We start from the raw sequence: 453,010 nt of genomic DNA, 5'->3' as shown, positions 1-453,010 counted from the left end.
CCGGAGGACGTCAAAACGATTCTGCCGCACAACTATCTGGGGCTGGTCGGCGCCTTCATGGTGGCGATGGGCGTCATCGCCCAGTTTGTTCGTCAGAAAAACCTGCTGAACGAGAAGCAGAAGGCCGGAGGAACGCAGCCATGACGCTGATTACAACATTACTGGGCGGCGGCTGGCACTGGCTTGCCGCGCTGGCCGCCGTTATTGCGGCCCTGGGAGCCACTTATTTTGGTGGCAGGAAAGTGGGCAAAGTGCAGCAAAAAGCGCGGAACGACGTCGATAACGCGCAACAGGAGGCGGCCCGCGTGACTGCGGTGGCGCAACAGCAACAACATAACCGCGAGGAGGCTAACCGTGTGGCGACTGATAACCACAGCCTTGATGACGCTGCTGCTCGCGACAAGCTGCAGCAGTCGAAATACCACAAACCCTGAGCCGGTGGCGATCACCGACTCTGCCTGCGTTCTTTTTTCCCCTCTTTATACCTACGGCGATGACGCGCAAAAAATGGACGTTCGTACGGTGCGCGCCATCAACACCCACAACGACATGTGGGACACCCTTTGCGGCCATCCGGCTGCGGCGAAGTAGTGCGCTGATGGTCAGCGCGCTATCCCAATAATCCTGAGGAGGATTCTATGATCGAAGTTAACTCTTTTGCTGAACTGCGTACCACAGTCCCACCAAAATCAGGTGAAGTGGCGAGCCTGAAACGCTATTACGACAAAGATTCCAGCTTCCGTGGCGGCGCTGATTTTGTCGGCTTCCTCAGCACCACCCCGCTGAAGGATGATGGGGGTACGGTGGCGGTGGGGAACGGTTTCTACTGGAAGCGCACCATCAACGATCCCACTGAAGTGAATATCCTGCACTTCGGCGCGAAAGGGGATGGTGTTACCGATGATACCGACGCCTTTATGCGGATGCTGGCATGGACTCAGAGCTATAACACCTACGTGAAATCGCTGCCGGTGCGTTTTCCGGGTGGCCGCTTCCTGATTTCACCCATCGATCTCAGCGCGACGGAGACGGCGTTTTTTGGTATTCAGGGTGATGACAGCGATCTCGGATCGTCACCGCGTACCACCATCATTTCCGACAAAAGCGCCAATACGGTGTTTAAGGTTAATGCGCGCCGGATCGTCATCAAAGGCATCTGCTGGCATGGACAGGCTAATGCCGGAACCGTCGACACCACTGCCAAAGTCACCGTCACGCCAGAGCAGTGCAGCAACGTTCAGCCGTTCTTTGAAAACACGATTGTGGGCGGCCAGATCGTCAATATCTTCTGCTTCAAGGCGCAAAGCACCGGCGGGACCGTCTTTAAGCTGCAGGATACGCTCGACAGTAAGTTTGATCAGGTCTACAGCTCAAGCACCTTCTCACGCGTGTTTGATGTTGGCTGGTCAAACACCCCGAAGGGGAACTGGGACCACTCAACTGCGATTGAGTTGTGCAACGCCAACTTCCAGTCGGGCTATGGTGACGCCACGCTCTATATGCCGCGAGTGACCCAGGGGATCATGCGCAACGTCTGGATTGAGCACACCACTAACCCGGGGGATCTGTCGGACGGCGGCTGGACCATCGATACGCTCAACATTGAAGATTGCGGCACGCCGCTCAATCTCAACAATGCCCGCGTCCTGATGCGTCATATCAACCTGCAGGCCGGGGCGAAAATCACCAATGACGTGGCCGGCAATAAGTGGCTGTCGACCTTTGAATATGGCTATCGTCGGGATGAAAACTACGGCTCCTTCCTGACCGGTTCGCTGCGTGCTGGCTATTACAGCGGCTATAAAGTGGTGAACAACACCGACACCGATAACTGGTATCGGCTGGGTCAGCTCTATTTCCCGGCGCCTAACCAGCAGTGGGTGATGGAGTTAATCGGGAAAGCGGACGCCACCACGCCCTCTGGCACCGCGGGTTCGCCGGTTAACGTCGTCGGTACGGGTAAGACGCTGATCAACCTGCAGCGTCTGGAGACGGTCTGGGCCGATGCGTACCACATGGGGCAGCCGTCGGTGCTGGACATCCGCTATGGCCGGGTAGGGACCACCTATGCCGTTATCTGGGTCAAGCTGAAAGCCAACAGCGGCGAGACGATGTTCAACCTGAAGACCACCGGGCCGACCCGTTTCGACACCGGCTCCTGCTCGCTGTTCCAGTCCGACATGTCCGTGGTGACAGACGTCACCAAAGTCGGCTCTCTGAAACCCGCGGCACGCTTCGGCATGCACAACGGACTGGCGGGCATCGGGGCCAACGAAAAAGGCGTGGTTACACTCGCTACCGCAGCGGGAACACCCGCCAACAAGACCGCGCCAACGGGGTTTGTGCTGATCAATATCAACGGCGTTGACCGCAAGGTCCCTTACTACGATTGATGATCGGCATGTTTTGGGCGAGGCTCCGGCCTCGCCCTTTTTTTGATCGGCCGTCAGAAACCGTAACGGCACCCCGGCGATACTGACAGCGCGCGGTAAAACCGATAAGGTCATGGTCAGCGCAGATAAAACCCAGATATGAGGAGAAAAAGAGGATGAAAAGAGGCGTTATCGCGGCGGTGCTGGCTGCCGTTCCGCTGTTCGCGAGTGCCGCGGCCCCAGTGTATCTGTTTGATTTTATCCAGAACAAACAGACCGGCCAGGCGTATCACAAGCTCATCGCGGGACACGCTTTTCCGGCATGGGTTAAGCAGGGCGGCACCAGTACCCCGGCCACGGAGGTCACCATTAAGGGGGTGAAGTATCAGGCGCTGTCGGGATGTAAGCCACACAACTGCCCGGCGCAGACGATTGCCATCCTCTACTCGCCGGAGAAGGGCGATATTCATGGCGTCTACTCCGATTATGATGAGAAAAGCCGTCGTCAGACGCTGACCTGGCTTAACCTCGATCCCATTGATGAGGGTGGGATGCGCAATAGCCTGCTGAGCGAGCTGAATGGCGATCTGGCACCCTGAATCACGCTGGCAGACAGAGCAGAAGAGTGGCATGCGGGACGCATCGCTGAGACGTTTCCCCGCATGCCGGCCCGCTGAAACGGGCGGCCGCACAATTTGAGATTAATTTCAATTGCGGCTTGCGCCACCTGGTTAAGTGTGGCTTAATGAATCGTCGGTTTGATTAACAGACACTATCAAAGTAAGTAACCAAAGCAGTTCTCATCTCTAAGTTTGTCGCGAGACATCCCTTCTTTTTGAGTCTTCTCTTACGTTCTGATTAAAATCTGTTCTCAGGCCATTATGCCGGAAGGCTCGATATATTAAGGATTTAAGCATGTCTAACAAAATTCGCGGTACCGTTAAATGGTTTAACGCAGAGAAAGGCTTCGGTTTCATCTCTCCTCAGGACGGCAGCAAAGATGTATTCGTACACTTCTCTGCAATCCAGGGCACCGATTTCCGTTCATTAGACGAAGGTCAGCAAGTTGAATTCACAGTAGAAAATGGCGCTAAAGGCCCAGCTGCTGCGAACGTTGTTGGTCTCTAAGGACTGAAAATTACTTTTAAATGTCCACACTGTCATGGCTCACAGTTTCGTACATCACATTTTGATGTCACAAGAGCCAACCCGCATGGAGCGAAATGCATTTTCTGCAAATCTGTTGTTGTTCAGGTGAACACGGCAAGGATTGCGATTCAGAGCCAGCCTCGCGCACTCTGACAGGCTAGTGAGCCATATAGCGTTGTTGCATTTACAGTAATAAAAGGCTGCCTCTGGCAGCCTTTTTTGTATATGCTGTTGCCCGACCCGGAAACAGGCCCGCCGCAGCAGGCCGCTTCGGGCGTTAACGCAGTACCGGCTGCATGGAGAGTTTACCGGTGTTAAACACGCTCATGGCCTGTGCCATCCGCTCTGCCTGATCCTGCAGCGCCTGTGACGCGGCTGAGGCTTCCTGTACCAGCGCGGCGTTCTGCTGGGTCACAGCTTCCATCTGGGTTATCGCCTGGTTGATTTCACTGATGCCGCTGCTCTGTTCGCTGCTGGCGATAGTGATTTCGCTCATGATGTTCGCCACGCTCTGCACGCTGTTCACCACCTCCCCGATAGTAGAACCCGCATGTGTGACCAGCTTGCTGCCCTCATCGACTTTTGCGACAGAGTCCTCAATCAGCACTTTGATCTCTTTTGCCGCTGACGCTGAACGCTGCGCCAGATTGCGCACTTCCGTCGCAACCACCGCAAAACCGCGACCCTGCTCGCCCGCACGTGCCGCTTCAACCGCCGCGTTCAGAGAGAGAATATTAGTCTGAAAAGCGATGGAGTCGATAACGCTGATGATATCGACAATTTTCCGTGAGGAGAGGGCGATCGCTTCCATTTTTTCAATCACCTGCTCCATCACCACGCCGCCTTCACGCGCCACGCTGGAGGTTGCCGACACCAGATGATTGGCTTCACGCGCATTATCGGCGTTGTGCTTCACCGTCGAAGTCATCTGCTCCATGGCCGATGCGGTCTCCTCCAGCGAGCTGGCCTGCTGTTCGGTACGGGTAGAGAGATCGAGGTTGCCGCTGGAGATCTGATTCGAGGCCACCGCGATCGTGTCGGAGCCGGTGCGCACTTCGGTCACAATAGAGAGCAGGTTGTCGTTCATCCGCTGCAGCGCCTGCATCAGAATGCCGGTCTCATCACGCGAGGTGACCTGCATCTGCGAACTCAGATCGCCTGCGGCAACACGTTCAGCCACGTCAACCGCCGCCACCAGCGGACGCACGATAGAGCGGGTCAGGAAGTAGCCCAGCACAATGGAAGCCAGAATCGCCAGGGCGGAGAAAATCAGCGTGACCGTAATAGCCGACTGGCCATTATCCATAATGCCCTGACCCTCACTGCGCAGCTGCGCGTCCTGGGAGTTGGCAAAATTGATGGCGTCCTGCAGGAATTTATTCTGTGTGGCGGTCATGGATTGCAGCACATAGGTGCTGGCAGCGTCAAAATTACCCGCCTGTACCAGTGCCATCAGCTCGGCTTTCACCTTTTCGAAGGCCAGCGATGAAGCGAGAAGACCGGCGATCTTTTTCTTACCCACCGGCGTGACCTGAATGGCCTCGATCTTCTTCATGGCGTTGTTAGTGCGTTGTGTCGCCTCTTCCAGCTGACCAAAGCGTTTCGCATTCTTTTCCGGGTGCAGCGTGTCGATCACCATGCCGCGCAGATATTTAATCTGATCGTTAACACCGTCGCGCACATCAAAGGCCAGCCGGACCTTTACATAACGATCGTCAACGATCGAGGCGATCGCCGTATTAATACTGTTAATCCTCGTTATCGAGGTTACGCCGATGACAATCAGCAGCGTGACAATAATACCAAAGGCTGCAGCGAGCCGTATTCCCACCTTCATATTACTGATAATGAACATAATCTCTTCCCGTATTAATATTAATCAATGAGTTATCAACAATCAGGTGCCTTGCCGTTGTGCGCAGTGCCTTGCTGATGCCTGAGGCCAGGACCGCAGACAAAAAGGGGGTCTCGCGCATACAGTTATCGGAGTGCGCAGATGTACCTTTAATATTTTTTAAGTAATAACGTTGCGTGAATAAATAATCGGGTCTAAGCATCAGAAAAAATGAACAATGATTGAGCAGCGAAATTAAGACAAAAAAAAGGGCTGTCAGCAGAAACGCTGACAGCCCGGTTTAAGCAATGGCTTAAACGTCAGAAAATCAAAAAGTAGAGGCCAGCCCAGAATGCGAGGCTCAGGGTAACGGCGGTAATCCATGCCAGCTGGCGTAAACGGCCACGCAGCAGCTTCTGGCGAGCAGGGGTAACGGGTAAGGTTTCAATGTGCATAGTCGGTTCCTTGTCAGGTGAGCCGTAAATGCGGGCGAATGTGCCCGCATTCGCTTAGCGGGCCGCGTCGAGAACGTTGAAAATCACGTCTGACAGTTCGTTCAGCTCAAACTTCGCCACGTAGCCATCGGCACCGACTTTGCGCACGTGATCTTCGTTGGCGCTGCCGGAGAGGGAGGAGTGAATCACCACCGGCAGATACTTCAGAATCGGGTCACGCTTGATGTTGCGGGTCAGCGTAAAGCCATCCATTTCCGGCATCTCCAGATCGGTCAGCACCAGAGCAATTTTGTCATGGATCGACTCGCCTGCTGCCTGCGCGTCCTGGCTCATCTGCTTAATTTTTTCCCAGGCTTCCAGGCCAGTGTTATACATCAGCGCCGGGATGCCCATACTCTTCAGGCCCTGTTCCAGCAGCTGACGCGCCACTTTGGAATCCTCTGCCACAATCGCAACGGCGCCGGGGCGATAGTTGAACGTGCGTGGTCGCGCCGCTTCTGGCTCAACGCCGCGCACCGACGGAATGATGTCATACAGGATTTGCTCAACGTCCAGCACCATCGCCAGCTCATTGCTCTGCTTGTCACTGTCCAGACAGGCGATACTGGTGATGTTGCGACCGCCGATACCCGCTTCCGCGGTGTGAACCTGGCTCCAGTCGAGACGCACGATGTTTTCAACGGACTCAACGGCAAACGCCTGAGTGTTGCGGGCATACTCGGTCACCAGCAGCAGGTTAAGGCCGGTTTCCGGCACACAACCGGCCACAGCAGGCAGGTCGATGACCGGAATGAACTGACCCCGAATACTCGCCATCCCCAGCAGCGGCGACCGCATGCCAGCGGCTTTGGTGATGGCCGGCATCGGCACAATTTCACGCAGCTTGAAGACGTTAATGCCAAACAGCTCGGACTTGCCTTTCAGCTGATCGGAACCTAAGCGAAAAAGCAGCAGCTCAAACTTGTTCGATAACGCGAGGTTCGCTCTTTCATCAATCTCTTTTTGAAAATTATCCATGGTTGCCTCTGCGTTAACGCAGCTGGTGAAATAGGGTGTGTAAAGGTTATCGGCAGCAAACGGAAAAAGGTGAGAAGAGAAGGGTGAAATAAAACGATCGCCAATTAATGTGCCAGGCTTAACCCTGAAGGTTCAACATGGACACCTTTCCAATAAAGGAGTGTGAAATGAAAAAAGTGATTTTAGCGTCATTGCTGGTGATGGTGAGCGCGGGCGTTGCAGCGGAAGAGGGTGGATACAAAGCGGGCGAAACGCCACCGCCACAGCACAAGCAGGATGCGGGCTATAAAGGCTCTGAGGATACCGGTCAGACGCATATCGATCAGATCCGCGACTTCCGTCAGGGCGGTTACGTGACGCTGGAAGGCTACATCGTGAAGAAAGAGCAGGGTGAACGTTATCAGTTCCGCGACAACACCGGGACGTTACCGATTATCGCGCCGAAGAAAACCTTTGATGGTAAGACCTACACTGCGGAAGACAAAGTGCGGGTCAGCGGCAAGGTGCAGGGGAAAGGGGATAAGACCACGCTGCACGTGACCCAAATCGAAGAGCCGTAATAAAAACGGGCGAGGTTATCCTCGCCCGTTTTTTCAATCCTTCAGCAGAATCGCCCGGCAGGTTTTGCCTTTGATTTTGCCCTGCTTGAGTTTCACCAGCGCGCCTTTTGCCTGACTGGCTTCAATTGCCACGTAGGCATGGGTCGGCGTCAGCACAATCTTCCCAATCTGCTCCGCGCGATACCCCGCCTCACCGGTCAGTGCCCCCAGAATGTCGCCTGGACGAATCTTGGCTTTACGACCGCCATCAATGCAGAGCGTCATCATGGCCGCAGGCAGCGGTTTGCTGCTGCCTTTTTTCAGCGTGCTGGCCGCGATCCACGGCAGTTTCTGCTGCAGGAAATCTTCCAGCGCATGGGCGCGAGCCATCTCATCGGGTGCTACCAGGCTGACCGCAACGCCATGCTCACCGGCGCGTGCCGTGCGCCCGATGCGATGCAGGTGGACTTCAGGGTCCCAGGCGAGCTGATAGTTGACGACCATCGCCAGTGATTTGATGTCGAGTCCGCGTGCGGCGACGTCGGTAGCAACCAGGACACGACCGCTGCCGTTAGCGAAGCGGATCAGGACGCGTTCGCGGTCGCGCTGTTCGAGATCGCCATGCAGCGGCAGGGCGCTGATGTCGCGTGCGTTGAGCGCCGCGGCAACATCGTCGCATTCACGTTTGGTGTTACAGAAGACCACACAGGAAGCGGGCTGATGATCGCTGAGCAGGGCAATCAGTAAGCCCAGTTTTTCATTGTGGCTCGCTTCAAAGAACTGCTGGTCAATAGCGGGCAGTTCGCTGACATCTTCTGTCACCACGCTGAGCGCGTCGCGCTGGAAGCGGGTGCTGATAGCCGTGATGCCGTCAGGCCAGGTCGCGGAGAAGAGCAGGGTCTGGCGTGACGCGGGGGTGGCTTCAATGATCGTTTCCATATCATTCAGGAAGCCCATCTCCAGCATCCGATCTGCTTCATCAAGCACCAGCGTATTGAGCTGGTCGAGCTTGAGGTTTTCACGATGGATGTGGTCGAGGATACGGCCTGGCGTGCCAACCACGATATGCGGCGGATGCACCAGGGAGTCGCGCTGTGCGCTCATCGGCTGTCCGCCACACAGGGTGAGGACTTTGATGTTGCGGGTGAAGCGCGCCAGCTGGCGCAGCACGTTGCCTACCTGATCCGCCAGTTCACGGGTCGGACAGAGGATCAGTGCCTGAGTCTGAAAGCGGGTGCTGTCGATATGGTGCAGTAAGCCGATACCAAACGCAGCCGTTTTACCGCTGCCGGTTTTTGCCTGCGCGCGCACGTCGCGTCCCTGCAGAATGGCGGGCAGCGTGGCGGCCTGGACCGGCGTCATGCTGGTGTAGCCCATCTCGCGCAGGTTATCGAGCTGGCTGTCGGGAAGCGAATTGAGGGTAGAAAAAGCGGTCACGGGCGCGGCCTCTGAGGCTGAAAGTGTAGGGCATGATTGCGGGGCAAGTCTGGCAGAAAGCACGCCAGACGGCAACGGGAACCTCGATGGTTAGCAGGGTGAATCTATCCCTGCCGTATCGCTTAGGAATAGACTGAAGTTTGCCTGAAAATGGTGGTTTTTTTTAATTAATTGGCCGGCGCCGAAGGGGACTAATCAAAAAAGGGTATTTCATGAGGCCAGCCATAGGTTTATAAGCTGCCGTTTTTAAAAATTTATTTCATTGTTAATCAGATAAATCCTTTGTCATGACTCCAGTAATAGAATTAATCATTAAAAAATATCACTCCTGGTGCCGATAAAAATCCTGAGCTAATTGCTTTATATTTAGCGCGCCATATTCCTGGTACAACGACCGGTAGAGGGTATTTGCATTGAGTAATAGCATCCAGGGACCACATGAAAATGTGCTTAAAATAGTAGGCCGCGCCGTACTGACACTTCACGTTCATGGAGAGAGCTTATCTGCGGATAAGATCGCTTCGATGATCGGGTGTTATGCGGAAGATGAGCCCTGTGATCAGGAAGATCGTCGCTTATACGCGCTGGCAATGGAATTAATGTCGAATCAACAATGGGCCAAAAGCGCGTAACACGCACTCCGCTCAGGTAAATGCAGAGCCTCCCCTGTGGAGGCTCTGTCGTTTCTGGGATGCGTATGTCCGGCAGTCGCTTCCCGTTTCAGGACTGTTGCTGCTGATAAACCGTGGGCACCGGAAATCTATCAGCGATAAATAAGCTTAAAGCGCAGGGAAGCCAGTCAGAAGAGGAAAGCGTCCCGCGCCAGGGACAAAAACGCCGGGAGCGTTTTTGAACAACGCAATGCGTTGGCCCGTTTACGGGCGCACCTCATGGATGAGGTGCGTAATCGCGCGGGCCGAGCGGCCAGGGATTGGCTTAAGCGCCTTTCCGATCTGACTGGCTTCCCTGAGCAGGCTCGATCCATTTCACGATACCACTCAGCTTCCACTCAGAGCAGGCTTCAGGGAGCATACGCCCTCCGCAAAGACGCAAAACCGCCATCCCAGGCAGGCTCAGCGCGGGCCATCCCTGGCCCGCTATGCTTTGCTACAGGCATATGCTCCCTTCGCTTTACGTCCGGCAGTCGCATCAGTTACTGACATTGACGGCAAGATCACAGGCAGGATGATTGTGGCTGCAATGATGAAGTATAAGGCGCAGGGAACAGGGTCAGAAGAGGAAAGCGTCCCGCGCCAGGGACAAAAACTCCGGGAGCGTTTTTGAACAACGCAATGCGTTGGCCCGTAAACGGGCGGGCCGAGCGGCCAGGGATTGGCTTAAGCGCCTTTCCGATCTGACTGGCTTCCCTGAGCAGACTGGATCCATTTCACGATACCACTCACCTTCCTCTCAGAGCAGGCTTCAGGGAGCATATGCCCTCCGCAAAGACGCAAAACCGCCATCCCTGGCAGGCTCAGCGCGGGCCATTCCTGGCCCGCTATGCTTTGCTACAGGCGTATGCTCCCTTCGCTTTAAGTCCGGCAGTCGCGTCCCTGAGCAGGCTCGCTCTCTCCGCTATGACTAAGCAGGCTCAGCGCGAGGCATCCGCCCTGCGATTTCAGGCAGATGACAGCGCAAACACGGGTTTACCGCGCGAGAAGGTCGCGACTACCGGTGAAATCCGTGCCACAGCTTCGGCGGAGCAGCTGGCGGCTACCAGCATCATGCTCGCATCATCGCCTGGTTGCGGCCACTGTCTCTCGCCCTGAGCCGAAAGCGGGAGCCGATCGTCGGTGGCAATCCCCAGCGCCCGCGACAGCGAAAACTCATCTGAGCCGCGATAGAGCTGGGCATAGAGATTCGCTTTTTCCAGCATGCTGCCGGTGCCAAAGGGTGACCAGTGATCGATAACGCTGTCGGTGCCGGTCATGACTTTTACGCCCGCCGCCTGCAGCTGCGGAATCGGCATGGTCAGTTTGCCGAGGGGAAGCGTTGAGGCTACGCTGAACTGCTGCTCTGCCAGCCCTTCAATCATTTTGTTCAGAGCGCTCCCCTCCAGCGTCGCCAGCGCAAAACCGTGGCTCAGCGTCACATTGCCTTTCAGCGCCGGGTTCCTGGCGACGGTGTCGATCATGTACTGGATCGCGGCCACGCCAGCCGGGGAGGTTTCATGCAGATGGATGTCAACGCCGCGCTGATAATCGAGTGCAATCCGGAACATCGCATCCAGTGACTTCTCCATCGCGCCATCCACGCTGGTAGGGTCCAGCCCGCCCACCTTTGCGACGCCGTGCTGCATCGCCTCGCGCATCAGGCCATCGACCTGCGAGTGCAGCAGGCCGTGCTGTGGAAACGCCACGATCTCGCAGTGAAAGTCGGGGTGCCGCGCCAGCGCCGCCTGCAGATGTTCCAGACTCTGCAGGCCGCTGACCGGATCGATATTGCAGTGGCTGCGGGCGCGGGTGGTGCCTTTGGCGTTCAGCAGGGCGATTAACGCTTCGGCGCGCGCCTGTGAGTGCGGCAGCAGTTGCGGAATCAGCACCTGCTCGCGGGCAATCATATCCATGATGGTTTTGCCCTGACGGGGACGGGGCGCCTGCCACGGGCCGCCATAAAAGGTCTTATCAAGGTGGATGTGCATATCCCGGGTGGCGGGCAGCAGCAGTGCATCCTGCGCATCCCATGACGGCAGAGTCGTATCACCCTGACCAGCGGGCGTCAGTCGATCAATGCTGCCGTCGCGCACGCTGATATCGTAACGGCCGGTGCGCGTGGCGACGATCTCATCCTCCTCACGGATAAACCCCTCCTCCAATCGCACATTGCGCAGCAGATAGCGATCCTGCTGAGGCAGCAGGGCGGGGGTGTCAGGGTGGGAGACGGAGGGGGCGGAAGTCGTCGCGGCACTGGCCGGGCCGAGACCCGCAGCGAGCAGGCCGCCTGCGGCGGTCCAGCGGACACCGTGTCCAAGAAAGTCACGGCGGCTCGATGAAGAGGAAACAGGCATAAAAACTCCAGTCAGGGGAACAGACCGTTAATCTGACAAAGGCGGGCTTACCCTGCTGCGCTATTTCTCACTGGTGACTATTCGATATTTCACTGCCAGCGCAGCTGACCGAACGCTGCCAGTGATTCCGCCAGCGCGCGCTGCAACGGATCCTGTGGATGACGGCAGAACAGCGCCAGTTCAAAAGTATCAATCACCGGCAGCCCCTGCTCACAGCCCAGCACCCGATGTCCGGGCAGGCGACAGCTGGCGGGCAACAGCGTCAGCCCCAGCCCCTGCGCACTGGCGGCGGCCAGCGCCACCAGACTGGCGCTGCTGTAACTGATGCGCCAGCTTCGGCCCAGCGCATCGAGCGTCTGACACACCTCATCGCGATAAAGCCCCTGCTGGGGAAACAGCACCAGCGGCACCGGCGTCTGTTCGAAGCAGGGCCACTCCGCGCTGTCGAGCCACAGCAGCGGTTCCGGCCGCGATGCCAGCGGACGATCGCCATAGGGCTGCTTAATCAGCATGATATCCAGCTCTTCACGCTGCCAGGCGCGCCTCAGCTCCACCTGCATGCCGCTCATCACATCCAGCCGCAGCTGAGGATGGGCGCGACTGAAGTGCGCCAGCAGACCGGCAGTGGGGGCGGCAAAATCTTCCGGTACCCCCAGCCGCAGCACGCCGTCGCGCCACTGATCGCTCAGGACATCGTGGGCTTCTCCGTTCAGCGCAATTATCCGTCGCGCATAGCCCAAAAGTTTCTCGCCCTCTTCGGTGATCTGCACCTGATGCGAGGAGCGAACCAGCAGCGCCTTTCCCACCATCTCCTCAAGGCGCCGCACCTGCTGGCTGACGGTGGACTGCGACAGGTGCACCCGGTCGGCCGCTCGGGTGAAGCTGGTGGTTTCGCACACGGCCACAAAACTGAGCAACTGCTGCGGGGTAAACATCGGCTGACGATTCATTTTTTCACTACCTGGCAGAGTAATATTTCATTTCCCAATAGTATCGGCTGCTGTCAGGCTGACAACTTTTAAACGTATGGATTGCCGATGAAGAGAGATAACGTTCTGCTGCTGGCGGCACTGGTGCTGGCCGGGCTGAATATGCGGCCGCTGATGACCTCCGTCAGCCCGCTGCTCGGCCAGTTACGCCAGAGCATTGGCCTGTCACCGCTGGCGGCGTCGCTGCTGCCAGCGCTGCCGATGATGATGATGGGCGCGATTGCCCTCGTCAGTGCGCCACTGATGCAGCGCTTTTCCGTGCGCAAACTGCTGCTGGGCGGGCTGCTGCTGTTGCTGCTGGCCCTGGCGAGCCGGCTGTTTGTGACGGAGGGGCGAGGACTGGTGCTGACGACCCTGCCGGGCGGTGCGGGCATCGGCATCGTGCAGATGGCGATGCCGGGAGTGATCCGCCAGCGCTTTGGCCAGCGCAGTGCCGGGGTCACCGGCCTGTGGGCCGCGGCGCTGATGGGCGGCGGCGGCATCGGTGCGGCAATCTCGCCGTGGCTGACCGGGCAGCTTGGCTGGCAGGGCGCGCTAAGCAGCTGGGCGCTGCCGGTGGTGCTGGCTATGCTGCTCTGGCTGTTTATCGCCAGCAGACCGTTCGCCCGCCAGGAGAGGGCAGCGCTGCCATCCCTCTGGCGTAAACCGCGCGCCTGGACCCTGGCGCTGAGTTTCGGCCTGGTGAACGGCGGTTATGCCATCTGTGTCGCCTGGCTGCCCGATTTCTATCACCAACTGGGCTGGCCTGCGCAGGCGGGCGGCTCACTGCTCGGCATGATGATCGGCTGTCAGGTGACCGGGGCGCTGCTGCTGCCTCTGCTGGCGCGGGGGCGCGATCGCCGTCCGCTGCTGCTGCTGACGCTGGCGATGCAGCTCAGCGGCATGCTTGGCTTCCTGTTTGCCCCGCAGCTGGCTCCCTGGCTCTGGGCGGGGATCGCGGGCGCAGGACTGGGCGGGGCGTTTCCGCTGGCGCTGGTACTGGCCCTGGATCATCTGGCGCAGCCGCAGGCGGGTGCACGGCTGGTCGCCTTTATGCAGGGCGTCGGCTTTATTATCGCGGGCAGTATGCCGTTTATTGCCGGGCAGTTGCACACGCTTACCGGCCACTTCACCAGCGTGTGGGTTCTGCAGGCGGCGGTTACGCTGCTGCTGATTGCGCTGAATCTGCGTTTCCATCCGCGCAGTTATCCGCACGCCTTTCCCGAAGAAAATCCCTGATTTTGGTCAGACCAATCGGCGCAATATTTTTCCCTGGTTCACACAACCAGAAAAATCGCGCAACTTTTGTTGCCTCAGGTTAACAATGCATTAACTATCTCCAGCCATAAGGCCCGCGAAAGCCGGATGTGGTCTGACCAATCCGGCGGGCTGAGGGAATGCAGCACAGCGACTGTGTTCCACCTCATCTTTCCTCTGGAGATAACGGCATGCAGATCTGGCAACAAAACTACGATCCGCTGGGCAACATCTGGCTTTCGAGCCTGGTCGCACTGATACCGATTCTGTTTTTCTTCTTTGCACTGATTAAACTTAAGATGAAGGGCTATCTGGCGGCCACCCTGACTGTGGTGCTGGCGCTGCTGGTGGCGCTGTTCCTCTATCGGATGCCGGTGGCACAGGCGCTGGCCGCCGTAGTGTATGGTTTTCTCTACGGCCTGTGGCCGATAGCCTGGATCATTGTCGCCGCCGTTTTCGTCTACAAAATTTCGGTTAAAACCGGCCAGTTCGATATTATCCGCGCCTCTATCCTGTCGATTACGCCCGATCAGCGCCTGCAGATGCTGATTGTCGGCTTCTCGTTCGGCGCTTTTCTGGAAGGGGCGGCGGGCTTTGGTGCACCCGTCGCGATTACCGCCGCGCTGCTGGTGGGGCTGGGCTTCAACCCGCTCTATGCCGCCGGGCTCTGCCTGATCGTGAATACCGCGCCGGTCGCCTTTGGCGCGATGGGAATTCCGATTATCGTGGCGGGGCAGGTCACCGGGCTGGATAGCTTCGCCATTGGCCAGATGGCCGGACGTCAGCTGCCGCTGCTGACCCTGATTGTGCTGTTCTGGATTATGGCAATTATGGATGGCTGGCGTGGGGTAAAAGAGACCTGGCCGGCAGTCATGGTGGCGGGCGGTTCCTTTGCTGTCGCCCAGTTTCTCAGCTCCAACTTTCTGGGGCCGGAGCTGCCTGACATTATCTCGTCGCTCGCCTCGCTGATCTCTCTGACGCTGTTTCTGCGGGTCTGGAAGCCGGTGCGCATCTTCCGCTTTGCTGATGCCGGGGCGAAGCAGGGTGACGCCCTGACGCCGCCGCAGACGTACCGGCTGGGCCAGATCGTTCGCGCCTGGATGCCGTTCCTGTTTCTCACCGCCACCGTAACGCTCTGGAGTATTCCGCCGTTTAAGGCGCTGTTCACCCAGGGCGGCGCGCTCTATGAGTGGGTGCTGAACATACCGGTTCCGCTGCTGAATGGGCTGGTGGCGCGGGTGCCGCCGGTGGTCAGCAGCGCCACGCCTTATCCGGCCCTCTATAAGCTCGATCTGATCTCCGCCACCGGCACCGCAATTCTGATCGCGGCGATTGCGGCGATGATCTTCCTGCGCATGAAGCCCAGGGCCGGATTGCAGACCTTCGCGGCCACGCTGAAGGAGCTGGCGCTGCCCATCTACTCTATCGGAATGGTGCTTGCCTTTGCCTTTATCTCCAACTACTCCGGCCTCTCCGCCACGCTGGCGCTGGCCCTCGCGCACACCGGTCACGCGTTTACCTTCTTCTCGCCGTTTCTGGGCTGGCTGGGCGTCTTCCTGACCGGATCGGACACCTCATCTAATGCGCTCTTCGCCGCCCTGCAGGCCACCACCGCGCAGCAGATTGGCGTCTCCGATGTCCTGCTGGTGGCGGCCAACACCACCGGCGGCGTGACCGGCAAGATGATCTCACCGCAGTCGATCGCCATCGCCTGTGCGGCGGTCGGGCTGGTGGGCAGAGAGTCCGACCTGTTCCGCTTTACCGTGAAACACAGCCTGATTTTCACCTGTATGGTCGGTCTCATTACCACGCTTCAGGCCTACGTTTTCCCCTGGATGATCCCATGACAAACCCGGCAGACCCGCTGGTGACGCGCCTGCGGGCGTACATCACCGACCATCAACTTGAGCCAGGCATGCGCCTGCCCGCCGAGCGACAGCTGTCGGCTGAACTCGGCGTTTCACGCTCCTCGCTGCGTGAGGCGATTCAGCAGCTGATCAGCAGCGGGATGCTGATCAGCCGGCGTGGCGGCGGAACCTGGCTCCGGCAGCAGCTGGCCCCCTGGTCGGAACAGCGCATCGTGGAGCCGATTCGCCAGCTGCTGCATGACGATCCCGACTACCGCTATGACATTCTGGAGGCGCGTCACGCCATTGAGGCCAGCACCGCCTGGCATGCGGCACTACGCGCCACCGACGCCGACAGAGAGCGGTTGCAATACGCCTTTGATGCCACGCTGAAGCTGAAGGAGAGTGACGATCCCGATCTCGCCGCCCAGGCCGATGTGCGTTTCCATCTGGCGATTGCCGAGGCGTCGCACAACCTGGTGCTGCTGCAGACCATGCGGGGCTTTTTTGAACTGCTGCAATCCTCGGTCATGCAGAGTCGTCAGCGGATGTATACCCAGCCTGCGATTTTTGCCCGCCTCACGGAACAGCATCAGGCGCTGCTCGACGCCATTCTCGCGGGCGACGCCGACGCCGCCCGCCAGGCGGCGATGCAGCACCTGGGGTTTGTTCACACCACCATGAAAAGCCTGCATGAAGATGAAGCGCGTCAGGCGCGCATCACCCGCTTACCGGATAACGACACACGCAACCCTAAGGAATCCGACTGATGATTATCTCAGCTGCCAGTGACTATCGCGCCGCCGCGCAACGTATCCTGCCGCCGTTCCTGTTCCACTATCTTGACGGCGGGGCCTATGCCGAACATACCCTGCGTCGCAATGTGGAGGATTTGTCGGACGTGGCGCTGCGCCAGCGTATTCTGAAGAACATGTCAGAACTGAGCCTGGAAACGACCCTGTTTAAGGAAACCCTGTCGATGCCGGTTGCGCTGGCGCCGGTAGGACTGTGTGGTATGTATGCCCGTCGGGGAGAGGTGCAGGCGGCGCGCGCGGCTGCCCTGAAAGGGATTCCGTTTACCCTCTCCACGGTTTCGGTCTGCCCGATTGAAGAGGTGGCACCGGCGATTAACCGCCCGATGTGGTTCCAGCTCTATGTGCTGCGCGACCGCGGCTTTATGCGCAACGCCCTGGAGCGCGCCAAAGCCGCGGGCTGCTCGACCCTAATCTTTACCGTCGATATGCCGACGCCGGGTGCCCGCTACCGCGATGCGCACTCCGGCATGAGCGGCCAGCACGCCGCGCTGCGGCGCTACTGGCAGGCGGTCACGCATCCGCAGTGGGCGCTGGATGTCGGCCTGCAGGGGCGTCCACACGATCTGGGCAATATCTCTGCCTATCTCGGCAAGCCGACCGGACTGGAAGATTATATCGGCTGGCTGGCGAACAACTTCGATCCCTCTATCTCCTGGCGCGATCTGGAGTGGATCCGTGAGTTCTGGGACGGGCCCATGGTGATCAAAGGGATTCTGGACCCGGAAGATGCGCGCGATGCGGTGCGCTTCGGGGCCGACGGGATTGTGGTGTCTAACCACGGCGGCCGTCAGCTGGATGGTGTGCTGTCGTCTGCGCGGGCGTTACCGGCGATTGCCGATGCCGTCAAAGGGGACCTTGCCATTCTGGCAGACAGCGGTATCCGCAACGGGCTGGATGTGGTGCGCATGATTGCGCTGGGCGCAGACAGCGTGCTGCTGGGACGCGCCTTTATCTATGCGCTGGCGACCCACGGTCAGCGCGGCGTGGAAAACCTGCTGAACCTGATTGAGAAGGAGATGCGCGTTGCCATGACCCTGACCGGCGCGAAGTCCATCGCGGATATCACGCGCGATTCGCTGGTGCAGGCCGGGGCGCTGCTGGAACCGCAGAGCGCCTCACCCCGTCCGCGCGCGGTGAGTTAAGCCTGCGAAAATGAATGCATTGTCTATACTTAGCTTCTTTACCCACAGGAGGAATGAGATGACCATTCATAAGAAAGGTTCGGCGCATTGGGAAGGCGATATCAAAGGCAAAGGCACCGTCAGCACTGAGAGCGGCGTGCTGAGCCAGCAGCCCTATGGCTTTAACACCCGTTTTGAAGGCGGCAAAGGCACCAACCCGGAAGAGCTGATTGGTGCAGCGCACGCGGCCTGTTTCTCCATGGCCCTGTCGCTGATGCTGGGCAATGCGGGCCACAAGCCGGAAAGCATTGATACCACGGCCGATGTGTCGCTGGACAAGAAAGGCGACGGCTTTGCCATCACCAAAGTGGCGCTGACCAGCACCGTCTCTCTGCCAGGCATTGATAAGTCAGCGTTTGATGAAATCATCAACAATGCCAAGGCGGGCTGCCCGGTTTCTCAGTTACTGAATGCGGAAATCACACTGGATTACACGCTGAATAACTGATGCCGGTAACGGGTCGCCCTCTGGCGACCCTGGCGCGACGCTATACACAACCGGTCCTGCTGTTGACCGAAAAAGATGCGCCTTCAGGCGCATCTTTGCTTTCTGACAGAGAGGAAACCGCGATGATGAGAGTCCGGGCGGCCAGAAAACAGTGGAAGAGGGGTCTGGTGCTGTTATGCATCTGCGGTGCCCTGCTGCTGATACGCCGGGCTGCGATGATCTGGGCCTGAACCGATGAAGGGAACAGGTCGCCATACGCTGGGCATCTTACTGATGGTGATTATCGTGCTGGAGGCGATTTACTTCCTGCTGACAGCCTCATGGCTGCCGTGGCGGTAGATTTCGCTCAGACAAAGGCATCTTCGCGCCGTCTGACCCGCACGTCGCTGCGCGCAATGCGATGAGCCTTACGCGGATCGCCCACCACAAACTCAAAGGTAGGCGTGTAGTAAAACGGCAGCCAGCCGCCATAACTGCTCTCCCACTCCCAGCGGACAGGGCAGGGCCACAGAATGCCATCATACAAAAGATAGTAAACCCAGCGTCCGGCAGGACGACGGGGACGTGATGTTTTCATGGGATTCACAACGATAATGGTGAACAACAGCTTATATTTTGTACGCTAAATCGCCAGCTTGCAATGTTGCCGCGCGGCTTTATTGCGACTGGCCCTGAATCAGCGATGAACCTCACCGCAAAGCAGGACCACGTTCGGTCTGACTTTGTGAATACGGTGCGCCATCGTTTCACAGTCGGCTTTGGTCGGATAGATACGCTCCGAGACGGGTAACGCCTCACAGGCATCATATCCACACGCGCTCACTAACAACACAAATCCTATCAACATCGCTCTTCTCCTTTACACGGTCTGCTGGTCCGGACTGTGACGTTTTTTTTCCCTTTTTATCCACCAGTATAGACAAACGTGCCGGGGCAGCATTGTCAGTGTGAGCGGTGGCCCGCAACACGGCCGGAAAACGGTGCGTCAGCAGAGAGGCGATGAGGCGTCAGCCCGCGAAATACCAGGCGGGCAGCAACGCAATCAGGTTGTTCAGGGTGTGCAGAAAGATAGGCAGGGCAAGACTGTTACTCCGCAGCCGGGCGTAGCAGAGCAGCAGCGAAAAGAGCGTCAGGGCGATCAGGGTCTGCCAGTGAACATACTGCGTGTGCATCACCGCAAACAGCAGCGAGGTCAGCAGCATACAGGCGAAGCGGCTGCGCGGCGCCCACAGCAGAAAGCCCTGCAACAGGAATCCGCGGAACAGCACCTCTTCAAACACCGGGGCCAGCAGCACGGCGGTGAGCAGCAGAATCAGCAGCGAATTGCGTCCCTGCTGGGCCTGCATCACCAGCCAGCCTTCCGGCTGCATAAACTGCATCTGGGCCGCCATCAGGACAAACAGCGCGCCGGTAAAGAGCAGGGTTTGCAGCATGCCGAGTTCACCCAGCGGCAGATCGGCGCGGCGCTGGCAGTAGAAGCGATACAGCGGGTAGATGACCGCAAATTCAAACAGGCAGAGCACCGGCACCAGCAGTCCGTCATTGCGCAGCACGCTGTAGTTGGGAAACAGCGTGATCAGCATGGTAACCAGGTAATAAACCACAAAGCTGCCGACGTAGAACAGCGTCAGGGTCACTCTGTCGGAATTGGTGTTCATAGGCGACTCTGCCAGCGAAGGTTAGCGCATAGTAGCAATGCGCCTGATCGCTGTCGAGTCAGCCCTTGAGACAATATTGCATGCTTATTTTTGCCGCAGACTAAACACCGGAGCAGGCGGGCCGATAACTGAGGAAACTATCTGGTCAGCCCCCCGTATTACAGGGCTGGCCCGTGACTAAAACCTGGTTGTGTAGTGAGCACTTTCAATGAATTTTAACCCCCCGGCACCGCCCTCACCGCCATTCAGACAGGCTGCTGAAGACCGCACTGTGCGCTTTACGCGCCGCAGTCTGCGTACGCTTTCGCTGCTGCTGTTTGGCGTGCTGCTGCTCTCAATGGTGATGGTGCTGACCATCGCCCAGCGGCAGAACAGCACATCGGCTGAGCACGATCTGCTGCTGGTGCAGCAGGCATGGAAGAGTCGTCAGGAGGCGATGGCCACTGATATCCGGGATTATGCCTTCTGGGGCGAAGCGTGGCGTAATCTTCACGTCAGCGTGAACAAAGCCTGGGCGTATGACGAAGAGAACTTTGGTCCGGGTCTTTATGAAGAGTATCACTATGAAGGCGTGTTCGTGGTGGATGGCAAAGGTCACACCACCTACACGGTGATTGATGGTCAGCTGACGGACACGCCGCTGGAGGCGTGGCTGGGTCAGCAGACGCCCGGCCTGATTGCGGCCGCGCGTCAGCTGAACAACAGGGCCATGACGCAGGATGCAGAGATCAATCATCTGCCCGCCATCGTGGTGGCCGCCCCTATCAGCAGCGGAAGAGTGGATAACACGCCGTCAAAGGCGGGGCCGCCATCCGTGATGGTGTTTGTGAATCTGTTTACCCCCGCCAAACTTCAGGCGCTGGGTGCCTCGCTGGATGTGCGCGAGCTGCGTCTGCCCGACAGTGAAGAGGATGCGCTGCGCGAGCCGCGCATGGTGCAGCCGTTGCCGCACGGCGAACCGATTGTTCTGCGCTGGACACCGAAGATGCCGGGAATGGGCCTGATCCTGTTTCTGCTGCCCCTGCTGACGCTGATGGCGATCATCATTGGTCTGATCACCCGCCGCGTCAGCCGCCATGCGCTTTCGAATGCGATTCTCTCAGACCGGCGCTTCGCCATGCTGGCGATCAGCCAGCAGGAGCTGGCCAGCAGCGAAGCGCGGTTTCGCGATCTCGCTGAGGCGGCGTCAGACTGGATCTGGGAGACGGATGAGAAGGGCCGCCTGATCTACCTGTCCGCGCGCTTTGAAAATGTCACCGGCCACGACATGTCACACTGGCTGGGGCGACACATCGATCAGCTGCTGACCCATCCCAGCCATTCGCTGGTCGCCTGGCTGCTGCGCCAGGAGGAGGAGGGGCAGCAGATGCCGTTGCGCTGCCAGTTTATGTCGGCACAGGGCAACCGCCGTATCGGCCAACTGGTGGCGAAAACGATCTGGCATGACACGCGGCGTATCGGATTCCGCGGCACGGTTTCAGACATCACGCAGAGTATGGAAGCGGAGGCGCGTATTCAGTTCCTGTCGCGTCATGACGTCTTAACCGGCCTGTCGAACCGCGTACAGCTGCAGGAGTTTCTGACACAGCATCTTGAGCAGCCGGAAGGGATCGTGCCGCTGACGCTGATTACGCTCGACCTCGATCAGTTCAGGCCGATCAACGAAACCTGGGGCCATGCGACGGGCGATGAGGTGCTGAGCCAGATCGCGCAGCGTCTGAAGCGCGCCACGGGGCCTCAGGAGCTGGTGGCACGACTCGGCGGGGATGAGTTTGTGCTGGTCCTGCGTGAAACGAACCGCGAGCGGGTCGATCAGCGCTGTGCTCAGCTGGTGCATGAGGTTCAGCAGCCGATCAGCACCGGCCAGCATGTCCACTATCTGACGGTCAGCATGGGCATTGCCTGCGTCCCGCAGGATGCCAGTCACCCGGAAACGCTGCTGCGTATGGCCGATATCGCGCTCACCGAAGCGCGTGAAGCGGGGCGCAATCAGTGGGTCTGGTATGCCAGCGAGATGGCCAGCCAGCGCGAGGATAAGCGTGAAATGGCACGCCGCATTGAGAAAGCGCTGAGGAACAATGAATTTCGCCTGCACTATCAGCCCCGCTATCAGCTGCTGAGCGGCCAGCTGGCGGGAGCCGAGGCGTTGCTTCGCTGGCAGGTTGCGCCGGATCAGTGGATGACACCCGATCACTTTATTCCGCTGGCGGAAGAGAGCGGACTGATTGCCACCATCAGTGACTGGGTGCTGATGCGCGCCTGTGAAGATGCGCTGGGGTGGGGAGGCGACCGCTACGTCTCGGTGAATATCTCGCCGATGGAGTTTCGCACCAGCGACCTGGTGCAGCGGGTGGCGGATGCGCTGGCCCGAAGCGGCCTGCCGGCAACGCGCCTGGAGCTGGAGATCACAGAGAATGTTACCTTTGAACATCCGCAGCGTGCGCTGGAGATGATGCAGGGCTTACGGGCGCTGGGGGTCAGGTTAACCGTGGATGATTTCGGCACCGGTTATGCCGCGCTGGGTTACCTGAAAACCTACCCCTTTAACGGCCTCAAGATCGATCGCTCCTGGATGAAAGATTTTCCGGAGTCGGAGCAGGCGCAGTCAGTGGTAGCGGGCATCATTGCGCTGGCACGCGCGTTTGCGCTGACCATCACGGCAGAGGGGATTGAGACAGAAGCGCAGCTGAACCAGTTAAAACAGCTCTCGTGCGAAGAGGGGCAAGGCTACTTCCTCGGTCGTCCGATGCCGCTGGCTGCGTTCAGTACGCTTCTGGAAAGAACGGCGCAGAATCAGGCTGGGTCCGCTTAACGGACTTTGACCGCCACGGCGGTCATCAGCATGGCGCAGACAACAAAAATAATCAGTTCCATTATGGACTCCCGGAGCTAAGAATAATCTTAGTTAATTGTAGCCACCGGGCGTTTCTTTTTTAAGCAGTGCGTGCGATTAATCCTAAATTGTGATCGCCACCGCTTACGGTTTTCGGCGGCTGTAACAACTTTACTTTTTTAGAGTTCAGCCTGGCCGGCACGCTTTGCTACTCTTGGGGACAGGGTTTTACACGTCCAACAGGAGATCAAACGTGAAATTTTATGGAAAAGGGCTGCTGGTAGCGGGTCTGTTTGCCTTAACTGCCTGTCAATCCGCCTCCCACTCTGACACGGCCAGCGTGAAGCCGGATCCTGAGAATGATCGCTGTGGTGCCTCACAGTTTCAGCACTATGTCGGCAAACCGTTAACCGCGCTGCAGGGACAGCATTTCGATCAGCTGGTGCGTCCTATCCCTTATAACTCTGCCGTCACCATGGACTTTAACCTCAACCGGCTTAACTTCCTGGCGGATAAAAACGGCAACATCAGCTCTGTTTATTGCGGCTGACGGCCTGGGTGTCACAGCCTTGTCATAACGGCGGGCGAGAATGGCGCTGCATTTCGATGCGCTTCTCGTCACGCGATTGACAATGCTCGTCTTGTTTATTCCCGCCCCGGCGGGAATTTTTTTAGCGCCTGCGGGCGGTAACAGGAGCGAACATGAAACGGATGAAAGGCGCGCTACTCTCTTTAGCCTTACTCAGCAGCGCAGCGGCGCAGGCCTCCAGTGCCGAAGCCTGGCAACAGAGCCGTCAGGTGATGACCCAGGCCTGCATTAACGCCAGTCACCTGAGCAAAGTCAGGGTGCTGGGCGAGCCGATTGAGTATGACGACAGCACAGGATACAGCGCTCTGTTGCTGGAGGGGCGCTATCCTCAGCGTCAGATGAACAATAAGCGTGGACGGGAGCTCTGCCTGTTTCAGCGCAGCAGCGGGCGGGCCAGCATCAGCGAAGCGGATAAGCTGCGCTGGGTGAAATAAGCCACCGCTTCAGGCCCGGGGCGGCGCGTCGATTAACTGAGCCAGCAGGGTACGATAACGTTGCAGCTGCGTTTCGTCCCCTTCGACTTCCAGTTTCTCAATCACCCGGGCAATAATCGCTTTATTGGTGGCGGGCTGACCCGCTTCCATCATCTCGCGCATAATCACCGCCAGCAGATCGGACTCGGGCGGCGTCCGCCAGTTCGGGCCATTGAAATAGTCGGTGATAGCGCGGCTGGCGCTGTTCGGTTGCACTCTCATTTCCCACCTCCGCTAAACCCCAGACCTCTCCCTTACACCCGGGTGCAGGGGCGTTTATCTACTCAATACGCGGGTTCGCCTCAGCATAGCCGGACGGTCTGCACCGTTGTTTGCGGAGGGCGTCACACCGATCGGAACGATCGCTATACCGCCGTGGCTGGCGGTTTTTTAAACATAGAAGCGAAGCAAACGGTTGTCAGTAACACAATGACATATTTTTCCATCCTGCTGAGGGGGGAATGGAGATCGACAGGCGACAGATCCGCGACCTGTACGGCGGCGTAAATTGCGCAGAATCAAGATGCTTGCCGTTTTTGCCATGTTCTGGCGGTCACGCACAGCGGGCCTGGGTTAAACTCAGCCCTCTTTCTCTTCACGCCCTCTGCCCATGCCACGCATCATTGAACCCTGGAAGATAAACCTGATCTCGGTCTGGTTTGGCTGTTTTTTTACCGGACTGGCGATCAGCCAGATTATTCCGTTCCTGCCACTCTACCTTGAGCAGCTGGGCGTCACCGGCGGCACCTCACTGAGCCTCTGGTCGGGACTGACGTTCAGCATCACCTTTGTGATCTCAGCGGCGGTTGCGCCGCTGTGGGGCAGCCTGGCCGATCGCAGAGGGCGGAAACTGATGCTGCTGCGCGCCGCTGCTGGCATGGGGATCGTGATCCTGCTGCAGGCTTTCGTCACCGAAGCCTGGCAGTTGCTGCTGCTGCGCGCCCTGATGGGGCTGACCTCCGGCTATATTCCCAACGCCATGGCGCTGGTGGCCGCTCAGGTGCCGCGTGAACGCAGCGGCTGGGCGCTGAGCTGTGTCTCCACCGGCCAGATTGGCGGGGTGATTCTGGGACCGATGCTGGGCGGGCTGCTGGCTGACGGGGTGGGGCTGCGCATGGTCTTCATGGTCACCGCGGCTCTGCTGCTGGTCAGTTTTCTGGTCACACTCTTCCTGATTAAAGAGACCGGCTACACCCCGGTGAGTAAAAAGGAGAAGCTCAGCGGACGCGAGGTGTTCCGCTCGCTGGATAACCCCAGACTGGTGCTCTGCCTGTTCTTTACCACCCTGGTGATTCAGATGTGTAACGGGTCGGTTAACCCCATCCTGACGCTGTTTGTGCGGGAGCTGGCTCCCCATGCGGAGAACATCGCGTTTCTCAGCGGGGTGATCGCCGCGCTGCCCGGCGTGTCCGCTCTGCTGGCCGCACCCCGGCTGGGGCGACTCGGCGATCGCATCGGTACACAGCGTATTCTGCTGGCGACGATGGCGATCTCGCTGCTGCTGTTTATCGCCATGTCCTTTGTGACCAGCGCAACGCAGCTGGGCGTGCTGCGCTTTCTGCTGGGCTTCGCCGATGGTGCGATGATGCCTGCGGTGCAGACCCTGCTGGTGCGCCATTCACGCGACAACATTACGGGGCGGATCTTCGGCTACAACCAGTCGTTTATGTATCTCGGCAACGTTGCCGGTCCGCTGCTGGGCGGGGCGGTGTCGGCGATGGCAGGCTTCCGCTGGGTCTTTTTTGCCACCGCCGTGGTGGTGCTGATTAATGTGCTGTTTCTGAAGCGCGTTTACCGTCGTCCGAAGACCGTTCTGCCCGCGTCGGCTGGCAAATCGTCAGTTCCGTCTGCCAGCGCTGCTGAGTCAGCAGAAACTCAGGACTGACGCTGGGACTCCAGGAGTCATCGCCGCCCACGCCCATGTGGTACGCATCCAGATGCAGCCAGCAGCCCGCTTCCGGGCGCAGGAGGTGGCGGTGTGACGTCTCCCGCAGCTGCTCCAGGCTAAAGCGACTCAGCGAGAAAGCGAAATCCCCGCTGACCTGCCAGCTGCCGGTATCAAGCTCACGGGTGCCGCCGCGCAGGCCGTTCTCACCCGGGAAAACATAGGGCGTAAAGAGCCGATCCAGCGGTAACTGCCAGCGGGAAAATTGTGCGGCCAGCTGGCGGTCAGGGTAATTTTCGTGCGGGCCGAGGCCGAGCCACTTTACCTGCTGCGGGATCGTCGCCAGCGCGCAGCGTAGCCCGATGCGTGCGGGCGGCGGCAAACCGCGGGACTGCTCAACGGAAAGCTGCAGCGTCAACTCCCCCTGTGCATTGATCAGAAAACGTATCCGGCTGATAAAGGCGAGCTGCCCCCCGGCGTGCCAGCTGTGCAGCGTCTCAATCTGCACCGCCTGGGTCAGCGTATCGGCCGCAATCGCTATCCGCTGGCTTTGCATCTGGTCATAGCCCGCCGCTTTCCAGCGCTCCGACCAGGCGTTGGGATCGATCCGTTCCGCTTCGCTGGTGCCGATGTCATTATCCAGCGGCGCGCGGATAAAGCACGCCTGAAGCGGCGTCAGTAGCGTCGGCTCGTCATCCACCCACCACTGTTCCAGTTCGCCGCTGTGACGGGAAAATTGCCAGCGCTGCTGCCGGTGGGTGACGACAATCTCACGGCCGTTATCGTGCAGCTGCGGTGCCTCACCGGTTTCCGGCAGGGAAGGCAGTGCCAGCGCGGAGGGGAGCGCCCACTGATCCCAGGCGACACGCCAGCCAGCTTCGCTCCAGCGGGTCGGCTGCACCTGATGCACGGCAACATTCAGCCAGCATTCGCCCTGCAACGGAGGCGGGGAGGGCAGGGTAATCCGCTGCTGGCCCTGCGCGGGGATATCAAGCGGGATATCACCCTGCGCCACGACCTGGCCGGCCTGCTCTATGCGCCAGCGCAACACTTCGTTATCACTGTGGCGGAACAGGTAGTCGCTGCTGACCGTAAAGCTCAGCGGATCGTCGGGATCGACCGTGAAGTGCCAGAACTGCTGGGCGCGCTGCGCCTCATAGAGCGCCGGATGAGGTGTACGGTCGGCAAACACCAGCCCGTTCATACAGAACTGACGATCGTTGGGTGTATCGCCAAAGTCGCCGCCATAGGCCTGCCAGGGCTCTCCCTGATCGTCATAGCGGGTCAGGCTCTGATCCACCCAGTCCCAGACGAAGCCGCCCTGCAGGCGCGGAAACTGACGGAAAGCCTGCCAGTATTTCGCAAAGCCGCCAAAGCTGTTGCCCATCGCATGAGCATATTCACAGAGGATCAGCGGGCGCGTTTCGCCCGGCAGTCCAATCCACTTTTTCAGTGACCATTTCGGCACCGCCGGGAAGGGCTGATCCTGATCCACCCTGGCGTACATCGGGCAGATGATATCGGTCGCGGCGGTATCCGCACCGCCGCCTTCATACTGAACCGGACGGGTCGGATCGCTGCTTTTCACCCAGCGGTAAAGCGCGTCGTGCGTTGCGCCATGGCCGGACTCGTTGCCCAGCGACCAGATAATGATGCAGCAGTGGTTACGGTCACGCTGCACCATGCGCGTGACCCGCTCGCTGTAGGCGGCAAACCAGCGCGGATCGTCAGAGAGCCGGTTCATGGGCTGCATGCCGTGGGTCTCAATGTTGGCCTCATCCACCACATAAAGCCCGTACCGATCGCACAGCCGGTACCAGAGCGGATGATTGGGGTAGTGCGAGCAGCGGACCGCATTAAAATTGTGCTGCTTCATCAGCATGATGTCGCGGCGCATCATCGCCTCATCCACTACCTGACCCCGTTCAGGGTGGTGCTCGTGACGGTTAGTGCCGCGGATCAGCAGCGGTTTGCCGTTCAGGCACAGCAGGCCATTGTCGATGGTGACCTGGCGGAAACCGACATCCCAGGCTTCCACCTCGATTAACTGCTGCTGCTCATCCAGCAGGGCCAGCGTGGCGCGGTAGAGGTGAGGCGTCTCCGCGCTCCACAGGTCAGGCCGCTCCACCGGCAGGCTGAGCAGGGCGCGTTCGGGATAGTGGCCGCGTTCATCGATGATGGCGCTGCCCAGCGGCTGCTGACACTGTGCAATCTGCTGCTCGCCCTGCCACAGCGTCAGACGCAGCTGATAGCGTGAGGTAACGGCGGAAGGCAGCGCGACACGCACCTGCGCGCGCAGATCCGCACGGCAAAATTCCGGGCTGAGTCGGGTTTCCAGCTGAACGTCAGCCAGATGAACCCGGGGTTTATGCAACAGGGTGACGTCGCGGAAAATACCGCTCATGCGCCACATGTCCTGATCTTCCAGATAGCTGCCATCGCTCCAGCGCAGCACCATCACGGCCAGCCGGTTTTTACCGGGACGCAGCACCTCGCTCAGGTCAAATTCGGCGGGCAGCCGACTGTCCTGGGAGTAGCCAATCCAGTGACCGTTGCACCAGAGGTGAAAAGCGGAGTTAACGCCGTCAAAAATAATGCGCGTCTGTCCCGTCTCCAGCCAGTCAGCTTCAATGCTGAATGTGAGCGAGTAACATCCGGTCGGGTTTGCTGCCGGTACCCGCGGCGGATCGACCGGGATCGGATACTGCACGTTGGTATAAATGGGCGCGTCATAGCCGTGCATCTGCCAGTTGGCCGGCACCGGAAGCGTACCGGCATCCGGCAGATCCTGCAGTAACCAGCTGGCGGGAATCGCTTCAGGCTGCGCAAAGTAACTGAATCCCCACTCACCGTTGAGACTGCGCAGTGAGGCGGACGGGGCGTCATCACGCGCAGCGGCTTCATCGCGCCAGCTGGCAAAGGGCGGGTGGGCATCCAGCCGATGCAGCGAGGTCACTACCGGGTTTTCCCAGTCGCGCCGGGAGAGGATGTCACTGAGAGCAGCCTGAGAGAGAGTCATGTCGGTATCCTGTAAATGTGATGCGCTCACAATGCGCAAAAATTGCCAGGCTGTAAAGCGTTCCCCCTCCCGTTTTGCACAAATAGTTTCGTCTGCAAATCGGTCGGGATGTTGAGAACAGAGCAGATTACTGACTGTAAAATGTTAAGTCTGGTCAGCAAAGATGAATAGCGGCAGGATGCAGAGAAATCTCACTTGTCAGTCCCGCTGATGGCTTCATAAACTCAGCCCGATTTTTACACCCTGAGGTTGATATGAAACGAATCGTTAAGCTGGCGGCTGTTGTGGCATTAGGTTTTGTCCTGAGCGGATGTCTTTTCCCGCCTCCTGGCGGCGGCGGTGGAGGGGGCTGGGGCGGGCCGGGTGGCGGGCCAGGCCACGGATTTGTTGATCCGCGCTAAACGTGCAGTACAGTCCCACTCTGGAATGGGATCTTTCCATCACGCTGACCGGAAACATTTTCCGCTTTGCTTATTCGCTGCCAGAATAAGAAAGAACACATCCACATGGGAGATAACACGATGAAAGTCGGTTTTTTGGCAATGATGATGGCGGGTCTGCTGGTCAGCGGGCTGGCAAATGCGGCGGAGAAGACCCCGCAGCAGGAGAAAATGACGATCTGTAACCAGCATGCCAAATCACAGGATCTCAAGGGAGATGCGCGCAAATCCTTTATGAGTGAATGCCTGAAAAAAGAGAGCAAGCTGTCACAGATGTCTCCGCAGCAGATGAAAATGAAAAGCTGCAATGGCGAAGCTGGCGATAAAAAGCTGGCGGGTGATGCACGTAAAACCTTTATGAGCCAGTGCCTGAAAAAAAGCTGATGTTTCTTCCGGCCACGCAGGTGGCCGTTTCCCTTCCAACATGCGTTTAAATTCCCTGCTGTAACAGCCCGTTACGCTTCTGACAAACATTCCGCGTCAGGCTTTTAATTTCCTTTGCCACACTTACTGTTTGTGGGGATTTGCGCTGCGCAGGGTCTGACGGCGCGGCGCCCAACCGGAACAGTCAAAGGAGCCACGTTGTGAACTATCAATTTACCGTTGATCTGAAAGACCTGCCGCAGCGTCAGCCGGTTAAAAAAACGCTGGGTGAGGTGGAAGTGTTACTGATCCGCGAGGGGGAGAGCGTTCGTGCTTACCAGGCGAAATGCCCGCATGCTGGCGCGCCGCTGGAGCAGGGCGCGATCTGTGGCGACCGGCTGGTCTGCCCGTGGCACAAAGCCGCATTTAATCTGGCCGACGGCAAAATGTGTGAACCGCTGGCGCTGGCCGATCTCAAACAGTATCCGCTGCGGATTGAAGAGGGGCGTGTGCTGGTCAATCCTGAGGCGATGTCGCCCGCCGCGCCCATTGGCAGCGGTGCAGACGCACCGGTTTTCGTGGTGCTGGGTGGCGGCGCGGCGGGAAGTGCTGCGCTGTGGCGGTTACGGCATGAGGGCTATAAAGGGCGTCTGGTGCTGGTGGAGCGGGAAGCGGACGCACCCTACGACCGCACTGCACTGACCAAATTTGTGCCATCAGGCAAGATGGATATCAGCGAGGTACCGCAGCTGCTGAAAGCGGATGTGATGGATCACGTCGAGCGCATTCAGGCCAGTGTGAGCCGCCTTGACGCTCAGCAGCAACGGCTGATCTTTGAGGATGGTGAAAGCCTCGCCTTCGACAAACTCCTGATCGCCAGTGGCGCGGCACCTGTACGTCCCGATATACCCGGCAGCGATCTGGAGGGGGTGCATCTGCTGCGCAGCAAAGCCCAGACCGACCAGCTGCTTCAGGCGGTAGATGCCAGCCATAAAATTGTGATTATCGGCAACAGCTTTATCGGCACCGAACTGGCGTCGGCGCTGCGTAACCGTGACATTGACGTGACGGTGATTACCCGCCAGACGCTGCCCTTTGCGAAACAGTTTGGCGACCAGATTGGCCGCTATTTCTATCAGCTGCATCAGAAAAATGGCGTGAAATGGGAGCAGGGCGAAATTGAATCCCTGCAGGGCGATCAGCAGGTGAGCAGTGTGCAGCTTAAAGGGGGGCGGCAGTTGCCCGCTACCGTCGTCCTGTTTGCCACCGGCGTGAAACCGGCCACCGACTTTATCCACGATCTGCCGCTGGCAGAAGATGGCAGCCTGCAGGCCGATGCAGAGCTGAAGGTCGCTGAGAACATCTGGGTTGCGGGTGACATCGCGACGTATCCGTCGGCGCAGGGGCCGCTGCGCATCGAGCACTATCGTGTTGCGCATCAGCAGGGACAGACCGTCGCCAGAAATATGCTGGACCAGCACGTCGCCTTTGAACGTGTGCCCTTTTTCTGGACGACCCAGTATGGCACCCGTTATGAGTATCTGGGCCACGCCAGAGAGTGGGATAATTTCCAGCTGCTCGGCTCGCTGGAGGAGAAAAAGTTTATCGCGTGTTATGGACAGCAGGGTGAACTGGCGGCGATCTGCTCGTGCGGGATGTATACGCTGACCGCTGAGCTGGTGGAGCGGATGCAGCAACCCATGACCTTTGCCGACGCCGTGGCGTACTGCAAGGCAGCGATGGAGTAAGCCGAACGCAGGGCGGACCGACGGGCCGCCCTGCTCATCATGGCTTGCTAGCTGCGGCTCAGTTTCTCTGACTTCGCCATGCACTGCTGCATCGCTTCAATCACCGCCGAACGCATCCCTTTCTCTTCCAGCACCTTCACCGCTTCAATGGTGGTGCCGCCGGGAGAGCAGACCATATCTTTGAGCTCCGCCGGATGTTTGCCGGTGGTCAGCACCATCTGCGCCGCCCCTTTCACCGTCTGCGCGGCAAACTGATAGGCCTGCGCGCGCGGCATGCCGCCAGAGACGGCCGCATCCGCCATCGCCTCGATAAACATGAAGACGTAAGCCGGGGCGGACCCGCTGACGCCCACGACCGAGTGAATCAGATACTCATCCACTACCGCTGCCTTGCCGAAGCTCTCAAAAATCGCGACCACTTCGTCGGTTTCTGCGGACTCCACCAGCGCATTAGGCGTGACCGAGGTCATGCCTTCACTCACCAGCGAGGGGGTATTAGGCATCGCCCTGACAATTTTGCGGTCATAACCCAGCACCGAAGAGAGTGAATCAAGCGTCACACCCGCCGCGATCGACACCACCAGCGCCTCTTTCTTCAGGCTGCCTGCCAGCTCTTTTAACACTTTCAGGATGACATTGGGTTTGACCGCGCCAAACAGAATGTCCACCTCGCGCGCCAGCGCGTCAGCACTCTCTGCGGCGTTAATGCCATACTGCTCTGCCAGCGCCTGGTTGGTGTCTGCTTTGCGGTCATAAACGAAAATATCAGACGGGGCGATTTTGCCACTGTTGACCAGTCCGCCGATAATGGCTTTCGCCATATTTCCCCCGCCGATAAACCCGATTTTCTTAGCCAGCATCGCCATCTCCTTAGGACATTATGCGTTTTCTTCCGGCTAGCTTACTTCAGTCAGCCCGAATAACAAGTCAGCCGCGTGCAGCCTGGAAAGCGTGCCGCAAATTAAATTTGCCATTTAAAGGGAACCCGGCAAGATCGCAGACTTCTCTGACTGTAAGGAGTGATGATGTCTATCTGGGTCGATGCCGATGCCTGTCCGAATGTGATCAAAGAGGTGCTGTACCGCGCGGCCGATCGCACCGCCACCACGGTCACCTTTGTGGCAAACCAGTTTCTGCGTGTGCCGCCTTCGCCCTATCTGCGCACCCTGCAGGTGCCTGCCGGGTTTGATGTCGCGGACAATGAAATTGTTAAACGTGTTGAGCCAGGGGATCTGGTGATTACCGCCGATATTCCGCTGGCGGCCGAGGTGATTGAGAAGGGGGCGGCGGCGCTGAATCCGCGTGGCGAGCGCTACTCACCGGCGACGATACGGGAACGGCTGACGATGCGCGACTTTATGGATACCCTGCGGTCAAACGGTGTGCAGACCGGCGGCCCCGCGGCAATGAGTCCGCGTGACCGCCAGCAGTTTGCAAATGAACTGGATAGCTGGCTCAGACAGCAGAAACGCTGACGTTAAACGAAGCTGTCGTCGTCGTAGTCGTCGCCGCCAAAATCGTTGAGGTCGCCGTTGTCGGCAAAATTGTTATCCCAGCCGCTGTTCTGATCCAGGAAGGCGTTGTCATTACCCTCGTTGAAGGTGTTGAGGTTGTCATCGCCGCCGTTAAAGGTGTTGAGATTATCGTTCACCTCCGGCAGCGGTGGCTCATTGATGATGTTCACAATCTCTTCCGGCTGTGAGTGGTGGAACATGCTGGTCAGCATATCGGCCATCACCACACCACCGGCGACACCCACCGCCGTCTGCAGTGCGCCGCCGAGGAAGCCGGTGCCGCGTGACGCCGGGGCTGGCGCATATTGCGGCTGAGCCGGTTGCTGAGGCGCACTGTTCCAGGGTGACGGTTGCTGCTGTTGCTGAGCAGGCTGCTGCTGACGTGAACCGCCACCAAACAGCCCTGACAGAAACCCGCCACTGCTCTGGGCGGGCTGCTGTTGCTGCTGCTGTGCCAGCTGACTTTCCAGCGCCGATACCCGCTCATTGAGTTTTTTCAGCGCCGCTTCCTGAATCAGGATCGCCTGCGCCATGTAGTAAGGTGCGCCAGGCTGCGCCTGCAGGTGCTGGTTAATCAGTTGTTCGGCAGCGGCATCACGTGCCGCGGTCTGGCTTTCGGCCTGTTTCAGGCGGGTGAACAGCCCTTCGATCAGTTGTTGTTCTTCGCGTTGCATGATGACTCTCCTGTGGCGATGGCGATCAGTATATGTGGGCGGCTGAGAGAAAAGTAAATCTGTGGCGGTAAGCAAATATTGCCAGACCCGTTTTGCCCCGCTTTTTCACCATTTCTGCCGGGCAGCGTAGACCCTGATGCACAAATCGTGCATGCATTTCCCCTTGAAAAGATGAGACTTATCGCCATTCAGGGCAGTAAAGTGCGTAAAACCTGCCTGACAGGTGGAGGCCATAATAATTTCCAGTTATGATGCGTCGCATTAATCAGCTAACCATGCAGCCGCATCGCGCGGTCAGGCGGAGGAACGGCCCTGATGTCACTACCCATCTTTTTGATTGGCGCTCGCGGTTGCGGCAAAACCACAGTCGGCGTGGCGTTGTCGCAGGCGCTGGGCTACGCCTTCACCGACACCGATCACCATCTGCAACTCAGCACGCAGCGCAGCGTGGCCGAGATTGTGGCAGCAGAAGGGTGGGAGGGGTTCCGCGCCCGTGAAACCGAATCACTGCGGGCCGTGACGGCGCCGCGCACCGTGATAGCCACCGGCGGTGGCATGATTCTGGCCGAGGAGAACTGCCGCTTTATGCGGGAGCAGGGACAGGTGATCTGGCTTAGCGCCTCTCCGGAGGTGCTGGCAGAGCGGCTGCAAAGCGAACCAGAGGCGGCCCAGCGTCCGACCTTAACCGGCCGTCCGATTGCCGATGAGATGAGCGATGTCCTGCGCGAACGCGCGCATCTCTATCAGGCCGCCGCCCATCATCAGGTGAATGCCATGCAGTCCCCCGAGCGTGTGGTCGAGGAGATCCTGCTCTCCCTCTCCCTGGCGCGCGCCAGCTAACCCTCAGATTTTTCCCGCTTTGATCCCGCTTCAGTGGGTGTTGTCTATACTTACCTCATGACAGGCAGCGGCCTGTCCTGTGGAATGTTATTGAGAGAAGAGGGACACAGTATGCCGACCAGACCACCGTATCCACGTGAAGCGAAAGTTGTGCCTGTAGAAAAGGGTCCTGAGGGTAAAAAAGTCACGTCCTATGAGTTACGTGCCGACCACCCTAAACCAAATTCCTTAATCAGCGAGCACGAAACGGAAGAAGAAGCGCATGATGCTAAAGCGCGCTACGAAGACGTCGAAAAAGAGTAATTCGTTGCTGCTGGCAGGGACGCCAGCCTGTTTCATCCTGTGATAGCCGGCAACATCCTCTTCTGTCGCCCCTGCGCGATAGAGTTTCCTCTTTCCCCGACCGCATCCGGTCAATTAACACGCAAAATTTACGCAGATTTACTGCGACTGGCTTTTTGTCCGGGCGTCTGTTCTGCGCACTCCCGGCGTCGCCCTATAAAGCCCCGCTAATCAATTTTATCGCCGTATTTTCTCTGCTGCCGATCCTGCCGGTGTCAAAATTGTCGCTTGACCGATTCAGCGTCACGTTTTATTTTCGTCGCAACTGCAGAGGAACTTTGTTCCATATAGTGGAACCCGTGACATGACCACACTCGAAAATGCCGCCGCCGTACTCCGGTTATTTCAGCACAAGGGCGTGACGCAGGGGCATGTCGGTCTCTCCTTCAGTGAGGTGGTTGAGGCGCTGGGCCTGCCCAAAAGCACGGTATCGCGTCTGCTCGCCACGATGGAAAGTCAGGGGATGCTGGAGCGCGATGCCGACACGCGCGGTTATCATATTGGCCGCGTATTGTTAGCCGCCGCCGGACACTATCTGTCTGCACCGCTGGTGGACAGCGTCTCAGCCGCGATGGTCAGGCTGGCCGCAAAAACGGGCTGCATGGGCTACGTGTCAAAGCTGGATGGCCGGGAAATATTAGTGATGCGCATGTTTCATGGCCGTCACTTTACCCAGATGGTCACCCCACCCGGCAGCCGGATGCCGGCTGACGCCACCTCAACCGGCAGAGTACTGCTGGCGCAGTTAAGCGATGACGAGGTGCTGGCGCGCTTTCGTGACCACTGGCAGGCTGGCCCGGCAAACTCGCCGCAAAGCCCGGAGTCGCTTCTTGCCAGTCTGGCGGAAATTCGGCAGCAGGGCTGGTCACTGGCCCGGAATGAGTCTCTGCCTGGCATCAGTTCACTGTCAGTCATCGTGCACAACAAACATCATGGCGAAACGGTCGCGCTCTGCCTGTCGTTTCTGTCGCAGGAGTCGGAACCGGGATACCCGCCCGCGCTCCTTGACGCATTACGCGCAACGGCCACAGAGATGGCCGAAAAGTTTGGCGCGTAACGTCACCACGATTTTATCGGCGTAATACTTTCGCCACACTAGGGAAAACCAGGGCCTTCGGGCCTTTTTCTTTCAATCTGATCGCCATGCTTTACGCAGCAGCCTGGCTGCCTGTGTGCGTCCCCTCGCGTGTTTGTGCACGGGTGACGTTCCTGGCAGGAGGGCAGCGCCTGCGCGCATCAGAACCGTAAAAAAGACAAGCGGCGTCAACCCGTCAGCAGGCGGGCAGACATTCTTCTATTTCTTCTGGACAAGGACTGGCGGGGACATATGGAACGGGTAAATCCGATCAGGCATGCTGGCGTGGCACTGGTTTTAATTTTGCTTTCTATCGCGGGTGCCATTATTGGTATCCAGCTGATCACCACCCTTGGCGTAACGCCTAACACGTCGATTATTGGTGCGCTGTTTGCCATGCTGCTGGCGCGTATTCCGCTGCAGGCTTTCCGCCGCTATCGTTCGATTGAAATCCAGAATCTGGCGCAGACCGCTATCTCGTCAGCCACCTTTGGAGCAGCCAACAGCCTGCTGATGCCGATTGCGGTGCCCTGGGCGCTGGGAGAGCCGCAGCTGGTCCTGCCACTCTTCTGTGGCGTCAGTGCCGCAATGCTGCTTGATGCCTGGCTGCTCTATCGTCTGTTTGATACCCGCGTCTTTCCGGCCAGCAATGCCTGGCCTCCGGGCGTGGCGGCGGCTGAAGCGATCAAAGCAGGGGATAAAGGGGGACGCCAGGCCTGGCTGCTGGTGGCGGGTATTGTCGGTGGCGTTGTCGGCGCGATGCTGAAGATCCCGATGTCCGCCTTTGGCACCGCGTTTATCGGCAATATCTGGGCGCTGTCGATGCTCGGCATCGGTTTTCTGCTGCGAGCCTACGCGCAGCCGGTGGCCGGTATTGATATCAATGCACTCTACATTCCGCATGGCGTGATGGTCGGCGCCGGCCTGGTGGCGCTGATTCAGGTCATGATGGTGATCCGCAGTCGCAAAAATGATGCGCAGATGGTGAGCCGCAACGGCAATGAGGTGCAGCGGGCGCTGGGCTTCGGCAGCGTGGGCTACATCGTGATTTCAGCGCTGCTGGCACTGGCGGGCAGCCTGTGGAGTGAGATGGGCATCGCGATGCTGCTGCTGTTTGTCCTCTACGCCGCCTTTGCTGCCTTTGCCCATGAACTGATTGTCGGGATTGCCGCGATGCACTCCGGCTGGTTCCCGGCCTTTGCCGTGGCGCTGATTACGCTGATTATCGGCATTCTGCTCGGCTTTCCGCCGCTGGCACTCTGTCTGCTGTGCGGCTTTACCGCCGCCACCGGGCCGGCGTTCGCCGATATGGGCTATGACCTGAAGGCGGGCTTTATCCTGCGCGGCAACGGTGCCGACCTGCAACAGGAGCTGTGGGGACGGCGCATTCAGTTGATCGCCGCCATGATCGCCTTTGTGGTGTCGATTCCGCTGGTCTGGTACGCCCATACCCTGTTCTTTACCGATAACCTGCTGCCGCCGGTGGCGCGGGTCTATGCCAAAACCATTCAGGCGGGCGCGGAGCCGGGTATCGCCGGAAACCTGCTGTTGTGGGCGATTCCTGGCGCGATGATTCAGCTGATCGGCGGACCGAAACGGCAGCTGGGCGTGCTGCTGGCCACCGGTCTGTTAATCAATAACGCGATGGCGGGCTGGGCTGTGATGGTCGGGATTGCCCTGCGCATCGTCATTATTCGCGTCTGGGGCGAGCGGGGCCGGTCGCCGATGGAAGTCATGGCGGCAGGGTTTATTGCCGGTGATGCCCTTTACAGCTTCTTCCATTCGCTGTTTGCCAGCAGCAGCAAGAAATAAAAGGATTAACGATGAGTTTGCAGCAGACCCTGACGGTTTTTGAATTACTGGACAGCGCCCACATCGACGGGCAGCAGGTGGTGGATCTGTTTGCGCCCTGGCCGGAGATCACGGCCCGTTTCAACCGAGTGACGGGTCCCAAAGGCCGGACCGACTTTGTGCGCATCAATATCCCGGGCGTGCAGGGCAAAGCCGCGGGAGGCCGTGCGCCAACGCTGGGCATTATTGGCCGGCTTGGCGGCATCGGTGCCCGCCCTGGCCGGATCGGGATGGTCTCCGATGCCGATGGCGCCGTCGCGGCGATCGCCTGCGCGCTGAAGCTGGCGCAGATGCAGGGTAAAGGCGACAGGCTGACGGGGGATGTGATCATCACCACCCATATCTGTCCCGATGCGCCCACGCGGCCGCATCTGCCGGTCGATTTTATGGATTCACCGATTGATGATGTCACGATGAATGACAACGAAGTGGTGGCGGGGGTGGATGCGATTCTGTCGATCGACACCACCAAAGGCAATCGCATCATCAACCACAAAGGTTTTGCTCTGTCGCCAACGGTAAAAGAGGGCTACATCCTGCGGGTGTCGGAGGATCTGCTGCGCATCATGGAGATGACCAGCGGCCGTCCGGCGGTGACCTTCCCGATCACGACTCAGGATATTACGCCGTACGGTAACGGCATTTATCATCTCAACAGTATTCTGCAGCCTTCCACCGCCACCGATGTCCCGGTTGTGGGCGTGGCGATCACGGCAGAGTCGGTGGTGCCGGGTTGCGGAACCGGGGCCAGCCATGAAGTGGACATTGCGGCCGCCGCGAAGTTTGCCATTGAGGTCGCCAAGGAGTTTGGTCGTGAAACCTGTCACTTCTACGACGCCGACGAATATGCACGGCTGATCGCGCTCTATGGCAGCCTGGCGCATCTGCGTCACCGGAACCACTAAGATGACGGCCTCCCTGGTGACGCTGACCATCGGTCAGTCGCCGCGCAGCGACATTCTGCCGCTGCTGCGTCAGCATCTGCCGGATGCGCAGACCGATCACGCCGGACTGCTGGATGGGCTGAGCCGCACCGAGATCCAGGCGCAGTTTGCGCCGGATGCAGGCGATGCGGTGCTGGTGTCACGGCTGCAAAGCGGCGAACAGGTGCGGCTGGCGGCGTCAAAGGTGGAGCAGGGATTGCAGCGCAAAATCAGCGCGCTGGAACTTGCAGGCTATCAGACCATCCTGCTGCTCTGCACCGGTGAATTCAGCCAGCTTCGCACCCGACAGGCGCTTCTGCTGGAGCCGGACCGTATTATCCCGCCGCTGATCGGCGCCATGGTGCAGCAGCAGCAGATCGGGATCGTGGTGCCGGTTACGGAGCAGATTGTCGAGCAGGCGGGTAAGTGGCAGCATCTGCCCGTTCCCCCCTGTTATGCGGTTGCCAGCCCCTATGAGGGCGATCAGGCGACCTTCACCAGTGTAGCGCGCACGCTGCAAGCGCAGGGGGCGGCGCTGGTGGTGATGGACTGTATAGGGTATCACCAGCAGCATCGGGCTGCGTTACAGCAGCAGCTGGGCGTGCCGGTTCTCCTCTCTAATGAGCTGGTGGCCCGGCTGGCGGCCGCGCTGCTTCCCTGACGAAGGCGATCACAAACGCCTGTGATTTCGCGTGACAGATCAGCGGGTTCCCTTCTACACTGCCAGACACACAACATGTGCTCTGGAGACTATTATGCTCAACGTAAGTGAGTATTTTGACGGAAAAGTTAAATCTATCGGTTTTGACAGTGCGAGCACCGGCCGTGCCAGCGTGGGCGTGATGGCTGAAGGTGAATACACATTCGGTACCGGTCAGCCGGAAGAGATGACCGTGGTCAGCGGCTCGCTGAAGGTGTTACTGCCGGGTGAGACGGAGTGGAAATGGTTTGAAGCGGGTTCGGTGTTCAACGTGCCGGGTCACAGCGAATTTCATCTGCAGGTGGGCGAGCCGAGCTCCTATCTCTGCCGTTACCTGAAAGATTAAAAAAGGGCCGCTAAGCGGCCCTTTTTTCATGGTCAGACACCCCCTGTCAGCATGGGGCTGCCTGCCGATGATTAACGCTGGGCTTCGCCGCCGAGCGCTTCCACCAGATTGCTGGTCAGCGCGGCCAGTTCGCTGGTCATCAGAATAAAGTCAGCATCAAAACGCTGGGCAAAATCTTCGCGGTCGATATCGTCGTTCTGGTCGCGCAGCGTGTCGCTGAACTTCAGACGTTTCACTGAACCATCATCGGCCAGCACAAACTGAATACGCTCCTGCCAGTCGAGCGCCAGTTTGGTCACCAGCTTGCCCGCTTCAATGTGGTTCGCGATCTCATCGCACACCAGATCCTGCTTTTTACAACGGATGACGCCGCCATCTTCCAGCAGCGCTTTCAGCTCCGCTTCATCCATCAGTGCAAAACCGGCCGGCAGATCGCCTGAGCGCACCCATTCGGTCAGCGTCAGCTCAATCGGGCTTTCCAGCGTCAGGGGCACCACCGGCAGAGAACCCAGACTTTTACGCAGCAGCGCCAGCGTATCTTCCGCTTTCTTAGCGCTGGCACAGTCCACCATAATCAGATTGTTAACCGTGTCGATCCAGAGGTAAGTCTGGCTGAAACGGCTGAAGGCGCGCGGCAGCAGGCTGTGCAGCACTTCATCCTTCAGCGAATCTTTTTCAGTCTTCTTCAGCTTGCGGCTCTGCTCAGATTCCAGCTTGTCGATTTTGGCTTCCAGCGCCTGTTTCACCACCGGTGCGGGCAGAATTTTCTCTTCTTTACGGGCGCAAATCACGATCTGGCCGTTGTTCTCGTGGGTCAGCGCATCACTGCGGTTGCCCATCGGCGAGACCCAGCCGGTTTTGCTTAAATCCTGACTGCCACACGGCGAAAACGTGAAGGCGTCGAGCTGTTTTTCCATCTCATCTGCGGACAGCGGAATGTCACGATTCAGACGATAAACCATCATATTTTTAAACCACAACATCGGGATTCCTTACCGTGGCGCGATCGGGCGCACAAGTCTGCTAGAGTCAGCGCGCATGATAGCGAAACATCGGAGTGGTTTCATTGCCTTTCCGGCTGGCGGCTTCTACTGTATCTCTCATCTGAACGAATAATGAGGAATAAACCGTGCGCATAGGTATCGATCTGGGTGGCACCAAGACAGAAGTGATTGCATTGTCAGATGAAGGGCAGGCGCTGTTCCGCCACCGGGTAAATACCCCTCGTGATGACTATCCGGCGACGGTACAGGCGATTGTCGATCTGGTGACGCTGGCTGAAGAGAAAACCGGCCAGAGCGGCACGGTCGGGATTGGTATTCCTGGCTCACTGTCGCCTTACAGCAGGCGGGTGAAGAATGCTAACTCCACCTGGCTCAACGGCCAGCCGCTGGATAAAGATCTGGCACAGGCGCTGAACCGCGAAGTGCGTATCGCCAACGACGCCAACTGTCTGGCGGTGTCGGAAGCGATCAACGGCGCCGGCGCCGGACAGGCGCTGGTGTTTGCGGTGATCATCGGCACCGGCTCGGGAGCGGGCGTGGCGATCAACGGTGAATCACGCATTGGCGGCAACGGCAATGCCGGTGAGTGGGGGCACAATCCACTGCCCTGGATGGATGAGGATGAGCTGCGCTACCGCCAGGAAGTGCCCTGCTACTGCGGCCAGCAGGGCTGCATTGAGACGTTTGTCTCTGGCACCGGCTTTGGTATCGACTATCAGCGGCTGAGCGGCGTGCATCGCAAAGGGGCGGAGATCGTCTCGCTGCTGGCGCAGCAGGATCCGATCGCCGAACTGGCGATGAGCCGTTATGAGCTGCGGCTGGCAAAATCGCTGGCGCAGGTGGTGAATCTGATCGATCCCGATGTGATCGTGCTGGGCGGCGGGATGAGCAACGTGGATCGCCTCTATCAGACCGTGCCGCTGCTGATGAAGAAGTGGGTGTTTGGCGGCGAGTGTGAAACGCCGGTGCTGAAAGCGCAGCATGGCGACTCCAGCGGCGTGCGCGGTGCGGCGTGGCTCTGGCCGCTGCAAAGCTGATGCGGCATGCCGGTGAGAGCTGGCTCTGTCATGCGCTTGCCGGACCGTGGCGGCTCAGCCCCTGAAGTACCAGGCGCTGAGCCGTTGATCCGTCAGCGTTGTTATGCCGGTTTACTCGCCCACCAGCATACTGTCCTGCGGAGCGCGGCCGCGCTGCGCTTTGGTCGCAAGGAAATAGAGATAGCCCACCACCATAATGGCGACAAACAGCGCGCCAATCACCGGGTTGAACCACAGCATGGCCAGCAGGCAGATGACCGACAGCAGCAGGGCGATGCCCGGCACAATCGGATAGCCCGGCGCACGGAAACTGCGTGCCATCTCCGGCGCGCTGCGGCGCAGCCGGAAGAGGCTGAGCATGCTCATGATGTACATCACGATGGCACCAAACACCGCCATGGTGATCATCGCCGCCGTCAGTGTCATCCCCTGCAGATTAATCACGCCATCGCTGTAGATGGCCGCAATGCCCAGCACGCCGCCGGTAATGATGGCGCGATGCGGGGTCTGAAAACGCGACAGTTTTGCCAGGGCAGGAGGCAGATAACCCGCGCGGGCCAGCGCAAAGAACTGCCGTGAGTAGCCGAGAATAATGCCGTGGAAGCTGGCAATCAGGCCAAACAGGCCGATCCAGACCAGCATGTGCATCCAGTTTGAGTGCTCCCCGACGATCATTTTCATCGCCTGCGGCAGCGGATCGTTAATGTCAGCCAGTTTGCGCCAGTCGCCCGCACCGCCCGCCATCAGCATCACGCCAATCGCCAGCACCACCAGCGTCAGAATGCCGCTGATGTAGGCGCGGGGAATGGTCCGCGTGGGATCTTTTGCCTCTTCCGCCGCCATTGCCGCGCCTTCAATCGCGAGGAAAAACCAGATGGCAAAAGGGATCGCGGCGAAAATGCCGGAGAAGGCGGGCAGTCCGAAGCTGTCGCTGCCCGCCCAGCCGTGTGCGGCGAAGTTCGCCAGGCTGAAACCGGGAGAGACCACGCCCATAAACACCAGCAGTTCGATCACCGCCAGCACCGTCACCACCAGTTCGAACATCGCGGCCAGTTTTACGCCGAGGATATTCAGCGTCATAAACAGCAGGTAGGCGCCGACGGCGGCGGTTTTCGGGTTAAGGTCGGGATACTGCACGTTGAGATAGGCCCCAATCGCCATGGCAATCGCCGGTGGCGCAAAGACAAACTCAATCAGCGTCGCCAGACCGGCAATCAGCCCGCCGGTTTCGCCAAAGGCGCGGCGACTGTAGGCAAACGGCCCGCCCGCATGGGGGATCGCGGTGGTCAGTTCGGTGAAGCTGAAGATAAAACAGGTGTAAAGCGTGGCGATCAGCGCGGTGGTGACCAGGAATCCCAGCGTGCCCGCCACCGCCCAGCCATAACTCCAGCCAAAATATTCGCCTGAGATCACCAGGCCAACCGCAATCCCCCACAGATGCAGGGTGCCCAGCGTGGGCTTGAGTCTGTTTGTCATAACTGCCATCCCCGTCGTTGTTGGTCTTATGCGGCGTTACACCGCCATTACGCTACAGTAGAAGGATGATGCCGCTGCCTTGCGCGCCACGACTTGACGCCAGCGCAGTGACTTCTGTTCTCCAGAGTCAACTCACACGCAACAACCGGGCCAGTTGCACGCTGCGGTCAACTTTGTCTCCTCTAAAGTCAAGCAGCACACACGCTGGCCACGCATGCTGAAATGACGCAAGTGACCAGGAGCCGGACTGATGAGCGCGAAACAATATGACAACCTGACTGATTCCCAACTCACCCTGATGGCGCAGCAGGCGCTGGCCTGTTATCCCGATCCGCTGCAGGGGCAGCTCAGCCTGCTGTGCCGATCGGAGAACGCCACGTTTCTGCTCAGGGCGGCCGGGCAGCGTTATGCGCTGCGGCTGCATCGTGGCGATTACCATCAGAAAGCGGATATCGTCAGTGAACTGCAGTGGCTCGATGCGCTGCGTGAAACCGGCATCATGGTGCCGGAAGCGGTGCCGGATAAAGAGGGTGAACAGGTGCTGACGCTGCGGCTGCCGGATGGCAGCGAGCGTTATGTGGTGCTGTTTCACTGGATCGAGGGCGAGATGCCGACCACCGACGTCGATCCCCGCGCCTTTCAGCAGCTGGGGCAGATCACCGCCCGGCTGCACCAGCAGAGTAAGCAGTGGCAAAAGCCAGCGGGCTTTCAGCGCATTATCTGGGACCACCACACTATGACCAGCGCGGAGAGTCACTGGGGACGCTGGCAGGATGCGCCAAACCTCAACCCTGCCGATCACGGCGTGGTCGAACAGGCGATTGCGCAGGTGGGCGCGGCGATGACGCAGTTCGGGAAGGGATCGGATCGTTACGGCCTGATCCACGCCGATCTTCGCCTGACCAACCTGCTGCTGCACAAAGGGGAAACGCGGGTGATCGACTTTGATGACTGCGGGCTGGGCTGGTATCTGCACGATCTGGCGGCGGCGATCAGTTTTGTTGAGCACCATCCGCGCGCCCCGGAGTGGATCGATCACTGGATCCGCGGTTATGAGCAGGTGGCGCACATCAGCGATGCGGAGATGGCTATGCTGCCTGCGCTGCTGGTTCAGCGTCGTATTCAGCTCACCGCGTGGGTCGGTTCGCATGCCGAAACGGAAATGGCGCGCAGTCTGGGACCCGAGTGGGCGAGCCATTCAGTGCGTCTCTGCCGCCGTTATCTGGAGGGGGAGCGACTGCCGGTGGGGGTCTGATGCACCAGCGACGGGCGTCGCTGCGCCGCCACAGTGCCCGACAGCCGGGTGGCGCAGCGGAAGAGGCGGCCGGGAGGCGGGATGCGGTTGCGCCCGTGCCGCCTGCGCCTGGCTCCAGGAAACTGGTATGGAAATTGCTGTCAGTAACAGGGGTGATCCACCTTTCTACTCACAGAGGCGACCATGAATCCGACACTGATCAAGCCCGATGCGTTTGCTGCCTGCTCGGCAGCCGCAGAAGCTGGCAATCACGGCGTACTGGCTGCGGCAGCGACTGGCCTGAGCGACTTTATTCATACTCAGGGCGGCGACGCAGACCGCATCTTCGGTATCAGCGGCATCGATCCGGAGCGGCTTGCCAGCCCGACACTGAGCCTCGGGCTGGTTAACTACTGTCGGGTACTGGAAGAGGCGGCCCGACACTCCGGTTCTGATAACTTCGGTTTGCACTACGGCAGGCAGTTTAAACCGCAGTCATTAGGCCTGATTGGCTACATCGGTCTCTGTTCCACCACGCTGGAACAGGCGCTGCACAATGTGGTCAACGCGTTTCCCTGGCATCAGCACGACACGCTGACGCGTCTGGTGGATAAGGGAGAGTGCTGGCGGCTCGACTATCAGGTGCGCCACGGGGCGATTCTGTCGCGCCGTCAGGATGCGGAGCTGACGCTGGGCATGTTTATGAATCTGATCCGCCACGTGGCGGGCAAACACTGGGCGCCGCGCGAAGTGCACTTTGAACATCCGCGCCCCGGCCAGTGGCACGATCACTGCAAAGTCTTTGATGCGCCGGTCTGGTTCGATCAGCCCTTCAATTCACTGGTGATCCCGAAGCGCGATCTGCTGCGCGCCATGCCGGAGAGCGATCCGATCCTGCTGACGGTGATGCAGGATGCGATCCGGCGGCTTAATCGCGGCACGTCGCAGCAGAGCATGATTGAGCAGGCGCGTTCGCAGGTCAATCTGTCGCTGATGCAGGGGGAGCCGGTGCTGGAAGAGGTGGCGGATAAGCTGGGGCTGTCGAGCTGGTCACTGCAGCGGCGGCTGCGCGAAGAGGGCAGCAGCTTCACCGCGCTGGTGGATCAGGTGCGCTGCGAAATGGCGACACACTACCTGCAACAGAAGCAGCTGCCGATTTCAGAAATGGCGCTGCTGCTGGGCTACTCGGAGGTCAGTGCTTTTTCGCGCGCGTTCCGCCGCTGGTTCGGTATCAGTCCGCGTCAGTGGCGTCAGGAGGGGCTGGCCAGCTAACCGCGCGGCGCAAAGCCGAACCACGCCGGTTGTCCAGGCTCCGGCGGTGGCGGAAGGCCGCGGGTCTGCGCCACCAGCTGCCATGCGCGCAGGCAGAGCGCTTCATCACCCTGGGTCTGGGTCACCGCATAACGTCCACTCCGTTGCCACTCCATCCGTACCAGACATTGCTGGCCCGCATAACGGGCTGCATCCCGGAAGTCCCGGTTCAGTACTGGCTGCATTTGATGCGTCCAGTGACAGGATTTGCTGTCAGGATCTTTCTCCGGCTGACAGAGGTTTGCCACGCTATCCCGTTGCTTTATTACAGGTTGCTGGCAGGCGCTGAGCGAGATGGCAACAATCACACCCGGCAATATCCGCCTTATTACATTAATCAAATTCATTTAACTGGCCCATCTCCCCTTAAAGATCTTCCTGTCTGCTGCCGACAGTCTACAGACCGGCCTGCTGAATGCTATGGCATTCCTCCGACTGTCAGCAGAACCAGAATTTACCGCCCCGGTGCGGACGATCTCTCTTTCACGTTTTGGATGAGAAAGGCAGAACACAGGCCTTTGCGGCACTCTCCTGGTTGACGGCGGGCAGTGCCTTCCATGCCAGCAAACCCGCCTTGATTCTGGTGCTGCCTGCGGATAACGGCTCGCCGGATGTCAGCGCCGCGCATCGCTTAACCTCCCGGCTGACGCGCCCGTTATCCCTGGGGCAGCTCCAGCTGGCTGTAACCCAATCCGTTCATCTTGCGCACTTTAATCTGCACCGGGATGCGCTCCTTCATCGCCTCAACGTGGCTGATCACCCCGATGGTTTTGCCGCTGGCGTTGAGCGCATCCAGGGCATCCAGCGCGGTGTCGAGCGTCTGGGCATCCAGCGTGCCGAATCCTTCATCCAGAAACAGCGATTCGATGCGCGTTTTGTGGCTCACCAGATCGGATAACGCCAGGGCCAGCGCCAGACTGACCAGGAAGCTCTCCCCGCCCGACAGGGTGCGGGTATCGCGCGCGGCGTCAGCCTGCCAGGTGTCAACCACATCCAGCTCCAGCTGATCCTGCGCCCGCCGCTGCAGCAGATAGCGGCCGTGTAGCCGGTCGAGCTGACGGTTAGCGAGCGCAACCAGATGATCCAGCGTCAGCCCCTGGGCGAAACGCCGGAATTTATCGCCGCTGGCGGAGCCGATCAGGTCGTTGAGCAGGCTCCACTGCGCCAGCGCCACCCCATCCTGTTCTATCTGTGTCATCAGACTCTGCTGCCGGGCACGCAGGCTGGCGTCGCTGTGCAGCTGCTGCTGAATCTGACCCTGCTGGCTGGCGTTGTCGCGCAGCGCCAGCCGTAACTGCTCCAGCTGCTGCGCCAGCGCCTCGGCAGATTCCGGCATCGCATCGGGCTTTGCCTGCTGATGGGCGCTGAGCCGCTGACGCAGATCCGCCCGTCGCGCCTGCTGCTGCTGGCACTGCTGATCGAGCTGCTGCAGCTGCTGGCGCAGTTGCAGCGCACTCTGCTCATCCAGCAGCGCCGCGCGCAGGCTGGCTTCATCGGCAAATCCGGCGCGCGCCAGTGCCTGCTGCAGTGTGCTTTCCGCCTCTGCCAGTTTGCTGCTGAGGGTCTGACGCTGATTTTCCAGCCCCGCCAGCTCACCCTGCAGGCGACTGACCTCGGCCTGCGCCTGTTGCAGGGCGGTGAGTTGCTGTGCCAGCTGTTCATCGGCGTGCTGAACGCGGGCCTGCAGCTGCTGACGGGCGAGGGTAACCTCGCGATCGCCAAACAGCGCCAGACGCTGCTGACGCATTTCGCTGAGCTGCGCCTGGCTCTGCTGCTGCTGCTGCTGACGAGTCGTGAGCTGCTGCTGTTCCTGTTCAGCCTGCTGCAGCAGGGCAGTGAGCTGGATTTCCCCTTTCAACAGCTGTGGCTGCAGGTTAGCGAGCAACTGCTCACTCTCCTGCCAGCGCTGCCAGCGCCGCTGTTGCTCCGCCAGCCACGCAGCGCGATCGGCGGCAGCGGGCAGGGCAAGATGGTGTGCGCTGAACTGCTGCTCCAGACGGCTCTGCAACTGCTCCCAGGCCTGCTGTTCCTGCTGCTGACGCTGTTGCAGCACATCCAGCGCCTGTAGCAGGCTGGTCAGGGACTGCTGCGCCAGCTGTTCGGCCTGCTGCTGCTGCTGCCAGGCCTGTAGCTGCTGAAGATGGTGATCTTTCGCAGCCTGAAGGGCCTGGCTTGCGGCTTCCTGAGCCTGTCGCTGCTGCTCAAGCTGACTTTCACGGTCGCTTTGCTGCTGCTGCCACGTGGCTAAGGCCTCGCGATCGGCAAGCGGGAAAGTAAGTGCCAGCTCACCGCTCAGAACCTGCCATTGCTGCTCAAGCTGCTCAAGCTGTTGCTGCATCCCGGCGATTTCCTCGCGCAGCGTCTGCTGCTGTACCGCAGACTGCTTCAGCTGTTCGTTTTTTGCCGTGCCCGCTTCGCGCAGTGCCTCGGTTTGTTGTTGCAGCGCAGCCCGGCGTTGCTGGTTAGCACTGACTTCCAGTGTGCTGTAGACCCCGACGGCGGGATGGGTGCAGGAGCCGCACAGCGGGCAGGGCTGATCGGCGGTGAGCCGGGCGCGGTAGTCGCTGAGATCGACAATCTGCTGCTCCAGCGCGCAGATTTTTTCCACATCGTCCAGCTGCTGTTTTTCGCGTTTCCACGTCTCACGCAGCGTCTGCAATTCCGCTTGGCTCTGCTGATGCGCTTTTTCCAGCACGTGTAGCCTTTGCTGGCGCTGGTCCAGCTGCTGGTGCAGCGGCTGCCACTGCGTTGAGAGCAGCAGCAGTTGCTGACGCGCCGGACGGCTGCTCTGCAACTGGCTTAACGCCTGACGCAGTGCGGCAGGCGGATGCTGCTCCTGAAGCGAAGTTAGTGCTTGCTCCGCCTGCGACAGCGACTCGCGGGCCTGTTGCTCCGCCTGCTGGCGCGGCAGTGCCTGTCGGGCCTGCTGCTGCTGTTCCGCCTGCTGCGTGGCGATCTGCTGCTGCTGCTGATTGCGCTGTTGTGTCAGTCCCGCCAGCGTCGCTTCACGCTGTGCCAGCAGGGCAAAATTCTCCTGCCACAGCGGCAGGGAAGCCCCCCAGTGCGCCAGATCGGTCAACTGCTCACGTAACTGATGCTGTTCAGCCATCGCCTGCTTCAGGCGGGTCACCTGACGCGTCTGCTCCGCCAGGGTTGCCTGAGTCTGATCAAGATGCTGTTGCTGACGGGCGTTTTCCTGCTGCTGCTCCTCATTGTGCTGCTGCAGGGCGCTGATGCGCTGATCCAGCGGCAACACCTGTTCCGTCAGCAGGGTCTCCTGCTGCTGCTGTTCCTGCTGTGCCTGCTGGCGGGCAAGCTGGGTGGCCGCATAGCGCTGCTGATGCTGCTGATGCTGGCTCTGCGCCTGCTGCTGCTGATCCGTCAGCTGCTGACAGCGATGCGAGACCTGCTGCTGTTCGGTACGCAGGGCGTCGCGCTGCTGCAGCGCGCCTCGCAGTTTTTCAGCCGGTTCGCTGCGTGCCAGCCGCTGGCGATCGGGCTCAGCGGCCTGTAAGGCCGCGCTGGCCTGCTGCACCGCCGCCTCCGCCTGCTCACTCTCCCGCTGCAGCTGCTGCGCCTGTTGCTGCCACTGCTGTTGCTGCTGCGCCTGCTGATAGTGGCTGCTGAGCTGCTGTTCCGCCTGGTCCAGCCCGGTCAGCTGCTGTTGCAGCGCCTCGCGCGCCTCACTCTCCAGCAGGGTCATCGCGCCCGCCTGGCTGCGCAGCAGGTCCAGCTGGGTTTTCGCCTCTTTGTGGCGCTCATAAATGGCGGCTGAGATCAGGCCGTAGATTTCGGTGCCGGTCAGCTCTTCGAGAAGTTCGGCGCGTTCACTGGCTCTGGCATTGAGAAACGCGGCGAACTGGCCCTGAGAGAGCATCATCGAGCGGGTAAAGCGTTCAAAATCGAGCCCGGAGAGGGTTTCCGTCAGCTTCAGCTTGTCACCCACCTTATCGGCCACGATGGTGTTGTCGGCGCAGCGTGCCAGCTCAACGCGCGGGGCCTGCAGCTTGCCGTCGGCGGCACCGCGCGCGCGGTTCTGACTCCAGAAGGCGCGCCAGGCTTCACCCTTAATCTCAAACTCCACCTCAGCCAGACATTCCGCGCAGTCGCGGGTCATCAGCGGGTTCTGGCTCTGGGAGATCGCGCCCAGGCGTGGCGTCTGGTGGTAGAGCGCCAGGCAGATGGCATCCAGCAGGGTGGTTTTCCCGGCACCGGTGGCACCGGTAATGGCGAACAGGCCGTTGCTGGCAAAAGGTTCGGCGCGGAAATCGATAAACCATTCACCGCGCAGGGCATTCAGATTTTTAAAACGTAGCGTAAGGATCTTCATTGGGTCTCTTCCATGGCGGCCAGCGTCTGACGAAACAGGGTGGTCATCTGATCGATCTGCTCCGCCTCTAAGCCCTCATCCAGCGCCAGCCGGCGGGCGAAGACCTCTTCCACCTTCAGCTCGCTCAGGGTTTCATTGTCAAGCCGCGCCAGGCTCTGCTGCCGCTGTTCACGGCTGCGGCGCAACAGCAGCACCTCGACGGGGAGCGTGGCGGTCAGCGTTTCCACCTGCCGTTGCAGATCGCTGAGGTACTCCTGGGTCGTGACTTCGATATCGAGCCAGATCGGTTTCTCCGGCTGCTGCCCGCTGAAGGCGTTTAACTGTTCAGCGATCTGCGCCAGCGATCCTTTCAGCGCCTGCATCGGCTGAGTCTGCGGCACCACCAGCGGGGTGACCGCCTGCAGGCCGCTGGCCGTCAGCTCCAGCAGGAAGACGCTTTTTTCACTGCTCAGCTCATCAAAGCTCAGCGGGATCGGTGAGCCGCTGTAGCGGATATGCTCGCTGCCGGCGACGCGCTGCGCGCGATGAATATGGCCCAGCGCAATGTAGTCGGCGGCGGGAAAGGCGCTGGCCGGGAAGGCGTCCAGCGTGCCGATATAGATGTCACGCACCGAATCGCTCTGGCTGACGCCGACGGTGGTGAGATGGCCGGTGGCGATCACCGGCAGCGCATGGCCCAGTGCCTGCGCTGCGGCGAAACGCTGCTGATAGTGGTGAGCGATCGCCTCCAGCAGCGAGGTCTGTTTGTCGCGTCCTGACTGACCCGCCCGGCTGCGCAGGATGTCGCGCGGGCGCAGGTAGGGAATCGCACAGAGCAGCGCCCCCGGTTCACCCTGACGGGTGTTGAGCAGCAGCACATCATCGTCCTGCGGGGTGGCGATCACCCGGGTATTGAGACAGGCGAGCAGCTCGCGCGACTCATTCAGCGTCGCCACGGAGTCGTGGTTGCCCGCCAGCACAATCAGCTGACAGCCGCTGGGCTGCAGCGCTACCACAAAACGGTTGAACATTTCGCGCGCGTAGCTGGGCGGCGTGCCGGTATCAAACAGATCGCCCGCGATAATCAGCGCATCCACCTGATGCTGTTCGATCTGGATCAACAGCCAGTCGAGAAACGCCTGATGTTCGGCCGCCCGGCTTTTGTTGTAGAAGAACTGCCCCAGATGCCAGTCCGCAGTGTGAATAATGCGCATGATGAGTCCCTGCCGTTGTGATTCGCCCGGCGATTATACTGGCTCTGCGGCCAAAGCAAAAAAGAGTCGCTGCACTGTCATAATTGATTACCTATGTGGTTACAGGCAGGTTATGTTTTTCATAAAAGTGTCACAAATCTGACGCATAATGGCGCCGCGAATCTCAGTGACAGCCGTCATAATCAGCAGGAGAAATAATGGCTAAGCGCATTTTGGTTGTGGAGGATGAAGCCCCCATCCGTGAAATGTTGTGTTTTGTTCTGGAGCAGAACGACTATCAGCCAATCGAGGCGGAAGATTATGACAGCGCCGTGGCCAGGCTGATCGAACCCTGGCCCGATCTGATTCTGCTGGACTGGATGTTACCGGGCGGCAGCGGCATTCAGTTTATCAAACACCTGAAGCGTGAGGCGATGACGCGCGACATTCCGGTCATGATGCTGACCGCCCGTGGCGAAGAGGAAGATCGGGTGCGCGGGCTGGAAGTGGGCGCGGATGACTACATTACCAAGCCTTTTTCCCCCAAAGAGCTGATGGCGCGCATTAAAGCGGTGATGCGCCGTATTTCACCAATGGCGGTGGAAGAGGTGATCGAGATGCAGGGGCTGAGTCTGGACCCCTCGTCGCATCGCGTGATGTCCGAAACCACGCCGCTGGAGATGGGCCCGACCGAATATAAACTGCTGCACTTCTTTATGACGCACCCGGAGCGCGTTTACAGCCGCGAACAGCTGCTGAACCACGTCTGGGGCACCAATGTGTATGTGGAAGATCGCACCGTTGATGTTCACATCCGTCGTTTACGTAAAGCGCTGGAGATCTCCGGCCACGATCGCATGGTACAAACCGTTCGCGGAACAGGGTATCGTTTCTCTGCCCGCTACTGAACGGAGCCTTTACCGTGCTGGAACGCCTCTCCTGGAAGAGATTACTGACAGAACTGCTGCTGGCCTGTCTGCCCGCGCTGCTGCCTGGCCTGCTGTTTGGCGGGCTGGCCTGGTGGCTGCTGCTGAGCGTGCTGCTGGTGCTGCTGTGGCATTTTCATAATCTGATGCGGCTGTCACACTGGCTGTGGCTCGACCGCACCATGACGCCCCCTGCCGGGCGTGCCAGCTGGGAGCCGCTCTTCTATGGGCTTTACCAGATGCAGCTGCGCAACCGGCGGCGGCGGCGCGAACTGGGCAATCTGATCAAGCGTTTCCGCAGCGGTGCCGAATCGCTGCCGGATGCGGTGATCCTCACCACCGAAGAGGGCACCATTTTCTGGTGCAACGGACTGGCGCAGCAGCACCTTGGCCTGCGCTGGCCGGAAGACAATGGCCAGAACATCCTCAACCTGCTGCGTTACCCCGAATTCTCCCGCTATCTTCGCCAGCGCGATTTTGATAAACCCCTGACGCTGGTGCTGAACAATAAACTGCACATGGAATTTCGCGTCATGTCCTACAGTGAAGGGCAGTGGCTGCTGGTGGCGCGCGATGTGACGCAGATGCATCAGCTGGAAGGGGCGCGCCGCAACTTCTTTGCCAATGTCAGTCATGAGCTGCGCACCCCGCTCACGGTGCTGCAGGGCTATCTGGAGATGATGAACGACTCAGTGATGAGCGAACCTTCGCGCAGCAAAGCGCTGCACACCATGTCGGAGCAGACGCGCCGCATGGACAGCCTGGTTAAGCAACTGCTGACGCTGTCGCGCATCGAAGCGGCCCCGGCGATCGACCTGAAAGAGAAGGTCGATGTGCCGGTGATGCTGAAACTGCTGCAGCATGAAGCCGCGACGCTGAGCGGCGGCCGCCACGACATCCATTTCCACACCGATCCCCATCTGAAAGTGTTCGGCAACGATGAACAGCTGCGCAGCGCCATCTCCAATCTGGTTTACAACGCGGTGAACCACACGCCAGAGGGCACGCGGATCGATATCAGCTGGCTGCGCGGCAAACAGGGCGCGATTTTCCGGGTCTGTGACAACGGGCCGGGGATCGCGCCGGAACACATCCCGCGGCTGACCGAGCGCTTCTACCGGGTTGACAAGGCGCGCTCACGCGCCACCGGTGGCAGCGGGCTGGGGCTGGCGATTGTGAAACATGCCCTGAGCCACCACAACGCGCGGCTCGATATCACCAGCGTGCCGCATAAGGAGACCTGCTTTACCTTTACGCTGCCAGCAAGGTTGATTGTCAGCAGCGTGATGCAGGAGAATGCCGTTCATTAACCGCTGCCGGAACTCTGCCATGCGCCTGCTTCTTCTCTTCCTCATTACGCTGCTGCCGGGTCTGGCGCTGGCTCAGCCCGGCACGCTCGCCGGCAATCTCAGCAGTGTCGGGTCTGATACGCTGGGCTATCTGATGACCCTCTGGAGCGAGGATTTCAGCCGTCAGGCTCCGGGCGTTAACGTGCAGGTGCAGGCCTCAGGCTCTTCTACGGCCCCGACCGCGCTGGCGGCGGGGGCGGCGCAACTCGGCCCGATGAGCCGCCCGATGCAGGCAGATGAACGCCAGGCGTTTGAAGCGCGCTACGGCTACCCGCCGCTGGCGGTGCCGGTGGCCATGGATGCGCTGGTCGTCGTGGTCAACCAGCGTAATCCGCTGCAACAGATTGCGCCCTCGCAGCTTGATGCCCTTTTTTCAGTCACCCGCCTGTGCGGTGCACACAGCGTGCCGCGGTTCTGGGGCGATCTTGGCTTAACGGGCGCTGAGTGGCGTAAACGGCCGATTCAGCGCTATGGCCGCAATTCCGCCTCCGGCACCTGGGGTTTCTTCAAGCAGCAGGCGCTCTGCAAGGGCGATTTTCGCAGCGACGTGGCGGAGTTTCCCGGCTCGGCTGCGGTGGTGCAGGCGGTAGCCGGGAACCCACGCAGCATTGGCTACGCCAGTTTTGGCTTTCATCTCAGCGGCGTCAAAATGCTGGCGGTGATGAACGATCAGGGGCAGGCGATTGCCCCGGATGCGGAGGCTATCCGCAGTGGCCGCTATCCCTGGGCGCGTCCGCTCTATCTCTATGTCAATAAAGCGCCAGGTAAGCCGCTGCCGCCGCTGGTGGCCGCGTTTCTGCAGCAGGTGCTTTCCGCGCAGGGACAGCGTCGGGTCAGTGAGGCGGGCTACCTGCCGCTCTCTGACGCGCAGATGGCGCAGGCGCGTGCAGCCCTGCAGTAATCCTCTAAGTTGAATTTTTTTCATCATCGCTGAATTTTCTTCAGTTGCAGACTGAGGCCACTCATGTCACTCTGCATTCAGACATATAGCCATCCAGATGGCTATTTATATCAGAATGCAATTATTTCCTGCCGCAATCATTGGCAGGAGAGACAGGAGTGATCATGCAAAGAGAAACCACCCCGTTCCGTGCCGATACTGTCGGCAGCTTCCTCCGTCCCGCCGCGATTAAACAGGCGCGCGAACAGTTTGCGGCCGGCGAGATTGATGCGGCAGCGCTGCGTCAGGTGGAAGATGCGGCCATCCGCGATGTGGTGGCTAAGCAGCGTGAGAACGGCCTGAAAGTGGTGACTGACGGCGAGTTTCGTCGCGGCTGGTGGCACTTCGATTTTTTCTACGGCCTGGACGGCGTCGAGAGCTATGAAGCGGAGCAGGGCATTCAGTTCAATGGCGTGCAGACCAAAGCGCACGGTGTGAAAGTGGTGAGCAAGCTCGGCTTTCCGGCTGATCACCCGATGCTGGACCATTTCCGCTTCCTGCAGAGCATTGCCGGTGATGCGGTGCCGAAGATGACCATTCCCAGCCCCAGCGTGCTGCACTTCCGTGGCGGTCGCAAAGTGATCGACGCGGAGGTCTATCCCGATCTGGCGGACTATTTCGACGATCTGGCGCAGACTTACAAACAGGCGATTCAGGCGTTTTATGCGGCGGGCTGTCGCTATCTGCAGCTGGATGACACCGTCTGGGCTTACCTCTGCTCGGAAGATCAGAAGCGGGATATCCGGGCACGTGGTGACGATCCGGCGCAGCTGGCGCAGACCTATGCCCGGGTGCTGAACAAAGCGCTGGAGGATAAACCGGCCGATCTGACCGTGGGTCTGCATGTCTGTCGCGGTAATTTCCGCTCAACCTGGATCTCAGAGGGCGGTTACGGACCGGTCGCTGAAATCCTGTTCGGCAGCGTCAACGTAGATGCTTTCTTCCTGGAGTATGACAATGCCCGTTCCGGCGGCTTCGAGCCTCTGCGCTTTATCAAGCCCGGTCATCAGCAGGTGGTGCTGGGGCTGATCACCACGAAAGTGGGAGAGCTGGAAGATCCGGTGCAGGTGAAATCCCGGCTGGAGGAGGCGGCGCAGTTTGTGAGTCTGGAGCAGATCTGCCTCAGCCCGCAGTGCGGCTTTGCGTCGACCGAAGAGGGCAACAGCCTCAGCGAAGCCGAGCAGTGGCAGAAGATTCGACTGGTTGTCGATATCGCGAAACAGGTCTGGTAAGGCTGTAACGTTGTGCAGACAGGCGCGTAAAACGCGCCTTTTGTGTATCTGCCGGTGCGTTTATGCGGATATTTCCCACCGTCTGTCTGTTTTTCAGGCACATCATCTTGTGTGCCTGTGCCAAAAATCAACGCTATCCTCTGTCATTTGAAAAAATGGCGGGATAAGCTTCTGGTTTTCCGATCCTGTATTGCCTTTCTCCGCTATAAACGTTTTACTTAGCGCCGTTGTCGATCCATCCCTCTGTGAACAGAATAAAAGCAGCTCAAATCACCTGCACTTTTCCCTGCGACGAGCATAATGCGCTGAGACACTCAGTCAGGTCGCGGCTTATATGCAGCGAGGGGGACAACACAAACCCAACTTCCACCGCAACATCAGTGACAGGCCGTATGACACATCGTTTAACTTCGAAGGACATTCTCGCGCTGGGCTTTATGACATTCGCCCTGTTTGTTGGCGCGGGCAACATCATTTTCCCTCCTATGGTGGGTATTCAGTCTGGCGAACACGTCTGGACTGCCGCTATCGGATTTCTGCTTACCGCTGTCGGTCTGCCCGTGATGACCGTGATCGCGCTGGCCCGTGTCGGCGGTGGCGTGGATGCGCTCAGCAGCCCGATCGGCAAGGTGGCGGGCATCGTGCTGGCCACCGTCTGCTATCTGGCGGTCGGGCCGCTGTTTGCCACCCCGCGAACTGCGACGGTCTCGTTTGAGATGGGCATCGCCCCCCTGACCGGTGAAGGCGCGCTGCCGCTGTTTATTTACAGCCTGATCTACTTTGTGCTGGTGATTGGCGTGTCGCTCTATCCCGGCAAGCTGCTCGACACGGTAGGGCACTTCCTGGCACCCCTGAAAATCGTTGCGCTGACCATACTGGGCGTCGCCGCGCTGTTGTGGCCGGCAGGCGGGACGATCACCGCCACGGCTGATTATCAGCGTGCGGCCTTCTCCAGCGGTTTCGTCAACGGTTACCTGACCATGGATACCCTGGGCGCGCTGGTGTTTGGCATCGTGATTGTTAACGCCGCCCGTTCGCGTGGCGTGGACAATGCTGCACTGCTGACCCGCTATACCGTACTGGCAGGACTGATTGCCGGTCTGGGCCTGACGCTGGTCTACCTCTGCCTGTTTAAACTGGGGGCGGGCAGCGGCGCGCTGGTGGATCAAAACGCTAACGGCGCAGCGATTCTGCACGCCTATGTTCAGCACACCTTTGGCAACATGGGCAGCTTCTTCCTGGCCGCCCTGATCTTCGTCGCCTGCATGGTGACCGCGGTGGGCCTGACCTGTGCCTGTGCGGAATTTTTTGCGCAATACCTGCCGTTATCGTATAAAACGCTGGTGTTTATTCTGGGTCTGTTCTCTATGGTGGTGTCGAATCTCGGCCTGAGCCACCTGATTCAGATCTCCATCCCGGTACTGACGGCGATCTATCCGCCCTGTATCGTGCTGGTGGTGCTGAGTTTCACCCTCAACTGGTGGAACAAGAGCAGCCGGATTATCGCGCCTGCAATGCTGGTAAGCCTGCTGTTTGGCATTGTCGATGCGATTAAAACGACCGGGTTTAAAGATTTGCTGCCGGCTTTCAGCCAGCATCTGCCGCTGGCTGACCAGGGTCTCGCCTGGCTGCCGCCGTCGCTGGTGATGCTGTTGATTGCCGCTGTGGTTGATCGGGTGAAAGGGCCTGAACAGGTAACGGCTCACTCGTAACAGTCAGCACGGTTTTTTCTTTAACCACGGGCTTGCCCGTGGTTTTTTCATTTCACAGGTACAGGTTGTTATGCAAGAAACCAATAAGCTCAAACGCGGACTGAGCACGCGCCACATCCGCTTTATGGCGCTGGGATCGGCGATTGGCACCGGGCTCTTTTACGGTTCCGCTGACGCGATTAAAATGGCCGGGCCGAGCGTGCTGCTCGCCTATATCATCGGCGGGGCAGTGGCTTACATCATCATGCGCGCGCTGGGTGAGATGTCGGTCAATAATCCTCAGGCCAGCTCCTTCTCCCGTTACGCCCAGGACTATCTGGGGCCGATGGCCGGATACATCACCGGCTGGACCTACTGTTTTGAAATCCTGATTGTGGCGATTGCCGATGTGACGGCGTTTGGCATCTATATGGGCGTCTGGTTCCCGGAGGTGCCGCACTGGATCTGGGTGCTGAGCGTGGTGCTGATCATCGGGGCGGTTAACCTGATGAGCGTCAGGGTGTTTGGCGAGGTGGAGTTCTGGTTCTCCTTCTTCAAGGTCGCCACCATTATCGTGATGATTCTGGCCGGTTTCGGCATGATTATCTGGGGGATTGGCAACGGCGGGCAGCCAACCGGTATCCATAACCTCTGGACCAACGGCGGCTTCTTCGCTCACGGCGTGGTCGGCATGCTGCTGTCGCTGCAGATGGTGATGTTCGCCTACGGCGGCATCGAAATCATCGGCATCACCGCCGGGGAAGCGAAAGAGCCGGAGAAGTCGATTCCGCGCGCGATCAACTCTGTGCCATGGCGCATTCTGGTCTTTTATGTCGGCACGCTGTTTGTGATTATGTCGATCTACCCGTGGAACCAGGTGGGGACGTCGGGCAGCCCGTTTGTGCTGACCTTCCAGCATCTGGGGATCGCTGCGGCCGCCTCGATTCTCAACTTCGTGGTGCTGACCGCGTCACTTTCGGCGATTAACAGCGATGTCTTTGGCGTGGGCCGTATGCTGCACGGCATGGCGCAGCAGGGCCATGCGCCGAAGGTCTTCATGAAGGTTTCCGCACGCGGCATTCCGTGGGTGACGGTCGTGGTGATGATGTTCGCCATGCTGATCGCGGTCTATCTCAACTACCTGATGCCAGAGAAAGTCTTCCTGGTGATCGCCTCGCTGGCGACCTTTGCTACGGTGTGGGTCTGGATTATGATTCTGCTGTCGCAGATCGCGTTCCGCCGCAAAATTGGCAAAGAGGCGGCCGGTAAGCTGCTGTTCGCCTTGCCGGGCGGCAGCTGGACCGCTGGCGTCGGCGTCGCCTTCCTCTGCTTTATTATCGGCCTGATTGGTTATTTCCCCGATACCCGCATTTCACTCTACGTGGGTATGGTGTGGATTGTGCTGCTGCTGCTGGGCTATAAGCTGGTGCGCAAGCCGCGCTAATCTTCTGTTCTGCTCTCCCGATTCACGGGGGAGCAGAACCGGCAATCTCCCGCCTTCATTCTCTTTTCCTCCCGCCTGTTAATTTCTGAAAGAGCGCGCTGTCAGCGCAGATTAAAAGTTATTTCCCGGCAGACGGCGTCAGACAGGCCTGAATGGCCAGAGAAGGGGAGGGTAAAAGGAAATAAAAAACGGCGAAACCAGTCGCCGAAAGAATCTAAATATTACAGGAAAAAATGTATAAAGGGATGATTGACGGGGCTATCGTAAAACAAAACGCGGGGCGCTGAAAGCCAGCCGGATTTAATTAAGAAAAGGGCGGAATAGCGCTAATTAACAGGGATTAACATTATTCAGACCGCGTTTTTGTTGCGGCCTGAATATGATTAGCCACAGACTCAGGGCAATATAACGGAAACCGGCAGCGTGGCGCTGTTGTCGATGTTTTTCTGCAGTTGTGTCAGCGTGGATTGATAAGGGCAGAGCAGGCCCACCCTGGTATCCCTGCAGCCAGGCTGATGCCACGCCTGATGTAATAACGGGTGTTTTTCATCAACCGGCTGCAGCTGGCGGAGATCATCCAGGCTTTGCGCCTGAAAGTAGATCTGCAAAAAACGTTCCCCGCTTCGCGTGTCGCGCCAGCGCTCCAGCACCAGACTGCCGCCTGGCGGAATATTCCCGCGTGAATAGCCTGGCAACGCCCAGTCAAAGCCCATCAGCGTGCGCACCATGGCAATATTGGTGTCGTGCGCCACCAGAATTAACCAGCGGGTCGGCGACGTGTCGGAGCCAATCGCCTGCAGCATTGTGCTGAGCAGGATCGAGCCACGCCGCTGGGCCAGATAAAGGATATCGTTACTGAGGTCGTAGTTTGCGGTCAGCAGTGGCAGCAGCGAGGTGATCTGCGCCGCCGAGGTGATGTGTCCCCAGGCGAGTTGATTAGACGGCAGATTTTCGCTGTAGCCCAGGCGCAGCGTCTCCACCATGCTGGCCATCACGCTCAGCCCCTCAACGTAACTGCCGCCGTTGCGGGTCTGTCTGAACTGCCAGGGGCGATCGAAGAACGTGCAGCGGGACGCAGGCGGGCAGACCGCCGCTCTGAGCTGCTGAATTGCCGGTTGCAGCTGCTTTTGCCGCTGTGCCAGATCGCCTGCCTTCTGCTGCTTAGCCGCCAGCGCCCGGGCGGGATCGATGCGGGTGAGCGGCAGTTTGTCGCTCTGAAACAGGGGATCGACCTCGCCCGCGACGTGATGCACCGGCACGCCGCAGCCGGGAAAGGCGCCGTCAGTCAGTGCCGCCGCGGTGGCGCGGGTGCGCTGCAACGGACTGGCCCGCACATAGACCTGCGCCGCATCGGGGCAGCCCGCCGCCAGCAGGCCGAGCTGGCGATAGTGATCGCCCTGCCAGCGCCCCTTATTCACGACCGCGCTGTAGCCATGTCCGGTCAGCTCCCCATCGGCGGTGGTCCACACCGTCCAGGATTGCTCACTGGCCGCCTCAATCTCTTTGCGGTTTCCCGGCGTCGGTGGCCGCACGCCGTGGCGGCTCAGCTCGACCACCTTCTCCAGCTGATACTCAGCCGCCTGTGACGTCGTGCTCAGCAGACAGAGAGCGGCGAGAATAAGCGCGTACCGACGCAGCTGTAACCGGATCATCTACTCATCCAGAGCGGGATTACCCGTCAGCGCTTTAATCTGTGGATAGAGGGCCGCATTGGCCAGCAGAACCGGATTACCGTTTTTCAGCCCGTCGTTACGCAGGTAGTCGTTGGTGACGCCGCCCGCTTCGCGCATCAGGACAATGCCCGGCAGACTATCCCAGGGATGCATGTGCGCTTCGTAATAGCCTATCAGGCGTCCAGCAGCAGCCCAGGCGCTGGTCAGCGCGCCGGACCCCACCCGAATAAACATGCCACCCTGCTCAATCAGGCCGGTGATGAGGCGCGAGACGCTTTCGCCGCCGGTGCGGCTGGAGTTGCTGATACCCAGCAGTCCCTCGTTAAGCCGCTCTGCCGCATGGACCTGCAGGCGGCTTTCGTTAAGCCACGCCCCGTGGTTTTTGCGGGCATGAAACAGCTCCTGATGATTGGGGTCGCAGATCACGCCGATCACCGGTTCGTCCTCGCAGACCACCGCCAGCGACACGCACCAGTTAGGCAGGCCGTTGACAAAGCAGGCGGTGCCGTCGATGGGATCGATGACCCAGACAAAAGGGGCGCCCTGAACCTCGCCACCGCTCTCTTCACCATAGACGGCATCGTCAGGAAAACGTTCAGCGATTAATGTTTTAAGCAGCGCTTCCACGTTGCGGTCAGCCTCGCTCACCACATCCTGTAAATCCCTTTTGTGTTCCACCACCAGTGTCTGACGCTGCTGATACCATGACAGGGCCCGGCTGCCCGCCGCACGGGCGATGTCGCAGGCGTAACGGTAACGCGCGTCAATTTCAGATTGCGAAGCGGATGACATCTTTTCCTCTTATGATTTTGTGCCATAACGAACGGAAGGCGCGCCTGAACAGGCGGTCTGGCTGTGCTGTTAACGTAACTATTGTTAAGAAAGGCTTCATTAAGCCGCAGTTAGCGGGCAATGGCAAGATGGCGCAGGGGCGGACGACGGGCTTTTTCAGCGGGCAGGCGCCTGCGCCCGCCCGGTGAGGCAGCAGAGGATCGGGTTTTACAGGGTGCGGCTGGTCGCCAGCGCCATTAAACGCGGATAAAAAACAAAAAACAGCGCTTCCAGCTGTTCGTAGTGTTCAGTGAAATCCTGGTAGGAGTCGCGCAGTGCCGCCAGACGCGGACGGCGGCTGGCCATGCCATGGAGGACCCGCTCCAGCCGCGCGGGCTGGGCATAATGCTCAAACCAGCGCTCGCGCCACATCACCGCGTTAAGTTCCTGAAAATCGACCGGCGTCTCCGCGAGGTGCGGCACGATTTCGCGCTCGGCGGCGGCAGAAAACTGCGCCAGCGTCTGGCCGGGCATGAACTGCTGCCAGTGACGGGCCAGAAAATGGTCCCAGATGACGTCCAGCGTAATCGGGGCCACGCGATAGGTTTCAGCACGGAACAGCTGACGGGCGCTGCGCACTTCCGGCAGCGTGTCGGTCATGACGTCAAGACGCCGGTGCATGAGGATGCCGTCTGCGACAGGCGCAGACCAGTGCTGGTGCGGGTTACCCCGCACAAAGTCAGCCATTAGATTGCCGAGCAGGGAGCTGTCGGCCAGCTGAGCCAGATGGAGATGAGCAAGAAAGTTCATGCCGCATTATAGGCTGAACTGCCTTTGCGCAGCCAGCTGTTCAGAATTGGTCGATTTTCCGCTAAACTGTGCCGCCTGTTTTTGCCTGAGAAAGAACACTTCAATGCGTGTCGCCGATTTTGCTTTTGAATTGCCCGAATCCCTGATTGCTCACTATCCCCAGGCGCAGCGCAGCGGCTGCCGTCTGCTGTCGCTTGACGGTCCCAGCGGCGCACTGACGCACGGGGTCTTTACCGACGTGCTGGATAAGCTGAATCCAGGCGATCTGCTGGTGTTCAACAATACCCGTGTGATCCCGGCGCGCGTCTTTGGCCGCAAAGCCAGCGGCGGCAAAATCGAGATGCTGGTCGAGCGGATGCTCGACGACAAGCGTGTGCTGGCACATGTGCGCGCCTCAAAAGCGCCGAAGCCGGGTGTAGCGCTGCTGCTGGGCGAAGATGAGAGCGTGAAAGCGACCATGGTGGCCCGCCACGATGCGCTGTTTGAGATTGAATTTGATGATGAGCGCGCGGTACTCGATATCCTGAACAGCGTGGGCCATATGCCTCTGCCGCCCTATATCGATCGGCCGGACGAAGAGGCCGACCGCGAGCTTTATCAGACCGTCTACAGCGCCCGTCCGGGCGCCGTCGCGGCACCCACAGCCGGTCTGCATTTTGATGAGCCGCTGTTGCAGGCGCTGAAAGAGAAAGGCATTGAGATGGCGTTTGTGACGCTGCATGTCGGGGCGGGAACCTTCCAGCCGGTGCGTGTCGAAACCATCGAAGAGCATCACATGCACGCGGAATATGCCGAAGTACCGCAGGAGGTGGTTGATGCGGTGCTGGCCTGCAAGGCGCGCGGCAATAAGGTGGTTGCGGTGGGCACCACCTCCGTCCGGTCGCTGGAGAGCGCAGCTAAAGCGAGCCAGGATGCCCTAATCGCGCCATTCTTCGACGATACCCAGATTTTTATCTATCCGGGCTATGAGTATCAGGTGATCGACGCGCTCATCACCAACTTCCATCTGCCTGAATCGACCCTGATTATGCTGGTCTCGGCCTTCGCCGGGTATCAGCACACCATGGCCGCGTACCGCGCAGCCGTGGCTGAGCAATATCGTTTCTTCAGTTATGGCGACGCGATGTTTATCAGCAAAAATCCGCAGGCGCCGCTGGAAAAAGTGGGCGACTGATTTATCAACCGATAGCCGGAATCGCGCTCTGCGTGACAGAAGGCTATCTGCATCGGACTGTTTCTCCGATGGAGGCTTTGTGAAATTTGAACTTGATACCACAGACGGGCGCGCACGCCGTGGCCGTCTGATTTTTGATCGCGGCGTGGTGGAAACCCCGGCGTTTATGCCCGTTGGCACCTATGGCACCGTCAAAGGCATGACGCCGGAAGAGGTACAGGATACCGGCGCGCAGATCATTCTGGGGAATACCTTCCATCTCTGGCTGCGTCCGGGTCAGGAGATTATGAAACTGCACGGCGATCTGCATGACTTTATGCAGTGGAAAGGGCCGATTCTGACCGACTCCGGTGGCTTCCAGGTCTTCAGCCTGGGCGACATCCGTAAAATCACCGAAGCGGGCGTGCATTTCCGTAACCCGATCAACGGCGATCCGATCTTCCTCGATCCGGAAAAATCGATGGAGATTCAGTATGACCTCGGTTCCGACATCGTGATGATTTTCGATGAGTGTACGCCTTATCCGGCGGACTGGGACTACGCCAAACGTTCAATGGAGATGTCGCTGCGCTGGGCACGACGCAGCCGTGACCGTTTTGACAGCCTCGGCAACAAAAATGCGCTGTTTGGCATTATCCAGGGCTCGGTTTACGAAGATTTACGAGATGTCTCGGTTAAAGGTCTGGTAGAGATTGGCTTTGATGGGTACGCTGTGGGCGGCCTGGCGGTGGGTGAACCTAAGCAGGACATGCACCGTATTCTCGAGCACGTCTGTCCGCAGCTTCCGCAGGATAAACCCCGTTATCTGATGGGCGTTGGCAAACCTGAAGATCTGGTTGAGGGCGTCCGTCGCGGCGTCGATATGTTCGACTGCGTGATGCCAACCCGTAATGCGCGCAATGGTCATCTGTTTGTGACCGAGGGCGTGGTGAAGATCCGCAACGCCCGCTACAAAGATGACACTGCGCCACTGGATGCGGAGTGTGACTGTTACACCTGTCGCAATTATAGCCGGGCCTACTTGTATCATCTCGACCGTTGTAACGAAATACTGGGCGCGCGTCTGAATACTATCCACAATTTGCGCTACTACCAGCGTCTGATGGCTGGTTTACGTCAGGCTATCGAAGAGGGTAGATTAGAGCGCTTTGTAACTGAGTTTTACCAACGGACGGGTAAAGAAGTTCCGCCTTTAACGTCTGACAATTCATCAATGAGGGAAATTTAATGAGCTTATTCATTTCTGACGCCGTGGCCGCAGCAGGCGCACCGTCTCAGGGAAGTCCGTATTCTCTGGTGATCATGCTGGTGGTGTTTGGTCTGATTTTCTATTTCATGATCCTGCGTCCGCAGCAGAAACGTGCGAAAGAGCACAAGAAGCTGATGGATTCCATCTCAAAGGGCGATGAAGTGTTAACCAGCGGTGGCCTGGTCGGTCGCGTCACAAAAGTCTCTGACACGGGCTACGTCGCTATCGCGCTGAATGACACCAACGAAGTGGTCATTAAACGTGATTTCGTTGCCGCCGTGCTGCCTAAAGGCACCATTAAGGCGCTGTAATTCTTTCTTCCCTAAGGGAACTGCCGTGTTAAACCGTTATCCTTTGTGGAAGTATGTGATGCTGGTCGTCGTGATTATCGTCGGCCTGCTCTATGCGCTTCCCAACCTCTATGGTGAGGATCCGGCCGTTCAAATCACTGGTGCGCGCGGAAGCGCCGCCAGTGAGCAGACGCTGGATCAGATTCAGTCCGCATTAAAACAGGACAATATCCAGAGCAAATCTGTTGCGCTGGAAAATGGTGCGATTACCGCGCGCTTCGCCAATACGGATGTGCAGTTACGCGCCCGTGAAGCGATCATGAAAGCGCTGGGTGAAGACTACGTCGTGGCGCTGAACCTCGCGCCTGCCACGCCCCGCTGGCTGACCATGCTGTCAGCAGAACCGATGAAACTCGGTCTCGACCTGCGTGGCGGCGTGCACTTCCTGATGGAAGTGGACATGGACACCGCACTCAGCAAACTGCAGGAGCAGAATGCTGATACGCTGCGTAGCGACCTGCGCGCCAAAAATATCCCCTATACCAACGTCAATAAAATCGCGAACTACGGCGTGGAAATTCGTTTCCGTGACGCCGCCAGCCGCGATGCGGCGATTTCCTGGCTCTCTTCCCGTCATCAGGATCTGGTGATCAACAGCAGCGGCAGCGATGCGCTGCGTGCCACCATGAGCGATGCCCGTCTCAGCGAAGCGCGTGAATATGCGGTTCAGCAGAACATCACGATTCTGCGTAACCGTGTGAACCAGCTGGGCGTGGCGGAACCGCTGGTTCAGCGTCAGGGTTCCGATCGCATCGTGGTGGAACTGCCAGGGATTCAGGACACGGCGCGCGCCAAAGAGATTCTGGGTGCGACCGCAACCCTGGAATTCCGTCTGGTGAACACCACCGTGGATCCGAGCGCAGCCGCCAGTGGCCGGGTGCCGGGTGACTCCGAAGTCAAAAAGATGCGTGACGGCCAGCCGGTCGTACTCTACAAGCGGGTGATTCTGACCGGTGACCACATCACCGACTCGACCTCCAGCATGGATGAGTACAACCAGCCACAGGTGAACATTTCACTGGATGGCGCAGGCGGAAACATCATGTCGAACTTCACCAAGGACAACATCGGCAAACCGATGGCGACCCTGTTTGTGGAGTACAAAGACAGCGGTAAGAAAGATGCCAATGGCCGTTCCATTCTGGTGAAACAGGAAGAGGTGATTAACGTCGCCAATATCCAGTCTCGCCTGGGGAACAGCTTCCGCATTACCGGTATCAACAATCCGAACGAAGCGCGTCAGCTGTCGCTGCTGCTGCGTGCCGGTGCGTTGATTGCGCCAATCCAGATCGTGGAAGAGCGCACTATCGGACCGACCATGGGTCAGCAAAACATTACTCAGGGTCTGGAAGCCTGCCTCTGGGGTCTGCTTGCGTCGATCCTGTTCATGGTGGTGTTTTACAAGAAGTTTGGTCTGATTGCGACCAGTGCGCTGCTGGTAAACCTGGTGCTGATTGTCGGCATCATGTCCCTGCTGCCGGGCGCGACCCTGACCATGCCGGGGATTGCCGGTATCGTGTTAACCCTGGCGGTGGCAGTGGATGCCAACGTACTGATTAACGAACGTATTAAAGAAGAGCTGCGCAACGGGCGCTCGGTTCAGCAGGCAATCCATGAGGGCTACAAAGGCGCCTTCTCCAGTATTGTTGATGCGAACGTGACCACCCTGATCAAAGTTATCATTCTTTACGCGGTCGGCACCGGTTCGATCAAAGGCTTTGCGATTACCACCGCTATCGGTATCGCGACCTCAATGTTCACCGCGATTATCGGTACCCGTGCCATTGTTAACCTGGTTTACGGTGGCAAACGCATCAACAAGCTGTCTATCTGAGGAGTGCGTTGTGGCACAGGAATATAACATTGAGCAGTTGAACCACGGGCGTAAAGTCGTCGACTTTATGCGCTGGGATACGCTGGCCTTCATCATTTCGGGACTGCTGATCGTCGCTGCGATTGCGATCGTGGGCGTGCGCGGTTTTAACTGGGGCCTCGATTTCACCGGCGGTACCGTGATTGAGATTGCGCTGGAAAAACCTGCCGACCTCGACACGCTGCGCAGCGATCTGGTGAAAGCGGGCTTTGACGAGCCGCTGGTGCAGAACTTTGGCAGCAGCCGTGACGTCATGGTGCGTATGGCACCGGTTACCGGTCCGGCAGGCACCGAAATAGGCAATAAAGTGGTGTCGGTGATTAACCAGACCACCCAGCAGAACGCGACCGTTAAGCGCATTGAGTTCGTAGGCCCGAGCGTGGGCAGCGACCTGGCGCAGGCGGGGGCGATGGCGCTGTTGTCTGCACTGATTGCGATTCTGATCTATATCGGTTTCCGCTTTGAGTGGCGTCTGGCACTGGGCACCGTGCTGGCGCTGGCGCATGACGTCATCATCACCTGCGGTCTGCTGGCGCTGTTCCGTATTGAAATCGACCTGACGATTGTTGCCTCACTGATGTCAGTGATTGGCTACTCGCTTAACGACAAAATCGTGGTCTCTGACCGTATTCGTGAAAACTTCCGCAAGATCCGTCGCGGCAGCGCTTACGATATTACCAACGTGTCCCTGACCCAGACCTTAAGCCGTACGCTGATTACCTCGCTGACCACACTGGCGATGATCCTCATCCTCTTCATCTTTGGTGGTGCGCTGCTGAAAGGCTTCTCACTGACCATGCTGATTGGTGTGACGATCGGTACGATTTCATCCATTTATGTCTCTTCGGCGCTGGCGCTGAAGCTGGGCATGAAGCGTGAACATATGCTGGTGCAGAAGGTTGAGAAAGAGGGCGCAGATCAGCCTTCTATCCTGCCGTAATCACATGACAGAAATGAAAACGGGCAGCCCTGGGGCTGCCCGTTTTTTTTGCGCCGGCCGTCAGGGCAATGCCGGTGCAGCAGGTGGGGTCTGGGTCGGCACGTTGCCGGTCACGTTATGCACGCGGACGTAGCCGAGCTGCTCCGGTGTCAGACCGCTGAGTCGCAGCGGAACGGTGACCGAATGCTGCGGCAGCAGGGAGGCAGGCACGGTGATGGTCTGGCTCAGCGTGTCATTGCCGAGCGGCTTGCCGCTGGCGGGATCGAGTTCACCCCAGATCACCGTGGCGTTCAGCGCAGGCAACGGCTGTTCATCCATCGAACGCACCGTGAGGGTTGCCCGCGAGCCGCTCGCTTCAGCCGTGACGGGCGACAGCGTCAGCCGCAGCGTACCGAGCCGGGTCTGCAACGCCACGGGCGTATTGGCCTGTGGCAGCAGCCATGCTCCCTGCTGCGACTGGCTGTTCAGCTGTCCCTGAATCTCCAGCGCACTGGCTTGCGAGGTCAGGTGCTGCATCTGCTGATTAAGCTGATTCACTTCCTGATGCAGCTCTCTGACCTGCGGTGTGCTGGCGGTGCTGCTGCACCCGCTCAGCGTCACCAGAGAGAGCGCCACCGGAACCCAAACCATCCTGTTCATAAGTTATCCTTGTCCGTTATTTCGGAATGCGTAACACCTGACCAGGGTAGATCTTATCAGGGTGTGACAGCATCGGTTTGTTCGCTTCGAAAATCTTATTGTACTCATTAGCGTTGCCGTAGACCTGTTTCGAGATGGCGCTCAGCGTATCGCCTTTTTTCACCGTGTAGAGTTCGGACTCCGCTGCGCTGTCGGTGACGGTAACCTTGTCTTCCACTTTGGTGATGCCCGCGACGTTGCCCGCTGCGATCAGAATCTTCTCTTTCAGCTCCTGAGAGAGGCCATCGCCGGTCACCGTGACGGTATCGCCATTCACTTTGACATCAACCTTGTCGCTGTCGGGTAATCCGAGTTTGTTGATGTGCTCCTGCAGCTTTTTATTCTGGTCATCACCGCCATGCACGGCATCCCACAATTTTTCACCCGCTTCTTTCACAAAGTTAAACAGACCCATACAACCTCCAGTGTGTTAGTGGAAAATTTCAATTGCAGCCCTTAAAGCGTAGTCCCTTTTGCTGCAGACGAAATTTAGCATCGTTTATCCTGAGAGGTGAATCCTCTGAAAGGCACGAAGAGATTTTGTTGATTCGCAGTTCGCGCTACACTGTCTGACCCATCACTCTCGCGTCAGGAAACGTCATGCATTGCCCATTCTGCTCCGCTGTGGACACCAAAGTGATTGATTCTCGTCTGGTTAGTGAAGGCTCTTCGGTGCGCCGCCGCCGCCAGTGTCTGATGTGCCATGAGCGCTTTACCACCTTTGAGGTGGCAGAACTGGTGATGCCTCGCGTGGTGAAAAGCAATGACGTGCGCGAACCCTTCAATGAAGACAAAATGGCCAGCGGGATGATGAAGGCGCTGGAAAAGCGTCCGGTCAGCGCCGACGCGGTGGAAAGCGCCGTTAACCATATCAAAACCCAGTTGCGTGCCACGGGTGAACGGGAGATCCCCAGTAAGCTGATTGGCAACCTGGTGATGGATGAGCTGAAAAAACTCGATAAGGTGGCCTACATCCGTTTCGCCTCGGTTTACCGCAGCTTTGAAGATATCCGGGATTTTGGCGAAGAGATCGCCCGTTTACAGGATTAAAGTATGGATGAACGCTATATGGCGCGCGCGCTGGAGCTGGCGCGACGCGGCCGTTTTACCACCATGCCCAACCCCAACGTCGGCTGCGTTATCGTACGCGATGGTGAGGTCGTGGGGGAGGGGTGGCACCAGCGCGCCGGAGAACCCCATGCGGAAGTCCACGCGCTGCGTATAGCAGGCGAAAAAGCGCGCGGTGCTACCGCCTATGTGACGCTGGAGCCGTGCAGTCATCATGGCCGTACGCCTCCCTGCTGTGATGCCCTGATCGCCGCCGGTGTGAAGCGGGTCGTGGCCGCGATGCAGGACCCGAATCCGCAGGTCGCCGGTCGCGGGCTGCACCGCCTGCAGCAGGCGGGCATTGAGGTCAGCCACGGTCTGATGATGCCGGAAGCGGAGGCGCTGAATCGCGGCTTTCTCAAGCGGATGCGCACCGGGTTTCCCTGGATTCAGCTTAAACTGGGCGCGTCGCTGGATGGCCGGACCGCCATGGCCAGCGGCGAAAGTCAGTGGATTACCTCTGCGGCTGCGCGTCGTGATGTGCAGCGTCTGCGGGCGCAAAGTGCGGCTATCCTGAGCAGCAGCGCAACCGTGCTGGCGGACGATCCCTCCCTGACGGTGCGCTGGTCCGAACTCAGTGCGGACACCCAGGCGCTGCTGGATGAGCAGCAGCTGCGTCAGCCGGTGCGGGTGATTATCGACAGTCAGAATCGCGTTACGTCCGGGCATCGCCTGATTACGCAGCCGGGAGAAACCTGGCTGATGCGCCATCAGCCGGATCAGCAGAGCTGGCCCGCAGGCGTGACGCAAATTGCCGTTCCGCAGCGCGAGCATCAGCTGGATCTGGTGGCGATGATGATGCTGCTGGGTCAGCGCCAGATCAACAGCGTCTGGGTTGAAGCGGGCGCAACGCTGGCGGGTGCGCTGCTGCAGGCGGGACTGGCCGATGAGCTGATCGTCTACGTGGCACCTAAGCTGTTAGGTGATGAAGGCCGCGGCCTGTGTCACTTGCCCGGACTCAGTCAGCTGGCTGACGCGCCTGCCTTTCGTTTCAGCGATGTCCGTCAGGTCGGAGACGATTTACGCCTGACCCTGACACCGCAATAACACGGGCGGAAAAGCGAGAGCACGCCGCCGAAGAGTATGATAGAATCCGCCCCCCTGCGCGGGGCTAAATAAACCCCTGAAAGGATAAGTATGAAAGTTATCGAAGCTGCTGTTGCAACGCCTGAGGCCAGTGTTGCCATCGTTATCGCGCGTTTTAACAACTTCATTAATGACAGCCTGCTGGAGGGTGCAATTGATGCCCTGAAACGTATCGGCCAGGTCAAAGATGACAATATCACCGTAGTCTGGGTTCCCGGCGCCTACGAACTGCCTCTGGCAGCTCGCGCGCTGGCTAACGCCGGCAAATATGATGCGATTATCGCCCTCGGCACCGTGATTCGTGGTGGCACTGCCCACTTCGAATATGTGGCGGGTGAAGCCAGCTCCGGTATCGCCAGCGTCGCCATTAACAGCGACATTCCTGTCGCGTTTGGCGTGCTGACAACCGAAAGCATCGAGCAGGCCATTGAACGTGCCGGTACCAAAGCCGGTAACAAAGGTGCGGAAGCCGCACTGACCGCGCTCGAAATGATCAACGTATTGAAAGCCATTAAAGCCTGATTTTTGTAAGGGGAATTTTGTGAAACCTGCTGCTCGTCGTCGCGCCCGTGAGTGCGCTGTTCAGGCGCTTTACTCCTGGCAGTTGTCGAATAACGACATTGCCGATGTGGAATACCAGTTTCTGGCGGAACAGGACGTCAAAGACGTCGACATTACCTATTTCCGCGAACTGCTGTCCGGTGTGGCGACCAACAGTGCGTATCTGGATGGACTGATGAAGCCCTACCTGTCGCGTCAGCTTGAAGAGCTGGGCCAGGTAGAAAAAGCGATCCTGCGCATCTCACTGTATGAGCTGAGCAAACGTGATGATGTGCCCTATAAAGTGGCCATCAACGAAGGGATTGAGCTGGCGAAAGTCTTCGGCGCTGAAGACAGTCATAAATTTGTTAACGGCGTGCTGGATAAAGCCGGTCCACAGATTCGACCCCATCGCAAATAAACAAAAAGGCCGGCTTGCCGGCCTTTTTTCATAGAGGGTTAAGCGGAACGTAATTATGTCTTGTGGTGAATTTGAACTCATCGCACGCTACTTCAACCGCAGAACACGCAGCCGCCGTGATGTCGAACTCGGCATCGGTGACGATTGTGCGTTACTGAGCGTGCCGGAAAAACAGACGCTGGCGATCAGCACCGATACCCTGGTTGCCGGTGTGCACTTCTTACGGGATATCCATCCCGCCGATCTTGGCTACAAAGCCCTGGCTGTTAATCTCAGCGACCTCGCCGCTATGGGCGCCGATCCCGCGTGGCTGACGCTGGCCCTGACGCTGCCGCAGGTCGATGAGAGCTGGCTGTCGGCGTTCAGTGAGAGCCTGTTTGAGCTGCTGGAGTATTACGATATGCAGCTGGTGGGTGGTGACACCACGCGCGGCCCGCTGAGTCTGACGCTGGCGATTCACGGTCTGGTGCCGCAGGGCCGGGCACTGAAACGCTCCGGCGCGAAGCCGGGTGACTGGATCTACGTGACCGGCACGCTGGGTGACAGCGCGGCGGGCCTGGCGCTGCTGCAGCATCACTGCCGCATCAGCGATCCGGCGGTGCATGAGGCGCTGATCAAACGCCATCTGCGCCCCATGCCGCGCATTCTGCAGGGACAGGCCCTGCGTGCGCTGGCCTCCTCTGCGGTAGACCTCTCTGACGGCCTGATTTCCGATCTCGGTCACGTGCTGAAAGCCAGCGGCTGTGGCGCACGGCTTAATCTTGATGCTCTGCCGCTTTCTGGCGCGCTGCGTGACCATTTCGACCCTGAGCAGGTTCTGCGCTGGGCGCTGAGTGGGGGAGAGGATTATGAGCTCTGCTTCACCGTGCCGGAGGTGAATCGCGGCGCGCTGGATGTGGCGCTGGGTCATCTGGGCGTGCCCTACACCTGCATCGGTCAGATAGCACCGGAGTCGGAAGGCTTAACGCTGCTGGATAATGGCAAGCCCGCCACCTTCCGCCATAAAGGATTTGATCACTTTGATACGAAATAACGATGTGGCCAAAGGCCGCCTGCGGATGAGCAATCCCTGGCATCTGCTGGCGACCGGTTTTGGCAGCGGGTTAAGCCCGGTGGTGCCTGGCACCATGGGATCGCTGGCGGCGATCCCATTCTGGTGGCTGATGACGTTTCTGCCGCAGGACCTCTATTCGCTGGTCGTGCTGGTCGGCATCTGCGTCGGCGTTTACCTCTGTCATCGCACCGCCAAAGATATGGGCGTTCACGATCATGGCAGTATTGTCTGGGATGAGTTTATCGGCATGTGGATTACGCTGATGGCGATTCCGGTCAACAGCTGGCAGTGGGTGCTCGGGGGATTTGTACTGTTTCGTATTCTGGATATGTGGAAACCCTGGCCGATTCGCTGGTTTGACCGCAACGTGCACGGTGGCATGGGCATTATGGTTGATGACATCATTGCCGGGGTCATTTCGGCTGCCATGCTGTATGGCATCGGGGTCTGGCTGGCGGGCTGATCCGCTCACCCGCGATAAGATGACGCCCGGCAAGGGCGTCATATGACGGCGTTACTCGAATCCCACCGCCTGATGCGGCTGATAGACCTCTTCCAGCAGGGTAATCTCGTCGTCACTCAGTGTGACATCCACCGCCTTCACCAGATCCGCAAACTGCTCAGCACGCGACGCGCCAATGATTGGCGCCGTGACGGCAGGTTTGCTCAGCAGCCAGGCCAGGGCGACCTGTGCCCGCGTCACGCCTTTACTCTCCGCCACCTGCGCCAGACGCTGCGCAATGGCGGCATCATTCTCTTCGGTGGTGGCATAGAGCTTCGCCATGACCTGATCAGAGGTGGAGCGAGCGGTGTTTTCACCCCATGGGCGGGTCAGCTTACCGCGCGCCAGGGGACTCCAGGGCAGCACGGCGATCTGCTCTTTCTGACAGAGCGGATGCATTTCACGCTCCTCTTCACGCTGAATCAGGTTGTACTGATCCTGCATGCTGACGAAGCGATGCCAGCCCTGTTGCGCCTGCATCTGCAACGCCTGTGCAAACTGGCTGGCGTGCATGGATGAAGCACCGATGTAGCGCGCTTTGCCCGACTGTACGACATCATGCAGCGCTTGCAGCGTCTCTTCCAGCGGCGTCTCGTAATCCCAGCGGTGAATCTGCAGCAGATCGACATACTCCATGCCGAGGCGCTGCAGGCTGTCATCAATGGATTGCAGGATATTTTTGCGCGACAGACCCTGTGAGAGGTTGCTCAGGGGGAAATAGACTTTGGTGGCGACCACAATCTCTTCACGGCGCGCAAAATCTTTCAGCGCCCGTCCCAGAATCTCTTCACTGCTGCCGTCTGAATAGCTGTTGGCCGTGTCGAAGAAGTTGATCCCTGCGTTCAGCGCCTGCTGGATTAGCGGACGGCTGCTCGCTTCAGGCAGCGTCCAGGCGTGGTTGCCGCGCGTCGGCTCGCCATAGGTCATGCAGCCCAGACAGAGGCGCGAAACCTGAAGGTCGGTAGTTCCCAGTTGAATCAGTTTCATGGTGGAGGCTCCTGCGAAAGTGCAAAGGTTTCAGCATAGCAGGGCGTTGCGCTCCCCGGAGGGAGCGCAGAGAGGAGAGGTTACTGCGCCAGCCAGCGGGTGATCTGCTGCTGGATACCTTCGGCGTCCAGCAGGTAGTCATGACGCACTTCTTCCTGTGTGCCCTGCGGGATAAATTCATCGGGCAGACCGATATTGAGAACCGGCACAGCCAGGCGTTTCGCCATGACGAACTCATTGACGCCGCTGCCTGCACCGCCCTTGATTGCGCCTTCTTCCAGCGTAATCAGTGACGTGTGGGTGGCGGCCAGTTCGGCAATCAGCGCCTCATCCAGCGGCTTCACAAAGCGCATATCGACCAGGGTCGCATTCATCGCTTCCGCCGCAGCGGTCGCTTCCGGCAGCAGCGTACCGAAGTTCAGAATCGCCAGTTCTTCACCCTGACGTTTCACCACGCCTTTGCCCAGCGGCAGGCTCTGTAGCGGTGCCAGTGGGGTGCCAACGCCGGTGCCGCGCGGATAACGCACGGCGCTCGGCCCGTCCTGATAGTGATAGCCGGTGTAGAGCATCTGACGGCACTCATTTTCGTCGCTGGGGGTCATGATCACCATCTCCGGCACACAGCGCAGATAGGCAAGATCAAATGCGCCCTGGTGAGTCTGACCGTCTGCGCCAACAATACCACCGCGATCGATAGCAAACAGGACCGGCAGTTTCTGGATAGCGACGTCATGGATCAGCTGATCGTAGGCGCGCTGCAGGAAGGTGGAATAGATGGCCACAACAGGCTTATAACCGCCAATCGCCATACCGGCAGCGAAGGTCACCGCGTGCTGCTCGGCGATCGCCACATCAAAATATTGCTGCGGGAACTCACGCGAGAAGGCCACCATGCCGGAGCCTTCACGCATCGCCGGGGTAATCGCCATCAGCTTCGGATCGTCGGCGGCCATTTCGCACAGCCAGTTGCCGAAGATTTTAGAGTAGCTCGGCAGACCTTCGGCACTTTTCGGCAGTTCGCCAATGGCCGGATCGAATTTAGGCACGGCGTGCCAGGCAATCGGATCTTCCTCTGCCGGGGCGTAGCCTTTCCCTTTCTTCGTCATGATATGCAGGAACTGCGGCCCTTTCAGGTTGCGCATGTTACTCAGCGTATTGACCAGCGTCAGGACATCGTGGCCATCAACCGGACCGATGTAGTTGAAGCCTAACTCTTCAAACAGCGTTCCCGGCACCACCATGCCTTTGAGGTGCTCTTCCGTGCGCTTAACCAGCTCTTTAATCGGGGGCAGGTTAGTCAGCACGCGCTTACTGCCTTCACGCAGTCGCGCGTAGGTTTTACCTGACAGGATCTGCGCCAGACGGTTATTCAGCGCGCCGACGTTTTCGGAGATCGACATCTCATTGTCATTGAGGATCACCAGCATGTCCGGTTTGATATCACCGGCATGGTTCATCGCTTCAAACGCCATGCCTGCGGTGATAGCCCCATCGCCGATAATACAGGCGGTGCGACGCCCCTGACCTTCGCGTTCTGCCGCCGCGGCCATGCCCAGACCGGCACTGATGGAGGTCGACGAGTGACCGACGCTCAGCACGTCATATTCACTTTCGCCGCGCCACGGGAACGGATGCACGCCGTTTTTCTGACGGATGGTGCCGATGCGATCGCGGCGACCGGTCAGAATTTTATGCGGATAAGCCTGATGACCCACATCCCACACCAGATGATCAAAAGGAGTGTTGTAGACATAATGCAGCGCGACAGTCAGTTCGACAACGCCCAGACCCGATGCAAAATGGCCGCTGGAGCGGCTCACGCTGTCTAACAGATACTGACGCAGTTCATCACACAGTGCAGGCAGCTTCTCTTTCGGCAGGGCACGCAGCTCCTGAACCGTGTTTGCCAGCGCCAGTGTCGGGTATTTAGCAATATCAAAACTCATCAGAGACTCATTATGGAAGTTATTTGTCGCGTTCAATTATGAAGCTCGCCAGCGCCTGCAGTGCTGTGGTGTTATAGGAGTGCGCAGCGAGCAATTCCAGAGCATCAAGGGCTTCCTGATACAAATCCCGCGCTTTGGCACGGGCATTTTCTAAGCCTAACAGTGAAGGATAGGTGCTTTTGCCCAGTTGCTGATCGGCACCCTGACGTTTTCCGATAACGGCGGTGTCACCCACCACGTCCAGGATATCGTCCTGCACCTGAAACGCGAGACCGATAGCCTCAGCATAGCGGTCAAGCAGCGGCAGGGCTTCACGGCCCGCATCGCCTGCGGTAAAAGCACCTAAGCGGACGGCTGAGCGGATCAGCGCGCCCGTTTTGTGGCGATGGATCTGCTCCAGCTGATCGAGATCCACCGATTTACCCTCTGCCGCCAGATCAAGCGCCTGACCGCCGCACATGCCGGCCACGCCGCTGGCGTTTGCCAGTTCAGAGATCATCCGCAGCCGGTACTCCGCGCTGACACCCGGCATGGCTGCGTCAGTCAGAATTGAGAAGGCCAGCGTCTGCAGGGCATCGCCTGCCAGTATCGCCGTATCTTCGCCATATTTAATGTGACAGGTCGGCTGCCCGCGACGCAGTGCATCGTCATCCATCGCAGGGAGATCGTCATGAATCAGAGAGTACGCATGAATGCATTCAACCGCGGCGGCGGGCGCATCCAGACTCGCCGGGTCGGCGCGGAGCATCTCACCGGTCGCGTAGACCAGAAAAGGGCGCAGGCGTTTACCGCCCAATAATGCCCCATAATGCATGGCATTAACCAGAGGAGAACTCTGAAAAGGAAGTGGCGCTATAAAACGCGTCAGCGCGGCGTTGACCTGCTGCTGATACGCGTCGAGTAATCGGACAAAATCCATTAGTCATTTTCCGGCGTGAAAGCAGTGAGGTCGGCGTTTTTATCGTCGTTCAGCAGAATACGGACACGCTGTTCAGCCTGCTGCAGCGTCTGCTGGCCTGTCCGCGCCAGCTGCACGCCGCGCTCAAACTCGTTGAGGGCTTCTTCCAGCGGCAGTTCACCACTTTCCAGACGGCTGACAATCTGCTCCAGCTGCTGCAATGACGTTTCGAAGCTGGCTGGCTGTTCGGCTTTTTTCGGCATATTTCGTGTCGACTCACGGTTGGGACATTATCTCGCAATCGGTCATGGTAGCTGAGACCCTATGATTAGCAAAATAATCAATGCGGCAGCTGATGAAGAAGCAGTCACCTGACAAAGGTGATATACTCCCGCGCCTCGGATGCGGTTGCGCCTTGCAGCCCGCAATTTTGTGATTTTACCAGCTAAGTGCTGCCTCTTTTAGCACTTATTTGCCCAACGAAGCTGTGTCGCCATGAAGTTTATCATCAAGTTATTTCCTGAAATCACCATCAAGAGTCAGTCGGTGCGTTTGCGCTTTATCAAGATTCTTGCCAGCAATATCCGTAACGTCCTGAAAACCGTCAGCGACGACATCGCCGTTGTGCGTTACTGGGATCACATTGAAGTGCGCTCAAAAAACGACGCGCTGCGGGACATTATTCCCGATGAACTGACGCGCATTCCGGGGATTCATCACGTTTTAGCGGTTGAAGATCGCGAGTACACCGATATTCATCACATCTTCGAACAGACCTTAGCGCAGTATCGCGACAGCCTCGAAGGAAAGAGCTTCTGCGTTCGGGTTAAACGTCGTGGTAAGCATAGCTTCAGTTCGCAGGATGTGGAGCGCTATGTGGGCGGCGGGCTGAACCAGCACATCGAAAGCGCCCGTGTGCAGCTTAAAAACCCGGAGGTAACGGTTAATCTCGAAGTGGACGAGAATCAGCTGACGCTGGTGACCGCACGCTATGAGGGGCTGGGCGGTTTCCCAATCGGCACACAGGAAGATGTGCTGTCGCTGATTTCCGGTGGCTTTGACTCCGGCGTCTCCAGCTACATGCTGCTGCGTCGCGGCAGCCGCGTACACTACTGCTTCTTTAATCTTGGCGGCGCCGCCCATGAGATTGGCGTCCGTCAGGTCGCGCACTATCTCTGGAACCGCTTTGGCCGTTCGCACCGGGTGCGCTTTGTGGCGATCAATTTTGAGCCGGTCGTCGGTGAAATCCTGGAAAAAGTGGATGACGGTCAGATGGGCGTGGTGCTGAAGCGCATGATGGTGCGTGCCGCTTCCCGCGTGGCTGAGCGTTATGGCGTACAGGCGCTGGTCACCGGTGAAGCAGTCGGGCAGGTATCGAGCCAGACGCTGACCAACCTGCGTCTGATTGATAACGCCTCCGATACGCTGATTCTGCGTCCGCTGATCTCTCACGACAAAGAGCACATCATCAAAGTCGCCCGGGAGATCGGCACCGAAGATTTTGCCAGCACCATGCCGGAATATTGTGGGGTGATTTCCAAAAGCCCGACAGTGAAGGCGGTGAAAGCGAAGATCGAGGCAGAAGAGCAGAATTTCAACTTTACGATTCTGGATCGCGTGGTGGAAGAGGCGACCAATGTCGATATCCGCACCATCGCTGAGCAGACAGAAGAGGAGGTGGTGGAAGTTGAAACCGTCGCCCTGCTGAGTGAAAACGACGTGGTGCTGGATATCCGCGCCATCGACGAGCAGGAAGAGAATCCGCTTGAGCTGAAGGCCACGGAGGTGAAATCACTGCCGTTCTACAAACTCAGCACGCAGTTTGGCGATCTCGATCAGAACCGCACCTGGCTGCTTTACTGCGATCGCGGCGTGATGAGCCGTCTGCAGGCCCTCTATCTGCATGAGCAGGGCTTTAAGAACGTGAAAGTCTACCGCCCGTAGTGCTGGCTTACGGTCAGTCAGACCCTGTCGGGATCTGACTGATGAACCTGATCACGCCTGATAGTCATAAATGCCGGGTGCCAGCACCAGCTGGGCGGCAACGTCGCGCGCCATTTCTTTTCCCACCAGCAGATCGATCAGCTTCAGCGCAAAATCCATGGCCGTGCCGGGTGCCTGGCTGGTGAGCAGTTTTACCCGCGGGTCCCAGACGACGCGGCGCTCCATCCATTTCTCCGCCGGAATGGTCTCTTTTAAGCCGGGAAAGCCGGTCATGTTTCCGACAGGGAACAGATCGTGGGGAACCAGCACCGTACCTGCCGCCGCGCAAATCGCCGCAACGATTTTATCACTGAGATGAAACTGACGCACCGTTTCGACCAGCAGCGGGCTGTCACGGAAGGTCTCCGCGCCTTTCAGGCCACCGGGCAGGACGATGGCGGAGAAATCGTTGTCGGCGACCTCGACCAGCGGAGCGTCAGCCAGCAGGCGGACACCGCGTGAGCAGACGATCTCCCGGCTGCCATCGCTTTCGACGCTGGCGGTGACGACGTTCAGCCCGGCACGAACCAGCAGGTCGATGGTGGTGACGGCTTCGGTCTCTTCACTGCCATGTGCCAGGCAAACCAGCACCGATGCGTTCGCGGTCATAATGGGACTCCTTGCGTTTAACAATGTCATACAGACGGGTGTTCTCCGACAGCACCAGGCCGTGCGTCCGGGCGCGGCGCAGTAAAAAGCCGCTGATGTAGTCGATTTCGGTGAGCCGCTGCGCGCGGATATCCTGCAGCATGGAAGAGGTGTTCGCCGCCGTGCTTTCAATCACGTCAAAGATAATATCCTGCAGGCTTTCGCTGGCTACGTTCTGACCTTCGCGCTCCATGACCCAGCTGATCTCTTCACATAACTGCGCAATCTGTTCCGGATACGCACGCAGCGCGCCGTTCTGGCACTCATATTCCACGCTGAGCGGGTTGATCACACAGTTCACCGCCAGCTTGCGCCAGCAGGCCGCACGGATGTTGTCATGCCAGGCGACATCGGGCAGGGCATGGTGCAGGATGTCGGCCAGATCGCTGTAAGCAGCGCTTTTGCGGTTACCGGGGCCGATGTGGGTGATGCCGCTGGCGATGTGTTTGATGACGGTGCCATCACGCATCGCGGCGTGCGTCGTGACGCCGCGCAGTAGTGGCTGAGTTAACCCTTTAAGCTCCTCCAGCGTGCCCATGCCGTTATGCAGCAGCAGCACCGGGCAGTTTTCCGGCAGAACGCTTTCCAGATTTTTCACGGCGGGCGACACCTGTGGCGCTTTTAGCGTAACCAGCAGCAGCTGGCTTTCCGCCAGAAACAGCGGATCGTTAGCGATGAAGGTGCGGTTGGCTATGTTGCCTTCCGGGTCGACGACATTGGCCGAGCAATAGGGCTGCGGCACCCGCAACCATCCCTGCACCTCGTGTCCCTGACGGGCGAGCGCTGTCAGCCAGACCTGACCCAGAGCACCGCACCCTAACACGGTAATTTTCATACTGCCTCCCGCTGGCGGGCTATCCATTTATTATTTACTGTCACACCATGAGTATAGCGTCGTGCACAGCCTGATTTTATTTAGCACCGTAAGACGCGTATTATGCATGTCACTTTAGCGTCAGGAGAAGAAGAGATGCCATCTTTCGATATCGTTTCAGAAGTCGATCTGCAGGAAATTCGCAATGCGGTGGAGAATGCCAACCGTGAGGTGTCTACCCGCTTCGATTTCCGCAACGTGAGCGCCGAGTTTGAGCTCAACGAAAAGAATGAAACCATTAAAATCACCAGCGAGTCTGATTTCCAGGTTAAACAGCTGGTCGATATTTTGCGTGAGAAGTTACTGAAGCGCGGGATTGAAGGCGGTGCCTTAGAGGTGCCGGAAGAGATTGAGCACAGCGGTAAAAGCTGGGCGGTCGATGCCAAACTGAAGAAGGGCATTGAGAGCGACGTAGCGAAGAAGCTGGTGAAGCTGATTAAAGACAGTAAGCTGAAAGTGCAGACCCAGATTCAGGGTGAAGCGTTACGAGTGACCGGCAAAGCGCGCGATGATCTGCAGAGCGCAATGGCGATTGTGCGCGGCAGCAATCTGGGGCAGCCGTTCCAGTTTAAAAACTTCCGCGATTAAGCGGGGCAGGCTGTTTTTTTGGCCTGAAGGCAGTTATGAAAAACCCGGCTCAGGCCGGGTTTTTTGTTATCTGGCAGGAGCAGCGCTGCATCGATCCAAATTTGTGAGCCGTCTGAATGAAGGCGTTGTTTGTGACGTTAGTGGCATTGTGCGCTGGCTTGCATCTCTTTGAACAAGTAAAGCGTCTGGAGCGGGGTGTGAGCTGTAGGGCGTCTGTGCGATCGCGCGCTTGCTCAGGGAGCCTGTGCCTTACGCAAAGACGCAACAGCGCCATCCATGGCGGGGTCAGCGCGGGCGATTACGCACCTCATCCCTGAGCCAGCTCGATCCTGAAGCGAAACGAGCGGAAGTCGTCGCGAAAATTTTCTTAAACTAGCAACTCCCCAGCAGCGCTTCCAGCTCTGGCCGACTGGTGACCTTGCTGTCAATTTTGATATAGGCACTTTTCTCTTCCGGCACGATAAACACGGAGTTCACCCCTTTCTGCGCTTTCAGGCGCTGCTCCAGATTCGGCAAAGCCAGTGCCGCGTCACTCAGCACAATGCGCAGGCTGCTCACATAAGGGGGTTCCTGCATCGTCATACTGACAAACAGCCAGGCCGCAGCCACCATTGCGCCGACCATGAACACGGTTTGTGCATCGAAATGACCAAACACCCAGCCGCCCATGCTGCCGCCAACGGCTACGCCAAGGAACTGGCTGGTGGAGTAAATACCCATCGCCGTTCCTTTGTAACCGGCAGGCGACTCTTTACTGATCAGCGAAGGGAGAATGGCTTCCATCAGATTGAAAGCGAAGAAGAAGAGCTGAACCCCAACGACCAGCGTCCAGAAATGGCCTTCCGCACCCCACAGTACGATCTCAGCAATAACGATCATTCCGACGCAGCCCACAAAGACGCGCTTCATGCGACGCTTCACTTCGGCATAAATGATGAACGGCACCACGCCCGCAAAGGCGATCAGCATGGTCGAGAGATAGACTTTCCAGTGTTCCGGGGCCGGGAAACCCGCCTGCTCAAACTGCCCCGGCAAGGCGACAAAGCTCGACATCAGCAGGATATGCAGACAGAAAATACCGATATTCAGCTTCACCAGACGTGGATTCGCCAGCACCTTGCGAAAGCTGCCTTTGACCATGCCCGATTCACGGTTCAGCACATGATGCGGGGTGGATGGCACCACCAGCAGCGTGATGACGATACCCAGCGAGGCCAGGATCGCAATCATCCAGAACAGCGCCTGCAGCCCTAACGCGTGCGTAACGACCGGACCGACGACCATCGCAATCGCGAAGGTGACACCAAAACTGATGCCGATAAAGGCCATCGCTTTGGTGCGGTTCTGCTCTCGCGTCAAATCGGAGAGCAGCGCCATCACGGCAGCGGCAATTGCGCCGGAGCCCTGCAGCGCACGGCCCAGAATAATGCCCCAGATAGAGTCCGTGCAGGCAGCAATAACGCTACCCAGAACAAACAGCAGCAGTCCGCCCACGATCAACGGCTTTCGCCCGATGCGATCGGAAAGCAGACCAAAAGGAATCTGAAAAATCGCCTGGGCCAGGCCATAGATACCAATCGCCAGGCCGATCAGCGTTTCACTCGCGCCCTGTAATGCCATGCCATAAGTGGTCAGTACCGGCAGGACCATAAACATTCCCAGCATGCGCAGGGAAAAGACCGTACCGAGGCCCCATGTGGCGCGCAGCTCCACCGGAGTCATTTTATTATCGTTCATTCCAACCTCTGTTAATGTGCTGCATTTATTCTAGGGGGCGGGGCAGGGCGGGTAAAACAATAGTTTTTAAGCAGTCGTAACAAAAAGAAAGGGCGCGAAAATCGCGCCCTTTTCATGCTATTACGGTGTCCGTTACCAGACGTAAGTCAGCAGGTCCTTCGAGGCCGGAGCCATCGAATCTACTGACATCATCACGCTTAGCGCGGTAATCGTCACGATAGAGAAGACAAACAGTTTACGCGCCCAGACACGATCGTCAGCGGTTTTATAACCGGATAACGCCATGCCCAGCCACCAGACGCTGACCGCAGCGGCCACCACCAGATATTTGTAGCCGGCATAGCCACCCAGCGTCAGCATCAGCGTGGCAATCATAAACGCCAGGATATAGAGCGTAATATGATTTTTTGCTACGGAGATCCCTTTCACCACCGGCAATACCGGGATGTTCGCCGCCTGGTAATCTTTAAAGCGGAAGATGGCAATCGCGTACGAATGCGGCATCTGCCACAGGCTGAAGATCGCCAGCAGGATTAAGGCACCGGCATCAAACTCATTGGATACCGCACAGTAGCCGATAACCGGCGGTGCAGCACCCGACAGACTGCCAATCAGCGTACCGTAAACGGAATGACGCTTCATGTAGAGACTGTAGATGCCCACGTAAACCACGAAGCCCATCACCGCCAGCCACATGGCCAGCGGATTTGCACCGAAGTAGAGCAACGCAAAGCCAGCAATACCCAGCACAGTGGCATAAACCAGGCTTACTTTCGCGGAGATAAGGCCTTTTACCAGCACCCGATTCCTGGTTCTCTCCATCTTGATGTCGATGTCGCGGTCGATCACGTTGTTGAAAACACAACCCGATGCAACCACCAGTGACACGCCCACCAGGGTGATGAGAAACAGGGCGTAATCCGTGTTGCCTTTAGAGGCCAGCAGGAATCCGCCGATCACAGAAATTAAATTCCCGAAAATAATTCCTGGTTTTGTAACTTGCAGGTATTGCTTAAACATTACGCGTGACTCTTTAGTGAGGCATCATGTTGTAGTTGAGGTTCCACATGATCCACAGTGAGCCTACTACGACAATCAGGATGATGATGGCCGAGAAAACAATGGCTACCATGTTCCAGCCACCCTCAGATTTGCTGTCTAAGTGCAGGAAGTAAACCAGGTGAACCAGCACCTGGATAACCGCACAGACCAGAACAACACCGAGGATAGTACCGTGAGATGCACTGCCATCCATGACCATCCAGAACGGGATCGCCGTCAGGATGATAGAGAGGATGAAGCCGATCATGTAGGACTTCACGCTACCGTGTGAAGCGCCATGTTCGTTAACAGAATGACTCATTACATGGCTCCCATCAGGTAAACAACGGTGAAGACGCAAATCCAGACCACGTCCAGGAAGTGCCAGAACAGGCTCAGACACATGATACGGGTGCGGTTAGTCGCGTTCAGGCCACGTTTAGAAATCTGGAACATCAGCACCAGCATCCAGATCAGACCCGAGGTCACGTGCAGACCGTGGGTACCGACCAGCGTAAAGAAGCCAGACAGGAAGCCACTGCGATCCGGACCAAAGCCTTCCGCAATCAGGTGATGGAATTCATAGATTTCCATGCCGATGAAGCCCAGACCAAACAGGAAGGTCAGCGCCAGCCAGCCGATAACGGCACCTTTTTGCTCCTTGTTCATGGAGATAACAGCCATGCCGTACGTGATGGAGCTCAGCAGCAGCAGGGCGGTTTCTACCAGAACAAACGGCAGCTCAAAGATATCTTTACCTGCCGGGCCACCGGCAGTGTTGTTGACCATGACGGCATAGGTCGCAAACAGGGTTGCGAAGATAATGCAGTCACTCATCAGGTAGATCCAGAAGCCAAAGACTTTATTGGCTCCTGCATCGTGATGCCCATGCTCCGCATGGGCGTCGTGGTGATGTTTAATCAGAGTTTCAGTTGACATTATTTCAGACCTGCTTTGCTGATTTCGTCAAAGTGCTGGTTTTCAATCTTCTGAACTTCAGCAACCGGAACGTAGTAATCCACGTCTTCGTCGAAGCTCTTCACGATCCAGGTAACGATCATGCCGAGGAATGAAAGACCTGCCAGCCACCAGATATGCCAGATCAGCGCGAAGCCCATTACCGTCGCGAACGCACAGATAACCAGTGCAGCACCGCTGTTTTTCGGCATATGAATCTCTTCATACGACTCCGGCTGCTTGTACGCTTCGCCTTTCTCTTTCATTTCCCAGAAAGCGTCACGCTCATGCACATGCGGGATCACAGCAAAGTTATAGAACGGTGGTGGTGAAGAGGTTGCCCACTCCAGCGTACGACCGCCCCACGGGTCACCGGTCAGATCACGGTTCTGGTCGCGGTCACGGACCGAAACGTAGAACATGGTCAGCTGACACAGGATACCCATTGCAATCAGACCTGCACCGACCGCAGCGACCACCAGCAGAGGGTGGAACTGTGGATCGATATCCTGGCTCAGACGACGGGTCATACCCATGAAGCCCAGTGCGTACAGCGGCATAAAGGCAACGAAGAAGCCGATGATCCAGAACCAGAAGGCGCGTTTGCCCCAGGTTTCGTTCAGGGTAAAGCCAAAGGCTTTCGGGAACCAGTAGGTCACGCCCGCCATACAACCGAAGACAACACCACCGATGATAACGTTATGGAAGTGTGCAATCAGGAACAGGCTGTTGTGCAGAATGAAGTCAGCACCCGGAACGGCCAGCAGTACGCCGGTCATACCCCCTACAGAGAAGGTTACCAGGAAGCCAACGGTCCACAGCATCGCAGAGTGCATCTGGATGCGACCCTGGTACATGGTGAACAGCCAGTTAAAGATTTTAACCCCGGTCGGAATCGCGATGATCATCGTCATGATACCGAAGAAGGCGTTGACGTTCGCACCCGCACCCATGGTGAAGAAGTGGTGGAGCCAGACGATGAACGACAGTACGGTGATCGCGATGGTCGCCCACACCAGTGAGGTGTAGCCAAACAGACGTTTTTTGGAGAAGGTCGCGGTAATTTCTGCGAACACACCAAAGACCGGCAGAACCAGAATATACACTTCCGGATGACCCCAGACCCAGATCAGGTTGACGTACATCATCATGTTCCCGCCCATTTCATTGGTAAAGAAATGGAAGCCGAGATAACGATCAAGGGTCAACAGCGCCAGGGTCACGGTCAGAACCGGGAACGCAGCGATGATCAGGACGTTGGTGCAGAGCGCAGTCCAGGTAAAGACAGGCATTTTGAACAGGCTCATGCCCGGTGCACGCATCTTCAGGATGGTCACGAAGAAGTTAATACCGGTTAAGGTCGTACCGATACCGGAGAGCTGAAGACTCCAGATCCAGTAGTCGACCCCGACGCCGGGACTGTACTCCGCGCCGGAAAGCGGCGGATAAGCCAGCCAGCCGGTCTGCGCGAACTCGCCCACACCCAGCGACAGGTTAACCAGGATCACACCGACCGCAGTAAACCAGAAGCTCAGGTTGTTCAGGAACGGGAACGCAACGTCACGTGCACCAATCTGCAGCGGAACGGCGATGTTCATCAGGCCAACCACGAAAGGCATCGCCACGAAGAAGATCATAATGACGCCGTGCGCCGTAAAGATCTGGTCGTAGTGATGCGGTGGCAGAATGCCCGCTTCACCGGCCGACGCCATCACCTGTTGGGTACGCATCATGATGGCATCAGCAAAACCACGCAGCAGCATGACAAATGCCATGATGACGTACATGATACCCAGTTTTTTATGGTCGACAGACGTTAGCCATTCAGACCACAGATATTGCCATTTACCAAAATAGGTGATGGCGGCAATCAGTGCCAGACCACCTAAAATGATACCGGCGACCGTGACCATGATAATCGGCTCATGGTACGGCACTGCATCCAGTGTTAATTTTCCGAACATCGTATTATTCCTCGGCTCCCGCGGAAGCGGCGTGACTCATGTCCATACCTTCATGTTCAGGCATGTCCATCTTCCCGTGGCTGGTCATGAACTTAGCGATAACTTGCTTGAACAGTTCAGGATTCGCTGAAGAGAAATATTCCACCGGGTGGTTTTCGCTTGGTACAGCAACTTTCTCGAAATCTTCCATGGTGGTCAGCGTGTTAGGTGCTGCTTTAACTTTTGCTACCCACTGCTGGAATTCCGCATCGTCTTTGGTTGCAATGGCTTTGAACTTCATGCCAGAGAAACCGCGACCACTGAAGTTCGCAGAGATACCGTCGAAAGTCCCTGGCTCATTCGCAATCAGATGCAGCTTGGTCTGCATACCGGCCATCGCATAAATCTGGCTGCCGAGCGTTGGAATGAAGAAAGAGTTCATGACGGAGTTAGACGTGATTTTGAAGTTCACTGGTGTGTTTGCCGGGAAGGCAATCTGGTTCACGGTTGCAATACCCTGTTCCGGGTAAATGAACAGCCATTTCCAGTCCAGTGCAACCACATCGATCTCAACCGGTTTTACATCAGATTGCAGCGGTTTGCTGGGCTCCAGTGCATGGGTCGATTTCCAGGTCAGCACGCTGAGGAAGAGAATGATCAGGATCGGAATGGTCCAGACCACGGCTTCCACTTTGTTAGAGTGTGACCAGTTAGGGCTGTACTTCGCATTCGTGTTGGATGCCCGATATTTCCAGGCAAACACCACGGCCATCAGGACTGCGGGGATAACGACGATCAACATCAGGCCAAAGGCAGTCAGTATCAGCGAACGTTGCTCCAGTGCAATCTGTCCTTTGGGATTTAACAATGCACTATCGCAGCCACTCATTAATAAAGTGCCTGCAATTAATGACAAAATCCCCAAACTTTTATTGTATTTACTGAGTCTCATTTAACGACCTCAATGACAAAGGGCTCTATTGTCGTTTAAGTGTGCGCGCATTTTACGGGAAGGTTTATGCAGTGTAAACCAGCTTAAGGATGTGTCAGATGCGTGTTGACACCTTTTGCTAAGGGTGTCACAGATGTTGCGTCAGGTGACAAATAGTTAACGCAGACAAGCAGTTGGCACCAATATAACAAAAACCAATGGAAGTAACCGCAAAAAAATCAGGGAAAGGAATAACCCTTACTTTTAACGCCCAAATATTTAACAAGTCTGCATCATTTATGTGATGAAATTTAACTAAAGTAATTGCTCACCGGTTTTTAGTATTTCCGCTCCCCCTCCTCAGGCCATATTCTTATTTTCAAAAAATAACAGGCGATGATAAATGACGGCGGCCTGGTCCGTTGACAAAAAAATAAGCCGCAGCCGTTAACCCATCGATTTCACTTAAGCATCTGACGCGGGCAGGGCAGGCGCTCGTTTCAGTGCCCGGTAGTCGAGCAGCAGACCCGACAATACGGCCAGCAACGCGAGTACCATGCCAGTACCAAACAGGGGTGACAGCAGGGCAGCCAGCACAGTGAGCCCCAGCGCATCCAGCGCCAGCGCCACCAGCCAGAGTCCCAGCACGCCACAGCCTGCTGCAAACAGACGATTCGTCCAGCGATAGCCAAGAGGATAGTAGCTTCGTGTCAGGAATTTGCCACTCTGCTCGACCTGATTTAGCGTCTGACGGCAAAATGCCAGCAGCAACAGACCCGGCACGCCCGCCACGACGGTGAAGGCATAAAAGGCTGGCCAGCCCCAGAGTTCAACCAGCCAGCCCGCAGCCGGACCGACGTAAACCCGGCCCACCGCAGAAAGCGCTGACAGCAGGGCAAACTGGGTCGCGGAGAACGATTTGTTGCAGAGGGTCATCAACAGCGCCACAAAGGCGGCGGTGCCCATGCCGCCACAGAGGTTTTCCACAAAAACCGCGCTGGCCATGCTCCACAGCTGTTTATCCGTCACCGCCAGCAGCCAGTAACCGAAGTTTGAGACAGCCTGCAGCAGGCCGAAAATCATCAGTGCCCGGAACAGACTCAGGCGCTGCATGACGACACCCCCATAGAGCGCACCAATGATGGTCGCCAGCAGGCCCAGCGTCTTGTTAACCAGACCGACATCGCCAGCATTAAAGCCGACGCCGCGAATCAGAAAGGTGGTGGTCAGTGAGGCGGCAAAAGCATCGCCCAGCTTGTAGAGAATAATCAGGGTAATCAGCAGCCAGGCGTTATTGCGCTGAAAGAAATCTTTCAGCGGGTCGACAACAGCCTGACGCAGAGAGTGGGGCGTGGAAGTATGGGTGTCCGGCTCGCTCGCCATCAGCGTGGCGATAATGCCAGGCACCATCATCAGCGCCATCAGCCAGTAGGTCGCCTGCCAGCCGAGATAGCGGTCAGCCAGCCACAGCGCCAGCCCGCCTGAAATCAGCATCGCCAGCCGGTAACCCAGCACGGTAATCGCCGCGCCGCTGCCGCGCTCTTCAGGCGGCAGAATATCGGTTTTCCAGGCGTCAAATACAATGTCCTGTGAGGCGGAGCAGAAGGCAATCAGCACCGCCAGAGCCGCCATCAGGCTCAGATCCCGGCTGGGTTGCAGAAACCCCATCGCCGTAATGCCCCCGACCAGCGCCAGCTGGCTGAGCAGCAACCAGCCGCGACGCCGGCCCAGAAATGGCGGCGTGTAGCGGTCCATCATCGGCGACCAGAGAAACTTAAAGACATAGGCCTGGCCGACCAGCGAAAAGAAACCGATGGTTTTCAGATCGACATTGTCCACCGTCATCCACGCCTGCAACGTGCCGGATGTCAGGGCCAGCGGCAGGCCGGAGGCGAAACCGAGCAGCAGCAGTACGGCGGCATTTTTCTGGCTGAAGAGGCGAAGATAGTGGTTCATGCGGATCCTGCCGGTAACAAACACGATGCCCGGCATCATGCCGGGCAGAGGAGAGGCGAAATTAACGCGCGTTCTGTTTGATGAAGTCGTTGACGCTGGTGTCCTGTGCCATGTCTGCGATGACATCGCTCATGGTGGCGTTGACCGCGTTAGTAATCTTCTGGTTCGTTGCGCTGAACGCGCCTTCTACGCTGTAAGTCTGGCGGTAGTTTTTAACCTGTTTGCTGCCGTTTTTGGCGGTAGCAATGATAGAGATGTCCGCTTTGGTGGTAATGCTGTAGCGCACGTTGCCCTGGGTAACGTCAGCATAAAGGTTGTTCACCACGATCTGCAGATCGACCGCGCCATTCGGTCCCACCATATAGCCACGTGCCGTCATCTGTTTCTCCAGCACTTCCTGCAGCAGAAAACGCAGATCGCGCGATGGGGTCAGGGTCACCAGCTGACCGTCACGGTTCACTTTTGCCAGCGCCTGATCCTGACGCTGATCGGCTCCGTTGATGCTGACGGTGACCGCCATCAGGCCCGGATCGCGCTGTGGCAGCTCAATCTTAGGCTGAATGGTAAGGGTATTATTGCTGGTTGCACAGCCGGCTAAAATGAACGCAGCCAACAGGGGGAATAACAGTTTTTTCAACATACTTTTTCTCGTTGGTGTCAGGGGGTTGGTTTGCAAAAATGGCGTTCATCATAGCATTGCCCGGCAGTGAAAAAAGCCCTGCGCCAGGGGAAATTGTCTCTGAAGATGTTTTGCGCGGGGTCACTGGCGGGTCTGTTTGCTGTTCGTTTCAGCTGCGTTATGATGCGCGCCGGAAGCTGGCCGACGCCTGAGCGAATATTTCGTGTCGGCTGACGGGTAAGCGCAGTAAAAGCGACTAAGATTGAATGAGATGGGGCACCGCGCTCGCCATTGAGGAGTAATAGCCATGATCCGCGAACAAATAGAAGAAAAGCTGCGTGTGGCATTTCAGCCAGCTCATCTGGAAGTGCATGACGAAAGTTACCGGCATAATGTGCCTGCCGGTTCCGAAAGTCACTTCAAAGTGGTTATTGTCAGCGACTGCTTTGCAGGCCAGCGCTTTCTGGCGCGTCACCGTCTGATTTATGGCGAACTGGCGGCAGAACTCGCCGGCAGCGTCCATGCCTTAGCCCTGCACACCTACACACTGAAAGAGTGGGAAGGATTGCAGGATACCGTGCTGGCTTCGCCGAACTGTCGTGGGGCCGGAACCCTCGCCTGATCTCCCTTCTCTGAAACGGCCTGCGGGCCGTTTTTTCGTTTATTTAGCGAAAAACGCGATCCCTGGCTCAAAAAAGCAGCAAAGCTGCTGAAAAGTGGTGAGTTACCATCCTCGACTCATTCCAGCGATGCCGCTATAATGCTGCGTCTATTTTTCCGGAATGTCTTCGGGACGCTTCTGGTAACAGGGATCAGGTTCTCTTCACGGAAGCCGTCCCGGTTGTTGGATACGGCGCATTTCACGATGTGTGGTGTCTGAAGTTGACCGAGCACGTGATTTTTTGAGGTAACAAGATGCAAGTTTCTGTAGAAACCACTCAGGGCCTGGGCCGTCGCATTACGATTACTGTCGCTGCTGACAGCATCGAAAGCGCAGTAAAAAAAGAACTGGTTGACGTTGCCAGGAAAGTTCGCATCGATGGTTTCCGTAAAGGCAAAGTGCCGATGAACATCGTCGCACAGCGTTACGGCGCTTCTGTCCGCCAGGACGTGCTGGGCGAGCTGATGACGCGCAACTTCGTTGACGCCATCATCAAAGAAAAAATCAACCCGGCTGGCGCACCTAACTACGTGCCAGGCGAGTACAAAGAAGGTCAGGATTTCACCTACGCGGTTGAGTTCGAAGTCTATCCGGAAGTTGAGCTGAAAGGCCTGGAAAACATCGAAGTCGAAAAACCTCTGGTTGAAGTTACCGATGCTGACGTTGACACCATGCTGGATACTCTGCGCAAGCAGCAGGCTAACTGGATTGAAAGCGACGCAGCGGCCGGTGCAGAAGATCGCGCGACCCTCGACTTCAACGGTTCCGTTGACGGCGAAGAGTTCGAAGGCGGCAAAGCCTCTGATTTCGTTCTGGCCATGGGCCAGGGCCGCATGATCCCAGGCTTTGAAGAAGGCATCGTGGGTCATAAAGCGGGCGAGACGTTCACCATTGACGTGAAATTCCCGGACGACTACCACGCAGAAACCCTGAAAGGGAAAGACGCGAAGTTCGAGATCGTGCTGAAGAAAGTTGAAACGCGCGAGCTGCCAGAACTGACTGAAGAGTTCATCAAACGTTTCGGCGTTGAAGATGGTTCTGTTGCCGGTCTGCGCACTGAAGTCCGTAAGAACATGGATCGTGAGCTGAAAGGCGCTATCCGTAACCGCATCAAATCTCAGGCGATCGACGGTCTGGTTGCGGCTAACGAAATCGACGTTCCTGCTGCGCTGGTTGATAGCGAAATCGACGTTCTGCGTCGTCAGGCTGCACAGCGTTTTGGTGGCAACGAGCAGCAGGCGCTGGAACTGCCTCGCGAACTGTTCGAAGAGCAGGCGAAACGCCGTGTTGTTGTCGGCCTGCTGCTGGGCGAAGTGATTCGTACCCATGAGCTGAAAGCGGATGAAGCACGCGTTAACACCATGATCGAAGAGATGGCTTCTGCGTATGAAGATCCGCAGGAAGTGATTGAGTTCTACAGCAAGAATAACGAGCTGATGAACAACATGCGCAACGTTGCGCTGGAAGAGCAGGCGGTTGAAGCGGTCCTGGCGAAAGCGAAAGTGACCGAGAAAGAGACCAACTTCCAGGATCTGATGAACCAGACCGCTCAGGCCTGATCAGACCTTTAACGGTATGTGCTAAGCCCGTGACTGAAAAGTCGCGGGCTTTTTTGTTTTGACGCGCAGCACGCGATTCTTCCCCTCTATTTGCTTAATTAACCAGCAAATTATTCACGCATCGCTTTTTCCGGGTTAGCGAACAGGGAAAAGATTGTTATGCTTGAAACAGGCGTGCACTATCCCCAGATATAGGGAGTATGCAGGAAGAAGAGTGAGGCTGGCTGATTAACCGTCCTGAAGGTGTCGGAAAGAGACGCGGCGTGGAGTTTCCCGCGCGTCTTTCGTAGAATCGGTACAGAATGTTGCCAATGAAATTTATCCAGGAGACGGTAATGTCATACAGTGGCGATCGTGAATATACTGCACCGCACAATGCGCTGGTGCCAATGGTTGTTGAACAGACTTCGCGTGGTGAGCGTTCTTACGACATTTACTCCCGTCTGCTGAAAGAGCGTGTGATCTTCCTGACCGGCCAGGTCGAAGACCATATGGCGAATCTGATCGTCGCGCAGATGCTGTTTCTGGAAGCGGAAAACCCGGAAAAAGATATCTATCTCTACATTAACTCACCGGGCGGCGTGATCACGGCTGGCATGTCGATTTACGACACCATGAAGTTCATCAAGCCGGACGTCAGCACCATCTGTATGGGCCAGGCCTGTTCCATGGGCGCTTTCCTGCTGACCGCGGGGACCAAAGGTAAACGTTTCTGCCTGCCAAACTCACGCGTCATGATCCACCAGCCGCTGGGCGGCTATCAGGGCCAGGCGTCAGACATTGAAATCCATGCGCGCGAGATCCTGAAGGTGAAACAGCGTATGAATGAGCTGATGGCTGAGCACACCGGTAAATCGCTGGAAGAAATTGAGCGCGACACCGAGCGTGACCGTTTCCTCTCTGCCAGTGAAGCGGTAGAGTATGGCTTAGTCGATTCAATTCTGACGCATCGCCAATAAGACCCGACTTACCCTTGTCCCTGGTCTATAGTTAACAGGACAACGGTACTATTACGGGTTGAATGAATTTCGGCCGTCACTGCACGGCCTGCGCCGTACGCAGGTACGGCCTGAGAACAGGAAGAGGTTAACTGATGACAGATAAGCGCAAAGACGGTTCAGGAAAGTTGCTGTACTGCTCTTTTTGCGGCAAAAGCCAGCATGAAGTGCGAAAGCTGATTGCCGGGCCGTCAGTGTATATCTGCGATGAGTGTGTTGACCTGTGCAACGACATCATTCGCGAAGAGATCAAAGAAGTTGCCCCGCATCGTGAACGCAGTGCGTTGCCAACCCCACATGAAATTCGCCATCACCTTGATGATTATGTCATCGGTCAGGAGAGAGCGAAGAAAGTGCTGGCGGTTGCGGTTTACAACCACTACAAACGTCTGCGCAATGGCGATACCAGCAACGGTATTGAGCTGGGCAAAAGTAACATTCTGCTGATTGGTCCGACCGGTAGTGGTAAAACGCTGCTGGCTGAGACGCTGGCGCGCCTGCTGGATGTGCCGTTTACCATGGCTGACGCCACCACGCTGACTGAAGCGGGTTATGTGGGGGAAGATGTCGAAAACATCATCCAGAAGCTGCTGCAGAAGTGTGACTATGACGTGCAGAAAGCGCAGCGCGGCATCGTCTACATCGATGAAATCGATAAAATTTCACGTAAGTCTGATAACCCGTCGATTACCCGTGACGTGTCAGGCGAAGGTGTTCAGCAGGCGCTGCTGAAGCTGATTGAAGGTACTGTGGCTGCGGTTCCACCGCAGGGCGGACGTAAGCATCCTCAGCAGGAATTTTTGCAGGTTGATACCTCTAAAATTCTCTTTATCTGTGGCGGCGCATTCGCCGGTCTGGACAAAGTGATCTCGCAGCGTGTTGAAACCGGATCCGGTATCGGCTTCGGCGCAACCGTGAAAGGGAAATCGCAGAAAGCCAGCGAAGGCGAACTGCTTTCACAGTGTGAACCTGAAGATTTAATCAAATTTGGTCTGATCCCTGAGTTCATCGGTCGTCTGCCTGTTGTGGCGACCCTGAGCGAGCTGAGTGAAGAAGCCCTGATTCAGATTCTGCGTGAGCCGAAGAATGCCCTGACCAAACAGTACCAGGCGCTGTTCAACCTGGAAGGCGTTGAGCTGGAGTTCCGTGACGAGGCGTTAACCGCTATTGCGAAAAAAGCGATGTCACGTAAAACCGGTGCACGTGGTCTGCGTTCGATCGTTGAAGGTGCGTTACTGGAAACGATGTATGACCTGCCTTCTATGGATGACGTCGAAAAAGTAGTGATTGATGAGTCAGTTATTGACGGTCAGTCTGAACCGATGCTGATTTACGGTAAGCACGAAGCGCAGGCATCTGGCGAATAATTAAACAGATCGTCCACATTGTTATCTTAAAAAAGGGGAAAATGTTTCCCCTTTTGCTTTTCTCGCCTCTGTGACGTTGAATGTCAGACAATCATCCCCATATACTCAGATACCTGTGGGTTTAACTGCATACCTGCCTGATGCGGTTCCCATCACCTGGCGGACATTAAACAAAGAGAGAGCTCTATGAATCCTGAGCGTTCTGAACGCATTGAAATCCCCGTGTTGCCGCTGCGCGACGTGGTGGTTTATCCGCACATGGTAATTCCGTTGTTTGTTGGCCGGGAAAAATCAATTCGGTGCCTTGAAGCCGCAATGGATCATGATAAAAAAATCATGCTGGTCGCACAGAAAGAGGCTTCAACGGATGAACCTGGCATTAACGATCTCTTTTCAGTAGGGACCGTGGCATCAGTGTTGCAAATGCTGAAACTGCCGGATGGCACCGTCAAAGTTCTGGTCGAAGGTTTACAGCGCGCCCATATCACGACGCTGGCCGATAACGGTGACCATTTTGTGGCACAAGCTGAATACCTGGTTTCGCCGGAAATTGAAGAGCGCGAGCAGGAAGTACTGGTGCGCACGGCGATCAACCAGTTTGAAGGCTACATCAAACTGAATAAAAAGATCCCACCTGAGGTCCTGACCTCACTGAACAATATTGACGATGCGGCGCGCCTTGCCGACACCGTTGCTGCACATATGCCACTGAAACTGGCAGACAAACAGTCTGTGCTGGAGATGTCCGACGTTAACGAACGTCTGGAATATCTGATGGCGATGATGGAATCTGAAATCGATCTGCTGCAGGTTGAGAAGCGTATTCGCAACCGTGTTAAGAAGCAGATGGAGAAGAGCCAGCGCGAGTACTATCTGAATGAGCAGATGAAGGCGATTCAGAAAGAACTGGGCGAGATGGATGACGCGCCGGACGAATATGAAGCGTTAAAACGCAAAATCGACGCGGCAAAAATGCCGGAAGAGGCGCGTGAGAAAGCCGAAGCTGAGCTGCAGAAGCTGAAAATGATGTCTCCGATGTCGGCGGAAGCGACCGTGGTGCGTGGCTACATCGACTGGATGGTGCAGGTTCCGTGGAACGCGCGCAGCAAAGTGAAGAAAGATCTGCGTAAAGCGCAGGAGACACTGGATACCGATCACTACGGCCTGGAGCGCGTGAAGGATCGTATTCTCGAGTATCTTGCGGTTCAGAGTCGCGTTAGCAAAATCAAAGGGCCGATTCTCTGCCTGGTCGGACCGCCAGGGGTAGGTAAAACGTCCCTCGGTCAGTCGATCGCCAAAGCGACCGGACGTAAATATGTGCGTATGGCACTGGGTGGCGTGCGTGACGAAGCGGAAATCCGTGGTCACCGTCGTACTTACATCGGCTCAATGCCAGGTAAACTCATTCAGAAAATGGCAAAAGTCGGGGTGAAAAACCCGCTGTTCCTGCTGGATGAAATCGACAAGATGTCCTCGGACATGCGTGGCGATCCGGCGTCGGCGCTGCTGGAAGTCCTCGATCCGGAACAGAACATTGCGTTCAACGATCACTACCTGGAAGTCGACTATGACCTCTCCGATGTAATGTTCGTGGCCACGTCAAACTCCATGAATATTCCGGCTCCGTTGCTTGACCGTATGGAAGTCATTCGTCTGTCGGGTTACACCGAAGATGAAAAACTGAACATCGCTAAGCAGCATCTGCTGCCGAAGCAGATTGAGCGTAACGCCCTGAAAGCCAGTGAGATTACGGTTGAAGACAGCGCCATCATTGGCATCATTCGCTACTACACCCGCGAAGCCGGGGTGCGTAGCCTTGAGCGTGAGCTGTCGAAATTGTGCCGTAAAGCGGTGAAGTCACTGCTGATGGACAAGACGAAAAAGCACATCACCATCGATGGCGAGAACCTCAAGGATTTCCTGGGCGTTCAGCGCTTCGACTATGGCCGTGCTGACAGCGAAAACCGTGTCGGTCAGGTGACCGGACTGGCTTGGACCGAAGTGGGCGGCGATCTGCTGACCATCGAAACCGCCTGTGTGCCAGGTAAAGGCAAGCTGACTTATACGGGGTCGCTGGGTGAAGTGATGCAGGAGTCGATTCAGGCTGCGCTGACCGTGGTGCGTGCCCGTGCCGAGAAGCTGGGCATCAATGGTGACTTCTACGAAAAACGTGATATTCACGTTCACGTTCCGGAAGGCGCGACGCCAAAAGATGGCCCAAGTGCCGGTATCGCGATGTGCACCGCGCTGGTCTCCTGTCTGACCGGTAACCCGGTGCGCGCCGATGTGGCGATGACCGGTGAGATCACCCTGCGTGGTCAGGTGCTGCCGATTGGCGGCCTGAAAGAGAAACTGCTGGCTGCACACCGTGGTGGCATCAAAACCGTACTGATCCCGGACGACAACAAGCGTGATCTGGAAGATATTCCTCAGAACGTGATTGCCGATCTGGCGATTCATCCGGTGAAACGCATTGAAGAAGTGCTGAATCTGGCACTGGAAAATGCGCCATACGGTATGCAGGTCGCAACAGCAAAATAGTGATTAGCGGCATAAACCGTTAAAAAGCGAAGCTGGCAAGGCAATTGACGCTTGCCAGCTTTTTTTTGTGCCGCTAATTTAGGGGGCTGCCGGCATGACGTTCTCAGAGAAATTCCGTTGTTTCGGCTCCACAGGCTTGATATAACTTGCTGCGCGTTCGTACCCGGCGGGAAGCCGGGGTACGATGTGAAATAATAAAAGAGGGGATGAAGAGAGTGAATAAGTCACAATTGATCGACAAAATTGCTGCTGATGCTGACATTTCTAAAGCGGCAGCGGGACGTGTTTTAGATGCATTTATGGGCTCTGTTTCTGATGCGCTGAAAGACGGTGATGAAGTGGCTCTGGTCGGTTTCGGTACTTTCTCTGTACGTGACCGTGCTGCGCGTACTGGCCGTAACCCGCAAACCGGTAAAGAGATCACGATCCCGGCCGGTAAAGTGCCAGGTTTCCGTGCCGGTAAAGCCTTGAAAGACGCAGTCAATTAAGAATAACGAACAGATTCATTGACGCATTTTCTTCAGTGGATGAGAGGACGATGAACGCGTTCTCATGTAACATACGGGCACATCAATGAGATGTGCCTTTTTTGTTTTAATCGGTGAAAATCGGGCCTTTAGATGGACCTGGACCGGATTGAGACTGCCAGCTAAGCCAGCAGTTGCGTGAGTCGCCAGCCAGAGGCGAAGGGCGACCGGGCTTTACATTCACACTACAGCGGAGTGTTGCCATACCATGATGGACAATTTACGCGCGGCGTCGAACCATGTCGTGCTCAAGATTATTTTGGGGCTGATTATCCTCTCCTTTGTGCTGACGGGCGTTGGCAACTATCTGATTGGCGGCAATAACGACTATGCGGCCAAAGTAAACGGTCAGGAGATTAGCCGCGCGCAGCTGGAGCAGGCGTTCAACAGCGAACGCAGCCGTCAGCAGCAGATGCTGGGTGACCAGTTCTCGCAGCTGGCCAGCAACGACGGTTACATGCAGCAGATGCGTCAGCAGGCGCTGTCTCAGTTAATCGACCGGGCGCTGCTTGACAGCTATATCAAAGATCTCCACCTCAGCATCAGTGACGATCAGGTCAAACAGGCTATCTTCAACCAGCAGGCTTTTCAGACCAACGGTAAATTCGATAATGCGAAATACCTCAATCTGATCGGCAGCATGGGTTTCAGTGCTGACCAGTATGCTGAAGCGCTGCGTAAACAGCTCTCCAATCAACAGCTGATCAATGCCGTTGCCAATACCGACTTCACGCTGAAAGGCGAAGCGAGCCGGCTGGTGGACCTGGTGTCCCAGCAGCGTGATATCCGTCAGGCGACGCTGGATGTGAACGCGCTGGCGGCGAAACAGACCGTCACCGATGACGAAATCAGCCAGTATTATCAGCAGCATAAAAGCAGCTTTATGGCACCAGAGCAGTTCCGCGTCAGCTATATCCTGATGGATGCCGCCAGCATGCAGCAGGATGCCAGCGAGGCGGATATTCAGGCCTGGTACGATCAGCATAAAGCGGACTACACGCAGCCACAGCGTACCCGCTACAGCGTAATCCAGACCAAAACGGAAGCGGATGCTAATGCCGTTCTGGCTCAGCTGAAAGCGGGCGCCTCTTTCGCGGACGTGGCAAAAGCCAAATCCATTGACCCTATCTCCGCGCGTAAGGGCGGCGACATGGGCTGGCTGGAACCGTCAACCACACCGGATGAGCTGAAAAATGCGGGCCTGACAGAGAAAGGCCAGATGTCGGGTGTGATCAAGTCGTCAGTGGGCTTCCTGGTCGTGCGTCTTGACGATATCCAGGCAGAGCAGGTTAAGCCGCTGGCTGACGTTCACAGCGCGATTGCCGCGAAAGTGAAGCAGGAGAAGGGCGTTGATGCCTTCTACAAACTGCAGCAGAAAGTCAGCGAAGCGGCGAGCAACGATAATGAGTCACTGGCGGGTGCCGAGCAGGCTTCCGGTCTGAAGGCGCAGGAAACCGGCTGGTTCAGTCAGGATTCACTGCCAGACGCGCTTAATTTTGATCCGGTGAAGCAGGCTATCTTCAACGGTGGCCTGGTGGGACAGAACGGTGCGCCGGGTAATAACTCCGATATCATCAGCGTGGATGGCGACCGCGCCTTTGTGCTGCGTATCAGCGATCACAAACCGGAAGCGGTAAAACCGCTGGATCAGGTTAAGGCGCAGATCACCGACACGCTGAAGCATGATAAAGCGACGCAGCAGGCGAAAGCCCAGGCGGACAAACTGCTGGATGCGCTTAAAGCCGGTAAGCAGGATGCGCTGACCGCAGCAGGCCTGACGCTGAGCGCCAGTAAAACGGTCGATCGCAACGTGCAGGATCCGGTGGCACAGGCTGCCTTTAATCTGCCTCAGCCTGCAGATAACAAACCATCATGGGGCGTGAGCGAAGATATGCAGGGCAACGTGGTGCTGGTGGCCGTGGATAAGGTGAAAACCGGCACCATGCCACAGGCGCAGATTGATGAAATGGTCAAAGGTGTCACGCAGAACAATGCCCAGCTGACCTTTGAAGCGTTACTGCAAAATCTGCGCAAAGAGGCAAAAATCAAGTACGGCGCAGCCGCACAAATGTAGTAAGTCTCGCAGAAACCGCGAAACCACTGTAATAACCCAAGGCCGCATTCGCGGCCTTTTCCATTTCTGAAATCCCGCTTTTGTGCCTTGTGCACCGTCGTGACACGCTGTCGCTGCTGTTTACACACAAGGAGAAACACAGCATGGCTAAACATGAAGTCGTTGCCCTCTATCTCTCACTCGCGCTGGGCGGCGCGTTCTGCCACAGCAGCGTTGCTGCGGCCCCCGATCCTGCCAGCACGTCCATCAGCCAGAACGCATTGCCTGCGCCGGAAAAAGCGATCAGCGACGTTGCTCAGCCGGGTCAGGTCAGCATCAACGATGCGACGGCGGAACAGCTCTCTGCCGTGATGAACGGCGTGGGTCTGAAAAAGGCCCAGGCCATTGTCAGCTATCGCGAACAGTACGGACCGTTCAGCGCGATCCAGCAACTCAGCGAAGTGCCGGGGATCGGGAATGCGCTGATAGAACGTAATGCAGGCCGGCTGAAATTGTGAGGCAACACGCATCTGTGATGCATAACCCGCGCTGAACCGGCGGCTCTGCTAAAGTGAACAGGTCCAACCAGTTCACTCAAAGCAGGAGAGCATGACCATGCAGACCACCATAAAAGTGCGCGGCTACCATCTGGATGTCTATCAGCACGTCAACAATGCGCGTTATCTTGAATTTCTTGAGGAGGCGCGCTGGCAATGGCTGGAAGAGGCTGAAGCATTCCACTGGCTGCAGGAGCAGAAACTGGCGTTTGTGGTGGTCAATATTAACATCAACTACCGTCGCCCGGCCGTACTGGGCGACGTACTCACCATCGACAGTGAGATTACGCAGTTAAATGGCAGGAGTGGCGTCATCGCACAGCGGGTGCTGCTGGCAGGCCAGGAGACAGTGGTTGCGGATGCTGCGCTGACCTTCGTCTGCATCGATTTGCGCACCCAGAAGGCGGTCACCCTGGAAGGGGCGTTGCGGGAGCGACTGATGCGTCTGATGGCATGAGAGAAAAAAGGCGGCAAACCCGATCGCTGCCGCCATCGCTGTCGGCCTCAGTTAAGGCCGCTCTTTGCTTTCATTGCGGCCATCACGCCCGCACGATCGCTGAGATAACCCTGTAAGCCGTTGGCCCGTAAATGACAGGCTGCACACTCACCGCAGCCGTCACCTTTCACGCCGTTATAGCAGGTCAGCGTCTCTTCGCGAATCAGCGGCAGTTGCTGCCAGTAGTCCGCCAGCGCCCAGGTTTCCGCCTTATTGAGCCACATCAGCGGCGTCTCGAAGCGGAGAGTGCGCGCCATGCCCAGCGTGACCGCCTGGTTCATGGCTTTAACAAACTCATCGCGGCAATCGGGATAGCCGGAAAAATCGGTTTCGCAGACGCCCGTGATCACCGCTTCGGCCTCTACCTGATAGGCATAAACCGAGGCCAGCGTCAGAAAGAGAATATTGCGACCCGGGACAAAAGTACTCGGTAATCCGGTGGCGTCAGGATTGTAGGCGGGTACCGGAATGCTATCGCGCGTCAGGCTGCTGACGGCGAGTTCGTTCAGCATGGTGACATCCAGCACTTTATGTGCGCGCGCACCCAGCCTGATAGCCAGTTCCCGGGCCACCTCAATCTCTTCCCGATGGCGTTGTCCGTAATCGAAGGTGACGCAGTGCACCTCATCATAAAGTGCTAAAGCCTGAACCAGGCAGGTTGTGGAATCTTGTCCACCGCTGAAAACAACAACAGCGCGTTTCATGGCATTTCCCTGATAAGTAATTTTGCGCTTATGGTAATGCCTCATTCCGCCGCTGAACAGCTGCACGGCGGATCAATCGGCGGCGGAATCCATGCGCGGCTGAAATCGAACCAGCCCAGCGTATTGAGTTCAATCCCTTCGACGCCGGGCGGCGCGTAGATTTGGTAGCGATAGTTGAACAGCGGCAGCAGAATGCCGTCCGCCATCAGCTGATGATAAAGCTGATGCAGCGCGCGGGAGCGGGCCTGACCGTCAGTAATCTGCTGGATAGCCAGCAGCTGTCTCTGTACCGCTTTGCCCTGCGGGGTCGCTGACAGAGGCCGCCACAGCGGATCCAGTGCCAGCCAGGTCGCCAGTGTAAACACCGGGGCATCGCCAATCAGTCGATCGCCCATCACCAGGTCGGCCTCATCAAGCTGATGAATGGTTTGCCAGCTTTTGACCGGATGAAAAATCACCCGGAGGTGACAGCCGTGCTGCCTGAGTAATTCACATAACGCCTGCGCCATCTGATGCAGCTCAACCGGCAGCTGATAGTGGAGTGTCAGCGTGGCGGGCAAGGGGCCAGGCACCGCCTCGATCGGCGGCACCGGCCAGCCAGGCAACAGCTCGTTGCTGGGCGTAATTAAGCCTTCATCAAGAGGCAGCCGGCTGACGATGCCGCTTTGCTGGATCAGATGGAAAACGCTGCGCGCCTGTTCGGCAGTAAATCCGTCACGCGGGCGGCAGAGAAGATAGCAGAAACCGAGACTGATGCTGTTGCTGACCGGTTGCAGCGTCTTAAGCTCGGCGGCATCGCCGATGGCGATCTGCACCGGATGACGACAGCTGCTGCCCAGGCGGGGGTCGAACAGTTGTGGCGTAATCCAGTACTCCACCGCCTGCAATAGCGGACGCTGCAGGTGCCACTGCGCATGACTCTCCATCCTGACCAGTTCAGGGCTGAAGTGACGCAGTTTCCACGGACCGCTGCCGATGGCGGGATGATCGGGATGGGGCAGCAGGCACAGCAGATGCGCCAGCCGGTGCGGTAGCCAGAAATCAGGTTGCCGCAGCACAAAACGCAGGGCCAGCGGATGCGGCGCCTCCACGCTCTCCACATCGGCCAGCAGCAGTGCGACGCGCGGTTCCTGCAACAGCTGACGAAACTGTGACACCAGTTGCTCCGCCTGAACCGGCTCGTCGTTGTGCCACCTCAGCTGAGGCCGTAACCAGAATAGCCAGTGACATCCCGTTTCATCGTGCTGCCAGTGATGAGCCAGATCGCCGACCGGTGCATCCTGCTCAAAGCGGGTCAGGCCGGAGTAGATCTGGCGCACCAGATGCTGTTCAGCCCGACCGGTAATCTGATGCGGCGCGGTGCTCTCCATCGGGCGATAGTAGGGGATGCGCAGCACCGGCGTATCGTTCTGCCACTGTCCCCCCATCATCGGCCGCAGCAGAGTCATCAGCCGCTCCGGCGGCAGATCCAGCAGCTGCAAGGCGTCTGCGGCCGCGCCGGTATCGAGCTGCCGTTGCAGCAGCTGCTGACGCAACGCTTCAGGCGTGCGCAGAAAAGTGACCTGACCCTGTTTACCCCGGCCCGCTTCACCCCGCCAGCTGAGCCAGCCCGCCTGCTGCCAGTGTGACAGCAGCGTGCGCAGATGACGCTCGCTGCAGATGCAGTGACGGGCCATCTCCGCCACGCAGGTCTGCTGAGGCGCCCCCTGACTCTGCTGCCACAGCCGCTGAAACTGATGAATACGGTGAAGTTCGCGCATCATAAACCCGGAACAATTTTTTAAAAGTATTCACTATTAGTTCCGTAATTAACAGGCAATAGTGGGACTCATCTTTTCAGCAGGAGGAGAGTCATGATGCGTTTAGCCGCGTTCGATATGGATGGCACATTGCTGTTGCCGGATCACCAGCTGGGACAGCAGACACTGGAGAGTCTTCAGGCGTTACATTCACGGGGTCTTCATCTCGCGCTGGCGACGGGCCGCCACCTGCTGGAGATGCAGATTCTGCGGGAAAAAATGATTCTGCCCGCCTGGCTTATCACGGGGAATGGCACCCGCATACATGACCGGCAGGGTACGCGGCTATTTGGATGCGATCTGCCTTCTGCCGTCGCCGAAGAGGTGATCCATCGTCACTGGGAGACGACTGCCACGATGCACATCTTTAACGATCAGGGCTGGTTTACCGACCGGCCGCAGCCTGAACTGCTTGTGGCGCATCAGATGAGCGGATTTGGCTATCAGCTGTGCGACCTTAAAACGCTGCCCGCGCATCAGGTAACAAAAATCTGCTTCATCGATCGGCATCAGCACCTGTGTCAGCTTAAAACGCAGCTGGATGCCGTGCTGGGCGATCAGGTCAACATCTGTTTCTCTGCGGAGGATTGTCTGGAAGTGTTGCCCGCAAACTGCAACAAGGGCAGCGCGCTGGCGCTGCTGTGTGACCACCTCTCCCTGACCATGGCGGAGTGTATGGCGTTCGGGGATGCGATGAACGATCGCGAGATGCTGGCTCAGGCCGGGCAGGGTTTCATCATGGGCAATGCGATGGCGCAGTTAAAGAGGGCGCTTCCGCATCTGCCGGTGTTAGGGCATTGCGGGACACAGGCGGTGTCCCATTATTTAAATCACTGGCTGGCGACACCCCACCTCGCGTATTCCCCCGAATGCTGAGGATTGCCGTGAACCGGACTGGAAGTCCGGTTTTTTACGCCAGCTCGCGCTGCCACGGCGTGATATCACCGATATGTTTTGCCACCCATTCCGGCTGATAGTAGCTGTCGGGATAGCGTTCGCCACTGTCACATAACAGCGTGACCAGCGCGCCCGACTGATTTGCCGCCCGTAAGCGTTTCGCCACCTGCATCATGCCCCAGAAGTTGGTGCCGGTAGAGGCACCCGGCTTGCGTCCCAGAATCTTTTCCAGTTTCAGCATCGCGGCCAGCGTTGCGCCGTCCGGCACTTTGATCATTTCGTCGATCACATCGGGCATAAATGACGGCTCGACCCGCGGACGGCCAATCCCCTCGATCAGGCTGCCACGGGTGCTGGTCAGGGTGGCATCACGCTGCTGCCAGTAATCGAAAAACACCGAGTGCTGGGGATCGACCACCAGCAGTTTCGTTTCGAGTCCCTGATAGCGGATGTAGCGCCCCAGCGTGGCGGAGGTGCCGCCGGTGCCTGCACTCATAATCACCGTATGAGGGATCGGGTAGGGTTCATGCTGCATCTGACGGAAAATGCTCTCCGCGATGTTGTTATTGCCGCGCCAGTCGGTTGCACGCTCAGCATAGGTAAACTGATCCATAAAGTGGCCGTTCAGTTCACGCGCCAGCCGCTCAGATTCCGCGTAGAGCTGGCAGGAATCCTCGACAAAATGACACCGCCCGCCATAAAAGGCGATCTGCTCAATTTTCCGTTTTGCCGTACTGGCTGGCATCACCGCAATGAAGGGCAGTCCCAGCAGCCGTGCGAAGTAGGCCTCAGAAACAGCCGTGCTGCCTGACGAGGCTTCAATAATCGGCGTATCCTGTTTAATCCAGCCGTTAGAGAGGCCATAAAGAAACAGGGAGCGCGCCAGGCGATGCTTCAGGCTGCCGCTGGGATGGGTACTCTCATCTTTCAGGTAGAACCAGATGCCGGGAAAATCCGCCAGATCGAAACGGATCAGATGCGTCTCGGCCGATCGCTGAAAATCGGCGTTAATTTCGTTGATAGCGTGGCGAATCCAGCAGGTCTGCATCTCAGTCATCCGGTTATAAACAGTCCGGCTATTTTATGGCACGTGCAGGAAAAAGAGATTGCAAAATTACCGCTAAAATCGCGTTAATGGAGAAAATGATTCTCCCGGAGACGCGAATGTTAGACAAAACTGACCTTAAGCTGCTTGCGCTGCTGCAGCAGGACTGCACGCTGTCGCTGCAGGCGCTGGCAGATGCCGTCAATCTCACGACCACGCCCTGCTGGAAGCGACTGAAAAAACTGGAAGATGATGGCATTATTCGCGCGCGGGTGGCGTTACTGGACGGTGACAAAATCGGCCTGTCACTGACGGCGTTTATGTTTGTTAAAACCCAGCAGCACAGCCGTGACTGGTATCAGACCTTTGTCTCGGTGGTCAATAGCATGCCGGAGGTGATGGCCTTTTACCGTATGGCAGGCGAGTATGACTACCTGCTGCGCATTCAGGTGGCCGACATGAAAAGCTATGATGCTTTCTATAAGCGATTAGTCAACGGCGTGCCCGGCCTGATCGATGTGACCTCCAGCTTCGCCATGGAAGAGATTAAATACACCACGGCTTTACCCGTTGCCCCTCTGGGGGCCTGAGATTGAGAACAGCGCTGTGCGATTATTCAGTCAGTTAAGTTGGTATTTTTTGCGGGAGTGGCGACGCTATCTGGGCGCGGTCATCCTGCTGATTGTTATTGCTGTTCTGCAGTTGCTGCCGCCGCATGTGGTGGGGATCATTGTTGACGGCGTGACAGGCGACACCATGAGTACCGGTCGCATCATGATGTGGATTGGGGTCATGCTGGCAACGGCGGTCGTGGTCTATCTGCTGCGCTATGTCTGGCGCGTGCTGCTGTTTGGCGCCTCCTACCAGCTGGCGGTCGAGCTGCGTGAAGATTTTTATCGTCAGCTGAGTCGTCAGCAACCGGCATTTTATCTGCGCCATCGCACGGGTGACCTGATTGCGCGCGCCACCAACGATGTGGATCGGGTGGTGTTTGCTGCCGGGGAAGGGGTGCTGACGCTGGTGGATTCGCTGGTTATGGGCTGTGGCGTGCTGCTGGTGATGAGTACCCAGATCAGCTGGCAGCTGACGCTGCTCTCGCTGGTGCCGATGCCGGTGATGGCGATCGTCATCCATCGTTACGGTAATCAACTGCACGATCGCTTTAAGCTGGCTCAGGCAGCCTTTTCCAGCCTTAACGACCAGACGCAGGAGAGCCTGACCAGCATCCGCATGATCAAAGCCTTTGGGCTTGAGCAGCATCAGTCACAGCAGTTTTCCGCTATCGCCCGCGACACCGGTGAGAAAAACCTGCGCGTAGCGCGGGTTGATGCCCGTTTCGATCCTACTATCTATATCGCCATCGGCTTTTCAAACCTGCTGGCGATTGGCGGCGGCAGCTGGCTGGTGTGGCATGATCAGATGACGCTGGGTCAGCTCACCAGCTTCGTGATGTATCTCGGCCTGATGATCTGGCCCATGCTGGCGCTGGCCTGGATGTTTAATATTGTCGAACGCGGCAGCGCCGCGTGGAGCCGCATCGGCGCGCTGCTGGCGGAAGCACCGGCGGTGGAAGATGGTGACAAAACGCTGCCGCCTGACCCCGGAACGCTTCAGGTGGCGATTCGAGCCTTTCACTATCCGGCCAGCACGGCGCCGGTGTTAAGCGATGTCTGCTTTCAGCTGAAACCTGGTGAGATGCTGGGACTGTGCGGCCCGACCGGCAGCGGCAAAAGCACGCTGCTCAGCCTGATTCAGCGCCACTTTGACATTCAGCAGGGGGATATCCGCTACCACCAGATTCCGCTGCCGCAGCTGCGGCTCGACAGCTGGCGCAGCCGCCTGGCGGTGGTCAGCCAGACGCCGTTCCTCTTCTCTGACAGCGTGGCTAATAACATTGCGCTGGGGAAACCGGGCGCGACCCGGCAGGAGATCGAACAGGCCGCCAGGCTCGCCTGCGTGCATGACGATATCCTGCGCCTGCCACAGGGTTATGAAACGGAGGTCGGGGAGCGGGGTGTGATGCTCTCCGGTGGACAGAAGCAGCGCCTTTCCATTGCCCGGGCACTGCTGCTGAATGCCGAAATCCTGATTCTGGATGACGCGCTTTCTGCGGTGGATGGCCGTACCGAACATGAAATTCTGCATAACCTGCGCATCTGGGGAGAGGGACGCACGCTGATTATCAGCGCGCACCGCTTATCGGCGCTGACGGAAGCCAGTGAAATTCTGGTGATGCAGCAGGGCAGCGTCGCCCAGCGCGGCGACCACGATACGCTGAGCGGAACGCCCGGCTGGTATCGGGATATGTTCCGTTATCAGCAGCTGGAAGCCGCACTGGATGATGATGAAAATGAGAAAGGAGTGCCGCATGGCTAAGTCTGCCCGCTTGTGGCCTACCCTGAAGCGCCTGCTGAGCTACGGTAAGCCCTGGCGTAAATCCCTGTCGCTGGCCGTCGGCCTGCTCTGGATCGCGGCCGCTGCTGAGGTGACCGGACCGGTGCTGGTCAGCTACTTTATCGACAATCTGGTGGCGAAACATCAGATGCCCTGGGGGCTGGTCGCCGGCCTGCTGGTCAGTTTCATTCTGCTTCAGCTACTGGCCGCCGCGCTCCACTACTGGCAGGCGCTGTTATTCAACCGGGCGGCGATCGGCGTGGTGCAGCGGTTACGCAGCGATGTGATGAATGCCGCGCTCTGTCAGCCGCTGAGCGCCTTCGATACCCAGCCGGTCGGTCAGATTATTTCACGCGTGACCAACGACACCGAAGTCATCCGCGATCTCTACGTCACGGTGGTCTCAACCGTGCTGCGCAGTGCCGCGTTGGTCGGGGCCATGATGGTGGCGATGTTCAGCCTTGACTGGCGCATGGCGCTGGTGGCGATGATGATCTTCCCGCTGGTGCTGATGGTGATGGTGATCTATCAGCGCTTCAGCACGCCGATCGCCCGCCGGGTTCGCGGTTATCTGGCCGATATCAACAACGGCTTTAACGAAGTGATCAGCGGCATGAGCGTGATCCAGCAGTTTCGTCAGCAGGCCCGCTTCGGCGAGCGGATGGGCGAGGCCAGTCGCTCTCACTACCTGGCGCGGATGGAAACGCTGCGTCTCGACGGCTTTCTGCTGCGCCCGTTGCTGAGCCTCTTTTCCGCGATGGTGCTGTGCGGCCTGCTGGTTCTGTTCAGCTTCTCCGTGCCCGGCGTTTTTGAAGTCGGTGTGCTCTATGCCTTCATCACCTATCTGGGACGCCTGAATGAGCCGCTGATTGAGCTGACCACACAGCAGTCGATGTTGCAGCAGGCGGTGGTCTCCGGTGAGCGCATCTTTGAACTCATGGATGCCGCGCAGCAGCAGTATGGCGACAGCCAGCAGCCGCTGGCTTCCGGCCGCATTTCGCTGAACAATCTGAGTTTCGCCTACCGTGAAAACCGCGATGTGCTCAGTGACATCAATCTTGAGGTGGCGCCGCGCGAATTTGTGGCGCTGGTCGGACATACCGGCAGCGGCAAAAGCACGCTGGCAAACCTGCTAATGGGCTACTACCCGGTGACGCGCGGTGAGATCCGCATTGATGACCGGCCGATTGGGGATCTGAGCCATAGCGTGCTGCGACAAGGGATCGCCATGGTGCAGCAGGACCCGGTGGTGCTGGCGGATACGCTGCTGGCCAATGTCCGGCTGGGCCGTGATATCAGCGAAGAGGCGGTCTGGACGGTGCTGGAACAGGTCCGGCTGGCGCCCCTGGCACAGGCTCTGCCGGAGGGAATTCACACCCGGCTGGGTGAGCAGGGGAATAACCTGTCGGTCGGGCAGAAGCAGCTGCTGGCGCTGGCGCGGGTGCTGGTCGATCTGCCGCAGATACTGATTCTGGATGAAGCCACGGCTAATATTGACTCCGGCACGGAACAGGCGATTCAGCAGACGCTGGCCAGACTGCGTCAGCACAGCACGCTGGTGGTGATTGCTCACCGTCTCTCCACCATTATCGACGCCGATAAAATCCTGGTCCTCCATCGCGGCCGGGTGGTCGAGCAGGGCACGCACCAGCAACTGCTGGCGATGCAGGGCCGCTACTGGCAGATGTATCAGCTTCAGCAGGCCGGAGATGATCTCGCGTCGGGCGTGCCTGCCACCGCGGAAGCCTGACCTGCACCTTTTTTGCGCAGCTTTATCGGACTAATCTGTATAAATGCACTCCTTTGACGCCTGAAGCACCAAAGGAGTGCATCCCGATGCGCTGACCGGCTTTCTCCTTTTCCCCCTTTTCAGAGCCACTGCAAAGCCTCTCCTTGCTCCATCCCGCCTGACCCACTGATTATCACCGCTTTTACTAACTGGCACAGCCTTTGCTTATCTCCCTGTGTGTCCGTAAACGTTACCTATTTACTTGCTGGAGGGGATCCAATGAAGCTGGTTACCGTCGTAATTAAGCCATTCAAGCTGGAGGATGTGCGTGAAGCTTTGTCCTCTATCGGCATTCAGGGACTGACCGTCTCCGAAGTGAAAGGGTTTGGCCGCCAGAAGGGGCATGCCGAGCTCTATCGGGGCGCAGAGTACAGCGTGAACTTCCTGCCGAAAGTCAAAATTGATATCGCTATTGCCGACGATCAGCTGGACGAAGTTGTGGATGTCATCAGTAAAGCGGCTTACACCGGAAAAATTGGCGACGGTAAAATTTTCGTGGCTGAACTGCAGCGCGTCATTCGTATTCGTACCGGCGAGACCGACGAAGCCGCTCTGTAATTACGACTCAGTATTGTGATGGGATGGAATAAAAATGAATAAAGTTCTGACTAAGCTGGGCCTGACCAGCCTGGCACTGTTACCATCGCTCGCGATGGCTGCGCCTGCCGTTGCGGACAAGGCTGACAACGCATTTATGATGATTTGCACCGCGCTGGTGCTGTTTATGTCAATTCCAGGGATTGCGCTGTTTTACGGCGGTCTGATTCGCGGTAAGAACGTGCTGTCGATGCTGACGCAGGTGGCCGTCACTTTCTCGCTGGTGTGCGTCCTGTGGATGGTCTACGGCTATTCACTGGCGTTCAGCGAAGGTAACGCCTTCTTTGGCGGATTTGGCTGGGCCATGCTGAAGAATATCCAGCTGACCGCGGTAATGGGCAGCTTCTATCAGTATATCCACGTTGCGTTCCAGGCCTCATTTGCCTGCATCACCGTGGGCCTGATTGTGGGTGCCATTGCAGAGCGTATCCGTTTCTCAGCCGTACTGATCTTCGTCGGTGTCTGGCTGACGCTGGCTTACCTGCCTATCGCGCATATGGTATGGGCGGGCGGTTTCCTGGCGCAGGATGGCGCGCTGGACTTCGCCGGCGGTACCGTCGTGCATATCAACGCCGCGGTAGCGGGTCTGGTGGGCGCGTATCTGGTTGGCAAACGTGCCGGCTTTGGTAAAGAAGCTTTCAAACCTCATAATCTGCCGATGGTCTTCACCGGCACCGCGATCCTCTATGTAGGCTGGTTCGGCTTCAACGCCGGTTCTGCCTCAGCAGCAAACGAAATTGCCGCACTGGCGTTCCTGAACACCGTTGTGGCAACGGCGGGTGCCGTACTCTCATGGACCTTTGGCGAATGGGCGGTGCGCGGTAAGCCTTCTCTGCTGGGAGCCTGTTCAGGCTTTATCGCCGGACTGGTCGCGATTACCCCAGCCTGTGGTTATGTTGGCGTCGGCGGTGCACTGATTATCGGACTGGTTGGCGGACTGGCGGGTCTGTGGGGTGTGACCTCTCTGAAGAAATGGCTGCGTGTGGACGACCCCTGCGATGTGTTTGGTGTGCACGGCGTCTGCGGCATTGTTGGCTGTATCCTGACGGGCGTGTTTGCCTCCTCTTCACTGGGCGGCGTCGGTTATGCGCAGGGTGTGACCATGGGCCATCAGGTCTGGGTTCAGCTCTTCAGCGTCGGCGTCACAATCGTCTGGTCTGGCGTGGTGGCCTTCATCGGCTTCAAGCTGGCCGATCTGATTGTCGGTCTGCGCGTACCGGAAGAGCACGAACGCGAAGGTCTGGATGTTAACAGCCACGGCGAGAACGCTTACAACCAGTAATGCGTGAGAGTATAAACAGTGAAAAAGGGGCGAGCTATCGCCCCTTTTTTTATTCGCTTCGCTGGCGCATCACCCCTTCCTGCACCGTAGAGGCGACCAGCACCCCCTGCTGATTGTAGAACTCACCCCGTACGAACCCCCTGGCACCTGATGCTGAAGTGCTTACCACGCTGTAGAGCAGCCACTCGCTAAAGTCGAACGGACGATGGAACCACATCGAGTGATCGATCGTGGCGACCTGCATATCCGCCTCTAAAAAGCCTTTGCCGTGTGGCTGCAGCGCAACCGGCAGGAAATTGAGATCCGACGCATAGCCGAGCAGATACTGATGGATGCGCAGATCATCAGGCAGCGGACCGTTGGCCCGGATCCAGACCTGGCGCTCAGGCTTGTCCACATGCCCGCGCAGCGGATTGTGAATCTGCACCGGGCGGATCTCCAGCGGACGTTCCGCGATAAATATCTCCCGCAGTTTTTCCGGCAGCATGTGCGCCATCTTCTGCGCCATCGCCTGTTCCGTGACCAGATTTTCCGGTCCTGCCACCTGGGGCATCGCATTCTGATGCTCAAAGCCACTTTCCGGTGACTGGAATGAGGCGGTCATATAAAAAATAGGCTGACCATTCTGTATGGCACTGACCCGGCGGGCGCTGAAACTTTTGCCGTCACGCAGAGTTTCGACGTCGTAGATAATCGCTTTCTGGCTGTCGCCGGGCCGCAGAAAGTAGCTGTGGAAGGAGTGAATCGTCCGATCGGTCGCGACGGTTTGCTTTGCGGCATAGAGCGCCTGACCCACCACCTGACCGCCAAACACCTGGCGCAGGCCAAGATCTTCACTCTGGCCGCGATATAAACCTTCTTCCAGTTTTTCCAGATTTAATAAATTCAGCAGATTTTGCAGTGCCTGACTCATGGCGCGTTCCTCAATATAGTGACCTGCTCAGTGTGAAAGATCGGACCAGTTGACGTCAATCAGACTTTCCGCTTTGCCTGTGCCAGGCAAAATTTCATTTTTGTGCCAACATTAAGGACATACGGCGAGTGAAACGCTGTAAGCAGGATTCGCTGCCGACAATCATTTTGATCAAATGGAGACGACATCAATGAAACTGTGGCATGTGTTCAGTGGGGTAGTTATGGCGGTTGCTGTTGCGGGCTGTGCCGACAAGAGTAAACCTGTGCCAACACCAACGTTGGGTTCTGCGGTAGCCGGACAGACGGCGGCGATTGCGCAGCCTAACGTCAGCGGTTCAGTCTTTATTCGCCAGCGCATCGCGCTGCCGCCGGATGCGGTATTAACCGTGACGCTGTCAGATGCGTCTGTTGCCGACGCCCCGTCAAAAGTGCTGTCACAACGCGTGGTGCGGACGGAAGGCAAACAGGCGCCGTTCCAGTTTGTGCTGCCGTTTAACCCGGCTGACATCCAGCCAAATGCACGCATTCTGTTAAGCGCCGCCATCGCTATCGACGGCAAGCTGGCCTTTGTCACTGACAGCGTAAAACCGGTCATCAATCAGGGCGGCACCAAAGCCGAACTGCTGCTGGTACCGGTGCCTTCAATGGCGATGCCAACCCAGCCAGGCGCAGCGACCACCGTGCCTTCGACATCACCGACTCAGGTCACGCCTTCTGCGGCGGTGCCTGCACCCACCCGTCTGTAATGTGCAAACGGGGCGGCAGAGCCGCCCCGTTTTTCAGCCATCAAATCGCCAGCGATACGTTTCAAGATCCAGCTCACCGGCATCACTCACCACAATCCCTTCTGCTTCCAGTGCATCCCGCTGTCGTATCAGCTGGTCGCCCTGAAGCGAAATCATGCCGTGACGATTGACGACACGATGCCAGGGGAGGGTGGTTCCCTCGGGTAACCGGCTCAGCACTCCGCCGACCTGACGTGCCGCACGCGGCGAACCGGCCAGTCGTGCCACATCGCCATAGGTCGTGACGCACCCGGATGGAATCGCGGCAACAATTTGCCAGATGCGTTGCTGGAAAGTGTCAGGCTGATTCATGTGCTTATTTCATCAGGAAAAAGAGAGTTAACTTTATCATGCAGAGGCGATGGTGAAAGCATCAACGCGGCGGTTGTTCAAGAAAACAACGGTTGTCCCGACGACGCTTGCAATTGCCAGCCCCTTCCCAGATAATGCCCCCGCTCTCGTAAAGAGGGCTTGTCAATGGGGGCCCTGTTGGTTCTCCCGCAATGCTAGCTTGTGAACTCGGTCAGATCCGGAAGGAAGCAGCCGTAGCAGGTGATGCGTGTGCCGGGATGTAGCTGGCAGGGCCCCCACCACTTTCCCCCCCTAAACTTCTTCCCCAGTATGACAGACAGGCAAAACCCGCCTGGGCCGATCCTTTGCCGGCAGGCAGGAATATCCGGTACTTAATGTGGGGACAATGCCGTCAGATGCAGGTGAGCAGATTAGCGGACAAACTTCCAGACCGAACCCGGTACTTTATCGTAGAGCTTATTCATCGTCAGCTCGGCCAGACGATGGTCAGCTGCCGAATAGAATACCGCTAATTCATCTTCCGGTAATTCGTACTTATTCTTTTCGATCACCCGCTCCAGGGTATCCAGGGAGCGACAGCGACGCAGTCGCATCAAATAATCAGTTTTTGTCAGTGTTTTGTTCATAAATAAAGCGTTCTCACGTCTGTACTATAATGAATGGCTCGGTTGCTGGAGAAAAGCGCACTCTTCAGTGAACAGATTAAATAAGCGTTTTGCTGAACGTTGCCACCGCTGAAGATCAGGATTATTGATACCGTAGTTACTGAATAACATAAAAGTATCATCAAGATATTCATCGATTTGCGAAATCAGCGCTTCATCTTCAACGTGTTTAATTTTGTAATTCATGGTGAACGAAGCGATATGTTCAATCAGATCGTTCAGGTGCAGATTGCTTTCAGAAGTGGGATCATTTACCCAGCCATGATGGCTGTCAGTCAATGTTGCCATGCTGTCGTCAAACAGGCTCTCACACAGGTATTTCAGCTGGGCAATATCATGCCGTTTTGGTGAGTATTCGTCCATCTTTTTCCCCTCCATAGCTTGCACAGTTGCCGCAGGGCGGCGAGTTCGGATAAAGCGGCCAGGAAGCGATCTTTCAGGTGGTTATTAAACGGGATACGTTAAAGATAGTGTAAAACCATTAGTTCTGCTCATCTCAATTACTAAATATTACAATTCATCACCCGGAGAGGGTTGCTGGTTGTCTATCACATCAAACTCAAGCGCGCCGGGCTTAATGTAAAAGTTTACCCGCTCCGTTTGGGTCACCGTTTCATTCAGATCCTGACAGGGACTAAATAAATTCCACTGAAAATCGTAAAGTAATTTAAAACTATTCAGATCCAGGTATTCAACGGAAATTATTTTTAAACTGTCTGGTACTAACTGCGCATTCTGAGCGTACCAGCGTAAATCCCCTGTCAGCAAATCTGATATTTTGAGAATATTCCGCTGAACAACTTCAGCTATTTTTGCGCAGTCTGTTTCACCCATCGCAATATCACATTCAATCCGTGACAGCATATCTTGTCTACTCCTAACCGTTAATAAACCTATCATTGGTTTTACGCAACAGGTTTGCAAGCCAGTAAAGCACAAAACTGCCATTTTCTGAGTTTTGCCAGCAAAGCGGTGCGGCGGGTGTGGCTTAAACGTTTCTGGGGCGGCCGGATTCCCGATACCTTTTGAAACACATTCCGCTCTTGAACCGCAGGCTGCATCCGGTATCCTTATTGTTATGTTATAACATATTGGTGAACTGATGCGTCAGAGTGGATTACTTATGTCGCTGGGCGGACGGCTGAGCGTCGCCCTGCTGATCATCGCGCTGCTGGCTGTCGCGATATATTGGGGGATCAGCGCATGATCCGATTTTACGCACTGCGTGCAGGCTATCAGGGAGAGGGGGTCACCCCGGCGATCACGGGTCAGCTCGCAGCAGGCTCCATGACTGCGCTGGTCGGCGCAAACGGCAGCGGGAAATCGACCCTGCTGAAAACCATTGCGGGCTTACTGCCGCCGGTAAGCGGACGCTGCGAACTGCAGGTGGCACGCCGGGATATCGGCTGGCTGCCACAGCGCACCGAACTTGAGACCCGCTTTCCGCTGACGGTCTTCGAACTGGTTTCCATGGGTTGCTGGCCACGCTGCGGCTGGTTTGGCGGCATTAACCGGTCACTGCGGCGGGAAATCGGGCAGGCGCTGGAGGCGGTTCAGATGAGCGATTATGCGGACGCGCAACCGGCCACCCTCTCGGGCGGGCAGCTTCAGCGCGTCCTGTTTGCCCGGCTGATGCTACAGCGCAGCGCGCTCTGGCTGCTGGATGAACCCTTTAACGGCATAGACAGCCAGACGGTTACCCTGCTGATGTCGATTCTGGAGCAGCAGCAGCAGGCAGGTACCACTCTGCTGGTGGTGCTGCATGACCGCCCGTTGGTGGCGCGTTACTTCAGTAACGTCCTGTCGATGGATGAACATCATCTCAGCGATACCTTCCGGTCCGATGTCCTGGCACGGAGTCGAGCCTCGTGACCCTGATTCAGCCTTTTATCGAATTTGGCTTTATGCGGCGAGCGCTGGTGGCCTGCCTGGCGCTCGCCGTCAGTGCCACGCCACTCGGTGTGTTCCTCTCGCTGCGTCGTATGAGCCTGATTGGTGACGCCTTATCCCATGCGGTGCTGCCGGGTGCGGCCATTGGCTATCTGATCTCCGGCCTCTCCCTGGTGGCCATGGGTATCGGCGGCCTGATTGCCGGGCTGGCGGTCGCGCTGCTCTCTGGCGCAGTCAGTCGCTACACGCCATTGAAAGAGGATGCCAGTTTTGCCGGATTCTACCTTGGATCACTGGCGCTGGGCGTCACGCTGGTTTCACTGCGCGGCTCAAGCGTGGATCTGCTGCACGTTCTGTTTGGCTCGCTGCTGGCGGTCGACAACGCGGCGCTGTTGCTGGTCGGTGGCATCGCGGCCTTTACGCTGATCATGCTGGCGGTGATCTATCGCCCCCTGGTCATCGATGCCTTTGACGGTGACTTTCTGCGGGCGCAGGGGAAATGGAGCGCGCCGCTGGTGCATGGCCTGTTTTTAATGCTGGTGGTGCTGAACCTGGTCGCGGGCTTTCAGGTGCTGGGCACGCTGATGTCGGTGGGTTTAATGATGTTACCCGCTGCCAGCGCCCGTTTCTGGAGCCGTCATCTTGCGGCGATGCTGGCCATCGCCATCTTCATGGCAACCCTCTCTGCGCTGGCGGGCCTGATGCTCTCCTGGCACTTCTCGCTGCCGGCCGGCCCCGCCGTGGTGCTGAGCGCCGCCATGCTCTTCTTTCTCTCGATTCTGACAGGACCGTGCGGCGGAATTTTACGCCGCCATTAATCTTAAGGGGTATCTATGAAAAAATTACCGGTTAGTCTGGCGCTCGCTGCGCTGTTCGCCACGCCGCTGGCGATGGCAAAAACCGTAGACGTTGTCGCCAGCTTTACCGTGCTGGCAGACATCGTCAGCCAGGTGGGAGGTGATCATGTGAAGGTGAAAAGTCTGGTAGGGCCGAATGGCGATCCCCATACGTTTGAACCGACGCCGCAGGACAGCCAGGCGCTGGCAAAAGCGGATCTGGTCTTTGTCAGCGGGCTGGGACTGGAAGGGTGGATGGACCGCCTGGTCAGCGCTTCCGGTTATCACGGTCAGCCGGTAGTCGCCTCTGCGGGTGTCACCACACGCAGCATGGAAGAGGAGGGCAAAACCATCACCGATCCGCACGCCTGGAACAGCATGCAGAACGGCGTGATCTATGCGACCAACGTGATGAATGCGCTGGTCAAAGCCGACCCCGAGGATGCTGCGGCGATCCGTCAGCGCGGACAGAATTACATTCAGCAGTTACAGGCGCTGGATAGCTGGGCAAAGACGGCGTTTGATAAAATTCCTGTGGAGAAGCGGAAGGTGCTGACCAGCCATGATGCCTTTGGCTACTTTGGCCAGCGCTATGGCGTGACGTTCCTGGCGCCCGTCGGGTTCTCTACCGAAGCGGAAGCGAGTGCCAGTAACGTCGGTGATCTGATCACTCAGCTGAAACAGCAGCACATCACCCGCTATTTCATTGAGAACCAGACCGATCCGCGTCTGGTTAAACAGATCGCCAGCGCTACGGGAGCGGAGCCGGGCGGTGAGCTCTATCCGGAAGCGTTGTCCCCGGCTTCTGGTCCGGCACCGACCTATCAGGCTGCCTTTAAGCACAACGTGAACGCCATGCTGAAGAGCATGCAGTAAGCATAAAAAAGGCCGGGCAAGCCCGGCCAGTCATCACGACACACACTAGCGTTTCTTCTTTCTTCCCTGTACGGCTTTAAAGCGCGGATTCGTTTTGCAGATGACGTAAATACGCCCCTTGCGACGGACCACCCTGCAATCCCGATGGCGATTTTTTGCGGAACGCAGCGAGCTTAATACCTGCATGACCCTCTCCTCTATTTACGACCCAGGAAGCGTCCGAAGCGCTGGTTAAAGCGCGCGGTGCTGCCCTCTTTAGCGAAATCTTTCTGTTTACCGGTGTAGAAAACGTGTGAAGCCGACGACACATCCAGCGTGACGTAGGGCAGCGTTTCACCTTCAAACTCTACGGTGCGGTCGGTTTTAATGGTCGAGCCGATCTTGTAGTAAACGTCAGCTGAGGTGTCATGGAAGACCACCGGGCGATAGTGAGGATGGATATTTGCTTTCATAATGCACACCTATGTAATGTTATAATATAACAATATTATGCGCCGCCGCGGAACGGAATGCAACGTCAGCTGATGGCAGAAAGGCGAGGGGGAGAGGAGGGCGAAACTGAAGGGTAAAAAAAAGGCCGCTTGCGCGGCCTCAGAGGTGTTACTGCTTAGTGAGTCTGGTTGTGCTCAACCGGCTCAGCGCTGCGCGGTTCCTCTTTGTGCTTACTGAAGCGGCGGCGAACCACCACGAAGAACACCGGAACAAAGAAGATAGCCAGCGCGGTCGCGGTAACCATGCCGCCGATAACGCCGGTACCTACAGCGTTCTGCGAACCGGAACCGGCACCGGTACTGATCGCCAGCGGCAGTACCCCGAGAATAAACGCCAGTGACGTCATCAGGATCGGACGCAGACGCATACGACAGGCTTCCAGCGACGATTCCACCAGGCCTTTGCCCTCTTTATCCATCAAATCTTTAGCAAATTCGACGATAAGGATGGCGTTCTTCGCCGAGAGGCCAATGGTTGTCAGTAACCCCACCACAAAGTAGACGTCGTTACTCAGGCCACGCAGGGTGGTGAAGATCAGCGCACCGATAACCCCCAGCGGAACCACCAGCATAACCGCGAACGGAATCGACCAGCTCTCATACAGGGCGGCGAGACACAGGAAGACCACAATCAGCGAGATGGCATAGAGCGCAGGCGCCTGGTTGCCCGACAGACGTTCCTGGTAAGACATGCCCGTCCAGTCATAGCCGATACCCGCAGGCAGTTTCTCCGCCAGCTGCTCCATCAGATCCATGGCGGCACCGGAGCTCTTACCTGGCGCAGCCTGACCCAGGATTTCCATCGCAGGCAGACCGTTGTAACGCTCAAGACGCGGTGAACCATACTGCCACTTCGCCGTCGAGAAGGCGGAGAAAGGCACCATCGTTCCGTTGCTGTTGCGCACGTACCATTTGCCGATATCGTCCGGCAGCATACGGGAGTCCGCTTTACCCATGACGTAAACTTTCTTCACGCGACCACGGTCGATGAAGTCATTGACGTAGGAGCCACCCCAGGAGGCCGCGAGCGTGGTGTTGATATCGCTTAACGATACGCCCAGCGCCTGTGCTTTCTCCTGATCGATGATCAGCTTGTACTGCGGCGTATCTTCGAGACCGTTAGGACGCACACCCACCAGGGTGTCAGGATGCTGGGCAATCATGCCGAACAGCTGATTACGCGCTTCGGTCAGTTTTTCGTGGCCCAGGTTGGCCTGGTCAATCAGCTCAAAGTCGAAGCCGGTGGCGTTACCCAGTTCGATAATGGCTGGCAGGTTGAAGGGGATGACCATCGCATCTTTGATGGCACCCAGCGCCTTCATCGCACGCCCGGCAATCGCCGGTACCTTCATGTCGCTGCTGGTTCGCTCATCCCACGGCTTGAGGCTGACGAAAGCAATACCGGTGTTCTGTCCGCGACCGGCAAAGCCGAAGCCGTTAACGGTAAACACCGATTTAACCGTGTCTTTCTCCTGCGTCAGGAAGTAGTCGGTGACCTGATCCAGCACTTTCTGGGTGCGTTCCTGCGTAGCGCCCGCAGGCAGCTGCGCCTGAGCTAGCAGTAACCCCTGGTCCTCTTCCGGTAAGAATGAAGAGGGCAGACGCATGAACAGATACGCCATGCCGACCACGATGACCAGGTAGATCACCATATAACGGCCGGTGCTGCGAATGATGTGGCCAACGCTGTCGACGTAGTGATTGGTACTTTTGTCGAACATCCGGTTAAACCAGCCGAAGAAGCCGGTCGTTTTACCGTGACCGTCTTTTTTCACCGGCTTCAGTATGGTGGCGCAGAGTGCCGGGGTCAGAATCAGGGCAACCAGCACCGACAGCGCCATGGCTGACACAATGGTGATCGAGAACTGACGGTAAATCACACCGGTCGAACCACCAAAGAACGCCATCGGGATAAATACCGCGGCCAGCACCAGCGCGATACCGACCAGCGCCCCCTGAATCTGCTCCATAGAACGCCTGGTCGCCTCTTTTGGCGGCAAGCCCTCTTCCTGCATCACGCGCTCAACGTTCTCCACCACCACGATGGCGTCATCCACCAGCAGGCCGATAGCCAGCACCATCCCGAACAGCGTCAGGGTGTTTATCGAGTAGCCAAAAATGCTGATGATGGCGAAGGTGCCGAGCAACACCACCGGCACGGCGATAGTCGGAATCAGCGTCGCGCGGAAGTTCTGCAGGAACAGGTACATGACCAGGAACACCAGCACGATGGCTTCAGCCAGCGTTTTCACCACTTCGAAAATAGAGATCTTAACGAATGGGGTGGTGTCATACGGATAAACCACTTTCATTCCGGCCGGGAAGGTGGACTGCATCTTCGCCAGTTCCGCTTTCACCGCATTCGCGGTATCCAGGGCGTTGGCGCCGGTTGCCAGTTTGATACCGATACCGGACGCGGGCCGGCCGTTATAACGGGCAATGATCTCGTAGTTTTCTGCACCGAGCTCGATTTTTGCCACGTCACGCAGGCGAACCTGTGAACCATCCTCATTCACTTTCAGCAGGATTTTGCCGAACTCATCGGTCGAGGTCAGGCGGGTCTGCGCAATGATAGAGGCGTTAAGCTGCTGTCCCGGCACCGGGGGTGTCCCGCCTAACTGACCGGCGGCAACCTGGGCGTTCTGCGTGTTCAGCGCGCTGATCACGTCAACCGGCGTCAGGTTGTAGTTATTGAGCTTGTGCGGGTCCATCCAGATACGCATCGCATACTGCGCACCAAACACCTGGGTATCACCGACACCTTTGGTACGGCTCAGCGGATCTTTAATGGTCGAGGAAATATAATCAGAAATATCATTCTGAGTCATATTGTCATCGTCGCTGATGAAGCCGGCGACCATCAGGAAGCTGCTGGAGGATTTTTTAACCTGAATCCCCTGTTGCTGAACTTCCTGCGGCAGCAGTGGCATCGCCAGCTGCAGTTTGTTCTGCACCTGAACCTGCGCGATGTCTGCATCCGTGCCTGACTCAAAGGAGATGGTCAGGGTCAGGGTACCGGATGAGTCACTGCTCGAGGACATATACATCAGTCCATCGATACCGTTCATATTCTGCTCAATGACCTGGGTCACCGTGTCCTGCAGCGTTTTCGCATCCGCACCAGGGTAAGAGGCCTGAATCTCAATCGCCGGCGGCGCAACATTGGGATATTGCTCGATCGGGAGTTTGAGAATCGACAGCGCACCGGCCAGCATGATGATGATGGCGAGCACCCACGCAAAGATGGGGCGATCGATAAAGAACTTAGCCATGAATCAACGGCTCCTGTTATGACGATGACTTGTCAGACTGCGGCTTAGAATCGGGTGCCGCTTTCGCATCGTCTGAGACTTCTTGTGGGGTAACCTGTGCGCCCGGCTTGGCTCGCTGCAGACCTGTGCTGATCACACGTTCACCCGCTTTAACGCCGTCGGTGACTAACCATTTGTCGCCAATCGCCTGTGAGGTTGTGACCTGACGCGATTCAACTTTGTTGTCTGCGCCGACCACCATGACCGTCGCCTGGCCTGTTGGCGTGCGGGTGACCGCCTGCTGTGGAACCAGCAACGCATTCGGATTGGTCCCTTCCTCCAGACGCGCGCGCACAAACATGCCCGGTAACAGGGTATGGTCCGGGTTCGGGACAATGGCACGCAGGGTGATGGAGCCGGTGGTCTCATCGACGGTGACGTCAGAGAACTCCAGTGTTCCCTTCTGCGCAAAAGTGTTGCCGTTCTGCATCAGCAGGGTCACGCTGGCTTTGCCATCGGTCTGCTTCAGCTGACCTGACTCCAGCTCTGAACGTAAGCGCATGAAATCTTCGCTCGACTGGGTCACATCGACATACATCGGGTCAAGCTGTTGCACGGTCGCCAGCGCGGTGGTCTGGGCGCTTTGAACCAGCGCACCCTCGGTGACTGACGATTTGCCGATGCGGCCGCTGATAGGGGAGGTGACTTTGGTGTAGGCCAGATTAATGCGAGCCGTTTCCACGTTAGCTTTTGCCACCTGGACCGCTGCGTCATTCTGCGCAGCCGTGGCAACCGCCGTGTCGTAATCCTGCTGACTGATATATTTCGTGCCGAGCAGTGGCTTGTAACGCTTAACGGTCAGCTGAGCGATGCGGGCGTTGGCCTGCGCCTGGGTTAAATCGCCTTTCGCGCTGTCATAAGCAGCCTGATAGGTGGCCGGGTCGATCTGATAGAGAGACTGACCGGCTTTGATATCACTGCCTTCAATAAAGTTACGCTTGAGAATGATACCGGAAACCTGCGGACGTACTTCAGCCACGCGATAGGCTGAGGTACGGCCTGGAAGTTCAGTCGAAATTTTCAGGGGTTCAGTTTTCAGGGTCACGACACCCACTTCTGGCGGTTGCTGGGCGGCTTGTTCGGATTTATTGTTGTCACATCCTGTTAACAAAAAGCTGCCTGATAGCATCAGGACGGCCGCCAGAGGCGATAATCCTCTGATTTTATTCATAAATAAACCTCTAGTGTCCGATATCAATTGGTCAATGGATCACAAACTGAAAAACCCATTGCTGTGTCAAGTCGCAGGTCGTGCTATGGTACATACATTCACAAATGTATGTAAACTTACCCGTTTGTAAAAAAAGCCCCCTATGGCACGAAAAACCAAAGCGCAAGCACTTGAAACGCGGCATCAAATTCTTGATGCCGCCCTTGTTCTGTTTTCGCAGCAGGGCGTCTCAGCCACGTCTCTGGCCGATATTGCAACCGCTGCCAGTGTGACGCGCGGGGCAATCTACTGGCACTTCAAAAATAAAGCCGATCTCTTACATGAAATATGGCTTCGTTGTGATGCCGGTCTGGATGATGTGGAACTTGAGTATCAGACAAAATACCCTGGTGATCCACTCTCTGTGTTGCGTGCAATGCTGGTCTATATCTTTGAAGCGACAGCAAAGGATCCTCAGCGCCGCGCCTTAATGGAGATCATTTTCCACAAATGCGAATTTGTTGGCGAAATGTCGGCGATGAAGAGTATGCAGCAGAGCCTGTTGCTGGAGTGCTATGACAAAATCGAAGATGTCCTGCGTCAGTGTATTGAAGCGGAACAGCTTCCGGGCACGCTCAGCACGCGGCAGGCCGCCATTATTCTGCGTGGGTATGTCAACGGCATGATGGAAAGCTGGTTGTTCGCGCCAGAAAGCTTTGACTTAGCCGCCGACGCGCCGACGCTGGTAAATGCCTTCATCGATATGCTGTGCCTCAGCCCGACGCTGACCGCCCGCCATTAATCGGGCTGACGGTCGCGTTTGTTCTCGAAGTCGCGCTGCACCATGGCCAGCGCTGAGAGCACCGTCTCCACCGGCAGTTGATGCTCTTCCAGCAGCTGAATCAGATCGACGGCCAGTTTGACGTCGTCAGGAGCATTTTCCAGTGACATCGCTTCTCCTATATACGTAATCGGGCCACGACCAGCAACATCAGCAGCGCACCTGCAATGGCCATCCCCAGCGCGCCGATGTGCACCGTGGCCAGTGAACCCAGTTCAAAGTACGTCGCAATATAGCCGCCAATCAGGGCGCCGATCATCGACAGTGTCAGGGTGGCCACCAGCCCGCCAGGGCGTCCCGGCAGCAGCAGACGTTTCAGCAACCCCAGCAGCAGCCCGCATAACAGCCAGGTGAATAAGCCCATTGTTCTTCTCCGCGCAGAATCACACCCAGTATAGAAGCGCTTTTGTCGCGCTGCGTTTTATTCGCTGCCGCGCAGTGAGGCCGCCCACTCCACCGAGTGAATCGCCTGACGGCAGCGAGCCAGCCGACCCTCTAACGTTTCCAGCTCCTGCTTCAGCTGCTGCTGAATCATCAGGGTTTCCGCCAGGGCCAGACGCTGCTCACGCTGATCGATCATCGCCAGCAGACGCCGTTCAAATTCACGGTACTCCTGATATTTTGTCGGGGCGGGTCCCTGCACCGGCTGTTCACGTCGCAGACGCAACTGCTGGGTACTCACCTCACGTTGCAGAGCCGCAATCTGATCGACCAGACGTTCCGCCAGCCAGCGACTGCGAACCAGATCCTGGCGGCTGTCGCACAGCCGGGCGAAATTCAGCTCCACTTCCTGCAGATAATCCGCCAGCCGGGTGCCTTTGGTGTGGAACAGCTGGCTGTCAAAACGTGGCAGACGGCAGACGCCGTCAGGGTGATGTGCCAGGGTCTCACGCAGGGTGAGAATAAGCTGCTGCAGCCGCTGCTGAATGGCGATCGCGCTCATCGCGGCACGCTCAACTGTGCTAACGTAAGCAGATGAAGAAAGAGCTGGGCGGCATTTATGCAACGCATTCTGTTATTAACCCTCGGCTGGCTGGCCATTGTGCTGGGAACGCTGGGCATTGTATTACCTTTATTACCTACCACGCCATTCATGCTGCTGGCAGCCTGGTGTTTCGCCCGCTCATCGCCGCGCTTTCATCACTGGCTGCTGTGGAAATCGCCTTTTGGCCGCTATCTGCGCCACTGGCAGCAGCATCGCGCCATGCCGCCGGGTGCCAAAGTGCGTGCCATCTGTCTGATCGTGGCGACCTTTAGCCTCTCCCTGTTTCTGGTGCACCAGGTCTGGGTTCGCGTCATGCTGCTGATCATGCTGGCCGCACTGCTGCTGTTTATGTGGCGGATTCCGGTGGTGGCAGAAACAGCGGACGCACCGCCGCCACCCGGATAAAGTTGCAATTAGCCGGTCATTTGCTTAGATTTGGGCGTCTTCGTGCGTGGCTTCCCTTTGTGAATTAACTTCCGCTGAGCCTTTTACCAGGTATTAGCGCTTTTGAAGCTGCGCGAAACAGAATTTTTTACCAGGCGTATCATCATGACCGACACTGCGCAGCAGCTTGAATTCATTAAAAACAGCATCAAAAGCATCCCCGATTATCCTAAGCCAGGCATCCTGTTCCGCGATGTCACCAGCCTGCTGGAAGAACCCAAAGCCTATGCCGCGTCGATTGCGCTGCTGGTTGAGCGTTACCGTAATAAAGGCATCACCAAAGTGGTCGGCACGGAAGCGCGCGGTTTCCTGTTTGGCGCACCGGTGGCGCTGGGCCTGGGCGTCGGTTTTGTGCCGGTGCGAAAGCCGGGCAAACTGCCTCGTGAAACCTACAGCGAAGCCTATGAGCTGGAGTACGGCACCGATCAGCTGGAACTGCATAAAGATGCCATTCAGCCTGGCGACGTGGTGCTGGTGGTCGATGACCTGCTGGCGACCGGCGGCACGATCGAAGCGACAGTGAAACTGATTCGTCGTGCAGGCGGTGAAGTGAAAGACGCGGCGTTCATCATCAATCTGTTCGACCTGACCGGTGAATCGCGTCTGACTGCCCTGGGCGTTGAGAGCTACAGCCTGGTTAAATTCCCCGGCCACTAAGCCACTCTTCCGGCCTTGCTCCCGCGCGAGGCCGTCACGCCCCTGGCGTCAAGATAACGAGTGCCAGGCAAAAGCGTAGCTGATAGACTACTGCAATCTTATACAGGGGTTGCAGAGCGTCTGCGCTCATCTTTCCATCCAACTTCGTCGAATCCACATGAGCTATCAGGTACTTGCGCGAAAATGGCGTCCCCAGGCTTTTGCTGATGTTGTCGGTCAGGAACATGTTCTGACCGCGCTGGCGAATGGATTGTCTCTGGGACGCATCCATCATGCTTATCTCTTCTCCGGCACCCGCGGCGTCGGTAAAACCACCATTGCGCGTCTGCTGGCCAAAGGCCTTAACTGCGAAACCGGTATCACCGCGACCCCCTGTGGTCAGTGTGACAACTGCCGGGAAATCGAGCAGGGCCGCTTTGTCGATCTGATCGAGATTGACGCCGCATCACGCACCAAAGTTGAAGACACCCGCGATCTGCTCGACAACGTGCAGTACGCCCCGGCGCGTGGCCGCTTCAAAGTCTATCTGATCGATGAAGTGCACATGCTGTCACGTCACAGCTTCAATGCGCTGTTAAAGACGCTGGAAGAGCCGCCTTCACACGTTAAGTTTTTACTGGCCACGACCGATCCGCAGAAACTGCCGGTGACCATCCTTTCGCGCTGTCTGCAGTTTCACCTCAAGGCGCTGGATGTCGATCAAATCCGTCAGCAGCTTGAGCATGTCCTGAAGCAGGAACAGATTGAGAGTGAAACCCGTGCGCTGCAACTCCTGGCACGGGCTGCCGATGGCAGTATGCGTGATGCGCTGAGCCTCACTGACCAGGCCATTGCCATGGGGCAGGGGGCGGTGACCAGCAGCACGGTCAGCGTCATGCTTGGTACGCTGGATGATGAGCAGCCGCTGGGGCTGCTGGAGGCGCTGGTCGAGGGTGACGGTCAGCAGGTGATGAACCTGCTGAGTCAGGCGGCGTCTCGCGGCGTCGAGTGGGAGGCGCTGCTGGTAGAAATGCTGCGCCTGCTGCATCAGATTGCGATGGTGCAACTGCTGCCCGCCTCACTCAATGATGATGACGAGAGCAGTGCGCTTCGTTTGCGGGAACTGGCCCGGGTGGTGCCGCCCGCCGATCTGCAGCTCTACTATCAGACCCTGCTGATGGGGCGCAAGGATCTGCCGATTGCGCCCGACCGCCGCATGGGGGTGGAGATGACGCTGCTGCGTGCACTGGCGTTTCATCCGAAAGCCGCCGTGGCGGAACCCATTGCGCGTCCCGCATTAACCGAGCAGATGTCGCCAGTAGCCCCGGCACAGCGATCGGCTGCGGGATCGACATCAGCGGCAACAGCCGCCCGACAACCGGCCATGGCGTCACCGCCGCAGACGACACAGCCGCAGCCACAGCCACAGCCACAGCCACAGCCACAGCCACAGCCACAGCCGCAGCCAGCCGCAACGCCGCAGCCAGTTGCGGCGCAGCCACAGATGGCGGCACCCGACGCGGAGCCACCGCGTTCGTCACCGCCCGATGCCGCACCGGACAGCGCGCTGTCGAGTTCCACCAGCCAGCTCCTGCAGGCGCGCACTCAGTTGCTGCGTCAGGGAGCGAACAAACCAAAAAAGAGTGAGCCGGCGGCGCCAGGTGCGCGGCCGGCCAACTCCGCGCTGGAGCGGCTGGCTTCCGTTACCGAGCGCAGTCAGCAGCGGATCCGCGATCGCGAGCCTGCCGCGCCGGTAAAAGAGGAAGCGTACCGCTGGAAGGCGGTAAATCAGACGGAGGAAGTGGCGGAGCCGGTGGCGACGCCAAAGGCCTTGCGTTCTGCGCTGGAGCATGAGAAAACCCCTGAGCTGGCGGCGCGTCTGGCGGAAGAGGCGCAGCAGCGCGATCCCTGGGCCGCAGAAATCGCTCTCCTGCCGCTGCCGAAGCTGGTTCAGCAGCTGGCCTTAAACGCGTGGAAAGAGGTGACTGAAAGCGGCGTCTGCCTGCATCTGCGCAGCAGCCAGCGGCATCTTAATTCAGCGTCGGCGCAGCAGGTGTTAAGCGAGGCGCTGAGTCAGCACGCCGGGCAGAGAGTTGAACTCTCGGTAGTTGAAGACGATAATTCATCGGTGTTGACGCCACTGGAGTGGCGTCAGGCCATTTACGAAGAGAAACTGGCGCAGGCGCGTCAGTCGATCACCTGTGATACCCACATCCAGACGCTACAGCGATTTTTCGATGCCGATCTGGATGAGGAGAGTATCCGACCTGTTTGAACACGCTGCTGCTATCGTCACGATAGCGTTGTAGCCTTAGCTGAGAGAGAAAACTATGTTTGGTGGTAAAGGCGGATTGGGCAATCTGATGAAACAGGCCCAGCAGATGCAGGACAAAATGGCCAAAGTTCAGGAAGAGATCGCCGCGCTTGAAGTGACCGGTGAGTCCGGTGCTGGCCTGGTAAAAGTCACCATTAACGGCGCACACAACTGCCGTCGCGTGGAAATCGATCCCAGCCTGCTGGAAGATGACAAAGACATGCTGGAAGATCTGGTTGCGGCAGCGTTCAACGATGCCGCACGTCGCATTGACGAAACCCAGAAAGAGAAGATGGCTTCTGTCTCTTCAGGCATGCAGCTGCCGCCAGGCTTTAAGATGCCATTCTGATGCAAACCAGCCCACTGCTTGAATCATTGATGGAGTCGCTGCGCTGTCTGCCCGGCGTGGGGCCGAAGTCGGCTCAGCGCATGGCGTTTCAGCTGCTGCAGCGCGATCGCAGCGGGGGCATGCGGCTGGCACAGGCGCTGACCCGGGCGATGTCGGAAATTGGTCACTGTGCCGATTGCCGCACCTTCACCGAGCAGGAAATCTGCACGATCTGCGCCAACCCACGGCGTCAGCAGAATGGTCAGATTTGCGTGGTGGAAAGCCCGGCGGATATCCACGCCATTGAGCAGACCGGCCAGTTTGGCGGTCGCTACTTTGTCCTGATGGGCCATCTCTCGCCGCTCGACGGGATCGGTCCGGCCGACATCGGTCTGGATCGTCTGGAGCAGCGTCTGGAGAGTGAAACCCTGCAGGAAGTGATCCTCGCCACCAACCCGACGGTGGAAGGTGAGGCGACCGCGAACTATATCGCGGAGCTCTGTGGCCAGTATGGCGTCAGCGCCAGCCGAATCGCGCACGGCGTGCCGGTGGGCGGTGAGCTGGAGATGGTCGATGGCACCACGCTCTCCCATTCACTGGCGGGTCGCCAGAAGTTTAAATTTTAATCACTTGCCGGTGTTGTGACAGACACCGGCTTGAAAATCCCCCCGTCATCCCCACATCAACCTCAACGTTTGTTCAACCTGTTTTGTTGAGGTAGCAATGACCATGAAAGGACAAGAGACCCGTGGCTTTCAGTCGGAAGTAAAACAACTTCTGCACCTGATGATCCATTCTCTCTATTCAAACAAAGAGATTTTCCTGCGTGAGCTGATCTCCAACGCCTCGGATGCGGCCGACAAACTGCGCTTCCGCGCCCTGTCAGATTCCAGCCTGTATGAAGGTGATGGCGAGCTGCACGTTCGTCTCTCTGTTGATAAGGACAACCGTACCCTGACGCTGAGCGACAACGGTATCGGTATGCGTCGTGATGAGGTGATTGAGAACCTCGGGACTATCGCCAAATCAGGCACCAAATCTTTCCTTGAATCCCTGGGTTCTGACCAGGCGAAAGACAGCCAGCTGATCGGTCAGTTTGGTGTGGGCTTCTACTCCGCCTTTATCGTGGCGGATAAAGTGACCGTGCGCACCCGTGCCGCGGGCGCCTCAGCCGATGAAGGGGTTTTCTGGGAGTCAGCAGGCGAGGGTGAATATACCCTGGCGGAGATTGAGAAAGCCGACCGCGGGACCGAGATCACCCTGCATCTGCGCGAAGGCGAAGATGAGTTCCTGGATGTCTGGCGCGTTCGCAACATCATCAGCAAGTACTCCGATCACATCGCGCTGCCGGTTGAGATCGAAAGCAAAGATGAAGAGAGCGACACGACGCACTGGGAGAAGATCAACAAAGCCCAGGCGCTGTGGACCCGCAACAAATCTGATATCAGCGATGAAGAGTACAACGAGTTCTACAAGCACATCGCTCACGACTTCAGCGATCCGGTCGCGTGGAGCCACAACCGGGTGGAAGGTAAGCAGGAATATACCAGCCTGCTCTACATTCCGGCGCGTGCGCCGTTCGATATGTGGAACCGCGATCAGAAGCATGGCCTGAAACTCTATGTGCAGCGCGTCTTTATCATGGATGACGCTGAGCAGTTTATGCCGAACTACCTGCGCTTTGTACGTGGCCTGATTGACTCCAGCGATCTGCCGCTGAACGTTTCCCGTGAGATCCTGCAGGACAGCCGCGTCACGCAGAGCCTGCGCGGTGCGCTGACCAAACGTACCCTGCAGATGCTGGAAAAACTGGCGAAAGATGACAGTGAGAAGTATCAGACCTTCTGGAAAGAGTTCGGTCTGGTGCTGAAAGAGGGCCCGGCAGAAGATCACGCGAATCAGGAAGCGATCGCGAAGCTGCTGCGTTTCGCGACCACCCAGAGCGACGGCGCGGCACAGACCGTTTCGCTGGAAGATTACGTCAGCCGCATGGTGGAAGGTCAGGAGAAGATTTACTACATCACTGCTGACAGCTATGCCGCTGCCAAGAGCAGCCCGCATCTGGAGCTGTTCCGCAAAAAAGGCATTGAGGTGCTGCTGCTCTCCGATCGCATCGACGAATGGATGATGAGCTACCTCACCGAGTTTGACGGGAAAACCTTCCAGTCAGTGAGCAAAGCGGACGAGTCGCTGAGCAAGCTGGCCGATGAAGAGACCGAAGAGCAGAAAGAGGCGGAAAAAGCGCTGGAGCCGTTTGTTGAGCGGGTGAAAAATCTGCTGGGTGAGCGCGTGAAAGAAGTACGTCTGACTCACCGTCTGACCGACACACCCGCCATTGTCACGACCGACGCCAACGAGATGACCACGCAGATGGCGAAGCTGTTTGCCGCGGCCGGACAAGAGGTACCGGAAGTGAAGTACCTGTTCGAAATCAACCCGGATCACCCGCTGGTGAAACGTGTTGCCGATACTCAGGATGAAGCACGCTTCGGTGAGTGGGTTGAGCTGCTGCTGGATCAGGCACTGCTGGCTGAGCGCGGCACCCTTGACGATCCAAACCAGTTTATCCGTCGCATGAATCAGCTGCTGACGGCTTAAACCCTCAGACCGGTATTTTCACCGGTCTCAGTCGGCTGATAAAGCCAAAGCAGGATGATTCTGACCGCAACGCCTGCACCCGCTGCGCAGGGGACACGGTCAGAAGAGGAAAGCGTCCCGCGCTAGGGATGGCGCGGGTCGAGCGTGTCAGGGATGACGGCTTTTGCGTCTTTCCGATCTGACCGTGTTCCCTGTGCTAACTCGATCTGACAGCAGAGCAGAGCCGAGCAGAGTAGAGCAGGGCAGTTCAGAGCAGAGTCAACAACATCAAGCCGGTGATCATCACCGGCTTTTTTTATGGCTGTGCGGCATCCCGCAGCCAGTCCCGAAACAGGGTGATCTCGCTGTCGTCACGGCGACTCTGCTTCGTCATCATCCATGTTGCCCGATCGGTCGGGACAAAGCCGAGTGGGGCGATCAGCGATCCCTCCTCCAGCTCCCGCCGAACCAGCAGACGCGGCGCCATCAGCACGCCCAGACCACTGCGTGCCGCCTGAATAGCCAGCGTCAGCGTCTCAAAGTGCTTACCGCTGCTGAAGCGGCCACTGACCCCTGCCTTTGAGGCCCACTCTGACCAGGCGTGGAGACGGGTATCCGCATGCAGCAACGGCATTGCCGATAAATCTTCGCCCACCCGCAGCTGTGAAGCGAAATGCGGGGCGCAGAGCGGTCCGATCTCATCCTCGCTCACCAGCATCGCGTCAATATCGGGTTCAGGTGATTCACTATGGCTGAGGATCAGCACATCCACATGCTCGCTGCGCAGTTGAGGAACCTGAGCCAGCGGCTGAAAGTGAACCTCAATCTCCGGATAGCGCTGATAAAAGCTGGAGATGCGGGGGATCAGCCATTGCGATAAAAAACTGGGGGCACAGGAGATGCGAATCTGCTGAAGCAGACCGGTGCGGATATTTTCACAGCTGCTGCGTAATTCACTGAATGCCTGCTGACAGCTCAGCAGCAGCCGGTCGCCATGTGCCGTCAGCTTTACGCGGCCATTGGTGCGGACAAACAGCGGTTTGCCCATCCAGCTCTCCAGCTGGCGAATCTGATGGCTGATGGCACTGTGCGTGACGTGCAGATGTTCAGCCGCCACGCTGAAGCTGCTGTGCAGGGCTGCCTGGTGGAAATAGTGAAGCGCTCTCAGTGGCGGCAGTCCGTTCATCCTTATCCCCTGTGCAAAAATCTAACAGGGATTGTCAATTTATATCATTTTAAAGTCCAGCCGCATTGGCCTACTCTACAGGACAAATTCTGGCGGGTTGACTCATCCTTTTATCTGTGATTTTCCACAGCTATTCCGCCTGGCTTCACCTGCGTTCACGCCACACTATTATTCAAGCGAGACTGCCATGGCAAACGGCCCTTTATCCTCTGAAACGTCTGAAGAGGCGCGTCATCGGTTGCGCCTGGCGCTGTCACGTTATTATAAACTTGAGCAGTTTGACCTCTTCTTTACCCCCTCACTGCATGTGGCTCAGGTGCTGCTCTCTCAGCTGTTTCTGCGCCAGGAGCAGACGCGCAATCAGACCCGCTACGCCTCACACTATCCGGTTACCGAACTCAGCGTTCTGCCCGCGATCCCCCTGATCGCCGGTAACATCACGCTGGTGCCGCACGTCGATTTACCGGATGGCCGGGTGCGCCCGCTGCGGGAGTGCCAGCGCCACGGCGTGACGGAAGCGAGCGAGAGCTTCGCCAGCGTGCTGCATCACAAACTGATCGACGAAGCCCGTCTGTTTGTGACCCGACTGGATAGGCATGCGGAGATCTGCGGCGATCTGGTGCTGGTGGCGCTAAGAACGCACGACTTCAGCACCCTGGTACGCAGTGAACTGCGTCTGTTTGAACAGGGGCTGACGCTGCCCGCCATCGACGAGGCGCTGCATCGCCTCAACGATCCGCAGTGGCGGCCTTACAATGCCGCCACCGTCGATGCGCTTTCACTTTCAGGGCCGCTGTCGCTCAACTCCAGCCATCAGCCCGGTCTGCCCTTTGCCAGCTTTACGCTCCCGGCACCGCTGTTCGCCAGGCTGTCGGACGCCGATGACGTGGTGAAGTGGCCGCAGCAGGCGCGGCTGCAGCTGAATGCCAACGTGCGCGGCAGCGGTAAAAAAAGCGTGAATATGACCCATTATCTGAGCCGCCGGCTGCAGTATTTGCTCGGCACCGGCATGAAATCTGAAAAAGCGTCAGGCAGACCAGCCGGGTCTGGTTTCGCGCCATAAAGCCAGTAAAGTAGCCCTGAGCGATCCGCGCCCTTCCTTGTGATGAGCGGGTCATAATGGTATGTTCTTCGCCTTCAAGATAGATCAATGCGATTCGCAAGGGGATTTACGCAATGCGTATTATTCTGCTCGGAGCTCCGGGCGCAGGTAAGGGGACTCAGGCCCAATTCATCATGGAGAAGTACGGCATTCCGCAAATCTCCACTGGCGACATGTTGCGTGCAGCAGTGAAAGCAGGCAGCGAGTTGGGCAACCAGGCGAAAGCCATCATGGATGCTGGCAAACTGGTGACCGATGAGCTGGTGATTGCGCTGGTTAAAGAGCGTATCACCCAGGAAGATTGCAAAAACGGTTTCCTGCTGGACGGTTTCCCGCGCACCATTCCTCAGGCGGATGCAATGAAAGAAGCCGGGATCACCGTTGATCACGTGCTGGAGTTCGCTGTACCGGACGAACTGATCGTCGAACGTATCGTAGGTCGTCGCGTGCATGCGCCGTCAGGCCGCGTCTATCACGTCACCTTCAATCCACCGAAAGTGGAAGGCAAAGATGATGTGACCGGTGAAGAGCTCACCACGCGCAAAGACGATCAGGAAGAGACCGTGCGTAAGCGTCTGGTGGAATACCATGAGATGACCGCGCCGCTGATTGCTTACTACAGCAAAGAAGCGGAAGCGGGCAACACCGCCTATCACAAAATCGATGGCACCCGTAAGGTGTCCGAAGTGAGTGCTGAGCTGGCTAAGATTCTGGGCTAAGCTCACCGGGGCCGGGATTACCGGCCCCTTTTGCAGTAATTGCTTTTACCTCCCACTAATTCCGCTACAATTTCCCTGTTTTCACGCATCCCCGTTGTTATCAAGGAACTCCAATGAGGCAAGATAAGCCCGGCGTGTTACTGGTTAATTTAGGTACGCCAGACGCCCCTACCACACCTGCTGTTAAACGTTATCTGAAACAGTTTTTAAGCGATCCTCGCGTGGTCGATGCGCCGCGCTGGCTCTGGTGGCCGGTTCTCAATGCCGTCATTCTGCCGTTTCGCTCACCGCGTGTATCGAAGCTCTACGCTTCGGTCTGGATGGAAGGGGGATCGCCGTTGCTGGTCTATAGCCAGCGTCAGCGCGACGCCCTGGCGGCCCGCGTCGATATGCCGGTTGAACTGGGTATGAGCTACGGCAATCCCAGCCTGAAAAGCGCCGTGGATAAGCTGATGGCGCAGGGCGTGACCCGCCTGATTGTGCTGCCGCTCTATCCGCAATTCTCCTGCTCCACCGTGGCGGCGGTGTGGGATGGCCTGACCAGCGTCTTCAGAGCGTATCGCTCATTGCCTGAGGTGCAGTTTATCCGCGACTACGCCGAGCATCCGGCCTATATCGCCGCGCTGAAAGCCTCTGTCGAGCAATCCTTTGCGCGGCACGGCCAGCCCGATCTGCTGGTGTTATCCTTCCACGGCATTCCGCAGCGCTTTGCCAACGAAGGTGATGACTATCCGCAGCGCTGCGCGGATACCACAGCGGCCCTGGTGAAAGCGCTCGGCCTGCGTGAGGATCAGTACATGATGACCTTCCAGTCGCGTTTTGGCCGTGAGCCCTGGCTGATGCCCTACACCGACAAAACGATGGAAAGCCTGCCTGCGAAGGGGATTAAACATGTTCAGGTGATGAGCCCGGGCTTCTCGTCAGACTGCCTGGAGACGCTGGAGGAGATCAGTGGTGAAAACTGCGAAATCTTCATGCACGCCGGCGGCGAAAAGTTTGAGTACATTCCCGCACTGAACGCCGATGACGCGCACATCGACATGATGGTGCAACTGGTCAACGCACGTCGTTAAAGCAGAGGCGGAGAGTGTGATATCATTCTCCGCCTGTTTTTCCAGACGGCACTCCCGATGAAATTTCCCGGCAAACGCAAATCTAAACACTACTTTCCCGTCAGCGCACGCGATCCCCTGTTACAGCCGACTCAGACCGACGTTGATGCGGGCAGCTGGGTGGTGGGTATCGACCAGACGCTGGTGGATATCGAAGCAAAAGTCGATGACGCTTTTCTGTCACGATACGGCCTGAGTGCCGGGCACTCACTGGTCATCGACAATGATGTCGCGGAAGCGCTGTATAGCGAGCTGATGCGTGACGGGCTCATCACCCATCAGTTTGCCGGTGGCACCATCGGTAACACGCTGCATAACTTTTCGGTGCTGGCCGATGATCGCTCGGTCCTGCTGGGCGTGATGTGTAACAACATCCAGATTGGCGGCTACGCCTATCGCTACCTCTGCAACACCTCAAGCCGGGTAGATCTCAACTTCCTTCAGGGGGTGGATGGCGCGATCGGCCGCTGCTTCACGCTGATTGGCGAGCATGGCGAGCGCACCTTTGCTATCAGCCCCGGTCAGATGAATCAGCTTCATCCGGATAGTGTGCCGGAAGACGTAATTGCCGGGGCCTCGGCGCTGGTTCTCACCTCCTATCTGGTGCGCTGTGCCGAGGGTGAGCCGATGCCGCAGGCGACGCTGCGCGCGATTGAGTATGCCAAACGCCATCATGTGCCGGTGGTGCTGACGCTGGGCACTAAACATGTGATTGGCGACAACCCTCAGTTCTGGCGTGACTTCCTGCGTGACCATGTCAGCATCGTGGCGATGAATGAAGAGGAAGCGCTGGCACTGACCGGAGAGTCCGATCCGCTGCTCGCCGCGGATATGGCGCTGGAGTGGGTGGATCTGGTGCTCTGTACCGCTGGCCCAATCGGGCTCTATATGGCGGGGTACACCGAGGAAGAGTTCAAACGCAAAACCAACCATCCGCTGCTGCCTGGCGCGATTGCGGAGTTCAATCAGTATGAGTTCAGCCGGGTGATGCGCCAGCAGGATTGCCAGCAGCCGCTGCGTGTCTTCTCGCACATCGCGCCTTATATGGGCGGCCCGGAGAAGATCATGAACACCAACGGCGCGGGGGATGGGGCGCTGGCGGCGTTACTGCATGATATTACCGCCAACACCTATCACAGTCTGAACGTGCCCAACTCCAGTAAACATGCGCGTCCTTATCTGACCTACTCGTCGCTGGCGCAGGTGTGTAAGTACGCCAACCGTGTCAGCTATCAGGTGCTGAACCAGCATTCGCCGCGTTTAACCCGCGGACTGCCGGAACGCGAGGACAGCCTGGAAGAGTCCTACTGGGATCGGTAAAGCGGGTCGCGACAGGATATATAAAAGGCCCTTCTGAACAGCAGGGCTTTTATGAGCAGCAATCAGCGCACTACATCACAGGGCTGTAAATCCTCGCCCTGCGTCATCTCATCCTGCAGGATCTGCAGCATGCTGCTGGCGATCTCACGCTCACCCATCACGACGCGGGATGCACCGCGTTCCATGATGTATTCCACTTCATCGTCGTAGTGGGCGCGGGCGATAATCTCAATGTTCTGGTGTTTTTCACGCGCGGCGGTGACCACTTCACCCGCCTCATAGCCATTCGGGATCGTGAGTAACAGCCAGCGGGCGCAGTCCAGTCGTGCCAGTTCCATGGTTTCAGCGCGGGCCGCGTTGCCCAGCACCGCTTTGATACCCTGCTCGCGCAGCGCTTCGACCCGTGGACGCGAGTTTTCAACCACCACCAGTGGCACATTCGCCTCCAGCAGCTTCTGACCAATCAGGCTGCCCACCCGGCCATAACCGACAATCACCGCGTGATTGCAGAAATCGACCGGAATCTGCTTCTCTTCTTCGATGGCCTCTTCCAGCGTCTGCTCTTCCATGGTTTCGGTTTTCGCCAGAAAACGCTCCAGCAGGGTAAACAGAATCGGGTTAAGCATAATCGACAGAATAGCGGCGGCCAGCACCAGGTTGCGCCCCTCATCGCTGAGCAGGCCGAGTGAGATACCCAGACCCGCCAGGATAAAGGCGAACTCACCGATCTGCGCCAGACTGACCGAAATGGTCAGCGCCGTGCGACGCGAATGGCCGAGCAGTGACACCAGCAGCCAGGCGGCGACTGACTTGCCGACCACAATAATCACCAGCGCACCCAGCACGGCCAGCGGCTGCGTTACCAGAATGGAAGGGTCAAACAGCATCCCCACCGAGACGAAGAACAGCACCGCAAAGGCATCGCGCAGCGGCAGGGTATCGCGTGCCGCGCGATGGCTCAGTTCGGACTCGTTGAGCACCATACCGGCGAAGAACGCACCCAGCGCAAACGAGACATCGAAAAATTCAACCGCGCCAAACGCGATACCCAGCGCCAGGGCTAACACGGCCAGGGTAAAGAGTTCACGTGAACCGGTTGCCGCACTGCGGGCGAGGATCCAGGGCACAGCCCGGCGTCCCACGACCATCATCAGCACCATAAAGGCCGCCACTTTGCCGATGGTCCACAGCAGATCCCAGGCCAGCAGGCCGGCGCTGGCGTTGCCCTGTTCCATCATGCCGGCAATCGCAGGCAGCAGCACCAGCGTCAGCACCATTACCAGATCTTCAACAATCAGCCAGCCAATCGCAATCTGCCCGCGCTGGCTATCGATCAGCTGTCGCTCCTCTAACGCGCGCAGCAACACCACGGTACTGGCGGTAGAGAGGCAGAGGCCAAAGACAAGGCCGGTCATCCATGACCAGCCCAGCGTCCAGGACAATCCCATTCCCAGTAAGGTCGCGACGGCGATCTGCGCGATGGCACCGGGAATGGCGATCGACTTTACCGACATGAGATCTTTCATTGAGAAGTGCAGGCCGACACCGAACATCAGCAGGATAACGCCGAGTTCAGCCAGTTCAGGGGCCAGGTTGGTATCGGCAACGAAACCGGGGGTAAAGGGGCCGGCCAGCACGCCGGCCATCAGGTAACCGACCAGCGGGGAGATACGCAGGCGATTCGCCAGCATCCCAAGGAGAAATGCCAGAACCAGCGCTCCGACAATGGTAGTGATCAACGGGGTGGTGTGATGCATGCCTGTCTCCTTGTATGCAAATGTATCCGCTTGTAACAAACGAGTTTAATGTAAAATCATATCCTTCGCTGAGCAATTTGCGGGAATAGCGTAAAAAAACCGGAAAAAAAGCCAATTACACAATCGGAAGGCCATTTCTGCTCATTATCGGCAATACTGGCTGATTTTGCGGTTCAGACAGAGCAGGATAAATAAAAATTATCATGAGTAAATGCCGGGAGTCTGACGCAAATAGCCGGTAAATGGCCTCTCAGAGCGGCTAAAACCCGCCAGCTCCTCTTTTTGCTGGAGTAAACAATCAGTTAACAATAGAGCGAACTGGCGGTTGAGGTGACGCTGTCAGATAGGGAGCCTGCGATACGGTGGCCGCCCCCGGTTCTGCTGGCGGCATTGCGCGGACCGGGGCAGCTGGCGTGATGCGCATTGGCCTTGAGTTCGCCGGGAGAATGTGCGACACAGTGGGGCAATGCGGCCGGGAATTCGGGCCAGGGGAAAATTAAGGAGAATGTCAGTGGTGTTTTCAAGATGGACAGGGGCGGGGATCGCGCTGCTGGTGGCGCTGTTTCCGCTGTTTTCACAGGCCGCCCAGGCCGATCGCAGCTATCGCTTCAGCGTGCTGCACACAAACGATGAGCATGGCCATTTCTGGTTCAATGAACAGGGCGAGTATGGTCTGGCGGCACAGAAAACGCTGATGGACACGATGCGCTATGACGTGCAGGCCAGAGGCGGCGGCGCACTGATCCTCTCCGCCGGGGATGTGAACACCGGGGTGCCGGAGTCTGACGAGCTGGATGCAGAACCTGATTTTCGGGCGATGAACCTGATTGGTTATGACGCCATGGCGCTGGGCAATCATGAGTTTGATAAGCCGATTGCGGTGCTGCGTAAGCAGGAGAAGTGGGCGCGCTTCCCGCTGCTGGCTGCCAACGTCTATCAGAAAAGCACCGGTCAGCGGATGTTTAAACCCTGGGCGGTCTTTAACCGTCTCGGACTGAAAATCGCGGTTGTCGGGCTGATCACGCCTGACACGGCGAAGCTGGCTAACCCTGAAGGACTGAAAGATACCGACTTCCGCGATCCGATTGCTGAAGCCGTGAAGGCGGTAGCCGAACTGCGCGCCACAGAGAAGCCGGATGTAATTATCGCGCTGACCCATCTTGGTCACTATGACGATGGCAACCATGGCAGCAACGGCATTGACGATGTCACCCTGGCGCGCAGCCTGCCCGCCGGGACAATCAATCTGATTGTCGGCGGGCATTCGCATGACGCCGTCTGTATGGAAAAAGAGAACGTCAGCGTGAAAAATTATCAGCCTGGCCAGCCATGCCAGCCTGATAAGCAAAATGGCATCTGGATTATGCAGGCCGACAAGTGGGGCAGATATGTCGGACGCGGCGATTTTACCTTTCGCAACGGTCAGGTGACGCTGGAGGCGTATCAGCTGGTGCCGGTGAATCTTAAACACCGGGTGAAAAACGCCGATGGCAGCGAAACCTGGCTCACCTGGCAGGAGGAGATCCCTAAAAACAGTGCGATGATGAAACTGCTGATGCCGTTCCAGAAGCGGGCGGAGGCGAAGTTAACCGTCAATGTCGGCAGCGCCGACGGCGAGTTCAGCGGTGAAAAAGAGCAGGTTCGCTTTGAGCAGACCAACCTCGGCCAGCTGATTCTGCGCGCCCAGATGGCGCACACGCAGGCGGATTTTGCCGTGATGAGCGGCGGTGGCATTCGCACCTCGCTGAAATCGGGCAAGCTCAGCTGGCGCGATCTGCTGCAGGTTCAGCCGTTTAGCAATCAGGTGGTCTCTGTCAGTCTGACCGGCGCGGAGATCAAAAAATATCTGGATGTGGTTGCCAATATTCAGCCGGACACGGGGGGCTACGCCCAGTTTGCCGGGCTCAGCCTGACCGCGGATGGAAAGCAGGTCAGCGACGTCATGATCAACGGCAAGCCGCTGCAGGAGACGCAGCACTATCGTATGGCGACCAACAGCTTTAATGCGGCAGGCGGCGACGGTTATCCGCGTCTGGATAACCACGCGGGCTATCGCAACAGCGGAGCGGTGGATGCGCAGGTACTGCGTGAGTGGATTCACGCCCATTCGCCGCTTAAAGCCAGTGACTATCAGCCCAAAGGCCAGATCGTACACCTGACCGATGAGCAGATCCGGGCGCGGGATGAGGCGGCCGAAAAAGCGCGTAAGCGTAACTACCCGAAAATGATTCTGGCGTGGATCTGGCCGTGGGGGAACGAAACAGCCCGCACGCATTGAACGCACCGGGAGGCGTCTGCGCCTCCCGATTTTCTCATGCCCGGCAGTGGCGACGCCTGATCCAGCGGGCGCGCAGCTGGTCCCAGCCCCAGTTATAAGCGAGGGTAAACGGCAGGAAGAAGAGGAAAAAGGCCACTTCCACCAGAAACGCCTGCCACAGGGTAATATCCAGCATCAGGGCGGCAATCGGCAGACCGATCAGGATAAAGCCGCCTTCAAATCCCAGCGCATGAACGGCACGCACGACAGGCCCGCGTTTCTCGCCCGGCGCATAGATCCGATCAAACCCGGCGTTGTAGATCATGTTCCACAGCATCGCCGCGGTTGAAAGCATAATCGCCAGCGATCCCATCTGAAACAGCGGTTTATTCATCACCCAGGCCGCCAGCGGCGAAACGGTCAGAATCGCCAGCGTCTCAAAACAGACGGCATGAAGAATACGTTCTTTAAGTGAGCGGGTACGCATTGTGTTTTCTCCTTCAATCATGCGGCGCATTTTCCCATCGCAGGATGCTAAGATAAAATGAACACCTATCGGAAAAAGCGATGGAACGAATGCGATACTCCCCGGAATCCCTTGAGGCTTTTATGCAGACGGTGGCGAGCGGCTCCTTTTCTGCGGCTGCGCGCGCGCTGGGCAAAAGCCAGTCCACCATCAGTGCAGCGGTGGCCAGTTTAGAAGACGATCTCGGTTTTGCGCTGTTTGACCGTGCCGGTCGTCAGCCCATCCTGACGGAACAGGGGCACCGCGTGCTGCCTCAGGTTCAGCAGATTCTGGCCGCCAGTGAACGGCTGGATGCGCTGGCGATACGCCTGTCGCAGGGGGTGGAGCCCCGGCTCAGTTTTGCCATGTCCGATTTCTGGCAAACCGATCATCATGAACAGCTGCTGAAACAGCTTGATGCCCGCTACCCGGAGCTGGAACTGGAGTGCATGATTGCGGAAGATGAGGATGTGCTGGACCTGCTGCAGGCCGGGCGGGTCCATCTGGGCGTCGTGCGGGCGCAACCCAATCTGCCGGTGGATATCGCGGTGGCGCGACTGCAGGTTGAAGCACAGATGGCCATCTTTTTACATCGCGATCACCCACTGGCTCAGGCGGAGATCCTCAGCGAAAGCCAGCTGGAGCCGGTTCGGCATCTGCGGCTTAACACCTGGGTTGAAGCGCACCAGCCAAAACCGATGGGGCGTATCTGGTCTGCGCCCACCTATCTGTTACTGCTGGAGATGGCGGAACAGGGATTTGGCTGGACGATTCTGCCGCGCTGGCTGGTGAAACAATTCGGGCATGGCGTGTTGAAAGAGCTGTCGCTGCCGGGCTGGCCGCAGCATATCGCTGTTGAGGTGGTCTGGTCACGCCGCACGCCACCCGGTCCGGCGGGGCGCTGGATGATAGACCAGCTCTGTGCTCAGCCACGGGTTTAATCGTGGCGGGCAATATCCGCAAACGGCGCATCCAGCAGTCGTGAAAGATCGCCAGGTGCCAGTTCGATATCCAGCCCCCGTTTGCCGCCGGAGATAAACATGGCGCTGAACGCGCTGGCGGAGCGATCGATGACGGTAGGCAGTCGTTTTTTCTGTCCCAGCGGGCTGATCCCCCCCACCAGATAGCCGGTGACCCGTTGTGCCAGCTGCGGGTCGGCCATATCCGCTTTTTTTGCGCCCAGCGCCTTTGCCACCTTCTTCAGATCCAGCTGCGTCGAAACCGGCGTAATCGCCACCGCCAGCTGCTTCGCCTCGCCGTTAAGGGCGACCAGCAGCGTTTTATAGACCTGGCGCGCATCCAGATTGAGCTTGCGCACCGCTTCGTCTCCAAAATGGGTTTCGTTGCTGTCATGCTCATAGGGATGCAGGGTAAAACTGACCTTCTGTTTTTCCAGCAATTTTACGGCGGGCGTCATACGGGTTCCTTACTCAGAAAAATCTTATTACGCTTAATGATGGAAAAAGGTGGCGGAATTTTGTTCTTTGAGTGAAAATTGGCCGCGCGCCAGCAATTCGGTTGCTGAGCGATAACCAAAATCATAAACAAATTCCTCTTTGACGAGCCGATAATCTTATCGGCTCTCTTTTTTTTCAGGGCCTCTTCAGCATCTCAGGCAGGTTATCTTCGCCATAGAGGTGCAGCGCCCCCACCGCCACCACATAGTTGCCCGCCGCCAGACTCTGCAGGCTTTTACACCACTGCGCATTACGCTGACCGATCAGGGTATCGTTAAGCGTCTGGCTGAAGGTGGAGGGCAGGGTAATATCTGGCTGACGGGGTGGCGTATCGAGCCACCAGCTCACCATCATCTGCAGCAGCCGGGCATTGGTGTGCCAGTGCAGCAGCGTATCCTGTAACAGGGCCATACCGTCATCGGGCAGCGCGGTCAGCAGGGCGATCTGCGCATCGGCGCCTTCCAGCTCAATCACCGGTTTGTTCAGACCTTTCGCGGCCTGCAACAGCTGATAATCAATGCCGTAATCAGGCCGTAATCCCAGCCTCTGCGCCTGCTGTGCCTGTAACATCAGCGCCACCTGCCACGCAGGCAGGTGATCAAACTGGCTTAGCGTCAGGCTCATCTCCTGACAGAGTGCGCTGAGCCTCTGCATCGCCTGGTCCTCGAGCCGGGTGGCGAGGGCAGGGCGATCGCCAGCGTGATCAAAAGGTGAGCCGCCCTGGGTAATATCCGCTTCCACAATCAGCGCATCAGCCTGCTGCAGCTGACGCAACAGGCGGGCGGGCAGCGGCTGCATGTCGCGGGTCCCCATGTGGATGCTGCCAACCAGATGCAGCTGACGGTCGCCAAGCCGGACATCCATTGCCGGCCAGCGGTAACTGGCGGGGAAAAGCTGGCCGATAAAGCCGCGCAGTGAGCGCCAGAGGTTGCCTGTCATTCCCGGTCCTTTGCGATGTAAAACCCCATGCTAGCGACTTCAGCGAGGGAAAAACAGCGCCGGAACGACGATCACGGGCGCGGTGGCCGGTAACGCAGCAGGCGATTGGCATTGCTGACCACCGTAATCGAGGAAAGCGCCATCGCCGCACCGGCCACAATCGGACTGAGCAGCGTGCCGGTAAGCGGATAGAGCACGCCTGCCGCCACCGGAATACCGATGCTGTTATAAACAAAGGCTCCGAAGAGGTTCTGCCGGATATTGCGCAGTGTCGCCGATGAGAGGGCTAGCGCATCCGCCACGCTGTTAAGGTCAGCGCGCATCAGGGTAATCCCTGCGGTTTCGACAGCCACATCACTGCCGCCGCCCATGGCAATACCCACGTCGGCCTGCGCCAGCGCGGGCGCGTCATTGATACCGTCTCCGACCATCGCCACGCGATGCCCCTGCTGCTGTAACTGGGTAATCGCTGCCGCTTTGCCTTCCGGCAGCACGCCTGCAATGACCTCGTCAATGCCCGCTTCGGCAGCAATGGCGCGCGCGGTCGTTTCGTGGTCCCCGGTCAGCATCATCAGACGATAACCCTGCTGATGCAGTCGCTGGAGGGCGCCCCGGCTTTCCGGTCGCAGCCTGTCGCGCAGCGCGATTAATCCGACCAGCTCACCCTGTTCAGCCAGCAACACAGGGGTGGCGCCCTGCTGCGTCAGGCGCACAATCTCTGCTTCCGCTATCCGGCAATCGACGCCGTTCTCCTGCATCAGTTCCGCATTACCCAGCAGCAGCGTTCTGCCATCCAGTATGCCGCTGACACCTTTGCCGCGTATTGTACGAAATTGCGCAATGGCAGGAGGCTCAGTCAGTTTCGCTTCAGCTACAATCGCTTTCGCCAGCGGATGCCCGGAGGCAAACTCCAGCGCGGCGGCCGCTGCGATCACCGATTCCCGGCTGGCTGTGCCCCAGGCCTGAACATCGCTGACCTGCGGCGTACCCGCGGTCAGGGTGCCGGTTTTATCAAATACCAGGGTGTCGATCTGGCTGGCGCGTTGCAGCGCATCGGCGTCGCGAACCAGCACGCCCAGCTCAGCGGCGCGACCCACACCGGCAATGATCGACATCGGTGTCGCCAGTCCCAGTGCGCAGGGGCAGGCGATGATCAGCACCGTCGTCGCAATCACCAGCGTGTAGGCAATCTGCGGCTGTGGCCCGAACAGATACCACACGGCAGCACTGAGAAGCGCAATCACCATCACCACCGGCACAAAGATGGCAGAGATGCGATCGGCCAGCCGGCCCACGTCGGGTTTGCTGCTCTGTGCCTGCCGCACCAGCCGGATAATGCGCGACAGGGTCGTCTGCTCGCCGGTGGCTTTCGCGATGAACTCCACCGATCCATCCTGCACCAGGGTACCGGCAAAAATCGCCGCATCCGGGCTTTTACTTTGTGGCACCGCTTCGCCGGTCAGCATCGCCTCATCAAACCAGCCTTCACCGCTGGCGATGTCGCCATCGACCGGCACCCGGTCGCCCGTGACCAGACGCAGCCGCATGCCGGGCTGCACCGTGCTGACCGGTATCAGCTGGTCACCCTGTTCGCCGACCTGGCGCGCCTGAGCCGGGGTCAGATCGAGCAGGCGTTCCAGCGCTTCTGACGAGCGCTGACGTGCGCGCTGCTCCAGGGCATGGCCCAGGTTGATCAGGCCCAGAATCATGACGCTGGCTTCAAAATAGAGATGGCGGGCCTGCGGCGGGAAGAAGCCCGGCCAGAGCACCACACTGAAAGAGTAGATCCAGGCCGCACTGGTGCCGAGTGCCACCAGCGTATCCATGGTGGCACTGCCGTTGCGCAGATTGCGCCAGGCACTGCGGTAAAAATGGCTGCCGGTAAGCACCATGATCAGCAGGGTCAGGCAGCCCAGCGTCAGCCAGAGAGTGTGGTTGCTGTCGGTGAGCATCATGTTGTCGCCCACCATGCCCCAGATCATCAGGGGCACGCCAAAGGCCAGCGCGACAGCCGCCTGCCAGCTAAAGCGGCGCATCGCGCTGCGGGCGCTCTGCTGCTGCTTTTCGCGCCGCTCCTGTTCATCATCAACCACCTGCGCGCCATAGCCTGCGGCATCGACAGCGGCCACCAGCAACTGCGGATCAGCATCACCCAGCACCAGCGCGCTGCGTTCACCGAGATTGACCCGCGCCTGAGTGACGCCGGCAACCTGCTGCAGTGCTTTTTCTACCCGGCTGACACAGCTGGCGCAGCTCATCCCGTCGATCAGCAGCACATGAGTGGGAGCGGTTTTTTCTGCCGGCTGCGAGGCATTATCCGTTGTCAGCGCCTCCGGCGGCGGCTCCGATGCTGTCAACGGTTCAGACTTTGGGAAGGTGTCCGCCGGTTTCAGGGTCGCGTGATAGCCTGCCTGCTCCACGGTGGCGATCAGCGCAGCGGCCTCAGCGTGACCGGAAACCTGGGCTTCCTGCAGCGTGACCTCTGCGTGGTCGACGTCGTCGCGCTGTTCCAGTGCCTCTTTCACGCGTTTGACGCAGTGTCCACAGGACAAGCCGTCCAGGGCCAGGGAAAGGGTATGTGACATAATCAGCTCCTCAGGTGAACATATTTGACCGTTAGGCCAGTTTCGATTCATGCTTAAGCATAAACCTTCCATCAAGGGGAAGGTCAAGGGGACGAAAATGAACATCAGCGATGTGGCGAAAAAGACCGGGCTGACCAGCAAGGCGATCCGTTTTTACGAAGAGAAGGGGGTGGTCACGCCGCCAGTGCGCAGTGAAAATGGTTACCGCAGCTACAGCGGACACCACCTTGATGAGCTGAACCTGTTACGTCAGGCGCGGCAGGTGGGTTTCACGCTGGATGAGTGCCGTGAGCTGGTGGCGCTGTTTAATAATCCCTCGCGCCACAGTGCCGATGTTAAAGCCCGAACCCTGCAGAAAGCCGAAGAAATAGCCGCGCACATTGAAGAGCTGCACGCGATGCGGGCTCGTCTGCTGGCACTGGCAGACGCCTGTCCGGGCGATGAGAGCGCCGAATGCCCGATTATCAACAATCTGGCCGGGTGCTGCGCTCAGCGTGGCTGAATACGCAGCGTAATGCCTTCAATGCCGACCACGATCACCGGAGTTCCCGCCGGCAGATCCCGATCGGCCTCCACCCGCCAGCTGCTGTCTCCGATGCGCACGTGTCCGGCACGATTCTGCAAGGCAGTATCCAGCGTCAGCGTCGATCCGATCATCTGACGACCCCGCTGATTCAGCGCATTCGGAGCCTGATGCGCTTCGCGGTGACGCATCCAGCGATACCATAAGAAGACGCAGACCAGCGTCAGCACAGCAAACGTTGCCCCCTGTGCCGTCCAGCTGAGCGGAACAAACCATTCAAAGACTCCGACCAGCACCGCCGCCAGCCCGATCCAGAGCAGATAACCGCTAGTGCCCAGCATCTCCGCCGCCAGCAGTAATCCTCCCAGCGTCAGCCAGAACCAGTGCGGGTGCGCAATGATATCGACCAGCATCAGCGTTTCGACTCAGTGCGGGTTTCCTTCAGCAGTTCGCCGATGCCCGCAATCGAACCGAGCAGGCTGCTGGCATCCAGCGGCATCATCACCACTTTGCTGTTATTCCCTTCGCCGATTTTCTGCAGTGCATCGGTATATTTCTGCGCGACGAAATAGTTGATGGCCTGAATGTCGCCCGCGGCGATCGCTTCAGAGACCATTTTCGTGGCGTTGGCTTCCGCTTCTGCCTGACGTTCACGCGCTTCAGCCTGCAGGAAGGCCGAGGTCCGTTCCCCTTCGGCTTTGAGGATTTGCGACTGCTTATCCCCTTCAGCCCGCAGGATAGCCGCCTGACGCACCCCTTCGGCGGTCAGAATATCAGCGCGTTTAGTGCGCTCCGCTTTCATCTGCGCATTCATCGCGCCAACCAGCTCCTGCGGTGGACGGACATCGCGGATCTCTATACGGGTAATCTTGACGCCCCACGGATTGGTCGCTTCATCCACAATGTGCAGCAGGCGGGTGTTAATGCTGTCGCGCTGAGAGAGCATTTCATCCAGCTCCATGCTGCCCAGCACGGTGCGCATGTTAGTCATGGTGAGGTTCAGAATCGCCTGCTCAAGATTGCTGACCTCATAGGCGGCGCGCGCCGGATCAACGACCTGAATAAAGCAGACCGCATCAATGGTGACGTTAGCATTGTCTTTGGAGATGATCTCCTGGGAGGGGATATCCAGCACCTGTTCCATCATGTTGATCCTGCGACCGACACGATCCATGAACGGCACCACCAGGCTCAGTCCGGGTTGCAGGGTGCGGGTATAACGGCCAAAACGTTCAACCGTCCATTGAAAACCTTGTGGCACGACCTTGACTGTCGCCCAGACAGCCACCAGTGCCAGCACAATCAGGGCAGGAATTACTGTAATCATACAACCTCCGCATTGTCAGAATAACGGGCCGAGTCGCTTCGGCCCGGGGTCTGCCGGTCAGTAAAGCAGGGAGTAGAGCTGACGACGGTAGCGCGCGGCAAGTGCATCGCCGGTGCCCAGCGCAGCCAGAATCTCCTGCAGCATTTTACGCGCCTGGCCATCCGCCGCATTCAGATCGGATTTCAGGAAGCTGAACAGCAGTTCCAGCGCCTCTTCATTCCGGCCCACCTGATGCAGCTGTAACGCAAGTTTAGCAGCCAGCCCGGCGTTAGCCGGCTCCGCTTCCAGCTGGGATTGCAGCTGCTGGATCTCCGGCGTGTCCGCCGCCTGTTTCAGCAGATCGATCTGCGCCATCAGGCTCTGATAACGGGTATCCTGATCCTGCAACGGCACCACTTTCAGCACCGCTTCCGCTTCATCGCTGCGGTTCAGCGTAATCAGCACGTCCGCCAGCAGGAAGCCGATTTCGCTGGACTGTTTGCTTAACTGCCACGCCTCTTTCAGCAGCGGCAGCGCTTCCAGCGGTTTCCCTTCCTGCATCAGCGCCATCGCCTGCTGGGCTTTCAGCTCTTCTTCGCGCGGCAGGACTTTTTCCAGCAGGGCGCGGATCGCCTCTTCCGGCTGCGGACCCTGGAAGCCGTCGACCGGCTGACCATCCTGGAACAGGTAGACGGTCGGGATAGAGCGCAGACCAAACTGCGCCGCCACGCGCTGCTCTCTGTCGCAATCCAGTCGGGCGAGAATAAACTGACCCGCATACTCCTGCGCCAGCCGCTCCAGCAGCGGCGTCAGTTCCTGACAGTGCTGGCTGCGCTCAGACCAGAAGTAGAACAGCACCGGCAGCTGCATCGACTGCTCAAGGGTCTGCTGCAGGTTAGATTCGTTGATGTCGATGATCGAAGCATGTGGTGACATGGAGAAGTCTCTTTGCAAAAAGTGTTCTAAGAATATGGGGCCAACGGGCCCGGCTTCAAGCGCTAATGCCTGCGGCTGATTAATGGCTGCGCAAAATGCGATCCAGCATCCAGCCGGGCAGCAACCGTTTCAGCAGGCTCATCACGTGTGCGACCAGGGTCACCGGATAACGTAGACGGGGATGCTGACTCTCAAGTGCGTGACGAAGTTTCGGCAGAATGGCTTCCGGTGGCAGGGTAAAGCGGGCCGCGATGCCGGGATTGCGCACCGGATTGTGCTGTTCGCCCTGCGTCACGTTGTCGGTAAAGCGGGTCTGGATCGGGCCGGGCTCAATCAGGCTGACCCGGATGCCGCTGCTGCGTACTTCCAGCCGCAGCGCATCGCTCCAGGCTTCCAGTGCATATTTACTGGCGGCATACGCCCCGCGGCCGGGGGTCGAGATCAGTCCCAGCACCGAACTGGTGTTAACAATGCGTCCGTCGCCGCTGGCCTGCAGCGCGGGTAACAGCCGCAGCGTCAGCTGATGGACACCGAAAAAGTTACTGGAAAACTGCTGTTCCAGCTGCTGGCGGGTCAGCGTACGAAGCGGGCCATAGAGGCCAAAGCCGGCGTTGTTAAACAGCGCGTACAGACGGTTGTCGCAGAGTGCAATGACCGTGTCTGCGGCCTGATCCACGCTCTGCGGATCGTCAAGATCCAGCTGGAGTCCGGTAAACCCCAGCGAATTCATGCGCGCGACATCGTCTGCTTTGCGACAGGCGGCGATCACCCGATAGCCACGCGCCAGCAGATCCTGTGCGGCGACCAGGCCGATACCACTGGAACAACCTGTAATCAGGATGGTTTTTTGCACAAATGCATACTCCTTCGGGTTTTATGTTTCTTCTGAATTAAGCTGTTATTTCTTTTGCATATATACCTGATTGTAAAGAGTCAGCATTTCACGTCTCCCCCTGGTATATCAGGATTCCGCCATAAAAATGTGTTTCTACAATAGCATCTTCATGATGTTCAGACCCATAGCGGGCATAAAGCAGTGTCATGGTGAAGTTATTGTTCCTGTTAGCATCATCTGACGAAATGATAGCGCTGGTGCGGTGCAGGAAGAAATGCAGGCCCTTTAATAAATTCGTTTGAAAGCACTTGTGAGTTTTGATTATTCTTTATCCAGTTTCAGAGCGGCAGGGATGGAATATGGACATTAAGCAGGCTGCAGCCGGTATTGTCGATGGGCTCTCCTCTATACCTCATACGGCTTACATGGGGCTGGTCAGAAGTTGGGAGGGGAGCGGACTCGCGGGGGAAAGCATCCGACAACGAAACCAGGCTGAGACGGAGCGTTTTTTCCGTATGCTCAAAAGCCTGGGTAATGCTGAGTCACCTTTGCGCAGACTGATTACGCTTGTTTTCACCGCGTTTTATCAGAAGCTTAATGATGAAGGCAAAGAGGCTGTTAACAATAAACTGGGTTACGGCGCCGGAAGTGTTGCAGGAAGAACAGCCGGGCAGATTACACTGGCTCAGACAACGGCGAGTATAATGTTGCGTCGATTGGCTATTGACGAGGCGTACAGGCATTTCATCCGATTCAGTGCTTCAGTCTCCTTAAACGTAGTCATGCTCCAGGGAATAATTGAAGAGTCAGCAAGGGCATCTGAAAGGATGAGAAACCGGTATCCCGTTACGTACGGTAGGGTATCAAAAGATAATCTGGATAGGGTTTATTTCCTTGTTGAGCGACAATTAGAGCCTTACCTTGTATTCATTGAGGGACATCCAATCAATTGCAAAGGAATACAGAATGAAATTTGTAAAATCATTAATTTCTCACGCAATTGAAGGAACCATTACTTTTTTAGCCGTGATTTTTGCAATGGGTTCTTTTTACTGGTTTGAAAACACATGGATGAAAATCGTCGGCTGTATTGGGGCACTGATAGCAGGCTATGTGATTTCATATGGAGCAGCGAAAATCAGGCAGACCTGAATCTGAATCGTTCTTTTTCCCAATGGCAGGCAATACAAAATAGAAAGCCGTTAAAGCCTGTTTTTAAAATCTAAGGCATACTGATCGGACTTGATTCCTGCCTGCAGGCAGCAGGTTAAACGCAGACGTTGAACCCTGGTGTCATCTTTGACCCCAGGCTGAAAAAAGCCACTCTTTTGAGTGGCTTAAATATATTACTTTGCTCATGTTGGCTTGAACCAGCGCAATCGGGAATAAGTCAGGTTCAGCCAGGAACGGTCTACACACTGTCGCGATTGTTAACTGAACCGATATACGTTTTAAATATTATTAATTATCAGGCATTTTTTGCATTTCTTTACCCTTTTCGCGTATCCGGTCGCGCTACGGCTGCTTAACTAAAGGGGCCAGCTCTTTCGCCATGAACCGGGCGATAAAAGGCTGGGCATCGGGATTGGGGTGGATGCCGTCCTGCTGCATCCATTCAGGTTTCAGATAGACCTGCTCCATGAAGAAGGGCACCAGCGGAATATTGTGTTGCTGCGCTAATCCCGGGTAGATGCCGCTGAACGCCTCGGTGTAGCGGCGACCATAGTTGGCCGGCAGGCGAATCTGCATCAGCAGCGGTTTCGCATTGGCGGCTTTGACATCTTCGATCACCTTACTCAGCGTCTGCGTAATGGTCGCAGGCGGGAAACCACGCAGGCCATCGTTACCGCCCAATTCGATTAACACCCATTGCGGCTGATGCTGTTTTAATAGCGCGGGCAGACGCGCCAGCCCCTGAGCGGAGGTATCTCCGCTGATACTGGCGTTGATGACTTCAGGCTGCTGCTGCCACTGCTTGTTAAGCAGGCTGGGCCAAGCGGCCGTGGCGGACATGCGATAGCCCGCACTCAGGCTGTCGCCCAGCACCATCAGGGTATCGGCAGCCGCAAACCGCGACACCAGCAGAAGAACCAATAACAGGAAGGGATAATGCCAGCGGAAAACATTGTTGAAGTTCATCATCTTACTAAGTCCGTCGGTCAGGGAGAGCATCAGTTAACCATCCTTACCGGAGTTGAGCTGGTTGTCAAACCAGCCGAGACCATTGCGCTGATAGGCGAGTCAGGTTCCGGTAAGTCAACGCTGCTGGGCATTCTGGCCGGGCTGGATGATGGCAGCAGCGGCGAAGTCCATCTGCTGGGGCAGCCGCTGCACCACATGAACGAAGAGCAGCGAGCGGCCCTGCGCGCCCGGCAGGTCGGCTTTGTTTTTCAGTCGTTTATGCTGGTGCCAACCCTCAACGCGCTGGAAAACGTGCAGCTGCCCTCGCTGCTGCGTGGCGACAGTGACCGTCAGAGCCGTGAACAGGCACGTGAACTTCTGACGCTGCTGGGGCTGGGAGAACGTCTGCATCATCTGCCGGCTCAGCTTTCCGGCGGCGAACAGCAGCGGGTCGCGCTGGCACGCGCCTTCAGTGGGCGACCGGGCCTGCTGTTTGCCGATGAGCCGACCGGCAATCTCGACCGCAAAACCGGCGATCGCATCGCCGATCTGCTCTTTTCCCTTAACCGTGACTTTGCCACCACCCTGATTCTGGTGACACATGATGAGCAACTGGCGGCGCGCTGCGACCGTCGTCTCCGGCTGCGTGACGGTAAATTGTGGGAGGAGCAATGATCTGGCGCTGGTTCTGGCGCGAGTGGCGGTCGCCCTCGCTGCTGATTGTCTGGCTGGCTCTGACGCTGGCGGTGGCCTGCGTGCTGGCATTGGGATCGATCAGCGATCGGATGGAAAAGGGGCTGAATCAGCAGAGCCGTGATTTTATGGCGGGTGACCGCACGCTGCGCAGCACAGATGCGGCGCCGGAAGCCTGGCTGGAGAAAGCGCAGCAGAGCGGTCTGACGGTCAGCCGTCAGCTGACCTTTATGACGATGACCTTTGCCGGTGAGTCGCCTCAGCTCGCCGCCGTGAAAGCGGCAGACGATCGCTATCCGATGGCTGGCACGCTGCAGACAGCCCCGCCGGGGCTGAAACCGCAGGCGGGCACCGCCCTGGCCGCGCCGCGCCTGATGGCGCTGCTGAATCTGAAAGTGGGCGATATGCTGGACGTGGGGGACACCCGGCTGCGGATAACCGGGGAGCTGATCCAGGAGCCGGATGGTGGCTTTAACCCCTTTGAAATGGCGCCGCGTCTGCTGATTAACCTGACGGATGCTGCAAAAACCGGTGCAATTCAGCCCGGCAGTCGCCTGACCTGGCGCTATAAGTTTCTGGGTAATCCTGAAGCGCTGGCCCGCTATGACCGCTGGATTGAACCACAGCTGAAAACGGACCAGCGCTGGATCAGCGTCGACAATTCCGAAGATGCGCTGGGGCGATCCATGCAGCGGGCGCAGCAGTTTCTGCTGCTCTCGGCGCTGCTGACGCTGATGCTGGCGATAGCCGCCGTGGCGGTCGCCATGAGTCACTACTGTCGCAGCCGCTACGATCTGGTGGCGGTGCTGAAAACCCTGGGCGCTACGCAGGGCGCATTGCAGCGCCTGATTATCGGTCAGTGGCTGGCTGTGCTGCTGCTGGCGGCGATAGCGGGTGGCCTGGTGGGGCAGGGCGTGGAAGCGATGCTGATGGCGATGCTGAAACCGGTCCTGCCCGCCAGTTTACCCGCCGCCAGCCTCTGGCCGTGGATCTGGGCTGTGGGTTCGCTGTTTGTGATTTCGCTGCTGGTCGGCCTGCGCCCCTACCGGCTGCTGCTGGCGACGCAGCCACTCCGCGTTCTGCGGCGTGATGCGGTCGCCAGCCTCTGGCCGCTGAAAATCTATATTCCGCTGATGAGCGGCGTAGTCGTTGCGCTGCTCGCTCTGCTGGTCGGCGGCAGTAAAATGCTCTGGGCGCTGCTGGCAGGCGTGGTGGTGCTGGCGGCACTGCTGGCCCTGCTCGGCTGGGGAACCCTGCTGCTGCTGCGTCGGCTGGTGGTGCGCAATCTGGCGTTACGGCTGGCTATCAACCGGTTGTTGCGCCAGCCCGGCATGACGCTGAGCCAGCTCGCGGCTTTTTCGTTCTCGTTTATGCTGCTGGCGCTGCTGCTGGTGATGCGCGGTGATCTGCTGGATCGCTGGCAGCAGCAGCTACCGGCTGACAGCCCGAACTTCTTCCTGCTGAATATGACGGCAGATCAGGTGCCGCAGGTGCGCGATTTCCTGCAGTCGCACCAGATCAGGCCCGGAACCTTTTATCCGATTGCACGGGTGCGGCTCACCGGACTCAATGGCAAACCTGCCGATCCCGAACGGGATAACGCTCTCAACCGTGAACTTAACCTGACGGCCCTGGCGGAGCGCCCGGATCACAATCCGCTGGTGGCCGGCAGCTGGCCGCCTGGCGCGGGTGAAGTATCGATGGAAGTGGAACTGGCGGACAGGCTGGGCCTGAAGCTGGGTGATACCCTGACGTTTGAAGGCGATACGCAGACCTTCAGCGCCCGCATCAGCAGTCTGCGCAAAGTGGACTGGGAGAGCCTGAAGCCAAACTTCTTCTTTATCTTTCCGCCGGGGGCGCTCGACAGCCAGCCTCAGACCTGGCTCACCAGCTTCCGCATGGCGTCCGATCCCGCTCTGCTGGCCGCGCTTAACCGGGCCTTTCCAACGCTGAGCCTGCTGGATATCGGCAGCATTATGCGGCAGGTCGGTCAGGTGCTGACGCAGGTCAGTCAGGCGCTGGAGATTATGGTGGTGCTGGTCACCGCCTGCGGCATCCTGCTGTTGCTGGCGCAGATTCAGGTTGGTATGCGGCAGCGTCGTCAGGAGCTGGTGGTCTATCGCACGCTGGGTGCCGGCAGGCGACTGCTGCGCACCACGCTGTGGTGTGAGTTTGCGCTGCTGGGGGTGGTTTCAGGTGTGGCGGCGGCCATAGGTGCGGAGGCGGCGCTGTGGGGATTGCAGCGTAAGATTTTCGACTTCCCGTGGCAGCCGGACTGGACACTGTGGCTGGCGTTGCCGTTGTGCGGTGCCCTGCTGTTATCGCTGTGTGGCGGCTGGCTGGGGATCCGGTTACTGAAAGGAAAGGCGCTGTTCAGGAAGTTTGAAGCGGCGTAAGGGATAATGGCTTAAAGGCGGCACCAGGCCGCCTTTAAGCTTCATCCGGACCGCACCCGCGAGCGGGTAACGGGGAACTACAGTTTTTCAACGGCCCAGGCGATGCCGCTGGCGTACTCTGCCGGTAACTGCGGTACCAGCGCATCCAGCGCGGCCTTAAGCCGTTCTGCATCGCTGTCGGTCAGATTGAGATGACCCACCTTACGGCCCGGACGTACCTCTTTGTCATACCAGTGCAGATGCACCAGCGGCTGCTGCAGCCAGCTGAGGTTCACCGCAGTGCCGATCAGATTGACCATCACCGACGGGGCAAACACCACCGGCTGCGGCAGGGGCAGACCCAGAATGGCACGCAGATGCAGCTCAAACTGGCTGACTGACGCGCCGTTCTGCGTCCAGTGGCCGCTGTTATGCACACGCGGGGCCAGCTCGTTGATCAGCAGTCCGGCAGGCGTAACAAAACACTCCATCGCCATCACGCCCACGTAATTCAGCGCCTGCATGATCGCACTCAGCATCGACTCGGCCTGCTGTTGCTGCGCCTGATCTGCCTGCGGCAGCGCCACGCTGGTGCGCAGAATGCCGTCCTGATGCAGGTTATGCGTCAGCGGATAGAACACAACGTGGCCATCGTGGCCGCGTGCGCCTACCAGGGAGACTTCACCGGAAAAGTTAATGCCCTGCTCAACGATGCAATCACCGTAGCACTCCTCCGGCAGGGTGTGCGTCTCACCGGCGCGCAGACGCCACTGACCGCGCCCGTCGTAACCCCCGGTGCGGCGTTTTACAATGGCCAGTTCGCCCAGCGAGTTAAACACCGCCGGCCATTCGCTTTTATCCGCCAGCAACTGCCACGGCGCGGTGGCGAGCCCCAGCTCATCCAGCAGCTGTTTCTGCGTCAGGCGGTCGGCCAGACGTGGAAAAATATCGCGATTCACAAAGGCGGGATGACGGGCCAGTTCCCGCGTCAGCGCCGTTTCCGGCCAGCGTTCGATTTCGGCGGTGATCACGCTGTCGGCGATAGGAAGCGCGGCAGGATCGGCGTCCAGACCCACCGGATAGACCGCAATGCCCAGCGGTTCACCGGCCTGACGCAGCATACGGCCTAACTGGCCGTTGCCCAGAACGCAGACCGGCTTCATGCATCCACCCGCGGATCGGGATGGTTCAGCACCTCATCGGTCTGGCTCTGCCGCCAGTGATCGAGACGTGACCCCAGCGCGCCGTCATGCAGGGCCAGAATCTGCGCCGCCAGCAGGGCGGCATTCGCTGCGCCCGCTTTGCCAATTGCCAGCGTACCGACCGGAATACCGCGCGGCATCTGAACAATCGAGTAGAGGCTATCCACGCCGCTCAGTGCCGCGCTCTGCACCGGTACACCCAGTACCGGCACCAGGGTTTTGGCCGCCAGCATACCCGGCAGATGTGCCGCGCCACCTGCGCCGGCAATGATCACCTGAAAACCGTTTTCGGCTGCCGATTCGGCGAAGCTGAACAGTTTATCCGGGGTGCGGTGCGCAGAGACCACTTCGACATGAAATGGGACGTCCAGGCTGGTAAGGATCTCAGCGGCGAACTGCATGGTGGCCCAGTCACTTCTGGAACCCATGACAATGGCGATGCGGGCCGGGGCGTTGGATGACATGCGGTCAACTCCTGTGAATGAACAAACAGACCTGGCCGGGCGGACAGGTTTTGAAGGGCACAGAGAATAGCATGAGAAGGGCGCAAGGAAAACGGTTGCGTCGGGCTGATGTCGGGGATTTACCCGCCGGTTAAAAGTCGAAATCGATAAGCTGAATGCCAGCAGCGTCAAGCTGGATCATGGAGCCGCGGCTGTGCCAGGCGCCGAGTACCGCGCGTTGCGCCGTCTCACTCTGCAGGGTCAGCGTATGGATCGCCGGACGATGGGTGTGCCCGTGGATCAGCAGCGGCACCTGATGGCGCTGCATCGTCGCGACCACCGCATCCTGATTCACATCCATGATGCTCTGTGATTTGTGCTGATTAGCCTGTTTGCTGTCGGCGCGCATCCGGGCAGCAATGCGTTTGCGGACCCACAACGGCAGGGCCAGAAACAGCCGCTGAATCCACGGATTGTGCACTTTGGCGCGAAAGCGCAGATAACCGGCGTCATCGGTACAGAGCGTATCGCCATGCATGATCAGCAGTCGATGGCCATACAGCGTCAGCACCTGTTCTTCGGGCAGCAGTGTCATCCCGCTGGCGCGCGCGAAGCGTCGGCCCACCAGAAAGTCGCGATTGCCGTGAATAAAGTAAACCGGAACCGGCAGGGCGCGCAGGGCGCTGGCCACCTGCTGATGCAGAGGATTGGGATCGTCGTCGCCAATCCAGGCCTCAAACAGATCGCCGAGAATATAGAGCGCGTCGCAGTGGGGCGCTTCGCGCTGTAAAAAATGCAGAAAACCGGCGGTAATCGCCGGTTCTTCCTGACACAGATGGAGATCTGCGATAAACAGCGTGCGCGACATTACTCGCTGACGGTCACTTTCTGGATAACGACGTCATCTTTCGGTACATCCTGATGCATGCCGCTGCGACCGGTAGAGACCGCTTTGATCTTCTCGACCACATCCATGCCTTCAACCACTTCAGCGAATACGCAGTAGCCCCAGCCCTGAACGCTTTCATCACGGAAGTTCAGGAAGTCGTTGTCAGCCACGTTGATGAAAAACTGTGCAGTCGCTGAGTGCGGCGCAGAGGTGCGAGCCATAGCCAGCGTACCTTTGGTGTTTTTCAGGCCGTTGTTCGCTTCGTTTTTGATTTCGTCTTTGGTCGCTTTCTGTTTCATGCCCGGCTCAAAGCCGCCGCCCTGAATCATAAAGCCGTTGATTACGCGGTGAAAAATGGTGTTGTCGTAAAAACCTTCACGGCAGTAATCCAGGAAGTTCTGTACGGTTGCTGGCGCTTTATCATCGAAGGTTTTGATTACGATATCGCCATGGTTCGTCTGGAAAGTTACCATTTTTGTCGTCCTGTAAAGGTTGTGATCAGTAGCCGGGGTCGCTCTGTCGGATGGCGTCCCCCTTTTTGTCGACCGTTCTTATATCATAATTTCCAATGACGCGTCAGCAGCACGGCGCAGTTGGCTTGCTTTGCGTCGCGCGAGCGATAAAAATACGGCACAATGTCTGGATACTTAAAAGTGTCAACCACACGCGAAAACGGAACCGTTCAATGCTTAAGATTTATAACACCCTGAGTCGACAGAAAGAGGAATTCAACCCCATTCATGCCGGGAAAATCGGCATGTATGTTTGCGGCATCACGGTGTATGACCTCTGTCACATTGGTCATGGGCGGACGTTCGTGGCGTTTGACGTGGTGGCGCGCTATCTGCGCTATCTGGGTTATCAGCTTAATTATGTGCGCAACATTACGGATATTGATGACAAAATCATCAAACGCGCCAATGAAAACGGCGAGAGCATCGAAACCCTGACCAACCGCATGATAGGCGAGATGCACAATGACTTCGCCGCGCTGGGGATTCTGCCGCCGGATCAGGAGCCGCGTGCGACCCGCCACATCCCGGAAATCATTGCGCTAGTGGAGACGCTGATCGCCCGTGGTCACGCCTATGTGGCAGATAACGGCGACGTGATGTTTGATGTGCTGAGCGATCCTGACTACGGCGCACTGTCGCGCCAGGATCTGGAACAGCTGCAGGCAGGCGCACGGGTTGAAGTCGCTGACGTGAAGCGTAACCCGATGGATTTCGTGCTGTGGAAGATGTCTAAAGCGGATGAACCGGCCTGGTCATCACCGTGGGGCAACGGTCGTCCTGGCTGGCACATCGAGTGCTCGGCCATGAACTGCAAACAGCTGGGCAGCCATTTCGATATTCACGGCGGCGGCTCCGATTTGATGTTCCCGCACCATGAAAATGAAATCGCCCAGTCGGGCTGTGCCCATGACGGTCCGTACGTTAACTACTGGATGCACTCCGGCATGGTGATGGTTGACCGTGAGAAGATGTCTAAGTCACTCGGCAACTTCTTCACCGTACGTGATGTGCTGCAGCACTATGACGCGGAGACGGTGCGTTACTTCCTGATGTCCGGTCACTACCGCAGCCAGCTCAACTACGGCGAAGATAACCTCAATCAGGCGCGTGCGGCGCTGGAGCGTCTCTATACGGCGCTGCGCCACACCGACAGCAGCGTGCCAGCCAGCGGCGGTGAAGCGTTTGAAGCGCGGTTCCGCAGCGCAATGGATGATGACTTCAATACCCCGGAAGCCTACTCGGTGCTGTTTGATATGGCACGTGAGGTGAACCGCCTGAAAAGCGAAGAGGGCGCCTCAGCGCATGGGCTGGCGTCGAAGCTGCGTGAGCTGGCCAAAGTGCTGGGCATCCTGCAGCAGGATCCGGAGCTGTTCCTGCAGAGCGGCGCGCAGGTGAATGATGAAGAGGTTGCCGAGATTGAGCATTGGGTGAAAGCCCGAGCCGATGCGCGCGCGGCCAAAGCCTGGGCGGAAGCGGATATCGCCCGCGACAAACTGAACGCGCTGGGCGTGATTGTCGAGGATGGGCCTCAGGGTTCCAGCTGGCGTCGAAAATAAACCGGAGAGGGCGAGCAATCGCCCTTTTTTATTATGACGATTGAGCAGATTGAGATCCGTGGCTTCCGTTCAGTCCGTAACCTGAGGCTGATTGCGCCGCATACGGCAGTGAATCATATTGCATGGGAACAGCGGGAAGGGGAGACGAGGATCAGGGGAGAGGCGTTGCTGTAACAGCGTCCCCGCAGGGACGCCTGAAGGTTACGCGACCACAGTAATGCGGTAACCCGCGAACTCAACGGTCTGACCGGCCACGATTTTGCAGCGCTTACGGGTTTCCACCGCCCCATCGACCCTGACTTCACCGTCGGCAATCACGACTTTCGCCTGTGCGCCGCTCTGAACCCAGCCTTCCAGTTTCAGCAGGTCACACAGATCGACATGCGGGAATTTTCCCAGTGAAAACGTTGCCATTTAATCTACCTCTTTATCGTGAAACTCTTCACACGCCTGCAGCGTGTTTTGAATCAGTGTTGCGACGGTCATCGGTCCCACACCGCCCGGCACTGGCGTGATGTAGGAGGCGCGTGCTGATGCGCTCTCAAAATCAACGTCGCCCACCACTTTGCCGCTCTCAAGACGGTTGATCCCCACGTCGATGACAATCGCGCCGGGTTTAATCCAGTCACCCGGAATAAAGTTGGGTTTGCCCACCGCGACCACCAGCAGATCGGCGTGTTCAATGTGGTGACGCAGATCTTTAGTAAAACGGTGGGTGACGGTTGTGGTGCAGCCCGCCAGCAGCAGTTCCATGCTCATCGGGCGACCGACGATGTTGGATGCGCCGACCACCACGGCATTCAGGCCGTAGGTGTCGATGTTGTAGCGCTCCAGCAGCGTGATGATACCGCGCGGCGTGCAGGGACGCAGCGTGGGCGCGCGCTGACACAGGCGACCCACGTTGTAAGGGTGGAATCCATCGACATCTTTATCAGGGGTGATGCGCTCCAGCACCTTCACGTTATCGATGCCCGCTGGCAGCGGCAGCTGAACCAGGATGCCATCGATGTCGTCATCCTGATTGAGCGTATCGATCAGCGCCAGCAGCTCATCTTCGCGGGTGGTGGCGGGCAGATCGTAAGAGCGCGAGTGGAATCCGACCTCTTCACAGGCACGGCGTTTGCTGGCCACATAGATTTGTGAGGCCGGGTTTTCACCCACCAGCACGACAGCCAGGCCCGGGGCGCGTTTTCCGGCCGCCAGGCGCTGCTTCACTTTTTCCGCAACCTCAACGCGCACCTGCTGCGCAATCGTTTTACCGTCAATAATTTTTGCTGCCATCAGAGAGGAAATCCACTGTGTTGTGTTGAATCGGGGAAGGGGGCTATTTTGTCAGAAGCGCGGGCTGCTGTCAGTCACAGTTTCAGCCGTGTATGCGCCTTCCGGCTTTTTCGTCGCGACGAGAGCCCGCCTGCATGCGTATGATATCGGCAGGACAACCCGGGGACGAAGTCATGATTTGGATAATGCTTGCTACGCTGGCGGTGGTATTTGTCGCTGGATTTCAGCTGCTCACCGCTGGCTCACGCCACGCCGCCCAGCGGCTCAGCAAACGGCTGCGTCTGCCTCCGGTACAGGTGGAATCGATGATCGCTATGATGGGCAAAGAGGCGGCGAAAGAGTTTACCGACTATCTCAGCAGCGACAATGAAACGCATCTGCATAATGGTGCTGCAGTGCTGCTGATCTGGCAGGTATTGATTGTTGACGGCAGCGAAGAGAACAGCCAGCGCTGGCATGCGATTCTCAGGCATGCCGGTTTTCCACCGCTTATCAGCCGCCAGCAGCTGCTGCTCGCGCTGGGCTTTCTGCGCCAGCTGGAACCAGATAGTCAGGAGCTGCATGCACTTCGTGAGCAATACAATGCGCATTTCACCTCACAAGGGATTGAGCTGGAAGGAGAATTGACCGGCACCAGTAAACTCGTGTCGCTCAGCGAATGGCGCAAGCGTCACTGACGCCAATTGGTCATTACAGCAGCACTTCGCAGCCGGGAAGCGGCAAAAACGTTGACGTACCCGCTTCCCGACGTATAATCCGTGCCATCTCCATGCGCCCTTAGCTCAGCTGGATAGAGCACCGGCCTTCTAAGCCGTAGGTCACAGGTTCGAATCCTGTAGGGCGTGCCAAATAAATTCAATGACTTATCCCCCTCCTTCGACTACCAGATTTTCCACATGGGACAGATTTGGGACACGATTGCCAATAATCACATCAATTTGCTGTGCATGTTCCGTTAAGTGGTTAGGTGCCAGATGAGCATACCGGCGCACCATATCGATACTCTCCCAGCCGCCCATTACCTGCAGCGCTCACAGCGGAACACCAGACTGGATTAACCAGATCGCCCGGGTGTGCCTCAGATCATGAAAATGGAAGTCTTCAATCCCTGCCGTTTTCAGACCGATATTCTGGGGGGATGTGAACCTTACAGGTTCGCATACTCCAGTATTTCTTCACCCATCAGCGTACAATCCACGTCTGAATAATACATAAAGCGCATACGGTATTTACCTTTATAGATATATCCCCAGGTTTCAAGAACGTCAAATTTTCGGGCGCCGCCTTGCGGGTTCTTAATCTTTGCCAGCGGGGTAACTTTTTTATCAATAGTGATTCTGTCATCGTTATCCCGATAGAATGACAGCAGCTTTAATGTTTTTCATTGAGCAATCCCCATTTCCTTTTTAATACGATCCAACGCCAGATGCCTTTGAGTAAAGCCATTCAGGCCACCATTAACAAGCAGTGTAACGGCTTTCAAATCGTCTTTATCCGCACGTGGATTAACGAACCGTGAGACTCAGAACCCGCACGCTGTTCTGACTGCAATGTCCGGATAAACGGCAACGGAATCTGGATGATTGACCAAATCCTTATGTAGAATTTTGCCGTAGCGGTCATAATTTTCCCTGCCTGTAAGATGCAGCACCCCACGGACAATATATTCAGATCCATCTGCCGGAAACTTGTTGCCGACATTGCGGCCTGTTCTTGTATCTGGCTCTTACAATGAGTGCAGGGAAACTGTCTGTTTCAACGCATGAAAAGGTTGATGAAAACTAAGTTTAACCCTGTGACGATAAAAGCTGAAAAAGAGGAAAATTAAGCCTGTTTCATCTTTATTATTTCTCTTCAACTTTTAATTTACCATCTGGCGTTAAGGTGTATGTATGCTCATCTATATTAATATAGCTTTTACTATAAAGACTTCCTCTAACAACAATTGCTATGCTGTTATAAACACATTTCTTATTCTCGCCATTACTATCATCAAAGCAGGTATAGTCATCAATTGAACCATCTCTGGTTCCTTTTGGTAATTGTTCATAACCGCCGAAATTCATGACGATAACTGTGTAATTATCGGGAGTGCTGATAATGTGATATTTTTTCTGAAGTAAATCTTTGTTTTTTAACCACCAGTTTAGTTTTCCTTCAGTAGTCATTGGTAGATGTTCTACAAAAACTGCATCATTATCAACTCTGACTATTTTGGCTGGCCTTATAGCAATCCATACACAGTATACTGTTATTAAAAAAATCACAACTGCGCTAATCCTTTTGTATTTAAACATTGTTTTCTCCTGTCAATGTTATAGTAGCCTCGAAATTTGTGAAAAATGGTTTCTGAGAAAAATGCTTTGCTCTCTGTAGAACGAACCATATTCTAAAGAAAGCAATAGAGTTAAATTTAACTTTTAAGATATCTTCTTTATCTAAGCCAAAATGATCTTGTGCTCTGTATTTGACAGTCGCAGTATATTTATTGCCCTGAAAGGTCAGGCTTTCTATAGAGATTTCTGTGCTGTTTATATCGTGAACAGTAATGCCCATTCCATTGACGAAATCTTTCCATCTTGTGTATTTAGGTAGGCGACTTTTAGATAACACAGTTGAAAAATGCTCTTTCGTCAATTGTGACTTATTAAAATCAAATTGCTCGATAGTGCTTTTAATTATAGATAATGTGCTATCGATAGAGTTGTCACTCAATATGAGATTTCTGTAGGCATTGTTCATAAAAGGATGTTGAAAATCATTTCCATTACTACGTTCCATGTGATTGAAAAGATTTATAATCAAGCCTTGGTATGGTCCTCGGAAAGAAAAAGCATAGGACTGAGATCGTAGCTCATCATATAATATCGCAATAGCTTTTTCTCTACTGACCGGCTGTATAGAGTGAGTAGCAGGATGATGATAGGATGGGCCAAAAGTAGTCCAATCGATGAAAGTTGAAACTTGCCCGAGATGATAATGCTTTCTCAGTAAATTAACATCCATATCGCCACTTTGCATGTCATCAGCATTTCTGTCATTGAATCTTTTTTTTGTAGTGAAGATGATCAGTTTTTTGTCGATTCCTTTCATTTAAAATCAATCCCTTTTATTCAAATGATTAAGTATTATACATTTTCTGTTTGTAAGGTAAGTTGAGAATTTTCTTAACATTGTTCAGAGTCATCGACGCCCACACGATCATGCAGTGATGAACTTTAGCCGTGAGAGTAGTCATTTTCTAAAGAGTCATATTTGGAGGCAGATCACAAATTTAAATGAAAAAATCACATATGCAACAGATGACTGGCTCGCAAGTTATAATCCTGCATCGATTTCAGTGGCTTACGCCAGATTCCACCCTACCTGATTTTCTCCTTGTGTCATATTTGTGTTGTTTTCCTCCAAAAGTGAGTCAACTTTGCGCGCATGTTAAGTCAGATGGTTAGGTGCCAGATGAGCATATCGACGCACCATTTCGATGCTTTCCCATCCGCCTATTTCCTGCAGCGCGGACAGCGGAACGCCAGACTGGATTGAGCAGTTCGCCCAGGTGTGCCTCAGGGCATATAAGCGGAAGTCTTTCACACGCAACTGGACGGGGCGGTTATGAGCAGCGACAGCACGGTGACGAAGGTGGCGGGTGAGTGGGGGCGCGCTGAGCCGCAGAGCACGCGAACCAGAAGCTGTCGCCGCTATTTGACAAGGAGCGGAAGCAGAACTGGCTGCGTGAGACGCAGCTGATAGGTAAAATCAGTAACCGGGCGGCGGACATCCCACGGAAAGAGGGGCAGATAGCCGCGACGAAGGCCGCGAACGAACGGGTGAAGGATGTCACGCCGGGGCAGCTGAAGACGGCAGAGGCGGGGCGAATCCGGGCAAAAAGCCAACGGCCGGGGACATCAGCGGGCAGGCTTACCAGACTTTCTATACCTAAAATAAAGGAGCAGTAGCTGAATCTGCTGATTCTGAATATCCTGGAAGTTCCGCACAGAACCTGGCTGAAAAAGCTCAGCAGCAACTGGAGAAAAGAGTGATGCAAAATAAGAAAATTAAACTCTTATTATTATTGATTTCTTCATGGGTAGTGGGCCTTTTCATTATTCTTGTAGGTGGTCGAATATTTATATCTCTGGCATCCTATTTTTTATCAGGTGATTTTGATTTTTATCGAAATGACTTAGTCAGAGCAGCTGAAATATCAATTGGATGTGGGGTGATTATTGGTGTAGGACAATGTCTCATGTCGAAAGAGAAACCGTCCTCGCCTTCAAATCCTGAGTGATGTACGTAAATCACGGCCTTGTTTCCGGGGTTTTACATTATGTATCAGCCAGTTACCCTTCAGTGGCCAGCTGGATGATTAACCGTCCCGGCCCGGTGATTACCTCGATCTTTTGCCCTGTGGTAAAGCCCAGCGCTTCCAGCCAGCGCCCCTTGATGGTGAGCTTTGGCAGCGGGTTCGGCTGACCTTTATTGGGTCGGTATCCCACTCTGTAATAATGCGCCCGCGATTCGCTGGCGGCGGTTGTGGATGTGCGTGTCTCTGACTTATGATGCGTGTCAGCCATGATCAACTCCTTCTTAGTTGCTTATGGTCAGCGGCTGCTGCGGGTTGCCGCCCGCTTCAGCCGCGCAAAAATCTCTCTTTTCGCGCTTCCCGTTCTGTTATTACCTGTTTAAATATACAACTTCTGCCCGGTAAACGCGCTGAAACTTAAATATAATGTTGCGATGCCTCTCTGAAAAAATGAATTCTTTCCATTTCACATTTTGCTTATCTCTTCTTTGTGATGTGATCTGTAATATCTGTTCTGAGCGGAAATTCATATTATGAATCTGTGTTATTCGCCTTCAGTCCCTCTTAAAAATGCCGCTGCTCCTTACACTCATCCTGTTTTTGTCTTTATGGTTACGCCTGAGGCTCAGCGGGGTTTCTGATGGCTGCCGATGACGCGCTTTTCACAGACAGCGTCATTTAGCTTTGTGATATAACCAGATGCCAGTGAAGGCAAGCAGCACAGAAAAAACGGCCTTTAGTAGAATCACTGTGAACTCGAAGCTATCCATAGCATTTTCACCATCACCATTAATGTGACCTGCAATCAGTGATGTGATGAATCCTTCGGGTATAAGAACCCAGGAAGCGAACAGGATTGCCATAAATATCCCTATTTTCATTGCGCGACACCCTTTGTGAAATGATGAACATCAATGCGGCAGTATGCATCCCCATCATACACCGGAGTCGACACTATTGAGTGGGTGAATCCTGAAGCTATTGCGAAGCCTTAAATATGCCAGCCACCACACTGAGTAATCACGCTGCCACAGCACGCCTCATCACACACTTTCCTTCCCCCTGCCGCAGTGCCATGATACCCCTCAACATCACCGTTCATGGCCAGCCTGACTTAGCGCATAAACAGGGAACTCACCGCCATGGAAAATAACCATCTGACAGATATTGCTGACGCCTTTCCTCAGTTAGCCATCGATCTCAAATATGCCACTGCCGACAACCTCACCGGGCAGCCAATCTACCGCGATGCGCGCTGTCTGCTACACGTTAATGCGGCGAAAGCGCTGACGAAAAGTATCGATATTGCAGAGGTCGCGGGCTATACGCTGCTCATTCTCGACGCGTACCGGCCTCCTGAAGCGCAGGCGATCCTCTGGCAGGCGTGCCCGAATCCGGATTATGTTGTTCCCCTGGCGCTCGGCTCTAATCACAGCCGGGGCACGGCGGTGGATGTGACGCTGATCGACGAGCGCGGCGAGATAATGGATATGGGCACCGGCTTTGATGAGATGAGCGAGCACTCCCATCCTTATCATCCTGCGGTAGCCGTGCAGGCGCAGCGCAACCGGCTGCTGCTCAATGCCATCATGCTGGGAGGTGGGTTTACCGGCATTGCAACTGAATGGTGGCATTTTGAACTGCCCGATGCCGGGCGCTATCCACTCATCGAAGGGCCATTCGGCTGCTATGCAACAACGCGAATGGAAAATATCAGCCTGTCTTCGTAAAGGACGCAGGTTTTATTAGCGGCGAAAAGTTTATGCAGTAACAAATTTAAAGGGATAGAGAGAACGGGCGGGGCAGGGCGCAGAAACAGGGACGTGAAATAAATACGCCGTGGCGGGAGCCACGGCGACGATATTATGCAGACTGCCACTCACTTTCAACGTCAGCTTTGGCTTTAGAAAGGATGACTTTATTATCGTCAACCTCTTTCACCCAGCTGAAAGGAATAATGTGGTGTTTGCCGCACGCTTCCGGATCGCTTTTCGCCAGCTTAATTTTGTCGTCACCTTCGAAATGGTCGACGATACCGACATGTTCACCGTTAACATCAACAACCTGGGCGTGATCTAAAATTTCTGATTTATCTACCATGGTGGCTTAATCCTTAATTTAATGAGTTCAGTTGCCGTCAGACAAAACAAGCCTGGCTGTTAAATGCCGTTTTAGCCAGGCGATTAACAAAATGAAATAGTTAAGCTGACTGGCCCTGATGGCGATGATGATCAGACCGATGACCTCGCTGCAGGCTAGCCTGCAGACGTTTTACCTTACTGAAAGGAGTGACCATGAGAGCAGTCAGTTCAATAACGGCCGAAGGCGGCGTCTGGATTAATCAGCCGCCGGTGCACAGTCTGGATGGTGAAACATTGCAGTTTGAAACTGCCCTGAACAGCGATTTCTGGCAGCGCACCTGGTACGACTTCGAACGGCACAGCGGCCATGCATTTGGCTTCTGGGTGGAACATGACTTTACCGTTCAGGTGCAGGTGAGGGCGGACTTCAGCCAGCTTTATGACCAGGCCGGTCTGTTTATTCACGACAGTGAAACGCACTGGGTTAAAGCAGGCATTGAGTTTAACGATGACCAGCCTGCCATCGGCAGCGTGGTCACGCGCGAGTTTTCTGACTGGTCTACCGGTGTTTTCCCCGGTGATGCGCGTCAGTTCTGGATGCGCGCCACGCTGGAAAATGCGGCATTGCGAATCCAGTACTCCACCGACGGCCTGACCTGGCCACTGTTGCGGCTCTGTCCCTGGCCCGGTCAGGCGCGGCGTTTTGTCGGCGTGATGGGCTGCTCGCCGGAGCGACAGGGGCTGGCGATCCGTTTTTCCGACTTCAGGCTGGGGCCTCCCCTCAGTAAAGATCTGCACGACCTGTCATAACCGGGGCGGCACATTGCATATCGTCGCAGAATCGGCTTAATTGTCAGGTCAGAATTTGCGGTGACGCGTCGTCCATGCAGGACGACGCCTTTTCAGGGAAAGCTATGCGCTGTGCCACCTCGTTTACCACACTGCTGGTTATCAGCTGCTGCGCCGGATGGGCTCAGCAGGCCACCGCGGATACCGTCTGGCTGAATAATGGCGACCGGCTCACCGGCACCATCCGTTACCTGAGCGATGGCAAGCTGGCGATAGAGACGCATTACGCCGGCACGGTCACGCTGGACTGGAATGCGGTCAGCACCCTCGCCAGCGACAATCCGGTGAATGTTGAAAACAAAAAAACCGGTGAACATTATCAGGTGCGGCTCTCCTCCTCTGATCCCGGCTACGTCTGGGTGGAACGCGACGAGCAGGAGCAGCAGGTCTCCGTCAGGCGCATCGATGAGTTTATGAAAGCCAAAGTCCGCAGCGATCAGCTCGCCTGGACCGGCAACATCGACGCCGGTATGAAGGTCAAAAAGGCCTCTACCAAAACGGACGACTACAGTTTTGCGCTCAACACCAAGCTGAACCAGGGAAAATGGCGGCATGATATTGGCGCAACCTACAATCGCGAGCAGGAAAATGAGAGCGTCAACACCGACAACTACAGCCTGCGCTACGCCGTTGACTATCTGTTCCGGGAGCAGTTCTTCTGGCAGGCTCGCGCCACCTATAAGCGCGACTGGGTGGAGAATCTGTCGCGCCAGGCACTGATTGGCACCGGTCCCGGCTATCAGCTGTGGGACACCGAACTCAGCAGCTTCTCGCTCTCCCTGCTGGGTGGTGCCTTTGAGTATGGTTACAGCGATGACCGGGAGGAGCGCCACTTTGGCGGCTCGCTGCGCTGGAACTATCAGCGCTATCTGCTGGGCAAATCGGTCACGCTCTACAGCAACGGTGATGTCGGTCATTCGCTGGATGACGACGGCGTATTCATGCTGGATGCGGAAGTTGGCCTGCGCTACAGCCTGACCTCCTGGTCGACCCTGCATGTTGGCTACCATCGTAATCTGGTCAGCGGCATTCCTGATACCCTCAACGAAGGGATCTTCTCCACCGGATTAGGCCTGAAGTGGTAACCCGCTGACGACACACTTTTGCAGCAAATCCTTACGGTTTTTATCCGGTTACGGGCGCGGGATTGGCTAAGCTGCTTCTATTGTCACAACGGGAACACAGAAGATGATCGTAAGCAGCAGGGTATATCGTCCGGGAAGCGCGGGCGAAGAGATAGACGTTGAGGATATCAGCGACGTGATTAAAGAGCCGGAGGCGTTTATCTGGCTCGGCCTGTGGCAGCCAGACGCGGCGTTTATGGCAAAGATCAAAGAAGAGTTCGGACTCCACGAACTGGCCGTTGAAGATGCGCTGAATGCGCACCAGCGGCCCAAGATCGAACATTATGGCGAGTCGCTGTTTATCGTGGTGAAAACGGTGCGTGCGAAAGATGACAGCTGTGAACTGGGCGAAACCCATTTCTTTGTCGGAAAAAATTTCCTGATCAGCATCCGTCACGGTGCCTCGGAGAGCTACAGTCCGGTGCGCGAGCGGGCGGCTGAAAATCCGGCGCTGCTGAAACTGGGGCCGGGTTATCCGCTCTACTGCCTGCTCGATTTTATTGTCGACCGTTATGCCGAACTCTCCACCTCGCTGAACGAACGCGTCGGGCAGATGGAGAACGATCTCTTCACCAGCGAATTTGACCGCCGGTCGGTACAGGCGGTCTATACCGTGCGGCGGCAGCTGCTGAAGCTGCGCAATGCGGCACTGCCGCTGGAGGAGATCTGCAACCAGCTTATTCACCTGCATGAGGATCTGATCCCGCGCCCGCTGCGCGCCTATATCCGGGACGTGCAGGATCACGCCCGCCATGTGGTGACCGATGCGGAAGATATGCGCGAGATGCTCACCAGTGCCATGCAGGTTAATCTGGCGCTGGTGACGGTGCAGCAGAATGAGGTGGTAAAAAAGCTGGCGGGGTGGGGCGCCATCCTGGTGATCCCGACCGTGGTGTTCAGCATGTATGGCATGAACTTCGAACATATGCCGGAGCTGAAGTCGCATTATGGCTATCCGCTGGCTGTCGGTCTGACGCTGCTGGCCTGCGGCGGATTGTGGGCCAGGCTGCGTCGCTCCGGCTGGCTGTAGGGCAATCCAGAGGCGGACGAATTAATTCTCCGCCTCGCTTAATGCTTATTTTCGTTATTTAAGCGCAGCGCATCCGGCACGGCGATAATATCTTTTTTATTGCTGTTCACCGGATGGCAATTAATGTGGTTCTGCACGTGCTGTTATTCCTTCCCGGTCGATGCTGGCTGAATTTTTATTTCTTCACTACGATAAACTGACAAAACGAGAGGCGACTTACCGTCTGGCGAAATAAGCCTGACGCTGATGAGAGGCAATAAGATCAGGAGAGAGTCAGATGAAAGAACGGCTTGCGGCGGCGTGTCTCTCCTCATCCCTCATGCACTCCGGCGGATCTGAGGCATCGGGACGATACTGCCATGAATGACAGCGACTGGGTGCTGGCAATTGCCCGGACGCAGTTTGCGCTGACTATGGGCATGCATATTACGCTGGCGGCGCTGACGCTGGGACTGGCCCCCTTTCTGGTGTGGTTTGAGGCGCGCTGGCTGTGGGGAAAGCAGCAGGCTGCACGGGATGCGCTGCACTTCTGGCTGACGCTCTTTTCCCTGACGGTGGCGATAGGTGCCGCCTCCGGCGTCGTCATGGAGTTTCAGTTCGGCACGCACTGGGCGCGCTTTTCACAGCAGGCCGGCGGCGTGATTGGGCCGTTAATGTTCTATGAGGTGCTGGTCGCGTTTTTTCTCGAATCGGCCCTGACCGGAGTGATGCTGTTCGGCTTCAACAAAATCCGGCCCGGCGTGCATTTTGCTGTGACCTGTCTGGTGGCGTTCGGCGCGCTGCTCAGCGCCTTCTGGATTCTGGCCGCTAACTCATGGATGCAGACGCCGGTCGGCTTTACGCGCGCTCCGAACGGGGTTTTTCTGGCGGACAGCTGGCGGTCGCTTTTGCAGGCTCCCTCCTTTGTGTGGCGCTTCAGCCATATGGTGGTCGGGTCGCTGATTGCCGTGGCGGTGATGATCGCGGGCGTGGCGGCGTGGCGACTCCGCTATTTCAGCGGGGAGGCGGCTTCACGTCTGATGCTCAACAGCGCGCTGACGTTGCTGCTGTTTGCGGTGCCACTGCAGATCGTTCTCGGCGATCTGCACGGTGAAAACACCCGTGACTACCAGCCTGCTAAACTGGCTGCGATGGAAGGCAGCTGGCACCAGCCAGCCCCCGGTGAGGGGGAGCCTCTGCGGCTGTTTGCGCTGCCGGACCAGCAGGCGCAGCGCAACGTTCTGGAGGTCACTCTGCCCGCACTCGGATCGCTCTATCTGCGCCACAACCTCTCCGGCCACATTAAAAGCCTGAGCGAGTTTCCCGCGGATGACATCCCCCCGGTGCTCCCGGTCTTTTTCGCTTTTCGCCTGATGGTGGGGCTGGGGGTGATTATCCTGGTGACCACGCTGGCGGCGAATCTGCAGCGCTTGCGGGGAGGGCTGACCACGTCGGGGCGCTTTCTGCGCTGGCTGACATGGCTCTCACCGGCGGGCTTTATTGCCCTGCTGTCAGGCTGGGTCGTGACCGAAGTCGGGCGTCAGCCGTGGACGGTCTATGGCCTGTTACGCACCGCACAAAGCGTCTCGCCGCTGTCACTCAGCAGCACGCTGGGCATCTTCGTGGCGGTGCTGCTGATCTATGCGCTGACCTTCGCCCTCGGCTTACGCTATCTGCTGCGCCGGGTTAAGGGTGAGATGCCATCGGGCGAACCGGTGGTGATTGCGCTGAAAACGCCCCATTAGGAGAGTGCCATGGCCGATCTCTCTGCGCTGATTATCTGTCTCTCTCTGCTGCTCTACCTGCTGCTGGATGGCACGGATCTGGGCGTGGGGATGCTTTTCTGCTGGTTTCACGATGATGAACAGCGTGAACTGATGACGCACAGCATTCTGCCGGTGTGGGATGCGAATGAGACCTGGCTGGTGCTGGCGGCGGGTGGGCTGCTGGCGCTGTTTCCGCCGGTCTATGCGCTGCTCTTCAGTCAGCTGAGTGTCCCGCTGTTTGCCATGCTGCTGGCGCTGCTGGTGCGGGCGATGGCACTGGAGTATCGCGCTCAGAGTTCTCCCCGCCTGCGTCGCTGGCTGGATCGCCTCATGGCGGGCAGCTCCGCGCTGGCGACCTTTATTCAGGGCTGGTGCGCCGGCATGATCATCAGCGCTCAGCCGCAGACCGGCCTGCCGGATGGGCTGAGTCTGGTGCCGCTGCTCAGCGGCGCAGGCCTGATCGCGATCAATTCGCTGCTGGCCTGCTGCTGGATTGGCTGGCGCATTGGTGATCGGGTACAGCCGCTGGCGGCGGCACTGAGCTGGCTGTGGTGGCTGCTGGCGCTGGTTATTTTTCTGGCCGACCTCTATCTCAATGCCGATCTCTGGCGGCAGAGCTGGCAGCGACCGCCGGGCAGGATCGCGGCAGGCGCGATAGTATTGCTCTGGATCGCCCTGCCGGTGGCCTTGTGGCGCGCCAGGCCGCTACTGCAACTCATTCTGACGCTGATGCTGATTAGCGCACTCTTTAGCGGCGTATTGTGTGGCCTCTATCCGTGGCTGGTGCCCTATCAGTTTACGCTCAGCGACAGCGCCGCTTCACCGGTCACGCAGGGTTTTGTGCTGGTGGGAGCGGTGATTGCGATGCCGCTCACGCTGCTCTACCACAGCTGGTCGTTCTGGGTTGAGCGCCGCGCGAAATAATGCCCGTCCGCTATGCTTCAGGCAGCGTGCTGCAGAGGCGGGTACGCTTACCAGAGGGAATGAGAGTGAAAAGAGATCGCATTGTGAGTCGGGACTACCCGATAAAAGAAGATCTTCGCTGGGTACGGCGTGAATGGCTGATTCAGCGGGCAGGGGAGTATCTGTTAATTCTGCTGGTGATTCTGGGGGCGTGCGGCCTCTTTTCTAAAGGGGTGCTGAGCGAGGGTCATAGCCGGTCGCCAGACGGCACACTTCAGGTTGAATATGAACGGTTCGGCCGGACCGAAAGCAATATGGATATGCGGATTGGCTACAACGCACCCGCCGGCGATCGCTTCACGATCACGATTGGCGGCGGCGCGCTGAATAATCTGCAGATCCAGACGCTGCAGCCGCAGCCGCTGGAAGCCGTGACGATCGGCAGCGATCTGCGGCTGACCTTTTCCAGCGGTGACACCGGGGCGGATCACGCAATCTGGCTCGGCCTGCAGCCACGCGATGCGGGCCTGATCCACGTCACGATTCAGGGCGATGATCACGCGCCGGCCCGATTTACCCAATGGATCTATCCCTGACAGAGGCACTTTATGGAAACGGTTTTACGCGCTGCAGCGATCTACCTGGTTCTGATGGTGGTGTTCAAAATTGCGGGCAGACGCACGCTGTTGCAGATGACCTCTTTCGATCTGATTCTGCTGCTGATTATCAGCGAAGCCACGCAGCAGGCGCTGCTGGGCGATGATTTCTCGGTGACGGGCGCGGCGCTGACGATTATCACGCTGGTGACAATTGACATCGTACTGGGAAAACTGAAAAGCCGCTTTCCGGTGGTGGAGCAGGCGATCGATGGCGGTCCGGTGATTCTGGTGGAAAACGGCAACCTGCTGACCGAACGCATGAAGATGACCGGGATTGATCCTGACGATGTGCTGGAGGCGGCGCGTTCCGGACCGGGACTGGAACGGTTTGATCAGATTAAATATGCCGTGCTGGAGGTCAACGGACATATTTCGGTTATCCCCCGCGCGGACAGCTGACCGCCTCTGACGGCAGGGTTCGCCGGGCTGCGGATGCCACGCCTGCGGGCAGGGTGAATCTCGCTTCGCTTGCTATTCAGCCGATCTGCGCCAGGCTGAGTAACCGAACCGTGTTTTATTTTCTGAGCTGGCCTGACACTCAATCAGCGTTATGCTTAACAAGTCAGGTATATAGTGAATGATTTTAACCGTTTTACGTTCTATCCGGTCACCGGCTGGCACATCGGCCCGTTAAGCGGGCACGCCGCGCTGGTGCTGCAGTTCAGCTATCTCGATCCTCAGGTCCCGCGCGCGCGATCGGCGCAGGAGTCGCTGTTTTTCGGCCTGACCATCGAGATGGCGAAAGAGCTGGTCAGCAGCCTCACCACGCAGATCAATGACGCCGAAAAGAACGGCACTCAGCATTAACACCGCGATGTGACATCCGCTATTCCGCTGTCGGACCGGCAGGGGCATAAACCTGTATGGCCCCTGCGATCAGGCGGAAATGGGCGGGCGTCTGTCCGATAATCTCGCCGTCTGCATTGATGTAATGGGGACGACGCGTTTCGATGGTGAGCGCCGTCGTGCTGAAGGTGCGCACGTTGCGCCAGCGACCCTGCGTACCCCGTCGCAGAAAGGGCAGCAGCGCAATCAGCTGCCAGCTGTGCCGGACCTCCAGGCTGTAAACGTCCAGCAGCCCGTCGTCGGGTGCGGCGCGCGCTTCGACCGTCATCCCTCCGCCATAAAAACGGCCGTTGCCCACGGAAACCTGAACGGTCCGGATGGGCATGCGCTGCTCCTCATGGATCAGGGTGGCGCTGAACGGACGGCTCTGACGCAGCAGCCGCAACGCCGCCAGAGCATAACCGCCGACTCCCCAGCGTTTTTTCGATTCTGCGGTGAGATTGCGCGCCAGCTCGGCGGAAAAGCCGATGCTGGAGACGTTGAGGAACAGATGCTGATTCACCTCTCCCAGATCGACTGCGCGCAGCTGCCCGTCAGTGATAATCTGCACCGCCTGCTCCAGCGTGGCGGGGATGCCGAGCGTCCGGGCAAAGTCGTTGGCGGTGCCCAGCGGCAGGATCCCCAGCGGCAGGCCGGTCTGCATCACGCCCGGCGCGGCGGCGTTAAGCGTGCCGTCGCCCCCGCCAACGATCACCGCATCAATGCGAGGGGCATAAGCCGCGATGAGTTCGCGGTAGCTGCGGCTCTCCTCCTCAGCCGGTTGCAGCAGGGTGATACCCGCCTGAGTCAGCAGCGTCCTGGCCCGGCTGGCCGCCGCGCGCCCTTTACGCGAGCGCGGATTGATCAGCAGCAGGGCGGTTTTCAGAGGGTGAGACATATTTTTCCGTCATCCTGATGTCAAAATGGCTGGCACGAGGCGGAAAGTACAGCATCGGTATGCGCGGTGAACAACCCTGCTTGCGCTACTTTACGTAACCACCGGCGTGCCATAAATGGCGATAAAAATCGTCTACACTACCAGGGTCGGTTCCATATCGAGGAGTGACAATGACAGAAGATGAATTCAGAAAACGATTAGCCGGAGAGGGGTTTGACGAGCCACTGCTGGTGGAACGTGCGCCCGCCACCGAGCTCGACAATCATGTCCATCCCTTCGAAGCCCTGGCCCTGATCCTCAGTGGTGATATCACCATCAGTACAGAACAGGGCGAGACCACTTACCATCCGGGAGAGACGTTTCACCTGCAGCCGAATGAGCTGCATCGTGAGGCGTTCGGGCCGCAGGGCGTCCGCTACCTGGCGGGCCGGAAATATGAGTGACGGGCGGGCAGTATGACGGTTTCTGACGATCTCTTTGCCCGCCTGGCGCGCTCGCCATTCCGCCAGCGCTTTCGACTGGGGCGCGCGGAGTATGATTATGCGCTGAGCAAAGGCGAGCCGGTGTTGCGTGAGCATGCCGCAGAGTTTGTTGCACAGCGGCTGGCGCCCGCCCGGCCTGCGCGTGATGGCAAACAGACGCCGATGCGCGGTCATCCGGTGTTTATCGCCCAGCACGCCACCGCGACCTGCTGTCGCGGCTGTCTGAGCAAATGGCACAATATTGCTCAGCAGCAGCCCCTGAGCGCAGAGCAGCAGGCCTATGTGGTGTCAGTGCTGTTGCAGTGGATCAGCGATCAGATGCAGCGTCCCGCACCGCCCGCGCGGGTGGACAGAAAGACGACGAAGCCGGATGACGATCCGCAGCTCGCGCTCTGGTAGCGGACGATCAGGCTGCCCCGGAGGGAATTTTCTGGTGAAAACTGGCCCTTTTTCATTCCTGGTTTATTCTTAAATCTTTCCTGGAATCGCTATGCCAGGATTAAAACCTACACGGCAACAATGAATACAGAGGGAATTATGAAGAAATCAATTATTGCACTGTCTGCTATTTTGCTGGCCTCGCCGGTATTTGCTGCTACCACTACCGATAACACCGTTGCGGAAGCGCACAAAGGCGCGGATACCGCTAAAGAAAAACTGCATCATGCGCAGAATCAGGGCGAAGAGCTGAAGCTGAAATCTGAGCACGCGGCGGAAGGCAAGAGCCACACCACCGGCAGCAAAATCAGCGAAGGCACCCAGAAGGGCTGGCATAAAACGAAAGAAGGTGCCGAGAAAGGCTGGGATAAAACCAAGCAGGGCGCTGAAGATCTGAAAAACAAAGCGACCAACTGATTCGCTACCATTTCAGATAAAAAAGAACCCACCGAAAGGTGGGTTTTTTTATGGCTGCAATGCCAGGGCAGATTGCTTTGATATTGAGCCTGCCCCGGGAGCAGGGGCAGATCGGAAAGTCGCTTATGCCATCCATGGCCGCTCGGCCCGCACCGTCCCTGGCGCGGGACGCTTTCCTCTTCTGACCCTGTTCCCGACGCGTTGCGCGTTTTCATTGCTGCCTGATTAACCGGGTCTTAAATTTTGTAGCCTCTGAAAACCCACCGAAAGGTGGGTTTTTTCATTTCCAGAGAAAATCAGGCTTTGCTGGCGGCGGCTTTTTCTTTCTCTGCCGCCGCTAAGGCTGAGACTTTCATCTCCGCGTCAGCCGCTGCTTCGGACGCAACGGCGGCGGCTTCTGCCGCGGCCTCGGCGGCGGTCTCAGACTGTTTCTTGCCCTCTTCGATCACCTCTTCGTCGATGACTTCGATGTTCTCGCGATTATCGCGACCGGAGAGCAGGTTCCAGCAGGCGATGAACAGCGCCGCAATCACCGGACCGATAACAAAACCGTTGATGCCATAAATCTCCATCCCGCCCAGCGTGGCGATCAGGATCAGGTAGTCAGGCATTTTGGTGTCTTTACCGACCAGCAGCGGACGCAGGATGTTATCCACCAGCCCCACAATCACCACGAAGAAACCGACCAGGAAGAGGCCTTTCCACACGGCACCGGTGGCGAAGAAGAAGACCGCTGCAGGCACCCAGATAATGGCGGAGCCGACGGCCGGGATCAGGGAGAGGAACGCCATCAGCGCCCCCCACAGCAGGCTGCCGTCAATGCCGGTGAACCAGAAGGCCAGCCCGCCGAGAATACCCTGCACGATGCCGACCACAACCGTGCCTTTGACCGTCGCACGCGCCACCGCGGCAAACTTCACCAGCAGGTGATGCTTGACGTAGGTCGAAAGCGGCAGCGCTTCCAGGATCAGATGCACCAGATAGGAGCCATCTTTCAGCAGGAAGAACAGCAGATAGAGCATCACGCCAAAACCGACGGTAAAGCTGAAGGTACCCCTGCCGATGATGAATGCGCTGCCTGCCAGGTACTGGCCGCCCTTGAGGGCAAACGAGGAGAGCTTCTGCTGAATCTCTCCGGCGGTATCGAGATTATTTTCAGCCAGATAGTGTTTTGCCCAGCGCGGCAGATGCTGCAGCAGATCGGCGAAAACCGCCGGGAACTGTGCCGAGTTGGTCTGCAGCTTGTGATAGACCGCATTGGTTTCGACCACCAGCGATGAGGCGATAATGGCCAGCGGCGTAAACACAATCAGACAGATGCAGAGCAGGGTGAGCAGTGCGGCCAGGCCATTGCGTTCCCCCAGCCGGCCCCGCAGATAACTTTTCAGCGGATGGAAAATGACCGCCAGAATTGCCGCCCATAAAATCGGCGAGAAATAGGGCGAAAGCACCTCAAAAAAGGCGAACGTGGCGATCGCCAGAATCAAAATGAAAAATCCGATGTTCAATCCTTTAAAACGCATGGAAAAACCTCATCTGGAACATACTCTGATAAACCCGAAGCACGAATTTTCCGTGTCTGGCTTCGCTTGCACTGACCGCTCATCACTGAATATCGATCAGGCTTTACTCTTTAAACGCTGCCGGTGGCAGCTTCATGCAGGCTAACGCGTTGAAATTCAGGGCAGAAGCGGGGAACGGCGGATGTGCGTTCACGGCGTCGCGCCCGGACAGTCACGCACGGCAACTGACCATCACGCGCGGGATCCTACCTTAGCGTAGCGGTTTCAACCATTATTGGTAGGTCAGTCACTCATGATCGCGGCGGAATCTGCCGATAACCCGGTTAATGAGGTGAACATCGGGCGATGAAAAATGCATAACAGGATAATTCTGGCGGCGCTGCTGGCGCTGTCGCTGACAGGCTGTGCCACCAAGCACTATCCGCAGGCAACGGCGGTGACGCCGGAAGAGACGGCGATGCTCAGTTGTGGCGCGCTGGATCAGGAGCTGGTGAAAGCGCACGGCGTACAGAGCGATATTGAGCAGACCGGTCGGTTTGACGCCCTGACCGTGCTGGGCTTCGTCGGCGATTTTGGCCTGGGCAATGGCATTGCGAAATACAATGCCAGCCAGAAGGTGGCGCGGCGCGTCAGCCAGTTGCAGTCGCTGAAAGCCGCGAAGTGCAGCCAGCCTCTTGCGTAGCTGGCTGCGTCGGGTCAGCCGCGTGTCCGCTCGCTGACATGCTGCAGCCGGACATTTTCGGCGGCGCGTTTACCGGCGAGGAAAGCGTGGTCGGAATTGTAATATTCCCACTCACTGTAGCGGCCTGACAGATGAATATCCTGCGTCAGCAGCCACTGCCTTATCAGCGCCACGTTCGCACTGCGCGCATGGTCATAGATGACGTAGGCGTAGGGCATATCGACCTCTGAGGCGCAGAGCAGCGGATCGCTCTCGCTGATCATCCCGACCCGGATGCAATCCTGACGGCAGCGTTCAATCAGCGCATCGCCCGCCAGCGGCAGCGGATGGGCGGCGTTGTAGGTGATTTCACAGGTTAAGCCGAACCCGCCGGGGGGATTGCAGTGCGGGCTGGCATTGCCCTGCACAAAGATGCGGTGAAACAGCGTGTCGCCCGGATAGTAAATCCAGTGTTTTTCGGTCAGGTCAGCCCGGCCGATGCCCAGGTTCACGCAGCGCACCGAGACAAACTGCAGCTGCTGTGCCGCCCGCTGTACATTCTCCGGCGCCTCATCGCCCATCAGTTTAATCAGTTCCGGCAGCGGCATGGTGCTGATCAACTGCTCATAGCGGTAGTGGCGTCCATCCGCCAGCAGGGCGACATGCGCCTGCGGATAAATCCGGCTCAGGGTGGCATCCGTTTCCAGTTTGCACTTCAGGTGCGGCAGAAAGCCGGACATCAGCGCCTGGAAGCCACCGCGCAGCGGATAGCCGAAGCGGGCGTTAGGCCCCACCGGTTTTGCCAGCGGCTGCAGTGCGCCATCGATAATCTGCGCCAGGTCGGGCAGCGGCACGCGTCCGCCCAGCCACGAGGTCTCCATCTCAGTCAGCGGCACTTTCCACAGTTTCTGGTTATAAGGCAGGGCAAAGTGGCGTGCGATCCCTTTCCCCCAGGTGCGCAGGATAAAGTGCTGAAAATCCTCTTCGCCTTCCACTTCACCGGCCAGGCTGCCCTCATCCGCTATCGCGCCATCGGCACAGCAGTCCCGTCGCGCCCGCGCCCGATCCAGCGGCACCGCGGGCGCGGCCGTTTCGCCATAGCGCGCCTCGATTGCGCCCAGCACGCACTCTTTTACGACCTCAACCGGCAGACCGTGCAGCGCCGACTGGAAGGGATAGCGGGTATAGATGCCGTCGTTCCAGACCCAGGCCTCACGCGCCTGCCAGTGCAGATTGTCGCCGAGCAGCATCTCGTAGAGCTGCAGGACATAGGGGTCCTGCGAAAACATAATGTGACCGGCATAGTCGAAGGTAAAACCCCGATCGTCGATGGAGCGGCACCAGCCGCCCGGCGTGGCATTTTTCTCCAGCAGCACCGCGCCTTCACCATAGTGATAACCGGCGCTCAGTCCGGTTGGCCCGGCACCGACAATCAGGCAGGGCACCGCTTCGCTCTCCAGCATCGCCGGGGTTAACGGCGTCACGTTCGCCTGGGCACTGGCTGGCGTGACCGGCTCACCGGCAGGCTGCGGATGTGTCAGAGCCTGCTGGATCAGGGCCTGTATCTGTTCTGCCGTGCGATCCCAGGAGGTCGCGTCCACTCTTACCTGCATGCGGCCCGCCAGCGTCAGTCGCTCAGTCGCACTGAGGGTCATCGCCTCTTCACAGGCGGCAATAAAGGCGGCAGGGGTCTCTGCCACCGCCACTTCTTCAGCGTAATGTCGCGCCACGTCCACGATGGCGGTACTGACAATCGGCAGCTGTGCCGCCATATACTCCAGCACTTTGGTGGGCGAGATGAAACGCGTCGAGGCGTTAATGGCAAAAGGCATCAGGCAGACATCCCAGCCCGCCAGGAACTGCGGCAGCGCCTGGTAGGGCTGCTGGCCGAGCCAGTGAATATTGTCGCGCTGCGGCAGGCTGGCGGGATCGATTTTCACCACCGGCCCGACCATGATGATCTGCCACTCCGGATGGCTGTCCGCCAGCGCGGCAATCAGCGGCAGATCGATACGCTCATCCAGTACGCCGTAATAGCCAAGCCGCTTTGCCGGGATCGTATCCTGAAGCGGATGATGGTTACTGCGATCGCGCGCCTGCTCAAAGTGGACGGCATCCACGCTGCTGGGGAAGCAGTAAACCTGATGATGTTTATCGCGCTTTGCTTCATAGAGGCTGGAGCCGCCGGTGAACACCAGATCGGCGCGGGTCATCAGCGCCGATTCGCGCTGTTGCAGCTGGCGCGGGGCATTATGGAAGGCGGAGAGCTCATCCATGCAGTCGTAGATCACCAGCCGGGGTTTGAAGGGGGTGAGCAGCGGCAGAGCCATGGGGGTATAGAACCAGATCAGCGGCTCCTCATCCTCCTCCAGCAGGGGGGCGAGCAGCAGCAGCAGGGGGGCAATCTGGCTGTCGTGAAAACCGGGCGCGTCGTGGTGGGTATGCGGCTGGATCACGGTGATATTTGCTGCAGGCGAACTCTGATGCAGGCCTGGTGGTCCCGCCTGCCAGACCGGCTCCTCGACGAACAGCACGCGATAGTGCTGTGCCAGACGGGTCAGAAGCTGCTGCGGGCGCTGGAAAACAAAGCCCCAGCGTAAATGACTGAAAACGATAAGAGCGGGTTTGTTCATGACAGACTCCTGACAGAGGGATGAGGAAGGGACGATGTGCTGCAAAAAGCGTTGCGCCTGGCGCAGGGCGTCGGCATAAGGCTGCTGTAACTGGCGGGCGTAAGGATCGGGCCCTGACAGGTCCAAATCCCATAACCCGCTGCGGGTCCAGAAGGTGGTCTCCTCCCAGAGGGGACGATCGAGAATCGGATAGAGGCAGATGCCGAGCATCTCAACGCCCGCCAGCTGCGCCTGCGCCACCTGGGCGGCGATCTCGCCGATCCAGGCTCCGCGTCCGCTGCCGACATGGCTGGTTTCTGCCAGCAGCAGCGGCCGCTGATAACGCTGCCAGACCTGCTGCAGCATCTGATGCAGCGGCAGGCGGCGGCTGTCGCCCAGATGCCACCAGAGTCGCTGGTTCGAACCCTGCTCCCACTGGTTGTCGTGGTAATAGTTGACGCCCACCAGATCGAGATAGCGGGGCGCGCCGCCCAGCTCCGGATGACGTCTGCCGCTCAGCATGTCCCACGCCTGGTACTGGGTGTCACACAGGGCGCGTGCCAGCCCGTCGCTGTCGGGATCGGCGGGATCGGGCACGATATGGATCAGCGGATCGCAGTGCAACAGGCGGGCGCGCGGATCCGCCTGCCAGATCGCATCACAGGCCGCCAGCGTAGCCCGCACCAGCTGACGCTTGGCGGCATCAGCCCGATCGGGTTCAGGGATCGCCTCACAGGGGAAGACCCCGACGGAGATGCCCCAGCTGAGGAAAGAGATCTCATTCATCGGTGAATAGACCGGCGCAGACGAATACCAGGGGGCGAGAAAGCGGGCCAGGGCGCCGCAGAAGGCGGCAAACCGGCTGACAAAGTCATCACTGAACAGCGTGACGTCAGCGGGCCAGCCGTAGTGACAGAGTGTCCAGCTGAGCTGAATACCCTGCTCACGTGCGGCCACCATCCGCGCTGCAACGGTCGAGAAGTCATAGCGTCCATCGCGTTCACACAGCCGCCAGCCCACGCTTTCGCGCACCGTGCGAAGGGAAAAGGGGGCCAGGGCGGCATAATCCGCCGCTGCACGGCTCTGATGCTGATTCAGATCGTTCATCGACAGCGAAAGACCGGCAGGATTGATATGATCGGCCCCTTCGTAACCCGCCTGCCAGAAACTGGAAAAAGGCGTCATGGCATCTCCCGAAAAAAAGCAACACGCTTCCCGCTGACGCGCCGTCGTGAAACGGGTCAGGGCGTTATGGGTATGCAAAGCAGACTGGCCGGTCGGGCCACTCTCAACGAACGGGCGATCCCTGCCATAAGCCACAGACGCTGAATGGCAGGCATCAGCACCTGTTGCAAAATGGACGAGTGAGATAGCTGGTTTCACAGACAGCGCTATCGGCAGGAAAAAGAGTGGCTTCTCTGAATGTTAAGTGATGAGGTGGAAGCCTTACTGGAAAGTATAGGCTGGGTAATGTTCTTGGCAAATTATTGAAGTAAAAAGAGAAAACGCAGCGGCAAAAAGCAGCCAGACAGAAACAGGAAATTTTTGCTTCCGTTTCAGTCGCCAGCAAAATAAGCGCAGCGTGAGGCGAGGCTATCCCTTTTTCAGCTTTGTTAACCTTTTCCGCAGCCTGCAGAACGGTCAGACTCGCCCGCTTCAGGCTTACAGCTTCGCTTGCCTTTTGGCGAACAGGCGACAAGCTTGACGTATCGCTGGCCTGGATCGGCGGGCCAATCAATCGGCGGCGGCGAAGAGACGCCCCCTTTAAAACAGGATGTTTAGCAGACTATGTTCTCATTCGACTGGCACCGTTTTTTGCTCAACGATCAGCCCGCCACCTTTTTGTTTGAGGTGGTGGCGCGTGTCCTGATCGCTTATCTGGTGGTATTTACCTTTCTCAAAGTCTCCGGGCGGCGCGGCGTGCGTCAGCTGTCTCTGTTTGAACTGGTGGTGATCCTGACGCTGGGTTCCGCCTCGGGTGACGTGACGTTTTATGATGATGTGCCGGTGCTGCCGGTCATTATGGTGTTTGTGGTTCTGCTGTCGCTCTACCGTCTGACCACCTGGCTGACGGCGCTCAGTCCGCGCTTTTCACGGCTGATTCAGGGGGATGTGATTACCCTGATTAAAGACGGGCTGTATGTGCTGGAAAGTCTGGATCGGCTGAATATTTCCGAAGATGAGTTCTATATGGAGTTGCGGCAGAGCGGCGTGGAACATCTGGGGCAGATCCGCCTGGCGCTGGTGGAGGTCGATGGCCAGCTCAGCCTCTATTTCTATGACGACGATGCGATGCGCGCCGGGTTAAGCGTGCTGCCTCCCGCGCACCGGCAGGATTACAGCACGGTCCCGACGAGCGGGCTTTATGCCTGCACCCATTGCGGCCAGACCCGGACCATTGAGGCAGAGCAGCAGGCGGTCTGTCCGCGCTGCCAGCGCCAGCGCTGGTCTGTGGCGCTGACCGTGCGCCGGTTGCACTGATGGCCCGCGTCAGCTCAGCTTTCAGCCTTCCCATCGCCCGGTTTAACGTCGGCGAAGCAGGCACTGAGCGGTCGCTTTTGCTGACCCTCGGCCGTGAAATTTTCCGCACTCAGCCACGAACTCAGGGCACACTGAACGGCCGGCCATTCACGATCGATAATCGACAGCCAGTCGGTATCGCGGTTGCGCTGTTTACGTGTCATGACCTGGCGAAAGCGGCCCTCAAAGCGGAACCCGAGTCGTTCTGCTGCCCGCCGTGACGCGACGTTAGTTGAATCACAGCGCCATGCTACCCGACGATAGCCGAGTGAAAAAGCCTGCTGCAGCAGCAGAAAAATCGCTTCGCTGCCGATAACAGTGCGCTGCATCAGCGGCGACCATGTCACGTGACCAATTTCAATGGTGCCATGTTCCTGCTCAATGCTGGCGAAGCAGACGACACCATAAGGCTGCTGCTCCTGCGTACAGACTGAAAAGGGTATCAGCGCCGCATCCGCTACTTTATCCGCAATCCAGCGCTGCATCTGTGATAGTGACGTGGGCCGTTCTGCACTCAGCCATGTCCAGTCGCGATCATCCTTTGCCTGCATGAATGCGTGAAACAGCGGTTCCGCATGATCGAGACTCAGCGGCAGAAGCAGGCAATGCTGACCCGACAGTGGTGCGCGGGGCGGTCTGGCAACCGGCTGCCACTCGGGCAGAGCCTCGCCGACCGGCTGATTAAACTGATTGATGTTCAATAGCATCCTCCTGAAGGAAAACGGACGGTATACGAGGGGGAAGATCCGCCGTTCTGACGGGTTAGCCTGAACCGTAGCTAAACGCGTTGCAGCTTGTTCCCGGTTGCCACATAACTTTGCCTGTTACTGACAGAAAATGAAAACGCTTCGGGCAGCATAGCGTCACCGTTATCAAAGAGGTGTGCGTATGAAAGTGAGGCTGGCCAGTGGGTTACTTTTTTTACTATTATCGTTTGGCGCGTTTTCACAACAGGTGATCAGCGAAAGTCATCCCCATTCACGCAGCGCGCGACTGCTGGAACAAGGGAGCCAGGTGGATACGGCAGATAGTCCGGATGAACATCTGCTGGAGGGACGGGAGGGGCGGAGCACTCTGCAACGCAGGCCGTTTTAAGATAACGCCCCGGCAGAGCACGCTGCCGGGGCACCAGAGAGCCGAATCTGAACGCGTCAGACCCGCAGGTTACAGGGTGGCCTGCGTGGGTGACAGGCCAGGCACCAGAATCACCTTGCGGCACTCCTCTTCCCGTTTGTTGAAAATATCGTAGCCGCGGGCCGCATCCTCCAGCGGCAGATGATGGGTCACAATCTCTTCCGGTGTCAGGTGGCCCTGTTCAATCAGCTTAAGCAGGTCAGGCAGATAGGCGTGAACGTGGGTCTGCCCCATCTTAAAGGTCAGCCCTTTGTCGAAGGCGTCACCAAACAGGAAGCCGTGAATAAAACCGGCATAAACGCCCGGCACGCTGACGATACCGCCACGCCGCACCGCCGCAATACACTGGCGCAACGCTTTACCGCTGCTGCCCTCCAGTTTGAGGTTGCTGAGTACGGTTTCCGTCAGGCTGCCTTTCGCCTCAAAGCCCACGGCGTCAATCACCGCATCCACCCCGCGATTGCCGGCGCTCTGTTCGATGATCCAGCCTGCCGGGTCATCAATTTCATCGAAGTTAATCGGGATAACGCCATAGCGTTCACGGGCAAAGTTTAAGCGGTAGCTGTTGTGGTCGATCATGTAGATCTGTTCGGCCCCCTGCTGACGCGCGCAGGCGGCGCTGAGCAGCCCCACCGGCCCGGCACCGAAAATAGCCAGGCTGGAACCGGGTCTGACCTCGGCATTTTTCACCGCCTGCCAGGCGGTTGGCAGGATATCGGAGAGGAACAGCACTTTCTCATCCGACAGCACCGGCGGCACTTTAAACGGGCCGGTGTTGGCTTTAGGCACCCGGACATACTCAGCCTGTCCGCCGGGCACACCACCGTAAAGTTTGCTGAAGCCAAACAGCGCGGCCGGCGGAGTAATATTTTTGCGGTTCAGGATGGCACCCCGGCCGCTGTTGGTGTTCTCACAGGCGGCATACTGATTAAGCAGGCAGAAAAAGCAGTCGCCACAGGCGATAACGAACGGGATGACCACCCGATCGCCTTTGGCGACGGCCGTGACCGCACTGCCTGTCTCAACCACTTCGCCCATAAACTCATGGCCAAAGATATCACCGTGGCCGGTGCCGGGAATTTTGCCGCGATAGAGGTGGAGGTCTGAACCACAAATGGCCGTGGCGGTCACACGCAGAATGATGTCATCTGCGGCCTCCAGGCCGGGATCGGGGACGTTATCCACGCTGACTTTATGCGGGCCGTGGTAGGTTAATGCTTTCATCTGTTCATCTCCTGCTGATAAGGGGAGGACGGTCAGACCGTGAGCCTTGACCACTCGCGGGGAAGTGTTGCGATATCTGAGCCTCAGCCTGCGTGAAGTGTAGTCACCCTCAGAAGAGTAAGCAGAGCGGTGCAGGAGAAAGCCCCGTCTCAGCCGTGCTGGCAGGGAGGGGGTGTCCGGGTGGCAGCAACCGTGACGAGGGGCGCATCGGGCTGCCACCGTATCAGATCGGCAAAGGCGCGACGATAGGCCGTGTCGATTTGCGCCGGCACCTGTTCAATGTAGCGGAAGGCGTGTTCCCGCGTTTCACCGCTCAGCTGCTGCAGATAGTGCCGCGCCTGACCCAGCGTCGGTATCTGGCCTTCGACACCGGCCATGCGGGCGGGCAAATCAGTCCAGATGAGACCTTCAATCCCTCTGGCCTGCGCCCACGCCGCCAGCGGGCCTGTGGCGTTATCTGTCACCGTGATCATCCCGACGCCATCAACGCGGTTGTCCGGAATGGCCTCACGAAGCCGCAGCGCCTGGCAGGCCCGCTCCAGTGAAGCGGTATTCAGCCAGGCCCAGCACACCGGCACCGGACTGGCATTCAGGCAGATCGCTGTGGAGAGCTCACCGCCATCACTGATGCGCACAAATTCCACCGGTACGGCGGGACCATCATGATGCCACTCACTGGCGACCGGCAGCGCGCCGGTTTTCCAGATTAACGATCCCCAGCCCAGACAGGCAATTTTCATTCTCTTCTCCCGTATTTGCGTCGCCACCTTCGCGACCCGTCAGAGTTAAAGCGTAGCCCGTTGTGCTTAACCGTTACAGCGATCACCTTTTTTAGTGCGGTAAAGCGGCCTTAAAGATGGCATGATCTGCCCCGCAGTCACTCTGCACAACCTGACGGTTATTTCAGCAATCTGTGCGCGTTTATCGGTGCGGCTTGAACTTTTATCGTCAGGTAGTGTAAAAAGTGGCGCACGCAAACGATTACCTGTGCATGTGCGTTGGCAGCATCACGCGCGCAGGTTCCGCTGCGACCGGGCCGGAAAGCAGGGGACGACACCTCTTTCAGCGGTCCAGGGTACTGGCGCTTTTAACACGGAATATCTGATGAAAACCACGCAAACTGGCACGCTGGGCGCGCTTGAAAGTGACGTCGATACGGGATGGCGTAAAACCGACACCATGTGGATGCTGGGTTTATACGGCACTGCGATTGGTGCGGGTGTCCTGTTCCTGCCGATTAATGCGGGCGTCGGCGGCCTCATCCCGCTAATCATTATGGCGATACTGGCGTTTCCGCTGACCTTTTATGCGCACCGCGCGCTGACCCGCTTTGTCCTCTCCGGCAAAAACCCGGCCGGTGATATCACCGAGGTTGTTGAGGAGCATTTCGGCGTCGGGGCGGGCAAGCTGATTACGCTGCTCTATTTCTTCGCCATCTACCCGATTCTGCTGATGTACAGCGTTGCGATTACCAATACGGTCGAGAGTCTGATGGTGAATCAGCTGGGGTTGGTGCCACCGCCGCGCGCGCTGCTGTCGCTGCTGCTGATTGTCGGGCTGATGACCATTGTGCGCTTTGGCGAGAAGATGATTGTCAAAGCGATGAGCGTGCTGGTCTACCCCTTTGTCGCGGTGCTGATGCTGATGGCCTGCTATCTGATCCCACACTGGCACGGCGCGGCGCTCTCCACGCTGACCGTTCAGCCTGCAGGCAGCAGCCTGTGGATGACGCTGTGGCTGGCGATCCCGGTGATGGTCTTCTCCTTTAACCACTCTCCCATTATCTCCTCCTTTGCGCTGGCGAAGCGCGAAGAGTATGGCGACGCCGCTGAGAAAAAGTGCTCGCGCATTCTGGCCTGCTCACACCTGATGATGGTGGTGACAGTGATGTTCTTTGTCTTCAGCTGCGTGCTGAGCCTGTCGCCTGAGGATCTGCATGCGGCCAAGGCGCAGAACATCACGATTCTTTCCTATCTGGCGAACCACTTTCAGGTGCCGATGATTGCCTGGCTGGGCCCGCTGATCGCGGTGGTGGCGATCACCAAATCGTTCCTGGGTCACTACCTTGGCGCGCGCGAAGGGTTCAACGGCATGGTCAATAAAGCGCTGCGCAGTCGCGGTAAAGCGATCGCGCCGGCCAGACTGAATCGCCTGACGTCACTCTTTATGCTGCTGACGACCTGGCTGGTGGCAACGCTGGACCCGAATATTCTCGGCATGATTGAGACGCTGGGCGGGCCGGTCATTGCCATGATCCTGTTCCTGATGCCGATGTATGCCATTCAGAAAGTCCCGGCAATGCGTCAGTACAGCGGAAAAATCAGCAACCTGTTTGTGGTGCTGATCGGAGTGATTGCCATCTCCGCTATTTTCTATTCGCTGGTGAAGTAATCCTGCCCACGGCAGGCGCCTCCTCCGGGAGGCACCTGCCGTTCCCCCTGTCATACACGCCTCCCGCGCTTCCGAATCCGGTTCATCCCCTGTCTCCTGCCCGACTGAAGTATCTGGTTAGCAATGGTTACAGTTGTTACAGAGTGACATGGTAGAGTTAACGCGAATAATTATTATTCCTTTAAAGGACAGGATGAACATGAAGATCGGGATGGCTGCTGCCACCACACTTTTGCTGTCGACCGCCTGCGCGGCCACCACTTATCCGGTCACCGTGACCGATATGGATGGACAGAAAATTACGCTGCAGAAAGAGCCTCAGCATGTGATTCTGCAGGATGGCCGCGACGTCATGACGCTGGCACTGCTGGATCGACAGAATCCGTTTCAGCGGGTCGTGGCCTGGAACAATCTGCCGAAAAAGCAGGACACCCAGACCTGGGATCTGCTGAAGCAGCGCTGGCCTCAGGCGACCTCAATTGTGGATATGGGCTTTAACGATCAGGGCCAGGTCAACCTGGAGAGCGTGCTGGCGAAGCAGCCCGATCTGATGATTGCGCAGCTGCGCGCCAAACCTGCGCTGACACAATCAGGCGTGCTGGCCACCCTGAAAAATCTGCACATCCCGGTACTGTTCCTCGATGATGAGCTGCATCCGAAAGAGAACACCCTGAAGAGCGTGAGCGTGCTCGGCACGGTGCTGAACCGTGAAGCTGAAGCAAAAGACTACGCCGATTTTTATCAGCAGCGCTGGCAGGCGCTTCAGGAGAAGATCGCCCGGGTTTCGCACAAGCCGACGGTTTTTGTCGAGCCGATTGCCGGTAACAGCGACAACTGCTGCTTTACCCACGGACACAACGGCTGGGGCGCGCTGGTGGAGGCGGTCGGCGGCAAAAATATTGGCTCTGCACTGCTGCCCGGCAGTTCCGGCTTTGTTTCGCTGGAGAAGATCATCGCCATGAAGCCGGATGTCTACATCATGACCGGCTCAAAGCGGCCGAACAGCAATGTGCTGCCGTTTGGTTATGGCGCGAATCAGGCCGAGGTGACCGCGACCTTTAAGCGCTTACTGAGCCGCACGGGGCTGGCACAGATCGCCCCGGTCAGAGAGCAGCGCGTCTATGGCGTTTACCATCACTTCTATAACCATCCCTACAACATTATCGGGATGGAGATTCTGGCGAAAGATCTCTATCCGCAACAGTTTCGTGACCTCGACCCCACGGCGGATTACCACCACATCGTGACGCACTTTACAGGATTACCTGACGCGCCCGTGATCCTCAGTACGCCATAACCGGCCCCTGTCAGGGTGCGGTTTCGTACCCTGACACACGTTTTCGCTGGCAGCTGCGATCGGCGTTTTGTCTGATGCGCCGATCAGCCAGCGGGCAGGGCGCTCTCCAGTGTTAAGAAAGTGATAATTACGCGTAATGGTCTGTAAATTGGCGGTTTTTAAGAATTATACAGATGTTGCCATACAGGATTATTGCCATGATGCCGATCAACGGTGCCTGACAGCCGTTATTTTCGGAGGCAGTACCATGAAAAAAACAACATTAACGCTTATCGCTTCACTTTTGACATGCAGCACGCTCTTTTCTCAGACCACGCTGGCAGACGATCGCGGCGATTCGCACCGCCCGCCGGTGCCGCATCAGAATGATGGCCCTGGCCCGGATGTGTGGGGGCCCGGCCCGCATCCGGATCGTGACCGCGACGACCGCCATCGTCATGAAGAGCGGGAACGCCATGAGATTGAACATGCGCGTCATGATGACGAGCGCTTCCGTCACGACAGAGGGCGATATGAGCCGCGCGACGCATTCGCCTGGCAGGGACATGAGTTTCGCCGTGGCCATGCGATCCCGCGAGCCTATTGTGACGACCGTTACCGTGTTGACGACTGGGATGCGCGCGGACTGCCTGAACCTCCGCAGGGGGAGCACTGGGCAGACATCAACGGCAACTATGTGCTGATTGCGGCGGCAACCGGCATTATCACCTCATTGCTGCTGAACAACGCACTGAATTGATCCCACGGGATGGCGGCGGCCATCCCGCTTTCTTTCCGTTTTGCGCCGCCAGCGTCTATCCTGAGACTCCACACTGACATTCTCCCTGTGTAAGGAGTCATGATGACGACGGTTAAGATGGTTGCGGTTGATATGGATGGCACTTTTCTGGACGACAATAAGCAGTACAATCGATCCCGGTTTCTCGCCTGCTACCAGCAACTCACCGCCCGCGACATCAAATTTGTCGTGGCCAGCGGTAATCAGTACTACCAGCTCAAATCCTTTTTTCCGGAGGTCGCCAGCAATATCGCCTTTGTGGCGGAAAACGGCGCATGGATTATCGACCGTGATGAGGAGCTGTTCTGCGGCGCCTTTGACCGCCGCGATGTCGAAGCGGTCATCAACACCCTGCAAAACGGCAACTATCCCGGCCTGCGTTATCTGCTGTGTGGACGCGAAAGTGCGTACTACTTTGACGGCATGGAAGAGAGCTGGCTGAAAAAGATGCGTCACTACTGTCATCGCCTGAAGCCGATTCAGCATCTGGATGAGGTGCAGCATGATCGGTTGTTCAAGTTCGCACTGAATCTCTCTGACGACGCTATCGAGCCGCTGATGGCGGATATCGAGCGGCTGCATCATGGTCGTGTGGCCGCAACCTCAAGCGGACACGGCTCCGTTGACCTGATTGTGCCGGGCAATCATAAAGCGCATGGCCTGGATCTGCTCGCCACGCGCTGGGGCATCACACACGACCAGGTGCTGGCGTTTGGTGATGGCGGCAACGATCTGGAGATGCTTAAGCAGTCTGGTTTCAGTTTTGCCATGGCCAACGCGCCACAGCGGGTGAAGCAGGCAGCACGCTATGCTGCTCCTGCTAATAACGAAGAGGGCGTGCTGCAGGTGATTGAGCAGATGCTGGCCGGTGAGGGGCCATTCGCAAATCTGCCCGCGTAACGGGCAGACGCGGTTTTCGGAAGGGCAAGGGCGGGTCATCTGGCCCGCCTCTCTTCACGCCGTGATGCGCCAGGCCTGGGCGATCATCGTCTCCATCTGTTCGCGGCTGTAATTCACCAGCGAATTTTTGCTGTTGGCGCGCGCCAGTATCCACTTCACCTCTTCGCCCGTCAGCGTGGGTCCCCCCTGCCAGAACGGCAGAATCGCCTGCTGCTGCAGCCACGTTTTGAGGAACTGCGCGGGTGAGTCGGTAGCTTCACTGAAAAGCTGCCCATGTAATGCTGACATCAGTGTCTGCTGCCGCGGATGATCGCTGTCGGCCAGCAGCTCCAGGAAGGGGAACAACAGCCGCCCGCACACTTCGCCGTGGTGAAACGGTTTTATCGCGCCCAGTTCGCCTGCAATACCGTGGATGACCCCCAGACCGGCGCTGCTCAGCGCAACTCCTCCCAGCCACGATGCCATCATCATCGACTCTCTTGCCGCATCGCCCGCACTCTCTTCACTGTTCAGCGCCGGCCAGGCCTGGATAAACTGACGCAGGCCGGTCACGGCCAGCTGTTGAGTGAAAAGATTACCTTTCGCGGAGAGGTAGGCTTCAAACAGGTGGGTAAAGGCATCGATCCCGCAGGTCGCCAGCACGTGGTCAGGTGCCCCCTTCAGCAGATCGGGATCGAGAATAGCCACTTCCGGGACAAAAACCGGGTGGCGCAGTGAGGCTTTGATCTGAATATCACGCTGGTCGGTCACCACCGCATTCTGCGTCACTTCACTGCCGGTCCCGGCCGTCGTCGGAATGGCAATCAGCGGTAAGGTGACTGGCTGAACCGCGCTGTCGCCCACCTTTTCCAGATAGCGGGCCGTCGGCAATGGATGTTGCATCATCGCGCTGAACGCTTTAGCCGCATCCAGCACGCTGCCCCCGCCGATGGCCACCACCCGATCCACATGACCCCGCCAGCGTGCCACCCAGCCATCAATCTCAGCAGGAGAGGCTTCATGGCTGACAATTTCATAGCCGATAATCTGCGCGTTCAGGTCAGCTTTAATCCGCTCATACGCCGCACCCTGCAGAAAGGATTGCCCGCAAAACAGCAGGGTAGGCTGTGACCGGGCGGCCAGCAGCGGCACCAGTTTATCGAGGCTGCCGCGGCCAAAGAGGGTTCGTTGATTACTGTACAGCTCACTCAGGTTCACACTCACCAGCGCATCCTTTTTACATTTCACTAAAATCTGAGTGTAACGAAAAGCGCGCCGCCGGCACTGGCAAACTTTCTGATAACGTCCCGGTAAAAAGTTGATCATCTTCGCAAAACAGAAATTCACCCCGGCGGGGTGGTGCTTTACTGCGGATGTTACCCTTAACATGTTATCGGTAACAGCGTTTGTCCGGATGTATAAAATTCTTACAGGCGCACTGTTTTGCAGCCCTCAGGGGACCATGATAACAACCGACACTGGATTCCATTCAGTGCGCAAGGTGGAGAAAACCTATGCCATTACTCTATGTGGCGATCGGCGTCGCGTTACTGCTGCTGCTGATGATTCGCTTTAAGCTTAATGGATTTATCGCGCTGATCCTGGTGGCGCTGGCTGTCGGCGTGATGCAGGGCATGCCGGTCAATAAAGTGATTACGTCTATTAAAGCGGGTGTCGGCGGCACGCTCGGCAGCCTGGCGCTGATCATGGGCTTTGGTGCCATGCTGGGTAAGCTGCTGGCCGACTGCGGCGGTGCGCAGCGTATCGCGACCACGCTGATCGAAAAATTTGGCACAAAGCACATTCAGTGGGCGCTGGTGCTGACCGGTTTTATCGTCGGATTTGCACTGTTCTATGAAGTTGGCTTTGTGCTGATGCTGCCGCTGGTGTTCAGCGTGGCGGCGTCGGCGCGCGTGCCGCTGCTCTATGTCGGCGTGCCGATGGCGGCTGCACTGTCCGTTACGCATGGCTTTCTGCCACCGCATCCCGGCCCGACCGCCATCGCCACGCTGTTCAATGCTGACATGGGCAAAACGCTGCTGTTCGGCACCCTGCTGGGTATTCCTACGGTGATTCTGGCGGGTCCGGTTTATGCCCGCTTCCTGAAGGGCATCGACAAACCGATTCCGCAGGGACTCTATAACCCGAAAACGTTCACCGAAGCAGAAATGCCCAGCTTTGGGGTCAGCGTCTGGACGGCCCTGGTGCCGGTGGTGCTGATGGCCCTGCGTGCGGTGGCAGAGATGCTGTTGCCAAAAGGGCATGTGCTGCTGCCGTATGCTGAGTTCTTTGGCGACCCGGTCATGGCCACCCTGATTGCCGTACTGATTGCCATCTTCACGTTTGGCCTCAACCGCGGTCGCTCAATGGAACAGGTGATGGATACCCTGACCGACTCGATCAAAATCATCGCTATGATGTTGCTGATCATCGGTGGCGGCGGGGCCTTTAAGCAGGTACTGGTCGACAGCGGCGTGGATAAATATATCGCCAGCATGATGCACTCGACTCAGCTGTCACCCATCTTTATGGCCTGGTCTATTGCGGCGGTGCTGCGTATCGCGCTGGGTTCGGCAACGGTGGCGGCGATTACCGCAGGTGGCATTGTGGCCCCGCTGATTGTCACCAGTGGTGCCAGCCCGGAACTGATGGTGATCGCCGTAGGGTCCGGCAGCGTCATCTTCTCTCACGTTAACGACCCTGGCTTCTGGCTGTTCAAGGAGTATTTCAACCTGACGATAGGAGAGACCATTCGCTCCTGGTCGGCGCTGGAAACCATTATCTCCGTGTGCGGCCTGGTGGGCTGTCTGCTGCTCTCCTGGGTAATCTGATCCCCTGCCGCTGGCACCGCCTGCCAGCGGCCCTCTGCTGGCTCTCTGAAGAGGATGGTGCTCATAAAGAGGGCCGCGCTATGCGGCCCATGGGTGATAACAGTTAACGCTGCCCGCTTAATGAGGCGCTTCAAAACCGGCTTTCACCATCTGTTCCCGAAGCGCACGCGCAATTTCGCGGTTGCCGCCAGTGACGGGATAGATGACATTATTCACCACATCATCAAGGTAGTGCTCTTCAAACTCCTGCATCGTGAGCTGAGTGCCGCCCTCATCGTTGATGGCGAAAGAACCTTTGATGTGGTTACCGCTGTTTTTAGCCTTAAGGCTGTAGCGGCCCATACTGGTATTAATCGTGCTCATACGATCTCCTCACAACTCATGTCAATCTCCTCACTATTGAGATTGAGATCTGCCTTGCCGCCTGAATTTTAGCCAGGAGTCGTCTGTAAAACGAAGAAAGAGGGCGGGTAAAAGACGGGGTTGCGATCGCACTCTCAGAATGCAAATAAAAGCAAATGTTGATGAACCTGTAACCGGTTAACGACTTAGTGAAGCGGCAGAGCCTGGTTTTCTGACTATACTGCTTACAGGAAACCTGTTTAACCAGCGAGGGAAAAGGAAATGAAAATTATTCTGTGGATTATCGCGATCATTTTTATCGTGGGCTTACTGACCCTGACAGGGGTGTTCAAACTGATTTTCTGATTTCTGTTAAAGATTCTGCGACAGCGGGCACCTAATCAGGTGCCCGAAACGTTTTCTGGCTGGCCAACAGACACTGTGTAATCGGGTCCATTGGCGTATTCGGCAGTAGATCCCGCGAGCCCAGCTGTTTTCGACAGCATGCGCAACAGGCACCATGAAAGGTGCGCTGGCCCTCTTTGTAATCAGCAAAAACGAACCGGGCGCTTCCACACTGACTACAGCGTATTTTCATCACCATCCTGCGTATGACCTCCTTTGGACTGACACTGTGCTGATCGCGTTCCCTGACCGGTTAAGCAGACTTAATCTATTGCTATGCAATATTATTCCGGACTGCGATGAGAAAAGTAGTGTCTTATGAGCATGAATGTTTGCTGCCAAATGCGAATCCGGTCTGTAAAAACCACTTCATTGATCATGATCAAGGATTGTCATCTATTGGCTAAAACGCCCGCAGATGGCCTGTCCTGGCGCGGATAAACGGCACGGCAGGCTCAATTTTGTCGGAAAGAAAGGCGAACTGGCGGTGAACTAATCGCAAATTTTTTGCAATAAGTGATTTTTTATCCTGCTATGGCTTTCAGCCGCCTGAAAATTGCACCAGCGTCAGACGCCTGGCTGACCCGGCAGAGAAAAAAAAGACGTTTTTACGCGCCATTTCGTCAGAGAGAACAGGAACGGGTCTCAATAAGATTTTTCTTTTTCAGCCAGAGCGCCTGTTAAGTTGAAATTCAAAAAAGGCACGATTTTCCAGCGTGTTAGCACGGAGAAGAGGAAAGGCGTTCGCTAGCTGCTGAAACCGATTTCGCAAGTCGGAAAGCAGGAAAGTGTGATGGATGCACAGAAAGTCGATATTTATCACTTTTTCATCAAATCGTGCTGGACAAATCCCTCCGCAATTGCTGTACTAGATGCCGACACAGTTTAGTGTCCATTTTTCATGTAAAGGTAATATAGATGTCTAAGATCAAAGGTAACGTTAAGTGGTTTAATGAATCTAAAGGATTCGGTTTCATTACTCCTGAAGATGGCAGCAAAGATGTATTCGTACACTTCTCTGCAATCCAGAGCAACGGCTTCAAAACTCTGGCTGAAGGTCAGCGCGTTGAGTTTGAAATCACCGACGGTGCTAAAGGCCCATCTGCTGCTAACGTTATCAGCCTGTAAGTTAACAGTCAGAATTCTAAAAACCCGCCTGATGGCGGGTTTTTTTATGCCTGTCATCTGCGCGTCATCTTCTCCTGTCTATCCTGCGCTGCTGGCTCGTCTGCCGCACAAACTGCGCGACGCTTCACAATAAATCCTCGTAACATATTTATAACAAGCTGAAGTGCCGCTTTTTTGCGGGCAACGCGTTATAACAGAGTGACAGATCCCGGTGGGTGAGGAGGCAGGATGAATATACGGCAGGCAGAGTTAAAAGACAGTTTTGCGCTGAGTGCGTTGCTCAGCGAATTAGGCTACGGCGGCACAGAAGGTTTTATTGAGCAGCGCCTGGCGCAGTTATGCAGCGATCCCAGAGAAGCACTCTTAGTGGCGGAACAGGATAACCAGGTGCTGGGGTTCCTTTCCCTCCATTTCATTCCACAGCTGGCGCTGGCCGGTGACTTTGCCCGCATCAGCTACTTCTGCATTGCCGAAGGCGAGCGCAGCAAAGGGATGGGGCAGCAGCTGCTTCAGCATGCTGAGGCGCTGGCGGCGCGTCGTGGCTGCGATCGCATGGAGGTGCATTGCCACCAGTCGCGCCTGAAAGCGAATCTCTTCTACGGCCGTGAAGGCTTTGCCGAATCACCCCGTTATCATATTAAATCCCTGGCGAGTTAATTTTCAGCCGGCGGGTGAGCCTCCCGCAGGAGACCGGCCGGTGGTCAGTGCTTTCTGCTCTCTCCGTGGCAGACAGGCAGCAGAAACGGTTGCCCTGCGCACGTCCTTCAGGCGCCCGCCTGAGCTGACAGGCTCTCTCCGGCAGACTTTTCCGGTGTGTTCAGGTTACGATGCTCCCTCAGCCCGACCGCAGAGCAGAGTGCCGCGGCGTTGATCAATGAGGGCAGTGAACAGGGGCAGCCTGAGCGAATCCCTCTGACAGGGTCGCCGGAAGGCTGTTGATGACGACAGCAGGAGAAGAACAATGATGAGAGTGGCTCTGGGGCAGTTTGCCGTCGGTCGTGAATGGCAGGAAAACGCCGCTGTCTGTCTGGATCTGATGCAGCGGGCGGCGGAAGGTGGAGCCGATCTGCTGGTCCTGCCGGAAGGCGTGCTGGCGCGGGATATTACCGATCCCGAAATCGTGCTGAAAGCGGCGCAGCCGCTGGATGGCCCTTTCCTGAGCCAGCTGCTGGCAGCCAGCAAAGAGCGTGCCCTGACGACGATCCTCTGTCTGCATGTTCCCGACGGCGCGCAGAAAGCGCTTAACGTGCTGGTTGCCTTCCGACAGGGTGAGATCATCGCCGTCTATGAAAAACTGCATCTCTATGATGCTTTCACGATGCAGGAGTCGCAGCGGGTCAATCCCGGCCAGGTCATTCCTCCGCTGATTGAGGTGGCCGGTATGAAGGTGGGCTTAATGACCTGCTATGACGTGCGGTTTCCGGAGATGGCACGGCGGCTGGCGCTGGACGGTGCCGACGTCCTGGTGCTGCCTGCCGCCTGGGTGAAAGGCCCGCTGAAAGAGATGCACTGGGAACTGCTGACCCGCGCCCGTGCGCTGGAGAATACCTGCTATATGGTGGCGGCGGGCGAATGTGGTCCGCGCAATATCGGCAACAGTCTGGTGGTGGACCCGATGGGGGTCGCAGTAGCAAACGCGGCGGAAGCACCCGCACTGCTGTTTGCCGACCTCGATCCCGAACGTCTTGCCTATGCCCGTCAGGTGCTGCCGGTGCTGGAGAACCGGCGTTTTGCCCGGCCTGAACTCGACGGAGAGTGAAACAAACAGAGCCTGAGCCGGATACGCTGACGGCAGGGGTGTCAGATCTTACTCTGTTACAGATTCTGCTTGTGGTGACAGGCAATCTGCGCGTAAATAACAGTCACCGTTATTCGATAAAGTTGAAAGGTTAAATATGGAAGGTATCAGTATTGCCAAGCTGCTGATTATCGGTGCGCTTATCGTACTGCTTTTTGGTACCAACAAGTTGCGCTCGCTGGGTGGCGATCTGGGCTCCGCAATCAAGGGCTTCAAGAAAGCCATGAAAGATGAAGATACCAGTGCAACCCGAAATACGGCTGAAGACGTGCCTGCAGAACGCGTCGTTCATAAAGATTAATCGGTTATTTGCAGCAAATAACTGTTACTTTTTATTTCAGGCACACATAAAAAAACCAGACTGTCAGCAGTCTGGTTTTTTGTTTTTACGCAGCAGCAAAGCGGGAATTACTTCACTTCCATCCCTTTCGCCTGCATATCGGCATGATAGGAAGAGCGGACAAACGGACCACATGCCGCATGCGTGAAGCCCATCGCCATCGCTTCTTCTTTCATCTCATCAAATTCGGCCGGGCTGACGTAACGCTGAACCGGCAGATGGTGACGGCTCGGCTGCAGATACTGACCCAGCGTCAGCATGGTGACGCCATGGCGACGCAGATCGCGCATCACTTCAATGATTTCGGCATTCGTTTCGCCCAGACCCACCATCAGACCTGATTTGGTCGGGACATCCGGGTGCGCTTCTTTGAAACGCTCCAGCAGCTTCAGCGACCACTCGTAGTTAGCGCCTGGACGAACCTGACGATAGACGCGCGGTACGTTTTCAAGGTTGTGGTTGAACACATCCGGTGGCGTCGCGGTGAGGATCTCCAGCGCGCGATCCATACGGCCGCGGAAGTCCGGCACCAGCGTCTCAATTTTGATCGTCGGATTTTTTTCGCGAATCGCGCTGATGCAGTCGGCAAAATGCTGAGCGCCACCGTCACGCAAATCGTCACGGTCAACCGAGGTGATCACGACGTAACGCAGTCCCATGTCGGCGATGGTCTGCGCCAGCTTCGCGGGCTCACCGGCATCAGGCGCGTTAGGACGCCCATGGGCCACATCGCAGAACGGACAGCGGCGGGTACAGATTGCGCCCAGGATCATAAAGGTGGCGGTGCCATGGTTAAAGCATTCGGCGAGGTTAGGGCAGGAGGCCTCTTCACAGACCGAGTGCAGGCCGTTTTTACGCATCGCCGCTTTGATGCCCTGAATACGACTGGAGTCAGCTGGCAGCTTGATTTTCATCCATTCCGGCTTACGCAACATCTCCTGCCGTTCAACAGCCACGGTTTTCACCGGGATCAGCGCCATTTTGTCTGCGTCACGATATTTGACGCCGCGTTCCATCTGAATTGGTTTACTCATAAATCAGCAGGTTCCGGTCGGATTGCGATTTGAAAGCGTTCCCATTCAAACCGGGAAGGATGCTTTCAACTTTATTTGAAAAAAGTGCAAAAATTATATCATCTCAGCGCCCGGGAAGCAGCCACCGTCAGCGCGGAAAAGTTACATATTTGTAAATTCGCATTCAGCGCTAAGGCTGAACCGGCAGATCATCCGTGGTCCACTCAACATGGTCGTAACCTGCCAGCCGCGCAAACGCGCTGACCAGCGGTGAACGAACCTGTTCTGTCGTAACGCCCGGCCGGAAATGACTTAACTGAGTCATGCTCATGCCGGCGTAGCCGCAGGGGTTAATCCGCAGAAAGGGGGAGAGATCCATCGCCACATTCAGCGCCAGACCATGAAACGAGCAGCCTTTGCGGATGCGTAATCCCAGTGAGCAGATCTTTTCATCACCCACGTAGACGCCAGGGGCATCGGCACGCGCGCGGGCGCTGACGCCAGATTCCGCCAGGGTGGCAATCACCGTCTCTTCCAGAATCGTAACCAGCTGGCGGACGCCAAGCTTACGGCGTTTGACATCGATCAGGACATACATCACCTGCTGTCCCGGACCGTGATAGGTCACCTGGCCACCGCGGTCGCTCTGCACCACCGGAATCTCTCCCGGCATCAGCAGATGTTCCGCTTTTCCTGCCTGGCCCTGGGTAAAGACCGGCGGATGTTCGACCAGCCAGATTTCGTCGCGACTCTGTTCATCGCGCTGGTCGGTATAGTGGTGCATGGCATCGGAGACAGATTGCCAGTCGCGCAGACCGGACTGACGGACGAGAAGGGTTTCAACTGACAAAACGAGAATCCGCTAAAGAAGAATCGCTGGATAATGTCGGCAAACCGTCAGGCACAGGCGCCTTGCCGACCCGTAAATTACAGCACCATCCGCACAATTTCGATCTTGCCCAGCTCTTCGTACAGGCGCTCGACCTGTTCGATGTGGGTCGCGTTGATGGTGATGTTAACCGAGTGATAGTTGCCTTTGCTGCTCGGCTTAACTTCAGGACTGTAGTCGCCGGGCGCATGACGTTGCACCACTTCAACCACTTGATCAACCAGCTCCGGTTGCGCCAGACCCATTACTTTGTAGGTAAACGGGGTAGGAAATTCGAGCAGCTCATTCAGTTTGGTTTTCATATTAACTCCGGTGCATAAAAAACAGGCTCCCGCCTGAGCGGGAGCATCATAATATCGTGTAATGGGGGCGGAAGGGTGAATTTTCAATCACCCGTCACGCTTAACCGAACCAGTGATGGAACATCAGCTTGATGTAATCAACGATACGGCCAAAGAAACCGCCTTCGGAAATTTCATTCAGTACCACCAGCGGACGCTGTTCGATGGTTTTGCCATCCAGCTGGAAGTTGATGCTGCCGACGACCTGGTTTTTCTTCAGCGGGGCATGCAGTTCTGTGTTGTTCAGCACATAGCTGGCCTTCAGATCTTTCATACGGCCACGTGGAATGGTCAGGTAGGCATCTTTTTCCACACCCAGCTGCACGCGGTCATTATCGCCGAACCAGACCGGCTCAGAGGCGAACTCTTTACCTGCTTTCAGCGGCGCGACGGTTTCAAAGAAACGGAAGCCCCAGGTCAGCAGTTTCTTGCTCTCCGTTTCACGGCCTTTAAAGGTGTGCCCGCCCATGACGGCAGAAATCAGGCGCATCTGGCCTTCTGTCGCTGATGCCACCAGGTTGAAACCTGCCGAGTTGGTGTGACCGGTTTTGATCCCATCCACATTCAGGTTGGTATCCCACAGCAGACCGTTACGGTTCATCTGACGGATATTGTTGAAGGTGAACTCTTTCTCTTTATAGATGGCGTACTCTTCCGGCACATCGCGGATCAGCGCCTGACCGATCAGCGCCATGTCGCGCGCGGAGCTGTACTGACCTTCAGCGTCCAGACCATGCACCGTGCCGAAGTGGGTATTCTGAAGGCCAAGCGCTTTGACGTAGTTGTTCATCAGATTAACGAACGCGTCCTGGCTGCCGGCAACATAGTCAGCCATTGCTACACAGGCGTCGTTACCGGACTGCAGCACAATCCCACGGGTCAGCTGAGAAACCGGTACGCGGTCGCCTGGCTTCAGGAACATCAGCGAGGAGCCTTTAAACACCGGGTTACCGGTGGCCCAGGCATCCTGACCGATGGTGACCATATCGTCCTGATGAATTTTACCGGCTTTCACGGCCTGACCGATGACGTAGCTGGTCATCATCTTGGTCAGACTGGCAGGATCGCGGCGTGCATCGGCATTTTTCTCCGCCAGCACTTTGCCCGAGTTGTAGTCGATAAGGACATACGCTTCGGCATCAATGTCCGGTACGCCCGGAATCATGGTCTTGAGATTGACGTCATCAGCGATGGCAGCATGGCTGAGGGAGAAAGCGATCAGTGATCCCACTGTCAGGCGTTTCAGCAAACGAGAGGATTTCAGCGTGTTCATGTGTAGGACTACAACATCCGTGAGTTTGAGGTTTAAAAAAGTCACTTATCATACCCAATGCCAGGGGCGCTGGCATGGGGTGAAATGATTGGGTTGTTAGCAGACGTAACGTGCAGCGGTCTGACAAACGGATCAGCGACGCGTATTAGTAATAAATGAAGCGGTCTGGCCTTCACTGCTCAGGCGCTGTTGCAGCGCGGCGGCTTCGGCGCGGGTAGCGTACCCGCCAAGCTGCACGCGATAAACATTGTTGCCTGCGTCTTCAACTTTCCCGGGCACACCATAACGCTGGCTCAGGCTTTTCATCATCTGCTGTGCACGCGCCGGATCGTTCAGCGCGCCGACCTGCACGACATAGCCCGCTGCGGTTCCCCGGCTGGCCGCAGGCGCGGCGCTGGCGGCGGCGGGAGCAGCAACCGCTGCCGGTGCGGCAACGGCGGCAGCGGGCGGTTCACTGCCTTCCAGCACCCCGCTCGCTAAAGGCTGGGGTGCGCCAAGAAAGCCGCTGCTCTGCACCGGTGCACCCATGCTGTCACTGCTCTGCAGCGTGCTGTTACTGATGGCGTCGACATTCTGCGCAGGCGGCTGAGCAGCCGCTGCGCTGCCGCCATTCATGACTGCGCCACCACTCAGGTCCGGACGGGCGGGCAGGGCGTAACTCTGTTTCGCCACGACGGTGCCGATGGTGCCAGGGCCGGAGAGTGAGCCGTCAGGCGCGACCTTGATAAAGTCGACCCGCACCCGCGAATTGTTTGAGATATTCAGGCGGTCACCGGCGGCGCGGGAGAGATCGATAATACGACCCGGCGTATAAGGACCGCGATCGTTCACACGCACCACAATCTGACGACCGTTGGCGATATTGGTGACGCGCACATAGCTCGGCAGCGGCAGGGTAGGGTGGGCCGCTGTCAGCGCATCGGGATCGTAGGTTTCGCCGATGGCGGTGCGGTTGCCCTGCGCTTCTTCACCGTACCAGGTGGCCAGACCGACTTCACTGAAGTTGGAGGGATCTTTAACGATGCGATAATTTTTGCCGTTGACGCTGTAATCCTGGCTGGTGCCCGGATTAACCGGCTCATAACGTGGCTCAACGCCCGGAATCTCTACCACCGGTCCATTGTATGCCGGTTGCGGCGGCGCCGTATTTTGGGGTTCCGGCGTGGTACAGGCCGCCAGAACCAGTGATGCCAGTGCAACGCCAAGCCATTCCTTACGCATCTGCAGCCTCTTAGACACTTTTAGATAACATTTTTCGGTGAGTGTGGATCGACATCACGATGCCAAATCCCGCCATAAGCACGATTAGCGCGGAGCCGCCATAACTGACCAGCGGCAGCGGTACGCCAACCACCGGTAAGATACCACTAACCATGCCAATGTTAACGAAAACATAAACGAATAAAATCAGCATTAAACCGCCCGCCATGACCCGGCCGAAGGTGGTCTGCGCCCGCGCGGCCACCACCAGTCCGCGCATGATCAGCAGCAGATAAAGGGTCAGCAGCAGCAGCACGCCCACCAGGCCTAACTCTTCGGCCAGAACCGCAAAGATAAAGTCGGTGTGACGTTCCGGCAAAAACTCCAGCTGAGACTGGGTGCCCTGCAGCCAGCCTTTGCCGCGCAGTCCCCCCGAGCCAATGGCAATTTTCGACTGAATGATGTGATAGCCGGCACCCAGCGGATCCGTTTCCGGGTCGAGCAGCATCATAACGCGATCGCGCTGATAGTCGTGCATCAGGAAAAACCACAGGATCGGGATAAAGGCGGCCACCAGCAGCACCGCCACGCCAATCAGTTTCCAGCTCATCCCTGACAGGAACAGCACAAACAAACCCGAGGCGGCAATCAGGATGGAGGTACCGAGGTCGGGCTGCGCGGCCACCAGCAGGGTAGGCACGAAGATCAGCACCAGCGCAATACCGGTATTTTTCAGCGTCGGCGGGCAGACGTCACGGTTAATAAAGCGTGCGACCATCAGCGGCACCGCGATCTTGGCAATCTCCGAGGGCTGAAAACGGACAAAGCCGAGATCGAGCCAGCGCTGTGCGCCTTTACTGATCTGACCGAAGGCATCTACCGCCACCAGCAGGATCACGCAGACAATATAGAGATAAGGTGCCCAGCCTTCATAGACACGCGGTGGCACCTGCGCCAGCACAATCATGATCACCAGGCCCATCGCGATCTGACCCAGTTTACGCTCCATCATGCCCGGGTCCTGACCACTGGCACTCCAGATCACCACGGCGCTGTAGGTCAGCAGGCCGAGGATGATCAGCATAAACAGCGGATCGATGTGGATGCGCATCCAGATTGATCGTTTCTGCGGACTATCTTGCATCGACATGTTTATTCACCTTCATAACCGGGCGGCACCGGGGCGGCGTCCGGCAGGACTGTATTGTTATCACCTAACATGATGTGATCCAGAATCTGGCGCATGACGGTGCCGACAGCCGGACCGGCGCCACCGTTTTCCAGAATAATGGTCACGGCAACCCGAGGTTTGTCATAGGGAGCAAACGCGGTCATTAACTTATGGTCGCGTAATCGTTCAGCAATTCTGTGAGCGTTATAGGTTTCATTTTCTTTCAGGCCAAAGACCTGTGCCGTACCGGACTTGGCGGCGATTTTGTAGGGCGCATCCGCAAAGCTCTTGTGCGCGGTGCCGTTAGGGCGGTTTGCCACACCATACATGCCATCTTTGGCGATTTCCCAGTAGCCGGAATGGATATCGCCAATCGGCGCGGCAGGCGGCTGGCGATAGGGCACCAGCGTCCGGCCTTCACGGGTAGCGCGCAGGATATGCGGCACACGAATGATGCCATCGTTAATCAGAATCATCATCGCTTTGTTCATCTGCAGCGGCGTGGCCGTCCAGTAGCCCTGGCCGATGCCCACCGGAATGGTGTCACCCTGATACCACGGCTTTTTGAAGCGTCTCATCTTCCAGTCTCGGGTCGGCATATTGCCGGCGCTCTCCTGCGGCAGGTCGATGCCGGTCCGGCTGCCGTAGCCAAACTTGTTCATCCACTCAGAGAGGCGATCGATGCCCATGTCATAGGCGACCTGATAGAAGAAGGTATCGGCAGACTCTTCCAGCGCTTTGGTGACGTTGAGACGACCATGGCCCCATTTCTTCCAGTCGCGGAAACGCTTTTCGGAACCGGGAAGCTGCCACCAGCCAGGATCGAAAACACTGGTGTTGCGGTTAATCACCCCGGCACTCATGGCGGAGACGGCGACATAGGGTTTGACCGTTGAGGCGGGAGGGTAGGCAGCCTGAATCGCGCGGTTATAGAGCGGGCGGTTTTCATCTTCCAGCAGGCCGCGGTAATCCTTGCTGGAAATCCCGTCGACAAATAAGTTGGCGTCGTAGCTGGGGGTGGAAACCATGGCGAGGATTTCGCCGGTGCGCGGATCGCTGACGACCACCGCTGCACGACTGCCCGCCAGCAGGGTTTCAATATATTGCTGCAGCTTGAGATCGATCGTCAGATAGATATCACGGCCCGCCTGAGGTGACTCCTCATGCAGCTGGCGAATGACCCGACCACGGTTGTTGACCTCAACCTCCTCAAAGCCGGTTTTGCCGTGCAGGAGATCTTCATAATAGGCTTCGATGCCCAGCTTGCCGATATCGTGGGTCGCGGCGTAATTTGGCCAGATCCCCTCTTTATCAAGGCGGGCCACATCACGATCGTTGATTTTGGAGACGTAGCCGACCACATGCGTCAGCGTGGAACCGTATGGGTAGTAGCGGCGCTGATAGCCTTTCACTTCCACGCCGGGGAAGCGGTACTGATTGACCGCAAAGCGGGCGACCTGCACCTCATTCAGCGCGGTTTTCACCGGAATGGAGGTAAAACGACGTGAGCGTTTACGCTCTTTCTGGAAGTTTTCCAGATCTTCATCCGTCAGCTCCAGGATCGGGCGCAGATTTTCCAGCGTCTGTTGCAGGTTATCGACTTTTTCCGGCACCAGTTCAGCCTGATAGATGGTGCGGTTCAGCGCCAGCGGCGTGCCGGTACGATCGTAGATAATGCCGCGGCTGGGCGCGACAGGCACCAGTTTTATGCGGTTCTGGTTGGAGCGGGTACTGTAATCATCAAAGCGAAGGATCTGCAGATGGTAAAGGTTCACCACCAGGATTGAAGAGAGCAGCAAAATACCGACGAAGGCGAAAAACGCCCGACGGACAAAGAGTTTCTGTTCGGCGCTGTAATCGCGAAAGGCGTTGCTTTGTAATTTCATCCGCTACTTGTCATGTCTGCTGTGGGCTGATCGGTCATTCACGATGATAAGGATGATTTGCCGTGATACTCCAGGCTCGATACAGACTTTCCGCAACCAGCACGCGCACCAGCGGATGGGGCAGCGTCAATGCTGACAGGGACCAGCTCTGCTCTGCCGCCGCTTTGCAGGCGGGGGCCAGGCCTTCAGGCCCGCCAATCAGCAGGCTGACATCGCGGCCGTCCAGCTTCCAGCGTTCAAGCTGCTGCGCCAGCTGCGGGGTTTCCCACGGATGACCGGGAATATCCAGCGTGACGATGCGATTTCCTTTGCCGACCGCCGCTAACATCGCTTCGCCCTCTTTTTCAAGAATGCGTTTGATATCAGCATTTTTGCCGCGTTTCCCCGCGGTGACTTCGGTCAGCTCAAGTGGCATATCTTTCGGGAAGCGGCGCAGATACTCCATGAAACCGGTCTGCACCCAGTCGGGCATTTTCGTGCCGACGGCAACAAGTTGCAGTTTCACCGATTAGCCCCAGAGTTTTTCCAGCTCATACAGCTGGCGACTCTCTTCCTGCATCACGTGCACGATGACATCACCGAGATCAACCACGATCCAGTCCGCCGCGCTTTTACCTTCAATGCCTAAAGGCATCAGGCCAGCTAAACGGGACTCCTGCTCAACGTGCTCTGCGATCGAGGTCACATGACGCGTAGAGGTGCCGGTGCAGATGATCATGAAATCGGTGATGCTGGATTTGCCCTGAACGTCGATGGTCACGATGTCCTGACCTTTGAGATCATCAATCTTATCAATAACGAACTCTTGGAGTGCTTTACCTTGCAAAAGGTTCCCCTCTGAATCTGATGGTATCGGGCCGGCTGCGAGCCCGGAAAGTGCAGCCAGAAAATTAAGCGGCGCAGTATAGCATGCCCGGATCAGTCGCGATATAAGCCTTCGCGGTCGATATAGTCGATCACCGCCGGGGGCAACAGGTCGTCGCAGGGCTGGTTCTGATGGCGGCGGCGGCGGATTTCGGTTGCCGAAATGTTATACAGCGGCGTGTCTGCCAGCCAGATATGGCCCGCAGGCTGCTGATGCAGCTGCCGGATATCGCCGGCGAGGTGTTCATTGAGCCACTGCTGCATCTCCGGCGCCTCAAAGCGCGTGGCGTAGCCCGGCCGCTGGCACACCAGCAGATGGCAGAGTGACAGCAGATCCTCCCAGCGATGCCAGCTGGCTAAGCTCAGTAAGGAGTCCTGACCAATGATAAATCCCAGCGGCTGGGCGGCACCGCGTTCGGCGCGCCAGGCCTCCAGGGTCGTCACGGTCCAGGAGGGCGTATCGCGCGCCAGCTCACGGGTATCAATATCAAACAGCGGCAAACCGGCGATAGCACAGCGCAGCATGTCGACCCGCTGGGCCGCACTGGCTTCCGGCTGCGGACGATGGGGAGGGACATTATTGGGCAGCAGCGTCACGCGCTGCAGACCGGTCTGCTGCGCCAGCGCTTCGACCGGGCGCAGATGGCCGAAATGAATCGGATCGAACGTGCCGCCAAACAGCGCCTGTAACTCAGACATGCGCAAAACTCGTCGGAAAAGCCCGGCTGCTGAGCAGCAGCGTCAGGGTCTGCAACTGAGGCCACACCGGCTGTCCATAATCCTGCTTCAGCGTCACCTCAATCTGACTCAGCAGATGGATCGCGCGTTGCAGACGGGCAGCGTCGAGTCGCTGCAGCGCTTCGGTGAACAGCGCGCGGCGATTCTGCCAGATCCGCTGCTGATCCATCAGCGTGCGCAACGGCTGTTGTGCCTGATGACGTTGCAGATGCAGCAGCGTCAGCATATCGCGCTGCAGCGTACGCAGCAGAATCACCACCTCGCTCTCCTCTTTCTCCAGCTGATGGAGGATATGCAGGGCGCGGCGGCTTTTGCCTGCCAGTAACGCATCCACCCAGTGGAAAGGGGTGAAGTGCGCTGCATCGCTGACCGCCTCTTCCACCCGCGGCAGCGTCAGTTTGCCGTCAGGCCACTGCAGTGAGAGCCGCTCCAGCGCCTGAGCAAGCGCCAGCAGATTGCCTTCGTAGCAGTAACAGAGCAGCTGCACGGCGGCGTCATCCACCGAAAGCTTCAGCGCTCTGGCCCGATTCACCACCCAGCGGGGCAGTTGCGCCTGCTCTGGCGTCTGGCAGGGCACCATGACCGCAGAGGCGGACAGCGCTTTAAACCAGGCGCTGTTTTCCTGCGCGCGGGTCAGCTTTGCCATCCGGCAGACCATCAGAATATCGGCGTGCAGCAGCTGTGACAGCTTAACCAGCTGCTCGGCCATTGCGGCGTTAGGGCCATTGTCGGGGAATTGCAGCGTGAGGGTCTGACGCTGGGCAAACAGACTCAGTGACTGGCAGCTGACGAACAGGCTTTCCCAGTCGGTCTGCGCATCCAGCGTAAAACTGAAATGTTCCTGGAATCCCTGCGCGGTTGCGGCGGCGCGAATGGCGTCGGCACTCTCCTGCAACAGCAGCGGTTCGTTTCCGGTTAATAAATAACAGGCGCGCAGCCCCTCACGAAGCTGCGCGCTGAGTTGCTCAGGATAAATCCTGATCATTGCAGACTGGTGGCAGAGGAAGTGGGCGCTTCCTTTGAAACCTGGCCCGGCACCGGAATCACGGACGCCGGTAAGGTCTCTTTGTTGTTGATCTGTGCGGCATGCACGGTCAGCAGCTTACGTATCAGCTGTTCGGCCGCACGCTGACGCATCTCCTGTGTAATCAGATCCTGCTCGGCATCTTTTGCCAGCGCCGCGTTCGGGTTATCGAAGAATGAACGATAGACCGTGGTGCTGATTGGGTAGATGCCTTTGCCCGGCAACAGGACCTGCGCCGTTAGCGTCATGACCAGCTGATACTCAGCAGAGGTGCCGCTGATAAAGACCGAGGCGGTGTTACGTCCCGACACCTCAGGACCCAGACGCAGCGTCGGAATATCGGTGCGGTTCTGTTTAGTGTCTTCAACAATAGTGACATCGTTGATACGCAGCTGCTGACGCACAGTACGCGCAAGGGGTCCATAAGGATCGCCGGTTGAAACAATCAGGGTTTTCAGTTCGCTGGGCACCTGTGTGGTGCCACGCGGATGAAAACCACAGCCAGCGGTGATGACCACCGCCAGCATGACAAACAGCCTGATAATCGGATGTCGCACAGTTCCTCCTGAACTTAACCTACGACCAGGTTAAGCAGTTTGCCCGGTACATAAATGACTTTACGGATAGTCACACCGTCCAGGTATTTCGCCACCAGATGCTCCTGGGCAGCGCGTGCCTGAACCTGTTCCTGTGTTGCATCGGCGGCGACGGTGATCTTGCCACGCACTTTGCCGTTGACCTGCACCACAACCAGCAGTGAATCTTCAACCATAGCTGCTTCATCCGCAACCGGCCAGGTCGCTTCATCAATGGAGCCTTCGCCACCCAGCGTCTGCCACAGAACGTAGCTGGCGTGCGGGGTAAACGGATAGAGCAGACGAACGACCGCCAGCAGCGCTTCCTGCATCAGGGCGCGATCCTGCTCGCTTTCCTGCGGCGCGCGGGCCAGTTTATTCATCAGCTCCATAATCGCCGCGATAGCGGTGTTGAAGGTCTGACGGCGGCCAATATCATCGGCTACTTTGGCGATGGTTTTGTGCAGGTCGCGACGCAGCGATTTCTGCTCATCGTTCAGGCTCTCCACGTCCAGTGCCACGGTCGCACCCAGCTGGGTGTGCTCGTAGACCAGTTTCCAGACACGCTTCAGGAAGCGGTTTGCGCCTTCAACGCCAGACTCCTGCCACTCCAGCGTCATATCCGCCGGTGAGGCAAACATCATAAACAGACGCACGGTATCCGCGCCGTAACGCTCAACCATCAGCTGTGGGTCGATGCCGTTGTTTTTCGACTTCGACATTTTGCTCATGCCCGCGTAGATCACCTCGCGACCCTGCTTATCCACGGCCTTCACGATGCGGCCTTTCTCGTCACGCTCAACCTCAACGTCAACCGGTGAAACCCAGTTGCGTTCGCCGTTGTCGCCGAGGTAGTAGAAGGCATCAGCCAGCACCATACCCTGGCACAGCAGGCGTTTGGCCGGCTCGCTGGAGTTCACCAGGCCCGCATCACGCAGCAGCTTGTGGAAGAAGCGGAAATACATCAGGTGCATGATGGCGTGCTCGATACCGCCGACATACTGATCGACCGGCAGCCAGTAGTTCGCTGCAGCCGGGTCCAGCATACCCTCTTTGTAGTCGGCACAGGTGTAACGTGCGTAGTACCAGGAGGACTCCATGAAGGTGTCAAAGGTATCGGTTTCGCGCAGCGCAGGCTGGCCGTTTACCGTGGTTTTTGCCCACTCCGGATCCGCTTTGATCGGGCTGGTAATGCCATCCATCACCACATCTTCCGGCAGGATCACCGGCAGCTGATCTTCTGGTGCAGGCATTACGGTGCCATCTTCCAGCGTGACCATCGGGATAGGCGCACCCCAGTAGCGCTGACGGGAAACGCCCCAGTCGCGCAGACGGTAGTTCACTTTACGCACGCCCACGCCTTTGGCCGCCAGGGTATCTGCGATGGCGTTAAAACCGGCCGCATGATCCAGACTGTTAAATTCGCCAGAGTTGAACAGGGCGCCTTTGTCGGTCATCGCCGCCGCGCTGACGTCAGGAATGCTGCCATCCAGGTTAAGGACAACCGGCTTAATGGGCAGGTCATATTTAGTGGCAAACTCCCAGTCGCGCTGGTCGTGCGCCGGAACCGCCATCACGGCACCCGTGCCATATTCCATCAGAACGAAGTTAGCGACCCAGACAGGCAGGTGTTCGCCGGTCAGCGGGTGGACAACCGAGAGGCCGGTCGCCATGCCTTTCTTCTCCATGGTCGCCATATCGGCTTCAGCCACTTTGGTGTTGCGGCATTCAGCGATAAAGTCGGCCAGCGCCGGATTGTTCACCGACGCCTGGGTCGCCAGCGGATGGCCTGCAGCCACGGCCACATAGGTGGCGCCGATAAAGGTATCCGGGCGGGTGGTGTAGACAGTGACTTTCTCTTCGCTGTCAGCCACGTCGAAGGTGATTTCAACGCCTTCTGAGCGACCAATCCAGTTACGCTGCATGGTTTTGACCTGCTCAGGCCACTCGTCCAGCGTATCCAGGTCGTTCAGCAGCTCTTCCGCATAATCGGTGATTTTAATGAACCACTGCGGGATCTCTTTGCGCTCAACTCTGGTGTCACAGCGCCAGCAGCAGCCGTCGATCACCTGCTCGTTAGCCAGTACGGTCTGATCGTTCGGGCACCAGTTCACCGCCGAGGTTTTTTTGTAGACCAGGCCTTTTTCATACAGTTTGGTGAAGAACCACTGTTCCCAGCGGTAGTACTCAGGCTGGCAGGTCGCCAGTTCACGGCTCCAGTCATAGCCAAAGCCCAGCAGTTTAAGCTGGTTCTTCATGTAGGCGATGTTGTCGTAGGTCCACGGGGCCGGCGCGGTGTTGTTCTTCACCGCCGCGCCTTCTGCAGGCAGGCCGAAAGCATCCCAGCCAATCGGCTGGAGTACGTTTTTGCCGAGCATACGCTGATAACGCGCGATTACGTCGCCGATGGTGTAGTTACGAACGTGGCCCATGTGCAGGCGCCCAGAAGGATAGGGCAACATTGAAAGGCAGTAATATTTCTCTTTACCTTCCTGCTCAGTCACTTTAAACGTTTCGTTTTCATCCCAGTGTTGCTGCACACGGGATTCAATCTCTTCCGGGCGGTATTGCTCTTGCATGGCTGCCTGTGGTCCTTTGTGAATAACATTTTTCTGGCTTTAAGATCCGCATAGCATACCCATAAGGCCGCATATCAACAACACTTCCCACTTTTGCTGGCGCGATTTCTGCCGAAAGCGTCAGAACCTTCACCCTTTTGTAATTCCCTGTACAGACGACACGGCAAAAGCAACATTGCGACTAAACTTAATTCAGCGAGAGTCTGCATAAAAGGAGAACAAAATGAATAAAGTGGCTCAGGAATATCGCGAGTCGTTAGCCGTACTGACCGACCGTCTGCGTCAGGGCGATCGTAACCCGGATGCGCTGATTGACGGACGGCGAAGCCAGCTGCTGGCGCGCAACGATATGACGGAAGAGGAGATTGATCAGGTACTGCGCGCGGTCCGACGCGATCTGGAAGAGTTTGCGCGCAGCTATAGCGACGTCGAAGAACCGGTCGCGGACTCGCTCTTTATGCGCATTATCCGTGAGAGCGTCTGGAAAGAGCTGGCAGATATTACCGATAAGAGTCAGCTGGAGTGGCGCGAGGTCTTCCAGGATCTGCATCATCATGGGGTCTATCAGAGCGGGGAAGTGGTGGGGCTGGGGAATCTGGTGTGTGAAAAGTGCCAGTTTACCCGGGCAATCTACACGCCTGAAACGCTGTCACGTTGTCCGGAGTGCGGCCACGATCAGTTTCAGCGTCAGCCTTTTGAACCCTGATAGCGTCATCGCATGCGTGAGGCGGGCCACCGGTGGTGACCCGCATAATGGCCGGGGTTAGTGCAGGATTTTGGCGAGGAAATCTTTGGCGCGGTCAGACTGCGGATTATTAAAGAAGTCATCTTTATTGGTGTCTTCGATAATTTTCCCTTCATCCATAAAGATGACGCGATTGGCTACCTTGCGGGCAAAGCCCATCTCATGGGTTACCACCATCATTGTCATCCCCTCCTGGGCCAGTTCGACCATGACATCCAGCACCTCATTGATCATTTCCGGGTCCAGTGCGGAGGTCGGCTCATCAAACAGCATCGCGATGGGGTCCATGCAGAGTGCCCGCGCAATCGCCACGCGCTGCTGCTGGCCCCCGGAAAGCTGACCGGGAAACTTCTCAGCATGCGCGGCCAGACCCACTCGCTTCAGCAGTTTTAGCCCCTTCTCCCGCGCGGCCGCTTTGTCGCGCTTCAGCACTTTCACCTGCGCCAGCACCAGATTGTTGATAATGCTCAGGTGAGGGAAGAGTTCGAAGTGCTGAAACACCATGCCAACCTGACTGCGAAGCTGCGCCAGGTTGGTTTTTTTGTTGTTCACCTCGGTGCCATTCACCGCAATCACACCCTGCTGGATCGGCTCAAGTCCGTTAACCGTTTTGATCAGCGTCGATTTACCGGAGCCGGACGGCCCGCACACCACCACCACTTCACCGGTTTTGACCTCGGTTGAGCAGTCGGTCAGCACCTGAAAGTGACCATACCACTTAGAAACATTTTTCAGGCTAATCATTTAAACCGTCCTTTTTCTTTTCAGATAGCTGACCAACAGCGATGCACTCAGGCTGATCACGAAGTAGACCAGACCGGCAAACAGAACCATCTCCACCTGGGTCCCGTCGCGCTCACCAATGGTGGACGCGGTGCGGAAGAAGTCCGCCAGGCTTAAGACATAGACCAGTGAGGTATCCTGGAACAGCACGATACCCTGGGTCAGTAACAGCGGAACCATGGCGCGAAACGCCTGCGGCAGGATGATCAGTCTCATCGACTGCCACGGCGTCATGCCGAGCGCCAGCGCGGCGTTACCCTGGCCGCGTGAGATACTGATGATGCCGGCGCGAATAATTTCAGAGTAGTAAGCCGCTTCAAACAGCGAGAAAGCGACCATGGCTGAAATCAGCCGGATATCGGTTTTGGGCGACAGGCCCAGCACCTGCTGCAGAAAACTCGGCACCACCAGATAGAACCAGAGCAGCACCATCACCAGCGGCACGGAGCGGAACAGGTTGACATAAATTTTGGCGAACCAGCTGATCGGCTTAAAGCTCGACAGACGCATTACCGCCAGCAGCGTGCCCCACAGAATCCCGAAGACCACGGCGGTCAGGGTGATTTTAAACGTAATCACCAGGCCATTGAGCAGATAGGGCAGGCTGGGAGCAATGGAACTCCAGTCAAACTCGTACATTACTTGCCTCCCGCCTTGCCTGGCAGCCGGACCTTGCGCTCGACCAGACTCATCAACAACATAATCACCAGGTTAATCGCGACGTAGGCGAGCGTAATGGCGGTAAAGGACTCATAGGCGTGGGCCGAATAGTCGAGCAGTTTGCCCGCCTGTGCGGCCATATCGACCAGACCAATGGTGGAGGCGATAGCTGAGTTCTTAACCAGGTTCAGCATTTCCGACGTCATCGGCGGGACAATCACGCGATACGCATTCGGCAGGAGCACATAGCGGTAGGTCTGCGGCAGGGTTAATCCCATCGCCAGACCTGCATTCTTCTGCCCGGTCGGCAGTGACTGAATGGCAGCACGGACCTGCTCGCATACGCGGGCCGCGGTAAAGAGGCCAAGACAGATCATGGAGGAGAGGAAAAACTGAATGTTGGGATCCAGCTCCGACTTAAACCACATGCCGAGCTTCTCGCCCACCAGTTCAGGCGCGACCAGATACCAGAAGAAGAACTGGACGATCAGCGGGATGTTACGAAACAGTTCGACATAGCAGGTGCCAATGGTGGCCAGCAGGCGGTTAGGCACGGTGCGCAGAATGCCGAAAAATGAACCCACGAAGAAGGCAATAATCCAGGCGCAGCAGGAGACAGCAATCGTCACCTGAAAACCGGACCACAGCCAGCCAAGGTAGGTCGTGTTACCGAACGGGGCCTGTTCGAGAAAGATGCCCCAGTTCCAATCGATACCCATAACGAGCTCCGGAAAAAAAGGGTAGCGAAGCTACCCTGAAGATTGATGAACGGCGTTTTATCTTCTGACGCAGGGGAACGACCCGTGTCAGTCTGTCTGTCCATGCCGCGGTTTCAGCAATCGAGAGGGCAGCCGGGCCGCCCTTGTTATACCCGCCGTCTTTCAGGCTGCAATGTTGCTGGCTGCGTTGATTCACGCGAATCACTTACCTGCGTAAGCGCATCGGGATTCACTCTCTGGCCGCCGTAATGCAACCTGAAATCCATTGGGTATTTTGTTGTTAATTCAGTGCTTTATCGTTCGGCGTCTTGAACAGTGCTTTCATGTCTTCAGACAGTTCAAAGTTCATGTTCAGGTTCTTAGGCGGAATCGGCTGTTTAAACCAGGTGTCGAACCATTTTTCAGCCTGACCGGAGGTCTGGGCTTTAGCGATGGTTTCATCCACCAGGGCTTTGAACTGTGGATCATCTTTACGCAGCATGCAGCCATAGGCCTCTTTGGACTGCGGCGTGCCTAAGATTTCCCAGTTGTCCGGTTTTTTCGCTTTTGCGCGTTCGCCAGCCAGCAGCGCGTCATCCATCATAAAGGCCACGGCACGACCGGTTTCCAGGGTGCGGAAAGAGTCGCCGTGATCTTTTGCGCTGATGATGCGCATATCCATTTTCTGCTCGTCATTGAGTTTATGCAGCAGCACTTCAGAGGTGGTGCCGGAGGTCACAACGACGGTTTTGCCTTTCAGGTCAGCGAAATCTTTGATTGGGCCACCTTTCTTCACCAGCAGACGGGTGCCGATGACAAAAATGGTGTCAGAGAAGGCTGCCTGTTTCTGGCGCTCAAGGTTATTGGTGGTCGAGCCACACTCATAATCGTAGGTGCCGTTCTGCAACAGCGGAATACGGTTCTGAGAGGTGATAGGGATCATCTTGACCTGCAGATCCGGCTTGTTCAGTTTTGCTTTGATGGCGTCCACGATGGCGTTGGAATAGGCCTGTGAATAGCCTACCACTTTTTGCTGGTTGTCATAATAAGAAAAGGGAACTGATGATTCGCGATGCCCGACCACAATAACGCCATTGTCATTGATCTTTTTCAGGGTGCCGCTGAGATCTTCCGCCTGGGCCGCTCCCGCCGCTGCGCTGATCAGCAGAAGAGATAATGCCACTTTGCGTAGTTGCATGTTCCAACTCCTTCGTATGAAAAAGGCACAGGCTATAACCTGCGCTGATTATGATGTTGTGTCTGTTTTTTGCTGCGTCCGGGCTCTTTCTGCGCTGAAAACGGGCGCAGAAGAGTCACTAACATAGCGGATTGTTAACGCAATGAAACAAAAAAGTTTCTGTTTTGCGAGGTGATACGCACCAAAAGAAGGCAAATATCCCGCGCTGCGCGGTAACGGTGCAGCGGTGCGGATGGTTTTGGTGCAACCGGCTCGCTGTCAGCGCCTGCAATCAGCCTGTTTGTGAAAAACACTGAAATATTTAGCAATCATCGTGCCAGAAAGCGGTTCAGAGCGAGAAAGGCAGCAGAGTATGCGGTCAGGAGAGTGAGTTATATCGGGGAGAAAGAAATAAAAAACGAAGCCTCAGAAGGCTGACACACCCGAAGCCGGAGGAATCTGGCAGTAAAGCGTCAGATGAAAGCGCAGGGAACAGGGGCTGAAGCGGAAAGCGACCCGCGCCATGGACGACGCGGGTCGGGGGTGTCAGAGAGGGCGGTTTTTGCCTGACCGTGTTTCCTGCGCTGGCTGGATCTCACCGCTGGCCTTGCGGCATCCAGGCTGTTATCGACGGCGACGCAGCAGGGCAATTACCGCAGCCAGCAGCGTCAGAGACCACACCGGCCAGACGCCCGCTTTCGCGTAGGGCGTTTCCCCCTGGGTCGGGGTAACTTTGCTGGTCAGGACATCGCGGGTGAACTGCGGCAGAATGGACGTCACATCGCCTTTCGCATCCACCACGGCCGTGACGCCATTGTTAGTGCTGCGTAACAGCGGACGACCCAGTTCCAGCGCCCGCATCCGCGCCATCTGGAAATGCTGCCATGGGCCGATCGAGTGACCAAACCAGGCATCATTAGAAACGGTCAGCAGGAAGTTCGTATCAGGATGGAAGTTGGCCCGCACCTGTTCACCCAGCACGATCTCATAACAGATCGCCGTGGTAAGGTGATATCCCGCCACGCTGAGCTGCGGCTGGAGATAGTTGCCCCGGCTGAACGCGGACATCGGTAAATCAAAGAACGGAGCCAGCGGACGCAGCAGATCGGCCAGCGGCACAAATTCACCAAACGGCACCAGATGATTTTTCTGGTAGCGGTTGCCACTGAAGTAGTTGTACGGCGCTTTGCCGCCCAGCACGATGACCGTGTTGTAGTCGTGATAGCGGTTCTGCTCCAGCCGGGAGTCAACAATGCCGGTGACCAGCGAACTGCCGCGCTGACGCAGCTCATCATCCAGCGAACGCAGGAAGGGCTGCTGGTTGCTTTCCAGATCGGTTATCGCTGACTCCGGCCAGATAATGATCGGCGCTTTGCCCATCAGCGGCTGACTGAGGCCGGTGTAAATGCGCAGCGTGTTAAGCAGCTGCTGCGGGTCCCACTTCATGGATTGCGGAATGTTGCCCTGAACCAGCGCCACCTCGACGGTGCGTTCGGGCATCGGCTCAACCCACTGGAGGTAGCGCAACGGCCACGGCAGCGCCAGCAGCAGCAGCGCGGCGATCAGACTTCTGACATTGCGCTGCTGCAGGGCATAAGCCAGCAGCCCGGCGATAACCATCAGCAGGAAGGTCAGGGTTTCAACGCCCGCCAGCGGTGCCAGACCCTTCAGCGGTCCGTCGATCTGGCTGTAACCAAACTGCAGCCACGGAAAGCCGGTCAGCACCCAGCCGCGCAGGAACTCGGTGATCTGCCACAGCGCCGGGGCGGCCAGCGCCAGTCGCCACAGCGAAGTGCGAGGCCACAGGCGGTTCAGCACACCGGCAAACAGGGCCGGATAGAGCGCCAGATAGGCGGCGAGCAGCACCACAATAAACACGTTCACCGGGCCGGGCATACCGCCAAAGGTGGCGATGCTGACGTAAACCCAGTTGACGCCGCTGCCAAACAGGCCCAGCCCCCAGACAAAGCCGATGGCGCTGGCCTGCGGAGTGGAACGGTTAAGGGTCAGCAGCTGTAAACCGCACAGTGACAGCAGTGCGGCGGGCCAGAAATCGTAGGGGGAGAAGGCGAGGGTGCCAGACGCACCCGTTATTAAAGCCAGCAGCAGGCGAACCCGCTGACGCGGGTAAAGTGAGGCGAAAGCCATAGACTTATTCGTCTTCCAGTTGAGGTTGTGGTGCGTTTTCCGGAATAGTCACATGAACCTGGATGATGCGTCGGCTGTCCGCCATCGCCACCTTGAACTGGTAACCTTCAATCTCGATGCTTTCACCACGTGCAGGCAGATGGCCGAAGCCCTGCATCACCAGGCCCCCGATGGTGTCGACTTCATCATCACTGAACTGCGTGCCAAACACCTCATTGAAATCTTCAATGGCGGTCAGCGCGCGCACCGTGAAGGTGTGGCGGTTGAGCTGACGGATATCACGATCTTCTTCGTCGTCATACTCATCTTCAATCTCACCGACGATCAGTTCCAGGATATCTTCAATGGTCACCAGGCCGGAGACGCCGCCAAACTCATCAATCACGATCGCCATGTGGTAACGCTGGGAGCGAAACTCTTTCAGCATCCGATCCACACGCTTACTTTCCGGCACCACCACCGCAGGACGCAGCACTTTTTCAATGCTGAAAGGTTCGGATTCGCTGCTCATAAACGGCAGTAAATCTTTCGCCATCAGGATACCTTCCACATGATCTTTATCTTCGCTGATCACCGGGAAGCGGGAGTGCGCGGAGTCGATGATGACATCCAGACACTCTTCAAGGCTCTGATTCCGTTTCAGGGTGATCATCTGCGAGCGCGGGATCATGATGTCACGCACGCGCTGCTCCGCAATATCCAGAACCCCTTCGAGCATGTCGCGGGTGTCCTGGTCAATCAGCTCTTTGTTGTTCGAGTCGCGGATCAGCTCCAGTAGCTCATCACGGTTTTTGGGTTCGCCGTGAAAAAGCTGGTTGATTAACAGGGAGAAAAATCCCTTTTTACTACTGGGTGCATCGCTGTTTTGAGAATGGTCGTCGCTCATGGCGGTTTTTAAAGATCTCTCTGGTGAGGAATGGGGGCTGTCAGCCACATGCACTGACAGCCGGATAGCCTGAATGCGGGACTCAGGCGTCTTCTTTCTCCGAAATGTACGGATCAGGATACCCAAGAGCAAGCATTATCTCGGTCTCCAGCCCTTCCATTTCATCGGCTTCATCGTCATCAATATGGTCATATCCCAGCAGATGCAGCGTGCCGTGCACGACCATGTGGGCCCAGTGCGCCTCCACGCTTTTACCCTGTTCAGCCGCTTCCTGCTCAACCACCTGACGGCAGATAATGAGATCGCCCAGCAGCGGCAGCTCAATACCCGGTGGGGCTTCAAACGGGAAGGAGAGCACGTTAGTCGGCTTGTCTTTACCGCGATAGGTCAGATTAAGCTCATGACTTTCGGCTTCATCAACCAGACGGACGGTGACTTCGCTGTCGGGCTGAAAAGGGGCAACCGCCGCCGAGAGCCAGCGATGAAACTGGCTTTCATCCGGCAACCCTGCGCTGTTTTCACAGGCGACCTGCAGGTCGAGAATCACTTCGCTCATTTGCTCTCCTGGGTTGCGCTCTGCGCCGCCAGTGCTTCACGTTTGCGCTCTTCAGCCTGCTGGTCACGCCGGGTCTGATCGGCCGCTTCCCAGGCTTCATAGGCGGTGACAATGCGGGCCACGACAGGATGGCGAACCACATCCTCGCTGTGGAAGAAGTTGAAGCTAATCTCCTCCACATCAGAGAGCACCTCAATGGCGTGACGCAGGCCGGACTTAACGTGGCGCGGCAGGTCAATCTGGGTCACGTCACCAGTAATGACCGCTTTGGAGTTGAAGCCGATACGCGTCAGGAACATTTTCATCTGTTCGATGGTGGTGTTCTGGCTCTCATCAAGAATGATAAACGCATCGTTCAGGGTACGACCACGCATGTAGGCCAGCGGGGCCACTTCAATGACGTTGCGCTCCATCAGCTTTTCAACCCGCTCGAAACCGAGCATTTCAAACAGCGCATCGTAGAGCGGACGCAGATAGGGGTCGACTTTCTGGCTCAGATCGCCGGGCAGGAAGCCCAGTTTTTCACCCGCTTCTACCGCCGGACGGGTCAGCATGATGCGACGGATCTCCTGACGCTCCAGCGCGTCCACCGCGGCGGCCACGGCCAGATAGGTTTTACCGGTACCGGCCGGGCCGATACCAAAGGTGATATCGTGGTCGAGGACATTTGCGATGTACTGCGCCTGGTTCGGCGTACGCGGTTTGATAACGCCACGTTTGGTCTTGATGTTGACCGCTTTACCGTACTCCGGCACGCTGTCCGCGGTTTGCTCCAGCACCCGGCTCTCTTTGATGGCGAGATGAATCTGGTCCGGCTCGATATCCGGAATGTCGCCGCGCACGGGCGCCGTATCCACATAGAGCGTTTTCAGGATATCGGCGGCGGCATTGACGCACAGAGGGCGTCCAACCAGCTTAAAGACGTTGTCGCGACGATTGATCTCAATACCCAGTCGGCGCTCAAGCTGTTTCACATTGTCATCGAACGGCCCGCACAGGCTCATCAGACGACGGTTATCAGCCGGTTCAAGGGCGATTTCACGAGTTTCGATATTCAAACGAATCCTTTGGGTCACTCAGGGCCAGTTATGGGGTGTGTCTGACGCACCGTTGAGCTTAACCGGATGCACCATAACGAAATTATTTATGCCGTAACGCCTGGGCGCAAGCTTAAGGAGAGATATTTGGGCAACAGCTTCAGAAAGCAAGTGTCGCAATGTGAAACGGGCGGCAGCGCGAAGCGCGCTGCCGCACAATAAAGCCGGTATCACGGCTGGAAGATACCCACGCCGATGTCATTCTCTTTGCGGGTGCGGGCAATCACAGACGCCGGGCTCTGTGCCATGCGCAGGCCCATCTCATCTTCGGTGCGCACCAGCCTGCCGCGCAGGGAGTTGGTGTAGACATCGACAATTTCAACATCCACAAACCGGCCGATCATCTCAGGTGAGCCTTCAAAGTTGACCACGCGGTTATTTTCGGTGCGGCCAGAGACTTCCATGACGTTCTTGCGGGAGATGCCTTCAACCAGAATACGCTGCACGGTGCCCAGCATGCGGCGACTGATCGCCTGCGCCTGCTGGTTGATGCGATCCTGCAGGATCCACAGACGCTGCTTCTTCTCCTCCTCGCTGACATCATCCGGCAGGTCAGCGGCGGGTGTGCCGGGACGGGCTGAGTAGACAAAGCTGAAGCTGACATCGAAATTCACGTCGGCGATGAGCTTCATGGTCTGCTCGAAATCCTGCTGGGTTTCACCCGGGAAACCGATGATGAAGTCAGAGCTGATCTCAATATCGGGACGAGCCGCGCGCAGCTTGCGGATAATCGCTTTATATTCCAGTGCCGTGTGAGCGCGTTTCATCAGCGTGAGAATGCGGTCTGCGCCGCTCTGCACCGGCAGATGGAGGAAGCTCACCAGCTCCGGCGTATCACGGTAGACATCGATGATGTCATCCGTGAACTCAATCGGGTGGCTGGTGGTGAAGCGGATGCGGTCAATACCGTCGATGGCGGCGACCAGGCGCAGCAGCTCAGCGAAGGTACAGGTGTCGCCATCAAAGGAAGCACCGCGCCAGGCGTTGACGTTCTGACCCAGCAGGTTCACTTCGCGCACGCCCTGCGCCGCCAGCTGAGCAATCTCCAGCAGAATGTCGTCACACGGACGGCTCACTTCCTCACCACGGGTGTAAGGCACCACGCAGAACGTACAATATTTGTTGCAGCCTTCCATGATGGAGACAAAGGCTGTCGGACCTTCTGCGCGGGGTTCCGGCAGGCGGTCAAACTTTTCGATTTCCGGGAAGCTGATGTCTACCACCGGGCTTTTACTGCCGCGCACGGTGTTGATCATCTCCGGCAGGCGGTGCAGGGTCTGCGGGCCAAATACGATGTCCACGCAGGGCGCTCGCTGACGAATATGATCTCCTTCCTGTGACGCCACACAGCCGCCCACGCCAATGATCACATCCGGGTTACGCTCTTTCAGCTTTCTCCAGCGCCCCAGCTGGTGGAAAACCTTCTCCTGCGCTTTTTCGCGGATAGAGCAGGTGTTAAGCAGCAGAACATCCGCTTCTTCAGCGACCTCGGTCAGCGTATAGCCGTGCGTACTGTTCAGCAGATCAGACATCTTCGATGAATCATACTCATTCATCTGACATCCCCAGGTTTTGATATGCAGTTTTTTTGTCATCGCGCTAGCCATTGATTCAGTGCAGTGAAGTGCGGGGCGCGTATTGTAATGCTTTGATGCGGTTGTGACCAGCCTGCGGGCTTTTCTGTCAGCTATCCGGTTTTCCGGTACACTTTGCTGTATTCAGACCCGTGTTGCGCAGGCGGACGGCAATAAGAGAAGGATAGAAGCAATGCAGGATAATCAGTTTGATGTGGTGATTGTCGGGGGAGGCATGGTGGGTGCTGCGCTGGCCTGTGGACTGACGCAGCAGCGTTTCCGCGTGGCGGTCATTGAACGCGCCGAGCCCGCCCCCTTTGATGCCGACAGCGATCCCGATCTGCGCATTTCAGCGATCGGTTCCTCCTCGGTGGCGTTACTGAAGCAGCTTAGCGTCTGGCCGCGGGTGGAAGCGATGCGAAGCGCCCCTTATCGCAGGCTGGAAACCTGGGAGTGGCAGACGGCGCAGGTGAGTTTCGATGCCGCCTCGCTGGGATTGCCGGAGCTGGGCTTCATGGTCGAGAACAGCGTTCTTCAGCGCGCGTTGTGGGAAGAGATGCAGTCGCGGGATGTGACCTGCTACTGCCCGGCCACGCTGGAAAATCTGCAGCCGGAAAACGGCGGCTGGCGCGTCGACCTGAGCGATGGCGTGACGCTGCATACCCGGCTGGTAATCGGCGCCGATGGGGCCAATTCGCAGGTGCGGCAGATGGCCGGCATCGGGATTCATGGCTGGAGCTATGCGCAGTCCTGTTTACTGATCAGCGTGACCTGTGAACATCCGGCAGGCGATGCCACCTGGCAGCACTTCACTCCTCAGGGGCCACGCGCCTTTTTGCCGCTGTATGACAACCGGGCCTCGCTGGTCTGGTATGACGCACCGGCAAGAGTCCGTCAGCTTCAGGCGATGCCGATGGCCCAGCTGGAAAAAGAGATTGCCAGTCACTTCCCGGCGCGGCTGGGACGTTTTAAAGCCCACGCGGCGGGCAGTTTCCCGCTGGTGCGCCGTCACGCTTCGCAGTATGTGCTGCCGGGGCTGGCGCTGGTTGGCGATGCGGCGCACACCATCAATCCGCTGGCCGGGCAGGGCGTCAATCTGGGCTATCGCGATATTGATGCGTTGATTGATGTGCTGGTCAGCGCGCGCGATGCGGCGGAAGAGTGGGCCTCTGAGCGGGTGCTGCAGCGTTATCACCGCAAGCGCCGCCGCGACAACATGCTGATGCAGGGGGGGATGGATCTCTTCTACTTCGCCTTCAGCAATCAGCTGGCTCCGCTGCGGTTTGCACGAAATCTCGGCCTGATCGCCGCCGAACATTCCGGGGTACTGAAGCGGCAGGTGCTGCGCTACGCGCTGGGATTGTAACAGACAGGCGGTCTGGCTCGCCGCAGGGTGGGTCAGCCGTCAGAAAGGCAGACGACAAAAACAACAAAGCCCGCAAAAGCGGGCCTGTTGTGCAATTTGGCTGGGGTGCAGGGATTCGAACCCCGGAATGCTGGTATCAGAAACCAGTGCCTTACCGCTTGGCGACACCCCAATAATGGTGTTTTTCAAATTGTCTTTGTATGGCTGGGGTGCAGGGATTCGAACCCCGGAATGCTGGTATCAGAAACCAGTGCCTTACCGCTTGGCGACACCCCAATTATATGGTGGCTACGACGGGAATCGAACCTGTGACCCCAGCATTATGAGTGCTGTGCTCTAACCAGCTGAGCTACGTAGCCAAATTGTACTGCATTTTAATGATGGCTGGGATACCTGGATTCGAACCAGGGAATGCCGGTATCAAAAACCGGTGCCTTACCGCTTGGCGATATCCCATTCGTCCGTTCTCAGCATCGAGAATCATCAAAATTGGCTGGGATACCTGGATTCGAACCAGGGAATGCCGGTATCAAAAACCGGTGCCTTACCGCTTGGCGATATCCCATCCACGCTGCCGAATAATGAAATGGTGCGGGAGGCGAGACTTGAACTCGCACACCTTGCGGCGCCAGAACCTAAATCTGGTGCGTCTACCAATTTCGCCACTCCCGCAAAAAAAGATGGTGGCTACGACGGGAATCGAACCTGTGACCCCAGCATTATGAGTGCTGTGCTCTAACCAGCTGAGCTACGTAGCCATCTTTTTTTCGCGTTACCTTCATCGGCGTTGCGGGGCGCATTATGCGGAGTTGACCTGACAGCGTCAACAATTTTTTTACCGATTTTTGCCTGGTTATGGCTGTTTGCGTGGCTTATAACCAGCATGGCGGTTTATTCGGCAATTTTTCAGTGAATACAACGCTAATCGTCAAAAAAATGGGCCGCAGCGGGCCCATTCTGACCGTGCTCAATCGGCTTATTGATAGGCTGACTGATGCACACCAACGGCACGACCTGATGGATCGTTCATGTTTTTAAACGCCTCGTCCCACTCGATCGCTTTGGCTGACGAACAGGCTACTGATGGACCGCCTGGCACACACTCCGCGGCGCTGGCCAGCGGGAACAGCTCTTCAAAGATCTCACGGTAGAGATAGGCTTCCTTCGACCCCGGCGTGTTGTGCGGGAAGCGGAAGTGAGCGGTTGCCAGCTGCTGGTCGCTGATTTGCTTCGCAGCCACCTCTTTCAGCGAGTCAATCCAGCTGTAACCGACGCCATCTGAGAACTGCTCTTTCTGACGCCACGCCACGCTTTCCGGCAGGTAGGAGGAGAAACATTCACGCAGAATGTGCTTCTCCATTTTGCCGTTGCTGCCACACATTTTATCTTCCGGGTTGATACGCATCGCCACATCCAGGAATTTTTTATCCAGGAACGGCACGCGGGCCTCAACGCCCCAGGCGGACATCGCTTTGTTGGCGCGGGCACAGTCGAACATATGCAGCGCCTGCAGTTTACGCACGTTTTCTTCGTGGAACTCTTTAGCGTTGGGGGCTTTATGGAAGTAAAGGTAGCCGCCGAACACTTCATCTGCGCCTTCGCCTGACAGCACCATCTTGATGCCCATTGCCTTGATTTTACGCGACATTAAATACATCGGCGTGGAGGCACGGATGGTGGTGACGTCATAGGTTTCAATGTGATAAATCACATCGCGAATCGCATCCAGACCTTCCTGCACGGTGAAATGAATCTCATGGTGCACGGTGCCCAGATGTTCCGCCACGGCTTTCGCCGCTTTCAGATCGGGTGAGCCTTCCAGCCCGACAGCAAAGGAGTGAAGCTGTGGCCACCACGCATCACTTTTATCCTGGTCTTCAACACGCTTTGCCGCAAAACGTTTGGTCACGGCGGAAATGATGGAGGAGTCCAGACCGCCCGACAGCAGCACACCATAAGGCACATCTGACATCAGGTGACTTTTCACAGACTCTTCCAGTGCATGCTTCAGGCCGGCCGCATCGGTGGTGTTGTGCTCAACGTTTTTATATTCCATCCAGTCACGCTGCCAGTAACGACGGATTTCGCCATCGGTGCTGGAGAGGTAGCTTCCCGGCGGAAACTCTTTAATCGAACGGCAAACCGGCACCAGCGCTTTCATTTCTGACGCGACATAGAGGTTGCCATGCTCATCGTTACCCATATAGAGCGGGATAATCCCGATATGGTCACGGCCAATCAGATACGTGTTTTTGACGCTGTCGTAGAGGATAAAGGCGAACATGCCTTCCAGGTCATCAAGGAAGTCGGCCCCTTTCTCCTGATAGAGCGCCAGAATCACTTCACAGTCAGAACCGGTCTGAAACGCATAGCGATCGCTGAGTTCCGCGCGCAGCGCCTGATGGTTATAAATTTCGCCGTTGACTGCCAGGACATGGGTGTGGTCGGCGTTGTACAGCGGCTGTGCGCCGTTGTTAACGTCAACAATTGAGAGACGTTCATGCGCCAGGATGGCATGGTCATCAGCGTAGACGCCTGACCAGTCCGGGCCGCGATGACGCATTAAGCGTGAACATTCCAGCGCCTTTTTGCGCAGCTCAACAGGATCGCTTTTCAGATCCAGCACACCAAAAATTGAACACATAACTGACTCCTGAGCTCACCTTACGGCGATGTTATCTTTTAGGTTTGTCCGGCAGCCTGACGCTGCGTGATAGATAAGAAAATGCGCTATTTGATGCCGTCAATGCAAGAGGAATCGTGATTTACTGATAAAAATATTGATCACATGACGATAAAATTGAATAAACGATAATTTAAGAGCTTATTTGTTGTTGGATCCGCAATGAAATGCATATTTTGAGCAAAAATCAGGCGGCAAACAGGGGGTAAAAGCGGAGAAAAGGGGGAGACGCATCACAATTCAGCCCGATGCGTCATAAGCAAACTGAATCAGAACAGGTCAATATCGGCAACAGAGGGATAGATCCAGTCCGGGCGGAAGGGCATCGCGTCGATATCGCTCAGGGTGGAGACGCCAGAGAGCACCAGCACCGTCTCCAGACCCGCCTGGAAACCGGCCAGAATATCGGTGCGCAGGTTATCGCCGACGATGACCGTCTCTTCGGAGTGAGCCTGCATTTTGTTCAGCGCGGCACGCATGATGTAAGGGCTTGGTTTGCCCACAACAAAGGGGCTGCGGCCGGATATCTTCTCAATCCCCGCACAGAGTGCGCCACAGGCGGGAATAAACCCACGCGCATGGGTGTCGGGATTGGTGGCAATAAAGCGAGCGCCGTTGGCAACAAAGAAAGCCGCTTTATGCATCATGTCCCAGTTAAAGGAGCGTGTCTCTCCGACAATCACAAAGTCGGGATTCACATCGGTAATGGTAAAGCCCGCTTTGTAGAGTTCATGAATCAGCGCCCCCTCACCAATCACATACGCCTTTTTGCCCTCCTGACGGCGCAGGAAGTCCGCGGTGGCCATTGCCGAGGTGTAGAAGACGGAATCGGGCACCTCAACGCCTGCTGAGGCAAAACGGTTAGCCAGATCCTGCTCAGTCTGCGAAGGGTAGTTGGTCAGCACCACCAGCGGCATCTCTTTGGCCAGAATGCGCTGCAGAAATTCCTGTGCGCCGGGAACGGCCGTGTTGTCGTGCATCAGCACGCCATCGATATCACAAATTACGCTTTTTATGGTCATAGTCAGATCCGGTGTGGCCCGCCACAGCAGCGGGTGAGCTTAATCTTCCAGAAGGTGTTGCAGCAGAATGCCGTTAAGCATGGCACGTTTAGCCAGCGCAAAGGCACCAATCGCAGAACGATGATCCAGTGTCGAACGAACAACCGGCAGATGCTTACGGAAGGCCTCTAACGCCTGGGTATTAATGCAGCCCTCAATCGCGGGCAGCAGCACTTTTTCTGCTTCGGTAATCTCTCCCGCCAGCACCACTTTTTGTGGATTAAACAGGTTGATGGCGATGGCAATCGCCTTGCCGAGATAGCGCCCCACGTGCTCGATCACTTCACAGGCCAGGGCATCACCCTGATTCGCCGCTTTACAGATGTGGGGCATCTGGCACGCCTCCAGCGTCAGCACACTGGGGTAGCCCTGATTCAGCAGGTGACGCACACGGTTTTCAATGGCGCCATTGGCAGCAATGGTTTCCAGGCAGCCAAAGTTACCGCAGTGGCAGCGTTCGCCTAACGGATCGACCTGAATGTGGCCGATCTCGCCGACGTTACCGTTACTGCCGAGAAAAATATGGCCGTTGGCGATAATGCCGGCACCGGTCCCCCGGTGTAACCGCACCAGAATTGAGTCAGCACAGTCGCGGCTTGCACCGAAGTAGTGCTCGGCCAGCGCCAGACTGCGGATATCGTGACCGACAAAACTGGTGACGTTAAAGCGTTTCTTCAGGCTGGCGACCAGCGGCCAGTGGCTGACAGCGATGTGCGGCATATAGCGAATCACGCCGTTAATCGGGTCGACCAGGCCGGGCAGAATCACGGAAATAGCGATCAGCTCGCGGATTTTACGCTGGTGCTGCTCGATGAAGCCGCTGATGGCATTAAACAGCGCATGCTCCAGCGTCTCCTGGGTGCGTTCCGGCAGCGCATAATCCTCCTGCGCCAGCGATTTGCCGCTGAGGTCAAACAGCGTAAGGGTGGCATCGTGACGGCCGAGTCGGACGCCGATGGTCTGGAAGTGGCGGGTTTCAGTGATAATCGAGATAGCGCGGCGACCACCGGTAGACGCCTGCTGGTCTACCTCTTTGATCAGGCCGCGCTCAATCAACTGGCGGGTAATTTTCGTGACGCTGGCGGGGGCGAGCTGGCTGAGTTCGGCAATCTGAATGCGCGATATCGGCCCCTGTTGATCAATCAGCCGGTAAACCGCTGCGCTATTAAGTTGCTTAACAAGATCGACATTTCCTATTTGTGACTGGCCGCCAGTGGTCATTCAGTGCTTACTCGCTCAGGACGTCGTCTCCGTTGACAAACGTCTTAATGATTTTAAAGTCGCGCGTAAACACAGTCAGGTTCGCGATTTTTCCTGCTTCGATCGAGCCTAACTGTTTTTCCACGCCCATCGCCCGTGCCGGGTAGAGTGATGCCATGCGCAATGCTTCGTCCAGTGCGATACCCACATGCTTGACGCTGTTCTGTACCGCTTCAATCATCGTCAGGGCTGAACCACTGAGTGTGCCGTTTTCGTCAACACAGAGCCCGTCACGATAATAGATTGTTTTGCCAGCAAAAATAAACTCACTGATTGCCGCGCCCGCCGGTGCGGTGGCATCCGTTACCAGCACCAGCTTGTCGCCTTTTATGCGTTTAGCATTGCGCACGTTAGCGTAATGTACATGTAAACCATCCGCAATAATGCCGCAGTATACATCAGGCGAATCAAACAGCGCACCGATAAGCCCCGGTTCACGACCGGCAAAGGCGGGCATCGCGTTGTAGAGGTGTGTCGCAAAACTCACACCAGCAGAGAAGCCCGCTTTCGCCTCTTCATACGTTGCACTGGAGTGACCGGCAGACACAATGATCCCGGCGTCAGTCAGCTGCCGAATCACCTCGCGACCGGCATTCTCCGGCGCCAGCGTCACTTTGGTGATGACATCGGCGTTGTCACACAGATACTGCACCATCGCCGCATCCGGCAGGCGAATCAGCGCCGGATCGTGGGTGCCTTTCTTCGCCTTGCTGAGCCACGGGCCTTCCAGATGCAGACCCAGCGCCTGATGCTGATGCTTCTGCAGATAGGCGCGCATGGTTTCGATGGCCCGCTTCATCAGGGCATCGCTGCTGGTGATCAGCGTCGGTAAAAAGCTGGTGCAGCCCGATTTCTCATTGGCGCGCTGCATGATCTCCAGCGTTTCAACGCTGAGCGCATCAATGTCGTCATTAAACTGCACGCCACCACAGCCGTTAAGCTGGAGATCGATAAAGCCTGGCGCAATGATGGCACCCGCCACATCCCGCAATTCAACATCCGCCGCAACCGCTTCACGCGGGCAGACGTGCGCAATCTGCGTCCCGTCAACCACGACCGCGTAGTTATCCAGAATCTCATGACCGCTGTAGATGCGACCGTTGACTAATGCGTACATCTCTCTTCTCCCGTCCTGGCCTGCTGTCACGCAGCGTAACAGCAGGGCATGACAATGTTCTGTTACACGCCTTTCATATTTTCCGCTTCCATTTCGCGGAAATATTTCACGGTTTTCACTTTCAGTTCCATGGTGGCCGGCTCATCACACACCACCACCGATTTTGCGTGCAGCTGCAGGCAGCTGATGGTCCACATATGGTTGACGTTGCCTTCAACCGCCGCCTGCAGGGCCTGCGCTTTAACATGGCCGGTAACCAGAATCATCACTTCCTCTGCATCCAGCAGCGTGCCGACGCCGACCGTCAGCGCGTATTTAGGCACCTGGTCAACGTCGCCGTTGAAGAAGCGAGAGTTCGCCACGCGGGTATCATGGGTCAGGGTTTTAATGCGGGTTCGCGAAGCCAGCGACGAAGCCGGTTCGTTAAAGGCGATATGGCCGTCGTTACCGACACCCCCCATAAACAGGTGAATTTTACCCAGCGCGCGAATTTTCTCTTCGTACTGACGACATTCTGCGTCAATATCGGGTGCATTACCATTCAGCAGGTTGATATTTTCCGGTTGAATATCAACGTGATCGAAGAAATTACGATACATGAAGCTGTGATAGCTCTCCGGATGCTCTTTTGGCAGGCCCACATATTCATCCATATTGAACGTCACAACATGCTTAAAACTGACCTGGCCCGCTTTGTGCATATCAATCAGGTGTTTGTATGCCTCCAGTGGCGTGCCGCCGGTAGGCAGACCCAGGACGAAAGGTTTTTCCGCCGTCGGGTTAAACGCGTTGATGCGGTTAACGATATGTCGGGCGGCCCATTTGCCGACCTGGGTTGGCGTCGCTAAAGGAATCAGTCTCATGTTTCACCTCATTTGAAATGGAAAGGGGATCGCTGAACCGTTGCGTAAATCATCAGCCTGAACAGATTTTCTATTCTCGCCACGGCCGGAGCGCAATTCAATATTTCGGATCATAAAATAAGTTTGCATTCATAGCCAGATGTTGCAGTGTGACCCGATGTTTTTTAGTGATAAAAGTCACATATGTCGGGGTTTTAATTTGCGAGGCGAATTAATTTGTCATTACACTTCGCTGCGTGACATGCAGTGTATTCACAATCTTTGCAGCTGACATAACAACATTAAGCGGCGCAAAGCGACAAGTCAGGCTCATAGGGGGAAGGTCCATGTTAAGTTATTTACAGAAGGTAGGGCGGGCACTGATGGTGCCGGTTGCCACCCTGCCAGCGGCAGCGATACTTATGGGGGTAGGGTACTGGATTGATCCGGACAGCTGGGGGGCAGGTAATGCGCTGGCAGCCTTATTGATCAAGTCTGGTGCCGCTATCATCGAAAATATGTCCGTGCTGTTTGCGATCGGTGTCGCTTACGGCATGTCGAAAGATAAAGATGGTGCGGCGGCCCTGACCGGCTTTGTCGGTTTCCTGGTGGTCACCACGCTCTGCTCACCAGCGGCGGTGGCGATGATTCAGAAAATGCCGGTTGAGCAGGTGCCTGCTGCCTTTGGCAAAATTAATAATCAGTTTGTCGGTATTCTGGTCGGGATTCTCTCGGCAGAAGTCTATAACCGCTTCAGCCACGTCGAACTGCCTAAGGCGCTCTCTTTCTTCAGCGGACGCCGGCTGGTGCCGATTCTTGTTTCGTTCCTGATGATCTTCGTCGCCTTTATCCTGATGTATATCTGGCCGGTTATCTTCAATGGTCTGGTAGGCTTTGGCGAGCATATCCAGAAGCTTGGCTCGGTCGGGGCCGGTATTTACGCCTTCTTTAACCGTCTGCTGATTCCGGTCGGTCTGCATCACGCGCTGAACTCCGTGTTCTGGTTCGATGTGGCCGGGATTAATGACATTCCTAAATTCCTCGGCGGTGCGCAGTCACTGGCGGATGGGTCGGCCACCGTGGGCATCACTGGTCGCTATCAGGCGGGCTTCTTCCCGATCATGATGTTTGGTCTGCCAGGCGCTGCGCTGGCTATCTATCACTGCGCGCGTCCTGAAAATCGCGTCAAAGTGGGCAGTATCATGCTGGCCGCTGCGTTTGCCGCCTTCTTTACCGGTATCACCGAACCGCTGGAGTTCTCCTTCATGTTCGTGGCACCGGTGCTCTATCTGATCCACGCCGTACTGACCGGTATTTCTGTCTTCATCGCCGCCAGCATGCACTGGATCGCCGGATTTGGTTTCAGCGCCGGGCTGGTGGATATGGTGCTGTCGACCCGTAACCCGCTGGCGACCCACTGGTACATGCTGATCCCGCAGGGGCTGGTGTTCTTTGCTATCTATTACGTGGTCTTCCGCTTCACCATCAAAAAATTCAATCTGATGACCCCCGGCCGCGAGCTGGCGGTGGCCGGTGATGAAAGCGATGGTTATGACGTCAACGTGGACAACAGCGATAACGGCGAAAGCGCCACGGAATCCCTGGCACGTCGCTACATCGGTGCGGTCGGTGGCTCCGCTAACCTGACCAGCATTGACGCCTGCATCACCCGTCTGCGTCTGAACGTGAATGATTCCGCTCAGGTTAACGAGAGCGTGGCGAAGCGTCTGGGCGCGTCCGGCGTTATCCGTCTGAATAAACAGAGCGTGCAGATCATTGTCGGCACCCAGGCCGAAGGCATCGCCTCCGCCATGAAAAAAGTGCTGGCCAAAGGCCCGGTCGCGGCAGCTGCATCCGGCACAACGCCAGCGGCAGAGCCGGAGGTTAAACCGCAGGCCGTGCTGAACAGCGAGAAGCGCGTTATTGCGACGCTGCTGGCACCGGTAACGGGAGAGGTCGTGGCACTGGATGCGGTTCCGGATGAAGCCTTTGCCAGCAAAGCGGTAGGCGACGGGCTGGCCATCAAACCCAGCGACAAATGGGTTGTGGCACCGATTGCCGGTACGCTGGTGAAAATCTTCAATACCAATCATGCGTTCTGTCTGGAAACCGACAACGGTGTCGAGATCGTGGTTCACATGGGACTCGATACCGTCGCGCTGGACGGAAAAGGCTTTACCCGGCTGGCGGAAGAGGGAGCCAGCGTGGTAGCCGGTCAGCCGGTGCTGGAGATGGATCTTGAATTCCTGAACGCAAATGCCCGCTCGATGGTGAGTCCGGTGGTGGTCAGCAATAGCGAAGATTTCGCGGGTCTGACACTCCTGGCCCACGGTCCGGTCGTCGCAGGTGAAACCCCGCTGTATGAAGTGAAAGGCTAATCCCCGCAACAGAACCCCACAGGCAGGAAGCGATTCCTGCCTTTTTTGTTTTAAAGGCTTAACAAACGGTTGTTTCCCTCAGACGCTTTGTGGATCATACTCCGTTACTTCGTGGTACAAATCACCCGTTATTCGTATTGAGGATTTTTGAGATGAGTGAGGCTGAAGCCCGCCCAACTAACTTTATTCGTCAGATCATTGACGAAGATTTGGCGAGCGGTAAGCACAGCAGCGTGCATACCCGTTTTCCGCCGGAGCCCAATGGCTATCTGCACATTGGTCATGCGAAATCGATCTGTCTGAATTTTGGCATCGCCCAGGATTATCAGGGGCAATGCAACCTGCGTTTCGATGATACCAATCCGGTTAAAGAGGATATGGAATTCGTTGAATCCATCAAGCGTGACGTCCAGTGGCTGGGTTTTGAGTGGAGCGGTGAAGTCTGCTACTCATCAGACTATTTCGATCAGCTCTACAACTATGCCGTTGAGCTGATTACCAAAGGGCTGGCTTACGTTGATGAGCTGAGCCCGGATCAGATTCGCGAATATCGTGGCACCCTGAAAGAGCCGGGCAAAAACAGCCCGTATCGCGATCGCAGCGTGGAAGAGAACCTGGCGCTATTTGAAAAAATGCGAAACGGGGGTTTTGCGGAAGGCACGGCCTGTCTGCGCGCCAAAATCGATATGGCTTCGAACTTCATCGTTATGCGCGATCCGGTGCTTTACCGCATCAAGTTTGCGGAACATCACCAGACCGGCAACAAGTGGTGCATCTACCCGATGTATGACTTTACCCACTGCATTTCCGATGCGCTGGAAGGCATTACACACTCGCTCTGTACGCTGGAGTTCCAGGACAACCGCCGTCTTTATGACTGGGTGCTGGACAACATCACGATTCCGGTTCATCCGCGCCAGTATGAGTTCTCGCGCCTGAATCTGGAGTATGCGGTGATGTCAAAACGCAAACTCACTCAGCTGGTGACCGAGAAGCACGTAGAAGGGTGGGACGATCCACGGATGCTGACCGTTTCAGGTCTGCGCCGTCGTGGTTACACCGCGGCTTCTATCCGTGAGTTCTGCCGTCGTATTGGCGTGACCAAGCAGGATAACATCGTCGAGATGGCGTCACTGGAATCCTGCATCCGTGATGATCTGAACGAAAATGCGCCACGCGCAATGGCAGTACTCGATCCCCTGAAAGTGGTGATCGAAAACCTGCCCGCCGGTCACAACGAGGTCATCACCATGCCTAACCATCCGGGTAAACCGGAAATGGGTACGCGTGAAGTGCCGTTCAGCCGGGAGATCTGGATTGACCGTGCAGATTTCCGCGAAGAGGCGAACAAACAATATAAACGTCTGGTTCTGGGCAAAGAAGTCCGTCTGCGCAATGCCTATGTGATCCGTGCAGAGCGGGTAGCCAAAGATGAAGCGGGCAACATTACCTGCATCTACTGCACCAGCGATGTGGATACCCTGAGCAAAGATCCGGCCGATGGCCGCAAGGTGAAGGGGGTGATTCACTGGGTGTCTGCGGATCATGCGCAGCCTGCCGAGTTCCGCCTCTATGACCGACTGTTCAGCGTGCCGAATCCGGCGGCGGCTGAAGATTTCCTGGCGGTGATCAACCCTGATTCACTGAGCATCAAAAATGGCTTTGTCGAACCGAGCCTGCGCGATGTGGAAGCGGCCACCCCGTTCCAGTTTGAGCGTGAGGGCTATTTCTGCGCCGACAGCGTTTACTCTAAACCGACGCAGCTGGTGTTTAACCGCACCGTGGGGCTTCGCGATACCTGGGCTAAAACGGGCGAATAATCGTTTAGGGCTGACCTCATAAAATGACAAAAGGGCGATTAATCGCCCTTTTTTATTGCCCCTGTATTGAGAATTGCCGACGTTTATTCTGGCTTAACGCAAATCCTGCTCAGACTGCCTTGTGAGAGAAATCTGAGTTTAAAAAAATTAATCAATTTCAGGATGTGAATTGTCCGCTTTCAGGTAGGCTATGCGCTCTAAGAGGTAGCAAAGCGGGTTATATAAGGAAAAAAAATGCCAGTCCTCGCTCAGGAAGCCAAACACAGTGTCGTCGTTTTACATCAGCTCATTGAACGTATTTTTAATCAGCCTGCCGGATCGGATGACAGCTTTGAGCTGATGATGTCCTTTTTCCATCCTGACTTCCGCATGGTGACGCCAAAAGGCAAAGAGTACGATCTTAATGCGGTCGAAGAGCTGTTCCGACAGCTGCAGGGGCAGCGGGAAGGGATGCGAATTGCGACCTGTGAGCACGTCATACTCTCTCATCACGAAAATGAGATCACCGTGCAGTATCGTGAGATGCAGATGCTGAATGGCAATAACCAGAGCCGTATTTCGCTGGCGATTCTGGATTGCAGCAGCTCGAATCCACGCTGGCGTTATCTGCAGGAGACGCTGGTGGCCTGAGGGTTCAGCAGAGCACAGACGAAAAAAAACCGGTCACGTAACCGGTTTTTTTATTTCCGCCCGCCAGATTACTGGTCGTGCAGGGTCTCATCTTCACGGCAGTCGCCCAGCGTACAGTGTCCGTACAGATAGAGGCTGTGGTTGGTCAGCTTGATGCCGTGGCGGGTCGCGATTTCACGCTGACGCGTTTCGATGGATTCATCGCTGAACTCAATAACCTTGCCACAGTCCAGGCAGATCAGGTGATCGTGGTGATGCTGCTGCGTCAGTTCGAAAACGGATTTGCCGCCTTCAAAGTTGTGACGGGTCACAATACCGGCGTCGTCGAACTGGTTCAGCACGCGGTAAACGGTGGCCAGGCCAATCTCTTCGCCGATGTCGATCAGGCGTTTATACAAATCTTCCGCGCTGACGTGATGGCACTCAGGTTCCTGAAGCACTTCCAGAATTTTCAGTCTGGGCAGTGTCACTTTCAGGCCAGCCTTCTTTAATGCGGTGTTGTTGTCAGTCATGCGGATTTTGTCCTGTTACTAATATTCACTTTTGTGGCTTGTCGCCTTGAATGTCGATCTGTGCTCATTCGCATTTGCGTCTCATTATAGAGCTCAGGGGATGAAATGAAAACCTGAGGGCCGTGAATCATCATGGGCGATGGGGGAAGCTTCACCGGGCCGGGGAGGATTCTGGCAGAGGTCTTTCAGCACATCACTGCGTCATACCGCCTGAGCTAATACGCGGAAGATCGATGCGGGTATTCTACAGATTAAACGAAGAAAGTTAAAAAAATGTGGCTATTATTTCTATAGGAAATTCCATTGCCTCAATGTGAGCTGGCGCTCACATTGAGGCGGGGCGCATCAGGCTTCGATGATCTCTTTCAGCTGCAGTTCATCAAAAATCTGCTTAACCCACTGATCGACGCGCTGGCTGGTCAGCTCAGGCTGACGATCTTCGTCAATGGCCAGGCCCAGGAAGTGCGTCTCATCAGCCAGACCTTTTGAGGCTTCAAAATGGTAGCCTTCTGTTGGCCAGTGACCCACGATAACGGCGCCGTGCGGCTCGATAATGTCGCGGATTGTGCCCATCGCATCACAGAAATATTCAGCGTAATCTTCCTGGTCGCCACAGCCAAACAGGGCAACCAGCTTGCCGTTGAAATCGATCTCTTCCAGCGTCGGGAAGAAGTCATCCCAGTCGCACTGCGCTTCACCGTAGTACCAGGTCGGGATGCCCAGCAGCAGGATATCAAACGCTTCCAGGTCTTCTTTTGTACTTTTCGCGATGTCATGCACTTCTGCAACATCTTTACCCAGCTGTTTCTGGATCATTTTTGCAATGTTTTCGGTGTTGCCGGTATCGCTGCCAAAGAAGATGCCTACGAGTGCCATGAGTAAAATAACCTCTTAAATCCTGATAATGAGATGTGTGCCGCAGCACATTTCTGCGAATAATAGCAGACGAGACAAACCCGCGGAACGGTTAAAGCCTCGACATTTGCTCCTGCGTGCGATTTGCCCGCATCAATCCAGTTTGAGCTGCGCCAGCAGCATCTGTTCAATCAGTTCGCTGCGGCTGAGATTACGCTGCGCGGCCAGCGAATTGAGTGCATCGACGGCCTCGCTGTTCATTTTCAGTTCGACACGACGCAGTCCGCGCCCTTTGTCACGTTTCAGTTGATTGCGCTTATTGATGCGCAGCTGTTCATCACGCGAAAGCGGACTGGTTTTGGGGCGACCCGGGCGGCGCTCATCAGCAAACAGATCGAGCGTCGTGCGGTCAGTGTGTTCTTTTGCCATGGCTTAGTAAAACTGAATGGGTGCGGGCGCCAGACGCTCACCGCGCAGATTATAAATTATTGGCCGTTACCGCAGAAAAATCGACCTGCGGCAAAATTTTAGCGCGCCATCATACTGCACGCTTACTCCGGACGCCAATCCTAAACCTTTACTGCCATCTATTTGCTTTTAAAGCGCAAAAAAGCGCCGCACACTGCGCAAAACGGCATCGGGCTTCTCAGCATGGACCCAGTGGCCCGCACCGCCGATCACGTGGGCCTGCGCCGCCGGGAACTGCTGAAGTAACGCATCGCGATAGCGGTTATCCAGGTAACTGGAGTCACCGCCGCGGATAAAGAGAGCCGGATGAGGCCAGGCGGGAACAGGCTGCCAGCCAGAAAGGGTAGGGTAGTTATCCCACAGCACCGGCACGTTAAAGCGCCATTGCCCGTCATGAAATGACTTCAGCAGGAACTGAATGACCCCTTCTTCTTCAATCACCGGCCGCATAATGCGGGCCGCCTCGCTGCGCAGCGTCACACCTGCCTCTGAGACGGCGCGAATACCGGCAAAGATCAGGTCGTGACGCCGGGTCTGATAATCGACCGGCGCGATATCGATCATCACCAGCCGCTCAATGCGATCCGGCACCAGCGCGCTCATGGTCATGGCGATTTTACCGCCCATCGAATGACCGATGACCGCGACGCGATCGATGCCGTGCGCATCCAGCGTATCGACCATATCCTGCGCCATTACAGCGTAGTTCATCTCCTCCGATCGCGGCGAGAGTCCATGGTTACGGACATCCACCTGCAGCAGTGGCCCGGCATCTTTCAGGCCACGGGCCAGTACGCCGAGGTTGTCCAGACTGCCAAACAGACCGTGAATAAGCAGGATGGGCAGAGAATCAGCAGGGGATTGTTCAGTTTGCAGACGGGCGTTCAAAATCATAGCAAAGTTCTTAAGTTTGAGACCTGAGCTTAGGTTATCATGGTTTCACCTTTTCAGGCGCGCCGGTTCCGGCGGCATTAGGACATATTCTGACTTTTGCCCGTAAACCGTTTGATTGCTAACAACCCGCCTGAATTTAACTTTATAATCCTCATGTTAGAACCCGCACATCCGTTGAATTGTCTGACTATACTCAGGGCTTTTCAGGAAAGAGGTGGTTCTGTCATGAGAAAGAACCGTACGGAATAAGATGAAAACGATCGAAGTTGACGAAGAGCTCTACCGTTATATTGCCAGCCACACGCAGCACATTGGTGAAAGCGCATCTGACATTCTGCGTCGTATGCTGAAGTTTACGGCCGGTCAGACGGCACCCGCTTCGCCGGCTCAGCCTGCCTCAAAAGATGCAGCGAAAGAGGCGCCGTCTGCGCCTGTGGGTTCGCGCCCGCAGGATCGTGTGCGCGCGATGCGTGAGCTGCTGCTCTCCGATGAATATGCGGAGCAGAAGCGGGCGGTCAATCGCTTTATGCTCGTTTTGTCAACGCTCTATCGTCTTGATACCGCAGCCTTTGCTGAGGCCACTGCATCGCTGCAGGGCCGCACCCGCGTCTACTTTGCAGGTGATGAGCATACGCTGTTGCAGAATGGCACCCATACTAAGCCGAAGCATGTGCCCGGCACGCCGTACTGGGTTATCACCAACACCAATACCGGCCGTAAATGCAGCATGATCGAACACATCATGCTGTCGATGCAGTTCCCTGCGGAACTCACCGAAAAAGTTTGCGGCACCATCTAAAACTTAAGCGTCAGGGAGCAGCGCCGATGGCCAATCACCCACGTGCCGGGCAACCCGCCCAGCAGAGCGATTTGATTAACGTTGCACAATTAACGTCACAATATTATGTCCTGCAGCCCGATGTGGCGAATCCGGAACATGCGGTGAAATTTGGCACCTCTGGCCATCGCGGCAGTGCAGGGCGTCAAAGCTTCAACGAGATGCACATTCTGGCGATTGCACAGGCGATTGCTGAAGAGCGTAAAAAGAACGGCATCACCGGGCCTTGCTACGTCGGCAAAGATACGCACGCGCTCTCTGAGCCGGCAATCCTGTCGGTGCTGGAAGTGCTGGCAGCGAATGGCGTTGACGTGATTGTGCAGCAGGACAATGGCTATACGCCGACCCCTGCCATCTCAAATGCGATCCTTGAGCACAACAAATCGGGTGGCCCGCTGGCTGACGGCATCGTGATTACGCCGTCCCATAACCCACCGGAAGATGGCGGCATCAAGTACAACCCACCGAATGGCGGACCAGCTGATACCAACGTCACCAAAGTGGTGGAAGATCGCGCTAATCAGCTGATCAAAGATGGCCTGAAAGAGGTTAAGCGTCTGCCACTGGAGCAGGCACTGGCCAGCGGTCATGTGGTCGAGAAAGATTTGATTCAGCCTTACGTTGAAGGCCTGGCCGAAATTATCGATTTCCCGGCTATCCAGAAAGCGGGCCTGAAGCTGGGCGTTGATCCGCTTGGTGGTTCAGGTATCGCCTACTGGCAGCGCATTGCGGAACACTACAAGCTGGATCTGACGCTGGTCAATGACGCGGTCGATCAGACTTTCCGCTTTATGCATCTGGATAAAGATGGCGTGGTGCGCATGGACTGCTCGTCTGAAAGCGCCATGGCAGGCCTGCTGGCTTACCGCGACAAGTTTGATCTGGCATTCGGTAACGATCCTGATTATGACCGTCACGGCATTGTGACCCCGGCGGGTCTGATGAATCCAAACCACTATCTGGCTGTGGCGATTAACTACCTGTTCCAGCATCGTCCGCAGTGGGGCCAGGACGTTGCCGTCGGCAAAACGCTGGTTTCCAGCGCCATGATTGACCGTGTGGTTAATGACATTGGTCGCAAGCTGGTGGAAGTGCCGGTCGGCTTCAAGTGGTTTGTTGATGGTCTTTATGACGGCAGCTTCGGCTTCGGTGGCGAAGAGAGCGCGGGTGCCTCATTCCTGCGTTTCGATGGTACGCCGTGGTCAACGGACAAAGATGGCATCATCATGTGTCTGCTGGCGGCTGAGATTACTGCCGTGACCGGTAAAAACCCTCAGCAGCATTACGATGAGCTGGCTGCACGCTTTGGTGCGCCGAGCTACAACCGTCTGCAGGCATCAGCGACTTCCGCGCAGAAAGCGGCGCTGTCGAAGCTCTCACCTGAGATGGTCAGCGCGGATACGCTGGCAGGTGACCCGATCACCGCTCGCCTGACGGCAGCACCGGGCAATGGCGCATCCATTGGCGGTCTGAAAGTGATGACGGAGAATGGCTGGTTTGCGGCCCGTCCGTCAGGCACTGAAGACGCCTACAAGATTTACTGTGAAAGCTTCCTGGGCGCAGAACACCGCGCGCAGATCGAGAAAGAAGCAGTAGAGATTGTCAGCGAAGTGCTGAAAAACGCCTGATCCGTCGGGCAATGAAAAGGCACCGCGGGCGCCTCAGACTGCTCCCTTACTCGCATCAGGGCATATCCTGCCGCAACGGATTAACCTGATGCGCAGGGGACAGGGTCAGAAGAGGAAAGCGTCCCGCGCCAGGGAAGGCGCGGGCCGAGCAGTCAGGGATGACGGTTTTGCGTCTTTCCGATCTGACCCTGTTCCCTGAGCAGGCTCCGTCTTACAGCGATAGCTACCCGATTCTGTCAGTATCAGAAGGCGCCTCTGGCGCCTTTTTTCATGGCATAAAACGGTAGCCGATGCCAGTTTCTGTCAGCAGATGCGCAGGCTGTGTCGGATTGGCCTCCAGCTTCTGACGCAGATGTCCCATATAGATACGCAGATAGTGGCTATGCTCCACCGCATTCGGTCCCCAGACCTGGCTCAGCAGTTGCCGCTGTGTCAGCACCTTCCCGGCATTGTTCAGCAGAATACTCAGCAGGCGAAATTCAATAGGAGTGAGGTGAACCTCACTGTCGCCGCGCTGCACCCGTCGTGCGGCAAAATCGACACTGACATCGGCAAAATGAACCCGGGCATCGGGCTGCTGACTGCTATGACGGCGCAGCGCAACCCGCACGCGCGCCATCAGTTCGCCGATGCCAAAGGGTTTGGTCAGATAGTCATCCGCACCGGCATCCAGTGCCGCGATCTTATCCTGCTCATCACTGCGCGCGGATAACACAATCACTGGCATGGCGCTCCACTGGCGCAGATCGCGGATAAAATCGGTGCCATCCCCATCCGGCAGGCCCAGATCCAGGATAACCAGATCGGGTTTACGGGTCGCTGCCTCAATCAGTCCGCGCTGCAGCGTATCTGCATCAAAAACTTTAAGGGCTTCACTCTCCAGTGCGAGCCGGACAAAGCGACGGATCTCTTTTTCATCTTCAACGATCAAAACCGTGGTCACGCAATACCTGCCTTAACGGGGTGCCGAAGCGCTACTTTATCAATTTTTCTGGCTGCCGTCCGGCGGCTTCATCGGTCGGCCACTTTCAACTCTTCAATAACCTTGCGATAACCTTTGTGTAACTTAATTACAGGCTGATTCTTAAACAGCAAAAATAGCGGTAATTAAGTGGTCAGACGAGTAGTAAAATTACACAATCTGGCGTAAAGTCAGACACAGATCACATTCGCACCGTTTCGCTCGCCGGGAGGAAAAACCATGTATCAGGCTTATCCACGCTACAGAATTATTGCACGCCGCACGCTGGTGGTTCTTCTCGGCGTTATGGCGCTTCCTGTCATGCTTTTTCGCCAGGATCGCGCCCGTTTCTACAGCTATCTGCACCGCATCTGGTGTAAAACCAGCGCCAAACCGGTCTGGCTGGCGCAGTCAGAAGCGGCAGGCGGCGTCTTCTGGTAAAGCCTCCTGTCAGCAAGCAGGCCCGGTCAGCAGACCGGGCTTTTTTTTACTTTTTTTCTACAATAATGAGAGCAACCTGTTGCTTTAACGCTGTCTTCCTGACCATTTTAAGCTACACTTAAACCTCTACAAGATTTCAGAGGTTGTACAAGTATGAGCAATAAAATCCCCGTTGGAATCAGTGCATGCCTGCTCGGCGATAGCGTCAGGTTTGATGGTGGCCATAAGCGTCTTACTTTTGCGACCCAGGATCTTACGCCCTTTGTCCGTTTTGAGCCGATCTGTCCTGAAATGGCAATCGGTTTGCCTACACCGCGTCCGGCATTACGGCTGGTGAAGCAGGGCGATGATGATGACTTGCACCTCTGCTTCAGCAAAGATGGCGGGGAAGAAGTCACCCACCAGATGCGTGACTGGTCAGCAGAGCGGGTAAAATCGCTGCATCATCTTTCGGGCTACATCCTGTGCGCCAAATCCCCCAGCTGTGGCATGGAGCGTGTACGGGTCTATGAACCTGACACCAACAACAACCGCAAAGTTGGCACCGGCATCTTCGCTGAATTTCTGCAGCGCGAAATGCCCTGGCTGCCGCTGGAAGAAGATGGTCGCCTGCACGATCCGGCGCTGCGTGAAAACTTCATCGGCCGCATCTGTGCGCTGCATGAGTTTAATCAGATGTGGCAACAGGGACTGACCCGCCACGGGCTGATCGCCTTCCACAGCCGCTACAAGCTGATGATGCTGGCGCACTCGCAGGAGAAATATCGCGAGCTGGGACCTTTTGTCGCTTCCATGAGTCAGTGGGATTCGCTGGACGCCTTTGCGTTTGAATACCGCAACCGCATGATGGCGCTGATGTCTCGTCCCGCGTCACGCCGCAATCACACCAATGTCCTGATGCACGTGCAGGGCTATTTCCGCCGTCAGCTCAGCTCGCCACAGCGTCAGGAGCTGGCCACGCTGATCGATCGCTATCGCCAGGGGACGCAGCCGCTGCTGGTGCCGATCACCATCCTCAAGCACTACATGGCGGAGTTCCCGCATCCGTGGCTGGCTCAGCAACGTTATTTTGACCCCTATCCCGAAGCCTTGTGCTTACGCTACGGACAGTAATTCAGGAGGCGTATGACCACCCATCTGGTCTGGCTGCGTAACGACTTACGCATCAACGATAATCTGGCGCTGCACGCCGCCTGTCGCGACAGCAAGGCGAACGTCATTGCGCTCTTCCTGGCGACGCCGGAACAGTGGCAACAGCATGAGATGTCACCTAAACAGGCTGCTTTTATCCACGCCAGCCTGCTGGAAGTGCAGGATGCGCTGGCAGAGCGGGGCATCAGACTGCACTACCAGGCGTGTAACACCTTCAGCGACAGCATTGATGCTCTGGCAGCGTTTTGTGAAAAGCAGAAGGTCGACCAGCTTTTCTATAACTATCAGTATGAGGTCAATGAGCGTCAGCGTGATGCAGAAGCTGAAAAGCGTCTCGACAAGGCGGGGGTTATCTGTCAGGGATTTGATGACAGTCTGCTGCTGGCACCCGGTAGCGTACAGAGCGGCGACCGCTCCATGTATAAGGTGTTCACGCCCTTCAGCAAAGCCTTTGTCCGACGTCTCCAGCAGGGATTGCCGGAGTGCGTCCCTGCGCCAAAAGCGCGTGAAGGCGCACCGCTGAAGACCCAGGCGATTCCTGCATTTGACTACCCCAAAGGCGAGTTTGACCATGATCTTTTTCCGCCAGGCGAAACTGCGGCGCTGAAGCGTCTGCGCCACTTCGCTAAACAGCCGGTGCTGGACTATCCCGACAAACGCGATCTGCCCGCGCTGGATGCGACCAGCCGTCTGTCGGTTTATCTGGCAACAGGCGTTCTGTCACCCCGCCAGTGTCTGCATCGTGTCCTGCATGAACATCCCGATGCGCTGGACAACAGCCGCGCATTTACCTGGCTGAATGAGCTCATCTGGCGCGAATTTTACCGGCATCTGCTGGTCGCCTATCCGTCTCTGTGCCGCCATAAGCCCTTTGTTGACTGGACGCACCGGGTGGAATGGCAGCGCAATGAGGCCCATTTCGACGCCTGGAAAGCGGGGAAAACGGGCTTTCCGATCGTTGACGCTGCGATGCGGCAGATGAAGGAGATGGGCTGGATGCATAACCGGTTACGCATGATCACCGCCAGCTTTCTGGTGAAAGATCTGCTGATCGACTGGCGCGAAGGGGAGCGCTATTTTATGCAGCAGTTGATTGATGGCGATCTGGCGGCGAACAATGGCGGCTGGCAGTGGGCCGCGTCAACCGGGACGGACGCCGCACCCTATTTCCGCATCTTTAACCCGACGACCCAGGGCGAGCGCTTCGATCCGCAGGGCGATTTTATCCGCCACTATCTGCCGGAACTGGCCGATGTCCCCGACAGCGATATTCACCAGCCGCACCGCTGGGCGGAGAAGCATCATAAGAAACTCGATTATCCGGCACCAATCGTGGATCATAAGGCCGCACGTAAAAAGACATTAGACGCCTTTGAGCGCGCCAAAAGCGCCGCCTGAGGCCTCGCAGGAGCCTGAATGAATCATTACGAACTGGAGGCGCTGATTAATCAGCATCTCAACAGCCACACCTTCAGCGATTATGCCCCCAACGGTTTACAGGTTGAGGGACGCAGTGAGGTTAAGCGGGTTATCACCGGTGTCACTGCCTGTCAGGCATTGCTGGATGAGGCGGTCGCCCGCGAGGCGGATGCGATAATCGTCCATCACGGTTATTTCTGGAAAAGCGAACCGGCCGCGATTAAAGGGATGAAGCGCCGCCGTCTGCGGACCCTGCTGGCGAATGATATCAATCTCTACGGCTGGCACCTGCCGCTTGATGCGCACCCGGAACTGGGCAACAACGCGCAGCTGGCAAAACTGCTGGATATTGAAATCCGGGGCGAAGTGATGCCGCTCGTTTTCCATGGGGAACTGGCAGAGCCGCTCTCCGGCGAACAGCTGGCCAGCCGAATTGGGGAGCGGCTGGGACGTCAGCCGCTGCATTGCGGTGACAACGCGCCGGCCCTGATTCGCCGCATTGCCTGGTGCAGCGGAGGCGGGCAGGGCTTTATCGACCAGGCTGCGGCCGCAGGCGTCGATGCTTACCTTACCGGTGAAGTTTCTGAACAGACCATCCACAGTGCGCGTGAGCAGGGGCTGCACTTCTTTGCCGCAGGGCACCATGCTACCGAGCGGGGCGGCGCAAAAGCGCTGGGCGAGTGGCTGGCGCAGCACCACAATCTGGACGTAACCTTCATCGATATTCCTAACCCTGCCTGATGCCCTTCCCGGTCCTGCGCACCTGCGCAGGGCCTTATTTCCTGACGCTATTCCTGCTGCTGCACGCCTGCGCAGGCCCTTATTCTTCGATGAGAACCCACGCTGCTGCGCGCCTGCAGCGGAGCTTATTGATTGACATCTTCCTGTCACTTTCGCATAACTGTTTGCTTTATGTAGATAAGGCACTGGCCGAACCGCTGCTTTTGGCGGCACGGTCAGGCGCGATCTCAACTGAGCGGGAGGTAGCGGTTGCAACGAGCACGGTGTTATTTATCAGGGGAACGCGCTGTCGTGCTGGAGCTGGAACCGCCGGTTTCACTGGAGAGCCAGCAACGCATCTGGGGACTCAATCAGCGGCTGCGCGATCATGAGAGCGTGCAGGAAGTGATCCCCGGCATGAACAACATCACCCTGATCCTGCGCGATCCCCAGCAGAATGCGCTGGATGCGATAGAGCGTCTTCAGCGCTGGTGGGAGGAGAGTGAGGCGGAATTTCCCGCGTCGCGGGAGGTGTCGATCCCGGTGATCTATGGCGGCTCCACTGGCCCCGATCTGACCGTAGTGGCGGAATATGCCGGACTGACGCCCCGTCAGGTGGTTGAGCTGCACAGCAGCAGCGAATATGTGGTGTTTTTTATCGGCTTCCAGCCCGGCTTCCCCTATCTCGGCGGACTCGATTCCCGTCTGCACACGCCTCGCCGTGCTGAACCCAGAGTCGCGGTGCCCGCCGGATCGGTCGGCATCGGTGGCAGCCAGACCGGCATCTATCCGCTGGCCTCGCCCGGTGGCTGGCAGCTGATCGGACATACCTCCACCGCGCTGTTCGATCCGCGCCAGCAACCGCCTGTGTTGCTGCGTCCCGGCGACCGCGTGCGCTTTGTGCCGCAACAGGAGGGCGTATGTTAAACATTCTGCGAGCCGGACTGGCCACCACCATTCAGGATGCCGGTCGCGCTGGCTGGCGGCAGTATGGCATCAGCCCCGGCGGCGTGCTCGACTATCCTGCTATGTTTACCGCCAACGTGCTGGTGGGCAATGCGCCCCACAGCGCGGTGCTGGAGATCGTGCTGGGCCAGTTTAAAGCGGAGTTTACCCGCAATGGCTGGTTTGCGCTGACGGGGGCGGGCTGTCAGGCGGAGCTGGATGGTCAGCCGGTCTGGACAGGCTGGCGCACCGCAGTAAAAAAAGGGCAGGTGCTCTCGCTGGCAATGCCGAAGCGCGGCATGCGCAGCTATCTGGCGGTGCAGGGCGGTTTTGATCTGGCGGAGATGCTCGGCTCGCTCAGCACCGATCTCAAAGCGGGTTTTGGCGGCTTCAAAGGGCGAATCTTGCAGGATGGCGATCGCCTGCCGCTGGGCAAACCGACCCGGACGTTCGACCGCAAAGCCGGGGTGCGGCAACTGCTGTGGGGCAACCGGATTCGTGCGCTGCCCGGCCCGGAGTACCATGAATTCAGCCGCGACGCGCAGCAGGCATTCTGGCGCACCGCCTGGAAACTCAGCCCGCAAAGTAACCGGATGGGCTACCGGCTGGAGGGGCGGCAACTCAGTCGTGAAAATCCGCGTGAACTGCTGTCACACGGCGTCATGCCTGGCGTGATTCAGGTGCCACCCAGCGGACAGCCCATCGTGCTGATGGCGGATGCCCAGACCACCGGTGGCTATCCACGCATCGCCTCGGTTATCGAAGCCGATCTCTATCACCTGGCGCAAATCCGTCTGGGTGAACCTGTTCACTTTATTCACTGCACCCTGCCGGAGGCGATGCTGGCGCGCCAGCATCAGCAACGCGCACTGGATCAGATGATGTGGGGGCTTAATGAAGATTGATTTAAATGCCGATCTCGGCGAGGGCTGCGCCAGCGATGAGGCACTGCTGCAACTGGTCAGTTCAGCCAACATCGCCTGTGGCTTTCATGCGGGTGACGCGCAGACCATGCTGCAGTCGGTGCGCTGGGCGCAGGCATCGGGCGTGGCCATCGGCGCGCATCCCTCGTTTCCCGACCGGGAAAACTTTGGCCGCCGCGCCATGCAGCTGCCGCCGGAGACGCTTTACGCCCAGATGATCTACCAGATTGGCGCGCTGAAAAGCCTGGCGGAAAGTGAAGGGGCGCGGCTGGTCCACGTCAAACCGCACGGCATGCTCTACAACCAGGCTGCAGCCGATCCGGTGCTGGCTGACACCATCGCCCGCGCCATCAGGGCGGTTGACAGCCAGCTGATCGTGACAGGGCTGGCTGGCAGCGAATCGATCCGCGCCGCGGCGCACTACGGCTTACGCACCCGGGAAGAGGTTTTTGCTGACCGGGGTTACCTGAGCAGCGGGGCACTGGTACCGCGCAGCGAACCGGGCGCACTGATTGAGGATGAACAGCAGGCCATTGATCAGACGCTGACGATGGTCCGGCAGGGCAAAGTCAGAAGTATCTGTGGTGAATGGGTCGCGGTGAATGCGCAGACCGTCTGCTTACATGGCGACGGCGCACACGCGCTGCAGTTTGCCCGGCGGTTGCGTGATGCCTTCGCCGCTCAGCAGATTGCGGTTACCAGCGCCTGAATAACATTTAGCCCGGCTTATGCCGGGTTTTTAAACTCTGAGGGAAAACCATGGAAAGTGCAGTCAATCTCTGGCCGTTACTGGGCATTGCCGCCATCGTTATCGGCTTCGTGTTACGTTTCAACCCGGTGCTGGTCGTGATCGTCGCCGGATTCGTCACCGGTCTGGCGGCGATGATGCCGCTGGCGGACATTCTGGAAAAGCTCGGCGCGGGTTTTCTGAACACCCGTAACCTGCCGCTGATTCTGCTGCTGCCGCTGGCGGTCATTGGCCTGCTGGAGCGTCACGGGCTGAAGGAGCGGGCACAGGCGTGGATCGCACAGATAAAAACGGCCACCGCCGGACGTCTGCTGATCGTCTATCTGTTTGTCCGTGAAATCACCGCCGCGCTGGGATTAACCAGCCTGGGGGGCCATCCGCAGATGGTACGTCCGTTGCTGGCCCCGATGGCAGAGGGGGCAACGGAAAACCGCTATGGTGAGATCACACCTGAACTGCGCTACCGGCTGCGCGCCATGTCTGCGGCCACCGATAATGTCGGCCTTTTCTTTGGTGAGGATATCTTCGTGGCATTTGGCGCGATTATCTTTATGCATAACTTTATGCAGGAGTCAGCCGGGATCCAGACCGAACCACTGCACATTGCGTTATGGGGCATTCCGACCGCGCTTGCCGCCTTTCTGATCCACTCGGCGCGTCTGATGCGTCTGGATCGTCAGCTGGCGCGGGAACTGCAGCAGCTGAACCACCAGGCGCTGAAAGCCCGGGGAGGTGAATAATGTTCCAGCAACAATATCTGATGTGGCTGGCGGGCATTATCCTGCTGGTGGTCGCGATCCTCTCCTGGCGCGACAGCGCAAATCCGCGCCGTTTTACCACCGGACTCTTCTGGGCGTTGTATGGCCTGGTATTTCTGGTGGGGGACTGGACGACGCAGATGATGAGCAGCCTGATGGGCTCGGATGCCGCGGGCACCCGAATGCTGCACATCACCATCGGTGTCATTGTGGTCGTGATGGCGTTGATCGCCGGTTTCGGGGGTGTCCGGCTGGGTCGTTATCATCAGCGCAGTGATGAAGAGAAGCAGGCCAGCGCAGGGCGTCTGGGCAATAAACTGTTTCTGCCCGCGCTGGCGATCCCGGTCGTGACCGTGATCGGTGTGCTGGCGTTTAACCATATTCCCGGTCTGCAGGATGCGGTTTTCGGACCCGGCAACCACGCCACGCTGGTGACGCTCTTCTCCATGATGGTGGGCTGTCTGATCGGCTGGCTGGTGGCGTTAAAACTGACTCATGAAAAACCGGTGCAGTCGATGCAGGAGACCCGCCGTCTGCTGGATTCGGTTGGCTGGGCCTTTATTCTGCCGCAAATTCTCGCCACCCTGGGACTGCTCTTTACCAGCGCGGGCGTGGGCGGTGCGATTTCGCATCTGACTGAGACCTGGCTGGCGGTAGATAACCGCTTTGTCGCAGTCACCGTTTATGCCGTCGGAATGGCGCTGTTGACCATGATCATGGGTAACGCTTTTGCCGCGTTTCCGATTATTACCGCAGGCGTCGGCATCCCGATCTTAGTGCTGCAGCACGGCGGTAATCCGGCGGTTATGGCCGCGATTGGCATGTTCTCCGGCTACTGCGGCACCCTGATGACGCCGATGGCGGCGAACTTTAATATCGTCCCGGCCGCGCTGCTGGAACTGCCGGACCGTAACGCGGTGATCAGGGCTCAGATTCCAACCGGTGTGCTACTGTTAATTGTTAACATTTTCCTGCTCTATTTCCTGATGTTTCTGTGAGGCCGCATGAAAACTGTTCTGATGACCGCCTTTGAACCCTTTGGCGGTGAAACGATTAACCCGTCATGGGAAGCGGTCCGCGCACTGGAGGGCAAACAGATCGGTGACGCCACCATCGTTATCCGCCAGTTACCTGTCGTCTTCCGCGATGTGCTGACGGTGCTCTATCAGGCACTGGATGAGGTTAAACCGGATCTCATTCTGTCCGTGGGGCAGGCGGGGGGCCGCAGCGATATCAGCGTTGAACGTATCGGCATTAATGTGGATGACGCCCGTATCCCGGACAACGCCGGTCATCAGCCGGTGGATGAGCCCGTGGTCGCGGGCGGCCCGGCAGCCTATTTTTCCCGTTTGCCGATCAAAGCGATCGTTGCGGCCGTGCGCGAAGCGGGCATTCCCGCGTCGGTTTCACAAACCGCCGGCACCTTTACCTGCAACCGGGTGATGTATGGCCTGCTGCACTGGCTGGCGCAGCAGGAGCGCCCGGCGCGGGGTGGTTTTATCCATATCCCTTATCTGCCCGAGCAGGCGGCGCAGCATCCCGGTGTGCCGAGCATGGCGGTCGCAACGATTATCAGGGCGCTGGAAATTGCAGTGCAGGTGACGCTGGAAACCGGCGACGACATAAAACAGGTGGGCGGAGCCACCCATTAAGAGGATGAAGGATGCCTGAAGGACCGGAAATCCGCCGTGTGGCGGATAAACTTGAAGTCGCGATTGTGGGGCAGCCGCTGACAGAGGCGTGGTTTGCATTTCCTCAGCTGAAAACCTACGAACCGGCCCTGATTGGCGAGCAGGTGCAGGCGATTGAGACGCGCGGAAAGGCGTTGTTGACGCACTTCAGCAATGGCCTGACGCTCTACAGCCACAACCAGCTCTACGGCGTCTGGCGCATCGTCAAACCCGACACCGAACTTAACACCACACGTCAGCTGCGGGTGCGGCTGGCGACGGCGGGCAAAGCGATTCTGCTCTACAGCGCCTCCGACATTGAACTGCTCAACGCGGATACGCTGGCGGCCCACCCGTTCCTGAATCGTATCGGGCCGGATGTGCTGAGTAGCGGTGTGACGGTGGATGAGGTCAGGGAACGGTTACTCTCACCCCGTTTCCGGCGACGCCAGTTCAGCGGGTTGCTGCTGGATCAGGCGTTTCTGGCCGGGCTGGGCAACTACCTGCGCGCTGAAATCCTCTGGCTGGCACAGCTGCTGCCTCACCATAAGGCTCAGGAGCTGAGCGACGATCAGCTGACTGCTTTCAGCGAAGCACTGCTGTCAGTACCGCGTCACGCCTACCGGATGCGCGGAACCATGAAGAAATATCATGAGGAAGCGGCCTTTCAGTTTGAGGTGTTTCACCGGCAGGGCAAGACGTGCCGGCGCTGTGGCACAACCATTGAGAAGGGCACGCTTTCATCGCGGCCTTTTTACTGGTGTCCGGGCTGTCAGAGGTAGAGAGAGGATTAAGTGAAAAGCGGGCGAGGGCAGAAACAGGCTGCTATAAGACCGAGCCTGCTCAGGAAACACGGTCAGATCGGAAAGACGCAAAAGCCGTCATCCCTGACATGCTCGGCCCGCGCCATCCCTGGCGCGGGACGCTTTCCTCTTCTGACCGTGTTACCTGCGCATTGAACTTATTCGTGGCGGCCAGACTCACCTCTATGCAGGCTTCTCAACTGGCCGGGGCGGGGATCGCTCCCCGCCATCACGAACTTACTTCTCCAGCTTAGAGCTGAATTCACGCTCAGTGTAACCGGTGTAGAGCTGACGCGGACGGGCAATCTTCATGCCTTCGTCGTGCATCTCTTTCCAGTGTGCAATCCAGCCAACGGTACGGGCCATCGCGAAGATCACCGTAAACATGGAGGAAGGAATCCCCATCGCTTTCAGAATAATACCGGAGTAGAAGTCGACGTTGGGATAGAGCTTACGCTCGATGAAGTACGGGTCGTTCAGCGCGATGTGCTCCAGCTCCATCGCCACTTCCAGCAGGTCATCTTTCATACCCAGCTCATTCAGGACTTCATGGCAGGTATCACGCATCACGGTCGCGCGTGGATCGTAGTTTTTGTAAACGCGATGACCAAAGCCCATCAAGCGGAAGGAGTCATTCTTATCCTTGGCACGTTTAACGAACTCAGGAATGTGCTCAACGCTGCTGATCTCTTCCAGCATACGCAGTGTCGCTTCGTTTGCACCGCCGTGCGCCGGTCCCCACAGGGAGGCGATCCCGGCGGCGATACAGGCAAACGGGTTCGCACCACTTGAACCGGCGGTACGTACTGTTGAGGTAGAGGCGTTCTGCTCATGGTCAGCATGCAGAATCAGAATACGGTCCATGGCGCGTTCCAGCACCGGATTAACTTTGTACTCTTCGCATGGCGTAGCGAACATCATGTGCAGGAAGTTACCGGCATAGGAGAGGTCGTTGCGCGGATAAACAAATGGCTGGCCGATGGAATATTTGTAACACATCGCTGCCATGGTCGGCATTTTGGAGAGCAGACGGAATGCCGCGATTTCGCGGTGGCGCTCGATGTTTACATCCAGCGAATCGTGGTAAAACGCCGCCAGTGCGCCGGTCACACCGCACATCACCGCCATCGGATGCGAGTCACGACGGAAGCCGTGGAACAGACGGGTAATCTGCTCATGAATCATCGTATGACGGGTAACGGTGGTGCGGAACTCATCAAACTGCTTCTGATCCGGCGCTTCGCCATTCAGCAGGATGTAGCACACTTCCAGATAGTTAGAGTGGGTCGCCAGCTCAGAAATAGGGAAACCACGGTGCAGCAGGATACCTTCGTCACCATCAATGAAGGTGATTTGCGATTCGCAGGACGCTGTAGAAGTGAAACCGGGATCAAAGGTGAACAGGCCACTTGCACCCAGAGAGCGGACATCAACCACATCCTGGCCCAGCGAGCCTTTCAGCACGTCCAGTTCAATAGATGTTCCATCTTGCAGGGTTAGCGTTACTTTTTTATCTGTCATTTTCGTCTCCATAGCGCCTTATGTAGGTAAGGATCTTTAGACACCTGAAACGCGTTCATGTTGCGGTTGGCAAAACAACACAGTATCACTCTGCGGCGATCAGGCCGGTGCAGGGTACAGAGTGAGCGGCGCGTTCCCAGCGGGAACCTGTGAGCCATGGACATGCTGCATATCGCGGTTGTTAAAGATCCGGTCAGGACATAACTTCTTGGTAACCAATAACCTGATGCTTTTTAATGCTCATTATCGCAATGTTACATAACTTGCGCTTAGGGGAAAGTGTATCCCCATAACTTTTGTGCATCATAGGAATTTACAGGCTTAGTTTGTAACTGAATTGTTGAACTATTGTCAAATCAGATAATTAAAATTGTATCAATTGTGAAAATCGTGAGTATGATCACTGTTCTACCTAAAATATACCAAAGAGTTTGTAGGGGAATTGTAATCAGAATGTGATCCTCCTATACTCCAGGCAGGTCTCCGGAACACCCTGACACCAGGAGCCACCCAGCGTTTACTACCGCGTCAATTAACACTGGATGTTGCTTGTTTGGTGACGGTTAAAGTCTGCCACGCGTTGTGATTAGACTCCGCCTCAGGTCCGGAGGAAGCAAAATAAAAAAGAGCTGTGTGGGCAAAACCGTGAAAAAACAAAGACCTGTCAACTTGGATCTCTCGACGATCCGGTTTCCCGTTACTGCAATATCATCCATTCTTCACCGCGTCTCCGGCGTAATCACCCTGGTTGCCATTGGCATCCTGCTGTGGCTACTCGGTCTCTCTCTCTCCTCTCCTGATGGTTTCCAGCACGCTGCGTCCATTATGGATGGCTTCTTCGCGAAGTTCATCATGTGGGGCATCTTAACGGCGCTGGCCTATCACGCGGTGAGCGGGATTCGTCATATGTTGATGGATTTTGGTTATCTGGCTGAAACGCTGCAGGTCGGTAAGCGCTCAGCACATATAACTTTTGTGATCACTGTCGTGCTGGCAATTCTGGCGGGAGTCCTCGTATGGTAAGCAATGCATCCGCATTGGGTCGCAACGGCATTCAGGACTGGCTGCTGCTGCGCGCAACTGCAATTCTCATTACGCTCTACATCGTCTACATCCTCGGTTTCGTGGTGATGACAGACACGCTGACGTATGACCTGTGGCGTGGCTTCTTCGCCTCCGCCTTCACCAAAGTGTTCACGCTGCTGACGCTCTTCTCCATTCTGATCCACGGCTGGATCGGGATGTGGCAGGTGTTAACAGACTACGTTAAATCGCTGCCAACTCGTTTGTTGCTGCAGTTTGTGATTGTCGTGGCGCTGTTGTGGTATGCGATTTATGGCTTTGTTGTGGTGTGGGGTGTGTAAATGAGTTTGCCAATCAGAGAATTTGATGCCGTGGTGATCGGCGCAGGTGGCGCAGGAATGCGCGCCGCACTGCAAATCTCCCAGGGCGGCCAGAGCTGTGCCCTGTTATCCAAAGTTTTCCCGACCCGTTCCCACACGGTGTCTGCGCAGGGCGGTATCACCGTTGCGCTGGGTAATACCCACGAAGATAACTGGGAATGGCATATGTACGACACCGTCAAAGGTTCCGACTATATCGGTGACCAGGACGCGATTGAATATATGTGCAAAACCGGCCCGGAAGCGATTCTGGAGCTGGAGCATATGGGCCTGCCATTCTCCCGTCTGGAAGATGGCCGCGTTTATCAGCGTCCGTTTGGTGGTCAGTCGAAAAACTTCGGCGGCGAGCAGGCGGCACGCACGGCGGCGGCCGCTGACCGTACCGGTCACGCCCTGCTGCATACGCTCTATCAGCAGAACCTGAAAAACAAAACCACCATCTTTTCGGAGTGGTACGCGCTGGATCTGGTGAAAAACGCCGATGGCGCGGTAGTGGGTTGTACCGCTATCTGCATCGAAACCGGCGAAACCGTCTACTTCAAAGCGAAGGCGACCATTCTGGCGACGGGCGGTGCAGGCCGTATCTACCAGTCCACCACCAACGCCCACATCAACACCGGTGACGGTGTCGGTATGGCGCTGCGCGCAGGCGTGCCGGTGCAGGATATGGAGATGTGGCAGTTCCACCCAACCGGCATCGCGGGTGCAGGTGTGCTGGTTACGGAAGGCTGCCGTGGTGAAGGTGGCTACCTGCTGAACAAACATGGCGAACGCTTCATGGAGCGTTATGCGCCAAACGCCAAAGACCTGGCGGGCCGCGACGTGGTTGCGCGCTCGATGATGATTGAAATCCGTGAAGGTCGCGGCTGTGACGGTCCGTGGGGCCCGCACATCAAACTGAAACTCGATCATCTGGGTAAAGAGGTGCTGGAATCGCGTCTGCCGGGTATCCTGGAGCTGTCGCGCACCTTTGCTCACGCCGATCCGATCAAAGAGCCTATCCCGGTTATCCCGACCTGCCACTACATGATGGGCGGCATTCCGACCAAAGTAACCGGTCAGGCGCTGCGCGTGAACGAGCAGGGCGAAGATGTGGTGATTCCTGGCCTGTTCGCCGTCGGCGAAATCGCCTGTGTTTCGGTGCACGGAGCCAACCGTCTGGGTGGAAACTCCCTGCTGGACCTGGTGGTCTTTGGCCGCGCGGCGGGTCTGCATCTGCTGGAGAGCATCCAGGAGCAGGGCGACCTGCGTGATGCGACCGAAGATGAAATCGCCGTGGCGATGGAGCGTTTCAACCGCTGGGAAAACAACACCACCGGTGAAGACCCGGTTGAGATTCGCAAAGCGCTGCAACGCTGCATGCAGAACAACTTCTCGGTCTTCCGTGAAGGTGATGCGATGGCGCAGGGTCTGGAAGAGCTGAAAGAGATTCGCCAGCGCCTGAAGTCAGCGCGTCTGGATGACCGCTCACCCGATTTCAACACCCAGCGTATTGAGTGCCTGGAGCTGGATAACCTGATGGAGACGGCCTTTGCCACGGCGGTCGCGGCTAACTACCGCACCGAGAGCCGCGGTGCGCACAGTCGCTTCGACTTCCCGGATCGTGATGATGAAAACTGGCTGTGCCACAGTCTTTATGTCCCGGAAACCGAAAGCATGACGCGCCGTGAGGTGAACATGCAGCCGAAACTGCGCGCGGCCTTCCCGCCGAAAGTGCGCACCTACTAATTCCGGAGACGACGATGAGACTCGAGTTTTCAATTTATCGCTACAATCCAGACGTCGACGACAAACCGCGTATGCAGGATTACACGCTGGAATCGGAAGATGGTCGTGACATGATGCTGCTGGATGCGCTGATCCGCCTGAAAGAGAAAGATCCGACCCTGGCCTTCCGTCGCTCCTGCCGTGAAGGTGTCTGCGGCTCTGACGGCCTCAACATGAACGGTAAAAACGGTCTGGCCTGTATCACGCCGGTATCGGCACTGGGCAACGGAAAACAGAAAATTGTTATCCGTCCGCTGCCGGGCTTACCGGTCGTGCGTGACCTGGTAGTAGACATGAGCCAGTTTTATGCACAATATGAGAAAATTAAGCCTTTCCTGTTGAATAATGGGGAAAATCCGCCAGCACGTGAACATCTGCAGTCACCGGATGAGCGTGAACATCTGGATGGCCTGTACGAATGTATTCTCTGTGCCTGCTGCTCAACCTCCTGCCCGTCATTCTGGTGGAATCCGGAGAAGTTCATTGGTCCAGCCGGTCTGCTGGCCGCATACCGCTTCCTGATTGACAGCCGCGACACCGAAACCGAGTCGCGCCTCGACAATCTGAATGATGCTTTCAGCGTATTCCGCTGTCACAGCATTATGAACTGTGTGAGCGTATGCCCGAAAGGGCTGAACCCGACGCGCGCCATCGGCCATATCAAGTCGATGCTGCTGCAGCGCGGTGCATGATGTGTACTTGCCGGGAACCTCAGGTTCCCGGTGTTTTACGGAAGCCTCTGTAAGCGCGGTGATGACCACGTTTACAAAGGTTCCCTTACGGGCCACGCGCGCTGCGCAGAGTGCTCGTATCGCTGAACTCACTACGGCAAACCGCGAAAGCGGCAACAAATGAAACCTCAAAAAAGCATAGCAATGCTTAAGGGATCACAATGCAGAACAGCGCGATGAAACCCTGGCTGGACTCTTCCTGGCTGGCCGGCGCGAATCAGTCTTACATAGAGCAGCTCTATGAGGATTTCCTGACCGATCCTGACTCTGTCGATGCAGTGTGGCGCTCGATGTTCCAGCAGTTACCGGGCACCGGAATGAAACCTGAGCAGTTTCACTCCACCACACGTGAGTACTTCCGTCGCCTGGCGAAAGACGCATCTCGTTACACCTCATCTCTCTCCGATCCGGAAACCAACTCCAAGCAAGTGAAAGTGTTGCAGCTGATTAACGCGTTCCGTTTTCGCGGTCATCAGCACGCCAACCTCGATCCGCTTGGCCTGTGGAAACAGGACCGGGTGGCCGATCTTGATCCCGCTTTTCACGATCTGACCGAGGCCGATTTTCAGGAAAGCTTTAACGTCGGCTCTTTTGCCATCGGCAAAGAGACCATGAAGCTGGCCGATCTCTTCGACGCGCTGACCCAGACTTACTGCGGCTCGATTGGTGCGGAATATATGCACATCAACAACACCGATGAGAAACGCTGGATCCAGCAGCGTCTTGAGTCCGTGGCGGGCCGTGCAGCCTTCAGCAGCGAAGAGAAAAAAGGTTTCCTGAAAGAGCTGACCGCCGCAGAAGGGCTGGAGAAATATCTGGGAGCGAAATTCCCGGGTGCGAAACGCTTCTCGCTGGAAGGTGGCGACGCGCTGATTCCGATGCTGCGCGAAATGATCCGTCATGCCGGTAAGAGCGGAACCCGTGAAGTGGTGCTGGGTATGGCGCACCGCGGCCGTCTCAACGTGCTGATCAACGTGCTGGGTAAAAAGCCGCAGGATCTGTTCGACGAGTTCGCCGGTAAGCACAAAGAGCATCTGGGCACCGGTGACGTGAAGTACCACATGGGCTTCTCCTCTGACGTGGAAACGGAAGGCGGCCTGGTGCATCTGGCGCTGGCGTTTAACCCGTCGCATCTGGAGATCGTCAGCCCGGTGGTGATGGGCTCGGTTCGTGCCCGTCTCGATCGCCTTGATGAGCCAGCCAGCAATAAAGTCTTACCGATCACCATTCACGGTGATGCGGCCGTCATTGGTCAGGGCGTGGTTCAGGAAACCCTGAATATGTCTCAGGCGCGCGGTTATGAAGTGGGTGGCACGGTTCGCATCGTGATCAACAACCAGGTGGGCTTTACCACCTCTAACCCGAAAGATGCGCGCTCTACGCCATACTGCACCGACATCGGCAAAATGGTGCTGGCGCCGATCTTCCACGTCAACGCTGATGACCCGGAAGCGGTAGCCTTTGTTACCCGTCTGGCACTCGATTACCGCAACACCTTTAAGCGTGATGTGTTTATCGACCTGGTCTGCTATCGCCGTCATGGTCACAACGAGGCGGATGAGCCAAGCGCGACCCAGCCGCTGATGTACCAGAAAATCAAAAAACACCCGACGCCACGCAAAATCTACGCCGACCGTCTGGAAGGTGAAGCCGTTGCCACGCAGGAAGATGCGACCGAGATGGTCAATCTTTACCGTGACGCGCTGGATGCGGGCGAGTGTGTGGTGCCGGAATGGCGTCCGATGAGTCTGCACTCCTTTACCTGGTCACCTTACCTGAACCATGAGTGGGATGAGCCTTATCCGGCGCAGGTTGAGCTGAAACGACTGAAGGAGCTGGCGCTGCGTATCAGCCAGGTGCCTGAAGAGGTGGAAGTTCAGTCGCGTGTCGCCAAGATCTACAACGACCGTCGCCTGATGGCCGAAGGTGAAAAAGCCTTCGACTGGGGCGGGGCAGAGAACCTGGCCTACGCCACACTGGTCGATGAAGGCATTCCGGTGCGCCTCTCGGGCGAAGATACCGGTCGCGGCACCTTCTTTCACCGTCACGCTGTCATTCATAACCAGGCGAACGGCTCCACCTACACCCCGCTGCACCATGTGCACAGTGGTCAGGGCCAGTTTAAAGTCTGGGACTCCGTGCTGTCCGAAGAGGCGGTGCTGGCCTTTGAATATGGCTACGCGACGGCTGAACCGCGCATCCTGACTATCTGGGAAGCGCAGTTTGGTGACTTCGCCAACGGCGCACAGGTGGTTATCGATCAGTTCATCAGCTCCGGTGAGCAGAAATGGGGCCGCATGTGTGGTCTGGTGATGCTGCTGCCGCACGGCTATGAAGGTCAGGGGCCGGAGCACTCCTCTGCGCGTCTGGAGCGTTATCTGCAACTCTGCGCTGAGCAGAACATGCAGGTCTGCGTGCCTTCAACCCCGGCGCAGGTTTACCACATGCTGCGTCGTCAGGCGCTACGCGGTATGCGTCGTCCGCTGATTGTGATGTCACCGAAATCACTGCTGCGTCATCCGCTGGCGATCTCAACGCTGGATGAACTGGCAAACGGCAGTTTCCAGCCGGCGATCGGTGAAATTGACGATCTCGATCCGCAGGGCGTGAAACGCGTCGTGCTCTGTTCCGGTAAAGTCTATTACGACCTGCTGGAGCAGCGTCGTAAAAACGAGCAGACCGATGTGGCCATCGTGCGCATCGAGCAGCTCTATCCTTTCCCGCATCAGGCGGTACAGGAAGCATTAAAAGCGTATTCTCACGTGCAGGATTTTGTCTGGTGTCAGGAAGAGCCGCTGAATCAGGGCGCCTGGTATTGCAGCCAGCATCACTTCCGTGAAGTTGTGCCGTTTGGCGCGACCTTACGTTATGCAGGCCGCCCGGCATCCGCCTCACCGGCCGTGGGTTACATGTCCGTACACCAACAACAGCAGCAAGACCTGGTTAATGACGCGCTGAACGTTAATTAATTAAAAGGAAAGATAATGAGTAGCGTAGATATTCTCGTTCCCGACCTGCCTGAATCGGTTGCCGATGCCTCAGTGGCAACCTGGCACAAAAAACCAGGCGATGCCGTCACTCGCGATGAAGTGCTGGTTGAAATCGAAACCGACAAAGTGGTGCTGGAAGTGCCTGCGGCGGCTGACGGTATCCTGGAAGCCGTGCTGGAAGAAGAGGGCGCCACCGTCACTTCACGCCAGATCCTGGGCCGCCTGAAAGAGGGCAACAGCGCCGGTAAAGAGACCAGCGCGAAGTCTGAAAGCAAAGAGTCGACTCCGGCTCAGCGTCAGACCGCGTCGCTGGAAGAAGAGAGCAACGATGCGCTCAGCCCGGCTATCCGCCGTCTGATTGCTGAGCACAACCTGGATGCCTCGCAGATCAAAGGCAGCGGTGTGGGCGGACGTCTGACCCGTGAAGATGTTGAAAAACATCTTGCCAGCAAGCCGCAGGATACCAAAGCTGCCGCACCGGCCGCTGAAGCCGCTGCCGCGCCGCAGCCGATCGCAAATCGCAGCGAAAAACGCGTGCCGATGACCCGTCTGCGTAAGCGTGTTGCTGAGCGTCTGCTGGAAGCGAAAAACAGCACCGCGATGCTGACCACCTTCAACGAAATCAACATGAAGCCCATCATGGATCTGCGCAAGCAGTATGGTGAGGCTTTTGAGAAGCGTCACGGTGTGCGTCTGGGCTTCATGTCCTTCTACCTGAAAGCGGTCGTTGAAGCGCTGAAACGCTATCCGGAAGTGAACGCCTCTATCGATGGCGAAGATGTGGTTTACCACAACTACTTCGACGTCAGCATTGCGGTCTCCACGCCGCGCGGTCTGGTGACGCCAGTGCTGCGTGACGTCGATGCGCTGAGCATGGCGGACATCGAGAAGAAAATTAAAGAGCTGGCCGTGAAAGGCCGTGACGGTAAGCTGACGGTTGAGGATCTGACCGGCGGTAACTTTACCATCACCAACGGCGGCGTCTTTGGTTCACTCATGTCTACACCGATCATCAACCCACCGCAGAGCGCCATTCTGGGCATGCACGCTATCAAAGATCGCCCGATGGCGGTCAATGGTCAGGTTGTGGTGCTGCCAATGATGTATCTGGCGCTCTCCTACGACCACCGCCTGATCGATGGCCGTGAATCTGTGGGTTATCTGGTTGCAGTGAAAGAGATGCTGGAAGATCCAGCACGTCTGCTGCTGGATGTCTGATTTTCACCGGGCGCACCTTCGCGTGCGCCCAACCTCATTACTCTTTTCAGACCTGAATGGATAGAACATCATGAACTTACACGAATACCAGGCGAAACAGCTGTTTGCACGGTATGGCATGCCGGCACCAACGGGTTACGCCTGTACTACACCACGTGAAGCGGAAGAAGCAGCCTCTAAAATTGGCGCAGGCCCGTGGGTAGTTAAATGTCAGGTTCATGCCGGTGGCCGCGGTAAAGCGGGCGGTGTGAAAGTGGTTAACAGCAAAGAAGATATCCGTGCTTTTGCTGAAAACTGGCTGGGCAAACGCCTGGTGACCTATCAGACAGATGCGAACGGCCAGCCGGTTAACCAGATTCTGGTTGAAGCCGCGACCGACATCGACCAGGAACTCTACCTGGGCGCGGTGGTGGATCGTGCTACCCGTCGTGTGATTTTCATGGCCTCAACCGAAGGCGGCGTGGAAATCGAAAAAGTAGCGGAAGAGACTCCGCATCTGATCCACAAAATGGCGCTGGATCCGCTGACCGGTCCGCAGCCATACCAGGGCCGCGAGCTGGCATTCAAACTCGGCCTGACCGGTAAGCTGGTCGGCCAGTTCACCAAGATCTTTATGGGTCTGGCGACACTGTTCCTGGAGCGCGATCTGGCGATGGTTGAGATCAACCCGCTGGTGATCACCAAGCAGGGCGACCTGATCTGCCTGGATGGCAAACTGGGTGCCGATGGCAATGCCCTGTTCCGCCAGCCAGAGCTGCGCGAAATGCGCGATCCAAGCCAGGAAGATCCCCGTGAAGCGCACGCGACACAGTGGGAACTGAACTATGTTGCGCTGGAAGGCAACATCGGCTGTATGGTTAACGGCGCAGGTCTGGCGATGGGCACCATGGACATCGTTAAGCACCACGGCGGCCAGCCAGCAAACTTCCTTGATGTCGGCGGCGGCGCAACCAAAGAGCGCGTAACCGAAGCCTTCAAAATCATCCTCTCTGACGATGCGGTGAAAGCCGTCTTCGTTAACATCTTCGGCGGTATCGTACGCTGTGACCTGATTGCCGACGGCATCATCGGCGCAGTCGCTGAAGTGGGTGTGAACGTGCCAGTGGTGGTACGTCTAGAAGGTAACAACGCCGAGCTGGGCGCCCAGAAACTGGCGGACAGCGGTCTGAACATCATTGCAGCAACCAGCCTGACAGACGCCGCACAGCGTGTTGTTGCTGCCGCGGAGGGTAAATAATGTCCATTCTGATCGACAAAAACACCAAAGTCATTTGCCAGGGTTTCACCGGTGGCCAGGGGACTTTCCATTCTGAACAGGCGCTGGCCTACGGTACCCAACTGGTTGGCGGCGTCACGCCAGGCAAAGGCGGCACGACTCACCTCGGCCTGCCGGTGTTCAATACCGTGCGTGAAGCGGTAGAAGCGACCGGCGCAACGGCAACCGTGATCTACGTTCCGGCACCGTTCTGCAAAGATGGCATCCTTGAAGCGATTGAAGCGGGCATCAAACTGATCATCACCATCACCGAAGGTATCCCGACGCTGGATATGCTGACCGTGAAGGTGAAGCTGGATGAAGCGGGCGTGCGGATGATCGGTCCAAACTGCCCGGGTGTCATCACCCCAGGCGAATGCAAAATCGGCATCATGCCGGGCCACATTCACCAGCCGGGCCGCGTGGGTATCGTCTCACGTTCCGGTACGCTGACCTATGAAGCGGTTAAGCAGACCACCGATATCGGTTACGGCCAGTCGACCTGTGTGGGTATCGGCGGCGACCCGATCCCGGGATCTAACTTCATCGACATCCTGAAACTGTTCCAGGATGACCCGCAGACGGAAGCGATCGTGATGATCGGCGAGATCGGCGGCAGCGCAGAAGAAGAAGCGGCAGCCTTCATCAAAGAGCACGTGACCAAGCCTGTCGTGGGTTACATCGCGGGTGTGACGGCGCCTAAAGGCAAACGCATGGGCCATGCGGGCGCCATCATTGCCGGTGGTAAAGGCACCGCTGATGAGAAGTTTGCGGCGCTGGAAGCGGCAGGCGTGAAGACCGTTCGCAGTCTGGCGGACATCGGTGACGCCGTGAAAGCAGTATTACCGGCTAAATAAGCCAGCGTCATCTGAGACTCAGCCACCTTCGGGTGGCTTTTTTTTTGCGATTAACCCGGGGGAGAGGGCCGTCAGCGGAAAGGGAAAGAGGCTGCATGATAATGGCATCCGGGCGCCTGCCAGGTTAATAAATAATGGCAAACGTGATCTATTTTCTCACTCCTGATTTAAGTAATGACATCTTATTAACAAGAATCCTACCTGACCATATCTGGAAACTTATTGCGTTATTCCAGATCAATTAATCGCGATTTATATCCAACTATTTCTCTGGCAAAGCGCAACGCTAAGGGCGTAAATTGCGCTGCATCAATCCAGCCTTTTACACACATTTTCAAACGTCTGCTCAACCCGGGATGACACCCGCTTTTCTCCTGTTAAAGCACGCGTTAATGAAAGCGCGGATTGACAATTCAGAGCTGCTGCATGCGTGACTGACCTGTCCCGGCAGCTTACAGGCCGGGTCTGCGGGTAATAAAAAAACTGGAATCAATAAACAGTCGTTCCTGACCCCGATTACGTTCGCGATTCGCGCGCGTAATCGAGAGAAAGCGAGGAGCAAGGAGTCCTTATGTTAGATATCGTCGAGCTGTCGCGATTACAGTTTGCCTTAACGGCGATGTACCATTTTCTGTTCGTCCCTTTAACGCTGGGTATGGCGTTTCTGCTGGCGATTATGGAAACGGTCTATGTGCTGAGCGGCAAACAGATTTATAAAGATATGACGAAGTTCTGGGGCAAGTTATTTGGTATTAACTTTGCGCTGGGTGTGGCCACCGGACTGACGATGGAATTTCAGTTCGGCACTAACTGGTCCTATTACTCTCACTACGTCGGCGATATCTTCGGTGCGCCGCTCGCCATTGAAGGTCTGATGGCGTTCTTCCTGGAATCGACCTTTGTCGGCCTGTTCTTCTTTGGCTGGGATCGGCTGGGTAAAGTGCAGCACATGGCGGTCACCTGGCTGGTGGCGCTGGGATCGAACATGTCGGCGCTCTGGATTCTGGTCGCCAACGGCTGGATGCAGAACCCGATCGCCTCTGAATTCAACTTCGAAACCATGCGTATGGAGATGGTCAGCTTCTCGCAGCTGGTGCTGAATCCGGTCGCGCAGGTCAAATTCGTGCACACCGTGGCGGCGGGTTATACCACCGGTGCGATGTTTATTCTCGGCATCAGCGCGTGGTACATGCTGAAAGGGCGTGATCTCGCCTTTGCAAAACGCTCGTTCGCCATTGCCGCCAGCTTTGGTATGGCGGCGGTGCTGTCAGTGATCCTGCTGGGCGATGAGTCCGGCTATGAAATGGGTGACGTGCAGAAAACCAAACTCGCCGCGATTGAAGCCGAGTGGGAGACCCAGCCGGCACCGGCTTCATTTACGCTGTTTGGTCTGCCGGATCAGGCGACTCAGGAGAACCGCTATGCGATTCAGATCCCCTGGCTGCTGGGCCTGATCGCCACCCGATCCACCGATACGCCCGTCACCGGCCTGAAAGATCTGATGGCACAGCATGAGGTGCGCATCCGCAACGGCATGAAGGCCTACACCCTGCTGAATGAGCTGCGCAGCGGCAGCCAGGATCCGGCAGTACGTGACGCCTTTAACAGTCACAAACAGGATCTCGGCTACGGTCTGCTGCTGAAACGCTATACCGACAACGTGGCGGATGCGACGGACGCGCAGATCAGGCAGGCGACGCAGGATTCTATCCCGCGTGTGGCACCACTTTACTTCGCGTTTCGCATCATGGTGCTCTGCGGCGTGCTGCTGCTGGCCATCATCACGCTTTCCTTCTGGAGCGTGATACGCAATCGCATCGGTAAGAACCGCGGGTTGCTGAAAGCGGCACTGCTGGGGATTCCGCTGCCGTGGATTGCGGTGGAATCAGGCTGGTTTGTCGCGGAGTATGGCCGTCAGCCCTGGGCCATCGGTGAAATTCTGCCGACGGCGGTGGCTAACTCCTCCCTGACCACAGGCGATCTGCTGTTCTCAATGATTCTGATCTGTGGCCTCTATACCCTGTTCCTGGTGGCTGAAATGTACCTGATGTTCAAATTCGCCCGCCTCGGGCCGAGCAGTCTGAAAACCGGGCGTTATCACCACGAGCAGATCACGGCAACCCCTCAGCCGGTACAGGGATAAGGAGAGCGACCATGTTTGATTACGAAGTTCTGCGCTTTGTCTGGTGGCTGTTGATTGGCGTGCTGCTGATCGGCTTTGCCGTCGCCGATGGTTTCGATATGGGCGTCGGTATGCTGACACGCATTCTGGGACGCTCCGATACCGAACGCCGCATCATGATTAACACCATCGCCCCGCACTGGGACGGCAACCAGGTCTGGCTGATCACCGCCGGCGGGGCGCTGTTTGCCGCCTGGCCGATGGTCTACGCAGCCGCCTTTTCGGGCTTCTATGTGGCGATGATCCTCGTGCTTGCGTCGCTCTTCTTCCGTCCGGTCGGTTTCGACTACCGCTCAAAGATTGAAGACAACCGCTGGCGCGGTGCCTGGGACTGGGGCATTTTCATTGGCAGTTTTGTCCCGCCGCTGGTGATTGGCGTGGCGTTTGGCAACCTGTTACAGGGCGTGCCGTTCCATGCTGACGAGTATCTGCGTCTGTTCTACACCGGTAACTTCTTCCAGCTGCTGAATCCATTTGGTCTGCTGGCGGGTGTGGTCAGTGTGGCGATGATTCTGGCGCAGGGTGCGACCTATCTGCAGATGCGCACCACCGGTGAACTGCATCTGCGTTCACGCACCGCCGCACAGCTTGCCGCGCTGGTGATGATGGTCTGCTTCATCCTGGCAGGTGTCTGGGTGAAATTTGGTATTGATGGCTATGTGGTGACCAGCCCTCTGGATCACTTTGCTGCCTCCAACCCGCTGGGTAAAACCGTGGTGCGCGAAGCGGGAGCCTGGATGGTGAATTTCCAGCAGCATCCTGTGCTGTGGCTGTTCCCGCTGCTGGGTGTGCTTCTGCCGCTGCTGACCATCTTCTGCTCACGGGTGGAGAAGGGGGCCTGGGCGTTCCTGTTCTCCTCGCTGACGCTGGCCTGCGTCATCATGACGGCGGGTATTGCGATGTTCCCGTTCATCATGCCGTCCAGCACCGTGCCGGGCACCAGCCTGACGATGTGGGACGCCACGTCCAGCCTGCTGACGTTGCAAACCATGACCATTGCCGCCGTTATCTTTGTGCCGATCATTCTCGCCTACACCACCTGGTGCTACTGGAAGATGTTTGGTCGTATCACCAAAGAGCATATTGAAAGCAACAGTCACTCACTCTACTGATTAAGGAGATGTCGCATGTGGTATTTTGCCTGGATTCTCGGCACTCTGCTGGCCTGTGCCTTTGGTATCATCACCGCGCTGGCGATTGAGCACATTGAAGCGCAGGATGAGTCTCACTGATGCGAACGCTGATTCGGATGCTGTATGATCTGATGGATAAGGGCCCGTTACGGGCCCTCTCTCTGCTGCTGGCACTGCTGACGGCGGGCGGGGTGATGTGGGATCCTGCACGCTTTGCTAATCAGGCAGGGGAATTACCTGCGCTGCAGGCGCTGGTGCTGATCTGGTCGGTCTGCTGCGGGGTGATCCACGGCGTGGGTTTCCGGCCACGAAAAACCCGATGGCAGGCGCTGTTTACGCCGTTACCCGCCATACTGGTGTTAATGATTGCCCTTTACCGTTTTTACGTTTAGCCCCCGCCTTACCGGCGCTGTCAGTGAATATTTGTCAGCGTATGGTCAATAAATCTCCCTGAAATCGTTCCGTTTGTTACGGAGCGATAATTATTTTCGCCTGGCTCTGGCGACCCATTCCCAACCCCAATTCTCTTGCGTATAGTAGCATCGTTTAAAACGAGGCCGGGATGTAGAGTGAGTACAACGCTGTTTCGCTGGCCGGTTCGGGTCTACTACGAAGACACTGATGCCGGTGGTGTGGTTTATCACGCCAGCTATATCGCTTTTTATGAACGAGCACGTACCGAGATGTTGCGACAGCACCATTTCAATCAGCAGACGCTGTTAGAGCAGCAGGTCGCTTTTGTGGTACGGCGTATGACAGTGGACTACCTGTCGGCGGCGCGTCTTGATGACCTTCTGGAGATCCAGAGTGAAGTGACATCAATGACACGGGCCACGATGACGTTCACGCAGCGTATCGTGAATACTGAAGGCAAAGTGCTCAATGAGGCAGAAGTCCTGATTGCCTGCATTAACCCACATCTGATGAAGCCGATTGCGCTTCCCAAGTCTATTGTCGCGGAGTTCAAGCAGTGACTGACATGAACATTCTTGATTTGTTCCTGAAGGCGAGCCTTCTGGTCAAACTTATCATGTTGATTTTGATCGGCTTTTCTATTGCCTCCTGGGCCATCATTATTCAGCGCACACGTATTCTGAATGCGGCCGGAAGAGAAGCGGAGGCGTTTGAAGACAAGTTCTGGTCGGGTATCGAACTTTCGCGTCTCTATCAGGAGAGTCAGGAGCGTCGGGACGAACTGGCCGGTTCTGAGCAGATTTTCTACGCCGGCTTTAAAGAGTTTGCCCGTCTGCATCGCGCCAATAATCATGCGCCGGAAGCGGTCATCGATGGCGCCAGCCGTGCGATGCGCATCTCGCTGAACCGCGAGCTGGAAACGCTGGAAAACCACATTCCTTTCCTCGGCACCGTCGGTTCCATCAGCCCCTACATCGGGCTGTTCGGCACCGTCTGGGGGATCATGCACGCCTTTATCGCGCTGGGCGCGGTGAAGCAGGCGACGCTGCAGATGGTGGCGCCAGGTATTGCTGAAGCACTGATTGCGACCGCGATCGGTCTGTTTGCCGCGATTCCGGCGGTGATGGCGTACAACCGCCTGAACCAGCGCGTCAACAAACTGGAGCAGGGCTACGACAACTTTATGGAAGAGTTCACGGCCATCCTGCATCGCCAGGCTTTCTCCAGCGATAACGCTAAGTAAACAGAGGTTAATGATGGCCAGAGTACGTGGTCGCAAACACCGCGACCTGAAGTCGGAAATCAACATCGTTCCGCTGCTGGACGTCCTGCTGGTGCTGTTGCTGATCTTCATGGCAACCGCACCCATTATTACCCAGAGCGTGGAAGTGGATCTGCCGGATGCGACCGACTCTAAAACCGTTTCCAGCGACGACAATCCGCCGGTGATTGTTGAGGTGGCGGGCGTGGGTCAGTACAGCCTGGTGGTGGATCACGATCGCATGGATCAGCTTCCGCCCGAGCAGGTAATCAGCGAAGCGCAGCGTCGACTGGAAGCGAATCCTAAGACGGTCTTTTTGATCGGGGGCGCGAAAGAGGTGCCTTACGATGAAATTATTAAAGCGCTCAACCTGCTGCACCAGGCGGGTGTTAAATCTGTCGGTTTGATGACGCAGCCGATTTAAAATCGAACCGTTTTTTGGGAACCGAGTGTGTCGAAGGCAACCGAGCAAAACGAGAAGTTAAAGCGCGCGATAATCATTTCGGTGATTCTGCATATCGTGCTGATCGCGCTGCTGGTATGGAGCTCGTTTAATGAGCATGTTGACCCCAGCAGTGCGGGTGGCGGCGGCAGTGATATCGATGCGGTGATGGTCGATCCCGGCGCCGTCGTCAGCCAGTATAACCGTCAGCAGAACCAGCAGAGCGACAGCCAGCGTGCTGAGCAGCAGCGTAAAAAGCAGGCGCAGCAGCAGGCTGAAGAGCTGCAGGAGAAGCAGGCCGCCGAACAGCAGCGTCTGAAAGCGCTGGAAAAAGAGCGCTTAGCTGCGCAGGAAGCGGCAAAAGAAGAGGCTAAACAGCAGGCTGAGCAGCAGAAAGCGGCCGAACAGGCCGCTAAACAGGCGGCTGAGCAGCAGAAAACCGCTGAAGCGGCAGCCGCAAAAGCGAAGGCTGAAGCTAAAGCGCAGGCGGATGCCCAGGCGAAAGCCGCGGCTGAGCAGGCGAAACAGGCTGCTGCCGAAGCAAAGAAGCAGGCTGATCAGCAGGCGAAAGCCGCTGCTGCTGCTGCTGCAAAAGAGAAAGCCGTCGCCGAAGCGAAGGCAAAGTCTGACGCGGAGGCCAAAGCGGCAGCGGAAGCTAAAGTGAAAGCGGCCGCCGAGGCCAAAGCGAAAGCGGCTGAAGAGGCGAAAGAGAAAGCCGCAGAAGCCAAAGAAAAAGCCGCAGAGGCAGCGAAAGAGAAAGCGGCGGAAGCCGCAAAAGCCAAAGCGGAAGCCGCGAAAGAGGCGGCTAAAGAAGCGGCGAAAGAGAAAGCGGAAGCCGCGGCCAAAGCGAAAGCCGATGCGGCAGCGAAAGCCAAAGCGGACGCGGCTGCCAAAGCGAAAGCCGATGCCGACGCGAAAGCGAAAGCCGCCGCCGATGCGGCCAACGACAGCGATGTCGACGATCTGCTGGGTGGACTGGCTTCCGGTAAAAATGCACCGAAAAGCGGGGCCGCTGGCGGCGGCGCAGCAGGGCAGGGAAACCAGAAGAAAGCGGGTGCGTCAGGCGCGGAAATCAACTCCTACATGGGGCAGGTGGTCAGTGCGATTCAAAGCCGCTTCTATGATGCCGATCTGTATCGCGGAAAAACCTGTGATTTGCGGATTAAACTTGCGCCGGATGGCCTGTTGATTGATGTTAAGTCAGAAGGTGGGGACCCCGCGCTCTGTCAGGCCGCGATTACCGCCGCCCGACAGGCACGTATTCCGAAGCCGCCTTCCCAGGCGGTCTACGAAGTGTTTAAGAACGCCCCTATGCGTTTTAAACCGCAATAATGCAGTAACGGGCGGCAAGTTGATCTATGTTTAGCTTGCCGTACTTAAGTTCTACTCGTGGTTTCCAGGAACAGTGCCAATTATCGTGGACTGAGGTTCAGATAAGGGAGATAAAATGAAGCAAGCTCTTCGCGTTACGTTAGGCTTTTTTATCCTGCTGTGGGCAGCCATGCTGCATGCAGAAGTTCGAATTGAGATTACCCAGGGCGTCAACACCGCACGCCCGATTGGCGTTGTGCCATTTAAATGGACGGGTGCAGGTGCCGCGCCGGAAGATATCGGCGGCATCGTGGCCGCTGACCTGCGCAACAGCGGCAAATTTAATCCGCTGGATCGCTCACGTCTGCCTCAGCAGCCTGGCAGCGCACAGGAAGTTCAGCCTGCTGCCTGGAGCGCCCTGGGCATCGACGCGGTTGTGGTCGGTCAGGTCGCCGCTAACCCGGATGGCAGCTATCAGGTTTCTTACCAGCTGGTCGATACCGGTGGTGCACCGGGAACCGTGCTGGCGCAGAACACCTATAAAGTCACCAAACAGTGGCTGCGTTATGCCGGTCACACCGCCAGTGATGAAACCTTCGAGAAGCTGACCGGCATCAAGGGCGCTTTCCGTACCCGTATCGCCTATGTCGTGCAGACCAACGGCGGCCAGTTCCCGTATGAGCTGCGCGTAGCGGATTACGATGGTTACAACCAGTTTGTGGTTCATCGTTCACCACAGCCTCTGATGTCGCCAGCCTGGTCTCCGGATGGCAGCAAAGTGGCTTACGTGACCTTTGAAAGCGGCAAGTCTGCACTGGTGGTTCAGACGCTGTCGAACGGGGCTATCCGTCAGGTCGCCTCGTACCCGCGCCACAACGGTGCCCCGGCGTTCTCACCGGATGGCTCTAAGCTGGCTTTCGCGCTCTCTAAAACCGGCAGCCTGAACCTCTATGTGATGGATCTGGCTTCAGGTCAGACGCGTCAGGTCACCGATGGCCGTTATAACAGTACAGAACCAACCTGGTTCCCGGACAGCCAGACGCTGGCTTATACCTCGGATCAGGCGGGTGCACCTCAGATTTATAAAGTAGGCATTAATGGCGGCGCGCCACAACGTATTACCTGGGAAGGCGGTCAGAACCAGGATGCGGATGTCGCAACCGATGGCAAATCCATGGTGATGATCAGCACCAGCGGTGGATCACAGCACGTCGCCAAACAGGATCTGGAAACGGGAGCCGTTCAAACGTTAACGGACACGTTCCTGGATGAAACGCCGAGCCTGGCACCAAACGGCACAATGGTAATCTATAGCTCTACTCAGGGGATGGGTTCCGTGCTGCAGTTGGTTTCAACCGACGGCCGTTTCAAAGCGCGTCTTCCGGCAACCGATGGACAGGTCAAATTTCCTGCCTGGTCGCCGTATCTGTAATGTCTGATCGATCAGACATCGCAAACAATAAACAATAATGGGATTTTTGAAATGCAACTGAACAAAATGCTGAAGGGTTTGATGCTGGCTCTGCCGGTTCTGGCAGTAGCGGCTTGTAGCTCACACAAAAACAACAACAATGACCAGACTGGCATGGGCGCTGATGGCGCTTACGGTGCAAACTCTGGCATGAACGGCAACGGCGGCAACATGTCTTCTGACGAGCAGGCGCGTCTGCAGATGCAGCAGCTGCAGCAGAACAACATCGTGTACTTCGGTCTGGACAAGTATGACGTTCAGTCTGATTACGCACAGATGCTGGATCAGCACGCTTCCTTCCTGCGCAGCAACCCATCCTACAAAGTGACCATCGAAGGTCACGCGGATGAGCGCGGTACGCCGGAATACAACATCGCCCTGGGCGAACGTCGTGCTAACGCAGTTAAAATGTACCTGCAGGGCAAAGGCGTGTCAGCTGATCAGATGTCTATCGTTTCTTACGGTAAAGAGAAGCCAGCCGTTCTGGGTCATGACGAAGCAGCGTATGCTAAAAACCGTCGTGCCGTACTGGTCTACTAAGAGAATCACATGGTTAGTAACTTCAGACGTCATCTGTTGAGTCTGTCGTTACTGATTGGCGTAGCGGCCCCCTGGGCCGCTAATGCCCAAGCGTCAATCAGTAGCGTTGGCTCCGGCTCGGTCGAAGACCGTGTCACCACTCTCGAACGAATCTCTAATGCCCAGGCGCAGCTGATGCAGCAATTGCAGCAGCAGATGAGCGACAATCAGCGTGATATCGACGCGCTGCGTGGGCAAATCCAGCAAAATACGTATCAGTTGAATCAGGTGGTTGAGCGCCAGAAGCAGCTCTACCAGCAGATCGACAGCCTGAGCAGCGCCAGCAGCAGCGGCGGCCAGCAGGCGGCGGGCGGCGATGCCGCAGCCGATACCGGTGCAGCAGCCAGCACAGGCGCAGCGGCATCAACGGAGAGCGCACCTGCGCAGACCGGTGACGCCAACAGCGATTACAATGCGGCTGTGGCGCTGATTCTGGAAAAGAAACAGTATGATCAGGCGATCAGTGCGCTTCAGGCGTGGGTAAAGCGTTACCCCGATTCGACCTATCAGCCCAACGCCAATTACTGGCTGGGGCAGCTGAACTACAACAAAGGCAAAAAGGACGACGCGGCTTATTATTACGCCACGGTGGTGAAAAACTATCCGAAGTCGCCGAAAGCCGCAGAGGCGTTGCTGAAGGTGGGTGTGATCATGCAGGAGAAGAAAGACACGGCGAAAGCCAAAGCGGTCTTCCAGCAGGTGATCAAACTTTATCCAGATAGCGAATCTGCAAAACAGGCGCAAAAACGTCTGTCAGGTCTGTAATCGGTACGGTTCAGGCCAGATATCGTGTGATTTCTGGTCTTGCCGTATGAAAGGTAAGCAACTGAAGCATTTAGCAGAAATAAGAGTTGCGCTACCCCGCTAAATCAGTAATATATGCCGCCGTTGCCGGGACACAATGCAAAGTGTCTGGCAAGCCTGAAGATGGGTCGTTAGCTCAGTTGGTAGAGCAGTTGACTTTTAATCAATTGGTCGCAGGTTCGAATCCTGCACGACCCACCATCTTCTCTCAGTCGCGCATCAGTGCGACGCGCGAAGAAGAGTTCAGGATTGCTTCACAACCTAAGATGGGTCGTTAGCTCAGTTGGTAGAGCAGTTGACTTTTAATCAATTGGTCGCAGGTTCGAATCCTGCACGACCCACCATCTTACTTCAGCCGCCTGGCGTGCTGAACGGTTGTAAGCCCCCAGCGGGTCGTTAGCTCAGTTGGTAGAGCAGTTGACTTTTAATCAATTGGTCGCAGGTTCGAATCCTGCACGACCCACCAATTAAGAAAGAAGCGCCCTCAGGGCGCTTTTTTCGTTTCCAGGGCATGGACTTTACGGCGCGGGACGCTTTCCTTCTCTGACCGCGCTACTGGCGCGGGCTGCTTCTGCATGATGAGGAGAGCAGGCCTGTATCCACCGTTACGCCTTTTTCTTCGCTTTCGCCACTGCCAGGCTCTCCCAGATATGCATCACCGCATAGCTGCGCCAGGGACGCCAGGATTGCGAGCGTGCCTCTGCTTCCCTGGATGACATGCCGCCCAGGTTATTCCGGATGGCTATATCTTCTTTGGGAAAGGCATCCGGCCAGCGCAGGGCACGCATCGCGATGTAGTGGGCGGTCCAGGGACCGATGCCAGGCAGGCTGATCAGCTTTTTGATCACCTCGTCAGGCGGCTGAGCGGCACTGAGGCGCAGATCCCCGCTGGCGCAGGCTTCAGCGAAAGCGATGATGGCGCGTGAGCGCGCGGCGCTGACAATACCCATCGGCGCAACCTCGTCGACCGTCAGGCCAGCGATACGTGCCGGCGGCGCAGCGTAGCGGGTCAGGTCGGCAAACGGCGTTTCACAGGGCTCGCCAAAGGCGGCGGCAAAGCGGCTGCTGACGGTGGTGGCGGCTTTGACCGTCACCTGCTGACCGATGATCGCGCGCACGCCCAGCTCGAAGGCGTCAAAGGCACCCGGAACACGCAGGCCCGGGTGGGCGATCAGGCTGGGCGCCAGCAGCGGATCCTGTGACAGACAGGCGGCGATTCGCTGCGGCTGAGCATCAAGATCGAACAGGTCACGCAGGCGGCGCAGCAGCAGAGGCAGAACCGGCGTCAGCGAGGTGGAGAGCGTCACCTGCAGCGCATTCTTCTGCGGCAGATGCGCGACACTGACCCAGCCCCGATAGCGGCCCATCGCCACCGTGCGTCGCCAGGTGCCATCCTCCACCGCTTCGACCTCTTTCATCAGGTGAGTCTGTAAAAACAAGAGCATGGCTGCCCAGTCGTAGGGCGGGCGATAGGCGAGCCGCAGCGTCACGCGGTCACCGGGCTGCGTGCGCCCGTCACCCGCCTCGTTCCGGCGCAGGGCGCCTGGCGTCATGCGATAGCGCGCCTGAAACACATCATTAAAGCGGCGCAGGCTGCCAAAACCGCTGGCGTAGGCGATCTCCGTAATCGGCAGTTGCGTCTCCGTCAGCAGCTGCTTTGCCAGCAGCATCCGTCGCGTCTGCCTCAGCTCAAGCGGTGAGACCCCCAGCTCCTGCTGCACGATACGCCGCAGCTGACGCAGGCTTAAACCGAACTCAGTGGCTATCGCCTCCAGCCCTTCGCGCTCCTCCAGCATTCCCTCTTCGATGCGCTGAATCAGCCGTTCCGCCACGCGGTGCGGCTGATCCACCGGCGCATTGCCCGGCGCCAGTTCAGGCCGGCAGCGCAGGCAGGGACGAAAGCGCGCTTTTTCGGCGGCTTCGGCGCTGCTGAAAAAGAGGCAGTTCTTCTGCATCGGCGCTTTGACCGGGCAGATCGGACGACAATAGATACCGGTTGAGGTCACCCCAACAAAAAATACGCCGTCAAAACGGGTATCACGGGAGGTCAGCGCCTGATAGGCAATGTCGGGATTAAGCATGGTATTTCTCCGGTAAATATGCGGAGCCTACACCGGTGATTCCCGGCAGACTGGCTGTTTTCGGACAACACATCAGTTTATCGCCATGACCGAAAACAGCCAGTCAGGCTGAGGAAAAGTGCGATAATGCGTGTCGAAACCGTGACGGGAGAATCACCATGTATTACTTCAAATTGACTGTTACCCCGGTGGGCGAACTGAAACTGGTGGCCAGCGAGCGCGGCCTGGCGGGTATTTTGTGGGAGAACGACGATCCTCATCGCACCCGTTTTTTACCGCAGACGCGTGATGACGACCATCCCATTCTGGTCGAAACGGCACGTCAGCTCGGCGAGTACTTTGCCGGTGCGCGACGCGGCTTTGAACTGCCGCTCGATTTTGCCGGCACTGACTTTCAGAAAAAAGTCTGGCAGGCACTGGTGGCGATCCCGTTTGGTGAAACGCGCAGCTACAGCCAGATTGCCCGCGAGATCGGGCACCCGCTGGCGGTGCGTGCGGTCGGCGCGGCCAACGGTCGTAATCCGCTTTCGATTGTCGCGCCGTGTCACCGGGTGATAGGGGCCAACGGCAAGCTGACCGGGTTTGCCGGCGGGCTGACGGTTAAAGCGTTTCTGCTGGCGCTGGAAACATCACAACCCCTGCCGCAGCCGGGCGAACAAGGCGCACAGGGTCGGGCTGGCGGTGCGGTCATGCAGGCCGATTAAAAAATCACACGACACAGTCGGGCTTTTCCGCTATCGTGTTTAGCATATAAAACACGACGGCGGATTCAACGCCATATTTCGCCTCTTCTGGCGATTTTCGTTAATTAGATAAAACGAGAGCTGTGTCATGAGTGTGATGTTCGATCCTGAAAGCACCGTTTACCCCTTTCCCCCCAAGCCCGCCCGCCTGAGTGACGACGAGAAGGCGTTTTATCGTGAGAAAATCAAAACCCTGCTGAAGGCGCGAAATGCCGTGATGGTCGCGCACTACTACACCGACCCGGAAATTCAGGCGCTGGCCGAAGAGACCGGCGGCTGTATCTCCGACTCGCTGGAGATGGCCCGTTTCGGCAGCAACCATCCGGCGACCACGCTGCTGGTGGCGGGTGTGCGCTTTATGGGGGAGACCGCCAAAATCCTCAGCCCTGAGAAAACCGTCCTGATGCCGACACTGCAGGCGGAGTGCTCGCTGGATCTGGGCTGTCCGATTGAAGAGTTCAACGCCTTCTGCGACGCCCATCCCGATCGCACCGTGGTGGTCTACGCCAACACCTCGGCGGCGGTAAAAGCGCGCGCTGACTGGGTTGTCACCTCCAGCATTGCGGTTGAGCTGATTGAGCACCTCGACAGCCTGGGCGAGAAAATTATCTGGGCACCGGATCGCCACCTCGGTCGCTACGTCACCCAGAAATCGGGCGCCGATGTGCTGTGCTGGCAGGGTGCCTGCATTGTCCATGATGAGTTCAAGACTCAGGCGCTGCAGCGCATGAAAGCGCTCTATCCCGACGCGGCGGTGCTGGTTCATCCCGAGTCGCCGCAGGCGATTGTGGATCTGGCCGACGCGGTGGGTTCGACCAGCCAGCTGATTCAGGCCGCCAAATCCCTGCCGCATCCGCAGATGATTGTGGCGACCGATCGCGGCATCTTCTACAAAATGCAGCAGGCGGTGCCGGATAAAGAGCTGCTGGAAGCGCCGACAGCCGGGGAGGGCGCAACCTGCCGCAGCTGCGCGCACTGTCCGTGGATGGCGATGAACGGTCTCAAAGCTATCGCAGACGCGCTGGAGACGGGCGGCGCGGAACATGAGATTCAGGTGGACGAGACGCTGCGAGAGGCGGCGTTACTGCCCCTGAATCGCATGCTATCCTTTGCAGCGGAACTTAAACTCAACGTGAAGGGAAACGCCTAGCCGTTTTCCTGACAGGTGCTCTGCATGGACTTTTTCAGCACGCATAATATTCTGGTTCACATTCCTCTGGGTGCAGGCGGCTACGATCTCTCATGGATTGAGGCTATCGGCACCCTGGCGGGCTTACTCTGTATCTGGTTTGCCAGCCTGGAAAAAATCATCAACTACCCCTTTGGCCTGATTAACGTCACGCTGTTTGCGGTGATCTTCTTTCAGATTCAGCTCTACGCCAGTCTGTTACTGCAGCTCTTCTTTTTTGCCGCCAATATTTACGGCTGGTACGCCTGGAGCCGGCAGACCAGCGATCATCAGGCGGCGCTGAAGATTCGCTGGCTGCCGCTGCCGAAAGCGATCGCCTGGGCGGTGAGCTGCGTCGTCGCGATTGCGCTGATGACGCTCTACATTGACCCGGTGTTTGCCATGCTGACCCGCGCGGCGGTGACGCTGATGAACGCGATTGGCCTGTCAGTGGCGATGCCGGCATTGCAGCCGGATGCCTTCCCGTTCTGGGACGCCTGCATGATGGTGCTGTCGATTGCGGCGATGATCCTGATGACGCGCAAGTATGTTGAGAACTGGCTGCTGTGGGTGATCATTAACGTCATCAGCGTGATGATTTTTGCCCGTCAGGGGGTTTATGCGATGTCGCTGGAGTATGTGATTCTGACGCTGATTGCGCTCAATGGCTCGCGCATGTGGATCCGCAGTGCCCGGGAGCAGGGGTCACGGGCACTGTCGGCGCAGCAGACAGGCCAGTAAGGGGCGGTCACAGGGCGCGGTAACCGGGTTACCGCGCCCTGTCGTTTAGTGAGCGTGCTCGTCGCCTCTGGCGTGAGTATGGTCGTGGGAATGGGAATGGCTGTGACCGTGGCCGGCCTCAGCCGCGCCGCTGAAGCTCAGCTCACACTCAGCACCGGCACAGGGCTGATACTCCATCTGCACGGTCGCATGGTCAATCTGATAGTGCTGACGCAGATAGTCATGAATGCGGTGCAGCAGCGCATCGTGGTCATAGGGCGGGATCACCTGCACATGCAGCGTCAGCAGCGGCTTTTCACCCACCTGCCACAGATGTACATGGTGAACATTGCGCACTTCAGCGATGTTCAGGGTGAGGTCCCGCATCAGCCGGTTCACATCCAGGGAGTGGGGTGCCCCTTCAAGTAACTCCTGCAGGCTCTCACGCAGCAGCGCCCAGGCACTGCGCAGCACCAGCAGTGACACCAGCAGCGACAGAATCGGATCGATTGGCGTCCAGCCGGTCAGCATAATGATTGCTGCTGCCACAATCGCCCCCACCGAACCGAGCAGGTCACCCATGACGTGCAGTGCCGCTGCCCGCACGTTGAGGTTCTTCTCTTCGCTGCCGTGGTGCAGAAGCCAGAATGAGAGCAGGTTGGCCAGCAGGCCGCCAATCGCGATGCCCAGCATCAGGCCGCCGGTCACCGGCTGCGGATCGCTGAAGCGACGCACTGCCTCCCAGACGATAAGCGCGGTAATACCCAGCAGGGCGATGGCATTGACAAAGGCCGCTACGGTGGTCAGGCGCAGCAGGCCAAAGGTATGACGCGCATTGGGTTTACGGCGCGAGAAGTGGACCGCCAGCAGCGCCATCAGCAGGGCGGCGGCATCGGTGAGCATATGTCCGGCATCTGCCAGCAGCGCCAGTGAACCTGAAAGCCAGCCGCCAATCACCTCGGCAACCATGAAGAGGACGGTCACGCCAAAGGCGGCCGCCAGACGCGTGCGATTACTATCCTGCCCGCTATGAGTGTGGGTATGTGCCATAAGATTCCAGTTTTTTCAGTAACCTGTTTGCTAATAATATCAGTAATTGCCACGTCTCAGACGTGTCCTGATGCTGTTTTGCCTGCTCTGCGAGTTGCTGACTCAGCTGTGCACCCTGCTCCAGCCCCACCAGCAACCAGCTGCCTTTCATCCGGTGTGCCGCGTCGGCAAACTGGTTCCAGTCCGCGCGTGCGCGCGCCTCACGCATCACGGCCAGATCCTGGGTCACCGTGCTGTGCAGCGTCTGACTCAGCCGGCTGAGAAATTTTTCATTCTGCTGTGCCAGCTGCCACAGGTTCTCATCCAGCGGTGCCAGCGGGTCGGGCTGCCACTCCGCCAGCAGTGCGCGGAGATCGGCCAGCTGCACCGGTTTAATCAGAACCCGCTCCTGCGCCTCAGCCGGTCGTGACAGCAGCTGGGCGTCTGCGGAGCAGAGCACCCGCATCGCCTGCCGTCCCCGCTGCCGGTCACGGCGTCGCAGCAGTCGCAGCAGCAGCGTGCCGTCAGGACGCGGCATCATCTGGTCGATAAACAGCAGGTCAAAAGGCTGCTGCGCATCGGCCTTGAGCAGCGCACGTCCCTCTTCGAAGATGTCGGCCTGAATGGCAAAGCGCGCCAGCTGCTGCTGCATCACCAGCAGATTGGCGGGATGGTCATCGACAATCGCCACCCGCAGATGGGGAAAGCCGGGCAGGCCAGACTCATCGGTGCTGCTGACCGGCTCCGCGATCTGCAGAGGCAGGGTCACCGTTACCTGCGTTCCCTGGCCGGGCTGCGAGGTGAGCCGGATATCGCCCCCCATCCGCAGCACCATCTCGCGGCAGATAAACAGGCCCAGACCGCTGCCCTGTACCGACACGGTTTTGCCCGACGGCGCCTGATACCAGGGATCAAACAACTTCGGCTGCTCCTCAGGCGGAATACCGCTGCCGCTGTCAGTGACCGTCAGCACCAGCTGCTGCTCTGCCGCCAGGGTGAGGCGGATGGTGCCGTGACGGGTAAATTTCAGCGCATTGGTCATCAGGTTATTGACCACCTGCTGCAGGCGATCGGCATCGATCATCACCGTGTCAGGCAGCGGCGTCTGTGCCGCGACGATCAGACGCGGGCCGTCCGTCCGCATTAACGGATGATAAAAATGCTGCTGCTGTTCGAGCCACTGCGCCAGCGCCAGCGGGCGGGGCGCCAGGGTAAAACTGTTGCTCTCGATACGTGCGTGATCCTGCAGGTCATTCAGCAGGGTCAGCAGGGAGTGTGCGCTGCTGTGCAGCAGGGTCAGGTTCTGGCTGTTGTGCTGCTGCTTCTCCAGCTCCAGCAGGCCGAGGATCGCCTGCATTGGCGTACGCAGCTCATGGCTGACGGTAGCCAGAAACTGGCTCTTCAGGGCGTTGGCCCGCTCCGCCTGTTCGCGCTGCTGACGCTCGCGGCGCTGCTGCCAGTAACGGCGCGCCAGCAGCAGAAGCAGCAGTACAATGGCGGCCCCGGCTACCGCCAGCACCATCATCGGCAGCGTTCGCATCACCATCACGCTGCCGGGCTGCGGCGGTGTTGACCAGCTGTCGCGCATTTTGCCCTGAGTATCCGCCGGGATCTGCTGCAGCGCCCGATCCAGCAGGCTGCGCAGCAGGGGCTGATCGGGCGCGACACCCAGCGCGATCGGCCAGGCGATGTCGCTGGCGGCAAAGGCGAGGTGGATACGCGCGTCATCACGGCTGGCGATGCGCCAGCGGGCGGAGAGCACATTATCGACCAGCGCATCAATCTGCCCCTTTGCCAGCGCATCATAGAGGCTGTTGCGGTCGGCAAATGGCACCGGATGCAGATCCTCCGGCAGCAGGCGCAACGCCAGGTCATCCTGCAATACGCCGATCCGCCTGCCGCGCAGATCCTGCCAGTGCGACAGCGGGGCAGAGTGAATGCTGTAGATCCCCCACAGCGCCCGCCACACCGGCAGTGAGGTGCTCTGCATCGCATCGGCATTAAGAGGCTGCATCAGTTGCAGCATCGCCTGCTGCTGCTGAATCAGCGCACTGGCCTGATGGGGATTGCTGACCCACACGGGTTCAAACTGCAGGCCCGTGCTCTGGGCGACCGCTTTCAGTAAATCCACGCCATAGCCTCTGGCGGTGCCGCTGGCGTCGCGATAGCTCCAGGGATAGTTGTCGGGCTCGGCGGTGTAGGTAATGCGAGGGTGGTCGGCAATCCACGCGCGTTCAGCGGGGCTGAGCATCAGGGTCTGCGTATCCTGATAGCGCGGCAGCGTGCTGCTCCAGCGCGCCTGCAGGCTGTTCATCAGTTCCGCTGGTAACTGACGCAGGCTCTGATTTATCCACTCAATCAGCGCGGGATCGCGGGAGAGCGCACGCAGGTTAAGCTGTCCCGCCTCAATATGTGAGGCGATCTGATAAATCTGCCCCTGCTGCAGCTGACTCAGCAGAAAACCGGCGCTGGTCTCGTCCGCCACCACATAGTCGTTCTGCTGATTGAGCAGGGTATAGAGCGCCTGCAGATCGCTGCTGTAGCGTCGCCAGTGGTGACGGGCCGCCAGGGCGGGTGGCAGCTGCGCCAGGGTGCTGTCGCTGATCGCAAGCTGCGCATTCTGGCTGTTGAACATCACGGCACGCTGGTTCTGCTGATTGCGATAGACCCGCAGCGGACTGCTGAACCAGCTTTCACTGCTCAGCGTGCCCTGAGGCAGCGGGGTGTTCCACATGCCCAGCGCAAAATCGATCTCTCCGCGGTTCAGGGCCTGCATCAGTTGCGGCGCGTCGCTGTAGAGGCGCAGGGTAAACTGCGCCCCGGTCAGCTGTCGCAGCGCAGCAAGATAGTCGGCATTGATGCCATACAGATCGTTGCCGATCCGCATCGTCCAGGGCGCGTGGTTCTCTTCCAGCAGTCCGACGCGCAGGCTCTTTCCCTGCATGGTTTCAGCATGCGTGACCGGCAGCATCATCGGCAGATTCAGGCTGCTGACCGGGCGCACCTCAGCCAGCGCGCTGCTGCACAGCCACAGCAGAATCAGCAGCGCATATCTCACTGCTGCGCCTTCCAGAGGTCAGCCAGTTCAACCACAGAGCGGGCACCGGTTTTTTCCAGAATGTTCTTTTTATGGGTGCTGACCGTTTTGTTGCTGATGTGCAGCTGGGCGGCGATCTGCAGGTTAGAGAGGCCGCTGGCGAGCAGCGCCAGAATCTGACGCTCTTTGTGCGTCAGCGGCAGCTCAGGCTCCTCTTCGGTTTCCGGAAACGCGGTCTGTCCGCCGAGCACGGCCAGAATGGCGCTGAGCAGCTGCGTCATGCGCTGGCTTTTCACCACATAACCGGACGCCCCTAATGCCTGAGCGCGCCGGATATAGTGACGGGTCTGCTGGGCCGAATAGATCAGCACCGGACAGTCGGGACGATGGATTTTCAGGCGGCGCAGGATCTCCAGCCCGTCGCTCTCCGGCAGCCCGATATCAAGCACGATAATGTCCAGCGGCTGCTGAAGAAAAGGACGGGCGGCGTGTTCACTGCTGGCAGAGAGGAGCTGAACCGGAATGGGCGACTGGCTGAGCGCGGCTTCAAGTGCCACTTCGACCAGCGGATGATCGTCAATCAAGAGCAAAACGGCCATGAACGGTTTCCCTGTAAATTTCACAGGATGAGCATAGCGGAAGAGTGGGGCAGAGGGGAGAAAAACCCGGAGAACGGATGCTCTCCGGGTCAGACAGAATTACTGGGTCGTGCCGTCGGTTTTAGTATTAACGTCACCGCCGCCCACTTTCGTTTCAACTTTTTTGTTGATGTTCGGACATTTGCCATCTTTACACTGGCTGTTCTGGTCAATTTCGTTAGCAGACATATTTCCGCTGCTGGTGGTGCTGCCAGAAGTGGCCGGATTAGTATTGGTGCCGGTGTTATTAATTTTGCTGTTATCGACATTATTCGGTGGCAGGTTCTCTTTTGCGCCGGGTGCGACCGCACCTGCACTGGCTGCCTGGTTAGCTGTGCCGTTGTTGCTGCCTTCCGCCAGCGCCGCGCCACTGCCTAATGTCATTGCTGCTGTCAAAAAGAGTAAGGCAAACTTTTTCATCATTATACTCCCATTAATAAATGAAGACGTTTTAAGCCCAGAGGTGAAATTGGGGATAAAAAAGTCCCGGACGAAATAAAATTCGCCAGTTGGCTTAAACAGGGTGATTTAATCATGTAAGCGGGACGTTCCTCAGTGCTTACCATTAAAAAGTCTAGTCGCTAACCTGATTAATGCAAATATGACCCGCACATTTAACCCGCAGCGGGAATTTACACCCCTGGCGCTTCGGGCTACATTGGGCAGGTTGTGTCCGGCGGGCGCCGGGCCAGAAATAATATGGAATCAGTATGAATTACCAGAACGATGACTTACGCATCAAAGAGATTAAAGAGCTGTTACCCCCGGTTGCGCTGCTCGAAAAATTCCCGGCGACCGATCGTGCTGCACAGACCGTTTCCCAGGCGCGTCAGGCGATTCATCAGATCCTGCAGGGCAAAGACGACCGCCTGCTGGTGGTGATTGGTCCCTGCTCAATCCACGATCCTGAGGCCGCCAAAGAGTATGCCGGCCGTCTGCTGGCGCTGCGGGATGAGCTGAAAGGCGAACTGGAAGTGGTCATGCGGGTCTATTTTGAAAAGCCGCGCACTACCGTGGGCTGGAAAGGGCTGATCAACGACCCCTACATGGATAACAGCTTCCAGCTCAATGATGGTCTGCGTCTGGCGCGTAAACTGCTGCTGGAGATCAATGACAGCGGTTTACCGGCGGCGGGCGAGTTTCTGGATATGATCACCCCGCAGTATGTGGCGGATTTGATGAGCTGGGGCGCGATTGGCGCACGCACCACCGAATCCCAGGTGCACCGTGAGCTGGCCTCCGGTCTCTCCTGTCCGGTCGGTTTCAAAAACGGCACCGATGGCACCATCAAGGTGGCCATCGATGCCATCAACGCTGCCGGTTCGCCGCACTGCTTCCTGTCAGTGACCAAATATGGCCACTCCGCGATTGTCGAAACCAGCGGCAATGGCGACTGTCACATTATTCTGCGCGGCGGCAAAGAGCCGAACTACAGTGCGAAGCATGTGGCTGAGGTCAAAGAGGGTCTGGCAAAAGCGGGTCTGCCACAGCAGGTTATGATCGATTTCAGCCATGCCAACAGCAGCAAGCAGTTCGAGCGTCAGATGGTCGTGGCGGACGATGTCGCGCAGCAGATCATCAACGGTGAACAGGCGATTGTCGGCGTGATGATCGAGAGTCATCTGGTAGAGGGCAATCAGAGCCTGGAGAGCGGTGAGCCGCTGGTCTATGGCAAGAGTGTCACTGATGCCTGCATCGGCTGGGATGATACCGACAAGGTGCTCCGTCAGCTGGCGGCAGCGGTTAAACAGCGCCGCGGTTGAGTGCTGGCGATCTGGCGTGACAACTGGCCGGATCTGTCTGAATGCGCAGTGGAGAGTGGCCATGTTCCCTGCAGATTGGGCTGATTTATTGCTGCCATACTCAGACGGCTTTGACGATGTGATTCGTCCGGGACGAACGGACATTCAGGCTTTTACTCTGACAGTTAAAGATGACACACAGCATTGCCGGACGCAGCCCAATAAAAAAGGCCAGACTTCTGTCTGGCCTTTTTGCCTCTCAGCGAAAAATTACTTCGCTTTACCCTGATTCGCAACGGCTGCGGCTTTCGCGGCAATCTCGTCCTGGTCACCCAGGTAGTAGCGTTTCAGCGGTTTGAAGTTTTCATCGAACTCATACACCAGCGGCACGCCGGTTGGGATGTTCAGTTCGAGGATCTCATCTTCGCTCAGGTTATCCAGATATTTAACCAGTGCGCGCAGTGAGTTGCCGTGTGCGGCAATGATCACTTTCTCACCGCTTTTGATGCGCGGCAGAATGGTGTCGTTCCAGTAAGGGATCACGCGGTCGATGGTCAGAGCCAGGCTTTCAGTGGTTGGCAGCTGCTCCGGGGTCAGTTTCGCGTAACGGGGGTCATGGCCAGGGAAGCGCTCATCAGCACGATCCAGCTCAGGTGGGGTAACGGCAAAGCCGCGACGCCACTGCTTAACCTGCTCATCGCCATATTTGGCCGCAGTTTCCGCTTTATCCAGGCCCTGCAGCGCACCGTAGTGACGCTCGTTCAGACGCCAGGTTTTCTCGACCGGCAGCCAGGCCTGATCCAGCTCATCCAGCACATTCCACAGCGTGTGAATCGCGCGCTTCAGTACAGAGGTGTAAGCGAAATCGAAAACAAAGCCCTCTTTTTTCAGCAGCTGACCCGCTGATTTGGCTTCGCCACGACCTTTCTCAGAAAGGTCAACATCATACCAACCGGTAAAGCGGTTTTCGTTGTTCCACTGGCTTTCGCCGTGTCGCACCAGAACCAGCTTAGTTACAGCCATAGCTTAACTCCTTAATACTGTGATGTTTCTGTGAGATTGGAAACCTGCTGCTGCCCGCCTGACACGCGAGCGGATTGCGCCATACCATAGCGGAAAAGCGGGCAGCGCGTAAGCCTGTGTGTGACGCACTGCGCGTTTTTCAGCCAGAAGATCAGCGTGGCGTGAAGCGATAGCGCGTCACCGATTCCCAGCGATCTCCCGGTTGCAGCCAGCAATCGGGCTGAGGCCACTCAGCATGATTGGGCGAATCCGGTAAAAATTCACTCTCCAGCGCAATGCCCTGAAATGCAGTATAGCTCTCCTGCTCGCGGGCACGGGTCCCGGCCAGATAGTTGGCAGAGTAGAACTGCAGGGCCGGAGCGGAGGTGGTGACGCTGAGCTGCAGTCTGCCATCTTCTGACCAGAGTTCTGCGGCAGGCTGGCTGTCGTCGCCTGCGCTGTTGAGCAGAAACGCGTGGTCATACCCCTTCACCGCCCGCTGGTCGTCCTCTGTCAGGAAATCCTGCGCGACCGTTTTCGCCTGCCGGAAATCAAAGCTGGTGCCGGCCACGGCTTTCAGCGGCGCATTGGGAATCCCTTCGCTGTCGACCGGCAGATAGTGATCTGCGTGCAGTTGTAAGCGATGCTGGCGGGCGTCGCCATGATGCGCATCAAGGTTAAAGTAAGCGTGGTTAGTCAGGTTGACCGGACAGGGCTGGTCGCAGCGTGCTTCATAGCGGATGCTCAGGCAGTTCTGATCGTCCAGATGATAGTGCAGGTCGGCAATCAGGTTACCGGGATAGCCCTGATCGCCATCCGGCGAATCCAGGCGGTAGTGCACGTCGCTGTCTGACTGGCTGACAATCTGCCAGCGACGTTTATCAAACCCTTCCGGACCGCCATGCAGCTGATGCGCGCCCTGGTTCGGCACCAGTTGACGGTTGAGTGTGGTCAGTTTTGCACCGGCGATGCGGTTAGCGTAACGGCCCACCGTGGCACCGAGATAAGCATCCTGGTGCAGATAGTCAGAGGGGGTGGCGCAGCCAAGCAGCGCTTCACGCACCGTGCCATCCTGCATCGGCACGCGGGCGGAGAGCCAGGTTGCGCCCCAGTCCATAAAGGTCGCCAGCATGCCGTTGGCATTGCGCAGCACCGTGATGCGCCACGGCTGACCGTCGGGCGCGTGAGAGTTGACGTCATTCAGCATTGACCGGCTCCTTCAGAGGCTTTGCAGACGTAGAAGGTCTCTTTGATGCCGGTCTGCGCTTCATACTGCTCCGCAACGGCGGCTTTCACCTGATCCACCCGATCCAGCGGCATCAGCGCAACGATACAGCCGCCGAAGCCGCCGCCGGTCATGCGAACACCCCCGTGCTCACCGATTTGCGCTTTTACGATCTCCACCAGCGTGTCGATCGGCGGCACGGTGATCTCAAAATCGTCACGCATGGAGGCGTGCGACTCGGCCATCAGCTGACCCATACGGGAGAGGTCGCCCCGGCTCAGCGCATCGGCGGCTTCGAGCGTGCGGGCATTCTCGGTCAGAACGTGACGCACCCGCTTAGCCACCTGCGGGTCCAGCTTCGCCTCTGCCGCTTCAAACTCCGCCAGCTCAACATCACGCAGCGCTTTTTTGTTGAAGAAGCGCGCGCCCGCTTCACACTGCTCGCGACGGGTATTGTATTCGCTGCCGACCAGGGTGCGGCGGAAGTTGGAGTTGATGATCACCACGGCGATATCTGCCGGCATCGACACCGGACGGGTGCCCAGCGTGCGGCAGTCGAGCAGCATGGCGTGATCTTTCTGGCCCAGCGCGGAGATCAGCTGGTCCATGATGCCGCAGTTGCAGCCAACGAACTGGTTTTCTGCTTCCTGACCGTTAACCGCAATCGCCGCGCCATCCAGCGGCAGGTTATAGAGCTGCTGCACCACGGTGCCGACCGCCACTTCCAGCGAGGCAGAGGAGCTGAGACCCGCGCCCTGCGGAACGTTGCCGCTGATCACCATGTCGATGCCACCGAAATCGGCATGACGCCGTTGCAGATGTTTCACTACGCCGCGCACATAGTTCGCCCACATCGGCTCCTGCACGCTGACGATCTCTTCATCGAGCGAAAAGGTGTCCTGGGCATTCTCATAATCCGCCGCGACCACACGAATCTGGCGATCGTCACGACGGGCGCAGGCGATCACCGTCTGGTAGTCAATGGCGCAGGGCAGCACAAAGCCGTCGTTATAATCGGTGTGCTCACCAATCAGGTTGACGCGACCCGGTGCCTGAATGGTATGGGTGGCGGCGTAACCGAAGGTATCTGAGAAAAGCTGCTGCGTGATGGTTTTTAAGCTCATTGTTGTGCCTCACGGAAGTGAACGTCGCTGACAGAACGCAGACGTTCCGCCGCCTGTTCCGCCGTTAAATCGCGTTGGGTTTCGGCCAGCATTTCATAGCCGACCATAAATTTGCGTACCGTTGCTGAACGCAGCAGCGGCGGATAGAAGTGGGCATGCAGCTGCCAGTGGTCGTTGGCTTCGCCGTTAAACGGTGCGCCATGCCAGCCCATAGAGTAGGGGAAGGAGCACTGGAACAGGTTGTCGTAGCGGCTGGTCAGCTGTTTCAGCGCCAGCGCCAGATCGGTGCGCTGTGCTGCACTGAGATCGGTCAGACGTCTGACGTGCGCCTTCGGCAGCAGCAGGGTTTCAAACGGCCAGGCGGCCCACCAGGGCACCACGGCCAGCCAGTGTTCGGTTTCCACGACGGTGCGGCTGCCATCCTGCTGTTCACGTGCCAGGTAATCGACCAGCATCGGTGAACCCTTTGTCGCGAAGTAGTCGCGCTGGTGGTCATCTTCACGCTGCGCTTCATTCGGCAGGAAGCTGTTGGCCCAGACCTGACCATGCGGATGCGGGTTGGAGCAGCCCATCGCCGCGCCCTTGTTCTCAAACACCTGCACCCAGGGATAGTGCTGACCCAGCTCAGCGGTCTGCTCCTGCCAGGTGCGCACCACCTCTTCCAGCGCGCTCAGCGACATCTCCGGCAGGGTTTTGCTGTGATCGGGCGAAAAGCAGATAACCCGGCTGGTGCCGCGTGCGCTCTCACAGCGCATCAGCAGATCGTCACTCTCAGGCGCGTCGGGGGTGTCGGTCATCAGCGCGGCAAAGTCATTGGTAAAGACGTAAGTGCCGGTATAGTCCGGGTTTTTGTCGCCGGTGATGCGGGTGTTTCCGGCACAGAGGAAGCAGTCCGGATCATGGGACGGCAGCGTGTTAACCGCCGGGGTCTCCTGCGCGCCCTGCCACGGCCGTTTGGCCCGATGAGGAGAGACTAAAATCCATTGATCAATCAGTGGATTGTAACGGCGATGCGGATGATCGACCGGGTTGAATTTGTCCATGTGAGGTCCTGGTAAGCGTCAAAAGCCAAAGAGGCATCGGTAAAAATTAGCACATCAGCGCGCCCGAAAGCGTGATCAAGTCTGGATAAATGGTATCGTTTACACAAGCTGAAAATTCTTATTTGGTGGCATTGCGTGCGGTGCAGGAGGGTGAAAGGTGAGAAGGAATGGTAACGCTTACACAGTAGGGCTGTAAAACGCCGCTGTCGCGGCGTCAGGGCTGAGGAGAGAACGTTAGCGCAGCGTCTCCTGCTGATAGCGGTAGCCATCGTCCTGAGGAACAAAACTCAGGCGATGCGTGATGCAGGCCGGCGCATCTTCGGCGTGATGCGAAACAAACAGCAGCTGGGTACGTCCTTCGCCAATCAGGACATCGACAAAGCGCCGCACCAGCTGACGGTTAATCGGATCGAGTCCCTGCAGAGGCTCATCCAGAATCAGCAGCGTCGGGTGTTTAACCAGTGCGCGTGCGATCAGCACCAGCCGCTGCTGTCCCCACGACAGGGAGTGGAAGGGGGCATCAGCCAGACGGTTGTCCATGCCGAGCAGAGCCAGCCACTGCTGGGCCAGCGCTTTCTGCCGGTCAGACGCCGCCTGATAGAGACCAATAGAGTCGAAGAAACCCGACAGGATCACCGTGCGCACATTGGTGCTGACGCGATAATCCAGGTGCAGGCTGCTGCTGACATAGCCGATATGCTGCCGGATGTCCCAGAGGGTTTCACCACTGCCACGGCGACGGCCAAACAGGGTCAGGTCATTGCTGTAGCCCTGAGGATGATCGCCGGTCACCATACTGAGCAGGGTCGATTTACCGGCACCGTTCGGGCCGGTGATCTGCCAGTGTTCGCCTGGGTTGACCTGCCAGTTCAGCCCGCTGATGATGGGCCGATCGTGGTAAGAGACGGTGCCGTTGCGCAGGATGACGCGCGGCGCATCATCGGCCAGGGCGGGCAGGGCATCCGGCACATCCGCCTCCGGCAGCGCCATACCCAGCAGCTGTTCGCTGTGCGCCAGCTGCGCCACCAGCGCTTCCGTCAGAATCGTCTGGCGCGCGCCGCTGTGGGTCAGGTTACACTCCGCCAGCACGCCTACCTGCCCGATAAAATCGGGAATATCATCAAAGCGATTGAGCACCAGCACCAGGGTGAAGTCGGGCTGCTGCAGGCTGCGCAGGGTGTCGGTCAGGCTGGCGCGCGACGCCACATCCAGCCCGTCAAACGGCTCATCCAGAATCAGCAGGTCAGGCTGGCTCATCAGCGCCTGGCAGAGCAGCGTCTTGCGGGTTTCACCGGTAGAAAGATATTTAAAGCGACGTGAGAGTAGGGATTCAATGCCAAACTGGCGGGCAAGCTGTTCGCACCGTCCGGGGTGCTGCCCCTCCATCTGGATGACATCGGCCACCGTGAGCCCGGTATCCTCTTCGCCTTCGCTGAGCATATCGGTGTTGTTGCGTTCCCACTCCTGTGCCACCAGAGACTGCAACTGCTCCAGCGACAGCCTGACCGGTCGTCTGAACGTGCTGCTGACCGAACCGGAGAGCGGCGGCAGCTCCCCGGAGAGCGCGCGCGCCAGAGAGGATTTGCCGCTGCCGTTGGCGCCGACAAACGCCCAGCTCTCGCCGCGTTGCAGTTCCACCTGATTCAGGCGCAGTAACCGGGTATCGCTAAGACGAAACGTGCCTTGCGAAATATGCAATGAAGCCATAATCTGTTCCGTTTTTTGCATCGTGTTACTGCGTTGTAACCTCTGCCGGTAGTGATGTCAAATTCCCCGCTACAGCAGGGTGGCGACGATGGCGTTCTCCGCATTAAAGCTGGCGGTCACTGCGTCGCCCGGCTGCAGCTTCAGCTGCTGCAGCCGCTCGCGGGTCAGAGTGGCGCACAGGGTTTCGCCGCTGGCGATCTGCAGCAGAACTTCACTTTTCCCGTCGCCCGGCTCAATGGCGCTGACGGTGGCCGCCAGCTGGTTGTCATCCCCGGTGGCATCCCGGCTGATATGAATCCAGGGGGCTTTGATCAGCACCAGCACCTCTTTACCCGCCGCCAGCTGAAGACGGTCGGCGCTGCGCTGCGTCAGCGCCACGTTAAGCTGCGTGACTCCATCGGCCAGCTGAATCAGCAGATGCTGCACCACCTGCTGCGCGTCATTGCTCATCACGGTGCCAAACAGCTGGTTTCGGGCGCTGGTCTGCAGGGAGAAGCGGGCGATCGCCGCCAGCATGCTGTCGAGTGGCAGGGCATCCTGCTGCAGGGCATCAAAGGCCTTCTGCTGGATCTGCTCCATCAGCTGAAACAGCTGGATCAGGCGTTCACCGTAGCGGGTCAGCGTCGCGCCGCCGCCGCCTTTGCCACCGGTGGCCCGCGCCACCAGCGTCTCATCCGCCAGCTGGTTCATCTCGTTAATCGCATCCCAGGCGCTTTTATAACTGATGCCCGCCAGTTTTGCCCCCTGACTGATTGAGCCGGTTTCCCGGACCCGTTTCAGCAGCTCGATACGACGGGGATCGGCAAACAGTTTCTGTTGTAAACGGATGTGAAGGGACAGTTCGGCTTCCATGACAGCTCCGGCAAAGGGTTAACGCGTGTGGAGGCCGATGATAGCGGCGTTTCGTGACCAAAGTAAAAGCACGAAAAGGGCTGCGCAAAATTTTCCTGACCCGTTACAATCACTTTTTTATTCTCAGAGTGAGACTCCCGATGCTGGAATTACTGAAAAGCCTCGCCGTAGCCGTCCTGATGGTGCCTGTGGTGATGGCGCTGATGCTGGGTATCATTTATGGCCTGGGTGAAGTGTTTAACGTCATCTCAAAATTTGGTCATCGCGAAAAATCCTCCGCCCGTTCGCACAACTGATTTCTGTCCCGCCCGCCTCTCTGCGCGGGCGCGGTCATTTTTATCCCGCCCCCCTTCATCCTTCTCTCTCTGCTGCCGATAATTTATCGGGATGCCGTGATAATGCGTTATATTATCCGCTACACAACGAATAGCCGGAGAAGATCATGTCACACCATTACACTCGCTGGGGCGTCGCGGCGCTGGTCACTTTTTCACTGGCCGGTCAGGCGGTTGCCGCCGATAATATTACCGTGTTTGCGGCGGCCTCACTGACCAATGCCCTGCAGGATATTGCCAGCCGTTATCAGCAGGAGAAGGGCGTGAACGTCGTCGCTTCGTTTGCCTCCTCTTCCACGCTGGCGCGCCAGATTGAACAGGGGGCCCCTGCCGATCTCTTTATCTCTGCCGACCAGCAGTGGATGGACGATGCGGTCGCTAAAAACAGCATGATGAAGAGCAGCCGTTATACGCTGCTGGGCAACGATCTGGTGTTAATCGCCCCGCGCAGCGACGCGGCAAAAGCGGTTACGCTGGACAAGCAGACGGACTGGAAAAGCCTGCTGCACGGTGAACGTCTGGCGGTCGGCGACCCGGATCATGTGCCGGCGGGACTCTACGCCAAAGAGGCGCTGCAGAACCTGGGAGCCTGGCCGCAGGTCGCGCCGGTATTAGCCCCGGCTAACAACGTGCGGGCGGCGCTGGCGCTGGTCGAGCGCAACGAAACGCCCTATGGCATAGTGTATGGCTCCGACGCCGTGGCCAGCGAAAAAGTGCAGGTCGTGGGGCATTTCCCGGCCAGCAGCCACAAACCGGTGGAATATCCCATGGCGATCGTTAACGATCACAACCGCGCCGCTGTTAAGGCGTTTTATGACTACCTGAAAGGGCCGGAAGCGGCGGCTATCTTCAGACACTACGGATTCACACCGACGAAATGATACTCAGCGATCCCGAATGGCAGGCGGTACTGCTCAGCCTCAAAGTCTCTGGCATTGCCGTGCTCGGCAGCCTGCCGTTTGGCATCCTGATGGCCTGGATTCAGGTGCGCTGCCGTTTTCCCGGCAAAGCGCTGCTCGACAGCCTGATCCATCTGCCGCTGGTGCTGCCGCCGTTGGTGGTGGGGTATCTGCTGCTGATTACCCTGGGCCGGCGCGGCATCATCGGTGAAAAGCTCTATGAGTGGTTCGGTTTCAGCTTCGCCTTCAGCTGGCGGGGGGCCGCACTGGCCTCCGCGGTGATCGCTTTTCCGCTGATGGTGCGCGCCATCCGGCTGGCGCTGGAGGCGGTCGACAGCCGGCTGGAGCAGGCGGCGCGCACCCTGGGGGCCGGACGCTGGCGGGTTTTCTTCACCATCACGCTGCCGCTGACCCTGCCAGGCGTGATCGTCGGGACGGTGCTTGCCTTTGCCCGCTCGCTGGGTGAGTTTGGCGCGACCATCACCTTTGTCTCCAATATACCGGGCGAGACCCGCACCCTGCCGCTGGCGATGTTTACCCTGATCGAGACGCCGGGTGCAGAAGGGGCGGCGGCGCGCCTCTGCGTGATCGCCATTGTACTGGCGCTGGCGTCGCTGCTGGCGTCGGAATGGCTGGCCCGTGCCGGTCGTAAGCGGATGGGAAGCTGATGCTGTCACTCAATTTTATGCAGCAGCAGGGCGATCATCACTTAGAGGTCGACCTGCAGATCCCGGCCAGCGGGATCACGGCCATCTTCGGCGTCTCCGGGGCCGGTAAAACCTCGCTGATCAACGCGATCAGCGGCCTGACTCAGCCCCAGCGAGGACGGATAGCGCTGAATGACCGGCTGCTGTTCGATGCGGATCAGGGGATATCGCTGCCGCCGGAAAAGCGGCGTATCGGCTATGTCTTTCAGGATGCCCGGCTCTTTCCCCACTACCGGGTGCGCGGCAACCTGCAATATGGCATGGCGCCCGCGATGAAAGCGCAGTTCGACACCCTGGTGTCACTGCTGGGGCTGGAGGCGCTGCTGCCACGCTTTCCGCTGTCGCTGTCGGGCGGCGAGAAGCAGCGGGTCGCCATTGGCCGTGCGCTGCTGACCGCACCGGATATGCTGCTGCTGGATGAGCCGCTGGCGTCACTGGATCTGCCGCGCAAACGCGAACTGATGCCTTATCTGCAAAAGCTGGCGAAGCAGGTCGATATTCCGATGCTCTACGTTTCGCACAGCCTGGAGGAGATCCTGCAGCTGGCCGATAACGTGCTGGTGCTGGATGCGGGGCGGGTTAAAGCCTTTGGACCGCTGGAGCGGGTCTGGAGCAGCAGCGCGATGCGTCCCTGGCTGCCGATGAGTGAACTGACCAGCGTGCTGCGGGTGCAGGTGCTGGAGCAGCATCCCGACTACCCGATGACCGCGCTGTCGCTGGGCGATCAGCATATCTGGGTCAGCCGGGTGAATCAGCCGGTGAAGACCCCGCTGCGCATTCGCATCGCCTCGGCCGACGTTTCGCTGGCGCTGCAGCCACCCCAGCACAGCTCCATCCGCAACATTCTGCCCGCGCAGGTGGTGGAGCTGGTGGAGGTCGGCGACCAGGTTGAGGTGAAGCTGCGCATCGGCATCAGCGAACTCTGGGCCCGCATCACGCCGTGGGCGCGGGATGAGCTGGGCATCCGGCCCGATCAATGGCTCTATGCCCAGATTAAAAGCGTCTCGGTGACGCCCTGATTACAACACGTACTGATGGAGGGTATCGGCAATGGCGGTTTCAAGGTTGGTGCCGATCACCTTCTTCGCCCGTGCTTTAATCGCCTCGTCGGCGTTGCCCATCGCCACCCCCAGTCCGGCCGTTTCCAGCATGCTGAGATCGTTGTAGTTGTCACCGAAGGCGATCACATCCGACATGCTCAGGCCCTGTGATTCAACCCACTGCGCCAGTCGTTTGCCTTTGCTGTTGCCGCCGCGGGCGATATCCACCTGATCGTGCCACGACCATTCGCAGGCCAGCCCCAGCTCCGTTTCCACCTGGCTGGCGAACTGCTGCAGTTCCGGAATGTGGGTATGCGACAGCGCAAACTTCCAGATCGAACCGGCGTCGCGCGCCGCCTGAGCGAGGTCAGGCACCTGACGAAACAGCGGGCGCTGGTGGGCAGGGAGTGATTCGGCCCACTTCAGGGTGCGCGTCACGTGTCCGGTTGCGGTCTGATAGAGCATCGCATCATCCACATAGAGCAGGCCGTGAATCCGCTGCGCGTTCAGCCGGTCGATCACCTCAAGGGCGAGTTGCGGATCGAGCGGGTCGGACGCCAGCACCTTTTTCGCCTGGTAATCGTACAGATAGGTGCCATTACAGCAGATCGCAGGTGTCTCCAGCTGTAACGCCTGATAAAAAGGATGGATGGCGCAGTGATGGCGTCCGGTCACGATAACGACGTGAATACCCGCCTGGCGTGCCTGGTTCAGCGCCTCGATGGACTGGGGCAGAATCGTTTTGGCGGGGGTCAGCAGTGTGCCGTCGAGGTCGAGGGCAATTACACGGTAGCTCATTAATCCTTCCATTCATCCGGGTTTGCGAGGGCTAAAGTCTACACCTGACCGCGGCCCGGAGACAAAAAACAGGGCACAAATGATTCCAGCGTCCGGCAATAAAACGCGCTACAGTGATTGACAGTTCATGATCAGGCAGCAAAAAAGGAGAATGCATGAAACAAGTTGTCTACACCGCCAGTCCCGAGAGCCAGCAGATCCACGTCTGGCAGATGAATGATGAGGGTGGGCTGACGTTGCTTCAGGTGACCGATGTCGCCGGCCAGGTTCAGCCGATGGTGGTGAGTCCGAAGCGCGATTTTCTCTATGTCGGCGTTCGTCCCAATTTTCGCGTGCTGGCATTCCGTATTGCCGCAGACGGCACGCTGACGGAAGCGGGCCAGGCGCCGCTGCCCGGCAGTCCGACCCACATCTCCACCGATCATCAGGGGAAATTCCTCTTCTGTGGCTCCTACAACGATGCCTGCGTCAGCGTCAGCCCGATTGGTGAGGATGGGATTCCGCAGGCGCCGCTGCAGGTGATTAACGGACTGGAGGGCTGTCACTCCGCCAACATCGACAATGACAATAAGACGCTCTACGTGCCGGCCCTGAAGCAGGATCGCATCTGTCTGTTTGCGCTGGGCGCAGACGGTCAGCTGACGCCGCGTGAGCAGGCGCAGGTGACGACGGTCGAGGGTGCCGGTCCGCGTCACATGCAGTTCCATCCGGGCGGGCAGTACGCCTACTGCGTGAACGAACTCGACAGCACGGTTGAGGTCTGGGCGTTAAATCAGGGCGGGGGAGAAGCCGAGAGCGTGCAGACGCTGGACATGATGCCGCCGGACTTCAGCGGCACGCGCTGGGCAGCCGATATTCACCTGACGCCGGATGGTCGTTTCCTCTATGCCTGCGATCGCACCAGCAGCACGCTGGCGATCTTCAGCGTCAGCGAACTGGGTGATGAGCTGACGCTGGAAGGGTTCCAGCCGACCGAAACGCAGCCGCGCGGCTTTAATATTGACCACAGCGGACGCTATCTGGTGGCGGCGGGGCAGAAGTCGCATCACATTGAAGTCTATGCCATTAATGAACCGAAAGGGCTGTTACAGCCGCTGGGGCGTTATGCCGTGGGCCAGGGTCCGATGTGGGTCGTGATCCATCCGCTGCAGGCGTAACCTATCCTGAAAACGCCTCTCCTGAGCAGGAGAGGCATTCAGAGGGCTGAATAATGCAAATCCGGGTGCCTCTGACCGCGATGAATCCGCTCAGCATGCAGGGGACACGGTCAGAAGAGGAAAGCGTCCCCTGTTACTGATAGTTCGCGGTCAGCGAGGCGCTCGCCAGAGCGTGGAAATGCACATTAAAGCCGACCATCGCGCCACTGGCGCCTTCATCCACTTCAATCGTCTCCACATCCAGCGCATGCACGGTGAAAATGTAGCGATGGGTTTCGCCCTGCGGCGGTGCTGCGCCACCGTAACCCGCCTGACCGAAATCGGTTCGGGTCTGCACGGCGCCTGCAGGCAGCTCCGCTTTACCGGAACCGGCACCCTGTGGCAGGGAGGTGGTGCTGGCCGGGATATTCGCCACGACCCAGTGCCACCAGCCGGACCCGGTCGGGGCATCCGGATCGTAGCAGGTCACCACAAAACTTTTGGTGCCCGCCGGTGCCGCTTCCCAGGCCAGATGCGGAGAGATATTCTCGCCGTGATAACCCATGCCGTTGAAAACATGCTTCTCAGGCATCTTCTCGCCGTCATTAAAATCCTGACTAAAAACGCGCATCACATCTCCTTAACTGTCGATGAATAGCCTTTCATCATAACCAAAAGCGCAGCCAGTGCCAGCGGTCAGCCTGCTCAGGAGACAAAATGGTGCGGATGATCCAGCGCGCCGGCAATCGCAGCGGTCAGCCGGCTTAACGCCGGTGGCGTGATGATGTAGGGCGGCATCAGGTAGATTAAGCGGCCAAACGGGCGGATCCAGACCCCCTGTTCCACAAAGAACTGCTGCAGCGCCGCCATGTTGACCGCCTGATGCGTTTCCACCACGCCAATCGCGCCCAGCACACGCACGTCGGCCACCTGCGGCGAGTGGCGCAGCGGCAGCAGTTCAGCCCGCAGCTGCCGTTCGATGTTTGCCACCTGGCATTGCCACTCTCCTTCCGCCAGCATCTTCAGGCTCTCCGACGCGACCGCGCAGGCCAGCGGATTGCCCATGAAGGTCGGGCCATGCATGAAACAGCCTGCCGCACTGCGGCTGATGGTGTCCGCCACCTCGCGGGTGGTCAGGGTGGCCGCCAGGGTCATCATGCCGCCGGTGAGCGCCTTGCCGACGCAGAGAATATCCGGGGTGATGCCCGCGTGCTCGCAGGCAAAGAGCTTGCCGGTGCGGCCGAATCCGGTGGCGATCTCATCGGCAATCAGCAGCACACCGTAGTGGTCGCACGCCTCCCGCACCTGCTGCAGGTAGCGCGGATGATAAAAACGCATGCCGCCAGCACCCTGCACAATCGGCTCCAGAATCACCGCCGCCAGCTGCTGATGGTGTGTCTCAATCAGCCGGGCAAAATCCTCAAAGTCCTGGCTCTGCCACGCATCGTCAAAGCCGCAGGCCGGTGCCGCTGCAAAGCGATGTTCCGGCAGATAGCCGCGCCACAGGCTGTGCATGGAGTTCTCAGGATCGCACACCGACATCGCCGCAAAGGTATCGCCGTGATAGCCGCGCTTCAGCGTCAGGAAGGTCTGGCGCGTCTCACCGCGGCCCAGCCAGTATTGCAGCGCCATCTTCATCGACACTTCCACCGCCACTGAACCGGAGTCCGCCAGGAAGACGCACTCCAGCGCCTCAGGCGTCATCGCCACCAGCTGGCGGCAGAGCGCCACTGCTGCCGGGTGGGTGATGCCACCAAACATGACGTGGGACATCTGTGCAACCTGCTCGGTCAGCGCCTGGTTCAGGCGCGGATGGTTGTAGCCGTGGATCGCGGCCCACCAGGAGGACATGCCATCCACCAGCTCACGGCCATCGGCAAGTTGCAGCGTAACCCCGCGGGCGGCCACCACGGGGTAGCAGGGCAGGGGATCCTGCATGGAGGTGTAGGGGTGCCAGATATGCTGGCGGTCAAAACGGGCATCTTCAGAGGTGAACGCGGTGAGGGTCATCGGAGTTGTAAACCAAAATAAAAAAATATAGTTTACAAGTATACCCCTGCTTTCTGTCGGGATGACACCCTTTTTGGAGTAAGTAATGGCTCAACGCTGGACAATTGCACAGGCGCAAGCGCTGTTTGATGAACCCTTTCTTGAACTGATGTTTAAAGCGCAGCAGGTGCACCGTCAGCACTTCGACCCGCGTCAGGTGCAGGTCAGTACCCTGCTGTCGATCAAAACCGGTGCCTGCCCGGAGGATTGTAAATATTGCCCGCAGAGTGCGCGCTACAAGACCGGCCTGGAGTCGGAACGCCTGATGGAAGTGGAAGAGGTGCTGACCTCCGCCCGTCAGGCCAAAGCCGCGGGCTCGACCCGCTTCTGCATGGGGGCCGCGTGGAAAAATCCGCACGAGCGCGATATGCCCTATCTGGAAAAGATGGTTGAAGGCGTCAAGGCGATGGGAATGGAAACCTGCATGACGCTGGGCACCCTCAGCGAGCAGCAGGCGCAGCGACTGGCGGGCGCGGGACTCGATTTCTACAACCACAACCTCGACACCTCGCCGGAGTTTTACGGCTCCATCATCACCACCCGCAGTTATCAGGAGCGCCTGGATACGCTGGGCAAAGTGCGCGACGCCGGGATCAAAGTCTGTTCAGGCGGGATCGTCGGCCTCGGGGAAACCGTGAACGATCGCGCCGGTCTGCTGGTGCAGTTAGCCAATCTGCCGACGCCACCCGAGAGCGTGCCGATCAACATGCTGGTGAAGGTGAAAGGCACACCGCTGGCAGATAACGACGATGTGGAACCGTTCGATTTTATCCGCACCATCGCGGTGGCGCGCATCATGATGCCGACCTCCCATGTGCGTCTCTCAGCAGGCCGGGAGCAGATGAACGAACAGACCCAGGCGATGTGCTTTATGGCCGGGGCGAACTCCATTTTCTACGGCTGCAAACTGCTGACCACGCCCAATCCGGAAGAGGATACCGACCGGGTGCTGTTCCGCAAACTGGGGCTGAACCCGGAGCATACGCACACGCAGCACGGCGATCAGCAGCAGGAAGAGCATCTCAGCGAGCAGCTGTTCCATGCGGACACGGAACAGTTCTACAACGCGGCGCTGTAATGAGCTGGCAGCAACGATTCCGGCAGGCGCTGGATCAGCGTCGTACGGCCGACGGCTGGCGGCAGCGACGGATTGTCGACGAACAGACGACCCGCACGCTGCACTGCGGCGGTCGCTGCTATCACCACTTCTCCAGCAATGATTATCTCGGCCTGACCCGCCATCCGGCGGTAATCACGGCCTGGCAGCAGGGGGCGGCGCTGACCGGCGCGGGCGCGGGGGCCTCAGGGCACGTGACCGGCTATCACCGGCAGCATGCCGATCTGGAGGCGCAGCTGGCCGACTGGCTCGGCTATGACCGTGCGCTGCTCTTCATCTCCGGTTTCGCAGCCAACCAGGCGGTGATCCATCTGCTGGGGGAGAAAAACGATCGCATCCTGGCTGATAAACTCAGCCACGCCTCTCTGCTCGACGCGGCCAGCCACAGCCCGGCGCAGCTGCGCCGGTTCAGTCACAACGCGCCGGAGAGTCTGGCGGCGCGGCTCGCCTCACCCTGTGAGGGGGAGACGCTGGTGGTGACCGAGGGGATTTTCAGCATGGATGGCGACAGCGCGCCGCTGGCCGCACTGGCGCAGCAGACGCGTCAGGCCGGAGGCTGGCTGCTGGTGGATGATGCGCACGGTATTGGCGTGGTGGGTGAGCAGGGACGCGGCAGCTGCTGGCAGCAGGGCGTCCGGCCGGAACTGCAGGTGATCACCTTCGGCAAAGCCTTTGGTGTCAGCGGCGCGGCCCTGCTGTGCGATGCCGACACCGCCGACTACTTTCTGCAGTTCAGCCGTCATCTGATCTACTCCACCGCCATGCCCGCGGCCCAGGCTTTTGCGCTGCAGGCGGCGCTGCATGAAGTTCAGCAGGGCGAGGCGCTGCGCCAGCGCCTGCAGCAGAATATCCGCCATTTCCGGCGCGGCGCGGCGTCGCTGCCGTGGCAGCTGATGGATTCAGAGAGTGCGATTCAGCCCCTGCTGGTGGGTGAAAACAGCGAGGCAGTGGCGCTCTCTGCGCGGCTGGCTGAGGCGGGCTGCTGGGTGAGCGCTATCCGGCCGCCTACCGTGCCACCCGGTACCGCCCGGCTGCGCATCACCCTGACGGCGGCACATCGCCCTGAGGATATCGATCGGCTACTGGAGGCACTGCATGACGCTGCAGGTTGACAAACAGGCGGTCGCTCGCGCTTTTGGCCGGGCGGCGAGCCACTACGATGCGCATGCCGCCCTGCAGCGTCTGAGCGGCGATGCCCTGCTGGCACAAGCCCCGGTCGACAGTGGTCTGCACCTGCTGGATGCCGGTTGTGGCACCGGCTGGTACAGCCGGCTCTGGCGCGCGCGCGGCAAACAGGTTACGGCGCTGGATCTCTCCCCGCAGATGCTGCAACAGGCACGCCGCAACGACGCGGCGCAGCACTATCTGGCGGGGGACATTGATGCGCTGCCGCTGGCGGACAACAGCTTTGACCTGGTCTGGAGCAACCTGGCGGTGCAGTGGAGTGATGATCTGCCGCAGGCGCTGGCCCAGTTCCGGCGGGTGCTGCGGCCCGGCGGCACGCTGCTCTTTTCCACCCTGGGGGATGATTCGCTGCAGGAGGTGCATGAAGCCTGGTCACATCTGGACGCACTGCCGCATGCCAATCGCTTTCTCAGCGAGGCGCAGATTGCCGCCGCCTGCCATGCCTGGCCGCTGCGCTGCACCTCGGAGCGGGTGACGATCCATTTTCCCGATGCGCTCAGCGCCATGCGCTCACTGAAGGGCATTGGCGCGACCCATCTGCATCAGGGGCGTGACGGCCAGGTGTTAACCCGGCAACGCCTCAGCCGGTTAGAGGCGCACTGGCCGCGCGACCGGCACGGCTACCGCCTGAGTTATCATTTAATTTATGGAGTAAGTGCATCATGAAACGCCTGTTTATCACCGGCACCGACACCGAAGTCGGCAAAACGGTCGCCAGCGGCGCGCTGTTGCAGGCCGCCGCCGCCGCAGGCTTCCGCTGTGCGGGCTATAAGCCGGTGGCGTCGGGCTGTGAGATGACGCCGGAGGGCATCCGCAACAGCGATGCGCTGGCCCTGCAGCGTTACAGCAGCGTCGCGTTAACGTACCAGCAGGTCAATCCGCTGGCCTTTATGGAACCGACATCGCCGCACATCGTCAGCGCGGAAGAGGGCAGGCCGATTACCCATCTGGCGCTGTCGGCCGGTCTGGCGGCACTGGAGCCGCTGGCGGACTGGATTCTGGTCGAGGGGGCCGGGGGCTGGTACACCCCGCTGTCGGAGACGCACACCTATGCGGACTGGGTAGTCAGCGAACAGCTGCCGGTGATTCTGGTGGTGGGGATTAAGCTGGGCTGCATCAACCATGCGCTGCTCACCGCAGAGGCGGTACGGGCGCGCGGGCTGCCCCTGGCAGGCTGGATCGCGAATACCATCGAGCCACCGGGCAAACGCTATCAGCACTATCTCGCCAGCCTGAAACAGCGCCTGCCTGCCCCCTGTCTGGGCACGATCCCCTATCTCACGGATGAGGCGCAGCAGGCTGCCTGTGGACACTACCTGACGCTGCCTGAATAAGCGGACCCGGCCCGGCAGTCACTGCGGCCAGCGGCGGCTCTGCCCGCCGCAACCGGTTTTGCCTCAGGCCACCGTCAGCCATTTATCGACGGTGTAGTCGTCAAGCTGCGCCATGCTGCCGTGCGCCACATTGCGACCGCGGTGCAGCAGCAGAAAGTAGTCTGCCACGCGGCGGATTAGCGACAGGCGCTGCTCCAGCAGGAGAATGGTCAGCCCGTAGTCGAGGTTAAGCCGCCGGATCAGATTGCCCATCTCCTCCTCCAGCCACGGCGACATGCCATCGGTGGGTTCATCGAGAATCAGCAGTTTAGGTTGCAGCACCAGCGCACGCGCCAGGGCCAGCTGTTGCTGCTGATCGACAGGCAGATCGCCGCTGCGCTGCTGGCGCAGCGAATAGAGTGCCGGAAAGAGATCGAACACCATTTCAGGAATGGCGCGATGGCGATCGTGCTGACTGGCACCCGCCAGCAGGGCGATCAGCAGGTTATCTTCCACGCTCATCTGGGTAAAAATATGGCGGCCCTGCGGCACGTAGCCGATCCCCATCTGTGCCCGCTGTTCAGCCGGTTGCAGCAGCAGATCTTCCGGCGGGGAGCCATCTTCCTTCCAGGAGATAGAGCCGCTGTTGATAGGCAGTCTGCCCATGATGCAGTTCACCAGCGTGGTTTTGCCCATGCCAGGCCGGCCCAGAACGCCGGTGCAGGTGCCAGGCGCCAGATCGAGGTCCACATCCCAGAGAATGTGGTTCTGACCGTAAAATTGATTCACCGAACGTAAACTCAGCATCTGACACTCTCCTTCCCGATCATTAGCCTGAATGCTTCCGCTCTCTGTCGTCTGGCAAACAAGTCATCAGCAGCGGCCCTGTCGCCGTTGCAGCTCAGTGCGCCTGGTGCGCGTTGGTGCCAGAGAGTCCTGCAATTCCCAGGCCAGATCTTAAAACGGCCCTGTTTTCTGCTGCTGTGCCTGCTTTCGGGGAAGGAAAGGTGAGAAAAACTTATCAATTCCCCACGGTCATTACGCACCTGCACTTTTGCAGTGCCTGGCGGCGCTGTTCCTGGTGCAGGCGTGCTCTGAGAAGGCAACGAATCTGATTAAGAATTCTAGTCGGCGCCCGGAAATTTGCCTGGCCAGCGGGGGGAAGGATTAAAAATGCAGACTATTCCGCCAGCCGCGGGCGCGAAATTTAACGGAAAAAAAATTATTTTCGCGGTGTCAGAAGGGCAGGGAAAAACTATACACAGCTGATGGCGGCGGGGCTGCCATCACTTATCCACTATTCCTGTGGATAACCTTGTGCATTAGGTAATGAAAACCAGTTGGAAGCGAGGAAATACGGGGCCTGGTAACATAATGACGAGATTCTGGCCTCATAAGCTAAAGCCAGTAAAATCAGTATTTTATTAAAAAACAAGCCTGCGATTTCTCTGTCATGTAACCAGACTGTAATTTTGTGACGCTCTATTGACAAATGTTAAATCCGATCTCTGCCTGGGGATAACCTTGCGCAACACGCTTCGCCTGGATTTTCATCGCGCGCCAGAGAGGGGAGCGGAACCGCAACGGGGTTAACATTGCACCATTACTGTTTTTATATCCAGTATTATTTTCTGGCAAAATCACCATAGCCGAGTAAAATAAGTGCCTGCCCGCCGACTTCTCCAGCAGGAAATGCATTCATGAGCAAAGCCTTTAAATTAAACTCTGCCTTTAAACCTTCAGGCGATCAGCCTGAGGCGATCCGTCGCCTGGAAGAGGGACTGGAGGATGGACTGGCCCATCAGACCTTATTAGGGGTAACCGGCTCCGGTAAAACCTTTACCGTCGCCAACGTGATTGCCGACCTCAATCGTCCGACCATGGTGCTGGCGCCCAATAAGACGCTGGCCGCCCAGCTTTATGGCGAAATGAAAGAGTTTTTCCCGGATAACGCCGTGGAGTTCTTCGTCTCTTACTACGACTACTATCAGCCTGAAGCCTATGTGCCCAGCTCCGACACCTTTATCGAAAAAGATGCCTCGGTGAATGAGCACATCGAACAGATGCGTCTGTCGGCCACCAAGGCGCTGCTGGAGCGGCGGGATGTGATCGTGGTGGCGTCCGTCTCCGCGATCTACGGTCTGGGCGACCCCGATCTCTATCTGAAAATGATGCTGCACCTGACCCGCGGCATGATCATCGATCAGCGCAGTATTCTGCGTCGTCTCTCAGAGTTGCAATACACCCGAAACGACCAGGCGTTCCAGCGCGGGACCTTCCGGGTGCGCGGCGAGGTGATCGATATCTTCCCGGCGGAGTCGGATGACATTGCGCTGCGCGTAGAGCTGTTTGACGAAGAGGTTGAGCGGCTGTCGCTGTTCGACCCGCTGACCGGCCAGATCGAGTCGGTGGTGCCGCGCTTCACCATCTACCCTAAAACCCACTACGTCACGCCGCGCGAGCGCATCCTGCAGGCGATGGAAGAGATTAAAGTGGAGCTGGCGGATCGCCGACGGGTGCTGCTGGAGAACAACAAACTGCTGGAAGAGCAGCGTATCACCCAGCGTACCCAGTTTGATCTGGAGATGATGAGCGAGCTGGGCTACTGCTCCGGCATCGAAAACTACTCGCGCTATCTCTCTGCACGCGGGCCGGGCGAAGCGCCGCCGACGCTGTTTGACTATCTGCCTGCCGATGGCCTGCTGGTGGTGGATGAGTCCCACGTCACCATTCCGCAGATTGGCGGCATGTACAAAGGCGACCGGGCGCGTAAAGAGACGCTGGTGGAGTATGGCTTCCGTCTGCCGTCGGCGCTGGATAACCGTCCGATGAAGTTTGAAGAGTTTGAGGCGCTGGCGCCCCAGACCATCTACGTGTCGGCGACGCCGGGTAAATATGAGCTGGAAAAATCGGGCAATGAAGTGGTCGATCAGGTGGTGCGTCCGACCGGTCTGCTCGATCCGATCATCGAAGTGCGTCCGGTCGGCACCCAGGTTGACGATCTGCTGTCGGAGATCCGTCAGCGCGTGGCGGCCAATGAACGTATCCTGGTGACGGTGCTGACCAAACGCATGGCGGAAGATCTCACCGAATACCTGACAGAGCATGGCGAGAAGGTGCGCTATCTGCACTCCGATATCGATACGGTGGAACGCATGGAGATCATCCGCGACCTGCGTCTGGGTGAGTTTGATGTGCTGGTGGGCATCAACTTACTGCGTGAGGGGCTGGATATGCCGGAAGTGTCGCTAGTCGCGATCCTGGATGCGGATAAAGAGGGCTTCCTGCGTTCAGAACGTTCCCTGATCCAGACCATTGGTCGTGCGGCACGAAACGTCAACGGTAAGGCGATTCTCTACGGCGATAAAATCACGCCGTCGATGGCGCGCGCCATTGAAGAAACCGAACGCCGCCGTGAGAAACAGCAGCTGCACAATGAAAAGAATGGCATCGTGCCGCAGGGCCTCAACAAGAAAATCACCGATATTCTGGAACTCGGCAACAACGTGGTGAAAACCCGTGGCAAAGCCAGACCGGCCCGCCCGGGCGAAGCGCAGGCTCAGGCCGATTTGCTGACCTTAACGCCTCAGGCGCTGCAGAAGAAAATCCACGAGCTGGAGGGACAGATGCAGCAGCATGCGCAGAACCTGGAGTTCGAGCAGGCGGCGAATGTGCGCGACCAGCTGCATGAGCTGCGTACGCTGTTTATTGCGGCCTCATAGCGCCGTTAAAACCCTGAATGGCGTGTTCCAGCGCCACCCTGAGCAGCTGGCGGTCGTGACGATATTTAATGTCGGCGGCCTCCAGCGGTTCACGGACGATCAGCCGATCGTCAATCCCCCGGGTATCGACCGCCGGGCTGACCACCACCGCATCAATCACCCGCTTGCCGATGTAACGCTCCATCATTGCCAGTTTGTCAGCCACCGACAGGCTGGCGGCGGCGGGGCTGAGCTCGCGGCCCAGATTGCCGATAAAGACCATGGTGGCGGGCGTGCGCCGCAGCGCCTGCGCCATCTCATCCATCAGCAGGATCGGCATCAGGCTGGTGTAAAAGCTGCCCGGCCCGATCAGGATCAGATCCGCCTCACCAATCGCCTGCAGCGCTTCCCGCGTAGGCTGGACATTGGGATGCAGCATCAGCTCCTGCGGCGGCTGCTTCATCTCGTCAATCGCCGTTTCGCCGTAAACCATGTTGCCTTCCGCATCCATCGCCACCAGATCCACCGGCTGCTCCGACATCGGGATTAAAAAGGCATCCACCTTCAGCAGGTTGCGGATGATGTTGATCGCCTCCAGCGGGCGCACGCTGAGATGATCCAGCGCGCGCAGCATCAGGTTACCCAGGTTGTGCCCGGCCAGTTCGCCATTACCGGCGAAACGATACTCAAACATCGCAGAGGCGACGCTGGGTTCGGTAATCAGCTGGTTCAGGCAGTTGCGCATATCCCCCCAGGCGATCCCGCCTTCGGAACGGCGGATACGGCCGGTTGAACCGCCGTTGTCGGTGGTGGTGACAATGCCGGTGAGACGCGAGCCCAGCGGGGAAAGGGCAGACATCACGCGGCCCAGACCGTGTCCGCCGCCCAGTGCCACAACGCGATCAAGATCGGCCAGTGTGCGATTCATACTTCTCCTTACTTTCCTTTCGCGTGGCGAGGCTCTAAACGCTAAGCCCGCGCGGATGACTTACGTCAAAATCAGGCGGGCATTTTAACGTATCCTGTCGCGAAAATGCGGTGAAAATTCGATATGTATAAGAATATATAGCGAAAACAGCGAATGGAAGAGTGGCGTGAATCACGCTACCATCATGTTTACCGCGCTGATCAACGGGTCAGCGTACACTCAAGCCTGAATGCCTAAGTCTGCGGATAGGGGGTTCAGGCCGTAGCCATCGAGCTGCCAGGGTGCAGGAAGAAATGACTGCATCTCCCAATCTGGAAAGGTGTTCTGGTGTCACAATTTACTGATGCATACGCGCGTAAGTTCTATTACCTGCGCCTGTCGGTCACGGATGTCTGCAATTTCCGCTGTACCTACTGTCTCCCGGACGGCTACAAGCCGCAGGGAATTCGTAACAAAAGCTTTCTCTCTCTGGATGAAATCCGCCGTGTCACGCGGGCCTTTGCGGCAGCCGGCACAGAAAAAGTGCGGCTGACCGGGGGTGAGCCGTCGCTGCGCCGTGATTTCACCGACATCATCGCCGCGGTGCGTGAAAACGCCGCCATTCGTCAGATCGCGGTGACCACTAACGGCTACCGGCTGGCGCGTGACGTGAAGCAGTGGCGCGAGGCAGGCTTAACCGCGCTGAACGTCAGCGTGGACAGTCTGGATGCCCGCCAGTTTCACGCTATTACCGGTCAGGATAAATTTCATCAGGTGATGAGCGGCATCGATGCCGCCTTTGACGCCGGTTTTCGCCAGGTCAAAGTCAACAGCGTGCTGATGCGCGATCTTAACAGCCGCAATCTCGCCACCTTCCTGGACTGGATCCGCACCCGTCCGATTCAGCTGCGCTTTATCGAACTGATGGAAACCGGTGACGGCGGTTCGCTGTTCCGCGATCAGCACGTTTCCGGTGCGGTGATCCGCGACCAGCTGATCGCTCAGGGCTGGCAGCGTCGCGAAAGCGAACGCAGTGACGGCCCGGCGCAGGTTTTTTACCATCCCGATTATGTCGGCGAGATCGGCCTGATTATGCCCTACGCCAAAGATTTCTGTGCCAGCTGCAACCGTCTGCGCGTCTCCGCGCAGGGCAATCTGCACCTCTGTCTGTTTGGCGACGGCGGCATTCCGCTGCGCGATCTGCTGGCGTCGGACGACCAGCAGGCTGAACTGCAGGCGCGCATTGCCAGCAGCCTGGGGCAGAAGAAGCAGACCCATTTTCTCCATCAGGGCAACACGGGCATTACACAGAATCTCTCTTACATTGGCGGCTAATTTCAGGAGGCAGTATGGGTAAACCAGCCAGCGAATTTCAGGCGGTGCAGATTGCGGTGATGACGGTCTCCGATCGTCGCGATGCCAGCAATGACACCTCCGGTGACTACCTGCGCAGCGCGGCGGCGGAAGCGGGCCACAGCGTGGTCGATCACGCTATCGTGCCGGAGAATCTCTATCGCATTCGTGCCACCGTGTCGCGCTGGATCGCCAGTGACGATGTGCAGGTGGTGATCGTGAACGGCGGCACCGGGTTTAACCTGAAGAACAGCACGCCGGAAGCGCTGCTGCCGCTGTTTGACCGCGAGATTGAGGGATTTGGCGAACTGTTCCGGATGATCTCCTACGAGGAGATTGGCGGTTCGACCCTGCAGTCACGCGCCATTGCCGGTCTGGCGAATCAGACGCTGATTCTGGCCGTGCCGGGTTCGACCAGCGCCTGCCGTACCGCCTGGGAGCGCATTATTGCCGACCAGCTTGATGCGCGCACTGCGCCCTGTAATTTTGTCTCACATCTGAAGAAACAATAAGCATGTCTCAACTTACACACATTAACGCCGCGGGCGAAGCGCACATGGTGGATGTCTCCGCCAAGGCTGAAACCGTGCGCGAAGCGCGGGCAGAAGTGCTGGTGCTGATGCAGCCGGAAACGCTGCAGATGATTATTGAGGGCAGCCACCATAAAGGGGATGTCTTTGCTACCGCCCGCATCGCCGGTATCCAGGCGGCGAAACGCACCTGGGAGCTGATTCCGCTCTGCCATCCGCTGATGCTGAGCAAAGTGGAAGTGAACCTCGAAGCAGAACCGGCACACAGCCGGGTCCGCATTACCTCGCTCTGCCGCCTGAGTGGCAAAACCGGCGTGGAGATGGAGGCGCTGACCGCGGCTTCGGTGGCCGCGCTGACTATCTACGACATGTGCAAAGCGGTGCAGAAAGATATCGTCATCGATCAGCTGCGTTTAATCAGCAAGAGCGGTGGCAAAAGCGGCGATTTTCAGGCGGTGGCCCATGATTAAGGTGCTGTTTTTTGCCCAGGTGCGCGAGCTGACCGGCACGCCCGCACTGGAGGTCAGCGCGGACTATCCGGACGTGGCGGCACTGCGCGCATCCCTGGCTGCACGGGACGACCGCTGGGCGCTGGCGCTGGCGTCGGGTAAGCTGCTGGCGGCGGTCAATCAGACGCTGGTGCCGATGACGCATCCCCTGCGCGCCGGGGATGAAGTGGCCTTTTTCCCGCCCGTAACCGGAGGCTGAGATGGATACGCAGATTCGCGTCGGCCCCGCGCCGTTTGACATGGCGGAAGCGTATCGCTGGCTGGCCGCCTGTGATGAAGATGGCGCGGTTGTGACCTTTACCGGTAAAGTCCGCAACCACAATCTGGGGAGTGATGTGGCGGCGCTGACGCTGGAGCACTATCCCGGTATGACCGAGAAAGCACTGCAGGAGATCGTGGCGGCGGCACGTGAACGCTGGCCGCTGCAGCGCGTCACGGTGATCCATCGCGTCGGCGAGCTGTTTCCCGGCGATGAAATCGTGCTGGTCGGCGTGACCAGCGCCCATCGCGGCAGCGCCTTTTCCGCCGCCGAATTCATCATGGATTACCTGAAAACGCGCGCGCCCTTCTGGAAACGCGAAGCGACAGAGCAGGGTGACCGCTGGGTGGATGCCCGCGACAGCGATCACCAGGCCGCTCAGCGCTGGGAGTAGCGCGGAACTACGGCTGCTTCAGCTGCTCCGCCGGGCCAAAGCGGGTCTGGCCGTGACTGTGCTCACCGCCGCCCGTCGTCCGCTTCAGCTGGATCACCTGGCCCTGCTGCCACGCGTTCGCACCCGCTGCTGCCGGGTGCGCCACGATATCGGCGCGCCGGGCGCGAACCGCTTTGCTGTCGACGTCGAAGCGGCGGTCGCGGTCGGCCAGCAGCCGGGAATCCATCTGACCATCCGCCGTAAAGCCCATCATCAGTGCCGGAATGCCGAGCGGCAGCGTTTTATCGCGGTCGGTATGCCAGGTGTGCCAGGTTTTCCCGTAGGTATTCACGATGCGTTTCATCAGGGCGTGATCGGCGCTGGCGGGTAAGCCCGGCGCAATCAGCGTGCCCGACTTCACCTCATACTGGTGGCTGTGCCATAGCTTCTTCTCCTCCGGGGGCAGGGTGTTGAACAGCCGTTCGCTGATGATGTACTCCACCCCCATCAGCCGCGCGTCGCGGGTATTGCCGTCATAGATCACCGCCTGCATCACATCCTCGTTCAGCACGGTGACGTAGTGGTGTGCCTCCATCTGACCGTTCTGGTCACCATTGTAAAAATGGAAGCCATCCAGATAGGTGTTGATCGCCTCAATCGGCGGTCGTGACTGCATCACACTGGCGCCGGTCTCCAGCAGCTTCAGCGAGGAGGAGGTGGGCGCGCCCGGTGACTGCACCTGAGCAGGCGTATTATTGGCGCCGCAGCCGGTTAATAACAGGCTGAACGCCGCAACAGGCCAGAGTTTAAACATCGTAAGTTCCTTTAACGTTAAAAAAGGTAACCTTAGTTCAGTTCCCGCCTGCCTGTGAAACGCTGGCGATGATAGAGTAGGGTTTTGGTTCATTCTGAGGACAGGCATGTCATCCACCCCGATTCTGCAACGTCTGACACTGGTCGCCGCGCTGGTGCTGGCGGGCTGTAGCAGCAAGAAAACCCCCGAGGCGCCGGTCCGGCAGCCTGAGGATGTGAAAGCACAAATTCAGCGGCTGCTGCCGTCGCATGTCAGCAACAAAGCGGCATGGAGCGACGATATCTACACCTCTTTCCGCACCCAGCAGATCGATCCCAGCGCCAGCAACCTTTGCGCGGTGATCGCCGTGGCGGATCAGGAGAGCAACTTCAGCGCCGAGGCGGCCGTGCCCGGCCTGCCTAAAATCGCCTGGGGTGAGATCAATCGCCGGGCGGCCAAAGTCCACGTGCCGGCTTTTCTGGTGCGCACGGCGCTGCTGATTAAATCCCCGACCGGCGAAAGTTACGCGGCGCGGCTCGACAAAGTGCGCAGTGAAAAAGAGCTGAGCGCCATCTTTGATGACCTGATCGACATGGTGCCGATGGGCCAGACGCTGTTTGGCAATCTCAATCCGATCCACACGGGCGGGCCGATGCAGGTCAGCATTGCCTTTGCCGAGGCGCATGCCAAAGGCTACCCGTGGCCGGTTGATGGCACGATCCGGCGTGAAGTCTTTACCCGTCACGGCGGGATCTACTTCGGCACCATGCACCTGCTCGGCTACCCGGCTGACTACAGCCAGCCGCTCTACCGCTTCGCGGACTTCAATGCGGGCTGGTACGCCAGTCGCAACGCGGCATTCCAGGCGGCGGTGGCGAAGGCGACCGGGATGAAGCTGGCGCTGGATGGCGATCTGATCCTCTATGGCTCAGACGCGGCGGGCGGCACCGAACTGGCGGTGCGCACCCTGTCGAAGCAGATCGACATGAGCAACAGCGCCATCCGGCGCGATCTGGAGAAAGGGGAGAAAGCGTCGTTCAGCGACAGCGAACTCTGGAAGCAGGTCTTTACCCTGGCGGATAAAATGGCGGGCCGTAAGCTGCCGCGTGAAATACTGCCGGGCATTAAGCTGGAGAGCCCGAAAATTACCCGCAATCTCACGACGGCGTGGTTTGCGCAGCGCGTCGACAGCCGTTATCAGCAGTGCCTGTCGCGGCGTTAAACGGCATGTTGTGGCGCAGTTGAGCTGAGCTGTGCCACACTTAAATCTGACAGGGCTCCCTGTGGAGCGTCTTACTACTCATCCCTTTATCAAGAGGTGCATCATGGATCGATATCCACGACATGATTCTATCGTTCAACCCGCCTCGCGCGGGCTTCAGGCTTACATGGCCCAGGTGTATGGCTGGATGACCTGTGGTCTGCTGCTGACGGCGTTTGTCTCCTGGTTCGCTGCACGTACGCCTGCGGTCATGGAGCTGGTCTTCGCCAACCGGATCACCTTCTTCGGGCTGATTATCGCGCAGCTGGCGCTGGTGTTCTTCCTGTCAGGCATGGTGCATCGCCTGAGCGGGGCGGTGGCGACCGGGCTGTTTATGCTCTATTCGGCGCTGACCGGCGTCACGATGGCCAGCATCTTCCTGGTTTACACCTACTCCTCCATCGCCAGTACCTTCTTTGTCGCCGCCGGGATGTTTGGCGCGATGAGCTTCTACGGCTACACCACCAAACGCGATCTGAGCCGGTTTGGCAGCCTGCTGTTTATGGCGCTGATCGGCATCCTGCTGGCGTCGCTGGTGAACTTCTGGCTGAAGAGCCCGGCGCTGATGTGGGCGATTACCTACATCGGAGTGGTGGTGTTTGTCGGCCTGACCGCCTATGACACCCAGAAGCTGAAAAATATCGGTGAGCAGATTGATGCGCGCGACACGGAAAACCTGCGTCGCTACTCAATCATGGGGGCGTTAACGCTCTATCTGGACTTCATCAACCTCTTCCTGATGCTGCTGCGGATTATGGGCAACCGTCGCTGAGTCAGGCTACCCGTTTCGCGGCCAGCGCCGTGCTGAACGGCTGAGATGTAAAGGGGGAGGCGCACCAGTTGCGCCTCCCCCGTTTTATGATGACTTCTGAAGCTTCTGCTCGTTCTTCTGGCGCAGATGCTTCGCCCGGCTCTCCAGAACCAGATAGAGCACCAGCGCCAGCAGCAGCGGCAGGATGAAATAGAGGACGCGATAGGCGAGCAGCGCCGCGATAATGGTGCCATGCGACGCGTGCTGACCGCTGAGCAGTGCCAGGAAGACCGCCTCCAGCACGCCAATCCCCGCCGGAATATGAATGATCACCCCGGCAATACTGCTGATCAGCAGCACGCCCAGCACCATCGGATAGCCGACATCGCGTCCCAGCAGCAGCCAGATAATCGCCCCCATCACCATCCAGTTAGCGCAGGAGACGCCAAACTGCAGCAGCGCCATACGCAGCGAGGGGAGCTGCAGCGTCTGCCCTTTGACCGTCCAGCGCCGCTGTTTCGAGAAGGCACAGGCCCAGAGGTAGATCGCCACCAGCACCAGCAGCACCACACCGATCAGCCGCAGGGTAGTCTCACCGATAAACCAGCCGCTGGGGATGGAGACCATGCCCGCACTGAACACCACGCCAGCCAGCAGAATGTAGCCCAGCCAGTTGGTGGCGATGCTCAGGGAGAAGATGCGGGTGATGGTGGCGCTGTCGAGTCCCAGGCGGGAGTAGAGCCGGTAGCGCATTGCCACACCGCCGACCCAGGTGCTCAGCGTCAGGTTAAAGGCGTAACAGATAAATGACACCAGCATCACCTGCCGCTTCGCCAGCTTATGCCCGCAGTAGGCGCGCCCGATAAGGTCATAGCAGCCGTAGACCAGGTAACTCAGCACCACCAGTCCGGCGGCGGTCAGAACCACAAAGCGGTTATAGTTAACGATGACGTCATAAACATCTTCCCAGTTCACTTTGCGGGCATAAACCACCAGCAGCACCACCACCGCGATAAAGAACAGCACGGTGAGGATCTTTTTTGCCAGTTGCCAGCGTGGATGTTTTTTTGCCATCAGGATTTTGCTCCCTGGTTGTCGGCTTCTACGCGATCCTGTGTCTCCATCTCGGGCTGCACCGGGGCAGCCACCTGGGCCAGCCGCGGTGTGTGCGCCGGTAACCAGCCCGCAATAGCCGGGAAATGGCGCAGGAAGTGGAAGACCACCACGCTTTTGCTGAGCTGCCACCAGTTGCGTGGGGGCAGACGATCCTCCTGCACCCGCTGACAATCATTTGCCAGCAGCGCTTCAAGGTTGTCACGCAGCGTCTGGTTAAACGGCCGGTCGTGAATGATCAGGTTGGCTTCCAGGTTGAGTGACAGGCTGAGCGGGTCGAGATTGCTGGAGCCGACGGTGGCCCACTGATCGTCCTTCACCGCGATCTTACCGTGCAGCGGACGACGGATATATTCATAGACTTCAACCCCGCCATCGACCAGATAGTTGTAGAGCAACTCCGCGCCTACTTTCACAATTGGCATATCCGGCTCGCCCTGCACAATCAGCCGCACCCTGACGCCGCGCTGCGCCGCGTTGCGCATCTCACGCAACAGTCGGTAGCCGGGAAAGAAGTAGGCGTTAGCGATAATCACATCCCGCTTCGCCTCGCGCAGCATCTCAAGGTAGTGCATTTCGATGTCGTCGCGATGTTCGTCATTGTCGCGATAGACATAGAGCACCTGGGCATCGCCGGGTCTGGCATTGACCGCCGGACGGTGAGACCGCGACCCCCACCAGCGGCGGGTAGGCTGTTCACTGCCAATCGCCTGCTGCAGATAGCGGGCGATGTCGCCCACCACCGGCCCTTTGACCTGCACCGCATAATCCTGCTTGGCCTCGGGGCCGTAGTCGGTGTTGTGCTCGGCAGAGAAGTTGATGCCGCCCACAAAGGCCACCACGTCATCCACCACCACGGTTTTGCGGTGCAGGCGGCGGAACACGTTAGTACGCATGCCCATCACCAGCGGGCGCGGATCGTAGTAGATGAAGCGCACGCCCGCGCTGGTCAGGCTGTTCACAAAGTTGTCGGAGAGTTCGGCGGAGCCGTAGCCATCGACCATGATTTCAACCCGCACCCCGCGCTGGGCCGCCGCCAGCAGTTCGCGATGCAGGGCATTGCCGACCTCATCCTCAAACAGAATAAAGGTTTCAATCAGCACCGTGCGCTCGGCCCGCTGTATCGCACCAAAGACGCGCGGGAAAAACGCCTCACCATTTTCCAGCAACAGCAGCCGGTTGCCTTCCTGCCAGCTGAAATTCATAGGTGAATCTCCACGGCCAGCGGCGCATGGTCGGAGAGATGGGACCACGGCTTACGCGGCAGCGCCCACGGATGAGTGACGGTGGCATTGCGCACATAGATGCGGTCGAGCCGCAGAATCGGGAAGCGCGCCGGGAAGGTGCGCGCCGGGCGTCCGGTTTTCATGCTGAATACCTCTTTCAGGCCTGCGCCCTGTTTTAAGATCGCGTTAGCGCGTCGTTGCCAGTCGTTAAAATCACCCGCCACCACAACCGGCGCGTCGGGCGGCAGCGAGGTGACCATTTCACATATCATCTTCATCTGCGCGCGGCGGTGCGAGGCCTTCAGGCCAAGGTGCACGCAGATAACGTGCAGCGTGCCATGCGGCTCGGGCAGGGCGATCTGACAGTGCAGCATGCCGCGATTTTCACTGCCCGCCACCGAGATATCCCGGTTCTCATACTCTGCAATCGGAAAGCGCGACAGCACGGCATTGCCGTGATGTCCTTCCGGGTAGACCGCATTGCGCCCGTAGGCGAAATCGTTCCACATGGTGTCGGCCAGAAACTCATAGTGTGGCGCCTCCGGCCACGCGTCATGGTTAAGCGGATGGATGGCATGCGTGCCCATCACCTCCTGCAGAAGGACCACATCCGCCGACGTTGCGCGAACGGCTTCGCGTAATTCCGGCAGGATGAAGCGGCGATTAAACGGGGCAAAACCCTTGTGTGTATTGATCGTCAGGACTTTTATTGAAAATCCTTGCGTGTTTTGTGGCATACTCGCGACGCACTCCTTTTCATCATCACCAGAATCAAAGTGTAGTCTTTGTCACAAATGGGTGGTGAGAGAGGGCGATAATTAAGGCGTTATCCGAAAATTGTTTTACATTGAGGAAACCGTTTCCGGCTTGTGCCGGTAGCACTTGGGCGACCTGTTGGGTCTGCCAGGAGAACTGAATGAAATGGTCTAATCGTATTCAAATCATCACGGGTCAGACGTACATGCATATCGCTATGCATCTGCTGGTGATCGCTGCGCTGATCTGGGGCTGGAAGCACAAGGCCCTGGTCGATGTCTGCAGCACGCTGGTGGCCGTCTACGCACTGGTTTTTGTTGCCATGCTGGCAACACAGCGCATCGCCCGTTTACGGACCCTTGGCGATTATCTTGAAGAAGCGACCACCACTTACTACTTTGGCGCTGCCATGATGACACTGTTCCTGGTGTCGCGGATCTACCACAACAACCTGCTGCTGGCGTGCCTCGGCGTGGTGATGTTGCTGGGTCCGGCGCTGGTGTCGCTGCTGGCGAAAGAACCGCCACGGCGCATCGAAAAAAAACGTAGCTAAGTTGAAGGCCACCGAAAGGTGGCCTTCCTGTTTATGGGGCAGGGAAGATGTGTGTGTAAATGTGAGCTATCTCGCACACTTGCTCTAAAGCTGCTACACTCGCCCGCTTACGCATCGTAGTTTGTGCCCTTTTCACGCGTCAGCCCCAGCTGCCGTCACTATCCCTCTGAAAACTACACCGTGAATCACGGACAGAGCGGACCGGAGTAAATCACGTAATGTCTTTTGACTCTCTCGGCCTGAGTGCCGATATTTTGCGCGCGGTCGCCGAACAAGGCTACAGCGAACCCACACCTATCCAGCGCCAGGCGATTCCTGTGGTGCTGGCAGGCCGCGATCTGCTGGCGAGTGCCCAGACCGGCACCGGCAAGACGGCCGGCTTTACCTTACCTTTGCTTGAAAAACTCTCTGCGACCACCACGCCGGTGCGCGGCCGTCGCCCGGTGCGCGCCCTGATCCTGACCCCGACCCGTGAACTCGCGGCGCAGGTCGGCGAAAACGTCAGTGACTACAGCAAATATCTCCCGCTGCGGTCGATGGTGGTGTTTGGTGGCGTCAGCATCAATCCGCAGATGGTTAAACTGCGTGGCGGCGTCGACGTGCTGGTGGCGACACCGGGTCGTCTGCTGGATCTGGCGCATCAGAATGCGGTTGACCTCTCTAAGGTCGAAATTCTGGTGCTGGATGAAGCGGACCGTATGCTCGATATGGGCTTTATCCACGACATCCGTCGCGTGCTGGCGCGCCTGCCAACTAAGCGTCAGAACCTGCTCTTCTCGGCCACCTTCTCTGATGAGATTAAAGGCCTGGCTGAAAAACTGCTGACCAACCCGGAAATGGTGGAAGTGGCGCGCCGCAACACCGCCTCTGAACAGGTTGCTCAGCAGGTGCATTTCGTGGATAAGAAGCGCAAGCGGGAACTGCTGTCGCAGCTGATTGGCGAAGGGAACTGGCAGCAGGTGCTGGTCTTTACCCGAACCAAGCATGGCGCTAACCACCTTGCCGAGCAGCTTGGCAAAGATGGCATCACTGCCGCCGCGATCCACGGCAACAAGAGCCAGGGTGCCCGTACCCGTGCGCTGGCTGACTTTAAATCCGGCGGGATCCGCGTGCTGGTGGCGACCGATATCGCGGCGCGTGGCCTGGATATCGAAGAGCTGCCACACGTGGTCAACTATGAGCTGCCCAACGTCGCCGAAGATTATGTGCACCGTATTGGCCGTACCGGCCGTGCGGCGGCCACCGGTGCGGCCCTGTCACTGGTCTGCGTCGATGAGCATAAACTGCTGCGTGATATCGAACGCCTGCTGAAGCGTGAAATCCCGCGCCTGGCGATTCCGGGTTATGAACCCGATCCGAGCATCAAAGCAGAGCCTATCATCAACGGTCGCCAGCAGCAGTCGCGTGGCGGTGCAGGCGGCGGGCGCGGTCGTGGTCAGGGCGGACAGGGTGCAGGTGCACCACGTTCATCCGGCGACAAGCGTTCTCAGCCTCGTCGTCAGGGACAGCCTGCGCCTCAGGGCGACAAGCCCGCTTCCCGTCCGCGTCGTCCGGCACCGAAGCGCACCGGGAACGTCTGAGTATGAGGGTTTTACTGGCGCCGATGGAGGGCGTGCTTGATTCGCTGGTGCGCCAGCTGTTATCGGAAGTGAACGACTACGATCTCTGCATCACCGAGTTTTTGCGCGTGGTCGATCAGCTGCTGCCGGTAAAATCCTTTTATCGTCTCTGCCCCGAGCTGCATAACAACAGCCGCACGCCTTCCGGCACGCGGGTGCGGATGCAGCTGCTGGGGCAGCATCCCGAATGGTTAGCCGAGAACGCCGCCCGTGCGGTGGCGCTGGGCTCCTGGGGGGTGGATCTCAACTGCGGTTGTCCCTCTAAGCTGGTCAACGGCAGCGGAGGCGGAGCGACCCTACTTAAAGATCCCGATCTGATCTATCGCGGCGCGAAAGCGATGCGTGAAGCGGTGCCTGCTGACTTACCGGTCACGGTGAAAGTGCGGCTCGGCTGGGATTCCAGCGCCCGCAGTCTGGAGATCGCCGATGCTGTACAGCAGGCGGGAGCCAGTGAGCTGGTGGTGCATGGACGAACCAAGGAAGAGGGCTATCGTGCCGAGGCGATCAACTGGCAGGCGATTGGCGAGATTCGTCAGCGGCTGCGCATTCCGGTGATTGCCAACGGTGAAATCTGGGACTGGCAGAGCGCGCAGAACTGTATGGCGGTCACCGGCTGCGATGCGGTAATGATTGGCCGCGGTGCGCTGAACATCCCTAACCTGAGCCGGGTGGTCAAATACAACGAGCCGCCAATGGCCTGGCCTGAGGTGGTGCGCCTGTTGCAGAAATATAGCCGGCTGGAAAAGCAGGGCGACACCGGACTCTATCACGTCGCGCGCATCAAACAGTGGCTTGGCTATCTGCGCAAAGCGTATGCAGAAGCGGATGGCCTGTTCAGCGAAATCCGGGCGTTAAAATCGTCGGGCGACATTGCACAGGCGATCGATCGTCACGCGACGGTTCATGGTTTGTGATAAAAAATCAGGCGACCCCTTAGCGGCCTGACGGTATAGTGAGCCAAATTTCCTTCACCGCAACTCTGCTATGTCTGACACCGCCGTGTTGAGCAACAGCCAGCTCAACAAACGTATCCTTTCCGTTATCGTTTTCACCTTCTTCTGCTATCTCTCTGTCGGCTTGCCGCTGGCTGTGCTGCCTGGCTTTGTCAAAAATCACCTCGGCTTCAGCTCATTTATCGCCGGGCTGATTATCAGTATTCAGTATTTCGCGACGCTGCTTAGCCGTCCTCAGTCGGGCCGTCTGGCCGACCGGCTTGGACCTAAACGCGTGGTGATGCTGGGGCTGCTCTGCTGCGGCATGAGCGGGGTGCTGACCATCGTCGCCGCCCTGCTGAGCAGCTGGCCATGGCTGAGCCTGACGCTGCTGGCTGTCGGACGGCTGTTTCTTGGGGTGGGCGAAAGCTTCAGCAGCACCGGCTCCACCCTGTGGGGCATGAACATCGTCGGGCCGCTGCAGACCGCCCGCGTGATCTCCTGGAACGGCGTCGCCACCTATCTGGCGATGGCGGTGGGCGCACCGCTGGGCGTGATGCTCAACGGGCAGTTCGGCATGAGCGGCTTTGCTGGCCTGATTGCGGTGATGGGGATAGCAGGCTATCTGATGGCGAGCCGCAAACCCGCCGTCACCGTCAGCCTGGGCGAGCGCATTCCGTTTCATCGCGTCTTTTCCCGCGTCTGGCTCTACGGTCTGGCGCTGGGCTTCGGCACTATCGGCTTTGGCGTGATTGCCACCTTCATTACCCTCTACTTTGCCAGCCGCAATTGGCAGGGCGCGGCCTATGCGCTGACGCTGTTCAGCCTGGGTTTTGTGCTGGTGCGTCTCGGCTTCGGGCGCTTTATCACCCGCTTTGGCGGACTGCGCGTCTCGCTGTTCTCCTTTCTGCTGGAGTGTGTGGGACTGCTGCTGATCTGGCAGGCGGACAGCGCGTGGCTGGTGGGGGCGGGCGCGTTTCTGACCGGCAGCGGTTTTTCGCTGGTCTTTCCGGCCCTGGGGGTGGAAGCCGTTAAGCGGGTTGAGCGTCAGGATCAGGGATCGGCGCTCGGCACCTACTCCGCCTTTCTCGATCTGGGGCTGGGCTTAACCGGCCCGGTGGCGGGACTCTTTATCGGACACTGGGGCATGCAGTCGGTCTACCTCGCGGCGGCGATCATGGTCCTGGGTGCGCTGCTGATTACCCTGCGGCTCTGCGCTCAGCAGCGGCTCACCAGCGGGTGAGCCGCCGGGTCATCAGAAACGGGTAAACAGCCAGTAGAGCAGGGCGGAGAGCAGAACGGAGACCGGCAGGGTTAAGACCCAGGCGACCGCCAGGTTGCGCAGCGTGGCAAGCTGGAGGCCGGAGCGATTGGCCGCCATGGTGCCCGCCACGCCCGAGGAGAGCACATGGGTGGTGGAAACCGGCAAACCGAAACCGTCCGCCGCGCCAATGGTCGCCATCGCCACCAGCTCGGCACTGGCGCCCTGCGCATAGCTGAGATGGGTTTTGCCGATGCGTTCTCCCACCGTGACCACAATCCGCCGCCAGCCCACCATCGTGCCAAGCCCCAGCGCAATCGCCACCACCACTTTTACCCACATCGGAATAAAGCGGGTGGCGCTGTCGAGTTCGCTTTTCACGGCTTTCAGATTGCGTTCCGTCTCCTGCGGCAGCGTGACCTTTGCGGTCTGCAGATGCTTGATCGACTCTGATGCCAGATACATCTGGTTGCGGGTGTTGGTCACCGCCTGGGCGGGGATGTTATCCATCGAGCCATAGCGGCGAATCTCATCACCCACTTCATTGAGCGTCATCGCCAGCGCCGGTAATACCTCGCTGTTCATCCGGTTGCTGCCGACAAAACCGGTCAGCACGTCGCGGGCCGCCGGAGGGTGTGCCGCCGCCGGTTGCAGCTGGCGCAGCTGATGCGCGGTGACTTCGGTCAGCGCCGCCACGCGCGGGATCTGGTCGGCGGGCAGCGATCGGTTCAGGGCGTAGGCGATCGGCATGGTGCCGACCAGGATCAGCATAATCAGCCCCATCCCTTTCTGCCCGTCGTTAGAGCCGTGTGCAAAAGAGACGCCGGTACAGGTCAGGATCAGCAGGCCGCGGATCCAGACCGGCGGCGGCTGATCGCTCTGTGGCGCACGGTAAAGCTGGTGATTGCGGATAAAGCGTTTCATGACCCACAGCAGCAGCCCGGCACAGACGAAACCCACCACCGGCGAGAGCAGCAGCGCATAGCACACCTTCAGCGCCTGATCCCAGTCCACGCCGCTCAGCCCGTTGCGCCCGTGCAGCATCGCGTTGGCGACGCCAACGCCGATGATGGAGCCAATCAGGGTATGGGAGGAGGAGGAGGGCAGGCCAAAATACCAGGTGCCGAGATTCCAGATAATGGCGGAAAAGAGCAGTGCATAGACCATCGCGAAGCCGTTGCCGCTGCTGGCCTGCAGGATCAGCTCCACCGGCAGCAGCGAGATAATGCCAAACGCTACCACCCCGCTGGAGAGCAGCACGCCCATAAAATTACAGAAACCGGACCAGACCACGGCGGCGCCGGGCGTCAGCGAATGGGTATAGATCACCGTGGCGACCGCGTTGGCGGTGTCGTGAAAGCCATTGACGAACTCAAAGCCGAGCGCAATCAGCAGCGCCAGGCCCAGCAGAAAGAAGGGCAGGAGGCTGGTGACCGGCATGTTGGTCTCTTCAACGTCACTGACCAGATTGAGGCCGGCGAACGCGAGACCCGCGACCAGCAGAATAAAAAACAGCGGTTTACTGAAGCGACTGCCTTTGCCGTTGAAATCAGGCCGGCCCCGGACGGATGAGGGGAGACTGTTTTCGCTCATGGTGTACCTCGTGTGGCGGATAGCGGATGCTGATTTGCACCGGGTTATCGCTGTGTGATACGCGCTTTCTATGACAGAAAAATGATGGGCAGGCAGGAAATTTAGCCGGAGAGGGCGGTATAGCGCGGGCAATAAAAAAGCCAGCGACAGGCGCTGGCTTCTGAGAACAGGCGGTCCGTTACGAATTATTATTCGTGGCGGCAGCCGGAGCGGCCGGGGTCACCGGGGCCGCTTCTGTTGCGGGCTGCTGAGGCTGCGCGGCATCACTGCTGGCACCCTGAGGCGTCACCGGAGTCATTGGCTGCTCCTGAGGGGCGGCCTGTGAGTTTTCCGGCACCTGAACAGGTGCAGTCTGAACGTTGTTCTCCACACCGTTCACTTTTACCGGCATACCGGTACGGCCCTGAATCGCGGCGTTAACCTGATCCTGATTGATGCTGCCATCAGCCAGCACTTTGGTCACGGCCTGAGTCAGCGTGATCGGCACCAGCTCACGGGAGTTGAACTGCTCTTCGGTGGTCGACAGCGGGTTATGCACTTCAAGGTAACGTGAACCGTCTGGCTCAACCGAGGCTTTCACCGGCTGGTCAACGAACTGAACGCGGGTGCCGACCGGCACATTCTGATAGAGCCACTTGATGTCATCCGCACGCAGACGCACACAGCCGTGGCTCACGCGCAGGCCGATACCGAAGTTGGCGTTGGTGCCGTGAATCGCATAGAGACGACCGATGTAGAGCGCATAGAGGCCCATCGGGTTGTCCGGGCCAGCCGGGAAGACGGCAGGCAGCGTTTCACCGCGAGCGGCGTAGTCGGCGTGCATCCCTTTGGTTGGCGTCCAGGTCGGGCCATCTTTTTTGCGTTCAACTGCCGTGGTCCAGTTGATCGGGGTATCTTTACCCAGCTCACCGATACCAATCGGCAGGACAACCACGGTTTTGCTGCCTTTCGGATAGTAGTAAAGACGCATCTCGGCGCTGTTGATCACAATGCCTTCGCGCGGGGCGTCAGGCAGGATCAGCTGCTGTGGGATAATCATTTTGCTGCCCGCTTTCGGCAGATAAACGTCAACGCCCGGATTGGCTTCCAGCATGTTGCTGAGGCCCATCTGATACTGCGCCGCAAAAGCTTCCAGCGGCAATTTGCTGTCTTCAGGAACGGTAATTTCAATATTTTCCCCGATCAGACGGCTGTTAGCCGGCGGTAACGGGTAAACCACAGCAAAGGCTGACTGGCTGAACGCCGCCAGAGCCAGTGCGATTGAAGCGAAAGCGCGAATCATTTTCATATTTTACAAGTCTTTATCGCCCTGTTTCAGGCTGGTCAAAGTATCGAATTCATGCCGGCCAGTGTGACCTGCTGCGCATTATATGTTCATTGATCTGATGTTGTGAATCAGGATTTTAACCTGACAGTAATACTTTACCTAAAACCGTGCAGAGATGAGCGCCTTTCGGGAAAAGAGGGCGCTGAAAACCGCGATGACTAAGGCTGCCACTGGGTCTGTTCGCCGCTGAGTTTCCGGTTCAGGAAAAAGGCGGCGCTGATTAACGCCAGGTGCGTCAGCGCCTGCGGCGTATTGCCCAGCGCATGGCCGTGGCTGTCAAACTCCTCGGCGTAAAGGCCCAGCGGATTGGCGTAGCTCAGCAGCTTCTCAAACTCAAAATGCGCCTCCTGTATCCGGCCTGCGCGCGCCAGGCACTCTACATACCAGAAAGAACAGGCACCGAAAGAGCCTTCTCCTCCCTGCAGGCCATCGGCCGGGGTTTCATGAATATTGTAACGCCGCACCATGCCATCGCTGACCAGGTCCTTTTTGATCGCGTCCAGCGTAGAGAGCCAGTCCGGGTCAGTGGCACCGACAAAGCGCACCAGTGGCATCAGCAGCATGGAGGCGTCGAGATAGTCGCCGTGGCGCGTGGAGGTGAAGTGCCCGCGCTCCTCGTTCCAGAAATTGGCCCAGATATCTTCGCGGATCTTACGCCGCACCTCATCCCAGCGCTGATAGGGCATCGGCAGCGAACGCTTCATGCCCAGACGCAGCGCGCGGTCCATCGCCACCCAGCACATCAGACGGGAATGCAGAAAATGTTCCGGTTCACCACGCATCTCCCAGATCCCGGCATCGGGCTGATCCCAGTTCTCGCTCAGCCAGTCGATCATCTTCACTACGTGCTCCCAGCCGCGCTGAGAGATCGCCTCGCCATATTTATTGGCCAGATAGATCGCATCCATCAGCTCGCCATAGATGTCGAGCTGGGTCTGCTGCCAGGCATCGTTGCCGATGCGCACCGGCCGGGAATCGCCGTAGCCGGAGAGGTTGAGCAGCTCCATCTCATGCAGTTCGGTGCCGCTGTCCAGCCGGTACATCACCTGCAGGCGCATCTCATCGTGATGGCTGTTCTCGACGCAGCGGCCCACCCACTCCGTAAAGTGTTTGGCTTCATCGGTATAGCCCAGCCGCATCAGGGCATACATGCTGAATGAGGCGTCGCGGATCCAGGAGGCGCGGTAGTCCCAGTTTCGTTCACCGCCCAGCTCTTCAGGGAGGCCAAAGGTTGCCGCCGCCGCAATGGAGCCATACTGATGGGAGGTGAGCAGCTTCAGCACCAGCGCGGAGCGCTGCACCATTTCACGCCAGCGTCCCTGATAGGTGCTCTTTGCGCTCCAGCGGCGCCAGTAGTTGAGGGTATCTTCAAAGCAGTGTTCGGTCGCCAGCGCTTCGATATGCGCATCGTCGACGCTGCCAAATTCAAACTGCGCATGTTCACCCGGCTGCAGGGTAAAGACGGCGGTCGCGCTCTCATCCTCCAGCGTCATGACGACGCTGGCGGCGAGGCGCAGCGAGGGCTGACCTTCGGCATGAAAATCGATACAGCCGTGATGGGCCTCCGCGCGCGTCTGCGCCCGGGCGTAGTCGTGGCGTGGTGAACAGCGCAGGGTAAAGGTCGCGCAGCCGCGTACCATTTTGACCCGCCGGATCAGGCGCGGCAGCTTCTCCCTGTCATCGCAAATCGGCATATAGTCGGTAATTTCTGCGACCCCCTGCTCATCCAGCCAGCGGGTCTGCAGAATATTGGTGTCGGGCAGGTAGAGCTGCTGACGGCGCGCATCGGGCCAGTCCGGCGAGAGGGAGAAGAGGCCGGCATCGTCGCTGTCGAGCAGGGCAGAGAAGACCGACGGGCTGTCGAGTTCAGGCCAGCAGAGATAATCAATCGTCCCGTCATTCGCCACCAGTGCACAGGTGCGGAGATCGCCAATGACGCCATGCTCTTCAATCTTACGTTTTACCTTACTCATGCTCATCTCCCTGTCAGTGTGCTGTTAACTATAGCTGAGCATGCCGATGCGGCTTCGTTTGGAGAGCTGTCAGCGGTTATTGATCGGCCCGACGGTTATGCCAGCGCCGGATCACCCAGCGCAGGACAAAGGCGAACACCACCGCACCCACCAGCCAGAGCAGATGTTTCAGATGCTGATCGAGTTTATGCAGCCACGGCGCGATAATGCCGCCCGCAAAATAGCCCAGCGTGACAAAGATCAGCGCCCAGATGGCCGCACCAATGATATTGAGGATAAAAAATTTCATCGGATTGAGGCGGCTGGCCCCGATGATGATGGGACCAATCAGGCGAAAGCCATACATAAAGCGCACGCCGATCACAAACAGGCTGGGACGGCGTTTGATCAGGCGGTTCGCCTTCACCACCTTATCCTGATGCTTTTTAAAGCGGCGCAGGATGCGCGTCCCCCAGCGGCGGCCAACCCAGTAGAGCAGCTGGTCGCCGATGATCCCGCCGCCCATCGCAGCCAGCACCACGCCCGCATAGTGCAGCAGTCCTTCATGGGCAGCCACGCCACCCAGTAAGGTAAATGTCTCCCCCTCGGCAATACAGCCAATCAACAGTGCCAGATAACCGTACTGCGTAATTAATGCGTTGATATCCAGATGCAAAGTGACACTCCCTGTTCGGTGGCTGTTTCTTCAAGTCTATACGCGAATTGGCTTCGCTTCCGCCCGGGCCGCGCGGGTGCGTTTATTTCTGCTGTTTTTTTGTCCGGCCGCCACGAAAGTTTTGCTGCCGTTTATACTTGAGAAGACGCTGCCCCCAAAGACGCATGCTCATCGGGCGGCCCACTGCATCAGAGGAGTGACTGTATGAACCATGTCTGGGGACTTCTGGCGCATCCGAATCAGGAAATGCGTGATATTAAGCAAGAGAATGAGAGTGTATCGCACCACTATACCCACCATGTTCTGCTGATGGCGGCGATCCCGGTGATCTGCGCCTTCATCGGGACCACTCAGCTGGGGTGGAACCTGGGCGAGGGGCGATATGTGCAACTTAATCTGGCGACCGGGCTTGGGCTCGGCATCCTGTTCTATCTGATTATTCTCGGTGGCGTCGCGGTGATGGGGCGGGTGATCCACTGGATGGCACGTGATTATCCGCAGCGGCCCGGCGTGCAGCGCTGTACCGTCTTTGCGGGTTATGTGGCGACACCGCTGTTTCTCAGCGGGCTGGTAGCGCTCTATCCGCTGGTCTGGCTCTGCGTGCTGGCGGGTGCGCTGGCGCTGCTCTACACCGGCTACCTGCTCTATATCGGCATTCCGCTGTTTCTGAACATCGACCGTGAAGAGAGCCTGCGCTTCTCCGGTTCCACCCTGGCGATCGGCGTGCTGGTGTTTGAAGTGTTACTGGCCCTGACCGTGGTGCTGTGGGGATATGGTCCCCGCCTGTTCTAGACAACCGCTGCCGCCGGCCTGGCGGCAGTTTTCTTTTTACGCCCGGATACACTCTCCCCAGGAAATTTCTTAACCTTCCGCGTATGATGCTGCTGCCAGCCCGCGCGCCGACGTGACTGAGGCGGGCGGCCTGTGTCTCTCTGGCACAGTACATAACACCAACCGGGTTTTTCTACGATGTCTGCAAAAATTCGTTCCAGCCTGCTTTCGCTGGCACTGCTCGTTTCCGGGCAGATTGTTTCACTTCCGGCTCAGGCGACCACCTCCCTGTCGCAGCTTACGCCTATTGCTCAGCCGCAGATTGCCTCTGGCAGTGCGATGATTGTCGACCTCACCAATAATAAAGTGCTCTTCTCCAGTCACCCGGATCGGGTCAGGCCGATTGCCTCTATCACCAAGCTGATGACGGCGATGGTGGTTCTGGATGCGCACCTGCCGATGAACGAGATGTTAACCGTCGATATCAGCCAGACGCCGGAAATGCGTGGCGTCTTCTCACGCGTGAAGCTCAACAGCCAGATCAGCCGCCGCAACATGCTGCTGCTGGCGCTGATGTCCTCGGAGAACCGCGCCGCCGCCAGCCTGGCTCATGCCTATCCGGGCGGATACAACGCCTTTATCCGGGCGATGAACGCCAAAGCGCGGTCGCTGGGCATGAAACAGACCCGCTACGTGGAGCCGACCGGCCTGTCGACGCAAAACGTCTCCAGCGCCCAGGATCTGGTCAAATTACTTAAGGCGACGCGCGAATATCCGCTGCTCGGCGCCCTCAGCACCACCAAAGAAGAGACGGCCGTGTTTGCTCATCCGAGCTATGCGCTGCCGTTCCGCAACACCAACCATCTGGTCTACAAAAATGACTGGCATATCCAGCTGACCAAGACCGGGTACACCGACGAGGCGGGGCACTGCCTGGTGATGCGCACCATGATCAACAATCGTCCGGTGGCGCTGGTGGTGCTGGATGCCTTCGGCAAATATACCCATTTCGCGGATGCCAACCGTCTGCGCAGCTGGATCGAGACCGGCAAAGCCGCGCCGGTGCCTGCGGCTGCGCTGGCGTACAAAAAGCAGAAGTCGGGCCAGGTCGCCAGCAACGGGGACAGCAGTGCCGGCGTGGAGTAAAGAGAGCAAAGAACGTCTGCTATGTTACCCGGCGCTGTCTGCTGTCTGAGCAGGCGCGCCGGGCGAGCCGGGCAGCGGCGTAACGCGCGCAGTCTGCCCGGAATTAGCCCGAAAAATACCCGTTATTCCTATATTGCCATCCCTTGCAAAGTCCTACACTACGCGCGACTGGCGAGGGACGATCGCCTGATATAAGCTGCCGGAATTTTACTCATATGTTTATAAGATCCTTTTTTGCATGGTTAATGCTGACGCTGGTGGCGTTTGCCCCGGCGGTGACGCAGGCGGCGGATGATATCACCGCGGCGGCACAGGAACAGGAACAGGATGCCCAGCCGAAGCTGAATGCTTCGGTTGAACTGCCGAAAATGCAGAAGATCCTCGATAAGATTAAGAGCCAAGTGTCAGGCGACGCGGGCGAAAACAAACTGAATCAGCTGAATGAGATGGCGCTGGAGCTTTCCGGCAATGCCGACACGCTGGGTCAGGCGCTGATCCCCGATCGCCAGCAGCTGGAAGCGCAGTTGCAGGTGCTGGGTCCGGCCCCCAAAGCTGACAGCGGGGTAAAAGAGACGCCGGAGGTGACGCGCAAGCGAAACGCGCTGGAGAGTCAGAAAAGCAAACTCGACGACCAGATCAAGCAGGCAGAGGGCATTAAAAATGGTGCCTTAACGCTGTCGTCGCAGATTGTTAACCTGCGCCGTGACCAGCTGAAAAGTCAGCTGGCGCTCAACTCCGGTACCATTCTCGGTGCACGTTTCTGGTCTCCCCTGACCAACAGTCAGGATCTGGACGGTGAGAAGATCGGCGAGTTTCTGCAGGAGCTGCAGGACACCGCGGCGCTCTCCTGGGAGCCAGGCTGGCGCATAGGCAGTACGCTCTGGCTGCTGGCGGCGCTGCTGGTGATGACGGTGGGTCGTCGCTACAGCGAGGAGTTCCTCGCCTGGGTCAGCATTCATAAAATGCCGGAAGGCAAACTGCGCCGCAGCTTCCTGGCGGCCGCGATAGCCCTGACCACGCTGGTGGCGGTGGTGCTCACCTTTAACTTTATCGCTCTGGCGTTTACCCGCCGCGATGAGGTCTCGGAAAATGTGCAGGACTTTGTCGATCGGCTGGTTCAGCTTAGCGTCTTTTGTGGCCTGATCGCCGGACTGGGGCGTGCGTTTCTCTCTACGCGGCGGCCGAGCTGGCGTTTGCCCACCATCTCCAATGAAGTGGCGCTGGCGCTCAAACCGTTCCCGCCCATTACCGCGGTGCTGGTGTTTATCTTCCAGACGGTGGAGGCCTTTAACTACAGCGTCGGCACCAGTCTGAATACCACCATTTTTGCCAACGGCCTGACGGCGCTGCTGATAGGCAGCACCGCGCTGGCCATCAGCATGCGAACCAACCGCGTTCGTCGTCGCATGACGCTGGCAGGCACGCCGCCGGAAGCCCGCTCTACGCTGGTCGGGCTGATCCAGCTGGGGCTGACTCTGACCGCGCTCGCGATCCTGATCTCGCTGCTGGTCGGTTATGTCACGCTGGCGCGATTCCTGAGTTATGAGGTGATCTGGTGTGGCCTGCTGTTTGGCTCCTTCTACTTCCTGAGCCATCTGCTCAACGATGGCTGTGAGAGTCTCTTTTCGACCAGCAATGCAACCGGCCGCCGCATTCAGAGTTCGCTCAACATCAATGAGCGTCATCTGCAGCAAACCGCCACGCTGCTGACGGCGATTGGTAAGACCATCCTGGTGCTGTTTGTGGCGCTGGCGCTGGTCAACGGGACGTTTGCCTCCTCAACGCCGATTGAGCTGCTGCAGAAGGTGATTGAGTTCTGGGGCGGGAAAGGGCTGGAGTCCCTGAATATCGTTCCGGCACACATGGTTAATGCGCTGATCTGCCTGATTGTCGGCATCTATGTGCTGCGCTCGGTGCGCCGCTGGCTCGACACCGACTTCCTGCCAAAAACCACCATGGACGTGGGGATGCGGGTGTCGCTGGTGACGCTGTTCAGCAACATCGGTTACGTGCTGATCATCCTGCTGACCCTGTCGATCATGGGGCTGCAGTGGAACAAGCTGGCCTGGATCGTCAGTGCGCTGTCGGTCGGTATCGGTTTCGGCCTGCAGGAGATCGTGAAAAACTTTATTTCGGGCCTGATTCTGCTAACCGAGCGGCCGGTGAAGGTGGGCGATCTGGTGACCATCAGCGGCATCGAAGGGGATATCCGCCGGATTAACGTGCGTGCCACCGAGATCCAGCTGGGTGACAAATCCACGGTCATCGTGCCGAACTCGCAGTTTATCTCGCAGAACGTGCGCAACGCCACGATGGGCAATGCGCAGGGTGTGGTGACGATTACGCTGACCTTCCCGCTCAACATCGATCCGGTGAAAGTGCGCGATATTCTGCTCGATGTTTACAACGAAAACGAACGCATTCTGGAGACCCCAGAGCCATCTGTTTCGTTTAAAGATCTGACCCAGCAGGGCATTGTGCTGAGCGTGACCGGTAACGTGGCCGGACAGCGCCAGATTTCCGGCGCCAAAAGCGATCTGCTGTTCGATATTCTGACGCGCCTGCGTAAAGAGGGCATCCTGCTTTCCACACCGCAGACCATGATTATCGAACGCCGTCAGCAGCCGGATGCGGAACCCGAAGAGAAGCTGGTTTAAGGCAAAAGGGCCGGGTTTTACCGGCCCAGATCGTCGTTCCGCGAGCGCAGCGAGGCGAGGAGGCGATCCTCTGCTCTGTCCGGGCGATTGTGCGCGAACGGCTGCCAGTATTCACGGACGACGGGAACCTGCACCGATTCGCCTGCGCCAAGGCCGGTGAACTTCTCTGTCGGCTCCAGCCGGGTTAAACCGCCGACAAGGTGGGTCATTCTGAACTGGTCATGATCGACCCGCAGCCTCTGGTGGACGTTGCTCAGGTAGAGGGCCCAGTGCCTGTCCGTCAGGGCCGGGCCGTTGTTAGTCAGGGTTAGGGTGGCGCGATTGCAGGCGGCGAAGTCGCCACCCACTGCGGCACAGTCGGTGCCATGAAGGGCAGCCTGATTATCGTTGACCTGACAGGTGAGCCTGAAGTGACGGATTGGATTCACTTCCCGCTGAACTGAGGCGCTGCCGTAAGCTGAGGCTGTAAGGCTCAGCAGCGTGAGCGCCATAAGGTATCGCTTTAACATCATGATTCACCCCTGCTGAAACGGATAGTGCGCTACCCGTGAGGGTTAGCGCTGCCTGAATAAGGCATTCTCTCTTTTTCTGTTATTTTTCAACGGCACTCTATTTTTCGGCTGGCGGATGATCAATTGGCAGGGCAATCTTTTGTGAGATATTACGCAGAACAGAATCGCTTTATAAATAATCAGGGAGAATATCAGAAAGGAGGTTAACTGTTTTTAATGCGGATGTTATCTGAATAGCCTTAATCAGCCCGCCGGCTCTGGTGAGCAGGCGGGCCGGTTAGCCGATTACGGCTGCTTTACTGCCCAGCCTTTTTGCTTGCTGGTTTTGCCGATGCCGGGATTAAAGCTGTTGGTGGGATCGAGCTGGCGATAGAAGGCCGCCAGCTGCGGTTTCGCCTGATAGAGATGGCCCACATTGTGCTCGGCGGGGTATTCCGCGCCGCGCGCCTGCAGAATCTCCAGCATCTGCGCTTTCAGGGCGTGCACGTCGACACCTTTTCTGACGATATAATCCTGATGGAAGACGTGACAGAAGAAGTGACCATAGTAGAGGCGATGGCTCAGCGAAGCGCGGATCGCTTCAGGCAGCGTTTCAAACCAGTCAGCATCGTTGCGACGCAGGGCGATATCCAGCGCCAGGATATCCTCGACCTCGTCAGCGTGCACCGCATGATAGCGCACGGCCGCCCCTGCAGCCGCGAACCGATGCAGAAAAGCGTGCGCCCCCTCTTTGCCTTCGCACTCAAAGAATTCGCCTCCGCCTTCACGGAAGTAGTCGCGCAGGTAGTTACGCGCTTCCGCAACGCCTTCACCAGACATCTTCAGCATCAGATGATGTTCATATCTGTCGCGATACTGCTTCATGCGTTTGGGCAGATGCGCCGGGAACAGCCGGCTCAGGCGCTGCATCAGGCGGTCGGTGAAGTGCGGTTTAACGAAGGCGAGTTTGTTCAGCCAGGCATCGACCCGCCCCTTCAGCGTGAAGAACAGCGGCATTTTGTCGGTGCCCAGCCTGTCGATCATCAGGAAGGTATCTTTGCCGTAGACCTCCGCAATGTCATAGATGTCGCGGTGCATATATTCGCCCGCCACCGGCAGATGGGTGAAGTGCGCCAGGATATGACGGCGGATATCGTTGAGGACGCCAGGCTCGTTGGTGCCGATATAGAACACCTGCTGCTGAGGTTCACTGGCAAAGGTGTCCAGCCGCACGGCAAACACCGCCAGCTTGCCGGCACAGCCCGAGGCTTCGAACAGACGGCGCGCATCGGCGTTATAGCGGGCGGGCGTATCGGCATTCACGTCACGCACCCGGTCAGCATATTCGTGGTCAGAGGCGTGGCGGCCATCGTGCTGCACATCACCAGGTTGCCAGCGATCGTCATCCAGCCGGCCCAGAATCTCTTCCGGCGTGCTGCCTAACTCAATGCCCAGATGGTTCACCAGCCGCAGTTTGCCCTCCGCATCGATTCGGGCGAACAGGGCCATTTCACTGTAAGCCGGACCGCGTTTGATCAGCGATCCGCCGGAGTTATTGCAGATGCCGCCCAGGACCGACGCGCCGATGCAGGAGGAGCCGATCACCGAGTGCGGTTCGCGTCCCAGTGGCTTTAGCGCTTTTTCCAGCTGATAGAGGGTGCTGCCGGGGAAAGCCAGCACCTGCTGGCCGTTGTCGATCAGCTGCAGCTTATCCAGCCGCAGGGTGCTGACAATCACCAGCGGGCGGTCGTAGTCATCTCCATGCGGCGTCGAACCTTCAGTCAGGCCGGTATTTGCCGCCTGCATCAGAATGATAACATCTGCCCTGACCAGCGTTTGCAGAACCCGCCAGAGCTCCAGCAGCGTTCCGGGAAACGCCACGGCCAGCGCATCCCCTTCGCCGGAGCGAAAGCCTTTGCGATAGCGGGCGGTCTGTTCAGGTTCAGTCAGCAGATGAGAGGGGCCGACGAGGCGGCGCAGGTCAGAAAGCAGGGCAGAGGTTGGTATCATGAGCAATTCCCTTGTCTTATCAGTGCGCCTTAACTGTAGCACGTCCGCTCATCTCCTCGCAGTGTGACAGCGGCAGGCTACCTGCTATTCTCATCTTGTGGCACACTGCCGCCTGTTAATACGATATTGCGCAGTTACTTAAGAGAACCCAACCTGATGAAATGGATTTACTCTGTTAGTCTCGCTGTTTCCCTCGCGATGCAACCGGCACTGGCTGAGACCGTGCCAGGTCACCACCCGATGACCGAACAGGCGCGGGATGCCTTCGTTAACCAGCTGCTGAAAAAAATGACGCTGGACGAAAAGATCGGTCAGCTGCGTTTAATCAGCGTCGGACCGGATAATCCCAAAGAAGCGATTCGCGACATGATTCAGAAGAGTCAGGTTGGTGCGATCTTTAACACGGTGACCCGCCCGGATATCCGCGCCATGCAGGATCAGGCGATGCAGCTCAGCCGGCTGAAGATCCCGCTCTTTTTCGCCTTCGACGTCATCCACGGCCAGCGCACCATTTTTCCTATTCCCCTGGCGCTGGCGTCGAGCTGGGATCTGGATGCGGTGAAAGAGGTCGGGCGCGTGTCCGCCTATGAGGCAGCCGACGATGGCCTGAATATGACCTGGGCACCGATGGTGGATGTCACCCGTGAACCGCGCTGGGGGCGTGGCTCGGAAGGGTTTGGTGAAGATACTTATCTCACCAGCGAGATGGGCCGCAGCATGGTGCAGGCGATGCAGGGTAAAAGCGCCGCCGATCGCTACAGCGTGATGACCAGCGTTAAGCACTTCGCGCTCTATGGCGCGGTCGAAGGCGGCCGGGATTACAACACGGTGGATATGAGTCCGCAGCGCATGTTCCAGGACTATCTGCCGCCTTATAAAGCCTCTCTGGATGCGGGCAGCGGCGGCGTCATGGTGGCACTGAACTCCATTAATGGCGTACCGGCGACGGCGGACAGCTGGCTGCTGAAGGATCTGCTGCGCGGTCAGTGGAAATTCAAAGGCATTACCATCAGCGACCACGGCGCCATTAAAGAGCTGATTAAGCATGGCGTCGCCAGCGATCCGCAGGACGCGGTGCGCATCGCCCTGAAGTCGGGCGTCGACATGAGCATGAGCGACGAGTATTACAGCAAATATCTGCCGGATCTGGTGAAGCGCGGCGAAGTCAGTATGGCCGAAATTGATGATGCGGCGCGTCATGTGCTTAACGTTAAATATGATATGGGGCTGTTCAACGATCCCTACAGCCATTTAGGGCCGAAAGAGAGCGACCCGCAGGACACCAACGCGGAGAGCCGTCTGCATCGTGCCGAAGCGCGCGACGTAGCGCGCAAGAGTATCGTGCTGCTGAAGAACCGGCTGGAAACGCTGCCACTGAAGAAATCGGGCACCATTGCGCTGATCGGGCCGCTGGCCGACAGCCAGCGCGACATTATGGGCAGCTGGTCCGCGGCCGGCGTGGCGAAACAATCCGTCTCGCTGCTGCAGGGGATGCGCAACGCCACCGAAGGCAAAGCGACGCTGCTCTATGAGAAGGGCGCCAACGTTTCCGATAATAAGGGCATTCAGGACTTCCTGAACCTCTATGAACCGGCGGTTTCCATCGACACGCGTTCACCGCAGCAGATGATCGACGACGCGGTCGCCAAAGCGAAGCAGGCGGATGTCATCGTTGCCGCCGTAGGCGAAGCGCAGGGTATGGCCCACGAAGCCTCCAGCCGCAGCGACCTTGTGATCCCGCCGAGCCAGCAGAAGCTGTTAGCCGCGCTGAAAGCCACCGGCAAACCGCTGGTGATTGTGCTGATGAACGGACGCGCACTGTCGGTAGTGAATGAAGATCGTATGGCCGATGCGATGCTGGAGACCTGGTTCAGCGGGACGGAAGGCGGTAACGCCATCGCCGATGTCCTGTTTGGCGACTATAACCCGTCGGGCAAGCTGCCGGTCTCCTTCCCGCGTTCCGTGGGGCAGATTCCGATCTACTACAACCATCTGCCCACCGGCCGGCCTTACAACTTTGCTAAGCCGAACAAATATACGTCGCACTACTATGATGCGGTTAACGGCCCGCTCTATCCGTTTGGTTACGGCCTGAGCTACACCCGCTTTACCGTGTCTCCGGTGAAAATGTCGTCGCCGATCATGCCGCGTAACGGCAGCATCGAAGCCAGCGTGACGGTGACCAACAGCGGTCAGCGCGACGGTGCGACGGTGGTGCAGATGTATCTCAACGATCCGGTCGCCTCCATCAGCCGTCCGGTGCAGGAGCTGCGTGGTTTCAAACGCATCATGCTGAAAGCGGGCGAGTCTCAGACCGTGACCTTTAAGATCGACGTCGATGCGCTGAAGTTCTGGAACCAGCAGATGAAGCATGTTGCGGAGCCCGGCAAGTTCAACGTGATGATTGGACTCGATTCCGTTCGTACTCAGGATGCGCAATTCAACTATCTGTAACCGCCCGCCTTTCTCCTGAGAAAGGGGGTGCGGCGCGTCGTTAGCGTCCTGCTACGGCGCGCCGCGTCATTTCACTATCAGAGCCACCATGATAAATCTGCGAGACCGTATTCAGCAGCAGGTCTTTCGCCTTAACGGCCTGTCGATGAATGAGTTTGACCTCTCCCAGCCGCCTGGCGATCCCGGCTTGTTTGGCCCGGACAGCGTGATCTGGCGCGTCCATGGCGACTTTACCTCCATGATGTGCGGCGGGATCAGCGCGCTGCTATTGCAGATGCTGCATCCGGCGGCGCTGGCGGGCGTCTGGGATCACTCCAATTTCCGCGAAGATATGATGGGCAGGCTGCGGCGTACCAGTCAGTTCATCGCCGTGACCACCTACGGTAATCACCAGGATGCGCAGACGCTGATCGACCGGGTGAAACGCATTCACCTTAAAGTCAGCGGCGTCGACAGCGAAGGCAAACCCTATGCCGCCAGCGATCCGCATCTGCTGACCTGGGTACATGTGGCAGAGACCAGCCGTTTCCTGGCGGCCCATCTGCGCTACAAAAATCCTCACCTCACGCGTGCCGAACAGGATCGGTACTATCAGGAAGCGGCGCTCATTGCTGAGTCGCTGGGCGCGGAGCGGGTGCCGAAAAGCGTCGTGGATGTGGCGGATTATCTGCAGCAGATGCGTCCGGAATTACGCTTTGATGCGCGCACCGCTGAAGTGACGCGTCTGCTGATGAATGCGCCAGCCCCGAGCTGGCAGGCGAAACCGGTAATGAAAGTGATGCTGATGTCGGGGTTCGGGCTGATGCCGGCATGGGCGCAGGCGATGTCCGGCCGTGAGACAGGGCGCTTTCAGCAGGCGATGATTGATCGGAAGATTAATGCGATTGCGGTCGGGTTGCGCTGGTCGATTCAGAGAGGAGCCTGGTATCGGGCGATGGTGAGGATGGGGAGGGAGGTGGGGTAAGAGGTTCACCAGAAAAAGCGGGTTATTGCCGTTTATAATAAGATCATCTAACCGTAGTCGTTAATAAAAGGTTTTAAGTAAAGGCTTTCGTTCAGACAGTCAATTAAATGGCGCTAGCCACCTCAGACTGATAGGGAAGATAGTAATGTCCGTTTGTGCCAACAGAGCAAGTTGCCGCATGAGAAGCAAACACGTATATAATTGCGTTAGAATGACTGCACGTTTTAAAGATGAAAGGTAGTGCACAATGATAGTTAGTGAATCAGAGCTGTTGAAGTCGGGCTTTACTGATGCTGATTTGAAAAAAATCAAAAATAATCTTGAAAGCTACGGTGGTACGCTGGATGAGGCTGTAGTGGATTTAAAAAACAGATTCAGAATGCTATTGTGGACTGTTTCCGCCTGCACGCTCGTATTTATATTTCTTCTCAGTTTCTCAACTAAGCCATACATCTTAGGCGGTGGCCTGTCACTGCTTATCGGGATAGTCTTAGTGACGTTTATTCAACCGCCAGTCCTGGCCTGGAAGTCATGGCGCTACTGGCGGTTGAAAAAGGCTTAGCGTCATTGGTTACTTACGCTGAGTAAATCGAATGTCACCTTAGCTGTTACACCCCAGCCGATTATTTTCATGGTCAGCTTTGGGCGACTTATGGTGTCAATTTCACGAGTGTAATCACGGGCCATCCATCTGTATAGTCGCCATGCACTTTAGGCTCGATTTGAATGCAATATGATTACAGCAACCTGAGCAGTTCTGATTAATGCAGGGAAGCGATGACGACATATAGGTATACTAACTATGCGCTTTATTTTACCTGTTTTTATTTTTGTTTTTTGTGTCATCGCCATATCAAAAGCTATTGCTCTCATCGTGCCTGTAGAGTTCTTTTATGCCATTGCAGATATTTTTCATATCAATGGCGATGAGGCAATCCCCGACTTTGTACTCACAGCTAATATCGTTGTTTCTGTCCTGATGTCTGTTGCGCTTTTGTGGATGCTGAAACGTATTTTCAGAAAGCATTGAGCAGGGTTGTACACGTACCTGCACGCGTTTTCATTGTGCTGATTCTATCACCCGACAGAATGTGGTTTAGTAAACAGCAGAAGCTCCCGCTCTGTTTTCCCCGTTTTATCCTCAATAAAGGAGTCAGAATAATGGAACATAACTACACATCGCGCATCTTCTGGACCGGCAATCTGGGAACGGGGACGTCGGGTTATAAAGCGTATGCAAGGACGTGGGATATCGCCATCAGCGGGAAAGAGGTCATCCATTGCTCCAATGATCCCCTGCTGGGTGGCGACGCCAGTAAAATGAATCCTGAAGACCTCCTGATATCCTCTCTTTCGGCATGCCATATGCTCTGGTATCTGCATCTGGCTTCCGATGCCGGGATTACGGTTCTCGGCTATGAAGATTCTCCCTTAGCGACAGGTGAAATATCAAAAGGCGGGGCGGGGCGCTTTATTTCGGCGGTGCTGAGACCGACGATCACGGTAGCTGAGGAGACAAATCTTGATGCAGCCACGGCTATTCACCATGAGATCCATAAAGTCTGTTTTATCGCCAGATCGGTGAATTTTCCTGTCTCCTGTGAACCAGAATTTATCATCCGTCAGGCGTAGAACACGCATCTGTGCCTGTTCTGAAACGTCGCGGTTTTTACTGATTTCACACCGCGACTTTTCTTCATCGCTCTCTTTCTCGTCTCCCGAAACGGGGCGTCCCTGAACCGCATCCTCTCTCCCGTTCCCGGTCATCAATGCACCGCCGCTGAGCAACAGCTGGCTCTGAAGCGCGGCGTGTCCTTAAAGTAAAATATTTGTGATTAACATCGTATTTACATTAAGCGCCTCCTTTTTTTGCTGGCTGAACTTTATCCACTGAGCCTATAGTGGATTTATTCAGTAAAACTGAGTTTTATCAGATAAAACAATGCGTTCGGGTCTGTTCACCTGCCCGCCACGCGAAAAATGTCGGGATCTGATTTTAATCAGAAGGTTAAGAGGACGTTATGGAGATTGTTAATGCACCGCATCTGCCCGTTCGGGAAGCGTGGCTCGCGCGTCATCATGAAGAGGCGCTGATGCCCGGACTTCCGGTCGTGGATGCGCATCATCATTTGTGGGATCGCCAGTCAGGCCGCTATCTGGCACCGGAGCTCAGCCAGGATATCGAACAGTCCGGACACCGGATTCTCTCGACGGTGTATGTTCAGTGCCGCTCCATGCTGCGCCGTCACGGGCCTGAAGCGTTCAGACCCGTCGGAGAGATCGAGTTTGCAGGCGGTTGTGCCGCGATGTTTGAAAGCGGTCACTATGGCGAAACCGCAGGTTGTGAAGCCATCGTTGGGGGGGCCAGCCTGCTGGCTGGGGATGACCTGCTGCCCGTGGTGGAACTCATGCTGGCGCGATCGGGAGGACGACTGCGCGGGATGCGGAATCCGCTGGCCTGGCATCCTGATCCCCGCGTCAGCTCCAGTCCCGTCACGCCGCCCGCCGGTCTGGCGGCCAGTGACGCATTCCGGCGCGGGGCAGCCTGCCTTGCCCGCAACGGACTTTCGCTGGATGTCTGGGTTTATCACACTCAGCTCGATGAAATTGCCGGACTGGCCCGCGCGCAGCCCGATCTGCTGGTGATTGTGGATCACTGCGGCGGACCGATTGGAACGGGGCCTTATGCCGGTAAACAGGATGCCGTTTTTCAGGCGTGGAAAAAGGGGATTATCGCCCTGGCGGCGCTGCCCAACGTGCGCATCAAAATCAGCGGTTTTGGCATGACGGTCATGGGCTATCCCTTTGCACAACACGACACACCACCTGACTCCCTGACGCTCTCCCGGGCCTGGCAACCGCTGTTTGAAACGCTGGTTGAGGCATTTGGCGTGCAGCGCTGCATGTTTGCCAGCAACTTCCCGGTCGACAAAGGCATGTTCAGTTACGGTGTGTTCTGGAATGCCTGCAAAAGGCTGGCGGAGCAGGCTTCTGCGGCCGAACAGGCGCATCTCTTCTGGCGCACCGCGGCATCAACCTATCGCTTATCCTCCCTGGAGAATATGGATGAATATGAAATCAAAAGTGCATGAGGCGCATCCTCTCGATGCGTACGCCTCCGGTTCAGTGCTCTCCTATTCATCGGCTGAAAAAAGGACCCTGGCGCTGGGCGGGTTAGGCTGGACATTTGAAAGCTACGACTCTTTTTTGCTCTCTCTGCTCTTACCCGTGCTGGGCGTGGTATTTGGCCTCGGCAAAACGGAACTTGGCGTGTTTATCAGCGCCACGGCTGGCGGGCAGATTATTGGCGGCATCCTGTTCGGGCTGGTGGCCGATAAAATCGGACGCGTAAGAACGGCCCTGATCTGCATCGCCATCTATTCGCTTTTTTCCGGTCTGCTGGCGTTTTCCCACAATCAGCAGATCTTTACCTTGCTGCGATTCTGCGGTGCGCTCGGTATGGGCGGGATGTGGACATCAGGCGCGGCGCTCATCGCTGAAACCTGGCGTCCGGAGCGCCGTGCGCGCGGCGGCGCACTGATGCAGATGGGGCTACCGGTGGGCGCAATCCTGGCGATTGGCCTGACGGCACTGGTCACGGCAATGACCGGTGGGCTGGAACACGGGGGATGGCGCTACCTGTTCATGATTGGCGCCTTACCGGTTTTTATCATGATGGTGATTGCGTACATTACGCCCGAATCGCCGGTATGGCTGGCGCGCCAGCAGGAACGCGCACAGCGGCAGACTAAAAAGGCCAGCGCCGGCAAAACGAACATCAAAGGGTTGCTGCTGGCGTTTACCTTTATCTTCTTCATTCAGTATCTGTTCTGGGGGGTCTTCACCTGGACGCCTACTTACCTTCGTGAAGTGAAGCACCTCGATTTTCTTCACAGCCTGAAGTTTGTGCTGGCCCTGCAGACCGGTGCGATTGCTGGCTTCCTGGTGTTCTCACTCATGGCCGATAAATGGGGACGCCGGCCGATGTTTCTGCTCTATCTCCTGATCGGTGCGGTCGCGGTCGGATTATATCTGGTGACGACGCAGCCGCTGATTCTCATGGTGGCCATCTTTATGGCCGGTTTCGGGGTTAACGGTATTTTCGCCGGTTCCGGCCCCTTCCTGGCCGAGATTATTGGCGACACCCAGTCACGCGGCTTTCTGATGGGCCTGGCTTACAACGGGGGGCGTCTGGGCGGCTTTATTGCGCCGCTGCTCATCGGCTATGTGGCCAGCATTGGCGGCTTCACCGCCGGGCTGGCCACTACCGTGCTGGCCTTCGTCGCCGCGATGATTGTGGTCTGGATGGCACCAGAAACAAAAGGCGTTAAGCTGAAGTAAATCAACGGGCAGAGTCGTTCCGGAAGCGACCTTTGACGGGGAGAACAGATGTTCAGCATTTCAGAAGTCGATAAAGGGGATAGCGACCTGGTGCGCCTGGTCGGCGAACTCGATGCTTTTCAGCGCGAACTCTATCCGGCAGAAAGCAATCACTGTCTGGATCTCTCAACCGTCGGTGATGAGCAGCTGAAGTGCATTATCGTGCGTGATGAGCAGGGCTTGCCGGCAGGGTGTGGGGCCTTACTCTTTCAGGAGGCGGGCTTTGCGGAGATCAAGCGGGTTTATATCCGGCCGGCATACCGGGGCAGGAAGCTCGGCGAGCAGATCATCGCCGCCATCGAGACGATAGCTTCAGAAAACCGTTTACGCGAACTGCGGCTTGAAACCGGGATTCATCAGCAACCGGCTATCGCACTCTATCGCCGATGCGGGTACGCACTATGTGAGGCGTTCCCGCCCTATATGCCCGACCCGTTAAGTCTGTTTATGCGCAAACGACTTTTATAAGGCCATCTCGCCACTCAAGCGCGCTGGCTTACGCTAACGCCCTGGCAGGCTCTGATGCTGCTGATGCTGCTGCTCAGACCCGATCGCCGGAGAGGATGTCGCTTAGCAAATCATGGGGAAAAATGGTGTCGGCGGTGTCTCTGAGCTCTTCTGCTGTCCACCAGTGGTAATGCTGTATGACGCGCTTTTCATGTTGACTCCACCCTGAACAATCAATCTCTGTCTCTTCCGCACGAATGAGAAAGAAGCGCTCTTCAGCGAGCACGGTCTCTCCATCGGGCAGCGTCATCGGAAATGTCCGGGACGCGACAGCCGCGCCTGCTGAGTAGCGAATCAGCCCGGTTTCTTCCGGCAACTCCCGTAGCGCGGCCTGCTCAAAGGTTTCCTGCGATTCAAGCCCACCGCCAGGTGTCGCCCAGTATGATCGGCCACTTAACGCATCATCGTGATGAGAAAAATAAAACAGCAGAACATGCTTTTCCGGTGACAAAACAATCAGGCGGGATGAGGGACGACGACGCATAAGACCTCCTTGCTGAAAACGCGGTAAACGAACTTTTCCTGCTATCTGAACATAAATGAGCGTCTTAATCGCCCGACAATGGCAGGATTATTTATCCCGGGTGTAAATAGTGATCGCAGGCCACTTTGAGACTATTACCCTTGTCTCCGCGTGCAGCAGTCACGATCCTGCTCTATTCTCGGGGAAAATGGATTCCTCCAGGCTTTGTCGAGGCACTATGACGTACAAATCCCTGATTGCTGAAGTCCACAATCAGCAGCGCACCCTCACCGCTATTGTCGAACAGGATGCGCGCACCGCCTATTTTTACATCTGGCCCACCGACCTGTTCCGCAGTCAGTATGCGGTGCGCGGCTGCTGGCTGCGAAACCTGCTGCCCGCACCGGCGCAGGAAGATCGCGAGGCGATGGAGCAGGGCATTGCGCCGCTGCTCAGCGCCGAGTATTGCCGTAACCTGGAAGCGGAGCCTGCACTGAATCCCGCCGGGCTGCAGGTTCTCTGGGAGCCGAGCGATGATGGCGCGGCGCTCTGGTATTACGGTCAGCTGCTGGCGGTGATCCCCGGCTGGAGTCTTTACCAAGATAAGCAGGTCAGCTTCTCTGCGGGCTGCATCAAAAAGAACCGACTGACGGCCCCGCTGGGTTCGGCCTCGACCAATGACTACTATGCCCGTGCAGAGCAGCAGCGTCAGTTCTGGCGCGAATGGCACGATGGCAGCGAGTGGGACAAGGTTCAGCAGGATCTTATGGCCTGCTATCAGAGCCGCTTTGGTGAGTCGGTGAAATATTACGCGATCGATCAGGGGAGCTGGCCGCCGATGGCGATCTCCCAGCACTGGCATCAGGGCGTCTGGTACTTCCTGACGATTGGCATGAGCATCCGGCCGATGCCGCAGGTCGACTACCTGTTTGATGAGCTGGCACCGCAGTATCGCCGTATTGAGCTGGGGATGGCGGTGGATGGCGAGGTCATGACCGAAGGCAATGCGGTGCAGATGGCGAGTGCTCTGGCGGAGTTTGTGCATCTGCCGTGGGCGCGCCTCACCTGGCTGGGGGAGGGGCATACGCTGGCATCGGAAGTCGCGCCGGTCGGCTTTGAGAGCTTCCTGCTGGCAAATGAGCTGGCCAGCGAACCGGCACAGTTTAAACTGCCTAAGCGCGATGGCGATCGTCCCACATTGCTCTGGACCACGCCGATCACCGAAGCGGAGCGGCAGTTCGCCCAGGCGGATGAGCATGGCGGTCAGAAGTTACGGGAATTGTTAACCGCTGGCGGCAGTAACCACATCTTCCGTCCGCGTCAGGAGGTTGTCGATTCAGAAGGCTAGGGCAGGAAAAACAGGCCTCTCCGCCCCTTCCCCGGCTCGCGCCGGGGATGTGATAATCCCGCAATGAAATTAAATTTTCACAAAAATTAAACATTTATTAATTCTGTGATCCCGCTCATCTCAAGTTCTCCGTAAGCGAGCCGTTAACCCGGATCAGGCAATCGCGCCATACCAGGTTCAGGGGAACAAAGATGTTTAAAACAACACAATCCCGCTTTACCGCAACAATGATCGCGTTCTTTGTTGCGCTTTTACTCGTTACAGTTTGGGTCATCAATCAGTTTGTCGCACCGCAGCTGGTCGACAGCGAAAGCCGTCTGGTGCGTTATCAGGTCGATTCACTGGCCTCCGGTATCGTCGAGCAGATGAACCGCGTTCAGGCTCAGCAGCGTGCGATTACCGAAGCGGCCTCCGTCATGGACAGCGCCACCATCGACACCCTGTTACCGATGCTGGTTAACCAGTATCAGGACAGTAATGTCTTCGGCGGCGGTATCTGGCCGTTGCCAAATCGTCGCGATCCCGCCAAAGAGAAAAACAGCAGCTTCTTTGCCCGCAATGCCAGCAACGAACTGCAGGTCAATACCTACTGGAACTCCGATGCCGCCGACAAATACTGGGAGCAACCCTGGTACAAGGATGGCCTGGCCGCCCCGAAAGGGCAGTGCGCCTGGGCAAAAGCCTATCAGGATGCCGCCAGCCCACAGCCACGAACTAACTGTGCCATGGCGATCTACCGCAACGGAACCGTCTGGGGCGTGGCAACCATCGACGTGACGCTGGGATTCTTTAACCAGCTGGCGAAGCAGATGGGCGAAACCATTCAGGGCAACGTGCTGATCGTCGAAGCGGATGGCAAAGTTGTCGGTAACGGTGCGCTGGTGAATGCCGCGCCGAAGCTGGAGAACCTGGCCGATGTGCAGACGCCGATGGCAGCGCCCCTGAAAGCGCTGCTGAGCGGGGCGGGCACCCAGCCACTGGAAACCACCTATGACAGCAGCGAAGGCGAGCAGACGCTGTTTCTGCAGGCCATTCCCGGCAGCCCATGGTTTCTTGCCAGCAGCCTGCCGACCAGCCTGCTGAAAGCGCAGTCGCACAACATGCTGACGCGTCTGGGCCTGGTGCAGATTCCGCTGGCGGTGATCCTGCTGCTGGTGTCGCTGGGCTTTGTCCGCGCCATGATGAAGCGTCTCAGCGTGCTGAACAGCAACATCGAAGCGCTGTCGACCGGCGGCGCGGACCTGACCCAGCGTCTGCCCGCCAGCAACAGCCCGGAGTTCAATGCCGTTGCGCAGAGCTTTAACCAGTTCATCAGCTATCTGCAGGGGTTAATCCAGCAGGTGGGCGACAGCGCGCTGGCGATCACCGCCGCGTCGCGCGAGATCGCCAGCGGCAACGCCAATCTCTCTTCGCGCACTGAAGATCAGGCCAGCTCGATTGTGGAAACGGCGGCGTCGATGGAGCAACTGACCGGCACCGTGCGTCAGAACGCCGATAACGCCACTCACGCCAACCAGCTGGCAGGCGATGCCTCGCAGGTTGCCGCACGCGGTTCAGAAGTGGTGCGTCAGGTCGTCACCACCATGGGCGAGATCCACCATTCGTCACGTAAAGTGGTCGACATCATCAGCGTGATCGACAGCATCGCGTTCCAGACCAATATCCTGGCGCTGAACGCCGCCGTCGAGGCAGCCCGTGCCGGTGAGCAGGGGCGCGGTTTTGCGGTGGTGGCGTCAGAAGTGCGTAACCTGGCGCAGCGCTCAGCCAATTCGGCGCGTGAGATTAAAAAGTTAATTGAAGAGTCCGTGGCGAACATTGATACCGGCAGCGCGCTGGTGGAGCAGGCGGGTCAGACGATGGATGAGCTGATGCAGGGCGTCAGCAGCGTAACGACGCTGATGAGCGAGATCATGTCAGCCAGCCGCGAACAGAGCATGGGGATCGAGCAGGTTAACGTGGCGATTACGCAGCTGGATGGCACCACCCAGCAGAACGCCGTGCTGGTCGAGCAGGTTTCCGCTGCGGCTCAGGCGATGGAGGCGCAGAGTACCCAGCTTGAGCAGGTGGTGCAGAGCTTCCGGCTGTAATTCTTCCTCAGGCCAGCGTTGCTGGCCTGATTTTCGTCTGGCGTCATCCGCTTACCTCTGCCCGATAAGGGTAAAAATTCCTTTCTGTTACGCCCAAACCCCGAATCTTGTGCCAGAATAGTTGAGAATAATCTCAAGGAAACGCCATGTCTGCTATTGAAGTTATCCTCGTTGACCACCTCGATCGTCCCACCGGCAAAATGGAAAAGCTGGAAGTGCATGAAAAAGGACTACTGCACCGCGCGGTGACGGTCTACGTCTTCAATTCCCGGCAGGAGCTGTTACTGCAGCGGCGCGCCAGCGATAAATATCACTGTGGTGGCTTGTGGAGTAATACCTGCTGCGGGCATCCGTATCCTCATGAATCGACCCGTGACGCCGCTGAACGCCGCCTGCGCGAAGAGATGGGCATGGTGGTGACGCTGACGCCGGTGTTTGAGCTGAGCTACAACCTGAAGCTGAGTAATGGCCTGACCGAGCATGAATATGGTCACGTCTTTTTTGCCGTCTGCGACAGCCTGCCGCAGCTCAATCCGCAGGAAGCGGACGCCTTCGATTATCGCCCGATGGCGTTGATTGAAGAGCAGATGCAGCAGCAGCCAGAGCAGTTCACGCCGTGGTTTTTGCATACCTTCCCGCGTATCCCGGACTATCTGGAGCAGTTTCCTTTCCCGGCCGTTACGGCATAAAAAAACCGCACTGAGGTGCGGTTTTCCTGCGCTCTGTCCACGCCCTCAGCGCGGATTATCGCGGCAGCTCAAAATCCTCTGCATCCACATCATAGCCCGATGGTTCCCAGCGGATGGCCAGCAGGGCCAGCAGTCCGGCCAGCGGGGCCAGGAAGATCACCCAGAACACGCCGGTGCCGAGCGCCGCAACCAGCACCGGGAACAGAAACAGTGAAACGGTCGAACTGCCGCGCATCAGCGTCTGATTGAAGCCGACGCCCACACCCCGCAGCGACGTGGGGTAGCTCAGTGACGCAAAGGTCATGGTGTGCGAGCCGGGCCCGAATCCCTGGCCAAACAGGAACAGCGCCAGCATCCCGATCGCGACAGCCGCTTCCTGCCCCCCTTCCGGGCGACCAATCAGCGCCAGCCCGAGCAGCGCCACACACTGACAACTGTAACCCGCCACCGACATCTTCCAGGCACCCAGACGCGGCACCAGACGCACCGCCAGCAGCCCGCCCACAAAGGCGAACAGCAGATTCAGCGCCAGCGACACCAGAATCGTGGTCAGCATCGACTGGGCAAAAAAGCTGGTGATGATCACCGGCAGGCCAAACGCGACGGCGTTATAAGCAAAGGATGAGGCGATAGAGGTAATGGTCGCCAGCAGCGTGCGGCGGCGATAGACGCCCTGCAGCAGCGCACCATAGTTGCGCCAGCTCGCCCTGCGCACCGGTGTAACCGGCGTCAGCGCGGCATCGGGTGCCACCTGCGCGTTGATATTCCATGCGCTGCGTAAGATCGCCGCCGCCCCTTTCAGGTCGCCCTGATTGGCCGCCCAGACCGGCGACTCACTCATGTAACGACTGCGGATAGCGATAATGACTATCGCCGGCACGGCTCCAAACCCCAGGATCAGCCGCCACAGCCAGTCGGTATGGCTCTCCGGCAATACCGCATAGAGCAGCAGCACCAGCAGATAGGAGATACTGATCGCCGCGTACCAGGTCGGGCACCACATCGCCACGCTGGCGGCTTTATTCCCCTTACCGCGCAGCTTCGAAAACTCCGCCAGGAAGGCCATCGCCACCGGCAGATCGATGCCGACACCCAGGCCCATCACAAAGCGCGCTGCCCCCAGCACATACTCATTGGGAGCAAAAGCACAGGCGATAGCCGCGACGACGAAAAAGAACATATCGGCCATAAAGACCCGATAGCGGCCAATCTTATCGGTGAGGTAGCCGCCGAGCAGCGCACCCACGATCGCCCCGAAGGTAATCGCGGAGGCGATCATGCCGGTGCCGGTCGGCGTAAGATGAAATTCGCGCGTCACATCTTTGATGCCAAAAGCCAGCGCACCCAGATCGTAGGCGTCAAGAAACACGCCACCCAGCGCAATCGCCACCACGATGCGGGCATTATTGCGGGCGCTGTCGCCACTATTCACTAAACGGGAGACGTCAGCGGCGCTGCGAATCCATTGCGTTTCCCCGGCGGGCGAACGCCCGGCAGTCGCCACATGGGCAGAAGAAGTCAGGTCGGACATGATGTTGTGCGTCTTTTATTATAAAAACAGATTTTCGAGAATAGCCGTTTAGACGCCCAGACGTAAATTCATTTGAGTTATATAAAATTATTTTATAATCTCAAATCGTTATCAGATTGCGAGAAAGTCAGCGGCATCACCGCCGCGCCAGGCTACGCTTTTAAGGCAGAGAATTTACCGCTTCGCGCCCTGCCAGCATCGACTCAGAAAGCAGGAGAGCAGTCTGATCGCTCAGGCGCACCATTGACGCCTCGCGAAAACATCACGCTATAACAACACGCGATAATGCGATAAGGAAAAGGTCATGGTCAGAATTCGGGGTTGGATCGGCGTCAGCGCCTTACTGCTCAGCATCGGGGTAGCACAGGCAGCCGATCCGGTGCGGGTCGGCTCAAAAATTGATACGGAAGGCTCGCTGCTGGGAAATGTGATTCTTCAGGTGCTGGAAAAGCATGGCGTGAAAACCGTGAATAAAATCCAGCTCGGCACCACTCAGGTGGTGCGTGGCGCGATCACGGCGGGCGAACTGGATATCTATCCGGAATACACCGGCAACGGCGCGTTTTTCTTTAACGATGAAAAAGACAGCGCCTGGAAGAATGCCGCCCAGGGCTATGAAAAAGTGAAAAAGCTCGATGCGGAGAAAAACCATCTGGTCTGGCTGACACCGGCACCGGCTAACAACACCTGGACCATCGCTGTGCGAAAAGATCTGGCCGAAAAGAATCAGCTTACCTCTCTGGCCGACCTCAGCGCCTGGCTGAAAAAAGGCGGGACCTTCAAGCTGGCGGCGTCGGCAGAGTTTATTGAACGCAGCGACGCCTTGCCCGCCTTTGAAAAAGCCTACGGATTTAACCTCACGCAGGATCAGCTGCTGTCGCTGGCTGGCGGCGATACCGCGGTGACCATCAGCGCGGCGGCACAGCAGACTTCCGGGGTGAACGCGGCGATGGCGTATGGCACCGACGGGCCGGTGGCGGCGCTGGGTCTGCAGACGCTCAGCGATCCGAAAGGCGTTCAGCCGATTTACGCCCCGACACCGGTGATCCGCGAATCGGTTCTGAAAGCGTACCCACAGATTGCGGAATGGCTGAAGCCGGTATTCAGCGCGCTGGACGAGAAGACGCTGCAACAGCTCAACGCGAAAATCGCCGTGGACGGTCAGGATGCCAGCAGCGTCGCGACCGAATGGCTGCAGCAGAAGAAGTTGCTGTAACCGATGGTGTTATCGCGGGAAGCGATACGTCGCCCGCTGCAGCAGCCGGTGGCCCTGCTGCTGCTGACGCTGCTGAGCCTGGCGCTGGCGGCGCTGCCGTTTCTTAACTTCGCCCCGAACCGGCTGGTGGCCGGGGAACCGCTGATGGGATCGCAGATCAGCCGGTTCGGGCTGCTGCTTGTGCCGCTGCTGACGCTCTGGCTGCTGTTATGGCGGCCGCCAACGCGGGTAAACCTGGCGCTGGCGCTGCTGGCCGCGCAGCTGATGCTGGCCGCGATCCTCTGGCTCAGTGGTCATCAGGCCACGCTGCTCAGCCAGCAGGGCAGTCGTCTGGCACGCACCAGCTTTGCCAGCGGCCTGTGGTGCAGCGGCGCGCTGCTCCTGCTGCTGATCACCGATCGGGTGCGGCAGATCACCCGTCACCGGCTGGCTCAGCTGCTGCTCAATCTGCAGGTCTGGCTGCTGCCTCTGCTGCTGCTCTTCAGCGGTCAGCTCAGCGACCTCTCCCTGCTGAAAGAGTATGCCAACCGCCATGCGGTGTTTGATGCCGCACTGGGACGCCATCTTACGCTGCTGGCCGGCACGGTGCTGCCGGCGTTACTGATAGCGCTGCCGCTGGGGGTCCTGCTGTTCCGGCGGCCAGGCTGGCAGAGCGGCGTCTTTGGCGTGCTGAATGTGATCCAGACGGTGCCGTCGGTGGCGCTGTTTGGCCTGCTGATTGCGCCACTGGCCGGACTGGCAAATCACTTTCCGTGGCTCGGGGCCTGGGGCATCAGCGGCATCGGCATGGCCCCGGCGCTGATCGCCCTGGTGCTCTACGCCCTGCTACCGCTGGTACGCAGCGTGGTGGTGGGGCTGCAGCAGGTGCCACACGAGGTGCGCGAAAGCGCGCGCGGCACGGGGATGAGCGGCTGGCAGCAGTTTGTCGCGGTCGATGTGCCGCTGGCGCTGCCGGTCTGGCTGGCGGGTCTGCGGGTAGTGGTGGTACAGACGCTGGGTATGGCGGTGGTCGCCGCGCTGATTGGGGCAGGCGGCTTTGGTGCGATTATTTTTCAGGGCCTGTTAAGCAGCGCGCTCGATCTGGTGCTGCTGGGGGTGATCCCGGTGATCGCGCTGGCGGTGGCGATCGATGCGCTGTTCCGCCTGCTGATCTCACTGCTGGAGAGAAAAGATGATTGAGTTCAGGGGCGTTTCCCGCGCCTTTAACGGCAAAACGGCGGTAAAAGATCTGTCGTTACAGGTGGCGGAAGGGGAGTTCTGCGTGCTGCTCGGCACCTCCGGCTCCGGTAAATCAACCACCCTTAAGATGATCAACCGGCTGGTGGAGTTTGACAGCGGTGACATCCGCTTTGCCGGTGAGTCAATTCGCCAGCTGAATGCCCGCACGCTGCGGCGCCGCATGGGCTATGCCATCCAGTCGATCGGGCTGTTTCCGCACTGGACGGTGCAGAAGAATATCGCCACGGTGCCCGAACTGCTGGGCTGGCCCCGCGCGCAGATCAACGAACGCATCACGGCGCTGCTGGCGCTGCTGAATCTGGACGCACAGCTGCTGAAGCGCTATCCGCATCAGCTCTCCGGCGGGCAGCAGCAGCGGGTCGGCGTGGCGCGAGCGCTGGCCGCCGATCCGGAGGTGCTGCTGATGGATGAGCCGTTCGGGGCGCTCGATCCGGTAACGCGGGGCGCGCTGCAGCAGGAGATGCTGCGTATCCACCGGCTGTCGGGGCGTACCATCGTGCTGGTGACCCATGATATCGACGAGGCGCTGACCCTGGCGGACCGCATTGTACTGATGGATAACGGCGGGATTGTTCAGCAGGGCAGGCCGGTGGAGCTGCTGACCCGGCCAGAAAATGATTTTGTCCGCGACTTCTTTGGTCGCACGGAAATGGGGGTAAGACTGCTGTCGCTGGAGCACGCCGGAGATGCCGTCCGGCGCGGCGAGTGGCTGACGGGCGAACCCATCGCCGCGACGCTGACGCTGCGTGACGCCCTGTCGCAGTTTATCACCCGGCGCACCGATAAACTGCCGGTGGTCGACGATCAGCAGCAGCCGCTGGGCGTGCTGCACTTTAGCGATCTGCTGCAACTGCGCGAGGGATTAGCATGCGCTGGCTGAAAGATCCGCTGCTGTGGCTGGTGCTGCTCTACGGCGCGCTGCTGGCCCTGATGCCCTACAGCGGGCCGCTGTTTCACACATGGTTTCCCGACCTGGCGCGGCCACTTTATCAGCAGGAGAGCTTCTGGCAGCTGACGCTGGCGCATCTGCTGCTGGTGATCACGGCCAGCCTGCTGGCGATCGTTCTGGGCATCGGCAGCGGTGTGCTGGTCACGCGGCGCGCCGGTCGCGCCTTCCGGCCGCTGATGGAGACGATCGTGGCGGCGGGGCAGACGATTCCGCCGGTGGCCGTGCTGGCGATTGCCGTGCCGGTGATGGGCTTTGGGACCTGGCCCGCCGTCGTTGCGCTGCTGCTCTATGGGTTACTGCCGATTTTACAGGGCACGCTGGCCGGACTCGACAGCGTGCCCGCCAGCAGCCGGGAGATCGCCACCGGGCTGGGTATGAGCTCCTGGCAGCGGCTGTGGCAGATCGAGCTGGCGCTGGCTGCGCCGGTGATCATCGCCGGAATACGCACCTCGGTGATCATTAATATCGGCACCGCCGCCATCGCCTCGACGGTCGGGGCGAAAAGTCTGGGGTCACCGGTGATTATCGGCTTAAGCGGTTTTAATACGGCGTATGTGATTCAGGGGGCGTTGCTGGTGGCGCTGCTGGCTATCGTCAGCGACCGCCTGTTTGAGCGCCTGCAACGCTGGCTTAGCGTGAGTGAACGATGAGAGAGTATCCGACCAGCATCAGTCCGCTGGTGCCGCCGACGGCCATGATAAAAAAGAGCGTGGCGAAAAAGGCTTTTTTGCAGTTCATGGAGAAAACCTGAGCGTGTTAACAGTGAGGCGGGGATAATAGCGCGCGCGAGGCAGCAGGCAAAGCGCCCGGCGTGCGTTTTTTGTTATCAGGCGGGTTCGTGCAACCGCACGGAATAGCCCTGTTCCTGCCAGTGTGACAGCTGTTCCTGCTGGCGACGGGTCAGTTTTTTACCGGTAAAGACAAACATGTTCATGCCGGGAAAGAGTTCAGGACGCGGCACGTCCAGCGGTTCGGCCAGTACATCAATCCGCCAGCCGTGCTGCGACAGACGCCAGCCCTCCAGCCAGATGCGGGTGCGATCCTCGATACCCCAGCCGATGATCAGCGCATCCTTGCCCGATTTTTTGCGGCTGCCCGTCAGGCAGAACGCGACATAGTCGATCAGCAGACCATCCAGCAGGCTGCACATCGTGCGGGCGGTGTTCTGGTCCAGACTCAGCTTCTGGCGCACCGGCATAAAAACGTGGTCGATCAGCGCATCAATCGGATGCTCGCGGCCAATCGCGGCAATTTTGTTACGAAGTTTTGCGGGTCTGACATGGCGCAGAACGCTGATCAGCTCATCCTGCAGGGTTGTCCAGCCATCATGGGCATCCACGTCGCCCCCTTCCAGCAGTGCCTTGACTTTACCGACCGGCACGCCGCTTTCAATCCAGCGCATGATCTCTTCGATGCGCTGTACATCTTCTTCATCAAACTGACGATGCCCGCCTTCGGTGCGCTGTGGCTTCAGCAAGCCATAACGACGCTGCCAGGCGCGCAGGGTGACTGGGTTTATGCCACAGCGCTCGGCGACGTCACCGATACTGTATAAGGTCATAAATGCCTCTTTCGATTGGTCTGAGTGCGATTACCATAACGAAGCCAGTTAAGTTGTACAATACATTTCGCAATGTACAACTTGACTGATACGCCTGTTTCCAGCTATATCTCATTTAAGAGAATAATTCCCTTATATGAGAAAATACCATGCCGGAGCTGAATACGGAGCAACGACTGGCGGTAAGGCTGGCAGAATTACGCTTGCAACGCGGCTGGTCACTGGATGAACTTTCTGTCGCCACCGGCATCAGTCGCGCGTCATTATCGCGCATTGAGCGAAGCGAGACCAGCCCTACTGCCGCATTGCTTAACCGGCTGTGTGCCGCCTACGGATTAACCATGTCTCGCCTGCTGAGTGAGGTTGAGGAGTCGTCGAGTCTGCTGGTGCCTTATGATCAGCAACCGGTCTGGCATGACTCGTCCAGCGGTTTTATCCGCCGCAATGTTTCACCGCCCGCACTTCATTTTAGATGCGAACTGGTAGAGGGCAAATTACGGCCTGGTGCACGCATTGAATATGATGCGCCACCCATCCAGGGACTGGAGCAACATATCCTGCTTCAGGCAGGCGGCCTGACCGTATCGGTGGCCGAACAGCAGTGGACGCTAAAGCCCGGTGACTGTTTACGTTTTCACCTCACCGGAAAATCGGCTTTCGAGGCGCATCTGACCGAAGGCGCACACTATCTGCTGGCGGTGGCAAAACCATGATCGATTATCAGAGGCTTTCACCTGAACAGGCACAACAGGAGATCGATGGGCTGAGGGCAGTGCTTCAGGCCTGCGTGGCTGATGGCGCCAGTGTCGGATTCGTGGATGCCGCCGATGTGGCGGTGATGACGCGCTTCTGGCAGCAGCGGGTAGCCAGTCTGACCAGCGGGGAGAGCGAACTGCTGGTGGCGCGTCAGCACAACCGGATTGTGGCGACGGTGATCCTCAGTCGCAGCGCGATGCCGAACGGCCGCCATCGGGCCGACGTCAGCAAGCTGCTGGTGCATCCGCAGGCGCGGCGTCAGGGGATTGCCCGCGAATTGATGCAGCGCGCTGAGCAACTGGCCCGCGGGCAGGGCAAAACGCTGCTGGTGCTGGATACCCGCAGCGGTGACGTTGCCAGCGATCTCTATCGTTCGCTGGGCTGGCAGGTGGCAGGGTCGATCCCCTTTTATGCCGAGTCGACGGCGGGCGTGCTGGATGCCACTACCTATATGTATAAGGTGCTGGCGTAGCCTGCTTCCGCGCCGGACGACCCGGCGCTGAACGCCTCCACGCTATCCGCTGAAATTTCCGACGGCGCACGAAAAATTCAGCACGAAAGCTGACGCCGCCGGGATACTGTGTAAAAATACAGGCCATTTTTTCGGTGTGGTAACGCAACTCATGGCCCTGACAGCCGCAGTAAAAAGCCAGATAGCGCAGTGGTATAAAGCGCTTTCGCAGCAGGTGCCTGATTTCATTCCGCGTGCGCCGCAGCGTCAGATGATCGCCGAAGTGGCAAAATGTCTGGCTGGTGACGATGCGCGCCACCTGGCGGTGGAAGCGCCGACCGGCGTGGGTAAAACGCTCTCCTATCTTATTCCCGGCATCGCGGCCAGCCGCGCCCAGGAAAAACGGCTGGTGATCAGCACCGCCAACGTGGCGCTGCAGGATCAGATCTTCACCAAAGATCTGCCGCTGCTCAAAAAAATCATTCCCGATCTGACTTTTACTGCCGCCTTTGGACGCAGACGCTATGTCTGTCCGCGCAATCTGGCCGCGCTGGCAGCCGATGACGATCAGCAGGGCGATCTGCTGCTCTATCTGGACGACGACGCCGTCAGCAGCACCAAAGAGGAGCAGACGCAGTGTGGCCGCCTGCAGAAGTCGCTGGATCGCTATCAGTGGGATGGCCTGCGCGATCACAGCGAGGAGAACGTCAGCGACAGCCTGTGGCAGCGGCTCTCCACCGACAAGGCGAGCTGCCTGGGCGCGCACTGCCGCTGGTATCGTGAATGCCCCTTTTTTGTCGCGCGCCGTGAGATTGAGCAGGTGGATGTGGTGGTGGCGAACCATGCGCTGGTGATGGCCGCGATGGAGAATGAGTCGGTACTCCCGCCCGCTAAAAACCTGATGCTGGTGCTGGATGAGGGGCATCATCTGCCGGAAGTGGCCCGCGATGCGCTGGAGATGAGCGCCGACATCACGCCGGGCTGGAGCAGCCTGCAGCTCGATCTCTTTATCCGGCTGGTCGACGGCATCATGACCCAGATGCGGCCGAAATCGCCGCCGCCGCTGGCAAACCCGGAAAGGCTGAAAGCGCACTGCGATGAGCTGCGCGAACTGCTTACGGTGACCGCCCAGGCGCTGAATCCGCTGCTGCCGCCCCATAACCAGCCGGGCGAATATCGCTTTGTGCTGGGGGCGCTGCCGCAGGAGTTACTCGACCTCTGCGCCCGGCTGTTTAAACTCAGTGACGCGTTGCGCGGGCTGAGTGAAGGCCTGATCAATGCGCTGAGCGAGCAGACGGGCAAGGTCGACGTCGTGCGGCTGCACCGTAATCTGCTGCAGCTCAATCGCCAGTTTGGCTGGTTCGAATCGATCAGCAAACTGTGGCGGCTGGCGGCAATGGAGAAAGCCTCCGGCGCGCCGGTTTCAAAATGGATTACCCGCGAGCTGCGCGAAGGGCAGGCGCACCTGCTGTTTCACTGCGCCGGTATCCGCGTCAGCGATCAGCTGGAGAAGATGCTGTGGCGCAAAATCCCGCATGTGGTGGTCACCTCCGCCACGCTGCGTTCGCTCAACAGCTTCAACCGCCTGCAGGAGATGTCGGGACTGAGCGAAAAAGCGGGCGATCGCTTTGTGGCGCTCGACTCCCCGTTCAACCACGTCGGGCAGGGCAAGCTGGTCATCCCGCAGATGCGCTATGAACCCCTGATGTCGCATGAGGCGGAGCATATCGCCGAGATGGCCGGATTCTTCCGCCAGCAGATGAAAGAGAAAAAGCACAAAGGGGTGCTGGTGCTGTTTGCCAGCAACCGGGCGATGCAGCAGTTTGTCACCTCGCTGCCCGATCTGCGGCTGTCGATGCTGGTACAGGGCGATCAGCCGCGCAGCCGCCTGGTCGATCTGCACCGGCAGCGGGTTGCTAAAGGCGAAACCAGTATTCTGATTGGCCTGCAATCCTTCGCTGAAGGCTTGGATCTGAAAGGCGATCTGCTGAGTCAGGTGCATATTCACAAAATCGCTTTTCCCCCGGTAGACAGTCCGGTAATTTTGACCGAAGGCGAGTGGCTGAAAAGCCTGAAGCGCTATCCGTTTGAGGTGCAGAGTCTGCCCAGCGCCTCATTTACCCTGATTCAGCAGGTCGGACGCCTGATTCGCAGCCACCAATGCTATGGCGAAATCGTAATCTATGACCGCCGGCTGCTGAGCAAAGCTTACGGCAGCCGGCTGCTGGCGGCGCTGCCCGTCTTCCCGATTGAGCAGCCGGAAGCGCCCGAGCCGGAAGCGATACCGGCCGCCGTGGTGCCCAAAACCAGCGTGCGAAAACGACGTCCCACGCGGCGCTGAGCCGCGCACTTAACCGGAAGCGAGTGATGGAACTGAATAAAATTATTAAAGAGATTGGTCGCGGTAAAAATCATGCCCGCGATATCGATTTTGAGAGTGCCGTGGCGCTCTACAGCGCGATGCTGGCGGGCGAGGTGCCCGATCTGGAACTGGGCGGTATCCTGATTGCGCTGCGCATCAAAGGCGAAGGCGAAGCGGAGATGCGCGGCTTTTATCAGGCGATGCAGGCGCAGATGATGCAGCTGCGTGCGCCGGAAAACCGGCCCATGCCGATCGTCATCCCCAGCTACAACGGTGCCCGTCGTCAGGGCAACCTGACGCCTCTGCTGGCGCTGCTGCTGGTAAAATTCGGCTTTCCGGTGCTGGTGCATGGTGTCAGCGACGACGCGACGCGCATTACCAGCGAGGCGGTGTTTGCGGCGCTCGGCATCGCACCGGTCACCACGGCAGAGGCGGCGCAGGCCAGACTGGATCAGGGCGAGCTGGCTTTTATCACCATCGATCACCTCTGCCCGCCGATGGCGAAGCAGCTGTCTCTGCGCTGGCGAATGGGCGTGCGTAACAGTGCGCACACGCTGGCAAAACTGGCGACCCCGTTTGCGGAGCGGGCGGCGCTGCGTCTGTCGAGCGTCTCGCATCCGGAGTATGTGCCGCGTGTGGCGAAATTCTTCAGCGACATCGATGCGCCAGCCCTGTTGCTTAATGGCACCGAAGGGGAAGTGTATGCGAATCCGCAGCGCTGCCCGGCGATCAGCATGATTCAGGGCGCGGGAGCCGAAACCGAAGTCTGGGTGGAGCGTCAGCCAGAAGTGGCCGTAGAGCTGCCGGCAGATAAAACGGCAGAGGTGACGGCGCGCTGGATTGAGGAGGTGCTGAATCAGCAGCGCCCGCTGCCCGCATCGCTGCGGCTGCAGATCGCCTGCTGCCTGCGCGCCAGCGGTCAGTGCGATTCACTGGCGGCGGCGGAGGAGCAGATCCGCGCCGCCGGTTACTGACTCAGGATTGCGGCAGGGCCTGTTCCACCAGATCCTGCCAGAAACGGATGCCAATCGGCAGCAGCGCGTCGTTGAAATCATAGCGGGCGTTGTGCAGCGGCGCAGAGGGGGTTTCTCCATCTGCGCCCAGCCAGAAGTAAGCGCCAGGGCAGGCTTCCAGCATGCAGGCAAAATCTTCCGACGCCATCGACGGATTCACCTGCCAGTGAACCTGTCCGGCACCCAGCGTCGCCAGCGCCACCTTGCGCACCTGCTCAGCGGGCAGCGCATGGTTAGCGGTCACCGGATAGCCCGGCAACCAGTGCACTTCACCGCTGACGCCAAACGGACGCGGCAGAGTCGCCACAAACTCATCAATCAGTCCGCGCACCTTATCGCGCACGCTGGTCTGCAGACAGCGCACCGTGCCGCGCAGCACAATCTGCTCGGGGATAACGTTAATCGCCTCGCCACCGTGGATCTGGGTCACGCTCACCACCGCCGAGGCGAGCGGTGACAGGCGACGCGACGGGATCGTCTGCAGCGCCAGAATCAGCTCGGCGGCGACCACCATCGGATCGGCTCCGCTTTCCGGCATCGCCGCGTGGCAGCTTTTGCCGTGCAGGGTGATCTCAAACGAGTCCAGCGACGCCATCATGGCACCGGGATTCACCGCCAGTGACCCCAGCGGCAGCCCCGGCCAGTTATGCATCGCGTAGATGGCATCCATCGGGAAGCGCTGGAACAGTCCCTCTTCCACCATTCTCCGTGCGCCACCGAGGTTCTCCTCGGCAGGCTGAAAGATGAAATGCACGGTGCCGCTGAACTGGCGCGTCGCGGCCAGCTGGCGGGCAGCGGCCAGCAGCGTGGCACTGTGACCATCGTGGCCGCAGGCGTGCATCACGCCCGGTGTGGCAGAGCGCCACGCCGCTTCCCCTTTCTCCGTGATCGGCAGCGCATCCATGTCCGCCCGCAGGCCAATGACCGGGCCAGGACCATTCTCCAGCGTGCCGATGACCCCGGTGCCCGCCAGGCCACGAAACACCTGCAATCCCGCCCGGGCTAACTCCTCCGCGATAAACTGGCTGGTTTGCTGTTCCTGGTAACCTAATTCGGGGTGGCGATGAAACTCACGGCGCCAGCGCAGGGCATCTTCAAGCAGGGCAGGGGAAAGGGTCATGCAGAGTCGCGCTCCATACAGAATGAGAAGATTTCACTTTAGAGGTCGTCTGGCGCGGCGTCTATCGCCGTCAGGCTTAAATCGGGCTATAGGCTAAATCAAAATGGAATAAGTAATAAGGAAGTGATGCCAGCGGCCTGCTACCGGGTGCAAAGCGTAAGGTTGAAAGCCGGGGCAGGCTGCGGCCTGCCCCGGTCAGGGTGTTACTTCTGCATGGGCAGGTTCAGGTCGTGCTCTGCGGCGCACTGCTGCGCCAGCTCATACCCGGCGTCGGCATGACGCATCACCCCGGTCGCCGGATCGTTCCATAACACCCGACCCAGACGCGCATCCGCCTCTTTGCTGCCGTCACAGACAATCACCACACCCGAGTGCTGAGAGAAGCCCATACCCACGCCGCCGCCATGATGCAGGCTGACCCAGGTCGCGCCGCCTGCGGTGTTCAGCAGCGCGTTCAGCAGCGGCCAGTCAGAGACCGCATCAGAGCCATCTTTCATCGCCTCGGTTTCGCGGTTCGGTGAGGCGACCGAACCACAGTCGAGATGGTCGCGGCCAATCACCACCGGCGCTTTCAGCTCGCCGTTGCGCACCATTTCGTTGAATGCCAGACCGGCCAGATGCCGTTCACCCAGCCCCAGCCAGCAGATTCGGGCAGGCAGTCCCTGGAAGGCGATGCGCTCCTGCGCCATATCGAGCCAGCGATGCAGCGTTTTGTGATGCGGGAACAGCTCTTTGAGTCGGGCGTCGGTCTTATAGATATCTTCCGGGTCGCCTGACAGCGCCACCCAGCGGAAGGGGCCTTTGCCTTCACAGAACAGCGGACGGATATAGGCGGGCACAAAGCCGGGGAAATCGAAGGCGTTGCTGACACCCTCATCCAGCGCCACCTGGCGGATATTGTTGCCGTAATCCACGGTCGGAATGCCCATATGACAGAAGTCGAGCATCGCCTGGACGTGGACCGCCATCGAGGCGCGCGCCGCTTTCTCTACCGCTTTCGGCTGGGAAACACGCTCCTGCTCCCAGCGCGCCAGATCCCAGCCAATCGGCAGATAGCCATTGATCGGGTCGTGCGCCGAGGTCTGATCGGTCACGATATCCGGCTTCGGCCCGCCCGCCCTGGCGCGTTTTACCAGCTCCGGCAGAATCTCAGCGGCATTGCCCAGCAGACCGACAGAAATCGCTTTTTTCGCGGCGGTGGCGTCGCTGATCAACGCCAGCGCCTCATCCAGCGTGGTGGCTTTGTAGTCGACGTAGCGGGTGCGCAGACGGAAATCGATGCGCGACTCCTGGCACTCAATCGCCAGCACACAGGCGCCAGCCAGCACCCCGGCCAGCGGCTGCGCGCCGCCCATGCCGCCCAGTCCGGCGGTGAGGATCCAGCGTCCGCTCAGGTCGTTGTTGTAGTGCTGACGTCCCGCCTCGACAAAGGTTTCGTAGGTGCCCTGCACGATGCCCTGCGCACCGATATAGATCCAGGAGCCTGCCGTCATCTGGCCGTACATCATCAGGCCCGCTTTATCCAGCTCATGGAAGTGATCCCAGTTTGCCCAGTGCGGCACCAGGTTGGAGTTCGCCAGCAGCACGCGCGGCGCGTCGGCGTGGGTGCGGAAGACACCGACCGGCTTGCCGCTCTGGATCAGCAGGGTCTCGTCCGGCTGCAGAAGCTGCAGGGAACGCAGGATCTGCTCGAAGCATTCCCAGTTGCGTGCCGCCTTTCCGATGCCGCCGTAAACCACCAGATCTTCCGGCCGCTCGGCCACATCGGGGTCGAGGTTGTTCTGAATCATGCGGTAAGCCGCTTCAATCAGCCAGTTAGCGCAGTGCAGCGTAGTGCCGTGTGGCGCACGAATCTCACGTGCCACAGCCTGAGAAAGAGTTTCGCTCATTACAGATTCCTTAATTCAAGAAGTGGAGCGCATGCTCGGCAGCAGCGCGGTCAATGCCTGAGGCCAGTCAGCGCGACTTGCCCACTGACGCATGGCGTCGATATCGGGTGCCAGCAGGCGATCTTCCTCCAGGAAGGCCACCTGCTGACGGATCTCATCTAACGCCTGCTCAATCAGCGCAGAACTTTTCAGCGGCCGGTTAAACTCAATACCCTGCGCGGCAGCCATCGCCTCGATGCCCACCACGGCGGCGCTGTTAAAGCACATGCTGCCGAGACGACGCGCAGCGTAGGTCGCCATGGAGACGTGATCTTCCTGGTTTGCAGAGGTGGGGAGGCTGTCGACGCTGCCCGGATGGGCCAGCGACTTATTCTCAGAGGCCAGCGCCGCGGCGGTGACCTGGGCGATCATAAAGCCGGAGTTCACGCCGCCGTCACGCACCAGGAAGGGCGGCAGACCGGATAAGCCGCTGTCCAGCAGCAGCGCCAGCCGCCGTTCAGAGATGGCGCCCACTTCGGCAATCGCCAGCGCCAGGATGTCAGCGGCAAAGGCCACCGGCTCGGCATGGAAGTTGCCGCCGGAGATCACCTCACCGCTGTCGCTGAACACCAGCGGATTATCCGAGGCGGCGTTCGCTTCGATTTCCAGAATCCGCGCCGCGTGGCGGATATTGTCCAGGCAGGCACCCATCACCTGCGGCACGCAGCGGATGGAGTAGGGGTCCTGCACGCGGCCACAGTGGGTGTGGGACTGCAGGATTTCACTCCCTTCGATCAGGCTGCTGACGGCGGCCGCGACCGCAATCTGGCCCTGCTGGCCCCGCGCCTGATGAATACGGGCGTCGAACGGTTTCAGGGAGCCTTTAATCGCCTCCAGCGACAGCGCACCGGCCATCAGCCCGGCGGCAAACAGATTCTCCCCTTCAAACAGGCCGCGCAGCGCCAGCGCGGTCGAAACCTGGGTGCCATTGAGCAGCGCCAGCCCCTCTTTCGGCCCGAGCACAAAGGGCGACAGGCCCACGCTTGCCAGTCCCTCTGTTGCCGGGATCAGCGCGCCATTGACCCGCACCTGGCCTTCGCCCAGCAGCATCAGAGACATGTGCGCCAGCGGCGCGAGATCGCCAGAGGCCCCGACCGATCCTTTTTCCGGAATGCAGGGCATGACACCGGCATTAAACAGCGCCAGCAGCGCCTCCACCAGTTCGATCCGCACGCCGGAGTGGCCGCGGGCCAGGCTGACGATTTTGGTGGCGACCACCAGACGGGTGACATTGTCGGGCAGCAGATCCCCCAGCCCGACGCTGTGAGACAGCACCAGATTGCGTTGCAGATCGGCCAGACGGCTGGCCGGAATCTGCGTCTGCGCCAGCTTGCCAAAGCCGGTGTTAATGCCATACACCACGTTGCCGGAGGCGACGATCGCCTCCACGGTCTGCTGCGCCGTTGCAATCGCCTGACGCGCGCTGTCATCGAGGCTCAGCGTCACGTGACCCTGATAGATGGCGCGTAAGGTGGCGAGGTCTACCTCGCCTGGCACCAGGCGCAAAGCCTGAGACGAACCTGACATAGTCTACTCCTGTCTATACAAGTTTGCTGGCACGGCTGAGCGGTTTTTCCTGCCCTGAACCAGCGGGATAAATCGAGTGAAACATAAGTGTCTATTCTTGTCTATACAAGTAGCAAGGGGCGTGCCAGGCCGATCACAAAAATGGAATGCCTGCCTGCTGCGGGTGGGTGAGGAAACGAAGGCGGAGGCTGCACCATCAGGAGGCGGGCGCTGCACCAGCGGGGCACAGCGCGCCGGACTGGATGTATATACATTCACGCGGTGAGACAGTAAACTGAAGGCACTATCAGGAAAAGGAACAGCAAATGGTCGAGCATACGGCACTGGCACAACTGGCGGCGGCGATGAGCGATGAGCCCGCCCCGATTTATCAGCGGGTGAAGCAGGCGATCATCAGCCAGATCCGCGAAGGAATGTGGAAAGCGAATCAGCGTGTGCCGTCAGAAAGTGAACTGGTTAATGAGCTGGGCGTCAGCCGCATGACCATCAACCGGGCGCTACGTGAACTGACCAGCGAAGGCTTTCTGGTCCGGATGCAGGGCGTCGGCACCTTCGTGGCCGAGATGAAAGGCTACACCGCCATGCTGGAGGTGCATAACATCGCCGATGAGATCGCCCAGCGCGGTCATCAGCACAGCTGTAAAATTCTCGCTATCGGCCAGAACAAAGCCGATCCTGAACAGGCGGCGGTGCTGGGACTGACCACCGGGCAGACGCTCTATCATTCGCTGATTGTGCACTACGAAAACGATCTGCCGGTACAGCTGGAGGACAGGCTGGTCAATCCGCTGGTCGCCCCCGATTATCTGGCGCAGGATTATCAGCAGATGACCCCGTATACCTATCTGATGCGGGTCGCGCCGCTGACGGCGGGCGAGCACATTGTCGAGGCGGTGCTGCCCGATGTGCGTCAGCGCAAACATCTGTCGCTGGATGAGCACGAACCCTGCCTGCTGATCCGCCGTCAGACCTGGAGCGACAACAAAATCGTGACCTACGCGCGGCTGCTCTATCCCGGCTCACGTTACAAACTGCTGGGCCGCTTCAGGGGACACGGCTAAGCCGGGTAAACAGCAGCCGGGCGTCCCGGCTGTCGGGCGTGAAACTGCACGCCTCATCGACCCACCATGCGCCCTGTCGGGCGGTCAGCTGTTTCCCGTCGTCGCTCCGCCACGCGCCTGCCAGCACCCAGGCAACCCCGTGCAGGCTGCTGACGGGGGCGGTAACCACCTCAACCGTGGCCTGCCACTGCTCCCGCCGCGTCATAATGTTAAAGTCTTCACTGATGCTGCCCTGCAACTGCGCGGTGAGGGCCAGTTCGCCGGCAAATGACCAGGGCTGCTGCGGCATTAACCGATGCGCTGTGCCCGGCGCGGTAAGCAGGACCGGGTCGCCCTGCAGCAGGGTGATGATCCGATCGATGCCCGGAAAGGCTGAGAAGGGGCCATCCTGCGCCAGGGTGGCAATGCTGGCGCGCCAGCCAAAGGATTCCGCACCGGGCGGAAAGCTGACAATTTCGCGGGTTTCGCCTCCGCCATTACGCCAGCGGCTGACCGCCAGGTCAGCGTAAGAGAAGCGGGCGATCATTGCAGTGCCGCCATGGCCTGACGGAAGCGTCTGGCACACGCCGCCTGATGGGGATGCTCGCCATCGACGATCACCGCCTTACCCGCCACGTAGACGTCCCGAATCTGATCGCGCTGACCGGCAAACAGCCAGCGGTTCAGCAGCGCCTGAGATTCCACGCTGCCGAGCCACGCCTCATCGCGCAGCACCAGCCAGTCGGCGCGCTGCCCCACCGCCAGCGTTCCCTGCTGAATGCCGCACGCCTGTGCACCGCCTGCCGCCGCCTGTTGCCACAGCAGATCGCCGACCGACGGCTGGCCGGGCAGGGTAATGCGGTTGCGGCGCTGATCGCGCAGTCGCTGCGCATACTCCAGCCAGCGCAGCTCTTCCTGGGCGCTGAGCGAGACATGGCTGTCGGAGCCGATGCCCCAGCGTCCCCCCTGCGCGATATACTCCACCGCCGGAAAAATGCCGTCACCGAGATTCGCTTCGGTGGTGGGGCAGAGACCGGCAACCGCACCGCTGCGGGCAAGGCGCGTCAGCTCGCTCTCATCCAGATGAGTGGCGTGGATCAGGCACCAGCGTGCATCCACGGCAAAACGGTTCAGCAGCCAGCTTACCGGGCGTTCGCCGCTCCACGCCAGCGAGTCATTCACCTCTTTCTGCTGCTCCGCCACATGGATATGCACCGGCAGCGTCGGATCGCTCTCCGCCAGCACCGTCTCCATCTGACTTTCACTGACGGCCCGCAGCGAATGAAAACAGAGGCCGCGGTTCAGCAGGGGCCGCTGCCACTGCCACGCATCCAGTCGCGCCTGCTGTTGCAGATAACGATCGGTCTGCTGAATAAAGCGTTTCTGCCCGGCAGCCGGAGGCTGGCTGCCAAAGCCGCTGTAGCTGTAGAGCACCGGCAGCAGCGTCTGGCCGATACCGGCCAGTTCGGCGGCGTCGATCAGCTGCTGCAGCATGGCGTCATCTGCATAGGGCGCGCCGCTGGGATCGTGATGCAGATAGTGAAACTCCGCGACCTGGGTGTAACCCCCTTTCAGCATCTCAATGTAGAGCAGGGCGGCGATGTCGCCCGCCTGCTGCGGCGTCAGGCGCTGCACCATGCGGTACATCCGGTCACGCCACGTCCAGAAACTGTCCTGCGGATCGCCCGCCACTTCCGCCAGACCGGCCATGGCGCGCTGAAAGGCGTGCGAGTGCAGATTAGCGATCGCCGGGATCACCTCGCCGTTGAGCAGCACCGCCTGATCGGCGTGGCTCTCCGGGGTAAGAGCGTCGATAAAACCGGCCTGATTGACCGTGATACGTACCTGCTGCTGCCAGCCCTCCGCCAGCAGTGCGCGCGGGGCAAAAAAAGTCGCCATGGTTGATCCTCGTCGGATGTAGTTGTATATACATATACATACTTTAAGACACAGTGTAAACGGTGGAGGCACGAGGCAGCGATGGCGGAAGAGATGCAGGTAGAGACGGTCTGGACCGGGGCGGATCTGGTCACCATGCGGGACGGAAAGTACCACCTGATACCTGAGGGGGCGATGGCGGTGCGGGCGGGTAAGCTGGTGTGGGTCGGCCCGGCGGCTGAGATGCCCGCCTTCGTCGCCGCGCGGCATCATCATCTGCCGGGCGGTATCGTGACGCCGGGACTGGTGGACTGCCATACCCATCTGGTGTTTGGCGGTGACCGCAGTCAGGAATTTGAACAGCGCCTGAATGGCGTCAGCTATGCCGACATTGCCGCACAGGGCGGCGGCATCCTCTCGACGGTACGGGCGACCCGCGCCGCCACGGAGGAGGCGCTGGTGGCGTCGGCGCGCTGGCGGCTCGACCGCCTGCTGGCAGAGGGGGTCACCACGGTGGAGATCAAGTCCGGCTACGGGCTGGATGAGGAGAGCGAACTGCGGATGCTGCGGGCGATTCGCCAGCTGGGGCAGAGCGTGGCCGCCGATATCCGTGCCACCTGCCTGGCCGCCCACGCCTTTCCGCCGGAGTTTAAGCATGACCCGGAGGGCTGGGTCGACATCATCTGCGAACGGCTGCTGCCGCAGGTGCAGGCGCTGGGACTGGCGGATGCGGTAGACGCCTTCTGTGAACATCTCGCCTTTTCACCGCAGCAGGTCGCGCGGGTGTTTGATCGGGCGGTGGCGCTGGGTCTGCCGGTGAAGCTGCACGCGGAGCAGCTTTCGGCGCAGGGGGGAGCGGCCCTGGCGGCCCGTTACGGTGCACTTTCTGCCGACCACCTTGAATACGCCACCGAGGAGGATGCGAAAGCGATGGCGGCACACGGCACCGTGGCGGTGCTGCTGCCGGGCGCTTTCTATCTGCTGCGGGAAACCCGGCGTCCCCCGGTGGATCTCTTCCGGCAGCACGGGGTGCCGATGGCGCTGGCCAGCGATGCCAATCCCGGCACCTCACCGGCGCTGTCGCTGCGTCTGATGCTCAACATGGGCTGCACCCTGTTCGGCATGACCCCGGAAGAGGCGCTGGCGGGCGTGACCCTGTGGGGCGCAAAAGCGCTGGGGCTGGCGGACAGCCACGGCTCGCTGGAGGCGGGAAAAGTGGCGAACTTCGTTCACTGGCCGCTGGCCCGTCCGGCGGAACTGGTTTACTGGCTGGGCGGTGAGCTGCCCTGTACCGTTATCTATCGTGGAGAACCCCAATGAATCCCTTCATATTTACCCGGGGCAGCCTGCCGCTGCTGGTCAGTATTCCCCATGCCGGCACCGAACTGACGCCCGAGGTGGACGCCGGACTGAGCGACGCCGCGCGCGGATTACCGGACACCGACTGGCACATCCCGCTGCTCTATGATTTCGTGCGCGACCTCGGAGCCAGTGTGTTAATCGGGCGTTACTCGCGGTTCGTGGTCGATCTGAATCGTCCGCCCGATAATCAGCCACTCTACACCACCGCCACCACCGGTCTGTTCCCGGAAACCCTGTTCGACGGCACCCCGACTTTCCTGCCAGGCAAAACGCCCGATGCGGCTCAGCGTCAGGGCTACATCGACCAGATCTGGCAGCCTTACCACCAGCAGATCCAGCAGGAGCTGGCGCGGCTTAAAGCAGAGCACGGCTATGCACTGCTGTTTGATGCACACTCCATCGCCAGTGAAATCCCCCGCCTGTTTGAAGGCCGCCTGCCCGATATCAACCTTGGCACCAATGACGGTGCCAGCTGCAGCCCGGCGATGAGCGCGGCGCTGGAGGCAGTCTGCGCCGCGCAGCACGACTACAGCTGGGTGATTAACGGACGTTTTAAAGGCGGTTACATTACCCGCGCCTATGGTCAGCCGCAGCAGCAGACTCAGGCCGTCCAGCTGGAGCTGGCGCAGCTTAACTACATGGATGAAACCCCGCCTTACGCCTGGCAGCAGGCGCGCGCCGCGCAGTTGCAAAAAACGCTGAAAGCACTGATCCACGCCATGCTGGCGGAGGGCAAGCCCCGATAATCCCACCACGGCGATGCGCCACCCCGGTGCATCGTCGCGCTGAACCGGTGCAGTCGGGTGCAGGCCGCCTGACTGCACGGCGCTCCCCGCCGCCTTTTCCCTTTTTGCAGAGCTGGCATAACCTTTGCTTGGTTGTATGTACAAGTACAGCAGCGCATCTATCACATCATAAATTCTGTCTGGCTCACAAAACAGTAAAGCCGGGAATGAACTGCGCCGCGTTAGCTTGTATATACATGACATATCATCCTGTGAAATTTATGTTAAATCTCGTCAGGGCGATCACCAGGCCGCTACTTTCAGGAGAACCGTATGACGCACCCACTGACTCTTCGTCGTTTATGTCTCACGACCCTGGTTTCCTCTCTGCTGCTCTGTGGCGTCAGCGCCCAGGCGAAAGAGTGGAAGTCGATCACCATTGCCACCGAAGGCAGTTATGAACCCTGGAACCTGACGCTGCCAGGCGGCAAGCTCGGCGGCTTTGAACCGGAACTGATGGCGAATCTCTGCCAGCGTATGGCGATTCAGTGCAGGCTGGTGGTGCAGAACTGGGATGGCATGATCGCCGGGCTTAATGCCGGAAAATATGACGTGATCATGGATGCGATTGTGATTACCCCGGAACGAAAGAAAGTGGTCAGCTTCACCCTGCCTTACGCCTCGACGCCTGCCACCTTCATCACCCTGAAAGGGAGCCTGCTGCCCGCTGACAGCCAGATTATCAAGCTGACGGATGACGCAAAAAGCGTGGAGCCGGCCATTGCAGGTCTGAAAGCGGCGCTGAAGGGTAAAACGATCGGTATCGCCTCCGGCACGGTTTACACCCCCTTTATCGACAAATATTTCAAAGGGGTGGCGGATGTCCGTGAATACACCAGCTCGGCCGACGCCATCCTCGACCTGCAGGCGGGGCGGATTGATGCGGTGTTTGACGACGTGACCTTCGCGCAGTCGATGCTGGCGCGGCCCGAAAACCGCAATCTCAGCTTCAGCGGCCCGCAGCTGGGCGGCCCGATCTGGGGTGAGGGAGAGGCGCTGGGCGTGCGCATGGCGGATAACGATCTGAAAGCCCGGCTGGATGAGGCGATCAAAGCCGCACTGGCCGATGGCACAGTGAAAAAGCTGAGCGAGAAGTGGTTCAAAACGGATGTCACACCCTGAGTGAGGTAACTGATGATAAGCCTGCTGAGTTTTGGCCCGGACGGCTGGGGACGGCTGATTCTGAGTGCCGCGCTGACCACGCTGCTGCTGTCGTTTGCCGCGCTGGTGGTGGGGGCGGTGGTCGGATCGGGCGTTGCCGCCGCGAAGTTATCTCCCCACCGGCCGGTTCGCTGGCTGGGGGAAGGATACTCGGTGATCTTTCGCGGCATTCCTGAGCTGCTGGTGATCTACCTGTTCTACTTCGGGGGATCGGGGCTGATCACGCAGATCGGTCAGCTGTTTGGTGCCGACGGATTTATCGAAGCGCCGCCATTTCTGATCGGGGCGCTGGCCATCGGGCTTATCTCCGGCTCTTATCAGGCGGAAGTCTATCGCGCCGCACGGCTGGCGCTGGCAAAAGGGGAGATCGAAGCGGCGGTCGCGATTGGCATGCCCCGCTGGCGCATCCGGCAACGCATCCTGCTGCCGCAGGTGGCGCGCTATGCGCTGCCGGGTTTATCAAACGTCTGGCAGATGAGCCTTAAAGATTCGGCGCTGGTGTCGGTCACCGGCATCGTCGAGCTGATGCGGGCGAGCCAGATTGCCGCCGGTTCGACCCGTGACTATTTCGCCTTTTATCTGGTGGGCGGAGGCTGCTATCTGCTGCTGACGCTGCTGTCCAACCGTGCCTTCCTGCGCGCTGAATCCCGTCTGGGGCGCGCCTGGCAAAGCCGCACCGCTGCACAGCACTAGGGGGATTGATGATCGATTTTGTGTTTCTCACAGACACCTTCCTGAAACTCAGCGCCGCGCTGCCGGTGACGCTCGGTCTGTTTATCAGCGCCTTTCTGTGTGGTGGCGTGCTGGCGACAGGGATTCTGGCGCTGCGCATGAGCCGCTGGCGGCTGCTCAGCGGCTTTGCCCGCGGCTACATTCTGGTGTTTCGCGGTTCGCCGCTGATGATCCAGCTGTTCCTGATCTACTACGGTCTGGGGCAGTTTGGCGTGATCCGCCACAGCCTCCTCTGGCCATTTCTGCGTGAGCCGTTCACCTGTGCGGTGCTCGCGCTCTCGCTCTGCACCGCCGCCTACACCGCAGAGATCCTGCGCGGGGCGCTGCTGGCGGTGCCGCCAGGGCAGGTTGAGGCGGGGCTGGCGTGTGGGATGTCACGCGGGCTGCTGCTGCGGCGCATTATCGCGCCGGTCATGCTGCGTTACGCGCTGCCTGCCTACTCTACCGAAGCGATTCTGCTGGTGAAATCGACCGCGCTCGCCAGTCTGGTGACGGTGTGGGATGTCACCGGGGTGGCGCAGCAGATCATCCAGCGCACCTACCGCACCATGGAGGTCTTTCTCTGTGCGGCGGCGATCTACCTGATCCTTAATTTCATCATTGTGCAACTCTATGCCCTGCTGGAGCGGCGTCTGACGCCGGTGCACAAACCGGAAAAAAAGCCGTTACCGTCCGCTAAGCCGATCCCCGGAGGAGAGTAATATGTCTGATTTGTCACCCGTCACGCTGTCGGCCAGCGATATCCACAAATCTTTTGGTGCCATGGAGGTGCTGAAGGGCATCTCACTGCAGGCGCACAAAGGCGATGTCATCTCGATTCTCGGAGCCAGCGGCTCGGGCAAAAGTACGCTGCTGCGCTGCATTAATCTGCTGGAGACGCCCGATTCGGGCGTGGTCAGCGTCGGTGGTGAGACCATTGAGATGAAGCGCCATGCCCGCGGGCATCAGCTGGCCGCTAATCCGCGTCAGATTGAACGGCTGCGTTCCCGGCTTGGCATGGTGTTCCAGAGTTTTAACCTCTGGTCGCATCTGACGGTGCTGCAGAATGTGATTGAAGGGCCGCACTATGTACTGAAGCGCGACAAAAAAGCCTGCATCGCCCAGGCGGAACAGCTGCTGGACCGGGTCGGCTTACTCAACCGCAAAGATTTCTATCCCGCTCAGCTTTCCGGCGGTCAGCAGCAGCGCGTGGCGATTGCCCGCGCGCTGGCGATGGACCCGGAGGTGATGCTGTTTGACGAGCCGACCTCGGCACTCGACCCCGAACTGGTCGGTGAGGTGCTGAAGGTGATGCGCAGCCTGGCGGAGGAGGGGCGCACCATGCTGGTGGTGACGCATGAGATGGGCTTTGCCCGCCACGTCTCTAACCGGGTGGTGTTTATGCATCAGGGCACGATTGATTGTCAGGGCACGCCGGAAGCGATGTTTGGCGACGGCGGCTCGGCGCGCTTCAGGCAGTTCATCTCCCGTCATCATCAGGTGGAGCCGGTGTTATGAGCAGCACGCTGAATCCTCCCCAGGTGTGGGGCGATGCCCCGCTGACCTGGCCGTCGCTGGTGCAGGTCGCCCGGCACGATGCCCCTCTGACCCTCAGCGACAGCGCCTGGCAGCGGATTGCGCAGAGCCGCGAGATCGTCGGCACCATCGTGGCGACGGGTCAGATCGCTTATGGCATCAATACCGGGCTGGGTGCGCTGTGCAACATCACCCTCTCTGAGGATGAACTGAGCCAGCTGTCGCGCAATACCCTGCTGAGCCACGCCTGTGGTGTCGGCCCGAAACTGGCCAGAGCCGAGGTGCGCGCCATCCTGTGTGCCGCGATCGCCAACTACAGCCACGGTAAATCAGGCGTCTCGGTGGCGCTGGTGCAGCAGCTGCTGGCGCTGCTCAACCGGGGAATTACCCCGCAGGTGCCGTCACAGGGGTCGGTCGGTTATCTGACCCACATGGCGCATATCGGGCTGACGCTGATCGGCATCGGTGAGGTGGAGTGGCAGGGCAGCGTCGTCCCGGCAGAGCAGGCGCTGGCGGAGGCAGGGCTGACGCCCTACCGGCCTGGCGCGAAAGAGGGGCTGAGCCTGGTAAACGGCACGCCGTGCATGACCGGCTTAGCCTGCCTGGCACTGGATGATGCGGCGCGTCTGCTGGACTGGGCGGATGTCACGGGCGCGATGAGCTTTGAAGCGCTGCGTGGCCAGCTGGTGGCGTTTGATCCTGAGGTGCTGGCGCTGAAAGCCAGTCCGGGGATTCAGCGCAGCGGCGAACGTCTGCGCCAGTTGTTAAGTGACAGCCCGCTGCTGAAAGCGAGCGTCGGTATCCGGACACAGGATGCGCTGAGCCTGCGCTCGATGCCGCAGGTTCACGGTGCCTGCCGCGATCAGTTTACCCATGCGGTCCGTCAGGTGGAGACCGAACTCAACGCCTCTACCGACAATCCGCTGATTCTGGGCACCCCCGACGCCTGGCGCGTCGTGTCGCAGTCAAACCCGCACGGCGAGTCGGTGGCGATGGCCTGCGACCTGCTGGCGATTGCGCTGGCCGAGCTGGGCAGCATCGCGGAGCGACGGCTTGATCGGCTGGTGAATCCGCTGGTCAGCGGTCTGCCGCCGTTTCTGGTGGCCGAGCCGGGCGTCAACTCCGGCATGATGATTGCGCAATATGTGGCGGCGTCGCTCTGCGCGGAGAACCGCCAGCTCGCTCAGCCGGCGGTGCTCGACAACTTTGTCACGTCGGGATTACAGGAGGATCATCTGAGCCTCGGCACCGGTGCGGCACTGAAGCTGCTGAAGCTGGTCAGCAATGTCGGGCACATCCTCGCGATTGAGTATCTGCTGGCGGCGCAGGCGCTGGAGTTTCACGGTGAATCCCAGCTGGCCGCAGGAACGCGGCGTGCCTGGCAGCAGTTACGGCAGGTGGTGGCGTGCTGGCAGCAGGATCGCTGGCTGGCGCCTGATATCGCCCGCGCGGCAGAACAGATCAGAGCGCACCGGTGCGATGCGCTTGAGGGATAGGCGGGTTACGACCGGCGGGCGTCCGGACGGACCAGGTCGAAGCGCTGGGCTTCACTGATGCCGTAATAGGCACTGGGTCCCCCGGCGCGCAGAATCGGCTCCGCTTTGGCCGTCTGATAAATGCCCTCTTCCAGCAGCGTTTCACTGATGTGGATCGCCACCGCTTCGCCCATGACCAGCCAGCTGTCGAGCGGGTTGCCATCGGCATCCTGCAGCTGTATCAGCTGTGTTAAGCGACACTCAAAGTTGACCGGGCTCTCTGCCACCAGACTGGCGCTGACCTGGGAACCAGCCTGCGGCGTTAAACCGGCGAAGGTGAACTCATCCTGATCGGCAGGCAGCGACGCTGAGCTTTCATTCATCGCTTCCGCCAGCGGGCGGGTCGCCAGGTTCCAGACAAACTCTCTGGTCTCAGCAATATTGCGGACGCTGTCTTTCCAGCCGCTGCTGGCAAAACCGATAATCGGCGGATGATAGCTGAAGCAGTTAAAGAAGCTGTAGGGTGCCAGATTGCGCTGGCCGCTGGCGCTGACTGAGCTAATCCAGCCGATCGGGCGCGGGCCGATAATGGCATTCAGCGGATCGTGCGGCAGACCGTGACCGGCACGGGGTTGATAAGAATAGCGTTTCTGGCTCATAACCTCTCCAACGGGGAATAATGATTAATCTTAGCGCGACAGCATGGCCTGTCGAATCGGAAAGCGGTAAGCGGATGGTGCGGGTTTATTTTCACTCGCCTACAGCGTATTGTACGCGCGCCTGAATAACTGAGAGAACGTATGAAAAAGTCAGCCAGCACCTCGCCTTTCCACGCCCGCAATCGCCATCAGGGCGAGTACGATTTTGCCGCGTTAACCGCCGCGCATCCGCCGCTGGCGGCCAAAGTCCGGCCCAACGGGTATGGTGTGCAGTCGGTGGATTTTGCGGACCCCGAGGCGGTGATGCTGCTGAATCAGGCGCTGATCAAACTGTTTTATGATATCGACTGGCAGCTGGCCCCCGGCTCACTCTGTCCGCCGGTGCCGGGACGAGCCGACTATCTGCACTACCTTGCGGATTTGCTGGCGCTGGATAACAACGGCGTAATCCCCGCAGCGGATGTCCTGGATGTGGGCTGCGGCGCAAACTGCATCTATCCCCTGATTGGCGCTGCGGAATATGGCTGGCGCTTTACCGGCACTGAAATCAACGAGGTTGCACTCAAAGCGGCCAACCGCATCCTGGCCGCGAATCCGCGCCTGACGCGCCAGATCCGTCTGCGTCGCCAGAAAAACAGCGACGCGGTGCTGGCGGGCGTGATCAGCAAAAACGAATTTTTCAGTGCTGTCATGTGTAACCCGCCTTTCCACGCATCGGCGGAGGAGGCCGCGGCGGGGTCGCAACGCAAATCACGCAATCTCGGACTCGACAAAGCGGCGCCGCTCAACTTTGGCGGTCAGCATAATGAGCTGTGGTATCCCGGCGGTGAAAAAGCCTTTATCGGCAGGATGATCGCCGAGAGCGTGGCCTTTGGTCGTCAGATCGGCTGGTTTACCTCACTGGTATCGCGCAAAGAGAATCTGCCCGCGCTGGAAAAACAGCTGCAGGCGCTCGACGTGGCTGAAGTGCGGGTGGTCAATATGGCGCAGGGTCAGAAGCAGAGCCGCTTCCTGGCGTGGAGTTTTATGCCTGCTGCCCAGCGCAGCAAGCTGCTGAGTCGCCTGGGAAGGTAAGGTGTTTCAGGGCTGCTAATCAGGGTGAATCTCACCGCAATAAATCAGCTTAACGCGCCGGGAACACCGGCAGAGGAGGAAAGCGTCCCGCGCCAGGGAAGGCGCGGGCCGAGCGTGTCATGGATGACGGCTTTTGCGTCTTTCCGATCTGACGGTGTTCCCGGTGCAGGCTCGGTATTACTGCGGCGCGGGGCAAATTGAGTCATGAAACAAAACGGGCCGCTAAGCGGCCCGTTTTTATCAGGAGACGTGCTGCAGAAATTCGCGCAGACGCTCACTCGGGGGATTGCTGATCAGGCTGTCGGGATCGCCATCTTCCGCAATCCGGCCTTTGTCGATAAAGATCAGACGCGAGGCCACCTTCTGAGCGAAGCCGACTTCGTGGGTCACAATCACCATCGTCATGCCTTCTTCCGCCAGGTCCTGCATCACCTTCAGCACTTCGTGACGCAGCTCCGGGTCAAGCGCGGAGGTCGGCTCATCAAACAGCATCATCTTCGGCTTCACCGCCAGCGCACGGGCAATCGCGACACGCTGCTGCTGACCGCCGGAAAGCTCAGACGGGAAGTGATGCGCACGCTCGGCGAGGCCCACTTTGCCCAGCAGCTCGCGCGCCAGCTGGCGTGCCGACTCTTTGCTGGCACCGCGCACCCGGATCGGACCGAACGCCACGTTGTCCAGCGCGCTCATCTGCGGGAACAGATGAAACTGCTGAAACACCATGCCCGCTTCCTGACGAATCAGGCGGTCATCGACTTTCGGATCGTTGACGCGCAGACCATCCACAATCAGCTCGCCGCTGGTGATCTCTTCCAGCTTGTTAATGCAGCGCAGCAGGGTTGATTTACCGGAACCGGAAGGACCGATAATGACCACCACTTCGCCCTGGTTAATTTTCAGGTCAATGTTGTGCAGCACCTGGGTCTGACCAAAATGCTTGGAGACATCTTTAAATTCAATCACAGGATTTTCACCCTTTTCTCAATTCGGCGCAGCACAAAGCTCAGCACCAGCGTAATCACCAGATAGATGATCGCGACGGCGCTCCAGATTTCCAGAGCGCGGAAGTTACCGGCAATAATCTCCTGACCCTGACGCGTCAGTTCAGCCACACCGATAACAATAAACAGCGACGTATCTTTAATGCTGACAATCCACTGGTTACCCAGCGGCGGCAGCATACGGCGCAGCGCCAGCGGCATAATCACGTAGCGCAGCGTTTCACGGCCCGACAGTCCCAGCGCCAGACCCGCTTCGCGGAAGCCTTTGTTGATAGACAGCACGGCACCACGGGTGATCTCGGCAATGTAAGCGCCGGAGTTAATCATGATGGTTACGACCGCCGCACTGAAGGGATCGATTCGCAGGTCGGGAAACGCCATTGGCAGGGCAAAGTAGATAAACATCACCTGCACCACGATAGGCGTGCCGCGGATGATTTCGATAAACACCAGCGCGATGTTATTGGTGATCCAGCCGCCGTAAGCACGGGCAAAACCGGCCACCAGACCGATAAGCAGACCGCCACACAGGCCGATGATTGAGATAATTAAGGTCAGTTTAGCGCCTTCGAGCAGCGCTGGCATGGCGGGCCAGATGACGCTCCAGTCAAACTCCATGGTGTCACTCCAGATATGTTGCGATGGAAAAAAGCAGGGAAAAGTTTCCCTGCTCAAATTAATTCACGGACAAATTATTATTTTGGTTCAGTGCCGAACCATTTTTTATAAAGCTGATTGTAGGTGCCGTTCTCTTTCAGGGTTTTCAGCGCGCCGTTGACTTTCTCGCGTAAATCGTCACTGCCTTTCGGGAAGGCAATACCATACTGCTGCGCTTCGATTGAATCGCCCACCGCTTTAAAGCGGCCTTTACCGGCGGTGTGAATGAAGTAAAGGATGTTTGGCGTGTCATGCAGCACGGCGTCAGCACGGTTGGTGCCCAGCTCCATGTAGGCGCTGTCGATGTTCGGGAACTGACGCAGATCTTTCGATTTGATGTTGGCTTTCGCATACTCTACAGAGCCGGTGCCGCTTTTGACGGCGACCACTTTGCCATTCAGATCGCTGATGCCTTTGATATTGTTTTCATTGTTACGCACCATCACCTGCAGACCGCTTTTGTAGTAGCCGTCAGAAAACTCGATCGCCTTTTTACGTTCTTCAGTAATGGTGATACCCGCCAGTGCCAGATCGACATTACGTGTCTGCAGGGCAGGGATGATGCCGCTGAAATCCATTGGCTTCAGGGTGTAATCGAGCTTCAGTTCTTTGGCAATCGCATCCCACAGATCCACATCAAAGCCGACATATTTGTCACCCTGTTTGAATTCAAACGGAACAAAGGCGGTATCGGTCGCGACGACCAGCTTCTTTTCTGCTGCGGTGGAGGAGAGGGAGAAGGCCAGCGCCAGCGCGGCCACAGAAACTTTTAACAGTGACTTCATCATTTTTTCCTTTTTACACTCAGGCGGCAGGACCTGCGTTTTCGGCTTGTCATATGAAAAAATTATGCCAACTTTGCAAGATACGCGAAATCAGTGAGTTAAATATCACAGCTGAAGCGATTTTGCAGGTTATTCTGCATTTGCACCGTTTTGGTGCTCTATTGTGGTGCAGGTGGCGATTTTGGTGCAAGCGGTAGTGTGCCTCAGTTGTTGAAGCTTTGAAGCGAAGAAGAGAAGAACTGTTAACAGGGTCATAAAACGGGGTTATACAGACGTAAAAAAGGCGGGTTTCCCCGCCTGATTGACTGCACAGTCACTGCATTAAGTCTTATTCAATGTTGGCTTCGATGAACCACAGGAACTTGTCCAGGTCGCGAGAGGCCGCAGTGAAGATGTCAGCAGTATCTTCATCTTTCACTTCGGTAATCGCTTTACGGGTATCGTTAGCAACGATGGCGTAACGATCGGCCAGTGCCTTCAGATGGTCCTGCACGCTATGGATGTTCAGCGGATAGCTTTTCAGCGGGGTTTTGTCGTTCACGACCTGTGCGGTGCCCAGTGCCACACCGCCCAGCTGCACAACACGTTCAGCAATCGTATCCTGATGATCGGTAATCGCGGTGCGGAAACCATCCAGCATCTCATGTACACCGATAAAGTTAGCACCGCGCATGTTCCAGTGCGCCTGCTTAGTGATCAATGACAGGTCAATAAACTCGACGACCAGACGATTCAGCACCTCGATGGTGGCTTTCTTTTCGTCTTCGGCCACGTCATTGCGGGTGTAAATCAGATCAGAAGATTTAGTTTTAACCAATTTAGCGGTACTCATCGTTTCAGTCCTCTCTTTGATGGTTGTCCTAATCAAGTACCGGATAAGTATAGCAGCGCTTTTTAACTTTGCAGAAACGACTTTATCAATGGATGAAATAGTGTCTCTCTTTGTCTGGTGCCGCGCGGGGTCAGGAAGGTTACTACTATGTTAAAATATAAAATAAGAAAAATTTTATTATGAATCAGTAAGTTAAATTATTTTGTAAATAACAGGTAAGTGACTGTTTCAAAATAGAAAGTGCAGAGGAATGAATCGGTTAAGAATAATTCTCATGTTGAGCATGATTGTTATTTAGCCCGCCATAGCAGCGGGCAGGCCGCGCTTATTTCTGAGTGTCGCCGGATAATTCCACGTTGTTCAGCTGGCTCTTTTTCGGCCGCATCGTCAGCGTCGATCCTGCCGACGCGATGATGATAGCCAGCAGCGCCAGCCACTGGAGTGCACTCAGTGTTTCCCCCAGAAAGAGCATCCCTGAAAAGGCAGCCATCGCCGGCTCGAGACTCATCAGCGTGCCGAAGATGCGCGCCGGTAAGCGGGTCAGTGCGACCATCTCCAGCGAGTAGGGGATGGCGCTGGAGAGCAGGGCGACCAGCAGCGCGATGGGCATGACCGCCCAGTTCCAGATGCCACTCTCGGCAAAGGTCAGTCCCAGTGGCACAAAAATAACCGAGGCGATCAGCGAACCGATTGCCACGGTAGCAGGGCCATGCTCCGCGCCTGCCCGTTGTCCGGCCAGGATATAGATCGCCCAGCAGGCTCCGGCAGCGACAGCCAGCGCGGCCCCCACGGGGTCAATGGCGGTCATACCTGTGCCAAACGGCAGCAGGAACCACAGGCCAATCACGGCCAGCACCACCCAGACAAAATCGAGCGGCCGGCGCGAACCAAACAGCGCCAGCGCCAGCGGGCCGGTGAACTCCAGACCCACCGCCACACCCAGCGGCACCGTCCGGATAGCCAGATAGAACGTGAAATTCATTGTGCCCAGCGCCAGGCCATACATCAGAAGGGGAAGACGCTGCTCGCGGCTGAAGCGTAAACGCCACGGTTTGAAAATTATGCAGAGAATCAGTGTGCCAAATCCCAGGCGCAGGGCGGTGATCCCGGTCGCCCCAACGGCAGGAAACAGTGACTTCGCCAGGGATGCACCGCCCTGAAGCGACAGCATCGCAATCAGCAGTACGGCGACCGGCAATAAAATCGGGGTAAGGTTTTTAGCAGCGGGAGAGGCAGACATCCTGTTCACTTTTCCTGGTCATCAACAAAATCAGTCGACCAGTGTAAAGGAAAGAGCGGCTAAAAAATCACGAATTTGCGTTTTAAATGCGAACGGGTTGCGCAGTTTTTGCCCGAATTCAGTGCCATTTTGGTAAAGAAATGTCAGGATTTTTTAGGATTTAACTTAAAGAGGGGATTCAGCACAAAATGATTGTTGCAGCAAGATGACGGATTTTATAAGAAAAATGAATGACATAGGATGTCGCATTAACGTCCTGTTACACCAAACTTTCTGTTAGACAACAAAATCCGGGCAGAGTTTCTCGCTATTTTTTGTTATATTTTCAGCGTTGTCAGGAGAGAAGTATTTTCACATTTGAGGTGGTTATGAAAAAAATTGCATGTCTTTCAGCATTAGCCTGTGTACTGGCAGTATCTGCAGGTTCAGCAATGGCACAGAGCACCGTAACTGGTGGTTACGCGCAGAGCGACTATCAGGGCGTGGCTAACAAAGCTAACGGCTTCAACCTGAAATACCGCTATGAAGACGGTTCTAACCCACTGGGTTGGATCGGTTCATTCACCTACACCGAAAAAGACCGCACTGAAGCTGGCGTTTACAACAAAGGCCAGTACTACGGTGTGACCGGTGGTCCTGCTTACCGTCTGAACGACTGGGCGAGCATCTACGGTGTTGTAGGTATCGGCTACGGTAAATTCCAGCAGAACGATACTTCTTCACGCGCTAAAACTGATTCAAGCGACGTAGGTTTCTCTTACGGTGCTGGTCTGCAGTTTAACCCAATTCAGGACGTCGCGCTGGACGTTGGCTACGAGCAGAGCCGCATCCGCAATGTGGACGTGGGTACCTGGATCGCTGGCGTAGGTTACAGCTTCTAAGTTTAGCTTAGCTGACCCGCCAAAAAACGGCCCCTCATGGGGCCGTTTTTTATTGTGCCGATGTTCTCCCTGCCATGCAGGCTCCCGCCTTTCTCTTCCCCAGCTGACAATCTCTGTGCCCTCATAGCCGGCAGCGTGATGCCCGCTGAGCGCGCGAAGTGTCAGGCGAAATAAGAGAAAAGAAAATAAGCAGAAGGGGAGAGCGCCTCCCGGGCTGAGAGGCGCTGAAAAGGGGTCAGCCGCGCCAGATAAGCTTCTGACAGCGACGATCGGCAGGTTTGTGGCCCAGCAGTTTCTCAATCAACATCAGACGCAGCGTGAAGGGGGAACGCGTCAGCAGGCACAGCCAGGATTTCATCTCCGTGGTTGTTCTCTTCTCAGCCTGGAAGCATTTGCTGCAATCTAAGCAACATTTCAGGGTGCTCATAGAATCACCTCCCAATCATTGTCGACGCGGTCGTCAGCAGCCTGGGGTGAGATACGCCATCACCGGATCCACCCAGGATCGCAAAGGATCCTCTGTGTGCTGCTTACATTATCAACAAATATAGCACTGGCTATATCCTTTAGCCAAGGCTAACGAGGAAAAATTTGAGCTTCTTTGCGGCTGGTTTACAATAAGCGCAGCTAAATCCGTACAGCAGTGCCCGTACGGGAAATAATAATGAGGAAGCTGAATGAGTCGTCGTGCTAAAAGCGTGGTTTCTGCGCCAAAAGGACCACTGAAAGATATTGAAGAGCATGTCGAAGGTTTTCGGCAGGTGCGTGAAGCGCATCGTCGGGAGTTAATTGATGACTACGTTGAGCTAATCTCTGATTTAATTGGTGAATTTGGCGAAGCACGTCAGGTCGATATGGCAGCCCGCCTGGGTGTGTCACAACCGACCGTGGCAAAAATGCTGAAACGACTGGGCAGTGCCGGACTGGTCGAGCAGGTCCCTTATCGCGGGGTCTTTCTGACCAGCGAAGGGGAGAAGCTGGCCGAAGAGAGTCGTGCCCGTCATCATATTGTTGAAAGTTTTCTGCTGGCGTTGGGCATCAGTCCTGAAACTGCCCGACGTGATTCAGAAGGGATTGAGCATCACGTCAGTGATGAAACTCTGGCTGTGTTTAAGAAGTTCTCCGAAACCCGTTAACGCTAAGGCGTACCCTCATCATGCCTCAACTGCTTCGATCTTTTTTGCACGACTCTATTTTGCATTTATTAATCGTGTTGGGTGTGGTTCTGGCTTTTCTGGCGGATTTCCGCTGGGGCGATCTGCCAGGTGCCGTAGACTGGCACACCATCATCACGCTGACCGGTTTGCTGATCCTGACCAAAGGGCTGGAAACCAGCGGCTATTTTGATGTGCTGGGGGGACGGCTGATTGCGCGTTTCCGGCATGAACGTGCGCTGGCGCTGTTTATGGTGCTGGCCGCTGCGCTGCTCTCGACCTTTTTGACCAATGATGTGGCGCTGTTTATTCTGGTGCCGCTGACCCTGACGCTGCGCAAATTCTCTCATCTGCCCATCTCGCGGCTAATCATCTTTGAAGCGCTGGCGGTGAATGCCGGTTCGCTGCTGACGCCGGTCGGCAACCCGCAGAATATTCTGTTATGGAGTCACGGCAAGCTCAGTGTTGTCGCGTTTATTGTGCAGATGCTGCCGCTGGCGGCATGGCTGCTGCTGAGCCTGATGGTCCTGACCTGGTTCAGCTTTCCAAAGCGGTCGATTGATAAGCATGACAATCCTGAACAGCCTGAGTGGCAGAAACCGCTGTTTATTGTCAGCGTGGTGCTCTACCTGCTGTTTATCGCCGGCCTGGAGCTGGAAATCACCGGCTGGGTGCTGTTGCTGATTCTCGCCACTTTCCTGGTCATGGCGCGCCCGGTGCTGCTGCGCATTGACTGGAGCCTGCTGGCGGTGTTTATCGCCATGTTCATTGATGTCTTCCTGCTGACCCGTCTGCCGGTGATGCAGGCGCACTTTGATGCGGTTTCCCACTTCGGTCATGGACAGCTCTATCTGCTGGCTATCGGGCTGTCACAGGTCATCAGTAATGTGCCGGCAACGATTCTGCTGCTGCAAAAGGTACCACCCACGGATGTGCTCGCCTGGGCGGTGAACATCGGTGGATTCGGCCTGCTACCGGGTTCCCTGGCCAACCTGATTGCGCTGCGTATGGCAAAAGATCGGGCCGTCTGGTGGCGTTTCCACCTGTTTTCACTCCCTCTGCTCGCCTGGTCGATGGCCAGCGGCTGGCTGCTGCTGCGGCTGCTCAATTAGTCCCACCCCGCCTGCCACCCTCATCAGGTGGCAGGACGTGCGCCATTTCTCAAGTTTCGTAAAGTTGCGCTGGATTTTGTCAGGTTCCGATATAAGGTTAACTAGACCTTTATGCCCGGAATCAGGGCCTTAGCCAGTGATGGGAACTATGAGCGAGAACAACCAACACGATCAACACCAGCAGGATGCCGATAACGCGACGGATAAAAACCGTCAGTCAGATGAAAACAAGGACAACGACCAGCAGCCAGAACGCAAACGCCCCGGTAAAAAGCCGCTGATTATTCTGGCGGTCGTGGTAGTGATCATGCTGATCGTTGGATTCTGGTTCTGGTTTACGACCCGCAATATTGAAACCACCGACGACGCCTTTACCGAAGGCGATGCGGTGACCATTGCGCCGAAAGCGTCCGGTTATGTGGTGAAGCTGCTGGTAAACGATAACCAGCGGGTGAAGAAGGGCGATCTGCTGGTGGAAATCGACCCCAGCGACAACCGTGCCCAGCGTGAACAGGCGCAGGCGCAGCTCGGCTTAGCTGTCGCGCAGCTTCATCAGGCGCAGGCGCAGCTGGCCCTGTCCCGGGTTCAGTATCCGGCTCAGCGCGATCAGGCGCTGGCGGACCAGGCGAAAGCGGAAGCCAACCTGCTGAACGCCCAGGCCGATTATCGTCGCCAGCGCGGCGTCGATCCGCGTGCCACCAGTCAGCGCAATATCGACAGCGCCTCGGCGCAGTTACGCTCGGCGCAGGCGCAGTTACAGAGCGCTAAAGCGCAGGTTGAAGTCGCGTCACAGGTTGCCCTGCAGATTCGTCAGCAGGAAACCAATGTTGAAGCGCGTCAGCAGCAGGTTGAGCAGGCAAAAGCGCAGCTCAGCACGGCTGACCTTAACCTCTCCTATACCCAGGTTCGTGCGCCCTATGATGGCTTCATCACCAAGCGCAATGTTCAGCTGGGTACTCTGGTGCAGGCTGGTTCTTCGCTGTTCTCGCTGGTCTCACCGGACATCTGGATCACCGCCAACTTTAAAGAGTCTCAGCTTGAGCGCATGAATCCGGGCGATAAAGTTGAAATCAGCGTCGATGCCTGGCCGGATATGAAGCTGGAAGGGCATGTCGACAGCATTCAGATGGGCTCCGGTTCACGCTTTTCGACCTTCCCGTCAGAAAACGCCACCGGCAACTACGTGAAAATCGTGCAGCGCGTGCCGGTTAAAATCGTGATTGATAAAGGGCTCGATCCCAACCATCCATTGCCACTGGGTCTCTCTGTTGAACCCAAGGTGACGGTGGAATGAGTACGGCGCAGAGCTGGAAACCTGCCAGCAATCCGTGGTTAGTGGCGATCACGGTGACGCTGGCGGTGTTTATGGAGATCCTCGACACCACCATCGTCAACGTGGCGCTGCCGCATATCGCCGGTTCGCTCTCCTCCAGTTACGATGAGTCAACCTGGGTGCTGACCTCCTATCTGGTGGCGAACGGCATCGTGCTGCCTATCTCTGCATTCTTCAGCCGACTGTTTGGCCGTAAACAGTTTTTCCTGATCTGCATCGTGATGTTTACCATCTGTTCGTTCCTGTGCGGTATTGCCACCGAACTGTGGCAGATCATTCTGTTCCGCGTCCTGCAGGGCTTTTTCGGCGGCGGCTTACAGCCGGTTCAGCAGTCTGTGCTGCTCGACTACTTTAAAGCGGAAGATCGCGGCAAAGCCTTTGGTCTCTCCTCTATCGCCATCATCGTTGCGCCGGTGATTGGCCCGACGCTGGGCGGCTGGATTACGGATAACTACAGCTGGCGCTGGGTGTTCTTTATCAACATCCCGGTTGGGGTGCTGACCGTGCTGGCAATCTATCAGCTGCTGGAAGATCCACCGTGGGAGCGCAAATGGGCCAAAGGCAAACTTAAGATCGATTACATCGGTATCAGCCTGATTACCCTGGGGCTGGGTTGCCTGCAGGTGATGCTGGATCGCGGGGAAGATGAGGACTGGTTCGCCTCTCACTTTATCGTGCTGTTCGCCATTCTGGCGCTGGTCGGCATCGTCGGGGCCGTTTACTGGCTGATGTATGCCCGTAAACCGGTGGTCGATATCCTGGTGATGAAGGATCGCAACTTCTGGGTAGCGGGTTTGCTGATGGCGGGTATGGCGATGATCCTCTATGGCAGCTCTGTCGTGCTGCCTCAGCTGGCGCAGCAGGACCTGGGTTACACCGCCACCTGGTCAGGTCTGGTGCTGTCGCCCGGTGCGGTGCTGATCGTGCTGACGATCCCGCTGGTGCTGAAGCTGATGCCGATTGTTCAGACGCGTTACATCATCGCCTTTGGCTTCAGCTGTCTGGCGGTAGCGTTTTTCTACTCCGCCACCCTGGCACCGAATGTCGATTTTACCACGCTGGTGATGATGCGCAGCGCGCAGTCGATCGGGCTGGGCTTCCTGTTTGTTCCGCTGACCACCATCGCGTTTGTCACCATTCCGCAGCGACTTAATGCGGACGCCTCGGCGCTGTTTACCATGTTCCGCAACGTGGCCGGATCGATCGGGATTTCACTCTCGACCGCGGCCATTACCGAGCGCGAGCAGGTTCGCTCGGCGCACATGGTGCACAACATGACGCCGCTGAACGAGCAATTCAACATCACGCTGCAGCACTGGGCGCAGGCGATACGCGACTTTACTTCGGCGGTTGGCGATCCCGTTACGCTGGCAACCGGTCAGCTTTATCAGGAGATGATCGCGCAGGCGCGCATTCTCGCTTATATCGATGTCTTCTCAGGCCTGAGTATTGTCGCCCTGATTTTGATTCCATTTTGCTGGCTGCTGTCGCCGATTAAGAGCGAAGGCAGTGCAGGAGCACACTAACATGAAGGTTTTTTACTCTCATCGCCTGAAACCCGTGAGTTTACTGCTGGCTCTCGCCCTGGCGGGTTGCGCCGTCGGGCCTGACTATCAGGCGCCGAAACCGGCCGTGCCGGGCAGTTTTAACGCCATGGCGTCGCAGGAGGCGTCCGTACCCCAAACCGCCGCGATTAATTCCCGCTGGTGGCGAAGCTTTAACGATCCGCAGCTCGACAGCCTGATTGAGCGGGCAATAGCGGGCAACCTGAGCCTGCAGCAGACGGTACTGCGTATTGCCGGGGCACGCGAACAGCTGACACAGGCCCAGGGTAGCCTGTTACCCAGCCTGAGCGGTTCGGCCAAAGTGACGCGTCAGCAGCTCGGTCTGGAAGGCTTGCTGAAGGCGAATGGGGCCACCGATCAGCTCGACAGTAACGTGGCCAGTCAGCTCAACGGCCTGACCCAGCCGGTCAATCTCTACCAGGGCAGCTTCGATGCGAGCTGGGAGCTGGATCTGTGGGGCAAAGTGCGCCGTCAGGTTGAGGCCGCCACTGCCCAGCAGCAGGCGGCGATTGAGCAGCGCAATGATGCGCTGGTCTCACTGGAAGCGGAAGTGGCGCGCGCCTGGCTGCAGCTGCGCGGCGCGCAGAGCACCATCCAGACGCTGGAGCAGCAGATCAGCGTGGCGCAGCAGACGACCGAGCTGACGCAGAGCCAGCAGCGTAATGGTCTGGCGCCGCTGACCGACGTGGAGAATGCCCGGGCCCAGCTGAGCACGCTGCAGGCGCAACTGCCGCAGTATCAGTCGCAGGCGCGGCAGGCGATGAACGGCCTGGCGGTGCTGCTCGGCAAGACGCCAGGCGCGCTGGATGCGGAACTCAGTACGCCGAAACCGTTGCCGCCGCTGCCTCAGTTTGTGCAGGTGGGTATCCCTTCAACGCTGGCGCGCCGTCGTCCTGATATTCGTCAGGCTGAAGCGACACTGCATGCGCAGACCGCGGAAATTGGCGTCTCTGTCGCGCAGCTTTTCCCGAGCCTGTCGCTGACCGGCCAGCTGGGCGTGCGTAACACGGACGTCAGCTACCTGGATAACTGGAGCAGCCATTTCTACAGCTTTGGCCCCTCTTTATCGATTCCGATTTTCCAGGGCGGACAGCTGGTGTCGAGCGTGAAGCTGGCGCGGGCACAGCAGGCGAGTGCCGCACTGGATTATCGCCAGACGGTGCTGACGGCGCTGCAGGATGTGGAGAATGCGCTGGTCAGCTATCGCGCCGATCAGCAGCGCGTCACCGCGCTGGATGAGACAACCGGTGCTCTTCAGCGTGCCTTTGATCTCGCCAGCGACAGCTACCGTCAGGGGCTCTCCACCTTCCTGGAGGTGCTGGATGCACAGCGCCAGCTTGCGCAGGCACAGGAGCAGGCAACCCAGGCACGGATGCAGAGCGCACTCGATCTGGTGGCGCTCTATAAAGCACTGGGCGGCGGCTGGGAAACATATCAGACTGTTGAGATGCCGCACTACTCCGTCTTCGGTCCGGCCACCCAGGCCAATTAGTTCTCAGGCGGTCGCGGCGCTGCTGCCGTGACCGCCTGCTTATCCCTCTCCACTGCGCGGTCAGCCCGCCATCTTCCGTTTACCGATAATCTAACTCATTGAATCAGCGGCAATCGTTGCCGGAATTCGTCAGGATAAAATGGCCGAAAATAAAACAGGCCTGACAGCAGGGCTATTATCTGCGCAGCGGTCAGGGCGTTATTATTTATGTGGCTGGCATCAGTTCAATTTAAGATTTTGAGCTGCATCACCTTTCTGCGTTTATTTCAGGATGCTTTTTTAATGCCATTCAGAACGCGCATGACTATTCGCCAGCGTCTGCAGAACGCGACCGCTGTTGTTCAACGCTCTTCTCTGCGAATAATCTGACGCTGCTGAAAAACGCAGCGGTAAAACATGCCGGGAACGTCTCGACTGTCATAATAAAATCGAATAGGGCGATAATTCTTTAACGTTATTGCCCGATGAGAAGGGCAATTTTTAATCATGAACTGTAAACTATTGTGACAGAGGTAGCCTTTCCGGCTTTTTTTTATCGCCAGAGCATGGGCGATAAACCGGAAATAGCGGACCTGAGCCTGCACGCTTTCGCAGATGCGATTATGCCTCTGCAGGCGGTATCGTCCGGCTGAAATCGTTTTCAATACAGGGACACAGGCCCGGTTTGTTGTTAATTCATCGTTAATAAACCTCAGGCGGGTCCGATTTTAAAAGCCATATTTCGGCATAATTAATACTTAAGAATTATCTGGGGCGTAAAAATAATTTATTTTTTTATTTGAATTAGGTAATCTTGCCGCTACAGTTTTATTAACCCCCCTTAATCAAGGACATTGTGATGAGTGACGCATTTAAGGTACTGAACAATATTCGCACATTACGTGCCCAGGCTCGTGAACTGCCACTGACCGATCTTGAAGAGATCCTGGAAAAATTAACTGTTGTTGTGACTGAGCGCCGCGAAGAAGCTGAAGCAGAAGAGACGCAGAATCGCGAAAAAGAAGAAAAGCTCTCTAAATATCGCGAAATGCTGCTGGCTGACGGCATCGATCCTAATGAATTATTAGGTGCCCTGGAAAGCGGAAAAAAACGCACCAAGCGTGCGCCGCGTCCGGCTAAATATACTTACACCGATGAAAACGGTGAGCAGAAATCCTGGACTGGCCAGGGCCGTACCCCGGCAGCGATTAAAAAAGCGCTGGATTCCGGTAAAAGCCTGGACAGCTTCCTGATCGATTGATCGACACAATCCTTGTAAGTGGGAGCCGGGGGCCATGATGGCCTGCCGGCTTTTTTATTTCTGTCGGGATATCAATCACCCGGCCGGCAATCCATCCCTGACGCTGGCGTGCGCTGCGTCACATCTGGCATAATAGCCGCCGTTTTTTCATCCACTCTCTTCACAAAGGTCAATGCCGTGTTAGTTAGCAGCAATATCACCATGCAGTTTGGCAGCAAGCCACTGTTCGAGAATATCTCCGTTAAATTTGGCGGCGGTAATCGTTACGGTTTAATCGGTGCGAACGGCAGCGGAAAATCCACCTTCATGAAGATTTTGGGTGGCGATCTGGTGCCTTCAGCCGGCAATGTCTCTTACGATCCCAACGAGCGTATCGGTAAGCTGCGTCAGGATCAGTTCGCCTTTGAACAATTCAGCGTGCTGGACACCGTGATCATGGGTCACCATGAATTATGGGAAGTTAAGCAGGAGCGCGACCGTATTTATTCTTTGCCAGAAATGAGCGAAGAAGAGGGGTATAAGGTCGGTGACCTTGAGGCACTTTACGGTGAGATGGATGGCTATAGCGCCGAATCCCGTGCCGGTGAGTTATTACTCGGTGTCGGTATTCCGGTTGAACAGCATTATGGCCCGATGAGCGAAATTGCGCCGGGCTTTAAATTGCGCGTGCTGCTGGCGCAGGCGCTGTTTTCCAATCCCGATATTCTGTTACTCGATGAACCGACCAACAACCTGGACATCGATACCATTCGCTGGCTGGAGCAGGTGCTGAATGAACGTGACAGCACCATGATTATCATTTCGCATGACCGTCACTTCCTTAATATGGTCTGCACGCACATGGCGGATTTGGATTATGGCGAGCTGCGAGTCTATTCCGGTAATTATGACGAATATATGACCGCCGCAACCCAGGCGCGTGAACGTCTGTTATCTGACAACGCCAAGAAAAAAGCGCAGATTGCTGACCTGCAGTCGTTCGTCAGCCGTTTCAGCGCCAACGCCTCTAAATCGCGTCAGGCGACATCGCGCGCAAAACAGATGGATAAAATTAAACTGGAAGAAGTCAAAGCGTCCAGTCGTCAGAACCCGTTTATCCGTTTTGAGCAGGATAAGAAACTGTTCCGAAATGCCCTGGAAGTGGAAGGATTAACCAAAGGGTTTGATAACGGTCCGCTGTTTAAGAATTTAAATCTGCTGATGGAAGTGGGCGAAAAGCTGGCGATCATCGGCGCCAACGGTATTGGTAAATCGACGCTGCTGAAGACGCTGGTAGGGCAACTTGAGCCCGATAATGGCAGCGTTAAATGGTCAGAGAATGCGCGCATTGGTTATTACGCGCAGGATCACGCCGAAGATTTTGCTAATGATCTGACCGTATTTGACTGGATGAGTCAGTGGAAACAGCCCGGTGATGATGAGCAGACGATTCGCGGTATTCTGGGTCGCCTGCTGTTTTCACAGGATGATATTAAGAAACCGGCGAAGGTGCTTTCCGGTGGTGAGAAAGGGCGCATGCTGTTCGGCAAGCTGATGATGCAGAAACCGAACATCCTGATTATGGATGAGCCGACTAACCACCTGGATATGGAGTCGATTGAGTCGCTCAATATGGCGCTGGAGATGTATGAAGGCACACTGGTGTTTGTGTCGCACGACCGTGAATTTGTCAGCTCTCTGGCAACCCGCGTGATTGAGCTGAAAGCAGACAAGGTGGTGGACTTCACCGGCAACTATGAAGATTACCTGCGCAGTCAGGGAATCGTCTGATAAAAGGGGGTGGCGCAGGCCACCCCCTTTTTTTGGCCCGGAATGGCCGCGACGTAATCACTCTGAGGCTGAAGCCAGCTTCAGGGAGCCTATGCTCCATCGCCACACACTTCACAGTGCGCATCCTGCGCCACTTTCATGCTGCGGAATTCTGCACTCATGGCATCGTACATTAGCAACCGGCTGGTGGCCGGCGTGCCAAAGGCTGTCAGGACCTTAATCGCTTCCATCGCCTGCATTGCGCCAATCACCCCCACCAGCGGGGCCATGACGCCTGCTTCGACACAACTCAGGGTCTGTTCACCAAACAGGCGGCTGATACAGCGATAGCAGGGCGTGCCGGGCTGCCAGTTGAATACGCTGATCTGGCCCTCCATGCGAATTGCCGCCCCGGAGACCAGCGGGACGCCCTGCTGGCGACAGAGCCGGTTGAGCTGCTCCCGCACCGCAACATTGTCGGTGCAGTCCAGTACCACCTGCTGGCGGGCTATCAGCGCCAGCAGCGCCGTATCATCCAGCTGGCCGTTGACCGGATGCAGCTGACAGTGAGGATTGATGACCGCCAGGCTTTGTGCCGCCGATTCGACTTTGGCACAGCCAATATCGGCGTCATGATGCAGTATCTGCCGTTGCAGGTTAGAGTGCGACACCGTGTCGAAGTCCAGCAGCGTCAGGCTGCCGATCCCGGCTGACGCCAGCCAGGGCGCGGCGGCACAGCCAAGTCCGCCCAGCCCGACGATCAGCGCATGACTGGCTTTAAGTCGCTCCTGACCGTCAAAATCGAAACCGCGCAGGACGATCTGCCGGTTGTAGCGCAGCATCTCCTCATCGCTTAATTCAGGCAGCATTTACGCCTCCAGCAGGGCGTTGAAGGGTTCCACCTCAACCCATTCGCCGGGCTCCACATTGCCGCGCTCCCGCTCCAGCACAATGAAGCAGTTTGCCTGCGCAAAAGAGCTGAAGACGTGGGAACCCTGCATGCCGGTGGTCTGCACCTCCAGCTCACCCTGCGCGTTCTGGCGCAGGATGCCACGCTGGAAGTCGAGCCGGCCCGGTGATTTTTTGAGCGCAGAGGCGCAGCGCACTTTCTGACGCGGCGGCAGAGCCGATTTCTGCAGGCCGGTAAGTTTCGCCAGCAGTGGCTGAACCAGCTGATAAAAGGTGACAGCCGCCGAGACCGGATTACCCGGTAAACCGCAGAACCAGCTGTGGCTGAGGCGGCCAAAAGCAAAGGGTTTGCCGGGTTTGATCGCCAGCTTCCAGAAGCTGATCGCCCCCAGCTCTTCCAGCATCGTTTTGGTAAAGTCCGCTTCCCCGACTGAGACACCGCCAGTGCTGATCACCACATCTGCCTGCCGATCCGCCTCTGCGAAAGCCGCCCGCAGGGCCGCCGGATCGTCTTTGATAATCCCCAGGTCGATGACGTCGCAGCCGAGCTTATTCAGCATCAGCGACACGGCGAAACGGTTAGTATCGTAAATTGCGCCTTCGGTCAGCGGTTCCCCCACCGGCTGCAGTTCATCACCGGTGGAGAAGATCGCCACCCGCACTTTTCGCACTACGCTGACCTGCGCAATCCCCAGCGAAGCCAGCAGCGGCAGTTCCGCCGCGCCCAGCCGCGTGCCCGCTTCCAGCACGACATGACCGGGCTGAATATCGTCGCCGGTCAGGCGGATATTCTGGCCGGGACGCACCGGTGCGGTGATCACAACGGCCCCCTCCCGCGTTTCCGTCTGCTCCTGCATCACCACCGCGTCGCAGCCTGCGGGAACCGGCGCACCGGTCATGATGCGGATCACGCTGCCCTGCGGCCACTCACCACTGAAGGGTGCGCCAGCGAAGGCTTTACCGGCCACCGGCAGCGGCTCACCGCGGCTGATATCTGCCAGCCTGACGGCGTAACCATCCATCGCGGAGTTATCAAAGGGCGGTACGGCGATAGGGGAGGTCACCGCTTTTGCCGTGATGCGGCCTGCCGCCGCGGCCAGTGACACGTTCTCAGCGTCGGCGATGGGCGTCAGCTGCGCGAGCATTTTTTGTTGCGCCTCCTCAAGGGAGATCAAACCTGCAGTAAAACTTTCCATAAGGGTCCAGCCTGGTGAATTCAGATGCTGCCTATTATGGTGGCAATTGGCCGCTGAGTCACATCGGTGTCACCCCGGGCTTGCCCGCGATAAGGGTCAAAATGATATAGGGTGGTAAGAAAAGGTTATAACCACAGGAACAGTTTCCGCTTTACAACCCTTAGCAGGCTTTCTATAGTCAAAAATCATCAAAAATGGATGAAAACCATTTTAAATCAGTGTTTTTCATGCGGATGCAACAGGGCAGAGCGTTATGGTTAAAGCAGTGATTGCCATTCACGGCGGCGCGGGTGCCATTACGCGCTCAGCGATGAGCGCTGAAAAAGAACAGGCATATCGTCAGGCGCTGCACGAAATTGTTACTCAGGGCCAGCAGATCCTGGCGCAGGGTGGCAGCGCACTGGATGCGGTAACGGAGGCGGTGCGGCTGCTTGAAGAGTGTCCGCTGTTTAATGCCGGTAAGGGCGCGGTATTTACCCATCAGGGCACGCATGAACTCGATGCCTGCATCATGGATGGGCGCACGCTGGAGGCGGGCGCCGTCGCCGGCGTGACGCGGGTGCGCAACCCGGTTCTGGCGGCGCGTGCCGTGCTGGAAAAAAGCGAGCATGTGCTGTTCATCGGTGAGGGGGCTGAACAGTTCGCGGTGGCGAACGGGCTGGCGCCGGTGAGCCCCGACTACTTCTCGACGCCGGAACGGTGGGAACAGTTGCAGCGCGCGCTGAATAGCGATTTGGCGGTGCTGGACCATGATGGCGCGGCTCACCACGACGACCCGCTCGACCCTGACCGCAAGTTTGGCACGGTGGGCGCGGTGGCGCTGGACCTGGAGGGCAATCTGGCCGCGGCGACCTCAACGGGCGGCATGACCAATAAACAGGCCGGACGGGTAGGCGACTCGCCGCTGCCGGGTGCGGGCTGCTATGCCAGCAACGACAGCGTGGCGGTCTCCTGTACCGGCACCGGTGAGGTCTTTATGCGTACGCTGGCCGCTTATGACGTGGCAGCACAGATGCGCTATGCCGGTCGTACGCTGCAGCAGGCCAGCGTCAATGTCATTCATGACAGCGTGCTGGAGCTGGGCGGCAGCGGCGGCCTGATTGCTGTCGATCGTGCGGGTAATGTGGCCCTGCCGTTTAACAGCGAGGGAATGTACCGCGGCGTCGCCCGGGTGGGCGAGCCAGCGGAAGTCGCTATCTACCGCGAAAGTTAAGGAGCAGAGATGAGCGACAGGCAAACGCATCCGACCCTGGCCCCTGAGCAGGTGCTGGCGGTGCGCGATCTCAGCGTAGAATTTCAGCATGAGGCGACCCTGACCCGCGCGGTGCGCCATTTGTCACTCGATCTGTTTCGCGGCGAGACGCTGGCGCTGGTGGGCGAGTCAGGTTCAGGCAAATCGGTCACGTCTCTGGCGCTGATGCGGCTCATTGAGCAGGCGGGAGGCCAGGTCAGTGGCGAAGCGCTGCTGCGCCGTCGCAATGGGGAGGTGCTGGATCTGATGCGTGCCTCAAAGCAGCAGATGCGCCGGGTGCGCGGCGCCGATATGGCGATGATCTTTCAGGAGCCGATGACCTCGCTGAATCCCGTCTTCTCCGTCGGCGAGCAGATCGCCGAATCGATTCGTCTGCATCAGGGACAGAGTCATGCCGCCGCGCTGGCGGAAGCGCGCCGGATGCTGGACCTGGTGCGGATCCCTGATGCGCAAAATGTCCTCTCCCGGTTTCCACATCAGCTGTCAGGCGGGATGCGCCAGCGGGTGATGATTGCAATGGCCCTCTGCTGCAAACCCGCCCTGCTGATTGCCGATGAGCCAACCACGGCGCTCGATGTGACGATTCAGGCGCAGATTCTGCAGCTTATCCGCGTGCTGCAGAAAGAGATGCAGATGGGGGTGATTTTTATCACTCACGATATGGGCGTGGTGGCTGAAATGGCTGACCGGGTTCAGGTGATGTACCGCGGCGAGGTGGTGGAAAAAGCCCCGGTCGACCGGCTGTTCAGCGCACCGGAACAGCCCTACACCCAGGCGCTGCTGGCCGCCGTGCCAAAGCTCGGCGCCATGCAGGGCCAGCCGTTGCCCGCGAAATTTCCCCTGCTGCACAGCGACGCGGCCGACGACGTGCCGCAGGATACGGTACGCCGTCTGCAGCCCCCGATTTTACAGGTGCGCGATCTGGTGACCCGCTTCGATATTCGCGGCGGGCTGCTGAATCGGGTTAAAAGCCGGGTTCACGCCGTCGAAAAAGTCAGTTTCGACCTCTATGCCGGTGAGACACTGGCGCTGGTGGGCGAATCAGGCTGCGGTAAATCCACCACCGGACGCTCGCTGCTCAGGCTGGTGGCGAGTCAGGGCGGCACGCTGACCTTCGACGGACAGCGGATAGATACGCTTTCCGGTGCCGCGCTGGCCCATCTGCGACGCGACATTCAGTTTATTTTTCAGGACCCTTATGCCTCACTCGATCCGCGCCTGACGGTAGGTTTTTCAATCATGGAGCCGCTGCTGGTACATAAGGTGATGCCGCGACGCGAGGCGGAGCAGCGCGTCGCCTGGCTGCTGGATAAAGTGGGCCTGCTGCCGGAGCATGCTCAGCGCTATCCGCATGAATTTTCCGGCGGACAGCGTCAGCGAATCTGCATCGCCCGTGCGCTGGCGCTGAACCCTAAAGTGGTGATCGCCGACGAGTCAGTCTCTGCGCTGGATGTGTCAGTTCAGGCGCAGATTATCAATCTGATGCTCGACCTGCAGCGCGAGTTTGGCATCGCCTTTCTCTTTATTTCTCACGATATGGCGGTGGTCGAGCGGATCAGCCACCGCGTGGCGGTGATGTATCTCGGTCAGATTGTCGAGATAGGGCCGCGTCAGGCGGTCTTTGAGCAGCCGCAGCATCCCTATACCCGCAAACTTATGGCGGCGGTGCCGGTAGCCGATCCGGCTCACCGCCGTCGTGAACGAGCCTTACTGGTCGATGAGATCCCCAGCCCGATCCATGCCTTAGGGGATGAGCCTGAAGTGGCGCCGCTGATGGAGGTGGCTCCGGGCCATTTCGTCGCGCGCCACGTTATCAGTGCGACCTGAACAGTGACGATGTCGCCCCGGCGACCAACCCGACAGGGATTACAGGAGAACAAGATGCAGATGACGATGCGTAAAGGGTTACTGGCGGCTGGCGTGTTAAGCAGCGCAATGGCACTGCCCGCCTGGGCAGCACAGGATGCGGTGATTGCCGTCGCGTCCAATTTCACGACGCTCGACCCCTATGATGCCAACGACACGCTGTCGCAGGCGGTCGCCAAATCTTTCTATCAGGGCCTGTTCGGCTTTGATAAAGCGATGAAGCTGACCAACGTGCTGGCGGAAAGCTATCAGGCCAGCCCGGACGGACTGACCTACACCATTAAGCTGCGTTCCGGCATCAAATTCCAGGACGGCACGGACTTCAATGCCGAAGCCGTGAAGGTCAACCTCGATCGCGCCAGCAATCCCGATAATCACCTCAAGCGCTACAACCTGTTTAAACATATCGCCAGCACCGAAGTGGTGGATCCGACCACGGTTAAAGTGACGCTGAAGGAGCCGTTCTCCGCCTTTATCAACATCCTGGCGCACCCGGCGGCGGCGATGATTTCGCCCACTGCGCTGAAAAAATATGGCAAAGAGATCGGTTTCCATCCGGTCGGGACCGGTCCGTTTCTGTTTGAAACCTGGAATCAGACTGACTTTGTGAAGGTGAAGAAGTGGGATGGCTACTGGAAGCCGGGCTATCCGAAGCTGGACAGCATCACCTGGCGTCCGGTAGTGGATAACAACACCCGTGCGGCGATGCTGCAGACCGGAGAGGCGAACTTCGCTTTCCCGGTGCCTTATGAGCAGGCGAAGCGGCTGGAGCAGAACAGCAAGCTGGATGTGGTGACCACGCCATCCATCATGCAGCGCTACATCAGCCTCAACGTAACTCAGAAGCCGTTCGATAACCCGAAAGTGCGCGAGGCGCTGGAATACGCCATCAACCGTCAGGCGCTGGCGAAAGTGGCGTTCTCCGGATATGCGACGCCAGCGACCGGCGTTGTGCCGCCCTCCATCGACTTTGCGCAGAGCTATCCGGCGATAAGCTACGACCCGGCTAAAGCCAGAGCGCTGCTGAAAGAGGCGGGCTATCCGAACGGTTTTGAGACCACGCTCTGGTCGTCGCACAACCACAGTACTGCGCAGAAGGTGCTGCAGTTCACCCAGCAGCAGCTGGCACAGGTGGGCGTGAAGGTTAAGGTCACGGCGATGGATGCCGGTCAGCGTGCGGCGGAAGTGGAGGGCAAAGGGCAGAAAGAGAGCGGCGTGCGGATGTTCTATACCGGCTGGTCCGCCTCAACCGGCGAAGCAGACTGGGCGCTGACGCCGCTGTTCGCCACTGCAGCCTGGCCACCGGCCATCTTCAACACCGCGTTTTACAGCAATCCAAAGGTCGATAAAGATCTGACCGATGCGCTGAAAACCACCGACCGTACTGAGAAAGCGCGCCTCTACAAAGATGCGCAGGATACCATCTGGCAGGATCACCCGTGGATCCCGCTGGTGGTTGAGCAGCTGGTCTCTGCTAACAGCAAAAACCTCAGCGGTTTTTATGTGATGCCCGATACCTCATTCAATTTTGATGAGGCGACTCTGAAGTAACGGAGCCGGCCAGCCCGCGGGCTGGCCGCAGCTGCAGGATGTTGCATGTTTAACTATTTCATTAAACGACTTTTCGGGCTGATCCCGACGCTGCTGATTGTGGCGGTGCTGGTGTTCCTGTTTGTGCACCTGCTGCCGGGCGATCCCGCACGCCTGATCGCCGGGCCGGAAGCGGATGCCTCCGTGGTGGCGCTGGTGCGCCAGGAGCTGGGGCTGGATCTGCCGCTGCCGCAGCAGTTCTGGCACTTTTTACTGAATGCGCTGCAGGGCGATTTTGGCCAGTCGATGGTGTCGAAACGGCCGGTCGCTGAAGAGATCGCCACGCGTTTTATGCCGACCCTCTGGCTGACGCTGGTCAGTATGGTCTGGGCGGTGATTTTTGGCATGGCGATTGGCCTTGTCTCTGCCGTCTGGCGCAACCGCTGGCCCGATCGGCTGGGGATGACGCTGGCGGTGTCGGGCATTTCGTTCCCCGCCTTTGCACTCGGCATGCTGCTGATGCAGGTCTTCTCGGTTGAGCTGGGATGGCTGCCGACGGTAGGTGCAGAGAGCTGGAAACACTACATCCTGCCTTCGATCACCTTAGGTGCCGCGGTCGCGGCGGTGATGGCCCGTTTTACCCGCGCCTCCTTTGTCGAGGTCATGCAGGAAGACTACATGCGGACGGCACGGGCCAAAGGGGTACGTGAGTCGCTGGTGGTGGTCAAACATGGCCTGCGCAATGCCATGATCCCGGTCGTGACCATGATGGGCCTGCAGTTCGGTTTTCTGCTGGGTGGCTCGATTGTGGTTGAAGTGGTTTTCAACTGGCCTGGCCTGGGACGTCTGCTGGTCGATTCTGTGACGATGCGCGACTACCCGGTGATTCAGGCAGAGGTCCTGCTGTTTTCACTGGAGTTTATTCTGATCAATCTGTTTACCGACATGCTCTATGCGGTCATCAATCCCGCTATTCGCTTTAAGGAGTCGCGATGAAAAACTGGCGACGCGAAGCGGCACTGAAAAGCATGCCGCTGCTCGCGGAGAATCGGGTGCGGACGCCGTGGCGTGAGTTCTGGCGGCGTTTCAGACGGCAGCCGGTGGCGCTGCTGGCGGGCCTGTTTGTGCTGATGCTGATCGTACTGGCATTTATCGCACCGTGGGTTGCGCCGTTCGATGCGGAGAACTATTTCGATTATGACCGGCTCAATGAGGGGCCGTCACTGATGCACCTGTTTGGTGTGGACTCGCTGGGGCGCGATATCTTCAGCCGGGTGCTGGTCGGCACGCGTATTTCCCTGATTGCGGGCTTCTTCTCTGTGTTGATCGGCGCGCTGATTGGCACCCTCTCTGGCCTGCTGGCGGGATATTATGAAGGGTGGTGGGACCGCATCATCATGCGCATCTGTGATGTGCTGTTTGCCTTTCCCGGCATTCTGCTGGCGATAGCGGTCGTCGCCATTATGGGCAGCGGCATGAGCAATGTGATTGTGGCGGTAGCCATCTTCAGCATCCCGGCTTTTGCCCGCCTGGTGCGCGGCAATACGCTGGTACTTAAGCATCAGACCTTTATTGAGTCAGCGCGCAGCATCGGCGCCTCTGACTGGACCATTCTGATGCGACATATCCTGCCGGGGACGGTCTCACCGATTGTGGTCTATTTCACCATGCGCGTCGGCACCTCCATCATCACCGCTGCAAGTCTCTCCTTTCTGGGTTTAGGGGCACAACCGCCCACGCCGGAGTGGGGCGCCATGCTGAACGAGGCGCGCGCCGACATGGTTATCGCGCCGCACGTGGCGATTTTCCCCAGTCTGGCGATCTTCTTCACTGTTCTGGCATTTAATTTACTCGGAGACGGGCTGCGCGACGCACTTGATCCTAAACTAAAGACATGAAACCTTTCGATTATGATCAGGACTTCAGCACTATCGACTTCCGTAAGCACCCTGAGCGATATCAGGTCGGCCGCGGGGAGCAGGGTGTGCTGATGGTCGAGCCTTATAAGAGCGAAATTCTGCCTCACTGGCGATTTCGCACCGTTCCCATTGCTGAAGAGTCGGCAGAAAAGATCATGGCGCTGTTTGAAGATTACCGGCGTCAGGATGACTTTGTCGGCATGGATATGGCGCGCAAGTTTATCCAGATGGGCTATACCCGTGCCCGCCGCTACAGCAATCACAAGGGCGGACGAAAATATGACGCTGAAGGCAAGGAGCTGCCGCGTGGCGTCAATGAAGAAAAAGCCGCGGCGGCGGCCATTTTCAAAGCTTACTGGGACCGTCTCCGGGCCGATGAGGACTATCTGCAACGGAAAAAGGCGCATCAGCAACTTTATGGCTAACCGCTGAACCAGCATGACCGTTTTTCTGCCCGGCGCGTCTACAGCGCCGGGGAGGCGAAATTTATTTCACGCCGCAGTGCCTCCGCTTTCCGCGCTATTTCATCTTTCCTGCTTTTTCCCGTCAAAACCCTACTGGCTGATTGCACCCGGCGCATGACGCTCACGGCTCAGCAATCCGCCGGATGCGATGCGTCCGCTGAACGTGAATGACTGAAAACGATTTCAGCCTGGCGCACGACGTAAAGTAGTGAAAAAACGCGTAAAAGCCTGTTCGCTTTGCAGACCCGCATCAGGCTCAGAGAAAAACGGGCGCGTCGTGGTAACTCACCGTGCTATAAAAAGAAATCGCCACCTGGACCGCTGTCTGGCGGATAAGCGAAGCGCTGTCCGTAACCACGGCTGAACAGTGAATGAAAAACGCGGGTTGATATTCACTTGTTTTCATTAATAATAAACCCGCTAACCCCACTGAGGGGGCTATGCCCCTCAGGTAATGAAATGGATAATGTGAGAGCTAAATAATGAAAGAGATCATCAAAGGATTTCTGAATTTCCAGCAGAATGTGTTTCCTGAAAGGAAGGATCTTTTCAAAAGCCTGGCGTCAAATCAAAATCCGAAAGCCCTGTTCATCTCCTGTTCAGACAGCCGTCTGGTGCCTGAGCTGGTGACGCAGCAGGAGCCAGGAGAGCTGTTCGTTATCCGCAACGCGGGCAACATCGTTCCCTCATTTGGCCCGGAGCCTGGTGGTGTCTCCGCGACTATCGAATATGCCGTGGTCGCGCTGGGCGTCTCCGACATCATCATCTGCGGTCACTCCAACTGTGGTGCCATGAACGCCATTGCTTCCTGCGCCTGCATGGACACCATGCCCGCAGTAGAGCACTGGCTGCGCTATGCCGATGCGGCAAAAGCGGTGGTCGAGCAGCGTGAGTATGACTCACCGGAGAAGAAGCTGAATGAGATGGTCAAAGAGAACGTGATCGCGCAGCTGAATAACATGAAAACCCACCCTTCGGTTTCCGTCGCGCTGCGTAACGGCAAACTGCGTCTGCATGGCTGGGTTTACGATATCGAAAGCGGCACCATTATGGCGCTGACCCAGGGTGGCAAGCAGTTCATCACCCTGTCTGAGAATCCCGACACCTGCTTCGAGTAATGCCTCTCACCCGCTGCGTCCTGCGGCGGGTTTTCCTGTTTAATCTTTTGTAAATCCTCAGGTTCATTGCGCGCGGGCTGACTACGCTTAAGGCACGCTATCCCATGAGGAGAACTCTATGTCCCGTTTTTCAACCGTTCTGCTGCTGACCGGTTCGCTGCTCTCAGTCCCGCCGCTGTTTGCCGCTGACCTGCAGGTTGAGGTGTTACAGGATAAGTTACAACATCCATGGTCGGTTGCCTTTCTGCCCGACAACAAAACGCTGCTGATAACCGAACGGAGCGGGCAGCTGCGCAGCTGGAACCCAGAGAGCGGTCTGTCGCAGCCAATTCAGGGCGTGCCAGAGGTCTGGGCACAGCGGCAGAGCGGCCTGCTGGATGTGGTGCTGGCTCCCGACTTCGCCAGCAGCCGTCGTGTCTGGCTCAGTTACACCGAGGCTGACAGCAAGGGCAAAGCGGGGGCGGTGGTAGGTGTCGGGACACTGAGCAGGGATAATCGCCAGCTCAGCAATTTCCGCGAGGTGATCCGGCAGACGCCGATGCTCTCCAGCGGCAACAATATCGGCACCCGGCTGGCGTTTGATACTCAGGGCTATCTCTGGATTGCCTTCGGCGATAATTTTGTCAGCAGCGCCGCGCAGGACCTCGATAAACTGCAGGGCAAACTGCTGCGGCTGAATGCCGACGGCAGCGTGCCGGATGATAACCCGTTTGTGAAACAGCCCGGCGCGCGGCCGGAGATCTGGGCGCTTGGCCTGCGTAATCCGCAGGGGCTGGCGCTGAATCCCTGGACCGGCATGATATGGGAAAATGAGCATGGCCCACGCGGCGGCGATGAAGTGAATATCATGAGCCGTGGAAAAAACTACGGCTGGCCGCTGGCGACCTACGGCATTGACTACAGCGGCGATAAAGTGCCGGAGTCAAAGGGTACCCATGTTGCAGGCACCGAGCAGCCGATCTGGCACTGGAAAGTCTCTCCGGCCATCAGTGGCATGGCGTTTTACAACAGCGCCCGTTTTCCGCAGTGGAAGAATTCGCTGTTTATCGGCGCGCTGAAAGAGAAGAACCTGATTCGGCTGAGTGTGAACGGTGAAAAAGTGGTGGAAGAGCAGCGTCTGCTGGGCGACCAGAATGCGCGGATTCGCGATGTGCGGCAGGGACCGGATGGCTGGCTCTATGTGCTGACTGATGAGGCCAACGGCAAACTGCTGAAAGTGGGATTAGCGCAGGACGCTGGCGCGTCCCGCGGCTGATTCAGCGTGCCCAGTGATAAACCTGCCATCCCCGGCTGACCGCTTCCTGATGCAGTCTTTCGTCCGGGTTGATGACATGGGCGTGATCGGCCTGCTCCAGCAGGGGCAGGTCATTCATCGAATCGCTGTAGGCCCAGGTGCGGTCAAACGTCTCCTCCGCCTGCAGCGCTTTCCAGTCACCCAGCCGGGTCACTTTGCCCTCTTTATAGGTCATGGTGCCGTAGGTATTGCCGCTGTAACGCTGGTCCACGATTTCAACGCCAATCGCCAGCGCACCGCAGGCCCCCAGTTGCTGAGCAATCGGCACCACCAGATGCTCACCGCTGGCAGAGATAATCATGACGCGGTCGCCGCGCGCCCGGTGCCACTCGATGCGTTCCCGCGCTGCGGGAAAAACGCGGGGCATGATGTCGCGATGAATAAAGCGGCGCACCCAGCCTTCCACCGTGAGGGTAGCCATACCCGACAGCGGTGAGAGGGTTTTATTCATATACTCTTCAATTGAGAGCGTGCCGGCATAATACTGGGCCATCAGTGCCTGTTCCTGAACGATCAGTTCGCTGGGGGCGAACCCCTGTGATACCAGCCAGCGCAGCCACAGGCTGGTGCTGTCTTCACAAATAAGTGTTTCATCCAGATCAAAAAGGGCTAAGTCCATGGTCGGTCTCCTCGGCTGACTGGCTTTCAGGTTAGCGGATAATTGTGACCGACTTAACTCTTCTGCGAAAAATCGGAATTTCACGCAGTTTTATGAATGACAGAAGCGAGGCGAGCGGGCACGCGCGCGGCCGTTGTGCCAGGGTAAATCGACTAAACTCTAAAAAACTTTACGATTCGGCGGTTTTTTTCGCTGCCGTCAACGGTTAGCGTTTGAGTGAGAATTTTCTGCCCCTGGAATTTCGCGTTAACAAGGACAATCCGGCCACGCCCATGACAAACACTCGCTTCCCATCACGCCTGCGGCTTCTCGCTGCTACCTCATTACTGATTATCGCCCCGATCAGCGCCTATGCTGAACAGGCTCCCGCCGCGCCAGGCATTGACGCAAAAGCGTGGATCCTGATGGATTACGCCAGCGGTAAAGTCTTAACTGAATCCAGCGCCGATCAGCGTCTCGATCCCGCCAGTCTGACCAAAATGATGACCAGCTACGTGGTGGGTCAGGCGATTAAAGCGGGCAAAATTAAACCGGATGATATGGTTACCGTAGGACAGGATGCCTGGGCGACCGGCAATCCTAAGCTGCGCGGTTCATCCCTGATGTTTCTCAAGCCGGGTGACCGCATCCCGGTACATGAGCTGAATAAAGGCATCGTGATCCAGTCCGGCAACGATGCCTGTATTGCGCTGGCGGATTACGTGGCGGGCAGTCAGGATTCGTTTATCGGCCTGATGAATAACTACGTGAAGGCGCTGGGCCTGCAGAACACCCACTTTATGACGGTTCACGGCCTGGATGCAGAAGGGCAGTACAGTACCGCACGGGATATGGCCCTGATTGCGCAGGCGCTGATCCGTGATGTCCCCGATGAGTATGCGCTGAACAAAGAGAAAGAGTTCACCTTCAATAATATCCGCCAGATCAACCGTAACCGTCTGTTGTGGAGCACCAATCTCAAGGTCGATGGCGTTAAAACCGGCCACACCTCCGGGGCGGGCAACAATCTGGTTGCCTCTGCGACCGAAGGTGACATGCGCCTGATCTCCGTGGTGCTGGGCACCACCAGCGATGCGATCCGCTTCCGCGAAAGTGAAAAGCTGCTGACGTGGGGCTTCCGCTTCTTTGAAACGGTAACACCCATTAAAGCCGATGCACCTTTTGCTCAGCAGCGGGTCTGGTTCGGCGATCGCAGCCAGGTCAATCTTGGCGTCGCAAAAGATGCGGCGCTGACCATCCCTAAAGGGCAGATGAAGAACCTGAAGGCGAGTTTTAAACTGACCACACCTCAGCTGGAAGCACCGCTGAAGAAGAATCAGGTGGTGGGCACGATCGATTTTCAGCTGGACGGCAAAACCATTGAACAGCGCCCGCTGGTGGTGATGCAGGATGTGCAGGAAGGCGGATTCTTCAGCCGGATGATTGACTTCGTGATGATGAAATTTAACGGCTGGTTTGGGAAATGGTTTTCATAAGTTATCCGGGACACTGACGCGTCCCTGAAGCGGTTAATGCATCCAGACCAGGGGATAACCGCTACGCATCAACGTAAGGCGCAGGGAACAGGGTCAGATCGGAAAGACGCAAAACCGTCATCCCTGACTGCTCGGCCCGCGCCTTCCCTGGCGCGGGACGCTTTCCTCTTCTGACCCTGTTCCCTGAGCAGGCTCGATCATGCCGCGAGCATCGCAGACCTGCACGGTAATTATCAGGAGGCTGTCGCCTCTTTTTTCAATCCTGCGTCCAGCCTTTGCGAATCGGCACCGCAAACAGCGCCCGATAGAGGGGATGGATAACAGCCAGCATCCGCTCGCCATAGAACTGCCATGCCAGATGCGAAGCCAGACAGCTCAGCAGCCCGACAAGGAATCCACCCAGCATATCCAGCGGCCAGTGAACGCCAAGATAGACCCGTGACCAGGCGATAGCGCAACCCACACCCATCAGAACCACCCCCGACCAGAGGCGATGCCAGAAAATAAAGGCCAGGGCAAAAGTGAAAATCGTGGTGCCGTGATCGCTGGGGTAGGAGTCATCCGCCGCATGATGCAGGAACTGATAACCGAAACCAATGGCGAACGGACGCGGATGGGGCAGCAGCTGGCCCACACACCAGGAGATCGTCAGCGCATAGATCAGCGCCATGCCGGTTTTCAGCACCAGTGCCCGCTGCGAAGAGAGCTGATCGCGTGGCCCCCACAGCCACATCACCACGATGAGCAGCGGCACGATGGCAATCAGATCTTTGGCAATAAAGGTCGCCAGTTGCAGTAACCAGGCAGGTGACGCTGGTGTGGCATTAATGGCAGTAAACAGTGAGTGGTTCAGTTCTTCCATTCCGGGATAGATTCCTCAGCAGACAGCCCGGCTAACAGTGGCTGACGCTACCCGGTCAGCCTTCTGATAACAGCGGCAATAAAAACAGTCAGCACCAGCGCGCTCGCCCAGTTAATCAGCACAAAAAGCTAATTTCACAGCACTCTATCCTGCTGATTGCGATGCGTTTCGTCCATCATCGCGCTCTTAATCTGTTACTGAGTTGTGCAACGGTTTAAGTTCGGCAGGGGATTGGCGGGAGTCAGACGCGGCAGCGCGGCGCGTAAGAAAAAAAGGGCATAAAAAAACCCGCCAGGAAAAAGACCAGCGGGCTCCACAATCTGGGGATTTCAAAGAAAAGCAGTGGCACTTATTAGGACTGCCCGCTGACAAAAAAGTTCTGGACGTAGCCAAAAAATTTTTATAGGGGCAATATCGGCCAGACAATTACAATCAGCGTCCCCGCCAGCGTCAGTAACACGTTGGCGATGGCATAGGTCCCGGCATAGCCCAGCGCCGGGATATTACTGCGAGCCGTATCGCTGATAATCTCCATAGCAGGAGCACAGGTGCGTGCGCCCATGATGGCACCAAACAGCAGGGCGCGGTTCATCCGCAGCACATAGGCACCAAACAGAAAGCAGATGATGACCGGAAGCAGGCTGACCAGCAGGCCGCACAGCAGCATCAGCGCACCATCGCTGCTCAGGCTGTGATTAATGCCGCTGCCGGCACTCAACCCCACTCCCGCCATAAACACCATCAGACCGAACTCTTTCACCATTGTCAGCGCGCCCTGCGGAATATAGCCAAAGGTCGGGTGGTTGGCGCGCAGGAATCCCAGCATGATCCCGGCGAACAGCAGGCCGGCGGCGTTACCGATACCGAAACTGAAATTGCTGAACTGGAAGGTAATCAGACCAATCATCAGCCCCACGATAAAGAAGGCACAGAACGCCAGCAGATCGGTCATCTGACTGTGAATGGCGATAAAGCCAATGCGGTCCGCGACGCTTTTCACCCGGCGTGCCTCGCCGCTGACCTGCAGCACATCGCCTTTGTTCAGCATAATGCTGTCGTCGATCGGCATCTCAATCTGGCTGCGGATGACCCGGTTCAGGAAGCAGCCGTGATCGGTCAGGTTGAGCTTACTGAGGCGTTTGTTCACCGCGTTGTGGTTTTTCACCACGATCTCTTCGGTGACAATACGCATATCCAGCAGGTCGCGGTCAAACACCTCTTTGCCGTTACGGAAGCTGGGATCGAGCCGGGCATGCGCGTCGGGGTAGCCGACCAGCGAGATATCATCACCCAGTTGTAACACCGCATCGCCATCGGGACTGGCGAGAATACCGTTGCGGCGGATGCGCTCGATGTAGCAGCCGGTCTGACGATAGATGCCGAGCTCACGCAGATTTTTGCCGCCGCTCCACGCCACCAGCTCCGGGCCAACGCGATAGGCGCGGATTACCGGCAGGAAAACTTTGCGCTGACTGTCTGCATCCAGACCGCGCTCGCGGGCGATCTGCTGGGCGCAGGTAGGCAGATCCTGATGTTGCAGGCGGGGCAGGTAACGGGCACCAAAAATCAGGCTGACCAGGCCAATCAGATAGGTTACGGCATAGCCCAGGCTCAGCTGATCCTGCATGAGTCCAAGCTGTTTAGGATCGCTGATGCTTTGCCGCAGCGTATCGCCTGCGCCCACCAGCACCGGCGTTGAGGTCATGGAACCGGCCAGCATCCCGGCGGTGAGGCCAATATCCCAGCCGAAGAGCTTGCCGAGTCCCAGTGCCAGCAGCAGCGCGCTGACCACCATGACGATGGCGAGCATGAAATAGTTTTTGCCGTCGCGAAAGAAAATAGAGAAGAAGTTAGGGCCGGCTTCGACGCCGACACAAAAAATAAACAGCATAAAGCCCAGGCTTAATGCATCGGTATTGATGGTGAAATGCTGCTGCCCTAATAAGAGCGAAACCACTAATACGCCAATCGAATTTCCCAGCTGAACTGAGCCAAGACGCAACTTACCCAGACAGAGGCCGAGCGCTAAAACGACAAATAATAACAAAATGTCATTTCCGCTTAACAATCCTGCGACGTTAATATTCACTGTTTAACTTCTTGTTTACTTGTAACCTGTTGAAGAGTGGCCTGTTTTTCGCTATCTTGAGCAGGCCGTTGAGGTGCTGTTGTATCAGTACTGCAAATGCAACCTTTTCCGCGGCGCTATTCTAATCACAAATATCTTCTACAGCCATTGGCTGTTTTCATTCGTTGTCACAACGAACTGTTTCTTTTTATTTCCATCTGAACGCAGCAGGGTTATCAGCAGGTTATTGTCGGGATTACTTTTAATCAGTGGGGTGGTATGCCGCAGCGCTCTTATCTCTGGACGACCCGCCTGTGCGGCGTGGTGTTGTACAGTCTGGTGTTTGTTTTTACCTGTCACGCCTGGCAGGTGGGACCCGGCCCGCTTCGCGGTCAGCCCGAATTACTGCTCTTTATGCTTCCCGGCATTCTGATGGCGCTGCTGCAGGTGGAGAGCCCGTTGAAAAGCACGCTGCTGATGGGGCTGTGGGGGACGTTACTGGCCGCGCTGCTGCTGAACAGCAGCCTCTTTATCCACGGCAACGGATTTTTTGTGCTCGCCTGGAGCCTCAGTGCGCTGTTCTGGGCAGGCTGCGGCGCCTTGCTGGTGCGGCTGATGCAGATCGTGATGGCGTCACTCAACTAAGCTCAGCCGTGCTGCTGGCATTCGAAAATAAAAAGGCGAGACATTAGTGTCTCGCCTTTTTTATCGAGGCTTTCCGCCTTATGCGGCAAATCCCAGATTCTCTTTGGTCCAGGCCGCAAACTCGGTGTAACCACCGATATGTTTTTCATCCACAAAGATCTGCGGCACGGTAGAAACCGGTTTGCCCGCACTCGCTTCCAGATCGGCTTTAGTGATGCCTTCCGCCTGAATATCGACATACTGATAGCTAAAATCATCCCGCTCGGCAGTCAGCTTATCAGCCAGTTCATGAGCGCGAACACAGTAGGGACAGCCTGGACGACCAAAAATAACAGCAATCATAGAAAACTCCTTGCAGCGACTGTTGTGTGATGTACGTCACACAACTAAACAGAGAATGGCAACCATGATGCCCGCTCATATCGCTTAAAGAAAGCAGGATTTGCCTGTTAGTCTGATGCCCGCACGCTATGTTAAGCGTCAGGAAGCGTCTGAAACAGAGGCTTTTTTGCCGGTGCGGCGGCCACAGCCCGCGCAAATTTTGGGTTGTTGACCATAATTGACCCTCAGTAGCCCGTGAAGGCAGGAGAGTGTGATGCAGAGTGTAGCCAGATTACCGCGGTTTGTGGTGGTGATGGAGGCGGCTGGCGGCCTGTTAATTCTGGGGGCGCTGCTGCTGATAAACCACTGGCTGCCTGTGCCAGGTCTGGCTGAGCCAAAAACGCTGGCCACGCTGCTGTTTATCGCCGGGGTCGTGCTGATGCTGCCCGCCGCCTGGCTGTTGATGTGGCGCACCGCAAAAGCGATAGCCCCACAGCTGTTTAACCAAACCGATAAAAGAAAATAATGTTGCTGGAGACTTTATGACACCGACCATTGATTTACTGTGCAGCCACCGTTCAATCCGCGCCTTTACCGACCAGCCGGTCAGTGAAGCGCAGCGCGAAGCGATTATTACTGCGGCGCAATCGGCGTCCACATCCAGTTTTCTGCAATGCTCCTCCATTGTCCGCATCACCGACAAAGCGCTGCGCGACAAGCTGGTCACGCTGACGGGCGGACAAACCTGGGTCGGAGAGGCTGCCGAATTCTGGGTCTTCTGCGCTGACTTCAATCGTCATCTGCAGATTTGCCCGGATGCCCAGCTGGGTCGTGCCGAGCAGCTGCTGCTGGGCTGCGTCGACACCGCGCTGATGGCGCAGAATGCAATGGTGGCCGCAGAGTCGCTGGAGCTGGGCGGCGTCTTTATCGGCGGGATCCGTAACAACATCGCCGAGGTGACCGAACTGCTGGGCCTGCCGAAATTTGTGCTGCCGCTCTTTGGTTTCTGCCTGGGTCATCCGGAGTCAAAACCGGACGTGAAACCGCGCATGCCACACGCCATGCTGGTGCATGAAAACCGCTATCAGCCACTGGATAAAAACGTGCTGGCCGAATACGATAGCCGCACTGAACTCTATTATCAGCAGCGAGACAGCAACCAGCGTAGCGAAACCTGGAGTGAGCTGATTCAGCGTCTGATCATCAAAGAGACACGCCCGTTTATGCTGGATTATCTGCATCAGCAGGGCTGGGCAACACGCTAAGCCAGGAGCGGAGAGCAGAGATGAAAATCGCCATTTTGTCCCGTGATGCCACGCTTTACTCCAGTCGCCGGCTGCAGGATGAAGCGGTAGCTCGCGGTCATGAGGTGCAAATCATCGATCCGCTCTCCTGCTATATGAACATCAATCCGGCCTCTCCGGCGGTTCACTATTGCGGTGAACCGCTGGGCCATTTTGATGCGGTGATCCCGCGCATCGGCAACGCCATCACCTTTTACGGAACGGCGGTGCTGCGACAGTTTGAGATGTGCGGCAGTTACACGCTGAATGCCTCCGCCGCGATTACCCGCACCCGCGACAAATTACGCTCGCTGCAGCTGCTGGCGCAGGAGGGCATCGACATGCCGGTTACCGGCTTTGCCTCCTCACCCGATGACACCGACGATCTGATCGCCATGGTGGGCGGCGCGCCGCTGGTGGTGAAGCTGGTGGAGGGCACGCAGGGTATCGGCGTGGTGCTGGCGGAAACGCGGCAGGCGGCAGAAAGCGTTATCGATGCCTTTCGCGGCCTCAATGCCCATATCCTGGTGCAGGAGTTTATCAAAGAGGCCCGGGGGCGCGATGTGCGCTGTCTGGTCATCGGTAATCAGGTGGTGGCGGCGATTGAGCGGGTGGCGAAAGAGGGCGATTTTCGCTCCAATCTGCATCGCGGCGGCAAAGCCTGTCCGGTGGAGATTACTCCTCAGGAGCGGGAAATTGCGGTGAAAGCCGCCGCTACGCTTGGGCTGGAGGTTGCGGGTGTCGATATTCTGCGCGCGCATCGCGGTCCGCTGGTGATGGAGGTTAACGCTTCCCCCGGTCTGGAAGGCATTGAAACCTGCAGTGAACTGAACCTCGCCGCGCTGATGATCGCGCGGATTGAACAGCAAACCATCCCCGGGCTCCGTCCTAAAACCGCAGGCTGAAACGCGCTTTTCAGCAGTTTTCGTGGCATCGTCGCCCGTTTTTCCGTAAGCTAAGTCGCCTGTTTATCACCCCACTGGGATTTTACGATGGATTCTCTTGTCGTTCCGGATATCGACCTGTTGCGTCGCTGGCTGGATCAGCAAAATATCACCTGGTTCGAATGCGATGCCTGTCAGGCACTTCATCTGCCGCACATGCAAAACTTTGATGGGGTGTTTGACGCCAAAATCGATCTGGTCGACAACGTCATCCTGTTCTCGGCGCTGGCGGAAGTAAAGCCCACGGCGCTGATTCCGCTGGTCGGCGATCTGTCGCAGATCAACGCCAGTTCGCTGACGGTAAAAGCGTTTATCGACATTCAGGATGACAATCTGCCGAAGCTGATTGTCTGCCAGTCAATGACGACCACCGCCGGATTAACCTTTGGTCAGTTCTCGCACTTTATGAAACAGAGCGAAGAGCAGATCTCGATGGTGATCCTGGAAGCCTTTGCCAACAATCTGCTGATTGTCGGCGAGGAAGAAGAGCACGTTGCGGTCTCCAGCGTGCATTCGGTGCTGCACTAGCCCGACCCCTCCAGACTAAGCCGTCCCTGAGACGGCTTTTTTATACCCGCCGCCTGCCGCCACCTTTTTTTATTCTGCATTTTGCCCTTTAATGCCAGATATCTGTCGTCGTTTATGCCATCAAAGCCGAACCTCATAGCTCAAACATGCATAAAATATCGGTTTCAGGCGTTTTTTACGCTGGGGTCTGGTGCAGCATGAGCAGGGGGGCTATGCTTGCGGGGCTGTAACAGGCGCGTAACTGCGCTTCAGATATAGGATTTTGCTATTAAACTCCCGCTGAATAATGATTCATTGTGTCACTGACGTCCTGTACAGAACGCAATGCAGGGATCTCAGGTTTGCAGCGTTGTAATGACCCGCTCAGGAGGATGGAAAACATGTTCAACTCACGTCAGAAATGGCTGTCAGCTGTGGTAGCGGCTTCGCTGATGGTCGCGTCGGCCAGCAGCATGGCGGAAGATAAAACGCTGCACGTCTACAACTGGTCCGATTATATTTCGCCAGATACCGTGCCGAACTTTGAAAAGCAGTCCGGCATCAAGGTTGTCTACGATGTCTTTGACTCCAACGAAGTGCTGGAAGGCAAACTGATGGCGGGCAGTACCGGCTACGATGTCGTGGTGCCATCCTCCAGCTTCCTGGCGCGTCAGCTTCAGTCCGGGGTCTTCCAGCCGCTGGATAAGAGCAAACTGCCGAACTACAAAAACCTCGATCCGGCGCTGATGGAAAAAGTGGCGCAGCACGATCCGGGTAACAAATATGCGATTCCTTACCTGTGGGGCACCACCGGCATCGGCTATAACGTCGACAAGGTGAAGGCCGCGCTGGGAACCGATGCGCCGCTCAACAGCTGGGACCTGGTGATGAAGCCGGAAAACCTTGAGAAGCTGAAAAGCTGTGGTGTCTCATTCCTGGATGCACCGGAAGAGATTTTCGCTACCGTGCTGAACTATCTGGGCAAGGATCCTAACTCTTCGGATGCCAAAGACTATTCCGGTGCGGCGACAGACCTGCTGCTGAAGCTGCGTCCGAATATCCGCTATTTCCACTCGTCTCAGTACATCAACGATCTGGCCAACGGCAATATTTGTGTGGCGATCGGCTGGTCAGGTGACATCCTGCAGGCGAAAAACCGTGCGGATGCGGCGAAAAATGGTGTGCACCTGGGCTACAGCGTGCCGAAAGAGGGGGCGCTGGCCTTCTTCGACATGATGGCGATTCCGAAAGATGCGAAAAACATCGACGGCGCCTATGCCTGGCTGAACTACATCATGGATCCGAAAGTGATCGCTGATGTCTCCAATAAAATGAACTATGCCAACGGCAACAAAGCGTCACTGCCGCTGATCAATGCCGACATCCGTAACAACCCGGGTATCTTCCCGACGCCGGAAGCGATGTCGAAATTGTTTGTGCTGAAAGTCCAGGATCCGAAACTGGATCGTGTGCGTACGCGTGCATGGACTAAAGTAAAAAGTGGTAAGTAGTTCGTCCCGAACGGATTGACCTGTCACGTAACAGCAACAGAGGCGCAGTGTCGGCCTCTGTTGTGCCATTTTAGCGGCGGATTTTGCCGCGATGTTCCGCCTGGCTCCGGAGAGAGATAGTAGTGAACGATGCCATTCCCCGTCCTCAAAACAAAACCGCAAAGGCGTTAACGCCGCTGCTGGAGATTCGCAATCTGACCAAATCCTTTGACGGCCAGCACGCCGTGGATGATGTCAGTCTGACCATTTACAAAGGTGAAATTTTCGCGCTGCTGGGCGCGTCAGGCTGCGGCAAATCAACGCTGCTGCGGATGCTGGCCGGATTTGAGCCACCGACCAGCGGCCAGATTGTGCTGGATGGTCAGGATCTGTCGCACGTGGCCCCCTATCAGCGCCCGATCAATATGATGTTCCAGTCCTATGCGCTGTTCCCGCACATGACGGTGGAGCAGAACATCGCCTTTGGCCTGAAGCAGGATCGCCTGCCGAAAGGGGAGATCGCCAGCCGGGTCGCCGAGATGCTGTCGCTGGTGCACATGCAGGAGTTTGCCAGACGCAAACCGCACCAGCTCTCCGGCGGGCAGCGTCAGCGTGTTGCGCTGGCACGCAGCCTGGCGAAGCGGCCTAAACTGCTGCTGCTGGATGAGCCGATGGGCGCGCTGGATAAGAAGCTGCGCGACAGGATGCAGCTGGAGGTGGTCGATATTCTGGAGCGGGTTGGTGCGACCTGCGTGATGGTGACGCACGACCAGGAAGAGGCGATGACCATGGCCGGCCGTATCGCGATCATGAATCGCGGCAAGTTCGTACAGATCGGTGAGCCGGAAGAGATCTATGAGCATCCAACCAGCCGCTACAGCGCCGAGTTTATCGGTTCAGTTAACGTCTTCGAAGGTTTGCTGCGTGAACGTCAGGCGGACGGCCTGGTGATCGACAGCCCCGGCCTGATGCATCCGTTAAAAGTCGACTCCGATGTCTCGGTGGTGGATAACGTCCCGGTTCATGTCGCGCTGCGTCCGGAAAAAGTGATGCTGTGCGATGAGGTGCCTGCCGATGGCTGCAACTTTGCGGTGGGTGAGGTGGTTCACATCGCCTATCTTGGCGACCTCTCTATCTTCCACGTCCGTCTGCATAGCGGACAGATGATCAGTGCACAGTTGCAGAACGCGCATCGCTACCGCAAAGGGCTGCCCACCTGGGGTGACGAAGTCCGCCTCTGCTGGGAAAGCGACAGCTGCGTGGTGTTGACGGTTTAAGGAGCGGCTATGAGCCAGATTTTCCAACGCGCCAAAGCGCCCGCCCGGCTGGTCGGCACGCCGCTGCAACGCTGGGCCACCCGGGTCAAAATGCAGCATGGCCGCAAGCTGGTCATTGCGCTGCCTTACCTGTGGCTGGTGCTGCTGTTTCTGCTGCCCTTTCTGACGGTGCTGAAGATCAGCTTCGCGGACATCGCGCGGGCGATCCCCCCTTACACCGAGCTGGTGAGCTGGGCGGACGATCAGTTCAGCATTGTACTCAACTTTGGCAACTACCTGACGCTGACCGACGACCCGCTCTACATCGACGCCTATCTGCAGTCCCTGAAGGTAGCGGCGATTTCGACAGTCATCTGTCTGCTGATTGGTTATCCGCTCGCCTGGGCTGTTGCACACAGCAAGCCGTCGATGCGCACGATTCTGCTGTTGCTGGTGATCCTGCCGTCGTGGACCTCCTTTCTGGTGCGCGTTTACGCCTGGATGGGGCTGCTGAACAATAACGGGATTCTCAACCGCTTTCTGATGTGGCTCGGCGTGATCGATCATCCGCTGGTGATCCTCTATACCAACACCGCCGTCTATATCGGTATCGTCTACTGCTATCTGCCGTTTATGGTGCTGCCGATCTACACCGCGCTGACCCGTATCGACTACTCGCTGGTGGAAGCGTCACTGGACCTGGGGGCGCGTCCGCTCAAAACCTTTTTCAGCGTCATCGTGCCGCTGACTAAAGGCGGCATTATCGCCGGATCGATGCTGGTCTTTATCCCGGCGGTCGGGGAGTATGTGATTCCTGAACTGCTGGGCGGGCCGGACAGCATCATGATTGGCCGTATTCTGTGGCAGGAGTTCTTCAATAACCGTGACTGGCCGGTGGCCTCTGCGCTGGCGGTGATTATCCTGCTGATCCTGATTCTGCCAATCATCTGGTTCCATAAGCATCAAAACCGTGAAATGGGAGAGAAGGCATGAATAATCTGCCCACCATTCGCTCATCCTGGCGAACCGGTATTCTGGTCTGCTGTTTCCTGTTCCTCTATGCGCCGATGCTGCTGCTGGTGGTTTACTCCTTTAACAGCTCACCGCTGGTGACGGTGTGGGAGAATTTCTCTTTCCACTGGTACAGGGTGCTCTTCCAGGACAGCGCGATGATTGATGCGGTGCTGCTGAGTCTGAGCATTGCCGGGCTTTCCGCCACCATGGCTGTGGTGCTGGGCACGCTGGCGGCGGTCATCATCGTGCGCTTCGGGCGGTTCCGCGGGCATAACGGGTTTGCCTTTATGCTCACCGCGCCGCTGGTAATGCCCGACGTGATCACCGGACTGTCGCTACTGCTGCTGTTTGTGGCGATGGGCAACGCCTTTGGCTGGCCCAGCGAACGCGGCATGCTCACCATCTGGCTGGCACACGTGACCTTCTGTACTGCCTATGTGGCGGTGGTGATCAACTCGCGTCTGCGTGAACTGGACCGCTCGATTGAAGAGGCGGCGATGGACTTAGGTGCCACGCCGCTGAAGGTCTTCTTCGTGATTACCGTGCCGATGATTGCGCCGGCTATCGTGACCGGCTGGCTGCTGGCATTTACCCTGTCACTCGACGATCTGGTGATCGCCAGCTTTGTCACCGGGCCCGGTGCCACCACGCTGCCCATGGCGATCTTTGCCACCGTGCGGCGCGGCGTGAATCCGGAAATCAACGCGCTGGCGTCGCTGATTCTGTTTGTGGTCGGTTTAGTGGGTTTTATCGCCTGGCGGGTAATGGCGAACGAAGAAAAACAGCGTTTAAGCGATATTCAGAAAGCTAAACGTGGCTGAAATCGTTAACCTTTGCCACTATATGAACGGGCCGGTTTAACCGGCCCGTTTTTCGATCGGGTGGAGCCACGGACTATGTCAGAAATCTTTAAAAGCAGTGCCACGCTTTCGGATGCGCCGGTGCCGGTCAGTGTGGCGGGCATTGCCATCATTGCCACCCGCTGCCTGAGCGTCCTGATGCTGGCCAATGAGCTGGGCTACAGCGAAATCGCCAACTTTGTTCACCGCAGCGCCCAGTCCTGGGACTCTACGCTTATCTTTATCGCCAGCCAGCTGATCTTCCTGTTTGAGCTGCGCTGCGCCTTTACCCTGATGCGCGGCAGTAATGCCGGACGCTGGGGCTATGTGGCGACCCAGGTGCTCGTGCTGGGATACATGCTGGTGGCCTCGCTGGGCTGGATCTACCCTGAAATTTTCAGTATCGACGGCGACAACAACGTCCAGATTATTCACCACACCCTGACGCAGAAAATCCCCGATCTGCTGGTGCTGATGCTGCTGTTTCTGCCTGCCAGCAGCCGCGCTTTTTTCAGAAAGCGGTGATACAATCGCGCTCCGCCCGACCCGATCGTTAAGGCTTTACCATGCACTGCGCGCTTTATGACGCCAACCGTTGCCGCTCCTGTCAGTGGCTCGACAAACCCTATTCCACTCAGCTCAGCGACAAACAGTCACTGCTGGAACAGCTGCTGGCTGAACAGCCGGTCGCGGCCTGGTTGCCGCCGGTGGTATCACCGCAGCAGGCGTTCCGTAATAAAGCGAAAATGGTCGTCAGCGGCAGCGTTGAGCGTCCGGTGCTGGGCCTGTTGTCCCGGGAGGGGGAGGCGGTCGATCTGTGTGCGTGCCCGCTCTATCCGGACAGTTTTCAGCCCGTCTTTGCCGCACTGAAACCTTTTATCGCGCGTGCCGGGCTGACGCCCTATAACGTGGCGCGCAAGCGTGGAGAACTGAAGTTTCTGCTGATTACCGAAAGTCAGCAGGGCGGTATGATGCTGCGCTTTGTCCTGCGATCGACGGCGAAGCTGGAACAGCTGCGCGCGGCGTTGCCGTGGCTGCAACAGCAGCTGCCACAGTTGACGGTCATCTCTGCCAACATTCAGCCGGTACATATGGCGATTCTGGAGGGCGATGAGGAGATAGCGCTGACGCCGGATCAGTCGCTGGCGGAGAACTTCAATGGCGTGCCGCTCTGGATCCGTCCGCAGAGTTTCTTTCAGACCAACCCGCAGGTTGCCAGCACGCTTTATGCCACTGCCCGCGACTGGGTCCGCGCACTGCCGGTCAACAGCATGTGGGATCTCTTCTGTGGCGTGGGCGGTTTCGGTCTGCACTGTGCGACACCGGCGATGCAGCTGACCGGGATTGAGATCAGCGCCGAGGCGATTGCCTGCGCTCAGCGCTCCGCCGCGATGCTGGGGCTGGAGAAGGTGCAGTTTGCGGCGCTGGATTCGACGGCGTTTGCCACCGGGCGGGACGCGGTGCCGCAGCTGGTGCTGGTCAATCCGCCCCGTCGCGGGATTGGCAAGGCGCTGTGTGACTATCTGAGCCAGATGGCACCCGATTATCTGCTCTACTCAAGCTGTAATCCGCAGACCATGGCGCAGGATATCGCCCGACTGAGCGCGTATGAGATCACGAAGGTGCAGCTCTTCGATATGTTTCCTCATACCGCCCATTTTGAGGTGCTGACGCTGTTAACCCGCCGCCAGCAGCCGTAGATCGCGCAGGCGGGCGCTGCGATCGGGGGGCTTACTCCGGGAACCACTTCTGATTGAGCTGCTGCCAGCTGCCGTTAGCTTTCAGCGCGGCGATCGCCTGGTTAAACTCATCGCGCAGCGCCGTATTGCCCTTACGCACGGCAATTCCAAGGCCGGTGCCAAAGTAGTCCGTGTCGGTCACATGCTCACCGACCGTAGCCAGCTCCGGATTGCTCTTCAGCCACTGATTCACCACCGCGCTGTCGCCAAATACCCCATCCAGCCGGCCACTCTTCATGTCGAGAATCGCATTCTGGTAGCTGTCATAGGCCACCACTTTCACTTCCGGATGTTTTTCCTGCAGGTACTTCTGGTGCGTGGTGCCGTTTTCCACGCCGATGCGCTTGCCTTTCAGGTCGCTGAAGTGACTGAACTGGCCTTTACGGGCGATCACGATCGCTGAGTTCGCATAGTAAGGCTGGGTAAAATCGACCTGTTTGCTGCGCTCTGCGGTGATATCCATGCCGGAGATGACCGCGTCATAGCGGCGGAACTTCAGGGAAGGGATCAGGCTGTCGAAGGCGTTATTGGTAAACGTACACTCCGCTTTCATCTGCTGACAGAGCGCTTTAGCCAGATCGATATCAAAACCCACCAGGTTATTTTCCCCGTCGAGAGATTCAAACGGCGGATAGGTGGCGGAAGCGGCGAAGCGAATTTTTTCCGCTGCCTGAGCGGTGATCGCCAGTGACGCCAGCGCCGCGGCAATAATCCATTTTTTCATTGTAAAAATCCTGTGTTGTGGTCAGCCAGAGAAGGCGATACCCTGCCACAGATTGAATGATTATGCAATTATTGTGATTTTCCAGGCGGGAAGGGCGAGCGAGCTCGCCCGGGGATCAGCTGCGTCTTTCAAAGGCCAGCGCACGCCTTTCGATCAGTCGCATCATCAGCGTCAGCAGACCATTCACGCAGAGATAAATCAGGCCGGCTGCGGCATAGACGGTGACGTCATAGGTCCGGCCATAGAGCAGCTGACCGTGGCCCATCACTTCCATCAGGGTGATGGTGTAGGCCAGTGAGCTGCCCTTGAAGACCAGCACCACCTCATTGGAGTAGGAGGAGAGGGCGCGTTTAAATGCATAAGACAGAAGAATACGCAGGGTATCTTTTCGGCGCATGCCGAGCGCCGCACACGACTGCCACTGCCCGGCAGGGATCGCTCGCACGGCACCGTAGAAGAGCTGGGTGGTATAGGCTGCGCTGTTCAGCGACAGGGCCAGCATCGCGCAGAGCCAGGGTTGTGAGAGTAAATGCCACAGCCAGGGGATCTGCTGAAGCGAGGGAAACTGTCCCGGCCCGTAGTAGATCAGGAAGATCTGCACCAGCAGCGGGGTGCCGGTAAACAGCGTAATAAATCCTTTTACCAGCGGCGAAAACAGCGGGGTTTTCAGTGACAGCACCACGGTGAAGAGCAGCGCAAGCAGCAGGGCCAGGATCAGCGAGGCCGCGGTGAGCGTCAGACTGGTGTGCAGCCCTTTCAGAAGTTCAGGCAGGTAAGCCAGCATTAGCTGTTCCCCCGTTCAAAGCGGGTAGTGCGCAGTTCAATGCGGCGCAGTACCGCCTGGCTGAACAGCGTAATCACTAAATAGATTGCCGCCGCCACAAGGAACCAGGTAAAGGGCTCCTGGGTGCGGGTAGCGATACTTTTGGTCTGCAGCATCAGATCGTTAACGCTGATCAGCGAAACCAGGGCGGTATCTTTCAGCAGAACCAGCCACTGATTGCCCAGACCGGGCAGGGCGTGACGCCACATCTGCGGCATAATCAGCCGCAAAAAAATGGCCGATTTTTTCATGCCCAGCGCCTGGCCCGACTCCCACTGGCCGACCGGAACCGCTTTCAGCGCGCCGCGCAGCGTTTGTGAGGCGTAGGCGGCATAGAGCATCGCCAGCGCAATCACGCCACACAGGAACGGACTGACATCGAAGTTCTCAATCTGCATCTGCACCGGCAGCTGAAACAGGCCGAAGTTAAGCGTGAAGCCGTCGGACAGGGTCAGGAGCAGCTGAGAGGCACCGAAATAGATAAACAGCACCACCAGAATTTCCGGCAGGCCGCGAATCAGGGTCACCAGGCCGGTGCCGATCCACGCCAGCGGTCTGAGGCGCAGTGACTCCCAGCCAGCAAACAGCATCGCCAGCACGAGGCCAGCGATGAGAGCACAAACGGCAAGGCCGACGGTCATACCGGCGGCGCTTGCAAGGGTCATCATTTCATTCATCAGAGATTACTGCTGGAACCATTTGCTGTAGATGGTTTTGTACGTCCCGTCAGCTTTGATCTTATCCAGTGCGCCGTTGAATTTGCTCTGCAGCTCGGTGTTACCGGTGCGCACCGCGATGCCCAGGCCGGTACCAAAGTAGGCTTTGTCCGTTACTTTGTCACCGACAGCTGCCAGCGCAGGGTTCTGCTTCAGCCATTCGTTGACCACGGCGGTATCACCGAACACGGCATCAATACGGCCATTTTTCAGATCCAGAACGGCATTCTGATAGCTGTCGTAAGGCACAGTGGTAATTTCGCTGTGTTTTTCCGTCAGGTACTTCTGATGGGTGGTGCCGTTCTGAACGCCTACGCGCTTGCCTTTCAGCGCCTCAACGCTAGCCACTTTGCCTTTCTGGGCCACAAACAGCGCTGAGTTGTCATAGTAAGGCTTGGTGAACAGGACCTGCTTTTCACGCTCCGGAGTAATATCCATGCCGGCCATCACCGCATCAAAGCGGCGGAACTTCAGGCTTGGGATCAGGCTGTCGAACGCCTGATTGGTAAAGGTGCAGGTTGCGTCGATCTCTTTACAGAGCGCATTGGCCAGATCGACATCAAAGCCCTGAATCTTATTGTCCGCATCCACAAACTCAAACGGAGGATAGGAGGCTTCGGTAGCAAAACGAATCGTCTGCGCCGCCGTAGCGGTCAGGCTAAAACCAGCGAGCAGTGCAGCAAGTACCATTTTTTTCATTTTTAGCATCCTGACTTAGTGCGAAAGATAGTGAGCAAACGCCTCGGTTTGCGGCTGTGTAAAGCGGCTGGCATCGCCCTGTTCCACAATATGACCGTTCTCCATGTAAACCACGCGGCTGGCGGTTTTACGTGCCACTTCCACTTCATGGGTCACGATCACCTGGGTGATACGGGTCTGCGCCAGTTCGCGAATAATTGAGACAATCTGTGCGGTAATTTCGGGATCCAGCGCGGCGGTTGGCTCATCAAACAGCAGTACCTGCGGCTCCATCATCAGCGCACGGGCAATCGCCACGCGCTGCTGCTGACCTCCTGAGAGGTGGAGCGGAAAGCGGTCGCTGTAAGGGGTCAGACGCAGCCGGTCAAGCAGCCGGTCGGCGCGGGCGCGGGCATCGCTCTTGCTGAGCCCCAGCACCCGGCAGGGCGCTTCCATCAGATTCTGCAGCACGGTGAGATGCGGCCAGAGATTATATTGCTGAAAGACCATACCCACGTTCTGACGCAGCTCCCGAATCGCGGCATCGGAAGGCTTCTGACTGAAGTCGAACTGATTACCGGCAATCTGCAACTGACCTGAACGCGGCTGCTCCAGCAGGTTGAGGACCCGCAGCAGGGAACTCTTGCCCGCGCCGCTGGGGCCCAGCAGCACCAGGGTCTCGCCCTGAGGGCACTCAAGGTTGATGTCGAACAGCGCCTGATGAGCACCGTAGAAGCAGTTTATTGCGTTTAGTTGAATACTCATGCGCCAGATTTGAATAGCTATTAGTGCCGCGGATTTTAACGTCACCAGAATAGTTATGCAATTCAGGCGGGTTAAAATTTGTAAAACAGGGGGTAAACAGCAAAAGCTTAGCAGAAAATCATGCCCTGTCCGGGGGCTGACGGGGGGGCTGGCCAGGATGCAGAGATAAAAAAAGCGCGGCAGTGAGGCTGGCCGCGTTTCTTATGACTGTCTGATCTATTTTCGCGTTTTTTCCAGCATCTGGCTCAGGCTGCCACCGTCGGCATGCGCAGGATTCCCCATGTAGCGCACGTCATCCACCACCCAGCAGCTGCCCTGATGGATCATCAGCACTTCATCCTGCCACTGACGGTTGTCACGGCTCAGGTCAACCCGCAACGGAATGTTGCGCGCATCGCGGTTCGGAATCGTTGAGGCATCGGCCACGCTGGCGGCTGTCGGACCCTGCGAGAGGCTGGAGAAGATATCGCCATTGCGCCACTGCGCACCGGCGTTGCTGCCGCTGGCCGCCTGTAACGCACGATAAAGCGCGTCACTCAGGTAGGGACGGTATTTCGCCAGCGTGTTGCTGTCGGGCAGTCCCGGCACCGGCTGTTCGATCCGCAGGTCATAAAACTGCTGAGCGACCTGGTCAGGACCGCCCTCAATGCAGGGCGCGGTTCGCGGCCCATTATCCTTAATCACGGGCTCCACGGTGGTACAGGCGCTGAGCAACAGGGCTGCCGGGATCATCAGCGCAAACGCATTGTTTCTCATCTCGATTTCCTTATGGTTCTCTGGCAAGGTGCCTTTTTTAGCATAGAGTATAGCCATGCTTTTTAGTCGATAGAGCCTTAGTCCGGTTTTCAACAAGGAGAATGCGATGAAATTTTCAACCACCCCAACCCTGGAAGGTCACAGCATCAGCGACTATTGCGGCGTAGTCACCGGTGAAGCGATTCTGGGTGCCAACATCTTCCGTGATTTTTTTGCCGGGATCCGCGACGTGGTCGGTGGCCGTTCCGGTGCTTATGAGAAAGAGCTGCGCAAAGCGCGCGAGATCGCTTTTGACGAGCTGGAAGCGCAGGCGAAAGCGCTGGGCGCCAACGCCGTGGTCGGCATCGACATTGATTACGAAACGGTGGGCAAAGAGAGCAGCATGCTGATGGTCAGCGTCACCGGCACGGCGGTGATCCTGCGTTGAGACGCCTGCTGTTGCTGCTGACGGCGCTGCTGCTGGCCGGCTGCCAGACCGGCATAGAATCCCGCGACGGCTACTGGGCCGACCTGCGGGATCCGGCACAGGGTGCGCGCCCACGGGTGAAGGTGATCGTGATCCACTACACGGCCGAAGATTTTTCGTCGTCGCTGGCAACGCTGACGGATCGGGAGGTCAGCGCGCACTATCTGATCCCCCGTCAGCCGCCACAGCGCGCCGGGAAAGGGATTATCTGGCAGCTGGTGCCGGAGCAGCAGCTGGCCTGGCACGCCGGGCCCAGCTTCTGGCGCGGGGCCACCCGTATCAATGACACCTCGATTGGTATTGAACTGGTGAACCGGGGCTATCGTCGCACGCCGACCGGTCTCGAATGGCAGCCCTTTACGGTTGCACAGATGACGGCGCTGGAGGCGCTGCTGCGGGATATTGCCCGGCGTTACGCGATCCCACCGGAAAATATCGTTGGCCACAGTGATATCGCGCCGCAGCGCAAGCAGGATCCGGGGCCGTGCTTTCCCTGGCAACAGCTGGCGCAGCGCGGACTCGGTGCCTGGCCGGATAGCCGTCGGGTGCAGTTCTGGCTGGCTGGCAAGGCGCCGCATGCGGCGGTGCCCGCAGAGCAGATTCTGACCCTGTTAAGCCGCTACGGCTATCCGGTGAGTGACGGGATGAGCGCGCGTGAGCAGCAGAAGGTGATTGCCGCCTTCCAGATGCATTTCCGGCCCGCGGATTATCGAGGGCTGCCCGATGCTGAGACGGCTGCGATAGCCGCCGCGCTTCTGGAACGCTATGGCGCGGCGCCGTAGCCGTTACTGCTGCAGAAACGCCTTCCAGTGTGCGACCACCTGTTCCAGCGCGGCACGATCCGTATCCAGATGGGTGACCAGACGGGTGCGGGTGCCCGCGCTGATTAATACCCCACGCGCTTTCATCCACTCGCCCAGGGGCCTGACCTGCGCCTCCGGCACGGCAACAAACAGCATGTTCGTCTGCTGCTCAATGACGTTGACACCCAGCTCATGCAACTGCTCACCCAGCCAGGCCGCATTGTCATGATCCTCCTGCAGCCGCGCCACGTTGTGTTCTAACGCGTAAAGGCCAGCTGCCGCCAGAATGCCCGCCTGACGCATGCCGCCGCCGGTCATTTTCCGCCAGCGACGTGCGCGCTCAATCAGCGCCGTGTCGCCGCACAGCAGGGAACCCACCGGTGTCCCCAGACCTTTTGAGAGACAGATAGTGAGACTGTCGCAGTAGCGGGCAATCGCCGCCAGCGTGGTCTGCTGCGCCACCACCGCATTAAAGATCCGTGCGCCATCAATGTGCAGCGCCAGCTGATATGCGCGGGTAAAAGTCCAGGCCTGTTCCAGATAAGCCAGCGGCAGCACTTTACCGTGATGGGTGTTCTCCAGACTCAGCAGTCGGGTGCGGGCAAAGTGAATATCATCCGGCTTGATAGCGGCCGCCACCACGTCGAGCGGCAGAGTACCGTCCTCGCTGGCCAGCACCGGCTGGGGCTGAATACTGCCCAGCACCGCCGCGCCACCCGCCTCATATTTGTAGTTGTGCGCCTGCTGACCCACGATATATTCATCGCCACGTTCACAGTGGCTCAGCAGCGCCACCAGGTTTGCCTGGGTACCGGTCGGAAAAAAGAGCGCGGCGGCTTTGCCGCTGAGTCGTGCCGCCTCCGCCTCCAGCGCATTCACGGTCGGATCGTCACGGTAGACATCATCACCGGTTTCGGCAGACATCATCGCGTTCAGCATGGCGGCGCTGGGCCGGGTCACGGTATCACTGCGTAAATCGATCACCTTATGCTCCTGAACGTAGCGGAAGACAAAAAAAGGCGGGCATCGCGCCCGCCTGGATGGAACCCCTGTTTTACCGCAGCCAGTTGGTTTTCGCCAGTTCTACCACTTCATCCCCGCGACCGTTCATAATGGCGCGCAGCATGTAGAGGCTGAAGCCTTTGGCCTGCTCCAGTTTGATCTGCGGCGGCATCGCCAGCTCCTCTTTGGCGGTGATGACATCGACCAGCACCGGCCCGTCATGAGCAAATGCCTGCTCCAGCGCGCCGTTGAGTTCTGACGCTTTCTCCACCCGGATCCCTTTGATGCCGCAGGCCTGAGCGATGGCAGCAAAGTCGGGATTGTCCAGTTCGGTGCCGTCGGTCAGGTAGCCGCCCGCTTTCATCTCCATCGCCACAAAGCCCAGCACGCTGTTGTTGAAAATCACCAGTTTCACCGGCATTTTCAGCTGCGCCAGCGAGATAAAATCGCCCATCAGCATGCTGAATCCGCCGTCACCACACAGCGCCACCACCTGACGATTCCGATCGATGGACTGCGCGCCCAGCGCCTGCGGCATGGCGTTTGCCATCGAGCCGTGGTTAAACGACCCCAGCAGGCGACGTCTGCCGTTCATCTTCAGGTAGCGCGCCGCCCAGACGGTAGGCGTGCCGACGTCACAGGTGAAAATCGCATCCTCGCTGGCGTAGTGGCTGATCTGCTGCGCCAGATATTGCGGATGGATAGGCTGTTTGTCATTGGGCTGTGCCAGCTCATCCAGACTTTTCCTCGCCTCACGATAGTGCTTAACGGCGCTGTCGAGATGGGTACGATCGTTTTTGTGCGTCAGCTGCGGCAGCAGCGCCTGCAGGGTGGTTTTCACGTCACCGACATAGGCCTCATCAACGTGACAATGCGATCCCAGGCTGCCGGGATTGATGTCGATCTGGATGATGCGCGCCTTTTCCGGATAGAAAGCGCGATAGGGGAACTGGGTACCCAGCAGCACCAGCGTCCCGGCGTTCATCATGGCGTGGAAACCCGATGAGAAGCCAATCAGGCCGGTCATCCCGACATCATAAGGGTTATCATATTCCAGGTGTTCTTTGCCGCGCAGCGCATGCACGATAGGGGCTTTCAGCGCTTCGGCCAGCGCGACCACTTCCTGATGTGCCCCGGCGCAGCCACTGCCGCACAGCAGCGTAATGTCGCTGGCGTCGTTCAGCGTACGGGCCAGCTGAGCCAGTTCGGCAGGCTGCGGCAGAACCTGCGGCAGCTGCGGTGGATACCACTCGGTGCGGGCGCTCTCCGGCGCGGGCTGCAACGCAATATCACCGGGTAAGACCACCACCGAAACCCCCCGGTTCAGGATCGCTTTACGCATCGCGATGCCCAGCACCTGCGGTAACTGCTCCGGATTGGAGACCAGCTCGCAGTAGTGACTGCATTCGCGGAACAGCTCCTGCGGATGGGTTTCCTGAAAATAGCCGCTGCCGATTTCGCTGGAGGGGATGTGCGCGGCAATCGCCAGCACCGGTACGCGGTTGCGGTGGCAATCGAACAGACCGTTGATGAGGTGTAAATTGCCTGGCCCGCAGGAGCCGGCGCAGACCGCCAGTTCGCCGCTGATGTGCGCTTCTGCGCCCGCCGCAAACGCTGCCACCTCTTCATGGCGCGTCGGCATCCATTCAATGGTGCCCATGCGATTAAGGCTGTCACTCAGGCCGTTCAGGGAGTCCCCGGTGACGCCCCAGATGCGTTTTACGCCCGCGCTTTCCAGCGTTTTGGCGACCAGCGCCGCCACGGTTTGTTTCATGCTCTTCTCCTTTGTCGGCTCGCCCTGATGTATGACGTGACCAGAACTGAAAAAAGAAGCGTAGACGACACGGCAGAAAAGCAGGCGTGAAAAAATGCGCTGGCAGAGCCGGGGGCCGTGCAGAGGACGGGCCACTTTTCGCTTCTGACCCTGTTCCCTGCGCGTTGCGCTTATTTATCGCGGCCAGATGAATGGTGATCTGCGCATCTTAGACAGGGTTCAGGCAGAGAAAAGGGCGATCAGAATCGGGGCCAGCAGGCTCATCACAAAGCCGTGCACGATGGCCGCCGGGACAATCTCATTGCCGCCCGCCCGCTGCAGCACCGGCAGGGTAAAGTCCATCGAGGTGGCGCCGCACAGGCCCAGTGCGCTCGAGCGATGGCGGCCAATCAGCGCCGGGATCAGCATGATCGCCACCAGTTCACGCACCAGGTCGTTGAAGAAGGCGGCACTGCCGATGACCGGGCCAAAGGCTTCGGTCATCAGGATCCCGGAGAGGGAGTACCAGCCAAAGCCGCTGGCCAACGCCAGACCGGTTTTCAGCGGCATGCCAAGCAGCAGCGCGGCGATCACGCCGCCAGCCAGCGCGCTGACCAGCACCACGCTGGCGACCAGCAGGCCGCGACGGTTCAGGATAATCTGGCGCAGCGTCATCCCACTGCCGCGCAGCTGAATACCGACCAGGAACAGCAGAAAGATCAGGGCATATTCGCTGGCCGTCGAGGCGTGGTGCAGCAGCGGCCACTGCGTCAGGCCGAGCAGAAAACCGATCACCACCACGCCGCAGAGTTTCAGCGATTCCAGCGCCATATGCAGCCGTGACGGCAGCTTCTCCTGGCGATGCGCATGCTGCCAGGGGGCATATTTTTCCAGCCCGCGCAGTGCCAGCAGGTTACAGATCAGGATGCAGAATGCGGCCACCAGCGCAGTGTGAAACACCGCCAGCAGGTTGCTGCTGAGGTTGTCGAGAAAGGCCAGGCTGATGCCCATAAAAAACAGAATGACGTAAACCATCCAGCCCAAAAGCTGGTTGACCCGGCGCAGGGTCGCGGTCTGTCGGAAGGGTAACAGCCAGCCCGCCACCAGCGGCAGCAGAATAATCAGAAGTCCGGAGTACATAACAGCAGGTTCCATCCCTGGGAAAAGAGGCGACAAGCTAACGAAAAAGGGTGACAGAGTAAACCCCGAAAACGCGGCTTGACCGGCTGGCTTACGGCAACCATGCTTCTTATAAACTGAGGATGGACGCCTGTGATTCTGGAACATATCGATATTCGGGGTTTCCGCGGCATCAATAAGCTTTCACTGCCTTTGACCCGGACCAACCTGTTGATTGGTGAGAACGCCTGGGGCAAATCCAGCCTGCTGGATGCCCTGAGCCTGTTGCTGTCGCCGCATCAACCGGCGCACGTTTTTACGCCCGCCGATTTTCACTTTACCCCGGGCGAGGCGGACGATCCGATGCGCCGTCTGTCGGTTCTGTTTCACTTTCGCGACGATGAGCGCGACGCCGATGAGCTGTTCGCTCCCTTCTGGCAGCGTGACGCTCAGGGACAACGCAGACTCTTTTACCGCGTCAGCGCCATCTGGCGGGATAGCGGTATTGAAACCCAGCGCCGTTTTACAGACGCTGACGGTCAGCTGTTGCCGGAGCCGGGCTGTGCCGGGGCCATCGATCGGTTGCTGAAACGTCATCCGGTTCTGCGACTGCGCGATGCGCGTTTCAGCAAGCGCACCCGGGGGAGTGCGCCGCTGGATTCTGCGCATACCCCGTTGCTGGCGGGGATGGAGTCGCTGGCGCGCGATCTGGCGCGCCATCCACAGCAGCTCAGCGATGAGGCGCTGCGGCAGGGACTAAAGACCATGCAGCAGCTGATGCAGCACTACTTTCAGGTGCAGACGCCGGAAACCGGTCAGGCGGCGCGGCCGCGGGATGGGCAGACGCGCGACGGCGGGCAGGGCTGGCGGGCGCTGGATCACCTCAACCAGCTGATTGCCGGAACGGACTCCCGCAGCCGCCAGCTGATCCTGCTGCAGATCTTTACCCTGCTGATCGCGGCGCGGGGCGATCTGCCTCTTGCCGCCGATGCCCGGCCGCTGCTGCTGATTGAAGACCCGGAAACCCGGCTGCACCCGATTATGCTCTCGGTAGCGTGGAACCTGCTGAGGCTGCTGCCGCTGCAGAAAATTGCCACCACCAATTCCGCTGAACTGCTGTCGCAGGTGCCGGTGGAAAATGTCTGCCGTCTGGTGCGTGAATCGTCGCGCGTGGCGGCCTGGCGCATCGGTCCGGAAGGACTGAGTGCCGAAGAGAGTCGGCGTATCGGCTTTCATATCCGTGTCAACCGTCCTGCGGCGCTGTTCGCCCGCTGCTGGCTGCTGGTGGAGGGGGAGACCGAAGTCTGGATCATGAATGAGCTGGCGCAGCAGTGTGGCTACAACTTTGCGGCTGAAGGGATCAAAGTGATTGAGTTTGCGCAGTCCGGCCTCAAGCCCCTGCTGAAGTTTGCCCGGCGTATGGGCATCGCCTGGCATGTGCTGACCGATGGCGATCAGGCGGGGCATAAGTATGCCGCTACGGCGCGCAGTCAGCTGCAGCCGGGTGACGCGGAGCCGCGTTTTCTGACGCAGCTACCGGCGCTGGATATGGAAAATTTTCTTTATCAGCACGGCTTCCAGGAGGTTTATCATCAGATGGCGCACCTGCCGTTAAACGTTCCGATGAGTTCCAGGCGTATTATTACCAAAGCGATTCACCGCAGTTCCAAACCTGAGCTGGCGATTGCGGTAGCCTCATCGGCGGCAGAGCGCGGGCCAGAGGCGATTCCGCCACTGATGCGGCAGATGTTTGCCCGGGTTATCCGGCTGGCACAGGGGCAGGCAGACTGAATGCCCCTGGAAATGAAAATGCCAGCGGCACGGGCTGGCATTTGGGTCCACCGTTCATAAGGGGAGAAGTGTCAGGCCACAACCTGCACCTCAACGGGGACGATAAGGCTGGCGTGATTGCCTTTCGGACCTTCATGAACATCGAACTGAACCTGCTGGCCTGCCTTTAGCGTTCGGTAGCCCTCCATCTGAATGGTGGAGTAGTGCGCAAAAATATCGTCGCCGCCTCCGATCGGACAGATAAAGCCAAAGCCTTTGGAATTATTGAACCATTTAACGGTGCCCGTCTCCATGCTTTTACTTCCCTCGCAAGACATTTTATAAGTAGGTGAGGTCTCAGACGCTGTGAGTCAGAGTTGATTAAAACTCAATCAGCCTGTGCAGGTAGAATGTAGAGAAAGCGCCGCTGGCGTCAAGCAAACCACCGGGCCAGGTGGGGAAAAAATCATCAAAATTTGAGGCAGTTAACGCTATTGCGAATTTTGTGATGCAGGTCGCGCGAGGAAATTTCTGAATAAATTTTCAGCAGCGGCCAGCGGCTTGACAGACATGTTAAACTCTCAGGATGTAGCGACGTAAAAGCTCAAAGCGAAATCTCAACGGAACACTATGGCAAACACAAACGACTGGCTTAATTTTGAACATCTGGCCGAAGACAAAGTACGCGAAGGGTTAAAGCCGCCTTCAATGTATAAAGTCATTCTGAATAATGACGATTATACACCTATGGAATTTGTTATTGACGTTGTACAAAAGTTCTTTTCTTATGATGTTGAACGTGCAACGCAGCTGATGTTGAAAGTTCACTATCACGGCAAGGCGATCTGTGGTGTATTTACTGCAGAAGTCGCCGAGACAAAAGCGGCCCAGGTGAACAACTATGCGCGGGAAAATCATCATCCGTTGCTGTGTACGCTGGAAAAAGCCTGAACACGTCTCCATATAGGAAACTGGTAAGGGCGATAATTGGGGGAGGTGCCTAATGCTCAATCAAGAACTGGAACTCAGTTTAAATATGGCTTTCGCCAGAGCGCGTGAGCACCGTCATGAATTTATGACCGTCGAGCATCTGTTACTGGCATTGCTCAGTAACCCGTCGGCCAGAGAGGCACTGGAAGCCTGTACGGTGGACCTTGTGGCTCTAAGGCAGGAACTCGAAGCCTTCATCGAACAAACCACGCCGGTGCTGCCCGCCAGCGAAGAGGAGCGTGATACCCAACCGACGCTCAGCTTCCAGCGCGTTTTGCAGCGTGCGGTTTTCCATGTCCAGTCATCCGGTCGCAGCGAAGTCTCCGGCGCGAATGTGCTGGTCGCCATTTTCAGCGAGCAGGAGTCGCAAGCGGCCTATCTGTTACGCAAACATGAAGTCAGCCGCCTTGATGTGGTGAATTTCATCTCTCACGGTACGCGCAAAGATGAGCCGGGCCAGGCGCCAGGCGCAGAAAATCCGGTTAACGAAGAGCAAGCAGGCGGGGAGGAGCGTATGGAAAACTTCACCACCAATCTTAATCAGCTTGCTCGCGTCGGTGGGATTGATCCACTGATTGGTCGCGATAAAGAGCTGGAACGTACCATTCAGGTGCTGTGCCGTCGCCGTAAAAATAACCCACTGCTGGTGGGGGAATCCGGTGTCGGTAAAACCGCCATTGCAGAAGGTCTCGCCTGGCGCATCGAGCAGGGCGACGTGCCGGAAGTGATGAAAGAGTGCACCATCTACTCGCTGGATATTGGTTCGCTGTTAGCTGGCACCAAATACCGGGGTGACTTTGAAAAACGGTTCAAAGCGCTGCTGAAGCAGCTGGAGCAGGACGAACACAGCATTCTGTTTATCGATGAGATCCACACCATCATCGGTGCAGGGGCTGCGTCCGGTGGCCAGGTCGATGCGGCCAACCTGATCAAACCGCTGCTTTCCAGCGGCAAGATTCGGGTGATGGGTTCTACCACCTATCAGGAGTTCAGCAACATCTTCGAAAAGGATCGTGCGCTGGCGCGTCGTTTCCAGAAGATCGATATCACGGAGCCATCTGTTGATGAGACCGTGCAGATCCTGAATGGCCTGAAAACCAAGTATGAAGCGCATCACGATGTGCGTTATACCGCGAAAGCGGTGCGCGCTGCCGTGGAGCTGGCGGTGAAATATATCAACGACCGTCATCTGCCTGACAAGGCGATTGATGTCATCGATGAAGCGGGTGCGCGTGCGCGTCTGATGCCTGCCAGTAAGCGCAAGAAAACTATTAATGTCTCCGACATTGAAACCGTGGTTGCGCGTATTGCCCGTATTCCGGAGCAAAGCGTCTCTGCAACTGACCGCGATACGCTGAAAAATCTGGGCGACCGTCTCAAAATGCTGGTCTTTGGTCAGGACAACGCCATTGAGGCGCTGACTGAAGCGATCAAAATGAGCCGCGCAGGTCTGGGTCAGGATCGCAAGCCAGTAGGTTCCTTCCTGTTTGCCGGACCAACCGGTGTCGGTAAGACAGAAGTGACCGTGCAGCTGGCGAAAGCTCTGGGTATTGAGCTGCTGCGCTTTGATATGTCTGAGTACATGGAGCGTCACACCGTCAGTCGTCTGATTGGTGCGCCTCCGGGTTACGTCGGCTTTGATCAGGGTGGCCTGCTGACGGATGCCGTTATCAAGCATCCTCATGCGGTGGTGCTGCTGGATGAGATTGAGAAAGCGCACCCGGATGTGTTCAACCTGCTGCTGCAGGTGATGGACAACGGTATGCTGACCGATAACAACGGACGCAAAGCGGACTTCCGCAACGTGGTGCTGGTCATGACGACTAACGCCGGTGTGCGTGAGACGGAACGTAAGTCGATTGGCCTGATTCATCAGGACAACAGCACCGACGCAATGGAAGAGATCAAAAAGATCTTTACGCCAGAGTTCCGCAACCGTCTCGACAACATCATCTGGTTCAGTCACCTGTCACCAGAAGTGATCCACCAAGTGGTCGACAAGTTTATTGTCGAGTTGCAGGCGCAGCTGGATGCGAAAGGCGTGTCGCTGGAAGTCAGTGATGAAGCCCGCGACTGGCTGGCGGAGAAGGGTTACGACAAGGCGATGGGCGCGCGTCCGATGGCGCGTACCGTGCAGGACAGCCTGAAAAAACCATTAGCCAATGAGCTGCTGTTTGGTTCGCTGGTGGAGGGTGGCTCGGTATCCGTGGCGCTGGATCGTGAGAAAGGTGAACTGACCTATCACTTCCTGAGTGCGGAAAAACGGAAAACTGAAGGCACGGTGCATTAATCGCCTGCTGCAGATGTGAAAAAGGCCGGATAATTATCCGGCCTTTTTTTTTCGCTGCAACCTGAAGGGCGGCGAAATTAATGTCTGTTAGCGACTACGGAAGACAATGCGGCCTTTGCTCAGGTCGTACGGGGTCAGCTCAACGGTCACTTTGTCGCCCGTCAGGATGCGGATGTAGTTTTTGCGCATTTTACCGGAGATATGAGCAGTAACCACGTGTCCGTTCTCAAGTTCTACGCGGAACATGGTGTTAGGTAACGTATCCAGTACGGTACCTTGCATTTCAATATTGTCTTCTTTGGCCATCGAATCCTCTGGGTGTACTACCTTTCAGTTGAACCGGCAAGATAATGCCCAATTCAACGATTTATGTAAAGAACCGTCGGCGATTTTGCCAACGCTTTGCCGGGGGTGCTCGTCAGTGGCGGGCATCCGGTAAAATTAGGGTGTTTATGTGGCGTCTGCGGGGGATTAGCGGGCTAAGAATCTGTATCAACCGGTTACACGCGCACGATTGAAAACAGTTCCGAGAGTGCGTTGAGATTCCCAGCCTGGCAATTCCGGCTCGTTATTGCGAAGCGCGGACGACATACCAAACCCGACTATTATACCACTTAACCGTCTTTATGTGTGCAAAACATCTCGGCGTGACTAAAAAAGGGTCTGAGTCTGCCAGCAGCCTTCGCTGACTGGCTGGCTGGCAAAGTTCTGAACATAGTGCAGATAGTCACTGCGGGGGATCTCCTGCGCGCCCAGCGAGGCGGTGTGCGGGTTAAGCACCTGGCAATCGACCAGACGCCCCTGATGGCGGATGAAATGCTGGCAAAAGACTAACAGCGCGGTTTTGGAGGCATTCTGCTGGCGGCTGAACATCGACTCGCCGCAGAAAATCTGCCCCATCGCCAGCCCATACATGCCCCCCACCAGCTGCTGCGCGTCCCACACCTCAATGGAGTGGGCGTGGCCCAGCTCATAGAGTCGCAGCCAGGCGCGCTTCATTTCAAACGTGATCCAGGTGCCTTCTTCGCGTCCGCTGGCGCAGCCCTCGATCACCTCGGCAAACGCCTCATTCATCGTGACGCGATAGGGCGACTGGTTATGGAAACGCTTCATGCTGCGGCTGAGATGAAACTGCTCGGGCAGAAGAACCGCGCGGGGATCGGGTGACCACCACAGGATAGGATCGCCGGACGAAAACCACGGAAAGATGCCGCGCTGATACGCATTCAGTAACCGGGCAGGGGAGAGGTCCCCCCCCATGGCCAGCAGGCCATTCGGCTCACGCAGTGCCATTTCAGGAGGCGGAAATTGCAGAGATTCCCGTGACAGTTGTATCAGTCTCATCGCGATAGGTTACTCATCAGCATTTCGCTAAGACTATAGCGCAATCCGTTGCCGGAAACGCCAGTAGCGACCCGCTTTTGAGATTAATTCGCAATGGCTGCCCTGTTCGACAATCGTCCCGTTGTCCATCACACAGATACGATCCATCTTTTCCAGACCGCTCAGGCGATGGGTAATCATAATGACGGTTTTTCCGGCGGTCAGCTGCTGCAGCAGGGCGAGAATATGCTGTTCAGTGGTGGCATCCAGCCCTTCGGTGGGTTCATCCAGCAGCCAGAGATCGCCGTCGTGCAGTAATGCGCGCGCCAGCGCCAGCCGACGCAGTTCACCACCGGAAAGCGGCCGGCCGCCTTCGCCCATCCAGGCATTTAAGCCTTCCTGATTCTCCAGCAGGCGCTGCAGGCCAACCTGGTTCAGTACGTGATTCAGTTGCTCATCACTGGCGCCGGGAGAGGCCAGCAGTAAGTTATCGCGCAGGCTCTGACTGAAAAGATGCACCCGCTGAGTAACCACACTGATGCGCTGGCGCAGTGCAGATTCTGACCAGGCGGCGATCGGCAGATCGTTCAGGCGGATATCACCCTGCTGGCTGTTCCAGCCGCGGGTCAGCAGCGCCAGCAGGGTGGATTTTCCGCAGCCGGTGGGCCCGAGCAGCGCAATGTGTTCGCCCGCATCCACCTTAAGCGTAAATTGATCAAGCACCCGGTCTGGCCGATCGGGATAGCTGAAGTCGAGCCGATCGATATCGACCGTCAGGCTGCCGGGCCGGGCAGCGGAATGGGCCGGAAAGGTGATGGCAGGTGACTGATCGATAATGTCACTGACCCGCTGAGCCGCGGTGGTCACCTGCGACATCGGCAGAAAGGCGCCCGCGACCGGAGCCAGCGCCTCAAAGGCTGCCAGCGCGCAAAACACGACCAGCGCAATCAGCGAGCCGGGGAGTTGCTGCTGACTGACTGTCGCAGCCCCAAGCCAGAGCAGAAGTGTCACCGTCAGGCCGCTAATCAGCAGCAGCAGGCTCTGCGCCAGGGCCTGCAGACGCTGCTGCTGGCTTTGCGACTGCTGCCACTGCTGTTCATCCTCATCCAGTCGCTGACGCCACGCCGGCGACGCACCGTATAACGTCAGTTCTGCCTGCGCCGTCAGCCACTGCATCAGCTGTAAGCGCCAGCGGGCGCGGCCACGCGCAATGGCGACGCCCGCGGGCCGGCCCAGGCGATAAAAGAGCGCGGGCATCACGATCAGGGTGACCAGCATGATGCCGCCCAGCGTCAGGGCCAGCCCGATGTCGATGAAACTCATGCCCGTAGTGACCACCACGATGACCACCAGGGCACCGGTCAGCGGCGAAATGACGCGCAGATAGAGATGATCCAGCGTGTCCACATCGGCCACAAAGCGGTTGAGCAGATCCGCCTGCCGGAACCGCAACAGCTGCCCGGGCGAAAGCGCCATCAGACGGCTGAAGGTGTGGAGACGCAGATGCTGAAGCACCCGGAAAGTCGCATCGTGACTCACCAGGCGTTCCGCATAGCGCGCCACCGTACGAATAATGGCGGCGCCCCGCACACCGGCCGCAGGCAGCATATAGTTAAAGCTGTAGAGGCCGGCCACGCCTGCGACGGATGAGGCGGCCAGAAACCAGCCAGACAGGGTCAGCAGGCTGATACTCGCCAGCAGGGTCGCAATCGCCAGCACGATGCCCAGCGCGAGGCGAAAAGGGTGGCGCAGCCAGAGACGAAGAAAGGGGCGCAGGGCGGACATCAGCGGATCTCCTGTTGACGATGTTGCAGCATTTCACGAAAAGCACCGGGCTGCTGCGACAGCGCCTGCCACTCTCCCTGCTGCACCAGCTTACCCGCCTCCATAACCCAGAGGGTCTGCCAGCGGCTCAGCGTATCAATCTGATGGGTAATCATCAGCGTGGTCTGTCGGGAGGCCGCCTGATTCAGCGCCGCCATTACATGTCGTTCGCTGAGTGCGTCCAGGCTGGCAGCGGGTTCATCAAGCAGTAAAAAATGCGACCTTTTGTAGAGCGCGCGCGCGACGGCGACCCGTTGCGCCTGACCCATAGAGAGCAGCTGACCCCCCTCGCCGGGGCGGGTCCCGATGCCGTCGGGCAGACGCGGCAGGAACTCATTAATTCCGCACGCCTCCAGCAGCGCGGCAAATCGTTCCGCCTCCCAGGCTGCATTCATCACGATGTTGTCCCGGAGCGTGGCGGCCGGTAGCTGAGGGTTCTGTCCTACCCAGCTGAGCTGCTGATGCCAGTCCGCCCGCTGCAGATCGCGCAATTCAACCCCGTTAGCCCTGAGCGACCCCCTGTAAGGCAGGAAGCCGAGCAGGGCGTTCATCAGCGCCGTTTTGCCAGCCCCGCTCTGACCGACCAGCGCAATCTGCTCACCGGCGGCGATGGTAAACGTGAGCGGGCCACACAGGACCTGACCATCGGGGGCGCAGACTTCCAGCTGGTCGGCGGTCAGCGAGAGGGAGCGATCGGCCGTGAAGGGGCTCTGACCCTGCTGAGGTGTGGCGGCTGGCGTAGCCTGCATAAACGCGTCGAGTGCATCGGCAGCGCCTACCGCCTGAGCTTTCGCATGATAAAACGCGCCGAGATCGCGCAGTGGCTGAAAAAATTCTGGCGCCAGAATCAGTACCAGAAAACCGGCGAACAGCGTTACGCCGCGGCCATAGTCGCCAAAATGCAATTCGCCCAGGTAGGAGAAGCCAAAATAGACTGCCACGACGGCAATCGCCAGGGAGGCAAAAAATTCCAGTACGGCGGAGGAGAGAAAAGCGAGGCGCAGCACTTCCATGGTGCGCTGGCGAAAATCGGTGGTGGCGTCTGCCACCGCCTGCTGCTCTGCTGCACCCCGATAGAAGAGTCGCAGCGTCTCCCGGCCGCGCAGGCGATCCAGGAAGTTACCGCTCAGACGCGCCAGCACCAGGAAGTTCCGCCGGTTGGCTTCAGCGGCGCCCATCCCCACCAGCGCCATAAACAGTGGAATCAGAGGGGCGGTGGCAAACAGGATCAGACCCGCGGTCCAGTTGAGCGGAAAAATCGTCAGCAGAATGCAGCAGGGGATCAGCACTGCCAGCGTCATCTGCGGCAGATAGCGTGCATAGTACTCCTGCATCTCTTCAATCTGTTCCAGCAGCAGGGTCGCCCAGCTACCGGCCGGTTTACCCTGAATCCACGCCGGACCCAGCCCGGCGAGCCGGTCCAGCACCTGCTGGCGTAACGCCTGACGGATCGCCTGCCCGGCACGATAGCCGGTCCGTTCACGGGCATAATTTATCAGGGCGCGCAGCACAAAGCAGAGCAGCAACAGCAGCAGGCTGGCCGTCACGGTTTCACGTGGCTGTTGCCCGACGATCAGCGTCTGAAGCAGTGAGGCCAGTAAACCTGCCTGGGCAATAATCAGCAGGGCACTGACGGTGCCCAGCAGCGTATTCAGGCGCAACCAGCGACCGCCGAAATGACGCTGCTGACGAAGCCAGCGGGTGAGATGCTGCTGCCGCGATTTATCCATGCGAGACCATGCTAAATGTCGATGATGGGGAGGAGAGGGAAAGGCATTTCCCTCCTTTCTGGCGCCAGAATCTAGCATGAGGGCAATAAAAAAGGCGACTGAAAAACCGTCGCCTGGAACATTTGAGATCAGCGGGTTAACAACTTACTGATCGTTTTTAACTAATCCATCAAGAAAACGCTCAGCGTCTAACGCCGCCATACAACCGGTGCCCGCAGAGGTGATCGCCTGGCGGTATGTGTGGTCCATCACATCACCTGCCGCAAATACACCCGGGATGCTGGTCTGCGTCGCGTTTCCGTGCAGGCCGGACTGCACTTTAATGTAGCCATTTTCCAGCGCCAGCTGTCCATCGAAAATTGCGGTATTCGGGCTGTGGCCGATAGCGACAAACAGACCCGCCACATCCAGCGATTCGGTTTCCTCGTTCTGCGTCGAGCGCAGGGTCAGCCCGGTGACGCCCATCTGATCGCCGACCACCTCTTCCAGCGTGCGATGGGTGTGCAGCACGATATTCCCGTTGCGCACTTTCTCCATCAGACGATCAATCAGGATCTTCTCTGCACGGAAGCTGTCACGGCGATGGATCAGATGCACTTCAGACGCGATGTTCGCCAGGTAGAGTGCCTCTTCAACGGCCGTATTACCGCCGCCAATCACGGCAACTTTCTGGTTACGGTAGAAGAAACCGTCGCAGGTGGCGCAGGCAGAGACGCCTTTGCCTTTAAACGCCTCTTCGGAAGGCAGGCCCAGGTAGCGCGCTGACGCACCCGTCGCAATGATCAGGGCGTCAGCCGTGTATTCACCGCTGTCGCCGGTCAGACGGAACGGGCGGTTCTGCAGATCAACGGTGTGGATGTGATCGAAAATGATCTCAGTATTGAATTTTTCGGCATGCTCATGCATACGCTCCATCAGTGATGGACCTGTCAGATCGTGCGGGTCGCCCGGCCAGTTCTCCACTTCAGTGGTCGTGGTCAGCTGTCCGCCTTTTTCCAGACCGGTGATCAGCACCGGGTTCAGGTTGGCGCGTGCAGCATAAACCGCTGCGGTATAACCCGCTGGGCCGGAGCCCAGAATGAGTAGCTTACTGTGTTTGGCCGTACTCATGCGTTCCTCAGTTTCATTCGGCTGACATAGCCTGCGATTGTAGGGAATATCCGGCAGCAATGACAAGGTTTAGGCAATTTTGTTAACGATAGCTGCAAGTGGCGTAGACGATGAATGGCAATTTTGCCTCTGCAATGCGCCAAAAGGGGGCAAAACTCCGCTTAAGCGGTGCAATAGCTGAAAAAACCTCATTTAAAAACAGTAACCCAGCGGTCTGTCTGGCATCTTGTCCTGAATTTGGTGATTTTACTTTGACAATCGCCTGCGCTTTTGCGAAAACATTATCAGAAGCGGATAACATTTATCGGAACAAAACAGGTTTTCATCGCCTGTTTTGCACTTAACGCCGAATAAAAGCAGCCTGGTATGGATAATGACGCATGATGTGGACAGACAGCATGCGTCATATCGATAAGTCTCACCCACAGGCTCTGTTAGCTCACTTCAAAAATGCCCCGAACAATGAGCGTTTTCAGGGTGTGGCAGGTAAAGGGAAGGAATGAAGAGAGACAATAATAATGGTAGATAATAAGAAACGCCCCGGGAAAGATCTCGACAGAATTGACAGGAACATTCTGAACGAACTTCAGAAAGATGGTCGTATTTCAAACGTAGAGCTTTCCAAACGCGTAGGATTATCGCCTACGCCATGTCTTGAGCGCGTGCGCCGTCTCGAACGTCAGGGATTTATTCTTGGCTACACCGCACAGCTGAACCCGCACTATCTTGATGCTTCTCTGCTGGTATTCGTTGAGATTACTCTGAATCGTGGTGCGCCGGATGTGTTTGAGCAATTTAACGCCGCTGTGCAAAAACTTGAGGAAACTCAAGAGTGTCACCTCGTTTCCGGTGATTTCGACTACCTGCTGAAAACGCGCGTTCCTGACATGTCTGCCTACCGTAAGTTGCTGGGTGAGACCCTGTTGCGCCTGCCGGGCGTAAACGACACGCGAACCTATGTCGTCATGGAAGAGGTCAAACAGAGCAATCGCCTGGTGATCAAGACTCGCTGATGCGGGGCAGGTGCAAAACCTGAGATATTTCGGTACACTCCTGTGAATTCATACAGGATCAGCGTCGGGCTTGCCCGACGCTGTTGCTTCTTACTTTACAGGCACCTGGAGAGTCCTCTTGAGCCAGGAATATACAGAAGATAAAGACGTTACGTTACAGTCGCTGAGCAGTGGACGTCGTCTGCTGGAAGCGTTGCTCATTCTGGTGGCGCTGTTTGCCATCTACCTGATGGTTTCACTGGTCAGTTTTAACCCTTCCGACCCGAGCTGGTCGCAAACGGCCTGGCATGAACCTATCCACAATATCGGCGGCAGCGTCGGTGCCTGGCTGGCTGACACCTTACTTTTCATCTTTGGTGTAATGGCGTACGCCATTCCGCCGGTTATCCTGGGTCTGTGCTGGATTGCCTTCCGTCAGCGCGATAATCAGGACTATTTTGACTACTTTGCTGTCGGGCTGCGCCTGATTGGCGTTCTTGCGCTGGTGGTTACCACCTGTGGCATGGCGGCACTCAACGCAGATGATATCTGGTACTTTGCCTCAGGCGGGGTGATCGGCAGCCTGGTGAGTAATGCCATCGCTCCCTGGTTCAGTCCGGCTGGCGGCACGCTGATGCTGCTCTGCGTCTGGGCGGCAGGTATCACGCTGTACACTGGCTGGTCATGGCTCACTATCGCCGAGAGAATTGGTGGGGTCGTGATGGGCGTTCTGACCTTTGCCAGCAACCGCTCCCGTCACGATGAACCCTGGCAGGAAGAGGATGAACAGGATTCGCGTGAGTATGATGACGCGCCTGTGCTGCATACCGGCGATCAGGATGATGATGTGCTGCTGTCTGCCCCCCGCAAAGCCGCTGAACCCTCACCGTCTGAGCAGGATCCGTTGCTGGCTAAAGCCGCCGCAGCCACCAGCGCGGCCGTCGCCACTACCGCAGAAGCAGCCGATGTGCTGCTGACTCCGGCTGCGCCTGTTGCAGCGGCAACGCCAGGAACTGCTGCGTCCGCAGCGCCTGCAGCCGTACCGCCGTCAGCGGTGCATCCAGCAGCAGCAGAAAGCCTGTCGGCCTCGCAGCCAGCTGCGCCTGTGCAGCCGGCACCGGCTCAGAGCGCCCCTGCTTATGCGGCAGCGTCTGCGCCGACGGCAACGCAGAGTGCATCTGCGCCTGCTGCCGCACCTCCGCTTTATCACTTTGAAATGCCTGACGAGGCGCCAGCGGCTCCGGCGTTCAGTGCCTATGACGATGATGAGCCGAAAATGGGGAACTGGCGCGATACGCCGGTCAACCCTGTTGTGCCCGCCGCAACAACCGCGGTCACCGCCGCTGCCGCCGCCTCCCGAACCGCGACGCGCACGGCCCCGGTCTTTGACCTGGCACCTGAAACGAATCTGAATCCGCAGGTTAAGCAGGGTATTGGCCCGGCATTGCCGCGTCCTAATCCGGTAAAACTGCCTACCCGCCGTGAGCTGGCCTCGTATGGTATTAAGTTACCTTCGCAGCGTATGGCTGAAGAGAAAGCGAAAGCGGAAAACGCTGAGTCGACTGCGGCTGCATCCGATCTTCCGACTCAGGAGGCTGAAGAAGCGCAGCAGCAGGCTGAACTGCGCCAGGCCTTCCAGTCTGAACAGCAGCAGCGGTATGGCGCCGGCTGGCAGCAGGATGATGAGGAAGAACAGGAGGCGCAGCAGCAGGCCGCCCTGGCGCGGCAGTTCGCCGAACAGCAGCAGCAGCGCTATGAACCGCAAGAGCGAAAAGAACCGGTCTTTAATCTGGATACCGCGTCAGCCTTTGATTTTTCGCCAATGAAAGATCTGGTTGATGAAGGCCCGTCTGAACCGCTGTTCACCATTGCCGCTACGCCGGAACCGGAAGCGCCGGCGGTTTCACATGAACCCTGGCAGCAGGTGCGTGAGGTGTCAGAACCGCAGGCTCCGGCTCAGGTTCCGGCTCCCCCACGCTATGCGCCGGCAGAGCCCGCCTATGCTCCGTCAGCGGCAACGCCTGAGCAGGATTATGCTGCGCCTGCTTACAGCGCCCCGGCCGCGCCTCAGGCTCCGACCCACTCTGCATCAGCCTACGCTGCGCCCGCGGCTCCTGCTTATAATGCACCGGCTGCGGACAATGCTGCGCCCAGTTATGGTTCGCCAGCAGCACCGGTTCAGCCGGTTGAAGAAGCGAAGCCGTCACTGCATGACAGCCTGATCCACCCATTCCTGATGCGTCATGAGCAGCCGCTGGAGAAACCTTCCACACCGCTGCCTTCGCTGGATCTGCTGACCGCACCGCCGGAAGAGGAAGAGCCGGTTGATATGTTCTCGCTGGAGCAGACTGCCCGCCTGGTGGAGTCGCGTCTGGGTGACTATCGCGTTAAGGCGGAGGTGGTCGGCATTTCACCGGGGCCGGTCATCACCCGTTTCGAGCTTGACCTGGCGCCGGGTGTGAAAGCGGCACGTATCTCCAACCTGTCACGCGACCTGGCTCGCTCACTGTCTACAGTCGCGGTGCGTGTGGTGGAAGTCATCCCAGGCAAACCTTATGTTGGTCTGGAACTGCCTAACAAGCATCGTCAGACCGTCTATCTGCGTGAAGTACTCGATTGTCCTAAATTCCGTGACAATACCTCTCCGCTGGCTGTGGTGCTGGGTAAAGACATTGCCGGTCAGCCGGTCGTCGCCGATCTGGCGAAAATGCCTCACCTGCTGGTTGCCGGTACGACCGGTTCCGGTAAATCGGTGGGCGTAAACGCCATGATCATCAGCATGCTTTACAAGGCGACGCCGGAAGAAGTGCGCTTCATCATGATCGACCCGAAAATGCTCGAACTGTCGGTCTATGAAGGCATTCCGCACCTGCTGACGGAAGTGGTAACCGACATGAAGGATGCGGCGAATGCGCTGCGCTGGAGCGTGGGTGAGATGGAGCGTCGCTACAAGCTGATGTCGGCGCTGGGCGTGCGTAACCTGGCGGGCTACAACGAAAAAGTTGAGCAGGCGGAAGCGATGGGACGGCCGATTCCTGATCCGTTCTGGAAGCCGGGTGACAGCATGGATATGACGCCGCCGGTGCTGGAGAAACTGCCTTACATCGTGGTGATGGTCGATGAGTTTGCTGACCTGATCATGGCGGTCGGTAAAAAGGTTGAAGAGCTGATTGCGCGTCTGGCACAGAAAGCCCGTGCTGCCGGTATTCACCTGGTGCTTGCCACACAGCGTCCTTCTGTCGATGTTATTACCGGTCTGATTAAAGCGAACATCCCGACACGTATCGCCTTTACCGTTTCCAGCAAAATTGACTCGCGCACCATCCTCGATCAGGGTGGCGCAGAGTCGCTGCTGGGTATGGGTGACATGCTCTACATGCCGCCAAACTCCTCAATACCGATTCGTGTTCATGGCGCGTTTGTTCGCGACCAGGAAGTTCACGCGGTGGTTCAGGACTGGAAAGCGCGTGGCCGTCCGCAATATATCGAAAATATTACGGCGGGCGAAGAGAGCGAAAGTGCCGGTGGAATGGAAAGTGATGAAGAGCTGGATCCGCTGTTTGATCAGGCTGTCAGCTTTGTCATCGACAAACGCCGCGCGTCGATTTCAGGCGTGCAGCGTCAGTTCCGCATCGGCTATAACCGCGCGGCACGGATCATTGAACAGATGGAAGCGCAGGGTATCGTCTCTGCACCCGGACACAATGGCAACCGTGAAGTGCTGTCGCCACCGCCACACGATATGTAACGGTTAACAGGTTGTAACACGTCTTAATGAGCCAGTTCCGACTGGCTCATTGTTTTTATGCGGTTTATCCCCCATATCTGAATCAGCTTTCGGTTTTTTCCTCTATCCTGATGGCGGAACGGCGACCAGGCTTAAAGCAGTCATCGATGGGAACGTTTAAATAAGGAATTGAAGCAGATGAAATTACGCGTAATCGCTCTGGGCCTGTTGGCCACCTTTGCTTCAGCCAGCGTGCTGGCTGATGCGTCCAGTGATCTGCAACAGCGTTTGAATAAGGTCAGCAGCTTCCACGCCAGCTTCACACAAAAAGTCACGGACAGCAGTGGCGCCAGCGTGCAGGATGGTGAAGGCGAGCTGTGGGTCAAGCGTCCCAGCCTGTTTAACTGGCATATGACCGCCCCGGACGAAAGCATCATCATCTCTGACGGCAAATCGCTGTGGTTCTACAACCCGTTTGTTGAACAGGCGACGGTCAGCCTGCTGAAGAATGCGACGAGCAATACGCCGTTTATGCTGATTGCCCGCAACCAGTCCAACGACTGGAAGCAGTACAACATCAAACAGCAGGGCGACAATTTCGAACTGACGCCGAAAAGCAGTGACGGCAATCTGAAACAGTTTACGATTCAGGTAACGCCTGGCGGAACCATCAATCGCTTCAGCGCGGTGGAACAGGATGGGCAGCGCAGCGATTATCAGCTGAAAAGTCAGCAGAATGGTGCAATCAGCCCGGACAAATTCACGTTCACACCGCCAAAAGGCGTGACGGTGGACGACCAACGTCAGTGAGGTCACGGTGAGTAACCTGTCCCTGGATTTTTCCACCGAAAATTTCAAACCTCTGGCCGCGCGTATGCGGCCAGAAACGTTGAAACAGTACATTGGCCAGCAACATCTGCTGGGTGCCGGTAAACCGCTGCCGCGTGCTATTGAGGCAGGGCACCTGCACTCCATGATCCTCTGGGGCCCCCCCGGGACCGGCAAGACCACGCTGGCTGAAATCATTGCGCACTATGGCAATGCCGATGTGGAACGTATCTCAGCCGTGACCTCCGGGGTTAAAGAGATCCGGGAGGCCATTGAGCGCGCCAGGCAGAATAAGCAGGCCGGGCGGCGGACGATCCTGTTTGTGGACGAGGTGCACCGGTTCAACAAAAGCCAGCAGGATGCTTTTTTACCCCACATCGAGGATGGCACCATTACTTTTATTGGTGCCACCACAGAAAACCCCTCTTTTGAACTCAACTCGGCATTGCTGTCGCGCGCCCGTGTCTATCTGCTGAAATCCCTGACACTGGAAGATATCGAGCAGGTGCTGGATCAGGCGATGCAGGACAAAACGCGCGGCTACGGCGATACAGATATTGTCCTGCCGGACAACACGCGCAGAATGATCGCTGAGCTGGTGAATGGCGATGCGCGTCGGGCACTGAACACGCTGGAGATGATGGCCGATATGGCCGAAACCACCGCATCCGGCCAGCGGGAGCTCACGCCCCGGTTGCTTAATGAAGTGTCTGGCGAGCGTTCGGCGCGTTTCGACAACAAAGGTGACCGCTTTTACGATCTGATTTCGGCGCTGCACAAATCCGTGCGTGGCTCTGCGCCTGATGCGGCGCTCTACTGGTATGCACGTATTATCACCGCCGGGGGCGATCCGCTCTATGTGGCGCGCCGGTTACTGGCTATCGCCTCTGAGGATGTCGGCAATGCCGATCCGCGCGGGATGCAGGTCGCTATTGCCGCGTGGGACTGTTTCACACGCGTAGGCCCGGCAGAAGGGGAGCGCGCCATTGCGCAGGCGATTGTTTATCTGGCCTGCGCACCGAAGAGTAATGCCGTTTATACCGCCTTCAAGGCCGCCATGCGGGATGCCCGTGACCATCCGGATTTTGATGTGCCGGAACATCTGCGCAACGCGCCAACGAAGCTGATGAAAGAGATGGGGCTCGGCAAAGAGTATCGCTACGCCCACGATGAAACCAACGCCTATGCCGCAGGTGAAGTCTATTTCCCGCCGGAACTGGCTGACGCGCGCTATTACCGTCCAACCCAGCGCGGGCTTGAGGGCAAGATTGGCGAAAAGCTAAGCTGGCTGGCTGAACAGGATCAAAATAGCCCGACAAAACGCTACCGCTGAAACAGACGTTACGGTAATGTGGGCAATGTTTTCAACGCATTCCGCCGGAGTGCGTCCCTTCTTTTAACCAACTTTTTAAACACAGGATAAGCATGCTCGATCCCAATCTGCTGCGTAACGAGCCAGACGCAGTCGCAGAAAAACTGGCACGCCGGGGATATAAACTGGATGTGGAAACGCTGCGTTCGCTGGAAGAGCGTCGCAAGGTCCTGCAGGTAGAAACAGAGAATTTGCAGGCAGAGCGTAACTCCCGATCCAAATCCATCGGTCAGGCCAAAGTCCGTGGGGAAGATATCGAGCCGCTGCGTCAGGAAGTGAACGCGCTGGGCGAACGCCTGGATGCCGCAAAAACAGAACTGGATGAACTGCAGAATCAAATCCGTGACTTTGCGCTGGCACTGCCGAACATTCCGGCAGACGAAGTGCCGCTGGGTAAAGATGACAGCGAAAACCAGGAAGTCAGTCGCTGGGGAACCCCGCGTCAGTTTGATTTCCAGGTTAAAGATCACGTTGAGCTGGGTGAAGCAGCCAAAGGTCTGGATTTTGCGGCCGCCGTAAAACTGACCGGTTCGCGCTTTGTCGTGATGCAGGGACAGATTGCCCGGCTGCACCGTGCGCTGAGTCAGTTTATGATTGACCTACACACTGAGCAGCATGGCTACCTGGAAACCTATGTGCCTTATCTGGTTAACCACGAAACGCTTTACGGTACCGGACAGCTGCCGAAATTTGGCGAAGATCTGTTCCACACCCGCCCGCTGGAAGAGGAGTCAGACAGCAGCCACTATGCCTTGATTCCGACTGCAGAAGTGCCGTTGACTAACCTGGCGCGTGACGAAATTCTCGAAGAGGAGAGCCTGCCAGTCAAACTGACCGCGCATACGCCGTGCTTCCGTTCTGAAGCGGGTTCGTACGGCCGTGATACCCGCGGTCTGATCCGTATGCACCAGTTCGATAAAGTGGAAATGGTTCAGATTGTCAGCCCGGAGCACTCGATGGATGCGCTGGAAGAGCTGACAGGGCACGCCGAGAAAGTGTTGCAGTTGCTGAACCTGCCTTATCGTAAGGTTTTACTCTGCACCGGAGACATGGGCTTTGGATCGACCAAAACCTACGATCTTGAAGTATGGTTACCGGCTCAGAACACCTATCGTGAAATCTCCTCCTGTTCGAACATGGGCGATTTCCAGGCGCGTCGTATGCAGGCCCGTTGCCGCAATAAACAGGATAAGAAACCACGGCTGGTTCATACTCTGAACGGCTCTGGGCTGGCTGTAGGCCGTACCCTGGTTGCGGTGCTGGAAAACTATCAGCAGGAAGATGGCCGTATTATTGTGCCTGAGGTTTTACGCCCGTATATGAATGGCGCTGAGATCATTGGCTGAGTAAGCCTGACGGACTAAACCCGGCGCCAGCCGGGTTTTTTTATGCCCGCAGTTTTCAATACCCAGCCTGATTAGCGTCAAATGAATCACAAATAAACGTTATCGACAGCAGATGGGCCGTAATGCTTAAAAATCTGTATTTTCATAGAGATAGCATTTGATGTCCTGATGCCCTGTCGGATTGTAACCCACTGAAGATTAGTAAATTAAATTGTCGGACAGCAAAATGTGCTGCTGATAAATGGCCCCCATTGACTTTAAAAAAGCCAGTGGCAAACTGCGCGCAATTTCCCTTTATATGTTCTGGTTTCGATCCCCTATGTCAACCTGGTCACGCCCTGTGATTTTGCTGCTTTGCGGCCTGATGTTAATGACCGTAGCCATCGCCGTACTGAATACGCTGGTTCCACTGTGGCTGACCCATGACTTACTGACAACCTGGCAGGTGGGCATCGTAAGCTCCTCTTATTACACCGGTAATCTCGCAGGCACGCTGCTGGCTGGCTGGTTGATCAGACACTACGGGTTTAATCGCAGCTATTACCTGGCAACCGGACTCTTTGCTGTCGCCACGCTTTGCCTTGCGACTCTGGAAGGCTTCTGGGCATGGAGTTCGCTGCGCTTTATTGCGGGCGTGGGCTGTGCGCTGATGTGGGTGGTGGTTGAGAGTGCGCTACTCTGCAGCGGAACGGTGCGTAACCGCGGCCAGCTTCTGGCAGCCTATATGATCGTCTACTATCTGGGCACGGTGGCCGGTCAGTTGCTGGTCAGCAGACTCTCAACAGAGTTGCTGAGTGTGATCCCCTGGGTCACGTCGCTGGTGTTCTGCGCAGTACTGCCGCTGGTCTTCACCCGCGTCTCCGCCAGCGCAGACGCGGCGGAGCCCGTACCGGCCAGCATCTGGCCTATGCTTCGTCGCCGCAGCTCGCGCCTTGGCATCAATGGCTGCATTATCTCTGGTATCGTCTTAGGTTCACTTTACGGTCTGATGCCGCTTTACCTGTCGCATCAGGGAATGAGTGATGCTCACGTGGGCTACTGGATGGCGTTACTGGTCAGTGCCGGGATTGTGGGGCAGTGGCCCATCGGTCGTCTGGCTGACCGCTTTGGTCGCATGCTGGTGCTGCGGGTGCAGGTCTTTGTGGTTATCTTGGGGGCGATGGCGATGCTGGCCAATGCCGCAATGGCACCGTCGCTGTTTGTGCTCGGCCTCGCGGGCTTTACGCTCTATCCGGTGGCGATGTCCTGGGCCTGTGAGACGGTATCACACCATGAGCTGGTTGCCATGAATCAGGCGCTGCTACTGAGTTATACCGTCGGAAGTCTGGCGGGACCGGCGATGACCTCCGTTCTGATGCAGAATTACTCTGATCGCTCACTGTTTATCATGATTGCGACGGTGGCGCTGATCTATCTGGTAATGCTGCTGCGTAAAGCGAATCATCACGCTACGCCAGTGGCGCATGCCTGATCGCGGAATAACAAAAAGGGAGCCACTGGCTCCCTTTTCTGGCATTAAATGGTTTAGTACATGACTTCGTGTCCGTAGCTGGCAAGAATATTTTTTACCCGCTCCATTGTCTCTTTCTTCGGCGGCTTTACGCCATCCAGCTTGTACTCTTCCCCCATCGCAATCCATTTGTGCTTACCCAGTTCGTGGTAAGGCAGCAGTTCAATCTTCTCAACATTCTCCATGTCGCGAGTAAATTTACCCAGCCGGTGCGCAGTATCATCATCGTCGGAATAGCCTGGCACTACGACAAAACGAATCCAGGTGCGTTTGCCTTTTTTCTGCAGGTAGCGGGCAAAGTCCAGCGTGCGATGATTCGACACGCCCACCAGAATCTGGTGGATATCGTCATTCATCTGCTTGAGGTCGAGCATCACCAGATCGGTCACGTCGAGCAGTTCATCGATCACCGGATCATAACGGCGGACAAAACCGTTGGTGTCGAGACAGGTATGAATGCCTTCCGCCTTGCAGGCACGAAACCAGTCGCGCACAAACTCAGCCTGAAGAATGGCTTCGCCTCCGGATGCCGTGACGCCACCGCCAGAGGCGTTCATGAAATGGCGATAGGAGAGCACATCCGCCATCAGGGCCTCGACGCTGATCTCTTTGCCACCATGGGTATCCCAGGTATCTCGGTTGTGACAGTAAAGGCAGCGCATCAGGCAGCCCTGGAAGAAGGTAATGAAACGGATGCCGGGACCATCGACGGTGCCGCAGGATTCAAACGAGTGGATACGACCGTTAACTGACATTGCGATGTTTTCTCCAGTGAGTCTGCCGTAACAGACGGCGCAATCTCTGTTGCGCTCAGGGCAGGAAATCGATTCTGGTGGACACCTTCACAGAGACGACCACCAGAACAGACTTTTAAATAAAAGGCTCCGCGAGGAGCCTTTTTTAAACGGGTAGGGCGGTGATTACAGTGACTGAGTAAAGGTACGGGTAATCACATCCTGCTGTTGCTCTTTAGTCAGTGAGTTAAAGCGAACAGCATAACCGGAAACGCGGATGGTCAGCTGTGGATACTTCTCAGGATGCTCCATCGCGTCCAGCAGCATTTCACGGTTCATCACGTTGACGTTAAGATGCTGACCGCCTTCGATGCTGGCTTCATGATGGAAGTAACCATCCATCAGACCGGCAAGGTTGGTTTTCCGCACGTTATCATCTTTACCCAGCGCGTTCGGCACGATGGAGAAGGTGTACGAGATACCATCTTTCGCATAGGCAAACGGCAGTTTCGCAACGGAGGTTAGTGACGCTACCGCACCTTTCTGGTCGCGACCGTGCATCGGGTTAGCACCTGGTCCGAACGGTGCACCAGCGCGGCGTCCATCCGGGGTGTTACCGGTTTTCTTACCATATACCACGTTTGACGTAATGGTCAGGACAGACTGAGTCGGCACGGCATTGCGATAGGTAGTCAGCTTCTGGATTTTCTTCATAAAGCGTTCAACCAGATCGCAGGCCAGGTCATCAACCCGCGGATCGTTGTTACCGAACTGCGGATATTCACCTTCGATATCGAAGTCAATTGCCAGGCCGTCTTCATCACGGATAGGTTTCACTTTGGCATATTTAATCGCGGAAAGTGAATCCGCCGCTACAGAGAGTCCCGCAATACCGCACGCCATGGTGCGATAGACGTCCCGGTCGTGTAAGGCCATCAGTGCCGCTTCGTAGCTGTACTTATCATGCATGTAGTGAATGATGTTCAGCGAGGTCACATACTGTTTTGCCAGCCAGTCCATGAAGTGATCCATACGCTCCATGACGGTGTCGAAATTCAGCACGTCGTCGCTGATTTTGTCGCCTTTCGGGCCCACCTGCATTTTCAGTTTTTCATCAACACCGCCGTTGATTGCATAGAGCAGTGTTTTCGCCAGGTTGGCTCGCGCGCCAAAGAACTGCATTTGTTTGCCGACAATCATCGGGCTGACGCAGCAGGCAATGGCGTAGTCATCATTGTTGAAATCCGGACGCATCAGGTCATCGTTCTCATACTGCAGGGATGAGGTGTCGATAGAGACCTTAGCGGCAAATTTCTTAAAGTTAATTGGCAGTTTCTCTGACCACAGAATGGTCATGTTCGGCTCGGGTGACGGTCCCATGGTGTAGAGGGTGTTCAGGAAGCGGAACGTGCTTTTTGAGACCAGTGTACGGCCATCAACACCCATACCGGCCAGGGATTCAGTGGCCCAGATTGGGTCGCCTGAGAACAGCTCATCATATTCAGGTGTACGCAGGAAGCGGACCATGCGCAGTTTCATCACCAGATGGTCGATCAGCTCCTGGGCCTGTTCTTCTGTCAGCTTACCGGCTTTAAGGTCACGCTCAATGTAGACATCCAGGAAGGTGGATACGCGACCAAAGGACATCGCAGCACCATTCTGTGATTTCACGGCGGCCAGATAGCCGTAGTAGGTCCACTGTACCGCTTCGGCAGCATTGGTGGCCGGGCCGGAAATGTCGTGGCCATATTTTGCCGCCATCTCTTTGATCTGCGCCAGCGCACGGTGCTGATCGGAAATCTCTTCACGCAGACGAATCGTTGCTTCGAGATTTACGCCATTCTCCAGATCGTTCTGCAGTGAGGTGAACTGCGCGAATTTATCCGCCATCAGGAAATCGATGCCGTAGAGCGCGACACGACGGTAGTCACCGATGATACGTCCGCGACCATACGCGTCCGGCAGACCGGTCAGAATACCGGATTTACGGCAGCGCAGGATGTCTGGTGTATAGACGTCGAACACACCCTGGTTGTGGGTTTTACGGTATTCGGTAAAGATTTTTTTCAGTGAAGGATCAAGCTCACGGCCATAAACTTTGCATGAGCCTTCCACCATTTTGATGCCGCCGTAAGGAATAATGGCGCGCTTCAGAGGGGCTTCAGTCTGCAGACCTACGATTTTTTCCAGTGGCTTGATGATGTAGCCAGCGTCGTGTGAGGTGATGGTTGAAGCAAGATCGGTGTCAAAGTCGACAGGCGCGTGGGTGCGGTTCTCAATTTTGATCCCTTCCAGCACGCTTTCCCACAATTTGGTAGTGGCTTCAGTTGCACCCGCCAGGAATGACTCATCACCTTCATAAGGAGTGTAGTTCTTCTGAATGAAATCGCGCACGTTGACGCTATTCTGCCATTCGCCTTCAGCAAATCCTTCCCATGCTGTGGCCAGTTTTGCATTAAGTTCGGTCATACTATACCTGCCTTAGATGAAGAGACTGTTACGGTCAGGCACAGCGGATGGGCTGTGCCATCAAAAATACGTTTAGTGTACCGGGTCACCTTTACGGAGATAGATCACCCAATAAGTCAGACCCACCAGAACGCCGCCGCCAATAATGTTACCCAGAGTTACGGGGATCAGGTTGTCGAGAATAAAGTGAGTGACGGTCAGTGAGTGAAACTGTGCTGCTGTCGCCCCTGCCGCCTGCCAGAACTCAGGTGTCGCAAAGTCGCGGATAGTGATGGCATAGGGGATCAGAAACATGTTGGCGATACTGTGTTCGAAACCACTGGCTACAAACATCGAAACAGGCAGAATCATCACCACCAGTTTATCGGTCAGGCTACGGCCGGAATAACTCATCCAGACCGCGAGGCAGACCAGCAGATTAGCCAATGTGCCCAGGCAGACCGCTTCAATAAAGGTATGGTGCATTTTGTGATCGGCGGTCTGCAGCACATTTAATCCCCAGGCACCGTTAGCAACCATATGTTGTCCGGCAAACCACATCAGGGCGACAAAGAAGAGAGCACCGCCCAGGTTACCGACATAAACGTTGATCCAGTTACGGGCCAGCTGGCCCCAGCTGATACGTCCACTGGCTTTGGCCACAACGATGAGGACCGTCGATGTGAAGAGATCGGCACCACACACGACGACCAGCATCAGGCCGAGTGAGAAGCAGATACCCCCAATCAGTTTGGCTATGCCATAGGGCATTGTGCCGCTGCCGGTGGTGGCTGTGATATAAAAAACGAATGCGATTGAGATAAATACGCCAGCGGTTAACGCCAGAAAGAAAGTGGTAAAGGGGTGTTTGGTGGCTTTATAAATTCCGGCATCTTCAGCAACTTTTGCCATTGCGGCCGGAAGTAATAGATTAAAAGGGTTGTCAGTTTTCACACTAACTTACTCCAGAAGTTGTCTGAAAAAATAGTAACAAAGGAGTAGTAGCAAGTAATTGATGTGGATCATGTTTGCCGGAACGGTAACCGTTTTGTCACAGGAAAACTGAATTATTTTGTTGTAAGGTATTGAATTTATTTAATTAAATATTTTTTAAAATATGCAGGATTATTTTAATGTCAGGTCTGTGATTGCCTGCCCGGAATGGCATTTGTAATTGATTGGTCATCCGCATGTTAAACAAAACAATGGGATGTTGCGGGAAAGGGATTTAATGCAGCTAATGTTTCATGAAAAGAAAATAGCATGGCACCCGGTAAATGCAGTGCCATGCCGGATCGACTATCGACCCGCTGACGCGTCAGGAATTACGCGTTTTTCCAGTAGTGGCGTTTGGCCGTTTGCAGTTTTTCGTAAGCCGCAAGCAGAGACTGATGAGCCGGGAATGCCAGCAGCTCATCATCAACCGCCTGAAGTCCGTTAAACGGCTGTTCACCACTGATGGCGGCCGAGGCGGCTTCCACTGCGCTTTCACCATACATCCGCGTGAAGGCATGATGGTATTGCAGCGGGTCACGCTCATCTTCCATCGCTAATAGCAGCAGGGTCTGCAGGCAGCGGTAGTAATTTGCCCGCTCTGGCGTAAAGACAGAGCTGTTAAATTCCATTGTCCACTCCGTCCAGATCAGGGCCTGCTCCAGATCGCCACCTGCCAGAGCCAGCATCGCCTTTAATTCACCGATACGCAGCGTCGACCAGCCGTTATCTTTACCGGTGGCCAGACCCAGCAGCTCGCGGACGCGGGTAAAGTCATCGAAACCTTCGTCATCCAGTTGCCCGATTAAATCGAGATACTCTTCCGGATTCCAGTTGCTATCAGGCAGTGCCAGCAGGGTTTCACGTATGCCCGCTCCCATGCTGTTATTTGCCAGGAAGAGGTCTTCTGCCGGATAGATATCAGACATGCCAGGCACGATGATGCGACAGGCGTAGACACCCAGATGCTCATAGTCAGCGATATAGACTTCCTGATCTTCTGAAGCAAAGATCGCCATCAGTGTGGCAAACTCCTCTTCAGTACTGCCTGCGAAGGACCAGTCCACAAAGGGATAATCCGCCGTCTCTTTAAACAGATCCCAGGAGATCAGGCCGCTTGAATCAATGAAATGGGTTTCAAGGTTGGCGTGCTCGGCGACTTCTTCATCGTCGAACGTCGGTGGGGTAAACACATCCAGATCTTTCAGGCTCCGGCCCTGCAGCAGCTCGGTGACGGTACGCTCCAGCGCAACGCCAAAATCGGGATGCGCCCCAAAGGAGGCAAAACAGGTCCCGTTGGCCGGGTTAAACAGCACCACGCAGATCACCGGATATTTACCGCCAAGCGAGGCATCGTAGGCGAAAATCGGGAAACCTTCCGCTTCAAGACGGGCAATCGCTTCGATCACGTCAGGGTAGCGCTGCATCACCTCATCCGGGATCGCCGGCAGGCTGATAGCTTCAGCAATAATACGGTTTTTGATGTAGCGCTCAAACACCTCAGAGAGCCCCTGAACACGCGCTTCATTGGCCGTGTTACCCGCCGACATGCCGTTAGAGACATAGAGGTTACCAATGATATTCACCGGGATATAAACGGTTTGCTGGTCGGACTGGCGGGTAAACGGCAGGGCACAGATGCCCCGTTCAGCATTACCGGACTGCAGATCGATTAATCCGGACGCCGTCAGCGCCTGGTCTGGATCGTAAAAGGCGCGCAGACGCGGGTCCAGAATCCCCTCAGGTAAGGATTCATCCTCAGGGACAGCAAACCATTTTTCATTGGGATAGTGAACAAAATCGCCGTTCGCGATCTTTTTTCCAAGCCAGAAGTCAGCAAAGAAATAGTTCGTTGAGAGACGCTCAAAATATTCGCCCAGCGCGGAGGCCAGCGCCGCTTTTTTACTGGCGCCTTTGCCGTTGGTAAAACAGAGCGGGCAATCGCGGTCGCGAATATGCACAGACCAGACATGGGGAACAGGATTCAGCCAGGAAGCTTCTTCAATATTAAAGCCAAGATCCTGCAGCTTATTCTGGAAACGCGCAATGGAGTCTTCCAGTGCGGCATCTTTGCCCGGGATAAATGTTTGCGTCATAGTGCCGCTCTCTCAGTTGTCATAGGGTGCGTAAAGCGCGCCATGATACGGATTTTGCCTGAAGACCGCTATCAGGGCGGGATAAATTTACCGCCGTAGTTTTCCATTACTTCGCTTTACCGGCCAGACGCACTTTTATCGTGCTGAACGGCGCCTCACAAAATTTCGTGCAGGTTTGCATTGGTAACATAACATCCGGCGCGGCAGAGTCAGAAAATGTGACCGCCTCCTGATTTATGATTGCAGCTATCAGAATGCAGTGATAAAACCGGATGATTATTCATAACCGTTCGATATGACAGTGGTGAGGGGAAATGACGCAGGTTTATAATTTTAGCTCTGGCCCGGCGATGCTACCGGTAGAAGTGCTCCGTCGTGCAGAACAGGAACTGACGAACTGGCGCGGTCTGGGTACCTCTGTAATGGAGATCAGTCACCGCAGTAAAGAGTTTATTCAGGTGGCTGAGGAAGCCGAACAGGACTTCCGTGATCTGCTAAAAATCCCGGCCGGTTACAAAGTTTTATTCTGTCATGGGGGCGCACGTGCGCAGTTCGCTGCCGTGCCGGGCAATCTGCTGGGGTCAGCGACAACGGCCGACTATGTTGATGGCGGTTACTGGGCGCACAGTGCCATTAAAGAGGCGGAAAAGTATTGCTCCCCGCGCACGCTGGATGTCAAAACAACCCGTGACGGTAAACGTGCCATTCTGCCGATGCGCGAATGGGCCGTCAACGAAGCGTCCGCTTACCTGCACTACTGTCCGAATGAGACCATCGACGGCATCGCTATTGATGAACAGCCAGATTTTGGCAGCAAAACCGTTGTCGCTGACTTCTCCTCTACCATTCTTTCACGTCCGATTGATGTCAGCCGTTACGGTGTGATCTATGCCGGCGCGCAGAAGAATGTGGGCCCGGCTGGTTTGACGCTGGTCATCGTACGCGAAGATCTGCTGGGTCAGGCACACAGCTCTGTTCCCTCTATCCTCGATTACAAAGTTCTGGCCGATAACGATTCCATGTTTAACACGCCACCGACTTTTGCCTGGTACCTTTCGGGTCTGGTATTTAAATGGCTGAAAGAGAAAGGCGGTGTAGCTGAAATTGATCGCATCAATCAGGCAAAATCTGACCTGCTTTACGGTGTGATTGATGGCAGCGACTTCTATCGCAATGATGTGGCGACAGAAAACCGCTCGCGGATGAACATTCCTTTCCAGCTGGCCGATGCCTCACTGGATGCGCTGTTCCTGGAAGAGTCATTTAAGAATGGATTACATGCGCTTAAAGGACATCGTGTAGTAGGTGGTATGCGCGCCTCTATTTATAATGCGATGCCCCTGGAAGGTGTTAAGGCCCTGACCGACTTCATGGTCGATTTTGAACGCCGTCACGGCTAACCGATAAGATATCAGCGCTGATGCTGATGCCAGACCTCGTCCTGCGACGAGGTCTCTGTATTTTTTGAGGATTTCGTTTCACATGCAGGACTCCCTGACTCTCCAACCGATTGCGCGCGTCGACGGCACGGTAAATCTGCCTGGCTCCAAGAGCGTTTCCAATCGTGCACTGCTGCTGGCTGCACTGGCAAAAGGCACCACCCGACTCACCAATTTACTCGACAGCGATGATGTAAAGCACATGCTGAATGCGCTGACCGCACTGGGCGTCAGCTATACCCTTTCAGACGATCGCACCGTGTGTGAAGTGACGGGGAATGGCGGCCCGCTGCACGCCACACAACCACTGTCGCTGTTTCTGGGGAATGCCGGAACCGCAATGCGCCCGCTGGCAGCAGCACTTTGCCTGGGTCAGCACGATGTCGAACTGACCGGCGAACCACGCATGAAAGAGCGCCCAATCGGCCATCTGGTGGATGCGCTTCGTCAGGGTGGAGCGGCCATTGAGTATCTGGAAAGCGAACACTATCCGCCGCTGCGTTTACGCGGGGGGTTTACCGGCGGTGACGTCAGTGTTGATGGCAGCGTCTCCAGTCAGTTCCTGACGGCACTACTGATGACTGCGCCGCTGGCTCAGCAGGACACCTGCATCACCATTAAAGGCGATCTGGTATCGAAACCCTACATCGACATCACGCTCAATCTGATGCAGTGCTTTGGCGTCGACGTTGAAAATCAGAACTATCAACGCTTCCTGATAAAAGGTGCGCAGCAGTATCAGTCGCCAGGGGATTACCTGGTCGAAGGCGACGCCTCTTCCGCCTCCTATTTCCTGGCCGCCGCCGCGATTAAAGGTGGAACGGTTCGGGTCACCGGTATCGGACGTAAGAGTGTGCAGGGTGATATCCGTTTTGCTGACGTGCTGGAAAAGATGGGCGCGAGCATTGAGTGGGGCGATGACTATATTGCCTGCACCGCCGGAAAACTGCAGGCGATCGACATGGATATGAACCATATCCCGGACGCGGCGATGACCATTGCGACCACGGCACTGTTTGCAGAAGGGACAACGCAGTTACGTAATATTTATAACTGGCGGGTAAAAGAGACCGACCGGCTGAGCGCGATGGCCACTGAACTCCGTAAAGTGGGCGCAGAGGTCGAAGAGGGCCATGACTACATCCGCATCACGCCGCCAGCGACACTGATTCATGCGGATATTGGCACCTATAACGATCACCGTATGGCGATGTGTTTTTCTCTGGTGGCGCTCTCTGATACGCCGGTCACCATTCTTGATCCAGGCTGTACGGCAAAAACCTTCCCGGACTATTTTGTGCAGCTTGAGAAAATCAGCCAGCGCGCCTGACAGCCCTTCTCCGGTGCGTTCCCGCACCGGATTTTCCCTGATTTAATCTGGCTTTAATCGCCCGGATATCCTCTTATTTGACTAAATTTTCCCAGCCGCTCAGTGCGAAAGGGTAACCAAGCACGGCTATGCAGCGTATAATGCTAACCATAAAGGGTGGCCGACAGGCCATGAAGCACGCAGCAACAGGAGGGAATAATGACAGTAACTGCCCCGGTCATAACTATCGATGGGCCAAGTGGCGCGGGGAAAGGAACCCTGTGCAAAGCCATGGCAGAATCGCTGCAGTGGCATCTGCTGGACTCCGGTGCTATTTATCGCGTGCTGGCGTTAGCCGCATTGCATCATCAGGTGGATATCGATTCGGAAGAGGCGTTAGTGCCGATTGCTGCACACCTTGATGTGCGCTTTGTCTCTCAAAAGGGTG

The 453,010-nt window shown here is 57.7% G+C and carries 430 protein-coding genes, 11 tRNA genes, 1 other RNA gene, 4 pseudogenes, 1 riboswitch and 1 other annotated feature (2 of these 448 cut by a window edge); of the genes and pseudogenes, 255 read left to right on the top strand and 191 right to left on the bottom strand.

Features of this window, described 5'->3' with window-relative positions; all coding sequences use genetic code 11:
- From F3I47_RS06600 to F3I47_RS22475, 6 genes are all read left to right on the top strand, one after another.
- Window positions 1-144, top strand: the end of a protein-coding gene (locus F3I47_RS06600) for a hypothetical protein (RefSeq protein ID WP_046101313.1). Its footprint begins 204 nt before the window's first position; the window shows 144 of its 348 coding nt (coding positions 205-348); the start codon falls outside the window, past its left edge; its stop codon occupies window positions 142-144.
- Window positions 141-434 (top strand): hypothetical protein, encoded by a 294-nt coding sequence (locus tag F3I47_RS06595; RefSeq protein ID WP_009091873.1) that lies wholly within the window; start codon window positions 141-143, stop codon window positions 432-434. The genes F3I47_RS06600 and F3I47_RS06595 overlap by 4 nt, the downstream gene beginning before the upstream one ends.
- A 204-nt stretch (window positions 435-638) precedes the next feature.
- A complete protein-coding gene (locus F3I47_RS06590) occupies window positions 639-2,393 on the top strand; it encodes a glycosyl hydrolase family 28-related protein (RefSeq protein ID WP_150029329.1) in 1,755 nt (584 codons plus the stop codon).
- Between the two features lie 155 nt (window positions 2,394-2,548).
- Window positions 2,549-2,971 (top strand): Ivy family c-type lysozyme inhibitor, encoded by a 423-nt coding sequence (locus tag F3I47_RS06585; RefSeq protein ID WP_150029330.1) that lies wholly within the window; start codon window positions 2,549-2,551, stop codon window positions 2,969-2,971.
- Between the two features lie 316 nt (window positions 2,972-3,287).
- Window positions 3,288-3,500, top strand: coding sequence for an RNA chaperone/antiterminator CspA (cspA, locus tag F3I47_RS06580; protein WP_009091867.1), 213 nt, complete (start codon window positions 3,288-3,290; stop codon window positions 3,498-3,500).
- A 3-nt stretch (window positions 3,501-3,503) separates the two neighbouring features.
- Window positions 3,504-3,674: a cold-shock protein gene (locus F3I47_RS22475; RefSeq protein WP_140028666.1), complete on the top strand. Its 171-nt coding sequence runs from the start codon at window positions 3,504-3,506 to the stop codon at window positions 3,672-3,674.
- 124 nt (window positions 3,675-3,798) lie between these two features.
- On the opposite strand, the gene F3I47_RS06570 is transcribed toward F3I47_RS22475, so the two are convergent.
- The 3 genes from F3I47_RS06570 to F3I47_RS06565 all read right to left on the bottom strand — a co-directional run bounded on the left by F3I47_RS06570 (window position 3,799) and on the right by F3I47_RS06565 (window position 6,827).
- Window positions 3,799-5,376, bottom strand: coding sequence for a methyl-accepting chemotaxis protein (locus F3I47_RS06570; RefSeq protein WP_150029331.1), 1,578 nt, complete (start codon window positions 5,374-5,376; stop codon window positions 3,799-3,801).
- Between the two features lie 299 nt (window positions 5,377-5,675).
- The gene (locus F3I47_RS22610) at window positions 5,676-5,810 is read right to left on the bottom strand and encodes a hypothetical protein (protein ID WP_255348909.1); all 135 of its coding nucleotides are present in this window, start codon (window positions 5,808-5,810) and stop codon (window positions 5,676-5,678) included.
- A gap of 54 nt (window positions 5,811-5,864) precedes the next feature.
- Entirely contained in the window at window positions 5,865-6,827 is a 963-nt protein-coding gene (locus F3I47_RS06565) for a chemotaxis protein (protein ID WP_009091860.1), read from the bottom strand.
- A gap of 167 nt (window positions 6,828-6,994) precedes the next feature.
- Between F3I47_RS06565 and F3I47_RS06560 the strand changes: the two genes are divergently transcribed.
- A complete protein-coding gene (locus F3I47_RS06560) occupies window positions 6,995-7,387 on the top strand; it encodes a YgiW/YdeI family stress tolerance OB fold protein (protein ID WP_009091859.1) in 393 nt (130 codons plus the stop codon).
- Window positions 7,388-7,420: 33 nt separating this feature from the next.
- Here the strand turns inward: F3I47_RS06560 and dbpA are convergent, their stop codons facing one another.
- The 3 genes from dbpA to F3I47_RS06540 form a co-directional block, all read right to left on the bottom strand.
- Window positions 7,421-8,803 (bottom strand): ATP-dependent RNA helicase DbpA, encoded by a 1,383-nt coding sequence (gene dbpA / locus F3I47_RS06555; protein ID WP_046101317.1) that lies wholly within the window; start codon window positions 8,801-8,803, stop codon window positions 7,421-7,423.
- Window positions 8,804-10,421: 1,618 nt separating this feature from the next.
- Window positions 10,422-11,810 (bottom strand): amidohydrolase, encoded by a 1,389-nt coding sequence (locus tag F3I47_RS06545; protein ID WP_150029333.1) that lies wholly within the window; start codon window positions 11,808-11,810, stop codon window positions 10,422-10,424.
- A gap of 89 nt (window positions 11,811-11,899) precedes the next feature.
- Window positions 11,900-12,760: a LysR family transcriptional regulator gene (locus F3I47_RS06540; RefSeq protein WP_150029334.1), complete on the bottom strand. Its 861-nt coding sequence runs from the start codon at window positions 12,758-12,760 to the stop codon at window positions 11,900-11,902.
- An 87-nt stretch (window positions 12,761-12,847) separates the two neighbouring features.
- On the opposite strand from F3I47_RS06540, the gene F3I47_RS06535 reads away from it, so the two are divergent.
- From F3I47_RS06535 to yniD, 6 genes are all read left to right on the top strand, one after another.
- Window positions 12,848-14,017: a cyanate transporter gene (locus tag F3I47_RS06535; RefSeq protein ID WP_150029335.1), complete on the top strand. Its 1,170-nt coding sequence runs from the start codon at window positions 12,848-12,850 to the stop codon at window positions 14,015-14,017.
- A 209-nt stretch (window positions 14,018-14,226) separates the two neighbouring features.
- On the top strand, window positions 14,227-15,882 hold the full coding sequence (lldP, locus tag F3I47_RS06530) for an L-lactate permease (RefSeq protein WP_150029336.1): 1,656 nt from the start codon (window positions 14,227-14,229) through the stop codon (window positions 15,880-15,882).
- Window positions 15,879-16,652 carry a transcriptional regulator LldR gene (gene lldR / locus F3I47_RS06525; RefSeq protein WP_009091846.1) on the top strand — a complete coding sequence of 258 codons (774 nt, stop codon included), beginning with the start codon at window positions 15,879-15,881 and terminating at the stop codon, window positions 16,650-16,652. Before lldP ends, lldR begins: the two co-directional genes overlap by 4 nt.
- Entirely contained in the window at window positions 16,652-17,839 is a 1,188-nt protein-coding gene (gene lldD, locus F3I47_RS06520) for an FMN-dependent L-lactate dehydrogenase LldD (RefSeq protein WP_150029337.1), read from the top strand. The genes lldR and lldD overlap by 1 nt, the downstream gene beginning before the upstream one ends.
- A 58-nt stretch (window positions 17,840-17,897) precedes the next feature.
- Complete coding sequence (locus F3I47_RS06515) at window positions 17,898-18,326, top strand: OsmC family protein (RefSeq protein WP_046101325.1); 429 nt, start codon at window positions 17,898-17,900, stop codon at window positions 18,324-18,326.
- Entirely contained in the window at window positions 18,326-18,556 is a 231-nt protein-coding gene (gene yniD, locus F3I47_RS22700; protein ID WP_370514233.1) for a small membrane protein YniD, read from the top strand. The genes F3I47_RS06515 and yniD overlap by 1 nt, the downstream gene beginning before the upstream one ends.
- Before the next feature lie 116 nt (window positions 18,557-18,672).
- Here the strand turns inward: yniD and F3I47_RS06510 are convergent, their stop codons facing one another.
- The 3 genes from F3I47_RS06510 to F3I47_RS06505 form a co-directional block, all read right to left on the bottom strand.
- Window positions 18,673-18,903, bottom strand: a complete 231-nt coding sequence (locus tag F3I47_RS06510; protein WP_046102016.1) for a hypothetical protein — start codon at window positions 18,901-18,903, stop codon at window positions 18,673-18,675.
- A 99-nt stretch (window positions 18,904-19,002) separates the two neighbouring features.
- Window positions 19,003-19,173: a hypothetical protein gene (locus F3I47_RS22310; RefSeq protein WP_009091837.1), complete on the bottom strand. Its 171-nt coding sequence runs from the start codon at window positions 19,171-19,173 to the stop codon at window positions 19,003-19,005.
- Window positions 19,174-19,333: 160 nt separating this feature from the next.
- Window positions 19,334-19,984, bottom strand: coding sequence for a CPBP family intramembrane glutamic endopeptidase (locus tag F3I47_RS06505; RefSeq protein ID WP_009091835.1), 651 nt, complete (start codon window positions 19,982-19,984; stop codon window positions 19,334-19,336).
- A gap of 208 nt (window positions 19,985-20,192) precedes the next feature.
- Here F3I47_RS06505 and F3I47_RS06500 point away from each other — a divergent pair, with 208 nt between their 5' ends.
- The 3 genes from F3I47_RS06500 (at window position 20,193) to F3I47_RS06490 (ending at window position 23,840) form a co-directional block, all read left to right on the top strand.
- A complete protein-coding gene (locus F3I47_RS06500; RefSeq protein WP_009091833.1) occupies window positions 20,193-22,796 on the top strand; it encodes an EAL domain-containing protein in 2,604 nt (867 codons plus the stop codon).
- A gap of 274 nt (window positions 22,797-23,070) precedes the next feature.
- The gene (locus tag F3I47_RS06495; protein ID WP_009091832.1) at window positions 23,071-23,367 is read left to right on the top strand and encodes an I78 family peptidase inhibitor; all 297 of its coding nucleotides are present in this window, start codon (window positions 23,071-23,073) and stop codon (window positions 23,365-23,367) included.
- A 152-nt stretch (window positions 23,368-23,519) separates the two neighbouring features.
- On the top strand, window positions 23,520-23,840 hold the full coding sequence (locus F3I47_RS06490) for a hypothetical protein (protein ID WP_150029338.1): 321 nt from the start codon (window positions 23,520-23,522) through the stop codon (window positions 23,838-23,840).
- Window positions 23,841-23,849: 9 nt separating this feature from the next.
- Here the strand turns inward: F3I47_RS06490 and F3I47_RS06485 are convergent, their stop codons facing one another.
- Entirely contained in the window at window positions 23,850-24,101 is a 252-nt protein-coding gene (locus F3I47_RS06485; RefSeq protein WP_009091829.1) for a biofilm development regulator YmgB/AriR family protein, read from the bottom strand.
- Between the two features lie 388 nt (window positions 24,102-24,489).
- Between F3I47_RS06485 and F3I47_RS06480 the strand changes: the two genes are divergently transcribed.
- Window positions 24,490-25,764, top strand: coding sequence for a multidrug efflux MFS transporter (locus F3I47_RS06480; RefSeq protein WP_150029339.1), 1,275 nt, complete (start codon window positions 24,490-24,492; stop codon window positions 25,762-25,764).
- Here F3I47_RS06480 and F3I47_RS06475 read toward each other — a convergent pair.
- Window positions 25,646-28,783 carry a beta-galactosidase gene (locus tag F3I47_RS06475; protein WP_150029340.1) on the bottom strand — a complete coding sequence of 1,046 codons (3,138 nt, stop codon included), beginning with the start codon at window positions 28,781-28,783 and terminating at the stop codon, window positions 25,646-25,648. The genes F3I47_RS06480 and F3I47_RS06475 overlap by 119 nt on opposite strands.
- 254 nt (window positions 28,784-29,037) lie before the next feature.
- Between F3I47_RS06475 and F3I47_RS22305 the strand changes: the two genes are divergently transcribed.
- From F3I47_RS22305 to F3I47_RS06465, 3 genes are all read left to right on the top strand, one after another.
- Complete coding sequence (locus F3I47_RS22305; RefSeq protein WP_186806374.1) at window positions 29,038-29,184, top strand: hypothetical protein; 147 nt, start codon at window positions 29,038-29,040, stop codon at window positions 29,182-29,184.
- Window positions 29,185-29,304: 120 nt separating this feature from the next.
- Complete coding sequence (locus F3I47_RS06470; protein ID WP_033736600.1) at window positions 29,305-29,607, top strand: PsiF family protein; 303 nt, start codon at window positions 29,305-29,307, stop codon at window positions 29,605-29,607.
- A 200-nt stretch (window positions 29,608-29,807) separates the two neighbouring features.
- Window positions 29,808-31,334: an FAD-dependent oxidoreductase gene (locus F3I47_RS06465; RefSeq protein WP_150029341.1), complete on the top strand. Its 1,527-nt coding sequence runs from the start codon at window positions 29,808-29,810 to the stop codon at window positions 31,332-31,334.
- Window positions 31,335-31,381: 47 nt separating this feature from the next.
- On the opposite strand, the gene proC is transcribed toward F3I47_RS06465, so the two are convergent.
- The gene (gene proC, locus F3I47_RS06460; protein ID WP_046101330.1) at window positions 31,382-32,194 is read right to left on the bottom strand and encodes a pyrroline-5-carboxylate reductase; all 813 of its coding nucleotides are present in this window, start codon (window positions 32,192-32,194) and stop codon (window positions 31,382-31,384) included.
- Window positions 32,195-32,359: 165 nt separating this feature from the next.
- Between proC and F3I47_RS06455 the strand changes: the two genes are divergently transcribed.
- On the top strand, window positions 32,360-32,809 hold the full coding sequence (locus F3I47_RS06455) for a YaiI/YqxD family protein (protein ID WP_150029342.1): 450 nt from the start codon (window positions 32,360-32,362) through the stop codon (window positions 32,807-32,809).
- Between the two features lie 2 nt (window positions 32,810-32,811).
- Here F3I47_RS06455 and F3I47_RS06450 read toward each other — a convergent pair whose 3' ends face one another.
- Complete coding sequence (locus F3I47_RS06450; protein ID WP_009091814.1) at window positions 32,812-33,522, bottom strand: DUF2076 domain-containing protein; 711 nt, start codon at window positions 33,520-33,522, stop codon at window positions 32,812-32,814.
- A 315-nt stretch (window positions 33,523-33,837) separates the two neighbouring features.
- On the opposite strand from F3I47_RS06450, the gene aroL reads away from it, so the two are divergent.
- The 7 genes from aroL to ppnP all read left to right on the top strand — a co-directional run bounded on the left by aroL (window position 33,838) and on the right by ppnP (window position 39,599).
- Window positions 33,838-34,362 carry a shikimate kinase AroL gene (gene aroL / locus F3I47_RS06445; RefSeq protein ID WP_046101332.1) on the top strand — a complete coding sequence of 175 codons (525 nt, stop codon included), beginning with the start codon at window positions 33,838-33,840 and terminating at the stop codon, window positions 34,360-34,362.
- Window positions 34,363-34,473: 111 nt separating this feature from the next.
- Window positions 34,474-34,665 (top strand): YaiA family protein, encoded by a 192-nt coding sequence (locus tag F3I47_RS06440; protein WP_009091809.1) that lies wholly within the window; start codon window positions 34,474-34,476, stop codon window positions 34,663-34,665.
- Window positions 34,666-35,008: 343 nt separating this feature from the next.
- On the top strand, window positions 35,009-35,761 hold the full coding sequence (locus tag F3I47_RS06435; protein WP_150029343.1) for an IclR family transcriptional regulator: 753 nt from the start codon (window positions 35,009-35,011) through the stop codon (window positions 35,759-35,761).
- A 270-nt stretch (window positions 35,762-36,031) separates the two neighbouring features.
- Window positions 36,032-37,591: an OPT/YSL family transporter gene (locus tag F3I47_RS06430; protein WP_150029344.1), complete on the top strand. Its 1,560-nt coding sequence runs from the start codon at window positions 36,032-36,034 to the stop codon at window positions 37,589-37,591.
- 11 nt (window positions 37,592-37,602) lie between these two features.
- A complete protein-coding gene (locus tag F3I47_RS06425; protein ID WP_150029345.1) occupies window positions 37,603-38,535 on the top strand; it encodes a DUF1177 domain-containing protein in 933 nt (310 codons plus the stop codon).
- Between the two features lies 1 nt (window position 38,536).
- On the top strand, window positions 38,537-39,214 hold the full coding sequence (locus F3I47_RS06420; RefSeq protein ID WP_150029346.1) for an AroM family protein: 678 nt from the start codon (window positions 38,537-38,539) through the stop codon (window positions 39,212-39,214).
- A 94-nt stretch (window positions 39,215-39,308) separates the two neighbouring features.
- On the top strand, window positions 39,309-39,599 hold the full coding sequence (ppnP, locus tag F3I47_RS06415; RefSeq protein ID WP_009091800.1) for a pyrimidine/purine nucleoside phosphorylase: 291 nt from the start codon (window positions 39,309-39,311) through the stop codon (window positions 39,597-39,599).
- 71 nt (window positions 39,600-39,670) lie between these two features.
- On the opposite strand, the gene rdgC is transcribed toward ppnP, so the two are convergent.
- Window positions 39,671-40,582: a recombination-associated protein RdgC gene (gene rdgC, locus F3I47_RS06410; RefSeq protein WP_009091797.1), complete on the bottom strand. Its 912-nt coding sequence runs from the start codon at window positions 40,580-40,582 to the stop codon at window positions 39,671-39,673.
- 146 nt (window positions 40,583-40,728) lie between these two features.
- On the opposite strand from rdgC, the gene mak reads away from it, so the two are divergent.
- Window positions 40,729-41,640 carry a fructokinase gene (gene mak / locus F3I47_RS06405; protein WP_150029347.1) on the top strand — a complete coding sequence of 304 codons (912 nt, stop codon included), beginning with the start codon at window positions 40,729-40,731 and terminating at the stop codon, window positions 41,638-41,640.
- A gap of 111 nt (window positions 41,641-41,751) precedes the next feature.
- Here mak and eat read toward each other — a convergent pair whose 3' ends face one another.
- Window positions 41,752-43,116 carry an ethanolamine permease gene (gene eat / locus F3I47_RS06400; RefSeq protein WP_140923324.1) on the bottom strand — a complete coding sequence of 455 codons (1,365 nt, stop codon included), beginning with the start codon at window positions 43,114-43,116 and terminating at the stop codon, window positions 41,752-41,754.
- Between the two features lie 250 nt (window positions 43,117-43,366).
- Here eat and F3I47_RS06395 point away from each other — a divergent pair, with 250 nt between their 5' ends.
- A complete protein-coding gene (locus F3I47_RS06395) occupies window positions 43,367-44,371 on the top strand; it encodes a phosphotransferase enzyme family protein (RefSeq protein WP_150029348.1) in 1,005 nt (334 codons plus the stop codon).
- Window positions 44,372-44,554: 183 nt separating this feature from the next.
- Window positions 44,555-45,622: an AraC family transcriptional regulator gene (locus F3I47_RS06390; RefSeq protein ID WP_046101340.1), complete on the top strand. Its 1,068-nt coding sequence runs from the start codon at window positions 44,555-44,557 to the stop codon at window positions 45,620-45,622.
- Here the strand turns inward: F3I47_RS06390 and F3I47_RS06385 are convergent.
- Window positions 45,619-46,008 (bottom strand): cell envelope integrity TolA C-terminal domain-containing protein, encoded by a 390-nt coding sequence (locus F3I47_RS06385; protein WP_046101341.1) that lies wholly within the window; start codon window positions 46,006-46,008, stop codon window positions 45,619-45,621. The genes F3I47_RS06390 and F3I47_RS06385 overlap by 4 nt on opposite strands.
- A 68-nt stretch (window positions 46,009-46,076) precedes the next feature.
- Between F3I47_RS06385 and F3I47_RS22695 the strand changes: the two are divergent.
- Window positions 46,077-46,268: pseudogene (locus F3I47_RS22695) on the top strand (hypothetical protein); the annotation flags it as partial.
- Between the two features lie 48 nt (window positions 46,269-46,316).
- Here the strand turns inward: F3I47_RS22695 and F3I47_RS06375 are convergent.
- Together F3I47_RS06375 and sbcD are read right to left on the bottom strand one after the other, a co-directional pair.
- The gene (locus tag F3I47_RS06375; RefSeq protein WP_150029349.1) at window positions 46,317-49,991 is read right to left on the bottom strand and encodes an AAA family ATPase; all 3,675 of its coding nucleotides are present in this window, start codon (window positions 49,989-49,991) and stop codon (window positions 46,317-46,319) included.
- Complete coding sequence (gene sbcD / locus F3I47_RS06370; protein ID WP_046101343.1) at window positions 49,988-51,184, bottom strand: exonuclease subunit SbcD; 1,197 nt, start codon at window positions 51,182-51,184, stop codon at window positions 49,988-49,990. The genes F3I47_RS06375 and sbcD overlap by 4 nt, the downstream gene beginning before the upstream one ends.
- A gap of 197 nt (window positions 51,185-51,381) precedes the next feature.
- Here sbcD and phoB point away from each other — a divergent pair, with 197 nt between their 5' ends.
- The 6 genes from phoB to proY all read left to right on the top strand — a co-directional run bounded on the left by phoB (window position 51,382) and on the right by proY (window position 58,745).
- On the top strand, window positions 51,382-52,071 hold the full coding sequence (gene phoB / locus F3I47_RS06365; protein WP_009091780.1) for a phosphate response regulator transcription factor PhoB: 690 nt from the start codon (window positions 51,382-51,384) through the stop codon (window positions 52,069-52,071).
- A 14-nt stretch (window positions 52,072-52,085) separates the two neighbouring features.
- Complete coding sequence (gene phoR, locus F3I47_RS06360; protein ID WP_150029350.1) at window positions 52,086-53,399, top strand: phosphate regulon sensor histidine kinase PhoR; 1,314 nt, start codon at window positions 52,086-52,088, stop codon at window positions 53,397-53,399.
- A gap of 19 nt (window positions 53,400-53,418) precedes the next feature.
- On the top strand, window positions 53,419-54,339 hold the full coding sequence (locus F3I47_RS06355; protein WP_150029351.1) for a PstS family phosphate ABC transporter substrate-binding protein: 921 nt from the start codon (window positions 53,419-53,421) through the stop codon (window positions 54,337-54,339).
- A 164-nt stretch (window positions 54,340-54,503) separates the two neighbouring features.
- Entirely contained in the window at window positions 54,504-55,610 is a 1,107-nt protein-coding gene (locus tag F3I47_RS06350) for a cobalamin-independent methionine synthase II family protein (RefSeq protein ID WP_150029352.1), read from the top strand.
- A 392-nt stretch (window positions 55,611-56,002) separates the two neighbouring features.
- A complete protein-coding gene (gene brnQ, locus F3I47_RS06345) occupies window positions 56,003-57,322 on the top strand; it encodes a branched-chain amino acid transporter carrier protein BrnQ (protein ID WP_009091772.1) in 1,320 nt (439 codons plus the stop codon).
- 70 nt (window positions 57,323-57,392) lie between these two features.
- The gene (gene proY / locus F3I47_RS06340; RefSeq protein ID WP_009091770.1) at window positions 57,393-58,745 is read left to right on the top strand and encodes a proline-specific permease ProY; all 1,353 of its coding nucleotides are present in this window, start codon (window positions 57,393-57,395) and stop codon (window positions 58,743-58,745) included.
- A gap of 395 nt (window positions 58,746-59,140) precedes the next feature.
- On the opposite strand, the gene F3I47_RS06335 is transcribed toward proY, so the two are convergent.
- The 3 genes from F3I47_RS06335 to F3I47_RS06325 form a co-directional block, all read right to left on the bottom strand.
- Entirely contained in the window at window positions 59,141-60,397 is a 1,257-nt protein-coding gene (locus tag F3I47_RS06335) for a histidine-type phosphatase (protein ID WP_150029353.1), read from the bottom strand.
- Window positions 60,398-61,210, bottom strand: a complete 813-nt coding sequence (locus F3I47_RS06330; RefSeq protein WP_058956374.1) for an inositol monophosphatase — start codon at window positions 61,208-61,210, stop codon at window positions 60,398-60,400.
- A gap of 207 nt (window positions 61,211-61,417) precedes the next feature.
- Window positions 61,418-61,999 (bottom strand): ACP phosphodiesterase, encoded by a 582-nt coding sequence (locus F3I47_RS06325; RefSeq protein ID WP_009091765.1) that lies wholly within the window; start codon window positions 61,997-61,999, stop codon window positions 61,418-61,420.
- 103 nt (window positions 62,000-62,102) lie between these two features.
- On the opposite strand from F3I47_RS06325, the gene queA reads away from it, so the two are divergent.
- From queA to secF, 5 genes are all read left to right on the top strand, one after another.
- A complete protein-coding gene (queA, locus tag F3I47_RS06320; protein WP_150029354.1) occupies window positions 62,103-63,173 on the top strand; it encodes a tRNA preQ1(34) S-adenosylmethionine ribosyltransferase-isomerase QueA in 1,071 nt (356 codons plus the stop codon).
- Between the two features lie 79 nt (window positions 63,174-63,252).
- A complete protein-coding gene (tgt, locus tag F3I47_RS06315; RefSeq protein WP_009091761.1) occupies window positions 63,253-64,401 on the top strand; it encodes a tRNA guanosine(34) transglycosylase Tgt in 1,149 nt (382 codons plus the stop codon).
- On the top strand, window positions 64,401-64,733 hold the full coding sequence (yajC, locus tag F3I47_RS06310) for a preprotein translocase subunit YajC (protein ID WP_009091760.1): 333 nt from the start codon (window positions 64,401-64,403) through the stop codon (window positions 64,731-64,733). The genes tgt and yajC overlap by 1 nt, the downstream gene beginning before the upstream one ends.
- Before the next feature lie 25 nt (window positions 64,734-64,758).
- Complete coding sequence (gene secD / locus F3I47_RS06305) at window positions 64,759-66,606, top strand: protein translocase subunit SecD (RefSeq protein WP_009091758.1); 1,848 nt, start codon at window positions 64,759-64,761, stop codon at window positions 66,604-66,606.
- Window positions 66,607-66,616: 10 nt separating this feature from the next.
- On the top strand, window positions 66,617-67,585 hold the full coding sequence (secF, locus tag F3I47_RS06300) for a protein translocase subunit SecF (protein ID WP_009091756.1): 969 nt from the start codon (window positions 66,617-66,619) through the stop codon (window positions 67,583-67,585).
- A 60-nt stretch (window positions 67,586-67,645) separates the two neighbouring features.
- Here secF and F3I47_RS06295 read toward each other — a convergent pair whose 3' ends face one another.
- Window positions 67,646-68,224 carry a DUF3251 domain-containing protein gene (locus tag F3I47_RS06295; RefSeq protein WP_150029355.1) on the bottom strand — a complete coding sequence of 193 codons (579 nt, stop codon included), beginning with the start codon at window positions 68,222-68,224 and terminating at the stop codon, window positions 67,646-67,648.
- A 16-nt stretch (window positions 68,225-68,240) separates the two neighbouring features.
- Window positions 68,241-68,678, bottom strand: a complete 438-nt coding sequence (lysM, locus tag F3I47_RS06290) for a peptidoglycan-binding protein LysM (protein WP_009091752.1) — start codon at window positions 68,676-68,678, stop codon at window positions 68,241-68,243.
- Between the two features lie 185 nt (window positions 68,679-68,863).
- Here lysM and nrdR point away from each other — a divergent pair, with 185 nt between their 5' ends.
- From nrdR to pgpA, 6 genes are all read left to right on the top strand, one after another.
- Window positions 68,864-69,313, top strand: a complete 450-nt coding sequence (nrdR, locus tag F3I47_RS06285; RefSeq protein ID WP_009091750.1) for a transcriptional regulator NrdR — start codon at window positions 68,864-68,866, stop codon at window positions 69,311-69,313.
- A 3-nt stretch (window positions 69,314-69,316) separates the two neighbouring features.
- Entirely contained in the window at window positions 69,317-70,417 is a 1,101-nt protein-coding gene (gene ribD / locus F3I47_RS06280) for a bifunctional diaminohydroxyphosphoribosylaminopyrimidine deaminase/5-amino-6-(5-phosphoribosylamino)uracil reductase RibD (protein ID WP_150029356.1), read from the top strand.
- Window positions 70,418-70,507: 90 nt separating this feature from the next.
- Window positions 70,508-70,978 carry a 6,7-dimethyl-8-ribityllumazine synthase gene (ribE, locus tag F3I47_RS06275; RefSeq protein ID WP_009091746.1) on the top strand — a complete coding sequence of 157 codons (471 nt, stop codon included), beginning with the start codon at window positions 70,508-70,510 and terminating at the stop codon, window positions 70,976-70,978.
- A 19-nt stretch (window positions 70,979-70,997) separates the two neighbouring features.
- Window positions 70,998-71,417, top strand: coding sequence for a transcription antitermination factor NusB (nusB, locus tag F3I47_RS06270; protein ID WP_009091744.1), 420 nt, complete (start codon window positions 70,998-71,000; stop codon window positions 71,415-71,417).
- Window positions 71,418-71,472: 55 nt separating this feature from the next.
- Window positions 71,473-72,450, top strand: coding sequence for a thiamine-phosphate kinase (thiL, locus tag F3I47_RS06265; protein ID WP_046101351.1), 978 nt, complete (start codon window positions 71,473-71,475; stop codon window positions 72,448-72,450).
- Complete coding sequence (pgpA, locus tag F3I47_RS06260; protein ID WP_072052699.1) at window positions 72,395-72,934, top strand: phosphatidylglycerophosphatase A; 540 nt, start codon at window positions 72,395-72,397, stop codon at window positions 72,932-72,934. Before thiL ends, pgpA begins: the two co-directional genes overlap by 56 nt.
- 51 nt (window positions 72,935-72,985) lie before the next feature.
- Here pgpA and F3I47_RS06255 read toward each other — a convergent pair whose 3' ends face one another.
- The 4 genes from F3I47_RS06255 to xseB all read right to left on the bottom strand — a co-directional run bounded on the left by F3I47_RS06255 (window position 72,986) and on the right by xseB (window position 77,067).
- Window positions 72,986-73,960, bottom strand: coding sequence for an aldo/keto reductase (locus F3I47_RS06255; RefSeq protein WP_150029357.1), 975 nt, complete (start codon window positions 73,958-73,960; stop codon window positions 72,986-72,988).
- 80 nt (window positions 73,961-74,040) lie between these two features.
- Entirely contained in the window at window positions 74,041-75,906 is a 1,866-nt protein-coding gene (gene dxs, locus F3I47_RS06250; protein WP_150029358.1) for a 1-deoxy-D-xylulose-5-phosphate synthase, read from the bottom strand.
- 19 nt (window positions 75,907-75,925) lie between these two features.
- Window positions 75,926-76,825, bottom strand: coding sequence for a (2E,6E)-farnesyl diphosphate synthase (gene ispA, locus F3I47_RS06245; RefSeq protein ID WP_140028171.1), 900 nt, complete (start codon window positions 76,823-76,825; stop codon window positions 75,926-75,928).
- Window positions 76,825-77,067 (bottom strand): exodeoxyribonuclease VII small subunit, encoded by a 243-nt coding sequence (gene xseB / locus F3I47_RS06240; RefSeq protein WP_009091735.1) that lies wholly within the window; start codon window positions 77,065-77,067, stop codon window positions 76,825-76,827. The genes ispA and xseB overlap by 1 nt, the downstream gene beginning before the upstream one ends.
- Before the next feature lie 232 nt (window positions 77,068-77,299).
- On the opposite strand from xseB, the gene thiI reads away from it, so the two are divergent.
- The gene (thiI, locus tag F3I47_RS06235) at window positions 77,300-78,748 is read left to right on the top strand and encodes a tRNA uracil 4-sulfurtransferase ThiI (protein ID WP_150029359.1); all 1,449 of its coding nucleotides are present in this window, start codon (window positions 77,300-77,302) and stop codon (window positions 78,746-78,748) included.
- Between the two features lie 51 nt (window positions 78,749-78,799).
- Here thiI and yajL read toward each other — a convergent pair whose 3' ends face one another.
- Together yajL and panE are read right to left on the bottom strand one after the other, a co-directional pair.
- Entirely contained in the window at window positions 78,800-79,396 is a 597-nt protein-coding gene (yajL, locus tag F3I47_RS06230; protein ID WP_150029360.1) for a protein deglycase YajL, read from the bottom strand.
- Window positions 79,350-80,270, bottom strand: a complete 921-nt coding sequence (panE, locus tag F3I47_RS06225) for a 2-dehydropantoate 2-reductase (RefSeq protein WP_009091728.1) — start codon at window positions 80,268-80,270, stop codon at window positions 79,350-79,352. Before panE ends, yajL begins: the two co-directional genes overlap by 47 nt.
- Window positions 80,271-80,405: 135 nt before the next feature.
- Between panE and F3I47_RS06220 the strand changes: the two genes are divergently transcribed.
- Complete coding sequence (locus F3I47_RS06220) at window positions 80,406-80,897, top strand: YajQ family cyclic di-GMP-binding protein (RefSeq protein WP_009091726.1); 492 nt, start codon at window positions 80,406-80,408, stop codon at window positions 80,895-80,897.
- 372 nt (window positions 80,898-81,269) lie between these two features.
- Here F3I47_RS06220 and F3I47_RS06215 read toward each other — a convergent pair whose 3' ends face one another.
- The 8 genes from F3I47_RS06215 to F3I47_RS06180 form a co-directional block, all read right to left on the bottom strand.
- A complete protein-coding gene (locus tag F3I47_RS06215; protein ID WP_009091724.1) occupies window positions 81,270-82,634 on the bottom strand; it encodes an MFS transporter in 1,365 nt (454 codons plus the stop codon).
- 132 nt (window positions 82,635-82,766) lie between these two features.
- Entirely contained in the window at window positions 82,767-83,654 is an 888-nt protein-coding gene (cyoE, locus tag F3I47_RS06210; RefSeq protein ID WP_009091722.1) for a heme o synthase, read from the bottom strand.
- Between the two features lie 13 nt (window positions 83,655-83,667).
- Complete coding sequence (locus tag F3I47_RS06205; RefSeq protein ID WP_008924889.1) at window positions 83,668-83,997, bottom strand: cytochrome o ubiquinol oxidase subunit IV; 330 nt, start codon at window positions 83,995-83,997, stop codon at window positions 83,668-83,670.
- Entirely contained in the window at window positions 83,997-84,614 is a 618-nt protein-coding gene (locus F3I47_RS06200) for a cytochrome o ubiquinol oxidase subunit III (protein WP_009091720.1), read from the bottom strand. The genes F3I47_RS06205 and F3I47_RS06200 overlap by 1 nt, the downstream gene beginning before the upstream one ends.
- Window positions 84,614-86,596, bottom strand: coding sequence for a cytochrome o ubiquinol oxidase subunit I (gene cyoB, locus F3I47_RS06195; RefSeq protein WP_009091717.1), 1,983 nt, complete (start codon window positions 86,594-86,596; stop codon window positions 84,614-84,616). The genes F3I47_RS06200 and cyoB overlap by 1 nt, the downstream gene beginning before the upstream one ends.
- A 4-nt stretch (window positions 86,597-86,600) precedes the next feature.
- Complete coding sequence (gene cyoA / locus F3I47_RS06190; RefSeq protein ID WP_046101354.1) at window positions 86,601-87,527, bottom strand: cytochrome o ubiquinol oxidase subunit II; 927 nt, start codon at window positions 87,525-87,527, stop codon at window positions 86,601-86,603.
- Between the two features lie 444 nt (window positions 87,528-87,971).
- Window positions 87,972-89,462, bottom strand: coding sequence for a muropeptide MFS transporter AmpG (ampG, locus tag F3I47_RS06185; RefSeq protein ID WP_150029362.1), 1,491 nt, complete (start codon window positions 89,460-89,462; stop codon window positions 87,972-87,974).
- A 61-nt stretch (window positions 89,463-89,523) separates the two neighbouring features.
- A complete protein-coding gene (locus tag F3I47_RS06180) occupies window positions 89,524-90,102 on the bottom strand; it encodes a lipoprotein (RefSeq protein ID WP_009091711.1) in 579 nt (192 codons plus the stop codon).
- A gap of 286 nt (window positions 90,103-90,388) precedes the next feature.
- Between F3I47_RS06180 and bolA the strand changes: the two genes are divergently transcribed.
- The 9 genes from bolA (at window position 90,389) to F3I47_RS06135 (ending at window position 100,801) form a co-directional block, all read left to right on the top strand.
- On the top strand, window positions 90,389-90,703 hold the full coding sequence (gene bolA, locus F3I47_RS06175; protein WP_008924895.1) for a transcriptional regulator BolA: 315 nt from the start codon (window positions 90,389-90,391) through the stop codon (window positions 90,701-90,703).
- Window positions 90,704-90,996: 293 nt separating this feature from the next.
- Window positions 90,997-92,301, top strand: a complete 1,305-nt coding sequence (gene tig, locus F3I47_RS06170) for a trigger factor (protein WP_009091709.1) — start codon at window positions 90,997-90,999, stop codon at window positions 92,299-92,301.
- A 335-nt stretch (window positions 92,302-92,636) separates the two neighbouring features.
- Window positions 92,637-93,260 (top strand): ATP-dependent Clp endopeptidase proteolytic subunit ClpP, encoded by a 624-nt coding sequence (gene clpP / locus F3I47_RS06165; protein ID WP_009091707.1) that lies wholly within the window; start codon window positions 92,637-92,639, stop codon window positions 93,258-93,260.
- 134 nt (window positions 93,261-93,394) lie between these two features.
- Window positions 93,395-94,666, top strand: a complete 1,272-nt coding sequence (gene clpX, locus F3I47_RS06160) for an ATP-dependent protease ATP-binding subunit ClpX (RefSeq protein ID WP_009091705.1) — start codon at window positions 93,395-93,397, stop codon at window positions 94,664-94,666.
- Window positions 94,667-94,852: 186 nt separating this feature from the next.
- On the top strand, window positions 94,853-97,207 hold the full coding sequence (gene lon, locus F3I47_RS06155; protein ID WP_046101355.1) for an endopeptidase La: 2,355 nt from the start codon (window positions 94,853-94,855) through the stop codon (window positions 97,205-97,207).
- Between the two features lie 215 nt (window positions 97,208-97,422).
- Window positions 97,423-97,695, top strand: coding sequence for a nucleoid-associated protein HU-beta (gene hupB / locus F3I47_RS06150; protein ID WP_009091701.1), 273 nt, complete (start codon window positions 97,423-97,425; stop codon window positions 97,693-97,695).
- 247 nt (window positions 97,696-97,942) lie between these two features.
- Window positions 97,943-99,808, top strand: a complete 1,866-nt coding sequence (gene ppiD, locus F3I47_RS06145) for a peptidylprolyl isomerase (RefSeq protein ID WP_150029363.1) — start codon at window positions 97,943-97,945, stop codon at window positions 99,806-99,808.
- Between the two features lie 143 nt (window positions 99,809-99,951).
- On the top strand, window positions 99,952-100,305 hold the full coding sequence (locus tag F3I47_RS06140; RefSeq protein WP_033736593.1) for a helix-hairpin-helix domain-containing protein: 354 nt from the start codon (window positions 99,952-99,954) through the stop codon (window positions 100,303-100,305).
- A gap of 97 nt (window positions 100,306-100,402) precedes the next feature.
- Window positions 100,403-100,801 (top strand): thioesterase family protein, encoded by a 399-nt coding sequence (locus tag F3I47_RS06135; RefSeq protein ID WP_009091695.1) that lies wholly within the window; start codon window positions 100,403-100,405, stop codon window positions 100,799-100,801.
- 47 nt (window positions 100,802-100,848) lie between these two features.
- Here the strand turns inward: F3I47_RS06135 and queC are convergent, their stop codons facing one another.
- Both queC and F3I47_RS06125 read right to left on the bottom strand, forming a co-directional pair.
- On the bottom strand, window positions 100,849-101,544 hold the full coding sequence (gene queC / locus F3I47_RS06130) for a 7-cyano-7-deazaguanine synthase QueC (protein ID WP_009091692.1): 696 nt from the start codon (window positions 101,542-101,544) through the stop codon (window positions 100,849-100,851).
- A 41-nt stretch (window positions 101,545-101,585) separates the two neighbouring features.
- Window positions 101,586-103,304, bottom strand: coding sequence for an SgrR family transcriptional regulator (locus tag F3I47_RS06125; RefSeq protein WP_150029472.1), 1,719 nt, complete (start codon window positions 103,302-103,304; stop codon window positions 101,586-101,588).
- Window positions 103,305-103,397: 93 nt separating this feature from the next.
- Between F3I47_RS06125 and cof the strand changes: the two genes are divergently transcribed.
- On the top strand, window positions 103,398-104,219 hold the full coding sequence (cof, locus tag F3I47_RS06120; protein WP_058956364.1) for an HMP-PP phosphatase: 822 nt from the start codon (window positions 103,398-103,400) through the stop codon (window positions 104,217-104,219).
- 34 nt (window positions 104,220-104,253) lie between these two features.
- Here cof and F3I47_RS06115 read toward each other — a convergent pair whose 3' ends face one another.
- Complete coding sequence (locus F3I47_RS06115) at window positions 104,254-105,288, bottom strand: PLP-dependent cysteine synthase family protein (protein WP_150029364.1); 1,035 nt, start codon at window positions 105,286-105,288, stop codon at window positions 104,254-104,256.
- Window positions 105,289-105,404: 116 nt separating this feature from the next.
- Between F3I47_RS06115 and F3I47_RS06110 the strand changes: the two genes are divergently transcribed.
- The 5 genes from F3I47_RS06110 to amtB all read left to right on the top strand — a co-directional run bounded on the left by F3I47_RS06110 (window position 105,405) and on the right by amtB (window position 111,347).
- Window positions 105,405-105,875 carry an Lrp/AsnC family transcriptional regulator gene (locus tag F3I47_RS06110; protein WP_046101361.1) on the top strand — a complete coding sequence of 157 codons (471 nt, stop codon included), beginning with the start codon at window positions 105,405-105,407 and terminating at the stop codon, window positions 105,873-105,875.
- Window positions 105,876-105,891: 16 nt separating this feature from the next.
- On the top strand, window positions 105,892-107,661 hold the full coding sequence (locus tag F3I47_RS06105; RefSeq protein WP_140028179.1) for a SmdA family multidrug ABC transporter permease/ATP-binding protein: 1,770 nt from the start codon (window positions 105,892-105,894) through the stop codon (window positions 107,659-107,661).
- Window positions 107,654-109,429, top strand: a complete 1,776-nt coding sequence (locus F3I47_RS06100) for a SmdB family multidrug efflux ABC transporter permease/ATP-binding protein (protein WP_150029365.1) — start codon at window positions 107,654-107,656, stop codon at window positions 109,427-109,429. The genes F3I47_RS06105 and F3I47_RS06100 overlap by 8 nt, the downstream gene beginning before the upstream one ends.
- 258 nt (window positions 109,430-109,687) lie before the next feature.
- On the top strand, window positions 109,688-110,026 hold the full coding sequence (gene glnK / locus F3I47_RS06095; protein WP_003850469.1) for a P-II family nitrogen regulator: 339 nt from the start codon (window positions 109,688-109,690) through the stop codon (window positions 110,024-110,026).
- A 34-nt stretch (window positions 110,027-110,060) separates the two neighbouring features.
- Window positions 110,061-111,347, top strand: a complete 1,287-nt coding sequence (gene amtB, locus F3I47_RS06090) for an ammonium transporter AmtB (protein WP_009091680.1) — start codon at window positions 110,061-110,063, stop codon at window positions 111,345-111,347.
- A gap of 49 nt (window positions 111,348-111,396) precedes the next feature.
- Here the strand turns inward: amtB and tesB are convergent, their stop codons facing one another.
- Window positions 111,397-112,260 (bottom strand): acyl-CoA thioesterase II, encoded by an 864-nt coding sequence (tesB, locus tag F3I47_RS06085; RefSeq protein WP_140923306.1) that lies wholly within the window; start codon window positions 112,258-112,260, stop codon window positions 111,397-111,399.
- A gap of 190 nt (window positions 112,261-112,450) precedes the next feature.
- On the opposite strand from tesB, the gene F3I47_RS06080 reads away from it, so the two are divergent.
- On the top strand, window positions 112,451-113,008 hold the full coding sequence (locus tag F3I47_RS06080) for a YbaY family lipoprotein (protein WP_058956361.1): 558 nt from the start codon (window positions 112,451-112,453) through the stop codon (window positions 113,006-113,008).
- Between the two features lie 33 nt (window positions 113,009-113,041).
- On the opposite strand, the gene F3I47_RS06075 is transcribed toward F3I47_RS06080, so the two are convergent.
- Complete coding sequence (locus F3I47_RS06075; RefSeq protein WP_111207332.1) at window positions 113,042-113,359, bottom strand: MGMT family protein; 318 nt, start codon at window positions 113,357-113,359, stop codon at window positions 113,042-113,044.
- A gap of 175 nt (window positions 113,360-113,534) precedes the next feature.
- Here F3I47_RS06075 and ffs point away from each other — a divergent pair.
- Window positions 113,535-113,631, top strand: an RNA gene (ffs, locus tag F3I47_RS06070) — signal recognition particle sRNA small type.
- Between the two features lie 138 nt (window positions 113,632-113,769).
- On the opposite strand, the gene F3I47_RS06065 is transcribed toward ffs, so the two are convergent.
- From F3I47_RS06065 to F3I47_RS06055, 3 genes are all read right to left on the bottom strand, one after another.
- Window positions 113,770-113,985 carry an HHA domain-containing protein gene (locus tag F3I47_RS06065; protein WP_003850458.1) on the bottom strand — a complete coding sequence of 72 codons (216 nt, stop codon included), beginning with the start codon at window positions 113,983-113,985 and terminating at the stop codon, window positions 113,770-113,772.
- Between the two features lie 24 nt (window positions 113,986-114,009).
- Window positions 114,010-114,387, bottom strand: coding sequence for an Hha toxicity modulator TomB (gene tomB / locus F3I47_RS06060; protein ID WP_046101364.1), 378 nt, complete (start codon window positions 114,385-114,387; stop codon window positions 114,010-114,012).
- A 147-nt stretch (window positions 114,388-114,534) separates the two neighbouring features.
- Window positions 114,535-114,888: a hypothetical protein gene (locus F3I47_RS06055; RefSeq protein WP_150029366.1), complete on the bottom strand. Its 354-nt coding sequence runs from the start codon at window positions 114,886-114,888 to the stop codon at window positions 114,535-114,537.
- Between the two features lie 339 nt (window positions 114,889-115,227).
- On the opposite strand from F3I47_RS06055, the gene F3I47_RS06050 reads away from it, so the two are divergent.
- From F3I47_RS06050 to F3I47_RS06040, 3 genes are read left to right on the top strand one after another with little or no spacing between them, the layout of a single operon-like run.
- On the top strand, window positions 115,228-115,896 hold the full coding sequence (locus tag F3I47_RS06050) for a metal ABC transporter ATP-binding protein (protein WP_009091668.1): 669 nt from the start codon (window positions 115,228-115,230) through the stop codon (window positions 115,894-115,896).
- Entirely contained in the window at window positions 115,893-116,732 is an 840-nt protein-coding gene (locus tag F3I47_RS06045) for a metal ABC transporter permease (RefSeq protein ID WP_009091667.1), read from the top strand. Before F3I47_RS06050 ends, F3I47_RS06045 begins: the two co-directional genes overlap by 4 nt.
- A gap of 15 nt (window positions 116,733-116,747) precedes the next feature.
- The gene (locus tag F3I47_RS06040) at window positions 116,748-117,626 is read left to right on the top strand and encodes a metal ABC transporter substrate-binding protein (RefSeq protein ID WP_150029367.1); all 879 of its coding nucleotides are present in this window, start codon (window positions 116,748-116,750) and stop codon (window positions 117,624-117,626) included.
- 45 nt (window positions 117,627-117,671) lie between these two features.
- On the opposite strand, the gene ykgO is transcribed toward F3I47_RS06040, so the two are convergent.
- The 4 genes from ykgO to F3I47_RS06020 all read right to left on the bottom strand — a co-directional run bounded on the left by ykgO (window position 117,672) and on the right by F3I47_RS06020 (window position 122,599).
- A complete protein-coding gene (gene ykgO / locus F3I47_RS06035) occupies window positions 117,672-117,812 on the bottom strand; it encodes a type B 50S ribosomal protein L36 (protein ID WP_009091664.1) in 141 nt (46 codons plus the stop codon).
- An 11-nt stretch (window positions 117,813-117,823) separates the two neighbouring features.
- A complete protein-coding gene (locus F3I47_RS06030) occupies window positions 117,824-118,078 on the bottom strand; it encodes a type B 50S ribosomal protein L31 (protein WP_009091662.1) in 255 nt (84 codons plus the stop codon).
- A 155-nt stretch (window positions 118,079-118,233) separates the two neighbouring features.
- Window positions 118,234-121,389: an efflux RND transporter permease subunit gene (locus F3I47_RS06025; protein ID WP_150029368.1), complete on the bottom strand. Its 3,156-nt coding sequence runs from the start codon at window positions 121,387-121,389 to the stop codon at window positions 118,234-118,236.
- Window positions 121,390-121,405: 16 nt separating this feature from the next.
- Window positions 121,406-122,599 (bottom strand): efflux RND transporter periplasmic adaptor subunit, encoded by a 1,194-nt coding sequence (locus F3I47_RS06020; RefSeq protein ID WP_009091659.1) that lies wholly within the window; start codon window positions 122,597-122,599, stop codon window positions 121,406-121,408.
- 142 nt (window positions 122,600-122,741) lie between these two features.
- Between F3I47_RS06020 and acrR the strand changes: the two genes are divergently transcribed.
- Window positions 122,742-123,380, top strand: a complete 639-nt coding sequence (gene acrR / locus F3I47_RS06015) for a multidrug efflux transporter transcriptional repressor AcrR (RefSeq protein ID WP_009091658.1) — start codon at window positions 122,742-122,744, stop codon at window positions 123,378-123,380.
- On the opposite strand, the gene rsmS is transcribed toward acrR, so the two are convergent.
- Genes rsmS through priC form a run of 3 tightly spaced genes read right to left on the bottom strand, consistent with a single transcriptional unit; the run spans window position 123,377 to window position 124,362 of the window.
- Window positions 123,377-123,529 (bottom strand): pleiotropic regulatory protein RsmS, encoded by a 153-nt coding sequence (gene rsmS / locus F3I47_RS06010; RefSeq protein ID WP_009091656.1) that lies wholly within the window; start codon window positions 123,527-123,529, stop codon window positions 123,377-123,379. The two genes, acrR and rsmS, sit on opposite strands and share 4 nt — an antisense overlap.
- A gap of 8 nt (window positions 123,530-123,537) precedes the next feature.
- Entirely contained in the window at window positions 123,538-123,783 is a 246-nt protein-coding gene (locus tag F3I47_RS06005) for a GlsB/YeaQ/YmgE family stress response membrane protein (RefSeq protein ID WP_046101367.1), read from the bottom strand.
- Between the two features lie 57 nt (window positions 123,784-123,840).
- Complete coding sequence (priC, locus tag F3I47_RS06000) at window positions 123,841-124,362, bottom strand: primosomal replication protein PriC (RefSeq protein WP_150029369.1); 522 nt, start codon at window positions 124,360-124,362, stop codon at window positions 123,841-123,843.
- Between the two features lie 57 nt (window positions 124,363-124,419).
- Here priC and F3I47_RS05995 point away from each other — a divergent pair, with 57 nt between their 5' ends.
- The 6 genes from F3I47_RS05995 (at window position 124,420) to htpG (ending at window position 130,724) form a co-directional block, all read left to right on the top strand.
- Window positions 124,420-124,809, top strand: coding sequence for a DUF454 family protein (locus tag F3I47_RS05995; RefSeq protein ID WP_009091649.1), 390 nt, complete (start codon window positions 124,420-124,422; stop codon window positions 124,807-124,809).
- 144 nt (window positions 124,810-124,953) lie between these two features.
- Entirely contained in the window at window positions 124,954-125,505 is a 552-nt protein-coding gene (gene apt / locus F3I47_RS05990; protein ID WP_150029370.1) for an adenine phosphoribosyltransferase, read from the top strand.
- Window positions 125,506-125,662: 157 nt separating this feature from the next.
- Entirely contained in the window at window positions 125,663-127,759 is a 2,097-nt protein-coding gene (gene dnaX, locus F3I47_RS05985; RefSeq protein WP_150029371.1) for a DNA polymerase III subunit gamma/tau, read from the top strand.
- Window positions 127,101-127,162: a sequence feature (DnaX frameshifting element), on the top strand. It overlaps the preceding gene by 62 nt.
- Before the next feature lie 55 nt (window positions 127,760-127,814).
- Window positions 127,815-128,147 (top strand): YbaB/EbfC family nucleoid-associated protein, encoded by a 333-nt coding sequence (locus F3I47_RS05980; RefSeq protein ID WP_009091641.1) that lies wholly within the window; start codon window positions 127,815-127,817, stop codon window positions 128,145-128,147.
- A complete protein-coding gene (gene recR / locus F3I47_RS05975) occupies window positions 128,147-128,752 on the top strand; it encodes a recombination mediator RecR (RefSeq protein ID WP_046101370.1) in 606 nt (201 codons plus the stop codon). Before F3I47_RS05980 ends, recR begins: the two co-directional genes overlap by 1 nt.
- A gap of 97 nt (window positions 128,753-128,849) precedes the next feature.
- On the top strand, window positions 128,850-130,724 hold the full coding sequence (htpG, locus tag F3I47_RS05970) for a molecular chaperone HtpG (RefSeq protein ID WP_033736390.1): 1,875 nt from the start codon (window positions 128,850-128,852) through the stop codon (window positions 130,722-130,724).
- 295 nt (window positions 130,725-131,019) lie between these two features.
- On the opposite strand, the gene F3I47_RS05965 is transcribed toward htpG, so the two are convergent.
- Window positions 131,020-131,889 carry a LysR substrate-binding domain-containing protein gene (locus tag F3I47_RS05965; RefSeq protein ID WP_009091634.1) on the bottom strand — a complete coding sequence of 290 codons (870 nt, stop codon included), beginning with the start codon at window positions 131,887-131,889 and terminating at the stop codon, window positions 131,020-131,022.
- 187 nt (window positions 131,890-132,076) lie between these two features.
- On the opposite strand from F3I47_RS05965, the gene F3I47_RS05960 reads away from it, so the two are divergent.
- From F3I47_RS05960 to F3I47_RS05945, 4 genes are all read left to right on the top strand, one after another.
- A complete protein-coding gene (locus tag F3I47_RS05960) occupies window positions 132,077-132,952 on the top strand; it encodes a DUF6024 family protein (RefSeq protein WP_150029372.1) in 876 nt (291 codons plus the stop codon).
- Window positions 132,953-133,065: 113 nt separating this feature from the next.
- A complete protein-coding gene (gene adk / locus F3I47_RS05955) occupies window positions 133,066-133,710 on the top strand; it encodes an adenylate kinase (protein WP_009091630.1) in 645 nt (214 codons plus the stop codon).
- A 113-nt stretch (window positions 133,711-133,823) separates the two neighbouring features.
- Window positions 133,824-134,783 (top strand): ferrochelatase, encoded by a 960-nt coding sequence (gene hemH / locus F3I47_RS05950; protein WP_058956355.1) that lies wholly within the window; start codon window positions 133,824-133,826, stop codon window positions 134,781-134,783.
- Window positions 134,784-134,840: 57 nt separating this feature from the next.
- Entirely contained in the window at window positions 134,841-136,142 is a 1,302-nt protein-coding gene (locus tag F3I47_RS05945) for an inosine/guanosine kinase (RefSeq protein ID WP_058956354.1), read from the top strand.
- A 62-nt stretch (window positions 136,143-136,204) separates the two neighbouring features.
- On the opposite strand, the gene ybaL is transcribed toward F3I47_RS05945, so the two are convergent.
- On the bottom strand, window positions 136,205-137,899 hold the full coding sequence (gene ybaL, locus F3I47_RS05940; protein WP_009091623.1) for a YbaL family putative K(+) efflux transporter: 1,695 nt from the start codon (window positions 137,897-137,899) through the stop codon (window positions 136,205-136,207).
- A gap of 505 nt (window positions 137,900-138,404) precedes the next feature.
- On the opposite strand from ybaL, the gene ushA reads away from it, so the two are divergent.
- A complete protein-coding gene (gene ushA, locus F3I47_RS05935; RefSeq protein ID WP_150029373.1) occupies window positions 138,405-140,177 on the top strand; it encodes a bifunctional UDP-sugar hydrolase/5'-nucleotidase UshA in 1,773 nt (590 codons plus the stop codon).
- A gap of 34 nt (window positions 140,178-140,211) precedes the next feature.
- Here ushA and F3I47_RS05930 read toward each other — a convergent pair whose 3' ends face one another.
- Window positions 140,212-140,643 (bottom strand): multidrug/biocide efflux PACE transporter, encoded by a 432-nt coding sequence (locus F3I47_RS05930; protein ID WP_009091619.1) that lies wholly within the window; start codon window positions 140,641-140,643, stop codon window positions 140,212-140,214.
- A gap of 89 nt (window positions 140,644-140,732) precedes the next feature.
- On the opposite strand from F3I47_RS05930, the gene F3I47_RS05925 reads away from it, so the two are divergent.
- Window positions 140,733-141,602, top strand: a complete 870-nt coding sequence (locus tag F3I47_RS05925) for a LysR family transcriptional regulator (protein WP_009091617.1) — start codon at window positions 140,733-140,735, stop codon at window positions 141,600-141,602.
- On the opposite strand, the gene ybaK is transcribed toward F3I47_RS05925, so the two are convergent.
- The 3 genes from ybaK to copA form a co-directional block, all read right to left on the bottom strand.
- The gene (gene ybaK, locus F3I47_RS05920) at window positions 141,599-142,078 is read right to left on the bottom strand and encodes a Cys-tRNA(Pro)/Cys-tRNA(Cys) deacylase YbaK (protein ID WP_009091615.1); all 480 of its coding nucleotides are present in this window, start codon (window positions 142,076-142,078) and stop codon (window positions 141,599-141,601) included. The two genes, F3I47_RS05925 and ybaK, sit on opposite strands and share 4 nt — an antisense overlap.
- A gap of 175 nt (window positions 142,079-142,253) precedes the next feature.
- Window positions 142,254-143,057: a TraB/GumN family protein gene (locus F3I47_RS05915; RefSeq protein WP_150029374.1), complete on the bottom strand. Its 804-nt coding sequence runs from the start codon at window positions 143,055-143,057 to the stop codon at window positions 142,254-142,256.
- Between the two features lie 71 nt (window positions 143,058-143,128).
- Window positions 143,129-145,642 (bottom strand): copper-exporting P-type ATPase CopA, encoded by a 2,514-nt coding sequence (copA, locus tag F3I47_RS05910; protein ID WP_150029375.1) that lies wholly within the window; start codon window positions 145,640-145,642, stop codon window positions 143,129-143,131.
- Window positions 145,643-145,739: 97 nt separating this feature from the next.
- Here copA and cueR point away from each other — a divergent pair, with 97 nt between their 5' ends.
- Window positions 145,740-146,144 carry a Cu(I)-responsive transcriptional regulator gene (cueR, locus tag F3I47_RS05905; protein ID WP_009091609.1) on the top strand — a complete coding sequence of 135 codons (405 nt, stop codon included), beginning with the start codon at window positions 145,740-145,742 and terminating at the stop codon, window positions 146,142-146,144.
- Here the strand turns inward: cueR and F3I47_RS05900 are convergent.
- The 4 genes from F3I47_RS05900 to F3I47_RS05885 all read right to left on the bottom strand — a co-directional run bounded on the left by F3I47_RS05900 (window position 146,132) and on the right by F3I47_RS05885 (window position 149,260).
- Window positions 146,132-146,578: an NfeD family protein gene (locus tag F3I47_RS05900; RefSeq protein WP_150029376.1), complete on the bottom strand. Its 447-nt coding sequence runs from the start codon at window positions 146,576-146,578 to the stop codon at window positions 146,132-146,134. The two genes, cueR and F3I47_RS05900, sit on opposite strands and share 13 nt — an antisense overlap.
- Entirely contained in the window at window positions 146,578-147,492 is a 915-nt protein-coding gene (locus F3I47_RS05895) for an SPFH domain-containing protein (protein ID WP_009091604.1), read from the bottom strand. Before F3I47_RS05895 ends, F3I47_RS05900 begins: the two co-directional genes overlap by 1 nt.
- 57 nt (window positions 147,493-147,549) lie before the next feature.
- Entirely contained in the window at window positions 147,550-148,407 is an 858-nt protein-coding gene (locus F3I47_RS05890; RefSeq protein WP_009091602.1) for a co-chaperone YbbN, read from the bottom strand.
- Between the two features lie 79 nt (window positions 148,408-148,486).
- Window positions 148,487-149,260, bottom strand: coding sequence for an SDR family oxidoreductase (locus tag F3I47_RS05885; RefSeq protein ID WP_009091599.1), 774 nt, complete (start codon window positions 149,258-149,260; stop codon window positions 148,487-148,489).
- Between the two features lie 341 nt (window positions 149,261-149,601).
- Between F3I47_RS05885 and F3I47_RS05880 the strand changes: the two genes are divergently transcribed.
- Window positions 149,602-150,246, top strand: a complete 645-nt coding sequence (locus tag F3I47_RS05880; RefSeq protein WP_150029377.1) for a hypothetical protein — start codon at window positions 149,602-149,604, stop codon at window positions 150,244-150,246.
- The gene (locus tag F3I47_RS05875) at window positions 150,209-150,394 is read left to right on the top strand and encodes a hypothetical protein (protein ID WP_140923293.1); all 186 of its coding nucleotides are present in this window, start codon (window positions 150,209-150,211) and stop codon (window positions 150,392-150,394) included. The genes F3I47_RS05880 and F3I47_RS05875 overlap by 38 nt, the downstream gene beginning before the upstream one ends.
- A gap of 363 nt (window positions 150,395-150,757) precedes the next feature.
- Here the strand turns inward: F3I47_RS05875 and tesA are convergent, their stop codons facing one another.
- Entirely contained in the window at window positions 150,758-151,384 is a 627-nt protein-coding gene (tesA, locus tag F3I47_RS05870; protein ID WP_140028190.1) for a multifunctional acyl-CoA thioesterase I/protease I/lysophospholipase L1, read from the bottom strand.
- Between tesA and ybbA the strand changes: the two genes are divergently transcribed.
- Both ybbA and ybbP read left to right on the top strand, forming a co-directional pair.
- Complete coding sequence (gene ybbA / locus F3I47_RS05865; RefSeq protein ID WP_046101378.1) at window positions 151,352-152,038, top strand: putative ABC transporter ATP-binding protein YbbA; 687 nt, start codon at window positions 151,352-151,354, stop codon at window positions 152,036-152,038. The genes tesA and ybbA overlap by 33 nt on opposite strands.
- Entirely contained in the window at window positions 152,035-154,452 is a 2,418-nt protein-coding gene (gene ybbP / locus F3I47_RS05860; RefSeq protein ID WP_150029378.1) for a putative ABC transporter permease subunit YbbP, read from the top strand. Before ybbA ends, ybbP begins: the two co-directional genes overlap by 4 nt.
- Before the next feature lie 77 nt (window positions 154,453-154,529).
- Here the strand turns inward: ybbP and purK are convergent, their stop codons facing one another.
- From purK to ppiB, 4 genes are all read right to left on the bottom strand, one after another.
- Window positions 154,530-155,594 carry a 5-(carboxyamino)imidazole ribonucleotide synthase gene (purK, locus tag F3I47_RS05855; RefSeq protein ID WP_150029379.1) on the bottom strand — a complete coding sequence of 355 codons (1,065 nt, stop codon included), beginning with the start codon at window positions 155,592-155,594 and terminating at the stop codon, window positions 154,530-154,532.
- The gene (gene purE / locus F3I47_RS05850; RefSeq protein WP_150029380.1) at window positions 155,591-156,097 is read right to left on the bottom strand and encodes a 5-(carboxyamino)imidazole ribonucleotide mutase; all 507 of its coding nucleotides are present in this window, start codon (window positions 156,095-156,097) and stop codon (window positions 155,591-155,593) included. The genes purK and purE overlap by 4 nt, the downstream gene beginning before the upstream one ends.
- A gap of 130 nt (window positions 156,098-156,227) precedes the next feature.
- Window positions 156,228-156,944 (bottom strand): UDP-2,3-diacylglucosamine diphosphatase, encoded by a 717-nt coding sequence (lpxH, locus tag F3I47_RS05845; protein ID WP_009091586.1) that lies wholly within the window; start codon window positions 156,942-156,944, stop codon window positions 156,228-156,230.
- Window positions 156,944-157,438, bottom strand: coding sequence for a peptidylprolyl isomerase B (gene ppiB / locus F3I47_RS05840; RefSeq protein WP_009091583.1), 495 nt, complete (start codon window positions 157,436-157,438; stop codon window positions 156,944-156,946). The genes lpxH and ppiB overlap by 1 nt, the downstream gene beginning before the upstream one ends.
- Window positions 157,439-157,650: 212 nt before the next feature.
- On the opposite strand from ppiB, the gene cysS reads away from it, so the two are divergent.
- The gene (gene cysS / locus F3I47_RS05835; protein WP_150029381.1) at window positions 157,651-159,036 is read left to right on the top strand and encodes a cysteine--tRNA ligase; all 1,386 of its coding nucleotides are present in this window, start codon (window positions 157,651-157,653) and stop codon (window positions 159,034-159,036) included.
- 201 nt (window positions 159,037-159,237) lie between these two features.
- Here the strand turns inward: cysS and ybcJ are convergent, their stop codons facing one another.
- On the bottom strand, window positions 159,238-159,450 hold the full coding sequence (gene ybcJ / locus F3I47_RS05830) for a ribosome-associated protein YbcJ (RefSeq protein ID WP_046101383.1): 213 nt from the start codon (window positions 159,448-159,450) through the stop codon (window positions 159,238-159,240).
- Complete coding sequence (folD, locus tag F3I47_RS05825; protein WP_009091578.1) at window positions 159,451-160,317, bottom strand: bifunctional methylenetetrahydrofolate dehydrogenase/methenyltetrahydrofolate cyclohydrolase FolD; 867 nt, start codon at window positions 160,315-160,317, stop codon at window positions 159,451-159,453.
- Window positions 160,318-160,490: 173 nt separating this feature from the next.
- Between folD and F3I47_RS05820 the strand changes: the two genes are divergently transcribed.
- Window positions 160,491-160,994 carry a DUF1198 family protein gene (locus F3I47_RS05820; RefSeq protein ID WP_150029382.1) on the top strand — a complete coding sequence of 168 codons (504 nt, stop codon included), beginning with the start codon at window positions 160,491-160,493 and terminating at the stop codon, window positions 160,992-160,994.
- A gap of 94 nt (window positions 160,995-161,088) precedes the next feature.
- Window positions 161,089-161,165 (top strand) — tRNA-Arg (locus F3I47_RS05815).
- Window positions 161,166-161,180: 15 nt separating this feature from the next.
- On the opposite strand, the pseudogene F3I47_RS22300 reads toward F3I47_RS05815, so the two are convergent.
- The 5 genes and pseudogenes from F3I47_RS22300 to F3I47_RS22605 all read right to left on the bottom strand — a co-directional run.
- Window positions 161,181-161,441, bottom strand: a pseudogene (locus F3I47_RS22300) (tyrosine-type recombinase/integrase); the annotation flags it as partial.
- Between the two features lie 398 nt (window positions 161,442-161,839).
- Window positions 161,840-161,989, bottom strand: a pseudogene (locus tag F3I47_RS22690) (glycoside hydrolase family 19 protein); the annotation flags it as partial.
- A 172-nt stretch (window positions 161,990-162,161) separates the two neighbouring features.
- Complete coding sequence (locus tag F3I47_RS05795; protein ID WP_150029383.1) at window positions 162,162-162,614, bottom strand: DUF943 family protein; 453 nt, start codon at window positions 162,612-162,614, stop codon at window positions 162,162-162,164.
- On the bottom strand, window positions 162,607-163,410 hold the full coding sequence (locus F3I47_RS05790; protein WP_150029384.1) for a DUF3289 family protein: 804 nt from the start codon (window positions 163,408-163,410) through the stop codon (window positions 162,607-162,609). The genes F3I47_RS05795 and F3I47_RS05790 overlap by 8 nt, the downstream gene beginning before the upstream one ends.
- 252 nt (window positions 163,411-163,662) lie before the next feature.
- Window positions 163,663-163,986, bottom strand: a pseudogene (locus tag F3I47_RS22605) (tyrosine-type recombinase/integrase).
- Window positions 163,987-164,350: 364 nt separating this feature from the next.
- Here F3I47_RS22605 and F3I47_RS05780 point away from each other — a divergent pair.
- Complete coding sequence (locus F3I47_RS05780; RefSeq protein WP_150044054.1) at window positions 164,351-164,602, top strand: hypothetical protein; 252 nt, start codon at window positions 164,351-164,353, stop codon at window positions 164,600-164,602.
- A gap of 52 nt (window positions 164,603-164,654) precedes the next feature.
- Here F3I47_RS05780 and F3I47_RS05775 read toward each other — a convergent pair whose 3' ends face one another.
- Entirely contained in the window at window positions 164,655-164,888 is a 234-nt protein-coding gene (locus tag F3I47_RS05775; protein ID WP_150029385.1) for a SymE family type I addiction module toxin, read from the bottom strand.
- 403 nt (window positions 164,889-165,291) lie between these two features.
- On the bottom strand, window positions 165,292-165,480 hold the full coding sequence (locus F3I47_RS05770; protein WP_223812736.1) for a hypothetical protein: 189 nt from the start codon (window positions 165,478-165,480) through the stop codon (window positions 165,292-165,294).
- 279 nt (window positions 165,481-165,759) lie between these two features.
- Here F3I47_RS05770 and ddpX point away from each other — a divergent pair, with 279 nt between their 5' ends.
- Window positions 165,760-166,347 carry a D-alanyl-D-alanine dipeptidase gene (gene ddpX / locus F3I47_RS05765; protein WP_150029387.1) on the top strand — a complete coding sequence of 196 codons (588 nt, stop codon included), beginning with the start codon at window positions 165,760-165,762 and terminating at the stop codon, window positions 166,345-166,347.
- A gap of 133 nt (window positions 166,348-166,480) precedes the next feature.
- Here ddpX and F3I47_RS05760 read toward each other — a convergent pair whose 3' ends face one another.
- Complete coding sequence (locus F3I47_RS05760) at window positions 166,481-166,717, bottom strand: DUF2171 domain-containing protein (RefSeq protein ID WP_150029388.1); 237 nt, start codon at window positions 166,715-166,717, stop codon at window positions 166,481-166,483.
- Window positions 166,718-166,911: 194 nt separating this feature from the next.
- Here F3I47_RS05760 and F3I47_RS05755 point away from each other — a divergent pair, with 194 nt between their 5' ends.
- The 8 genes from F3I47_RS05755 (at window position 166,912) to F3I47_RS05720 (ending at window position 173,815) form a co-directional block, all read left to right on the top strand.
- On the top strand, window positions 166,912-167,508 hold the full coding sequence (locus F3I47_RS05755; protein WP_150029389.1) for a DUF1349 domain-containing protein: 597 nt from the start codon (window positions 166,912-166,914) through the stop codon (window positions 167,506-167,508).
- 104 nt (window positions 167,509-167,612) lie between these two features.
- A complete protein-coding gene (locus F3I47_RS05750) occupies window positions 167,613-168,632 on the top strand; it encodes a DUF481 domain-containing protein (protein WP_150029390.1) in 1,020 nt (339 codons plus the stop codon).
- Window positions 168,633-168,735: 103 nt separating this feature from the next.
- Window positions 168,736-169,701, top strand: a complete 966-nt coding sequence (locus tag F3I47_RS05745) for a magnesium and cobalt transport protein CorA (RefSeq protein WP_058956335.1) — start codon at window positions 168,736-168,738, stop codon at window positions 169,699-169,701.
- A 359-nt stretch (window positions 169,702-170,060) separates the two neighbouring features.
- Window positions 170,061-171,425: a cytochrome ubiquinol oxidase subunit I gene (locus tag F3I47_RS05740; protein ID WP_150029391.1), complete on the top strand. Its 1,365-nt coding sequence runs from the start codon at window positions 170,061-170,063 to the stop codon at window positions 171,423-171,425.
- 9 nt (window positions 171,426-171,434) lie between these two features.
- Window positions 171,435-172,370, top strand: a complete 936-nt coding sequence (locus F3I47_RS05735) for a cytochrome d ubiquinol oxidase subunit II (protein ID WP_150029392.1) — start codon at window positions 171,435-171,437, stop codon at window positions 172,368-172,370.
- A gap of 65 nt (window positions 172,371-172,435) precedes the next feature.
- A complete protein-coding gene (locus tag F3I47_RS05730; protein ID WP_223813776.1) occupies window positions 172,436-172,945 on the top strand; it encodes a hypothetical protein in 510 nt (169 codons plus the stop codon).
- Between the two features lie 12 nt (window positions 172,946-172,957).
- On the top strand, window positions 172,958-173,407 hold the full coding sequence (locus F3I47_RS05725; RefSeq protein ID WP_009091550.1) for a DUF421 domain-containing protein: 450 nt from the start codon (window positions 172,958-172,960) through the stop codon (window positions 173,405-173,407).
- A 174-nt stretch (window positions 173,408-173,581) separates the two neighbouring features.
- Entirely contained in the window at window positions 173,582-173,815 is a 234-nt protein-coding gene (locus F3I47_RS05720) for a hypothetical protein (RefSeq protein ID WP_150029393.1), read from the top strand.
- 19 nt (window positions 173,816-173,834) lie between these two features.
- Here F3I47_RS05720 and F3I47_RS05715 read toward each other — a convergent pair whose 3' ends face one another.
- A complete protein-coding gene (locus F3I47_RS05715; protein ID WP_150029394.1) occupies window positions 173,835-174,731 on the bottom strand; it encodes a lipid kinase in 897 nt (298 codons plus the stop codon).
- Between the two features lie 170 nt (window positions 174,732-174,901).
- Between F3I47_RS05715 and F3I47_RS05710 the strand changes: the two genes are divergently transcribed.
- From F3I47_RS05710 to F3I47_RS05700, 3 genes are all read left to right on the top strand, one after another.
- On the top strand, window positions 174,902-175,174 hold the full coding sequence (locus F3I47_RS05710; RefSeq protein ID WP_009091548.1) for a cupin domain-containing protein: 273 nt from the start codon (window positions 174,902-174,904) through the stop codon (window positions 175,172-175,174).
- A 12-nt stretch (window positions 175,175-175,186) separates the two neighbouring features.
- Window positions 175,187-175,612 carry a DUF4186 domain-containing protein gene (locus F3I47_RS05705; RefSeq protein ID WP_009091547.1) on the top strand — a complete coding sequence of 142 codons (426 nt, stop codon included), beginning with the start codon at window positions 175,187-175,189 and terminating at the stop codon, window positions 175,610-175,612.
- 138 nt (window positions 175,613-175,750) lie between these two features.
- Window positions 175,751-176,068, top strand: coding sequence for a hypothetical protein (locus F3I47_RS05700; RefSeq protein ID WP_033736382.1), 318 nt, complete (start codon window positions 175,751-175,753; stop codon window positions 176,066-176,068).
- 296 nt (window positions 176,069-176,364) lie between these two features.
- Here the strand turns inward: F3I47_RS05700 and F3I47_RS05695 are convergent, their stop codons facing one another.
- Window positions 176,365-177,591, bottom strand: coding sequence for an AI-2E family transporter (locus F3I47_RS05695; protein WP_150029395.1), 1,227 nt, complete (start codon window positions 177,589-177,591; stop codon window positions 176,365-176,367).
- A 352-nt stretch (window positions 177,592-177,943) separates the two neighbouring features.
- On the opposite strand from F3I47_RS05695, the gene F3I47_RS05690 reads away from it, so the two are divergent.
- On the top strand, window positions 177,944-178,273 hold the full coding sequence (locus tag F3I47_RS05690) for a hypothetical protein (protein WP_009091543.1): 330 nt from the start codon (window positions 177,944-177,946) through the stop codon (window positions 178,271-178,273).
- A 14-nt stretch (window positions 178,274-178,287) separates the two neighbouring features.
- Here the strand turns inward: F3I47_RS05690 and F3I47_RS05685 are convergent, their stop codons facing one another.
- Window positions 178,288-182,049 (bottom strand): NAD(P)-binding protein, encoded by a 3,762-nt coding sequence (locus tag F3I47_RS05685; protein WP_150029396.1) that lies wholly within the window; start codon window positions 182,047-182,049, stop codon window positions 178,288-178,290.
- Window positions 182,050-182,652: 603 nt separating this feature from the next.
- Here F3I47_RS05685 and F3I47_RS05680 point away from each other — a divergent pair.
- Window positions 182,653-183,345, top strand: coding sequence for a DUF421 domain-containing protein (locus tag F3I47_RS05680; protein WP_046101399.1), 693 nt, complete (start codon window positions 182,653-182,655; stop codon window positions 183,343-183,345).
- Window positions 183,346-183,359: 14 nt separating this feature from the next.
- Here F3I47_RS05680 and F3I47_RS05675 read toward each other — a convergent pair whose 3' ends face one another.
- From F3I47_RS05675 to F3I47_RS05660, 3 genes are all read right to left on the bottom strand, one after another.
- The gene (locus F3I47_RS05675; RefSeq protein ID WP_150029397.1) at window positions 183,360-184,085 is read right to left on the bottom strand and encodes a GNAT family N-acetyltransferase; all 726 of its coding nucleotides are present in this window, start codon (window positions 184,083-184,085) and stop codon (window positions 183,360-183,362) included.
- Window positions 184,086-184,548: 463 nt separating this feature from the next.
- Window positions 184,549-185,742, bottom strand: a complete 1,194-nt coding sequence (locus tag F3I47_RS05665) for a zinc-dependent alcohol dehydrogenase (protein WP_046101401.1) — start codon at window positions 185,740-185,742, stop codon at window positions 184,549-184,551.
- A 149-nt stretch (window positions 185,743-185,891) separates the two neighbouring features.
- A complete protein-coding gene (locus F3I47_RS05660; protein WP_150029398.1) occupies window positions 185,892-186,482 on the bottom strand; it encodes a hypothetical protein in 591 nt (196 codons plus the stop codon).
- A 364-nt stretch (window positions 186,483-186,846) separates the two neighbouring features.
- On the opposite strand from F3I47_RS05660, the gene F3I47_RS05655 reads away from it, so the two are divergent.
- The 4 genes from F3I47_RS05655 (at window position 186,847) to F3I47_RS05640 (ending at window position 191,108) form a co-directional block, all read left to right on the top strand.
- Complete coding sequence (locus tag F3I47_RS05655; protein ID WP_046101403.1) at window positions 186,847-188,133, top strand: HAAAP family serine/threonine permease; 1,287 nt, start codon at window positions 186,847-186,849, stop codon at window positions 188,131-188,133.
- Between the two features lie 199 nt (window positions 188,134-188,332).
- On the top strand, window positions 188,333-189,430 hold the full coding sequence (locus F3I47_RS05650; RefSeq protein ID WP_150029474.1) for an ABC transporter substrate-binding protein: 1,098 nt from the start codon (window positions 188,333-188,335) through the stop codon (window positions 189,428-189,430).
- Window positions 189,431-189,677: 247 nt separating this feature from the next.
- On the top strand, window positions 189,678-190,169 hold the full coding sequence (locus tag F3I47_RS05645; protein WP_150029399.1) for an RcnB family protein: 492 nt from the start codon (window positions 189,678-189,680) through the stop codon (window positions 190,167-190,169).
- 102 nt (window positions 190,170-190,271) lie between these two features.
- A complete protein-coding gene (locus F3I47_RS05640) occupies window positions 190,272-191,108 on the top strand; it encodes a Cof-type HAD-IIB family hydrolase (protein WP_150029400.1) in 837 nt (278 codons plus the stop codon).
- Between the two features lie 54 nt (window positions 191,109-191,162).
- On the opposite strand, the gene F3I47_RS05635 is transcribed toward F3I47_RS05640, so the two are convergent.
- Entirely contained in the window at window positions 191,163-192,311 is a 1,149-nt protein-coding gene (locus F3I47_RS05635) for an iron-containing alcohol dehydrogenase (RefSeq protein ID WP_150029401.1), read from the bottom strand.
- A 290-nt stretch (window positions 192,312-192,601) separates the two neighbouring features.
- Here F3I47_RS05635 and gntT point away from each other — a divergent pair, with 290 nt between their 5' ends.
- Window positions 192,602-193,918: a gluconate transporter gene (gene gntT, locus F3I47_RS05630; RefSeq protein WP_009091528.1), complete on the top strand. Its 1,317-nt coding sequence runs from the start codon at window positions 192,602-192,604 to the stop codon at window positions 193,916-193,918.
- A gap of 117 nt (window positions 193,919-194,035) precedes the next feature.
- On the opposite strand, the gene F3I47_RS05625 is transcribed toward gntT, so the two are convergent.
- Entirely contained in the window at window positions 194,036-194,281 is a 246-nt protein-coding gene (locus F3I47_RS05625) for a hypothetical protein (RefSeq protein ID WP_009091526.1), read from the bottom strand.
- Window positions 194,282-195,583: 1,302 nt separating this feature from the next.
- On the opposite strand from F3I47_RS05625, the gene cspE reads away from it, so the two are divergent.
- From cspE to tatE, 4 genes are all read left to right on the top strand, one after another.
- Window positions 195,584-195,793, top strand: a complete 210-nt coding sequence (gene cspE / locus F3I47_RS05615) for a transcription antiterminator/RNA stability regulator CspE (protein ID WP_006118399.1) — start codon at window positions 195,584-195,586, stop codon at window positions 195,791-195,793.
- Between the two features lie 228 nt (window positions 195,794-196,021).
- Window positions 196,022-196,450: a GNAT family N-acetyltransferase gene (locus F3I47_RS05610; protein WP_150029402.1), complete on the top strand. Its 429-nt coding sequence runs from the start codon at window positions 196,022-196,024 to the stop codon at window positions 196,448-196,450.
- A 307-nt stretch (window positions 196,451-196,757) separates the two neighbouring features.
- Complete coding sequence (locus tag F3I47_RS05605) at window positions 196,758-197,552, top strand: deaminated glutathione amidase (RefSeq protein WP_150029475.1); 795 nt, start codon at window positions 196,758-196,760, stop codon at window positions 197,550-197,552.
- A gap of 136 nt (window positions 197,553-197,688) precedes the next feature.
- Window positions 197,689-197,892, top strand: coding sequence for a twin-arginine translocase subunit TatE (gene tatE, locus F3I47_RS05600; RefSeq protein ID WP_009091518.1), 204 nt, complete (start codon window positions 197,689-197,691; stop codon window positions 197,890-197,892).
- 107 nt (window positions 197,893-197,999) lie between these two features.
- Here tatE and lipA read toward each other — a convergent pair whose 3' ends face one another.
- From lipA to leuS, 13 genes are all read right to left on the bottom strand, one after another.
- A complete protein-coding gene (lipA, locus tag F3I47_RS05595; protein WP_009091517.1) occupies window positions 198,000-198,965 on the bottom strand; it encodes a lipoyl synthase in 966 nt (321 codons plus the stop codon).
- A gap of 169 nt (window positions 198,966-199,134) precedes the next feature.
- Window positions 199,135-199,794, bottom strand: coding sequence for a lipoyl(octanoyl) transferase LipB (gene lipB, locus F3I47_RS05590; protein ID WP_058956321.1), 660 nt, complete (start codon window positions 199,792-199,794; stop codon window positions 199,135-199,137).
- A gap of 77 nt (window positions 199,795-199,871) precedes the next feature.
- Window positions 199,872-200,135, bottom strand: coding sequence for a DUF493 family protein YbeD (ybeD, locus tag F3I47_RS05585; protein ID WP_009091513.1), 264 nt, complete (start codon window positions 200,133-200,135; stop codon window positions 199,872-199,874).
- Between the two features lie 100 nt (window positions 200,136-200,235).
- Window positions 200,236-201,447 (bottom strand): D-alanyl-D-alanine carboxypeptidase DacA, encoded by a 1,212-nt coding sequence (dacA, locus tag F3I47_RS05580; RefSeq protein WP_009091510.1) that lies wholly within the window; start codon window positions 201,445-201,447, stop codon window positions 200,236-200,238.
- A gap of 132 nt (window positions 201,448-201,579) precedes the next feature.
- Complete coding sequence (rlpA, locus tag F3I47_RS05575) at window positions 201,580-202,668, bottom strand: endolytic peptidoglycan transglycosylase RlpA (protein ID WP_046101408.1); 1,089 nt, start codon at window positions 202,666-202,668, stop codon at window positions 201,580-201,582.
- A gap of 10 nt (window positions 202,669-202,678) precedes the next feature.
- The gene (mrdB, locus tag F3I47_RS05570) at window positions 202,679-203,791 is read right to left on the bottom strand and encodes a peptidoglycan glycosyltransferase MrdB (RefSeq protein WP_033736585.1); all 1,113 of its coding nucleotides are present in this window, start codon (window positions 203,789-203,791) and stop codon (window positions 202,679-202,681) included.
- Between the two features lie 8 nt (window positions 203,792-203,799).
- Window positions 203,800-205,704 carry a peptidoglycan DD-transpeptidase MrdA gene (gene mrdA, locus F3I47_RS05565; protein WP_009091503.1) on the bottom strand — a complete coding sequence of 635 codons (1,905 nt, stop codon included), beginning with the start codon at window positions 205,702-205,704 and terminating at the stop codon, window positions 203,800-203,802.
- Between the two features lie 34 nt (window positions 205,705-205,738).
- Window positions 205,739-206,209, bottom strand: coding sequence for a 23S rRNA (pseudouridine(1915)-N(3))-methyltransferase RlmH (gene rlmH / locus F3I47_RS05560; RefSeq protein WP_009091501.1), 471 nt, complete (start codon window positions 206,207-206,209; stop codon window positions 205,739-205,741).
- Between the two features lie 3 nt (window positions 206,210-206,212).
- On the bottom strand, window positions 206,213-206,530 hold the full coding sequence (gene rsfS, locus F3I47_RS05555; protein WP_009091499.1) for a ribosome silencing factor: 318 nt from the start codon (window positions 206,528-206,530) through the stop codon (window positions 206,213-206,215).
- A gap of 92 nt (window positions 206,531-206,622) precedes the next feature.
- Complete coding sequence (nadD, locus tag F3I47_RS05550; RefSeq protein ID WP_150029403.1) at window positions 206,623-207,267, bottom strand: nicotinate-nucleotide adenylyltransferase; 645 nt, start codon at window positions 207,265-207,267, stop codon at window positions 206,623-206,625.
- A complete protein-coding gene (gene holA, locus F3I47_RS05545; protein WP_150029404.1) occupies window positions 207,260-208,291 on the bottom strand; it encodes a DNA polymerase III subunit delta in 1,032 nt (343 codons plus the stop codon). The genes nadD and holA overlap by 8 nt, the downstream gene beginning before the upstream one ends.
- On the bottom strand, window positions 208,288-208,887 hold the full coding sequence (lptE, locus tag F3I47_RS05540; RefSeq protein WP_009091493.1) for an LPS assembly lipoprotein LptE: 600 nt from the start codon (window positions 208,885-208,887) through the stop codon (window positions 208,288-208,290). Before lptE ends, holA begins: the two co-directional genes overlap by 4 nt.
- Window positions 208,888-208,901: 14 nt before the next feature.
- Entirely contained in the window at window positions 208,902-211,484 is a 2,583-nt protein-coding gene (leuS, locus tag F3I47_RS05535; protein WP_150029405.1) for a leucine--tRNA ligase, read from the bottom strand.
- Window positions 211,485-211,707: 223 nt separating this feature from the next.
- On the opposite strand from leuS, the gene F3I47_RS05530 reads away from it, so the two are divergent.
- A complete protein-coding gene (locus F3I47_RS05530; RefSeq protein WP_046101412.1) occupies window positions 211,708-212,190 on the top strand; it encodes a zinc ribbon-containing protein in 483 nt (160 codons plus the stop codon).
- Window positions 212,191-212,247: 57 nt separating this feature from the next.
- On the opposite strand, the gene F3I47_RS05525 is transcribed toward F3I47_RS05530, so the two are convergent.
- From F3I47_RS05525 to miaB, 9 genes are all read right to left on the bottom strand, one after another.
- A complete protein-coding gene (locus F3I47_RS05525) occupies window positions 212,248-212,973 on the bottom strand; it encodes an amino acid ABC transporter ATP-binding protein (protein ID WP_009091487.1) in 726 nt (241 codons plus the stop codon).
- Window positions 212,974-213,651 carry a glutamate/aspartate ABC transporter permease GltK gene (gltK, locus tag F3I47_RS05520; protein WP_009091486.1) on the bottom strand — a complete coding sequence of 226 codons (678 nt, stop codon included), beginning with the start codon at window positions 213,649-213,651 and terminating at the stop codon, window positions 212,974-212,976.
- Entirely contained in the window at window positions 213,651-214,391 is a 741-nt protein-coding gene (locus tag F3I47_RS05515) for an amino acid ABC transporter permease (RefSeq protein WP_150029406.1), read from the bottom strand. Before F3I47_RS05515 ends, gltK begins: the two co-directional genes overlap by 1 nt.
- Window positions 214,392-214,671: 280 nt before the next feature.
- Window positions 214,672-215,568 (bottom strand): amino acid ABC transporter substrate-binding protein, encoded by an 897-nt coding sequence (locus F3I47_RS05510; RefSeq protein ID WP_009091482.1) that lies wholly within the window; start codon window positions 215,566-215,568, stop codon window positions 214,672-214,674.
- A 603-nt stretch (window positions 215,569-216,171) separates the two neighbouring features.
- Entirely contained in the window at window positions 216,172-217,695 is a 1,524-nt protein-coding gene (lnt, locus tag F3I47_RS05505; protein ID WP_150029407.1) for an apolipoprotein N-acyltransferase, read from the bottom strand.
- A 4-nt stretch (window positions 217,696-217,699) separates the two neighbouring features.
- A complete protein-coding gene (gene corC, locus F3I47_RS05500) occupies window positions 217,700-218,581 on the bottom strand; it encodes a CNNM family magnesium/cobalt transport protein CorC (RefSeq protein ID WP_009091478.1) in 882 nt (293 codons plus the stop codon).
- 82 nt (window positions 218,582-218,663) lie between these two features.
- Window positions 218,664-219,137 carry an rRNA maturation RNase YbeY gene (gene ybeY / locus F3I47_RS05495; RefSeq protein WP_058956316.1) on the bottom strand — a complete coding sequence of 158 codons (474 nt, stop codon included), beginning with the start codon at window positions 219,135-219,137 and terminating at the stop codon, window positions 218,664-218,666.
- Window positions 219,134-220,195, bottom strand: coding sequence for a PhoH family protein (locus F3I47_RS05490; RefSeq protein ID WP_009091474.1), 1,062 nt, complete (start codon window positions 220,193-220,195; stop codon window positions 219,134-219,136). Before F3I47_RS05490 ends, ybeY begins: the two co-directional genes overlap by 4 nt.
- Window positions 220,196-220,404: 209 nt before the next feature.
- On the bottom strand, window positions 220,405-221,829 hold the full coding sequence (gene miaB, locus F3I47_RS05485; protein ID WP_150029408.1) for a tRNA (N6-isopentenyl adenosine(37)-C2)-methylthiotransferase MiaB: 1,425 nt from the start codon (window positions 221,827-221,829) through the stop codon (window positions 220,405-220,407).
- Window positions 221,830-222,001: 172 nt separating this feature from the next.
- On the opposite strand from miaB, the gene ubiF reads away from it, so the two are divergent.
- A complete protein-coding gene (ubiF, locus tag F3I47_RS05480) occupies window positions 222,002-223,174 on the top strand; it encodes a 3-demethoxyubiquinol 3-hydroxylase (RefSeq protein ID WP_046101415.1) in 1,173 nt (390 codons plus the stop codon).
- A gap of 97 nt (window positions 223,175-223,271) precedes the next feature.
- On the opposite strand, the gene F3I47_RS05475 is transcribed toward ubiF, so the two are convergent.
- The 12 genes from F3I47_RS05475 to nagB all read right to left on the bottom strand — a co-directional run bounded on the left by F3I47_RS05475 (window position 223,272) and on the right by nagB (window position 230,158).
- A tRNA-Gln gene (locus F3I47_RS05475) sits at window positions 223,272-223,346 on the bottom strand.
- 29 nt (window positions 223,347-223,375) lie between these two features.
- Window positions 223,376-223,450 (bottom strand) — tRNA-Gln (locus F3I47_RS05470).
- 6 nt (window positions 223,451-223,456) lie between these two features.
- A tRNA-Met gene (locus F3I47_RS05465) sits at window positions 223,457-223,533 on the bottom strand.
- 22 nt (window positions 223,534-223,555) lie between these two features.
- Window positions 223,556-223,630 (bottom strand) — tRNA-Gln (locus tag F3I47_RS05460).
- Window positions 223,631-223,664: 34 nt separating this feature from the next.
- A tRNA-Gln gene (locus F3I47_RS05455) sits at window positions 223,665-223,739 on the bottom strand.
- Between the two features lie 22 nt (window positions 223,740-223,761).
- A tRNA-Leu gene (locus F3I47_RS05450) sits at window positions 223,762-223,846 on the bottom strand.
- Between the two features lie 9 nt (window positions 223,847-223,855).
- Window positions 223,856-223,932: transfer RNA gene (locus F3I47_RS05445), tRNA-Met, on the bottom strand.
- A gap of 218 nt (window positions 223,933-224,150) precedes the next feature.
- Window positions 224,151-225,818: an asparagine synthase B gene (gene asnB / locus F3I47_RS05440; protein ID WP_150029409.1), complete on the bottom strand. Its 1,668-nt coding sequence runs from the start codon at window positions 225,816-225,818 to the stop codon at window positions 224,151-224,153.
- Window positions 225,819-226,126: 308 nt separating this feature from the next.
- Entirely contained in the window at window positions 226,127-226,879 is a 753-nt protein-coding gene (locus tag F3I47_RS05435; protein WP_009091467.1) for an HAD-IIA family hydrolase, read from the bottom strand.
- A 39-nt stretch (window positions 226,880-226,918) separates the two neighbouring features.
- Entirely contained in the window at window positions 226,919-228,139 is a 1,221-nt protein-coding gene (locus tag F3I47_RS05430) for an N-acetylglucosamine repressor (protein ID WP_046101417.1), read from the bottom strand.
- Between the two features lie 7 nt (window positions 228,140-228,146).
- The gene (gene nagA, locus F3I47_RS05425; protein WP_150029410.1) at window positions 228,147-229,295 is read right to left on the bottom strand and encodes an N-acetylglucosamine-6-phosphate deacetylase; all 1,149 of its coding nucleotides are present in this window, start codon (window positions 229,293-229,295) and stop codon (window positions 228,147-228,149) included.
- A 62-nt stretch (window positions 229,296-229,357) separates the two neighbouring features.
- Window positions 229,358-230,158 carry a glucosamine-6-phosphate deaminase gene (gene nagB / locus F3I47_RS05420; RefSeq protein ID WP_009091462.1) on the bottom strand — a complete coding sequence of 267 codons (801 nt, stop codon included), beginning with the start codon at window positions 230,156-230,158 and terminating at the stop codon, window positions 229,358-229,360.
- Window positions 230,159-230,484: 326 nt separating this feature from the next.
- Here nagB and nagE point away from each other — a divergent pair, with 326 nt between their 5' ends.
- The 3 genes from nagE to F3I47_RS05405 all read left to right on the top strand — a co-directional run bounded on the left by nagE (window position 230,485) and on the right by F3I47_RS05405 (window position 234,965).
- Window positions 230,485-232,515: an N-acetylglucosamine-specific PTS transporter subunit IIBC gene (gene nagE / locus F3I47_RS05415; RefSeq protein ID WP_150029411.1), complete on the top strand. Its 2,031-nt coding sequence runs from the start codon at window positions 230,485-230,487 to the stop codon at window positions 232,513-232,515.
- A 152-nt stretch (window positions 232,516-232,667) separates the two neighbouring features.
- Window positions 232,668-234,335 carry a glutamine--tRNA ligase gene (glnS, locus tag F3I47_RS05410; RefSeq protein ID WP_009091458.1) on the top strand — a complete coding sequence of 556 codons (1,668 nt, stop codon included), beginning with the start codon at window positions 232,668-232,670 and terminating at the stop codon, window positions 234,333-234,335.
- A gap of 234 nt (window positions 234,336-234,569) precedes the next feature.
- On the top strand, window positions 234,570-234,965 hold the full coding sequence (locus tag F3I47_RS05405) for a hypothetical protein (protein WP_009091456.1): 396 nt from the start codon (window positions 234,570-234,572) through the stop codon (window positions 234,963-234,965).
- A gap of 68 nt (window positions 234,966-235,033) precedes the next feature.
- Here F3I47_RS05405 and fur read toward each other — a convergent pair whose 3' ends face one another.
- The 4 genes from fur to ybfF form a co-directional block, all read right to left on the bottom strand.
- Window positions 235,034-235,477, bottom strand: a complete 444-nt coding sequence (gene fur / locus F3I47_RS05400; protein ID WP_009091454.1) for a ferric iron uptake transcriptional regulator — start codon at window positions 235,475-235,477, stop codon at window positions 235,034-235,036.
- Between the two features lie 345 nt (window positions 235,478-235,822).
- The gene (gene fldA, locus F3I47_RS05395; RefSeq protein ID WP_009091452.1) at window positions 235,823-236,353 is read right to left on the bottom strand and encodes a flavodoxin FldA; all 531 of its coding nucleotides are present in this window, start codon (window positions 236,351-236,353) and stop codon (window positions 235,823-235,825) included.
- A 132-nt stretch (window positions 236,354-236,485) separates the two neighbouring features.
- Window positions 236,486-236,761, bottom strand: coding sequence for a LexA regulated protein (gene ybfE / locus F3I47_RS05390; RefSeq protein ID WP_009091450.1), 276 nt, complete (start codon window positions 236,759-236,761; stop codon window positions 236,486-236,488).
- Window positions 236,762-236,929: 168 nt separating this feature from the next.
- A complete protein-coding gene (ybfF, locus tag F3I47_RS05385) occupies window positions 236,930-237,694 on the bottom strand; it encodes an esterase (protein ID WP_009091448.1) in 765 nt (254 codons plus the stop codon).
- Between the two features lie 250 nt (window positions 237,695-237,944).
- Between ybfF and seqA the strand changes: the two genes are divergently transcribed.
- Entirely contained in the window at window positions 237,945-238,493 is a 549-nt protein-coding gene (gene seqA, locus F3I47_RS05380) for a replication initiation negative regulator SeqA (RefSeq protein WP_009091446.1), read from the top strand.
- Window positions 238,494-238,519: 26 nt separating this feature from the next.
- Window positions 238,520-240,160, top strand: a complete 1,641-nt coding sequence (gene pgm / locus F3I47_RS05375; RefSeq protein WP_009091443.1) for a phosphoglucomutase (alpha-D-glucose-1,6-bisphosphate-dependent) — start codon at window positions 238,520-238,522, stop codon at window positions 240,158-240,160.
- Window positions 240,161-240,428: 268 nt separating this feature from the next.
- On the opposite strand, the gene kdpE is transcribed toward pgm, so the two are convergent.
- On the bottom strand, window positions 240,429-241,103 hold the full coding sequence (gene kdpE, locus F3I47_RS05370; RefSeq protein WP_009091441.1) for a two-component system response regulator KdpE: 675 nt from the start codon (window positions 241,101-241,103) through the stop codon (window positions 240,429-240,431).
- Between the two features lie 258 nt (window positions 241,104-241,361).
- Between kdpE and F3I47_RS05365 the strand changes: the two genes are divergently transcribed.
- The 11 genes from F3I47_RS05365 (at window position 241,362) to nei (ending at window position 250,679) form a co-directional block, all read left to right on the top strand.
- Window positions 241,362-241,562 (top strand): YbfA family protein, encoded by a 201-nt coding sequence (locus F3I47_RS05365; protein WP_150029412.1) that lies wholly within the window; start codon window positions 241,362-241,364, stop codon window positions 241,560-241,562.
- Window positions 241,563-241,715: 153 nt separating this feature from the next.
- Window positions 241,716-242,675: a 2-thiouracil desulfurase family protein gene (locus tag F3I47_RS05360; RefSeq protein ID WP_150029413.1), complete on the top strand. Its 960-nt coding sequence runs from the start codon at window positions 241,716-241,718 to the stop codon at window positions 242,673-242,675.
- A gap of 12 nt (window positions 242,676-242,687) precedes the next feature.
- Entirely contained in the window at window positions 242,688-244,112 is a 1,425-nt protein-coding gene (gene phrB, locus F3I47_RS05355; protein WP_150029414.1) for a deoxyribodipyrimidine photo-lyase, read from the top strand.
- Between the two features lie 18 nt (window positions 244,113-244,130).
- The gene (locus F3I47_RS05350; RefSeq protein WP_150029415.1) at window positions 244,131-244,874 is read left to right on the top strand and encodes a type 2 GTP cyclohydrolase I; all 744 of its coding nucleotides are present in this window, start codon (window positions 244,131-244,133) and stop codon (window positions 244,872-244,874) included.
- A gap of 249 nt (window positions 244,875-245,123) precedes the next feature.
- The gene (pxpB, locus tag F3I47_RS05345; protein ID WP_150029416.1) at window positions 245,124-245,780 is read left to right on the top strand and encodes a 5-oxoprolinase subunit PxpB; all 657 of its coding nucleotides are present in this window, start codon (window positions 245,124-245,126) and stop codon (window positions 245,778-245,780) included.
- Window positions 245,774-246,703 (top strand): 5-oxoprolinase subunit PxpC, encoded by a 930-nt coding sequence (gene pxpC / locus F3I47_RS05340; RefSeq protein WP_150029417.1) that lies wholly within the window; start codon window positions 245,774-245,776, stop codon window positions 246,701-246,703. The genes pxpB and pxpC overlap by 7 nt, the downstream gene beginning before the upstream one ends.
- Complete coding sequence (gene pxpA / locus F3I47_RS05335) at window positions 246,693-247,430, top strand: 5-oxoprolinase subunit PxpA (RefSeq protein ID WP_140028225.1); 738 nt, start codon at window positions 246,693-246,695, stop codon at window positions 247,428-247,430. The genes pxpC and pxpA overlap by 11 nt, the downstream gene beginning before the upstream one ends.
- Before the next feature lie 50 nt (window positions 247,431-247,480).
- A complete protein-coding gene (locus F3I47_RS05330) occupies window positions 247,481-248,209 on the top strand; it encodes a DUF969 domain-containing protein (RefSeq protein ID WP_150029418.1) in 729 nt (242 codons plus the stop codon).
- Window positions 248,206-249,225 carry a DUF979 domain-containing protein gene (locus F3I47_RS05325; protein ID WP_111207731.1) on the top strand — a complete coding sequence of 340 codons (1,020 nt, stop codon included), beginning with the start codon at window positions 248,206-248,208 and terminating at the stop codon, window positions 249,223-249,225. Before F3I47_RS05330 ends, F3I47_RS05325 begins: the two co-directional genes overlap by 4 nt.
- A gap of 6 nt (window positions 249,226-249,231) precedes the next feature.
- Window positions 249,232-249,879: a pyroglutamyl-peptidase I gene (pcp, locus tag F3I47_RS05320; RefSeq protein ID WP_009091423.1), complete on the top strand. Its 648-nt coding sequence runs from the start codon at window positions 249,232-249,234 to the stop codon at window positions 249,877-249,879.
- 11 nt (window positions 249,880-249,890) lie between these two features.
- On the top strand, window positions 249,891-250,679 hold the full coding sequence (gene nei, locus F3I47_RS05315) for an endonuclease VIII (protein WP_009091422.1): 789 nt from the start codon (window positions 249,891-249,893) through the stop codon (window positions 250,677-250,679).
- 258 nt (window positions 250,680-250,937) lie between these two features.
- Here the strand turns inward: nei and F3I47_RS05310 are convergent, their stop codons facing one another.
- Window positions 250,938-252,221, bottom strand: a complete 1,284-nt coding sequence (locus tag F3I47_RS05310; protein WP_009091420.1) for a citrate synthase — start codon at window positions 252,219-252,221, stop codon at window positions 250,938-250,940.
- A 633-nt stretch (window positions 252,222-252,854) separates the two neighbouring features.
- Here F3I47_RS05310 and sdhC point away from each other — a divergent pair.
- The 22 genes from sdhC to F3I47_RS05200 all read left to right on the top strand — a co-directional run bounded on the left by sdhC (window position 252,855) and on the right by F3I47_RS05200 (window position 272,505).
- Window positions 252,855-253,244, top strand: a complete 390-nt coding sequence (sdhC, locus tag F3I47_RS05305; RefSeq protein ID WP_150029419.1) for a succinate dehydrogenase cytochrome b556 subunit — start codon at window positions 252,855-252,857, stop codon at window positions 253,242-253,244.
- The gene (sdhD, locus tag F3I47_RS05300) at window positions 253,238-253,585 is read left to right on the top strand and encodes a succinate dehydrogenase membrane anchor subunit (protein ID WP_009091417.1); all 348 of its coding nucleotides are present in this window, start codon (window positions 253,238-253,240) and stop codon (window positions 253,583-253,585) included. Before sdhC ends, sdhD begins: the two co-directional genes overlap by 7 nt.
- Window positions 253,586-255,352, top strand: a complete 1,767-nt coding sequence (gene sdhA / locus F3I47_RS05295) for a succinate dehydrogenase flavoprotein subunit (protein ID WP_009091415.1) — start codon at window positions 253,586-253,588, stop codon at window positions 255,350-255,352.
- Window positions 255,353-255,366: 14 nt separating this feature from the next.
- Window positions 255,367-256,083, top strand: a complete 717-nt coding sequence (locus tag F3I47_RS05290) for a succinate dehydrogenase iron-sulfur subunit (protein ID WP_009091413.1) — start codon at window positions 255,367-255,369, stop codon at window positions 256,081-256,083.
- A 200-nt stretch (window positions 256,084-256,283) separates the two neighbouring features.
- Window positions 256,284-259,091 (top strand): 2-oxoglutarate dehydrogenase E1 component, encoded by a 2,808-nt coding sequence (gene sucA, locus F3I47_RS05285; RefSeq protein ID WP_150029420.1) that lies wholly within the window; start codon window positions 256,284-256,286, stop codon window positions 259,089-259,091.
- Between the two features lie 15 nt (window positions 259,092-259,106).
- The gene (gene odhB, locus F3I47_RS05280; protein ID WP_009091410.1) at window positions 259,107-260,330 is read left to right on the top strand and encodes a 2-oxoglutarate dehydrogenase complex dihydrolipoyllysine-residue succinyltransferase; all 1,224 of its coding nucleotides are present in this window, start codon (window positions 259,107-259,109) and stop codon (window positions 260,328-260,330) included.
- A 70-nt stretch (window positions 260,331-260,400) separates the two neighbouring features.
- A complete protein-coding gene (gene sucC / locus F3I47_RS05275; RefSeq protein ID WP_009091408.1) occupies window positions 260,401-261,567 on the top strand; it encodes an ADP-forming succinate--CoA ligase subunit beta in 1,167 nt (388 codons plus the stop codon).
- Complete coding sequence (sucD, locus tag F3I47_RS05270) at window positions 261,567-262,442, top strand: succinate--CoA ligase subunit alpha (protein WP_009091407.1); 876 nt, start codon at window positions 261,567-261,569, stop codon at window positions 262,440-262,442. Before sucC ends, sucD begins: the two co-directional genes overlap by 1 nt.
- Window positions 262,443-263,013: 571 nt before the next feature.
- Complete coding sequence (gene cydA, locus F3I47_RS05265; RefSeq protein ID WP_058956301.1) at window positions 263,014-264,585, top strand: cytochrome ubiquinol oxidase subunit I; 1,572 nt, start codon at window positions 263,014-263,016, stop codon at window positions 264,583-264,585.
- Window positions 264,586-264,596: 11 nt separating this feature from the next.
- Window positions 264,597-265,736, top strand: a complete 1,140-nt coding sequence (gene cydB / locus F3I47_RS05260) for a cytochrome d ubiquinol oxidase subunit II (RefSeq protein WP_150029421.1) — start codon at window positions 264,597-264,599, stop codon at window positions 265,734-265,736.
- A 15-nt stretch (window positions 265,737-265,751) separates the two neighbouring features.
- Entirely contained in the window at window positions 265,752-265,856 is a 105-nt protein-coding gene (cydX, locus tag F3I47_RS05255) for a cytochrome bd-I oxidase subunit CydX (RefSeq protein ID WP_009091402.1), read from the top strand.
- Entirely contained in the window at window positions 265,856-266,149 is a 294-nt protein-coding gene (ybgE, locus tag F3I47_RS05250; RefSeq protein ID WP_150029422.1) for a cyd operon protein YbgE, read from the top strand. Before cydX ends, ybgE begins: the two co-directional genes overlap by 1 nt.
- Before the next feature lie 177 nt (window positions 266,150-266,326).
- Window positions 266,327-266,731, top strand: coding sequence for a tol-pal system-associated acyl-CoA thioesterase (ybgC, locus tag F3I47_RS05245; protein ID WP_009091398.1), 405 nt, complete (start codon window positions 266,327-266,329; stop codon window positions 266,729-266,731).
- The gene (gene tolQ / locus F3I47_RS05240) at window positions 266,728-267,414 is read left to right on the top strand and encodes a Tol-Pal system protein TolQ (protein WP_009091396.1); all 687 of its coding nucleotides are present in this window, start codon (window positions 266,728-266,730) and stop codon (window positions 267,412-267,414) included. Before ybgC ends, tolQ begins: the two co-directional genes overlap by 4 nt.
- Before the next feature lie 13 nt (window positions 267,415-267,427).
- Window positions 267,428-267,856: a colicin uptake protein TolR gene (gene tolR, locus F3I47_RS05235; RefSeq protein ID WP_009091394.1), complete on the top strand. Its 429-nt coding sequence runs from the start codon at window positions 267,428-267,430 to the stop codon at window positions 267,854-267,856.
- Window positions 267,857-267,883: 27 nt separating this feature from the next.
- Window positions 267,884-269,206, top strand: a complete 1,323-nt coding sequence (gene tolA / locus F3I47_RS05230) for a cell envelope integrity protein TolA (protein ID WP_150029423.1) — start codon at window positions 267,884-267,886, stop codon at window positions 269,204-269,206.
- Window positions 269,207-269,321: 115 nt separating this feature from the next.
- Window positions 269,322-270,617: a Tol-Pal system beta propeller repeat protein TolB gene (gene tolB, locus F3I47_RS05225; RefSeq protein WP_046101431.1), complete on the top strand. Its 1,296-nt coding sequence runs from the start codon at window positions 269,322-269,324 to the stop codon at window positions 270,615-270,617.
- A gap of 51 nt (window positions 270,618-270,668) precedes the next feature.
- On the top strand, window positions 270,669-271,196 hold the full coding sequence (pal, locus tag F3I47_RS05220) for a peptidoglycan-associated lipoprotein Pal (protein WP_009091388.1): 528 nt from the start codon (window positions 270,669-270,671) through the stop codon (window positions 271,194-271,196).
- Window positions 271,197-271,205: 9 nt separating this feature from the next.
- Window positions 271,206-272,000, top strand: a complete 795-nt coding sequence (cpoB, locus tag F3I47_RS05215; protein WP_009091386.1) for a cell division protein CpoB — start codon at window positions 271,206-271,208, stop codon at window positions 271,998-272,000.
- 164 nt (window positions 272,001-272,164) lie between these two features.
- Window positions 272,165-272,240: transfer RNA gene (locus F3I47_RS05210), tRNA-Lys, on the top strand.
- A 67-nt stretch (window positions 272,241-272,307) separates the two neighbouring features.
- A tRNA-Lys gene (locus tag F3I47_RS05205) sits at window positions 272,308-272,383 on the top strand.
- A 46-nt stretch (window positions 272,384-272,429) separates the two neighbouring features.
- Window positions 272,430-272,505, top strand: a tRNA-Lys gene (locus tag F3I47_RS05200).
- Window positions 272,506-272,644: 139 nt separating this feature from the next.
- On the opposite strand, the gene F3I47_RS05195 is transcribed toward F3I47_RS05200, so the two are convergent.
- A complete protein-coding gene (locus F3I47_RS05195; RefSeq protein ID WP_150029424.1) occupies window positions 272,645-274,120 on the bottom strand; it encodes an AlkA N-terminal domain-containing protein in 1,476 nt (491 codons plus the stop codon).
- Between the two features lie 158 nt (window positions 274,121-274,278).
- Between F3I47_RS05195 and F3I47_RS05190 the strand changes: the two genes are divergently transcribed.
- From F3I47_RS05190 to pnuC, 3 genes are all read left to right on the top strand, one after another.
- Complete coding sequence (locus F3I47_RS05190) at window positions 274,279-274,824, top strand: methylated-DNA--[protein]-cysteine S-methyltransferase (protein ID WP_140028230.1); 546 nt, start codon at window positions 274,279-274,281, stop codon at window positions 274,822-274,824.
- A gap of 127 nt (window positions 274,825-274,951) precedes the next feature.
- Window positions 274,952-276,013: a quinolinate synthase NadA gene (nadA, locus tag F3I47_RS05185; protein ID WP_009091379.1), complete on the top strand. Its 1,062-nt coding sequence runs from the start codon at window positions 274,952-274,954 to the stop codon at window positions 276,011-276,013.
- Window positions 276,014-276,037: 24 nt separating this feature from the next.
- Entirely contained in the window at window positions 276,038-276,772 is a 735-nt protein-coding gene (pnuC, locus tag F3I47_RS05180; RefSeq protein WP_058958453.1) for a nicotinamide riboside transporter PnuC, read from the top strand.
- Between the two features lie 45 nt (window positions 276,773-276,817).
- Here the strand turns inward: pnuC and zitB are convergent, their stop codons facing one another.
- From zitB to F3I47_RS05160, 4 genes are all read right to left on the bottom strand, one after another.
- The gene (zitB, locus tag F3I47_RS05175) at window positions 276,818-277,801 is read right to left on the bottom strand and encodes a CDF family zinc transporter ZitB (RefSeq protein WP_111207724.1); all 984 of its coding nucleotides are present in this window, start codon (window positions 277,799-277,801) and stop codon (window positions 276,818-276,820) included.
- A complete protein-coding gene (locus F3I47_RS05170) occupies window positions 277,779-280,853 on the bottom strand; it encodes an ATP-binding protein (RefSeq protein ID WP_150041071.1) in 3,075 nt (1,024 codons plus the stop codon). The genes zitB and F3I47_RS05170 overlap by 23 nt, the downstream gene beginning before the upstream one ends.
- Window positions 280,835-281,416, bottom strand: coding sequence for a response regulator transcription factor (locus F3I47_RS05165; protein ID WP_009091372.1), 582 nt, complete (start codon window positions 281,414-281,416; stop codon window positions 280,835-280,837). The genes F3I47_RS05170 and F3I47_RS05165 overlap by 19 nt, the downstream gene beginning before the upstream one ends.
- Window positions 281,417-281,515: 99 nt before the next feature.
- The gene (locus F3I47_RS05160) at window positions 281,516-281,878 is read right to left on the bottom strand and encodes a YbgS-like family protein (protein WP_033736370.1); all 363 of its coding nucleotides are present in this window, start codon (window positions 281,876-281,878) and stop codon (window positions 281,516-281,518) included.
- Window positions 281,879-282,165: 287 nt separating this feature from the next.
- On the opposite strand from F3I47_RS05160, the gene aroG reads away from it, so the two are divergent.
- Window positions 282,166-283,218 (top strand): 3-deoxy-7-phosphoheptulonate synthase AroG, encoded by a 1,053-nt coding sequence (gene aroG, locus F3I47_RS05155; protein ID WP_150029426.1) that lies wholly within the window; start codon window positions 282,166-282,168, stop codon window positions 283,216-283,218.
- Window positions 283,219-283,467: 249 nt separating this feature from the next.
- Here aroG and gpmA read toward each other — a convergent pair whose 3' ends face one another.
- The 6 genes from gpmA to modE all read right to left on the bottom strand — a co-directional run bounded on the left by gpmA (window position 283,468) and on the right by modE (window position 290,150).
- Window positions 283,468-284,220, bottom strand: a complete 753-nt coding sequence (gpmA, locus tag F3I47_RS05150; RefSeq protein WP_009091367.1) for a 2,3-diphosphoglycerate-dependent phosphoglycerate mutase — start codon at window positions 284,218-284,220, stop codon at window positions 283,468-283,470.
- A 151-nt stretch (window positions 284,221-284,371) separates the two neighbouring features.
- Window positions 284,372-285,406 carry a galactose-1-epimerase gene (galM, locus tag F3I47_RS05145; protein WP_150029427.1) on the bottom strand — a complete coding sequence of 345 codons (1,035 nt, stop codon included), beginning with the start codon at window positions 285,404-285,406 and terminating at the stop codon, window positions 284,372-284,374.
- Complete coding sequence (gene galK / locus F3I47_RS05140) at window positions 285,400-286,548, bottom strand: galactokinase (protein ID WP_058958449.1); 1,149 nt, start codon at window positions 286,546-286,548, stop codon at window positions 285,400-285,402. Before galK ends, galM begins: the two co-directional genes overlap by 7 nt.
- Window positions 286,545-287,591 carry a galactose-1-phosphate uridylyltransferase gene (gene galT / locus F3I47_RS05135; RefSeq protein ID WP_150029428.1) on the bottom strand — a complete coding sequence of 349 codons (1,047 nt, stop codon included), beginning with the start codon at window positions 287,589-287,591 and terminating at the stop codon, window positions 286,545-286,547. Before galT ends, galK begins: the two co-directional genes overlap by 4 nt.
- Before the next feature lie 234 nt (window positions 287,592-287,825).
- Window positions 287,826-289,298 carry a molybdate ABC transporter ATP-binding protein ModF gene (modF, locus tag F3I47_RS05130; RefSeq protein ID WP_009091360.1) on the bottom strand — a complete coding sequence of 491 codons (1,473 nt, stop codon included), beginning with the start codon at window positions 289,296-289,298 and terminating at the stop codon, window positions 287,826-287,828.
- A gap of 69 nt (window positions 289,299-289,367) precedes the next feature.
- Window positions 289,368-290,150, bottom strand: a complete 783-nt coding sequence (gene modE, locus F3I47_RS05125) for a molybdenum-dependent transcriptional regulator (protein WP_009091358.1) — start codon at window positions 290,148-290,150, stop codon at window positions 289,368-289,370.
- Window positions 290,151-290,290: 140 nt separating this feature from the next.
- On the opposite strand from modE, the gene F3I47_RS05120 reads away from it, so the two are divergent.
- The 4 genes from F3I47_RS05120 to modC all read left to right on the top strand — a co-directional run bounded on the left by F3I47_RS05120 (window position 290,291) and on the right by modC (window position 293,110).
- A complete protein-coding gene (locus tag F3I47_RS05120) occupies window positions 290,291-290,446 on the top strand; it encodes an AcrZ family multidrug efflux pump-associated protein (protein WP_009091356.1) in 156 nt (51 codons plus the stop codon).
- Window positions 290,447-290,592: 146 nt separating this feature from the next.
- Window positions 290,593-291,366: a molybdate ABC transporter substrate-binding protein gene (modA, locus tag F3I47_RS05115; protein ID WP_150029429.1), complete on the top strand. Its 774-nt coding sequence runs from the start codon at window positions 290,593-290,595 to the stop codon at window positions 291,364-291,366.
- Complete coding sequence (gene modB, locus F3I47_RS05110) at window positions 291,363-292,052, top strand: molybdate ABC transporter permease subunit (protein ID WP_150029430.1); 690 nt, start codon at window positions 291,363-291,365, stop codon at window positions 292,050-292,052. The genes modA and modB overlap by 4 nt, the downstream gene beginning before the upstream one ends.
- Window positions 292,052-293,110 (top strand): molybdenum ABC transporter ATP-binding protein ModC, encoded by a 1,059-nt coding sequence (gene modC / locus F3I47_RS05105; protein ID WP_009091349.1) that lies wholly within the window; start codon window positions 292,052-292,054, stop codon window positions 293,108-293,110. The genes modB and modC overlap by 1 nt, the downstream gene beginning before the upstream one ends.
- Here modC and F3I47_RS05100 read toward each other — a convergent pair whose 3' ends face one another.
- On the bottom strand, window positions 293,111-293,929 hold the full coding sequence (locus F3I47_RS05100) for a pyridoxal phosphatase (RefSeq protein ID WP_111207718.1): 819 nt from the start codon (window positions 293,927-293,929) through the stop codon (window positions 293,111-293,113).
- Between the two features lie 155 nt (window positions 293,930-294,084).
- Between F3I47_RS05100 and pgl the strand changes: the two genes are divergently transcribed.
- Window positions 294,085-295,086, top strand: coding sequence for a 6-phosphogluconolactonase (gene pgl, locus F3I47_RS05095; RefSeq protein ID WP_150029431.1), 1,002 nt, complete (start codon window positions 294,085-294,087; stop codon window positions 295,084-295,086).
- Between the two features lie 133 nt (window positions 295,087-295,219).
- On the opposite strand, the gene F3I47_RS05090 is transcribed toward pgl, so the two are convergent.
- Together F3I47_RS05090 and bioA are read right to left on the bottom strand one after the other, a co-directional pair.
- A complete protein-coding gene (locus F3I47_RS05090; RefSeq protein ID WP_009091345.1) occupies window positions 295,220-295,696 on the bottom strand; it encodes a kinase inhibitor in 477 nt (158 codons plus the stop codon).
- A 74-nt stretch (window positions 295,697-295,770) separates the two neighbouring features.
- A complete protein-coding gene (gene bioA, locus F3I47_RS05085) occupies window positions 295,771-297,075 on the bottom strand; it encodes an adenosylmethionine--8-amino-7-oxononanoate transaminase (RefSeq protein ID WP_150029432.1) in 1,305 nt (434 codons plus the stop codon).
- A gap of 85 nt (window positions 297,076-297,160) precedes the next feature.
- Between bioA and bioB the strand changes: the two genes are divergently transcribed.
- From bioB to bioD, 4 genes are read left to right on the top strand one after another with little or no spacing between them, the layout of a single operon-like run.
- On the top strand, window positions 297,161-298,192 hold the full coding sequence (bioB, locus tag F3I47_RS05080) for a biotin synthase BioB (protein WP_009091343.1): 1,032 nt from the start codon (window positions 297,161-297,163) through the stop codon (window positions 298,190-298,192).
- The gene (gene bioF / locus F3I47_RS05075) at window positions 298,192-299,343 is read left to right on the top strand and encodes an 8-amino-7-oxononanoate synthase (protein ID WP_150029433.1); all 1,152 of its coding nucleotides are present in this window, start codon (window positions 298,192-298,194) and stop codon (window positions 299,341-299,343) included. The genes bioB and bioF overlap by 1 nt, the downstream gene beginning before the upstream one ends.
- Complete coding sequence (bioC, locus tag F3I47_RS05070) at window positions 299,327-300,082, top strand: malonyl-ACP O-methyltransferase BioC (protein ID WP_150029434.1); 756 nt, start codon at window positions 299,327-299,329, stop codon at window positions 300,080-300,082. The genes bioF and bioC overlap by 17 nt, the downstream gene beginning before the upstream one ends.
- Entirely contained in the window at window positions 300,079-300,750 is a 672-nt protein-coding gene (bioD, locus tag F3I47_RS05065) for a dethiobiotin synthase (RefSeq protein WP_046101450.1), read from the top strand. Before bioC ends, bioD begins: the two co-directional genes overlap by 4 nt.
- A gap of 63 nt (window positions 300,751-300,813) precedes the next feature.
- Here the strand turns inward: bioD and F3I47_RS05060 are convergent, their stop codons facing one another.
- A complete protein-coding gene (locus F3I47_RS05060; RefSeq protein ID WP_009091339.1) occupies window positions 300,814-301,536 on the bottom strand; it encodes an ABC transporter ATP-binding protein in 723 nt (240 codons plus the stop codon).
- Window positions 301,537-302,429: 893 nt separating this feature from the next.
- Between F3I47_RS05060 and uvrB the strand changes: the two genes are divergently transcribed.
- Window positions 302,430-304,451, top strand: a complete 2,022-nt coding sequence (gene uvrB / locus F3I47_RS05050) for an excinuclease ABC subunit UvrB (protein WP_009091335.1) — start codon at window positions 302,430-302,432, stop codon at window positions 304,449-304,451.
- Here the strand turns inward: uvrB and yvcK are convergent.
- Entirely contained in the window at window positions 304,435-305,358 is a 924-nt protein-coding gene (yvcK, locus tag F3I47_RS05045) for a uridine diphosphate-N-acetylglucosamine-binding protein YvcK (RefSeq protein WP_009091333.1), read from the bottom strand. The genes uvrB and yvcK overlap by 17 nt on opposite strands.
- Window positions 305,359-305,562: 204 nt before the next feature.
- Window positions 305,563-305,696, top strand: a riboswitch (molybdenum cofactor riboswitch).
- Between yvcK and moaA the strand changes: the two genes are divergently transcribed.
- From moaA to moaE, 5 genes are all read left to right on the top strand, one after another.
- Complete coding sequence (gene moaA / locus F3I47_RS05040) at window positions 305,686-306,672, top strand: GTP 3',8-cyclase MoaA (protein WP_111207713.1); 987 nt, start codon at window positions 305,686-305,688, stop codon at window positions 306,670-306,672. (Overlaps the previous riboswitch by 11 nt.)
- A gap of 14 nt (window positions 306,673-306,686) precedes the next feature.
- Entirely contained in the window at window positions 306,687-307,202 is a 516-nt protein-coding gene (gene moaB / locus F3I47_RS05035; protein WP_111207712.1) for a molybdenum cofactor biosynthesis protein B, read from the top strand.
- A gap of 2 nt (window positions 307,203-307,204) precedes the next feature.
- Complete coding sequence (moaC, locus tag F3I47_RS05030) at window positions 307,205-307,690, top strand: cyclic pyranopterin monophosphate synthase MoaC (protein ID WP_111207711.1); 486 nt, start codon at window positions 307,205-307,207, stop codon at window positions 307,688-307,690.
- On the top strand, window positions 307,683-307,928 hold the full coding sequence (moaD, locus tag F3I47_RS05025; protein WP_150029435.1) for a molybdopterin synthase sulfur carrier subunit: 246 nt from the start codon (window positions 307,683-307,685) through the stop codon (window positions 307,926-307,928). Before moaC ends, moaD begins: the two co-directional genes overlap by 8 nt.
- A gap of 1 nt (window position 307,929) precedes the next feature.
- On the top strand, window positions 307,930-308,382 hold the full coding sequence (gene moaE, locus F3I47_RS05020) for a molybdopterin synthase catalytic subunit MoaE (protein WP_009091326.1): 453 nt from the start codon (window positions 307,930-307,932) through the stop codon (window positions 308,380-308,382).
- Window positions 308,383-308,389: 7 nt separating this feature from the next.
- Here moaE and F3I47_RS05015 read toward each other — a convergent pair whose 3' ends face one another.
- On the bottom strand, window positions 308,390-309,175 hold the full coding sequence (locus tag F3I47_RS05015; protein ID WP_009091325.1) for an OBAP family protein: 786 nt from the start codon (window positions 309,173-309,175) through the stop codon (window positions 308,390-308,392).
- Between the two features lie 106 nt (window positions 309,176-309,281).
- Here F3I47_RS05015 and F3I47_RS05010 point away from each other — a divergent pair, with 106 nt between their 5' ends.
- Both F3I47_RS05010 and F3I47_RS05005 read left to right on the top strand, forming a co-directional pair.
- Window positions 309,282-310,376 (top strand): DUF1615 domain-containing protein, encoded by a 1,095-nt coding sequence (locus tag F3I47_RS05010; RefSeq protein WP_150029436.1) that lies wholly within the window; start codon window positions 309,282-309,284, stop codon window positions 310,374-310,376.
- A gap of 103 nt (window positions 310,377-310,479) precedes the next feature.
- On the top strand, window positions 310,480-311,187 hold the full coding sequence (locus tag F3I47_RS05005) for a Bax inhibitor-1/YccA family protein (protein WP_046101458.1): 708 nt from the start codon (window positions 310,480-310,482) through the stop codon (window positions 311,185-311,187).
- Window positions 311,188-311,271: 84 nt separating this feature from the next.
- Here the strand turns inward: F3I47_RS05005 and F3I47_RS05000 are convergent, their stop codons facing one another.
- Genes F3I47_RS05000 through F3I47_RS04990 form a run of 3 tightly spaced genes read right to left on the bottom strand, consistent with a single transcriptional unit; the run spans window position 311,272 to window position 314,242 of the window.
- A complete protein-coding gene (locus tag F3I47_RS05000; RefSeq protein WP_009091322.1) occupies window positions 311,272-312,240 on the bottom strand; it encodes a lysylphosphatidylglycerol synthase domain-containing protein in 969 nt (322 codons plus the stop codon).
- Window positions 312,240-313,484, bottom strand: a complete 1,245-nt coding sequence (clsB, locus tag F3I47_RS04995; protein ID WP_009091321.1) for a cardiolipin synthase ClsB — start codon at window positions 313,482-313,484, stop codon at window positions 312,240-312,242. The genes F3I47_RS05000 and clsB overlap by 1 nt, the downstream gene beginning before the upstream one ends.
- Window positions 313,481-314,242, bottom strand: a complete 762-nt coding sequence (locus tag F3I47_RS04990; protein WP_009091319.1) for an endonuclease/exonuclease/phosphatase family protein — start codon at window positions 314,240-314,242, stop codon at window positions 313,481-313,483. The genes clsB and F3I47_RS04990 overlap by 4 nt, the downstream gene beginning before the upstream one ends.
- A gap of 179 nt (window positions 314,243-314,421) precedes the next feature.
- Here F3I47_RS04990 and F3I47_RS04985 point away from each other — a divergent pair, with 179 nt between their 5' ends.
- From F3I47_RS04985 to F3I47_RS04970, 4 genes are all read left to right on the top strand, one after another.
- Window positions 314,422-314,814 (top strand): YbhQ family protein, encoded by a 393-nt coding sequence (locus F3I47_RS04985; RefSeq protein ID WP_009091318.1) that lies wholly within the window; start codon window positions 314,422-314,424, stop codon window positions 314,812-314,814.
- Between the two features lie 218 nt (window positions 314,815-315,032).
- Window positions 315,033-316,394, top strand: coding sequence for an ATP-dependent RNA helicase RhlE (rhlE, locus tag F3I47_RS04980; protein WP_150029437.1), 1,362 nt, complete (start codon window positions 315,033-315,035; stop codon window positions 316,392-316,394).
- A gap of 2 nt (window positions 316,395-316,396) precedes the next feature.
- Window positions 316,397-317,347, top strand: a complete 951-nt coding sequence (gene dusC / locus F3I47_RS04975) for a tRNA dihydrouridine(16) synthase DusC (protein ID WP_009091316.1) — start codon at window positions 316,397-316,399, stop codon at window positions 317,345-317,347.
- A 70-nt stretch (window positions 317,348-317,417) separates the two neighbouring features.
- The gene (locus F3I47_RS04970; protein WP_150029438.1) at window positions 317,418-318,608 is read left to right on the top strand and encodes an MFS transporter; all 1,191 of its coding nucleotides are present in this window, start codon (window positions 317,418-317,420) and stop codon (window positions 318,606-318,608) included.
- Between the two features lie 12 nt (window positions 318,609-318,620).
- Here F3I47_RS04970 and F3I47_RS04965 read toward each other — a convergent pair whose 3' ends face one another.
- The 4 genes from F3I47_RS04965 to F3I47_RS04950 all read right to left on the bottom strand — a co-directional run bounded on the left by F3I47_RS04965 (window position 318,621) and on the right by F3I47_RS04950 (window position 324,174).
- The gene (locus F3I47_RS04965; protein WP_150029439.1) at window positions 318,621-320,219 is read right to left on the bottom strand and encodes an inorganic phosphate transporter; all 1,599 of its coding nucleotides are present in this window, start codon (window positions 320,217-320,219) and stop codon (window positions 318,621-318,623) included.
- 178 nt (window positions 320,220-320,397) lie between these two features.
- On the bottom strand, window positions 320,398-321,507 hold the full coding sequence (locus tag F3I47_RS04960) for a L,D-transpeptidase family protein (protein WP_009091312.1): 1,110 nt from the start codon (window positions 321,505-321,507) through the stop codon (window positions 320,398-320,400).
- Window positions 321,508-321,704: 197 nt separating this feature from the next.
- Complete coding sequence (locus F3I47_RS04955; RefSeq protein ID WP_150029440.1) at window positions 321,705-323,519, bottom strand: glycoside hydrolase family 15 protein; 1,815 nt, start codon at window positions 323,517-323,519, stop codon at window positions 321,705-321,707.
- A gap of 76 nt (window positions 323,520-323,595) precedes the next feature.
- Complete coding sequence (locus F3I47_RS04950; protein ID WP_009091308.1) at window positions 323,596-324,174, bottom strand: DedA family protein; 579 nt, start codon at window positions 324,172-324,174, stop codon at window positions 323,596-323,598.
- Between the two features lie 204 nt (window positions 324,175-324,378).
- Between F3I47_RS04950 and F3I47_RS04945 the strand changes: the two genes are divergently transcribed.
- From F3I47_RS04945 to F3I47_RS04935, 3 genes are all read left to right on the top strand, one after another.
- Window positions 324,379-324,966, top strand: coding sequence for a Yip1 family protein (locus F3I47_RS04945; RefSeq protein WP_009091306.1), 588 nt, complete (start codon window positions 324,379-324,381; stop codon window positions 324,964-324,966).
- A gap of 177 nt (window positions 324,967-325,143) precedes the next feature.
- Window positions 325,144-326,091: a D-alanyl-D-alanine endopeptidase gene (gene pbpG / locus F3I47_RS04940; RefSeq protein WP_009091304.1), complete on the top strand. Its 948-nt coding sequence runs from the start codon at window positions 325,144-325,146 to the stop codon at window positions 326,089-326,091.
- A gap of 215 nt (window positions 326,092-326,306) precedes the next feature.
- Window positions 326,307-328,748 (top strand): DUF3772 domain-containing protein, encoded by a 2,442-nt coding sequence (locus tag F3I47_RS04935; protein ID WP_009091303.1) that lies wholly within the window; start codon window positions 326,307-326,309, stop codon window positions 328,746-328,748.
- Window positions 328,749-328,765: 17 nt separating this feature from the next.
- Here F3I47_RS04935 and F3I47_RS04930 read toward each other — a convergent pair whose 3' ends face one another.
- Window positions 328,766-329,260 (bottom strand): carbohydate-binding domain-containing protein, encoded by a 495-nt coding sequence (locus F3I47_RS04930; protein ID WP_223812738.1) that lies wholly within the window; start codon window positions 329,258-329,260, stop codon window positions 328,766-328,768.
- Window positions 329,261-329,545: 285 nt separating this feature from the next.
- Entirely contained in the window at window positions 329,546-331,249 is a 1,704-nt protein-coding gene (gene dld, locus F3I47_RS04925; RefSeq protein ID WP_150029441.1) for a D-lactate dehydrogenase, read from the bottom strand.
- 156 nt (window positions 331,250-331,405) lie between these two features.
- On the opposite strand from dld, the gene bglX reads away from it, so the two are divergent.
- The 8 genes from bglX to F3I47_RS04880 all read left to right on the top strand — a co-directional run bounded on the left by bglX (window position 331,406) and on the right by F3I47_RS04880 (window position 339,515).
- Window positions 331,406-333,703 carry a beta-glucosidase BglX gene (gene bglX / locus F3I47_RS04920; protein ID WP_150029442.1) on the top strand — a complete coding sequence of 766 codons (2,298 nt, stop codon included), beginning with the start codon at window positions 331,406-331,408 and terminating at the stop codon, window positions 333,701-333,703.
- A gap of 88 nt (window positions 333,704-333,791) precedes the next feature.
- Window positions 333,792-334,667, top strand: coding sequence for an oxygenase MpaB family protein (locus tag F3I47_RS04915; protein ID WP_150029443.1), 876 nt, complete (start codon window positions 333,792-333,794; stop codon window positions 334,665-334,667).
- Window positions 334,668-334,914: 247 nt separating this feature from the next.
- Window positions 334,915-335,229, top strand: a complete 315-nt coding sequence (locus tag F3I47_RS04910; RefSeq protein ID WP_150029444.1) for a hypothetical protein — start codon at window positions 334,915-334,917, stop codon at window positions 335,227-335,229.
- A 240-nt stretch (window positions 335,230-335,469) separates the two neighbouring features.
- Window positions 335,470-335,697 carry a hypothetical protein gene (locus tag F3I47_RS04900; RefSeq protein WP_150029445.1) on the top strand — a complete coding sequence of 76 codons (228 nt, stop codon included), beginning with the start codon at window positions 335,470-335,472 and terminating at the stop codon, window positions 335,695-335,697.
- Window positions 335,698-335,828: 131 nt separating this feature from the next.
- Complete coding sequence (locus tag F3I47_RS04895; protein ID WP_150029446.1) at window positions 335,829-336,299, top strand: OsmC family protein; 471 nt, start codon at window positions 335,829-335,831, stop codon at window positions 336,297-336,299.
- Window positions 336,300-336,688: 389 nt separating this feature from the next.
- Entirely contained in the window at window positions 336,689-337,759 is a 1,071-nt protein-coding gene (locus F3I47_RS04890) for an amidohydrolase (protein ID WP_150029447.1), read from the top strand.
- Window positions 337,734-339,008, top strand: a complete 1,275-nt coding sequence (locus tag F3I47_RS04885; protein ID WP_150029448.1) for an MFS transporter — start codon at window positions 337,734-337,736, stop codon at window positions 339,006-339,008. Before F3I47_RS04890 ends, F3I47_RS04885 begins: the two co-directional genes overlap by 26 nt.
- Before the next feature lie 48 nt (window positions 339,009-339,056).
- Window positions 339,057-339,515, top strand: a complete 459-nt coding sequence (locus tag F3I47_RS04880; RefSeq protein WP_058957725.1) for a GNAT family N-acetyltransferase — start codon at window positions 339,057-339,059, stop codon at window positions 339,513-339,515.
- A gap of 73 nt (window positions 339,516-339,588) precedes the next feature.
- On the opposite strand, the gene F3I47_RS04875 is transcribed toward F3I47_RS04880, so the two are convergent.
- On the bottom strand, window positions 339,589-340,038 hold the full coding sequence (locus F3I47_RS04875) for an NUDIX hydrolase (RefSeq protein ID WP_150029449.1): 450 nt from the start codon (window positions 340,036-340,038) through the stop codon (window positions 339,589-339,591).
- 217 nt (window positions 340,039-340,255) lie between these two features.
- On the opposite strand from F3I47_RS04875, the gene F3I47_RS04870 reads away from it, so the two are divergent.
- The 3 genes from F3I47_RS04870 (at window position 340,256) to idi (ending at window position 344,141) form a co-directional block, all read left to right on the top strand.
- On the top strand, window positions 340,256-341,365 hold the full coding sequence (locus F3I47_RS04870; RefSeq protein WP_009091285.1) for a suppressor of fused domain protein: 1,110 nt from the start codon (window positions 340,256-340,258) through the stop codon (window positions 341,363-341,365).
- Between the two features lie 191 nt (window positions 341,366-341,556).
- Window positions 341,557-343,452: a methyl-accepting chemotaxis protein gene (locus tag F3I47_RS04865; protein ID WP_150029450.1), complete on the top strand. Its 1,896-nt coding sequence runs from the start codon at window positions 341,557-341,559 to the stop codon at window positions 343,450-343,452.
- 146 nt (window positions 343,453-343,598) lie between these two features.
- On the top strand, window positions 343,599-344,141 hold the full coding sequence (idi, locus tag F3I47_RS04860; protein WP_009091282.1) for an isopentenyl-diphosphate Delta-isomerase: 543 nt from the start codon (window positions 343,599-343,601) through the stop codon (window positions 344,139-344,141).
- A gap of 55 nt (window positions 344,142-344,196) precedes the next feature.
- Here idi and F3I47_RS04855 read toward each other — a convergent pair whose 3' ends face one another.
- The gene (locus tag F3I47_RS04855; RefSeq protein WP_111207696.1) at window positions 344,197-345,672 is read right to left on the bottom strand and encodes an MFS transporter; all 1,476 of its coding nucleotides are present in this window, start codon (window positions 345,670-345,672) and stop codon (window positions 344,197-344,199) included.
- A gap of 304 nt (window positions 345,673-345,976) precedes the next feature.
- On the opposite strand from F3I47_RS04855, the gene F3I47_RS04850 reads away from it, so the two are divergent.
- Genes F3I47_RS04850 through F3I47_RS04835 form a run of 4 tightly spaced genes read left to right on the top strand, consistent with a single transcriptional unit; the run spans window position 345,977 to window position 349,726 of the window.
- Entirely contained in the window at window positions 345,977-346,888 is a 912-nt protein-coding gene (locus tag F3I47_RS04850) for an ABC transporter substrate-binding protein (protein ID WP_058957722.1), read from the top strand.
- A 3-nt stretch (window positions 346,889-346,891) separates the two neighbouring features.
- Window positions 346,892-348,067 carry an ABC transporter permease gene (locus F3I47_RS04845; RefSeq protein WP_150029451.1) on the top strand — a complete coding sequence of 392 codons (1,176 nt, stop codon included), beginning with the start codon at window positions 346,892-346,894 and terminating at the stop codon, window positions 348,065-348,067.
- Window positions 348,060-349,007 carry an ABC transporter ATP-binding protein gene (locus F3I47_RS04840; RefSeq protein ID WP_046101478.1) on the top strand — a complete coding sequence of 316 codons (948 nt, stop codon included), beginning with the start codon at window positions 348,060-348,062 and terminating at the stop codon, window positions 349,005-349,007. The genes F3I47_RS04845 and F3I47_RS04840 overlap by 8 nt, the downstream gene beginning before the upstream one ends.
- Window positions 348,995-349,726, top strand: a complete 732-nt coding sequence (locus F3I47_RS04835) for an ABC transporter permease (RefSeq protein ID WP_150029452.1) — start codon at window positions 348,995-348,997, stop codon at window positions 349,724-349,726. The genes F3I47_RS04840 and F3I47_RS04835 overlap by 13 nt, the downstream gene beginning before the upstream one ends.
- Window positions 349,727-349,902: 176 nt before the next feature.
- On the opposite strand, the gene F3I47_RS04830 is transcribed toward F3I47_RS04835, so the two are convergent.
- Complete coding sequence (locus tag F3I47_RS04830) at window positions 349,903-350,637, bottom strand: MerR family transcriptional regulator (protein WP_009091268.1); 735 nt, start codon at window positions 350,635-350,637, stop codon at window positions 349,903-349,905.
- A 149-nt stretch (window positions 350,638-350,786) separates the two neighbouring features.
- Here F3I47_RS04830 and F3I47_RS04825 point away from each other — a divergent pair, with 149 nt between their 5' ends.
- From F3I47_RS04825 to ybiB, 4 genes are all read left to right on the top strand, one after another.
- Entirely contained in the window at window positions 350,787-351,350 is a 564-nt protein-coding gene (locus tag F3I47_RS04825) for a helix-turn-helix transcriptional regulator (RefSeq protein WP_111208963.1), read from the top strand.
- Window positions 351,347-351,865, top strand: coding sequence for a GNAT family N-acetyltransferase (locus F3I47_RS04820; RefSeq protein WP_150029453.1), 519 nt, complete (start codon window positions 351,347-351,349; stop codon window positions 351,863-351,865). Before F3I47_RS04825 ends, F3I47_RS04820 begins: the two co-directional genes overlap by 4 nt.
- 151 nt (window positions 351,866-352,016) lie before the next feature.
- The gene (gene dinG, locus F3I47_RS04815; protein ID WP_009091262.1) at window positions 352,017-354,185 is read left to right on the top strand and encodes an ATP-dependent DNA helicase DinG; all 2,169 of its coding nucleotides are present in this window, start codon (window positions 352,017-352,019) and stop codon (window positions 354,183-354,185) included.
- A gap of 26 nt (window positions 354,186-354,211) precedes the next feature.
- Window positions 354,212-355,180 carry a DNA-binding protein YbiB gene (ybiB, locus tag F3I47_RS04810; protein ID WP_046101482.1) on the top strand — a complete coding sequence of 323 codons (969 nt, stop codon included), beginning with the start codon at window positions 354,212-354,214 and terminating at the stop codon, window positions 355,178-355,180.
- A gap of 1 nt (window position 355,181) precedes the next feature.
- On the opposite strand, the gene F3I47_RS04805 is transcribed toward ybiB, so the two are convergent.
- From F3I47_RS04805 to hutH (F3I47_RS04795), 3 genes are all read right to left on the bottom strand, one after another.
- Window positions 355,182-356,339: a M20 aminoacylase family protein gene (locus tag F3I47_RS04805; RefSeq protein ID WP_150029454.1), complete on the bottom strand. Its 1,158-nt coding sequence runs from the start codon at window positions 356,337-356,339 to the stop codon at window positions 355,182-355,184.
- Between the two features lie 203 nt (window positions 356,340-356,542).
- Window positions 356,543-358,228, bottom strand: coding sequence for a urocanate hydratase (gene hutU / locus F3I47_RS04800; RefSeq protein ID WP_150029455.1), 1,686 nt, complete (start codon window positions 358,226-358,228; stop codon window positions 356,543-356,545).
- Window positions 358,229-358,243: 15 nt separating this feature from the next.
- On the bottom strand, window positions 358,244-359,794 hold the full coding sequence (gene hutH / locus F3I47_RS04795) for a histidine ammonia-lyase (RefSeq protein ID WP_046101485.1): 1,551 nt from the start codon (window positions 359,792-359,794) through the stop codon (window positions 358,244-358,246).
- 305 nt (window positions 359,795-360,099) lie between these two features.
- On the opposite strand from hutH (F3I47_RS04795), the gene hutC reads away from it, so the two are divergent.
- Window positions 360,100-360,855, top strand: a complete 756-nt coding sequence (gene hutC / locus F3I47_RS04790) for a histidine utilization repressor (protein WP_009091253.1) — start codon at window positions 360,100-360,102, stop codon at window positions 360,853-360,855.
- Here the strand turns inward: hutC and F3I47_RS04785 are convergent.
- Both F3I47_RS04785 and F3I47_RS04780 read right to left on the bottom strand, forming a co-directional pair.
- Window positions 360,839-361,381, bottom strand: a complete 543-nt coding sequence (locus F3I47_RS04785; RefSeq protein ID WP_150029477.1) for a HutD family protein — start codon at window positions 361,379-361,381, stop codon at window positions 360,839-360,841. The two genes, hutC and F3I47_RS04785, sit on opposite strands and share 17 nt — an antisense overlap.
- The gene (locus tag F3I47_RS04780; RefSeq protein ID WP_150029456.1) at window positions 361,378-362,733 is read right to left on the bottom strand and encodes a formimidoylglutamate deiminase; all 1,356 of its coding nucleotides are present in this window, start codon (window positions 362,731-362,733) and stop codon (window positions 361,378-361,380) included. Before F3I47_RS04780 ends, F3I47_RS04785 begins: the two co-directional genes overlap by 4 nt.
- An 81-nt stretch (window positions 362,734-362,814) precedes the next feature.
- Here F3I47_RS04780 and hutI point away from each other — a divergent pair, with 81 nt between their 5' ends.
- From hutI to hutH (F3I47_RS04745), 7 genes are all read left to right on the top strand, one after another.
- Window positions 362,815-364,032 carry an imidazolonepropionase gene (hutI, locus tag F3I47_RS04775; protein ID WP_150029457.1) on the top strand — a complete coding sequence of 406 codons (1,218 nt, stop codon included), beginning with the start codon at window positions 362,815-362,817 and terminating at the stop codon, window positions 364,030-364,032.
- Window positions 364,029-364,820 carry an N-formylglutamate deformylase gene (gene hutG / locus F3I47_RS04770; RefSeq protein WP_140028270.1) on the top strand — a complete coding sequence of 264 codons (792 nt, stop codon included), beginning with the start codon at window positions 364,029-364,031 and terminating at the stop codon, window positions 364,818-364,820. Before hutI ends, hutG begins: the two co-directional genes overlap by 4 nt.
- A 312-nt stretch (window positions 364,821-365,132) precedes the next feature.
- Window positions 365,133-365,981, top strand: coding sequence for a transporter substrate-binding domain-containing protein (locus tag F3I47_RS04765; RefSeq protein WP_150029458.1), 849 nt, complete (start codon window positions 365,133-365,135; stop codon window positions 365,979-365,981).
- A 12-nt stretch (window positions 365,982-365,993) separates the two neighbouring features.
- Complete coding sequence (locus tag F3I47_RS04760; protein ID WP_046101490.1) at window positions 365,994-366,713, top strand: ABC transporter permease; 720 nt, start codon at window positions 365,994-365,996, stop codon at window positions 366,711-366,713.
- Window positions 366,714-366,721: 8 nt separating this feature from the next.
- On the top strand, window positions 366,722-367,453 hold the full coding sequence (locus F3I47_RS04755; protein WP_150029459.1) for an ABC transporter permease: 732 nt from the start codon (window positions 366,722-366,724) through the stop codon (window positions 367,451-367,453).
- A gap of 1 nt (window position 367,454) precedes the next feature.
- Entirely contained in the window at window positions 367,455-368,249 is a 795-nt protein-coding gene (locus F3I47_RS04750) for an ABC transporter ATP-binding protein (RefSeq protein WP_009091239.1), read from the top strand.
- Window positions 368,246-369,763, top strand: a complete 1,518-nt coding sequence (gene hutH, locus F3I47_RS04745; protein WP_190311336.1) for a histidine ammonia-lyase — start codon at window positions 368,246-368,248, stop codon at window positions 369,761-369,763. The genes F3I47_RS04750 and hutH (F3I47_RS04745) overlap by 4 nt, the downstream gene beginning before the upstream one ends.
- A 5-nt stretch (window positions 369,764-369,768) precedes the next feature.
- Here hutH (F3I47_RS04745) and F3I47_RS04740 read toward each other — a convergent pair whose 3' ends face one another.
- Window positions 369,769-370,401, bottom strand: coding sequence for a flavin reductase family protein (locus F3I47_RS04740; protein ID WP_009091235.1), 633 nt, complete (start codon window positions 370,399-370,401; stop codon window positions 369,769-369,771).
- Between the two features lie 141 nt (window positions 370,402-370,542).
- Here F3I47_RS04740 and rlmF point away from each other — a divergent pair, with 141 nt between their 5' ends.
- On the top strand, window positions 370,543-371,475 hold the full coding sequence (rlmF, locus tag F3I47_RS04735; protein ID WP_150029460.1) for a 23S rRNA (adenine(1618)-N(6))-methyltransferase RlmF: 933 nt from the start codon (window positions 370,543-370,545) through the stop codon (window positions 371,473-371,475).
- A gap of 240 nt (window positions 371,476-371,715) precedes the next feature.
- Here rlmF and glnQ read toward each other — a convergent pair whose 3' ends face one another.
- The 5 genes from glnQ to rhtA form a co-directional block, all read right to left on the bottom strand.
- Entirely contained in the window at window positions 371,716-372,438 is a 723-nt protein-coding gene (glnQ, locus tag F3I47_RS04730; RefSeq protein WP_009091231.1) for a glutamine ABC transporter ATP-binding protein GlnQ, read from the bottom strand.
- Window positions 372,435-373,094 carry a glutamine ABC transporter permease GlnP gene (glnP, locus tag F3I47_RS04725; protein ID WP_009091229.1) on the bottom strand — a complete coding sequence of 220 codons (660 nt, stop codon included), beginning with the start codon at window positions 373,092-373,094 and terminating at the stop codon, window positions 372,435-372,437. Before glnP ends, glnQ begins: the two co-directional genes overlap by 4 nt.
- Before the next feature lie 77 nt (window positions 373,095-373,171).
- Window positions 373,172-373,918, bottom strand: coding sequence for a glutamine ABC transporter substrate-binding protein GlnH (glnH, locus tag F3I47_RS04720; protein ID WP_009091226.1), 747 nt, complete (start codon window positions 373,916-373,918; stop codon window positions 373,172-373,174).
- A 328-nt stretch (window positions 373,919-374,246) separates the two neighbouring features.
- Complete coding sequence (gene dps, locus F3I47_RS04715; protein ID WP_009091225.1) at window positions 374,247-374,750, bottom strand: DNA starvation/stationary phase protection protein Dps; 504 nt, start codon at window positions 374,748-374,750, stop codon at window positions 374,247-374,249.
- 325 nt (window positions 374,751-375,075) lie between these two features.
- Window positions 375,076-375,990 (bottom strand): threonine/homoserine exporter RhtA, encoded by a 915-nt coding sequence (gene rhtA, locus F3I47_RS04710; RefSeq protein ID WP_046101495.1) that lies wholly within the window; start codon window positions 375,988-375,990, stop codon window positions 375,076-375,078.
- Window positions 375,991-376,358: 368 nt separating this feature from the next.
- Between rhtA and ompX the strand changes: the two genes are divergently transcribed.
- Complete coding sequence (gene ompX / locus F3I47_RS04705) at window positions 376,359-376,871, top strand: outer membrane protein OmpX (RefSeq protein WP_009091221.1); 513 nt, start codon at window positions 376,359-376,361, stop codon at window positions 376,869-376,871.
- Window positions 376,872-377,106: 235 nt separating this feature from the next.
- Here the strand turns inward: ompX and F3I47_RS04700 are convergent, their stop codons facing one another.
- A complete protein-coding gene (locus F3I47_RS04700) occupies window positions 377,107-377,298 on the bottom strand; it encodes a hypothetical protein (protein ID WP_033736362.1) in 192 nt (63 codons plus the stop codon).
- A 250-nt stretch (window positions 377,299-377,548) separates the two neighbouring features.
- Between F3I47_RS04700 and mntR the strand changes: the two genes are divergently transcribed.
- The 7 genes from mntR (at window position 377,549) to F3I47_RS04665 (ending at window position 386,537) form a co-directional block, all read left to right on the top strand.
- Window positions 377,549-378,007: a manganese-binding transcriptional regulator MntR gene (mntR, locus tag F3I47_RS04695; protein ID WP_003850512.1), complete on the top strand. Its 459-nt coding sequence runs from the start codon at window positions 377,549-377,551 to the stop codon at window positions 378,005-378,007.
- Window positions 378,008-378,027: 20 nt separating this feature from the next.
- Window positions 378,028-379,137 carry an SLC13 family permease gene (locus F3I47_RS04690; RefSeq protein ID WP_033736361.1) on the top strand — a complete coding sequence of 370 codons (1,110 nt, stop codon included), beginning with the start codon at window positions 378,028-378,030 and terminating at the stop codon, window positions 379,135-379,137.
- Window positions 379,138-379,285: 148 nt separating this feature from the next.
- The gene (locus F3I47_RS04685; protein ID WP_009091215.1) at window positions 379,286-380,431 is read left to right on the top strand and encodes an HlyD family secretion protein; all 1,146 of its coding nucleotides are present in this window, start codon (window positions 379,286-379,288) and stop codon (window positions 380,429-380,431) included.
- The gene (locus tag F3I47_RS04680; protein ID WP_150029461.1) at window positions 380,428-381,996 is read left to right on the top strand and encodes a DHA2 family efflux MFS transporter permease subunit; all 1,569 of its coding nucleotides are present in this window, start codon (window positions 380,428-380,430) and stop codon (window positions 381,994-381,996) included. The genes F3I47_RS04685 and F3I47_RS04680 overlap by 4 nt, the downstream gene beginning before the upstream one ends.
- Before the next feature lies 1 nt (window position 381,997).
- The gene (locus tag F3I47_RS04675) at window positions 381,998-383,527 is read left to right on the top strand and encodes an efflux transporter outer membrane subunit (protein ID WP_150029462.1); all 1,530 of its coding nucleotides are present in this window, start codon (window positions 381,998-382,000) and stop codon (window positions 383,525-383,527) included.
- A gap of 838 nt (window positions 383,528-384,365) precedes the next feature.
- Window positions 384,366-384,767, top strand: coding sequence for an H-NS family nucleoid-associated regulatory protein (locus tag F3I47_RS04670; protein ID WP_009091208.1), 402 nt, complete (start codon window positions 384,366-384,368; stop codon window positions 384,765-384,767).
- Between the two features lie 177 nt (window positions 384,768-384,944).
- Window positions 384,945-386,537 (top strand): ABC-F family ATPase, encoded by a 1,593-nt coding sequence (locus F3I47_RS04665; RefSeq protein WP_009091206.1) that lies wholly within the window; start codon window positions 384,945-384,947, stop codon window positions 386,535-386,537.
- Window positions 386,538-386,626: 89 nt separating this feature from the next.
- On the opposite strand, the gene moeB is transcribed toward F3I47_RS04665, so the two are convergent.
- Together moeB and moeA are read right to left on the bottom strand one after the other, a co-directional pair.
- Window positions 386,627-387,385 carry a molybdopterin-synthase adenylyltransferase MoeB gene (gene moeB / locus F3I47_RS04660; RefSeq protein WP_150029463.1) on the bottom strand — a complete coding sequence of 253 codons (759 nt, stop codon included), beginning with the start codon at window positions 387,383-387,385 and terminating at the stop codon, window positions 386,627-386,629.
- On the bottom strand, window positions 387,386-388,621 hold the full coding sequence (gene moeA / locus F3I47_RS04655) for a molybdopterin molybdotransferase MoeA (protein WP_150029464.1): 1,236 nt from the start codon (window positions 388,619-388,621) through the stop codon (window positions 387,386-387,388). It lies immediately after the preceding gene.
- A gap of 253 nt (window positions 388,622-388,874) precedes the next feature.
- Between moeA and F3I47_RS04650 the strand changes: the two genes are divergently transcribed.
- The 8 genes from F3I47_RS04650 to F3I47_RS04615 all read left to right on the top strand — a co-directional run bounded on the left by F3I47_RS04650 (window position 388,875) and on the right by F3I47_RS04615 (window position 398,025).
- A complete protein-coding gene (locus F3I47_RS04650; RefSeq protein WP_150029465.1) occupies window positions 388,875-389,834 on the top strand; it encodes an isoaspartyl peptidase/L-asparaginase family protein in 960 nt (319 codons plus the stop codon).
- Between the two features lie 9 nt (window positions 389,835-389,843).
- A complete protein-coding gene (gsiA, locus tag F3I47_RS04645; protein ID WP_150029466.1) occupies window positions 389,844-391,700 on the top strand; it encodes a glutathione ABC transporter ATP-binding protein GsiA in 1,857 nt (618 codons plus the stop codon).
- Between the two features lie 54 nt (window positions 391,701-391,754).
- On the top strand, window positions 391,755-393,290 hold the full coding sequence (gsiB, locus tag F3I47_RS04640) for a glutathione ABC transporter substrate-binding protein GsiB (RefSeq protein ID WP_150029467.1): 1,536 nt from the start codon (window positions 391,755-391,757) through the stop codon (window positions 393,288-393,290).
- A gap of 45 nt (window positions 393,291-393,335) precedes the next feature.
- Window positions 393,336-394,265, top strand: a complete 930-nt coding sequence (gene gsiC, locus F3I47_RS04635) for a glutathione ABC transporter permease GsiC (protein WP_009091200.1) — start codon at window positions 393,336-393,338, stop codon at window positions 394,263-394,265.
- A complete protein-coding gene (gsiD, locus tag F3I47_RS04630) occupies window positions 394,262-395,167 on the top strand; it encodes a glutathione ABC transporter permease GsiD (RefSeq protein WP_009091199.1) in 906 nt (301 codons plus the stop codon). The genes gsiC and gsiD overlap by 4 nt, the downstream gene beginning before the upstream one ends.
- Window positions 395,164-395,613 (top strand): DUF4385 domain-containing protein, encoded by a 450-nt coding sequence (locus tag F3I47_RS04625; protein ID WP_009091198.1) that lies wholly within the window; start codon window positions 395,164-395,166, stop codon window positions 395,611-395,613. The genes gsiD and F3I47_RS04625 overlap by 4 nt, the downstream gene beginning before the upstream one ends.
- A 521-nt stretch (window positions 395,614-396,134) precedes the next feature.
- Window positions 396,135-396,770: a carbonic anhydrase gene (locus tag F3I47_RS04620; RefSeq protein WP_009091197.1), complete on the top strand. Its 636-nt coding sequence runs from the start codon at window positions 396,135-396,137 to the stop codon at window positions 396,768-396,770.
- A 118-nt stretch (window positions 396,771-396,888) separates the two neighbouring features.
- The gene (locus tag F3I47_RS04615; protein ID WP_150029468.1) at window positions 396,889-398,025 is read left to right on the top strand and encodes a PQQ-dependent sugar dehydrogenase; all 1,137 of its coding nucleotides are present in this window, start codon (window positions 396,889-396,891) and stop codon (window positions 398,023-398,025) included.
- Window position 398,026: 1 nt separating this feature from the next.
- Here the strand turns inward: F3I47_RS04615 and F3I47_RS04610 are convergent, their stop codons facing one another.
- Window positions 398,027-398,683: an HAD family phosphatase gene (locus tag F3I47_RS04610; RefSeq protein WP_150029469.1), complete on the bottom strand. Its 657-nt coding sequence runs from the start codon at window positions 398,681-398,683 to the stop codon at window positions 398,027-398,029.
- 272 nt (window positions 398,684-398,955) lie between these two features.
- Here F3I47_RS04610 and F3I47_RS04605 point away from each other — a divergent pair, with 272 nt between their 5' ends.
- The gene (locus tag F3I47_RS04605; protein WP_072052704.1) at window positions 398,956-400,158 is read left to right on the top strand and encodes a serine hydrolase; all 1,203 of its coding nucleotides are present in this window, start codon (window positions 398,956-398,958) and stop codon (window positions 400,156-400,158) included.
- A gap of 256 nt (window positions 400,159-400,414) precedes the next feature.
- Here the strand turns inward: F3I47_RS04605 and ybjG are convergent, their stop codons facing one another.
- Entirely contained in the window at window positions 400,415-401,020 is a 606-nt protein-coding gene (ybjG, locus tag F3I47_RS04600) for an undecaprenyl-diphosphate phosphatase (protein WP_046101501.1), read from the bottom strand.
- A gap of 400 nt (window positions 401,021-401,420) precedes the next feature.
- Window positions 401,421-403,109: an aspartate:alanine antiporter gene (locus F3I47_RS04595; protein ID WP_009091191.1), complete on the bottom strand. Its 1,689-nt coding sequence runs from the start codon at window positions 403,107-403,109 to the stop codon at window positions 401,421-401,423.
- A 258-nt stretch (window positions 403,110-403,367) separates the two neighbouring features.
- On the opposite strand from F3I47_RS04595, the gene ybjM reads away from it, so the two are divergent.
- Window positions 403,368-403,733, top strand: a complete 366-nt coding sequence (gene ybjM, locus F3I47_RS04590; RefSeq protein ID WP_150029747.1) for an inner membrane protein YbjM — start codon at window positions 403,368-403,370, stop codon at window positions 403,731-403,733.
- Between the two features lie 78 nt (window positions 403,734-403,811).
- Here ybjM and F3I47_RS04585 read toward each other — a convergent pair whose 3' ends face one another.
- Window positions 403,812-404,075 (bottom strand): GrxA family glutaredoxin, encoded by a 264-nt coding sequence (locus F3I47_RS04585; RefSeq protein WP_046101502.1) that lies wholly within the window; start codon window positions 404,073-404,075, stop codon window positions 403,812-403,814.
- Between the two features lie 253 nt (window positions 404,076-404,328).
- Here F3I47_RS04585 and F3I47_RS04580 point away from each other — a divergent pair, with 253 nt between their 5' ends.
- The 10 genes from F3I47_RS04580 to rlmC all read left to right on the top strand — a co-directional run bounded on the left by F3I47_RS04580 (window position 404,329) and on the right by rlmC (window position 413,087).
- Complete coding sequence (locus tag F3I47_RS04580) at window positions 404,329-404,580, top strand: DUF1418 family protein (RefSeq protein WP_046101503.1); 252 nt, start codon at window positions 404,329-404,331, stop codon at window positions 404,578-404,580.
- Between the two features lie 16 nt (window positions 404,581-404,596).
- Window positions 404,597-405,319, top strand: a complete 723-nt coding sequence (nfsA, locus tag F3I47_RS04575; RefSeq protein WP_009091183.1) for an oxygen-insensitive NADPH nitroreductase — start codon at window positions 404,597-404,599, stop codon at window positions 405,317-405,319.
- 20 nt (window positions 405,320-405,339) lie between these two features.
- Window positions 405,340-406,242 carry a 30S ribosomal protein S6--L-glutamate ligase gene (rimK, locus tag F3I47_RS04570; protein ID WP_009091181.1) on the top strand — a complete coding sequence of 301 codons (903 nt, stop codon included), beginning with the start codon at window positions 405,340-405,342 and terminating at the stop codon, window positions 406,240-406,242.
- Between the two features lie 87 nt (window positions 406,243-406,329).
- Window positions 406,330-406,809 (top strand): YbjN domain-containing protein, encoded by a 480-nt coding sequence (locus F3I47_RS04565; RefSeq protein WP_009091179.1) that lies wholly within the window; start codon window positions 406,330-406,332, stop codon window positions 406,807-406,809.
- A 380-nt stretch (window positions 406,810-407,189) separates the two neighbouring features.
- Complete coding sequence (gene potF, locus F3I47_RS04560) at window positions 407,190-408,299, top strand: spermidine/putrescine ABC transporter substrate-binding protein PotF (protein WP_009091178.1); 1,110 nt, start codon at window positions 407,190-407,192, stop codon at window positions 408,297-408,299.
- A 122-nt stretch (window positions 408,300-408,421) separates the two neighbouring features.
- Complete coding sequence (gene potG / locus F3I47_RS04555) at window positions 408,422-409,555, top strand: putrescine ABC transporter ATP-binding subunit PotG (protein WP_009091176.1); 1,134 nt, start codon at window positions 408,422-408,424, stop codon at window positions 409,553-409,555.
- A gap of 9 nt (window positions 409,556-409,564) precedes the next feature.
- On the top strand, window positions 409,565-410,527 hold the full coding sequence (gene potH / locus F3I47_RS04550; RefSeq protein ID WP_009091174.1) for a putrescine ABC transporter permease PotH: 963 nt from the start codon (window positions 409,565-409,567) through the stop codon (window positions 410,525-410,527).
- The gene (potI, locus tag F3I47_RS04545) at window positions 410,524-411,369 is read left to right on the top strand and encodes a putrescine ABC transporter permease PotI (protein ID WP_150029746.1); all 846 of its coding nucleotides are present in this window, start codon (window positions 410,524-410,526) and stop codon (window positions 411,367-411,369) included. Before potH ends, potI begins: the two co-directional genes overlap by 4 nt.
- A gap of 75 nt (window positions 411,370-411,444) precedes the next feature.
- On the top strand, window positions 411,445-411,912 hold the full coding sequence (locus F3I47_RS04540) for a YbjO family protein (RefSeq protein WP_009091170.1): 468 nt from the start codon (window positions 411,445-411,447) through the stop codon (window positions 411,910-411,912).
- A gap of 41 nt (window positions 411,913-411,953) precedes the next feature.
- A complete protein-coding gene (rlmC, locus tag F3I47_RS04535; RefSeq protein WP_140028282.1) occupies window positions 411,954-413,087 on the top strand; it encodes a 23S rRNA (uracil(747)-C(5))-methyltransferase RlmC in 1,134 nt (377 codons plus the stop codon).
- A gap of 31 nt (window positions 413,088-413,118) precedes the next feature.
- Here the strand turns inward: rlmC and F3I47_RS04530 are convergent, their stop codons facing one another.
- The 6 genes from F3I47_RS04530 to F3I47_RS04505 form a co-directional block, all read right to left on the bottom strand.
- Window positions 413,119-413,850, bottom strand: a complete 732-nt coding sequence (locus F3I47_RS04530) for an arginine ABC transporter substrate-binding protein (RefSeq protein ID WP_150029745.1) — start codon at window positions 413,848-413,850, stop codon at window positions 413,119-413,121.
- A gap of 115 nt (window positions 413,851-413,965) precedes the next feature.
- Window positions 413,966-414,634, bottom strand: coding sequence for an arginine ABC transporter permease ArtM (gene artM, locus F3I47_RS04525; protein ID WP_150029744.1), 669 nt, complete (start codon window positions 414,632-414,634; stop codon window positions 413,966-413,968).
- Entirely contained in the window at window positions 414,634-415,350 is a 717-nt protein-coding gene (gene artQ, locus F3I47_RS04520; RefSeq protein WP_009091162.1) for an arginine ABC transporter permease ArtQ, read from the bottom strand. Before artQ ends, artM begins: the two co-directional genes overlap by 1 nt.
- Before the next feature lie 6 nt (window positions 415,351-415,356).
- On the bottom strand, window positions 415,357-416,088 hold the full coding sequence (gene artJ, locus F3I47_RS04515; RefSeq protein ID WP_009091160.1) for an arginine ABC transporter substrate-binding protein: 732 nt from the start codon (window positions 416,086-416,088) through the stop codon (window positions 415,357-415,359).
- 15 nt (window positions 416,089-416,103) lie between these two features.
- The gene (gene artP / locus F3I47_RS04510) at window positions 416,104-416,832 is read right to left on the bottom strand and encodes an arginine ABC transporter ATP-binding protein ArtP (protein WP_009091158.1); all 729 of its coding nucleotides are present in this window, start codon (window positions 416,830-416,832) and stop codon (window positions 416,104-416,106) included.
- A gap of 216 nt (window positions 416,833-417,048) precedes the next feature.
- The gene (locus F3I47_RS04505; protein ID WP_009091156.1) at window positions 417,049-417,588 is read right to left on the bottom strand and encodes a lipoprotein; all 540 of its coding nucleotides are present in this window, start codon (window positions 417,586-417,588) and stop codon (window positions 417,049-417,051) included.
- A 106-nt stretch (window positions 417,589-417,694) separates the two neighbouring features.
- Here F3I47_RS04505 and F3I47_RS04500 point away from each other — a divergent pair, with 106 nt between their 5' ends.
- Together F3I47_RS04500 and F3I47_RS04495 are read left to right on the top strand one after the other, a co-directional pair.
- Window positions 417,695-418,015 carry a heavy metal-binding domain-containing protein gene (locus F3I47_RS04500; RefSeq protein ID WP_009091154.1) on the top strand — a complete coding sequence of 107 codons (321 nt, stop codon included), beginning with the start codon at window positions 417,695-417,697 and terminating at the stop codon, window positions 418,013-418,015.
- Window positions 418,012-418,836, top strand: a complete 825-nt coding sequence (locus tag F3I47_RS04495; RefSeq protein ID WP_150029743.1) for an N-acetylmuramoyl-L-alanine amidase — start codon at window positions 418,012-418,014, stop codon at window positions 418,834-418,836. The genes F3I47_RS04500 and F3I47_RS04495 overlap by 4 nt, the downstream gene beginning before the upstream one ends.
- 3 nt (window positions 418,837-418,839) lie before the next feature.
- On the opposite strand, the gene ltaE is transcribed toward F3I47_RS04495, so the two are convergent.
- From ltaE to F3I47_RS04480, 3 genes are all read right to left on the bottom strand, one after another.
- Entirely contained in the window at window positions 418,840-419,841 is a 1,002-nt protein-coding gene (gene ltaE, locus F3I47_RS04490; protein WP_150029742.1) for a low-specificity L-threonine aldolase, read from the bottom strand.
- A gap of 70 nt (window positions 419,842-419,911) precedes the next feature.
- The gene (gene poxB, locus F3I47_RS04485; protein WP_150029741.1) at window positions 419,912-421,633 is read right to left on the bottom strand and encodes a ubiquinone-dependent pyruvate dehydrogenase; all 1,722 of its coding nucleotides are present in this window, start codon (window positions 421,631-421,633) and stop codon (window positions 419,912-419,914) included.
- Between the two features lie 219 nt (window positions 421,634-421,852).
- Entirely contained in the window at window positions 421,853-422,752 is a 900-nt protein-coding gene (locus F3I47_RS04480; RefSeq protein WP_150029740.1) for a lysine exporter LysO family protein, read from the bottom strand.
- A gap of 132 nt (window positions 422,753-422,884) precedes the next feature.
- On the opposite strand from F3I47_RS04480, the gene F3I47_RS04475 reads away from it, so the two are divergent.
- A complete protein-coding gene (locus F3I47_RS04475) occupies window positions 422,885-424,522 on the top strand; it encodes an ATP-dependent endonuclease (protein WP_150029739.1) in 1,638 nt (545 codons plus the stop codon).
- A 71-nt stretch (window positions 424,523-424,593) separates the two neighbouring features.
- Here the strand turns inward: F3I47_RS04475 and cspD are convergent, their stop codons facing one another.
- Window positions 424,594-424,815: a cold shock-like protein CspD gene (gene cspD / locus F3I47_RS04470; protein WP_009091144.1), complete on the bottom strand. Its 222-nt coding sequence runs from the start codon at window positions 424,813-424,815 to the stop codon at window positions 424,594-424,596.
- Between the two features lie 316 nt (window positions 424,816-425,131).
- On the opposite strand from cspD, the gene clpS reads away from it, so the two are divergent.
- Together clpS and clpA are read left to right on the top strand one after the other, a co-directional pair.
- Window positions 425,132-425,452 (top strand): ATP-dependent Clp protease adapter ClpS, encoded by a 321-nt coding sequence (clpS, locus tag F3I47_RS04465; protein ID WP_003849318.1) that lies wholly within the window; start codon window positions 425,132-425,134, stop codon window positions 425,450-425,452.
- A gap of 52 nt (window positions 425,453-425,504) precedes the next feature.
- On the top strand, window positions 425,505-427,781 hold the full coding sequence (gene clpA, locus F3I47_RS04460; protein ID WP_150029738.1) for an ATP-dependent Clp protease ATP-binding subunit ClpA: 2,277 nt from the start codon (window positions 425,505-425,507) through the stop codon (window positions 427,779-427,781).
- 87 nt (window positions 427,782-427,868) lie between these two features.
- Here clpA and infA read toward each other — a convergent pair whose 3' ends face one another.
- The 5 genes from infA to trxB all read right to left on the bottom strand — a co-directional run bounded on the left by infA (window position 427,869) and on the right by trxB (window position 433,768).
- Window positions 427,869-428,087, bottom strand: coding sequence for a translation initiation factor IF-1 (gene infA / locus F3I47_RS04455; protein ID WP_002211347.1), 219 nt, complete (start codon window positions 428,085-428,087; stop codon window positions 427,869-427,871).
- Between the two features lie 345 nt (window positions 428,088-428,432).
- Window positions 428,433-429,125: a leucyl/phenylalanyl-tRNA--protein transferase gene (aat, locus tag F3I47_RS04450; protein WP_140924451.1), complete on the bottom strand. Its 693-nt coding sequence runs from the start codon at window positions 429,123-429,125 to the stop codon at window positions 428,433-428,435.
- A gap of 33 nt (window positions 429,126-429,158) precedes the next feature.
- Window positions 429,159-430,889, bottom strand: coding sequence for a cysteine/glutathione ABC transporter ATP-binding protein/permease CydC (gene cydC, locus F3I47_RS04445; RefSeq protein WP_150029737.1), 1,731 nt, complete (start codon window positions 430,887-430,889; stop codon window positions 429,159-429,161).
- Entirely contained in the window at window positions 430,889-432,658 is a 1,770-nt protein-coding gene (gene cydD, locus F3I47_RS04440) for a cysteine/glutathione ABC transporter permease/ATP-binding protein CydD (RefSeq protein WP_150029736.1), read from the bottom strand. Before cydD ends, cydC begins: the two co-directional genes overlap by 1 nt.
- A gap of 144 nt (window positions 432,659-432,802) precedes the next feature.
- Window positions 432,803-433,768, bottom strand: coding sequence for a thioredoxin-disulfide reductase (trxB, locus tag F3I47_RS04435; protein ID WP_009091134.1), 966 nt, complete (start codon window positions 433,766-433,768; stop codon window positions 432,803-432,805).
- A 110-nt stretch (window positions 433,769-433,878) separates the two neighbouring features.
- On the opposite strand from trxB, the gene F3I47_RS04430 reads away from it, so the two are divergent.
- The 7 genes from F3I47_RS04430 to F3I47_RS04400 all read left to right on the top strand — a co-directional run bounded on the left by F3I47_RS04430 (window position 433,879) and on the right by F3I47_RS04400 (window position 443,504).
- The gene (locus F3I47_RS04430; protein WP_140028290.1) at window positions 433,879-434,112 is read left to right on the top strand and encodes a hypothetical protein; all 234 of its coding nucleotides are present in this window, start codon (window positions 433,879-433,881) and stop codon (window positions 434,110-434,112) included.
- Between the two features lie 174 nt (window positions 434,113-434,286).
- Window positions 434,287-434,781, top strand: coding sequence for a leucine-responsive transcriptional regulator Lrp (gene lrp, locus F3I47_RS04425; RefSeq protein ID WP_006118610.1), 495 nt, complete (start codon window positions 434,287-434,289; stop codon window positions 434,779-434,781).
- A 118-nt stretch (window positions 434,782-434,899) separates the two neighbouring features.
- Window positions 434,900-438,508, top strand: coding sequence for a DNA translocase FtsK 4TM domain-containing protein (locus F3I47_RS04420; protein WP_150029735.1), 3,609 nt, complete (start codon window positions 434,900-434,902; stop codon window positions 438,506-438,508).
- Window positions 438,509-438,685: 177 nt separating this feature from the next.
- Window positions 438,686-439,297: an outer membrane lipoprotein chaperone LolA gene (gene lolA / locus F3I47_RS04415; RefSeq protein ID WP_150029734.1), complete on the top strand. Its 612-nt coding sequence runs from the start codon at window positions 438,686-438,688 to the stop codon at window positions 439,295-439,297.
- A gap of 7 nt (window positions 439,298-439,304) precedes the next feature.
- On the top strand, window positions 439,305-440,648 hold the full coding sequence (locus F3I47_RS04410) for a replication-associated recombination protein A (protein WP_150029733.1): 1,344 nt from the start codon (window positions 439,305-439,307) through the stop codon (window positions 440,646-440,648).
- Between the two features lie 92 nt (window positions 440,649-440,740).
- On the top strand, window positions 440,741-442,033 hold the full coding sequence (serS, locus tag F3I47_RS04405; protein WP_150029732.1) for a serine--tRNA ligase: 1,293 nt from the start codon (window positions 440,741-440,743) through the stop codon (window positions 442,031-442,033).
- Window positions 442,034-442,352: 319 nt separating this feature from the next.
- Entirely contained in the window at window positions 442,353-443,504 is a 1,152-nt protein-coding gene (locus F3I47_RS04400; RefSeq protein ID WP_150029731.1) for an MFS transporter, read from the top strand.
- A 53-nt stretch (window positions 443,505-443,557) separates the two neighbouring features.
- Here F3I47_RS04400 and pflA read toward each other — a convergent pair whose 3' ends face one another.
- From pflA to ycaO, 4 genes are all read right to left on the bottom strand, one after another.
- Window positions 443,558-444,298 (bottom strand): pyruvate formate lyase 1-activating protein, encoded by a 741-nt coding sequence (gene pflA, locus F3I47_RS04395; protein ID WP_150029730.1) that lies wholly within the window; start codon window positions 444,296-444,298, stop codon window positions 443,558-443,560.
- Between the two features lie 165 nt (window positions 444,299-444,463).
- The gene (gene pflB / locus F3I47_RS04390) at window positions 444,464-446,746 is read right to left on the bottom strand and encodes a formate C-acetyltransferase (protein ID WP_009091120.1); all 2,283 of its coding nucleotides are present in this window, start codon (window positions 446,744-446,746) and stop codon (window positions 444,464-444,466) included.
- A 72-nt stretch (window positions 446,747-446,818) separates the two neighbouring features.
- The gene (gene focA, locus F3I47_RS04385; protein WP_009091118.1) at window positions 446,819-447,679 is read right to left on the bottom strand and encodes a formate transporter FocA; all 861 of its coding nucleotides are present in this window, start codon (window positions 447,677-447,679) and stop codon (window positions 446,819-446,821) included.
- 371 nt (window positions 447,680-448,050) lie between these two features.
- Window positions 448,051-449,814, bottom strand: coding sequence for a 30S ribosomal protein S12 methylthiotransferase accessory factor YcaO (gene ycaO, locus F3I47_RS04380; protein ID WP_150029729.1), 1,764 nt, complete (start codon window positions 449,812-449,814; stop codon window positions 448,051-448,053).
- A 314-nt stretch (window positions 449,815-450,128) separates the two neighbouring features.
- On the opposite strand from ycaO, the gene serC reads away from it, so the two are divergent.
- From serC to cmk, 3 genes are all read left to right on the top strand, one after another.
- Window positions 450,129-451,214 carry a 3-phosphoserine/phosphohydroxythreonine transaminase gene (gene serC, locus F3I47_RS04375; protein ID WP_150029728.1) on the top strand — a complete coding sequence of 362 codons (1,086 nt, stop codon included), beginning with the start codon at window positions 450,129-450,131 and terminating at the stop codon, window positions 451,212-451,214.
- Window positions 451,215-451,296: 82 nt separating this feature from the next.
- Window positions 451,297-452,583 (top strand): 3-phosphoshikimate 1-carboxyvinyltransferase, encoded by a 1,287-nt coding sequence (gene aroA / locus F3I47_RS04370; RefSeq protein ID WP_150029727.1) that lies wholly within the window; start codon window positions 451,297-451,299, stop codon window positions 452,581-452,583.
- A 198-nt stretch (window positions 452,584-452,781) separates the two neighbouring features.
- Window positions 452,782-453,010 carry the 5' end (the start) of a (d)CMP kinase gene (gene cmk, locus F3I47_RS04365; RefSeq protein ID WP_150029726.1) on the top strand. 467 nt of this gene lie beyond the right edge of the window, so the window shows 229 of its 696 coding nt (coding positions 1-229); it begins with the start codon at window positions 452,782-452,784; its stop codon lies off the right edge, out of view.

The organism is Pantoea sp. M_10, assembly GCF_008631515.1.
GTDB classification, from domain to species: Bacteria; Pseudomonadota; Gammaproteobacteria; order Enterobacterales; family Enterobacteriaceae; genus Pantoea; species Pantoea anthophila.
Note: the sequence above shows the minus strand (reverse complement) of the source record. Positions and strands in the feature narration are given on the sequence as shown.

What these genes read in the sequence shown, in the direction of transcription:
- F3I47_RS06595 (WP_009091873.1), top strand. Translation starts at nt 141, where the DNA reads ATGACGCTGATTACAACATTACTGGGCGGCGGCTGGCACTGGCTTGCC.
- F3I47_RS06590 (WP_150029329.1), top strand. Translation starts at nt 639, where the DNA reads ATGATCGAAGTTAACTCTTTTGCTGAACTGCGTACCACAGTCCCACCA.
- F3I47_RS06585 (WP_150029330.1), top strand. Translation starts at nt 2,549, where the DNA reads ATGAAAAGAGGCGTTATCGCGGCGGTGCTGGCTGCCGTTCCGCTGTTC.
- cspA (WP_009091867.1), top strand. Translation starts at nt 3,288, where the DNA reads ATGTCTAACAAAATTCGCGGTACCGTTAAATGGTTTAACGCAGAGAAA.
- F3I47_RS06570 (WP_150029331.1), bottom strand. Translation starts at nt 5,376, where the DNA reads ATGTTCATTATCAGTAATATGAAGGTGGGAATACGGCTCGCTGCAGCC.
- F3I47_RS22610 (WP_255348909.1), bottom strand. Translation starts at nt 5,810, where the DNA reads ATGCACATTGAAACCTTACCCGTTACCCCTGCTCGCCAGAAGCTGCTG.
- F3I47_RS06565 (WP_009091860.1), bottom strand. Translation starts at nt 6,827, where the DNA reads ATGGATAATTTTCAAAAAGAGATTGATGAAAGAGCGAACCTCGCGTTA.
- F3I47_RS06560 (WP_009091859.1), top strand. Translation starts at nt 6,995, where the DNA reads ATGAAAAAAGTGATTTTAGCGTCATTGCTGGTGATGGTGAGCGCGGGC.
- F3I47_RS06545 (WP_150029333.1), bottom strand. Translation starts at nt 11,810, where the DNA reads ATGCCTGTTTCCTCTTCATCGAGCCGCCGTGACTTTCTTGGACACGGT.
- F3I47_RS06540 (WP_150029334.1), bottom strand. Translation starts at nt 12,760, where the DNA reads ATGAATCGTCAGCCGATGTTTACCCCGCAGCAGTTGCTCAGTTTTGTG.
- F3I47_RS06535 (WP_150029335.1), top strand. Translation starts at nt 12,848, where the DNA reads ATGAAGAGAGATAACGTTCTGCTGCTGGCGGCACTGGTGCTGGCCGGG.
- lldP (WP_150029336.1), top strand. Translation starts at nt 14,227, where the DNA reads ATGCAGATCTGGCAACAAAACTACGATCCGCTGGGCAACATCTGGCTT.
- lldR (WP_009091846.1), top strand. Translation starts at nt 15,879, where the DNA reads ATGACAAACCCGGCAGACCCGCTGGTGACGCGCCTGCGGGCGTACATC.
- lldD (WP_150029337.1), top strand. Translation starts at nt 16,652, where the DNA reads ATGATTATCTCAGCTGCCAGTGACTATCGCGCCGCCGCGCAACGTATC.
- F3I47_RS06515 (WP_046101325.1), top strand. Translation starts at nt 17,898, where the DNA reads ATGACCATTCATAAGAAAGGTTCGGCGCATTGGGAAGGCGATATCAAA.
- yniD (WP_370514233.1), top strand. Translation starts at nt 18,326, where the DNA reads ATGCCGGTAACGGGTCGCCCTCTGGCGACCCTGGCGCGACGCTATACA.
- F3I47_RS06510 (WP_046102016.1), bottom strand. Translation starts at nt 18,903, where the DNA reads ATGAAAACATCACGTCCCCGTCGTCCTGCCGGACGCTGGGTTTACTAT.
- F3I47_RS22310 (WP_009091837.1), bottom strand. Translation starts at nt 19,173, where the DNA reads ATGTTGATAGGATTTGTGTTGTTAGTGAGCGCGTGTGGATATGATGCC.
- F3I47_RS06505 (WP_009091835.1), bottom strand. Translation starts at nt 19,984, where the DNA reads ATGAACACCAATTCCGACAGAGTGACCCTGACGCTGTTCTACGTCGGC.
- F3I47_RS06500 (WP_009091833.1), top strand. Translation starts at nt 20,193, where the DNA reads ATGAATTTTAACCCCCCGGCACCGCCCTCACCGCCATTCAGACAGGCT.
- F3I47_RS06490 (WP_150029338.1), top strand. Translation starts at nt 23,520, where the DNA reads ATGAAACGGATGAAAGGCGCGCTACTCTCTTTAGCCTTACTCAGCAGC.
- F3I47_RS06485 (WP_009091829.1), bottom strand. Translation starts at nt 24,101, where the DNA reads ATGAGAGTGCAACCGAACAGCGCCAGCCGCGCTATCACCGACTATTTC.
- F3I47_RS06480 (WP_150029339.1), top strand. Translation starts at nt 24,490, where the DNA reads ATGCCACGCATCATTGAACCCTGGAAGATAAACCTGATCTCGGTCTGG.
- F3I47_RS06475 (WP_150029340.1), bottom strand. Translation starts at nt 28,783, where the DNA reads ATGACTCTCTCTCAGGCTGCTCTCAGTGACATCCTCTCCCGGCGCGAC.
- F3I47_RS22305 (WP_186806374.1), top strand. Translation starts at nt 29,038, where the DNA reads ATGAAACGAATCGTTAAGCTGGCGGCTGTTGTGGCATTAGGTTTTGTC.
- F3I47_RS06470 (WP_033736600.1), top strand. Translation starts at nt 29,305, where the DNA reads ATGAAAGTCGGTTTTTTGGCAATGATGATGGCGGGTCTGCTGGTCAGC.
- proC (WP_046101330.1), bottom strand. Translation starts at nt 32,194, where the DNA reads ATGCTGGCTAAGAAAATCGGGTTTATCGGCGGGGGAAATATGGCGAAA.
- F3I47_RS06455 (WP_150029342.1), top strand. Translation starts at nt 32,360, where the DNA reads ATGTCTATCTGGGTCGATGCCGATGCCTGTCCGAATGTGATCAAAGAG.
- F3I47_RS06450 (WP_009091814.1), bottom strand. Translation starts at nt 33,522, where the DNA reads ATGCAACGCGAAGAACAACAACTGATCGAAGGGCTGTTCACCCGCCTG.
- aroL (WP_046101332.1), top strand. Translation starts at nt 33,838, where the DNA reads ATGTCACTACCCATCTTTTTGATTGGCGCTCGCGGTTGCGGCAAAACC.
- F3I47_RS06440 (WP_009091809.1), top strand. Translation starts at nt 34,474, where the DNA reads ATGCCGACCAGACCACCGTATCCACGTGAAGCGAAAGTTGTGCCTGTA.
- F3I47_RS06435 (WP_150029343.1), top strand. Translation starts at nt 35,009, where the DNA reads ATGACCACACTCGAAAATGCCGCCGCCGTACTCCGGTTATTTCAGCAC.
- F3I47_RS06430 (WP_150029344.1), top strand. Translation starts at nt 36,032, where the DNA reads ATGGAACGGGTAAATCCGATCAGGCATGCTGGCGTGGCACTGGTTTTA.
- F3I47_RS06425 (WP_150029345.1), top strand. Translation starts at nt 37,603, where the DNA reads ATGAGTTTGCAGCAGACCCTGACGGTTTTTGAATTACTGGACAGCGCC.
- F3I47_RS06420 (WP_150029346.1), top strand. Translation starts at nt 38,537, where the DNA reads ATGACGGCCTCCCTGGTGACGCTGACCATCGGTCAGTCGCCGCGCAGC.
- ppnP (WP_009091800.1), top strand. Translation starts at nt 39,309, where the DNA reads ATGCTCAACGTAAGTGAGTATTTTGACGGAAAAGTTAAATCTATCGGT.
- rdgC (WP_009091797.1), bottom strand. Translation starts at nt 40,582, where the DNA reads ATGTTGTGGTTTAAAAATATGATGGTTTATCGTCTGAATCGTGACATT.
- eat (WP_140923324.1), bottom strand. Translation starts at nt 43,116, where the DNA reads ATGACAAACAGACTCAAGCCCACGCTGGGCACCCTGCATCTGTGGGGG.
- F3I47_RS06395 (WP_150029348.1), top strand. Translation starts at nt 43,367, where the DNA reads ATGAGCGCGAAACAATATGACAACCTGACTGATTCCCAACTCACCCTG.
- F3I47_RS06390 (WP_046101340.1), top strand. Translation starts at nt 44,555, where the DNA reads ATGAATCCGACACTGATCAAGCCCGATGCGTTTGCTGCCTGCTCGGCA.
- F3I47_RS06385 (WP_046101341.1), bottom strand. Translation starts at nt 46,008, where the DNA reads ATGAATTTGATTAATGTAATAAGGCGGATATTGCCGGGTGTGATTGTT.
- F3I47_RS06375 (WP_150029349.1), bottom strand. Translation starts at nt 49,991, where the DNA reads ATGAAGATCCTTACGCTACGTTTTAAAAATCTGAATGCCCTGCGCGGT.
- sbcD (WP_046101343.1), bottom strand. Translation starts at nt 51,184, where the DNA reads ATGCGCATTATTCACACTGCGGACTGGCATCTGGGGCAGTTCTTCTAC.
- phoB (WP_009091780.1), top strand. Translation starts at nt 51,382, where the DNA reads ATGGCTAAGCGCATTTTGGTTGTGGAGGATGAAGCCCCCATCCGTGAA.
- F3I47_RS06355 (WP_150029351.1), top strand. Translation starts at nt 53,419, where the DNA reads ATGCGCCTGCTTCTTCTCTTCCTCATTACGCTGCTGCCGGGTCTGGCG.
- F3I47_RS06350 (WP_150029352.1), top strand. Translation starts at nt 54,504, where the DNA reads ATGCAAAGAGAAACCACCCCGTTCCGTGCCGATACTGTCGGCAGCTTC.
- brnQ (WP_009091772.1), top strand. Translation starts at nt 56,003, where the DNA reads ATGACACATCGTTTAACTTCGAAGGACATTCTCGCGCTGGGCTTTATG.
- proY (WP_009091770.1), top strand. Translation starts at nt 57,393, where the DNA reads ATGCAAGAAACCAATAAGCTCAAACGCGGACTGAGCACGCGCCACATC.
- F3I47_RS06335 (WP_150029353.1), bottom strand. Translation starts at nt 60,397, where the DNA reads ATGATCCGGTTACAGCTGCGTCGGTACGCGCTTATTCTCGCCGCTCTC.
- F3I47_RS06330 (WP_058956374.1), bottom strand. Translation starts at nt 61,210, where the DNA reads ATGTCATCCGCTTCGCAATCTGAAATTGACGCGCGTTACCGTTACGCC.
- F3I47_RS06325 (WP_009091765.1), bottom strand. Translation starts at nt 61,999, where the DNA reads ATGAACTTTCTTGCTCATCTCCATCTGGCTCAGCTGGCCGACAGCTCC.
- queA (WP_150029354.1), top strand. Translation starts at nt 62,103, where the DNA reads ATGCGTGTCGCCGATTTTGCTTTTGAATTGCCCGAATCCCTGATTGCT.
- yajC (WP_009091760.1), top strand. Translation starts at nt 64,401, where the DNA reads ATGAGCTTATTCATTTCTGACGCCGTGGCCGCAGCAGGCGCACCGTCT.
- F3I47_RS06295 (WP_150029355.1), bottom strand. Translation starts at nt 68,224, where the DNA reads ATGAACAGGATGGTTTGGGTTCCGGTGGCGCTCTCTCTGGTGACGCTG.
- lysM (WP_009091752.1), bottom strand. Translation starts at nt 68,678, where the DNA reads ATGGGTCTGTTTAACTTTGTGAAAGAAGCGGGTGAAAAATTGTGGGAT.
- nrdR (WP_009091750.1), top strand. Translation starts at nt 68,864, where the DNA reads ATGCATTGCCCATTCTGCTCCGCTGTGGACACCAAAGTGATTGATTCT.
- ribD (WP_150029356.1), top strand. Translation starts at nt 69,317, where the DNA reads ATGGATGAACGCTATATGGCGCGCGCGCTGGAGCTGGCGCGACGCGGC.
- ribE (WP_009091746.1), top strand. Translation starts at nt 70,508, where the DNA reads ATGAAAGTTATCGAAGCTGCTGTTGCAACGCCTGAGGCCAGTGTTGCC.
- thiL (WP_046101351.1), top strand. Translation starts at nt 71,473, where the DNA reads ATGTCTTGTGGTGAATTTGAACTCATCGCACGCTACTTCAACCGCAGA.
- pgpA (WP_072052699.1), top strand. Translation starts at nt 72,395, where the DNA reads ATGGCAAGCCCGCCACCTTCCGCCATAAAGGATTTGATCACTTTGATA.
- F3I47_RS06255 (WP_150029357.1), bottom strand. Translation starts at nt 73,960, where the DNA reads ATGAAACTGATTCAACTGGGAACTACCGACCTTCAGGTTTCGCGCCTC.
- dxs (WP_150029358.1), bottom strand. Translation starts at nt 75,906, where the DNA reads ATGAGTTTTGATATTGCTAAATACCCGACACTGGCGCTGGCAAACACG.
- ispA (WP_140028171.1), bottom strand. Translation starts at nt 76,825, where the DNA reads ATGGATTTTGTCCGATTACTCGACGCGTATCAGCAGCAGGTCAACGCC.
- xseB (WP_009091735.1), bottom strand. Translation starts at nt 77,067, where the DNA reads ATGCCGAAAAAAGCCGAACAGCCAGCCAGCTTCGAAACGTCATTGCAG.
- thiI (WP_150029359.1), top strand. Translation starts at nt 77,300, where the DNA reads ATGAAGTTTATCATCAAGTTATTTCCTGAAATCACCATCAAGAGTCAG.
- yajL (WP_150029360.1), bottom strand. Translation starts at nt 79,396, where the DNA reads ATGACCGCGAACGCATCGGTGCTGGTTTGCCTGGCACATGGCAGTGAA.
- panE (WP_009091728.1), bottom strand. Translation starts at nt 80,270, where the DNA reads ATGAAAATTACCGTGTTAGGGTGCGGTGCTCTGGGTCAGGTCTGGCTG.
- F3I47_RS06220 (WP_009091726.1), top strand. Translation starts at nt 80,406, where the DNA reads ATGCCATCTTTCGATATCGTTTCAGAAGTCGATCTGCAGGAAATTCGC.
- F3I47_RS06215 (WP_009091724.1), bottom strand. Translation starts at nt 82,634, where the DNA reads ATGAACGATAATAAAATGACTCCGGTGGAGCTGCGCGCCACATGGGGC.
- cyoE (WP_009091722.1), bottom strand. Translation starts at nt 83,654, where the DNA reads ATGTTTAAGCAATACCTGCAAGTTACAAAACCAGGAATTATTTTCGGG.
- F3I47_RS06205 (WP_008924889.1), bottom strand. Translation starts at nt 83,997, where the DNA reads ATGAGTCATTCTGTTAACGAACATGGCGCTTCACACGGTAGCGTGAAG.
- F3I47_RS06200 (WP_009091720.1), bottom strand. Translation starts at nt 84,614, where the DNA reads ATGTCAACTGAAACTCTGATTAAACATCACCACGACGCCCATGCGGAG.
- cyoB (WP_009091717.1), bottom strand. Translation starts at nt 86,596, where the DNA reads ATGTTCGGAAAATTAACACTGGATGCAGTGCCGTACCATGAGCCGATT.
- cyoA (WP_046101354.1), bottom strand. Translation starts at nt 87,527, where the DNA reads ATGAGACTCAGTAAATACAATAAAAGTTTGGGGATTTTGTCATTAATT.
- ampG (WP_150029362.1), bottom strand. Translation starts at nt 89,462, where the DNA reads ATGAACCACTATCTTCGCCTCTTCAGCCAGAAAAATGCCGCCGTACTG.
- F3I47_RS06180 (WP_009091711.1), bottom strand. Translation starts at nt 90,102, where the DNA reads ATGTTGAAAAAACTGTTATTCCCCCTGTTGGCTGCGTTCATTTTAGCC.
- bolA (WP_008924895.1), top strand. Translation starts at nt 90,389, where the DNA reads ATGATCCGCGAACAAATAGAAGAAAAGCTGCGTGTGGCATTTCAGCCA.
- tig (WP_009091709.1), top strand. Translation starts at nt 90,997, where the DNA reads ATGCAAGTTTCTGTAGAAACCACTCAGGGCCTGGGCCGTCGCATTACG.
- clpP (WP_009091707.1), top strand. Translation starts at nt 92,637, where the DNA reads ATGTCATACAGTGGCGATCGTGAATATACTGCACCGCACAATGCGCTG.
- clpX (WP_009091705.1), top strand. Translation starts at nt 93,395, where the DNA reads ATGACAGATAAGCGCAAAGACGGTTCAGGAAAGTTGCTGTACTGCTCT.
- lon (WP_046101355.1), top strand. Translation starts at nt 94,853, where the DNA reads ATGAATCCTGAGCGTTCTGAACGCATTGAAATCCCCGTGTTGCCGCTG.
- ppiD (WP_150029363.1), top strand. Translation starts at nt 97,943, where the DNA reads ATGATGGACAATTTACGCGCGGCGTCGAACCATGTCGTGCTCAAGATT.
- F3I47_RS06140 (WP_033736593.1), top strand. Translation starts at nt 99,952, where the DNA reads ATGGCTAAACATGAAGTCGTTGCCCTCTATCTCTCACTCGCGCTGGGC.
- F3I47_RS06135 (WP_009091695.1), top strand. Translation starts at nt 100,403, where the DNA reads ATGCAGACCACCATAAAAGTGCGCGGCTACCATCTGGATGTCTATCAG.
- queC (WP_009091692.1), bottom strand. Translation starts at nt 101,544, where the DNA reads ATGAAACGCGCTGTTGTTGTTTTCAGCGGTGGACAAGATTCCACAACC.
- F3I47_RS06125 (WP_150029472.1), bottom strand. Translation starts at nt 103,304, where the DNA reads ATGCGCGAACTTCACCGTATTCATCAGTTTCAGCGGCTGTGGCAGCAG.
- cof (WP_058956364.1), top strand. Translation starts at nt 103,398, where the DNA reads ATGATGCGTTTAGCCGCGTTCGATATGGATGGCACATTGCTGTTGCCG.
- F3I47_RS06115 (WP_150029364.1), bottom strand. Translation starts at nt 105,288, where the DNA reads ATGCAGACCTGCTGGATTCGCCACGCTATCAACGAAATTAACGCCGAT.
- F3I47_RS06110 (WP_046101361.1), top strand. Translation starts at nt 105,405, where the DNA reads ATGTTAGACAAAACTGACCTTAAGCTGCTTGCGCTGCTGCAGCAGGAC.
- F3I47_RS06100 (WP_150029365.1), top strand. Translation starts at nt 107,654, where the DNA reads ATGGCTAAGTCTGCCCGCTTGTGGCCTACCCTGAAGCGCCTGCTGAGC.
- glnK (WP_003850469.1), top strand. Translation starts at nt 109,688, where the DNA reads ATGAAGCTGGTTACCGTCGTAATTAAGCCATTCAAGCTGGAGGATGTG.
- amtB (WP_009091680.1), top strand. Translation starts at nt 110,061, where the DNA reads ATGAATAAAGTTCTGACTAAGCTGGGCCTGACCAGCCTGGCACTGTTA.
- tesB (WP_140923306.1), bottom strand. Translation starts at nt 112,260, where the DNA reads ATGAGTCAGGCACTGCAAAATCTGCTGAATTTATTAAATCTGGAAAAA.
- F3I47_RS06080 (WP_058956361.1), top strand. Translation starts at nt 112,451, where the DNA reads ATGAAACTGTGGCATGTGTTCAGTGGGGTAGTTATGGCGGTTGCTGTT.
- F3I47_RS06075 (WP_111207332.1), bottom strand. Translation starts at nt 113,359, where the DNA reads ATGAATCAGCCTGACACTTTCCAGCAACGCATCTGGCAAATTGTTGCC.
- F3I47_RS06065 (WP_003850458.1), bottom strand. Translation starts at nt 113,985, where the DNA reads ATGAACAAAACACTGACAAAAACTGATTATTTGATGCGACTGCGTCGC.
- tomB (WP_046101364.1), bottom strand. Translation starts at nt 114,387, where the DNA reads ATGGACGAATACTCACCAAAACGGCATGATATTGCCCAGCTGAAATAC.
- F3I47_RS06055 (WP_150029366.1), bottom strand. Translation starts at nt 114,888, where the DNA reads ATGCTGTCACGGATTGAATGTGATATTGCGATGGGTGAAACAGACTGC.
- F3I47_RS06050 (WP_009091668.1), top strand. Translation starts at nt 115,228, where the DNA reads ATGATCCGATTTTACGCACTGCGTGCAGGCTATCAGGGAGAGGGGGTC.
- F3I47_RS06040 (WP_150029367.1), top strand. Translation starts at nt 116,748, where the DNA reads ATGAAAAAATTACCGGTTAGTCTGGCGCTCGCTGCGCTGTTCGCCACG.
- ykgO (WP_009091664.1), bottom strand. Translation starts at nt 117,812, where the DNA reads ATGCAGGTATTAAGCTCGCTGCGTTCCGCAAAAAATCGCCATCGGGAT.
- F3I47_RS06030 (WP_009091662.1), bottom strand. Translation starts at nt 118,078, where the DNA reads ATGAAAGCAAATATCCATCCTCACTATCGCCCGGTGGTCTTCCATGAC.
- F3I47_RS06025 (WP_150029368.1), bottom strand. Translation starts at nt 121,389, where the DNA reads ATGGCTAAGTTCTTTATCGATCGCCCCATCTTTGCGTGGGTGCTCGCC.
- F3I47_RS06020 (WP_009091659.1), bottom strand. Translation starts at nt 122,599, where the DNA reads ATGAATAAAATCAGAGGATTATCGCCTCTGGCGGCCGTCCTGATGCTA.
- acrR (WP_009091658.1), top strand. Translation starts at nt 122,742, where the DNA reads ATGGCACGAAAAACCAAAGCGCAAGCACTTGAAACGCGGCATCAAATT.
- rsmS (WP_009091656.1), bottom strand. Translation starts at nt 123,529, where the DNA reads ATGTCACTGGAAAATGCTCCTGACGACGTCAAACTGGCCGTCGATCTG.
- F3I47_RS06005 (WP_046101367.1), bottom strand. Translation starts at nt 123,783, where the DNA reads ATGGGCTTATTCACCTGGCTGTTATGCGGGCTGCTGCTGGGGTTGCTG.
- priC (WP_150029369.1), bottom strand. Translation starts at nt 124,362, where the DNA reads ATGAGCGCGATCGCCATTCAGCAGCGGCTGCAGCAGCTTATTCTCACC.
- F3I47_RS05995 (WP_009091649.1), top strand. Translation starts at nt 124,420, where the DNA reads ATGCAACGCATTCTGTTATTAACCCTCGGCTGGCTGGCCATTGTGCTG.
- apt (WP_150029370.1), top strand. Translation starts at nt 124,954, where the DNA reads ATGACCGACACTGCGCAGCAGCTTGAATTCATTAAAAACAGCATCAAA.
- dnaX (WP_150029371.1), top strand. Translation starts at nt 125,663, where the DNA reads ATGAGCTATCAGGTACTTGCGCGAAAATGGCGTCCCCAGGCTTTTGCT.
- F3I47_RS05980 (WP_009091641.1), top strand. Translation starts at nt 127,815, where the DNA reads ATGTTTGGTGGTAAAGGCGGATTGGGCAATCTGATGAAACAGGCCCAG.
- recR (WP_046101370.1), top strand. Translation starts at nt 128,147, where the DNA reads ATGCAAACCAGCCCACTGCTTGAATCATTGATGGAGTCGCTGCGCTGT.
- htpG (WP_033736390.1), top strand. Translation starts at nt 128,850, where the DNA reads ATGACCATGAAAGGACAAGAGACCCGTGGCTTTCAGTCGGAAGTAAAA.
- F3I47_RS05965 (WP_009091634.1), bottom strand. Translation starts at nt 131,889, where the DNA reads ATGAACGGACTGCCGCCACTGAGAGCGCTTCACTATTTCCACCAGGCA.
- F3I47_RS05960 (WP_150029372.1), top strand. Translation starts at nt 132,077, where the DNA reads ATGGCAAACGGCCCTTTATCCTCTGAAACGTCTGAAGAGGCGCGTCAT.
- adk (WP_009091630.1), top strand. Translation starts at nt 133,066, where the DNA reads ATGCGTATTATTCTGCTCGGAGCTCCGGGCGCAGGTAAGGGGACTCAG.
- hemH (WP_058956355.1), top strand. Translation starts at nt 133,824, where the DNA reads ATGAGGCAAGATAAGCCCGGCGTGTTACTGGTTAATTTAGGTACGCCA.
- F3I47_RS05945 (WP_058956354.1), top strand. Translation starts at nt 134,841, where the DNA reads ATGAAATTTCCCGGCAAACGCAAATCTAAACACTACTTTCCCGTCAGC.
- ybaL (WP_009091623.1), bottom strand. Translation starts at nt 137,899, where the DNA reads ATGCATCACACCACCCCGTTGATCACTACCATTGTCGGAGCGCTGGTT.
- ushA (WP_150029373.1), top strand. Translation starts at nt 138,405, where the DNA reads ATGTCAGTGGTGTTTTCAAGATGGACAGGGGCGGGGATCGCGCTGCTG.
- F3I47_RS05930 (WP_009091619.1), bottom strand. Translation starts at nt 140,643, where the DNA reads ATGCGTACCCGCTCACTTAAAGAACGTATTCTTCATGCCGTCTGTTTT.
- F3I47_RS05925 (WP_009091617.1), top strand. Translation starts at nt 140,733, where the DNA reads ATGCGATACTCCCCGGAATCCCTTGAGGCTTTTATGCAGACGGTGGCG.
- ybaK (WP_009091615.1), bottom strand. Translation starts at nt 142,078, where the DNA reads ATGACGCCCGCCGTAAAATTGCTGGAAAAACAGAAGGTCAGTTTTACC.
- F3I47_RS05915 (WP_150029374.1), bottom strand. Translation starts at nt 143,057, where the DNA reads ATGACAGGCAACCTCTGGCGCTCACTGCGCGGCTTTATCGGCCAGCTT.
- copA (WP_150029375.1), bottom strand. Translation starts at nt 145,642, where the DNA reads ATGTCACATACCCTTTCCCTGGCCCTGGACGGCTTGTCCTGTGGACAC.
- cueR (WP_009091609.1), top strand. Translation starts at nt 145,740, where the DNA reads ATGAACATCAGCGATGTGGCGAAAAAGACCGGGCTGACCAGCAAGGCG.
- F3I47_RS05900 (WP_150029376.1), bottom strand. Translation starts at nt 146,578, where the DNA reads ATGCTGGTCGATATCATTGCGCACCCGCACTGGTTCTGGCTGACGCTG.
- F3I47_RS05895 (WP_009091604.1), bottom strand. Translation starts at nt 147,492, where the DNA reads ATGATTACAGTAATTCCTGCCCTGATTGTGCTGGCACTGGTGGCTGTC.
- F3I47_RS05890 (WP_009091602.1), bottom strand. Translation starts at nt 148,407, where the DNA reads ATGTCACCACATGCTTCGATCATCGACATCAACGAATCTAACCTGCAG.
- F3I47_RS05880 (WP_150029377.1), top strand. Translation starts at nt 149,602, where the DNA reads ATGGACATTAAGCAGGCTGCAGCCGGTATTGTCGATGGGCTCTCCTCT.
- F3I47_RS05875 (WP_140923293.1), top strand. Translation starts at nt 150,209, where the DNA reads ATGAAATTTGTAAAATCATTAATTTCTCACGCAATTGAAGGAACCATT.
- ybbA (WP_046101378.1), top strand. Translation starts at nt 151,352, where the DNA reads ATGCCAGCGGAAAACATTGTTGAAGTTCATCATCTTACTAAGTCCGTC.
- tesA (WP_140028190.1), bottom strand. Translation starts at nt 151,384, where the DNA reads ATGATGAACTTCAACAATGTTTTCCGCTGGCATTATCCCTTCCTGTTA.
- ybbP (WP_150029378.1), top strand. Translation starts at nt 152,035, where the DNA reads ATGATCTGGCGCTGGTTCTGGCGCGAGTGGCGGTCGCCCTCGCTGCTG.
- purK (WP_150029379.1), bottom strand. Translation starts at nt 155,594, where the DNA reads ATGAAGCCGGTCTGCGTTCTGGGCAACGGCCAGTTAGGCCGTATGCTG.
- purE (WP_150029380.1), bottom strand. Translation starts at nt 156,097, where the DNA reads ATGTCATCCAACGCCCCGGCCCGCATCGCCATTGTCATGGGTTCCAGA.
- lpxH (WP_009091586.1), bottom strand. Translation starts at nt 156,944, where the DNA reads ATGTCGCGCACGCTGTTTATCGCAGATCTCCATCTGTGTCAGGAAGAA.
- ppiB (WP_009091583.1), bottom strand. Translation starts at nt 157,438, where the DNA reads ATGGTAACTTTCCAGACGAACCATGGCGATATCGTAATCAAAACCTTC.
- cysS (WP_150029381.1), top strand. Translation starts at nt 157,651, where the DNA reads ATGCTTAAGATTTATAACACCCTGAGTCGACAGAAAGAGGAATTCAAC.
- ybcJ (WP_046101383.1), bottom strand. Translation starts at nt 159,450, where the DNA reads ATGGCAACGTTTTCACTGGGAAAATTCCCGCATGTCGATCTGTGTGAC.
- folD (WP_009091578.1), bottom strand. Translation starts at nt 160,317, where the DNA reads ATGGCAGCAAAAATTATTGACGGTAAAACGATTGCGCAGCAGGTGCGC.
- F3I47_RS05820 (WP_150029382.1), top strand. Translation starts at nt 160,491, where the DNA reads ATGATTTGGATAATGCTTGCTACGCTGGCGGTGGTATTTGTCGCTGGA.
- F3I47_RS05795 (WP_150029383.1), bottom strand. Translation starts at nt 162,614, where the DNA reads ATGTTTAAATACAAAAGGATTAGCGCAGTTGTGATTTTTTTAATAACA.
- F3I47_RS05790 (WP_150029384.1), bottom strand. Translation starts at nt 163,410, where the DNA reads ATGAAAGGAATCGACAAAAAACTGATCATCTTCACTACAAAAAAAAGA.
- F3I47_RS05775 (WP_150029385.1), bottom strand. Translation starts at nt 164,888, where the DNA reads ATGGCTGACACGCATCATAAGTCAGAGACACGCACATCCACAACCGCC.
- F3I47_RS05770 (WP_223812736.1), bottom strand. Translation starts at nt 165,480, where the DNA reads ATGGCAATCCTGTTCGCTTCCTGGGTTCTTATACCCGAAGGATTCATC.
- ddpX (WP_150029387.1), top strand. Translation starts at nt 165,760, where the DNA reads ATGGAAAATAACCATCTGACAGATATTGCTGACGCCTTTCCTCAGTTA.
- F3I47_RS05760 (WP_150029388.1), bottom strand. Translation starts at nt 166,717, where the DNA reads ATGGTAGATAAATCAGAAATTTTAGATCACGCCCAGGTTGTTGATGTT.
- F3I47_RS05755 (WP_150029389.1), top strand. Translation starts at nt 166,912, where the DNA reads ATGAGAGCAGTCAGTTCAATAACGGCCGAAGGCGGCGTCTGGATTAAT.
- F3I47_RS05750 (WP_150029390.1), top strand. Translation starts at nt 167,613, where the DNA reads ATGCGCTGTGCCACCTCGTTTACCACACTGCTGGTTATCAGCTGCTGC.
- F3I47_RS05745 (WP_058956335.1), top strand. Translation starts at nt 168,736, where the DNA reads ATGATCGTAAGCAGCAGGGTATATCGTCCGGGAAGCGCGGGCGAAGAG.
- F3I47_RS05740 (WP_150029391.1), top strand. Translation starts at nt 170,061, where the DNA reads ATGAATGACAGCGACTGGGTGCTGGCAATTGCCCGGACGCAGTTTGCG.
- F3I47_RS05735 (WP_150029392.1), top strand. Translation starts at nt 171,435, where the DNA reads ATGGCCGATCTCTCTGCGCTGATTATCTGTCTCTCTCTGCTGCTCTAC.
- F3I47_RS05725 (WP_009091550.1), top strand. Translation starts at nt 172,958, where the DNA reads ATGGAAACGGTTTTACGCGCTGCAGCGATCTACCTGGTTCTGATGGTG.
- F3I47_RS05715 (WP_150029394.1), bottom strand. Translation starts at nt 174,731, where the DNA reads ATGTCTCACCCTCTGAAAACCGCCCTGCTGCTGATCAATCCGCGCTCG.
- F3I47_RS05710 (WP_009091548.1), top strand. Translation starts at nt 174,902, where the DNA reads ATGACAGAAGATGAATTCAGAAAACGATTAGCCGGAGAGGGGTTTGAC.
- F3I47_RS05705 (WP_009091547.1), top strand. Translation starts at nt 175,187, where the DNA reads ATGACGGTTTCTGACGATCTCTTTGCCCGCCTGGCGCGCTCGCCATTC.
- F3I47_RS05700 (WP_033736382.1), top strand. Translation starts at nt 175,751, where the DNA reads ATGAAGAAATCAATTATTGCACTGTCTGCTATTTTGCTGGCCTCGCCG.
- F3I47_RS05695 (WP_150029395.1), bottom strand. Translation starts at nt 177,591, where the DNA reads ATGCGTTTTAAAGGATTGAACATCGGATTTTTCATTTTGATTCTGGCG.
- F3I47_RS05690 (WP_009091543.1), top strand. Translation starts at nt 177,944, where the DNA reads ATGCATAACAGGATAATTCTGGCGGCGCTGCTGGCGCTGTCGCTGACA.
- F3I47_RS05685 (WP_150029396.1), bottom strand. Translation starts at nt 182,049, where the DNA reads ATGACGCCTTTTTCCAGTTTCTGGCAGGCGGGTTACGAAGGGGCCGAT.
- F3I47_RS05680 (WP_046101399.1), top strand. Translation starts at nt 182,653, where the DNA reads ATGTTCTCATTCGACTGGCACCGTTTTTTGCTCAACGATCAGCCCGCC.
- F3I47_RS05665 (WP_046101401.1), bottom strand. Translation starts at nt 185,742, where the DNA reads ATGAAAGCATTAACCTACCACGGCCCGCATAAAGTCAGCGTGGATAAC.
- F3I47_RS05660 (WP_150029398.1), bottom strand. Translation starts at nt 186,482, where the DNA reads ATGAAAATTGCCTGTCTGGGCTGGGGATCGTTAATCTGGAAAACCGGC.
- F3I47_RS05655 (WP_046101403.1), top strand. Translation starts at nt 186,847, where the DNA reads ATGAAAACCACGCAAACTGGCACGCTGGGCGCGCTTGAAAGTGACGTC.
- F3I47_RS05650 (WP_150029474.1), top strand. Translation starts at nt 188,333, where the DNA reads ATGAAGATCGGGATGGCTGCTGCCACCACACTTTTGCTGTCGACCGCC.
- F3I47_RS05645 (WP_150029399.1), top strand. Translation starts at nt 189,678, where the DNA reads ATGAAAAAAACAACATTAACGCTTATCGCTTCACTTTTGACATGCAGC.
- F3I47_RS05640 (WP_150029400.1), top strand. Translation starts at nt 190,272, where the DNA reads ATGACGACGGTTAAGATGGTTGCGGTTGATATGGATGGCACTTTTCTG.
- gntT (WP_009091528.1), top strand. Translation starts at nt 192,602, where the DNA reads ATGCCATTACTCTATGTGGCGATCGGCGTCGCGTTACTGCTGCTGCTG.
- F3I47_RS05625 (WP_009091526.1), bottom strand. Translation starts at nt 194,281, where the DNA reads ATGAGCACGATTAATACCAGTATGGGCCGCTACAGCCTTAAGGCTAAA.
- cspE (WP_006118399.1), top strand. Translation starts at nt 195,584, where the DNA reads ATGTCTAAGATCAAAGGTAACGTTAAGTGGTTTAATGAATCTAAAGGA.
- F3I47_RS05610 (WP_150029402.1), top strand. Translation starts at nt 196,022, where the DNA reads ATGAATATACGGCAGGCAGAGTTAAAAGACAGTTTTGCGCTGAGTGCG.
- F3I47_RS05605 (WP_150029475.1), top strand. Translation starts at nt 196,758, where the DNA reads ATGAGAGTGGCTCTGGGGCAGTTTGCCGTCGGTCGTGAATGGCAGGAA.
- tatE (WP_009091518.1), top strand. Translation starts at nt 197,689, where the DNA reads ATGGAAGGTATCAGTATTGCCAAGCTGCTGATTATCGGTGCGCTTATC.
- lipA (WP_009091517.1), bottom strand. Translation starts at nt 198,965, where the DNA reads ATGAGTAAACCAATTCAGATGGAACGCGGCGTCAAATATCGTGACGCA.
- ybeD (WP_009091513.1), bottom strand. Translation starts at nt 200,135, where the DNA reads ATGAAAACCAAACTGAATGAGCTGCTCGAATTTCCTACCCCGTTTACC.
- dacA (WP_009091510.1), bottom strand. Translation starts at nt 201,447, where the DNA reads ATGAACACGCTGAAATCCTCTCGTTTGCTGAAACGCCTGACAGTGGGA.
- rlpA (WP_046101408.1), bottom strand. Translation starts at nt 202,668, where the DNA reads ATGCGTAAGGAATGGCTTGGCGTTGCACTGGCATCACTGGTTCTGGCG.
- mrdB (WP_033736585.1), bottom strand. Translation starts at nt 203,791, where the DNA reads ATGCAAGATAGTCCGCAGAAACGATCAATCTGGATGCGCATCCACATC.
- mrdA (WP_009091503.1), bottom strand. Translation starts at nt 205,704, where the DNA reads ATGAAATTACAAAGCAACGCCTTTCGCGATTACAGCGCCGAACAGAAA.
- nadD (WP_150029403.1), bottom strand. Translation starts at nt 207,267, where the DNA reads ATGTCTGAGTTACAGGCGCTGTTTGGCGGCACGTTCGATCCGATTCAT.
- holA (WP_150029404.1), bottom strand. Translation starts at nt 208,291, where the DNA reads ATGATCAGGATTTATCCTGAGCAACTCAGCGCGCAGCTTCGTGAGGGG.
- leuS (WP_150029405.1), bottom strand. Translation starts at nt 211,484, where the DNA reads ATGCAAGAGCAATACCGCCCGGAAGAGATTGAATCCCGTGTGCAGCAA.
- F3I47_RS05530 (WP_046101412.1), top strand. Translation starts at nt 211,708, where the DNA reads ATGAATAAAGTGGCTCAGGAATATCGCGAGTCGTTAGCCGTACTGACC.
- F3I47_RS05525 (WP_009091487.1), bottom strand. Translation starts at nt 212,973, where the DNA reads ATGATTAGCCTGAAAAATGTTTCTAAGTGGTATGGTCACTTTCAGGTG.
- gltK (WP_009091486.1), bottom strand. Translation starts at nt 213,651, where the DNA reads ATGTACGAGTTTGACTGGAGTTCCATTGCTCCCAGCCTGCCCTATCTG.
- F3I47_RS05515 (WP_150029406.1), bottom strand. Translation starts at nt 214,391, where the DNA reads ATGGGTATCGATTGGAACTGGGGCATCTTTCTCGAACAGGCCCCGTTC.
- F3I47_RS05510 (WP_009091482.1), bottom strand. Translation starts at nt 215,568, where the DNA reads ATGCAACTACGCAAAGTGGCATTATCTCTTCTGCTGATCAGCGCAGCG.
- lnt (WP_150029407.1), bottom strand. Translation starts at nt 217,695, where the DNA reads ATGGCTTTCGCCTCACTTTACCCGCGTCAGCGGGTTCGCCTGCTGCTG.
- corC (WP_009091478.1), bottom strand. Translation starts at nt 218,581, where the DNA reads ATGAGCGACGACCATTCTCAAAACAGCGATGCACCCAGTAGTAAAAAG.
- ybeY (WP_058956316.1), bottom strand. Translation starts at nt 219,137, where the DNA reads ATGAGCGAAGTGATTCTCGACCTGCAGGTCGCCTGTGAAAACAGCGCA.
- miaB (WP_150029408.1), bottom strand. Translation starts at nt 221,829, where the DNA reads ATGACAAAAAAACTGCATATCAAAACCTGGGGATGTCAGATGAATGAG.
- ubiF (WP_046101415.1), top strand. Translation starts at nt 222,002, where the DNA reads ATGCAGGATAATCAGTTTGATGTGGTGATTGTCGGGGGAGGCATGGTG.
- asnB (WP_150029409.1), bottom strand. Translation starts at nt 225,818, where the DNA reads ATGTGTTCAATTTTTGGTGTGCTGGATCTGAAAAGCGATCCTGTTGAG.
- F3I47_RS05435 (WP_009091467.1), bottom strand. Translation starts at nt 226,879, where the DNA reads ATGACCATAAAAAGCGTAATTTGTGATATCGATGGCGTGCTGATGCAC.
- F3I47_RS05430 (WP_046101417.1), bottom strand. Translation starts at nt 228,139, where the DNA reads ATGACCACTGGCGGCCAGTCACAAATAGGAAATGTCGATCTTGTTAAG.
- nagA (WP_150029410.1), bottom strand. Translation starts at nt 229,295, where the DNA reads ATGTACGCATTAGTCAACGGTCGCATCTACAGCGGTCATGAGATTCTG.
- nagB (WP_009091462.1), bottom strand. Translation starts at nt 230,158, where the DNA reads ATGAGACTGATTCCTTTAGCGACGCCAACCCAGGTCGGCAAATGGGCC.
- nagE (WP_150029411.1), top strand. Translation starts at nt 230,485, where the DNA reads ATGTTAAGTTATTTACAGAAGGTAGGGCGGGCACTGATGGTGCCGGTT.
- glnS (WP_009091458.1), top strand. Translation starts at nt 232,668, where the DNA reads ATGAGTGAGGCTGAAGCCCGCCCAACTAACTTTATTCGTCAGATCATT.
- F3I47_RS05405 (WP_009091456.1), top strand. Translation starts at nt 234,570, where the DNA reads ATGCCAGTCCTCGCTCAGGAAGCCAAACACAGTGTCGTCGTTTTACAT.
- fur (WP_009091454.1), bottom strand. Translation starts at nt 235,477, where the DNA reads ATGACTGACAACAACACCGCATTAAAGAAGGCTGGCCTGAAAGTGACA.
- fldA (WP_009091452.1), bottom strand. Translation starts at nt 236,353, where the DNA reads ATGGCACTCGTAGGCATCTTCTTTGGCAGCGATACCGGCAACACCGAA.
- ybfE (WP_009091450.1), bottom strand. Translation starts at nt 236,761, where the DNA reads ATGGCAAAAGAACACACTGACCGCACGACGCTCGATCTGTTTGCTGAT.
- ybfF (WP_009091448.1), bottom strand. Translation starts at nt 237,694, where the DNA reads ATGATTTTGAACGCCCGTCTGCAAACTGAACAATCCCCTGCTGATTCT.
- seqA (WP_009091446.1), top strand. Translation starts at nt 237,945, where the DNA reads ATGAAAACGATCGAAGTTGACGAAGAGCTCTACCGTTATATTGCCAGC.
- pgm (WP_009091443.1), top strand. Translation starts at nt 238,520, where the DNA reads ATGGCCAATCACCCACGTGCCGGGCAACCCGCCCAGCAGAGCGATTTG.
- F3I47_RS05365 (WP_150029412.1), top strand. Translation starts at nt 241,362, where the DNA reads ATGTATCAGGCTTATCCACGCTACAGAATTATTGCACGCCGCACGCTG.
- F3I47_RS05360 (WP_150029413.1), top strand. Translation starts at nt 241,716, where the DNA reads ATGAGCAATAAAATCCCCGTTGGAATCAGTGCATGCCTGCTCGGCGAT.
- phrB (WP_150029414.1), top strand. Translation starts at nt 242,688, where the DNA reads ATGACCACCCATCTGGTCTGGCTGCGTAACGACTTACGCATCAACGAT.
- F3I47_RS05350 (WP_150029415.1), top strand. Translation starts at nt 244,131, where the DNA reads ATGAATCATTACGAACTGGAGGCGCTGATTAATCAGCATCTCAACAGC.
- pxpC (WP_150029417.1), top strand. Translation starts at nt 245,774, where the DNA reads ATGTTAAACATTCTGCGAGCCGGACTGGCCACCACCATTCAGGATGCC.
- pxpA (WP_140028225.1), top strand. Translation starts at nt 246,693, where the DNA reads ATGAAGATTGATTTAAATGCCGATCTCGGCGAGGGCTGCGCCAGCGAT.
- F3I47_RS05330 (WP_150029418.1), top strand. Translation starts at nt 247,481, where the DNA reads ATGGAAAGTGCAGTCAATCTCTGGCCGTTACTGGGCATTGCCGCCATC.
- pcp (WP_009091423.1), top strand. Translation starts at nt 249,232, where the DNA reads ATGAAAACTGTTCTGATGACCGCCTTTGAACCCTTTGGCGGTGAAACG.
- nei (WP_009091422.1), top strand. Translation starts at nt 249,891, where the DNA reads ATGCCTGAAGGACCGGAAATCCGCCGTGTGGCGGATAAACTTGAAGTC.
- F3I47_RS05310 (WP_009091420.1), bottom strand. Translation starts at nt 252,221, where the DNA reads ATGACAGATAAAAAAGTAACGCTAACCCTGCAAGATGGAACATCTATT.
- sdhD (WP_009091417.1), top strand. Translation starts at nt 253,238, where the DNA reads ATGGTAAGCAATGCATCCGCATTGGGTCGCAACGGCATTCAGGACTGG.
- sdhA (WP_009091415.1), top strand. Translation starts at nt 253,586, where the DNA reads ATGAGTTTGCCAATCAGAGAATTTGATGCCGTGGTGATCGGCGCAGGT.
- F3I47_RS05290 (WP_009091413.1), top strand. Translation starts at nt 255,367, where the DNA reads ATGAGACTCGAGTTTTCAATTTATCGCTACAATCCAGACGTCGACGAC.
- sucA (WP_150029420.1), top strand. Translation starts at nt 256,284, where the DNA reads ATGCAGAACAGCGCGATGAAACCCTGGCTGGACTCTTCCTGGCTGGCC.
- odhB (WP_009091410.1), top strand. Translation starts at nt 259,107, where the DNA reads ATGAGTAGCGTAGATATTCTCGTTCCCGACCTGCCTGAATCGGTTGCC.
- sucC (WP_009091408.1), top strand. Translation starts at nt 260,401, where the DNA reads ATGAACTTACACGAATACCAGGCGAAACAGCTGTTTGCACGGTATGGC.
- sucD (WP_009091407.1), top strand. Translation starts at nt 261,567, where the DNA reads ATGTCCATTCTGATCGACAAAAACACCAAAGTCATTTGCCAGGGTTTC.
- cydA (WP_058956301.1), top strand. Translation starts at nt 263,014, where the DNA reads ATGTTAGATATCGTCGAGCTGTCGCGATTACAGTTTGCCTTAACGGCG.
- cydB (WP_150029421.1), top strand. Translation starts at nt 264,597, where the DNA reads ATGTTTGATTACGAAGTTCTGCGCTTTGTCTGGTGGCTGTTGATTGGC.
- cydX (WP_009091402.1), top strand. Translation starts at nt 265,752, where the DNA reads ATGTGGTATTTTGCCTGGATTCTCGGCACTCTGCTGGCCTGTGCCTTT.
- ybgE (WP_150029422.1), top strand. Translation starts at nt 265,856, where the DNA reads ATGCGAACGCTGATTCGGATGCTGTATGATCTGATGGATAAGGGCCCG.
- tolR (WP_009091394.1), top strand. Translation starts at nt 267,428, where the DNA reads ATGGCCAGAGTACGTGGTCGCAAACACCGCGACCTGAAGTCGGAAATC.
- tolB (WP_046101431.1), top strand. Translation starts at nt 269,322, where the DNA reads ATGAAGCAAGCTCTTCGCGTTACGTTAGGCTTTTTTATCCTGCTGTGG.
- pal (WP_009091388.1), top strand. Translation starts at nt 270,669, where the DNA reads ATGCAACTGAACAAAATGCTGAAGGGTTTGATGCTGGCTCTGCCGGTT.
- cpoB (WP_009091386.1), top strand. Translation starts at nt 271,206, where the DNA reads ATGGTTAGTAACTTCAGACGTCATCTGTTGAGTCTGTCGTTACTGATT.
- F3I47_RS05195 (WP_150029424.1), bottom strand. Translation starts at nt 274,120, where the DNA reads ATGCTTAATCCCGACATTGCCTATCAGGCGCTGACCTCCCGTGATACC.
- F3I47_RS05190 (WP_140028230.1), top strand. Translation starts at nt 274,279, where the DNA reads ATGTATTACTTCAAATTGACTGTTACCCCGGTGGGCGAACTGAAACTG.
- nadA (WP_009091379.1), top strand. Translation starts at nt 274,952, where the DNA reads ATGAGTGTGATGTTCGATCCTGAAAGCACCGTTTACCCCTTTCCCCCC.
- pnuC (WP_058958453.1), top strand. Translation starts at nt 276,038, where the DNA reads ATGGACTTTTTCAGCACGCATAATATTCTGGTTCACATTCCTCTGGGT.
- zitB (WP_111207724.1), bottom strand. Translation starts at nt 277,801, where the DNA reads ATGGCACATACCCACACTCATAGCGGGCAGGATAGTAATCGCACGCGT.
- F3I47_RS05165 (WP_009091372.1), bottom strand. Translation starts at nt 281,416, where the DNA reads ATGGCCGTTTTGCTCTTGATTGACGATCATCCGCTGGTCGAAGTGGCA.
- F3I47_RS05160 (WP_033736370.1), bottom strand. Translation starts at nt 281,878, where the DNA reads ATGATGAAAAAGTTTGCCTTACTCTTTTTGACAGCAGCAATGACATTA.
- aroG (WP_150029426.1), top strand. Translation starts at nt 282,166, where the DNA reads ATGAATTACCAGAACGATGACTTACGCATCAAAGAGATTAAAGAGCTG.
- gpmA (WP_009091367.1), bottom strand. Translation starts at nt 284,220, where the DNA reads ATGGCTGTAACTAAGCTGGTTCTGGTGCGACACGGCGAAAGCCAGTGG.
- galM (WP_150029427.1), bottom strand. Translation starts at nt 285,406, where the DNA reads ATGCTGAATGACGTCAACTCTCACGCGCCCGACGGTCAGCCGTGGCGC.
- galK (WP_058958449.1), bottom strand. Translation starts at nt 286,548, where the DNA reads ATGAGCTTAAAAACCATCACGCAGCAGCTTTTCTCAGATACCTTCGGT.
- galT (WP_150029428.1), bottom strand. Translation starts at nt 287,591, where the DNA reads ATGGACAAATTCAACCCGGTCGATCATCCGCATCGCCGTTACAATCCA.
- modF (WP_009091360.1), bottom strand. Translation starts at nt 289,298, where the DNA reads ATGGCTTCATTGCATATTTCGCAAGGCACGTTTCGTCTTAGCGATACC.
- modE (WP_009091358.1), bottom strand. Translation starts at nt 290,150, where the DNA reads ATGGAAGCCGAACTGTCCCTTCACATCCGTTTACAACAGAAACTGTTT.
- F3I47_RS05120 (WP_009091356.1), top strand. Translation starts at nt 290,291, where the DNA reads ATGCTGGAATTACTGAAAAGCCTCGCCGTAGCCGTCCTGATGGTGCCT.
- modA (WP_150029429.1), top strand. Translation starts at nt 290,593, where the DNA reads ATGTCACACCATTACACTCGCTGGGGCGTCGCGGCGCTGGTCACTTTT.
- modB (WP_150029430.1), top strand. Translation starts at nt 291,363, where the DNA reads ATGATACTCAGCGATCCCGAATGGCAGGCGGTACTGCTCAGCCTCAAA.
- modC (WP_009091349.1), top strand. Translation starts at nt 292,052, where the DNA reads ATGCTGTCACTCAATTTTATGCAGCAGCAGGGCGATCATCACTTAGAG.
- F3I47_RS05100 (WP_111207718.1), bottom strand. Translation starts at nt 293,929, where the DNA reads ATGAGCTACCGTGTAATTGCCCTCGACCTCGACGGCACACTGCTGACC.
- pgl (WP_150029431.1), top strand. Translation starts at nt 294,085, where the DNA reads ATGAAACAAGTTGTCTACACCGCCAGTCCCGAGAGCCAGCAGATCCAC.
- F3I47_RS05090 (WP_009091345.1), bottom strand. Translation starts at nt 295,696, where the DNA reads ATGCGCGTTTTTAGTCAGGATTTTAATGACGGCGAGAAGATGCCTGAG.
- bioA (WP_150029432.1), bottom strand. Translation starts at nt 297,075, where the DNA reads ATGACCCTCACCGCGTTCACCTCTGAAGATGCCCGTTTTGACCGCCAG.
- bioB (WP_009091343.1), top strand. Translation starts at nt 297,161, where the DNA reads ATGGCTCAACGCTGGACAATTGCACAGGCGCAAGCGCTGTTTGATGAA.
- bioF (WP_150029433.1), top strand. Translation starts at nt 298,192, where the DNA reads ATGAGCTGGCAGCAACGATTCCGGCAGGCGCTGGATCAGCGTCGTACG.
- bioC (WP_150029434.1), top strand. Translation starts at nt 299,327, where the DNA reads ATGACGCTGCAGGTTGACAAACAGGCGGTCGCTCGCGCTTTTGGCCGG.
- bioD (WP_046101450.1), top strand. Translation starts at nt 300,079, where the DNA reads ATGAAACGCCTGTTTATCACCGGCACCGACACCGAAGTCGGCAAAACG.
- F3I47_RS05060 (WP_009091339.1), bottom strand. Translation starts at nt 301,536, where the DNA reads ATGCTGAGTTTACGTTCGGTGAATCAATTTTACGGTCAGAACCACATT.
- uvrB (WP_009091335.1), top strand. Translation starts at nt 302,430, where the DNA reads ATGAGCAAAGCCTTTAAATTAAACTCTGCCTTTAAACCTTCAGGCGAT.
- yvcK (WP_009091333.1), bottom strand. Translation starts at nt 305,358, where the DNA reads ATGAATCGCACACTGGCCGATCTTGATCGCGTTGTGGCACTGGGCGGC.
- moaB (WP_111207712.1), top strand. Translation starts at nt 306,687, where the DNA reads ATGGGTAAACCAGCCAGCGAATTTCAGGCGGTGCAGATTGCGGTGATG.
- moaC (WP_111207711.1), top strand. Translation starts at nt 307,205, where the DNA reads ATGTCTCAACTTACACACATTAACGCCGCGGGCGAAGCGCACATGGTG.
- moaD (WP_150029435.1), top strand. Translation starts at nt 307,683, where the DNA reads ATGATTAAGGTGCTGTTTTTTGCCCAGGTGCGCGAGCTGACCGGCACG.
- moaE (WP_009091326.1), top strand. Translation starts at nt 307,930, where the DNA reads ATGGATACGCAGATTCGCGTCGGCCCCGCGCCGTTTGACATGGCGGAA.
- F3I47_RS05015 (WP_009091325.1), bottom strand. Translation starts at nt 309,175, where the DNA reads ATGTTTAAACTCTGGCCTGTTGCGGCGTTCAGCCTGTTATTAACCGGC.
- F3I47_RS05010 (WP_150029436.1), top strand. Translation starts at nt 309,282, where the DNA reads ATGTCATCCACCCCGATTCTGCAACGTCTGACACTGGTCGCCGCGCTG.
- F3I47_RS05005 (WP_046101458.1), top strand. Translation starts at nt 310,480, where the DNA reads ATGGATCGATATCCACGACATGATTCTATCGTTCAACCCGCCTCGCGC.
- F3I47_RS05000 (WP_009091322.1), bottom strand. Translation starts at nt 312,240, where the DNA reads ATGGCAAAAAAACATCCACGCTGGCAACTGGCAAAAAAGATCCTCACC.
- clsB (WP_009091321.1), bottom strand. Translation starts at nt 313,484, where the DNA reads ATGAATTTCAGCTGGCAGGAAGGCAACCGGCTGCTGTTGCTGGAAAAT.
- F3I47_RS04990 (WP_009091319.1), bottom strand. Translation starts at nt 314,242, where the DNA reads ATGCCACAAAACACGCAAGGATTTTCAATAAAAGTCCTGACGATCAAT.
- F3I47_RS04985 (WP_009091318.1), top strand. Translation starts at nt 314,422, where the DNA reads ATGAAATGGTCTAATCGTATTCAAATCATCACGGGTCAGACGTACATG.
- rhlE (WP_150029437.1), top strand. Translation starts at nt 315,033, where the DNA reads ATGTCTTTTGACTCTCTCGGCCTGAGTGCCGATATTTTGCGCGCGGTC.
- dusC (WP_009091316.1), top strand. Translation starts at nt 316,397, where the DNA reads ATGAGGGTTTTACTGGCGCCGATGGAGGGCGTGCTTGATTCGCTGGTG.
- F3I47_RS04970 (WP_150029438.1), top strand. Translation starts at nt 317,418, where the DNA reads ATGTCTGACACCGCCGTGTTGAGCAACAGCCAGCTCAACAAACGTATC.
- F3I47_RS04965 (WP_150029439.1), bottom strand. Translation starts at nt 320,219, where the DNA reads ATGAGCGAAAACAGTCTCCCCTCATCCGTCCGGGGCCGGCCTGATTTC.
- F3I47_RS04960 (WP_009091312.1), bottom strand. Translation starts at nt 321,507, where the DNA reads ATGAAAATGATTCGCGCTTTCGCTTCAATCGCACTGGCTCTGGCGGCG.
- F3I47_RS04955 (WP_150029440.1), bottom strand. Translation starts at nt 323,519, where the DNA reads ATGAGTAAGGTAAAACGTAAGATTGAAGAGCATGGCGTCATTGGCGAT.
- F3I47_RS04945 (WP_009091306.1), top strand. Translation starts at nt 324,379, where the DNA reads ATGAACCATGTCTGGGGACTTCTGGCGCATCCGAATCAGGAAATGCGT.
- pbpG (WP_009091304.1), top strand. Translation starts at nt 325,144, where the DNA reads ATGTCTGCAAAAATTCGTTCCAGCCTGCTTTCGCTGGCACTGCTCGTT.
- F3I47_RS04935 (WP_009091303.1), top strand. Translation starts at nt 326,307, where the DNA reads ATGTTTATAAGATCCTTTTTTGCATGGTTAATGCTGACGCTGGTGGCG.
- F3I47_RS04930 (WP_223812738.1), bottom strand. Translation starts at nt 329,260, where the DNA reads ATGATGTTAAAGCGATACCTTATGGCGCTCACGCTGCTGAGCCTTACA.
- dld (WP_150029441.1), bottom strand. Translation starts at nt 331,249, where the DNA reads ATGATACCAACCTCTGCCCTGCTTTCTGACCTGCGCCGCCTCGTCGGC.
- bglX (WP_150029442.1), top strand. Translation starts at nt 331,406, where the DNA reads ATGAAATGGATTTACTCTGTTAGTCTCGCTGTTTCCCTCGCGATGCAA.
- F3I47_RS04915 (WP_150029443.1), top strand. Translation starts at nt 333,792, where the DNA reads ATGATAAATCTGCGAGACCGTATTCAGCAGCAGGTCTTTCGCCTTAAC.
- F3I47_RS04910 (WP_150029444.1), top strand. Translation starts at nt 334,915, where the DNA reads ATGATAGTTAGTGAATCAGAGCTGTTGAAGTCGGGCTTTACTGATGCT.
- F3I47_RS04900 (WP_150029445.1), top strand. Translation starts at nt 335,470, where the DNA reads ATGCGCTTTATTTTACCTGTTTTTATTTTTGTTTTTTGTGTCATCGCC.
- F3I47_RS04895 (WP_150029446.1), top strand. Translation starts at nt 335,829, where the DNA reads ATGGAACATAACTACACATCGCGCATCTTCTGGACCGGCAATCTGGGA.
- F3I47_RS04890 (WP_150029447.1), top strand. Translation starts at nt 336,689, where the DNA reads ATGGAGATTGTTAATGCACCGCATCTGCCCGTTCGGGAAGCGTGGCTC.
- F3I47_RS04885 (WP_150029448.1), top strand. Translation starts at nt 337,734, where the DNA reads ATGAATATGAAATCAAAAGTGCATGAGGCGCATCCTCTCGATGCGTAC.
- F3I47_RS04880 (WP_058957725.1), top strand. Translation starts at nt 339,057, where the DNA reads ATGTTCAGCATTTCAGAAGTCGATAAAGGGGATAGCGACCTGGTGCGC.
- F3I47_RS04875 (WP_150029449.1), bottom strand. Translation starts at nt 340,038, where the DNA reads ATGCGTCGTCGTCCCTCATCCCGCCTGATTGTTTTGTCACCGGAAAAG.
- F3I47_RS04870 (WP_009091285.1), top strand. Translation starts at nt 340,256, where the DNA reads ATGACGTACAAATCCCTGATTGCTGAAGTCCACAATCAGCAGCGCACC.
- F3I47_RS04865 (WP_150029450.1), top strand. Translation starts at nt 341,557, where the DNA reads ATGTTTAAAACAACACAATCCCGCTTTACCGCAACAATGATCGCGTTC.
- idi (WP_009091282.1), top strand. Translation starts at nt 343,599, where the DNA reads ATGTCTGCTATTGAAGTTATCCTCGTTGACCACCTCGATCGTCCCACC.
- F3I47_RS04855 (WP_111207696.1), bottom strand. Translation starts at nt 345,672, where the DNA reads ATGTCCGACCTGACTTCTTCTGCCCATGTGGCGACTGCCGGGCGTTCG.
- F3I47_RS04850 (WP_058957722.1), top strand. Translation starts at nt 345,977, where the DNA reads ATGGTCAGAATTCGGGGTTGGATCGGCGTCAGCGCCTTACTGCTCAGC.
- F3I47_RS04845 (WP_150029451.1), top strand. Translation starts at nt 346,892, where the DNA reads ATGGTGTTATCGCGGGAAGCGATACGTCGCCCGCTGCAGCAGCCGGTG.
- F3I47_RS04840 (WP_046101478.1), top strand. Translation starts at nt 348,060, where the DNA reads ATGATTGAGTTCAGGGGCGTTTCCCGCGCCTTTAACGGCAAAACGGCG.
- F3I47_RS04835 (WP_150029452.1), top strand. Translation starts at nt 348,995, where the DNA reads ATGCGCTGGCTGAAAGATCCGCTGCTGTGGCTGGTGCTGCTCTACGGC.
- F3I47_RS04830 (WP_009091268.1), bottom strand. Translation starts at nt 350,637, where the DNA reads ATGACCTTATACAGTATCGGTGACGTCGCCGAGCGCTGTGGCATAAAC.
- F3I47_RS04825 (WP_111208963.1), top strand. Translation starts at nt 350,787, where the DNA reads ATGCCGGAGCTGAATACGGAGCAACGACTGGCGGTAAGGCTGGCAGAA.
- F3I47_RS04820 (WP_150029453.1), top strand. Translation starts at nt 351,347, where the DNA reads ATGATCGATTATCAGAGGCTTTCACCTGAACAGGCACAACAGGAGATC.
- dinG (WP_009091262.1), top strand. Translation starts at nt 352,017, where the DNA reads ATGGCCCTGACAGCCGCAGTAAAAAGCCAGATAGCGCAGTGGTATAAA.
- ybiB (WP_046101482.1), top strand. Translation starts at nt 354,212, where the DNA reads ATGGAACTGAATAAAATTATTAAAGAGATTGGTCGCGGTAAAAATCAT.
- F3I47_RS04805 (WP_150029454.1), bottom strand. Translation starts at nt 356,339, where the DNA reads ATGACCCTTTCCCCTGCCCTGCTTGAAGATGCCCTGCGCTGGCGCCGT.
- hutU (WP_150029455.1), bottom strand. Translation starts at nt 358,228, where the DNA reads ATGAGCGAAACTCTTTCTCAGGCTGTGGCACGTGAGATTCGTGCGCCA.
- hutH (WP_046101485.1), bottom strand. Translation starts at nt 359,794, where the DNA reads ATGTCAGGTTCGTCTCAGGCTTTGCGCCTGGTGCCAGGCGAGGTAGAC.
- hutC (WP_009091253.1), top strand. Translation starts at nt 360,100, where the DNA reads ATGGTCGAGCATACGGCACTGGCACAACTGGCGGCGGCGATGAGCGAT.
- F3I47_RS04785 (WP_150029477.1), bottom strand. Translation starts at nt 361,381, where the DNA reads ATGATCGCCCGCTTCTCTTACGCTGACCTGGCGGTCAGCCGCTGGCGT.
- F3I47_RS04780 (WP_150029456.1), bottom strand. Translation starts at nt 362,733, where the DNA reads ATGGCGACTTTTTTTGCCCCGCGCGCACTGCTGGCGGAGGGCTGGCAG.
- hutI (WP_150029457.1), top strand. Translation starts at nt 362,815, where the DNA reads ATGGCGGAAGAGATGCAGGTAGAGACGGTCTGGACCGGGGCGGATCTG.
- hutG (WP_140028270.1), top strand. Translation starts at nt 364,029, where the DNA reads ATGAATCCCTTCATATTTACCCGGGGCAGCCTGCCGCTGCTGGTCAGT.
- F3I47_RS04765 (WP_150029458.1), top strand. Translation starts at nt 365,133, where the DNA reads ATGACGCACCCACTGACTCTTCGTCGTTTATGTCTCACGACCCTGGTT.
- F3I47_RS04760 (WP_046101490.1), top strand. Translation starts at nt 365,994, where the DNA reads ATGATAAGCCTGCTGAGTTTTGGCCCGGACGGCTGGGGACGGCTGATT.
- F3I47_RS04755 (WP_150029459.1), top strand. Translation starts at nt 366,722, where the DNA reads ATGATCGATTTTGTGTTTCTCACAGACACCTTCCTGAAACTCAGCGCC.
- F3I47_RS04750 (WP_009091239.1), top strand. Translation starts at nt 367,455, where the DNA reads ATGTCTGATTTGTCACCCGTCACGCTGTCGGCCAGCGATATCCACAAA.
- hutH (WP_190311336.1), top strand. Translation starts at nt 368,246, where the DNA reads ATGAGCAGCACGCTGAATCCTCCCCAGGTGTGGGGCGATGCCCCGCTG.
- F3I47_RS04740 (WP_009091235.1), bottom strand. Translation starts at nt 370,401, where the DNA reads ATGAGCCAGAAACGCTATTCTTATCAACCCCGTGCCGGTCACGGTCTG.
- rlmF (WP_150029460.1), top strand. Translation starts at nt 370,543, where the DNA reads ATGAAAAAGTCAGCCAGCACCTCGCCTTTCCACGCCCGCAATCGCCAT.
- glnP (WP_009091229.1), bottom strand. Translation starts at nt 373,094, where the DNA reads ATGGAGTTTGACTGGAGCGTCATCTGGCCCGCCATGCCAGCGCTGCTC.
- glnH (WP_009091226.1), bottom strand. Translation starts at nt 373,918, where the DNA reads ATGAAGTCACTGTTAAAAGTTTCTGTGGCCGCGCTGGCGCTGGCCTTC.
- dps (WP_009091225.1), bottom strand. Translation starts at nt 374,750, where the DNA reads ATGAGTACCGCTAAATTGGTTAAAACTAAATCTTCTGATCTGATTTAC.
- rhtA (WP_046101495.1), bottom strand. Translation starts at nt 375,990, where the DNA reads ATGTCTGCCTCTCCCGCTGCTAAAAACCTTACCCCGATTTTATTGCCG.
- ompX (WP_009091221.1), top strand. Translation starts at nt 376,359, where the DNA reads ATGAAAAAAATTGCATGTCTTTCAGCATTAGCCTGTGTACTGGCAGTA.
- F3I47_RS04700 (WP_033736362.1), bottom strand. Translation starts at nt 377,298, where the DNA reads ATGAGCACCCTGAAATGTTGCTTAGATTGCAGCAAATGCTTCCAGGCT.
- mntR (WP_003850512.1), top strand. Translation starts at nt 377,549, where the DNA reads ATGAGTCGTCGTGCTAAAAGCGTGGTTTCTGCGCCAAAAGGACCACTG.
- F3I47_RS04690 (WP_033736361.1), top strand. Translation starts at nt 378,028, where the DNA reads ATGCCTCAACTGCTTCGATCTTTTTTGCACGACTCTATTTTGCATTTA.
- F3I47_RS04685 (WP_009091215.1), top strand. Translation starts at nt 379,286, where the DNA reads ATGAGCGAGAACAACCAACACGATCAACACCAGCAGGATGCCGATAAC.
- F3I47_RS04680 (WP_150029461.1), top strand. Translation starts at nt 380,428, where the DNA reads ATGAGTACGGCGCAGAGCTGGAAACCTGCCAGCAATCCGTGGTTAGTG.
- F3I47_RS04675 (WP_150029462.1), top strand. Translation starts at nt 381,998, where the DNA reads ATGAAGGTTTTTTACTCTCATCGCCTGAAACCCGTGAGTTTACTGCTG.
- F3I47_RS04670 (WP_009091208.1), top strand. Translation starts at nt 384,366, where the DNA reads ATGAGTGACGCATTTAAGGTACTGAACAATATTCGCACATTACGTGCC.
- moeB (WP_150029463.1), bottom strand. Translation starts at nt 387,385, where the DNA reads ATGCTGCCTGAATTAAGCGATGAGGAGATGCTGCGCTACAACCGGCAG.
- moeA (WP_150029464.1), bottom strand. Translation starts at nt 388,621, where the DNA reads ATGGAAAGTTTTACTGCAGGTTTGATCTCCCTTGAGGAGGCGCAACAA.
- F3I47_RS04650 (WP_150029465.1), top strand. Translation starts at nt 388,875, where the DNA reads ATGGTTAAAGCAGTGATTGCCATTCACGGCGGCGCGGGTGCCATTACG.
- gsiA (WP_150029466.1), top strand. Translation starts at nt 389,844, where the DNA reads ATGAGCGACAGGCAAACGCATCCGACCCTGGCCCCTGAGCAGGTGCTG.
- gsiB (WP_150029467.1), top strand. Translation starts at nt 391,755, where the DNA reads ATGCAGATGACGATGCGTAAAGGGTTACTGGCGGCTGGCGTGTTAAGC.
- gsiC (WP_009091200.1), top strand. Translation starts at nt 393,336, where the DNA reads ATGTTTAACTATTTCATTAAACGACTTTTCGGGCTGATCCCGACGCTG.
- gsiD (WP_009091199.1), top strand. Translation starts at nt 394,262, where the DNA reads ATGAAAAACTGGCGACGCGAAGCGGCACTGAAAAGCATGCCGCTGCTC.
- F3I47_RS04625 (WP_009091198.1), top strand. Translation starts at nt 395,164, where the DNA reads ATGAAACCTTTCGATTATGATCAGGACTTCAGCACTATCGACTTCCGT.
- F3I47_RS04620 (WP_009091197.1), top strand. Translation starts at nt 396,135, where the DNA reads ATGAAAGAGATCATCAAAGGATTTCTGAATTTCCAGCAGAATGTGTTT.
- F3I47_RS04615 (WP_150029468.1), top strand. Translation starts at nt 396,889, where the DNA reads ATGTCCCGTTTTTCAACCGTTCTGCTGCTGACCGGTTCGCTGCTCTCA.
- F3I47_RS04610 (WP_150029469.1), bottom strand. Translation starts at nt 398,683, where the DNA reads ATGGACTTAGCCCTTTTTGATCTGGATGAAACACTTATTTGTGAAGAC.
- F3I47_RS04605 (WP_072052704.1), top strand. Translation starts at nt 398,956, where the DNA reads ATGACAAACACTCGCTTCCCATCACGCCTGCGGCTTCTCGCTGCTACC.
- ybjG (WP_046101501.1), bottom strand. Translation starts at nt 401,020, where the DNA reads ATGGAAGAACTGAACCACTCACTGTTTACTGCCATTAATGCCACACCA.
- ybjM (WP_150029747.1), top strand. Translation starts at nt 403,368, where the DNA reads ATGCCGCAGCGCTCTTATCTCTGGACGACCCGCCTGTGCGGCGTGGTG.
- F3I47_RS04585 (WP_046101502.1), bottom strand. Translation starts at nt 404,075, where the DNA reads ATGATTGCTGTTATTTTTGGTCGTCCAGGCTGTCCCTACTGTGTTCGC.
- F3I47_RS04580 (WP_046101503.1), top strand. Translation starts at nt 404,329, where the DNA reads ATGCAGAGTGTAGCCAGATTACCGCGGTTTGTGGTGGTGATGGAGGCG.
- nfsA (WP_009091183.1), top strand. Translation starts at nt 404,597, where the DNA reads ATGACACCGACCATTGATTTACTGTGCAGCCACCGTTCAATCCGCGCC.
- rimK (WP_009091181.1), top strand. Translation starts at nt 405,340, where the DNA reads ATGAAAATCGCCATTTTGTCCCGTGATGCCACGCTTTACTCCAGTCGC.
- F3I47_RS04565 (WP_009091179.1), top strand. Translation starts at nt 406,330, where the DNA reads ATGGATTCTCTTGTCGTTCCGGATATCGACCTGTTGCGTCGCTGGCTG.
- potF (WP_009091178.1), top strand. Translation starts at nt 407,190, where the DNA reads ATGTTCAACTCACGTCAGAAATGGCTGTCAGCTGTGGTAGCGGCTTCG.
- potH (WP_009091174.1), top strand. Translation starts at nt 409,565, where the DNA reads ATGAGCCAGATTTTCCAACGCGCCAAAGCGCCCGCCCGGCTGGTCGGC.
- potI (WP_150029746.1), top strand. Translation starts at nt 410,524, where the DNA reads ATGAATAATCTGCCCACCATTCGCTCATCCTGGCGAACCGGTATTCTG.
- F3I47_RS04540 (WP_009091170.1), top strand. Translation starts at nt 411,445, where the DNA reads ATGTCAGAAATCTTTAAAAGCAGTGCCACGCTTTCGGATGCGCCGGTG.
- rlmC (WP_140028282.1), top strand. Translation starts at nt 411,954, where the DNA reads ATGCACTGCGCGCTTTATGACGCCAACCGTTGCCGCTCCTGTCAGTGG.
- F3I47_RS04530 (WP_150029745.1), bottom strand. Translation starts at nt 413,850, where the DNA reads ATGAAAAAATGGATTATTGCCGCGGCGCTGGCGTCACTGGCGATCACC.
- artM (WP_150029744.1), bottom strand. Translation starts at nt 414,634, where the DNA reads ATGCTGGCTTACCTGCCTGAACTTCTGAAAGGGCTGCACACCAGTCTG.
- artQ (WP_009091162.1), bottom strand. Translation starts at nt 415,350, where the DNA reads ATGAATGAAATGATGACCCTTGCAAGCGCCGCCGGTATGACCGTCGGC.
- artJ (WP_009091160.1), bottom strand. Translation starts at nt 416,088, where the DNA reads ATGAAAAAAATGGTACTTGCTGCACTGCTCGCTGGTTTTAGCCTGACC.
- artP (WP_009091158.1), bottom strand. Translation starts at nt 416,832, where the DNA reads ATGAGTATTCAACTAAACGCAATAAACTGCTTCTACGGTGCTCATCAG.
- F3I47_RS04505 (WP_009091156.1), bottom strand. Translation starts at nt 417,588, where the DNA reads ATGAGAAACAATGCGTTTGCGCTGATGATCCCGGCAGCCCTGTTGCTC.
- F3I47_RS04500 (WP_009091154.1), top strand. Translation starts at nt 417,695, where the DNA reads ATGAAATTTTCAACCACCCCAACCCTGGAAGGTCACAGCATCAGCGAC.
- poxB (WP_150029741.1), bottom strand. Translation starts at nt 421,633, where the DNA reads ATGAAACAAACCGTGGCGGCGCTGGTCGCCAAAACGCTGGAAAGCGCG.
- F3I47_RS04480 (WP_150029740.1), bottom strand. Translation starts at nt 422,752, where the DNA reads ATGTACTCCGGACTTCTGATTATTCTGCTGCCGCTGGTGGCGGGCTGG.
- cspD (WP_009091144.1), bottom strand. Translation starts at nt 424,815, where the DNA reads ATGGAGACGGGCACCGTTAAATGGTTCAATAATTCCAAAGGCTTTGGC.
- clpS (WP_003849318.1), top strand. Translation starts at nt 425,132, where the DNA reads ATGGCAAACACAAACGACTGGCTTAATTTTGAACATCTGGCCGAAGAC.
- clpA (WP_150029738.1), top strand. Translation starts at nt 425,505, where the DNA reads ATGCTCAATCAAGAACTGGAACTCAGTTTAAATATGGCTTTCGCCAGA.
- infA (WP_002211347.1), bottom strand. Translation starts at nt 428,087, where the DNA reads ATGGCCAAAGAAGACAATATTGAAATGCAAGGTACCGTACTGGATACG.
- aat (WP_140924451.1), bottom strand. Translation starts at nt 429,125, where the DNA reads ATGAGACTGATACAACTGTCACGGGAATCTCTGCAATTTCCGCCTCCT.
- cydC (WP_150029737.1), bottom strand. Translation starts at nt 430,889, where the DNA reads ATGTCCGCCCTGCGCCCCTTTCTTCGTCTCTGGCTGCGCCACCCTTTT.
- cydD (WP_150029736.1), bottom strand. Translation starts at nt 432,658, where the DNA reads ATGGATAAATCGCGGCAGCAGCATCTCACCCGCTGGCTTCGTCAGCAG.
- trxB (WP_009091134.1), bottom strand. Translation starts at nt 433,768, where the DNA reads ATGAGTACGGCCAAACACAGTAAGCTACTCATTCTGGGCTCCGGCCCA.
- F3I47_RS04430 (WP_140028290.1), top strand. Translation starts at nt 433,879, where the DNA reads ATGAATGGCAATTTTGCCTCTGCAATGCGCCAAAAGGGGGCAAAACTC.
- lrp (WP_006118610.1), top strand. Translation starts at nt 434,287, where the DNA reads ATGGTAGATAATAAGAAACGCCCCGGGAAAGATCTCGACAGAATTGAC.
- lolA (WP_150029734.1), top strand. Translation starts at nt 438,686, where the DNA reads ATGAAATTACGCGTAATCGCTCTGGGCCTGTTGGCCACCTTTGCTTCA.
- serS (WP_150029732.1), top strand. Translation starts at nt 440,741, where the DNA reads ATGCTCGATCCCAATCTGCTGCGTAACGAGCCAGACGCAGTCGCAGAA.
- F3I47_RS04400 (WP_150029731.1), top strand. Translation starts at nt 442,353, where the DNA reads ATGTCAACCTGGTCACGCCCTGTGATTTTGCTGCTTTGCGGCCTGATG.
- pflA (WP_150029730.1), bottom strand. Translation starts at nt 444,298, where the DNA reads ATGTCAGTTAACGGTCGTATCCACTCGTTTGAATCCTGCGGCACCGTC.
- pflB (WP_009091120.1), bottom strand. Translation starts at nt 446,746, where the DNA reads ATGACCGAACTTAATGCAAAACTGGCCACAGCATGGGAAGGATTTGCT.
- ycaO (WP_150029729.1), bottom strand. Translation starts at nt 449,814, where the DNA reads ATGACGCAAACATTTATCCCGGGCAAAGATGCCGCACTGGAAGACTCC.
- serC (WP_150029728.1), top strand. Translation starts at nt 450,129, where the DNA reads ATGACGCAGGTTTATAATTTTAGCTCTGGCCCGGCGATGCTACCGGTA.
- aroA (WP_150029727.1), top strand. Translation starts at nt 451,297, where the DNA reads ATGCAGGACTCCCTGACTCTCCAACCGATTGCGCGCGTCGACGGCACG.